Annotated in this window: 357 protein-coding genes, 1 tRNA gene and 2 pseudogenes; 186 read left to right on the forward strand and 174 right to left on the reverse strand. The window is 70.8% G+C overall.

Annotated elements, in window-relative coordinates; all coding sequences use genetic code 11:
• Nucleotides 1-251 (reverse strand): hypothetical protein (locus tag AB0I59_RS11135; RefSeq protein ID WP_358132060.1); only part of this gene is annotated, 251 nt, incomplete at its 3' end.
• A 1,481-nt stretch (nt 252-1,732) separates the two neighbouring features.
• Here AB0I59_RS11135 and AB0I59_RS11140 point away from each other — a divergent pair.
• The 6 genes from AB0I59_RS11140 to AB0I59_RS11165 all read left to right on the forward strand — a co-directional run bounded on the left by AB0I59_RS11140 (nt 1,733) and on the right by AB0I59_RS11165 (nt 11,317).
• A complete protein-coding gene (locus AB0I59_RS11140; RefSeq protein WP_358132062.1) occupies nt 1,733-2,377 on the forward strand; it encodes a sensor histidine kinase in 645 nt (214 codons plus the stop codon).
• Nucleotides 2,378-2,494: 117 nt separating this feature from the next.
• Nucleotides 2,495-5,059, forward strand: coding sequence for a class III lanthionine synthetase LanKC (lanKC, locus tag AB0I59_RS11145; RefSeq protein ID WP_358132064.1), 2,565 nt, complete (start codon nt 2,495-2,497; stop codon nt 5,057-5,059).
• Between the two features lie 4 nt (nt 5,060-5,063).
• Nucleotides 5,064-5,192: a SapB/AmfS family lanthipeptide gene (locus AB0I59_RS11150; protein WP_358132066.1), complete on the forward strand. Its 129-nt coding sequence runs from the start codon at nt 5,064-5,066 to the stop codon at nt 5,190-5,192.
• 430 nt (nt 5,193-5,622) lie between these two features.
• A complete protein-coding gene (locus tag AB0I59_RS11155) occupies nt 5,623-7,587 on the forward strand; it encodes an ABC transporter ATP-binding protein (protein ID WP_358132068.1) in 1,965 nt (654 codons plus the stop codon).
• The gene (locus tag AB0I59_RS11160) at nt 7,584-9,251 is read left to right on the forward strand and encodes an ATP-binding cassette domain-containing protein (RefSeq protein WP_358132070.1); all 1,668 of its coding nucleotides are present in this window, start codon (nt 7,584-7,586) and stop codon (nt 9,249-9,251) included. Before AB0I59_RS11155 ends, AB0I59_RS11160 begins: the two co-directional genes overlap by 4 nt.
• Nucleotides 9,248-11,317: a prolyl oligopeptidase family serine peptidase gene (locus AB0I59_RS11165; protein WP_358132072.1), complete on the forward strand. Its 2,070-nt coding sequence runs from the start codon at nt 9,248-9,250 to the stop codon at nt 11,315-11,317. Before AB0I59_RS11160 ends, AB0I59_RS11165 begins: the two co-directional genes overlap by 4 nt.
• On the opposite strand, the gene AB0I59_RS11170 is transcribed toward AB0I59_RS11165, so the two are convergent.
• Entirely contained in the window at nt 11,305-11,955 is a 651-nt protein-coding gene (locus AB0I59_RS11170; protein ID WP_061259624.1) for a response regulator transcription factor, read from the reverse strand. The genes AB0I59_RS11165 and AB0I59_RS11170 overlap by 13 nt on opposite strands.
• 908 nt (nt 11,956-12,863) lie before the next feature.
• On the opposite strand from AB0I59_RS11170, the gene AB0I59_RS11175 reads away from it, so the two are divergent.
• Together AB0I59_RS11175 and AB0I59_RS11180 are read left to right on the forward strand one after the other, a co-directional pair.
• A complete protein-coding gene (locus tag AB0I59_RS11175) occupies nt 12,864-13,850 on the forward strand; it encodes a hypothetical protein (RefSeq protein WP_358132075.1) in 987 nt (328 codons plus the stop codon).
• Nucleotides 13,851-14,005: 155 nt separating this feature from the next.
• Entirely contained in the window at nt 14,006-14,851 is an 846-nt protein-coding gene (locus AB0I59_RS11180) for a hypothetical protein (RefSeq protein ID WP_358132077.1), read from the forward strand.
• Between the two features lie 93 nt (nt 14,852-14,944).
• On the opposite strand, the gene AB0I59_RS11185 is transcribed toward AB0I59_RS11180, so the two are convergent.
• Together AB0I59_RS11185 and AB0I59_RS11190 are read right to left on the reverse strand one after the other, a co-directional pair.
• Complete coding sequence (locus AB0I59_RS11185; RefSeq protein WP_061259627.1) at nt 14,945-15,451, reverse strand: DinB family protein; 507 nt, start codon at nt 15,449-15,451, stop codon at nt 14,945-14,947.
• Between the two features lie 311 nt (nt 15,452-15,762).
• Nucleotides 15,763-16,392 carry an LUD domain-containing protein gene (locus AB0I59_RS11190; RefSeq protein ID WP_358132079.1) on the reverse strand — a complete coding sequence of 210 codons (630 nt, stop codon included), beginning with the start codon at nt 16,390-16,392 and terminating at the stop codon, nt 15,763-15,765.
• Between the two features lie 114 nt (nt 16,393-16,506).
• Here AB0I59_RS11190 and AB0I59_RS11195 point away from each other — a divergent pair, with 114 nt between their 5' ends.
• The 4 genes from AB0I59_RS11195 to AB0I59_RS11210 all read left to right on the forward strand — a co-directional run bounded on the left by AB0I59_RS11195 (nt 16,507) and on the right by AB0I59_RS11210 (nt 22,130).
• Nucleotides 16,507-16,905: a winged helix-turn-helix transcriptional regulator gene (locus AB0I59_RS11195; RefSeq protein WP_358132081.1), complete on the forward strand. Its 399-nt coding sequence runs from the start codon at nt 16,507-16,509 to the stop codon at nt 16,903-16,905.
• Nucleotides 16,906-16,974: 69 nt separating this feature from the next.
• The gene (locus AB0I59_RS11200) at nt 16,975-17,106 is read left to right on the forward strand and encodes a hypothetical protein (protein WP_358132083.1); all 132 of its coding nucleotides are present in this window, start codon (nt 16,975-16,977) and stop codon (nt 17,104-17,106) included.
• 67 nt (nt 17,107-17,173) lie between these two features.
• Nucleotides 17,174-19,033, forward strand: a complete 1,860-nt coding sequence (locus AB0I59_RS11205) for an RNA ligase family protein (protein WP_358132085.1) — start codon at nt 17,174-17,176, stop codon at nt 19,031-19,033.
• A 4-nt stretch (nt 19,034-19,037) separates the two neighbouring features.
• On the forward strand, nt 19,038-22,130 hold the full coding sequence (locus tag AB0I59_RS11210) for a poly(A) polymerase (RefSeq protein ID WP_358132087.1): 3,093 nt from the start codon (nt 19,038-19,040) through the stop codon (nt 22,128-22,130).
• Nucleotides 22,131-22,178: 48 nt separating this feature from the next.
• Here AB0I59_RS11210 and AB0I59_RS11215 read toward each other — a convergent pair whose 3' ends face one another.
• The gene (locus tag AB0I59_RS11215; protein ID WP_358132089.1) at nt 22,179-23,189 is read right to left on the reverse strand and encodes a questin oxidase family protein; all 1,011 of its coding nucleotides are present in this window, start codon (nt 23,187-23,189) and stop codon (nt 22,179-22,181) included.
• Nucleotides 23,190-23,247: 58 nt separating this feature from the next.
• Here AB0I59_RS11215 and AB0I59_RS11220 point away from each other — a divergent pair, with 58 nt between their 5' ends.
• Nucleotides 23,248-23,628 (forward strand): ArsR/SmtB family transcription factor, encoded by a 381-nt coding sequence (locus AB0I59_RS11220; protein WP_358132091.1) that lies wholly within the window; start codon nt 23,248-23,250, stop codon nt 23,626-23,628.
• Between the two features lie 63 nt (nt 23,629-23,691).
• Here the strand turns inward: AB0I59_RS11220 and AB0I59_RS11225 are convergent, their stop codons facing one another.
• Nucleotides 23,692-24,057 (reverse strand): MmcQ/YjbR family DNA-binding protein, encoded by a 366-nt coding sequence (locus AB0I59_RS11225; protein WP_358132093.1) that lies wholly within the window; start codon nt 24,055-24,057, stop codon nt 23,692-23,694.
• 15 nt (nt 24,058-24,072) lie between these two features.
• Between AB0I59_RS11225 and AB0I59_RS11230 the strand changes: the two genes are divergently transcribed.
• Together AB0I59_RS11230 and AB0I59_RS11235 are read left to right on the forward strand one after the other, a co-directional pair.
• Complete coding sequence (locus AB0I59_RS11230; protein ID WP_358132095.1) at nt 24,073-24,315, forward strand: hypothetical protein; 243 nt, start codon at nt 24,073-24,075, stop codon at nt 24,313-24,315.
• Nucleotides 24,316-24,415: 100 nt separating this feature from the next.
• Nucleotides 24,416-25,558 (forward strand): aromatic ring-hydroxylating dioxygenase subunit alpha, encoded by a 1,143-nt coding sequence (locus AB0I59_RS11235; protein WP_358132097.1) that lies wholly within the window; start codon nt 24,416-24,418, stop codon nt 25,556-25,558.
• 112 nt (nt 25,559-25,670) lie between these two features.
• Here AB0I59_RS11235 and AB0I59_RS11240 read toward each other — a convergent pair whose 3' ends face one another.
• Nucleotides 25,671-26,318: a TetR/AcrR family transcriptional regulator gene (locus AB0I59_RS11240; protein ID WP_061259635.1), complete on the reverse strand. Its 648-nt coding sequence runs from the start codon at nt 26,316-26,318 to the stop codon at nt 25,671-25,673.
• Nucleotides 26,319-26,415: 97 nt separating this feature from the next.
• Between AB0I59_RS11240 and AB0I59_RS11245 the strand changes: the two genes are divergently transcribed.
• Entirely contained in the window at nt 26,416-27,387 is a 972-nt protein-coding gene (locus AB0I59_RS11245; protein ID WP_358132099.1) for a quinone oxidoreductase family protein, read from the forward strand.
• 119 nt (nt 27,388-27,506) lie between these two features.
• Here the strand turns inward: AB0I59_RS11245 and AB0I59_RS11250 are convergent, their stop codons facing one another.
• Both AB0I59_RS11250 and AB0I59_RS11255 read right to left on the reverse strand, forming a co-directional pair.
• Nucleotides 27,507-28,841 (reverse strand): extracellular catalytic domain type 1 short-chain-length polyhydroxyalkanoate depolymerase, encoded by a 1,335-nt coding sequence (locus AB0I59_RS11250; protein ID WP_358132101.1) that lies wholly within the window; start codon nt 28,839-28,841, stop codon nt 27,507-27,509.
• A gap of 158 nt (nt 28,842-28,999) precedes the next feature.
• Nucleotides 29,000-29,215 (reverse strand): hypothetical protein, encoded by a 216-nt coding sequence (locus AB0I59_RS11255; RefSeq protein WP_358132103.1) that lies wholly within the window; start codon nt 29,213-29,215, stop codon nt 29,000-29,002.
• A gap of 242 nt (nt 29,216-29,457) precedes the next feature.
• Between AB0I59_RS11255 and AB0I59_RS11260 the strand changes: the two genes are divergently transcribed.
• Nucleotides 29,458-29,871 carry a TrmH family RNA methyltransferase gene (locus AB0I59_RS11260; RefSeq protein ID WP_061259639.1) on the forward strand — a complete coding sequence of 138 codons (414 nt, stop codon included), beginning with the start codon at nt 29,458-29,460 and terminating at the stop codon, nt 29,869-29,871.
• Nucleotides 29,872-29,875: 4 nt separating this feature from the next.
• Here the strand turns inward: AB0I59_RS11260 and AB0I59_RS11265 are convergent, their stop codons facing one another.
• A complete protein-coding gene (locus AB0I59_RS11265; RefSeq protein WP_061259640.1) occupies nt 29,876-30,364 on the reverse strand; it encodes a MarR family winged helix-turn-helix transcriptional regulator in 489 nt (162 codons plus the stop codon).
• A gap of 47 nt (nt 30,365-30,411) precedes the next feature.
• On the opposite strand from AB0I59_RS11265, the gene pip reads away from it, so the two are divergent.
• Entirely contained in the window at nt 30,412-31,374 is a 963-nt protein-coding gene (gene pip / locus AB0I59_RS11270) for a prolyl aminopeptidase (protein WP_358132105.1), read from the forward strand.
• Between the two features lie 230 nt (nt 31,375-31,604).
• On the opposite strand, the gene mctP is transcribed toward pip, so the two are convergent.
• From mctP to AB0I59_RS11295, 5 genes are all read right to left on the reverse strand, one after another.
• Nucleotides 31,605-33,254: a monocarboxylate uptake permease MctP gene (gene mctP / locus AB0I59_RS11275; RefSeq protein ID WP_358132107.1), complete on the reverse strand. Its 1,650-nt coding sequence runs from the start codon at nt 33,252-33,254 to the stop codon at nt 31,605-31,607.
• Nucleotides 33,251-33,691, reverse strand: a complete 441-nt coding sequence (locus AB0I59_RS11280; protein WP_358132109.1) for a DUF3311 domain-containing protein — start codon at nt 33,689-33,691, stop codon at nt 33,251-33,253. The genes mctP and AB0I59_RS11280 overlap by 4 nt, the downstream gene beginning before the upstream one ends.
• A 526-nt stretch (nt 33,692-34,217) precedes the next feature.
• Complete coding sequence (locus AB0I59_RS11285) at nt 34,218-34,403, reverse strand: YbdD/YjiX family protein (RefSeq protein ID WP_358132111.1); 186 nt, start codon at nt 34,401-34,403, stop codon at nt 34,218-34,220.
• Nucleotides 34,400-36,712, reverse strand: a complete 2,313-nt coding sequence (locus AB0I59_RS11290) for a carbon starvation CstA family protein (RefSeq protein ID WP_358132113.1) — start codon at nt 36,710-36,712, stop codon at nt 34,400-34,402. Before AB0I59_RS11290 ends, AB0I59_RS11285 begins: the two co-directional genes overlap by 4 nt.
• Before the next feature lie 204 nt (nt 36,713-36,916).
• The gene (locus AB0I59_RS11295; RefSeq protein ID WP_358132115.1) at nt 36,917-37,162 is read right to left on the reverse strand and encodes a DUF3311 domain-containing protein; all 246 of its coding nucleotides are present in this window, start codon (nt 37,160-37,162) and stop codon (nt 36,917-36,919) included.
• A gap of 150 nt (nt 37,163-37,312) precedes the next feature.
• On the opposite strand from AB0I59_RS11295, the gene AB0I59_RS11300 reads away from it, so the two are divergent.
• The 3 genes from AB0I59_RS11300 to AB0I59_RS11310 all read left to right on the forward strand — a co-directional run bounded on the left by AB0I59_RS11300 (nt 37,313) and on the right by AB0I59_RS11310 (nt 39,791).
• Nucleotides 37,313-38,857, forward strand: coding sequence for a sodium:solute symporter family protein (locus AB0I59_RS11300; RefSeq protein WP_061259644.1), 1,545 nt, complete (start codon nt 37,313-37,315; stop codon nt 38,855-38,857).
• 161 nt (nt 38,858-39,018) lie between these two features.
• Complete coding sequence (locus AB0I59_RS11305) at nt 39,019-39,504, forward strand: sigma-70 family RNA polymerase sigma factor (protein ID WP_358132117.1); 486 nt, start codon at nt 39,019-39,021, stop codon at nt 39,502-39,504.
• Entirely contained in the window at nt 39,501-39,791 is a 291-nt protein-coding gene (locus AB0I59_RS11310) for a hypothetical protein (RefSeq protein ID WP_358132119.1), read from the forward strand. The genes AB0I59_RS11305 and AB0I59_RS11310 overlap by 4 nt, the downstream gene beginning before the upstream one ends.
• Before the next feature lie 49 nt (nt 39,792-39,840).
• Here the strand turns inward: AB0I59_RS11310 and AB0I59_RS11315 are convergent, their stop codons facing one another.
• Nucleotides 39,841-40,497 (reverse strand): AMP-binding protein, encoded by a 657-nt coding sequence (locus AB0I59_RS11315; RefSeq protein WP_061259647.1) that lies wholly within the window; start codon nt 40,495-40,497, stop codon nt 39,841-39,843.
• Between the two features lie 19 nt (nt 40,498-40,516).
• On the opposite strand from AB0I59_RS11315, the gene AB0I59_RS11320 reads away from it, so the two are divergent.
• Nucleotides 40,517-40,699 (forward strand): response regulator transcription factor, encoded by a 183-nt coding sequence (locus tag AB0I59_RS11320; protein ID WP_358132474.1) that lies wholly within the window; start codon nt 40,517-40,519, stop codon nt 40,697-40,699.
• Here the strand turns inward: AB0I59_RS11320 and AB0I59_RS11325 are convergent.
• Nucleotides 40,693-41,610, reverse strand: coding sequence for a hypothetical protein (locus tag AB0I59_RS11325; RefSeq protein WP_358132121.1), 918 nt, complete (start codon nt 41,608-41,610; stop codon nt 40,693-40,695). The genes AB0I59_RS11320 and AB0I59_RS11325 overlap by 7 nt on opposite strands.
• A gap of 177 nt (nt 41,611-41,787) precedes the next feature.
• Entirely contained in the window at nt 41,788-43,059 is a 1,272-nt protein-coding gene (locus AB0I59_RS11330; RefSeq protein WP_358132123.1) for an alpha/beta hydrolase family protein, read from the reverse strand.
• 131 nt (nt 43,060-43,190) lie between these two features.
• Here AB0I59_RS11330 and AB0I59_RS11335 point away from each other — a divergent pair, with 131 nt between their 5' ends.
• Nucleotides 43,191-44,501 (forward strand): sensor histidine kinase, encoded by a 1,311-nt coding sequence (locus AB0I59_RS11335; RefSeq protein ID WP_063818931.1) that lies wholly within the window; start codon nt 43,191-43,193, stop codon nt 44,499-44,501.
• Nucleotides 44,498-45,160, forward strand: coding sequence for a response regulator (locus tag AB0I59_RS11340; RefSeq protein WP_061259649.1), 663 nt, complete (start codon nt 44,498-44,500; stop codon nt 45,158-45,160). The genes AB0I59_RS11335 and AB0I59_RS11340 overlap by 4 nt, the downstream gene beginning before the upstream one ends.
• Nucleotides 45,161-45,244: 84 nt before the next feature.
• Here the strand turns inward: AB0I59_RS11340 and AB0I59_RS11345 are convergent, their stop codons facing one another.
• The 5 genes from AB0I59_RS11345 to AB0I59_RS11365 form a co-directional block, all read right to left on the reverse strand.
• On the reverse strand, nt 45,245-46,276 hold the full coding sequence (locus tag AB0I59_RS11345; protein WP_435830945.1) for an ABC transporter ATP-binding protein: 1,032 nt from the start codon (nt 46,274-46,276) through the stop codon (nt 45,245-45,247).
• Complete coding sequence (locus tag AB0I59_RS11350; RefSeq protein ID WP_358132128.1) at nt 46,276-47,325, reverse strand: ABC transporter ATP-binding protein; 1,050 nt, start codon at nt 47,323-47,325, stop codon at nt 46,276-46,278. The genes AB0I59_RS11345 and AB0I59_RS11350 overlap by 1 nt, the downstream gene beginning before the upstream one ends.
• Nucleotides 47,326-47,410: 85 nt before the next feature.
• Nucleotides 47,411-48,604, reverse strand: coding sequence for an ABC transporter permease (locus tag AB0I59_RS11355; protein WP_358132130.1), 1,194 nt, complete (start codon nt 48,602-48,604; stop codon nt 47,411-47,413).
• Nucleotides 48,597-49,550 (reverse strand): ABC transporter permease, encoded by a 954-nt coding sequence (locus AB0I59_RS11360; protein ID WP_061259652.1) that lies wholly within the window; start codon nt 49,548-49,550, stop codon nt 48,597-48,599. The genes AB0I59_RS11355 and AB0I59_RS11360 overlap by 8 nt, the downstream gene beginning before the upstream one ends.
• Nucleotides 49,551-49,734: 184 nt before the next feature.
• Nucleotides 49,735-51,363 (reverse strand): ABC transporter substrate-binding protein, encoded by a 1,629-nt coding sequence (locus AB0I59_RS11365; RefSeq protein ID WP_358132132.1) that lies wholly within the window; start codon nt 51,361-51,363, stop codon nt 49,735-49,737.
• A 206-nt stretch (nt 51,364-51,569) separates the two neighbouring features.
• On the opposite strand from AB0I59_RS11365, the gene AB0I59_RS11370 reads away from it, so the two are divergent.
• The 4 genes from AB0I59_RS11370 (at nt 51,570) to AB0I59_RS11385 (ending at nt 55,518) form a co-directional block, all read left to right on the forward strand.
• Nucleotides 51,570-53,213: an AMP-binding protein gene (locus tag AB0I59_RS11370; protein ID WP_358132134.1), complete on the forward strand. Its 1,644-nt coding sequence runs from the start codon at nt 51,570-51,572 to the stop codon at nt 53,211-53,213.
• A 111-nt stretch (nt 53,214-53,324) separates the two neighbouring features.
• Nucleotides 53,325-54,212 carry an LLM class F420-dependent oxidoreductase gene (locus tag AB0I59_RS11375; RefSeq protein WP_061259654.1) on the forward strand — a complete coding sequence of 296 codons (888 nt, stop codon included), beginning with the start codon at nt 53,325-53,327 and terminating at the stop codon, nt 54,210-54,212.
• On the forward strand, nt 54,209-54,691 hold the full coding sequence (locus AB0I59_RS11380) for a nuclear transport factor 2 family protein (protein ID WP_358132136.1): 483 nt from the start codon (nt 54,209-54,211) through the stop codon (nt 54,689-54,691). Before AB0I59_RS11375 ends, AB0I59_RS11380 begins: the two co-directional genes overlap by 4 nt.
• Nucleotides 54,688-55,518, forward strand: coding sequence for an SDR family NAD(P)-dependent oxidoreductase (locus AB0I59_RS11385; protein WP_358132138.1), 831 nt, complete (start codon nt 54,688-54,690; stop codon nt 55,516-55,518). Before AB0I59_RS11380 ends, AB0I59_RS11385 begins: the two co-directional genes overlap by 4 nt.
• 412 nt (nt 55,519-55,930) lie before the next feature.
• On the opposite strand, the gene AB0I59_RS11390 is transcribed toward AB0I59_RS11385, so the two are convergent.
• Entirely contained in the window at nt 55,931-56,413 is a 483-nt protein-coding gene (locus AB0I59_RS11390; RefSeq protein ID WP_061259657.1) for a metallophosphoesterase family protein, read from the reverse strand.
• Nucleotides 56,414-56,655: 242 nt separating this feature from the next.
• Complete coding sequence (locus tag AB0I59_RS11395) at nt 56,656-57,063, reverse strand: hypothetical protein (protein ID WP_358132140.1); 408 nt, start codon at nt 57,061-57,063, stop codon at nt 56,656-56,658.
• 186 nt (nt 57,064-57,249) lie between these two features.
• Between AB0I59_RS11395 and AB0I59_RS11400 the strand changes: the two genes are divergently transcribed.
• The 5 genes from AB0I59_RS11400 to AB0I59_RS11420 all read left to right on the forward strand — a co-directional run bounded on the left by AB0I59_RS11400 (nt 57,250) and on the right by AB0I59_RS11420 (nt 62,600).
• The gene (locus AB0I59_RS11400; protein ID WP_358132142.1) at nt 57,250-57,792 is read left to right on the forward strand and encodes a hypothetical protein; all 543 of its coding nucleotides are present in this window, start codon (nt 57,250-57,252) and stop codon (nt 57,790-57,792) included.
• Nucleotides 57,793-58,018: 226 nt separating this feature from the next.
• Nucleotides 58,019-60,289: a protein translocase subunit SecD gene (gene secD, locus AB0I59_RS11405; RefSeq protein WP_358132144.1), complete on the forward strand. Its 2,271-nt coding sequence runs from the start codon at nt 58,019-58,021 to the stop codon at nt 60,287-60,289.
• Nucleotides 60,290-60,577: 288 nt separating this feature from the next.
• Entirely contained in the window at nt 60,578-61,480 is a 903-nt protein-coding gene (locus tag AB0I59_RS11410) for a helix-turn-helix domain-containing protein (RefSeq protein ID WP_358132146.1), read from the forward strand.
• A complete protein-coding gene (locus AB0I59_RS11415) occupies nt 61,477-61,887 on the forward strand; it encodes a VOC family protein (protein ID WP_061259662.1) in 411 nt (136 codons plus the stop codon). Before AB0I59_RS11410 ends, AB0I59_RS11415 begins: the two co-directional genes overlap by 4 nt.
• 206 nt (nt 61,888-62,093) lie before the next feature.
• Nucleotides 62,094-62,600: an HAD domain-containing protein gene (locus AB0I59_RS11420; RefSeq protein WP_063818932.1), complete on the forward strand. Its 507-nt coding sequence runs from the start codon at nt 62,094-62,096 to the stop codon at nt 62,598-62,600.
• A 91-nt stretch (nt 62,601-62,691) separates the two neighbouring features.
• On the opposite strand, the gene AB0I59_RS11425 is transcribed toward AB0I59_RS11420, so the two are convergent.
• On the reverse strand, nt 62,692-63,468 hold the full coding sequence (locus tag AB0I59_RS11425) for a maleylpyruvate isomerase family mycothiol-dependent enzyme (RefSeq protein WP_358132148.1): 777 nt from the start codon (nt 63,466-63,468) through the stop codon (nt 62,692-62,694).
• A 55-nt stretch (nt 63,469-63,523) separates the two neighbouring features.
• A complete protein-coding gene (locus AB0I59_RS11430; RefSeq protein ID WP_358132150.1) occupies nt 63,524-64,408 on the reverse strand; it encodes a 1-aminocyclopropane-1-carboxylate deaminase/D-cysteine desulfhydrase in 885 nt (294 codons plus the stop codon).
• Nucleotides 64,409-64,480: 72 nt separating this feature from the next.
• On the opposite strand from AB0I59_RS11430, the gene galK reads away from it, so the two are divergent.
• A complete protein-coding gene (gene galK, locus AB0I59_RS11435; protein WP_358132152.1) occupies nt 64,481-65,602 on the forward strand; it encodes a galactokinase in 1,122 nt (373 codons plus the stop codon).
• Nucleotides 65,603-65,659: 57 nt separating this feature from the next.
• On the opposite strand, the gene AB0I59_RS11440 is transcribed toward galK, so the two are convergent.
• Entirely contained in the window at nt 65,660-66,574 is a 915-nt protein-coding gene (locus AB0I59_RS11440) for an enoyl-CoA hydratase-related protein (protein WP_358132154.1), read from the reverse strand.
• Nucleotides 66,575-66,702: 128 nt separating this feature from the next.
• Nucleotides 66,703-66,778: transfer RNA gene (locus tag AB0I59_RS11445), tRNA-Asn, on the reverse strand.
• Nucleotides 66,779-66,931: 153 nt separating this feature from the next.
• Here AB0I59_RS11445 and AB0I59_RS11450 point away from each other — a divergent pair.
• Nucleotides 66,932-67,234, forward strand: a complete 303-nt coding sequence (locus AB0I59_RS11450; RefSeq protein WP_358132476.1) for a YtxH domain-containing protein — start codon at nt 66,932-66,934, stop codon at nt 67,232-67,234.
• 245 nt (nt 67,235-67,479) lie between these two features.
• On the opposite strand, the gene AB0I59_RS11455 is transcribed toward AB0I59_RS11450, so the two are convergent.
• From AB0I59_RS11455 to dnaG, 4 genes are all read right to left on the reverse strand, one after another.
• The gene (locus AB0I59_RS11455; protein WP_358132156.1) at nt 67,480-68,121 is read right to left on the reverse strand and encodes a hypothetical protein; all 642 of its coding nucleotides are present in this window, start codon (nt 68,119-68,121) and stop codon (nt 67,480-67,482) included.
• Nucleotides 68,122-68,162: 41 nt separating this feature from the next.
• Nucleotides 68,163-69,407, reverse strand: a complete 1,245-nt coding sequence (locus AB0I59_RS11460) for an amylo-alpha-1,6-glucosidase (protein ID WP_061259669.1) — start codon at nt 69,405-69,407, stop codon at nt 68,163-68,165.
• A 134-nt stretch (nt 69,408-69,541) separates the two neighbouring features.
• Complete coding sequence (gene rpoD / locus AB0I59_RS11465) at nt 69,542-70,648, reverse strand: RNA polymerase sigma factor RpoD (protein ID WP_358132158.1); 1,107 nt, start codon at nt 70,646-70,648, stop codon at nt 69,542-69,544.
• A 178-nt stretch (nt 70,649-70,826) separates the two neighbouring features.
• Complete coding sequence (gene dnaG / locus AB0I59_RS11470) at nt 70,827-72,881, reverse strand: DNA primase (RefSeq protein ID WP_061259671.1); 2,055 nt, start codon at nt 72,879-72,881, stop codon at nt 70,827-70,829.
• 139 nt (nt 72,882-73,020) lie between these two features.
• Here dnaG and AB0I59_RS11475 point away from each other — a divergent pair, with 139 nt between their 5' ends.
• Entirely contained in the window at nt 73,021-73,902 is an 882-nt protein-coding gene (locus AB0I59_RS11475) for a M23 family metallopeptidase (protein ID WP_358132478.1), read from the forward strand.
• A 127-nt stretch (nt 73,903-74,029) separates the two neighbouring features.
• Here AB0I59_RS11475 and AB0I59_RS11480 read toward each other — a convergent pair whose 3' ends face one another.
• Complete coding sequence (locus AB0I59_RS11480) at nt 74,030-75,256, reverse strand: NAD(P)/FAD-dependent oxidoreductase (RefSeq protein WP_358132161.1); 1,227 nt, start codon at nt 75,254-75,256, stop codon at nt 74,030-74,032.
• Between the two features lie 123 nt (nt 75,257-75,379).
• On the reverse strand, nt 75,380-76,654 hold the full coding sequence (locus AB0I59_RS11485) for a deoxyguanosinetriphosphate triphosphohydrolase (RefSeq protein ID WP_061259673.1): 1,275 nt from the start codon (nt 76,652-76,654) through the stop codon (nt 75,380-75,382).
• Between the two features lie 572 nt (nt 76,655-77,226).
• Between AB0I59_RS11485 and AB0I59_RS11490 the strand changes: the two genes are divergently transcribed.
• Nucleotides 77,227-79,068: a S8 family peptidase gene (locus AB0I59_RS11490; protein WP_061259674.1), complete on the forward strand. Its 1,842-nt coding sequence runs from the start codon at nt 77,227-77,229 to the stop codon at nt 79,066-79,068.
• A gap of 119 nt (nt 79,069-79,187) precedes the next feature.
• Here the strand turns inward: AB0I59_RS11490 and ppdK are convergent, their stop codons facing one another.
• Entirely contained in the window at nt 79,188-81,824 is a 2,637-nt protein-coding gene (gene ppdK, locus AB0I59_RS11495) for a pyruvate, phosphate dikinase (RefSeq protein ID WP_358132163.1), read from the reverse strand.
• Between the two features lie 386 nt (nt 81,825-82,210).
• Between ppdK and AB0I59_RS11500 the strand changes: the two genes are divergently transcribed.
• Both AB0I59_RS11500 and AB0I59_RS11505 read left to right on the forward strand, forming a co-directional pair.
• A complete protein-coding gene (locus AB0I59_RS11500; protein WP_061259676.1) occupies nt 82,211-83,707 on the forward strand; it encodes an alpha/beta hydrolase in 1,497 nt (498 codons plus the stop codon).
• A 116-nt stretch (nt 83,708-83,823) separates the two neighbouring features.
• A complete protein-coding gene (locus tag AB0I59_RS11505) occupies nt 83,824-86,397 on the forward strand; it encodes a DUF4132 domain-containing protein (RefSeq protein WP_358132165.1) in 2,574 nt (857 codons plus the stop codon).
• 117 nt (nt 86,398-86,514) lie between these two features.
• Here the strand turns inward: AB0I59_RS11505 and AB0I59_RS11510 are convergent, their stop codons facing one another.
• Both AB0I59_RS11510 and AB0I59_RS11515 read right to left on the reverse strand, forming a co-directional pair.
• Entirely contained in the window at nt 86,515-87,879 is a 1,365-nt protein-coding gene (locus AB0I59_RS11510) for a glycine--tRNA ligase (RefSeq protein WP_435830946.1), read from the reverse strand.
• A gap of 360 nt (nt 87,880-88,239) precedes the next feature.
• A complete protein-coding gene (locus tag AB0I59_RS11515) occupies nt 88,240-88,551 on the reverse strand; it encodes an antibiotic biosynthesis monooxygenase family protein (protein ID WP_061259716.1) in 312 nt (103 codons plus the stop codon).
• 71 nt (nt 88,552-88,622) lie between these two features.
• On the opposite strand from AB0I59_RS11515, the gene AB0I59_RS11520 reads away from it, so the two are divergent.
• The 7 genes from AB0I59_RS11520 (at nt 88,623) to AB0I59_RS11550 (ending at nt 95,692) form a co-directional block, all read left to right on the forward strand.
• A complete protein-coding gene (locus AB0I59_RS11520; protein WP_358132169.1) occupies nt 88,623-89,111 on the forward strand; it encodes a DUF6703 family protein in 489 nt (162 codons plus the stop codon).
• Nucleotides 89,112-89,155: 44 nt separating this feature from the next.
• Nucleotides 89,156-90,088, forward strand: a complete 933-nt coding sequence (locus tag AB0I59_RS11525; protein ID WP_358132480.1) for a metal ABC transporter solute-binding protein, Zn/Mn family — start codon at nt 89,156-89,158, stop codon at nt 90,086-90,088.
• Nucleotides 90,089-90,109: 21 nt separating this feature from the next.
• Nucleotides 90,110-90,937: a metal ABC transporter ATP-binding protein gene (locus tag AB0I59_RS11530; RefSeq protein WP_061259679.1), complete on the forward strand. Its 828-nt coding sequence runs from the start codon at nt 90,110-90,112 to the stop codon at nt 90,935-90,937.
• Nucleotides 90,934-91,767, forward strand: coding sequence for a metal ABC transporter permease (locus tag AB0I59_RS11535; RefSeq protein WP_358132171.1), 834 nt, complete (start codon nt 90,934-90,936; stop codon nt 91,765-91,767). Before AB0I59_RS11530 ends, AB0I59_RS11535 begins: the two co-directional genes overlap by 4 nt.
• Nucleotides 91,764-92,153, forward strand: coding sequence for a Fur family transcriptional regulator (locus AB0I59_RS11540; RefSeq protein WP_228639814.1), 390 nt, complete (start codon nt 91,764-91,766; stop codon nt 92,151-92,153). Before AB0I59_RS11535 ends, AB0I59_RS11540 begins: the two co-directional genes overlap by 4 nt.
• An 83-nt stretch (nt 92,154-92,236) precedes the next feature.
• Nucleotides 92,237-92,785 carry a CGNR zinc finger domain-containing protein gene (locus AB0I59_RS11545; protein WP_358132173.1) on the forward strand — a complete coding sequence of 183 codons (549 nt, stop codon included), beginning with the start codon at nt 92,237-92,239 and terminating at the stop codon, nt 92,783-92,785.
• Nucleotides 92,786-93,034: 249 nt separating this feature from the next.
• Nucleotides 93,035-95,692, forward strand: coding sequence for a transthyretin-like family protein (locus AB0I59_RS11550; protein ID WP_358132175.1), 2,658 nt, complete (start codon nt 93,035-93,037; stop codon nt 95,690-95,692).
• Nucleotides 95,693-95,899: 207 nt separating this feature from the next.
• On the opposite strand, the gene AB0I59_RS11555 is transcribed toward AB0I59_RS11550, so the two are convergent.
• Both AB0I59_RS11555 and recO read right to left on the reverse strand, forming a co-directional pair.
• Entirely contained in the window at nt 95,900-96,670 is a 771-nt protein-coding gene (locus AB0I59_RS11555) for an isoprenyl transferase (RefSeq protein ID WP_061259718.1), read from the reverse strand.
• Nucleotides 96,671-96,701: 31 nt separating this feature from the next.
• Nucleotides 96,702-97,496, reverse strand: a complete 795-nt coding sequence (gene recO, locus AB0I59_RS11560; RefSeq protein ID WP_082777422.1) for a DNA repair protein RecO — start codon at nt 97,494-97,496, stop codon at nt 96,702-96,704.
• Nucleotides 97,497-97,728: 232 nt separating this feature from the next.
• Here recO and AB0I59_RS11565 point away from each other — a divergent pair, with 232 nt between their 5' ends.
• Nucleotides 97,729-99,318 carry a CDP-alcohol phosphatidyltransferase family protein gene (locus tag AB0I59_RS11565; RefSeq protein WP_358132178.1) on the forward strand — a complete coding sequence of 530 codons (1,590 nt, stop codon included), beginning with the start codon at nt 97,729-97,731 and terminating at the stop codon, nt 99,316-99,318.
• Nucleotides 99,315-100,022: a DUF5941 domain-containing protein gene (locus AB0I59_RS11570; RefSeq protein ID WP_358132180.1), complete on the forward strand. Its 708-nt coding sequence runs from the start codon at nt 99,315-99,317 to the stop codon at nt 100,020-100,022. The genes AB0I59_RS11565 and AB0I59_RS11570 overlap by 4 nt, the downstream gene beginning before the upstream one ends.
• A gap of 172 nt (nt 100,023-100,194) precedes the next feature.
• Here the strand turns inward: AB0I59_RS11570 and AB0I59_RS11575 are convergent, their stop codons facing one another.
• On the reverse strand, nt 100,195-100,680 hold the full coding sequence (locus AB0I59_RS11575; protein ID WP_358132181.1) for an ATP-binding protein: 486 nt from the start codon (nt 100,678-100,680) through the stop codon (nt 100,195-100,197).
• A gap of 285 nt (nt 100,681-100,965) precedes the next feature.
• On the opposite strand from AB0I59_RS11575, the gene AB0I59_RS11580 reads away from it, so the two are divergent.
• Nucleotides 100,966-101,859, forward strand: a complete 894-nt coding sequence (locus tag AB0I59_RS11580) for a Sco1979 family transcriptional regulator (protein WP_494410548.1) — start codon at nt 100,966-100,968, stop codon at nt 101,857-101,859.
• 15 nt (nt 101,860-101,874) lie between these two features.
• Here the strand turns inward: AB0I59_RS11580 and AB0I59_RS11585 are convergent, their stop codons facing one another.
• Complete coding sequence (locus tag AB0I59_RS11585) at nt 101,875-102,786, reverse strand: LysR substrate-binding domain-containing protein (RefSeq protein ID WP_061259686.1); 912 nt, start codon at nt 102,784-102,786, stop codon at nt 101,875-101,877.
• A 355-nt stretch (nt 102,787-103,141) separates the two neighbouring features.
• Here AB0I59_RS11585 and AB0I59_RS11590 point away from each other — a divergent pair, with 355 nt between their 5' ends.
• From AB0I59_RS11590 to rocD, 3 genes are all read left to right on the forward strand, one after another.
• Entirely contained in the window at nt 103,142-103,582 is a 441-nt protein-coding gene (locus tag AB0I59_RS11590) for an Lrp/AsnC family transcriptional regulator (protein WP_061259687.1), read from the forward strand.
• Nucleotides 103,583-103,742: 160 nt separating this feature from the next.
• Entirely contained in the window at nt 103,743-104,594 is an 852-nt protein-coding gene (gene ddaH, locus AB0I59_RS11595; RefSeq protein ID WP_061259688.1) for a dimethylargininase, read from the forward strand.
• Nucleotides 104,591-105,850, forward strand: coding sequence for an ornithine--oxo-acid transaminase (gene rocD / locus AB0I59_RS11600; RefSeq protein WP_435830934.1), 1,260 nt, complete (start codon nt 104,591-104,593; stop codon nt 105,848-105,850). Before ddaH ends, rocD begins: the two co-directional genes overlap by 4 nt.
• Here rocD and AB0I59_RS11605 read toward each other — a convergent pair.
• The gene (locus AB0I59_RS11605; protein WP_358132184.1) at nt 105,837-107,423 is read right to left on the reverse strand and encodes an alkaline phosphatase D family protein; all 1,587 of its coding nucleotides are present in this window, start codon (nt 107,421-107,423) and stop codon (nt 105,837-105,839) included. The two genes, rocD and AB0I59_RS11605, sit on opposite strands and share 14 nt — an antisense overlap.
• 162 nt (nt 107,424-107,585) lie before the next feature.
• A complete protein-coding gene (locus AB0I59_RS11610; RefSeq protein WP_082777425.1) occupies nt 107,586-108,080 on the reverse strand; it encodes a MarR family winged helix-turn-helix transcriptional regulator in 495 nt (164 codons plus the stop codon).
• Between the two features lie 127 nt (nt 108,081-108,207).
• Here AB0I59_RS11610 and AB0I59_RS11615 point away from each other — a divergent pair, with 127 nt between their 5' ends.
• From AB0I59_RS11615 to AB0I59_RS11625, 3 genes are all read left to right on the forward strand, one after another.
• Nucleotides 108,208-109,311, forward strand: a complete 1,104-nt coding sequence (locus AB0I59_RS11615; RefSeq protein WP_061259689.1) for a substrate-binding domain-containing protein — start codon at nt 108,208-108,210, stop codon at nt 109,309-109,311.
• Nucleotides 109,312-109,592: 281 nt separating this feature from the next.
• Complete coding sequence (locus AB0I59_RS11620; RefSeq protein ID WP_061259690.1) at nt 109,593-111,014, forward strand: APC family permease; 1,422 nt, start codon at nt 109,593-109,595, stop codon at nt 111,012-111,014.
• On the forward strand, nt 111,011-112,021 hold the full coding sequence (locus AB0I59_RS11625) for an acetamidase/formamidase family protein (RefSeq protein WP_061259691.1): 1,011 nt from the start codon (nt 111,011-111,013) through the stop codon (nt 112,019-112,021). The genes AB0I59_RS11620 and AB0I59_RS11625 overlap by 4 nt, the downstream gene beginning before the upstream one ends.
• A 56-nt stretch (nt 112,022-112,077) precedes the next feature.
• Here the strand turns inward: AB0I59_RS11625 and AB0I59_RS11630 are convergent, their stop codons facing one another.
• Nucleotides 112,078-112,995, reverse strand: a complete 918-nt coding sequence (locus AB0I59_RS11630) for a Gfo/Idh/MocA family protein (RefSeq protein WP_061259692.1) — start codon at nt 112,993-112,995, stop codon at nt 112,078-112,080.
• Nucleotides 112,996-113,059: 64 nt separating this feature from the next.
• Here AB0I59_RS11630 and AB0I59_RS11635 point away from each other — a divergent pair, with 64 nt between their 5' ends.
• Nucleotides 113,060-113,389, forward strand: coding sequence for a PadR family transcriptional regulator (locus AB0I59_RS11635; RefSeq protein WP_061259722.1), 330 nt, complete (start codon nt 113,060-113,062; stop codon nt 113,387-113,389).
• 143 nt (nt 113,390-113,532) lie between these two features.
• Here the strand turns inward: AB0I59_RS11635 and AB0I59_RS11640 are convergent, their stop codons facing one another.
• Nucleotides 113,533-114,462 (reverse strand): NAD-dependent epimerase/dehydratase family protein, encoded by a 930-nt coding sequence (locus AB0I59_RS11640; protein WP_358132188.1) that lies wholly within the window; start codon nt 114,460-114,462, stop codon nt 113,533-113,535.
• A gap of 42 nt (nt 114,463-114,504) precedes the next feature.
• A complete protein-coding gene (locus AB0I59_RS11645; protein ID WP_061259694.1) occupies nt 114,505-114,852 on the reverse strand; it encodes a YrdB family protein in 348 nt (115 codons plus the stop codon).
• 111 nt (nt 114,853-114,963) lie between these two features.
• On the opposite strand from AB0I59_RS11645, the gene AB0I59_RS11650 reads away from it, so the two are divergent.
• From AB0I59_RS11650 to AB0I59_RS11660, 3 genes and pseudogenes are all read left to right on the forward strand, one after another.
• Nucleotides 114,964-115,662 carry a TetR/AcrR family transcriptional regulator gene (locus AB0I59_RS11650; protein ID WP_061259695.1) on the forward strand — a complete coding sequence of 233 codons (699 nt, stop codon included), beginning with the start codon at nt 114,964-114,966 and terminating at the stop codon, nt 115,660-115,662.
• A 21-nt stretch (nt 115,663-115,683) separates the two neighbouring features.
• Nucleotides 115,684-115,989 (forward strand): annotated as a pseudogene (locus AB0I59_RS11655) (type IV toxin-antitoxin system AbiEi family antitoxin domain-containing protein); the annotation flags it as partial.
• Nucleotides 115,917-116,318, forward strand: a complete 402-nt coding sequence (locus AB0I59_RS11660) for a hypothetical protein (RefSeq protein ID WP_358132191.1) — start codon at nt 115,917-115,919, stop codon at nt 116,316-116,318. The pseudogene AB0I59_RS11655 and the gene AB0I59_RS11660, both read left to right, overlap by 73 nt.
• A 60-nt stretch (nt 116,319-116,378) precedes the next feature.
• Here the strand turns inward: AB0I59_RS11660 and leuA are convergent, their stop codons facing one another.
• Nucleotides 116,379-118,103 carry a 2-isopropylmalate synthase gene (gene leuA / locus AB0I59_RS11665; RefSeq protein WP_358132483.1) on the reverse strand — a complete coding sequence of 575 codons (1,725 nt, stop codon included), beginning with the start codon at nt 118,101-118,103 and terminating at the stop codon, nt 116,379-116,381.
• 266 nt (nt 118,104-118,369) lie between these two features.
• Here leuA and AB0I59_RS11670 point away from each other — a divergent pair, with 266 nt between their 5' ends.
• The 7 genes from AB0I59_RS11670 to AB0I59_RS11700 all read left to right on the forward strand — a co-directional run bounded on the left by AB0I59_RS11670 (nt 118,370) and on the right by AB0I59_RS11700 (nt 125,128).
• Entirely contained in the window at nt 118,370-118,615 is a 246-nt protein-coding gene (locus tag AB0I59_RS11670; RefSeq protein WP_358132193.1) for a DUF2630 family protein, read from the forward strand.
• Between the two features lie 148 nt (nt 118,616-118,763).
• Complete coding sequence (locus AB0I59_RS11675) at nt 118,764-119,759, forward strand: GNAT family N-acetyltransferase (protein ID WP_358132195.1); 996 nt, start codon at nt 118,764-118,766, stop codon at nt 119,757-119,759.
• Between the two features lie 43 nt (nt 119,760-119,802).
• Entirely contained in the window at nt 119,803-120,438 is a 636-nt protein-coding gene (locus tag AB0I59_RS11680; protein ID WP_358132197.1) for a serine/threonine-protein kinase, read from the forward strand.
• Nucleotides 120,369-122,147 (forward strand): glycoside hydrolase family 6 protein, encoded by a 1,779-nt coding sequence (locus AB0I59_RS11685; protein WP_358132199.1) that lies wholly within the window; start codon nt 120,369-120,371, stop codon nt 122,145-122,147. The genes AB0I59_RS11680 and AB0I59_RS11685 overlap by 70 nt, the downstream gene beginning before the upstream one ends.
• An 89-nt stretch (nt 122,148-122,236) precedes the next feature.
• Nucleotides 122,237-122,629, forward strand: coding sequence for a hypothetical protein (locus AB0I59_RS11690; protein ID WP_061259701.1), 393 nt, complete (start codon nt 122,237-122,239; stop codon nt 122,627-122,629).
• A gap of 1 nt (nt 122,630) precedes the next feature.
• On the forward strand, nt 122,631-122,786 hold the full coding sequence (locus tag AB0I59_RS11695) for a hypothetical protein (protein WP_358132201.1): 156 nt from the start codon (nt 122,631-122,633) through the stop codon (nt 122,784-122,786).
• A gap of 5 nt (nt 122,787-122,791) precedes the next feature.
• On the forward strand, nt 122,792-125,128 hold the full coding sequence (locus AB0I59_RS11700) for a DUF4132 domain-containing protein (protein ID WP_358132203.1): 2,337 nt from the start codon (nt 122,792-122,794) through the stop codon (nt 125,126-125,128).
• Here the strand turns inward: AB0I59_RS11700 and AB0I59_RS11705 are convergent.
• The 8 genes and pseudogenes from AB0I59_RS11705 to urtA all read right to left on the reverse strand — a co-directional run.
• Nucleotides 125,118-125,338, reverse strand: a pseudogene (locus AB0I59_RS11705) (hypothetical protein); the annotation flags it as partial. The gene AB0I59_RS11700 and the pseudogene AB0I59_RS11705 overlap by 11 nt on opposite strands.
• 69 nt (nt 125,339-125,407) lie before the next feature.
• A complete protein-coding gene (locus tag AB0I59_RS11710; RefSeq protein WP_358132205.1) occupies nt 125,408-126,493 on the reverse strand; it encodes a YeiH family protein in 1,086 nt (361 codons plus the stop codon).
• Nucleotides 126,490-126,657 (reverse strand): hypothetical protein, encoded by a 168-nt coding sequence (locus AB0I59_RS11715; RefSeq protein ID WP_358132207.1) that lies wholly within the window; start codon nt 126,655-126,657, stop codon nt 126,490-126,492. The genes AB0I59_RS11710 and AB0I59_RS11715 overlap by 4 nt, the downstream gene beginning before the upstream one ends.
• Nucleotides 126,658-126,982: 325 nt before the next feature.
• Entirely contained in the window at nt 126,983-127,675 is a 693-nt protein-coding gene (gene urtE, locus AB0I59_RS11720; RefSeq protein WP_061259704.1) for an urea ABC transporter ATP-binding subunit UrtE, read from the reverse strand.
• Nucleotides 127,662-128,420 carry an urea ABC transporter ATP-binding protein UrtD gene (urtD, locus tag AB0I59_RS11725; RefSeq protein WP_061259705.1) on the reverse strand — a complete coding sequence of 253 codons (759 nt, stop codon included), beginning with the start codon at nt 128,418-128,420 and terminating at the stop codon, nt 127,662-127,664. Before urtD ends, urtE begins: the two co-directional genes overlap by 14 nt.
• A gap of 61 nt (nt 128,421-128,481) precedes the next feature.
• Complete coding sequence (gene urtC, locus AB0I59_RS11730; RefSeq protein ID WP_358132209.1) at nt 128,482-129,636, reverse strand: urea ABC transporter permease subunit UrtC; 1,155 nt, start codon at nt 129,634-129,636, stop codon at nt 128,482-128,484.
• 17 nt (nt 129,637-129,653) lie between these two features.
• On the reverse strand, nt 129,654-130,508 hold the full coding sequence (gene urtB / locus AB0I59_RS11735; protein WP_358132211.1) for an urea ABC transporter permease subunit UrtB: 855 nt from the start codon (nt 130,506-130,508) through the stop codon (nt 129,654-129,656).
• 242 nt (nt 130,509-130,750) lie between these two features.
• Nucleotides 130,751-131,992 carry an urea ABC transporter substrate-binding protein gene (urtA, locus tag AB0I59_RS11740; RefSeq protein ID WP_358132213.1) on the reverse strand — a complete coding sequence of 414 codons (1,242 nt, stop codon included), beginning with the start codon at nt 131,990-131,992 and terminating at the stop codon, nt 130,751-130,753.
• 202 nt (nt 131,993-132,194) lie between these two features.
• Here urtA and AB0I59_RS11745 point away from each other — a divergent pair, with 202 nt between their 5' ends.
• From AB0I59_RS11745 to AB0I59_RS11755, 3 genes are read left to right on the forward strand one after another with little or no spacing between them, the layout of a single operon-like run.
• A complete protein-coding gene (locus AB0I59_RS11745) occupies nt 132,195-132,497 on the forward strand; it encodes an urease subunit gamma (protein WP_358132215.1) in 303 nt (100 codons plus the stop codon).
• Nucleotides 132,494-132,829, forward strand: a complete 336-nt coding sequence (locus AB0I59_RS11750) for an urease subunit beta (protein ID WP_061257543.1) — start codon at nt 132,494-132,496, stop codon at nt 132,827-132,829. Before AB0I59_RS11745 ends, AB0I59_RS11750 begins: the two co-directional genes overlap by 4 nt.
• Nucleotides 132,826-134,574, forward strand: coding sequence for an urease subunit alpha (locus AB0I59_RS11755; protein WP_358132217.1), 1,749 nt, complete (start codon nt 132,826-132,828; stop codon nt 134,572-134,574). Before AB0I59_RS11750 ends, AB0I59_RS11755 begins: the two co-directional genes overlap by 4 nt.
• An 18-nt stretch (nt 134,575-134,592) precedes the next feature.
• On the opposite strand, the gene AB0I59_RS11760 is transcribed toward AB0I59_RS11755, so the two are convergent.
• Entirely contained in the window at nt 134,593-134,721 is a 129-nt protein-coding gene (locus AB0I59_RS11760) for a hypothetical protein (RefSeq protein WP_358132219.1), read from the reverse strand.
• On the opposite strand from AB0I59_RS11760, the gene AB0I59_RS11765 reads away from it, so the two are divergent.
• The 6 genes from AB0I59_RS11765 to AB0I59_RS11790 all read left to right on the forward strand — a co-directional run bounded on the left by AB0I59_RS11765 (nt 134,716) and on the right by AB0I59_RS11790 (nt 138,673).
• Nucleotides 134,716-135,591, forward strand: a complete 876-nt coding sequence (locus AB0I59_RS11765; RefSeq protein WP_061257545.1) for an urease accessory protein UreF — start codon at nt 134,716-134,718, stop codon at nt 135,589-135,591. The genes AB0I59_RS11760 and AB0I59_RS11765 overlap by 6 nt on opposite strands.
• A 151-nt stretch (nt 135,592-135,742) precedes the next feature.
• Nucleotides 135,743-136,429 (forward strand): urease accessory protein UreG, encoded by a 687-nt coding sequence (gene ureG / locus AB0I59_RS11770; RefSeq protein WP_061257546.1) that lies wholly within the window; start codon nt 135,743-135,745, stop codon nt 136,427-136,429.
• Entirely contained in the window at nt 136,426-137,313 is an 888-nt protein-coding gene (locus AB0I59_RS11775) for an urease accessory protein UreD (protein ID WP_358132222.1), read from the forward strand. Before ureG ends, AB0I59_RS11775 begins: the two co-directional genes overlap by 4 nt.
• 128 nt (nt 137,314-137,441) lie before the next feature.
• On the forward strand, nt 137,442-137,933 hold the full coding sequence (locus AB0I59_RS11780; RefSeq protein ID WP_358132224.1) for a hypothetical protein: 492 nt from the start codon (nt 137,442-137,444) through the stop codon (nt 137,931-137,933).
• An 81-nt stretch (nt 137,934-138,014) separates the two neighbouring features.
• Nucleotides 138,015-138,281, forward strand: coding sequence for a hypothetical protein (locus AB0I59_RS11785; protein WP_061257549.1), 267 nt, complete (start codon nt 138,015-138,017; stop codon nt 138,279-138,281).
• The gene (locus AB0I59_RS11790; protein WP_061257550.1) at nt 138,278-138,673 is read left to right on the forward strand and encodes a type II toxin-antitoxin system VapC family toxin; all 396 of its coding nucleotides are present in this window, start codon (nt 138,278-138,280) and stop codon (nt 138,671-138,673) included. Before AB0I59_RS11785 ends, AB0I59_RS11790 begins: the two co-directional genes overlap by 4 nt.
• A gap of 64 nt (nt 138,674-138,737) precedes the next feature.
• Here AB0I59_RS11790 and era read toward each other — a convergent pair whose 3' ends face one another.
• Genes era through AB0I59_RS11805 form a run of 3 tightly spaced genes read right to left on the reverse strand, consistent with a single transcriptional unit; the run spans nt 138,738 to nt 140,633 of the window.
• Nucleotides 138,738-139,643: a GTPase Era gene (gene era / locus AB0I59_RS11795; protein ID WP_061257551.1), complete on the reverse strand. Its 906-nt coding sequence runs from the start codon at nt 139,641-139,643 to the stop codon at nt 138,738-138,740.
• A 1-nt stretch (nt 139,644) separates the two neighbouring features.
• Nucleotides 139,645-139,980, reverse strand: a complete 336-nt coding sequence (locus tag AB0I59_RS11800) for a cytidine deaminase-like protein (RefSeq protein ID WP_061257552.1) — start codon at nt 139,978-139,980, stop codon at nt 139,645-139,647.
• Nucleotides 139,977-140,633 carry a hypothetical protein gene (locus tag AB0I59_RS11805; protein WP_061257553.1) on the reverse strand — a complete coding sequence of 219 codons (657 nt, stop codon included), beginning with the start codon at nt 140,631-140,633 and terminating at the stop codon, nt 139,977-139,979. Before AB0I59_RS11805 ends, AB0I59_RS11800 begins: the two co-directional genes overlap by 4 nt.
• 335 nt (nt 140,634-140,968) lie before the next feature.
• On the opposite strand from AB0I59_RS11805, the gene AB0I59_RS11810 reads away from it, so the two are divergent.
• Complete coding sequence (locus AB0I59_RS11810; protein ID WP_358132227.1) at nt 140,969-141,388, forward strand: pyridoxamine 5'-phosphate oxidase family protein; 420 nt, start codon at nt 140,969-140,971, stop codon at nt 141,386-141,388.
• Here AB0I59_RS11810 and AB0I59_RS11815 read toward each other — a convergent pair.
• The 5 genes from AB0I59_RS11815 to AB0I59_RS11835 all read right to left on the reverse strand — a co-directional run bounded on the left by AB0I59_RS11815 (nt 141,355) and on the right by AB0I59_RS11835 (nt 148,002).
• Nucleotides 141,355-144,684, reverse strand: a complete 3,330-nt coding sequence (locus tag AB0I59_RS11815) for an ATP-binding protein (protein ID WP_358132229.1) — start codon at nt 144,682-144,684, stop codon at nt 141,355-141,357. The two genes, AB0I59_RS11810 and AB0I59_RS11815, sit on opposite strands and share 34 nt — an antisense overlap.
• A gap of 65 nt (nt 144,685-144,749) precedes the next feature.
• Entirely contained in the window at nt 144,750-146,039 is a 1,290-nt protein-coding gene (locus AB0I59_RS11820; RefSeq protein WP_061257556.1) for a hemolysin family protein, read from the reverse strand.
• A gap of 7 nt (nt 146,040-146,046) precedes the next feature.
• Nucleotides 146,047-146,523, reverse strand: a complete 477-nt coding sequence (gene ybeY / locus AB0I59_RS11825) for an rRNA maturation RNase YbeY (RefSeq protein WP_061257557.1) — start codon at nt 146,521-146,523, stop codon at nt 146,047-146,049.
• Between the two features lie 61 nt (nt 146,524-146,584).
• Nucleotides 146,585-147,604, reverse strand: a complete 1,020-nt coding sequence (locus AB0I59_RS11830) for a PhoH family protein (protein WP_061257558.1) — start codon at nt 147,602-147,604, stop codon at nt 146,585-146,587.
• Nucleotides 147,605-147,657: 53 nt separating this feature from the next.
• The gene (locus AB0I59_RS11835; protein ID WP_358132231.1) at nt 147,658-148,002 is read right to left on the reverse strand and encodes a histidine triad nucleotide-binding protein; all 345 of its coding nucleotides are present in this window, start codon (nt 148,000-148,002) and stop codon (nt 147,658-147,660) included.
• 247 nt (nt 148,003-148,249) lie between these two features.
• On the opposite strand from AB0I59_RS11835, the gene AB0I59_RS11840 reads away from it, so the two are divergent.
• Together AB0I59_RS11840 and AB0I59_RS11845 are read left to right on the forward strand one after the other, a co-directional pair.
• Entirely contained in the window at nt 148,250-148,729 is a 480-nt protein-coding gene (locus tag AB0I59_RS11840) for a SigE family RNA polymerase sigma factor (RefSeq protein ID WP_061257740.1), read from the forward strand.
• The gene (locus AB0I59_RS11845; protein ID WP_358132232.1) at nt 148,726-149,403 is read left to right on the forward strand and encodes a hypothetical protein; all 678 of its coding nucleotides are present in this window, start codon (nt 148,726-148,728) and stop codon (nt 149,401-149,403) included. Before AB0I59_RS11840 ends, AB0I59_RS11845 begins: the two co-directional genes overlap by 4 nt.
• 45 nt (nt 149,404-149,448) lie before the next feature.
• On the opposite strand, the gene AB0I59_RS11850 is transcribed toward AB0I59_RS11845, so the two are convergent.
• From AB0I59_RS11850 to hrcA, 3 genes are read right to left on the reverse strand one after another with little or no spacing between them, the layout of a single operon-like run.
• A complete protein-coding gene (locus tag AB0I59_RS11850; protein ID WP_358132234.1) occupies nt 149,449-150,204 on the reverse strand; it encodes a 16S rRNA (uracil(1498)-N(3))-methyltransferase in 756 nt (251 codons plus the stop codon).
• A gap of 27 nt (nt 150,205-150,231) precedes the next feature.
• On the reverse strand, nt 150,232-151,365 hold the full coding sequence (gene dnaJ / locus AB0I59_RS11855; RefSeq protein ID WP_061257561.1) for a molecular chaperone DnaJ: 1,134 nt from the start codon (nt 151,363-151,365) through the stop codon (nt 150,232-150,234).
• Nucleotides 151,366-152,379 carry a heat-inducible transcriptional repressor HrcA gene (hrcA, locus tag AB0I59_RS11860; protein ID WP_061257562.1) on the reverse strand — a complete coding sequence of 338 codons (1,014 nt, stop codon included), beginning with the start codon at nt 152,377-152,379 and terminating at the stop codon, nt 151,366-151,368.
• Nucleotides 152,380-152,541: 162 nt separating this feature from the next.
• Between hrcA and AB0I59_RS11865 the strand changes: the two genes are divergently transcribed.
• The 3 genes from AB0I59_RS11865 to AB0I59_RS11875 all read left to right on the forward strand — a co-directional run bounded on the left by AB0I59_RS11865 (nt 152,542) and on the right by AB0I59_RS11875 (nt 154,914).
• The gene (locus tag AB0I59_RS11865; RefSeq protein ID WP_061257563.1) at nt 152,542-153,243 is read left to right on the forward strand and encodes a hypothetical protein; all 702 of its coding nucleotides are present in this window, start codon (nt 152,542-152,544) and stop codon (nt 153,241-153,243) included.
• Between the two features lie 74 nt (nt 153,244-153,317).
• A complete protein-coding gene (locus tag AB0I59_RS11870; protein WP_358132237.1) occupies nt 153,318-154,133 on the forward strand; it encodes a DUF3097 domain-containing protein in 816 nt (271 codons plus the stop codon).
• A gap of 103 nt (nt 154,134-154,236) precedes the next feature.
• The gene (locus AB0I59_RS11875; protein WP_358132239.1) at nt 154,237-154,914 is read left to right on the forward strand and encodes a DUF4870 domain-containing protein; all 678 of its coding nucleotides are present in this window, start codon (nt 154,237-154,239) and stop codon (nt 154,912-154,914) included.
• Here the strand turns inward: AB0I59_RS11875 and hemW are convergent, their stop codons facing one another.
• Nucleotides 154,915-156,132, reverse strand: a complete 1,218-nt coding sequence (gene hemW / locus AB0I59_RS11880) for a radical SAM family heme chaperone HemW (RefSeq protein WP_358132241.1) — start codon at nt 156,130-156,132, stop codon at nt 154,915-154,917.
• A gap of 407 nt (nt 156,133-156,539) precedes the next feature.
• Here hemW and AB0I59_RS11885 point away from each other — a divergent pair, with 407 nt between their 5' ends.
• Both AB0I59_RS11885 and AB0I59_RS11890 read left to right on the forward strand, forming a co-directional pair.
• Nucleotides 156,540-157,925, forward strand: coding sequence for a glycoside hydrolase family 18 protein (locus tag AB0I59_RS11885; protein WP_358132243.1), 1,386 nt, complete (start codon nt 156,540-156,542; stop codon nt 157,923-157,925).
• A 175-nt stretch (nt 157,926-158,100) separates the two neighbouring features.
• Entirely contained in the window at nt 158,101-158,439 is a 339-nt protein-coding gene (locus AB0I59_RS11890) for a hypothetical protein (protein WP_061257566.1), read from the forward strand.
• A gap of 39 nt (nt 158,440-158,478) precedes the next feature.
• Here AB0I59_RS11890 and AB0I59_RS11895 read toward each other — a convergent pair whose 3' ends face one another.
• From AB0I59_RS11895 to lepA, 3 genes are all read right to left on the reverse strand, one after another.
• Nucleotides 158,479-158,793, reverse strand: coding sequence for a hypothetical protein (locus AB0I59_RS11895; protein ID WP_061257567.1), 315 nt, complete (start codon nt 158,791-158,793; stop codon nt 158,479-158,481).
• 69 nt (nt 158,794-158,862) lie between these two features.
• Nucleotides 158,863-159,396 carry a GNAT family N-acetyltransferase gene (locus AB0I59_RS11900; protein WP_061257568.1) on the reverse strand — a complete coding sequence of 178 codons (534 nt, stop codon included), beginning with the start codon at nt 159,394-159,396 and terminating at the stop codon, nt 158,863-158,865.
• A 56-nt stretch (nt 159,397-159,452) separates the two neighbouring features.
• Nucleotides 159,453-161,279: a translation elongation factor 4 gene (lepA, locus tag AB0I59_RS11905; RefSeq protein ID WP_061257569.1), complete on the reverse strand. Its 1,827-nt coding sequence runs from the start codon at nt 161,277-161,279 to the stop codon at nt 159,453-159,455.
• A gap of 122 nt (nt 161,280-161,401) precedes the next feature.
• On the opposite strand from lepA, the gene AB0I59_RS11910 reads away from it, so the two are divergent.
• From AB0I59_RS11910 to AB0I59_RS11935, 6 genes are all read left to right on the forward strand, one after another.
• Nucleotides 161,402-162,394, forward strand: coding sequence for a glycoside hydrolase family 18 protein (locus tag AB0I59_RS11910; protein WP_358132246.1), 993 nt, complete (start codon nt 161,402-161,404; stop codon nt 162,392-162,394).
• Nucleotides 162,395-162,554: 160 nt separating this feature from the next.
• Entirely contained in the window at nt 162,555-162,827 is a 273-nt protein-coding gene (rpsT, locus tag AB0I59_RS11915; RefSeq protein WP_061257571.1) for a 30S ribosomal protein S20, read from the forward strand.
• Between the two features lie 587 nt (nt 162,828-163,414).
• On the forward strand, nt 163,415-166,093 hold the full coding sequence (locus tag AB0I59_RS11920; protein WP_061257572.1) for an FtsX-like permease family protein: 2,679 nt from the start codon (nt 163,415-163,417) through the stop codon (nt 166,091-166,093).
• Nucleotides 166,090-168,606 (forward strand): FtsX-like permease family protein, encoded by a 2,517-nt coding sequence (locus AB0I59_RS11925; RefSeq protein ID WP_358132248.1) that lies wholly within the window; start codon nt 166,090-166,092, stop codon nt 168,604-168,606. Before AB0I59_RS11920 ends, AB0I59_RS11925 begins: the two co-directional genes overlap by 4 nt.
• On the forward strand, nt 168,590-169,507 hold the full coding sequence (locus AB0I59_RS11930) for an ABC transporter ATP-binding protein (protein ID WP_082777083.1): 918 nt from the start codon (nt 168,590-168,592) through the stop codon (nt 169,505-169,507). The genes AB0I59_RS11925 and AB0I59_RS11930 overlap by 17 nt, the downstream gene beginning before the upstream one ends.
• The gene (locus tag AB0I59_RS11935; protein WP_061257575.1) at nt 169,507-170,190 is read left to right on the forward strand and encodes an ABC transporter ATP-binding protein; all 684 of its coding nucleotides are present in this window, start codon (nt 169,507-169,509) and stop codon (nt 170,188-170,190) included. Before AB0I59_RS11930 ends, AB0I59_RS11935 begins: the two co-directional genes overlap by 1 nt.
• Before the next feature lie 367 nt (nt 170,191-170,557).
• Here the strand turns inward: AB0I59_RS11935 and holA are convergent, their stop codons facing one another.
• The 8 genes from holA to AB0I59_RS11975 form a co-directional block, all read right to left on the reverse strand.
• Nucleotides 170,558-171,523: a DNA polymerase III subunit delta gene (holA, locus tag AB0I59_RS11940; protein WP_358132251.1), complete on the reverse strand. Its 966-nt coding sequence runs from the start codon at nt 171,521-171,523 to the stop codon at nt 170,558-170,560.
• Nucleotides 171,524-171,656: 133 nt separating this feature from the next.
• Nucleotides 171,657-172,613, reverse strand: coding sequence for a sulfurtransferase (locus AB0I59_RS11945; protein ID WP_358132253.1), 957 nt, complete (start codon nt 172,611-172,613; stop codon nt 171,657-171,659).
• 201 nt (nt 172,614-172,814) lie between these two features.
• Nucleotides 172,815-175,487, reverse strand: a complete 2,673-nt coding sequence (locus tag AB0I59_RS11950; RefSeq protein ID WP_358132255.1) for a ComEC/Rec2 family competence protein — start codon at nt 175,485-175,487, stop codon at nt 172,815-172,817.
• On the reverse strand, nt 175,484-176,365 hold the full coding sequence (locus AB0I59_RS11955) for a helix-hairpin-helix domain-containing protein (protein WP_061257579.1): 882 nt from the start codon (nt 176,363-176,365) through the stop codon (nt 175,484-175,486). Before AB0I59_RS11955 ends, AB0I59_RS11950 begins: the two co-directional genes overlap by 4 nt.
• 429 nt (nt 176,366-176,794) lie before the next feature.
• A complete protein-coding gene (locus tag AB0I59_RS11960) occupies nt 176,795-177,640 on the reverse strand; it encodes a DegV family protein (protein WP_358132258.1) in 846 nt (281 codons plus the stop codon).
• Nucleotides 177,641-177,890: 250 nt separating this feature from the next.
• Entirely contained in the window at nt 177,891-179,099 is a 1,209-nt protein-coding gene (gene hutI / locus AB0I59_RS11965) for an imidazolonepropionase (protein WP_061257581.1), read from the reverse strand.
• Between the two features lie 712 nt (nt 179,100-179,811).
• Entirely contained in the window at nt 179,812-181,215 is a 1,404-nt protein-coding gene (hflX, locus tag AB0I59_RS11970; RefSeq protein WP_228638307.1) for a GTPase HflX, read from the reverse strand.
• Between the two features lie 87 nt (nt 181,216-181,302).
• Complete coding sequence (locus AB0I59_RS11975) at nt 181,303-184,641, reverse strand: ATP-binding protein (RefSeq protein WP_358132261.1); 3,339 nt, start codon at nt 184,639-184,641, stop codon at nt 181,303-181,305.
• A gap of 162 nt (nt 184,642-184,803) precedes the next feature.
• On the opposite strand from AB0I59_RS11975, the gene AB0I59_RS11980 reads away from it, so the two are divergent.
• On the forward strand, nt 184,804-186,177 hold the full coding sequence (locus AB0I59_RS11980) for an FAD-binding oxidoreductase (RefSeq protein ID WP_358132263.1): 1,374 nt from the start codon (nt 184,804-184,806) through the stop codon (nt 186,175-186,177).
• 94 nt (nt 186,178-186,271) lie between these two features.
• On the opposite strand, the gene AB0I59_RS11985 is transcribed toward AB0I59_RS11980, so the two are convergent.
• Nucleotides 186,272-186,952, reverse strand: coding sequence for a DUF4097 family beta strand repeat-containing protein (locus AB0I59_RS11985; protein ID WP_061257584.1), 681 nt, complete (start codon nt 186,950-186,952; stop codon nt 186,272-186,274).
• A gap of 156 nt (nt 186,953-187,108) precedes the next feature.
• Between AB0I59_RS11985 and aceB the strand changes: the two genes are divergently transcribed.
• The 9 genes from aceB (at nt 187,109) to AB0I59_RS12030 (ending at nt 197,192) form a co-directional block, all read left to right on the forward strand.
• Complete coding sequence (gene aceB, locus AB0I59_RS11990) at nt 187,109-188,695, forward strand: malate synthase A (protein WP_358132265.1); 1,587 nt, start codon at nt 187,109-187,111, stop codon at nt 188,693-188,695.
• Between the two features lie 277 nt (nt 188,696-188,972).
• Nucleotides 188,973-190,430 (forward strand): FAD-linked oxidase C-terminal domain-containing protein, encoded by a 1,458-nt coding sequence (locus AB0I59_RS11995; protein ID WP_358132267.1) that lies wholly within the window; start codon nt 188,973-188,975, stop codon nt 190,428-190,430.
• Nucleotides 190,430-191,791 carry an FAD-binding oxidoreductase gene (locus AB0I59_RS12000; RefSeq protein WP_061257587.1) on the forward strand — a complete coding sequence of 454 codons (1,362 nt, stop codon included), beginning with the start codon at nt 190,430-190,432 and terminating at the stop codon, nt 191,789-191,791. The genes AB0I59_RS11995 and AB0I59_RS12000 overlap by 1 nt, the downstream gene beginning before the upstream one ends.
• 1 nt (nt 191,792) lies before the next feature.
• Nucleotides 191,793-193,031 (forward strand): (Fe-S)-binding protein, encoded by a 1,239-nt coding sequence (locus tag AB0I59_RS12005; RefSeq protein WP_358132269.1) that lies wholly within the window; start codon nt 191,793-191,795, stop codon nt 193,029-193,031.
• Nucleotides 193,032-193,193: 162 nt separating this feature from the next.
• Entirely contained in the window at nt 193,194-193,928 is a 735-nt protein-coding gene (locus AB0I59_RS12010; protein WP_358132271.1) for an IclR family transcriptional regulator, read from the forward strand.
• Between the two features lie 38 nt (nt 193,929-193,966).
• Nucleotides 193,967-194,182, forward strand: a complete 216-nt coding sequence (locus tag AB0I59_RS12015) for a DUF2277 domain-containing protein (RefSeq protein ID WP_061257590.1) — start codon at nt 193,967-193,969, stop codon at nt 194,180-194,182.
• Between the two features lie 241 nt (nt 194,183-194,423).
• Entirely contained in the window at nt 194,424-195,086 is a 663-nt protein-coding gene (locus tag AB0I59_RS12020; RefSeq protein WP_061257591.1) for a hypothetical protein, read from the forward strand.
• Between the two features lie 406 nt (nt 195,087-195,492).
• Nucleotides 195,493-196,128, forward strand: a complete 636-nt coding sequence (locus AB0I59_RS12025; RefSeq protein WP_358132274.1) for an RNA polymerase sigma factor — start codon at nt 195,493-195,495, stop codon at nt 196,126-196,128.
• Entirely contained in the window at nt 196,125-197,192 is a 1,068-nt protein-coding gene (locus AB0I59_RS12030) for a CU044_5270 family protein (protein WP_358132276.1), read from the forward strand. Before AB0I59_RS12025 ends, AB0I59_RS12030 begins: the two co-directional genes overlap by 4 nt.
• A gap of 205 nt (nt 197,193-197,397) precedes the next feature.
• Here AB0I59_RS12030 and AB0I59_RS12035 read toward each other — a convergent pair whose 3' ends face one another.
• On the reverse strand, nt 197,398-198,141 hold the full coding sequence (locus tag AB0I59_RS12035; RefSeq protein ID WP_358132278.1) for an HNH endonuclease family protein: 744 nt from the start codon (nt 198,139-198,141) through the stop codon (nt 197,398-197,400).
• A gap of 324 nt (nt 198,142-198,465) precedes the next feature.
• Entirely contained in the window at nt 198,466-199,857 is a 1,392-nt protein-coding gene (locus AB0I59_RS12040; protein ID WP_358132280.1) for a benzoate/H(+) symporter BenE family transporter, read from the reverse strand.
• A gap of 86 nt (nt 199,858-199,943) precedes the next feature.
• Here AB0I59_RS12040 and AB0I59_RS12045 point away from each other — a divergent pair, with 86 nt between their 5' ends.
• Nucleotides 199,944-200,651 carry a helix-turn-helix domain-containing protein gene (locus AB0I59_RS12045; RefSeq protein WP_358132282.1) on the forward strand — a complete coding sequence of 236 codons (708 nt, stop codon included), beginning with the start codon at nt 199,944-199,946 and terminating at the stop codon, nt 200,649-200,651.
• 86 nt (nt 200,652-200,737) lie between these two features.
• On the opposite strand, the gene AB0I59_RS12050 is transcribed toward AB0I59_RS12045, so the two are convergent.
• The 3 genes from AB0I59_RS12050 to miaA form a co-directional block, all read right to left on the reverse strand.
• Complete coding sequence (locus AB0I59_RS12050; protein ID WP_358132284.1) at nt 200,738-203,071, reverse strand: tetratricopeptide repeat protein; 2,334 nt, start codon at nt 203,069-203,071, stop codon at nt 200,738-200,740.
• Between the two features lie 32 nt (nt 203,072-203,103).
• Nucleotides 203,104-203,922, reverse strand: a complete 819-nt coding sequence (dapF, locus tag AB0I59_RS12055) for a diaminopimelate epimerase (protein ID WP_358132286.1) — start codon at nt 203,920-203,922, stop codon at nt 203,104-203,106.
• A 160-nt stretch (nt 203,923-204,082) separates the two neighbouring features.
• The gene (miaA, locus tag AB0I59_RS12060) at nt 204,083-205,066 is read right to left on the reverse strand and encodes a tRNA (adenosine(37)-N6)-dimethylallyltransferase MiaA (protein ID WP_435830947.1); all 984 of its coding nucleotides are present in this window, start codon (nt 205,064-205,066) and stop codon (nt 204,083-204,085) included.
• Between miaA and AB0I59_RS12065 the strand changes: the two genes are divergently transcribed.
• Complete coding sequence (locus AB0I59_RS12065) at nt 205,065-205,280, forward strand: hypothetical protein (protein ID WP_061257596.1); 216 nt, start codon at nt 205,065-205,067, stop codon at nt 205,278-205,280. The genes miaA and AB0I59_RS12065 overlap by 2 nt on opposite strands.
• Nucleotides 205,281-205,351: 71 nt before the next feature.
• Here AB0I59_RS12065 and AB0I59_RS12070 read toward each other — a convergent pair whose 3' ends face one another.
• Nucleotides 205,352-205,879, reverse strand: a complete 528-nt coding sequence (locus tag AB0I59_RS12070; RefSeq protein ID WP_061257597.1) for a methylated-DNA--[protein]-cysteine S-methyltransferase — start codon at nt 205,877-205,879, stop codon at nt 205,352-205,354.
• A gap of 106 nt (nt 205,880-205,985) precedes the next feature.
• On the opposite strand from AB0I59_RS12070, the gene AB0I59_RS12075 reads away from it, so the two are divergent.
• Complete coding sequence (locus tag AB0I59_RS12075; RefSeq protein WP_358132289.1) at nt 205,986-206,909, forward strand: ribonuclease Z; 924 nt, start codon at nt 205,986-205,988, stop codon at nt 206,907-206,909.
• Nucleotides 206,910-206,978: 69 nt separating this feature from the next.
• Here AB0I59_RS12075 and AB0I59_RS12080 read toward each other — a convergent pair whose 3' ends face one another.
• The 3 genes from AB0I59_RS12080 to miaB all read right to left on the reverse strand — a co-directional run bounded on the left by AB0I59_RS12080 (nt 206,979) and on the right by miaB (nt 212,027).
• A complete protein-coding gene (locus AB0I59_RS12080; protein ID WP_358132291.1) occupies nt 206,979-207,782 on the reverse strand; it encodes a class III extradiol dioxygenase subunit B-like domain-containing protein in 804 nt (267 codons plus the stop codon).
• 299 nt (nt 207,783-208,081) lie between these two features.
• Nucleotides 208,082-208,678, reverse strand: a complete 597-nt coding sequence (locus AB0I59_RS12085) for a hypothetical protein (protein WP_358132293.1) — start codon at nt 208,676-208,678, stop codon at nt 208,082-208,084.
• Between the two features lie 1,861 nt (nt 208,679-210,539).
• A complete protein-coding gene (miaB, locus tag AB0I59_RS12090; RefSeq protein WP_358132295.1) occupies nt 210,540-212,027 on the reverse strand; it encodes a tRNA (N6-isopentenyl adenosine(37)-C2)-methylthiotransferase MiaB in 1,488 nt (495 codons plus the stop codon).
• 495 nt (nt 212,028-212,522) lie between these two features.
• Here miaB and AB0I59_RS12095 point away from each other — a divergent pair, with 495 nt between their 5' ends.
• From AB0I59_RS12095 to AB0I59_RS12110, 4 genes are all read left to right on the forward strand, one after another.
• A complete protein-coding gene (locus tag AB0I59_RS12095) occupies nt 212,523-213,914 on the forward strand; it encodes an APC family permease (RefSeq protein ID WP_061257748.1) in 1,392 nt (463 codons plus the stop codon).
• Nucleotides 213,915-213,919: 5 nt separating this feature from the next.
• Nucleotides 213,920-214,558 carry a GOLPH3/VPS74 family protein gene (locus AB0I59_RS12100; RefSeq protein WP_358132485.1) on the forward strand — a complete coding sequence of 213 codons (639 nt, stop codon included), beginning with the start codon at nt 213,920-213,922 and terminating at the stop codon, nt 214,556-214,558.
• Between the two features lie 92 nt (nt 214,559-214,650).
• Nucleotides 214,651-216,873, forward strand: coding sequence for a GAF domain-containing sensor histidine kinase (locus AB0I59_RS12105; RefSeq protein WP_358132297.1), 2,223 nt, complete (start codon nt 214,651-214,653; stop codon nt 216,871-216,873).
• Nucleotides 216,874-216,876: 3 nt separating this feature from the next.
• The gene (locus AB0I59_RS12110) at nt 216,877-217,518 is read left to right on the forward strand and encodes a response regulator transcription factor (protein WP_358132299.1); all 642 of its coding nucleotides are present in this window, start codon (nt 216,877-216,879) and stop codon (nt 217,516-217,518) included.
• A gap of 117 nt (nt 217,519-217,635) precedes the next feature.
• On the opposite strand, the gene AB0I59_RS12115 is transcribed toward AB0I59_RS12110, so the two are convergent.
• The gene (locus AB0I59_RS12115) at nt 217,636-218,280 is read right to left on the reverse strand and encodes a hypothetical protein (protein ID WP_358132301.1); all 645 of its coding nucleotides are present in this window, start codon (nt 218,278-218,280) and stop codon (nt 217,636-217,638) included.
• A 210-nt stretch (nt 218,281-218,490) separates the two neighbouring features.
• Between AB0I59_RS12115 and AB0I59_RS12120 the strand changes: the two genes are divergently transcribed.
• From AB0I59_RS12120 to AB0I59_RS12145, 6 genes are all read left to right on the forward strand, one after another.
• Nucleotides 218,491-219,246 carry an amino acid ABC transporter ATP-binding protein gene (locus AB0I59_RS12120; RefSeq protein WP_358132303.1) on the forward strand — a complete coding sequence of 252 codons (756 nt, stop codon included), beginning with the start codon at nt 218,491-218,493 and terminating at the stop codon, nt 219,244-219,246.
• A 59-nt stretch (nt 219,247-219,305) separates the two neighbouring features.
• On the forward strand, nt 219,306-220,166 hold the full coding sequence (locus AB0I59_RS12125) for a glutamate ABC transporter substrate-binding protein (RefSeq protein WP_061257605.1): 861 nt from the start codon (nt 219,306-219,308) through the stop codon (nt 220,164-220,166).
• Nucleotides 220,167-220,246: 80 nt separating this feature from the next.
• Nucleotides 220,247-220,915, forward strand: coding sequence for an amino acid ABC transporter permease (locus AB0I59_RS12130; RefSeq protein WP_061257606.1), 669 nt, complete (start codon nt 220,247-220,249; stop codon nt 220,913-220,915).
• A complete protein-coding gene (locus AB0I59_RS12135) occupies nt 220,912-221,799 on the forward strand; it encodes an amino acid ABC transporter permease (RefSeq protein WP_061257607.1) in 888 nt (295 codons plus the stop codon). The genes AB0I59_RS12130 and AB0I59_RS12135 overlap by 4 nt, the downstream gene beginning before the upstream one ends.
• A gap of 87 nt (nt 221,800-221,886) precedes the next feature.
• Complete coding sequence (locus AB0I59_RS12140; protein WP_358132306.1) at nt 221,887-222,624, forward strand: type 2 periplasmic-binding domain-containing protein; 738 nt, start codon at nt 221,887-221,889, stop codon at nt 222,622-222,624.
• Between the two features lie 39 nt (nt 222,625-222,663).
• Nucleotides 222,664-224,757: a S9 family peptidase gene (locus AB0I59_RS12145; RefSeq protein ID WP_358132308.1), complete on the forward strand. Its 2,094-nt coding sequence runs from the start codon at nt 222,664-222,666 to the stop codon at nt 224,755-224,757.
• A gap of 238 nt (nt 224,758-224,995) precedes the next feature.
• Here AB0I59_RS12145 and rny read toward each other — a convergent pair whose 3' ends face one another.
• From rny to recA, 3 genes are all read right to left on the reverse strand, one after another.
• Complete coding sequence (rny, locus tag AB0I59_RS12150) at nt 224,996-226,621, reverse strand: ribonuclease Y (RefSeq protein ID WP_358132310.1); 1,626 nt, start codon at nt 226,619-226,621, stop codon at nt 224,996-224,998.
• A 360-nt stretch (nt 226,622-226,981) separates the two neighbouring features.
• Nucleotides 226,982-227,470: a recombination regulator RecX gene (gene recX, locus AB0I59_RS12155; RefSeq protein ID WP_358132311.1), complete on the reverse strand. Its 489-nt coding sequence runs from the start codon at nt 227,468-227,470 to the stop codon at nt 226,982-226,984.
• Nucleotides 227,471-228,156: 686 nt separating this feature from the next.
• The gene (gene recA / locus AB0I59_RS12160) at nt 228,157-229,260 is read right to left on the reverse strand and encodes a recombinase RecA (RefSeq protein ID WP_061257612.1); all 1,104 of its coding nucleotides are present in this window, start codon (nt 229,258-229,260) and stop codon (nt 228,157-228,159) included.
• A 418-nt stretch (nt 229,261-229,678) separates the two neighbouring features.
• Here recA and AB0I59_RS12165 point away from each other — a divergent pair, with 418 nt between their 5' ends.
• Nucleotides 229,679-229,954 (forward strand): hypothetical protein, encoded by a 276-nt coding sequence (locus AB0I59_RS12165; protein ID WP_061257613.1) that lies wholly within the window; start codon nt 229,679-229,681, stop codon nt 229,952-229,954.
• 188 nt (nt 229,955-230,142) lie between these two features.
• On the opposite strand, the gene AB0I59_RS12170 is transcribed toward AB0I59_RS12165, so the two are convergent.
• The 5 genes from AB0I59_RS12170 to AB0I59_RS12190 form a co-directional block, all read right to left on the reverse strand.
• Nucleotides 230,143-231,324, reverse strand: coding sequence for a globin domain-containing protein (locus AB0I59_RS12170; protein WP_358132314.1), 1,182 nt, complete (start codon nt 231,322-231,324; stop codon nt 230,143-230,145).
• A gap of 77 nt (nt 231,325-231,401) precedes the next feature.
• Nucleotides 231,402-231,848 carry an RrF2 family transcriptional regulator gene (locus AB0I59_RS12175; protein ID WP_061257615.1) on the reverse strand — a complete coding sequence of 149 codons (447 nt, stop codon included), beginning with the start codon at nt 231,846-231,848 and terminating at the stop codon, nt 231,402-231,404.
• 97 nt (nt 231,849-231,945) lie between these two features.
• Nucleotides 231,946-232,140, reverse strand: a complete 195-nt coding sequence (locus AB0I59_RS12180) for a DUF3046 domain-containing protein (RefSeq protein ID WP_061257616.1) — start codon at nt 232,138-232,140, stop codon at nt 231,946-231,948.
• 31 nt (nt 232,141-232,171) lie between these two features.
• Nucleotides 232,172-232,660, reverse strand: a complete 489-nt coding sequence (locus tag AB0I59_RS12185) for a VOC family protein (protein WP_061257617.1) — start codon at nt 232,658-232,660, stop codon at nt 232,172-232,174.
• A gap of 126 nt (nt 232,661-232,786) precedes the next feature.
• Nucleotides 232,787-232,966 (reverse strand): hypothetical protein, encoded by a 180-nt coding sequence (locus tag AB0I59_RS12190; protein WP_358132317.1) that lies wholly within the window; start codon nt 232,964-232,966, stop codon nt 232,787-232,789.
• A gap of 111 nt (nt 232,967-233,077) precedes the next feature.
• On the opposite strand from AB0I59_RS12190, the gene AB0I59_RS12195 reads away from it, so the two are divergent.
• Nucleotides 233,078-237,982 (forward strand): ATP-dependent helicase, encoded by a 4,905-nt coding sequence (locus tag AB0I59_RS12195; protein ID WP_358132487.1) that lies wholly within the window; start codon nt 233,078-233,080, stop codon nt 237,980-237,982.
• A gap of 130 nt (nt 237,983-238,112) precedes the next feature.
• Here AB0I59_RS12195 and AB0I59_RS12200 read toward each other — a convergent pair whose 3' ends face one another.
• Genes AB0I59_RS12200 through AB0I59_RS12220 form a run of 5 tightly spaced genes read right to left on the reverse strand, consistent with a single transcriptional unit; the run spans nt 238,113 to nt 244,668 of the window.
• On the reverse strand, nt 238,113-239,438 hold the full coding sequence (locus AB0I59_RS12200; protein ID WP_358132319.1) for a 2-oxo acid dehydrogenase subunit E2: 1,326 nt from the start codon (nt 239,436-239,438) through the stop codon (nt 238,113-238,115).
• Nucleotides 239,431-240,588: an alpha-ketoacid dehydrogenase subunit beta gene (locus tag AB0I59_RS12205; protein WP_061257619.1), complete on the reverse strand. Its 1,158-nt coding sequence runs from the start codon at nt 240,586-240,588 to the stop codon at nt 239,431-239,433. Before AB0I59_RS12205 ends, AB0I59_RS12200 begins: the two co-directional genes overlap by 8 nt.
• On the reverse strand, nt 240,579-241,505 hold the full coding sequence (locus AB0I59_RS12210; RefSeq protein ID WP_358132321.1) for a thiamine pyrophosphate-dependent dehydrogenase E1 component subunit alpha: 927 nt from the start codon (nt 241,503-241,505) through the stop codon (nt 240,579-240,581). Before AB0I59_RS12210 ends, AB0I59_RS12205 begins: the two co-directional genes overlap by 10 nt.
• Nucleotides 241,502-243,106 (reverse strand): condensation domain-containing protein, encoded by a 1,605-nt coding sequence (locus tag AB0I59_RS12215; RefSeq protein WP_358132323.1) that lies wholly within the window; start codon nt 243,104-243,106, stop codon nt 241,502-241,504. Before AB0I59_RS12215 ends, AB0I59_RS12210 begins: the two co-directional genes overlap by 4 nt.
• Nucleotides 243,103-244,668 carry a class I adenylate-forming enzyme family protein gene (locus tag AB0I59_RS12220; protein WP_358132325.1) on the reverse strand — a complete coding sequence of 522 codons (1,566 nt, stop codon included), beginning with the start codon at nt 244,666-244,668 and terminating at the stop codon, nt 243,103-243,105. Before AB0I59_RS12220 ends, AB0I59_RS12215 begins: the two co-directional genes overlap by 4 nt.
• Before the next feature lie 313 nt (nt 244,669-244,981).
• Here AB0I59_RS12220 and AB0I59_RS12225 point away from each other — a divergent pair, with 313 nt between their 5' ends.
• The 4 genes from AB0I59_RS12225 to AB0I59_RS12240 are packed head-to-tail and all read left to right on the forward strand — an operon-like array spanning nt 244,982 to nt 253,981.
• Nucleotides 244,982-250,474 (forward strand): non-ribosomal peptide synthetase/MFS transporter, encoded by a 5,493-nt coding sequence (locus AB0I59_RS12225; RefSeq protein ID WP_358132327.1) that lies wholly within the window; start codon nt 244,982-244,984, stop codon nt 250,472-250,474.
• A complete protein-coding gene (locus AB0I59_RS12230; protein WP_358132329.1) occupies nt 250,471-250,746 on the forward strand; it encodes an acyl carrier protein in 276 nt (91 codons plus the stop codon). The genes AB0I59_RS12225 and AB0I59_RS12230 overlap by 4 nt, the downstream gene beginning before the upstream one ends.
• A complete protein-coding gene (locus AB0I59_RS12235) occupies nt 250,743-252,065 on the forward strand; it encodes a condensation domain-containing protein (RefSeq protein WP_358132331.1) in 1,323 nt (440 codons plus the stop codon). The genes AB0I59_RS12230 and AB0I59_RS12235 overlap by 4 nt, the downstream gene beginning before the upstream one ends.
• Complete coding sequence (locus tag AB0I59_RS12240) at nt 252,062-253,981, forward strand: N,N-dimethylformamidase beta subunit family domain-containing protein (RefSeq protein WP_358132333.1); 1,920 nt, start codon at nt 252,062-252,064, stop codon at nt 253,979-253,981. Before AB0I59_RS12235 ends, AB0I59_RS12240 begins: the two co-directional genes overlap by 4 nt.
• Here AB0I59_RS12240 and AB0I59_RS12245 read toward each other — a convergent pair.
• Both AB0I59_RS12245 and AB0I59_RS12250 read right to left on the reverse strand, forming a co-directional pair.
• Complete coding sequence (locus AB0I59_RS12245; protein WP_061257625.1) at nt 253,960-254,604, reverse strand: M15 family metallopeptidase; 645 nt, start codon at nt 254,602-254,604, stop codon at nt 253,960-253,962. The two genes, AB0I59_RS12240 and AB0I59_RS12245, sit on opposite strands and share 22 nt — an antisense overlap.
• Before the next feature lie 250 nt (nt 254,605-254,854).
• Nucleotides 254,855-256,015, reverse strand: coding sequence for an ROK family protein (locus tag AB0I59_RS12250; protein ID WP_061257626.1), 1,161 nt, complete (start codon nt 256,013-256,015; stop codon nt 254,855-254,857).
• 167 nt (nt 256,016-256,182) lie between these two features.
• On the opposite strand from AB0I59_RS12250, the gene AB0I59_RS12255 reads away from it, so the two are divergent.
• The 4 genes from AB0I59_RS12255 (at nt 256,183) to AB0I59_RS12270 (ending at nt 260,960) form a co-directional block, all read left to right on the forward strand.
• The gene (locus AB0I59_RS12255) at nt 256,183-257,520 is read left to right on the forward strand and encodes a sugar ABC transporter substrate-binding protein (RefSeq protein WP_061257627.1); all 1,338 of its coding nucleotides are present in this window, start codon (nt 256,183-256,185) and stop codon (nt 257,518-257,520) included.
• Between the two features lie 4 nt (nt 257,521-257,524).
• A complete protein-coding gene (locus tag AB0I59_RS12260) occupies nt 257,525-258,544 on the forward strand; it encodes a carbohydrate ABC transporter permease (RefSeq protein WP_061257628.1) in 1,020 nt (339 codons plus the stop codon).
• Nucleotides 258,541-259,395, forward strand: a complete 855-nt coding sequence (locus tag AB0I59_RS12265) for a carbohydrate ABC transporter permease (protein ID WP_061257629.1) — start codon at nt 258,541-258,543, stop codon at nt 259,393-259,395. The genes AB0I59_RS12260 and AB0I59_RS12265 overlap by 4 nt, the downstream gene beginning before the upstream one ends.
• A gap of 110 nt (nt 259,396-259,505) precedes the next feature.
• Nucleotides 259,506-260,960, forward strand: coding sequence for a glycoside hydrolase family 3 protein (locus tag AB0I59_RS12270; RefSeq protein ID WP_061257630.1), 1,455 nt, complete (start codon nt 259,506-259,508; stop codon nt 260,958-260,960).
• A 148-nt stretch (nt 260,961-261,108) separates the two neighbouring features.
• Here the strand turns inward: AB0I59_RS12270 and AB0I59_RS12275 are convergent, their stop codons facing one another.
• Nucleotides 261,109-262,287 carry an ROK family transcriptional regulator gene (locus tag AB0I59_RS12275; RefSeq protein ID WP_358132489.1) on the reverse strand — a complete coding sequence of 393 codons (1,179 nt, stop codon included), beginning with the start codon at nt 262,285-262,287 and terminating at the stop codon, nt 261,109-261,111.
• Between the two features lie 188 nt (nt 262,288-262,475).
• Between AB0I59_RS12275 and AB0I59_RS12280 the strand changes: the two genes are divergently transcribed.
• From AB0I59_RS12280 to AB0I59_RS12290, 3 genes are read left to right on the forward strand one after another with little or no spacing between them, the layout of a single operon-like run.
• Nucleotides 262,476-264,350, forward strand: a complete 1,875-nt coding sequence (locus AB0I59_RS12280) for an endonuclease/exonuclease/phosphatase family protein (protein WP_358132337.1) — start codon at nt 262,476-262,478, stop codon at nt 264,348-264,350.
• A 58-nt stretch (nt 264,351-264,408) separates the two neighbouring features.
• The gene (locus AB0I59_RS12285) at nt 264,409-264,873 is read left to right on the forward strand and encodes an RrF2 family transcriptional regulator (protein ID WP_061257633.1); all 465 of its coding nucleotides are present in this window, start codon (nt 264,409-264,411) and stop codon (nt 264,871-264,873) included.
• Between the two features lies 1 nt (nt 264,874).
• The gene (locus AB0I59_RS12290; protein WP_061257634.1) at nt 264,875-265,660 is read left to right on the forward strand and encodes a DNA-formamidopyrimidine glycosylase family protein; all 786 of its coding nucleotides are present in this window, start codon (nt 264,875-264,877) and stop codon (nt 265,658-265,660) included.
• Here AB0I59_RS12290 and AB0I59_RS12295 read toward each other — a convergent pair.
• The 7 genes from AB0I59_RS12295 to AB0I59_RS12325 all read right to left on the reverse strand — a co-directional run bounded on the left by AB0I59_RS12295 (nt 265,657) and on the right by AB0I59_RS12325 (nt 273,087).
• Entirely contained in the window at nt 265,657-266,022 is a 366-nt protein-coding gene (locus AB0I59_RS12295; protein WP_061257752.1) for a helix-turn-helix domain-containing protein, read from the reverse strand. The genes AB0I59_RS12290 and AB0I59_RS12295 overlap by 4 nt on opposite strands.
• A 253-nt stretch (nt 266,023-266,275) precedes the next feature.
• Entirely contained in the window at nt 266,276-266,773 is a 498-nt protein-coding gene (locus tag AB0I59_RS12300) for a CinA family protein (RefSeq protein WP_061257635.1), read from the reverse strand.
• A complete protein-coding gene (pgsA, locus tag AB0I59_RS12305; protein WP_358132340.1) occupies nt 266,770-267,426 on the reverse strand; it encodes a CDP-diacylglycerol--glycerol-3-phosphate 3-phosphatidyltransferase in 657 nt (218 codons plus the stop codon). The genes AB0I59_RS12300 and pgsA overlap by 4 nt, the downstream gene beginning before the upstream one ends.
• Nucleotides 267,423-268,832 (reverse strand): 30S ribosomal protein S12 methylthiotransferase RimO, encoded by a 1,410-nt coding sequence (gene rimO, locus AB0I59_RS12310; protein WP_061257636.1) that lies wholly within the window; start codon nt 268,830-268,832, stop codon nt 267,423-267,425. The genes pgsA and rimO overlap by 4 nt, the downstream gene beginning before the upstream one ends.
• A gap of 29 nt (nt 268,833-268,861) precedes the next feature.
• Nucleotides 268,862-269,590: a helix-turn-helix domain-containing protein gene (locus AB0I59_RS12315; protein WP_061257637.1), complete on the reverse strand. Its 729-nt coding sequence runs from the start codon at nt 269,588-269,590 to the stop codon at nt 268,862-268,864.
• A 129-nt stretch (nt 269,591-269,719) separates the two neighbouring features.
• Entirely contained in the window at nt 269,720-272,260 is a 2,541-nt protein-coding gene (locus AB0I59_RS12320; RefSeq protein WP_358132342.1) for an FtsK/SpoIIIE family DNA translocase, read from the reverse strand.
• 65 nt (nt 272,261-272,325) lie between these two features.
• Nucleotides 272,326-273,087 (reverse strand): NAD-dependent epimerase/dehydratase family protein, encoded by a 762-nt coding sequence (locus AB0I59_RS12325; protein ID WP_061257755.1) that lies wholly within the window; start codon nt 273,085-273,087, stop codon nt 272,326-272,328.
• Between the two features lie 166 nt (nt 273,088-273,253).
• Here AB0I59_RS12325 and AB0I59_RS12330 point away from each other — a divergent pair, with 166 nt between their 5' ends.
• The 3 genes from AB0I59_RS12330 to AB0I59_RS12340 all read left to right on the forward strand — a co-directional run bounded on the left by AB0I59_RS12330 (nt 273,254) and on the right by AB0I59_RS12340 (nt 279,843).
• Nucleotides 273,254-274,771 (forward strand): aldehyde dehydrogenase (NADP(+)), encoded by a 1,518-nt coding sequence (locus AB0I59_RS12330; protein ID WP_061257638.1) that lies wholly within the window; start codon nt 273,254-273,256, stop codon nt 274,769-274,771.
• Between the two features lie 110 nt (nt 274,772-274,881).
• Nucleotides 274,882-278,118, forward strand: a complete 3,237-nt coding sequence (locus AB0I59_RS12335; protein WP_061257639.1) for an ATP-binding protein — start codon at nt 274,882-274,884, stop codon at nt 278,116-278,118.
• A 171-nt stretch (nt 278,119-278,289) separates the two neighbouring features.
• Nucleotides 278,290-279,843 (forward strand): DHA2 family efflux MFS transporter permease subunit, encoded by a 1,554-nt coding sequence (locus AB0I59_RS12340; protein ID WP_358132345.1) that lies wholly within the window; start codon nt 278,290-278,292, stop codon nt 279,841-279,843.
• On the opposite strand, the gene AB0I59_RS12345 is transcribed toward AB0I59_RS12340, so the two are convergent.
• The 4 genes from AB0I59_RS12345 to AB0I59_RS12360 all read right to left on the reverse strand — a co-directional run bounded on the left by AB0I59_RS12345 (nt 279,836) and on the right by AB0I59_RS12360 (nt 283,680).
• The gene (locus AB0I59_RS12345) at nt 279,836-280,345 is read right to left on the reverse strand and encodes a DUF402 domain-containing protein (RefSeq protein WP_061257641.1); all 510 of its coding nucleotides are present in this window, start codon (nt 280,343-280,345) and stop codon (nt 279,836-279,838) included. The two genes, AB0I59_RS12340 and AB0I59_RS12345, sit on opposite strands and share 8 nt — an antisense overlap.
• A 114-nt stretch (nt 280,346-280,459) precedes the next feature.
• Nucleotides 280,460-282,145, reverse strand: coding sequence for a ribonuclease J (locus AB0I59_RS12350; RefSeq protein ID WP_061257642.1), 1,686 nt, complete (start codon nt 282,143-282,145; stop codon nt 280,460-280,462).
• Nucleotides 282,146-282,281: 136 nt separating this feature from the next.
• The gene (gene dapA / locus AB0I59_RS12355) at nt 282,282-283,199 is read right to left on the reverse strand and encodes a 4-hydroxy-tetrahydrodipicolinate synthase (RefSeq protein ID WP_358132347.1); all 918 of its coding nucleotides are present in this window, start codon (nt 283,197-283,199) and stop codon (nt 282,282-282,284) included.
• Between the two features lie 226 nt (nt 283,200-283,425).
• On the reverse strand, nt 283,426-283,680 hold the full coding sequence (locus AB0I59_RS12360; RefSeq protein ID WP_358132349.1) for a hypothetical protein: 255 nt from the start codon (nt 283,678-283,680) through the stop codon (nt 283,426-283,428).
• A 187-nt stretch (nt 283,681-283,867) separates the two neighbouring features.
• Here AB0I59_RS12360 and AB0I59_RS12365 point away from each other — a divergent pair, with 187 nt between their 5' ends.
• From AB0I59_RS12365 to AB0I59_RS12385, 5 genes are all read left to right on the forward strand, one after another.
• The gene (locus AB0I59_RS12365) at nt 283,868-284,608 is read left to right on the forward strand and encodes a GntR family transcriptional regulator (protein ID WP_358132351.1); all 741 of its coding nucleotides are present in this window, start codon (nt 283,868-283,870) and stop codon (nt 284,606-284,608) included.
• A gap of 52 nt (nt 284,609-284,660) precedes the next feature.
• On the forward strand, nt 284,661-285,335 hold the full coding sequence (locus tag AB0I59_RS12370; protein WP_061257645.1) for a JAB domain-containing protein: 675 nt from the start codon (nt 284,661-284,663) through the stop codon (nt 285,333-285,335).
• Between the two features lie 111 nt (nt 285,336-285,446).
• Entirely contained in the window at nt 285,447-285,929 is a 483-nt protein-coding gene (locus AB0I59_RS12375; protein WP_358132354.1) for a GntR family transcriptional regulator, read from the forward strand.
• Nucleotides 285,930-285,973: 44 nt separating this feature from the next.
• Nucleotides 285,974-286,453, forward strand: coding sequence for a GntR family transcriptional regulator (locus AB0I59_RS12380; protein ID WP_358132356.1), 480 nt, complete (start codon nt 285,974-285,976; stop codon nt 286,451-286,453).
• 252 nt (nt 286,454-286,705) lie between these two features.
• Nucleotides 286,706-287,287, forward strand: a complete 582-nt coding sequence (locus AB0I59_RS12385) for a DUF4142 domain-containing protein (RefSeq protein ID WP_494410547.1) — start codon at nt 286,706-286,708, stop codon at nt 287,285-287,287.
• A gap of 392 nt (nt 287,288-287,679) precedes the next feature.
• Here the strand turns inward: AB0I59_RS12385 and AB0I59_RS12390 are convergent, their stop codons facing one another.
• A complete protein-coding gene (locus tag AB0I59_RS12390; protein WP_358132358.1) occupies nt 287,680-288,552 on the reverse strand; it encodes a DMT family transporter in 873 nt (290 codons plus the stop codon).
• A gap of 124 nt (nt 288,553-288,676) precedes the next feature.
• On the opposite strand from AB0I59_RS12390, the gene AB0I59_RS12395 reads away from it, so the two are divergent.
• From AB0I59_RS12395 to AB0I59_RS12410, 4 genes are all read left to right on the forward strand, one after another.
• On the forward strand, nt 288,677-290,116 hold the full coding sequence (locus AB0I59_RS12395) for an aminotransferase-like domain-containing protein (RefSeq protein WP_061257648.1): 1,440 nt from the start codon (nt 288,677-288,679) through the stop codon (nt 290,114-290,116).
• Between the two features lie 85 nt (nt 290,117-290,201).
• Nucleotides 290,202-290,798, forward strand: coding sequence for a CGNR zinc finger domain-containing protein (locus AB0I59_RS12400; RefSeq protein WP_061257649.1), 597 nt, complete (start codon nt 290,202-290,204; stop codon nt 290,796-290,798).
• A 38-nt stretch (nt 290,799-290,836) separates the two neighbouring features.
• Nucleotides 290,837-291,439 (forward strand): GNAT family N-acetyltransferase, encoded by a 603-nt coding sequence (locus AB0I59_RS12405; protein WP_061257650.1) that lies wholly within the window; start codon nt 290,837-290,839, stop codon nt 291,437-291,439.
• A 182-nt stretch (nt 291,440-291,621) separates the two neighbouring features.
• A complete protein-coding gene (locus AB0I59_RS12410; protein WP_061257651.1) occupies nt 291,622-292,491 on the forward strand; it encodes a 1,4-dihydroxy-2-naphthoate polyprenyltransferase in 870 nt (289 codons plus the stop codon).
• 32 nt (nt 292,492-292,523) lie between these two features.
• On the opposite strand, the gene dapB is transcribed toward AB0I59_RS12410, so the two are convergent.
• From dapB to rimP, 13 genes are all read right to left on the reverse strand, one after another.
• Nucleotides 292,524-293,261: a 4-hydroxy-tetrahydrodipicolinate reductase gene (dapB, locus tag AB0I59_RS12415; RefSeq protein ID WP_082777092.1), complete on the reverse strand. Its 738-nt coding sequence runs from the start codon at nt 293,259-293,261 to the stop codon at nt 292,524-292,526.
• A gap of 98 nt (nt 293,262-293,359) precedes the next feature.
• A complete protein-coding gene (locus AB0I59_RS12420; RefSeq protein ID WP_061257653.1) occupies nt 293,360-294,670 on the reverse strand; it encodes a M16 family metallopeptidase in 1,311 nt (436 codons plus the stop codon).
• Nucleotides 294,667-296,964 (reverse strand): polyribonucleotide nucleotidyltransferase, encoded by a 2,298-nt coding sequence (locus AB0I59_RS12425; RefSeq protein ID WP_061257654.1) that lies wholly within the window; start codon nt 296,962-296,964, stop codon nt 294,667-294,669. Before AB0I59_RS12425 ends, AB0I59_RS12420 begins: the two co-directional genes overlap by 4 nt.
• 388 nt (nt 296,965-297,352) lie before the next feature.
• Nucleotides 297,353-297,622 carry a 30S ribosomal protein S15 gene (rpsO, locus tag AB0I59_RS12430; protein WP_061257655.1) on the reverse strand — a complete coding sequence of 90 codons (270 nt, stop codon included), beginning with the start codon at nt 297,620-297,622 and terminating at the stop codon, nt 297,353-297,355.
• Between the two features lie 180 nt (nt 297,623-297,802).
• The gene (locus AB0I59_RS12435) at nt 297,803-298,750 is read right to left on the reverse strand and encodes a bifunctional riboflavin kinase/FAD synthetase (RefSeq protein WP_358132491.1); all 948 of its coding nucleotides are present in this window, start codon (nt 298,748-298,750) and stop codon (nt 297,803-297,805) included.
• A 93-nt stretch (nt 298,751-298,843) separates the two neighbouring features.
• Nucleotides 298,844-299,743 carry a tRNA pseudouridine(55) synthase TruB gene (gene truB / locus AB0I59_RS12440; RefSeq protein WP_061257657.1) on the reverse strand — a complete coding sequence of 300 codons (900 nt, stop codon included), beginning with the start codon at nt 299,741-299,743 and terminating at the stop codon, nt 298,844-298,846.
• Between the two features lie 60 nt (nt 299,744-299,803).
• A complete protein-coding gene (locus AB0I59_RS12445) occupies nt 299,804-300,832 on the reverse strand; it encodes a DHH family phosphoesterase (protein WP_358132363.1) in 1,029 nt (342 codons plus the stop codon).
• Between the two features lie 20 nt (nt 300,833-300,852).
• Nucleotides 300,853-301,338 (reverse strand): 30S ribosome-binding factor RbfA, encoded by a 486-nt coding sequence (gene rbfA, locus AB0I59_RS12450; protein ID WP_061257658.1) that lies wholly within the window; start codon nt 301,336-301,338, stop codon nt 300,853-300,855.
• 54 nt (nt 301,339-301,392) lie between these two features.
• Nucleotides 301,393-301,692 carry a DUF503 domain-containing protein gene (locus tag AB0I59_RS12455; protein ID WP_061257659.1) on the reverse strand — a complete coding sequence of 100 codons (300 nt, stop codon included), beginning with the start codon at nt 301,690-301,692 and terminating at the stop codon, nt 301,393-301,395.
• A 70-nt stretch (nt 301,693-301,762) separates the two neighbouring features.
• Entirely contained in the window at nt 301,763-304,879 is a 3,117-nt protein-coding gene (gene infB, locus AB0I59_RS12460) for a translation initiation factor IF-2 (protein ID WP_358132365.1), read from the reverse strand.
• Nucleotides 304,880-305,071: 192 nt separating this feature from the next.
• Nucleotides 305,072-305,311 carry a YlxR family protein gene (locus tag AB0I59_RS12465; protein WP_308066753.1) on the reverse strand — a complete coding sequence of 80 codons (240 nt, stop codon included), beginning with the start codon at nt 305,309-305,311 and terminating at the stop codon, nt 305,072-305,074.
• Between the two features lie 40 nt (nt 305,312-305,351).
• Entirely contained in the window at nt 305,352-306,341 is a 990-nt protein-coding gene (nusA, locus tag AB0I59_RS12470) for a transcription termination factor NusA (RefSeq protein ID WP_061257662.1), read from the reverse strand.
• A gap of 23 nt (nt 306,342-306,364) precedes the next feature.
• On the reverse strand, nt 306,365-306,865 hold the full coding sequence (gene rimP, locus AB0I59_RS12475) for a ribosome maturation factor RimP (RefSeq protein WP_061257663.1): 501 nt from the start codon (nt 306,863-306,865) through the stop codon (nt 306,365-306,367).
• 124 nt (nt 306,866-306,989) lie between these two features.
• On the opposite strand from rimP, the gene AB0I59_RS12480 reads away from it, so the two are divergent.
• Nucleotides 306,990-307,526: a hypothetical protein gene (locus AB0I59_RS12480; RefSeq protein WP_358132368.1), complete on the forward strand. Its 537-nt coding sequence runs from the start codon at nt 306,990-306,992 to the stop codon at nt 307,524-307,526.
• Nucleotides 307,523-307,990, forward strand: a complete 468-nt coding sequence (locus AB0I59_RS12485; protein ID WP_061257665.1) for a ferritin-like domain-containing protein — start codon at nt 307,523-307,525, stop codon at nt 307,988-307,990. Before AB0I59_RS12480 ends, AB0I59_RS12485 begins: the two co-directional genes overlap by 4 nt.
• Before the next feature lie 175 nt (nt 307,991-308,165).
• On the opposite strand, the gene AB0I59_RS12490 is transcribed toward AB0I59_RS12485, so the two are convergent.
• Together AB0I59_RS12490 and AB0I59_RS12495 are read right to left on the reverse strand one after the other, a co-directional pair.
• Nucleotides 308,166-309,908 carry a proline--tRNA ligase gene (locus AB0I59_RS12490; protein ID WP_358132370.1) on the reverse strand — a complete coding sequence of 581 codons (1,743 nt, stop codon included), beginning with the start codon at nt 309,906-309,908 and terminating at the stop codon, nt 308,166-308,168.
• An 82-nt stretch (nt 309,909-309,990) separates the two neighbouring features.
• Nucleotides 309,991-310,656: a hypothetical protein gene (locus tag AB0I59_RS12495; protein WP_358132372.1), complete on the reverse strand. Its 666-nt coding sequence runs from the start codon at nt 310,654-310,656 to the stop codon at nt 309,991-309,993.
• 115 nt (nt 310,657-310,771) lie between these two features.
• On the opposite strand from AB0I59_RS12495, the gene AB0I59_RS12500 reads away from it, so the two are divergent.
• Nucleotides 310,772-311,752, forward strand: coding sequence for an acyl-CoA dehydrogenase family protein (locus AB0I59_RS12500; protein WP_358132374.1), 981 nt, complete (start codon nt 310,772-310,774; stop codon nt 311,750-311,752).
• 37 nt (nt 311,753-311,789) lie between these two features.
• Here AB0I59_RS12500 and AB0I59_RS12505 read toward each other — a convergent pair whose 3' ends face one another.
• Nucleotides 311,790-312,260 (reverse strand): hypothetical protein, encoded by a 471-nt coding sequence (locus tag AB0I59_RS12505; protein WP_358132376.1) that lies wholly within the window; start codon nt 312,258-312,260, stop codon nt 311,790-311,792.
• A 273-nt stretch (nt 312,261-312,533) separates the two neighbouring features.
• Here AB0I59_RS12505 and AB0I59_RS12510 point away from each other — a divergent pair, with 273 nt between their 5' ends.
• Together AB0I59_RS12510 and AB0I59_RS12515 are read left to right on the forward strand one after the other, a co-directional pair.
• Nucleotides 312,534-313,868 (forward strand): FAD-dependent oxidoreductase, encoded by a 1,335-nt coding sequence (locus tag AB0I59_RS12510; RefSeq protein WP_061257762.1) that lies wholly within the window; start codon nt 312,534-312,536, stop codon nt 313,866-313,868.
• 31 nt (nt 313,869-313,899) lie between these two features.
• On the forward strand, nt 313,900-315,081 hold the full coding sequence (locus AB0I59_RS12515; protein ID WP_061257668.1) for a DUF6986 family protein: 1,182 nt from the start codon (nt 313,900-313,902) through the stop codon (nt 315,079-315,081).
• A 148-nt stretch (nt 315,082-315,229) separates the two neighbouring features.
• On the opposite strand, the gene AB0I59_RS12520 is transcribed toward AB0I59_RS12515, so the two are convergent.
• From AB0I59_RS12520 to AB0I59_RS12530, 3 genes are all read right to left on the reverse strand, one after another.
• On the reverse strand, nt 315,230-315,910 hold the full coding sequence (locus AB0I59_RS12520; RefSeq protein ID WP_061257669.1) for a copper homeostasis protein CutC: 681 nt from the start codon (nt 315,908-315,910) through the stop codon (nt 315,230-315,232).
• A gap of 62 nt (nt 315,911-315,972) precedes the next feature.
• Complete coding sequence (locus tag AB0I59_RS12525) at nt 315,973-316,527, reverse strand: GNAT family N-acetyltransferase (RefSeq protein WP_082777094.1); 555 nt, start codon at nt 316,525-316,527, stop codon at nt 315,973-315,975.
• Nucleotides 316,528-316,774: 247 nt separating this feature from the next.
• Nucleotides 316,775-317,527 (reverse strand): GntR family transcriptional regulator, encoded by a 753-nt coding sequence (locus tag AB0I59_RS12530; RefSeq protein WP_061257670.1) that lies wholly within the window; start codon nt 317,525-317,527, stop codon nt 316,775-316,777.
• Between the two features lie 960 nt (nt 317,528-318,487).
• Here AB0I59_RS12530 and AB0I59_RS12535 point away from each other — a divergent pair.
• Both AB0I59_RS12535 and AB0I59_RS12540 read left to right on the forward strand, forming a co-directional pair.
• Nucleotides 318,488-319,138, forward strand: coding sequence for a flavin reductase family protein (locus tag AB0I59_RS12535; protein WP_082777095.1), 651 nt, complete (start codon nt 318,488-318,490; stop codon nt 319,136-319,138).
• Entirely contained in the window at nt 319,135-320,289 is a 1,155-nt protein-coding gene (locus AB0I59_RS12540; RefSeq protein ID WP_061257671.1) for an acyl-CoA dehydrogenase family protein, read from the forward strand. Before AB0I59_RS12535 ends, AB0I59_RS12540 begins: the two co-directional genes overlap by 4 nt.
• Here the strand turns inward: AB0I59_RS12540 and AB0I59_RS12545 are convergent.
• The 4 genes from AB0I59_RS12545 to AB0I59_RS12560 form a co-directional block, all read right to left on the reverse strand.
• Entirely contained in the window at nt 320,286-321,107 is an 822-nt protein-coding gene (locus AB0I59_RS12545; protein ID WP_061257672.1) for an ATP-grasp domain-containing protein, read from the reverse strand. The genes AB0I59_RS12540 and AB0I59_RS12545 overlap by 4 nt on opposite strands.
• 76 nt (nt 321,108-321,183) lie before the next feature.
• Entirely contained in the window at nt 321,184-322,080 is an 897-nt protein-coding gene (locus AB0I59_RS12550) for an SDR family oxidoreductase (RefSeq protein WP_061257673.1), read from the reverse strand.
• A gap of 113 nt (nt 322,081-322,193) precedes the next feature.
• Complete coding sequence (locus tag AB0I59_RS12555; RefSeq protein WP_358132380.1) at nt 322,194-323,711, reverse strand: glycoside hydrolase family 3 protein; 1,518 nt, start codon at nt 323,709-323,711, stop codon at nt 322,194-322,196.
• 32 nt (nt 323,712-323,743) lie between these two features.
• On the reverse strand, nt 323,744-325,120 hold the full coding sequence (locus tag AB0I59_RS12560; RefSeq protein WP_358132382.1) for an alkaline phosphatase D family protein: 1,377 nt from the start codon (nt 325,118-325,120) through the stop codon (nt 323,744-323,746).
• Nucleotides 325,121-325,287: 167 nt separating this feature from the next.
• On the opposite strand from AB0I59_RS12560, the gene AB0I59_RS12565 reads away from it, so the two are divergent.
• Nucleotides 325,288-325,977, forward strand: a complete 690-nt coding sequence (locus AB0I59_RS12565; protein ID WP_061257676.1) for a TetR/AcrR family transcriptional regulator — start codon at nt 325,288-325,290, stop codon at nt 325,975-325,977.
• Nucleotides 325,974-326,654, forward strand: a complete 681-nt coding sequence (locus AB0I59_RS12570; protein ID WP_061257677.1) for a DNA alkylation repair protein — start codon at nt 325,974-325,976, stop codon at nt 326,652-326,654. Before AB0I59_RS12565 ends, AB0I59_RS12570 begins: the two co-directional genes overlap by 4 nt.
• Before the next feature lie 227 nt (nt 326,655-326,881).
• Here the strand turns inward: AB0I59_RS12570 and AB0I59_RS12575 are convergent, their stop codons facing one another.
• A complete protein-coding gene (locus AB0I59_RS12575; RefSeq protein WP_358132385.1) occupies nt 326,882-327,505 on the reverse strand; it encodes a DUF2628 domain-containing protein in 624 nt (207 codons plus the stop codon).
• Nucleotides 327,506-327,832: 327 nt separating this feature from the next.
• Entirely contained in the window at nt 327,833-328,330 is a 498-nt protein-coding gene (locus AB0I59_RS12580) for a hypothetical protein (RefSeq protein ID WP_358132387.1), read from the reverse strand.
• 156 nt (nt 328,331-328,486) lie between these two features.
• Between AB0I59_RS12580 and AB0I59_RS12585 the strand changes: the two genes are divergently transcribed.
• Nucleotides 328,487-331,099 carry an ATP-binding protein gene (locus tag AB0I59_RS12585; protein WP_358132389.1) on the forward strand — a complete coding sequence of 871 codons (2,613 nt, stop codon included), beginning with the start codon at nt 328,487-328,489 and terminating at the stop codon, nt 331,097-331,099.
• Between the two features lie 111 nt (nt 331,100-331,210).
• Nucleotides 331,211-333,214, forward strand: a complete 2,004-nt coding sequence (locus AB0I59_RS12590; protein WP_358132391.1) for a hypothetical protein — start codon at nt 331,211-331,213, stop codon at nt 333,212-333,214.
• Here the strand turns inward: AB0I59_RS12590 and AB0I59_RS12595 are convergent.
• Nucleotides 333,201-333,656: a hypothetical protein gene (locus AB0I59_RS12595; protein ID WP_358132393.1), complete on the reverse strand. Its 456-nt coding sequence runs from the start codon at nt 333,654-333,656 to the stop codon at nt 333,201-333,203. The two genes, AB0I59_RS12590 and AB0I59_RS12595, sit on opposite strands and share 14 nt — an antisense overlap.
• 91 nt (nt 333,657-333,747) lie before the next feature.
• Between AB0I59_RS12595 and AB0I59_RS12600 the strand changes: the two genes are divergently transcribed.
• Complete coding sequence (locus tag AB0I59_RS12600; protein WP_358132395.1) at nt 333,748-334,038, forward strand: hypothetical protein; 291 nt, start codon at nt 333,748-333,750, stop codon at nt 334,036-334,038.
• Nucleotides 334,039-334,147: 109 nt separating this feature from the next.
• On the opposite strand, the gene AB0I59_RS12605 is transcribed toward AB0I59_RS12600, so the two are convergent.
• Together AB0I59_RS12605 and AB0I59_RS12610 are read right to left on the reverse strand one after the other, a co-directional pair.
• Nucleotides 334,148-334,291 (reverse strand): hypothetical protein, encoded by a 144-nt coding sequence (locus tag AB0I59_RS12605; RefSeq protein WP_358132397.1) that lies wholly within the window; start codon nt 334,289-334,291, stop codon nt 334,148-334,150.
• A 426-nt stretch (nt 334,292-334,717) separates the two neighbouring features.
• Nucleotides 334,718-334,987, reverse strand: a complete 270-nt coding sequence (locus AB0I59_RS12610) for a hypothetical protein (protein WP_358132399.1) — start codon at nt 334,985-334,987, stop codon at nt 334,718-334,720.
• A gap of 83 nt (nt 334,988-335,070) precedes the next feature.
• Here AB0I59_RS12610 and AB0I59_RS12615 point away from each other — a divergent pair, with 83 nt between their 5' ends.
• On the forward strand, nt 335,071-335,388 hold the full coding sequence (locus AB0I59_RS12615; protein ID WP_358132401.1) for a GntR family transcriptional regulator: 318 nt from the start codon (nt 335,071-335,073) through the stop codon (nt 335,386-335,388).
• Between the two features lie 540 nt (nt 335,389-335,928).
• Here the strand turns inward: AB0I59_RS12615 and AB0I59_RS12620 are convergent.
• The 3 genes from AB0I59_RS12620 to AB0I59_RS12630 all read right to left on the reverse strand — a co-directional run bounded on the left by AB0I59_RS12620 (nt 335,929) and on the right by AB0I59_RS12630 (nt 340,110).
• Entirely contained in the window at nt 335,929-337,326 is a 1,398-nt protein-coding gene (locus tag AB0I59_RS12620) for an aminobutyraldehyde dehydrogenase (protein WP_061257686.1), read from the reverse strand.
• Nucleotides 337,327-337,429: 103 nt separating this feature from the next.
• Nucleotides 337,430-338,836, reverse strand: a complete 1,407-nt coding sequence (locus tag AB0I59_RS12625) for an NAD(P)/FAD-dependent oxidoreductase (RefSeq protein WP_358132403.1) — start codon at nt 338,834-338,836, stop codon at nt 337,430-337,432.
• Nucleotides 338,833-340,110 carry a glycosyltransferase gene (locus tag AB0I59_RS12630; RefSeq protein ID WP_358132405.1) on the reverse strand — a complete coding sequence of 426 codons (1,278 nt, stop codon included), beginning with the start codon at nt 340,108-340,110 and terminating at the stop codon, nt 338,833-338,835. Before AB0I59_RS12630 ends, AB0I59_RS12625 begins: the two co-directional genes overlap by 4 nt.
• A gap of 118 nt (nt 340,111-340,228) precedes the next feature.
• Here AB0I59_RS12630 and AB0I59_RS12635 point away from each other — a divergent pair, with 118 nt between their 5' ends.
• Entirely contained in the window at nt 340,229-340,837 is a 609-nt protein-coding gene (locus tag AB0I59_RS12635; RefSeq protein ID WP_061257689.1) for a TetR/AcrR family transcriptional regulator, read from the forward strand.
• Here the strand turns inward: AB0I59_RS12635 and AB0I59_RS12640 are convergent.
• Genes AB0I59_RS12640 through AB0I59_RS12650 form a run of 3 tightly spaced genes read right to left on the reverse strand, consistent with a single transcriptional unit; the run spans nt 340,824 to nt 344,543 of the window.
• Nucleotides 340,824-342,878 (reverse strand): polyamine ABC transporter ATP-binding protein, encoded by a 2,055-nt coding sequence (locus tag AB0I59_RS12640; RefSeq protein WP_358132407.1) that lies wholly within the window; start codon nt 342,876-342,878, stop codon nt 340,824-340,826. The genes AB0I59_RS12635 and AB0I59_RS12640 overlap by 14 nt on opposite strands.
• Nucleotides 342,875-343,663 (reverse strand): ABC transporter permease, encoded by a 789-nt coding sequence (locus tag AB0I59_RS12645; RefSeq protein ID WP_061257690.1) that lies wholly within the window; start codon nt 343,661-343,663, stop codon nt 342,875-342,877. Before AB0I59_RS12645 ends, AB0I59_RS12640 begins: the two co-directional genes overlap by 4 nt.
• Nucleotides 343,656-344,543, reverse strand: a complete 888-nt coding sequence (locus tag AB0I59_RS12650; RefSeq protein WP_358132409.1) for an ABC transporter permease — start codon at nt 344,541-344,543, stop codon at nt 343,656-343,658. The genes AB0I59_RS12645 and AB0I59_RS12650 overlap by 8 nt, the downstream gene beginning before the upstream one ends.
• A gap of 184 nt (nt 344,544-344,727) precedes the next feature.
• Between AB0I59_RS12650 and AB0I59_RS12655 the strand changes: the two genes are divergently transcribed.
• From AB0I59_RS12655 to AB0I59_RS12670, 4 genes are all read left to right on the forward strand, one after another.
• Nucleotides 344,728-345,882, forward strand: coding sequence for a hypothetical protein (locus AB0I59_RS12655; protein ID WP_358132411.1), 1,155 nt, complete (start codon nt 344,728-344,730; stop codon nt 345,880-345,882).
• A 34-nt stretch (nt 345,883-345,916) separates the two neighbouring features.
• Nucleotides 345,917-346,867 carry an SIS domain-containing protein gene (locus AB0I59_RS12660; protein WP_061257692.1) on the forward strand — a complete coding sequence of 317 codons (951 nt, stop codon included), beginning with the start codon at nt 345,917-345,919 and terminating at the stop codon, nt 346,865-346,867.
• 139 nt (nt 346,868-347,006) lie between these two features.
• Nucleotides 347,007-348,848, forward strand: coding sequence for a M48 family metallopeptidase (locus AB0I59_RS12665; protein WP_358132413.1), 1,842 nt, complete (start codon nt 347,007-347,009; stop codon nt 348,846-348,848).
• A 287-nt stretch (nt 348,849-349,135) separates the two neighbouring features.
• Complete coding sequence (locus tag AB0I59_RS12670) at nt 349,136-349,597, forward strand: GNAT family N-acetyltransferase (protein WP_358132415.1); 462 nt, start codon at nt 349,136-349,138, stop codon at nt 349,595-349,597.
• Nucleotides 349,598-349,620: 23 nt separating this feature from the next.
• On the opposite strand, the gene AB0I59_RS12675 is transcribed toward AB0I59_RS12670, so the two are convergent.
• A complete protein-coding gene (locus tag AB0I59_RS12675) occupies nt 349,621-349,869 on the reverse strand; it encodes a hypothetical protein (RefSeq protein WP_061257694.1) in 249 nt (82 codons plus the stop codon).
• A gap of 109 nt (nt 349,870-349,978) precedes the next feature.
• Nucleotides 349,979-350,602, reverse strand: coding sequence for an NAD(P)-dependent oxidoreductase (locus AB0I59_RS12680; RefSeq protein WP_063818829.1), 624 nt, complete (start codon nt 350,600-350,602; stop codon nt 349,979-349,981).
• A gap of 101 nt (nt 350,603-350,703) precedes the next feature.
• Here AB0I59_RS12680 and AB0I59_RS12685 point away from each other — a divergent pair, with 101 nt between their 5' ends.
• Nucleotides 350,704-351,288: a TetR/AcrR family transcriptional regulator gene (locus tag AB0I59_RS12685; RefSeq protein ID WP_061257696.1), complete on the forward strand. Its 585-nt coding sequence runs from the start codon at nt 350,704-350,706 to the stop codon at nt 351,286-351,288.
• Between the two features lie 15 nt (nt 351,289-351,303).
• Here AB0I59_RS12685 and AB0I59_RS12690 read toward each other — a convergent pair whose 3' ends face one another.
• Nucleotides 351,304-351,768 carry a DUF4188 domain-containing protein gene (locus AB0I59_RS12690; protein ID WP_061257697.1) on the reverse strand — a complete coding sequence of 155 codons (465 nt, stop codon included), beginning with the start codon at nt 351,766-351,768 and terminating at the stop codon, nt 351,304-351,306.
• 83 nt (nt 351,769-351,851) lie between these two features.
• Between AB0I59_RS12690 and AB0I59_RS12695 the strand changes: the two genes are divergently transcribed.
• Nucleotides 351,852-352,526, forward strand: a complete 675-nt coding sequence (locus AB0I59_RS12695) for a MerR family transcriptional regulator (RefSeq protein ID WP_061257698.1) — start codon at nt 351,852-351,854, stop codon at nt 352,524-352,526.
• A gap of 122 nt (nt 352,527-352,648) precedes the next feature.
• Nucleotides 352,649-353,917: a serine hydrolase domain-containing protein gene (locus AB0I59_RS12700; protein ID WP_358132419.1), complete on the forward strand. Its 1,269-nt coding sequence runs from the start codon at nt 352,649-352,651 to the stop codon at nt 353,915-353,917.
• A 100-nt stretch (nt 353,918-354,017) separates the two neighbouring features.
• Here AB0I59_RS12700 and AB0I59_RS12705 read toward each other — a convergent pair whose 3' ends face one another.
• Nucleotides 354,018-354,566, reverse strand: a complete 549-nt coding sequence (locus AB0I59_RS12705; protein WP_358132421.1) for a MarR family winged helix-turn-helix transcriptional regulator — start codon at nt 354,564-354,566, stop codon at nt 354,018-354,020.
• Nucleotides 354,567-354,642: 76 nt separating this feature from the next.
• Between AB0I59_RS12705 and AB0I59_RS12710 the strand changes: the two genes are divergently transcribed.
• Complete coding sequence (locus AB0I59_RS12710) at nt 354,643-355,920, forward strand: amidohydrolase family protein (protein ID WP_358132423.1); 1,278 nt, start codon at nt 354,643-354,645, stop codon at nt 355,918-355,920.
• Between the two features lie 157 nt (nt 355,921-356,077).
• Here the strand turns inward: AB0I59_RS12710 and AB0I59_RS12715 are convergent, their stop codons facing one another.
• The gene (locus tag AB0I59_RS12715) at nt 356,078-356,776 is read right to left on the reverse strand and encodes a GntR family transcriptional regulator (RefSeq protein ID WP_061257768.1); all 699 of its coding nucleotides are present in this window, start codon (nt 356,774-356,776) and stop codon (nt 356,078-356,080) included.
• A 256-nt stretch (nt 356,777-357,032) separates the two neighbouring features.
• Here AB0I59_RS12715 and AB0I59_RS12720 point away from each other — a divergent pair, with 256 nt between their 5' ends.
• From AB0I59_RS12720 to AB0I59_RS12745, 6 genes are all read left to right on the forward strand, one after another.
• Nucleotides 357,033-357,815, forward strand: coding sequence for a LamB/YcsF family protein (locus AB0I59_RS12720; protein WP_061257701.1), 783 nt, complete (start codon nt 357,033-357,035; stop codon nt 357,813-357,815).
• A 12-nt stretch (nt 357,816-357,827) separates the two neighbouring features.
• Nucleotides 357,828-358,436 (forward strand): 5-oxoprolinase subunit B family protein, encoded by a 609-nt coding sequence (locus AB0I59_RS12725; RefSeq protein ID WP_061257702.1) that lies wholly within the window; start codon nt 357,828-357,830, stop codon nt 358,434-358,436.
• On the forward strand, nt 358,433-359,314 hold the full coding sequence (locus AB0I59_RS12730) for a 5-oxoprolinase subunit C family protein (protein WP_061257703.1): 882 nt from the start codon (nt 358,433-358,435) through the stop codon (nt 359,312-359,314). Before AB0I59_RS12725 ends, AB0I59_RS12730 begins: the two co-directional genes overlap by 4 nt.
• A 51-nt stretch (nt 359,315-359,365) precedes the next feature.
• Complete coding sequence (locus AB0I59_RS12735) at nt 359,366-360,166, forward strand: putative hydro-lyase (protein WP_358132493.1); 801 nt, start codon at nt 359,366-359,368, stop codon at nt 360,164-360,166.
• 100 nt (nt 360,167-360,266) lie between these two features.
• Complete coding sequence (locus AB0I59_RS12740; RefSeq protein WP_358132426.1) at nt 360,267-362,525, forward strand: protein kinase domain-containing protein; 2,259 nt, start codon at nt 360,267-360,269, stop codon at nt 362,523-362,525.
• 128 nt (nt 362,526-362,653) lie between these two features.
• Complete coding sequence (locus AB0I59_RS12745) at nt 362,654-363,403, forward strand: glucose 1-dehydrogenase (protein WP_061257705.1); 750 nt, start codon at nt 362,654-362,656, stop codon at nt 363,401-363,403.
• Nucleotides 363,404-363,411: 8 nt separating this feature from the next.
• Here AB0I59_RS12745 and AB0I59_RS12750 read toward each other — a convergent pair whose 3' ends face one another.
• A complete protein-coding gene (locus AB0I59_RS12750) occupies nt 363,412-364,041 on the reverse strand; it encodes a PaaI family thioesterase (RefSeq protein ID WP_061257706.1) in 630 nt (209 codons plus the stop codon).
• A 180-nt stretch (nt 364,042-364,221) separates the two neighbouring features.
• Between AB0I59_RS12750 and AB0I59_RS12755 the strand changes: the two genes are divergently transcribed.
• Entirely contained in the window at nt 364,222-364,872 is a 651-nt protein-coding gene (locus tag AB0I59_RS12755; protein ID WP_061257707.1) for a CHAP domain-containing protein, read from the forward strand.
• A gap of 80 nt (nt 364,873-364,952) precedes the next feature.
• On the forward strand, nt 364,953-368,564 hold the full coding sequence (locus AB0I59_RS12760; protein WP_358132429.1) for a protein kinase domain-containing protein: 3,612 nt from the start codon (nt 364,953-364,955) through the stop codon (nt 368,562-368,564).
• 26 nt (nt 368,565-368,590) lie between these two features.
• On the opposite strand, the gene AB0I59_RS12765 is transcribed toward AB0I59_RS12760, so the two are convergent.
• Nucleotides 368,591-370,831 carry an MMPL family transporter gene (locus AB0I59_RS12765; protein WP_358132431.1) on the reverse strand — a complete coding sequence of 747 codons (2,241 nt, stop codon included), beginning with the start codon at nt 370,829-370,831 and terminating at the stop codon, nt 368,591-368,593.
• Between the two features lie 115 nt (nt 370,832-370,946).
• Here AB0I59_RS12765 and AB0I59_RS12770 point away from each other — a divergent pair, with 115 nt between their 5' ends.
• Entirely contained in the window at nt 370,947-371,489 is a 543-nt protein-coding gene (locus AB0I59_RS12770; RefSeq protein ID WP_061257710.1) for a TetR/AcrR family transcriptional regulator, read from the forward strand.
• Between the two features lie 67 nt (nt 371,490-371,556).
• Here the strand turns inward: AB0I59_RS12770 and AB0I59_RS12775 are convergent, their stop codons facing one another.
• Nucleotides 371,557-373,080 (reverse strand): serine/threonine-protein kinase, encoded by a 1,524-nt coding sequence (locus tag AB0I59_RS12775; protein WP_358132433.1) that lies wholly within the window; start codon nt 373,078-373,080, stop codon nt 371,557-371,559.
• A gap of 279 nt (nt 373,081-373,359) precedes the next feature.
• Here AB0I59_RS12775 and AB0I59_RS12780 point away from each other — a divergent pair, with 279 nt between their 5' ends.
• Together AB0I59_RS12780 and AB0I59_RS12785 are read left to right on the forward strand one after the other, a co-directional pair.
• Nucleotides 373,360-374,184 (forward strand): HipA family kinase, encoded by an 825-nt coding sequence (locus AB0I59_RS12780; protein ID WP_061257712.1) that lies wholly within the window; start codon nt 373,360-373,362, stop codon nt 374,182-374,184.
• Nucleotides 374,181-374,567, forward strand: coding sequence for a DUF3037 domain-containing protein (locus AB0I59_RS12785; protein WP_061257713.1), 387 nt, complete (start codon nt 374,181-374,183; stop codon nt 374,565-374,567). The genes AB0I59_RS12780 and AB0I59_RS12785 overlap by 4 nt, the downstream gene beginning before the upstream one ends.
• Here the strand turns inward: AB0I59_RS12785 and AB0I59_RS12790 are convergent.
• The 3 genes from AB0I59_RS12790 to ispG all read right to left on the reverse strand — a co-directional run bounded on the left by AB0I59_RS12790 (nt 374,548) and on the right by ispG (nt 378,387).
• The gene (locus tag AB0I59_RS12790) at nt 374,548-375,390 is read right to left on the reverse strand and encodes a GNAT family N-acetyltransferase (RefSeq protein WP_358132495.1); all 843 of its coding nucleotides are present in this window, start codon (nt 375,388-375,390) and stop codon (nt 374,548-374,550) included. The two genes, AB0I59_RS12785 and AB0I59_RS12790, sit on opposite strands and share 20 nt — an antisense overlap.
• 39 nt (nt 375,391-375,429) lie before the next feature.
• Nucleotides 375,430-377,106 carry an alpha/beta hydrolase gene (locus AB0I59_RS12795; RefSeq protein ID WP_358132436.1) on the reverse strand — a complete coding sequence of 559 codons (1,677 nt, stop codon included), beginning with the start codon at nt 377,104-377,106 and terminating at the stop codon, nt 375,430-375,432.
• Between the two features lie 117 nt (nt 377,107-377,223).
• Nucleotides 377,224-378,387, reverse strand: coding sequence for a flavodoxin-dependent (E)-4-hydroxy-3-methylbut-2-enyl-diphosphate synthase (gene ispG / locus AB0I59_RS12800; RefSeq protein WP_358132438.1), 1,164 nt, complete (start codon nt 378,385-378,387; stop codon nt 377,224-377,226).
• Nucleotides 378,388-378,782: 395 nt separating this feature from the next.
• On the opposite strand from ispG, the gene AB0I59_RS12805 reads away from it, so the two are divergent.
• The gene (locus tag AB0I59_RS12805) at nt 378,783-379,895 is read left to right on the forward strand and encodes a lytic polysaccharide monooxygenase (protein ID WP_358132440.1); all 1,113 of its coding nucleotides are present in this window, start codon (nt 378,783-378,785) and stop codon (nt 379,893-379,895) included.
• Nucleotides 379,896-379,978: 83 nt separating this feature from the next.
• On the opposite strand, the gene dxr is transcribed toward AB0I59_RS12805, so the two are convergent.
• Entirely contained in the window at nt 379,979-381,187 is a 1,209-nt protein-coding gene (dxr, locus tag AB0I59_RS12810; protein WP_358132442.1) for a 1-deoxy-D-xylulose-5-phosphate reductoisomerase, read from the reverse strand.
• Between the two features lie 138 nt (nt 381,188-381,325).
• On the opposite strand from dxr, the gene AB0I59_RS12815 reads away from it, so the two are divergent.
• Nucleotides 381,326-382,315: a trypsin-like serine peptidase gene (locus AB0I59_RS12815; RefSeq protein ID WP_358132444.1), complete on the forward strand. Its 990-nt coding sequence runs from the start codon at nt 381,326-381,328 to the stop codon at nt 382,313-382,315.
• Nucleotides 382,316-382,351: 36 nt separating this feature from the next.
• Nucleotides 382,352-382,804: a GNAT family N-acetyltransferase gene (locus AB0I59_RS12820; protein ID WP_082777102.1), complete on the forward strand. Its 453-nt coding sequence runs from the start codon at nt 382,352-382,354 to the stop codon at nt 382,802-382,804.
• Between the two features lie 30 nt (nt 382,805-382,834).
• On the opposite strand, the gene AB0I59_RS12825 is transcribed toward AB0I59_RS12820, so the two are convergent.
• Nucleotides 382,835-384,283, reverse strand: coding sequence for an aldehyde dehydrogenase family protein (locus AB0I59_RS12825; protein ID WP_061257720.1), 1,449 nt, complete (start codon nt 384,281-384,283; stop codon nt 382,835-382,837).
• A 257-nt stretch (nt 384,284-384,540) separates the two neighbouring features.
• Here AB0I59_RS12825 and AB0I59_RS12830 point away from each other — a divergent pair, with 257 nt between their 5' ends.
• Nucleotides 384,541-385,173, forward strand: coding sequence for a TetR/AcrR family transcriptional regulator (locus AB0I59_RS12830; protein ID WP_358132446.1), 633 nt, complete (start codon nt 384,541-384,543; stop codon nt 385,171-385,173).
• A 15-nt stretch (nt 385,174-385,188) separates the two neighbouring features.
• Here AB0I59_RS12830 and AB0I59_RS12835 read toward each other — a convergent pair whose 3' ends face one another.
• Nucleotides 385,189-386,577: a PucR family transcriptional regulator gene (locus tag AB0I59_RS12835; RefSeq protein ID WP_358132448.1), complete on the reverse strand. Its 1,389-nt coding sequence runs from the start codon at nt 386,575-386,577 to the stop codon at nt 385,189-385,191.
• Nucleotides 386,578-386,694: 117 nt separating this feature from the next.
• Between AB0I59_RS12835 and gabT the strand changes: the two genes are divergently transcribed.
• On the forward strand, nt 386,695-388,050 hold the full coding sequence (gene gabT, locus AB0I59_RS12840) for a 4-aminobutyrate--2-oxoglutarate transaminase (RefSeq protein WP_358132450.1): 1,356 nt from the start codon (nt 386,695-386,697) through the stop codon (nt 388,048-388,050).
• Between the two features lie 162 nt (nt 388,051-388,212).
• Nucleotides 388,213-388,458 (forward strand): hypothetical protein, encoded by a 246-nt coding sequence (locus AB0I59_RS12845; protein ID WP_061257724.1) that lies wholly within the window; start codon nt 388,213-388,215, stop codon nt 388,456-388,458.
• Nucleotides 388,459-388,460: 2 nt separating this feature from the next.
• Here AB0I59_RS12845 and AB0I59_RS12850 read toward each other — a convergent pair whose 3' ends face one another.
• On the reverse strand, nt 388,461-389,738 hold the full coding sequence (locus tag AB0I59_RS12850) for an extracellular solute-binding protein (RefSeq protein WP_358132452.1): 1,278 nt from the start codon (nt 389,736-389,738) through the stop codon (nt 388,461-388,463).
• Between the two features lie 100 nt (nt 389,739-389,838).
• On the reverse strand, nt 389,839-391,164 hold the full coding sequence (locus AB0I59_RS12855; RefSeq protein ID WP_358132454.1) for an MFS transporter: 1,326 nt from the start codon (nt 391,162-391,164) through the stop codon (nt 389,839-389,841).
• A gap of 126 nt (nt 391,165-391,290) precedes the next feature.
• Between AB0I59_RS12855 and AB0I59_RS12860 the strand changes: the two genes are divergently transcribed.
• Nucleotides 391,291-392,082: an SAM-dependent methyltransferase gene (locus AB0I59_RS12860; RefSeq protein WP_061257727.1), complete on the forward strand. Its 792-nt coding sequence runs from the start codon at nt 391,291-391,293 to the stop codon at nt 392,080-392,082.
• Between the two features lie 53 nt (nt 392,083-392,135).
• On the opposite strand, the gene AB0I59_RS12865 is transcribed toward AB0I59_RS12860, so the two are convergent.
• The 3 genes from AB0I59_RS12865 to AB0I59_RS12875 all read right to left on the reverse strand — a co-directional run bounded on the left by AB0I59_RS12865 (nt 392,136) and on the right by AB0I59_RS12875 (nt 396,578).
• Nucleotides 392,136-393,641, reverse strand: coding sequence for a CoA-acylating methylmalonate-semialdehyde dehydrogenase (locus AB0I59_RS12865; protein ID WP_061257728.1), 1,506 nt, complete (start codon nt 393,639-393,641; stop codon nt 392,136-392,138).
• Nucleotides 393,628-394,923 carry an aspartate aminotransferase family protein gene (locus AB0I59_RS12870; RefSeq protein ID WP_061257729.1) on the reverse strand — a complete coding sequence of 432 codons (1,296 nt, stop codon included), beginning with the start codon at nt 394,921-394,923 and terminating at the stop codon, nt 393,628-393,630. Before AB0I59_RS12870 ends, AB0I59_RS12865 begins: the two co-directional genes overlap by 14 nt.
• A 167-nt stretch (nt 394,924-395,090) precedes the next feature.
• Nucleotides 395,091-396,578, reverse strand: a complete 1,488-nt coding sequence (locus AB0I59_RS12875; protein WP_358132457.1) for an MFS transporter — start codon at nt 396,576-396,578, stop codon at nt 395,091-395,093.
• Between the two features lie 85 nt (nt 396,579-396,663).
• Between AB0I59_RS12875 and AB0I59_RS12880 the strand changes: the two genes are divergently transcribed.
• The 6 genes from AB0I59_RS12880 (at nt 396,664) to AB0I59_RS12905 (ending at nt 402,540) form a co-directional block, all read left to right on the forward strand.
• Nucleotides 396,664-397,497, forward strand: coding sequence for a TetR/AcrR family transcriptional regulator (locus AB0I59_RS12880; RefSeq protein WP_358132459.1), 834 nt, complete (start codon nt 396,664-396,666; stop codon nt 397,495-397,497).
• Nucleotides 397,498-397,590: 93 nt separating this feature from the next.
• Complete coding sequence (locus AB0I59_RS12885; protein WP_061257771.1) at nt 397,591-399,201, forward strand: PucR family transcriptional regulator; 1,611 nt, start codon at nt 397,591-397,593, stop codon at nt 399,199-399,201.
• Nucleotides 399,198-400,256: a DmpA family aminopeptidase gene (locus tag AB0I59_RS12890; RefSeq protein WP_358132461.1), complete on the forward strand. Its 1,059-nt coding sequence runs from the start codon at nt 399,198-399,200 to the stop codon at nt 400,254-400,256. Before AB0I59_RS12885 ends, AB0I59_RS12890 begins: the two co-directional genes overlap by 4 nt.
• Nucleotides 400,253-400,600 carry a cupin domain-containing protein gene (locus AB0I59_RS12895; RefSeq protein WP_358132463.1) on the forward strand — a complete coding sequence of 116 codons (348 nt, stop codon included), beginning with the start codon at nt 400,253-400,255 and terminating at the stop codon, nt 400,598-400,600. Before AB0I59_RS12890 ends, AB0I59_RS12895 begins: the two co-directional genes overlap by 4 nt.
• Nucleotides 400,601-400,695: 95 nt before the next feature.
• The gene (locus AB0I59_RS12900; RefSeq protein ID WP_228644646.1) at nt 400,696-400,908 is read left to right on the forward strand and encodes a hypothetical protein; all 213 of its coding nucleotides are present in this window, start codon (nt 400,696-400,698) and stop codon (nt 400,906-400,908) included.
• A 216-nt stretch (nt 400,909-401,124) separates the two neighbouring features.
• Nucleotides 401,125-402,540: a phosphodiester glycosidase family protein gene (locus tag AB0I59_RS12905; RefSeq protein ID WP_358132465.1), complete on the forward strand. Its 1,416-nt coding sequence runs from the start codon at nt 401,125-401,127 to the stop codon at nt 402,538-402,540.
• A 167-nt stretch (nt 402,541-402,707) separates the two neighbouring features.
• On the opposite strand, the gene AB0I59_RS12910 is transcribed toward AB0I59_RS12905, so the two are convergent.
• Nucleotides 402,708-403,592: a phenylalanine 4-monooxygenase gene (locus tag AB0I59_RS12910; RefSeq protein WP_061257734.1), complete on the reverse strand. Its 885-nt coding sequence runs from the start codon at nt 403,590-403,592 to the stop codon at nt 402,708-402,710.
• A gap of 132 nt (nt 403,593-403,724) precedes the next feature.
• Between AB0I59_RS12910 and AB0I59_RS12915 the strand changes: the two genes are divergently transcribed.
• Entirely contained in the window at nt 403,725-404,189 is a 465-nt protein-coding gene (locus tag AB0I59_RS12915) for an Lrp/AsnC family transcriptional regulator (RefSeq protein WP_061257735.1), read from the forward strand.
• 103 nt (nt 404,190-404,292) lie between these two features.
• Here AB0I59_RS12915 and AB0I59_RS12920 read toward each other — a convergent pair whose 3' ends face one another.
• Nucleotides 404,293-405,282, reverse strand: coding sequence for an FAD-dependent oxidoreductase (locus AB0I59_RS12920; protein WP_358132468.1), 990 nt, complete (start codon nt 405,280-405,282; stop codon nt 404,293-404,295).
• 113 nt (nt 405,283-405,395) lie between these two features.
• Between AB0I59_RS12920 and AB0I59_RS12925 the strand changes: the two genes are divergently transcribed.
• The gene (locus AB0I59_RS12925; RefSeq protein ID WP_358132470.1) at nt 405,396-405,587 is read left to right on the forward strand and encodes a hypothetical protein; all 192 of its coding nucleotides are present in this window, start codon (nt 405,396-405,398) and stop codon (nt 405,585-405,587) included.
• Nucleotides 405,584-405,715 (forward strand): hypothetical protein, encoded by a 132-nt coding sequence (locus AB0I59_RS12930; RefSeq protein WP_358132472.1) that lies wholly within the window; start codon nt 405,584-405,586, stop codon nt 405,713-405,715. The genes AB0I59_RS12925 and AB0I59_RS12930 overlap by 4 nt, the downstream gene beginning before the upstream one ends.
• Nucleotides 405,716-406,049 lie beyond the last annotated feature (334 nt).

Consider the following 406,049-nt stretch of genomic DNA (forward strand, 5'->3'; position numbering starts at 1 on the left):
GTGAGGCGTTCGTTCGCGCGGGCGGCACGTGATCCGGTGGCGCGGGCCAGCCACGCCCCGATCGAGCGCCGCCCGAACAGGTGGTGGCCTTTCCCTGCCTCGGCCACCCGAACCCGGGCGGCCAGCGCGGCTTCGGCCAGATCGATCGCGCGTGCCAGCGCCACGATCTCCGCCATCGCCGCCTCGGTGTCCTGTGGTATCCGCTGGAGGTCGGCGGCGATCTCCTCAGCGCGGCGCAGCAGGTCCGCCACCGCCGCCCCGGCAAGTCCGGGATCGGGCCGGTCCCCCCACCCAGGGGGGTGACGGTCATCCCCGCCAGCCGGGGGCGCGTCGGCCGGGCCCGGCGTGTCTCGGCGGTCCTGCCACATCCCGTCCCAGGCTGACGCGTCCCCGCTCGCCTCCCTCGCCTCCTTCGCCTCCCTTACCGGCCGCGACCGCTCAAACCAGCGGCCTGCCCCTGCCATCACCTGTCCGGCAGGACCGGACTCCGCAGCAGCGATGAGGTCAGGCCGGCCGGCGGCGGGCGGGGGCGAAACCGGCCGGCGAAGACGAGAACGGTCGAGCAACAGCACGGCGCCGTACGCGTCACCGGCGAAACGACCGGCCCCGGCCGGCGGCCTGTGCCGCCGGTGCGCACGCCGCCCCAAGGAGGACGGCGGCAGCCCACATGACTCCTCTGAGCCCTCCGCGTGACGTGACAGCAGCACGCCACCCGAAACAATCATCCGATTACGCCTCCCTTCCCTCTCTCACCGCTTAGCCCACCGCAAATATATCGCTCACACGTTCTATAAACAACTCTCGGTAGTCACACATGTACTCTTTGTGCGCAAGCTGTTGAATGTCACTTTCGAGCGAGCGAGAGTTCCGTCGGGCACGGGCGCTTCATACGCGCAACATCGCCGGAGATCCGCGGCTGACGTCCAGATCACATCCAGACCAGGCATCCAAACCAGGCATCCACACCGGCATCCAGACCTGTGCCTCTTACCCAGCCCCGCCCGAGGGCCCGTGTTTTGCCGGGGAGCCATGCGAAACCCGGCGGCCCCTCAGAGACGAGCCCGCCGCGGACACGCCCGAGCACCCTCTCCGGTGCCCCAGAACGCCCCACGCCGAACCACACGCAACCTTCGAGCCAAAGCCCCGCAGCACGCGAGAGTCGCGTGAAACCAGGGGCCCCTTACGGGCGAACCTGTCGCGGGCACCGCCCGAGCGGCCTCGACAGCACCCCAGAACGCCCATACCGACCGCCCTCCTGGCCGGACCGCGTTCTTGTCGAACCAAACTGGTCGGACCGCACTTCCGCCCGAACCGGACCTGGCCGAACCGGACCTGGCCGAACCGAACCCCTTGCCTGTACCAATCCGCCTGGCCGAACCGAACGCCTTGGCCATACCGAACGCCTTGGCCGTACCGAACGCCGGACCGTACCGAAACCCGTGGTCGGAGTGGACACGTCGTGCGGGAAGCGCGTTCGCCGCGCGGCGGGGTCCGTGCGCGACAATCACCAAATACTGCGATATATGCGTTTTGGCGGTATTCGATGCCGCAGCGGCGAGCGAACCTGACCGTACGGGTTATCTCTCTGAAATAACCGTGAAGTCCGGCATTTCATAGATGCCGCAACCTAAAATAACAAGGTCGTTCCCGGGGCGTGAGCAGGGAGGGCCCGCGTGTGCCTGACGCGATTTTGATGGTTCTGGCATTATTAACGATTCTGTTCTTGTGTACGGTGATTGTTCTTCTCCATCGCATAGAGCAGCTGAACGCCAGAGCCGCGGAGATCGCGCGCCAGGCTGTCATCAAGGCGCGGGAGCTGTTCGCTGACGACGTCCACGACCTCATCGGAAGCCGGCTGTGGCTGGCCGCGCTGCGGGGTGAGATGGCGCGGCGCCTGGCGGATGAGGGTTCCTCGCTGCGGGCCGAGCTGGCGGAACTCGTCACCTCGATCCACCAGGCCGCCAGCGAGATCCGCGACATCGCCAGGACATATCGCGAGATCTCCCTGAAAACGGAGCTCTCGCACGCCCGCGCCGTACTGAGGGTCTTCGGGATCGACTGCCGGATCGTGGGAGCCGAGCTCGCGCCCGCCACGGCGGCCGACAAGGTGCTGGCCGTCATCGTCCGCGAGGCGATCGCGAACGTGCTGCGGCACAGCAAGGCCCGGATCTGCGTGATCGAGGTGTCCCGCCACGGCGACCGGGTCCGTCTCACGATCGAGAACGACGGGGTGGAGCCGGCCCAGGGCTCGGAGAACGACTGGGAACTGGCCGGCCTGCGCCGCCGGGCCACGATGGTGGGTGGCACGGTCGAGGTCATCGCGGACTCGGCCGACCGGTTCCGGCTCTCGGTCGAAATCCCTGAGCAGCTCAGATGACGCCGTACCGGTCGCGTTGATGAGAAACGCACATGCCATCGATGAACCGTGTAACTAGACCGGACGCGTGACCATTCGCCATTCTCTCTTTAGCGATAAACGGGGAGATGGCGGCATATGGATGATTACGAGCTTTACTGTCTGGCTGATTCGTTGTTCTATGACACACTTGATCAGAAGACTGCTGATTCTTCGGGTTTTTCCGTCTTGTCACTGGAAGTCCCTGACAGTTGGTTTCATCAGGCGACGGACACGTGGATGTACTACGCGCCGGTCGATGTCGACCGGCTGCCCTCCCAGGGGTGGAAGATCCATGTGTCCGCGTGCCTGGCCGACGCGGAACGCGCGGTCCGGACAGTGTGGGACTACTGCCTGCCCAGGAACGTGGCGTTCAAGTTCCTGCGCAGCGAGTCCGTCTTGGTCATGCACAACTCCAAGGCCGCGTCGCGGGCGTCGAGCGGAAAGCTGGTCACGATCTACCCGCAGGACGAGGCCCAGCTGGAGCTGGTGCTGAGCGAGCTCGACGAGCTGCTGCGCGGAGTCGAAGGTCCGTACATCCTCAGCGACCTGCGCTACGGCGACGGCCCGCTCTTCGTCCGGTACGGCGGATTCGCCGAGCGGCGCTGCCTGAACGCGGGCGGCGAGATGGTGCTCGCCATCGAGGACGGCGAGGGCCGGCTCGTCCCCGACGTCCGCGGATCCACCTTCTCCGTTCCTTCCTGGATCGAGCTCCCCGCCTTTCTCGAACCCCACCTGGCCGCCCGCAACGCCGTCACCACCGCGGGCCTGCCGTACGAGATCGAGAGCGTGATGCACTTCTCCAACGGCGGAGGCGTGTACCTCGGCAAGGACCTGTCCACGGGTCGGCGCGTGGTGCTGAAGGAGGCGCGGCCGCATGCCGGGCTCGACGCGGCCGGACGTGACGCGGTCGCCCGCCTGGAACATGAGCGGGACATCCTGCGGCGGCTCGCCGGACTTGAGTCGGTGCCGGCGCTCCTGGACCACTTCACCATCGGAGAACACCACTTCCTGGTCGAGGAGTTCGTCGACGGCAACCCCCTGCAGCGGCTCCTCGTCCACCGCTATCCGCTCACCCGTACCGATCTCGCCCCCGACGCGCTGGCCGGCTACACCGAATGGGCGCTGGACATGGTGGCCAAGGTGGAGCGGGCGGTCAGCTCCCTGCACGAACGCGGAGTCGTGTTCGGTGACCTCCATCCGAACAACATCCTGGTGACCGACGAAGGCCGGCTGGTGCTGATCGACTTCGAGGTGGCCACGCTCGCCGAGGACCGGGCGCGCCCGGCGCTGGGCCATCCCGCCTACGCCGCGCCGTCCGACCGGCTCGGCACGGCGAGCGACCAGTACGCGCTGGCCTGCCTGAGGCTGGGCATGTTCGCTCCTCAGACCACCATCATGGTGCCGATGCACCGGGGGAAGGCTCGTCATCTGGCCCGCCTGGTCACCGAGACGTTCCCCGTCCCCCCGGCAGTCGTCGAAGAGGCCGCGCACACGATCGCGGACGACCGTGACATGGCGGAGCCGCCCGATCCCGGCGACTGGCCGGAGATCCGCGACGCCCTGCGCCGTGCCGTACTGGCCTCCGCCACCCCCGACCGCGACGACCGGCTCTTCCCCGGAGACGTGGCGCAGTTCCGGCCCGGTGGCGGGCTCAACCTCGCCCACGGCGCCGCGGGAGTGCTCCACGCTCTGGCCGAGACCGGGGCCGGCCGCTTCCCCGAGCACGAGGACTGGCTGCGCAAGCGGGCCGTCACCCCGCGATCGGGCACCGCGATCGGCTTCTACGACGGGCTGCACGGTGTCGCCCACGTCCTGGAACGGCTCGGACACCGGCAGGACGCCCTCGACGTCATGGACATCTGCCTGCGGGAGCGATGGGAAGGGCTCGGGCTCGGCCTGTACTCCGGACTGGCGGGAATCGGGCTGAACCTGCTGCACCTGGGCGAGACGACCGGCGAGGGGAAGCTCCTCGACAAGGCGTACGAGATCGTCCACGCGTGCGCCGGCCGGCTCGGCGGCGCGGACGACGTGCCGGACGTCAGCGGCGGCTCGAATCCCCGCGCCGGGTTGATGTTCGGCTCGTCGGGGCCCGCGCTGCTCTTCCTCCACGCGTACGAGAGGACCGGCGACGCCGCGCTGCTGGAGCTGGCCCGCGTCGCGCTGCGCCAGGATCTGCGGCGCTGCGTGCGTGCCGCGGACGGATCCCTCCAGGTCGACCAGGGCTGGCGTCACCTGCCCTATCTCGACGAGGGCTCGGTCGGCATCGGCCTGGTCCTGGCCCGATATCTGACCCATCATCCCGATGAGGGCCTCAGCCGCGATCTGGACGACCTGCTCGCGGTCACCCGGTCCGCGTACTTCGTGCAGCCTGGCCTGTTCACCGGCCGGGCCGGCGTGATCGCGTCACTGGCCATGGTCCGGCGCTCGGATCCCGGGCTCGGCGCGCAGATCCGCGGGCTGCGCTGGCACACGCTCCCGTACGGCGAAGGCCTGGCCTTCCCCGGGGACCAGCTGTTGCGGCTCTCGATGGACTTCTCCACAGGAACGGCGGGCGTCCTCTTCGCCCTGGGCGCCGCCCTGCACGAGGAACAGGTGTTCCTCCCCTTCAGCCAGCCGCCTGGCCAGCGGCTCCCGTCCGAACGATCTTGGAAGGAGGTGTAGACAAATGGTTCTCCTCGATCTTCAGGGTATGGAGACCCCCGGTGGGGGCGGTCACGGCGGCGGCAGCACGCTGACCGTGCTGACCTGCCAGTCCGGCAGGCCGAGCAACCTCAGCCTCGTCCTCTGCCACTAGAGGCAGGTCATATGACGGTCGCCGTCATGGCGACCACTCGGGCCCTGGGCACTGCGCCCAGGGCCCGACCCAGGATCAGGCGGGTGAGAATCCGCGCCCGAAGAGTTTTGATCGCTCGGGAAGTCCCCGCCCGGCGAGCCACGCGCTCGGCGCGCTTCCCGCTCGCACGGGACGCTGTACGGAAAGTCGTACGGAACGTCGTACGGACTGGCACCCGAGACGGCGGGCGTAACGGCGGGCGAGATGTGACGAACCGGCGGACGGGATATCGGACGCTGCCGCAAGCACTTCCCCACCCGCTCCCCACGCACTCCCCCACGCACTCCCCCACGCACTCCCCCACGCACTCCCCCACGAACTTTCCCGCGCTGGGACGAACTGGAACGCACTGGCGAACGGACTTCACGCACGACGACGACGAGGAGGACGGATGGAGGCGGCAGATCGGCTCGTGGTCCGGACCATCCGGCACGGCGGCCCGTGGCTGTTCGTCCTGGCCGTCGCGTCTGTCGGCGGATCGATCCTCGAGCTGGCTCTCCCGTACGTCATCGGCAGGACCGTCGACGGCCTGGCCACGGGCGGGGCCGCCGGATCACCCAGCGGTTCCTTCACGGGCTCCCTCACGGCACCGCTCACGACGTCCCTCACCGGCTGCGTCCTCGTCCTCGCCGGGGTCGTCGCCTGCGACAGCCTGCGCGTATGGGCGGCCGGCGCGACGAGCGCCCACGCGTCGGCGTGGTTGCGCCGCCGGATCACCCGGCACGTACTCGGCGCCGGTCCCGCGATGACCCGCCGCTTCCCCGAAGGCGACCTCACGACCCGGCTGGGCATGAACGCCGAGGAGACCGGACGCGCCCCGGAGGCGGTGATCACCGGCGCGTCTCTGCTGGTCCCGACGGCCGGCGGCCTCGTTGCCCTCACGCTCATCGACCCGGTGTTGACGCTCACGCTCGTCGCCGGGCTCGTCGTGATCCTGCTCGTCCTGCGCGCCTTCCTGCGGGACACCACCGCGGTCGTCGCCGCGTACCAGGAGGTCCAGGGCGGCATCGCCGCCCGCCTGGTCACCGCACTGTCCGGCGCGCGCACGATCGCGGCCGCCGGCACGACGGACGGGGAGATCGCGCGGGTGCTCGCGCCGCTCCCCCGCCTGCGCGCGTACGGCATGGACCTGTGGCGGGCGAACGCGCGGGCCGGGGTCCAGACCGGCGTGGTGGTGCCGCTGCTGGAGGTGGCCGTGCTCGTCGTCGGCGGGCTGCGCCTGGCCGGAGGCGATCTCACAGTCGGCGAGCTGTACGCGGCGGCGAGGTACGTGGTGCTCGGCGCGGGGCTCGGCTCGGCGCTGGGATACATCGGGCGGCTGGCCAGGGCACGATCGGCAGCCGGACGGGTCGGGGAGCTCTCGGAGGAGCCTCCCCTGCCCTACGGAACACGCGAGCTGCCGCCCGGCCCCGGCACGCTCGAGTTTCGCAGTGTGGCGGCGAACGGGTTGCGCGACCTCGACGTCGTCATACCGGGCGGGTCGGCGATCGCGGTTGTCGGCAGGTCCGGCTCCGGGAAGTCGGCGCTCGCGGCACTCGCGGGCCGGCTGGCCGATCCGTCCGAGGGGGCCGTGCTGCTCGACGGGGTGCCGGTGCGGGAACTCTCCCGCACAGCGCTCCGCCGGGCGGTCGGCTACGCCTTCGAGCGGCCGGTCCTGGTGGGCGACACCATCGGCGACGCGATCGCCCTCGGCCTCGGGATCCGGCCCGCCCGCGCCTCCACTCCCACCTCCGCTCCCACCTCTGCTCCCTCCACTCCCGTCTCCGCCTCCGCCTCTGCCTCCGTCTTGGCCGCGACGCGGGCGGCGTGCGCCGACGAGTTCGTCCGGCGGCTGCCCCAGGGATACGGGACCCCGCTGAGGGACGCGCCGATGTCGGGCGGGGAGAGGCAGCGGATCGGGCTGGCACGCGCGTTCGCCCAGGGCACCCGTCTGCTGGTGCTGGACGACGCGACCTCCAGCCTGGACACCCTGACCGAGCGTCAGGTCAGCGCCGCGCTGACCGGGGAACTGGGCGGGCGGACCCGGCTGGTCGTGGCGCACCGGGTCGCGACGGCGGCTCGGGCCGACGCGGTGCTCTGGCTGGAGGACGGACGGCTGCGCGGTTTCGACCGCCATGAGGTGTTGTGGTCCGCGCATCCCGGCTATCGCGCCGTCTTCCAGGCACACGTCTCCGAACCGGCCCCGCATTCCGTCACAGACCACACCCGATCCCGGGCACGCGCCTCCCAACCGGCCCCGCATTCGGCCCCCGCCACGAGCCCGACACCGAATTCACCCCAGGTACGCGTTCCGGACACGGCCACGGAGTGGGCGGAGCGCTCAGGGGCGGATCACTCAGGGGCGGAGCACTCATGATCTGGCGGGCGTTGACGCGGGAGCCGTACCGGCTGGTGCGCCTCGCCGGATGGTCACTGGCGGAGGCGCTGCCCGCGTTCCTGATCGGGCACGCCATCGCCCGCGCGATCGAGGACGGCTTCGCGAAGGGAAAGCCGCTGACGGGCCTGGCCTGGCTGGCGTTGCTCGGCGGCGCGTGGCTGGTTGCGGCGGTCGGGGCGCGGCAGGTCGTGCTGGCGGTCGCCGCGATCGCGGAGCCGTTCCGCGACGAGCTGCTGACCCACGTGGTCGGCGGCACGCTGCGCCGTGCCGCCGCCCCTCCCTGGCGGCCGGGCGCGGCGTCGGTCGCGCGCTCCACTCTCCAGGTCGAGCTGGCCAGGGACGCCTTCGCCGCTGTGATCACGGTGGTCCGGTCGTTCGCCTTCACCGTGGTGAGCGTCGTCCTGGGCATGCTCACGCTGCTTCCGGAGATGGTGCCGCTGGTGCTGCCGCCGTTCGCCGCGGGGCTGGCGGTCTTCCTGATGTCGCTGCCCGCCATGGCCCGGCGGCAGCGCGCCTTCCTCATCGCCGACGAGCGCCTGGCGGAATCGGTGAGCGACATGGCGGGCGGGTTGCGCGACATCGCCTCATGCGGCGCCGAGGCCCGGGTCGCCGCGGACGTCGGCCGCCGGATCGCGGCGCAGGCCGATGCCGCGCGCTCGGTCGCCCGCGTGATGGCCGTACGCACGGTGTCGCTCGGAGTCGCGGGCTGGCTGCCCGTCCTTCTCGTACTCGCCTTCGCGCCGGGGCTCGGCGCGAGCGCGGGCGCCGTCATCGGAACGCTCGCCTACGTCGTCCAGTCGCTCACCCCGGCGCTCGGCGGCCTCGTCGAGGGGCTCGGCGTCAGCGGTGTGCAGCTGATGGCGTCCGTCTCCCGGATCCGGGAGACGGCGGAGGTCCCGACTCCCGCGCGGGGACACGCGCGGCCGAGCGGCACGCGGGTCGAACTGCGCGGCGTGACGTTCGCGTACGGGCCGGGCGCGGAACCGGTGATCTCCGGCCTGGACCTGTCCCTGCCGGAGGACGGCCATCTCGCCGTGGTCGGGCCGAGCGGTCTCGGCAAGTCCACCCTGGCGGCGCTCATCACGGGATCGCTCGCGCCGTGCTCGGGAGAGATCCGGGTCGGCGGCGTTCCCGCCCGCGACCTCGATCCGGCCACCCGCGTCCTGATCCCCCAGGAGGCGTACGTCTTCCACGGCACCCTCATGGAGAACCTCACCTATCTCACCGACGCCTCACCACACGCCGTACAGCGAGCGGTCGACGAGGTGGGGATGACGGATCTGGCCCGCAGGCTCGGGGGCCTCTCCGCCGAGATCAATCCCGCGACCCTGTCGGCGGGGGAACGCCAGCTCGTCGCGCTGGCCAGGGCCTACCTGTCTCCGGCCCGTCTCGTGATCCTGGACGAGGCGACCTGTCATCTGGACCCGGCCGCCGAGGCACGGGCGGAGACGGCGTTCGCCCGGCGCGGCGGCACCCTCGTCGTCGTCGCGCACCGGCTCACCTCGGCGTTGCGGGCCCGGCACGTGCTGCTCATGGACGGCGTCCGGGTTCGACTCGGCACGCATGACGAACTCGTCGCCGTCTCTCCGCTCTACACCGATCTGATCGGCCAGTGGAATCCCGACGTGAAGCAGGTGTCATGAGATATCCCTATGTGGAGCGCCGGCCCGTCGTCGACCGGCTGCACGGTGTCGCCGTACCGGACCCCTATCGCCGGCTTGAGGACGCGGCCGACCCCGAGACCATCAGATGGCTGACCGCGCAGGACGACCTCTGGCGCGCGCACGCCGCCACACTGGCCGGCCGGGATCGCCTGCGCGCGCGGCTGACCGAGCTCGCCGACGCCGGTCTGGTCACCGCGCCGCTGTGGCGGGGCGAACGGGCGTTCTTCCTCCGCCGTACGGCCGGACAGGAGCACGCCGTGCTCCATGTGACCACGCCCGGCCTGGCCGACGCGCCGTGGCGAGACGAGGTCCTGCTCGACCCGTGGACGATCGACCCGACCGGTCTCACCACGCTCGACGCGTGGCAGCCCGACCCGGACGGCCGGCTGGTGGCGTACCAGATCTCCCGCCGGGGGGACGAGCGGGCCGAGCTGTACGTCATGGACGTCCGCACGCGGCGGGTCGTCGACGGGCCGATCGGCCGCAGCCGCTACTCCCCCGTGGCCTGGCTGCCTGGAGGGACGGGCTTCTTCTACGTACGGAACGAGCCCCGCGGGGTCTTCCTGCACCGGGTCGGCGTCCCTGACGACGTCCTGGTCTTCGCCCGGGAGGGGGTCACGTCCTACGGCCTGGAGATCAGCCACGACGGCCGGTGGCTGGTCGTGTCGGCGTCCCGGGGCTCCGCGTCCCGCAACGATCTGTGGCTGGCCGATCTGTCCGCCGGCCGTCCCGAGCGGCCGGACCTGCGGGTCGTGCAGGAGAACGCGGACGCCCGGACCGCGGTGACCGTCGGCGGCGACGGGCGCCTGTACGTCGTCACCGACCACGACGCCCCCCGGATCAGGCTGTGCGTCGGCGATCCCGCGACCCCCGACGTCTGGAAGGACCTGGTCCCGGCCGACCCGGAGGCGGTGCTCGCCGACTTCGCGGTCCTCGACGGGACGGCGCCGGGCCGGCCGCTGCTCCTCGTCACCCGGATCCGGCACGCGATCAGCGAGATCGACGTCCTCGACCTGGTCACCGGCGAGCGGCTCGGCTCCGTGCCACTCCCCGGAGCGGGGACCGTCGGCCCGCTGTCGGTACGGCGGGGCCACGAGGCGTGGTTCACCTACACGGACCACGTCACACCGCCCGCCGTGTGGCGGTTCGACGCCCGCACCGGCGAGACCGTGCCCTGGAGCGTCCCCGGTCCCGGACCGGCGGCCGTACCGCGCCGGTCGGCCCGGCCCGGAGCGGGCGAGGCCGGGGTGGAGAGCCATCGGCTGCACTGCGTGTCGGCGGACGGCACGAGGGTGCGGATGGTCGTCATCGCGCGCGCCGGTCTGCACGGGCCGAGGCCGGCGATCCTCTACGGCTACGGCGGGTTCGGGGTGTCGCTCACCCCCGCGTACGCCGCCGACACGCTCGCGTGGGCCGAGGCCGGCGGCGTGGTGGCGGTCGCCATGTTGCGGGGCGGCGGCGAGGAGGGCGAGGAGTGGCACCGCGCCGGAATGCTGGAGCGCAAGCAGAACGTCTTCGACGACTTCGTCGCGGCGGCGGAGAAGCTGATCGCCGACGGGTGGACGACCCCGGACCGGCTCGGGATCTGGGGCGAGTCGAACGGCGGACTGCTCGTGGGCGCCGCCCTGACCCAGCGCCCCGAGCTGTTCGCCGCCGCCGTCTGCTCCGCCCCGCTCCTCGACATGGTCCGCTACGAGCGTTCCGGTCTCGGCCCCGCCTGGCGGGGTGAGTACGGCTCGGTCGAGGACCCCGACCAGTTCCGCGCCCTGCTGGCCTACTCGCCCTATCACCGGGTCAGGAAGGGCGCGGACTACCCCGCCACGCTCTTCACCGCCTTCGGCGGGGACACCCGCGTCAACCCCGCGCACGCGCGGAAGATGTGCGCCGCGCTCCAGTGGGCCACCGGAGGCGACCGGCCGATCCTGCTCCGGCACGAGGGCGACGTGGGCCACGGGTCCCGTGCGGCGAGCCGGTCCACCGCGCTCGCGGCGGACATGCTCGCCTTCCTCGCGGCCCACACCGGGCTCCTCCATCAGGGGCGGTAGCGCACCATGCCGATGTCGCTGCCCGTCTCCGGCCACAACCAGCCGCGTTCGAGAGAGATCCTGATCGCCTCCACGCGGGTGCGGGCGCCGACCTTCGGCAGGATGCGGCACAGGTAGTTGCGTACCGTTCCCGGCGACAGGAACAGCCGGTCGGCGATCTCCGTCACCGTGGACCCTTCGGCGGCGACCTGGAGGACGTCGAGCTCCCGTGAGGTGAGCGGGTTCTCCGGGGCGTGGAGAGCGGCGAGGGCCAGTTCGGGGTCGATCACCCGCTCCCCGCGCGACACCCTGCGTACGCAGTCGACGAGCTGCTGGGCCGACGCGTCCTTGACCATGAAGCCGCGGGCCTGCGCCCCCAGCGCCCGCCGCAGAGCCGCCGGGGTGCCGAGCCCGGTGAGGATCACCGTCTTGCAGTCAGGCACCCGTTCGTACAGCTCGGCCGCGGCCGTCAGGCCGTCGATCCCGGGAAGGCAGATGTCGAGGAGCGCGACGTCCGGCCGTCGCTCCTGGGCGAGTGCGACGATCTCGGTGCCCTGGCCGGTCTCCGCGACCACCTCCAGATCGTCCTCCGTGGAGAGCAGCGCCACGAGGGCCGATCTGACGAGGTGCATGTTCTCGGCTAGCAGTAGACGGATCAAGCCCGTTCTCCTTATGCGCCTTCGCAAGGCTCGGTTGCACGTGAATTCTCTCCCCCCGATCCGCACAGCTTGTCGTCCCCCCAGCGGCCGTGCCTACTCCGTTCGGAAATATATCGTTATCATCCGCCGCGACATCGAAATAGCGTGATCTAGCGGGATTCTCTCTCCAGTCACACCTGACTCGGCGGACCGGATTTCCCCATCGATTTACGGTCGGATTTACGGGCGGATTCAATCGCCGGCCGACCGGACGGCTCATGCCGCCTCGACGTCGTACGGCACCTCGATCACACGCACTCGACAGCCGTCCGAGCTGCGCATACTCAGGCTCTCCCGCGCCCGTTCGATCGCGTCGGGGGGCTACGTGGTCGGCGACGGCGAGCGAGGAAGCGCGGACCGGGGGCGGTCCCACCGCGATGCCCCACCGAGCCGATATCGATTTCCCGGAGCAGAGAATTCGGACAGTCAGCATTCGATCCCGCAAATCCCTGAAAGCCGGACCAATCATCATTGATCACAGTATTTCAAGTGCAAATGTGGGACTCCAACCAGAAGGGTATCGGTACGGAATACCCGTCGCGATCACTCCGGGATCGCGCGATTCGACGGTTCACGACGATCGCCGTCCCGGCCCCCCATCGATCCACCCGCCAGAATCGGTCGGTTTATGGATAGGTGTGCTGATACACGGCGAAGTGTGCAGACACGTACCGGAACACGGCGGAGCGTGTCGCGATGTTTCGTAGCGTGTCGTGATGCGCCAGACCGGGTGCGATGTGTTCGCCCGCCACGGTGGAGACCGCTCCTCCATCGCGATCACGCCCCGATGCCGTCGATCTCTGGCGGCCCGGCCGACGATCTCGCTATCATGACGCGGCATCCAGATCTTGACAACGACAGAGGAACTCGTGTCAGGAAAGAAGCCGAAGAAGCGGAAACGCTCAGGAAAGAAGCCTCCCGCCGGACGCACCCCCTGGTGGAGGAAGAAGGCGCTGGCGATCGGAGCGGCGGCTCTGGCGGCCATCGGCGCCGCGATCACAGGCGTGATCCAGAACGTGGCGGAAACCGCGGCCAACAAGGCCCTGGGGCTCGACGAGACAGCGGCGGCGACGCCTTCCCCCACCGACACGCCCGTCCCCACCCCCACGGGAAAGCCCATCACCGTCACCAAGGTCACGCCGATACACCGCAGTAACGACGCCACCTGGATTTCGGGCGCGGTGGTCGACGCCGCGACCGTGGCCCGGATCAACGGTGAGATGAAGGCATTCGGCGGGTACGTGGCCGACGAACGCGCGGACGCTGTGATGCGGGCCGCCGGCGCGGTCGAGGCGACCTCCTCGACGGTCGAGTTGGAACTGACGGGCAACCATCCGAAACCCGTGCGGATCACCAACGTGCGCACCGTCTCGCAGTGCGACGAGCCGCTGAAGGGCACCGTGTTCTTCTCGGGGCCGCAGGGAACGTCCGACACGGTCCGCATCGGATTCGATCTGGACGAGACGTCGCCGATCGCCCACTATGCCAAGCCTGACCCCAACGACGGCCCGCCCATGCTGTACGGGGACTACTTCGCCGACCACAAGTACACCCTGGAGCAGGGCGAGCAGACGACGTTCCGCCTGGCCGCCCGTACGTCCAAGAAGTACTGCGAATATCGCTTCAGGTTCGAACTCATCGTCGACGGCAAGCCGGCGGAGCAGATCGTCCCCGAAGACGGGCCGCCGTTCAAGGTGACGGCCGAGGTACGAAAGGGCGAGTACGCGCTCGCACCCCTGGACTGCTCGGCCTATCGGAGCCGCTATGTCAGCAAGATCTTCTATTCGGGTCCGACCACGTCACCCGACTTTCCGGCCTGGATTCCCATGAGCAAAGCCCAGTCGGTGTGCGGGTGAACGTCTGCCTCCCGCGAGCCGTTTCCCGCCCGGCCGGACGTCGTGACCCGCGCTCGGGAATCGAGGCGTCCGGTCGTGCACAGGTGCGGTCCTCCCCCGAACGACCGCGCCACATGAACCGGCCGCGGCGGGAGGTCGCGCCGAGAGATCGCACCGTGCCGTTTCGCCGACTGCTCGCCGTCGCCGCCGTGGCCGGTGTCGCCGCCCTGCTGCTGAGCGGTTGCCAGAACAGCGGACCCGGCCCCGCGCCATCCGCTCGGCCGGAACGATCAGAACGATCCGGCCGGCCCGAACGAGATGCCCGTCCGGGAGTCACGGTCGAGGTCGTGACGACCAAGAAGCTCTACGTCGATCTCGACCTGAAACAGAGACTCCAGTACGTCAAGGTGAGCGGAATCGGCGATCCGGCCCTTTCCCAGAAGATCAATGAAAGGCTGCGCGGCGCCGCGGAGGAGATCCTCGACGATTTCCAGGACGACCTCAAGGACCTTCCCATGGGCGAGGTGAGAGAGGGGTCGACCCTGAGCTCGACGGCGACGGTAGGGTTGCGCGGCCCGCGGGTCGTCTCTGCTTATTACCGCTTCTCCACCGATGCCCCGGAACTGGGTCGTGTCCCTTTCATGACCCGCACATCGCTGGTCATCGACCTCGCGACGGGCCGCGAACTGACCGTCCGGGATCTGCTGGCGCCTCGGGTCCGCACGGCGGAAGGAACGACAGACTTCGCGCGGGTGCTCACCAGGTCCGGGCCGGGTGGAAGGCTCTGCGAGGAGAGTCCTCCGGACACCCGGCCACTTCAGCCCAAGGACATCTTCTCCGGCAAGCCCGAAGAGCACGTGGTGGACGTCTTCCCCACGGCCGAGGGCGTCACCTTCACCCTCGCGCTGTGGAAGCTCGGCTATCCGATGTCCTGCAACGGCCAGGCGATCACCGTGCCGTACACGAACCTGGCCGGGTTGCTCGCCCCCGCTCTGGGCCCTTCACCGCATCAAGGCGGGTGACCGTCCTCGCCGGGCTGCTCGTGCCCGCCGTCAGCCCCTGGACCGCGTCGAGCATATGATCGCGCCGCCCGTGACCTACTCGCCGCCCGTGACTTACTCGCCGGTCGCGCCGTCGACGCGCTCGCGCAGCAGGTCGGCGTGGCCGTTGTGCCGGGCGTACTCCTCGATCATGTGGACGAGGATCCACCGGTGGGAGCAGTCCTGACCGTGGCGCTGGCTCTTGCCCACAGCGTCCAGCGGGACTCCGGCCGACAGCTCGCGGGCGTGCTCGATCTCGGCCTGCCAGACCGCGAAGGCCTCCTCGGCCGAGGCGGTGTCCACCTCGTCGAAGTCCGCGTCCGGGTTGACGTCCTTGCCCCACAGGCGGGGGGCACCCTCGCCGTTGAGGACGTTCCTGAACCAGACCTGCTCCACATGGGCCATGTGGCGGACCAGGCCGAGCAGGGACATGGTCGACGGCGGCGTCGAGCGCTCCCGGAGCTGCTCCTCCGACAGACCGGCGCACTTCACGGCGAGGGTCCCGCGATGCCATTCGAGCCAGTTGTTCAACATGGCCCGCTCATCGCCGATGAAAGGGGGAGGAACGCGGTTGTCAGTCATGCCTCGCAACGTAGCGGCCATACCGGCCTGACAACGAACCGAATTGCGGCACCGCACCTGCACCGCACCCGCACCGCACCTGCGCCGCACCCGCACCGCATCCGCACCGCATCCGCACGGCACCCGCACCGCGCCGGAACCTGCCCGGCGGTCCGGCTCGAACGAACCCCCGCTCGGGCGATGCCCGGCCTGATCTGCGCCGACCTCGTTTGCGCGGCGCGCTATCCCCGTCTGTCGGCAGGCCGCCGCCCGGCTCCACTCCCGGCGGCCCGACGCGCCGAGCGCCGGGCGGAGGGTGACCTGCGGGTCGATCAGAAGCCGATGGCCTCGCGGACGAGCACGACGGTGCCCCGTTCGGGCATGGCCTCCCGCTCCAAGATGAGGATCTTGCCGATGAACGAGGTCTGCCCGTACAGGTCATGCAGCCGGCGCCATTCCCTTGGCAGGCTGTAGGCGCGGATGCGGCGCAGGCCCGCCTCCTCGTCGGGCACCACCTTCTGCGCGCCGACCACCCAGACCGCCTGGCGGGCGCCCGAGGCGTACGGCGCGATCTGGCTGCCGCTGGCGGAGGCGACGAGCATGCGACCGTCCTCGGTGACGGCGTGCACGCTGCCGACGACCACCTCGGGAGTCGCCCCCAGCCGGATCCTGGCCTGCACGTCGTCACCCAGGTCACCGGACCGGGCCCGCACGGACTGGTACTCACCGGACTCGTCGATGTCCTCGGCGATGCCGGAGAGCCGAAGCGTCTCGCTCGAGGCGGTGAACACCTCCCGGTCCCGTGGTACCAGGTCGGCGACCAACTTGCGCGCCTCTGCGGCGGTGTCCACCAGGTGTACGGCATAGCCGTGGTCGCGCAGAGCGGCGGCGGCGCGGCCGAGCCGATCCTCGCCCGCCGGGTCCGCGAACGCCTCGTCGATGGCGGGGGCTTGTACCGTCATAACGGTTCCTTTCAGGAACTAACCGGATGTGTGGTAACTGGCCTCATTCTCAGGAACCATGGACGTGGAGCGGAAGACGGCACCTTTTCCTGCCTCGGTTACCTGGAGAGAACCTTGACCGCAGACACCCACCCGTCCATCGGCGATCGGACCCACGAGCTCATGGCGGCCCGCGACGACGCCACATGCCGCGTACGGGAAATCCTGGACCGGGTCGGCGACAAGTGGTCGCTGGCCGTCGTCGCCGAACTCGGCAAGGAAGGGCGGCGCTTCACGGAGCTCAAGCGCGCGGTTCCGGGCATCAGCCAGCGCATGTTGACCGCGACGTTGCGCGGCCTGGAACGCGACGGCCTGGTCCTGCGCACCGTGCATCCGGTCGTGCCGCCCAGGGTCGACTACGCGCTCACCTCGCTGGGGCGGACGTTGCTCACCACGGTGTGGGCGCTCATGGACTGGGCGCTGGAGCACATCGACGACATCGATCGGGCCCGCAGCGAATACGACGCCCGATAGAAGGTCCTGAAGACCGCCCCGAAGACGGCCGTAGGCAACAACTCCCCCGATGCCGACATCCCGGGCACCATGCACGAGAACCTGCTCACCGCCCTGCTCGGCCCGCCCCGCGCCGGGACCATCGCGTACGGTTCCACGCTGGGCCCGATCCGGTGGTCGCCCTGGACATACGGCGGGCGAGGTCACCTGGCCGCGGATTAATCGATGGATTCGCCCTTTCCCCTCTCGTACAGTCACCGGGGCACAACGTCGTCACGGGGGGCACACCATGCGAGTCCACTACCCTCGCACCCCGCATCTGCCCTGGTCGCCAGGAGCGACGACGGACGACCTGCGCGCCGGCGGCCTGTCCGGGCTCGTGGGACGTGAGGTCGTCGTCACCGAGAAGCTCGACGGCGAGAACACGACCATGTATTCGGACGGGCTGCACGCCCGTTCCCTCGACTCGGCGCACCATCCGTCCCGCGCGTGGATCAAGGGCCTGCACGGCAGGATCGCCCGGCACATCCCGCCGGCCTGGCGGGTGTGCGGGGAGAACCTCTACGCCCGGCACTCGCTCGCGTACCACGATCTGGAGAGCTGGTTCTACGCCTTCTCGGTGTGGGACGGCGACCGCTGCCTGGACTGGGACGAGACCGTGCGCTTCAGCCGGCGGCTGGGAGTCCCGGTCCCCGCGGTGCTGTGGCGCGGTGTCTGCGACGAGCGCGCGTTGCGGGCCCTGCGCCTGGACACGGCGCGGCACGAGGGATACGTGGTACGGACCGTCGAAGGGTTCCGGCGGGAGGAGTTCGCCCATCGCGTGGCGAAATGGGTGCGTTCCGCGCATGTAACGACCGACGAGCACTGGATGCTCGCGCCCGTCGTGCCGAACGGCCTGGGCCCCGCCGCCGCTCTGTGGGAGGTTCGTTCGGGGGCCGGTCCCGCCGTGCCGTCGCTCCTTGCCGCGCTGGGGACGGCGATCGACGAGCTCCGCCAGGCCACCGCGCCTTCCGTCGAGCCCGCCGTACCGGAGCGGGCGCTCATGGAGCGGGCCGAGGCGGCGGTCGCCGACGTCTCCGCACGGCTCGACGTGCTGGGACGGTCGGGGGACGCCCGGCTGGCGGGCGTGCTGGCGGCGCTGTTCGACGACGCACGGCGGCCCTGGCTGGCGGCCCGGCTGGTGGCGCCCCTCGGCATGGGGCTCGCTCGGCGGGTCGCCGATCTGGCCGGGCTGCACGCCCGCCTGCGCGATCCGTACCCCGAGGAAGCGCGCAGGACCGGGCTGGTACGGCTGGCCGGAGCCGCCGACCTGGGCGTCCTGCACGCGGTCGCCGCCGCCGCCCTGGCCGGGCGCCACGACGACGGATCCCTCGCCGCGCGAGAGCAGATCGCGTGGTCGGAGCTCCACGCCGAGGACGCGGGGCTGCTCGGCGAGGCGCCGCTGCGCCCGCTGCGCGAGGGACTGCGCGCGGCGCTCGGCGGATGCGGCCCGTACGCGGCGGACCGATGCTGGGCCGAGGCCCGGGAAGCCTACGCACTCGGCCGGATCTCCTCACCGGAGGAGGCCGTGGCGGCGACCTGGCGGTGGCGATCGGGCGCGTTTCCCCGGCTCGTCATCATGGTCGGGCCGTCGGGCACCGGGAAGAGCACCTTCGCCAGGAACCTCGTCACCACAGGCACCACCGGCAACGCCGGCACCGATAGAGGCACCGATGGAGGCGTCCGCCCGGCCACCCGCGCCGACGCCGTCGTCTCGCTCGACGACCTGCGTGCGGCCCGTGGATCCCGGTCGGACCAGCGGGCCAATCCCGCGATCCTCCGCGAGGGCCTGCACCTGCTCGACGAGCTGCTGGCCGGCGGCGGGACAATCGTCTGGGACGCCACGGCACTGAACCGGCGACAACGCTCGCTGGTGCACGCGGTGGCCCGCCGTCGCGACGCGCTGACGACGCACGTCGTCATGCTGGTGCCCGACGGCGAGCTGGCGCTGCGCAACAGCGGCCGCGCGAACCCGGTACCACCGGAGGTGCTCTCGGCCCAGCTCCGGCGCTTCGCCCCGCCCTTCCCGTGGGAAGCGCACCGCACCTGGTACGCCGGGCCGGACGGACGGGTCCACGACACCGCCGGAGCCCTCGACAGTACGGACTGAGCCCATGCGAACAAGCGAAGAGATCTATCACCGGGTCCGCTGGGATCCGCGCTTCGATCCGGCGCGCTTCGTGCTGGGGATCAACGTGCGGGCGGCCGCTCCCACGCGAGTGCCGCTGCCCGCGTTCGTGCCCGGAGGCGACATCCCCTGGCACCGGATCATGTTCGTCGAGGCGGATGGCGAGGTGGTCTGGGATCGGGCCTCCGGCCTCGACCTCCTCGACTCGTCCCAGGCGGGCCGGGTACGGGAACCGCGCAGGTTGCGGGAGCCGTCCTTCACCGCGTGCGTGCCGTACGTGTGGGACCCGCTCACCGGTTGGAGTCCGGCCCCGGCCGTACAGGCGGGGATGCCCCACGTGCCGGGCGCGTCCGGGGCGCGCCTGCGTGTGCTGACCTGGAACACCCTGTGGGATCGCTACGACAGCGACCGGATCGACACCGCCGGGCGCAGGCCGCTGCTGCTGGAGGCGCTGGAACGGGCCGACGCCGACGTCATCGCGTTGCAGGAGGTCGAGACCGGGCTGCTCGACATGCTGCTGCGGGCGCCGTGGGTTCGCTCCGCGTACACGCTGGGCTCCGATCCGCGCGGCGGGGACGTCGACGACAGCGGGCTCCTCCTGCTCAGCCGCCTGCCCGTGCGGGAGGCGGGCCGGCATGCCCTCGGCCCGCACAAGGCCGTCGTCGCCGTCACGGTGGAGTCCGCGGCGGGGCCGATCGTGGTGGCCGGCACGCATCTGACCAGCGACCATTCGGAGGACGGCCCGGCCCGGCGCGGGGCCGAGCTCGACCGGCTGGCCGAGGTGCTGCGCGGCGTGGAGGGTGACGTCATCCTGCTCGGCGACCTCAATGACGGGGGAGGCGGGCCCGCCGACGTGCTCGGCCTGCGCGACGCCTGGACCGAGGTGCACGGGCTCGACGACCAGACGCCGACCTTCGATCCACGGGCCAATCCGCTGGCGGCCGTCTCCTCGCTCTCCGGCCGCGCGTCCCGGCTCGACCGCGTACTGCTGCGCGGTCACGACCTGCGGGCCGGCGCGGCGGTTCTGCGGGGCGACTCCCCCGCGACGCCGGGCGGGCTGTTCGTGTCGGATCACTACGGCGTCGCCGTGGATATCGTCGTCGGCGAGAACGAGTACGGGCAGGGCACGCGGGCCGGAGTTCTCGACGCCCGGCCCACCGCGCGGACGGCGGTGGCGTGGATCCCGCCGGAGGAGCTCTGGCCCGCGATCCAGGAGATCCGCGAGGAACACGACCCCAAGGTCGGCAGGTGGCCGCCGCATGTCACGGTGATGTTCGGTTTTGTACCGGAATCCGATTTCGAGGAGGCGGCGCCTCTCGTGGCGGCCGCCGCGGCCGCGACCGCTCCGTTCACCGCACTGCTCGAAGGCGTGCGCGCCTTCCGTCACCGTGACGGCTCCACGGTCTGGCTGGACCCGGCCTCCGCCGGGCGTGAGCCGTGGGTGGAACTGCGCGACGCGCTGGAGCGTGCCTTCCCCCGCTGCCGGGGCCGCGCGGAGGGCTACACGCCGCACCTCACGCTCGGCAGGGCCCGCGATCCGGAGCGCCTCATCGACGAGTGCGCGGCACGACTCGGCGGCGGGCCGGTGCGTGTCGACGAACTGGTCCTGCTGTCCCGCCGAGGCGAGGAGCCGATGCGGCCCAGGGCGACCGTCGCCCTGGGAACCGGCGACGTGCGCTGGATCACTGACAACACGCGTGAACCCGGCCCACACGGCCCGGCCGGGCGCGCAGGCGGGACTCCCGGCGACGTGCCACGAGCGGCCGGTCGCGGCCCCGGCGGACAGGGGACGGTCGAGGACATCGGGGTCCCCGGGGGACCGGCGGCGCGTGACGTCGTGGAACGGCTGCGGGTCTCGCTGGCCGGAGGCGTGGTCCACGTCGCCGGATCGCGCCGGCTGGGGTGCGCGCTGCCCGGTGCGGACCTCGACCTGGTCGTGGCGCTGCCCGGTGAGCCCGATCTCACGGACGTCGAGGCGCGCGTGGCGGCGGCGCTGCCGGAGGCGACGGAGACGCGGCGCGTGGTCGGCGCCCGGGTCCCCGGGCTGCGGACGCGGGTCGGCGGTCTCGGCGTCGGTCTCGACGTCGATCTGGTCGTCGTCCCGACCGCCGGGATGCCCCCGGCCGAGGCGGTGGCCCGCCGTACCGAGCTGGGAGAGGAAGCGGCGATCGCCCTGAGCGCGATCAGCGACGCCGACGCCGTCCTCGCCGCCGTCGGCGTGGACGCTGCCGCGTTCACCCGGCTGGCCCGTGAGGTGAAGGCATGGGCGAAGGCGCGCGGGCTGGACTCGGCTCCGTTCGGCGGCCTTCCTGGCCTGGCCTGGGCCGTCCTCGCGGCGCGAACGGTTCGGGAGGCCGGGGATCTCCCGCCCGGCGACCTGCTCGGCCACTTCTTCGGCATGTGGGCGGCATGGGACTGGCGGCGGCCGGTCAGCCTGTGGCCGGAGGCCACCTCGGGCGCGGGGCAGGAGACACCGCCCCCGCCTGGCACGGCACCGGACGGAGGGCAGGAAACGCCGCCGCGACCTGGTACGGCACCGCGCCGAGGGCGGGAGACACCACCGGATGACGGCTGGGGCGCGGCTGTACAGATCATGACTCCCACGGCCCCGGTCCGCCTGTGCAGCGAGCAGGTCGGCGCCGGCTGGCGGGATCTTCTGACGCGGGAGCTCTACAACGCCTGGGAGACCACGGAGGCGGCGGCGGAGGCCGGCCGCGATCCCCTGGCGGAGCTGCTGTCGCCGCCGCCGCTGCATCGGCGGCACGCCGCGTGGGCCGTCGTGACCGTACGGGCCGGGCGGGCGGAGGAGTTCGGCGTGACGCTGGGGCGGGTCCGGGGCCGGATGCGGGCGCTGCTCGCCTCTCTCGAACGCGCGGGAATCCAGGACGCGCATGCCTGGCCCCAGCCGTTCGACGCCGGGCAGGGACGGGCTCGGTTCGCCATCGGGCTCGGGCGCACCCCGCCCGACGCGGCCGGGCTCGCCGAGGTGACGGGGCCCTGGTCCGCCGGACTGCGCGGGGTCGGCGTGGAGTGGGCCGAGTGCGGCGCCGTGCCGACGCTCGGCGGCGCTTCTCGATGATCGAGGGCAGGTTCAAGGCCGCCCGGACGGCGGGTGGTGGGTGTGCCGTCAGCGGAGCAGTTCCACCGAGCGAGCGGCGGCATGGAGGAAGACTGGATCGCCGGTCCTCGTGTGCTGGCGGAGCGCCGCCTCGGTCAGCTTGATGGCGTGGGCGTCGCCGGTCTCGGCGGCCCTCCCGGCCAGCTCGCCCGGCGCCGGAGGGTCATCGGAGGGAAGCGGCTCGACCGTGCCCTGATACGCGAAGCCGCTGTACAGCGCGGCGGCCACCTGCCACAGGGCGTCGTATGTGGGCCGCCAGAGCTCCTTGGGCAGGTGGTCCAGCACCGACGACACCGCCACCGGCGCCGTCACCGCGTGGATGAAGTCGATCGGCGCGTGCCTGCCGTGCGTCAGGAACACCCCGGCGAACACCCGGGTCAGCTCGGTCAGGTCGGCGGCGACGTCCGTGGGCGGGCGCAGCGAGGAGACGACTCCGGCGAACTCCGGCAGGTCCCGCAGGTGCGCGAGGTGCGCCACGATCAGCTCGGTCGGCGCCAGTTCCAGGATCGGCAGTACGGCGACCGCCTGTTCCAGCGTCCGCACACCGCTGGTCAGCGGCCGCCCCGGCAGCTCGACGTATCCGGCCGCCCAGTACGCCAGCGCCTGGGCCAGCTCGGTGAACCTCGGCGGGGTCTCCTGCTCGGCCAGCGCCCTGACCGCGTGCGAGGCGCGGATCACGCCGTGCGTCGCGCCCGCGGCCAGGCCCGGGGTGAGCCGCGGCCACCATTCGGCCAGCACCGCACGCCACGGGGCCTCGGTCAGGCGCTCAGTGAAGTAGGCGGTCCAGTCGCCGACCCTGCGCCGGTCGCCGAGCGCGGCCCGCCAGTCGGTGACGCGGCCGCGAACGTCGGGCCCGCCGTCGAGCCGGGGCAGGTAGCCCGAGACCCAGTCGGCGATCGTCTCCGCCGCGCCCAGCCGTACCAGGGCCTCGGCGACCATCGGGCCGTGGTTGGACAGGCCGCCGCGGTACTCGGGTCCGGTGGGCGCCAGCCGGACCAGTGCTTCGTCGAGGTGATCCATCGTTCTCCTTCTATATAGGGTTCAGACTATATAGCTCGGAGACGATACGCTGTCCATCGTGGAGACCGTGGAGACCGTGGAGACCGTGGAGACCGTGGAGACCGTGGAGACCGTGGAGACCGTGGATACCGTGGAGACCGTGGACGCTGTGGAGACCGTGGACGTCGCGGTGCTTCGCGCGCTGGCCAATCCGGTGCGGCTCGGGATCGTGCGCAGGCTCGCGGTCGAGTCCGACATCTGCGCGTGCGACTTCACCGACGAGTTCTCCGTGAGCCAGCCGACGATCTCCGCGCACCTGAAGGTGCTGCGTGAGGCCGGACTGGTGCGTACGCGGCGCGAAGGCACCACCATCTGCTATTCGCTGGTGCCGGAAACACTGGCCGGACTCGTGGCCGACCTCCAGCAGCTGACCACACTCCAACCGGCCTCCAGCAGCTGACCGCACTCCAACCGGCGCCCAGCGGTTGACCGCGCTCCGGCGACGGGCCGGGCTCCGGGAGCCTCAGGCGCCGCCCGGCCGGCGGGAGATGCTCTCGAGATAGGCGGCGGCCACCCTCTTGGGGACGGCCATCCGCCACGCGTCGATGACGATCTCCCGCATCTCGGTCGCGTCGATCGCCGCCATCGTGAGCTGGACCCAGTTGTACCGCTCATCGGACGGGCGCGGCATGTGGAACTTCCCGGGCTCGGCCGCGACGAGCGCCGCGCGCTCTTCCTTGGGGAAGGCGAACCCCATCGTCGTCTCGTCGGGCGAGATCGCGAGATAGACGATCCTGCCGACCCGGAACTTGATCCGGTCTCGTATCAGATGCTCCGAGGTGCGCGGCAGGGCCAGCGCCACCCGACGCACGTCGTCGACTGTGATCATCTCTACCACCATCTCTTGTTCGTACGGCTCAGCAGGACGCCTTCGGCCGGCGCGCCCGCCGGTCGGCGCGAGTACGTGAAGAGCGGGCGCGGCACGAGGGCCTCGCCACCCATCATGATCGAGCGCGGGCGCGGCGCGGGGAGCGGCTTCAACGCGGCGGCCTCCTCCTGGGACCGGGGGCCGCCGATCCCGTTCGGCGACCGTGGCGACCGCCTGATCCCGCCGGCCTGGATGTTCTTCGAGATTCCGGGCAACTGACGACCGTCTTCCTGCGAACACACCTGTGTCAGGAAGCAACGCGGGCGCGAGCCGTACTCGGACGGTTCGACGGCCGCGCGTCGACGCGGGGGGCGGGACCATGCTCAAGAACTTCTGGTACGCGGTGGAGTTCGGCGACAAAGTCGGGCGCAGGCCGGCGAAGGTGACCTGCCTCGGCCAGGACTTCGTCCTGTACCGCACACGCAGGGGCGAGGTCGTCTGCCTGTCCGACCTGTGCGTGCACCGGGGCGGCGCGCTGTCGATGGGCACGGTGAAGGGCGACACCGTCGCGTGCCCCTACCACGGCTGGGAATACGAGCCCGGCGGCGCCTGCGTGCGGATCCCCGCCAATCCGCCGGGACGCGGGATTCCCGGGAAGGCCCGGGTCGACTCCTATCCGACCGTCGAGAGGTACGGCATGGTGTGGGCGTTCCTCGGCGACCTGCCCGAGGAGGCGCGGCCGCCCATCCCGCACATCCCCGAGCACGGCGACCCTGCCTTCCACGCCGTCCACGTCGAGATGGAGTTCGCCGCCAACTACGAGCGGACATTGGAGAACGTCGTGGACTCCGCGCACATCCCGTTCGTGCACGGCACGACGTTCGGCGACCCCGACAGGCCGGAGATCCCCGACTACACGATCACCCTGGACGACTGGTCGGCGGTGGCGGACATCCGACTCAGCTCGGCACCGCCCAGGGGGCTGTGGGGCGTCCTCGCGCGCCACCGGAGCAGGCCCGAACAGGTGACGGTCACCAACGGCTGGTACCTGCCGAACATGGTCAAGATCCACATCCGGCTCCCGTTCGGCGACATGATCCTCTACGACTTCAACATCCCGATCTCGCAGGACCGTACGCTGGTCAAGATCCTGGGCTTTCGCAACTTCCTCACCGGCCGCTGGGCGGACGGCAACGCGCGCAGACGGATCGAGCGGATCCTGCTCCAGGACCGGCCGGTGGTGGAGTCGCAGCGCCCCGAGTTGCTGCCGTTCGACCTGTCCGACGAGCTGCACCTGCGCAGCGACGCCCTCCAGGTCGCCTATCGCCGGCGGCGCGCTCAGCTCATCGAGCGCGGCTGGTGGGTCGGCGGGGATGACGTCGTCACCGGCGACGGCCCGCGCCGCACCGCGACCGTCATCCCGTCTCCCGCGCGCCGCGACGACCCCGAGCTCGCCCGCGCCTGGGTGCACAAGGCGAGGGGTGGGAGCGGCGCGCCGGTCTCGGACGACACCGCAACCTGATCGTCCGGCCGGGTCGAGCGCCGCCGCGAACCCGCCGGAACGCCCTGTGCCGGCCAGACACCCAGTACCGGCCAGACACCCAGTACCGGCCCGGCGCCCTGTACTGGCCGGGTCAGGAGGGGGCAGGGGCCGCGAGCATCGCGGCGGCCATGACGCGTAGCGACGCGGCCAGCCGCGCCGACTCCCCGCGCTCCAGCAACCTCAGGACCGGTTCACTCTGCAGGCTGCCCAGCAGAATGTGGGCCAGCAGCTCCGCGTCCAGTTCCGGTCGCCGCTCGGCGATCAGCGTGCTGGTGTGGCCGTGCCAGAACCGGTAGACGGGATGGTCGTCCGGTGACCCCTGGGCACAGTCCTCGACCTGGCCCGCCTGTGCCCCCTGCTCCCTCCACTCCGGCCTGGACGCGGTGGCGGCGTGACCGAGCGCGGCGAGCAGCCCCTTGTTGCGGCCGACGAGCTCGGCGACCGCGTCCAGGAAGGCCATGAGCCGTTCCTCCGGCGGAGCACCGGGGCCCAACGGCGGTGGTCCGTTCGTGACGGCCTCGTCCAACGCGTACGCGCGCTCCTGCATCAGCGCGACCATGAGCCCCAGCCGGCTGCCGAAACGGTGGAACACCGTGCCCTTGCCGACTCCGGCCGCGGCGGCGACCCGCTCCATGGAGACCTGCTCCGGCCGGTACTGAGCCAGCAGCTCCTCCGTCGCCCGCAGGATCGCCTGCCGGTTCCGTGCCGCGTCGGCGCGCTCGCGACGCCCCTCAGCCATAAGGACCTCTTCCACATAGACAAGTGGACCGTCGGTCAAGTACGCTCTCGCCCATCTTGACCGTCGGTCCAGTTTATTGCGAACTCTGGAGGACATCATGCGCCGAATCCGCTATCACGCCTACGGAGGCCCCGAGGTACTCGTCATGGAGGAGGCCGAGCCTCCCGTCCCCGGCCCCGGGCAGGTACGGATCCGCGCCGAGGCGATCGGCGCCAACTTCGTCGACGTGAAGTTCCGCCAGGGGCCCGACACCGGCGGCATCTATCGGCGGGAGCTGCCCGCCGTGCTCACCGGCGACGTGGTGGGCACGATCGACGCCGTCGGACCGGGCGTCGGCGCCGACCTCGTCGGGCGGCGGGTCGCCACGCTGGCCGAAGACGCCTTCGCCGATCAGGTCCTGGCCGACGCCGAGTGGCTCGCGCCCGTACCGGACGGAATCGACGACGCCACCGCCAGCATGCTGCCGATGGGCGCCCCGGTGGCACTGGGCGCCCTGCGCACCGCCCGGCTGTCGCCCGGCGAAACCGTGCTAGTCCACGCCGCCACGGGAGGCATCGGTCACCTGGCCGTGCAACTCGCCAAGATCGCCGGCGCTACGGTGATCGCCACCGCGGGCTCCCCCGCCAAGCTCGACTTCGCCCGCGCGCTCGGCGCGGACGCCGCCGTCGACTACTCCGCCGCGAACTGGCCCGAGCGGGTACGCGAGATCGCGCCGGGCGGTGTCGACGTCGTCCTGGACTCCGTCGGTGGCGGCGTCCTGAGGAGCAGCCTCGACCTCCTTGCCCCGTTCGGCCGGGCCGTCGTCTACGGGGCGGCGAGCGGCGAGGTCACCGACATCCCCGTGATGAGCCTGTTCGCGGTCAGGTCGGTGACGGGGTTCTCGCTGCTCGCCTGGCGCGCCGCCGCGCCCAAGCAGGCACGCGAGGACATGGACGAGGCGGCACGCCACGCGGTGGAGGGGAGGCTGCGCGCCACGCTGCACGCCCGCCTGCCGCTGACCGAGGCGGCCGAGGCGCACCGGATCCTGGAGAGCCGCTCGCAGCTCGGCCGCGTCCTCCTCATCCCCTGACCACGGGACCGGCGGACATCCGTGCGAGACCGGCCGGCTCCGTGCGAGCCGCGCCGGCTTCGCACGTCGGCGTGGCGACCCGATGGCCGCCACGCCGCAGACCGTACGGCAGGGGCGTGTCAGCCGGTGACGCAGGTCGTGGAGTTGAGCGTGAACGAGGTCGGCTTACCGGTATTGCCGGTGTGGGTGGCCTGGAAGCCGAACTCGGTCGAGCCGCCCGGCGGGATGCTCGCGTTGTAGGAGAGGTTCCTGGCGGTGACCTGGCCGCTGGAGGGTGACACCGTGGCGTTCCACGCGGAGGTGACACTCTGCCCGCCGGGCAGCGTGAACGACAGGCCCCACCCGTTGATCGCCGAACTTCCGGTGTTGGCGATGGTGACGGACGCGGTGAAGCCGGTGTTCCAGCTGTTCATCGTGTAGGTGACCCGGCACGGGCCGGACCCGGTCGGCGACGTCGAGGGGCTGGGCGAGGGGCTGGGCGAGGGTGACGGACTCGCCGAGGGGCTCGCCGAAGGGCTGGGTGACGCACTGGTGGTGTCCAGGCCGAGGAACCGGATGGCGGCCAGTTCCATACCGCTGGTGGGCAGGCTGTGCCCCACGCCCTGGACGCTGATCGCCTCGACGGGGGCGTTCACCCCGCTGCTTCCGTACCGCGTACGCGTCCAGTTCGGCTGCGGCTGGTCGGTGAGGGTCGGCGTCTGGCTGAGCCCGTGGACGTTGGTCCACTGCTTGATCTCCTCCTGGAGGTTGGGATAGCGCAGCGTCGAGTCCTCGGTGCCGTGCCAGACCTGCATACGCGGCCGGGCCCCGCTGTAGCCGGGGTACGCGGCCCGCACCAGGTCACCCCACTCCTGCGGGGTCTTGATCAGGTTGCCGTTGGCGCAGGTGCTGTTCCAGCTGGAGCCGTCGGTCGTGGCGAAGCAGCCGAACGGCACGCCCATGAACGCCGCCCCCGCCTTGAACACGTCGGGGTAGCCGCCCAGGAGGACGTTGGTCATCATCGCTCCGGAGGACGCCCCGGTGACGTAGACCCTGGACGTGTCGGTGGTGTAGCGCTGCTGGACGTACCTGACCATGGACACGATGCCCACCGGGTCGCTGCCGCCGTCGTGGCGCAGCGCCTGCGAGGAGGAGACGTCGAAGCAGGAACCACTCCTGGTCGCCGACGGATAGATCACGATGAAGCCGTACTGGTCCGCCAGCGAGGCGAACTGGGTGCCGGAGTAGAAGGCCGGGCCGGAGCCGGTGCAGTAGTGCACCGCGACCAGGATCGCCGGACGCGCGGGGAGGCGGTCCGGTACGTACAGGTGCATCCGCAGGTTGGTGGGGTTGGTGCCGAAGCCGGTCACTTCGGTGAGCGACGCCGAGGAGGCCGGCACGGCCATGACCAGGCCCGTGAGCATGAGCAGCACGGTCGCGATCACCGCGCCCAACGCCCGAGCTTTCACCCTCATCCGCTGTCCTTCCTGACTAGGGGGGTGCGTTCGCGTGGAGGAGTGCGCAGATATGAAACATTCCGGATGTTCATCCGAAATATTTCGCGACACAAGGCGCGTGGCCGAACCGTATTCAAGCCCATGACGCTGAGCTGGTACGCGAGGCGAATCCACGACTAGGGGGTCTGAAAGTTTCCATCGGCGGCGAGCCGGGCGGCCGGGTTCCGCCCGACGCTCGCCACGCCGATGTCGACGGCACCGGCCGACCGGTCGTACGCGGTCCGACGCCGTGCTGCGCCCATGGCCGTGACCGTGCCCATCACCGTGACCATCACCGTGCCCGTGGCCGTGAGCCTGCGCGTGGGCGTGGGCGTGGGCGTGGGCGTGGCCAAGTGTGGATCTTCGGTCTATAGTCGGAACACATCCCTGATCTCGTCGATGGTCTGGGCGCGCCGCTGAAAGCGCCCGTCGCGATGAACATTCCTCTCCTCGCGGGAGCCTTCCGCGCCCTGTCATGAGCCCGGTCGTCAGCGGTCCCGCGATACGCGTCAGTACCCGCGAAGATCTGCGAACCCAGCGCCGCCGGCGCCCCCAGCGCTGTCTCGGCCATCTGTGCGTCGCGCCGTTGTGGCCCATGCACGGAGCCAACCTCGGAACGCTGCTCCGCACGTGCGACGCCGCCGGGGCCTGCCTGGCCGTACCCCGGTTGCCGTGGGTGCCCGAGGCGCTCGATCGCGGGAACACGCTTCGCCGTCCGGCCTGCGTGCACTGGGTACGCGGGCCGCTGAGGTGGCTCGACCAGCAGAGGGCGGCCGGTACCCGGGTTCTGGGCGTGGAACTCGCCGAGAACGCGGTACGGCTGGCCGACCTGCCGATGGCCCGCCGTCCGACCGTCGCGGTCCTCGGCCACGAGCGCGACGGCATCCCGCCCGAAGCGCTCGACCTCCTCGACGCCGTCGTGGAGATCCCGATGATCGGCACCGGAGCCAGCCTCAACGTCGCGGTCGCGGGATCGCTGGTCCTCTACAAGCTCGCCGGCTTCGCCTGATCCCCTACTCCCCCGGGGTCACGTCCAGTCCGGACTCGGCGATGCGCTGCCGGAAGGGCTTGCGCCGCAGCGCCAGCACGGTCTGCGTCAGCAGGTCGGCGAGGGGCATCGGCAACTCGGCGTCCAGCCCCCTGGCGGCGGCCTCGGTCGCCGCCCACTCCGCCTCGATCACCGGCAGCGACTCGCGGGCCCTGGGGGTGAGGTGCACGATCCGCTGCCGGGCGTCCGCACCGGGTTCGACGGCCACCAGGCCGGAGCGGGTCATCTGTGCCACGGTCTGACTGGCGGCCGAGTGTGTGACCCCGACCTTCCCGGCCAGCTCGCGGATCGACGCCGGGCCGTCCGCCACCAGCGCCCGCACGTACGGCGAGAAGCGGGGCCGGTAGCCGGGCAGGCCCAGCTCGTCGTACACCTTGGCCACGTCGCCGTCGAGCAGTTCCAGTACGTGACGCAGCAACGTCCCGACGGCCGCGCGCTCCGGCATGCTCTCCATGGCCGCTAATGTAACAGCGCTGTCATAATTTTGCGGAAGGAGATCGCATGAGCCTCTATCCCCAGATCGAGCCGTACGACAGCGGCATGCTCGACGTGGGCGACGGTCACCTCGTCCACTGGGAGACCTGCGGCGATCCCGATGGGAAGCCCGCCGTCGTGCTGCACGGCGGGCCCGGGTCCGGGTGCACCCCGGGGTGGCGGCGCTACTTCGATCCGCAGGCGTACCGGATCGTGCTGTTCGACCAGCGCGGCTGCGGGCGCAGCACGCCGCGCGCCGACGCCCCGGACACCGACCTGTCCGCCAACACGACCGCGCATCTGCTGGCCGACGTCGAACGGCTGCGCGCGCACCTGGCGATCGACCGCTGGCTGGTCTTCGGCGGCTCGTGGGGCTCGACGTTCGGGCTGGCGTACGCCGAGACGCACCCCGAACGTGTCTCGGAGATGATCCTGTTCAGCGTCGTCACGACCTCACGCCGGGAGGTCGAGTGGGTGACCCGCGACATGGGCCGGGTCTTCCCCGAGGAGTGGGCACGCTTCCGTGACGGCGTCCCGGAGGGCGAGCGTGACGGCGACCTCGCCGGGGCGTACAGCAGGCTGCTGCACGACCCCGACCCCGCCGTACGCGAGAAGGCGGCCAGGGACTGGTGCGCGTGGGAGGACACCCACGTCGCCACCGTGAGAGATCACCGGCCCGACCCGCGCTATGAGGACCCGTCGTTCCGGATGACCTTCGCCCGGCTGGTCACGCATTACTGGTCGAACACCGCGTGGCTGGAGGAGGGCGCCCTCCTCCGGGACGCGGACCGGCTGGCCGGCATCCCGGGGGTCCTGGTCCACGGCCGCCTCGACATGAGCGGACCGCCCGACATCGCCTGGCAACTCGCCCGCGCCTGGCCCGACGCGACGCTCGTCCTCGTGGACGACGCGGCGCACGGCGCCGGCCACTCCGGTGTCAGGGACGCTCTCATCGCCGCGACCGACCGCTTCGCCGCACTCGCGCCGTGACCGGACACTCCGTAGTGACCGGAGACGACCCGTCCGGGCCGTGCTCCTGACGAGCGGTCTTGGCCGGACACACCGTAATGACCGGCGTGCGCGTGTCGAGGTGTGCGGCGGGCCGCTGGAGTCGACGACGTCGGGCCGTCCCCGCGTCTACTGCTCCCACGCCTGCCGGCAACGCGCCTCCCGCAGGCGCGGGCCGGACTGACGATCCGCTCCCCCCGCGCCGGCGGGCCTCAGCGGGTGAGCTCCCTGATCGGCTCGACATGCGGGTCGCCGGCGTCGGCGTGGTAGTCACCGGCGGCCGTCCCGTCGCGCCCGTTGGGCAGTCCGGCCGCACGCAGCAGGATGGTGACGGCCACGCTGACGACCGCGTTCAACGCGCAAGCGGTGAGCGCGATGTAGCCCAGGCGCCCGTCGCCCAGCAACGGGATCTCGGCCAGCGAGCCGCCGAAGTGTTTCCCTGTCCGCGGGCTGACGATGTCGTACGCCGTGAGAGTGCCGTAGACCATGCCCGCGGCCCAGCCGGCCAGCAGCGCCGCCGGGTGGAACCAGCGGGTGTACAGCCCGAAGACGATCGCGGGGAAGGTCTGCAGGATCCAGATCCCGCCGAGGAGTTGGAAGTCCAGCGCGAACCTCCTGTCGAGGAACAGGACGAAGGCGAGCGCGCCGAACTTGACGAGGAACGACGCGGCCTTGGAGACCCGTACCTCCTGGCGGGCGGTCGCGTCCGGGTTGACCAGCTCGCGGTAGATGTTGCGGCTCACCAGGTTCGCGGCGGCGATCGACATGATCGCGGCGGGCACGAGGGCGCTGATGGCGATGGTCGCCATCGCGACGCCGCCGAACCAGCTCGGGAACTGGGTCGCGAACAGCTCCGGCACCACCAGTTGGGGGTTGGGCAGGCCGTCCAGCCCCGTGGGCCGGACACGCGCCGCCACCGCGAAGAACCCGAGCAGCGCGAACAGCCCGAGGACCAGCGTGAAGACGGGCAGCAGGGCCGCGTTGCGGCGCATGACGTCGCGGCTCCGCGTGGCCAGCGCCGCGGTGACCGTGTGCGGGTAGACCACCAGCGCCATCGCCGACCCGAGGGCCAGCGTGGCGTACGCCCAGAAACCGGTCTCGCCGGGAACGAAGACACCGGTGGGCTGACCGGTCTGCGGATCGACCGCCGCCATCTTCTCGCCGGCCGAGGTGAAGATCGCCTCGAATCCGCCGAGCTTGTGGGGCAGGTAGGCGAACGCCACGAAGACCACCAGGCACAGCAGCACGCCCTTGAGCACCGCGATGAGCGCGGGCGCCCGCAGGCCGCTGAAGTACGTGAAGGCGGCCAGCACGGTGAAGGAGGCGGCGAGCGGCAGGTCGTTGACGAAGGCGTTGCTGCTTCCGAGGCCGATGACCTCGAACACCGCCTGGATGCCCACGAGCTGCAACGCGATGTAGGGCAGGGTGGCCATGAGTCCGGTCACGGCCACCGCCAGCGCGAGGCTCCTGCTCTGGTAGCGCCCGCGTACGAAGTCCGCGGGCGTGACGTAGCCGCGGCGGTGGGCCACCGACCACAGACGCGGCATCACGATGAAGATCAGCGGATACGTGAGGATGGTGTAGGGCACGGCGAAGAACCCACTCACCGCGCCCGTCGAGAACATCGCCGCAGGTATGGCGATGAACGTGTACGCGGTGTAGATGGTGCCGCCCAGGAGGAACCAGGACGACAGGGTGCCGAAGCCCCGGTCCCCCAACCCCCACTCGTCCAGCGTGTGCATCGGTCCCGCCGTGTGCCGTCCCCGGCGCCCCTGTACGGCGGTGAATCCCATGACGGTCACCACCAAGAAGAAGATCACCAGGATCGTCAGTGCGGTCCAGTCAACGGTGTCCAGATTCATCGGAACCTCTCGCGGTGCTCGCCGTGGTCCCCGAATCCGTACTCCCCGAAATCGCCGCGACCGCCGCGACCGGCGTACCCGCCGTATCCGCGGTCCTCGGGGTTCTCACTCCGCCCGCTGGACGTGCCGTATCCGCCGTACCTGCGGCCCTCGTCGGGCCCGCCGTACGCGCCGGGCGTGTGGTCCGGCGAGCGACCTGTACGGGTCATGAGGAGATAGGCGCACCAGGTCATGCCGGAGGACAGGAACACCCACAGCAGCTGATACCAGTAGAAATACGGGAAACCGAGCAACCACGGGCCCGTTCGCGCGTATCCCCCGACCCACAGCAGGGCAGGGAAGGGTGCCGCCAGCAGCGCCGTGGCGCCCAGGCGAGCCCAGGGGCCCGGACTGCGCGGCCGGGGTGTCCGGACATGCGGTAACGGTGGGTCTGTCACGTCGTTCTCCTCGGTGTTCCATCCGCGGTTTCGTCCACGGTCCGTGCGCTCCTTCTGTGGACCGGTGGACCGGTGGGCCGGTCAGGCCTGGCGGTAGGGCGGGCGGCAGGGCAGGCGGTCTGGCGGTAGGGATCGGCGGTAGGGATCCGCGGTAGGGGACGACGCGTCCCCCGCACGGCCGGTCTGACAGACGGTGGCGCCCGACCGGCCGCCGGTGGGACGGCCGGTCGGACGGTGGCCGGTCAATCGGTCGCGGGAGACGCGTCGATGGGTGGGGTGTGTGGATGGGCTGTCAGCGGACCCTGTGGGTGTGGGTGCGGACGGCCGTGGGTTGTGGGTTGTGGGTGTCGGTGGGCCGTGTGGATGGGCCTTCTCAGTGGTCCATGTGGATCGGCCTTCTCGGTGCCGGTGGGCCGTGTGGATCGGCCTTCTCGGTGGGCCGTGTGGATGGACCGTGTGGATGGCTGTCAGTGCGGTCTCGTGCGTCTCGTACGATTTCGCGTGGTTTCGTGTGCCGGCGGATCTCTCAGCAGCACCTGGCGCCGGGGTCGGCGTCCCGCCGGTCGATGCGCAGCCGCTCGTACTCCCGCCTGGAGAGCAGCGGCATGTGCGGGTGGGCGCGGTGCCAGTCGAGGTACCGGTCGTACTCGGTCACCCCGGTGATCTCGCGGACGTACCACCGCGCGAAGCGCAGCAGGGATCGCGGGGTCACGGCGTCTCCGCCTCCCTGGCGCCCGCGTCCGCGCCGTCCCCTCCCGTGCCGGCGGAGCCCGCGTGACCGGCGCTCTCGTGACCAGTGCCCGCATGACCAGCGCCCGCATGACCGACGCCCGTCTCCGATCCACCGGCGACCGATCCACCGGCGGCCGTGGCGCCGACTCCGGCGTACGCGAGCTCGCGGCGCTCGGCGGCGGAGGAGAACAGTCCGGACGGCGCGACGATGGTGGACTCGACGTATGGCGCCTCGGCGATCGGCAGCGGCTCACGGGCGCGTACCGCCCGCCAGCAGACGACCGCGGCGTTGCCGATGACCAGGAGGACGAGCGCCGCGAACATCGCCGCGAGCACGCCGTCGACGGTGGAGTTCACGACGACGGTGTGCATCTGGTCGAGGTTCTTCGCCGGGGCGAGCACCTTGCCCGCAGCCAGCGCGTCGGCGTACTTCTCCCGCTGGGCGAAGAAGCCGATCTTGGGGTCGTCGTGGAAGACCTTCTGCCAGCTCGCGGTCATCGTCACCGCGACGATCCACAGCAGCGGCATGCCGGGGACCCACGCCCACCTGAGCTTGCCCGACTTGACCAGGATCGTGGTGGCCAGGGTCAGCGCGACCGCGATCAGGAGCTGGTTGGAGAGGCCGAACAGCGGGTAGAGCTGGTTGATGCCGCCCAGCGGGTTGGTGACGCCGGTGTAGAGGAAGTAGCCCCAGGCGAGCACGACCAGCGCGCTGGTGCCCCACAGGCCGGGCTTCCAGCTCACCCGCCCGATCGGCTTCCACAGGTTGCCAAGGGAGTCCTGCAGCATGAAGCGGGCGACACGGGTGCCGGCGTCCACGGTGGTCAGGATGAACAGCGCCTCGAACATGATCGCGAAGTGGTACCAGAACGCCTTGAACCCCGCCCCGCCGAAGATGCCGGACAGGATCTCCGAGATTCCTACGGCGAGGGTGGGGGCGCCGCCGGTGCGGGCGATCACGGTCTGCTCCTGGACCGCCGCCGCGGCGGCGCGCAGGTTGTCCGGGGTGATGACGAATCCCAGCTTCGTGACGGCGGCCGCCGCGCTCTCGGGAGTGGTGCCGAGCAGGGCGACGGGCGCGTTCATCGCGTAGTAGAGGCCGGGTTCGAGCGCGGACGCGGCGATCAGCGCCATGATGGCGACGAACGACTCCATGAGCATCGCGCCGTAGCCGATCAGCCGGACCTGCGACTCCTTCTGGAGCATCTTCGGCGTGGTGCCGGAGGCGATGAGCGAGTGGAAGCCCGACATCGCGCCGCAGGTGATGGTGATGAACAGGAACGGGAACAGCGACCCGGCGAAGACCGGCCCGGTGCCGCTGAGCGCGAACTTGGTGATCGCCTCGTTCTGCAGGTGCGGCGCAGCGACGACCACGCCGACGGCGAGCAGTCCGATCGTGCCGACCTTCATGAACGTCGACAGGTAGTCGCGCGGCGTCAGCAGCATCCACACCGGCAGCACCGAGGCGAAGAAGCCGTAGACCACCAGGCAGATGACGAGGGTCTGGGGGCTCAGCGTGAAGGCGTCGGCCCAGGCCGAGTTCTGGACCCAGTTGCCGCCCGCGATGGCCAGCAGCAGCAGCACCACGCCGATGACGCTGGCCTCCATGACCTTACCCGGCCGGAGCATGCGCAGGTAGACGCCCATGAAGAGGGCGATGGGCATGGTCATCGCGATGGAGAAGGTGCCCCATGGCGAGTGCGCGAGCGCGTTCACCACGACGAGCGCGAGCACCGCGAGCAGGATGATCATGATGGCGAACACCGCGACCAACGCGGCGGTCCCGCCCACCGGGCCGATCTCCTCGCGCACCATCTGGCCGAGGCTCTTGCCGTCGCGGCGCATCGAGAAGAACAGGGTGACCATGTCCTGGACCGCCCCGGCGAAGATCACCCCGACGATGATCCAGATCGTGCCCGGCAGGTAGCCCATCTGCGCGGCGAGGACCGGGCCGACCAGGGGGCCGGCGCCGGCGATCGCGGCGAAGTGGTGGCCGAAAAGTACGCGCCGGTCGGTCGGATGGAAGTCGACGCCGTTGTCGAGCCGTTCGGACGGGGTCGCCCTGCGATCGTCGACACCGAGCACCCTGCGGGCGATGAAACGGGAGTAGAAGCGGTAGGCGATCGCGTAGGAGCCGAGCGCGGCGGCCACCAGCCAGATCGCCGAGATCTTCTCGCCACGGGACAGCGCCAGGACGCCCCAGGCCACCGCGCCCACCGCCGCGACGGCGGTCCATACGGCTATCGATCTGGGAGTGACCCTGGCGCCACCGGAACCGGTTTTGGACATGGATGATCCTCCTGAAACGAAGGCAGGACAAAACACACGGGATTGCCGAGAAAGATCAGCTCAGGGCCCGCCGAAGGGGCCGAGCCGCATTATCCGCGACGCGCGCCACCATTACGGGGTGACGCGCGCCGCGTTCACGACCAGCGATCATTCGCGATATCCACGCCGCGCGAGGCGGATATTACAAACGACGCTCATCGTGCGTTACAGGCCGCTGTCATCGCGCCCGGAATGATCGTCCGGCGGACGATCACGTCGCAGCGCGTACGCGGCGGCCATGAACACCACGCTTCCCGGTACCCAAAGCAGCTGATACCAGAAGAAGAACCGCATTCCGGCCAAATGCGGCGCATCGTGGGGATACCACGGCACCCACAGGAGCGCCAGTACGGGAATGGCCAGGCAGACAGCGGCGGCGGCGCGCCGTGCCGTCCAATTCGGCTTCACCATCGTGCCCTCCCGAGAGTTTCCGCGGTCTGATGCAGGGTTGCGGACACGAGCGAGTTGGTTTACCCCGTTTTTCGAGGAGATTTCGTGTCAACCAATCGGGGACTCCACGCAACATGAAGGTAATTGCCGGGCTTCTATGGACGGTGGCCGATGATCGAGCCGTTGAGTGCGACCACGTTCCTCGCTGTGCTCGGTGGTACCTCGCTGCTCGCGGTCGCCGCCCGCAGGTTCCGCCTCCCTCCCGAACTGCCGACGCTGGAGAGCTGGGCGCTGGCGGATCGCCGGTTCGGCACCCCGACGACCTGGTTCCTGCTCGGTGGGACGATCTACACGGCCTACACCTTCGCCGCCGTTCCCGGACTGGTGTACGGCACCGGGGCGATCGGGTTCTTCGCGCTGCCGTACACCGTGATCGTGTGCCCGCTCGCCTTCGTCCTGCTGCCGCGGCTCTGGTCGGAGGCACGCCGCCACGGGCACATCACCGTCGCCGACGTCGTCCGGGGACGGTACGGCTCTCCGGCTCTCGCGCTCGTCGTCGCGGTGACGGGAGTGCTGGCCACGATGCCCTACATCGCGTTGCAGCTCGTGGGCATCCGGGCGGTGCTGTCGGCGGGCGGGCTCTACCCGCGCGGGGCGTTCGGCGATCTCGCGCTGGTCGGCGTGTTCGCGGTGCTCGCCGTGGCCACCTACCGGCACGGCCTGCGCGCCCCGGCGGTCATCTCGCTGATGAAGGGCGTGGCGATCTTCTGCGCCGCCCTCGCCGTGTCCTTCCTCGTGCTCGACCGGCTCGGCGGGCCCGGCCCGATGTTCGACGGCGCCGAGCGCGCGCTCTCCTCGGGGGCGGTGCCCGCGGCGTCGCTCAGCCTCGACCCGAACCTGTTCGCGGTGTACGCCACCCTCGCGCTGGGCTCGGCGCTGGCCCTGCTGCTCTACCCTCACGTGCTGACCGCGACGTTCGCCGCGTCGAGCGCCGACACACTGCGCCGCGCGTCGATCGCGCTGCCCGCCTGGACGGCGGTGCTGGCGATGTTCGCCATGCTGGGCGTCGCCGCGCTCGCGGCCGGCATCCACGCGCCGTCCGGCAGCGCCGAGGCCGCCGTCCCGCTGCTCGTCAAGGAACTGATGCCCGCCGCCCTGACCGGCCTGGTCTTCGGCGCCCTCGCCGTCGGCGCGCTGGTGCCTGCCGCGGTGATGTCGATCGCGGTGGCCACCACGTTCGTCCGCAACATCTATGTCGAGTGCTTCCATCCGACCGCCACGCCGAAGCACCAGACGCGGATCGCCCAGCTGGTCTCGCTCAGCACCAAGATCGGGGCGGTCGTCTTCGTCTTCGGGCTGCGCGACCAGGACGCCATCAACCTGCAACTGCTCGGCGGGGTCTGGATCCTGCAGACCTTCCCCGCCGTCGCCATCGGACTGTTCACCCGGCGGCTCCACCACAGGGCCCTGCTGGTCGGGTGGGGCGCCGGCATGGCCGCGGGCACGCTCATGGTCGTCTACAGCGGCTTCTCCTCGCTGGTCCCCGTGGGTCTGGGCGGCCAGGGGGTGCAGGCGTACGCCGCGGTCGTGGCGCTGGCGCTGAACCTCGCCGTCGTCGTGGCCCTCACACCGCTCATCAACCGCACCTGCGGGACCCGTCCGCCACCGCTGGACGAACCGGTCCGCACGCCACCGGAAGCGGGGACGGTCCGATGACCGGGACACGCCCGATGACAGCACCGTTGACGCCACCGCCGACACCACTGTCCTCAGCGCCGCCGACTCCACCGCCGGCGACACCGCCGACACCAGCGACCCGGCCGTCGGCACCGCCGACACCGCCCTCGACACCGTCGGCCGCGCCCGTGCCGCCGGGCATGGAACGCGAGGCCGCGCTGACCCGGCTGTTCGAGTCGCACTACACCGGCCTGCTCCGGCTGGCCGTGCTGCTCGGCGCGGACGACGCCGAGGACATCGTCGCCGAGGCGTTCTGCGAGCTGCACCGCCGCTGGAACCGGCTGCGCACGGCCGACGCCGCCCTGCCGTACCTGCGCTCGGTGGTCTGCAACCTCACCCGGATGCGGCTGCGCCATCTCCAGGTCGTACGCAAGCACGCGGAATGGAGCACCGACCTGGAACGGTCGGCGGAGAGCGTCGCCCTGCTCCGCGACGACCAGAAGGCGCTGATCGACGCGCTGCGGCAGCTCTCGGTACGACAGCGCGAGGCACTGGTGCTCCGCTACTGGCTGGGACTGCGGGAGAGCGACATCGCCGCGGCCATGAGCATCTCCTGCGGCGCGGTCAAGGCGCACACGAACCGCGGCATGGCCACCCTCACCAAGATCATGCGGGAGAGACGATGACCACCGGCCCGGCCAGCACCGAGGACCAGCTGCGCGAGGTCCTCGAAACGCTCGCCAACGGCGTACAGGCGGCCCCGGACGCCTACCAGCGGGTCCAGGGCGAGTGGCGGCGTCGCGAGCGCAGGCGCCGCCTCATCCTGGCCGTTCTGGTGGTGCTCGTGTTCACCCTCGCCGACGCGGCCGGACTGTGGGCGCTCAACCAGGCCCGTAACCAGCCGCACATCGTCTTCAACGACCCCGGACCGGCCCGTTCGCACCTCGCGCCCACCGGCCCGGAGACTCCCTGACGCGCCGTCCTTCGCGAGCTCGGAACAGGGATTCCGGTGCCACCTGCGGTCAGCCGGTGATCCGGCGGTCGCGGCCCGCCCACTCCTTGTCCTTCAGCTGGAACTTCTGGATCTTTCCGGTGGACGTCTTGGGTAGTTCGGCGACGAACTCGACCGCGTCGGGCGCCTTGTACCGCGCCAGCCTCGCGCGTACGTGCTCGATGAGCTCGGGGCCGGTGGCGTCCCTTCCGTCGCGGAGGACCACGAACGCCTTGGGCCGCTCCCCCACGTCCCGCATCCGCTCGTCGACCACGCGCAGCCCGTCGGTCTGCACCATGCCGACTCCCTGGCGGGCGCGCAGCCGGGCCCGCTCGTCCGGATCGAGGTCCGGCCAGCCGTCCTGCGGCTCGCACACCGAGTACGGACCATACGTCTCGGTCAGCCCGTAGACGTGGACGACCCGAGCGCCGAGCCGTTCCATCTGGGCGATGATCGTGGGGCTCGGCGGCGCGCCCGCGGTGGTGGCGACGAGCGGCCGTCCGAGCGGGTGCGCGCGCCCGGCGTTGACCATGGTGACCAGCCCGGTCGGCGTGGCGTTGAGGTGGGTGACCCCCTCATCGTCGATGAGCCGCCACATCGTCTCGCCGTCCACGGCGGGCAGGCAGACGTGCCGCCCGCCGATCGCCGTCATGGCCCACGCGGTGCACCAGCCGTTGTAGTGGAACATCGGCAACGTCAACCTCCGGCTGCGCGAGCACGGCCTCACCAGACGCGAGTACGAGATCCTCCGGCGGGTCGCGATGGGTGAGACCAATTCGCAGATCGCGCAGGCGCTCGGGCTGACGCGGAACACCGTCAAGACCTATCTGCAGCGCACCCTGGAGAAACTGGGCGCGCACAACCGGATCGAGGCGCTGCCGGCTCAGTGAGATTGGGGTCGGTTCGTCGTCGTTTCACGGTGTGTGGTGGGCTCGGGCTGAGTTGAGATCTTGTATGCGTGGCGTCGGCCCCACACGTTCACACGCGTGCGAGTGCGATAGCCCAGTTCCGGATTTTCGTCGACGAACGACAGGACCAGCGGCTCACCCGGTTGCGGCTCGGACGAGGGGCCCTGGTAGCCGAGCCTGAAACCTTGTTCGAGAAGAAGATCGATAGTGTCGACGAGGAGATCCGTGTGCTCGGTGCTGATGAACGTGCCGTGATGGCCCGACCAGTCGCGGCCGTCCGGTAGCGCGATTCTCAGCTCTTTGACCCAAACGCCCGTGCCGATCCATCCGGATGTGTACTCACCCATGGCTGCCGCGTGCGGGAGGGCTCCGACGAGACCGGCGAGGGTTTCGCCGCACAGGGCGTTCACCCGCAAGGTGTGGAGCCCGCCGGACAACGGAGCGAGCGCCAGGACCTCCAAGAAGTGCTCCAGCGACGAGAACGCCGGGACCGGGCCGAACGGAGCGTCGAACAGCGAGATGGCCCCCGACGCCGACATGAGGCCGAACGGCGATTCCCACTCGGCCAGGTGGTCCGGAAGGCCGTAGATCGGAAGGGCTGTGCCTTCCGTGATCTCCGGCAGATCGCGTAGCCGGAGCGACGGGCACGCCCGGAGGAAACACGCGGCCCCGAGCACCCGGCCCCCGGGAAACGCGGCGCCGCCGGCCTGTGCCTCCAGGCTGACGAGCGCCTCGTGGACCGGAAGACCTCGTCGCGTCAGCAGCCCGCGCAGCCCTTCAGGGGATGTGGACAGTTCCGCATGACGGGCGATCCCGGCCGCACGCAGGTGTTCCAGGGCATTGTCCGAGAGCAGGTGCGCCAGGCTGCCGGACAGGAGGCGCGGGCTGGGCATGGGCACCACCTGTTCGCGGCAGAGCGTGACATGCGGCCGTTCGGTCTGAGGGGTGTCATACGACCGGCCACGGTTGGTGGTCAGTGTAGGAAGTCTTCGACGGCCGCGGCGAAGCGGTACGGGCCGGTGGCCTATGGGTACGTCGTGGCCGGCCATCGGTCGGGCCGGGACGGGATGTCAGCGCCAGAACCGCACCTCGGGATAGCTCCGGGAGGGCCGGTCGAGCAGCGGCCGAGCCCGCTTACGCAGGTGCAGGTCGACGAAGGCGCCGACGTACGTGCGGACGATCTCCACGGAACGGGGACCGGAAAGCGAGGACTCCGTCTTCATGCCGAGCCGTTCCGCGAAGAGGGGGTAGTCGCAGAAGGACACGTGTTCCATGCCGCCGACGGTGAGCCAGCGCTTCCAGCCGGTCATGTGGCGCCAGTCGCGCCCCCAGGAGACGTCGAGCCCACCGGGCTCGTGGATCTTTCCGGCGCCCAGCATGAGGAACGGGCGCCGGAGACCCTTCTCGGGGATCGGGACGTAGAAGGTGCCGTCCATGTTGACCCCGGCGCGCACCCGGGAGTCGCTGAGCATGGTCCATGAGGCGCTGTTGCCACCGATGGAGTGGCCCGCCATCGCGATCCGGGAGGGATCGATCAGCTCGCCGCCCTTCCACGCCGGACGCTGCCCGGTCAGCCGGTCGAGCACGAAGGAGACGTCCGCCGCCCGGCCCCGGGTGGTCTTGTCACCGAAATCGTCGTCGTCCTCGGAGGCGCAGGCGACGCAGGTCGCGGTGCGCCCGCCGGGAAGTGTCGTGCCGAAGGACTCGTGGACGTGATCGATCCCCGCCACGACATACCCCTTGCTCGCCAGGTCCTCGGCCAGAGCCGTCAGCGAGGAGCGGGGGACGGAGAACCCCGGCGACAGCACGACGAGGGGCAGGCCGCGCCTGCGGCCGATCGGCGGAGTGTCGAGGAACGAGTTGGTGCGGGTCCCGCTCAACCTGACGGCGTCCTCGGCCGCGCCGCGCGCTTCCAGCCCCTTCAGCACCAGGGCCGCTTCCTCACGGGTCATGTAGGCAGCGCGCCGTCCGCCGGACGCCTTCGACGGATACCACAGCGAGACCATGAGCTCGCGTGCCTTCTCCTCGGGTACCCACGGGTCCGGGCGCGAGTCGTCCACCAAGTGGAGCGTGGTCGTGCCCACCGGGTACGGGCCGGTCGGCTTGGGCAGCGCGAAGGTCGTGTCCGGCGCGACGGAAGGCACAACGGTCGGCACGGTGGGGGCCGCAGTGGGGGCCGCAGTGGGGGCCGCAGTGGGGGCCGCAGTGGGGGCCGTAGTGGTCACCACACTGGTCACCGCGGCCGTCGGCAGGGCGGCAGTACCGGCCGCGGCGGCCGGCGTCGCGAAGGCGAGCAGCGCGACGGCGGCGGCCGGCGCGCCGCGAAGGATCGTCGTTGGCATGGCGGCCACTCTCGTGGCACGCGGACGGCGGCGCATCGGCCACAAGATCACCGCGGAACCGAGACTTTCGTAGGGGGTCGCCGCGACGATCGTCGAGGGCGCGTACCGCGAGGCCGCCCTACGCTCGGAGCGTGGAGTACAGCGAGGCGGCACCGATCGGCGACCAGGCCCTCAGGCGGATCAACCGCCTGATCGATCGGGCGGGCCCCTGGGTCCGCGGTTCCGCGGTCCTCCTGTTCTCATGGATCTCCGTGGACGGCGCCGTGGCCGCCCCCTCCTTGCCGGACGACTCCGGGCGTCTCCTGCTGGTTGCGGCGTCGGCGGTGGCCGCGGTGCTCGTCCGGCGTGTCAGGTGGCCGTTGTTCGTCCTGGCCGCCGCGGGCTGGACGGCGTTCGGGCTGTGGCCTGCCGTCATCGTCGCGTCCTATCACGTGGGCGTCGTTCTGCGCCGCCGGGCCGACGTCGCCGCCTACGTCGCGGGAGCCGTGGCCGTCATGGGTGGGTCGGCCGTGGTCGATGTGGTGGTCCGGGGTTCCCGCCTCACCCCGGCGGAGGCCGCGGTGGACGGCGTCATGCCTTTCGCGGCGATGGTCGCGCTGCCGCTGGTCGGGGGGCTGTGGGTCAGCGCCCGCACGCAGGTGGTCGTGGCACTGCGCGAGCGCGCGGAACGGCTCGAACACGAGCAGCGGGCCCGCGCCGATCGGGCCCGGGCGCAGGAACGCACCCGGATCGCGCGTGAGATGCACGACATCGTCGCGCATCGGGTGTCCCTGATGGTGCTGCACGCCGGTGCGCTCGAGGTGGGAACCTCCGACGAGCGCGCCGCGCAGGCGGCCGTCCTCATCCGGGAGATCGGACGGGAGGCGCTCATCAACCTGCGGGAGGTGCTCGGCGTACTGCGCTCACCTCACGTCGGCACGACGGCGGGCGGCGACGCCGTCCTCGATGTCGACGACCGTGTCCCGTTCGCTCCGCAGCCCATGCTCGCGGACCTCGATCGGCTGCTCGATCAGTCGAGATCGCTCGGCATCTCCGTCGAGCGGCACGACGGGGGCACCCCGCGTCCGCTGCCTGCCATGGTGGAGCGGACCGCCTACCGCCTCGTCCAGGAGACGTTGACGAACGTCCACAAGCACGCCGGCGGCACCTCCGCCGACGTCTTCCTCCGGTATCTCCCCGGCGCGCTGGAGGTGATGGTCCACAACGGCCCGCCCGCGCCCGCCGAACCACTGCCCGCCGAACCGCTGCCCGGCGCCGGGCTGGGGTTGACGGGCTTGAGGGAGCGCGTCGCGCTCGCGGGCGGCGAGTTCGAGGCCGGACCGCTGCCCGGTGGCGGCTACCGGATCCTCGCCCGGCTTCCGACGGGACCTCCGCACACGGCACGGCGGCTGCCCGCCTCGGGATCCCCGCGTACGCCCGAGGCCGTGGAGGCGCCCGCATGATCCGCGTCGTCGTCGCCGACGATGAGGCCCTCGTCCGATCGGGCCTGCGCATGATTCTGGAGGCCACCGGCGACATCACGGTGGTCGGTGAGGCGTGCGACGGCGCCGGCGCGATCGGCGCGGTCACCCGGCTCGCCCCCGATGTCATCCTCATCGACATCCGCATGCCCGGCATGGACGGCCTCACCGCCGCGGCGGAGATCGGCAGGTTGCCCGACCCGCCAAAGGTGATCATGCTGACCACGTTCGACCTCGACGAGTACGTCCACCTGGCGCTGCGCGCGGGCGCGGTCGGCTTCCTGCTCAAGGACACGCCTCCACGGGACTTCGCCTCCGCGGTCCGTACGGTCGCCGCCGGCAGCGCCATGCTCTCCCCCACCGTCACCAAGCGGCTGATCAGCTCGTTCGTCGAGAAGGGACCGTCACGGGCGGACGTCGCCCGCAGGCGCCTGGCCGTACTGACTTACCGTGAACGTCAGGTCATGCGGGCGCTCGCCCAGGGCCTCTCCAACGCGGAGATCGGCCGCCGGCTTTCGATGAGCGAGGCGACCGTCAAGGCGCACGTCAGCCACTCGCTCGCGAAACTCGGCCTGGCCAACCGCGTGCAGGCGGCGATCCTCGCCCATGACGCGGATCCGCTCCCGCTCGAGTCGACCTGATCACCCCGATTTCGAGGGCGAGCCGACCGCGGGACGGCGACCCCGGCTCGGCGGACGACTTCACCCTGAGCGCGTGGTGCCGGGTCAGTTCCCCATGTTGTGGCAGGCCAGATAGTGTCCGTCGCCGACCTCGCGCAGCAGCGGCTCCTCCGCCGCGCAGCGGTCGGTGGCCAGCGGGCAGCGCGTACGGAACCGGCAGCCGCTGGGCGGGTTCAGCGGCGACGGCAGTTCAACGGACTTCTCCCCCGGCTCCGCCAGGCCGCCCGGTGATCGACTGCCCGCCGCCCGACCGTCAGCCGCCTGATCGTCCGTGGCCGGGTCGGCCTCGGGCACGGAGGCGAGCAGCAACCGGGTGTAGGGGTGCAGGGCCGACCCTGCCAGCCGCGCGGACGGCGTGACCTCGCACACCTTGCCGAGGTACATCACCATGATCCGGTCGCTGATGTTCTTCACCACGGCGAGGTCGTGCGCGATGAAGATCATGCTCAGGTCGTAGCGCGACTTGGTCTCCTCAAGGAGGTTGAGGATCTGGGCCTGCACGGAGACGTCGAGGCTGGAGACGGGCTCGTCGCAGATCAGCACCCGCGGGTCCAGCATGAGCGCGCGGGCGATGCAGATCCGCTGGCACTGGCCGCCGGAGAGCTCGTGCGGCCGCCGGTCCCAGACGACGGCGGGATCCAGCCCGACCGAGGAGAGGACCGACTCGACCTGCTCCCTGCTCGGCCTGGTCCCCCAGATCGACAGGCCCTCGGCGACGAGGTCCCTGACCCTGCGGCGCGGGTTCAGGGAGGAGACGGGGTCCTGCAGGATCATCTGCATCTTCTTGCGCCGGGTGCGCAGCGTCCTGGGGGTGAGCCCGGTCAGCTCGGTCCCGTCCAGCCGTACCGAGCCTGACTTCGGCGAGGGGAGCTGCATCACGGCGCGTCCGGCGCTCGACTTGCCGCAGCCGGACTCGCCCAGGATGCCCAGGGTCTCGCCGTCGAGCAGGTCGAAGCTCACCCCGGAGACCGCGTGCACCTTCTGACCGCGTCCGGCGGGGAACTCCACGACCAGGTCGTCGACGACCAGGACACGATCCTGGCCGGAGCGCATGTGCGCGGTGCCGGTACCGGCCATCATGATCCTCCTGCGTTGACGGGGCGGACGGGGTGATGGCAGGCGAACGCGCGCGCCGCGTCGGCGCCGGCCTCGGAGAGCAGTCGCGGGGAGACCTGCCGGCAGTCGTCCCCCGCGTAACGGCAGCGCGGCGCGAACCGGCATCCCCGCGGGGGCGCGACCATGTCCGGCGGCGAGCCGTCGATCGCCTCCAGCCGGGAGTGCGGCGGGTGATGCAGGCGCGGGACCGCCGACAGCAGCGCCTCGGTGTACGGGTGGCGTGGAGCGGCGAACAGGACGTCCGCGTCGGCGAGCTCCACGATCCGGCCGGCGTACATCACCGCGACCCGGTTCGCCCGGCCCGCGACGACCTGGAGGTTGTGGCTGACCAGGATGATCGCCATGCCGAGCTCGGCCTGGAGCCTGCCGAGCAGGTCCAGGATCTGCTTCTGCACGGTGACGTCGAGCGCGGTGGTCGGCTCGTCGGCGATGAGCAGCTTCGGCCCGTTGGCCAGCGCCATGGCGATGACCACCCGCTGGCGCATGCCGCCCGACAGCTCGTGGGGGTACTGGCCGAGGCGGCGTCCGGGCTCGGGAATGCCGACCAGCCGGAGCAGCTCCTCGGCGCGGGCCCGGGCGGCGGCCCGGGAGAGCCCGCCGTGCCTGCGCAGGCTCTCGGTCAGGTGGAGGCCGATCTTCTTGACCGGGTTGAGCGCGCTCATCGGGTCCTGGAAGACCATGCCGACGTCGGATCCCCACAGCTCACGACGCCCGGCGTCGGTGAGCGCGTGGATGTCGGTGCCGTCCATGAGCACGCGGCCCGAGACCGTCATGGTGGCGCCGGTGGTGTAGAGGCCCATGATCGTACGGCCGAGCACGGACTTCCCCGACCCGGACTCGCCGACGATCCCGAGCGTCTCCCCCGCGTTCAGGGTGAGGGAGACACCGTCCACCGCCTTCATGTCCCCGCGGCGAGTGTGGATCTCGGTGCGCAGGTCGTCGACGACCAGCAGCGGCGCCGGGTCACCGGCGGGCGGCCGCGTGTCCGCGGGGAGGGGGCTCTGACTCATGACACTCCTCGGCCGTGTCCGGCGGATCTTCTCGACCTGGCGCGGTCGCCCGGGCGACGCCTCGGCGCCGATCCGCGACGCGTTGCTAGAGCTTCGCCTGGCGGGGGTCCCACCGCTTCCTCGCCTTCTCACCGATGAGGTTGAACGCGAAGACGGTCAGGAAGAGCGTCACGCCGGGAACGAGCACGATGTGCGGATGGTCCTGGAAGGCGTTGCCCTCGCCCTCGGCGATCATGTTCCCCCATGAGGGGTCCGGCGGCTGGATGCCCAGGCCGAGGAAGCTCAGCGACGCCTCGGCCACGATCAGCACCGACACGATGACCATGCCGTACGACGCGAGGGGCAGCAGGACGTTGGGCAGCAACTCCCGGACCATCACCCGCCACCGCGAGGCGCCCATCGCCTTCGCCGCCAGCACGAACTCCCGCTGGGCGAAGGTCAGCGTGCCGGCCCGCGCCATCCGGATCATGCTGGGCAGGGCGAGCAGCGACAGGGCGATCGCGATGTTGCGCAGGTTCGGCTCCAGCACGGTGCCCAGCGCGATCAGCAGGATCAGGGGCGGTACGGCGAGCAGCGAGTTGGTGAACACGCCGACGACGGTGTCCGTCAGTCTCCGGAAGAACCCGGCCAGGATGCCGATCGCGCCGCCGACCACCATGCCGATGGCGACCGCGCCGATCGAGACCAGCAGCGACGCGCGGGCGCCGTAGACGATCCGCGCCAGCAGGTCCAGCCCGAAGTTGTTGGTCCCGAGCGGATGCTCGGAGAACAGGGCGGGCGGTGCCATCGCGGGCGCCTCGATCGTCTTCGCGATGTCCCGGTACTCCCCGAGGGGCAGGACCGGAGCCAGCAGCGCCGCCAGCACCAGCACGACGAGCCACACCAGGCAGAGCCAGAACATGAGGTCGAAGGAGCCGCCGAAGGCACCCCGGCCGAGCCGGGCGACACCCGCGTACGCGACCACGAGTCCGGCGGCGAACGCGAGGAAGCACACCCAGCCGGGCGCGGGCAGCACGGTCGGCGAGACGGCGGTCAGGGCGATGCCCGGTACGGCGAGGCCGAGCCCGCTCCAGGACAGGTGACGAGGTCGCGGCCCGCGTGCCGTGCCCCCTCTGCCCCCCGTGCTCCCTCTGCCCCCCGTGCTCCCTCTGCCCCCCGTGCTCCCTCGGCCCGCCGTGCCCGCTACGCCTCTCGGGCGCACGTGGTCCAGGTGGTCCGCGCCGTCGCCGGGACGGGAGCCGCCCTCCGCCGGGCCGGTGCTCTCAACGATGTCAGACATGCGCCCGCCTGATCCGTGGGTCGAGGTAGCCGTACGACAGGTCGATCAGCGCGTTCGCCAGGACGTAGATGAGCGCGATGACCAGCACGGCCCCCTGCACCATGGGGAAGTCGCCCTTGTCCGCAGATCCGATGATCAGCGTGCCCATGCCGGGAAGGGCGAACAGGTACTCCACGATCACGGTGCTCCCGATCAGCCGCCCCAGGCTGATGCCCAGAAGCGTGATCAGTGAGAAGGACGATGGCCGGAGCGCGTCGCTGAACAGCACTCGCGCCGCCGGCATCCCCTTGGCCTTGGCCGCGAGGATGAAGTCCTCCTGGAGCGTGGTGATCAGGTCGCCGCGCAGGATCCTGGTGAACATCGCGGTCTCGGCCAGCGCGATCGTCAGCGCGGGCAGGAACGCGTGGTAGAGGTTGCCGCCGAGGCCCTCGCCGAGCCGTACCCACTCGGCTCTCGGGAACCAGCCGAGCTGGTTCGAGAAGACCATGATGATCAGCAGGCCCGCGAGGAAGCTGGGGACCGAGAGCACGCCGAACGTTCCGGCGCTGATGATCCGGTCCACCCTGCCGTCGGCGTGGTAGGCCGACCACATCGCCAGCGGCACCGAGACGACCAGGGCCATGACGAGCCCGAGGACGGCCACCTCCGCGCTCACCGGGAGGGCCGCGGCGATGCGCTCGGCGACGTCGCTGTTGGGAGGGATGAGGGAGGCGCCCAGGTCGCCCTGGAGCGCCGACCCCAGCCAGCTTCCGTACCTCACCAGGAACGGGTCGTTCAGTCCCATCTCTTCGCGCAACGCCGCGTACTCCGCGGGCGTGTGCCCTTCGCCGAGAACGGTGATCGCGGGATCTCCGGGGGTCAGGTCCACCAGCGCGAAGGTGCCCACGCTGACGACGAACAGGACCACCGCGATCTCGGCCAGCCGTTTCAGCACACCGCGTGCCATGCCGGTCGCCCTCCTTTCCTCGTCACGTCTCCTCGCCGCGTCACGAACTCGTGTCGCGGGCATGTCGCAGGGTCATGTCGCAGGGGATGTCACGGGCGGGCCGCCCGGCCGGCCTGGCTGCCGGGCCCGCCGGTCACCGGGCCCGGCGTGAGGCCGGGCGGCCGCTCCACCGACCGGGTCCCGGTCAGCCGGCCGGGGCGATCCACGCGTCGTCGAGCAGGATCATGCTGTTCACGCTGTCCTCGACGCCGTGGACGTTCTTCTGCCACGCGAGGAACTCGGGAGTGGGACCGTAGACGAGCGCGGGGACGTCCGTGTTCCACTGCTTCTGGATCCGGCCCATGATCGCGCGCTGCTCGTCCTCGGTCTCCGCGACCTGGAACTCGTCGATCAGCGCGTCCATCTCCGGACCGGTGTGCATGCCGACGCTGAGGTTGCCCTTGCTGTGCAGGGTCGCGAACATCCGCCCGTACGGCCCGGCCTCGCGCCAGCTGATGCCCCATCCGGCCACGTCGTAGTCCTTGTTGACCGCCACCTTGGTGATCTGGTCGGCGACGGCGCGGACCAGGTCGAGCTCGACCTGGAAGCCGACGCTCTCCAGCATCGACTTGATCGCCAACGCGGTGGCGCGCGCGGAGGGATCCTGGCGGCCGAGATAGGTGATCTTCCCGTCGAACCCGTCGGCCTTCGCCTGCTTGAGCAGTTCCCTGGCCTTGTCCGGGTCGTACGCCAGGGACGCGTTGTCGGTGTGCCAGCGTGAGAAGTCCGGGAAGACCTCGTTGCTGGCGACGCCCGCTCCGTTGTAGGAGCGCTGGTAGATCACCTCGGGCTTGATCGCGTGGAACAGCGCCTGGCGCACACGCGGGTCGGCTCCCGGTCGGCCCTCGGAGGCGTTGATGACGCCGACGTTGCCCAGGGCGACCAGGTTCATGTACCCGTGGAACCCGTCGCCCAGCGCCTTGTCGATGAGTGCGGGGTCACGGAAGAAGGCGGCCTGTGCCCCGCCCGATCTGAGGGTGTCCAGCAGGGCGTTGGGGTCGGTCATGTAGATGACCCGGATCTTGTCCAGGTTCGGGCGGCCGTCCCAGTAGTCCGCACGCGCGTTGAGCACGGTCTCCTCGTGCGGCGCGTAGGTGCCGAAGGTGAACGCCCCGGCTCCCACGGGCGTGAACGTGCCGCCGTCGTCCGACGACTTGGCGACGATCATGCCGGGGCCGGTGGTCAGCATGTACGCGAAGGTGGGCCACTTCTTCGCCAGCGTGAAGACCACGGTCGAGTCGTCCGGCGTCTCGACGGACGTGACGTTGTCCTTCCAGAGCCGCGCCTCGTCCGCGCCCTTCTCGACGTAGCGGTCGAGGCTCCACTTGACGGCCTTGGCGTTCAGCGGCGTGCCGTCGCTGAACGTGACGCCGTCGCGCAGGGTGAGCGTCCACTTCTTGTAGCCGTCGCCCGCCTCCAGCCCCTTCGCGAGCTGCGGCTTCACCTCACCGGCCGTGCTGTCCCAGCGCATGAGCACGTCGTAGATCGCCGCCATCTCCAGGCCGCCGGTGGAACCGGCGACGATGGTCTGCGCGGGGTCGAGCACGGCGGCCTCGGCGTAGGCGCCGAACGTCAGCGTGCCGCCCTTCACCGGTTCGCCGCCGGAGTCGTCGCCGATCATTCCCACCTGGTAGGTGGAGGGTGACGGCTTGGTGGTCTGGCCGGGCGCGGCGGTGTTCTTGCCTCCGGGGGATGACGTGCACGCCGCCGTGAGCGCCGCGACGACGAGCAGTCCGGCGGCCGGGCGCAACCACGTCGTGTTTCGAGGCTTCATCGCTTCCTCCTATTGGCCGCCCGGAAATCGCGCATACGGGCGGACAGGAAGCGAGGCAATCAGGACAGATCATCACGAGTTCCGCTATGTCCCACTGAGTGAGACATAGGCCACACAAGATCACATACTGCCTGGTAATCGACGTGAGGACCGCTGAAACGGCGGTGCGTGCCGTACCAGATCTTCCCGAAACGCGAGGAGCGCCAGTGCCAGAGGACAGCCCCCGAGCCCTGCTCTCCGACGACCGGCCCGCCGACCGGATCACCTTCGCCGGACTGGTGGCGGCCCGCGCGGACGACGACCGTACGGGGTTGAAGTTCGAGGACCGGTGCTGGACCTGGCGGGAGATCGTCGCCGAGGCCCGGCTGCGGGCCGGGCTCGCCCGCGACCTCAGAAAGCCCGGCCCCTGGCACGTCGGCCTGTTCCTGGAGAACACCCCGGAGCACCTGTTCTGGCTGCTCGGCGCCGCCCTCGCCGGGGCGACCGTGATCGGGGTCAACCCGACCCGGCGGGGCTCCGAACTGGCCGGAGACATCAACTTCACCGACTGCCAGCTCCTCGTCACCGAGACAGGGAGGCAGGACCTGCTCGACGGACTCGCGCTGGACTGCCGGGACCGGGTGCTGGTCACCGACTCGGACGCGTACGCGACGACCCTCGCGGAAACCGCGCCTCTGGGCTCCGAGGCCGGCGCGGTGCCTCCCGAGACGTACTTCTCGCTGATCTTCACCTCCGGGACCACGTCCGCGCCGAAGGCGGTGATCTGCAGCCAGGCCCGGCTCGGCCGGATCGCCCTCCAGCAGCGGCAGCGAAGGGATCTCGGCCCGGACGACGTCTTCTACGTCGTGATGCCGATGTTCCACTCGAACGCGATCATGGCGGGCATCGCGCCCGCCGTCGCCTCCGGCGGATGCGTCGTGCTGCGGCGCAGGTTCTCCGCGTCCGCGTTCCTGCCCGACGTCCGCAGACACGGGGTGACCTTCTTCAACTACGTCGGCAAGCCGCTCAACTACATCCTCGCCGTGCCCGAGCGGCCCGACGACGCCGACAACCCCCTGCGCATCGCGTTCGGCAACGAGGCCGCGGAACGCGACATCGAGGAGTTCGCCCGGCGCTTCGGCTGCACGGTCATCGACTCGTACGGCTCAAGCGAGGGCGAGGTGCGGCTCAACCGCGTTCCGGGCACGCCGCGCGGCTCCCTGGGAGTGTCGGAGGCGGGCACCGTCGTCGTCGATCCGGAGACGCTGGAGGAGTGCCCGCGAGCGGAGTTCGACGAGGCGGGCGCTCTCCTCAACGCCGAGCAGGCCATCGGGGAGATCGTCAACACGGTCGGAGCCGCCGCGTTCGAGGGCTACTACAAGAACCCCGAGGCCACCGCGGCGCGGATCCGGGGCGGCTGGGTGTGGTCGGGTGACCTCGCCTACCGCGACGCCCAGGGGTTCTGGTACTTCGCGGGCCGGAACAGCGACTGGCTGCGCGTGGACGGGGAGAACTTCGCGGCCGCGCCCGTGGAGCGGCTGCTGGCCCGCTTCGAGGCGTTCACGGACGTCGCGGTCTACGCCGTTCCCGACGCCGAGGTGGGCGACCAGGTGATGGCGGCGGTCGTACTCGCCGACGGCCGCGCCTTCGACGCGGAGGCGTTCGCGGACTTCCTCGGCCGCCAGCCGGACCTCGGAACCAAGTGGGTGCCCCGGTATGTCCGGATCATGGCGGAGTTGCCCCGCACGGCCACGAGCAAGGTGGTCAAACGGCCGCTGCGCGACGAGGCGTGGCACACCCCCGACCCCGTGTTCGTAAGGCACGGCGCCACCCTCGCCTACACGGCCCTCACACCGGACAGCACCGCCTGACCTGCGAGAACGCGATCCATTCGGCCGCAGGTCGGGGCGGCGGCCGGCTGTGGTCCCGTTCAACGGGAGCGGCACGGTCCCGGCGTGATCGGAGGTCATAGCCTGCCGCGCATGAGGTACGCCGTCATCGCCCCCGTTGCCGCCGACACCACCGCGGATCCGGAATGGATCAGCGGGTTCGCCCAGCATGCCGAGGCGTGCGGATTCGAGTCGATCGTGGTGGTCGAGCACGCGGTGGTGATGACCGGCTACTCCAGCGTCTACCCGTACGACAGGTCGGGGAAGATGGAGCTCGCCGACGACTGCGACATCCCGGACCCGCTCGACCTCCTGGCCTTCCTCGCCGGCCGTACCAGCCGGATCGGGCTCGCGACCGGAGTCCTGGTGCTGCCCAACCACCACCCCGTCGTCCTGGCCAAGCGCCTCGCCACCATCGACGCGCTGTCGGGCGGCCGGCTCCGCCTGTGCGTGGGCATGGGCTGGATGAAAGAGGAGATCGAGGCGTGCGGCGCCCCCTTCGAGGCGCGCGGCCGTCGTGCGGACGAGCAGATCGACGTGATGCGGAAGCTGTGGGCCGGCACCTCGCCCGGCGGCGTCGAGCACCACGGAGAGTTCTTCGACTTCCGCGGCGCGATGAGCTACCCGAAGCCCGCGCGGGAGGGCGGCGTGCCCATCCACATCGGCGGGCACAGCGTGGCCGCCGCGCGGCGGGCCGGCCGGCGCGGCGACGGACTCCAGCCGCTCGGCCTGGCCGGCGACGAGCTGCGCAGGCTCGTGGGCATCATGCGCGAGGAGGCGGAGAAGAACGACCGCGACCCGGACGCCCTGGAGCTCTCGCTCGGGCACCTGGTCACCCGGATCACGGCGGAGAAGGCCGAGTCCCTCGCCGCCCTCGGCGCCGACCGGATCGTGCTCGCCGCCGACCCGACGCCGGACCTCGCCCGGGCCAAGGACGATCTGTCGGCCTGCGCCGACCGCCTCGGGCTGGCCGGCGCATGACGCTCACCACCGGCGACCGGGTGGAGCTCGGCGACCTGGTGGCCCGGTACGCGTTGTACACCGACCGCCGGGACCTGGACGGCCTGGTGAACCTGTTCACGGAGGACGGCGTGCTCGTCCTCCCGGAGCCGCCGCACGCCCTCGGGCCCGTACGGACCGCCACCGGGCGCGCCGAGATCCGCGCGGCGATGGCGCGACTGGCCGATATCCCGGTCACCTTGCACGCGCTGGCCGGGCAGGTGTTCGACGCCGGCCCCGACGCCGGGACGGCCACCGGGCACATCGCCTGCGTCGCCCACCACCTGACGGAACGGGCGCCCGGCGAGGTGTCCGACCTGGTGTGGCACCTGCGCTACACCGACTCCTACCGGCGCGACGACGACGGCTGGCGCATCCGGCACCGCGCGCTGCGGATCGACTGGATCGAGACACGGCCCGTACGCCGGTGGAACGGCGGGGAACGAGGAGGACGATCGTGAGCGGCACCCTATCGACACCGGCCCGGGTCTCCGTGGTGACCGGCGGCGCGCTCGGCATCGGGGGCGCGATCAGCCGTCGGCTCGCCGCCGCGGGTGATCTGGTGGTACTCAACGACATCGACGGCGAGGCCGCGGAGCGGACCAGGGCCGAGATCGAGGCCGCCGGAGGCCGATGCGTCACGGTGATCGGCGACGCCGCCCACGACGACACGGTCACGCGGGTCGTCGAGACCGCTCTCGACGCGGGCGGCGGCCGGGTCGACGTGCTGGTGAACAACGTCGGCGACTTTCGCCCGGCGTCCAAGACCTTCCTCCACAGCAAGCCCGAGCAGTGGCAGCGCCTGTACGAGCTGAACCTGCTGCACGTCTTCGCGATGAGCCACGCGCTGCTCCCCGTGATGATCGAGCGGCGCTCCGGCGTGGTGATCAACAATTCCACCGTCGAGGCGTTCCGCGGCATTCCCGGCCACGCGGTGTACTCCGCGTACAACGCCGGGGTGTCGGCGTTCACCAAGAGCCTTGCCGTCGAGGTCGGGCAGTACGGCATCCGGGTGAACGCCATCGCGCCCGACCTGGCCGACACGCCGCAGACCCCGGCGGCCGCGATGCTGCGCGGGCGCGATCCCGAACTGCTCCGCACCTGGATCCCGCTCGGCCGGTTCGGGGAGCCCGACGACTACGCGGCCGTCGTGGCGTTCCTCGCCTCGGACGAGGCCCGGTTCGTCACCGGCCACACCATCCCGGTGGACGGCGGGACCCTCGCCGCGTCCGGCTGGTACGGCAGGGCCGACCGCAAGGGCTGGACGAACATGCCCAACGAGCCATGACCACACCACCGAGCCACCGTCCGGCCCGGCGTTCCCGATCTTCCGCTAGGGAGCGCCGGGCCGCACGGTTGTAGGCGGCACCCTTGCAGGCCGCATGGTTGGTTGCAGGCCGAGGGTTGGTTGCAGACGGCAGGGTTGGTTGCAGGCCAGGGTTGGTTGCAGACGGCAGGGTTGCCGGCACTTCCACCGCCGCCTGGTGACAGGCCGAGTCGCACGGCTGTGGGCGGCCATCACGGTTCAGGTCGTCCCCACCGTCGCCGGGCGCGTCTCCTGCGTTTCGACTGCACGAAGGGTCGCACGTCAGGTGAGCTGCACGAAGGGTCGCACGTCAGGTGAGCCGCACGAAGGGTCGCACGTCAGGTGAGCCGCACGAAGGGTCGCACGTCAGGTGGGCTGCACGAAGGGTCGCCCGTCAGGTGACGGGCACGATCGTCGCCTCGACGAGGGACCCGTCGTCGATGAGGAGCACCCCCAGGGTCCCGTACGGCTGGCGCCGCCGGTCGGTGGGCGAACCGGGATTGAAGACACGCAGTCCCTCCTCGGTCTCGTCCAGCGGGATGTGGGAGTGCCCGAAGATCACGAGATCGGCGGACGGGAACCTGCGGCGCATCCGGGTGATCCGCCCGCGCGCCTGGCCGCTGTCGTGGATCATCGCCACGCTCACGCCGCCGAGATCCAGTTCCAATGTCTCCGGAGCCACCAGGTCCGGGACGTCGTTGTTGCCCTTGACGACGTGGACGGGGGCATAGGCCGCCAGTTCGTCGAGCACCGAGGGCACGCACACGTCCCCGGCGTGCAGGATCACGTCCGCGTCGCGAAGCCGCTCCGCCACCCGGGGCGGGCACGACTTCCACCGGCGCGGCGCGTGGGTGTCCGACAGGACGACGACCTTCATCCCTCCCCCTCCGCTCCGCGTTCGTTCCCTGCGCCCTACCTCTGCGCCCTGCCCCTTACGCCCTACTCTTGCGCCCCGCCCCCTGCGCCTTGCTCCTTGCGCCTTGCTCCTTGCGCCTTGCTCCTGCGGCGGCTTCACCGCGCGTGCGCTTCTCCGGTCCTTGGCGGCTCCCGCCGGGGGCACAGTCCTGCCGTGGGTCTCCCGCCGCTGAGATCATTCCGCGGATTCCGTGATTCCACGGGCTACGGGCACTTGAGCCACGCGACCAAGGGATAGGAGCCACCGCTCGGCGTCTTCATCCATCTGTACCCGGCCTCAACGCGGGACCCCTTGTTCTCATTGCCCTTGTCCTGCTCGTCCCAAAGGCACGAGGGACGGCCCCCGACGTGATCGCGCCCGTCGCTGTCCGTCCACCACACATCGGCCGGGACCAGGGCGGCCGGACCGCTGTCCGCCTGGAACGTCCCTGAGCCGTCAACGGTGAGCTGGACGTATCCCTCAGCGATGGCCAACGGGACGTCGCCCAGCGGCAGGAAGCTCGCCGCCACGCCACCCACCACCGCTGAGACAAGAATGATCAATGCCATGAACACCCTGCTGACGGTTACGTGACCCGCCTTTGTCGTGGCCGGGATCTCAGGCAAAGACATGGGGGAACTGTACGACCCTTCCGATCAATCGGGCACCCGCCTGCTCACGCGGCTCTCGTCCGATCGCCGTCTCCGGTCCAGGCGCCTCTCCGCCCTCCACGCGGGCCGGGCGGCGTTGCGGCTCTCGGCCACTCCCAGACCTGGCTAGGCTGACCGGAACATCTACGCGGGGGGAGGGGAGGAGCGGTGCGCCAACGGTCGTCGTTCCTCGCCGTACCCGCCAGGTGGCTGATCTGCCTGATCTTCCCGCTGCTGGTCAGCGGCGTCCCCGCTGCGGGCGTGCTCGGCGCGCTGCCGCAGGCCGCCGTTCTCGCGGTGTCCGCCCCCTCCGCTCTCATCGCGTCCGCGCCCTCGTCCGCCACGGCGGCCGGCACGGACGACCATGAGGCCGGCACGCGCACCACTCTCGCGGCCGGGCCGTACGACACGATCACAGCCGGGCCGTACGACACGGTGGCGAGCGGTCCGGACGACCACGTCGCCGCACCGCCGCAGCCGCACGACCACGGTCCGACCTCGCACGATCTCTCCGGCCGGCCGCGCCACGAGGCCGTCATCGGAGCGAAGCGCGGCGCCATGGGAGCGGGCCAGACGGCCCTTCTCGTCGACCGGCGCCGTCCCACGACGACTTCCCGCGTCACGACCGCCGTCCTGCCGCCGGACGGCGGCGCGGACCCGCTCGCCGCACCCGGCGTCTCGCCGGGCCGCGCGCCACCCACCACAGGCTGAGAGCGCACGACCACCCGCTCTCGATCCCGGTATGCCTGCACGCGCTCTTTTCGCGCGCCCTTTCCGATCGGTTGACGCCTGAGGCACCGGATTCCACGCGCAGGACTCCACACGCAGGACTCCACACAGGTTTCCACGCACCGGATTCCGTGCGCCGCGTCCCGATCTCGGTATGCCTTCACGCGCCTACGCGGCGCGTCATCCCACTCCGCCTGTGGAGGCTCTCATGTCGCGTGCCCCAGTGGTACGCGCGCTGGCGGCGCTCGCCGTCATCGCGACATCACTCGTCCTCGCCCTCACCATGTCCCCGCGCCTCGGTCTCGATCTGCGCGGCGGCACCCAACTCGTCTTCGAAACCAAGGACTCCCCCACCACGAAGGCGGACGCCGAGGCGACCGACCGGACGCTGGAGGTGCTCCGCCGCCGCGCGGACGCGCTCGGCGTCGCCGAACCCACGCTCGCCCGTTCCGGCGAGCGCCGCATCATCGTGGAACTGCCCGGCGTGCTCGATCCGCGCAAGGCAGCCGAGACCATCGGCACGACCGCGCAGCTCACCTTCCACCAGGTGCTCGACTATCCCGAGGACTCGGCCAAGCCGAAGAAGGGCGAGCGGATCCTTCCCGACGAGGACGGCCGCAAGCTGCTCCTCGGTCCGGCAGGGCTCACCGGTGAGTCGGTGAAGGACGCCAAGGCCGGGATCGACGCCCAACGGGCCAGTGGATGGTTCGTTTCGCTCGACTTCCGCGACAACCGCCCTTGGGAGAAGCTGACCGGTGAGGCGGCCTGCGCTCCCTCGGGCGACCCCAAGCGGCGGATCGCCATCGTGCTCGACGACGAGGTCATCTCCTCCCCACAGGTGAACGACACCGTCCGCTGCGGTGTCGGCATCACCGGCGGGACCACCGAGATCAGCGGATCCTTCACCACCGAGGAGGCGCAGAACCTTGCCCTCCTGATCAAGGGCGGCGCACTCCCGGTGCCCGTCGAGATCGTCGAGCAGCGCACGGTCGGCCCGACGCTCGGCGCCGCCGCCATCGAGGCGAGCGCGAAGGCCGCGATCATCGGCGTGGTACTCACGGCGGCCTTCCTCGCCCTTGCGTACCGGCTCGTCGGGCTTCTCGCCACGGTCGCCCTGGCGTGCTACGCGCTGATCTCCTACGCCGCGCTGGTCGCCCTCGGCGCGACGCTCACTCTGCCCGGCCTGGCCGGATTCGTCCTCGCCATCGGCATGGCGGTGGACGCGAACGTGCTGGTCTTCGAGCGCGCCAGAGAGGAGTACGGCGCCTCGCCGCACAAGGGGCTGCGCGGAGCGCTGGAGAAGGGCTTCCACCACGCGTGGAGCGCGATCGCCGACTCCAACATCACCACCCTGCTCGCGGCCGGCCTGCTCTTCTTCCTGGCGTCCGGCCCGGTGCGTGGTTTCGGCGTCACGCTATCCATCGGCGTACTGGCCTCGCTCGTCTCGGCGATGCTGATCACGCGAGTGCTGGCCCAGTGGGCGGTCGGGCGCCGGGCGGTGAACTCGCGGCCGCGGCTGTCCGGGCTCGGCGCGGTCGGCGCACTGCGTTCCTGGTTGAACAGGAAGAACCCCGACCTCATGCGGCGCGGACGCCTGTGGCTGGGCATCACGGGCATCCTGACCGCCCTCGCGATCGCCGGGCTGTTCGTCCGCGGGCTGGACTTCGGCGTGGAGTTCACCGGCGGCCGCCTCGCGGAGTACGCCACCTCCACGCCGGTGAACGCGGACACGGCCAGGCAGGCCGTCGCCGACGCCGGCTTCCCCAGCGCGGTCGTCCAGAGCTCGGACGACGGCATCACCGTCAGGACCGGCCAGATCAGCGGGGATGAGGCGGCGAAGATCGAGGCGGCGCTGGCGAATGTGGCCGGTGAGGTCACCAAGCAGCGCGACGAGCTGGTCGGGCCCAGCCTCGGTGACGAGCTGCGGCGCAATGCCCTCATCGCGCTCGGCGTGGCCCTCGCCGCGCAGCTCGCGTACCTGGCGTTCCGTTTCCGCTGGTCGTTCGGTACGGCCGCGGTGCTCGCGCTGGCGGTGGACGTGGCGTTGGTGGTCGGCGCGTTCGCCTGGCTGGGCAAGCCGGTGGACGGCGTGTTCCTGGCCTCGGTGCTCACGATCATCGGATACTCCGTCAACGACAAGGTGGTGGTCTTCGACCGGGTACGCGAGATGTGGGGCGCGTCGCCCAAGACCCCCTTCCAGCGAATCGCCGGTTCGGCGGTGGTGCAGACCGTGCCACGTACGGTGAACACGGGTCTCGGCGCGCTGTTCATCCTGGCCGCGCTCGCGCTGCTCGGTGGGGACTCGCTCACCGACTTCGCGGTCGCGCTGCTGATCGGTGTCGTGGTCGGCACGTTCTCGTCGGCCTTCGTCGCCGCCCCGCTCGCCGTCGAGTTCGAGCGGCGCAGCTCGGCGCCTCCCCCGCAGCCGGTCAGGAAGCGCACCGCCTCGTCGCGCCAGGGATCGGGGGCGGTGGTCTGAGCGTCCGGGATCACCCCGGATCCGCCGCCCATCCCTGATGTCACCCCAGGCCGGGACCCGCACGTTCCCGGCCTGGGGGGCCGGCCCGGAGGACGGGCCCCCGGGACCGGCGGGGAAGGGGACAGCTCGGTTCTGCCGGATCGTCCGGGGCCCGCTCCTCGTCCGGGGCCGGGCTCGGGAGCGTAGGCCCGAGCCCGGCCGGATCCGCTCGGTGGCCTTGCCGGGCCCGGCGGGAGCTGGGAACACGGGGCGCCGATCGGCGAAACTGGTGGGCGGGGAGGAGCGACCATGGCTGATCCGGACACCAGCGGGCCGACGACCGAGTTCGCCGGAAGGCGGCCCGCGCCGTCCCTGCGGGGATTCGTCACCGCGTACATCGGCTATCGCGAGGCGGGCGTCCCCCCGGCCAGGCACCGCGGGTTGCCCTCGCCGTATCTCACGATGATCGTCACCCTGGACGATCCGCTGGTCGTGGCCGCGCACCCGGACCGGCTCGCCCCTCCGGGGACGTACGACACGCTCGTCGGCGGCCTGCACAGCACGCCGGCGCTGATCACGCATGACGGCCGGCAGTCCGGTATCCAGCTCGCCCTCACACCGCTGGGCGCGCGGGCGCTGCTCGGCCTGCCCGCCGGGGAGCTGTCCGGCATCGACCTCGACGGGGCCGACGTGCTCGGCGGCGTGGCGGACGAGTTGCGCGAGCGCCTCCTCGCGGCGACCGGATGGCCTGAGCGGTTCGCCGTGCTCGACTCGGTACTCGTTTCGATGCTGGGCTCAGGTCGTGGCACGGCGCTCGGCGCCGGGGCGGCCATGCCCGCCGAGGTCACGTGGGCATGGCGGCGGCTGCTGGCGGCCTCGGGCGGGGTCGGCGTGTCCGACCTGGCCCGCGAGGTAGGCTGGAGCACCCGTTACCTGGGGCGGCGGTTCCGCGAGGAGATCGGCCTGAGCCCGAAGGAAGCGGCCCGGGTGGTGCGCTTCGACCATGCCCGCCGTACGCTGCAACGCCTGACCGCCGGAGGCTCACCTCCCGCCCTGGCCTCGCTCGCCGCGACCTGCGGCTACTACGACCAGGCCCATCTCGCCCGCGAGTTCGGCGCGCTCGCCGGGTGCTCCCCGAGCCGCTGGCTCGCCGAGGAGTTCCGAAACGTCCAAGCCCTGCCCCCGGGCGCGGCGACAGACTTGTTCACATGACAGACAACACACCATCACCGCAGGTCTGGCCCACGCTGCGCGCCCGCGACGCGCGCGGCCTGATCCGCTTCCTCGTCGAGGCGTTCGGCTTCGAGGAGACCGCCGTGTACGGCGAGGGCGAGCGGGTCGATCACGCCCAGCTGTCATGGCCTCTCGGCGGCGGCATCATGCTGGGCTCCGTCCGGGACACGCCGGACGACAAGTGGACGCTGGAGCCCGGCACGTTCGGCGCGTATGTCGTCACCGACGATCCGGACGCGCTCCACGCGCGGGCGATCACGTCGGGGGCGCGGCTCGTCCAGGAGCCGTACGACACCGACTACGGCTCGCGCGACTTCACGGTCCGCGACCCCGAGGGCAACCTCTGGTCGTTCGGCACCTACCGGGGTGAGCCGCGCAAGGGGTGAACGCGGCGGCAACCGGGCCTCCCCCGTGGAGGCCCGTCACCCTCCGACCGGTGGTCCCGTGCGTCATGCGGCATCGCGCGGACGGGCCTCACCCGGGGAGACCCGTCCTGTGGAACACATGCCCCAGGAAATGACATATGTCCCAGGAGCGAGTCCTTTGAGTAGCGTGTACTGGTCAGGCAGTACCGCCCGCTCTGGAGGAGTTCGTGACGACATCCGCCCGTCCCCTGGTGCTGCTCGACGTGGACGGGGTGCTCAACCCGTTCCGCCGCCCGTCCTCGCGGTTCGCGCGGCACGAATGCGTCGTCGACGGCTGCTCGTACCAGGTCCTTCTGGACGTACGGCACGGCGAGGAACTGCTCTCCCTGTCCGAGGACACCGGCGCGGAGCTGGTCTGGGCCACCACCTGGGAGGAGAACGCCAATGAGGAGATCGGCCCGCTCATCGGCCTGCCCCGGATGCCCGTGATCAAGGTGATGGCGGGGGCGGGCGCGGCGCGCGGTGAACACTTCAAGACCGGCCCGGTGGCCGAGTACGTCCGCGGCCGCCCGTTCGTGTGGTTCGACGACGAGCTCAGCCCCGCCGACTGGGAGTACCTGACCGAACATCCGGACGTCGGCGACTTCCTGCTGATCGAGGTCGATCCACGGAACGGGCTGTCGGGGTGGGACATCGACCGCGCACGGGAGTGGCTGGCCGCCGCCCAGGGCTGAGCGGTCGGCGCATGCCCACGGCTTCCGCGCACGGCGCATGCCCACGGCTTCCGCGCACGGCGCATGCCCACGGCTTCCGCGCACGGCCGGTTCAGATCGCCGAGTTCTCCAGCCAGTGGGCGAGCAGGCGATCGTCGCCGAAGACCTCGAAGCGTCCGGCGTCCGGCCGCAGCCGCCCATAGACGAGCAGCAGCAGGTCGCTCGCGGTTCCCCGCACCGCGACCGCGCCCTTGCCGTGCCCGCGCTCCCAGGTGAATCCGGTGGGCCGGAGCGTGATCATCCACTCGCCGTCGGCGTCCGTCGCGTGCAGGTGCAGCGTCTCACCGTCACCGCTGAGCCGTCCGACGCGCTCCGCCCACTCCGCGGCGTACGGCAGGTTGCCGAGGAACTCGTCCACGCCGTCGATCGCGCTCCCCGCGTCGATCGCGGGCTCGCGGCCCAGCGCCAGCTCGGCGTCGGCGAGGTGGACCAGCAGCTCGTGCAGCATCCGGCGGGACCAGAAGCGGGCGTGCCGGTCGCCGCCCCAGGACCAGAGCGGCGTCTCCGGCGCGGTCGCGCGCAACGTGGCCAGCAGTCGCGCCGTGCCCGCCGCGAGCCAGGCAGCGGGGTCGTCTCCCTCCCCCAGGCGGTCCATCGGGACGTCACGCGCCCCGAGCCACTCCGGAGCACGGGTACGCACCAGGTGCTCCGCCCAGCGCTGTGTGGTCCCCACATGCTTCACCAGCTTGGCGATCGTCCATCCCGGACAGGTGGGGACCGGAGCCGCCGGATCCGCCTCCTCCACGAGCGCGACCAGGCGCGCCGTGGCGGCCTCGATCGCCGTGCAGTACTCGTCGTGCGTCCGGTCGCCGTGGATCAGCTCAGTCATGCGCCGACCGTACCTCTCCGGCCCCGGAAGCGGTACGGCCCCTGCCGCTTCATGATCAGCCGGTGATCACGGCGACGACGACCGTGCCCGGCGCGAGGTCACGCGCCAGGGCGTAGACCCCGTACATCATCTTGGCCACGTAGATCCGGTCGAGAAGGAGCCCGTGCCGTACGGCGAAGTCGGAGGCGAACGCCTCCAGCTCCGGTGTGGAGCGGGCATAGCCGCCGAAGTGGAAACCGCACTCGACCCGCCAGCCGCCCGTGACCCGGCCGAGCGCCTCGCGCTGGAGCCGGGCGACCTCTCCGGTCAGGAACTCGCCGCCCTTCAGCACCGAGAAGCCGACCGCCTCCCGGCCCGGCGGCAGGCCGGCCGCGATGCCGGCGAGCGTCCCGCCGGTGCCGACCGGACAGCAGACGAGGTCGTATCCCCCGTCCAGTTGCGTGTCCAGTTCCGGGGGGATCTCGGCGCAGCCACGTACGGCCGCCGCGTTGCTGCCTCCCTCCGGCAGGAGATGGAAGTCGCCGAACTCGACCCGCAGCGCGTCGATCACCTCGGGCGTGTGCTTGCGCCGGTACGCCGTCCGGTCCAGGTAGGTCAGCCGCATGCCCCGGCCCACCGCGTACGCCAGGGAGGGGTTGAGCGGCAGGTGTTCCTCGCCGCGGATCACACCGATCGTCTCGAAGCCGTAGGCCGCGCCCGCCGCCGCGACCGCCCTGATGTGGTTGGAGTACGCCCCACCGAACGTGAGCACCCGGCCCGATCTGGGGTTGTACTTCAGCTTGCGCCACTTGTTCCCCGAGATCTCGGGGTGGATGAGGTCGTCGCGCTTGAGCAGCAACCGGACGGCTCCGAGACGCTCGTCGCGCACCTCCTCGATCGGCGAGGGCACGCACGCCGCCGGGCTGCTCGCCGATCCCGCCAGACCTGCCGGAACGTCCATACCGTCAAGGCTGGCACACGGACGCGGACTCGCTAACCTACGTGGAAGCCGTTTGTTGAGGAGTGTTCGATTATGCGTGTTGTTGAGGTGTTCCGTGCGGCCTATGGGAGCGACCCCGCGGGGGTCTGGCACGCGCCGGGCCGGGTCAACCTGATCGGCGAGCACACCGACTACAACGACGGCCTCGTGTTGCCTTTCGCCGTCCCGTGGGGCGTGACCGCCGCCGTCAGCCCCCGCCCCGACGGCGTCGTACGGCTCGCGTCGGTCCAGGCGCCGGGCGAGGAGCAGGTCGTCGAGGACCTCGACCAGACCCGGGGCTGGGCCCGCTACCCCGCCGGAGTCGTCTGGGCACTGCGCCGCGCGGGCCACCCGGTCGGCGGCGCCGACATCGTGATCGACGGCGACGTACCCAGGGGCGCGGGTCTGTCCTCCAGCGCCGCGCTGGAGGTGGCGACCGCGCTCGCTTTCGACGACCTGTACGGCCTGGCCCTGCCGAGGATGGAGCTGGCGAAGATCGCGCAGCGGGCCGAGAACGACTTCGTCGGCATGCCCTGCGGGATCATGGACCAGGCGGCCTCCGCGCTCAGCGAGGAGGGCCGCGCGCTGTTCCTCGACTGCCGCTCCCTCGGCAGCCGCGCCGTCCCGCTGGACCTGGCGGCGCACGGCCTGCGGCTGTTGATCATCAACACCGGCGTCCACCACGAACTGGCCGACGGGCAGTACGCCCGGCGCCGCCAGGACTGCGAGAACGCCGCCAAGCGGCTGGGCGTTCCCGCGCTCAGGGATGTCACCGACCTCGCCGGGGCGCTGGCCAGGCTGAGCGGCGACGAGCGGAAGCGGACCCAGCACGTGGTCACCGAGAACCACCGGGTCGAGGCGGTGATCGGCCTGCTGCGGGCGGGAGCCGTGCGCGAGATCGGCGCGCTCCTGAACGCCTCACACCTCTCCCTGCGCGACCAGTTCGAGGTGTCGTGCCCCGAGCTGGACGTGGCCGTCGAGGCGGCGGTCAGGGGCGGCGCGCGCGGCGCCAGGATGACCGGAGGCGGCTTCGGGGGCTCCGCCATCGCCCTCGTACCCGAAGAGCGCCTCCCGGCCGTACGGGACGAGGTTCTGCGGGCCTACGAGGCACGCGGCTGGGCCGCTCCCGCCTTCCTGGAGGCGACCCCCGCCCCCGGCGCCCGCCGCCTCCGCTGAATCGGACCGGTTCAGGGGCCGGATGCCGGGCGGCTTCCGCCTGAGGCGTCGGCGCGCTCACAGCGGCCGGAAACGCGGCGGGCGGCGCTCCAGGAAGCCGGCGACGCCCTCGGCGAAGTCGGGCCCGCCGAACGACTCCATCATGAGCCGCACGGCCCGGTCCCTCGACTCGTCGAGAGGCCGCTCCCAGTCGCCCCACACCTGCCGCTTGATGACCGCCATCGACGTGGGCGAGCTGGTGGCCGCCAGCTCCCGCGCGTACGCCAGGGCCTCGTCGAGAAGCCGCTCTCCCGGTACGGCCCGGCACGCCAGGCCCAGCGCGTACGCCTCGGAGCCGGTGAAGGTCCGGCCCGACAACAGGAGATCCATGGCCCTGGCCTGCCCGGCGAGCTTGGGCAGGACCCAGGCCAGGCCGTACTCCGCGATGAGCCCACGCCGGGAGAAGGCGGTGGTCCACTTGGCGTCCTCGGCGGTGAAGACGAGATCGCAGACGAGGGCGTAGACCATGCCCAGCCCGGCGCAGGCGCCGTTCACCACGGCGATGACCGGCTTGCGTAGCGTCAGTGGAAAGGTGGCGGGCCGGGGATCCGGCTCGAAATCGGGCAATCCCGCCCGCTGGCCGGTGCGCCCTTCGTCCCGGCCGTCCTCCCGGTTACCCAAGCCTCCGCCCACGCGGCCTTCGTCCCGGTCGCCCGCGTGGTCACCCGCGTGGTCGTCCGCCTGGTCGTCCGCGTGGTCGCCGGAGCGGACTCCGGCCGCCTGGATCGCGGCGAGCGCCTGGAAGTCGGCGCCGGAGCAGAACCCCTTCCCCACGCCGGTGACCAGGATGACCCGGACGGTGGGATCACGCTCGGCCTCTTCGAGCAGATCGAAGTAGCGCCGCCCCATCTCGGGAGTCCAGGCGTTCAGCCGATCCGGCCGGTTGAACTTCAGGACCCGCGCGGCGTCGTGGTTCTCGGACAGCACCAGCATGTCGGCCTCCCTGTACAGAACTATGTTCTACACCAGTGGGGGCGGCCTGATCGACCCCCAAAAAGGAAGAAGGGGCCGCAAACGCGACGAGGCCGGGCGACCTTTCGGTCACCCGGCCTCGGAGCCAGTGGCTCCCGCGATAGGACTCGAACCTATAACCTGCCGGTTAACAGCCGGCTGCTCTGCCGATTGAGCTACACGGGATTGCTGTTCGCCCCGCCTTCCGGCCTTTCGGCTTTCCTTGCGGCGCGGAACTAGATTAGCGCACTCCGAGGGGTTCCTGTCACATCGGTTGCGCTTGGATAGAGCGTGGCCCCCAGGGTAGGAGGCCGGAGACATTGAGTGGGGAGGTGGATGATGCGCTACAAGGTGATGTTCGCCGCCGGGCTGGCCATCGGTTATGTCCTGGGCACACGGGCCGGGCGGGAACGGTACGAGGAGATCAAGCGCCTGGCACAGCGGGTGTCCGACAGCCCGACGATCCAGGAGGCGGCGGGCCTGGTGGGCGCCCAGGCGGCCAAGGTCGCGGACAGGGCCAAGAGCATGGTGGGCAACAAGTTCGGCGGCAAGGTCCCGTTCATGCGCAAGCCCGAGCACGAGCCCTGGTCGGCGGAGAAGGTGCCCAGCGGAGCCGGCTGGCCCGACCCCGGAACGACCTGAACACGTGACCGCCTTCGGCGTGTCACGCGGGCGACCGTGATCGGTGACCGCCCGACGACGCGCGGCGCCGACAGATCGCGCGCGGCGCACGTCTGACGGCGTGTCGCGCCGATTGACTCGATCGGCGGCTCGTCTGACGGCGTGTCGCGCCGGACGATCCAATCGATGATCGTCTGACGGCGTGTCGCGCCGAACCACTCGATCGATGTCGCCTGGCGGCGTGTCGCCCCGACAGCCCCGGCGCCTCAGACACCGAGGCTGCGGCGCACCTCCTCGAGCGCCTGCTCGGCGAGTGCGCGCAGTCCCGGGTCGCCGGGATCGAGACCGGGATCGAAGACGAACTCCCAGCGCGGCTCCTCCGCCCCCGGCACGCGCCTGGCGACCAGCCGCACTCCCCCACGCGCGTCGAGCGGGACGTGCTTGCTCGCCACGATCGACGAGGTGACCCGCTCCCGGATCGTCTCCGGCAGCAGGCCGGGCTCCGGAAGCGGCACGCGGTGGATCTCGCCGTCCGTCATGGCGACGGTGAGGCCGGTCTCGTCCCACGTCGCCTTGTCCACCATGTGCCAGGGCAGCCTGTGCCCGCCGGGCAGGTGCAGGGCCAGCGTGGTGGCGACCGCGTATCCCGCACCGGCGCTCCCACCGCTTCTCCCGGCGGTTCCTCCGGCGGTTCCTCCGGCGGTTCCCCCAACGGTGCCCTCGCCGCTTCCTCCGGCCGTGCCCTCGTCGCTTCCTCCGGCCGTGCCCTCGCCTGCCGTACGCGCGTGGCTGAGCACCCGCTCGCCCGGCTCCAGGGCGAGGGCCGTACGGACCTCGGACGGCAGCCGCTCGCCGAAGAGGGCACCGGCGAGACCGGAGAACGCGCGGGAGAAGGATGATCCAGCCAACGGGCACCGCCAGGGAACGCGACGATCGGTACAGCCGCAGGCTATCTGCCGAGCAGATCGAGGGTGAGCGCGGCCGACCAGGAGAAGTCCCTGCAGCCGTGCCCGGTCCCGTCGAAGGGATCGAAGCACTCGCGGAATCCCCCCTGCCGGACCAGCCGCAGCGTGCTCGCCACGAGCAGCTCGCGCAGCCGGTCCAGACCGTGTACGGCGGCGGCCTGGCTGAGCAGCCAGTTCGTGCTGATCCAGGACGGGCCGCGCCAGTACTGCGCCCGGTCGAACTCCGGCGCCCTTATCTCGCAGCTCGGTACCGGATATCCGGCCGCGCCCATGAACTTGGTCGACTCAAGGAGCGCGGTCAGCGCCGCGATGACGTGGTGGGGCATCTCGGGATCGAGCATGGGACCGAAACCGCCGATCGTGCAGACCGGGACGAGCCGGTCGGCACGGAGGTCCCTGGCGTAGAAGGCGCCGTTCCACAACCGGTCGAGCAGGGCGCCCCTGATCCGCGCCGCGGCCTCCTGGAACGGCTCCGGGTCCGCTCCCACGACCTCGGACGCGAGCCGCGCCATGGCGTCGCAGGAGAGCAGCCAGATGCCGTTGAACATCGGGTCCTCGACCGCGAACGGATGCTCCTCCCGGAAGTACGACGGCGCGTACCCGTGATCCCGGCACTGGACGGCGAGCCAGAAGTACCTGTCGTGGTAACCGGTGCCGCACCGGCCCGCGGGCAGGTTCGCCAGGGGCGCGTCCCAGGCGGGGCTGTCGTCCATGCCGGACTCCCACGGGTGGGCGATCGCGGCCAGCCCGTGCCCTCCGGCGTCCCTGCTCCGCAGATAGGCGTGCTGGGCCACGAGGGACGGCCACGCCCGCCGTACGAACCGGGCGGCGAGCTCGCGGTCGGCGGCGTGCCGCCAGATCCACCAGGCGGCGTACGCGTGCAGGGGCGGCTGGGTCAGCCCGGACGTGAGCGCGCCGCGCGGCGCGTCCGGGACCTCTTCCGAGCGCCACATGGACGGTCCGGGGAAGTAGCCGTCGCTGTGGTGGAACACGATGTGCGGGACCATCCCGGTGCGCCACTGGCCGGTGAAGAGCGAGAGCAGCTCCTGACCGGCCCGTGCGGTGTCGCGCCTGGCGAGGCCGATCGCCACGAACGCCGAGTCCAGGCTCCACTGGTGGGGGTAGATGCCGGGGGCGGGCACGGTGGAGGTGCCCGTCCAGTTCGCGTCGAGCACGGCCAGGGCGGCACGCCCGAGCGCGGCGTCGTCAACAGCGGGACGCCCCTCCATCGATCCAGACTAATCCCACAAAGACCAGAAATCACCGAATATGGCGCCCCGGCCGCGGGGTCCCGCACGGCCCGCAGGACCCCGCACCGACCCGGCGCCCGGTGACACACGTTCCGGCGCCCGGTCGCGGACCATCACTCGAGATAGTCGCGCAGCATCTGGGCCCGGGTCGGGTGGCGCAGCTTGGCCAGCGTCTTCGACTCGATCTGCCGGATCCGCTCGCGGGTGACGCCGAACTCCCGGCCGACCTCCTCCAGCGTGCGGGGGTGGCCGTCGGACAGGCCGAACCGGAGCTGGATGATCCGCTGCTCGCGGTCCGACAGGGTCGCGAGGATGTCGTCGAGCTGGTCCTGCAGCATGATGAACGCCGCGGCCTCGATCGGCACCACCGCGTCCGCGTCCTCGATGAAGTCTCCGAGATCGGAGTCCTCCTCGCCGATCGGCGACTGCAGCGACACCGGCTCCTGCGCGATCCGCTGGATCTCCACCACGCGGTCGATGGGCAGATCCATCTCCGCCGCGATCTCCTCGGGGGCGGGCTCGCGGCCGAGATCCTGGTGCAGCTGCCGCTGCACCCGGACCAATTTGTTGATCGTCTCGACCATGTGGACCGGAATTCTGATCGTCCGGGCCTGGTCCGCGATGGCCCGGGTGATCGCCTGGCGAATCCACCATGTGGCATAGGTCGAGAACTTGTAACCCTTGGTGTAATCGAATTTCTCAACCGCGCGGATCAGGCCGAGATTGCCTTCCTGGATAAGATCCAGAAAGAGCATTCCGCGGCCCACATAACGCTTGGCGATCGACACCACGAGCCGCAGGTTCGCCTCGATCAGGCGCTGCTTGGCGCGCACGCCCTCCCAGACCAGATCCTCCAGCTCGGGACGGCCCAGCCGTACCGCGGCGCCGTCGCACAGCTTGTCCTCGGCGAACAGACCGGCCTCGATCGCCTTGGCGAGTTCCACCTCCTCTTCGGCGGTCAGCAGCGGAACCCGGCCGATCTCCCGCAGGTAGATGCGGACGAGGTCGCTCGTCGGAGCCCGCCGGCCGGCGTCGTCGTCGTCCGGCCTGCTCGGCTCGTCTTCGCCTTGGGGTTCGAGAACCTCGACCCCGTTCTCCGCGAGCATGCGCACGACGCGCTCCAGCGCGTCGGACGGCAGCTCGGATTTGTCGAGCGCGGCGGCCACGTCGTCGACCGTGACGCTTCCGCGTTCCCTTCCCTTCGCGACGAGGTCCGCCACCTGGTCTACCGATGGCGGCCCACTTGGTAGCACCGATGCACCCACGCATCACAGTCTGCGGTATGAGCACAACAAAGCGGCAGGCCTATTTTTGGAACTCAAGGTAAGACAGAAGTCAATACCCGATCGCAATCTAAATCAACGTTTACCCGTTGTCAGGATTGGAAAGGAAAGTAATTCATGCCCCGGCGGCGCGCTCACGCAACACGCGTCGCTGCTGTTCGAGGGCGACGAGCTCGCCGAAGAGACGGTTGTACTCCTGCTGCTCCTCCACCGGGTTCAGCCGCTGGAGCCGGGCCTTGATCTGCGTGACGGACCGGCCGACCGCGGTCTCCAGCAGCCGGGCGAGCACGGCCGCGCCGTACCGCTCCTCGCCGCCGGTCTCGGTGCGCAGCTCCTCGACGGCGAACCGGGTGAGCGCCGGGCGCAACTCGTCGTTCGCCGCCCCGAGGAGGCGGTCGACCCACTCCTGCCCCCCGGAGCCGCCGGAGGTGGTGCCGCCCGCGGCCGTGATCACGCCGTACAGCGCGGCGTGCTCGGGCCGGATGAACGCGTCGGCGCCGAGCGCGTCGAACTCGGGTCCGAGCAGGGCGGGCCGCTGGACGGCCAGCTTCAGGGCCTCCGCCTCCAGCTTGGCGACGGGGTCGACGGACTCCTGCCGGCCGGCCCGCCCCTGCTCAGGCCCGCCGTACTGCTGTCCCTGGCGGTGCTGCCCGTGCTGGGGCCCCTGCTGCCGTCCGTACGGGCCGCTCTGGCCGGGCCGGCCACCCTGCTGGCCGTACCGGCCCTGCTGATCATGTCGGCCCTGCTGGTCATACCGGCCCTGCTGGTCGTGCCGGCCGGGCTGACCGGGGCGAGCACCCTGGCCACCCTGGCCGCCCTGGCCTCCCTGGCCGATCGCCTGCTGGACGCGCTCGATGACGAACCCCTCGTCCATGAAGCCGAGCCAGCGGTCCAGGTCCACGACGTACGTCTTGCGCAGCCCGGGGTCCTTGATCGAGGCGACCACCGGGGCGACCGCGTCGAGCGCGCCGAGCCGCCCCTCGTTGGTGGCCAGGTCGTAGCGGGAGATCACGCTGCGGATGGCGAACGCGAACAGCGGCTCCCGGCTCGCGATCAGGTCCCGGACCGCGGCGTCGCCGTGCTTCACCCGCAGGTCGCACGGGTCGAGGCCGTCGGGCTGCACGGCGACGAACGTCTGGGTGACGAACTTCTGCTCGTCCTGGAACGCCCGCAGGGCGGCCTTCTGCCCGGCGGAGTCGCCGTCGAACGTGAAGATCACCTCGCCGCGGAACTCGGCCTGGTCGAGCAGGAGGCGCCGTAGGACCTTGATGTGTTCCTCGCCGAAGGACGTGCCGCAGGTCGCCACCGCCGTCGGCACCCCGGCCAGGTGGCAGGCCATGACGTCGGTGTAGCCCTCGACGATGACCGCCTGGGAGCGGCGGGAGATCTCCCGCTTGGCCAGGTCCACGCCGTACAGCACGGAGCTCTTGTGGTAGATCGGGCTCTCGGGGGTGTTGAGGTATTTCGGACCGTCGTCGGACTCGAGCAGCTTGCGCGCCCCGAACCCGATCACGTCGCCGGTGATGTCTCTGATCGGCCAGACCAGCCGGCCACGGAACCGGTCGATGGGCCCCCGGCGGCCCTCCTTGGCCAGCCCGCCCTTGATCAGCTCCTGGGACGTGAACCCGCGCGCCATCAGATGCCGGGACAGCGCCTCCCACCCGGCGGGCGCGTGCCCGACGCCGAACCGCTCGGCGTCCACCCGCTCGAAGCCGCGCTCGGACAGGAACCGCCGGCCGGGCGCCGCGTCGGGGCTGGCGAGTTGCTCGGCGTAGAACTCGGCGGCGGCGCGGTGGGCCTCGATGAGCCTGACCCGCTCGCCCTGCTCGCGCCCGGGGACGTAGCCCCCCTGCTCGTAGCGGAGCTGGATCCCGGCGCGCTGCGCGAGACGTTCGACGGCCTCGGAGAACGAGAGGTTCTCGATCTTGCGGACGAACGTGATGACGTCGCCGCCCTCGGCGCAGCCGAAACAGTAGTAGTAGCCGCGGGCCGGCGTCACGTTGAAGGACGGCGACTTCTCGTCATGGAAGGGGCACAGTCCCTTCAGGTTGCCGCCGCCGGCGTTGCGCAGCTGGATGTGCTCCCCCACGACGTCGGCGATCGGCGAACGCTCCCGTACGAGCGCGATGTCCTCGTCGCTGATCCGCCCTGCACCGCTACGCCCTGCCACGCTCGCGAGTTTAGGCCCTGGGAGCGACGTCGTGGGCGGGGCCTTCCCGAGACCGTATTTCGGTAACGGGTCGTGACCGAAAACGAGGTCGGTTACAAAGGAACCGTCGTATCTCGCTAACGTCGAGCGGGTGGAGATCATGCGATCGGGCAGACTGGCCGCCGTCGTGGCCGCCGCGGTGGCCACCACCGGGCTGGCCTCGGCGTGCGGAGCACCGGCCGGAGTGGCCGGGGTGAGCACGATGCCGCCCGTCCCCAGGGCCGAGGAGCCACCCTCGGCCTCGCCGGACGGCGCCGCGAGCGCCTCCCCGAGCGGCGCCCTCGGCGGCGACAGCGCCCACATGCGCTCCGTCGTCCCGCCCACGGGCCCCGAGCCCGTACGGCTCCCGCCGCCCAAGGTGTCGGCGTTCACCTACGCGTTCCCGGTCAAGGGGTGCCGGGTGTCGTACGCGCGGCAGCTGCTCGTGCTGCCGAAGACCACGATCTGGGCGGGCAAGGGATGCACCTTCGTCTCACCCACCGACGGCGTGGTCCGCGAGGTCAACGTGCAGAACAGGTGGCTGCCGTCCACCGACCGCGGCCAGGACCGCGAGGGCCGGTTCGTCACGGTCGTCGGCGAGGACGGCGTGCTCTACCTGGGCGGCCATCTCGACTCGATCGAGCCGGGCGTGCGGCCGGGGGACAAGGTCAAGGCCGGCCAGCCGCTCGGCCGGCTCGGCAACTCGGGCAACGCCCGCGACACCGCCAGCAACCTCTACTTCGCCATCTCCTGGCCGGCCGCGCCGGAGCACTGGTGGATCAGGCGCGGCATGGTCGAACCCTGGGACTACCTCGACGCCTGGTACAACGGCAACCGCACGCTGTCCCCGAAGAAGGCCGTGTTCGCCCTGCGCAAGCGGGTCGGCAAGCTGCCCGCCTGCGACCGGTTGTGCGCCTCGAAGCCTCCGGCCACCAAGAAGCCGTCCACCGGCAACAAGCGGCACGAGTCCGACGAGAGTCCCCCCGTGGTCACTCCGGGCTGACCCGCCCGGCGCGGGTCGCCGGGCGGAATCGCGCGGGCGGGTCGCCGGGCACGGCAGCCGGGCGACATCGGGTGGGCGGGTCACCGGACGCGGCGGCCGGCAGGGGGCCGGGCGAGACATTCCGTCGTCAGCCGGCCAGGAGGTCGTCGAGCGGGACGGCCGGGTCGGCGAGCCGGGCCGGGTCCACGGCGGTGCCGCCGTACCCGGCACGCACCAGCTCCTGGATCTTCTCGGTCATGTCCCACACGTTCACGTTCATCCCGGCGAGGACCCGGCCCTCCTTCAGCCAGAAGGCGATGAACTCCAGGCTGTCCACCGACCCCCGGTAGACGACCCGGTCGTGGCCGGTGATGTCGCCGGAGAACTCCATCCCCAGCTCGAACTGGTCGGTGAAGAAGTACGGCACGCGGTCGTAGACGACGTCGTGCCCGAGCATGGCGCGGGCCGCGGCCGGGCCGCCGTTCAGCGCGTTGGCCCAGTGCTCGACCCGGATCGGGCGTCCCAGCAGGGGGTTCATCGCCTCGGCGACGTCGCCCGCGGCGTAGATGTCGGGGTGCGAGGTGCGCAGGGAGGCGTCCACGACGATCCCGTTCGCGACCTCCAGCCCCGCGCCGCGGGCCAGTTCGACGTTGGGGGCGGCGCCGATGCCGACCACCACGTCGTCCGCGGGCAACGCCTGACCGTCCGACGTGACCACCGTGCGGGCGTGCGCCGTCCCTCCCAGGCTCGCCACGGAGACGCCGAGGCGCAGGTCGACGCCGTGCCGCCGGTGCAGCTCGGCGAAGATCTCTCCGACGGCCGGGCCGAAGGTCCGGTACAGCGGAGCCGGGTCCGGCTCGACGATCGTCACCGCGCATCCCGCCTCACGGGCCGCGGCGGCGGTCTCCAGCCCGATCCAGCCCCCACCGATGATCACGACGTTCCCCTGGTGGGCGAACGCGGCGCGCAGCGCCTGGCTGTCCGCGAGCGTACGCAGATAGTGCACGCCCTCCAGGTCCGCGCCCTCGACCGGCAGCGGACGCGGCGTCGCGCCCGTGGCGATCAGCAACTTGTCGTACGGCTGCCGCTCGCCTGAGGCGAGATGGACGGTGTGCCCGTCGGGATCGACGGCGGTGGCCGCGACGCCCAGGAGCAGCCGCACGTCGTGCTCGGCGTACCAGCCGGGGTCGTGCACGTAGACCTTCGCCAGCTCGGTGGTCCCCTTGAGATAGCCCTTGGAGAGCGGCGGACGTTCGTACGGGCGCTCCTGCTCGGCCCCGATCAGCACGATCTCGCCGGTGAAGCCCTCCTCGCGGAGCGTCTGGGCCGCTTTCGCGCCCGCCAGGCCCGCTCCGACAATCGCGTACGTCGACATCTGCACCCCTCACTCCCGGCTTTCGCGCAGTATCCGCCTGTGATCGCCCGGCGTCGAACGGAACGCGCCGGATCTCGTACCAGGTGCCCGGGAACGGGGGCCGGATTCCTGCCCGGCGTGATCTCAGGCGAGACGCCGGCGCCAGGCGACGGCCGACACGTCGGTGAGCGAGGCGATCTGGTCGACGACGGCGCGCAGCCGTCCGGCGTCGTCGGGGGCGTTCTCGAAGGCGGGGCGCAGCGCGGGTTCGAGGGTCGCGGGAGCGCCCGCCGCGATCAGCGAGGCCAGTTCGGCGATGAGCTCCCGCTGGAGGGCCTGGGTCGCGTGGTGCGCCTCGCGGGACATCACGTAGTGCGCGGTCACGCCCTTGAGCAGCGCGCACTCCAGCCGCGTGGTCCTGGGGACGACCAGGTCCGCCGAGTGCCGTCCGGCCGGGGGTTCGGGCCGGTACGCGTACGCCTCGCGGGTGGCGTCCTGGGCTGACCTGCAGAAGCGCCCGATGAGGGAGCTGGTGAGGCGCTTGAGCGAGGCGAGGTCGTCGAGGCCGCCGACGAACGGCCCGGCGAACCTCGCCGGCCAGATCGGATCGGTGACCAGCCGCGCGAACGTCTCCGCCAGCTCGGCGAGGTCGGCGTCGGGCGCGTACCACTCCCGGGTCAGGCGGCAGACCTCCAGGCGTTCCTCCGGGTCGCGGAGCGCCTCCGGGGTGACGTGGCCGCAGTGCAGCGCGTCCTCCAGGTCGTGCACCGAGTACGCGACGTCGTCGGCCCAGTCCATGATCTGCGCCTCGAAGCTGACACGGTAGTCAGGGGTGCCCTCACGGACCCAGGCGAAGATGGGGGCGTCGTCCGGGTAGACGCAGTACGGCCGGCCGTCGCGCGCCTGCGGGACGCCGGGAACCCGGCAGGTGTCGCTCGTCCAGGGGTACTTGCAGACGGCGTCGAGCGCCGCCCTGGTGAGGTTGAGTCCGGCACTGCGGCCGTCCTCGGTGAGCACCTTGGCCTCCAGCCGGGTGAGCAGCCGCAGGTTCTGCGCGTTGCCCTGGAAGCCGCCGCACGGGGCGGCCAGCTCGTTCAGCGCGACCTCGCCGTTGTGGCCGAACGGCGGGTGCCCGAGGTCGTGGGCGAGGCAGGCGGTCTCGACCAGGTCGGGGTCCCGGCCGAGGATCTTGCCCATCTCCCTGCCGATCTGCGCGCATTCCAGGGAGTGGGTGAGCCGGGTGCGGTTGCTGTGCAGGCTGTGGTCGGACGGCGTGACCACCTGGGTCTTGGCCGCGAGCCTTCGGAGGGACGCGCTGTGCATGACCCGGGCGCGGTCCCGCTCGAAGGCGCCGCGTTCGGGGTCGCCCGGGGGTTCGGGCACCCATCGTGCCTGGTCGTGCTCGTCATAGCGGTTCATCTGTCCTCCTTCCCCGGCATCGGGGAGGAGGAGAGTACCCCTTTGGGCCTCATTTCACGATAAACGCCTCTAAAACCATCAGTGACCGGTGCTCCAGTCGACGGCCCTCGCCGGTGGCACGCCGGGGCGGTAGTGCCTCCGGTCCGGGCCCACCTGCGGAACGGGTTCGGCCGGGCGGCGACGCCGGCCGCGGTGGAGCGCCGAGCGCATCGCCCTACATCACTGACCGCATTTCTGTCAATAATGCCGTCAACCCATCTTGCCGACCGCTCCGGATGGCACGGATGACACGGACCAGACACGCCGATGATCGACCCATTTCACCGTTCAGCCTGCTCACGGCGGGTCAGGGAGCGCACCGCCCGAACGGAGGGCGGCCGGTCCCCGCCCCTTCGGAGCAGGGGCTCCGCGACGGAAATCCATGCTGTCCCCGAGGTGACATAACCCTGAATTGTTGACTGCCAATCTCACCATATTGCGCTGTATGACGAGTTTCGCAATCTTGCCGATGAGCAACCGTGCGATAACCATCAGTGGCCGAACAGTCACCCTCTGCACTGGAGGCCACCAGTATGAGAACGGTCCCCCTGCTCCTGCGGCTCACGGCCGTGGGAGCCGCGTCGGCCATGGTGCTCACCGGAACATGCGCCGGCACGGCCACCGCGGCCACCGCGGCCGTCGCGCGCCCGCACGCCCCCTCGGACACGATCCGCGGCACCAGCTCCCCCGATGCCATCCCCGACCAGTACATCGTCGTACTCAAGAACACCGGCGAGAACCGCAGGCGCGGCGCGGTCCGCATCGCGGGCGACCTCTCCTCCAAGCACCACGGCACCCTGCGGCACATCTTCCGCAAGGTCATGATGGGCTTCTCCGTCAAGATGACTCAGGCGAACGCCGTGGAGCTGGCCGCTGACAGCTCCGTCCGGTACGTGGAGCAGGACCAGAAGATCACCGTCAACGACACCCAGCGCGACGCCACCTGGGGTCTGGACCGCATCGACCAGCCGGCGCTCCCGCTCAGCGGCACGTACACCTATCCGACCACCGCGTCCAACGTGCACGCGTACATCATCGACACCGGCATCCTGACCACGCACAGCGACTTCGGCGGCCGGGCGAGCAGTGGATACGACTTCGTCGACAACGACACCGATGCCACCGACTGCCATGGTCACGGCACCCACGTCGCCGGCACCATCGGCGGCAACACGTACGGCGTGGCCAAGGGTGTCAAGCTCGTCGGCGTCCGCGTGCTCGACTGTTCGGGCAACGGCGCCGTCTCCAGCGTGATCGCGGGCGTCGACTGGGTGACGTCCAACGCGATCAAACCGGCGGTGGCCAACATGAGCCTCGGCGGCGGCTCGAGCACCGCCCTGGACAGCGCCGTGTCCAGGTCCATCGCCTCCGGCGTCACCTACGGCGTGGCCGCCGGGAACGACGGCACCGACGCCTGCTCCGGCTCGCCGAGCCGACTCCCCGAGGCGATCACCGTGGGCGCGACGTCCTCCAACGACGGCCGGCCGTCCTGGTCCAACTACGGCAGCTGCCTGGACGTCTTCGCACCCGGCGAGTCCATCACCTCCGACTGGTACACGGGCGGCACCGCGACGAACACGATCAGCGGCACCTCGATGGCCACCCCGCACGTCGTCGGCACGGCGGCGCTGATCCTGGGCCTCACTCCCGGCGCCACCCCCGCGCAGGTGGCCTCGGCGATCGTCTCCCAGGCGACCACGAACAAGGTGACCAATCCGGGAGCCGGCTCGCCGAACCGGCTCCTCTACACCGGCAGGCTCGGCGGCGGTACCACGCCCAGCCCGTCACCGTCCCCCACCCCGACCCCGACGGTGTCGCCGACGCAGCCCGGTGGCACCACCGTCTTCTCCGACAACTTCGAGACGCTCACCGGCTGGATCACCAACCCGGCCCTCACCGACACCGCCACCTTCGGCCAGTGGATGCGCGCCCGGCCGGAGGCCACCAGCGCGAACGGCGTCGCCACCCAGCTCGGCACCCCGACCAGCGGGAGCTACGACCTGGTCACCGGACCGTTCGCCGGGTTCGAGGCCGGCACCTGGGACCTGGACGGCGGGGTCACCACGATCCAGTCACCGGCGATCAGGCTGCCCTCCTCCGGCAAGCTGACTCTGGCGCTCAGCTGGTATCTCGCCCACCTCAACAACGCGACGAACGCGGACTACTTCCGGGTCCGCGTGGTCGGCTCGACCACGACCACGGTGCTGCGGCAGGTCGGCTCGCCGACGAACCGGGCCGCCGCGTGGGCCAGGGCCACCGCCGACATCTCCTCCTACGCCGGTCAAACCGTACGGATCGTCATCGACGCCGCCGACGCCGCCGAGCCGAGCCTCATCGAGGCCGCCGTCGACGACGTGGTCATCACGCGAAGCTGACCCGACCTGACCTCACGTGATACCCGGAAGACGGCCGGTACGGCTCATGCGAGCCGTACCGGCCGTCTCTCACGTACCGGCCGCTCCTCCGGCGACTGCCAAACCGGTCCGGTCGCGCGTCAGCGGGTGTCGGATCCGTCGGAGGTGAGGGCGGCGCGGCCCGCTTCGAGACGGGCGACCGCGACGCGGAACGGCGAGCACGAGACGTAGTCGAGGCCGATCTCGTGACAGAAGTGCACGGAGTCGGGGTCGCCTCCGTGCTCGCCACAGATACCGATCTTGAGGTCGGGGCGGGTGCGCCTGCCCTCCTCCACGCCGATCCGCATCAGGCGGCCGACCCCGTCCCTGTCGATCGACTCGAACGGCGAGACGCCGAAGATGCCGAGGTCCAGGTACTTGCCGAAGAACGCGCTCTCCACGTCGTCCCGCGAGAAGGCCCAGGTCATCTGGGTCAGGTCGTTGGTACCGAAGGAGAAGAACTGGGCCGCCTCGGCGATCTGCCCGGCGGTCAGCGCCGCCCGCGGCACCTCGATCATCGTGCCGATCAGCGCGTCCACGCCCACCTCGGCGAGGATGCGCAGCGCCTCCTCGCGCACGCTCTCCAGCTCCTGGACCGCGCCGACCAGCGGGATCATGATCTCGGCCCTGGGGTTCGCGCTCTCCTTGGCCGCCTCGGCGATCGCGCGTACCTGCATGGCGAACAGGCCGGGGATGACCAGGCCGAGCCGTACACCGCGCAGGCCCAGCATCGGGTTCTGCTCGTGCAGCCGCTTCACGGCGTCGAGCAGCCTGCGGTCCTTGTCCTCCGCCGCGTCACCGGCCAGCGCGACCTTGACGGCCAGCTCGGTGTAGTCGGGGAGGAACTCGTGCAGCGGCGGGTCGATGAGCCGGATCGTGACCGGCAGGCCGTCCATCGCCGCGAAGATCCCGGCGAAGTCGGCCTTCTGCAGCGGTTCGAGCGCGTCGAGCGCCGCCTGCCGCTCCTCGTCCGAGGAGGCCAGGATCAGGTCCTCGACGAGCTTGCGCCGGTCCCCGAGGAACATGTGCTCGGTACGGCACAGGCCGATGCCCTCGGCGCCGAACGCACGGGCGCGGGCGGCGTCCTCCGGCGTGTCCGCGTTGGCCCGTACGGCGAGGCGCCGTACGGAGTCGGCGTGCCGCATGATCCGGTCCACGGCGGCGACCAGCTCGTCCTCGATCGGGCCGCCCTCGAAGTACTCCATCACGGGCGAGGCCACGACGGGCACCTCGCCGAGGTAGACGGCGCCGTTGCTGCCGTCGATCGAGATCACGTCGCCCTCGTTGACGACGATCCCGCCGGGCGCGGTGAAGCATCCGGCACGGGTGTCCACGGCGAGCTCCTCGGCGCCGCACACGCAGGTCTTGCCCATGCCGCGGGCGACCACCGCGGCGTGTGAGGTCTTGCCGCCGCGCGAGGTGAGCACGCCCTGGGCGGCGATCATGCCGGCGAGGTCGTCCGGGTTGGTCTCCCGCCGGACGAGGATGACGGCCTCGCCCCGCGCCGCCAGCTCGACGGCCCTTGCCGAGGTGAACACGGCCTTGCCGACGGCCGCGCCGGGAGAGGCGTTCATGCCCTTGGTCAGCCGGGTGTTGTCGGCGGCGGCGGAGAAGCGGGGGAACATGAGCTGCGCGAGCTGGTCGCCGGACACGCGGGTGACGGCCTCGTCGAGGTCGATCAGGCCCTCATCCACGAGCTGGGTGGCGATGCAGAACGCCGCGCCGGCCGTGCGCTTGCCGACCCGGGTCTGCAGCATCCACAGCTTGCCGCGCTCGATCGTGAACTCGATGTCACACAGGTCGCGGTAGTGGTTCTCGAGCGTGCCCATGATGTCGAGCAGTTCGCGGTAGGAGTCGGGGTCGATCCGCTCCAGGTCCTGCAGCGGCACGGTGTTGCGGATGCCGGCCACCACATCCTCGCCCTGGGCGTTCTGCAGGTAGTCGCCGTACACGCCCTGGTGTCCGGAGCCGGGGTCGCGGGTGAAGGCGACGCCGGTGCCCGAGTCCATCCCGATGTTGCCGAAGACCATCGCGACGACGTTGACGGCCGTGCCGAGGTCGGCCGGGATGCGCTCCTGCCGCCGGTAGAGCACGGCGCGCGGCGCGTTCCACGAGTCGAAGACGGCCCTGATCGCCAGCTCCATCTGCTCGCGCGGGTCGGCGGGGAAGTCGCGGCCCTTCTCCGCCCGGACGATGCCCTTGTACGTCTCGACGAGGCGCTGGAGGTCGGTCGCGTCGAGGTCGGTGTCCTGGCGGGAGCCCTTCAGCTCGTCGAGCGCGTGCTCGAACAGCTCGCCCTCGATGCCCAGCACGGTCTTGCCGAACATCTGGATGAGCCGGCGGTAGGAGTCCCACGCGAAGCGCTCGTTGCCCGCCTGCTTGGCCAGGCCGAGGACGGAGACGTCGTTGAGGCCGATGTTCAGGACGGTCTCCATCATGCCCGGCATGGAGAACTTGGCTCCCGACCTGACGCTGACGAGCAGCGGGTCCGCGGCGTCGCCGAGACGCTTGCCCATCGTCGTCTCCAGCGCGTCGAGGTGGGCGGCGATCTCGGCGGCCAAGCCGTCCGGCACGTCGCCGCCCGCGAGGTAGTGCCGGCAGGCGTCAGTGGTGATCGTGAAGCCGGGGGGTACCGGGAGACCAAGATTGGTCATTTCCGCAAGATTGGCGCCCTTTCCACCGAGCAGATCCTTGAGATCCTTGTTGCCCTCGGTGAAGTCATAAACAAACTTGCGCACGCGAGCTCCTTCGGCGACTTCAATTACACGGGTTCGTCCGCATTCGCACTGTACCGACCAACAACACGACGAAACATCACCCGTCAAGAGATAACGTGTTTACGCAGGTAGATGGGCACATGGAGGTCTAATCCACTCCACGTCACATTAAAAATGATCGATTTTCTCAGATCATCAAGGAGTGGTATAAACCAATTCCACACGACATTGGAGATCGTTCATCCGGCGTTAATTGGTGTAGACCATTACCCTTTCCGATGCCGTACGCCTTTCGCGGGACGGGACACGGTGTCGAACACGGGAGGCCGGGTAACGCGAACATCGGGGCGAGGGCGCCTAGGATTGATCCAACCCTCCGAACATGACCTGTAGCGGAGGGTGTTCGCATGTCACCAAAGTTCTGGCATATCGCCATCTCGGGGATCGTGGCACTCGCCGCGACGGGCTGCGGCTCGGACAGGACGCAGATCACACCCTCACGGGTGGACGGCGTCTCCAGCATCGATCCGTCGCCGCAGTCCCTGAACTGGGGGCCGTGCGAGGGCGTGCCCGCCTCCGCGGGCTTCCAGTGCGCGACCCTGAAGGTGCCGCTCGACTACGCGAAGCCGGGCGGTGAGACGCTCGGGATCGCGCTCGTACGGCGCCCCGCCACCGACAAGCAGAACCGGGTCGGCTCGCTCGTCTTCAACTTCGGCGGACCCGGCGGCTCCGGCGTGTCCACACTGCTGGACGCCGCGGGCGCCTTCTCCACCCTGAACAGGCGCTACGACCTGGTCAGCTTCGACCCGCGCGGCGTGGACCGCAGCAGCGGGATCAGGTGCCTGGACAGCGCGGAGCTGGAGAGGTACCTCGCCAGGGAACCCAGCGGGGACACCGTCGAGGAGACCCACCTGCTCAAGGGCTTCGCCAAGGCCTGCGAGCAGAACGCCGGCCCGATCCTGCCGTACGTCGGCACGCTGAACGCGGCACGCGACCTTGAGACCATGCGCGCCGCGCTCGGCGACCCGAAGCTCAACTACCTGGGCTTCTCCTACGGGACGCACCTGGGCGCCCTCTACGCGACGCTGCATCCCAAGGAGACGGGCCGCATGGTGCTCGACTCCGCGCTCGACCCGTCGGTGGGCATGCTGGACACGGCCCGCACCCAGATCAGGGGCTTCCAGAAGGCGTACGGGAACTACCTCACCGCCTGCGTGGGGCAGGCGAGCGGCTGCCCGCTAGGCAAGACCACCACGGCGGCGAACGCGGCAGTGCTCAAGCTCATCGACCGCCTGGAGGCGCACCCCGGCAAGGCCGGCGGGCGTGAGGTCACCTCGACCGTCGCGAGGACCGCCATCGCGCAGGCGCTCTACAGCCAGATGGCCTGGCCGCTGCTCACCGAGGCGCTGCACCAGGGCATGAAGGGCGACCTGAGCGGCCTGCTGGCCCTGGCCGACCAGTACGGCGGGCGCCAGCCGGACGGCTCGTACTCGACCCTGCAGATGTCGCTGCCCGCCATCCTGTGCGCGGACACCACGGCCCGGCCGAGCATCGCGGAGGCCGAGAAGGCGGCCCGCGACCTCAAGAAGGAGTCGCCGATCTTCGCCATCACCGCGGCGAGCTCGGGCATCTGCAGCGTGTGGCCCGTCCCGGGAGAGGACAGCAACAGGCACATCGACGCCTCCGGCGCCAACCCGATCGTGGTCGTCGGCGTGACCCACGACCCCGCGACGCCGTACCAGTGGGCGCCGAGGCTGACCGAGCAGCTGCGCAGCGCCGTGCTGCTCACGCTCAAGGGCGAGGGACACGGCGCCTACGGACAGAACAACCCGTGCATCGACAAGGCGGTCAACTCCTACCTGCTGGACGGAAAGGTCCCGCCGAAGGGCCTGGTCTGCGGCTGACCCGGCCCGGCTCCGGCCGGAAAGACGGCCGAAAGACGGCAGGGAAGACAGCAGGAGAGACGGCCAGGAAGACGGCGGGGAAGAAGTGTCGCTCGGCCTCGCTACTGTGCGCGGTCATGATGACTGTGGATCACGGCGATGGGGCGACGGCAGACGATCGATGCGGAGGGGGGCACCTCACGATCGCCGGGGAGCCGGCCGGTGAGGTCGCCCTCGTTGACGCCGGTTCCACCGCCGGGGAGCCGACGTCCGACCGAAAGCGTTACGAGGAGCGTGTCGCCGCGGTGACCGCCCTGGTGGAGGCGGGCCGGATCGCGGAGCTGGCCGACGAGCTGGTCCGTCTCGAACGCGATCAGCTGGGCTACGACTTCTGGGGTTACGGCCGCCTCGGCGAGGTCGTCTATCGCACGCTCAAGGAGATGCCGGCTCCCTCCCGGGTGGAGCTGGCGACCCGCCTGCTGTCCCGCCCGGACCAGGAAGCCGAGCTGGTCGACGGCATGGTCGTGATCATCACCGACGAGGTCTCGGACTCGTGGACTCCGGAGGCCGCCGGGCTGCTCCTCGCGCGGGCGGCGCATCGTGAGGTCTACTGCCATGGGCGGCTCACATGGATCGTGAAGTGCTGGCTCGATGCCGGCAACGACCTCGCACCCGAGGTGCTCGCGACCCTTCGCCGTACGGCCGTCGCGGGCTGGCGGTTCGAGACGACGCTGCCCTCCCTCGTCGCACAGCACGAGTTCCCGCTCCTCAACGTGGGTGAGCCATGGGCCGACCGGATCCTCGCCGAAGACCTGGACGAGCACTGGACCGCGCTGCTCAGGCACGCTCTGACAGCGTCGAGTTCGAAGCCGTCGGCCCGATGGGAGCGCACGGGCCGAGCCCTCCTGGACCGGATCGGGCCCGAGACCGCACGGGTGAGGATCACCGACTGGCTCACCCTGGTCGGGCGGCCCCGGCCGATGATCGCCGACAACAGCGGCGTCCACTGGGTCGACCCCTACAACGCCTCCGCGTTGCGCGGGCTCATCTGGCTGCTGGGGTTCCTGCCCGCGCGGCCCGACACCACGCGGTTCCTCGGCGGTCTCGTCGAGACGGCTCTGCTCAAGATGCCCGGCGTCGGACCGCGCCACCCGGCGACCGCCACATCCGCGATCGCCGCGCTGTCGCGCCTGGACGGCACGGACGCGCTGGGACAACTCGCCCGGCTGGCCATGAAGGTCACCCACAAGCCCACGCTGAAGGTGCTCAACCGCACCCTCGACGCGAAGGCCAAGGCACTCGGCCTGTCACGGGCGGAGGTGGAGGAACTCGCCGTGCCGTCCTACGGGCTCACCGAGGTCGGCCGTCGCGTGGAGATCGTCGGGGACGCGACCGCCGAACTGACCGTGACGGGAGGCAAGGCCGTTCTGAGCTGGCGCAACGCAAAAGGCACGATGGTCAAGGCGCCGCCCGCGAGCGTCCGGCGGGAACATCCCGAGAAGCTCGCCGAACTCAGGGGCGCGGTCAAGGACATCACCAAGATGCTCTCCGCCCAGGCGGAACGCCTGGATCACATGTTCCTCGCCCAGCGTGTCTGGCCGTACGAGACCTGGCGGGAGCGTTATCTGGACCACCCGCTGGTCGGCGCCCTGGCCCGGCGGCTGATCTGGCTGGTCGACGACGTCCCGTACGGCTACGCCGACGGCAGTCTGCGCGGCGTGACCGACACCCAGGCCCATCCGGCGGCGGGCGCGACGGTTCGACTCTGGCATCCGATCGGCCGTGACGTGACCGAGGTTCTGGCCTGGCGGAGCTGGCTGGAACGGCACCGGATCACCCAGCCGTTCAAGCAGGCGCACCGGGAGGTCTACCTGCTCACCGCGGCCGAGGAGACCACCGGCGACTACTCCAACCGCTTCGCCGCGCACGTGCTGCGCCAGCACCAGTTCCACGCCCTGGCCACCGCCCGTGGCTGGAGCAACGAACTGCGTATGGCCGTCGACGGCGACTTCCCGCCCGCCATCCGCGAGTTGCCCGGCTGGGGGATGCGCGCGGAGTTCTGGACCGACGTCGACTTCGACGACGCCGAGTTCGCCGACTCAGGCGCCTATCTGCGGGTCCGCACGGACCAGGTGCGGTTCTATCCGCCGCACGCCCAGCAGAATCACGGCGGGTACGCCGCCTGGCTGTACAGCGACCCCGGCCGGGTCGGGCCGCTGCGGCTCGACCAGGTCCCCCCATTGGTGTTCAGCGAGGTCATGCGCGACATCGACCTCTTCGTCGGCGTCGCCAGCGTGGGCAACGATCCGACCTGGCAGGACGGCGGACCTGACGGGAGGTTCCACGGCTACTGGACCTCCTACGGCTTCGGCGAGCTGTCCGTCACCGCGCGGACCCGCCATGACGTGCTCTCCCGGCTCCTGCCGCGCCTGGCCGTCGCCGACCGCTGCTCCCTCGACGACCGGTTCCTGCATGTCCGGGGTGAGCTACGCACCTACAAGATCCACCTCGGGTCGGGAAACATCCTGATGAGCCCCAACGACCAGTACCTGTGCATCGTCCCCAAGCAGGAACCCGGACCCGGCACCGGTGAGGTGTTCCTGCCGTTCGAGGGCGACGGCGTGCTTTCGGTCATCCTCAGCAAGGCGATGATGCTGGCCAGGGACACCACGATCACCGACCCGACCATCACCGGCCAGATCCGTCCTTGAACCGGGTCTCTCCGTACAGCGGGCGGCAGCCGTACCGGGCTTGAAGGGGCAGGAGAAACGGGAGAGCACCCGCCGGCCGGGCCGGCGGGTGCTCTCCCTCGTGCGGCGGGTCGCCGCTCAGTCGTTGAGGTGCGTGCGGAGGTAGGACTCGACCTGGTCGAGCGCGACGCGCTGCTGCGCCATGGTGTCGCGCTCGCGGATGGTCACCGCGTTGTCCTCAAGGGTGTCGAAGTCAACCGTGATCGCGAACGGCGTGCCGATCTCGTCCTGGCGGCGGTAGCGGCGGCCGATCGCGCCCGCGTCGTCGAAGTCGACGTTCCAGCGGCGGCGCAGCTGGGCCGCGAGGTCGCGGGCCTTCGGCGACAGGTCGGCGTTGCGGGACAGCGGCAGCACCGCGACCTTGACCGGGGCGAGCCGGTGGTCGAGGCGCATGACGGTGCGCTCCTCCATGACGCCCTTGGCGTTGGGCGCCTCGTCGACGGTGTACGCGTCGAGCAGGAAGGTCAACGTCGCCCGGTCCACACCGGCCGCGGGCTCGATGACGTACGGCACGTACCGCTCGCCGGACTCCTGCTCGAAGAACGACAGGTCGGTGCCGGACGCCTTGCCGTGCGCGGTGAGATCGAAGTCGGTGCGGTTGGCGATGCCCTCCAGCTCACCCCACTCCGAGCCGGTGAAGTTGAAGCGGTACTCGATGTCGACCGTGCGCTTGGAGTAGTGGGACAGCTTCTCCTTCGGGTGCTCGTAGAGCCGGAGGTTGTCCTTGTTGATGCCCAGATCGACGTACCAGCGCAGGCGCTCGTCGATCCAGTACTGGTGCCACTCCTCGTCGGTGCCGGGCTTGACGAAGAACTCCATCTCCATCTGCTCGAACTCGCGGGTCCTGAAGATGAAGTTGCCCGGGGTGATCTCGTTACGGAACGACTTGCCGACCTGGCCGATGCCGAAGGGGATCTTCCTGCGCGCCGACTGCTGCACGTTCAGGTAGTTGATGAAGATGCCCTGCGCGGTCTCCGGCCGGAGGTAGGCCAGGCCGGACTCGTCCTCCACCGGGCCGAGGAACGTCTTGAGCAGGCCGCTGAACTGCTTCGGCGCGGTGAAGGCGCCCTTGTTGCCGCAGTTGGGGCAGGTGATGTCGGCCAGGCCGCCCGCGGGCTCCTTGCCGTGCTTCTCCTCGTACGCCTCGAGGAGGTGGTCGGCGCGGTAGCGCTTGTGGCAGGACTGGCACTCGGTCAGCGGGTCGCTGAAGGTCTCGACGTGGCCGCTGGCCTGCCACACCTCGGGAGCGAGGATGACGCAGGAGTCCAGGCCGACGACGTCGTCGCGGCCCTGCACGACGGTCTTCCACCACTCGCGCTTGACGTTGTTCTTCAGCTCGACACCGAGCGGGCCGTAGTCCCACGACGCCCGCAGGCCTCCGTAGATCTCGCTCGACGGGTAGACGAGCCCGCGGCGCTTGGCGAGGCTGACGATCGTTTCCATGACGTCGGTACGACGTGCCATTGGTGAGAACTCCATCCGGCTGGGTGTCGGGTTGGGATCGTGCGCGCACGCGCGGGGCCGCGGCCAACGGGCTGCCCGCCGTCTCGGGCGGATTTCGCGCCCGCTACCTGCTCGATCTCATCCAAGCTTAGGGGAATCCCGGCGTCGCCCGCTCATATCTCCTCCTCGCCTGGCGGCTCGGAGTCGCATTCGCGAAGCGCGCTGTGCCTATTGATTCACTCGCTCCGCTCGTTCATGTCTCCTCCTCGCCCGGCGGCTCGGAGTCCGGTCGTGTCGAAGACGCGCGATCTGGCACCGCGCGAAGCGCGCTGTGCCTATTGATTCACTCGCTCCGCTCGTTCATGTCTGATCCGGTACGCGTGCCGAGTCCACACGCGCGTCCCCGATCAGCTCGAACGCGCTGGGCTCGTTGATCATCAAAGTCATCAGCGGGTACATCGCCATCCGGGCCGCGCCGAGCGCCCGGCGGTAGAACCCGGCGCCCTCCCACTCGCTGACCAGGGCCCACAGGTCCGGCTCGTCGACCGACCTGCCGATCTGCCCGCGCAGGTATCCGGGCTGTACGGCGAGCACGTCGAGGATGTCCCGGGCCTGCGAGGCGAAGTCGTCCGCCTGCGCGGCGGGCACCGAGTAACGGATCAGGGCCAGCATGCGGCCCAGCATGCCACGCCCCGGACAGTGAGCAGGTGCGCCGGGGTGGTCCGCGTGACTAGGCTCGACACGTGGCAGGTGACACAGGACAGGGCAAGGGGCCCGGCGGGCCGAGTGGGGCCAGGGTTCCGGCACATCCCCTGGCCAGGAAGCCGGCCGGTGACGCGGCCCAGAACTCGGGGGCACGGAACTCGGCGCGGAATCCCGCACGGAGTCCGTTGCGCAAGGGCGCGAAGCGCCCGCTCCCGCCGGGTGAGCAGTTCTTCACCCCGGGCGCGACCGGGCTGCGGCGTGCGGTGGAGCGCAGGAGCGCGACCGTGCTCGTGTTCCTCTTCCATCTCCCCCGCTGGGTGATCCCGGTCGTCATGGTCGCGCTGATGCTGACCGGCGTCGTGGTGACGGACTGGCGGGGCGGGCTGGCCGTGCTGCCGGTGCTGGCGTTCGTGTTGTGGCTGGCCTACATGTCCTGGCCGTCCCTCCGCGCCGGCGGACGCCTGCTGCGGGTGGCGCTGGTCACGTTCCTCGTCCTACTGGCCGCGACCCGCTTCGGGCTGTTCTGACGGTTTTGACAACCGTTTTCATTTTGCCCGATAATTGTCGCGTGATGTCCCGTACGCGCTCCCTCATCCTCACCGGCGCCCTCCTGACCGCGACGACCGCCGTCACCGCCTGCGGCGCGGGTAACGCCGCCACCGGTGACGGCAAGCCCGCCGTGATGGCCGCCTTCTACCCCCTCCAGTGGATCTCGCAGCAGGTGGGCGGTGCGGACGTCTCCGTCACCGGGCTCACCAAGCCGGGCACCGAGCCGCACGACCTGGAGCTGACCGCCCGCCAGGTCGCGGACATCCAGGACTCGACGCTGGTCGTCTACATCAAGGGCGTCCAGCCGGCGGTCGACGAGGCGGTGGACGGGCACGCGTCCGACAGCGCGTTCGACGCCGCCACCGCGATCTCCACCCTCCCCGCGACGGGGGCCGACGAGGGACACAGGGAACAGGGGCACGGTGACGACCACGCCGACGTCTCCTACGATCCGCACATCTGGCTCGACCCGAGCCGTTTCGCCACCGTCGCCACCCGGCTCGGCGACCAACTCGCCAAGGCCGACCCCGCCCACGCCGCCGCGTACAAGCAGCGCGCCGCCACCACGGCCGCCGCGCTGACCACCCTGGACGGCGAGTACCGCAAGGGCCTGGCGACGTGCACCGGCCGTGCGATCGTGACCAGTCACGCCGCCTTCGGCTATCTGGCGAACCGCTACGGCCTCGAGCAGATCTCCGTCAGCGGCATCGACCCGGAGACCGAGCCCTCTCCCACGCGCCTCGCCGAGGTGGCGAATGTCGCCAAGCAGAAGAATGTGACTACCATTTTCACCGAGGAGCTCGTCAGCCCGAAGGTGGCCGAGATCCTCGCCAAGGAGGTCGGCGCCAAGACGGCCGTGCTCAATCCGATCGAGAGCGCGCCCGGCGACGGAGACTATCTCTCCGCGGCACGCCGCAATCTCGAAACGCTGAGGACCGCGCTTGGGTGCTCCTGATCCTGGAAGGGTGATCACGCCATGACTGCCGCGTTCACGATGACCGGCGGCGAGGTCACCCTCGACGGGCGGCCCATCCTGCGCGGCGTCGACCTGTCCGTCGAGGACGGGGAATTCGTCGTCGTGCTCGGCGCCAACGGCTCCGGCAAGTCCACGCTCGTCCGCGCCCTGCTCGGGCTCGTCCCTCTGTCCGGCGGCTCCGTCCTGCTGTACGGCAGGCCGCCCGCGAGGTTCCGCGACTGGCGGCGGGTCGGATACGTACCGCAGCGGCTGTCCGTGGGCGGCGGGGTGCCCGCCACGGTCCGCGAGGTGGTGTCCTCGGGCCGGATCGCCCGGCAGAGCCGCTTCCGGCGGACCAGCGCCGCCGACCGGCAGGCCGTGGCCGACGCCCTCGACGCCGTGGGCCTCGCGGACCGGGGCGCGGACCCCGTGAACGCGCTCTCCGGAGGGCAGCAGCAGCGGGTGCTCATCGCCCGCGCGCTGGCCGGCGAGCCTGACGTCTTCGTGATGGACGAGCCCACGGCGGGCGTCGACGCCGACAGCCAGCGACTGCTGGCCGGCACCCTCGCCGAGCTGAGGGAACGCGGCAAGACGGTCATCCTGGTCGCGCACGAGCTCGGCCCGCTCGAACCGCTGATCACCCGCGCGATCGTCCTCCGGGACGGCCGCGTCGCGCACGACGGCGCGCCTCCGGTCTCCACCATGGCCGGGGTCGGCGCGGGCGCGGCTCCCGGTCACGAGCACGTCCATCCCCACGCCCACGCGCACACCGGCCCGCTGAGCGGCTGGCCGGACGTCATCGGATCACGGTCCTCGGTCGGCGAGGCCAGGGCGGCGGGCGAGGCATGAGCGGCATCTTCGAGTACGACTTCATGATCCTGGGGCTGATCGCGGCCGTGTTCGTCGGCCTCGCCGCCCCCGTCGTCGGCACGTTCATCGTCCAGCGCCGCCTCGCGCTGCTCGGCGACGGCATCGGGCACGTGGCGCTGACCGGCGTCGCGCTGGGGTTCCTGACCGGCGCCGCGCCCGTGCTCACCGCCGTCATCGTGGCCACCCTGGGCGCCGTCGCCATCGAGGTGGTGCGGGCCCGCGGCCGGACCAGCGGCGACGTGGCCCTGGCGCTGCTGTTCTACGGCGGCATCGCGGGCGGCGTCCTGCTCATCTACCTGGCGCCGGGAAAGAGCAACTCCACGCTGACGTCCTACCTGTTCGGCTCGATCGCGACCGTGGCCGCCGAGGACGTGTGGGTGATCGGCATCCTGGCCGTGGCCGTGCTCGCCGTCGTCGCGATCTTCGGGCGCGAACTGTTCGTGCTCTGCCAGGACGAGGAGGTCGCCCGGGCGAGCGGCCTTCCGGTGCGTTTCCTCAGCCTGCTGATCGCGGTGACCGCGGCACTTACGGTCGTCATCGCCATGCGCGTGGTGGGGTTGCTCCTGGTCAGCGCACTGATGGTCGTCCCCGTGGCGACCAGCCAGCAGATCATGCGCAGCTTCCGCGGCACCATGGCCCTCGCCATGGCGCTCGGCGTGGTCGCCACCGTCGGCGGCCTCACCTCGGCGTTCTACATCAACGTGCCTCCGGGATCGGCGATCGTGCTGATCGCGCTCGCCGGATTTGTGCTGTCCCTCGGGATAGGTAGATTCATACGGCGAAGCCGTACCTGGGAGCCCACACCATGAGCAAGAGCAGCGACGCCGTTCACGAGACCCTCCGGCATTGCGAGGGCTTCCGGAGCGCCCAGGACATCTTCACGAAGATGCGGGCGGACGGCGCCAAGATCGGCCTGACCACCGTCTACCGGGCGCTCCAGTCGCTCTCTGACGACGGCCGGGTGGACATGCTGCGCACCGACGAGGGCGAGTCGGTCTACCGGGCCTGCGAGAGCGACGTCCACCACCACCATCTCGTGTGCCGCCGCTGCGGGCGCACCGTGGAGGTGGCCGGGCCCGACGTCGAGCGCTGGGCCGAGGCCGTCGGCGCCGAGTACGGCTTCACCGAGGTCACCCACACCGTCGAGGTCTTCGGCACCTGCTCCGCCTGCACGGCCGCCGCCGGGAGCCGCTGACCGGTTTATGACGATCCATTCGCTCGGCCGCCCCCTGGCGCCCTCCGCGAGGTACGCTGCCCCCGCCGACGTAGGGAGATGCCGTGCCCTTCAGCCATGACATGGTCCACTCGCTGGCCACCGTGGTCGATCTGATCAACACCTCGCCCGCCGCGGGCACCGGAGAGGGCCTGGAGAGCGTCGAGGACCTGCGCGCGTTCGTCCGGCGGCATGTGATCAGCGGTGTGGAGGACCTGGGCGCCGACGACCTCTCCGACGTGCGGGCGCTGCGTGACGCCTTCCACGAGGTCTTCGTCGCACCCGACCGCGACACTGCGGTCTCTTTGCTGAACACCATGCTCGGCCGTACGCGGATCACCCCCAGCCTCGCCGAGCACGACGGCTTCTCGCTGCACGTCCACTACTTCGCCCCCGGAGCGTCGCTGGCCGAGCATCTGGCCGCCGACTGCGGGGTCGCGCTCGCCCATGTGCTGGTCGAGGACGAGCGGGAACGGCTGCGCACCTGCGCCGCCCCCGACTGCTCCCACGTGTTCGTGGACGAGTCGCGCAACCGCTCCCGGGTCTACTGCGACAGCCGTACCTGCGGCAACCGGATGCACGTCGCGGCCTACCGCGCCCGCCGCCGCGCGTAGTCCGGGCGTATTCCGGGCGTCGTTCGGCGCGGCGATCGTCACGTCGTTCGGTGCGTCGTTCGGTGCGTACTCGGTGACACGGCGTCCGCCGCGAAACGGGTCCGGCGGATCCGGTCGCGGTCCTGGTTCCCGGTTGCCCTAGGACAACCGGGACAGTCTCCCCAATCGAGCACCAAACGACTCCGAGAGAACTTCAAGTGCACGACGTCACCCTGTCGGACGACCTTTCCGTTCCATCAGGGAGCCACGTTGCTTACCAGAAGACTGGCGGCGGTAACCGCCGTCACCCTCGTCTGTTTAGTTGGGGCGGCCACCGGAGCCGGTGCCGCCGCCCCCACCGATCCCTCAACCGCACAGGCACCGGAGAAGAAGCTGCCGGACCCGATGCCCGCGCAGTTGCTCCGAGTGCCCGAGAACCGCGGACCGCTGGAAGACCAGACCAAGGGGCGTGCGACACCGCCACGACGCCGAACCGCCAAACCGTGCACGCTCAAACCGTCCGAGAAGCATGAATGGGCCAGTTGCCTGGCGATCAAGGCCACCGTGGACCGGGCTCCCCGGGTCGGGGAGGAGACGACGCTCACGGTCGAGGTGAAGGCCGAGAAGGACCTCGAGAACATCCGGGTCGAGGTGGACCTTCCGGCCGCGCTGACCTGGCGTGCGACCCCGGACGGGATGACCACCGAAGCCGGACACGGCGCGTTGACGACCACGCTCAAGGCGGGCCGGACCACGACCTACAAGGCGAAGATCACCGCCGATGCGGCCGGACCCGTGGAGATCGTCGCCCGCGCGGTCGGAGACACTCGCAAGAAGACGCCCGGCGACAAGGCCGCGAAACCCGACGACACTCCTCCGGCTTCCGACCCGGCTTCCGACCGGGCTTCCGACCCGGCTACCGACCCGGCTACCGACCGCGGGAAGGCGGAATCCGGCGGCGCCTCTGCCGCCTCCGACGTCGTGGCGCTCACCGTGGGCGGAGACGACACCGCCGCGCGGCTCGGCGTCGCCGTACGGAACGAATTCGGGGTGGCGAAGGCCGATCCCGGCGTGCGGGTCGAGGTGCCCGCGCTGGAGCCCGCGCAGGAGAAGAAGGCGGCTCTCGCGCGGGAGCGGGCCCGGGAAAGGAAGGCGGCTCCCGACGGGAAACCCGAGCCGACGGTTCCCGACGGCGATCAGGCTCCGGCGGCCGCCAGTGGGAAACCGGCCCTGACGGCCGGCCCGGGCCAGGCGTGCGCGACCGGCCGCTGGGTGTACGTCGACGAGAAGGGCGTCACCCGGCCCTCGCGCATGTTCGGGGTGGAGATCTGGGACGCCGACACCGGCTCGGAGGACGACCTGCTCGCCACCGGCCTGACCGACAGCCAGGGCAACTACTGGGTCTGCTTCGGCACCGCCGACGCCGACGAGCCCGGCGACACGGTCGACGTGTGGGTCAGGTTCACCTCCGCCAACGACCTGGCGCGGGTGAGCTCCAACGACCGGCCGGGCGGCTATGCCTTCCCCTTCAAGGCGGGGAAGGCGGACAACGTCCAAGACGGCACCAAGGTCGACTTCGGCACCCTCCAGCCGGCCGGCGACTTCGACATGCGCGTACCGCGCGCCTTCGAGGCGGCCATGGCCGTCTGGTACCGCCTCCCCACACTGTGCTGGGACGCCGACGACGCCGTCTGCCGCCAGGTCACGCTCTACTGGTATCCCGGCTCGCAGTACACCTACTACTCGCCGTCCAGCGACAGCGTCTACCTGTCGTCTCTCGCCCCCGACGTCCCGTTCGTCGTGGCGCACGAGGTCGGACACGCCCTGATGGACGACGTCTACGAGGATCGCTATCCCGCCACGCCCGGCTGCGATCCGCACGATCCCAACACGAGAAGCTCGGCCGGCTGCGCCTGGGTCGAAGGGTGGGCCGACTGGCTCGCGGCCACCGTGGTCGGCGAACCGGTGTTCCGCTCGGAGATCCCGTATGTGACGCCGTTCGATCTGGAGGACCAGCCCACGTGGGGTCTCACCGACCAGTGGGGCGACGAGGTCGAGGCCCGGGTGGCAGGCGCCCTCATCGACATCACCGACGACCACGCCGACGGCTTCGACACCTACGGCGAGGCACCGTTCGGAAACGTGTGGGCCACCTTCAACCGGCACGTGCCGAACACCTTCCGGGAGTTCTGGGACCACCGGAAGGCCGACGGATTCGACGTCTCAGAGGGCGGCGCGCTGGCCTCCCTCTACCAGAACACCATCGACTACGGCTACCGGCCCAGGCTGGCCGACTACACGCCGCTCCCGGGCGCGGCCTCGACCACGAGGACCTTCCGGTACGACACGACGACGCCCTACTGGTCGGCCGTCGCGGTCCTTTCGACCAACAACGCTGACCACGACCTGCGGCTCTACGACGACGAGGGCCTGACCGCCCCGCTGGCGTACAGCTACTACGGACCGGGCACCATCGACTTCGTCGTCGTCGACGGGAACCAGCGTCCGGCGGGCGACTACTACCCCCAGGTCACCCGCTACAGCGGTGACGAAAGGTTCATCATCATGCTGGCCCAGGGGAAGAACATCCTGGAGCCCGGCGAGTCCACGACCACGCTGACCGACAGGTGGCGCCCGATCGAGATACGGGACACCTGGCTCCAGGAGGGGGAGACCGCCACCTTCACCTTCACCCCCGGGTGGAGCCGGGACCGTCCGTACTGGGGACAGGCGGAGCTCCTCGTTTTCGGTTCCGGCTCCGATCCGGGCACCTGGGTGCAACCGCGCTCCAACGCGCTGGCGTACGCGTACGTCGGGGACGGCCAGGACGGGAAGCTCACCTTCACCGCGCGGCAGGCGGGGTGGTACGGCCTCGTGGCCGTGCTCAAGAGCGGCGCGGGGGGATACGCCACGATCTCCAGGTCCTGAGCCACGTGAGCGGTCGCCACATCGAGCGGCCGAGGGCATGGGAGTCGAGGCGACGGCGACCCGGTCCCGCATCATGACCATGACGCCGTGGACAGCACGGCCACCACGGGATCTTCTGGGACTCCGCGAGCCCGGGAACGACCGCGGGGTGGCCGTGCTCATGCGACCACGAGGTCTCACCGGATCGCCGAGCGGCGGCGAGGCCGGTCAGACCTGGTTGGGAACGGCTCCGCCGTACCTTCTGTCGCGCTTGGCGTACATCTCGCAGGCCTGCCAGAGGTCGCGGCGGTCGAAGTCGGGCCAGAGCTGGTTGAGGAAGACCATCTCGGCGTACGCGGCCTGCCAGATGAGGAAGTTGGAGGTGCGCTGCTCCCCCGAGGAGCGGACGAACAGGTCCACGTCCGGGATCTCGGGCTCGTCGAGATAGCGGGCGAAGGATTTCTCCGACACCTTGTCCGGCTTGACCCGGCCGGCCGCGATGTCCCGCGCGAGCTTGACCGCCGCGTCCACGATCTCGGCACGGCCGCCGTAGTTGACGCAGAACTGCAGCGTCATGGTCGTGTTGTTCCTGGTCATCTCCTCGGCGTCCTGGAGCTCGGAGATGACGCTCTTCCACAGCCGCCCGGGACGACCGGCCCACCGGACCCGGACCCCCATCGCGTGGAGCTGGTCGCGCCGGCGGCGGATCACGTCGCGGTTGAAGCCCATGAGGAAGCGCACCTCGTCGGGCGAGCGCTTCCAGTTCTCCGTGGAGAACGCGTACGCCGACAGGTAGGGGATGCCGAGCTCGATCGCGCCCTCGATGACGTCGAAGAGCGACGCCTCACCCATCTTGTGACCCTCGGTCCTGGGCAGGCCACGCGCCTTGGCCCAGCGGCCGTTGCCGTCCATGACGATCGCGACGTGGCGCGGCACGAGGTCGCGCGGGATCGGGGGCGGGGTCGCGCCCGAGGGATGCGGAGTCGGAGGACGAACCATGACCACGAGCGTATTCCGTGCGGCGGGGTCCTCAGGCGCGGAAGATGTGAGAGTTCTGTGCGGGTTCCGCCCCGAAGACCCGGACGGGTGGCTGCCCCGCGTCCCTCTCGACGTGGCGCAACGAGCGGATGCCGTGCTCCAGGTGCCACTGGAGGTAGGCCGCCACGAGGCCGCTGCATTCGGTGCGGTGCCGCGGCTCCGACGCGTCCGCCATGGGCCAGTCTCCGCGCAGCAACGCGATCATCAAAGCGATCGTCTCCGCCGCGGGCACCGCCGCCCCGGAGGGCCGGCAGCCGCCGCACACGACTCCGCCCGCCACGATCGCGAACGCGCGTACGGCCTCGGCGCCGCAGCGGGCGCACTCGGACAGGGCGGGGGCGTATCCGGCCACCGCGAGCGAGCGCAGGAAGTAGGCGTCGAGGACCAGCCGGGCCTCGTGCTCGCCCTCGACGAGGGTGCGCAACCCCCCGACCAGCAGCAGGAACTGGCGCAGGGCCGGCTCCTTCTCCCCCATGGTCAGCCGGTCGGCGGTCTCCAGCATGGCGGTCCCGGCGGTGTAGCGCGGGTAGTCGCTGACGAGCGCCTCGCCGTACGGGCGGATGGTCTCGACCTGGGTGATCATGTCAAGCGACCTGCCGACGTGCAGCTGCAGGTCGACGTGGGTGAACGGCTCCAGCCGGGCGCCGAACCGCGAGGTGGTCTTGCGCACGCCCTTCGCGACGCCGCGCACCTTTCCTGTGCGCTTGGTGAGGATCGTGATGATGCGATCGGCCTCGCCCAGCTTCTGGGTGCGCAGCACGACGCCCTCGTCACGGTACAGACTCACTGGGCCATCGTATGACCTCCCGCTGACTCCTCCCTGAGATCACAAACGGTGAAATTTCGGTAATGATGCGGACTCGGCGCTGACCGCACATCGCCGTCAAGCTGGACATTCCGGAACGGTCCCGCGACCCTGGATGCACCGACTTGACCGAAAGGTCACTAAGCTTTGCCCCCTGGCGGACTTCCCCGCGCCTCCCATAAAGGCCCTGCCCCCCGCTGTTTGAAAGGGTGCCATGACCCTCGTGGTCCTGCTGGGCTCGTCGCCCGGCCCGATCGGTTCTCAGCCGCCAGGATCCGGCGGCCGGCCCGTCCTGCCGACGGACCTGAAGCTGACGTCACTCCCCGGAGCCCCCACGGCGTACGGCAGACTGCTGGGGCAGGCGACCTCGCTCGGCTCGCAGCCGATCACGATCGCCCGGCCGGGCGACGCGGCCGCCTACCGCGAGCAGGGCGGCCGGGTCGTCGAGAGCGCCGGCGTCGCGGAAGATCTGTGGGCGCTCGCCGACGCGGTCGAGCACACGACCGACAACGTGTTCATCATGCCCGCGAACTCGCTCATCCACGATGAGCTGATCTACCAGATCACGAAGGCCAAGCGGGCCGCGATCGCGCTGATCCTGCGCGAGGAGCGCGACGAGAACGCGCCCGAGCCGCCGCCCATCGAGGAGGCGGAGCCCGAGATCGGGCGGCAGGTCCTTGAGGGTCTGCCGCAGCGCACCCGCGCCGGCCGGGGCCGCGTCATCTCGGTGGGCACGTCGTACCACGCCGTCACCCGCCCGAACGCGGCGCTGCTCGGACCGATCCACCTCCACCAGCGGCACGCCGCGGTGCTCGCCGAGGTCGCCCGCGAGCTGGCCGGCATGGCGCACCTGTTCGGTCCCGAGGACGACGTCACCGAGCTGCTCGTCCTCGGCCTGGTCCGGCGTGGCGTGTCGATCGGTGTCCGGGGTCGCCGCGACCTGTTCTACCGCCGCCTCCACACGCCGCAGGACACGGCCGAGGCCGAGAGGGAGTTCGCCGGATTCGACGAGGACCGGGCCCGCCTCGACAACGCGGTGAAGGGCGCGGACGGCTTCTTCACCACGTTCTTCGTCAGCACGTACTCCCGGTTCATCGCGCGGTGGGCGGCCCGCCGGGGGCTCACGCCGAACCAGATCACGCTCATCTCGATCTTCTTCGGCCTCCTGTCGGCGGGAGCGTTCGCCACCGGCACGCGGGCCGGGTGGATCGCGGGCGGCGTGCTCATCTACTTCGCGTTCGTCTTCGACTGCGTCGACGGGCAGGTGGCCAGGTACGCCAGGAAGTTCGGCGTGCTCGGCGCCTGGCTGGACGCCACGTTCGACCGGTTCAAGGAGTACGCCGTCTTCGTCGGACTGGCGGTCGGCGCCACCGTCTCCGGCCAGTTCGGCGACGGCGAGGGAGTGTGGACACTCGCCCTCACCGCGATCGGGCTCCAGTCCGTCAAGCACCTCCTGGACTTCTCGTTCGGCGCGGCCAACCGGCGCAGGGCTCCCGTTCCGCTCCCGACACTGGACCTGCACGTCGCCGACGACCGCCCGCTGCGCACGGCCCTGGAGGAACGCAGGAACAGCCGCAACACCGGCGTACGCGGCCTGCTCAAGCTCTGGACCAAGGCCGGGAAGTTCCGTCCCATGCACTGGGCCCGCAAGATGATCGTGTTCCCGATCGGCGAGCGCTTCGCCGCGATCGCGATCACCGCGGCCTTCTTCGACCCCCGCGTCACCTTCCTCACGCTGGTGATCTGGGGCGGCGTCGCGGCCACCTACACCCTCACCGGACGCATCCTGAGGTCACTCGCATGATCACCCAGCCACAGGTCACCCCCACCCCCGACCCGGACGAGGAGCGGCGCCGCATCCAGACGGAGCGGCTGCTCGCCTACCGCGACGACGGCCCGCTCGTCGCCGTGCTCAAGGGCCGTCTCGGCCGGGGCCTGCCGCCCGTTCCCGCCGTACTCGCCGCACTGCTCGCGATCATCGCGCTCGCCGTGACCGGCTCGCTCAAGGACGGCCCGATCCTGATCGTCCCCGCGCTGGTGCTGGTCGCGCTGGTCGTCCCCAGCGCGCCGCGTGACCACCTCGGACGGCTCGACTGGCTGACGCCGCCGCTGCTGCGCGCCGCGGAGTTCCTCACGATCATCCTGCTCGGGCTCGCCGCCGGCACGCCCAAGTGGCTGCTCTTCGTGCTCCTCTACGTGATCGGCTATCACACGTACGACACGGTGTACCGGACGCGGCAGAGCATCTGGCCGCCCGCCTGGATCTTCAAGGCCGGCCTCGGCTGGGAGGTCCGCCTGCTCATCCTCGGCGTGGGCGCGGCCGCCGACCAGCTCACCCTGGTGGCGTCGATCCTCACGGCCTACCTGCTCGTGCTGTTCTCGGTCGAGAGCGTGGTGAGCTGGGTCCGCCTGGACAAGGCGTCCGCGCAGGCCAACGCCGACCAGGACCTGGAGCAGTCCCCGGAGGACGCCGCCGAGCAGGTCACCGGCGACGCCGAGCACGGCTGATCCCCGCGGCTCCGCCCGCACGCCTTACCGACGGCCCCGCGCGATCAACCGATCACGCGGGGCCGCGGACTGTCCGGAGCCGGCGGCCGGCTCCGGTGATCACTAGCGCGGCGGCCATCATGGTGGCACGCCCCATCAGGTACGGCGATGCCGGACCCGGTGGGCGGCGTTGTCAGGCGGGGTGGTCGAGGACGGCCCAGACGATCTTTCCGCTGCCCCTGATCAGGATCCAGCCCCAGGTGAGGCTCACGGCCTCGACCAGGTAGAGGCCCCTGCCGGTCTCCGCGAACTCGTCGTTCTGCGGGCCCCGCTGCGGCGCCCGCTCACTGGGGTCGCGCACCGCGCAGAGCACGTGGACGCCCTGGCTGAGCAGCCGCAGCTGGATGGGCGCCTCCAGGCCGGTGGAGAGCCCGTGGCGCAGGGCGTTCGTCACCAGTTCGGACACGACGAGCTGGGCGTCGTCGATCAGGCCCGGCAGGCCCCACCCGCCCAGCGTGTGCGCGGTGAAGTCGCGGGCGACGGAGGCGGACGCGGTCTCGCCCTGGAGCGCACAGGTAGCGAGCGGCGGAGAGGCCGGATCCGGGCTGTCAGGACCGAACGCCGGCGTTGCCCACGAAGGTGCGGCGCCGGCTCTCCTGCCTGCCAGATCTGCGGTCATCGGATCCCTACGCGAGTCGGGTGTCACATGAGTGCGCTGCCGCCGTCTATCGTTCCCTGCACCTTAAGAAGGCAAGCGCGCCCCCACTCGCAAATGTACGAACTTAGAGATGTTCGGCGTTGATTTGCCGTAACCATGGCGTTGTCCGTCCGGAACCGCGATCCTCTACTCGTCACTCTGACGCAATGGGACACTGGTTGACTGTGGTCGGAAGTCGACCGCCGTAGGAACCGCTGTAGAAACACCGTAGGAATCCGTCAGCGCAATGGAGTCCATGTGAAATCGCTGCAGGTCGCCCACGCCGATCCCCGATTAACGGGGCGCCCGCGAGGCGGGCCGACCGTCCTGCGCATGTTGCTCGGCGCCCAGCTCCGCAAGCTCCGGCGGGCGAAGAGCATCACCCCGGAGGAGGCGGGACACGCCATCCGGGCCTCGCACGCCAAGATCAGCCGCCTGGAGCTCGGCCGGGTCAGCTTCAAGGAACGCGACGTCGCCGACCTGCTCACGCTGTACGGCCTGACCGATCCGGACGAGCGGGCCACGCTCCTGGACCTCGCCAGGCAGGCCAACGCCCCCGGATGGTGGCACAAGTTCAACGACGTCCTGCCGCACTGGTTCGAGGTCTACGTCGGCCTGGAGGAGGCCGCCTCGGTCATCCGGACCTACGAGCTCCAGTTCGTGCCGGGGCTGCTGCAGAGCCCCGACTACGCGCGGGCGGTCATCCTGCTCGGCAACGCCGGCGCCCCCGAGGACGACATCTCCCGGCGGATCGACCTGCGGATGCGCCGCCAGGAGCGGCTGACCGGCCCGGACGCGGTCCGGCTGTGGGCCGTGGTGGACGAGGCGGCACTGCGCCGTCCCATCGGCGGCGCCGAGGTGATGCGAGGCCAGATCGAGCACCTGATCGAGGCCACCCGCAACCCCAACGTGACGTTGCAGGTCGTCCCGTTCGACCGGGGCGGGCACTCCGCCGCCGGCGGGCCGTTCACGATCCTCCGCTTCGAGGAGTCCGAGCTGCCCGACGTCGTCTACCTCGAACAGCTCACCAGCGCGCTCTACCTGGACAAACCCGAGGAGACCGACGCGTACATGCAGGTGATGAACACGCTGTGCGTGGAGGCACGCCCGGCGTCCAGCACGCGGGCCTACCTGGAGGCGATCCTCGCCGACATCGGGTGATCCCGGCCGGGAGGGTCAGGAGACGCTCGCGAAGAACTCCTCGCAGGTCTCGGTGAACGCGGTGGCGCGGGCGGTCAGCCGCACACCGCGCATCGAGGCCAGGACGATGTCGAGGAGCGGGACCTCATCGCTGATCGGCCGGGCGACGACGTATCCGCCGTCGTACGTCTGGTCGGTCGCGGCCCGCTGGTTGAGTATGGAGTAGCCGTGGCCTCCGGCGACCAGCGCCCGCACCGTCTCGTAGCTGGAGCTGCGGAACCGCACGCGCGGCTCGACCGGGTGCAGCGCGCGGAAGTAGTCGCGGCTGTGTGGCAGGTCGAGCAGGATCATCGGCTCGGTGGCCAGCTCGACGAGCGAGACCGCCTCCGCCTCCGCCATGGCGTGACCGGACGGCAACAGGACGTACGGCCTGACCCGGGTGAGGACCCGGACGTCGAGGTCGAGTGCCAGGTCGATGGCGTAGAGCAGGGCCACCTCGCAGCGGCCGTCCACGAGCGCGCGCTGGACGGCCGAGACCTCCCCCTCCGAGAGGGTGACCCGCACGCCAGGGTGGCGGTCGGCGAACCGGCGGAGCAGCCGGGGCAGGTAGAACGGCGAGAGCGTGGTGAAGCAGCCCACCGCGAGTTCGCCGGTCAGCGAGCCCGCGAGGCCGCGAGCCGACTCGGCGAGCGCGGCCGCGTGGGAGAGGAAGTCCCTCGCCTCGACGAGGAAGCGCTCCCCGGCGCGGGTGAGCGAGAGACCCCTGGCATGGTGCCGGATGAGCAGCTGGACGCCGAGCTCCCGCTCGACCTGCGCGATGGCCGCCGAGATCGCCGACTGCGCCACCATCAGCTCCCGGCTGGCCGCGGTCATGCTTCCCAACTCGGCCGCGGTCACGAAGTAACGCAGCTGGACGAGAGTGAAATTGACGTCCGCCACGTCACCCATTGTGACCTCCTGACCGTAGGTCGCTCGCAGAAATCACTTCAAGGCTGCGTCGCGGTTCCGGCTGGATTCTGCAGGTTTCAGGCGTTCTCGCTCTGGAAGACCCGTACGCCGACGGCCACGCCGGCAAGGGCGATCACCAGCGACACCGCGGTTTCCCAGAGAACGGGAGCCGAGCCGTCGAACCGGTGAACAGACCGCGAACGGCCTCGACAACATACCGGAAAGGCGTGAGCCTGGACAGGACGTCCCGCCGGCCTCTCCACCCTCTTCCAGGCTGTGCGCGGAGTGCGGGACCGTCCGGCGGTCCATGGCGCCGATCACCGGTTCCGGCCCGGCACACGATATACAGGTCCGCGTGAAGTTGGACGGATTGGATCGCGCCATCATCGGTGTCCTCGTGGAGGACGCTCGGGCGACATATGCCGAAATCGGAGCCCACGTCGGCCTGTCCGCCCCGGCGGTCAAGCGGCGGGTCGACCGGCTTCTCGCCAGCGGCGCGATCACCGGGTTCAGCGCGCGGGTCGAACCGTCGGCCCTCGGCTGGACCACCGAGGCGTACGTCGAGCTCTTCTGCCGGGGCAAGACCTCCCCCGCGGAGATCGGCGTGGCGATCGCGCGGCACCCCGAGGTGGTGTCGGCCTGCACGGTGACCGGCGAGGCCGACGCGCTCCTGCACATCCGCGCCACCGACGTGCGGGACGTGGAGCGGGTGATCGAGCGCATCGCCGCCGAACCGTTCGTGGTCCGCACCAAGAGCTCGATCGTGCTGTCCCGGCTGATCGACGAGAAACCCTGACGGGCGGCCGGACGGCGACCGGCGGCCGATTAACGGATCGCCACAAAAACAGGGAATAACGCAACCGATCCACGCCAGGGCGCAATGGCGCGGCATTGGCCCGACATGTCCGGGTTTCTAGGCTGAGGAGCAGTCAACCACCTTCTCCCTGGAGTTCCGCATGGCTCTTGCGACCCTGCCCGCCGTCACGGGCGGCGATCGGACGGGTACGGCACGGCACTACCTGATGTGCCGTCCCGAGTTCTTCGCCGTGACCTACGCGATCAACCCGTGGATGGACCCGGACCAGGGCGCGGACGCGGCGCGAGCCGTACAGCAGTGGGAGGGGCTGCGCAGGGCGTACGAGGAGCTGGGGCACAAGGTGAGCCTCATCGACCCCGTGGACGGCCTTCCCGACATGGTCTTCGCCGCGAACGGCGCCCTCGTGGTGGACAGCCGGGTCTACGGCGCCCGGTTCACGCACGCGGAGCGCGCCGCCGAGGGCCCGGCCTACCTGCGCTGGTTCGCCGACCGGGGCTTCGAGACGATGGAGCCGGCGCACACCAACGAGGGCGAGGGCGACTTCCTCACGCTCGACGACGTGGTACTCGCGGGCACGGGATTCCGCACCGACGTGGCGGCGCATGTGGAGGCCCAGGAGTTCATCGGCCGCCCGGTGGTCACCCTGCGGCTGGTCGACCCGCGGTTCTACCACCTGGACACCGCGCTGTTCCCGCTGGACGGGCAGAACGTCGCCTACTACCCCGGGGCGTTCTCGGAGGGAAGCCGCAACGTGCTGCGGCGCATGTTCCCCGACGCCGTGATCGCCACGGAGGAGGACGCCGCGGTCCTCGGGCTCAACGCGGTCAGCGACGGCGCCAACGTGGTGATCAACGCCGAGGCGACGGGTCTGTCGCTGGAGCTGGAGCGCCTCGGCTACACGGTCGTCCCCGTGGACCTGTCCGAGCTGCGCAAGGCGGGCGGCGGCCCCAAGTGCTGCACCCTGGAGATCCGGGAGGTCTCGGCAGCATGAACGCCGACATGAACGCCACCACGAACGCCGCAGCGAACGCCGCAGGGAACGCCACGGACCTCATCGAGCTGAGCGAGCGCCGCAGCGCGCACAACTACCATCCCCTGCCGGTCGTCCTCCACTCGGCCGAGGGCGCCTGGGTGACCGACGTCGACGGCCGGCGGTACCTCGACTGCCTGGCGGGCTACTCCTCGCTCAACTTCGGCCACGGCAACCCCGAGATCCTCGCGGCGGCCCGTGAGCAGCTCGACCGGCTGACGCTGACCAGCCGGGCGTTCTTCCACGACCAGTTCGCGGAGTTCGCGGCGGGCCTCGCCGACCTGTGCGGCAAGGACATGATCCTGCCCATGAACACCGGCGCGGAGGCCGTCGAGACGGCCATCAAGGTCGCGCGCAAATGGGGATACGAGGTCAAGGGTGTCCCCGCGGAGCAGGCGAACATCATCGTGATGGAGGACAACTTCCACGGTCGCACCACCACGATCGTGAGCTTCTCCACCGACCCAGACGCCCACGACGGCTTCGGGCCGTACACGCCGGGGTTCAGGCTCGTGAAGTACGGCTCCGCCGAAGCGATCGGCGAGGCGATCGACGAGAACACTGTCGCCGTGCTGCTCGAACCGATCCAGGGCGAGGCGGGCGTGCTCGTGCCGCCGGACGGCTACCTCTCGGCGGTGCGCGACCTGTGCTCCGAGCGGGGCGTCCTGTTCATCGCCGACGAGATCCAGTCCGGGCTCGGCCGCACCGGTGACACCTTCGCCTGTGATCACGAGGGCGTCGTCCCCGACATCTACGTCCTGGGCAAGGCTCTGGGCGGCGGCGTCGTGCCGGTCTCGGCGGTGGCGGCGAACGCGGACGTCCTCGGCGTCATCCGGCCCGGCCAGCACGGCTCGACCTTCGGCGGCAACCCCCTCGCGTGCGCGGTCGGCAGCGCGGTCATCAGGCTGCTGCGCACCGGGGAGTACCAGGCCAGGGCGCGGGAGCTGGGCGACTACCTGCACGAGCGGCTGCGCGAGCTGGTCGGCTCGGGCGTCGTGGCGGTACGCGGGCGCGGCCTGTGGGCGGGTGTGGACGTCGACCCCTCGCTGGGGACCGGCCGCCAGGTGAGCGAGGCCCTGATGCGCCGCGGCGTGCTGGCCAAGGACACCCACGGCTCGACGATCCGCCTCGCGCCGCCGATCGTCGTCTCCCGGGAGGACCTCGGCTGGGCGGTGGACCAGCTCGCCGCCGCCCTGGAGGAGCTCAGGGCAGCCTGATCGCCCCCAGCTCGGCGTCGTGGGTCCGCCAGGTCACGGTGGCGGTGTCCGGAGTGAGGTCGACGGTGGCCAGCGCGTTCTGGAACCAGGGCCCGGCCGCCAGCCGCCACCGGATCGGCGGCCTCGGCAGGCGGGCCGCCCGGGCCAGCAGGCTCCCGAGCGGACCCGCCACGGCGAAGGACGCGACCACGTTGGCCAGCCTGAGCGTACGGCTGAGCGGGTTGCGGATCGGCGAGCAGACGATCTGGTGGATCCGGCCTCTCCCGTCGCGTCTCCCTCGCTTCGGCCGTACCGAGGCGAGGTAGGAGTAGTGGACGTCGCCGGACAGCAGGAGGACGGTGGCCGGCGGACGTCCCCTCTCACCCGAGGCGACGCCGGTGAGCAGCCGGGCGAGGTGCTCGAAGGATCCGCGGAACGCCGCCCAGTGCTCCAGGTCGACGAGCTGGCGCAGACGCTCGGCCCACCGGGCGGCCCGCCGGCCCCAGGCGCCGTCGCAGACGGCCTCGTTCCAGCTCTCGACGTGATGGATGCCCGTGGGCAGGAGCACCGGCAGCGACGAGCCGACGATCAGGTGGTCCACGTCGCCGGTGGCCGACTCCTCCAGCCACGCCCGCTCGTCGTCGTCCATGATCCGGCGCGCGCCGGGGGTGAGGACCCGGCCGCACCGGCTGTCCAGCATGATCACCCGGTTGGATCCGATGTCCCTGCGGTAGCTCCAGCGGACGGAGGCGGGCTCGGCGTCGGCCCGCGCGGCGAACGCGTCCAGCGCCGCGCCGTCGTCGCCCGCCCTCAGCGCGGCGAGCACGGGATCCGCCCCGCGCTCCTCGGCGGTCAGGTTGCCCAGATGCTGGTAGACGTAGTAGGCGCCGAGGCCGGACACGATCCTCCGCCGCCACCACGGAACCCCGGCCATCCGCTCGCGCCACTCGGCCGAGGTGTTCCAGTCGTCCCTGATGTCGTGGTCGTCGAACATCATCAGGGTGGGCACCGTGGCCATCAGCCAGCGGACCGGCGGGTCCGACCACGCCCGGCGGTAGAGCTCGGCGTACTCCTCGAAGTCCACGACCTCCTCGGGACCGTCACTCCGCCGGGCGGCGACGAAGTCCTTCATGTCCGGTGAGAGCTCGTCGGCGTACACCTGGTCGCCGAGCATGACCAGCAGGTCCGGGAGCTCACCCGACTCCATGAGCCGCAGGCTGTGGGCGCGCAGGACGTCCACGCCGTGCGTCAGCACGTACGGACCGTCGTGCGGGACGCTGGTCCGGCAGGTGCCGAAGACCAGGCGGCGCAGGGCGGTGAGCGGCCGGACGACGGTGGGCGGCATGCCCGGGGGCGGCCACACGGCCTCGCCGTCCAGCTCCACGCGGTACGGCGTGCCGCCGGGCGGCGTGACCTCCGGGAGGGCGGCGTCGACGACCGCGTAGTGGTGCCCGTGGACGGTGAAGGTGCGCTCCTCGGAGCGCGTTTCGCCCGCCAGCACCGTGACCGCACACGGCTCGGTCGTCTCCACCCATATGGTCGCGCTCGCCGCGTCGGCATGACGGAGCAGCGGGCCGATCACCAGTTGTGCCACGCCTACAGGTCTACTGCAGGCGTGGCGCCGGACGCGAGCGCGCGAGAGGACGCTTCCCGACATTCGCGGACGGAGGTGCCGTCCAGGACAGATCTCCGCTCCCGCGCGGCTCAACCGATCTCCGCTCCCGCGCGGCTCAACCGATCTCCGCCTCCGCGCGGCTCAGCCGCCGAGGGAGCGTGCCAGATGGTCGAGTTCGCGCATGAGCCGTTCGGTGCGGGCCGCGCCGTACGCCGCGAGGACGGCACGGCGGTGTTCGGCGATCCCCGCCTCCAGGCGGGCCAGGAGCTCGCGTCCGCGATCCGCGAGGAAGACCACCACCTTGCGGCGGTCGAGGGGATCGTGACCGCGATAGACGACGGCGCGTTCGACGAGCCGATCGACGGCCTTCGTGAGCGTGGGGTGCGGCATCAGCGCGGCCTCGGCCAGACCGCCCATGGAGTGGCCGCGCCCGTCCGCGAGCGCCTGGAGGATGCGCCACTGCTCGACGGAGACCTCCTCGCTCGCGAGCGCGGCCCCGAGGCTCCGGTTGACCGCCCGCTCGGCACGGCTCAGGAGGTACGCGAGCGAGGACTCCAGGCCAGAGGAGGTCACCGGCGCCTCCGCCCCTTCCGAGGGAAGCCTGACCTGGCTCGCGTCACCGGATCCGGCCGTCATCACGGAACGCTCGGCTCGTGCGTGAGGAGGCTCGATCCCGACATGGCCACGAACCACTCCCTTCCTGCGTTTTCTTGTGCTTTTTCCGCTTCCCTGCGCGGATGCGGATGGAGGATACTCTTCCCTCGTGATCGATCCCGCCACGATGGTCATCGATCCCCTGGAAGCGCATGTGCTCAGGGCGGACACGCTCCGCGTGGGCCTGGTCGTGCCCGTCTCCGGCGTGCTCGGCCTCGTCGGACCGTGCGCGATCAACTGCGCGGTGCTGGCGGCCGCGGAGGTGAACGGCGCGGGCGGGATGCTCGGCAGGCCGGTCGAGCTGGTCCTGATCGACGGCGGCCGGAGCCCCGCCGAGGTCGGCGCCGAGGTCGCCGGGCTGGTGCGCGCGGGAGCCGTACAGGCGGTGGTCGGAACCCACGCCAGCGATGTGCGCGTCGGGATCGAGCGCGCGCTTCGCGGCGCGGCCCCGTTCGTCTACACGCCTCCGTACGAGGGCGGTGCCCGCTCCCCCGGGGTCTACTTCCTCGGAGAGCCCGCGTCCTCGCAGGTCGCCCCGGGGATCGACTGGCTGATCGGGCACCGGCGGGCGAGGCGCTGGTTCCTGCTGGGCAACGACTACATCTGGCCGTACCTGGTGCACGCGTCCGCGCGCGTCCATCTGATGTCCTGTTCGGCGCGGATCGTCGGGGAGCGCTTCCTCCCCGCCGGCACCCGCGACATGGCGCCGCTGATCGAGGAGCTCGCCGCCGTACGGCCGGACGTCGTGCTGCTCAACCTCATCGGCAGCGACCTGATCGAGTTCAACCGGGCGTTCGCGGCGAGCGGGCTGGACTGTGCCCGTCTCTGCGGCGCGCTGGAGGAGCACGGCCTGCTGGCCATCGGAGGCGACTCCAGTGGTGAGCTCTATACCGCGATGGGCTATTTCGGGGGCATCACCACGGACGACAACCTCTGGCTGCAGGAGCGCTACACGCGACGGTTCGGCCCGGCCGCGCCGCTGCTCAACGGGCACGGGCACGGGTGTTACGAAGGCGTTCTCATGCTCGCCGCGCTCGCCGCCCGCGCGGGTTCCCTCGCTGTGCCCGCGATCGAGGCGGTCGCCGACGGGACCACGGTCATCACCGGGAGGGGGCCGCTCACCCTCCGGGACCGGCACGTGTGGCAGCGCGTCTATCTGGGACGTGCCGACGGGCTGGACTTCGATGTCGTGACCTCCTCCCCTGCCCGGTGAACCTGTGAACCGTTCTGATGAACCGTCCTTGCGAACCGTCCTTGCGAACCGTCCTTGCGAACCGTCCTTGCGAACCGTCCTTGTGCACCCTCCGGCGAACTCTTGCGAACCGGTCTCTGAACCGCGTGGTGACTCCGTCCTGTGAACAGGGGCCGTGCCGGGCTTTCCCCTCCTGACCGCCACGGTCACGCCGCCGACAAAGAAATTTTCAAACGAAATCTTTTCCTTTTCAAGGATTAGTCCTATCGTACGCTCTGCCCCCAGCGTTCGAAGGAGTTCTGATGTCGTCTCCCTCCGCGGCGCCGTCCTCGCCCGCGTCATCGCAAAGCGCCGCGAACGGCGTGGAGCGTTTCGGATACCAGCAGCAGTTACAACGCTCGCTGAGCTTCACCGACCTGCTCATCTACGGCCTGATCTTCATGGTGCCGATCGCGCCGTTCGGCATCTTCGGCGGCGTCTTCCAGGGCTCCGGCGGCATGGTCGCGCTGGCGTACGTCATCGGCATGGTCGCGATGGCCTTCACCGCCCTGTCGTACGCGCAGATGTCCAAGGCGTTCCCGATGGCCGGCTCGGTCTACACCTACGCGGGTCGCGGGATCGCCGCCCCGGTCGGCTTCCTCGCCGGCTGGGTGATCCTGCTCGACTACATCCTCGTGCCCGCGCTGCTCTATCTCGTGGCGAGCGCGGCCATGGCGTCGTTCGTGCCCGTGATTCCCGTCTGGGCCTGGTTGATCATGTTCATCGTCCTCAACACGGCGGTGAACTACTTCGGCATCCAGATGACCGCACGGATAAACAAGATCATGCTGGTCGCCGAGCTGATCGTGCTGGCGATCTTCCTGGTCGTCGGCGTCGTCGCCCTCGCGCAGGGCAAGGGACACGGAGACGCGTTCAGCCCAATCTTCGACTCGTCGACGTTCACCTGGCCGCTCGTGTTCGGAGCCGTCTCGGTCGCGGTGCTGTCCTTCCTCGGTTTCGACGGCATCTCGATGCTCGCCGAGGAGAGCCGTGAGGACGCGCGCAAGCTCGGCCGTTCCATGGTGGCCGCGCTCATGCTCGCGGGTGCGCTGTTCATCGCCCAGACCTGGGTCGCCGCGCTGCTCGCGCCGGACCGCGCGGAACTGCTCAAAAACGGCGGGGACAACGCCTTCTACGACGTCGCCGAGTACGCCGGAGGACACTGGCTGAGCGTGCTCACCGCCGTCGCGACCGCGGTCGCCTGGGGCTTCGCCAACTCCCTCGTCGCCCAGGCCGCCACCTCGCGCCTGCTGTTCGCCATGGCCCGCGACCGGCTGCTGCCACGGTTCCTGGGCAAGATCCACCCGAAGCACAAGGTGCCGGTCAACGCCACGTTCCTCACTGCCGCCGTCTCGCTGGTCCTCGGCCTCATCCTCGCCAACAGCGATGACGGGATCGGGCAGCTCAGCTCGCTCATCAACTTCGGCGCGATGACCGCCTTCCTCGCGCTCCACGTCTCCGTCGTCGTCCATTACGTCGTACGGCAGCGCAGCCGGGACTGGTGGCGGCACCTGATCGCCCCCGCGATCGGCTTCCTGATCCTGCTGTACGTTGTGATCAACGCCAAGGTGGCCGCCCAGGCGGTCGGCCTGACCTGGCTGGCACTCGGCGTGCTGATCCTGATCACCTTCATCCTCATCGGCCGTCGCCCCACCCTTCCCGACGAGACGGAGGTCTCCGAGTGAACGTCGTCTCCTTCCGGCCCAAGGCCGAGGACCTGGCCTACACCTTCGGCGGACGGCCCGCCGTGGCCCGAATCGCCCCCGGCACGGTCCTCGAACTCTTCACCGAGGACTGCTTCGGCGGGCGGGTGCGCGGCCCCGAGGACCTGCCGTCGAAGGTGTGCGAGTTCCCCTTCCTGAACCCCGTCACCGGTCCCTTCCACGTGGAGGGGGCCGAGCCCGGTGACACGCTCGCCCTGCACTTCGTCTCCATCGAGCCCGCCCGCGACTGGGCCGTCTCCACGACGTTCCCCCACTTCGGGGCGCTCACCGGCACCCACACCACCGCGATGCTCCAGCCTCCCCTCGACGAGGTCGTCTGGATGTACGACGTGGACGTGGAGAAGCGGACCGTCCGCTACCAGGCCCGGAACAGCGACTTCAGCGTGGAGATGCCGCTCGACCCGATGCACGGCACCGTGGGCGTCGCTCCGGCCGCCTCCGAGGCGCGGATGACGATCACCCCGGACGCCCACGGCGGCAACATGGACACCCCCGAACTGCGGGCCGGCGTCACGGTCTACCTGGGGGTCAACGTGGCGGGCGGCCTGTTCGCCATCGGCGACGGGCACTGCCGCCAGGGACACGGCGAGGTCTGCGGCACCGCCGTCGAGGCCGCGATGAACACCGTCGTCGCCGTCGAGCTCATCAAGGGCGTCGCCACGCCGTGGCCGCGCCTGGAGGACGACGACCACCTGATGTCCACGGGCTCGGCCCGGCCGCTCGAAGACGCGTACCGCATCAGCCAGCACGACCTCGTCACCTGGGCGGCCTCGCTCACCGGCCTCGACCAGCTCGACGCGTACCAACTGGTCAGCCAGGGCGGCGAGGCGCCGGTGGGCAACGTGTGCGACACGAACTACACGATGGTCGCCAAGCTGCCCAAGGCCTACCTCGGCCGCCCCGAGATCTACGAGTCCGCGCACTCCCGGCTGCGGGCTCTCGGCGAGGAGTACCTCTCCTCCCGCTGATCCCCGACCGGACTGATCCTCGACCGGGCTGATCCCGTCTCCTCCTGGGGACGGGATCAGCCCGTGTTCGCCAGAAGACCGGCGTCGGCGAGCGCGGCAGCGACGACGTCCTCGCAGATGGCGTGGGTGACGAGCGCGTCCTCGGCGGAGATCGTACGGCCCTCGCGCACGGCGTCCAGGAAGGCGTGGCAGATCTGCTCGATGCCGCGCTGGCGCGCGACCGGCGTCCAGGGCGGCCTGCGGGACAGGGTCTCGCCCCCGGCGTGGTCCACCACGTCGCCGAGATCGATCACCCGCCGCTTGCGCCCGCCGCCCATCGCCTCGCAGGTCTCCTCGGTCGAGCCGCCGACGCGGTTCATGACCCCGATGGCGGTGAAGCCGTCGCCGCCGAGCTCCAGCACGATGTGTTCGAGCAGCCCGGACCGCACGCGGGTGCGCACCCGAACGTCCGTGACCTCTCCCGGCGCGAGGAACCGCAGCGTGTCGGCCACATGGACGAAGTCGTCGAAGACCACCGTACGCGGGTCCGCGGCCGCGTCCACCCGGTTCTTCTCCAGGATGACCAGGTCTCTCGGCAGGTCACGCAGGGCCGTGTAGCCGGGGGCGTACCTGCGGTTGAACCCCACCATCAGCGACCTGCCCCGGTCACGCGCGAGCCGTACGAGCCTCTCTGAGTCGGGGAGGTTGTCGGCGAGCGGCTTGTCGACGTAGACGTGCACCCCCGCCTCGATCAGCGCCTCGACGAGCGGCACGTGCGCGGACGTCGCGGCGTGGACGAACGCCGCCTCGATCCCCGCCTCCACCAGTTCGCCGACGGTGGTGAAGAGCCGGTCGATCCGGTACGCCGCTCCGAGCCTGGCCAGGGTGTCCTCGTTCCGGGTGCACAGGTGCGGAACGATCCCCGGCGTGGTCGCGAGCACCGGAAGGTACGCCTTCTCCGCGATGTCCCCGAGCCCGATGATCCCGATTCTCATGCGCCGGAGCCTATCGGTATTGCTAATTTTGACTTACTAAGTGAAACTGAATAAAGAGGTGATCATGGCACGCCGTCAACCCGATCTGGGACGTTTCACCGACGTCGCCCTGCTGGTGCTGGTCAGCCTGGCCGAGGGCGACAAGCACGGCTACCGCATGATCCAGGACATCGAGGAGTTCTCCGGCACGGCCCTCGAACCCGGCACCCTCTACGGCGCGCTCATGCGGCTGGAGGAACGCGGGTGGATCGAGCCGCTACCCGTGATCGAACGCCGCAGGCCGTACCGGATCACACCCGCCGGGCTCGACGCCCTGCGCGAGCAACTCGCCACCCTGCGCCGCATCGAGGAGACGGGCACCAGGCGCGCCCGGCCGTCGTGGGGGGTGGCCTGAGATGCGATCGGATTCGCCCCCGCCCTATCCCCGCCGCGATGGGCGTCCCGGTCAGCGTGGCGATATGCGGCGCTGTCGCGCGGATCTCGCTGTCCGCTCCCCGCTCGCCCGGCCCTCCCTGGTACGCGCCCGTGCCCACGTGATCAGCGGGCCCGCCACCGGGTGACGGTCTCCTTCAGCGCCCCGTCCATCGGGGTGGCGGCGACACCGAAGGTCGCGGTGAAGGCGGACGAGTCGAGGACGAAGGGCCGGTCGAACTGGTAGCGGGTCTCCCTCATTTCGCGGAGGAACGGCGACACCGCGCCCGCGGCCATGAGCGCCCATTCGGGCAGTCGTACGAGCCGGGGACCGGGGGCCCCGGCCAGATCGCACAGGCGCTCGGCCATGGCCCGGATGCTCAGCGCCGGGCTCGTGGGGATGTGCCAGGCGCGGCCCCAGGCACGTTCGTCGGTCGCCACCGTGACCAGGGCGGCCGCGACGTCGGGCAGGTAGGTCCAGCTGTGCGGGATGTCGGGGTCGCTCAGGGTCATCGCCCGCCGTCCGGTGAGCAGCGGGTCGAGGAAACGGTCCCCGAGGAACGACTGGTCCGACGCGCCGGGGCCGAAGTAGTCGGAGCCGCGCACCTCCGTGATCCGTACCCGACCGGCCCTGTGGGCGGCGAGCGCCTGCTTCCACATCTCGGCGCGTACCCGGCCCTTGGTCCCGGTGGACGCGAGCGGCGCGTCCTCGGTCATCGGGCCGTCCACGGGGCCGTAGCCGTACAGGTTGCCCAGCGTGACCAGGACCGCTCCCGTCGCCTCCGCCGCTCCCAGCAGCGAGTCCGCGATCGGCGGCCAGTCCTCCGCCCAGCGGTGGTACTTCGGGTTCGCGCAGTTGTAGAGCGCGTCGGCACCTTCCGCCAGGCGCCGCATCGCCGTGGCGTCCTGGGCCGGGATGGCGGCCCGCGTGATCCCGGCCCGGTCGGGGCCCGAGCCCGAGCGGGTGACCACGACCACCTCGTGACCCGCCGCCGCGAGCGTCTCGGCGACCCTGCCGCCGACCTGACCGGCGCCGACGATGACGTGCTTGCCCATGACTTCTCTCCCTGCTCTCGGTCTCTTACGGGGCGGCGTCGCTCAGACCTGATCCCAAACCAGGCGGAGGACGGCGTTGACGGCATAGAGGACGGCGAAGACCGCACCCCCGGTGGCGACCCCGGACGCGACGAGAGCGACCGCGCCGCCTCCGAACCACGCGATCTCGAACGCGGCCCTGGCGAGGCCGTGCAAGGGGAACCTCGCGCCGTTGGCCGCGGCGAAGAGTCCCCAGAGGGTGGCGAACATCGCGGGAGCGCCGAGGCCGACGAGGATCCTGAGCCCGAGAGGAGCGCCAAGGGTGAACCCCCAGTACCCCACCGCGATCAGCACGCCGAGCTCCAGGAAGAACATCAGGGCGAGGTTGGCTCCCTTGGCCACGGTCAGCATCGCAACTCCTTGAGTCATCGCTCTCGTTCGAGAGCAATGCTCTCTCATTAGAGCAGTGCCGTCAAGAGCAGTGCTCTCGAATCCTGCCGCCGCTCTGATAGCCTCCAGGACATGAGCGCGAGCCGTACCGCACGTGAACGAGTCAGAGCCGAGCTGATCAGGGAGATCACCGACGTCGCCCGCCGTCACCTCGCCGTCGACGGAGCCACGGGCCTGTCCCTGCGCGCCGTGGCACGGGAGATGGGCATGGTCTCCTCCGCGATCTACCGCTACTTCCCGAGCCGGGACGACCTGCTCACCGCGCTGATCATCGACGGCTACAACGCACTCGGAGAGGCCGTCGAGAAGGCCGAGGCGACCCGTGCGCGTGACGACTTCACAGGACGCTGGCTCGCGGTGTGCCGCGCCATACGCGAATGGGCACTCGCCCACCCGCATGTGTACGCCCTGCTCTACGGGTCGCCGGTGCCGGGCTACCGCGCCCCGGACGACACCATCGCCCCGGCGGCGCGGGACACCGCCGTGTTCGGCCAGATCATCGGCGACGCCGTCGCGGCCGGGCGCCTGAACCCGCCCGCCATCCTGCCCGAGCCGCCGGCGATCATCTCCTCCGACGCCGACGCGGTCCGTACGCTCATCCCCGGGGCGTCGGACGACGTGATCAGCCGGGCGGTCACGGCCTGGACCGGCCTGTACGGCATGGTGAGCTTCGAGCTGTTCGGCCAGTTCAACAACACGATCGAACATCGTGCCGAGTTCTTCGAGCACAACATGACCGGCCTCGCCCGCCTCCTGGGCCTCCCCGCCTGACGCCCCCGATGGGGTCTCGTCACAGCACGACAGGCAGCGCGCAACGGAGTCACTGCAGTGGAGCTGACGCGCCTGACGAACGACGGGATTCTTGATCGTGTCGCATTCGGTGTCTATCGCCTGCCCGGCTCCCCTCCCGGTCGGCTCACCGAGCTTCGCGCGGCATGGCTCCAGCTCGCCCCGGCTCCGAAGCCGAAGCCCGGGGCATCGACTCGGGCGTCGTCTCCCACGGCAGTGCCGCGCTCGTCCTCGGCGTGGGCGACTTCACCGGCGAACTCCACGAGTTCACGAGTCCCAAGCGCAAGCGGTCCCGACGTGGCGACGTGACGATCCACACCTCATCCATCGGGCACGACGAGATCGTGTGGTGTGATCAGCTCCCGGTGACCGCACCCGCACGTCTGGTCGGCGATCTGCTCGCGGATCGCCACGACGGCCAGCACATCTCGCATGTCGTGGCGGACATTCTCGATCAGCGGCTCGCCACACGGAAAGACCTGGCTGATGCGGTGACTCCGCATGCCGCCGCGTACGGCGTGATGCCCGCCTTCCTGTACGAAACGGAAAGGGGCGGCATCCGTGGGTCGCACGGATGCCGCCCCTCGCGGCAGGGTGGTCGAAGCCTTGTGGGCGAAGACGGAACCAGACGTCTCTGATGATCATCGAAGGATCGGGGCAGGTCGTGCCCGTTCTCCCACGCGATCAGTACGGGGGTGTCAGCGGGAGGCGCGGTTGACGGCGGAGATGATCGCCTTCAGGGACGCGGTGGTGGTGTTGGCGTCGATGCCGACGCCCCACAGAGTCCGCGGGCCGTTCTCGCCACCGACTTCGCACTCGACGTACGACGCGGCCTTGGCGTCGGCCCCCGCGCTCATGGCGTGCTCGGTGTAGTCGAGCACCCGTACGTCGATGCCGATGCCGCGCAGCGCGTCACAGAAGGCAGAGATCGGGCCGTTGCCGACGCCCTCGATCTCGCGGATCTGCCCGTCCACGCGCACGTCGGCGTTGATCATGTCCTTGTCGTCCACACCCGAGGACCCGCGGTGGGCCAGCAGGCCGAGGCGCCCCCACGGCTTGGCCGGGTTCGGCAGGTATTCGTCGGTGAACGCCTCCCACATGGCGGCCGGGGTGACCTCCCCGCCCTCCGCGTCGGTCTGGGCCTGGACCACGCGGGAGAACTCGATCTGCAGGCGGCGCGGCAGGTCGAGCTGGTGGTCGGCCTTCATGATGTAGGCGACACCGCCCTTGCCCGACTGGCTGTTGACCCGGATGACCGCCTCGTAGCTGCGGCCGATGTCCTTCGGGTCGATCGGCAGGTACGGCACGGCCCAGGTGAACTCGTCGACCGGGGTGCCCGCGGCGGCCGCGTCACGCTCCAGGTGCTCCAGCCCCTTCTTGATGGCGTCCTGGTGGGAGCCGGAGAAGGCGGTGTAGACCAGCTCGCCGCCCCACGGGTGACGGGGGTGGACGGGCAGTTGGTTGCAGTACTCGACGACGCGCCGGATCTCGTCCATGTCCGAGATGTCGACCTCGGGGTCGATGCCCTGGGAGAACAGGTTCATCGCCAGCGTCACCAGGCACACGTTGCCGGTACGCTCGCCGTTCCCGAACAGGCATCCCTCGATGCGGTCGGCCCCGGCCATGTAGCCCAGCTCGGCGGCGGCGACGGCGGTGCCGCGGTCGTTGTGGGGGTGCAGCGACAGCACGATCGAGTCGCGGTACGCCAGGTGGCGGTTCATCCACTCGATCTGGTCGGCGTAGATGTTCGGCGTGGCCATCTCGACCGTGGCCGGCAGGTTGACGATCACCTTGCGGTCGGGGGTCGGCTGCCAGACGTCGTTGACGGCGTTGCAGACCTCGACGGCGTACTCCAGCTCGGTGCCGGTGAAGGACTCCGGCGAGTACTGGAAGTAGATCTCGGTGCCGTCCATCTCGGCGGCCATCTTCTTGCACAGCTTGGCGCCCTCGACGGCGATGGCCGTGATGCCGTCCTTCTCCTGACCGAACACGACCCGCCTCTGCAGCGTCGAGGTCGAGTTGTACAGGTGGACGATGGCCTGCTTGGCGCCGCGCAGCGACTCGAAGGTCCGCTCGATCAGCTCGGGCCGCGCCTGGGTCAGCACCTGGATGACGACGTCCTCGGGAATGCGGTCTTCCTCGATGATCTGGCGGACGAAGTCGTAGTCGGTCTGGGACGCGGCGGGGAAGCCGACCTCGATCTCCTTGTACCCCATGCGTACCAGCAGCTCGAACATCTTGAGCTTGCGGTGCGCGTCCATGGGGTCGATCAGGGCCTGGTTGCCGTCGCGCAGGTCGACGGCGCACCATTGCGGCGCCTTATCGATGACCTTGTCCGGCCAGGTGCGGTCCGCCAGCCGGATCGGCTCGAACGGCGTGTAGCGGTGGTACGGCATGGGGCTGGACTGCTGTTGCGGGTACATCATGCTCCTCGTAGGACACGCCGGCACGAGCATGGAGAAACGAACATCCCGATCAGGGAGAAGGGCTCGCCACCGGTAAAAGACCTGGGGCGGCCGACGCGCACGGCTGTCTCCGCGGCGAGGGAGCCGGCCTCTTACAGGCCCTCGCCGCGGCGGATAAGAAGAAGCCCGCGCAGCATGTCAAGCACACTAGCAGACGGTGATGAATGAATCGGACGCCGCGGGTGGTCACCGCGTAGCCTGAAACGGGTGAGAGGGGGCTGGGCATGAAAGACGACGAGATCCTCGGCCGCATCGGCGAACTCATCGAGGAGGAGCACATCCTGCGCACGAGGCTGGCGGCGGGGGAGGTCACCACGGACGAGGAGCACGAGCGGATCAGGACGCTGGAACAGGGCCTCGACCAGTGCTGGGACCTGCTCAGGCGGCGCCGGGCCAGCAGGAACGCCGGGGAGGATCCCGACTTCGCCGTCCCCCGGCCCGTCAGCGAGATCGAGGACTACGAGCAATGACCGCGGTCCCGGGGACGACCGGACCCGTCCGCGGAATCCGGGGAACCCGCGCGATCCGGGACCATTCGTGCCCCTCGGCCCTGGGCGGCCATTCGAGCCCGGATAAATCGTTCGCTCACCGGCCGGGCGGTGTTGTTGTCTGGTGAACATGCACATCGAGCGCCTCGATCTCGCCGACCCCGGTGACCGCGTCGCCGGTCTGGTCGCCGGTCTGTACGCGGTGCACGAGGCCCTGGGAGATCCGGGCGCGCCGACGTCGCGGCGCCACTTCGCGTCCAAGCTGGAAGGCGGCTGGTCGGGCGAGCGCGCGGAGACCTGGGTCGTCGGAGTGGACGGCGAGATCGTCGGCGGCTGCACGGTGTACTACCCCGAAGAGGACAACACCCATGTGGCCAGCCTGCGATTTCTCGCCGTCCATCCCGACCGGCGGCGCGATGGGCTGGGCGGGGCGCTGCTCGACCGCGTGATCGACCGGGCACGGGGCGAGGGCCGCCGTCTTCTCGTCGGCGAGACTGTGGCGTTCGGGCCGGGCGCGGACTTCGCTCGCGCCCGCGGTTTCGCGCCGGCCACGGCGGAGGCGCGCCGGGTCCTCGACCTGCGCGCGGTCGACTGGGCGTCCTACGAGCTCATGCGGGCCGACGCCGCTCGACACGCGCGGGCGTACTCCCTCGAACGCTGGACCGGACCGGCCGGTGAGGAGTTGCTCGACGACATGGCCCTCCTGATGACGTCCATGAACGACGAGCCGCTGGGCGATCTCGAAATGGATGATCACCGGTGGACCGCGGAGCGGCTCCGCACCCTCGACCAGGGCGTCGTGAGCTCGGGGCTCACGCCTTACACCATGATCGCCAGGCATGCCGAGAGCGGTGAGCCCGCCGGGTTCACCCGGCTCCTGGTCGACACGGACGACGCGCGCGGGTGGGCGCGGCAGATCGACACCGGCGTGATCCGGGCACATCGCGGTCATCGGCTCGGGACGGTGCTCAAGCTGGCCACCGCCGCCTGGTTCCACGCCTGCGAGCCGGCCGTCGAACGCATCGTCACCTGGAACGCCGACTCCAACGCGCACATGCTGGCGATCAACGAACTGATGGGCTATCGGATCCTCGACACCTGGACCGCGTGGCAGCTCCATATCTGAACGCCTGGAAGGTCCCCGTTTGACTGGTTATGATCCCGCAGTGGTGTCAAACGGTGGAAACCACGACGAATCCGCAGCGAACCACGACCTACGCGACGGGGACCCGCGGCAGGCCGGACCGTACACACTGCTGCGCAGACTCGGCCAGGGCGGCATGGGAACCGTCTACCTCGGCCGCGCACCCGACGGCCGAAACGTCGCCGTCAAACTCATCCACCCCCAGTGGGCCACGGACCCCGACTTCCGCCGCCGCTTCACCCGCGAAATCGCCGCGGCCCAACGCGTCGCCCGGTTCTGCACCGCACCCGTCCTCGCCGCCGACGTCGACGGGGACACCGCCTACCTCGTCACCGAGTACGTCCCCGGCCCCACACTCCACGAGGCCCTGCGCGCCCAGGGCCCGCTGACCGGTTCCAGCCTGGAAACGCTCGCCGTCAGCGTCGCCGTCGCGCTCCAGGCCATCCACAGCGCCGGCGTGATCCACCGCGATCTCAAGCCCGCCAACGTCCTGCTGTCCCCCCTCGGCCCCAAAGTCATCGACTTCGGCATCGCCCAACTCGCCGAACCCGGAGCCCCACCAGCGGCGTCATCGTCGGCACCCCCTCCTTCATGGCGCCCGAACAGGCTCGGGGCGAACGCGTCACCCCCGCCTCCGACATCTTCGCCTGGGGCGCCCTGATCGCCTACGCCGCCTCAGGCCGCGCACCCTTCGGCGACGGCTCCCTCCCCAGCGTCCTGTACCGGATCGTCCACCACGAACCCGATCTCACCGCACTCGAACCCGCCCTCCACGCCGTCGTCGCCCGCGCTCTCGCCAAGGACCCCGCCCGGCGCCCCACCGCGCAACAGCTCGTCGACACCCTCACCGGCCACACCCCCACCGGGGACACGCCGTCGGGTACGGCGGAGCGGCCTTCATCGCCCCCCGCCGAGGCCCTCCCGTCCCCAGGCACCGGATCGGCCGTTCCCGTCATGCGCCCCGACCGGTCCGCGTACGCGGAGAGCACTGGGGGCACCGGCCGTACGGATGGAACCGGTGGCGCCCATGGCGCGGGCGACGACGGTGGCACCGGTGCCACCGTCGTCGCGAGACGCGGCACCGGAGCCCTCGTGGGCGTGGGAGCGGCGGTCGTCGCGATCGTGACGGCGGGGGTAATCATCGCCGTGCGGACCCCGCCGGCCGACGGCGACAAGGGGGCACAGCGGCAGGCGATCTCCACCACGTCTCCGGAGGCGTCCTTGGGAACGCCCGCGACGGCCGTGAACGACGACACGTCCCCCGACGGCGGCACGGACGGCGAGCCCGGCGACACGTCGAACGGCGCGAACGACGGCACGAAGGCCGGCAACCCGCTGGGCGCCCGGACCGTACGGTTCTACGCGAGCCCCGACAACGACGCCGCCCGCCAGTCGTCCATCTGGGAGGCGTCCGGGCGGGCCGGGGACGCGGCCGTCATGCGGGCGCTCGCCAAGGTTCCGCAGTCCGTGTGGCTGAGCGGCATGTCGGATTCCGAGGCCGCCCGGGTCACCGACGCGGCACTCGACGTGGCGGCGAAGCAGGACGCGGTTCCGGTGTTCGTCACGGACAGCATCCCGCTGCGGGACTGCCACTCCAGCGGCCTGCGCGACTCCCGGGCGTACTCCTCGTGGATCGGCGCCATAGCCACCGCCATCGGCGACCGCGCGGCCGTGGTCGTCCTGGAACCCAACAGCCTCTCCAAGGTGCCGGGCACGCCGGGATGCGACCTGGGTGGCGACAAGGGCGAGCAGGCGCGCTACGACCAGCTCTCCGAAGCGGTCAAGCGCCTCGGCGCCTTGCCGAAGACCGCGGTCTACCTCGACGGCGGCCAGGAGTACTGGCCGTCACTCAAGAACGCCGCGACCCGGCTGATCAGTTCCGGACTGGACAAGGCCGACGGTTACTACCTCAACGCGTCGGGGTTCCAGCCGACGGAGCAGGTCGAGGCGTACGGCGCCAAGCTCGCCAAGTGCGTGCACGTGATCGCGGCGAGCGGGGCGGGCCGCTGTCTCGACGCCGAGGTCGACGCCGTCGCCGACGACACCGCCGGACTGCCCCACTTCGTGATCGACACGAGCCGGAACGGCACGGGCGAATGGGAGCCGCGGGCCGGGACGTACAAGGACCCGCAGACCTGGTGCAACCCTCCCGGTCGCGGCATGGGCATCCGCCCCACCACCGGGACCGCGAGCCGCCTGGCCGACGCCTATCTGTGGATTCGTGACCCCACGAAGTCGAACGGGACCTGCACGCGCGGCACCTCCGGCCCCAAGGATCCGGCCTACGGGCTCGTGCCCCCGCCCGGCGGTGCCTTCTGGCCGGTCATCGCCCTCCAGCGGGCCAAGAACGCGGTCCCGCCCCTACGGTGACGATCTCGGGGCTGGTTTCTGGTGTCGCGGTTCTGTCGTGCCCGGCTGCTAAGAATTTCGGCATCACCCCGGCGATCAAAGGACATCCGATGGCGTTGGTCACTTTCCGCGATGAGACCGCGACCGGCAGGGCTCTGGACGAGTTCGTCCTGCCCGGCCTGCCGGAGCGGATCTCCGCCCGCGAGCTGGTGCGGCTGCGCGTGCGAGAGGAGGTCGCCCGGTACAACGCGGCTCCGTCGCACCACTTCCGCGGTCTGGTCAAGCCGAGCGAGGCCGAGGCCGAGCTGAACGGCTACCGGATGCGCGCCGCCCGCAGGCTCGACTGGGAGCGGCAGGCCGACGCCGCGGAGGCGGCCTTCGCCCGCAACGGGTTCATCCTGCTGATCGGTGAGCGGCAGATCGACGATCTGGACGTGGAGATCGACCTGACCGCCGACCCGGTGGTGTCCTTCATCAAGCTCGTTCCCCTGGTCGGAGGCTGACGTGGGCGTCAGCGGCCACCGCCTCCGGGTCCTCCTGCCATTCGTCGGCGTCGGCGACGGCGGCAGGTCGCCGATCGAACCGTCCGCGGCGTTCCTCCTCGCCCACGGCACCGCCGTCATCGCCGCCCCGTCCTTCGCCTGCCGGATCAAGGGGTGACCCGCGTGCGACTCTCCCCGTCGGCACAACTGCTGTACACGGTCATGACCGACCCGAGTACCGACAATCCGGACCCTTGGCCGCATTCGTCCCAGCTGACCGCCTTCGATCTGGGCACTCTGCTCCCCGTCGCCTACCGGACGACGAAAATCGTCGGCACGGCCATGTCCGCGAGGTTCGCGGTCGAGAGCGCCGCCAAGGAGCGCCGGACGTCGTTCACGCCCGAGGCGTGCGCCGATCTGTTCCAGGCCCTGGTGGACGGGCTGGAGGCGCGCAACTGGTCCAACCTGCCCCTTGCGGTGGCGTCGCTGCCGCGCTGTCCCGGCGGCCCGCCGCTCGCCGACCTCACCGAATCCGCGCGGACGCTGGTGCGCTTCCACCTCCGCGCCGAGCGGACCGGGGATGCGTACGCGCTGCTGGCGGTCGCCGGGCTCGCCGGGCTGGACGACGAGGTGGCCGCGGTGCTCAAGGAGGGCAGAGGGCCGATCGCGCTCGACGAGATCGATCTGCTCCTCGGCTGGGACGCGGAGCGCAGGGCCCTGCTGGTGGAGGCTCTGCAGGAGAGGTCGTACAACTCCCTTCCCCCGCTGCCGGACACCTGGGAGCGGCTGGCCGCGATCCCGGAGTACGTCGCCTTCGCCCGTACGGCGCTGGAGGCCGCCGAAGCCCGGATCGCCGCGATCCACGCGCGTGAGATCCCGTACCGGGCCGACCGCGCCTTCGACGACGCGGAGAAGGCGGCGCTCGGCCGGGCCGTGCGGCTGGCGCTGTGGCGGGACGAGCCGTGGCTGCCCGGCCTGCTCGACCGGCTGCTGCGCGGTGTGGCGGTCGCGCCCACGGCGGCCAAGACCCTGCCCTCCCAGGGGTTGCTGTTCGAGATCGGCCGCGCGGTGGAGGATTTCCCGACACCCGAGGCCATCTCCGCGCTGCGCACCGCGCGTGCGCTGACACGACACGCGGGCGTGCCAAAGCAGCTTGACCGCATGCTCAAGCGGATCGAGCATGCGCTGGCCGATCGGGTAGAGGTGGCCTTCCGGATGCCGGACCTCGGTTTCGAACCCGGCGGACGGCTCCGCATGCCCCTCGGCGAGCACACGGCCATGATCTCGATCGGCGACGACGTCGAGCTGACGTGGTGGCAGGGCGAGAAGCGGTTCAAGGCGGCTCCGGCGGCGGTGCGGCGGGACCATCCCGACGAGGTCAAGCGCCTGCGCGACCTCACCGGGCAGGTCCGCCGGCAACTGACCACACTGGTCCGTGCGCTGGAGGCGGGATACCCGGGTGACGCGCGTCATCCGTACGCGACCTGGCGTGAGCGGATGGCCGAGCATCCGATCGCCGGGACGGTCGCACGGCGGCTGATCTGGGAGATCGAGGTGTCTCCGGGGCACTGGCGGAGCACGCTCGGCGATACCGGAATCACGGGGATCACCGGAACCACCGGGCCCGAGCCACCGCCCGACGCTCCGGTGCGGCTGTGGCATCCGGCCCGCGCGCCCCTCGACGAGGTGCGCGCCTGGCGCGAGCAGATCACCGGGGAGCGGGTCAGGCAGCCGTTCAAGCAGGCGTTCCGCGAGGTCTACCTGCTCACTCCGGCCGAGGAGGAGACCGGCGTCTACTCCAACCGGTTCGCCGCCCACGTCGTGGACTACCGCACGCTGTACGCGCTGTTCAAGCAGCGCGCCTGGTCGGCCGACCTGCTGGGCCCGTGGGACGGCGGCGGCGACGGCGAGGCTCGGCGCGTGCTCGCCGGAGGGCGCTGGCGGGCGTCGTTCTTCCACGAGAGTCTCGGCGGGGACCACGCCGCGACGGACCAGGTCCGCTTCCATCGGAACACCGACGGCGAGTGGCGGCGGGCGGCGCTCGCCGAGGTGCCCCCGCTCGTGTTCAGCGAGGCGATGCGGGACGTGGACCTGTTCGTCGCGGTCACGTCGATCGCCGCCGACCCCGGCTGGGCCGACCGGGGCACCGAGCGCCACTATGACTACTGGCGCACGGCCGCCTTCGGCGCGCTGCCGCCCTCTGCCGAGGTCCGTCGCGACGCGCTGGCCCGCCTCCTGCCCCGTACGGCGATCGCGGACCGCTGCACCCTGACGGATCGTTACCTGGTGGTCCGCGGCGACCTGCGAACGTACAAGATCCACCTGGGCAGCGCCAACATCCTCATGGATCCCGGCGACGTGTACCTGTGCGTCGTCAGCGCGCCGGGCTCGGAGGCCGAACGGGTGTTCCTCCCCTTCGAGGAGGACGGCCGGCTCGCGCTGATCCTGAGCAAGGCATTCCTGCTGGCCCGCGACGGCGAAATCGGCGACGAGAGCATCATCCGGCAGATCAAGGGTTGACATCCGCCTCTCCCTGATGGAAGGGGATTCCAACCCTCACAGGTCGGCCTTCCTGCTTCGTCGCCGCTCGCCCGCCCGGAGGAATCCGTTGAGGTCTTACCCCAGCTCCACAGGCGTTTCGCCTCTCCGCCCCAGCCCGGCGGCGAGGATGTTCCTGGCCGCGTTCACGTCCCGGTCGTGGACCGCGCCGCGGGCGCACTCCCACGACCGGCCCCCCTATCCGGTGCCGTACGGCCCGCGCCGGCCGTACGGCACCGGAGTTCGTGGGATCGGCGCGGGTCAGAGGCCGATCCAGGCCGAGGCGGCGACGACGAGGCCGAGCGTCACGACGGTGACGGTGACCTCGGCGAGTGCACCTACGGCGAACGGCCGCAGTCCCTGGCGGCGGATCGCCCGGAAGTCGGTGCTCAGCCCGACGCCCGCGAAGGTCAGCAGGAACGCCCAGCGCGAGAGGTTGCCGAGCGAGGTCAGGTCCGCCTTGGCGATCAGCCCGGCCGTGGCGAGTACGGACACGGCGAGGAAGCCGAGCACGAACTTCGGGAACTTGGCCCACAGGAAGCGGGTCCGGCTGCCGACCGCCCGTGCCTGGCCGCGCGCCGCCCAGAACAGGGCGAAGCCGAGCACGACGAAGCCGATCGTGGCGTTGCGCGTGGACTTGGCGAGCACCGCGACCTTGGCGGCCTCGTCAGAGTAGAGCGCGCCGGCGGCGGTCGCCTCCGCGGTGTTGTCCACGGCGAGACCGGCCCACAGGCCGAACTCGTGCGCGGACATCCCGATCAGGTGGGCGATCGCCGGATAGGCGAACAACCCGAACGCGCCCAGCGCGAGGATCGCGGCGATGGCGAACGAGGCGTCCTCGTCGTCGGCGTCGATGGCGCCCTTGCCCGCGATGATCGCGGAGACGCCGCAGATGGACGAGCCGATGGCGAGCAGCGAGATCAGCTTCGGCCCGAGCTTGAACCAGCGCCCGATCAGCACGACCACGCCGATGGCGACGAACAGCTCGATGACCACGAGCGCCAGGCTGACGCCGCCGAGCTTGAGCACGTCACCGAGGAGGAACCTGGCGCCGAGCAGGACGATGCCGAGCTTGAGCCAGAACTCGTACGTCGCGATCCCCGGCCGGAAGATCCGGTGGACGCCGACGGTGTTGGTGATGATCAGGCCGAGGAGGATCGCCCACAGGACGTACTCGATGTTCGGCAACGACCAGCCGGTGCTCTCGGCGAGCTGCTTGACCCCGGTCTCGGCGAGCTTGCCCGCGTAGCCGATGGCCGCGAGCAGGAGGAGGCCGGGGATCAGGGCGGCGGCCCTGGCCGCGAGGTCGTTCCCGGACGCGGCGGGGGCGACGGTGTCCGTGGTCACCAGCTCACCTCCGGGAGGAGGCCGGTGATCGCGGCCACCACGATCACCGCGGCGACGCCGACGGCGACCCAGTCGAGGACGGGCGTGCGCTCCGGCCGGGGCGCGGCCGTCGCCCGCTCCTGAGCCGCCTCCTCAGCCGCCTTCTCAGCCGCCGCCTCAGTCACCGCCTCCGCCTCGGGAGGTACGTCAGCGGCGGTTCCGGAGGCTGGTTCGGAGGCTGGTTCGGGAGGTGTGGGCGGCCGGGCTTCGTCGGGTACGGCCGCCGGCTCTGGTGGTGGTGTCGTCGCGGACACGGCAGCGCTCCTCGGGATCGGGGGGTGGACGCGGCGCCCGCAGCATAAATCCGTTAATCCCTACTAGTAAAGAGGGTTGAATGCCTCACTGAGCCGAGCGAGTTCGCCGTGACCGGCCGGTGGATCGACCCGCCGATCGACCCGCTGCTCACACGGCTCATCGCACCCCTGATCACACGGCCGATCACACGGCTCGTCACACAGCGAGGAGACGGTGCACGTCCTCGCCCTGGAGCTCCCGCGCCGGGCCGGAACGCGCGACATGACCGGCGTCGAGGATCACGAAGCGGTCCGCCAGCCGGAGGGCGAGATCGAGGTACTGCTCGACGAGCAGCATGGCCAGACCCGCCCGGTGCAGCCGCTCGATCGTCTCCTCGATCTCGATGATGATCGACGGCTGGATTCCCTCGGTCGGCTCGTCGAGGATCAGCAGCCTGGGCCGGGCGACGAGGGCCCTGGCCATGGCGAGCTGCTGCTGCTGGCCGCCGGAGAGAAACCCGGCCGGGCGCTTCAGCAGCGGCTTCAGCCCGGGGAAGACCTCCAGAGCCTCGTCCACGGCGCCGCCGTCCTTGTGCGGCGCCGCCTCCAGCGCCACCTGGAGGTTGCCCATCACGCTGAGCTGCGGAAACGTCTCGTGACCCTGTGGAACGTAGCCCATGCCGAGCCGTACGCGCTCGTGCGGCCTGAGGCGGGTGACGTCCCTGCCGTCGAACGTCACCGATCCGGCCGTCGCCGGGAGCACGCCCATGATCGTGTTGAGCAGGGTCGTCTTGCCGACGCCGTTGCGGCCCATCACACACATGAGCTGCCCCGGTGCGACCTCAAGGGACACGCCGAAGAGCACGCGCGCCGTGCCGTACCCCGCCTCGAGTCCTTCAACGGACAACATCGCCTGCCTCCTCGCGTGCCCGGCCCAGATAGACCTCCTGTACCCGTGGATCGGCCCGGACCTGTTCCACCGACCCCTCCACCAGGACGGCCCCCTCGTGCAGCACCGTCACCTGCGAGGCGTACCGCCGCAGGAAGTCCATGTCGTGCTCGACCACGATGACGGTGTGGTCGCGGGCGATCTCGGTCAGCAGCTCGCCGGTGCGGGCACGCTCGTCCAGTGACATGCCCGCGACCGGCTCGTCCAGCAGCAGCAACCGCGGTTCCTGGGCGATCAGCATGCCGATCTCCAGCCACTGCCGCTGCCCGTGCGACAGGATGCCCGCGCGCTGACCGGCGAGGCCGGACAGTCCGGTGGTCGAGAGTGCCCGCTCCACCGCCGGGGAGGCGCCTCGGCGGCGGCGCAGCAGCGACCACAGCGGGCGGCGGAACGACGCCGCGAGGTCCAGGTTCTCCAGGACGGTGAGCTCCTCGAACACCACCGAGGTCTGGAAGGTGCGTCCCACGCCCAGCCGGACGATCTCGTGTTCCCTGCGGCCGACGAGTTCCTCGCCGCCGAAGCGCACCGTACCCGCCGCCGGCCTGGTGAGCCCGGTGACGACGTCGATCAGCGTGGTCTTGCCCGCGCCGTTGGGGCCGATGAGGAAGCGCAGCTCTCCCTGCTCGACCGACAGGTCCAGGCCGCTGATCGCCCGGAAGCCGTCGAAGACCACGTCGAGCCCGCGGATCTCCAGCAGAGCGCTCATGACTCCCCCTCGCCCAGGGACTCGCGGTGGCGGGACACGCGGTGCCCGTCCGTTCGCTCGCTCACGCCGCCGCCCTTCCGCGCGCCAGGCGGCCGCGCAGTCCCGCCGCGACACCCGACGCCAGGCCCGCGACGCCCTTGGGCGCGAGCGTCATGACCAGGATGAACAGGGCGCCCTGGAGGTAGAGCCAGGCGTCCGGCAGTTCCTCGCTGAAGTACGTCCTGGCGTACCCCATGACGACCGCGCCGAGGACCGCCCCGGCGAGCGCGTACCTGCCGCCGACGGCGACCGCCACGACCAGTTCCAGGGACGGTACGACGCCGAGCAGCGCGGGCGAGATGATGCCGACGACGGGGACGAACAGCGCGCCCGCGATGCCCGCCATGCCCGCCGACATCGCGAACGTGACCGTCTTGACGGTCGCCGGGTCGTAGCCGAGGAAGCGCACCCGGTCCTCGCCGTCCCTGATCGCCAGCAGCAGCCGCCCGAACCTGCTGCGGACGAGCTGCCACGCCCCGAGGTACAGGACGCCCAGCACGATCGCGACCGTCAGGTAGAGCCCGCGCTGGGTCGTGTCGGCGGCGACGTCGTTGCCGAAGATGTCGAAGAAGTTGGTCAGGCCGTTGGTCCCGCCGGTGAGCCCCTGCTGCCCGACCAGCAGGATCACCAGCGCGGCGGCGAGCGCCTGGGTGAGGATCGCGAAGTAGGCGCCGCGCACCCGCTGGCGGAACACCAGCGTGCCCAGCGCCAGCGCGACGAGCACCGGCACGACGACGGCCATGGCGAGCGCGAACACCGGGTTGCCGAACGGCGCCCACAGCGCAGGCAGCTTCTCGACGCCGCTCCACACCATGAAGTCGGGCAGGTCCCCGCCCGCGTCGTGCAGCTTGAGGTACATGCCCATGGCGTAGCCGCCGAGGCCGAAGAAGACCCCCTGCCCGAGGGTGAGCATGCCGCCCTGGCCCCAGGCCAGTCCGATGCCGAGCGCCACGATGGCGTAGCAGAGGTACTTGGCGAGCAACCCCAGCCGGAACGGTTCGAGCAGCAGCGGAGCCACCACCAGCACGAGTACGGCGGTCGCGGTGAAGGCGGCCGGGCCGCCGAGGCGGCTCCACCGCGGCCGGGCCGGTTCGGGCGGCGTCTGCCGTACGACGACGGGTGCGGTCGCGGCCATGTCGGCGCCCTCGGCCGTCACGTCGGCTCCTCTGGCCGTCACGTCGGCTCCCCCGGCCGTCATGTCAGCGCCCTGGAGCGGAGGACGAACAGGCCCTGCGGCCGGAACTGGAGGAACCCGATGATCGCCACGAAGACGATCACCTTGGCCAGGCTCGCGTTGGTCCAGAATTCGGCGTAGGAGTTGAGCAGGCCCAGGCCGGCGGCGGCCAGTACGGCGCCCTTGAGTTGGCCGAGGCCGCCCGCGACCACCACGAGGAACGCGTCGACGATGTAGTAGGTGCCGAGGGTGGGCCCGACCGGGCCGATCAGGGTGAGCGCGACACCCGCGACCCCGGCGAGTCCGGAGCCGATGAAGAACGTCAGTCCGTCGACCCGTCCGGTGTCGATCCCGGTCGTGGCGGCGAGCCCGCGGTTCTGCATGACGGCCCGCATTTGGCGGCCCGGCGCGCTGCGGTTGAGGTACGCCCAGATCGCGACGACCGAGAGCGCGGCCAGGAGCATGATGAACAGCCGGTTGTACGGCAGGACGCCCACGCTGCCGCGCAGCCAGCCGGGTGAGACCACCTGCACGTTGGGGGCACCGAACAGGTCGCGGGCCGCCTGCTGGAGCACGAGGCTGACGCCCCAGGTGAGCAGCAACGTGTCCAGCGGCCGGCCGTAGAAGTGCCGGATCGCCACGCGTTCCAGGGCGAGTCCCATGAGCCCGGCGACGAGGAAGGCGGCCGGCAGCGCGATGGGGAATCCGACGTCCTGGAGGAGGTAGGCCGTGTAGGCCCCGGCCATGATGAACTCGCCGTGCGCCATGTTGATCACGCCCATCTGCCCGAACGTGAACGTCAGCCCGAGTGCGATGAGCAGCAGGACCGCTCCGATGGACAGCCCGATCGGGAGCTGGTTCAGCGCTCCTCCCATGTCACCGCCTTCCCGTGGCCGGTCACGCGTGCCCGCGCGGACGCCCCGTCGCCGCCGAAGTCCTTCGACTGCGCGAAATCCATGATCGTTTCCCTTGCTCCCGGCCGATGCGTGGTCGCTGTGATGTGGCTCCGGAGGGCGGTCGCGCCCGGTTCCTTCCGTGGATGTTCACCGGCCGCTCTCCGGAGTCCGTTCTGTGGTGCGTCCCGGCGGCTCACGCCCTGCCGGGACCACTCCTTGGATCAGGCCAGCCCGCCGGCCCACGCGTACGTCGTGAGATAGGGGTCGGGCTTGATCGGCTGTCCGGAGTTCCAGACCTCCTTGATCTGGCCGTCCGGCTGGATCAGGCCGATGCGTGCCGTCTTGTACATGTGCTGGTTGTCACCGTCGACGGTGACCAGGCCCTCGGGGCGGTCCAGCGCGATGCCGCCCGCGGCCTTGCGCACGGCCTCGACCTCGGTGGTCCCCGCCTTCTTTACGGCCTCCGCCCAGAGGTAGACCGCGTTGTATCCGGCCTCCATGGGGTCCGAGGTCACCTTGTCGGCGCCGTACTTGCCCTGGAAGGCGGCGACGAACGTCTTGTTCGCCGGGGTGTCGGTGGTCTGGTAGTAGTTCCAGGCGACGAGCTGGCCGGCGATGTTGTCCACGCCGATGCCCTTGACCTCTTCCTCGGCCACCGAGACCGACATGACGGGCATCTGCTCGGCGGTGATCCCGGTGCTCTTCAACTGTTTGAAGAACGCGACGTTGCTGTCGCCGTTCAGCGTGTTGAACACCGCGTCCGGTTTCGCCGCGGCGATTTTGTTCACGAGGGTGCTGTATTCGGTGTGCCCGAGCGGCGTGTATTCCTCGCCGAGGACCTCCATGCCGTTCGCCGCCGCGTACGATTTGATGATTTTGTTCGCGGTTCGCGGGAAGACGTAGTCGCTGCCGACCAGGAAGATCTTCTTCTTGCCCTGTTCCTTCAGATAGTCCAGGCCAGGCACGATCTGCTGGTTGGTCGTCGCCCCGGTGTAGAAGATGTACGGCGAGCTCTCCAGCCCCTCGTACTGGACGGGATACCAGAGCAGTGCCTTGCGCTTCTCGAACACGGGGAGCATCGCCTTGCGGCTGGCCGAGGTCCACCCGCCGAAGACCGTGGCGACCTTGTCCTGGGCGATGAGCTTGGTGGCCTTCTCGGCGAAGGTGGGCCAGTCGGAGGCACCGTCCTCGACCACGGGTTCCAGCTTCTTGCCGAGCACGCCTCCCGCCGCGTTGATCTCCTCGACGGCGAGCAGTTCGGCGTTTTTGACGGTGACCTCGCTGATCGCCATGGTGCCGCTCAGCGAATGCAGGATGCCCACCTTGATGGTGTCGCCGCCGCTCGCGGCGCCTCCCGCGTCTCCCGCGCCGGCGGCGTTCTCCTCCGGTGACCCGCCGCAGGCCGCGAGCGCGGTGACCAGGATCGCCGCGGCCGCCCCGGTACGCCAAGCTGAATTTCGCAAATCGCTCCTCCTTGCCGATACGGCCCCCGCACCGACCTGTCTGCCGACAAGGTGATCGAGCGATATTTCCCGGCTTAATCACATACGCAAATTGGCCATTACCGGAATTTCTCAATGAGCGGCGACGTGCGGTTCACGTCCTGATACGCCGGAGAAATGCGCGGGAAACGCGGCGGAAACGGCGGCTGCCTATCGTCCCGCCATGCGGCTCACTCCACACGAACAGGAACGCCTGCTCATCCACGTCGCCGCGGGCGTCGCCCGCGACCGCCGGGAGCGGGGGCTACGCCTCAACCATCCGGAGGCTACCGCGCTCATCGCGTCCTTCCTCCTGGAGGGGGCGCGCGACGGCCGCGGCGTGGCGGAGTTGATGGACGCGGGCCGCAGGGTGCTCCGCCGCCAGGACGTCATGGAGGGCGTCCCCGAGATGCTGGAGTCCGTCCAGGTCGAGGCGACCTTCCCCGACGGCACCAAGCTCGTCACCGTCCACCGGCCGATCGCATGATCCCCGGCGAGATCGTGTACGGCGAGACGCCCGTCCCGCTCAACCCGGGCAGGGACCGGATCTCGCTGCGCGTCGTCAACACGGCGGACCGGCCGATCCAGATCGGCTCGCACTACCACTTCGCCGCGGCCAACCCCGGCCTGGAGTTCGACCGGCGGGCCGCCTGGGGCACCCGCCTGGACGTGCCGGCCGGTACCGCGATCAGATTCGAGCCCGGCATCGAGCGCGACGTGACGCTCGTCCCCTTGGCGGGCCACCGCGTCGTCCCCGGGCTGCGCCCGGAATGGGCGGGCCCGCTCGACCCCCGCCCCGCCGCCGAGGAGTCCCGATGACCGCCGTCGAGCGGGCGCGCTACGCCGCCCTGTACGGTCCGACCACCGGCGACCGGATACGGCTGGCCGACACCGACCTGTTCGTCGAGATCACCGAGGACCTCGCGATGGGGCCCTCCGGCGCCGGCGACGAGGCGGTCTTCGGCGGCGGCAAGGTGATCCGCGAGTCCATGGGACAGGCCCGCGCGACCCGGGCGGAGGGCGCGCCCGACCTCGTCATCACCGGCGCGGTGATCCTCGATCACTGGGGCGTCGTGAAGGCCGACATCGGCGTACGCGACGGGCGGATCTCGGCCATCGGCAAGGCGGGCAATCCCGACACGATGGACGGCGTCCACCCCGATCTCGTCATCGGGCCGTCCACCGAGATCCTCGCCGGCAACGGCAGGATCATCACGGCGGGGGCCGTCGACTCCCACGTGCACCTGATCTGCCCGCAGTTGCTGGACGAGGCCCTGGCGTCGGGCGTCACGACGATCGTCGGGGGCGGCACGGGACCCGCCGAGGGCACCAAGGCGACCACGGTCACCGGCACCTGGTACCTCGCGCGGATGCTGGAGTCCCTCGACTCCTATCCGGTCAACGTCGCGCTGCTCGGCAAGGGCAACACGGTCGGCGTCGAGGGCCTGTACGAGCAGCTCCGCGCCGGAGCCTCCGGGTTCAAGCTGCACGAGGACTGGGGGACGACCCCGGCCGCGATCGACGCCTGCCTCGGCGTGTGCGACGACACGGGGGTGCAGGCGGCGATCCACACCGACACGCTCAACGAGGCCGGTTTCGTCGAGTCGACGCTCGCGGCCATCGCCGGCCGGATGATCCACGCGTACCACACCGAGGGCGCCGGAGGAGGTCACGCCCCCGACATCATCAAGGTGGCCGCGTACCCGAACGTCCTGCCGTCGTCCACCAACCCGACCCGGCCGCACACGGTCAACACCCACCACGAGCACCTGGACATGCTCATGGTGTGCCACCATCTGAACCCATCGATCCCCGAGGACCTGGCGTTCGCCGAGTCCCGGATCCGCCCGGCGACGATGGCGGCCGAGGACGTCCTGCACGACATCGGGGCGATCTCGATGATCGGCTCCGACTCCCAGGCCATGGGCCGGATCGGCGAGACCGTCATCCGCACCTGGCAGACCGCGCACGTCATGAAGAAGCGCCGTGGCGCGCTTCCCGGTGAGTCCGGTACGGCTTCCGCCGGCGGGACGGCGCACCCCGCCGACAACCTCCGCGCCCGCCGCTATATCGCGAAATACACGATAAATCCTGCGATAGCGCATGGGTTGGAGGGCGAGGTCGGCTCCGTCGAGACCGGCAAGCTGGCCGACCTGGTGCTCTGGGCCCCCGCGTTCTTCGGCGTGAAGCCGGACCTCGTGATCAAGGGCGGTGTGATCGCCTACGCCCAGATGGGCGACGCGAACGCGTCCATCCCGACCCCGCAGCCCGTACTTCCCCGCCCCATGTTCGGCGCGGCACCCGTGACGGCGGCGGCGACGTCGTTGCACTTCGTGTCCCCTCTCGCCATCGAGGACGGCCTCGCCGACCGGCTCAGGATCGGCCGCAGGCTCGCCCCCGTCTCCGGCGTACGGCGACGCGGGAAGGAGTCGATGCTGCTCAACGACGCGCTCCCCTCGATCGAGGTGCACCCCGACACCTTCGCGGTGCGCGTCGACGGCGAACTCATCGAACCCGCTCCCGCGGACGTGCTGCCCATGGCCCAGCGTTACTTCCTCTTCTGACGCGATGTCCGGCGCCGTTCACCGGCCGGGGCGGGGCCCGCCGGGATGCGGGTCCGCTCCGGCCCGAATCTCCATCACCACGACCACGACCACGACCACGACCACGACCACGACCACGACCACGACGAAGGATGGTGATCGTTGCACGCCGCGCTCCTGCTGCTCGCCGACTCACGGCTGCCCGCCGGAGGCCACGCGCATTCGGGGGGTGCCGAGGAGGCCGTACGCGCGGGCACGGTGACCGGCCCCGATGACCTGGCGCGGTTCCTCCGGGGACGGCTCGCCACGGCCGGGCTGGTCGCCGCCGCGCTCGCCGCCGCCGCCTGCGAACTCGGCTCCGCCGCCGTCGACACCTCGGAGAGGGTCGACGGGGATGCGGGGACGGGCGAAGGGGATCCGGCGATGCTCCCCTGGCGACGGCTCGACGCCGAGGCGGACGCCCGGACCGCGTCGCCCGCGCAGCGGGAGGCCGCCCGCACCCAGGGACGGCTCCTGGTCAGGACCGCACGCCGGATCTGGCCGTCACCCGCCCTGGAGTCGCTGGCGAGAGCCGTACCCGATGGCGCGCACCATCCGGTCGCTCTCGGCGCGACGGCCGCGGCGGCGGGCTGCGACCCCGGGCAGGCGGCTCTGGCGGCGGCCTACTGGTCGGTGACCGGGCCGGCGACGGCGGCCGTACGACTCCTCGGCCTGGACCCGGTGGCCGTGCACCGCCTGCTCGCCGACCTGGCTCCGTCACTCGGCGCGACCGCACGCGCCGCCCGTACGGCCCTGCACACGTGGACGGCGGACCCGGGCGCGCCGTGGACGACGAACCCGGACGTGCCGTGGACGGCGGACCCGGACGACAGGCGGGCATCGAGCCCGGACATCGGGCGAGCGACGGACCCGGATCTCATCGGCGTGGAGTTCATGAGCGACGCGTGCTGGGCGGCGCTACCCGCCACGACCGCTCCCGCGCTCGACCTCCTGGCCGAGAGCCACCTGAGGGCGGAGACCCGCCTCTTCGTCTCCTGACCACCCCAACACCCCACATCCCCACGCCGGCCATCCCGACCCCGCCGATCCCGATCTCCCCGCCGATCCCGATCTCCCCGGCCGGCCCATCCCGGCCATCTCCTGGGCAGTTCCCGATCCCGCAGGCTACGCAAAGGACGGTGACCCGCACATGGGCGCTCACCACGACGACAAGCACGACGCACCCGACGGCCACGGCCGGGCGCTCCGCCTCGGCATCGGCGGCCCCGTGGGCAGCGGCAAGACCGCCCTGGTGGCCGCCCTGTGCCGCAGCCTCGGCCCCTCGATGCGGCTCGGGGTCGTGACGAACGACATCTACACGACCGAGGACGCCGACTTCCTGCGCCGAGCGGGGGTCCTCGACCCCGATCGCATCCTCGCGGTGCAGACCGGCTGCTGCCCGCACACCGCGATCCGCGACGACATCGCGGCCAACCTCGACGCGGTCGAGACCCTTGAGGAGCGGTTCGGCCCGCTCGACCTGGTGATCGTGGAGAGCGGAGGCGACAACCTGACCGCCACCTTCAGCAGGGGGCTGGCGGACAGCCAGATCTTCGTACTCGACGTCTCCGGCGGCGACAAGGTCCCGCGCAAGGGCGGTCCCGGCGTCACCACGGCCGACCTGCTCGTGGTCAACAAGACCGACCTCGCCCCCATGGTGGGCGCGGACCTGACCGTCATGTCCCGTGACGCGGGAGCCGTACGCGACGGCAGGCCGGTGTTGTTCACCTCGATCAGGGAGGACGGGGGCGCGCACGGCGTCGCCGAGTGGGTGTCCGGCGTCGTGGACTCCTGGCACCACCACGGCCACCTCCATGACGGCGAGGTGGTTCCATGAGGACGTCCTCCGGCGACGTCCGGTCGTCGGTACGGGCCCACGCGTCGATCAGGACGGAGCTCCTCTCCGGTGGCGGCACCCGCCTGGAGACGCTGCGTTCCGATCCGCCGCTGACCCTGCGGCAGACCGGGCCCGGCGTGGTCCACCTGGTCTCGACGGCGGCCGGGCCTCTGGGCGGCGACCGCCTGAGATTGGACATCGACGTCGCGCCCGGCACCATGCTGGACATCCGGTCGATCGCGAGCACGCTGGTCCTGCCCGGCCCCTTCGCGGAGGACTCCGTCATGGTCGTCAACGCCCGGGTCGGCGCGGGCGCCTCGCTCCGATTCGCTCCTGAGCCGACCGTGCTGGCCGCGGGGTGCTGCCACCGCGTGGCCGTACGGCTCTCGCTCGCGCGGGACGCGACCGTGTTCTGGCGCGAGGAGATCGTATTTGGACGGCACGGCGAGCGCCCCGGCCGCTGCCGTTCCCGCTTCGACGCCGTCGTGGACGGGATGCCACTGCTCCGGCAGGAGCTCGTCGTCGGCGATCCGGCGAGCGACGGCAGCCCCGCCGTGTACGGCACCGCCCGCTGTGTCGGCAGCACCCTCGTCGCCGGACGCGGAGCCACCGGGACAGCCCTCGGAGAAACCACCCGAGAAACCACCCGAGAAGCCACCGAAGATGCCACGCGGCGCGGTCACGCGGAGGCCGTACGGACCGGGAAGGCGGTGGGGCGAGCCGTGCTCGGGGACGGCTGCGCGGTGCTCCCCCTGGCCGGGCCCGGCGTGCTGGTCTCGGTCCTGGCCGACGACGCCGTCCAGCTCCGCGAACGCCTCGAATGGGGCGAAGCGCTCGCCGCGCCGGGTGGCGTCGCTCCCGCGTTCCCCTCGGGACAGCGGTAAGGCCCCCGGCCGGGGCGATACTCCCAGCCCATCCTTCGCGGCCGGGGCATCGGGCTCACGACCCATCCGGGTGAGCAGGAGCGGCGGGAGCGCCCCTCTCACCGGTCCTGAGCCGTAGCCTGGTGATCGTGGCTGATCTCACCTCGTCCCCGCAGGGAGTTCCCGCCAGGAGCGGCGCGGGGACGATGCTCTCGCTGGCCGTGGTCGTCACCGGTCTCGTGCTCGCCGTCACCGCGATCCTGCCCTGGGCCGGAGTCACGGCGGAGTTCGGCCTCATGGGCACCGAGTTCACCCATGCGATCCGCGGCGTCGACAGGGGCTCCGGCTGGTTCGTCCTGGGCGCGGGCATCGCCGCCACGCTGCTGGGCGTTGCCGGGATGACGCGGGGCCGCCTGTTCACCGGGTTGGCGATCCTGCCCGGAGCCGTGGCCGCGCTCGCGCTCGCCATGTTCCTGACGGACCCGCAGGACTGGGGCGATCGGCTCAGCTTCCGGATCCCCGGGCTGGTCGATGTTCATCCGACGATCCAGTACGGCTGGTTCGCCGCCCTGCTCGCCTCCGTCCTCGTCGCCGCCCTGTCCGCCACGGCCCTCATCCGCCGCCCTCGTCCACTGGAGTGACGCCGCGCGACCGCGCCGAATGTATGAGGTCAGAACGGCAAGGCTGGGTACTCCGCCATGCATGCATGTAGAATTGCATGCATGGTTGCCCTCCAGATTCGAGATGTGCCCAAGGAGCTTCGCGATCGACTCACGGAGATCGCGCGTTCACGCGGCCAGTCGCTCCAGGCATACCTCTTCGACGTGATCTCCAACGAGGCGCGCAGAAAAGACAATCTCGCCGCTTTGGAACGCTTCTCCCGAAAGTCCTACAACGCTCATCTGTCATCGGATGACGTCCTTGATGTCCTCCACGCCGCGCGCGCGGATCGCGACACCGCTCTCGGGCTGCCGGAAATCGACACGTGATCGTCGTAGACGCATCCGTCTTCGCCTTCGCCCTGCTGGACGAAGGGCCCCTCGGGAAGACCTGCCGTGACGCGCTGTCCCGCGACCCCGACTGGATCGCTCCGGAGCACTGGCTCGTGGAGGTGCTCTCTGTGGTCAGAGGGAATCACCTGGGCGGGAAGATCGGTCCAGATCACGCGGCGGACGCCGTGGCGGCTCTGCACCAGATCCAACCTGTCACACCCCACACCCGGATCCTCCTGGCACGGATGTGGGAACTGCGCGGAAATCTCAGCACCTACGACGCCGCCTACGTGGCAGCGGCGGAAGCCTACGGCTGCCGCCTGCTCACCACGGATGCGCGCCTCGCTCGGGCCCCCGGGATTGGCTGTGACGTCGACGTCCTCAGCTAGGTAGTGATCGTGGAGAAGCGCGCGGAGAAGGCCGCCTACGGCGTCTTGACGACGCGGGAGAGCCTCAGTCGTAGAAACCGAGGCGGCGGAGCTGCTTGGGATCGCGCTGCCACTCCTTGGCCACCTTGATCCGCAGGTCGAGGTAGACACGCGTGCCGAGCAGCGCCTCGATCTGCTTGCGGGCCCGGGTGCCGACGTCCTTGAGCCTGGCGCCCCCCGGACCGATCACGATCGCCTTCTGCGAGGGCCGCTCGACGTACATGAACGCGTAGATGTCGAGGAGGTCGTCCCGGCCCTCACGCGGGGTCATCTCCTCCACCACGACCGCGATCGAGTGCGGCAGCTCGTCGCGCACCCCCTCCAGCGCGGCCTCGCGGATCAGCTCCGCGACCAGGACCTGCTCGGGCTCGTCGGTCAGCTCGCCTCCGGCGTACAGGGGCGGGGACTCGGGCAGCCGCGCGGTCAGCAGATCGGCGAGCACGTCGAGCTGCTCCCCGCTCTCGGCGGACACCGGGACGATCTCCTGGAAGTCCGCCAGGGCCGAGACCGCGAGCAGCTGCGCGGCGATCTGCTCCCTGCTCGCCAGGTCGCACTTGGTCACCACGGCGATGAGCGGCGTCTTCTTGAGCGCCGCGAGCTTCTCGGCGATGAACCTGTCGCCCTTGCCGATCGGTTCGTTGGCGGGCACGCAGAAGCCGATCACGTCGACCTCGGTCAACGTGGACAGCACGAGGCTGTCCAGCCGCTCGCCGAGCAGCGTACGCGGCCGGTGCAGGCCGGGGGTGTCCACGATGACGAGCTGGGAGTCGGGCCGGTGCACGATCCCGCGAATGGCCCGGCGCGTGGTCTGCGGCTTGGACGAGGTGATGGCCACCTTCGTGCCGACCAGCGCGTTCATCAGCGTGGACTTGCCCACGTTCGGCCGGCCGACGAAGCAGGCGAAACCGGCGCGGAATTCGGGAGTACTCACGTCAGATGTACCGGCCCTTCACCACACCGTCGGGACCGGCCAGGAAGATGGTCGCGGTGCCGAGGTCCTCGACCACGGCGATGTCCTGCTCGCCAGGCTCGTCCGCCTCGCTGACCAGCGCCACCGCCTCCAGAGACGCCGCCCCGCTGGAGACCGCCATCGCCACCGCCACCTGCGTCGCGGACAGTTCGAGCGAGGGCAGCGCGACGTTCGTCGCCACGTAGGTGCGCCCCGTCTCGTCCCGTACGGCGGCGCCCTCGGCCGAGCCGTTACGGGCGCGGGCCGACCTGGCCAGGGTGATGATCTTGTGGTCTTCGGGGTCCAGTGTCTCTGTCACAGCTCAAGGGTACTGACCCTTCCGGCAAGCACCCTGGCCAGTTCCTCGGTGCCCTTGACATCCGGAGACGTGACGCCTCCGTGGACGAGGGTGATCAGCGCGTTCCCCTCTCTCGCCACCACGAGGTGTAGTTCGTACGGATATCCGCCGACCCGGCCCCTGAACCGCCGCGCCTCGGCGCCGTCGCCGACGTCCGGGATCCGCAGGTTCGACACCCGCAGCCTGTCGCCCTTTCCCGCGCCTCCGGCGGCGGCGACCCGGCATCCCCGCATGGCCCGCTCCAACCGGCCGAGCCCTCCGTCGGCGGCGTCCTCCCCGTAGACGGCGAGCCCGACGGCCGCCGACTCGCCGAGGTGATCGCCCTCGTACGTGGTCGCGGCCCCGGCAACGAGCCCTCGTCCGGGCGGCCGGCCCGCCGCCGCGTCAAAGAGCGCACGGCAGTCGCCGTCCTTGGCACGGAACGGCGGGCGCCACCGCTCACGCTGACGGTCCGAGAACCCCTGGGGCATGTCCTCGATCCCCCGGAGCAGGACCTTCAACTGCCCGGAGTTCGGCGCGGCCCGCCGACCCGCCTCCTCATGGGCGCCGCAGCCCGCCAGCGCGGCCAGCAGGCAGGCGGCGGACGCGCAGACAGCTCCGCCGATGATCCGCATTCCGGTCTCCCCTGTTCGCCGGCGGGTCCGGAAGATCCCCGCCGACGGCTTTCTTCCCGGCAGCAAAAGCCGCAATCACTCTCAGTAATCAAAATGGGCCCCTCACCCGATCAAGTCGGGCGAGAGGCCCCATGGACTCCCCCGTATGGAAGTGGGCCGGTGCGCCGCGAACCCCTCCCGGCGCGCCGGTTCTTCCCCTCTGAACGCCCCGAACCCCTCCTGGGCGTCTGAAGGAATCGTCCTCTATCGCACTTGGAGACGACTTGCGACCTGCTTGCCAGCTCCGCCATGCACCGGCCTAGGGGCTTCCAACTGCCCGAATGCACTCTGGAACAGTGATTAGCGAACTGGAGCGGCGGCTGTCCGGCGCCCCTGTGCGAGGCGCTCTCATGCATCTCGCCACCCTGCGCACCGACGGCTCCCCCGCGCTCTGCAACGTCCGGTACCACGCCACGTTCTCACCCGACCGGCTCTACTTCATCGCCCACCATGATCGGCCGCACGCGCACGACCTGCGGTCCGACATCCGGGTGGCCGGGTGCATCGTGAGTCTCGGCGGGGACGGCCACGCCCCGGCCGAGGGGGTGACCTTCACCGGCACCGCGCGCGAGCTGCCCGAGAACACTGAGATCCCCGACCATCCCGTACGGCTCTCGCCCGGCGAGCGGCTCTACCGGCTGGACGTCACCGAGTGGACCCTGTACGACGGGGACCGGCCGGATCAGGTGCCCCGGGTGATACCCGCGAGACCTTGACGGGCGGCCTCGGCCCACACCGTGGCGCCGGCCCCGTCGGCCATGCGGAGCGCGGTGGCGTACCGCTCGGCGGCCTCGTCGGGACGGCCGAGATAGGCCGCCAGATCTCCGAGCACCTGGGCGATCGGCCACAGCGGGACGAGGCCGGAGCCGTTGGTGACGATGTTGTCCGGGTACGGCACGAGCGCCTCGTATGCTTCCATCACCCTGTCGCGGTCACCGATGGCCACTCCGAGCAGGCCCCGGACCACGAGGAACAGGCGCCCGTAGTAGTCGGGCCGGATCGGCCGCGGCGTGCCCGCGACCTTGGTCGCCTCCGCCACCCGCCCGGCCCTGGCCAGCGCGAGCGCGTACGGTTCCACGGCGACGGCCCAGTGCTCGGCGATGAGCTCGGCCTCCGGCAGGAGGTCCGTGAGGTCGCCACGGAGCAGTCCGAGGCAGTACCTCCCCATGTACGACAGGCCGATCTCGAACCGCCACGCCCCCACGGCGGCGTGCGCCCGGGCACCGGTGCGGAAGAACCGCGCGGCCTCGTCGAAGTCACCGACCAGCGCGCACCGGAACGCCCGGTAGAAGGTCACGAGGGATCCCGGCATCGCGAGGTCGTGCCGTTCGGCGAGCCGTTCCGCGTGACCGGCGTGCTCCTCCGCCCGCGGGAAGTCGAGGACACCCAGCGCCTGCTGCATCAGGATCAGGTGGGCCACGACCTCGGCGATCGCCATGCCGTGTGCCTGGGCCAGCCGCAGCATCTCCGAGCCGAGCCGCCGCCGGTCCGCGAGGCCGTCCTCGCGGAAGGTGTGGAAGTGCCGGGCGTTGAGCGCCCGCACGATGGCATGGGCGTCGCCGAGCCGCCGGGCCATCGCGAGCGCCTCGTCCGCGGCCTCGACCCCGCGCGTGGTCGGCTCACCTTCGAGCTCGAACGCCAGCGACGTGAGCAGGGCGCACCGGGCCGCGCCGTCGCCGGGCGGGAGCATCGGCAGCGTGGCCTCGATGGCCTCGATGAGCTCGTAGGAGACCACGCCGTAGTCCCTCGTGCTCCACAGCGACGGCGTGTCGAAGGCGCCGATGACGCGGGCGACGAGCTCGGGATCGGCCTTGGGCAGCGCCAGGCCGATGGCCCGCTCCCGCATCTCACGGGCGGCGGCGAGCTGGTTGCCGAAAGCCAGCGCCTGGACCCGCCGCATGATCAGCTCCAGGTCCTCCCCGTCGCCGAGGTCGAGCGCCTGCTGCCAGAGCGCGGCCGCCTCCCGGTAGGCGAACCGCCTCTCGGCCTGCTCGGCGGCGAGCGCGCTGTACCGCGCCGCTTTGGCACGTTCCCCTCCCGCCGCGAAGTGGTGGGCCAGCGCCGCCACCTCGTCCGGGCGGAGCCGTTCGAGTACCTCGGCCACGCGGGCGTGCGTGCGGGAGCGCCGCAACCGCGACATGTCGTCATAGAGCGTGTCCCGGACCAGGGCGTGCGCGAACCGCAGACCGCCCCCCTTGGGCTCGACGAGCAGCCCGGCCATCAGCGCCGCCTCCACCGCGTCGACCACGCCGTCCTCGCCTCCGCCGTTCACGTCCGCGAGCACGTCCACGTCGAGGCTCCCGCCGATCACCGCGGCCTCGCGGAGCGTGGTCTGTGCGGGTACGGGAAGCCGGACGAACCGGCGTCGCAGCACGTCGCGGACGCCCGCCGGGACGGCGGACACGGCCGCGGGCTCACCCTCGGCCGTGATCAGCCGGGCGGTCTCCCGGAGGAAGAACGGGTTGCCCCCGGTGCGCTCGGCCACGGCGTCGACGGTCTCGTCCGAGAGTTCGGCGCCGGAGACCGCGGTGAGCAGTTCGGCGGCGGCGTCCCGGCCGATCCCGCTCAGGACGATCCGGAGGGGCTCGTACCGGGCCAGCGCCGCCGACGTCTCGGCCAGCCGCTCGGCCTCCTCCTGTCGGAATGTTCCGACGATCAACGCGGGCACGTCCCTCAGGTCGGCGGCCAGGTGCACAAGGATGGCCAGCGTCTCCTCGTCCGCGCGGTGCATGTCGTCGAGGACCAGCAGCAGGGGCGCCTCCCGTGCCACCTCCGCCAGGTACATCGCGAGCGCCCGGCGGAGCCGGAACCGCTCGGCGGTCACGTCCGTGTCCTCCTGCCCGCGCTCGCCCTCGGTCGGCTCGCCGAGAAGCCGCCGGATCTGTACGGCGAGCGCCCCGCGCGGCATGACGTCCGCCATCAGCGTCCGGAGGATCTCCGCCCAGGCCCATCCCGCGGGGGCTCCCTCGGTCTCGGGAGACCTGCCCACGGCCACCCGCCATCCCTCGCGGGATCGTTCGGCCGCGAGGGCCCCCGCGAGGGCGGACTTGCCCATACCCGCCTCGCCGCCGATCAGGGCGACGCCCGTGGCGCGGCCGAGCAACTGGGCCAGCTCCCGATCCCTACCGACCAGTCGGTCTGCCTCGATGGTGGGAGACTCGGGAACGATCCTGATATCGCTGACTCCCCCGGCCACACCCCCGGCCGCGCCGGTCACGTCTCCAGCCGCGCCTCCGATCACCGCGTGAGCGGGCTCCAGCGAGGCCGCGTGGGCGAGTATGTCGCTCTCCAGCCGCTGCAGGGCGGGCCCCGGGTCGACACCCAGCTCGTCGGCGAGCCGGCCGCGGGCCTGGCGGAGCACGGCGAGCGCGTCCCCCTGCCTGCCCTGGCGGTACAGCGCGATGGCCAGCAGCCGCCAGCCCTCCTCGCGCAGCGGGTGCTCCGCGACGTGCCCCTGAAGGTCCGCGACGGCCGAGCCCGCAGCGCCGAGCGCCACGGCGGCCGACGCCCTCTGCTCCACGGCCATGGCGTGCAGCTCCTCCAGGCGCATGATCTCGGTGACCGCCCAGTCGGCCATGGCGAACTCGACGTAGGCCGCACCGCGCCATAATCTGAGCGCCTGGTCCGTCTCGTGGATGGCCATCCTCGCGTCTCCGCCGGCCAGCGCCTCGGCCCCCTTGCGCACCAGCTCCTCGAACCGCCACGCGTCGACGTCTCCGTCGCGGATCGCGTATCCGGGCGGGATCGTCACCAGCACCCGCGCCGGCGTGCGCGCCGTGCGGTCCGGCTCCAGCGCCCGCCGGAGATTCGAGACGTACGCCTGTATGGAGGCCAGCGCGCTCGGGGGCGGTTGATCCCGCCACAGATCGTCGATCATCCGCTCGACCGGAACGATGTGCCCCCGTGCGACCAGCAGCCGCGCGAGCACTGAGCGCTGCCGCGGTCCGCCAAGCTCTGCCGGTCCCCTGTCCCCTATGGCGTCGAACGCACCAAGAACCCGGAATGTCGCCACGGAAAAACCCTACAGAGCAGGTAGTCCCGTGCGGCAGAGCTGCGGAGTCCCGAGAATCCGGGACATTACTCCTGTTCCGCCCGGGTCGTGACGGGTCCCTGCTCCCCCTGCTCGACCGGACGCACCACCACGGTGCTGATCCGGTTGCGGCGCCCCGCGAGGTTCTCCGCGATCAGTCGCAGCCCGTCGACGGTGGCCTCGGAACCGGCGATCGGCACCCGGCCCAGAGCGTGCGCGAGCAGCCCGCCGACCGTGTCGACGTCCTCCACCTCGATCTCGCGGTCGAACAACTCGCCCAGTTCGTCGACCGGCAGCCGTGCCGTCACCCGTACGGAGCCGTCCTCCAGCCACTCGACCGGGGGGATCTCCTGGTCGTACTCGTCGGTGATCTCCCCGACGATCTCCTCGATCACGTCCTCGATCGTGACCAGGCCGGCGGTGCCGCCGTACTCGTCGATCACGATGGCGAGGTGGATCTGCCTGGCCTGCATCTCGCGCAGCAGGTCGTCGATCGGCTTGCTGTCCGGGACGAACGTGGCCGGGCGCATCAGCTCCTGGACCCGGGCCGTCCCGTCGCCGGTGTCCTGCATCCGGCGGACGATGTCCTTCATGTAGGCGATGCCCACCACGTCGTCCTCGTTCTCACCGGTCACGGGGATGCGGGAGAAGCCGCTGCGCAGGGCCAGGGAGAGCGCCTGGTTGAGGGTCTTGTGCCGCTCGATGATGACCATGTCCGTGCGCGGGACCATGACCTCGCGGACCAGCGTGTCACCCAGCTCGAAGACCGAGTGGATCATCTCTCGCTCGTCCGGCTCGATGACCCGGCGCTCCTCGGCGAGATCCACCAGGTCGCGCAGCTCGGCCTCCGACGTGAACGGTCCCTCGCGGAACCCCTTGCCGGGCGTCAGCGCGTTGCCCAGCAGGATCAGCAGCTTCGGCAGCGGGCCGAAGATCCTGGTCAGGCCGTACACGACAGGCGCGCTCGCGAGCGCGACCCGGTCGGCGTGCTGCCGGCCGAGCGTACGCGGCGAGACGCCGACGATGACGTAGCTGACCAGGACCATCACGATCGCCGCCGCGGCGTATGCCTGCCCCTTGTCACCGAGCCAGTCGATGAACAGGAGCGTCGCGATCACCGTCGCGACCAGCTCGCAGATCAGCCGCAGCAGGAGCAGCAGGTTCAGGTATCGCGGCGGGTCGGCGACGATGGCCTGCAGACGCCCCGCGCCGCGCCGCCCCTCCTTGACGAACTCCTCGGCACGCACCCGGGAGATGCGCGACAACGCCGTCTCCGCGCTTGCGAGCAGGCCGCCGACCACGATCAGGACGACGGCGGAGAACAACCAGCCGTTCATCGGTCGCTCACCGCTTCCCGCGCGCCTCCCGCCACGACTCGAGCAGCTCGCCCTGGAGTCCGAACATCTCGGCGTGCTCCTCGGGCTCGGCGTGGTCGTAGCCGAGCAGATGCAGGATGCCGTGGGTGCAGAGCAGCTCCAGCTCGTCCTGCGTGCCGTGTCCCGCCTCGGCCGCCTGCTTGGCGGCGACCTGCGGGCAGAGCACCACGTCGCCGAGGAGCGCCGGATCCGGCGACGCGTCCTCGTCGCGGCCCCCGCCGGGGCCGGGACGCAGCTCGTCCATCGGGAAGGCGAGCACGTCCGTGGGGCCGGGCTCGCCCATCCACTGCTCGTGCAGCTCGGCCATCGCCGGCTCGTCGACGATCAGGATGGACAGCTCGGCGAGGGGGTTGATCCCCATCTTTCCCAGGACGTGACCGGCCAGCTCGGCGAACACCGCCTCGTCGACTTCGACGCCCGACTCGTTGGCGACCTCGACGCTCACCGATTCTCCTCGCTCGGCGACCCGGGCAGGGAGCGCGGGCCGCGCCGTTCCGTTCTCACGTTCACCGTCTCCCCCGGGGGCGCTTGTCGATCGCCCGCGGCTCCGACGCCATGGCCGCGTCGTACTTGCCGTACGCGTCGACGATGTCGCTCACCAGGCGGTGCCGGACCACATCGGCACTGGTCAGCCTGCTGAAGTGGATGTCGTCGATGCCGTGGAGGATGTTCTGGACGACCTTGAGGCCGCTGTCCTGCCCACCGGGGAGGTCGATCTGGGTCACGTCACCGGTGACGACGATCTTCGAGTTGAACCCCAGCCGGGTCAGGAACATCTTCATCTGCTCGGGCGAGGTGTTCTGCGCCTCGTCGAGGATGATGAACGCGTCGTTCAGCGTGCGTCCCCGCATGTACGCCAAGGGGGCGACCTCGATCGTGCCCGCCGACATCAGCCGCGGGATCGAGTCGGGGTCGAGCATGTCGTGCAGCGCGTCATAGAGCGGCCGCAGGTAGGGGTCGATCTTCTCGTAGAGGGTGCCGGGCAGGAAGCCCAGCCGCTCCCCCGCCTCGACCGCGGGCCGCGTCAGGATGATGCGGTTGACGTGCTTGTTCTGCAGGGCCTTCACGGCCTTGGCCATCGCGAGGTACGTCTTGCCGGTGCCGGCGGGGCCGATGCCGAACACGATCGTGTGCTTGTCGATCGCGTCGACGTACCGCTTCTGGTTGACGGTCTTGGGGCGGATCGTCCGGCCGCGCGCGGAGAGGATGTCCAAGGACAGCACCTCGGCGGGCCGGTCGCTGGTCATCCGCAGCATCGCGATGCTGCGCTCGACGGAGTCGGTGGTCAGCTCGGCGCCGGAGCCGACGAGCTCCACCAGCTCCTCGAAGAGCCGCACGACGACGCCGCTCTCCTCCGGAGAACCGGTGATGGTGATCTCGTTGCCGCGCACGTGGATGTCGGCGCGGAAGGCCTTCTCGATGACCCGCAGCAGCTCGTCACGCGAGCCGAGCAGGCTGATCATCGCCTGTCCCTCGGGGATGAGGACCTTGGCCTGGGTCTTGTTGGTGGTCTGTGACTCGGACATGGGCGGCCGTTACGGCCTGCTCGCCTCCCTAGTTCCTACGGTCATGCTATCCGCTAGCCGGGAGGCCACGTCAGGCTGCGTCCGCCCAGCACATGTGCGTGAACATGGAACACGGTCTGGCCCGCTCCCAGACCGGTGTTGAACACGACGCGATATCCCGAGTCGGAGACGCCCTCCTGAAGGGCCACGTCGTGGCATGCTTTGAGCACGTCGTCGGCGAGGCCGTCGTCCGCCTGGGCGAGCGCCGCGGCGTTCTTGTGATGTGACTTGGGGACGACCAGGACGTGCGTGGGCGCTTGCGGATTGATGTCGCGGAACGCCAGCGCCCGCTCGGTCTCAAGGATGATGTCGGCGGGGATCTCCCTGGCCACGATCTTGCAGAACAGGCAGTCGGTCACGATCGAGAAGCGTAGCCGTTGCCAATCAGTGATGCCGTTGAAAGATCCCCCGGATAGTGTGAATGTGCGACACTGCACCGACAAAAACACCCCTAGTGTCGGGCGAGGACACAACTGGGTCATGCCCCCTAATGATTCGGAAGAGCGTAAACCCCCCGGGGAGGACGAGCGTCCTACTGACGTGACCACCGAGACCCTCGTGGCCGACAGGTCGCTGGGGGCGGTGCCCGTCGGATGGGATGCCGACATGGCCGTGACCGCGCTGTACAGCGCGCACTATCGGTCACTCGTGCGTCTCGCCGTGCTGCTGGTCAGAGATGTGGCCAGCGCGGAGGAAGTCGTGCAGGACGCGTTCGTCGCCATCCATGGGGCTTGGCGGCGCCTGCGGGACACCGACAAGGCACTCGCCTACCTGCGCCAATCGGTCGTGAACCGATCGCGCTCCGTGTTGCGTCATCGCGCCGTCGTGGAGAAGTACGCCCCCAAGGGGCTTCCTGACGCGCCGAGCGCCGAGAACGGCGCGATCGGCGAGCTTGAGCGATCGGCGGTCATCGAGGCACTGCGCCATCTGCCGACACGGCAACGCGAGGCACTGGTCCTGCGCTACTACGGGGATCTGTCCGAGGCCGAGATCGCGCATGCGATGGGCATCAGCAAGGGCGCGGTGAAAAGTCACACGGCCCGCGGCATGGCCGCCCTGAGGATGGCACTGGAGCAGTTCTCATGACCTTCCCCACCGACGACGAGTACGGCGAGTTCCTCCGCCGTGCGATGCGGGCGGAGGCGGACTCGGTCGTGCCTTCGCCCGAAGGGCTCGACATCATCCGGCGCCGCATCGACGAGCGTGGCGTGCGCGGACTGCGCGGCCTCTTCTGGTGGCGCGTCGGCGCCGCCGTGGCCGGCGCCGCGCTGGTGGCGGGCACGGTCGTCATGATCGTCCCCGACCTGCGCACCCAGGTGATGCACAGCTCGGTCTCCAACACGGGCGACGACTCCCGGCTCCCCGACATCTCCTCCATCAACCGCCCCCCGACGGTGCACACCCCGCCCCAGGTCGTCAACAGCCCGCCGTCCCGGAGCGAGGCCTCGTCCGTGGTGACGCCGAAGGACAGCCCTCCGGCGAAGCCGACGCCGTCCCCGAGTGACCCGTGCGCGACTCCGGCGACGCCGGCCCAGGCCGTCGAGCCGTACGCGTCGGGCTCCCCGATGTGTCTCACGACGGAGACACCGGCCCCGCCGACCAGCCCGTCCACCGGCCCGAGCCCGAACCGCACGCCGACCGGCTGCTCCGGAGGTCAGTGCGGAACGCCCACGCCCAAGCCGTCGCCCTCACCGACGCCCAGCCCGTCGGCGAGTGACGTGGTCACTCCGGAACCCCCCGCGGAGACGCCCACGCCGTAGGCGCCGACCGGCGTCGGGAGCGGAGCCGTCACACGGCTCCGCGGATCACCAGCGGCCGTAGCGTGACAGGATCACCGCCGCGGCGGCCACCCCCGCCGTCGAGGTGCGCAGCACCGTCGGGCCCAGCAGGGTGGGTACGGCTCCCGCCGCCCGGAAGGCGGCGATCTCCTCGTCCGTGATGCCGCCTTCGGGGCCGACGACCACGACGACGTCGCCGTTCCGCGGCAGGGACAGGCCGGTCAGGGGTTGGGCGGCCTCCTCGTGCAACACGACAGCCAGCTCGGCCCCGGCGAGCAGTTCGGCCACCTGGGCGGTGCTCGCCTGTTCGGCCACCTCCGGCAGGTGGAAGCGGCGGGCCTGCTTTCCGGCCTCGCGCGCGGTGCTCCGCCAGCGGGCGAGGGCCTTGGCGGCGCGCTCGCCCTTCCACTGGGTGACGCAGCGCGCCGCGGACCACGGAACGATCACGTCCACGCCCGCCTCGGTCATCATCTCGACCGCGAGCTCTCCCCTGTCGCCCTTGGGCAGCCCCTGGACCACGACGAGGCGCGGCCGGGCGGCCTCCACGTCGTACCGCCGGAGCACCTCGGCGGTGAGGGAGTCCTTGGCCACGTCGCGGACCACGCACTCGGCGACCCGGCCGGCGCCGTCCGTCAGGTCGAGCCGCTCCCCCGGGCGCAGCCTCCGGACGGCGGCCGCGTGCCGCCCCTCGGGGCCGTCCAGCAGGACACGATCACCGGGGGCGACGGGCGCGCCACCGGGCAGCACACCGGACAGATCGGCCAGGAAGACAGGAGCGGTCATGGCGTCACCAGGAGCCTGATCATGGTGTCAGCGACCGTTGAACGCGTCTCTCAGCCGGGAGAAGAAGCCCTGTTGCCCCGGCGAGAACTTCCCGGGGGGCCGCTCCTCACCGCGCAGCTTGGACAGCTCTCTGAGCAGCTCTTCCTGCTGCGCGTCGAGCTTCATGGGCGTCTCGACGTTCACATGGATGAGCAGGTCGCCCCTGCCGGTCTCGTTGAGGCGCTGGACGCCCCTGCCGTACAGCGGGATGACCTGGCCCGCCTGGGTGCCGGGCCGTACGTCGATCTCCTCGGTGCCGTCCAGGGTCTCGATCGACAAGATGGTGCCGAGAGCGGCGGCCGTCATCGGGATCTGGACCGTGCAGTGCAGGTCGTCGCCGCGCCGCTCGAAGATCTGGTGCGGACGCTCGGCGATCTCCAGGAAGAGGTCTCCGGGCGGGCCGCCGCCGGGGCCGATCTCGCCCTCGCCGGCCAGCTGGATGTGCGTGCCGTCCTCGACGCCCGCGGGGATGCGGACCTTGATCGTACGGCGGGTGCGGACGCGGCCCTCGCCGGAGCACTCGAGGCAGGGGTTGCGGATGACGCTGCCGTAGCCACCGCACTGGGGGCACGGCCGCGAGGTCATCACCTGGCCGAGGAACGAGCGGGTGACCTGCGACACCTCGCCCCGGCCGTGGCACATGTCACAGGTGTCGGGGTGGGTGCCCGCGGCGGCGCCCGAACCGTGACAGACCTCGCACAGCACGGCCGTGTCGACCACGATCTCGCGGGTGGTGCCGAACGCGGTCTCCGCCAGGTCGAGCTCGACCCGGATCGTCGCGTTACGGCCGCGCCTGGCCCGGGAGCGTGGTCCGCGCGAGCCTCCGGCGGAGCCGAAGAAGGCGTCCATGATGTCGCTGAACGGGAATCCCGCGCCGAACCCGCCGGCCCCGGCGCCCGCGCCGGAGCTGAACGGATCGGCTCCGAGGTCGTACATCTGGCGCTTGTTGGTGTCGGAGAGGACCTCGTAGGCCTGTGTGATCTCCTTGAACCGCTCCTGGGTCTCAGGATCCGGATTGACGTCCGGGTGCAGCTCCCGGGCAAGACGGCGGTATGCCTTCTTGATCTCTTCCTGGCTGGCGTCCCGCCGCACCCCGAGGGTGCCGTAGTAGTCCTTGGCCACTTATGACCCCGCCAGGATCTGCCCGACGTAACGCGCGACCGCGCGCACCGCACCCATCGTCACCGGATAGTCCATTCGCGTCGGGCCCAGCACTCCGAGCCGGGCCAGTTCCTTGTCGCCCGCACCGTATCCCGCGGCCACGATAGAAGTGCCGCGCAGTCCGGTGTAGGGGTTCTCGGAGCCGATCCGGACGGTCAGCCCCGACAGGTCGCCGGTCTCGCCGAGCAGCCGCATCAGCACGACCTGCTCCTCCAGCGCCTCGAGCACCTCGCGGAGGCCCACGCTGAAGTCGGCGGCCGCCAGGTTGGCGGCACCGGCGAAAACGATCTTTTCTTCGTGCCGCTCGACCAGGGTCTCCAGCAGCACCGACAGGATGGTGGCGGCCACCGGCCTGTCCTCGGCGGGCAGCCGATCGGGCAGCTCCGCCACCGTGTCCGGCACCCTGGACAGGCCGCAGCCGTCCAGGCACGCGTTCAGCACGGCGCGCAGGTGAGCGATGCGGTCGTCCGCGACGGTCTCGGGCAACTCGATCACGCGCTGCTCGACCCGGCCGGTGTTGGTGATCAGCACGAGCATGACGCGCCGCTCCGCCAGCGGCACGATCTCCACGTGGCGGACCGTGGACCGGGTCAGCGAGGGGTACTGCACCACGGCGACCTGCCGGGTGAGCTGGGCCAGCAGCCGGACCGTCCGCATGACGATCTCGTCCAGGTCCACGGCACCGGCGAGGAAGGTCTCGATCGCACGGCGTTCCGCCGCGGACAACGGCTTGACCTGGGAGAGGCGGTCGACGAACAGGCGGTAGCCCTTGTCCGTCGGCACCCGTCCCGCACTGGTGTGCGGCTGGTGGATGTAGCCCTGCTCTTCGAGCGCCGCCATGTCGTTTCTGATGGTGGCCGGTGACACGCCGAGGTTGTGCCTGTCGGCGAGGGCCTTGGACCCCACCGGCTCATTGGTGGACACATAGTCCTCGACGATGGCACGAAGCACGGCCAGCTTGCGTTCGTCGAGCAAAGTGTCACCTCCCTGTGCATCGGGAAACGCGGTGTCTGGCACTCCGTGTTCCCGAGTGCCAAGTGTACGGCTACCGCCCACAGGGTGCGATAACACCAATCCGGCCAACCCGGCAAGCCGGTCGCAATCAGCTCACAAGTCGCATTCCTTATGGTCCGACCCATGACCGAGAATCAGAACCCCCTCCCCGGCGACGTCCGGGGCCCGTCTTCGCCGTATAACCAGGCCACGCCGTACGGGCAGCCCACGCAGTACGGACAGGGCTCGCCGTACGCGCAGGGCACACCGTACCCGCAGGGCGCCTACGGCACGCCGCCTCCGCAGGGACCCGTGCGGCCCAGGATCCTGTGGATCATCCTGGCCTGGCTGCTCTTCGTCATCCTGATCGTCGTGGGAGTGGCCGGCTTCGCGGGCGGGCTGACCTCCACCATCAAGGACGCCGCCTCCATCACGACGTTCAAGAGCGGCGAGAAGGTGAACGTCCAACTCGACCCGAAGGACAAGCCGGCGATCTACGCCTCGTCCGACCAAGCGGGCGATGTCACCTGCAAGGTCGAGGGCGACGCGGGCCTGGACATCAGGCTCACCCAGCCGACCGCCTCCCAGACGATCGCGTACGGCGACGCCACGTGGGAGATGGTCTTCCAGATCGGCGTCCCCATCGCGGGCGCCTACAACGTCTCCTGTGAGGGCGATGGCGTCAGGTTCGGCGTCGGCAAGGAGATCATGGGCAGCGTGGGCAAGCTGGTCGGCGGCACGGTCGCGATGATCGCTCTTCCGGGCGTGGGCTTCCTGATCGCCATCATCGTCACCATCGTCGTGCTGGTCCGGCGCAGCGGCGCCCGCAAAAGGGCGATGCGCTGACCCGCGCCGGCGTCTGTCCACAGCCTCCGGCGGACTTCCCCGCGCGGATGCCCGATTTTGCTAGCGTTCCCGGCATGTATGGGCAGGACGTGCTTTCCGGAGACTGGCGGCGGCCCGGACGGGGGAAGATCCCCCAGGTGCCCGCGGAGCGGGATCTCGTGGTCGAGGACGCGGAAGGGCGCTTCTGCGGCGCGGTGGTGGCGTGCGACAAGGAGGCCGTCACCCTGGAGGACCGGTTCGGGCGGCGGCGCGTCTTCCCGCTCGCCCCGGCCGCGTTCCTCCTGGAGGGCAAGCCGGTGACGCTGGTCCGCCCGTCCGAGGCGCCGCGCGGACAGCGGCGCAGCGCCTCCGGGTCGATCGCCGTCGAGGGACTGCGCGCGCGGGTCGCCAGGGAGAGCCGGATCTACGTGGAAGGCGTCCACGACGCCTCCCTGGTGGAGAAGATCTGGGGGCACGACCTCCGGGTCGAGGGCGTCGTCGTCGAGTTCCTCGAAGGGGTCGACGACCTGCCCGCGATCGTCGAGGAGTTCTCCCCGGAACCGGGCAGGCGGCTCGGCGTGCTGGTGGACCATCTCGTTCCCGGGTCCAAGGAGAGCCGCATCGCCTCCCAGGTGTCCGGGGCGGACGTGCTGATCGTGGGCCATCCGTACGTGGACATCTGGCAGGCGGTCAAGCCGTCGGTCCTCGGCATACCGTCCTGGCCCTCCGTGCCGCGGGGGATCCCGTGGAAAGAGGGTGTGATCGCCGCGCTCGGCTGGCGGATGGACCCCTCGGAGGCATGGCGGCACATCCTCGGCCGTGTGACGGCCTTCACCGACTTGGAACCCGAGCTGCTCGGCCGGGTCGAAGAGCTGATCGACTTCGTCACGGATCCCGGCGAGGACGGGTGACGAAGCCCGGCCCGGTGCCGGGAAAGGACGAATCCGCCGCGTCTCCCTCGCGGCAGCAAGGCAAAGCGAACTCCAATCCCTCTACACAGCGAAGGAAGGCCGCATGACTGGCGATCCACGGGAGCCGTACGGAGGCGAGAGCACTCCGGGACACGGAGCTCCCGGTCAGGGCGCTCCGGGATACGGCGGGCCCGGTCAGGGCGCTCCGGGATACGGCGGGCCCGGTCACGGGGGTCCGGGCTACGGCGCCCCCGATTACGGAAACCAGGGCTACGGAAACCAGGACTATGGGACTCCCGGTTACGGCACGCCGGGCTACGGGACTCCCGGTTACGGCGCACCGGGATACGGGGCCCCGGGATACGGCGCGCCCGTTCACGGCCCGGCCGGGCCGCACGTGCCCGGGCAGTACGGCCCGCGTCCCGGCACCGACGACACCAACATGGCGATGCTGGCCCACCTGGCCGGCCTGGGGAACCTCATCGCCTGGCCGCTGGGTTCCGTCGGCTCACTGGTGATCTACATGACGAAGAAGGACCAGTCGCCGTACGTCCGGGACCAGGCGGCCGAGGCGCTGAACTTCTGGATCACCGGCACGATCGCCTTCGTCACGGTGACCGTGTTGTCGTTCATCCTGTCGTTCGTCCTCGTGGGAGTCATCGGGTTCCTGCTCCTCCCGGTCATCTGGCTCTACACGCTGGTGATGGGGATCATGGGCTCGATGGCCGCCAACCGGGGCGAGAGCTACCGCTATCCGATGACGATCCGGCTCATCACCTGATCAGGTCAGGTCGCGGATCAGGGCGTCCGCGAGGAGCCGGCCCCGCAGCGTCAGCACGGCGCGGCCGCGCTTGAACGGTTCCACGTCGAGCAGGCCGTCGGCCAGCGCCCTGGCGCACGCCGTACGGGCCGACGGCCGCAGGTCGGCGAGCGGGAACCCGGAGGCGAGGCGGAGCTCCAGCATCAGCCGCTCGACGGCCCTGTCATCCGCCGCCAGCTCCTCGCGCGCGTACCCCGGCGACTCGCCCACCGCGAGACGAGCCGCGTACGACGCCGGATGCTTGACGTTCCACCACCGGGTGCCGCCCACATGGCTGTGCGCGCCCGGCCCGACGCCCCACCAGTCACCGCCGGTCCAGTAGAGCAGGTTGTGGCGGCAGCGGGCCTCGTCGGAGACCGCCCAGTTGGAGACTTCATACCAGCGGAACCCGGCGGAGGTGAGCATCTCCTCGGCGATGAGATAGCGGTCGGCGGCCACGTCGTCGTCCGGCATGGGCAGCTCGCCACGCCGGATCCTGGCGGCCAACCGGGTGCCCTCCTCGACGATCAGCGAGTACGCCGAGATGTGGTCGGGACCCGCGGCCAGCGCGGCGTCGAGCGACGCCCGCCAGTCGTCGTCGGTCTCGCCAGGGGTGGAGTAGATCAGGTCGAGGTTGACGTGGTCGAACCCCGCCTTCCTCGCCTCCTGCACGGCTGCCGCCGCCCGGCCAGGGGTGTGGCGGCGGTCCAGCACGGCGAGGACGTGCTCGCGGGCGCTCTGCATGCCGAAGCTCATCCGGGTGAACCCGCCGTCCCGCAGGACTTCCAGGGTCTCCTGGGTGACCGATTCCGGGTTGGCCTCCGTGCTGACCTCCGCCCCGGCGGCCAGGCCGAACTCCTCGTCGATGGCGTGGAGGATCCGGACCAGGTCGTCCGGCGGGAGCAGGGTCGGTGTGCCCCCGCCGAAGAACACGGTCTCCACGGGCAGTTCGGCGTCGCCGAGGACGCGCCGGGCGAGCCGTACCTCCTCGATGGCGGTGGAGGCGTAGTCCCGCTGCGAGGCGCCGGGGCCGAGCTCGGCCGCGGTGTAGGTGTTGAAGTCGCAGTAGCCGCACCGGGTGACGCAGAACGGTACGTGCACGTAGAAGCCGAACGGGCGGGACCCGAGCCCGTCGAGAGCGCTGGAAGGCAGCTCGCCGGAGGCGGGAACCGGGTCGCCGTCGGGAAGAACGGAAGGCACGTCTCCAGTCTGCCGGTATCCGGCCGATGCCCTTGCCGTCCCGCTCTCATCGACCGCGGAGCGGGGGCACGGCGATGCACGCCGTACGGACGGCCACCTGATCACCATCGCCAACCCGGAAGGGCGGCGTGGGCGAGGCGATGCTCACGCCGTCCTTGGCGCCGCACACCGCCAAGGCGAACGGCCGGGCAATCGCCTGGGACATCGATCCGCAGGCCAACGCCGACGACCTGACCAGCGTCATGAGCTCCCCCCGGCTACGACGTGGGCAACGAACCGGACCCAGACCGGGATCCGGGGCCGGCCAGGGCCTTCCATCCGGGCCCTCTTCCACCATTGACCGCCGCGTTCCCCGGGGCTACGATCCAGCAAACTTTAAGGAAAGTTTCCTAAGAGTAGGGGACAACGTGCGTCGACTCCTCCTCGCCGTGGCATTGGCCACGGGACTCGCGGCCGCGGCCGCGTCCACGCCCGCGCTGGCACAGACAGCGCAGGCCCGATCGGCACAGGACGAACCGGTACAAGCCGCGGCACCCGAAGCCGCCGCGGCCACTGGGACCGCCGCCGGGACCGCCGCCGGGACCCAGGAAGAGGCGGCACGGGGCCGGTCCGGCGGCAACGACCGCTACAAGCGGGTTGGCTACTTCATCCAGTGGGGCGTCTACGGCCGGAACTTCCATGTGAAGGACCTGGACACCAGCGGCGCCGCCGCCAAGCTCACCCACATCAACTACGCGTTCGGCTTCGTCGGCGCCGAGGGCACGTGCTACTCGGCGGATCCGTGGGCCGACTGGCAGCGGGGCGTTCCCGCCGAGCAGAGCGTGGACGGGGTCGCGGACGGCGACGACCAGGCGCTCAAGGGCAACCTCAACCAGCTCAGGAAGCTGAAGGCCAAGCACCCGAACCTGAAGGTGCTGATCTCGCTGGGCGGATGGTCCGGTTCGAAGTACTTCTCCGACGCCGTACTCACACCGCAATCGCGCGCCACGCTCGCCGCGTCCTGCGTGGACCTGTGGTTGAAGGGCAACCTGCCCGGTCTCCCCGAAGGCACCGGGGCCGGGATCTTCGACGGCATCGACCTCGACTGGGAGTGGCCCGGCTCCTCCGGCAACGACGGGAACATCATCCGGCCGGAGGACAAGCAGAACTTCACGCTGTTCCTGAGCGAGCTGCGGCGGCAGATGACGGCCGTAGACCGGCACTCCGAGCTCACGGCCTTCCTCCCGGCCGCGGCGGCCAAGATCGACGCCGGCTTCGAGGTGGGCCCGGTCTTCCGCCAGCTCGACTTCGCCACCGTCCAGGGCTATGACCTGCACGGATCCTGGGAGCTCCGGACCGGACACAACGGCAACCTGCTGACCGACCGGCGGGACCCGAACCCGGTGCGCTTCAGCGTGGACCAGACCGTGAAGGACTACGTGTCGCGCGGCGCCCCCAAGAACAAGATCGTCATCGGCGTCCCGGCGTACGGGCAGGGCTGGACGGGTGTGCGGTCCAGCGGTAACGGGCTGTACGCGGCGGCGACCGGCCCCGCTCCGGGAACCTTCGCCGCGGGCACCGAGGACTACAAGATCCTTGCGGGCAAGCCGGGCAAGCGATACCGGGACCTGCTGACCGGCACCCTGTGGCTCTATGACGGCAACGAGTTCTGGTCGTACGACGACCCGGCGGTTCTCGTGCAGAAGGCGGCCTACATCCGCCTCAAGGGTCTCGGCGGCTCGATGATGTGGTCACTCGATCAGGACGACGCCAAGGCGTCCCTCACCTCGGCGCTCTATTCCGTGCTGCGCTGACCACCCACCTGCTGCGGGGATCGGTGCGCCTGGGTTCGCACCGGTCCCCGCGACATCCGCCCATTCCGACCCGGCACCGCCCGATTCCGATCCCCGCCACATCCCCATCCGGCGCTGCCGTACCCGGTCCGGTGGCGCGACTCAGTGCCCCGTTCCCCGCTCCCGTGGAGGTGCCATGCTCCGCCGCTCGCTCACCCTGACCGCCGGCGTGCTCCTGTCCTTCGCCGCCGTTTTCACCGTTAGCTCGCCCGCCCAGGCCCAGACGGTCGACCTGACGTTCGGCCCGCTGTCCATCGGCGACTACTGCCACGCCAAGGTCAGCTCGTCGGCGTGGATCGGCTTCTACCAGAGCGACAACGTCCTCAGGTGTTACGCCTCCGGCTCCACCTCCTCCGCGCTCGTCTACGCCGGCCAGGGAGACCCGTACCTGGCCTGCAAGTACCTCACCTCGGACGTGATCTCGGCCGCCTTCCGTGGCTCGTCCGACGCTCTGGTCTGCCGCGCCATCCGCTGATCTCCGTACGGGAGCCCGCGGGCGCGCATCCGCGGACCGTCACCCGCCCCGGACCGACTGGGGCGGGATGGCGGGACCCGCGAGCGAGGCCAGCTCAAGCAGCGGGATGAGGACGGCCTGCCGTGGATCCTCCCCCGTGTCACCTCGCGGCTGGAAGCAGGTGGCGGCGGCGTCGAGCACGGCGGCGATCACGGTCGACTCCGGGAACGGGATCTCGACCCCGACGGTGCCGTCCGCGTCGGGTGGGGAGTCGCCAGTATGGAGCCGAAGGATCCGCTGCGTCTCCACGGCCATCGCCACGCCAAGCATCGCGGCGCGCAGGAACCGCTCGGCGGCGTGAGCATCTGCGATCATTTTCGACCTCCGAATCGCACAGGCGTTCGACTCAGAAGGTACGCGAGGCGACCGACAATTCCCGGCGGGTCAGCGGTTCGCGCCGTTGGGAGCCGGCCGTACGCCGGGGTCGAGCACGAAGACGTGGCTGTCCACGCCGACATAGGGGATCGTGCGGTCGAACCGCATGCCGATGCCCTCGGCCACCTTGCGCGAGGGGATGTTGATGTCCCGGACGACCGCGACGATCGGCAGGTCGGGGAATCGTTCCCGACCTGCGGCCAGGGCCGCCGCGGCCATCTCCCGGGCATAACCGCGCCCCCAGGCGGCGGGCCGGAACCGGTAGTAGAGGTTGAGCACCACGTCGCCCTCCACCTCGTGGAAGCGGAGCCCGCCGAAGCCGAGGACCACTCCCCCGGCGCGCACGGTCCAGTAGCCGATGCCGCGCTCCCGCCAGTCGGCGATCCAGCCCTGCAGCCGGAGCCGGCTCGCCTGCTCGTCGGCGTCCGGGCCGGACGGGTTGTACCGGCTGGTCTCCGGGTCGGCGTGCACGGCGTACACGTCGGCGAGGTCGCCGATCACCGGCCGGCGCAGCTCCAGACGCTCGGTGACCAGGACGTCCATGCACGCTCCTCAGTCGGCGACCCGGCGGCTCGGATCGCGCCGCATCCGCTTCGCGCCTACTTCTTGGCCTTGTCCGCCGACGGCGTCTCCGTGGAGAGGGCCGCCACGAACGCTTCCTGGGGGACCTCGACGCGACCGACCATCTTCATCCGCTTCTTGCCTTCCTTCTGCTTCTCCAGCAGCTTGCGCTTACGGCTGATGTCGCCGCCGTAGCACTTGGCGAGGACGTCCTTGCGGATGGCGCGGATGTTCTCGCGGGCGATGACGCGGGCGCCGATGGCGGCCTGGATGGGCACCTCGAACTGCTGCCTCGGGATGAGGTCCTTGAGCTTCTTGGCCATCTCGACGCCGTACGCGTACGCCTTCTCGCGGTGGACGATGGCGCTGAATGCGTCGACGGCCTCGCCCTGCAGCAGGATGTCGACCTTGACGAGGTCGGCGGACTGTTCGCCCGACGGTTCGTAGTCGAGGGAGGCGTAGCCGCGGGTCTTCGACTTGAGCTGGTCGAAGAAGTCGAAGATGATCTCGCCGAGCGGCAGCGTGTAGCGGATCTCGACGCGGTCCTCGGACAGGTAGTCCATGCCCTGGAGGTTGCCGCGCCGTCCCTGGCACAGCTCCATGATCGCGCCGATGAACTCGGCGGGAGCGAGCAGCGTGGCCTTGACCACGGGCTCGTGGATCTCGGCGATCTTGCCTTCAGGGAACTCGGACGGGTTGGTGACGATCAGCTCGCGCCCGTCCTCCATCACCACCCGGTAGATCACGTTCGGCGCGGTGGAAATGAGCGAGAGGTTGAACTCACGCTCGAGCCGCTCCCTGACGATCTCCATGTGGAGCAGGCCGAGGAAGCCGCAGCGGAAGCCGAAACCGAGCGCGGCCGAGGTCTCGGGCTCGTAGACCAGCGCGGCGTCGTTGAGCCGCAGCTTGTCGAGGGCCTCGCGCAGCTCGGGGTAGTCGTCGCCGTCGATCGGATAGAGCCCGGAGTAGACCATGGGCTTGGGGTGCTCGTAGCCGCCGAGCGCCTCCACGGCGGGCTTGGTCGCGCTGGTGACGGTGTCACCGACCCGGGACTGTCGGACGTCCTTCACACCGGTGATGAGGTAGCCCACCTCGCCGACGCCGAGCCCCGCGGACGGCATGGGCTCGGGCGAGATGACGCCGATCTCCAGGAGCTCGTGCTGGGCGCCGGTGGACATCATCAGCAGCCGCTCGCGCTTGGACAGCTGCCCGTCCACGACCCGGACGTACGTGACGACGCCGCGGTAGGTGTCGTAGACCGAGTCGAAGATCAACGCGCGGGCCGGCGCGTCGGCGTTGCCGACGGGCGCGGGGATGGTCTCGACCACGTGGTCGAGCAGCTCGGTGACGCCGACTCCGGTCTTGCCGGACACCCGCAGCACGTCGGAAGGGTCGCAGCCGATGAGCCCGGCCAGCTCCTCGGCGTACTTGTCCGGCTGGGCGGCGGGCAGGTCGATCTTGTTGAGGACCGGGATGATATGCAGGTCGGCGCTCATGGCCAGGTAGAGGTTGGCCAGCGTCTGGGCCTCGATGCCCTGGGCCGCGTCGACGAGCAGGATCGCGCCCTCGCACGCCTCCAGCGAGCGGGACACCTCGTAGGAGAAGTCCACGTGGCCGGGCGTGTCGATCATGTTGAGCACATGACCGTTCCACGGGAGCCGCACGGCCTGCGACTTGATCGTGATGCCGCGCTCCCGCTCGATGTCCATGCGGTCGAGGTACTGCGCGCGCATGGAGCGCTCGTCGACCACACCGGTTAGCTGCAGCATCCGGTCGGCGAGGGTTGACTTGCCATGGTCGATGTGCGCGATGATGCAGAAGTTGCGGATCAACGCGGGGTCGGTCTGGCCAGGCTGAGTGCGCACCGAGGTCCGTTTCAACAGGGTTTGTGACTGCGATCGACGGATCGGGCCGTGCCGTCGCCGACTCGGCCTTCTCTCTCGTCAACGGCTGGCGAACCAGCCAACCTCCATGGTGGCATGTCCGGATGCTTGCCTTGACCATCACCAAGCGGTTGATCAGGTGGACCGCGATCGTCCTGGCCGTACTGGTCGCCCTCGGGCTGATCGCCATAGCGGCGTTGCGCCTGCAGTTCACCGGCTCTCCGGCCGCGTGGGCCAGGAGCACGGGGAACGACGCTCTCTGGATGGGACACGCGTGGGTGGACGGCCGCCGCACCGCCGCCGACGTCGACGCCCTCGCCGTACGGCTGGGCTCCGTCAAGGACGTGTACGTCCACAGTGGCCCGTTCTCTCACAACGGCACCCTTGCCCCTGACAAATACCCCAACGCCCGAAATTTCTTGAAATGGTGGAAGAAACGGCTGCCCGGGGTCCGAGTCTCCGCATGGCTGGGGCAGCGCGTCGATCCGGGTCGCCTGGATCTGAGCGATCCCGAGGCCAGGACGCGCATCGTCGCCGGCGCCAAGGCCCTCGTCGATCTCGGCTTCGACGGCATCCATTACGACTTCGAGCCGGTCAGGGACGGGGATCCGGCCTTCCTCGACGTGCTGCGGGAGACCCGCGAAGCCATCGGGACGCGTCCTCTGTCGGTCGCCACCCAGCAGATCGAGCCGCTGGCGGGCCTGGGGCCGCCGGCCCGGCTGGCCATCGGGCACGAGAAGTACTGGAGCCAGGGCTACTTCCGCCAGGTGACCGGACTCACCGACCAGGTCGCCATCATGACGTACGACTCGTGGACGTTCCTCCCTTCGCTCTACGGCGGCCATGTCACGCGGCAGGCGGAGATCGCACTCGGCATCGTGCCCGAGGACAAGACCCTCCTCATCGGCGCCCCCGCCTACCACGACCACGCCGGCGACCACGCCGAGAGCGTCGCGACGGCGGCCGAGGGCGCCCGCCTGGCCCTCACGGAACACGGCCGCAAGGCGAAGGTGGGGCTGGCGATGTACGTCGATTTCACGGCCACGGACGAAGACTGGCGGGAATACGAGGAATCCTGGGTCCGGCCGCACACCTGACGGGGCCGGTCCGGGTTAGGATTGCCGGGGCAGGTGACCACCCGTTCGTTCGATTTGAGCGACATACCAGGCTGTTGGTACCCTGTTCAACTGCGTGTGGCGCGCCCTCTCTCGAGCCCGCGCGCCCCATCCGACCAAGACTCACACCGAGGCTTTCTTCGTGGCGAACATCAAGTCCCAGATCAAGCGCAACCGGCAGAACGAGAAGGCCCGGCTGCGTAACAAGGCTGTCAAGTCGTCCCTGAAGACGGCGGTCCGCAAGTTCCGCGAGGCCGCCGACCAGGGCAACGTCGAGGAGACCCTGGCCGCGCTGCAGACCGCGAGCCGTCAGCTGGACAAGGCCGTCAGCAAGGGCGTCATCCACAAGAACCAGGCCGCCAACCGCAAGTCGGCGATCGCCAAGCGCGCCGCCGCCCTGCAGGCCGCCAAGTAGTTCACGCTGTCGCCCGCGACGCGGGCCGCGCGGACGTCCACGCCGCATCCCCTTTTCCGGGGGTGCGGCGTTTTGGTGCTTCCAACCGGTTCATCGCGTTCATCGCGTGGCCGCCGCGCGCCGGCAGGCACCATTTCATCGTGTTCATCACGTCATGACGCTCAGTTCATCAGAGTCATCACATTCATCGACTTCATCAGGTCCATCAGGTCCATCAGGTTCATCGGGTTCATCACGGTCATCGGAGTTATCGCATTTTCGCCGCGCCCGGCGTGCTCGCGGTGCTCCGGTGCTCGCGGTGCCGGGGTTCACGTGATGACCTGGCACGGCGCCGGCCGTACGGTCACCGTGATCCACCGTGCCTTCGCCGCGCCCACCGCGATTCCTGAGCGCACGGCGGCACCTTCCGCGCGCATGGGACGCATTCATAAACTTTTCGACGATTCAAGTCGAGAAATGTCACAGTTTCGATATCACATCCGGGTCGCCGCCGCGCATCGAGTCCGTCACTGATCTTCCTGACCCGTCGTCAACCCCCCTATGGTGAGGCGATCGATAGGTAGTCCGGCGAGCCTTTAGGACGGTACATGCGGGGGCGGACACCGCTGGTCATCCGGCGCGCGTTGAGCGAGCCGCTCCTGCTGGTGGCGGCGTTCGGCTCGATCCTGCTTGCCACCACCACGCTGGTCGCGCTCATGGCGTACGCGGCCTCCGTCACCGATAGGGGTGTACGGCAGGCCATGGAGACCGCGCCGCTCTCCCTCACGTCGACCACCGTGACCTCCTCCGTGCGGGCCGACGACTACGCCCGCATCGACCAGAGGGTCCGCGACCGGATCGCGCGCGGCTACGCGGGTGTCCCCAACCGCGTGGTGTCCGGTGCCCGGTCCGACTCGTACGCGATGCCCGGACAGGAGGGGCGGGACCGCCCGGACCTGACCCGATTCGCCACGTACGACGACCTCCGCGAGCACGCCGAGCTGGTCTCCGGCGCCTGGCCCGGTGAGAGCGCCCCGAACGCCGGCACGGGAGCGGACAAGGGCGAGAAGGAAAGCACGGTCGAGGCCGCGCTGTCCGAGCCCGCCGCCGCCGCGATGCGGCTGAGCACGGGCAGCGAGTTCGAGGTCGTGGGCCGGCTGGACGACCGCCGCGTCCGGGTTCGGATCAGCGGCGTCTTCCGGCTCACCGCCCCGAACGGCGGCCGGTGGACGGGTGACGAACTGCTCCGCGCGGGCAGTCAGGTCGGCGACTACACGACGTACGGCCCGCTCCTGATTCCCGCGAAGACGTTCCTCGGCCGGTTCGCCACCGGCGTCTCGGCGACCTGGCTGGCCGTACCCGATCTGGGCGGCCTGTCCCGAGAGGACCTCCGTCCCCTGGCAGCGTCGGTCACCGGCATCTCGGACGCGCTCAAGGGCGACTGCGCGGGGTGCTCGATCTCCACCGGCCTTCCCGGCATGCTCACCCAGCTCGACCGGGCCGCGCTGGTCGCCCGCTCGACGATGCTGATCCCAGTGCTCCAGCTGCTGGTGCTCGCCGCGTACGCGCTGACCCTGACGGCCCGCCTGCTGTCCGACCACCGCCGGATGGAGATCGCGCTGCTGCGGTCCCGGGGTGCGGGATCGGTCCGGCTCGCCGCCCTGGCGGGCGGTGAGGCGCTGCTGGTGGCGCTCCCCTGCGCGGTGGCCGCGCCGTTCCTGGCGCCGCCCCTGCTCGCTCTCGTCGGCGGCGCGGAGGTGCCGTTCTGGCAGGCCCCCGGTGTGAGCACCTTCGTCATCTCCGCGGGAGTGGCCCTCGTCTGCGCCGTGCTGCTCGCGCTTCCCGCCGTCAGAGGGGCCCGCAGGACGTACGTCGAGGAGCAGGGGGCGCGCGGGCGCGGTGACCGGCAGGGCCTGATCCAGCGAGCCGGGGCCGACCTCGCGCTGCTCGTGGTCGCGGCGCTCGCGATCTGGCAGCTACGGCTCTACGGCGCCCCCGTGACCGAGACGACGGGCGGCGATCTGGGCATCGACCCGCTGATCGTGATGGGACCGGCGCTGGCACTGCTCTGCGGTGGCCTGCTCGGCCTTCGACTGGTCCCCCTCGTCTCACGGATCCTGGAGCGGGCCACCGCCCGGCGGGCCGGATTCGCACCCGCCGTCGGCGCCCGCCAGGTGAGCAGGCGACCCGCGCGCTACTCAGGCCCGGCGCTGCTCCTGACGATGGCCGTCGCGATCGGCGCGCTGTCCCTCGCCACCTCCGCCACCTGGAGGCAGTCGCAGGACGACCAGGCCAGGCATCTCGCGGGCGCCGACCTGCGGGTGGCCGTCCGGCCGGACGCGGGAGACCAGAAGCAGGCGTTCTCGTCGCTGCCCGGTGTCACCGCGCTCATGCCGGTCCATCGCGTACGGGCGGCCATGGGAGGCGGCGACGTCGATCTCATCGCGGCGGAGGCGACGAAGCTGAACGAGATCATGCTGCTCCGCCCGGACCTGTCCGACCTTTCGCTCGCCGCACTCTCGTCCCGGCTGACCGCGCAGGAAGCGGCTCTGCCGGTCGTGGTCACCGAGGACCTGGCGAAGAGCGACACGCTGACCGTCGGCACGGCACCCGTCGCGGTCATGGTGGTGGGGACCGTGCGGGCGATGCCGGGCACGCCCGCCGGCACCTCGGCCGTCCTCACCGACCTGTCCCTGCTGCGCACCGCGGCCAAGGTCCCGGCGGAGGCGACGGAGTGGTGGCTGGCCGTCTCCGGCGACGACACCTCGGCCGCGGCGGCCGTACTGGCGAAACGGGGAGCGGAGGTGACCGACGTCGGCGCCCTGAACCGGCAGCTCAGGGACGACCCGCTGGCGGGTGGCCTGCAGGGAGCGCTGGTCCTCGGCTTCGTCGCCGCGCTGGCGTTCGCCGTCCTGGGATTCCTGGTCAACGCGGCCGTGTCCGCGCGAGAGCGCCGGTCGGAGTTCGCGCTGCTGGGCGCGCTCGGAGTCAGCTTCCGGCAGATGCTCGGCCTGCTCGCCGTCGAGCAGTCGTTCGTCATCGGGTTGTCACTGGTGGGAGGCATATTGCTGGCCGCGGTGGTGGCCATGGCCGTCGTGCCGTCCATCGTGCTGACGGGGCAGGCCACGACGGTGACACCTTCGGTGATCCTGGACATCCCGTGGCCGAGCATCGCCGTGCTCGGCCTCGCGGTCGCGGCGGTGCTCCTGGTGGTCGTGATCGGACTGGCCCGCACGCTGCATCGGCGCGGGCCCGGTGGCGTGCTGCGTTCCGGGGAGGACCGATGATCCGGCTGCTCACAGCGCACAGGGGGACGGCGGCGCTGCTCGCCCTGCTCGCGCTGACCGCGTCGTTGCTGGTCGCCGGGCTTCCGCGGGCGCTGGAGGCGTCCCTCGACGAGAGCGCGGAGACCCTGCTGCGAACCTCGCCCCCGTTGACGACCACGCTGACCGTCAACATGAACGGCGCCTACAACTTCGACCCTCCGAAGAACGTCGAGCAGGTGACGCGGAAGGACGCCCTCTGGCGTTCCGCGATGCCGCCGAGCGTCCAGGGCATGCTGGACGGCACCGCCAGGTACGGCTACCTGACGAACAAGATGCAGATCACGAACGGGCGCCACCGCTACCTGTACCTCGCCTGGGTCAACGACACGGATTCACGGATCAGGTATGTCGAGGGCAAAGCTCCTGGTCGGAGTGACGCACCGAAGCACTTCGAGGTCGCCTTCGCGGCCAAGCCCGCCGCCCAGTTCGGCATCAAGATCGGCGACACGGTCCCGTTCGAGGGGTACCAGGCCACGGTCACCGGCCTCTACGAACCGCTGGACCCCGACGACGCGTTCTGGACGGTCTACAACAAGGGGATGTCGAAGGTCGTCGAGAAGCAGGAGCCGCTCGCCGACGAGCCAGACCACTACATCACCGGCCTGGCCAACGGCGACGCCCTGGCGTCCGGAGAACTGGACCTGGGTTACAGCTGGGTCTTCCAGGTGAACCCGGCGGCCCTGACCGCCCGCAACGCGCGGGAGGTGCTGGCCGGGGTGGTCGAGGCGGGCGACAAGGTGCCCAGCGCGCGGCAGGGCACCTCCGTCACCACCGGGATCTCCACCCAAGGGCAGGGCGGCGTCTCGCTCGCCACGGGACTCGACCAGCTCATCGCGGAGTTCCTCGACCGGCTGTCCACCACCCGCGCGCTGATGGCGGTGCTCCTCGGCGGCCTCGCCGTGGCCTGCCTCGGCACGATCGCGCTCGCCGTACGACTCCTCGGCGCCCGGATGCACGGCAGCCTCTCCCTGATGCGGGCGCGCGGCGCGTCACTGCGGCGGATCACGGCCATCGGGGGCGGGGTGACCGCGCTCGCCGTGGTGCCCGCAGCGCTGGCGGGCGCCGGGCTGTCCTTCCTGGTGCGGGGGCCGTCCCTGCCGATGCTGCTCGCCGGTCCCGTCGCGCTGGCCGTCGCGGCCGTCGCCTACGCGTGCGCGGAAGCGGCCCGCGACCACCGGCAGCCCCTCAACGAACGCCGGGACGACATCGTGGCGCGCAAGCCGTCCCCGAAGCGGATCGCCCTGGAGATCCTGGTCGTCCTGCTCGGGGCCGGAGGCGTCCAACTGCTGCGCACCCGCGGGCTCGGCGACGACCCGTTCCTGATGCTGGTGCCCGCGCTCCTCACGGTCGCCGCCGCGCTGGTCGCGCTCCGCCTCTACCCGTTCCCGCTCCGTCTGTTGCTGCGGCTCGCCGCCCGCCGCAGGGACGCGGCGCCGTACCTCGGACTGGCCATGGCGGCACGCGCCGCGACGGGCGCCACGCTGCCGGTGCTGACCCTGCTGCCCGCGCTCGCGATCTCCGCGTACGGCGCGGTCGCCGCGGACGGGCTCGGTACGGCGCAGCGCCTGGCCGCCTGGCAGCGGGTCGGAGCAGAGATCCGGGTGGAACGGCAGCAGGGCATCCCGGCGGACCTCATCGAGCGGATCAGGCGGACGTCGGGGGTCAAGGAGGTCGTCCCCGCCGCGATCGGCCAATCCGTCGCCGAGGTCGGGTTCAGGGGCCGCGACGCCGCCGTCGTCGCGGTCGACCTGAACGCCTACCGGCGACTGGTGGCGGGCAGTCCCCTCGACATCCCCCGGCCGCCCGCGGGCGGGGCCCTCGTGTCACCCGACGTGGCCGCGATGTCGAGCTTCGACATCGGCTGGCCGGAGCGGATGACCGTGCGCCCGCAAGGCAAGATCACCTCACTGCCCGGTGTGGGATCCCCCGACCTGGCGCTCGTCGTCGTCCCGGCCATGCCGCAGCACACGAACACGCTGCTGATCAGCGGAGACCCCGCCGCGGTCAAGGCGGCCGTGCCGGCCGGCACGGTAGTCCGCACCATGGAGGACGAACTCGCGCAGATCGCCGCGGCGCCGCTCACGTCCAGCCTGATGACCGGGTTGCGCGTCGTGACGCTCGCCCTCGCGGCGTACACGCTGGTCGCGGTGGCGATCATGCTCATCTCGGGAGCGGCCGAGCGGGCCCGCGCCCTGCGACTGCTGACCGCGATCGGCCTGACGGGCCGCCAGGCCAGGGTCATGGCGGTCCTCGAAGTCGGCCCGGTGCTCGTCCTCGCCGGATTCGCCGGGCTCGCGCTCGGGCTCGGCCTGCCCACGCTGCTCGGAAAGGGCATCGACCTGTCCGCCTACGCCGGCCTGCGGTTCGGCGACTACCCGATCGACCCGGTCATGCCCGCCCTGCTGGCCGGCGGGATCGCCCTCGTCGCCCTGGCCGGCATCTACCTTGGAGGCAGCCGTGCAAAGTCTCGCTGATCTGGAGGCACAGGCCGGGGCGGCGAAAGCCGCCTTCGGCGCGGCCGCCCACATCCTGTGCGACAACCTGGTGCGCATCTACAAGACCGAGGGCGTCGAGGTGGTCGCCCTGCAGGGGCTCGACCTGCTGATCGACAAGGGTGAGCTGATCGCGATCGTCGGCGCGTCCGGGTCGGGCAAGTCGACGCTGCTCAACGTGCTCTCCGGGCTGGACGTGCCGACCGCCGGGCTCGCCCGGGTCGCCGGCATGGATCTGCTGTCGATGACCGCCCGCGACCGGCTGCGGTTCCGCCGCTCCGTCGTCGGGTTCATCTGGCAGCAGACGGCCCGCAACCTGCTCCCCTACCTCACCGCGCAGGAGAACGTCCTGCTGCCCATGCGGCTGGCGGCCAACAAGGCGCATCGGGCGCGGGCGGCGGAGTTGCTCGACCTGCTGGGCGTGGCCGACTGCGCCGGACGGCGCCCCGGGGAAATGTCGGGCGGCCAGCAGCAGCGCGTGGCCATCGCCGTCGCGCTGGCCAACTCTCCCGAGGTGATCCTGGCCGACGAGCCGACCGGCGAGCTCGACAGCGACACCTCGGAAGACGTCTTCGGCGCCCTGCGCCGGGCCAACCGGGAGCTCGGCGTCACCACCGTCATCGTCACGCACGACCCCATGGTGGCCGACCAGGTCGACCGGACGATCGGCATCCGGGACGGCCGGACCTCCAGTGAAACGCTCCGCCGTACGTCCGAGGACGGCGGCGTGATCGCCGAGGAGTACGCCGTCCTCGACCGGGCAGGCCGCCTGCAGCTCCCGCGTGACTTCATGTCCGCGCTGGAGATGGAACGCCGGGTCCGGCTTGAGCTCGAACGCGACCACATCGGAGTGTGGCCCGCCAACCAGGGAGACGAACAGTGATGACGAAGCAGCCGCTGGTCGTCGCCGAAGGCGTGCGCAAGGTCTATCCCAAGGGGGTCGAAGCCCTGCGAGGGGTGTCGTTCGAGGCCTACCCCGGAGAGCTGGTCGCCGTACGCGGCCGATCCGGATCAGGGAAGACGACGCTCCTCAACATGATCGGCGGCCTGGACCGGCCGGACGAGGGCCGGGTCGAGGTGGCCGGGCGGACGGTGACGGAGCTGCCCGAGGCCGCCCTGCTTGAGCTGCGCCGGGACATGATCGGCTTCGTGTTCCAGTCCTTCGGACTGATTCCCGTGCTGTCCGCGGCCGAGAACGTCGGGGTGCCGCTCCGCCTGACCCGCGCGGCCGTCGCCGAGCGTGAGGAGCGGGTGCGGATGCTGTTGACCTTGGTCGGGCTGGGCGATCACATGAACCAGCGGCCGTACGAGCTGTCCGGTGGGCAGCAGCAGCGTGTGGCGATCGCCCGGTCGCTGGCGAACCGGCCCCGCCTGCTGATCGCGGACGAGCCGACGGGACAGCTCGACTCGCACACCGCGCTGCAGATCATGCAACTGCTCCAGGCCCTCGTCCGCAGCGAAGGGGTGACGGCGCTGGTCGCCACCCATGATCCGAAGCTCATCACACTCGCCGATCGCGTACTCGAACTGCACGACGGCGCCATCATGCAGGAGACCGCCGCCTGACCTGGTCCGTCGGGCCCGGGAGCGAACGGACAGCGCCGGAACGCCGGGCGGGGTCGGAGGCCGGCTCGGAACCGAAGGCTGTGCCAAGGGCCAGACGGCCGATCGGAGACAGGGCCGGGGCTTGGAGGCCGACCCGGGATACATGTGCCGAGGAGCGGAAGGCCGCTCAGGTCCCGATCCGGGGGCTGGAGGCCGACCCGGGATACATGTGCCGAGGAGCGGAAGACCGCTCAGGTCCCGATCCGGGGGCTGGAGGCCGACCCGGGATACGTGTGCGAGGAGCGGAAGACCGCTCAGGTCCCGATCCGGGGGCTGGAGGCCGACCCGGGATACGTGTGCGAGGAGCGGAAGACCGGTTGGAGCCCGGTCAGCGGCCGGTTCGGCTGGCGACGATGATCTGGACGGCTCGCTCCAGAGCGTATGCGGGGTCGGTGCCACCACCCTTGACCTGCTCGTCCGCCGTGGCGATGGCCTGCATGGCGCGGGAGATGCCTTCCTGGCCCCACCCGGTGAGCTGGCGCTTGACGCGGTCGATCTTCCACGGAGGCATGCCGACATGGCTGGCGAGCTGGCCACCCCGCAGATTTCGCGGAGCACCCCCGACCTTGGCGAGCGACCGGAGGCCACCCGCGAGGGCGCTGACGATCAGCACGGGTGCCACCCCGGTCGCCAGGGCCCACCGGAGCTGTTCGAGCGCTTCACCGAGCTTGCCCTCGACGGCCAGGTCGGCGATGGTGAACCCGCTGACCTCAGCTCTGCCCCGGTGGTAGCGGGCGACCGCGGCCTCGTCGATGGTCTTGCCAGGGGTGTCGAAGGCGAGTTGGCCGCACGCGGCGGCGAGTTCGCGCAGGTCGCTCCCCACCGCGTCGAGCAGCGCCTGCGCGGCGGCGGGAGCGATCGATCGGCCCGCCCGCTTGATCTCGGCCTTGATGAACTCCAACCGCTCGCCGGGCTTGGTCAGCTTGGTGACGGTGACGACATCGGCACCGGCCTTCTTCACGCCGTCGACGAGGGCCTTGCCCTTCACACCACCCGGATGGGCCAGCACGAGGACCGTGTCCTCCGCCGGATGGGCCGTGTACTTGACGATCTCGGCGATGACGTCCTTGGACAGGTCCTGGGCGGAACGGATCACGATCACGGATCTGTCGCCGAACAGCGACGGCGACGCCAGGCCGGTGAGCTCGCCGGACTCGACCTTCCCGCCGACCAGGTCATAGACCTCGGCGCTCGGGTCGGTGGCTCGTACGGCCGCCACGACGGATCCGACCGCCCGGTCGGACAGGAGTTCCTCGTCGCCGACGACCAGGGTCACGGGTGCGGGATTCGCCATGCCTGGCAGCATGCCACGCCCGGCCTCCCCACCGGGAACCGGACCGGAGGAGAAACGGCCGACTGAACGCCCCTCCGGCCCCTCAGCCCGCTTTCCCTCCGTACGGAGGCCGTACGGAGGGCCTACCGAAGTCCTACGGAAGCCATCCTCGCCGGCTCCCGCCGTCCGGCGATGATGGTCCTCGGTCCTCGGTCGTCGGCGCATCGCCAGCCCCTTCTCGGCCCGCGGGCGTGGCCGTTCGAGGTTGTGCCACCCGGGGCTGCTCGGGCCGGCACTCCGCCGCAGGGCTCAGGGGCCGGCCGCCGGCGATCCATTCCGTGATCGAACCGTCGTACACCCGTACCCCGGCGATGCCGGCCGAGCGCAGGGCGAGCCAAACGGCCGGGGCGGAGATCGCCGCTCCGCAGTACGCGACAACCGGTGTGCTGACGCCGATCCCGGCCGCGGCCGCCGCCGACCTGATGCGGGACGGCGGAAGGTGCAGCCCCGAGGAGTCGACGAGCATGCGCATCGGCAACCTCGTCGCGCCCGGGATGAGCTGCGGCTGCTCCGCCCAACTGGAGTCGCGGCGGCAGTCGACGATGGGCAGGCCGGCCGCCTGGTGCGCGAGCACGTCGTCCAGACCGGCGACCGCGGGGCCGGCCTGGCTCAGGAACGGCGGGCGAGTCGTGCCGGGCCGCCAGGAGGTCGGACCGGTCTCCACGGGCCCACCTGACCGCAGCCAGGCGGGCCAACCGCCGTCGAGGCGCAGCGACCGCTCGAAGCCGTGAGCCCGCATCAGCCATACCAGCCGCGCCGCGGTGAACTGGTGATTGTCGTCGTAGGCCACCACGGTGGTGTCGGTGCCGACGCCGAGGCCGGCGAGCGCGGTGGCGAGCGTCGCGGGATGGGCGGCCCGGCCCTGTGGCTGCGGGCTGGGCGCGTGGGTGGCGTCGAACCCGAGGTAGACGGCGCCGGGCACGCGTGAGCGGCGGTACAGGCCACGTCCGGCCGGACCGTCGCCCACGGGCCAGCGCGTGTCGATGATCCGGACCGACGGTGCGCCGATCAATCCGGCCAGCTCCTCACACGAGACGAGCAGCTTCTCCACAGTGATCCTCCCGGTGGCCATAGCGGCGTTGACGGCGTCCCATGACCGCGTCCGCGCTCTATCGCAGATGATCACAGAGATCGGCCCTCGCCGGAGGACGGCGTTCAGGAGGAGCCGACGCGCGGCAATCGACTGGCGTGGGGCGACCTCGCAGAGGGAAACGAACGTGGGACCGGGGCCCGTCTCGCGGAGTGGGGGCGATCAGCGGTCATCGCCGCGCTGGACGACGGCGAGGCGGCCGTCGCGCTCGATGACCGCGATGTCGCCGGACAGGTCGGTACGGTAGGTCCGCATGCCCAGCAGATGAAGGCGAGCCATCGTCAACGGTGAGGGATGCCCGTAGTCGTTGCCGGTGCCGACGCTGATCAGCGCGGCACGCGCCCCCGTCGCGGCGAGGAAGGCCGGCTCCTGTCTCAACGAACCGTGATGCGGCACCTTGAGCACATCGACCCGCGGGATGCCCCGGCGCCACAGGGCGGCCTGTGCCTCGGTCTCCAGGTCACCCGCGAGCAGTGCCGACCCGATGAGAGCGCCCCCCGCGCCGGACCACCGTACGAGCAGCACGACACTGGCGTTGTTCGCGATCGTTCCTTCCGCCGAACCTTCTCCGGAGGCGTCGGGCTCGGGTGCGACCACCGTGATCTCGGTGGCGCCGAACCGCCATCGGCCGCCGGGTGGGACCACCCACTCGGGGATCCGCCGCGCGCGGAGTTCCGCGGACACGCGGGCACTCTCGCCTGCCGGTATCCGTCCCGGGCTGACGACCGCGGCACCCACCGTGCGCCCGCGCAGCACGCCCGCCAGCCCACCGACATGATCGAGATGCGGATGGCTGAGGACCAGGAGAGGCACCCGCCTGACTCCGAGATCGCGCAGGCACCGGTTCGCGGAGCCGGGCTTCGGGCCGGCGTCGACCACCACGGCGCTGCCCGGACCGGCGGACAGGGCCATGCCGTCCCCCTGCCCGACGTCACAGGCGACGAGCAGCCACCCGGGAGGAGGCCACGGCGAGGTCGCCGGACCGATGACGAGGACCGCGACGAGGGCTCCGACCACCAGCGCCGCCACGGCGTACCGGCGGGCTCTGCCGCGCAGAACCAACCAGCCGAGGACGGCCGCCGCCGCCAGGAGTGCGAGCCCGGTCAGGCCACCGGGCCAGCCGATGGTCGCCGCCGGAAGCGCCGCCGCGCGCTCCGCGACGACGATGATCCAGCCGGCGGCCAGTCCCGCCGGACGGACGAGAAGCTGAGCGATGGTCATGCTCACCGGGGCGACGATCGCCGCGCCGAAACCCAGCACGGTCGCCGGTGCGACCGCCGGGCCCGCCAGCAGGTTCGCGGGGATCGCCACCAGGCCGAGCTGTCCCGACATGAGCACCAGTAGTGGGGTCACGGCCACCTGCGCCGCGGCCGGTACGGCTATCGCCTCCGCCGCCCAACGGGGCATCCGCGCCGCCATCCGGTCACGCCAGCGGGGAGCGAGGACGAGGATGCCACCGGTGGCGAAGACCGACAGCGCGAAGCCGTACTGCCGGGCGAGCCCGGGATTGAAGAGGATTAGGCCGAGCACCGTCGCGGACAGTGCGGTGACGCCGTCCCGGGACCGTCCCGTGCCCAGGGCGAGCGCCGCCACCACGCCCATGGCGAGTGCCCGGACCACGCTGGGAGACGGCCGGGCGACCACGGTGAATCCCGCCATGGCGACGACCGCCAGGACCGCCCGCGCGGGAAGCGGAAGCCCCGCCATCCTCGCGATAACGAGTGCGGCTCCGGCGACGAACGCCAGGTTGGCGCCGGAAACGGCAGTCAGATGGCTGAGTCCCGCGGCGGTGAAGTTCTCCTTGATCTCCTCGTCCAGGCGGGAGACGTCCCCGACGACCAGACCGGGCAGCAGACCACGCTCCCCCTGCGGGAGCACGTCACAGGCCCCTCGCAGACCCGAGCGCAGCGCCCCGGCGGCCCGCTGCAGCGCAGAAGGCTCGGTCAGCACCTCCGGCGGCCCCCGGACCAGCAGCACGGCGGAGGTCAGGCTCCCCTTGTCTGCCACCCCCAGTCGCCCCCACACGCGGACGCGCTGACTGGGCGACAACGTTCGCCAGCCGGCCCCCGAAGCGAGAACGATCACCGGAGCATCGACCAGGATCCGCCCGCCCGTCCCCTCTCGTCGGCCGTCCCCAACGGAGGCGGCCGAGCTGGCGGGGTGGGAGTCGAGGAGCCCCGAGCGGGAGGCGAGAGCTCCACCGGGTGTGCCTCCTCCGGGCTCGACGGTGAGCATCCGGACTTCCACCACGACGCTGTCCTGCCGGGTCAGCCCGCCCCGCTGCGGTCGCGGCCTCGGGTCATCGCTGATCTCGACCTCGGCGGTGACCGTCGCACGCCGGGCGGCGAGCTCGGCCACCGGACCGCTGCCGACCGCATGCACCGTGAAGGCCACGACCGCCGCTGTCGCCGCGCAGCAGACCAGCACCCCGAGGGCCGTCCCCACCACCGGGCCGTGCGAGCGGCCGGTCCGCCCGGCACCAGAACCGGCCCCATGAGCCATGGCGCCACGCAGGCGGCCGACTCCACGAGTCATGAAGCCGCGTGCGCGGGAAGTCGCAGGGGCTCCGGGGCCGCCTTTCCGGACACGCGGGCGGCGGCGCTCGGCCGCCGCCCAGATCAGCAGCGCGGCGGACGCGGACCCGGCCGCCACGACGGCACCCGTCGTGGCGGAGCATCCGATGAGCACGAGCGCGACCAGCCAGCAAGAGATCGCCGGGCAGACCAGACGCAGGGAGTGCCCCGAAGCCCAGGCGAGGCCGGCCGTCCCGGTGTGCGGCCGCTCAGACGCTGTGGGCGAAGCCGCCGGACCGAACCGCCGCGCCGAGCCGCTCATGGCGTGACCCTGCCTTTCAGGTCGGCGAACTTCTGCGGGCCGATGCCGGAGACGTCCTGGAGTTGGTCGATACTCTGGAAGCCTCCGTGGGCGTCCCGGTACTCGACGATCCGCTGCGCCAGCACCTCACCCACGCCGGGCAGGTCCTGCAACTGATCGAGTGTCGCGGAGCTGAGGCTGAGCGTCGTGATCCCTCCGGCGCCGGTACCGGCCGGGGCGCCCGGCGGGGCGGGGACACCGACCACGATCTGCTCGCCGTCCACGAGGCGCCTGGCGAGATTGAGACCGTCGGACGAGGCACCGGCCCGCGCTCCCCCGGCCGCCTCGATGGCGTCGACGACTCTGGCTCCGGTGGCGAGTGTGAGCACACCGGGTTTCCGCACCTTGCCCGTGACATGCACCGTCACCCCGGCTGCCTGCGACAACGACGTAGGACCGGAAGCGGCACCGGAAGCGGCACCGGGACCGGCGCCGGGCAGAACCGCTCTCGCGGCGGCTCCATCGGCGCTGATGGCCCCCGCACCCGAGGGAACGGGCGGCGTGACGGGCTCGGCCACCGGCTGTGACCGCCAGGCGTAGATCCCCGCCACTGCCGCGGCGAGAAACCCGAGAAGAACCAGAACGCGCAGGCCGGGACGCCCGGGATCGAGCAACGGCATGGTCTCCTTCAGCGCCGAGCTTCCGTCGAGGACCGCTCGCCCCCTCGACAGGGCGTTTTCCCTCCAGGTGGAGCCGATGCGCTCCGGCGGCGTCGGCGGCAGACAGTGATCATCCTGCGCCGCCTCGTCCTTCATCGGCCGGGGCCCGGGATCCGCCCACTCACCCCCGCTTCCGGCGCCCCGACGTGAGTCGTCGACGGGGAGCATCGCGATGTCCACCGACGATCCGTCACGGTCGGGATCTACTCCTGTCGCAGGCCCAGACCGCTCCGGCCACTTGCTGAGGACCCGGCCCGGAGGCCGGGGCCGGCCCTCGTGATGTGCGCGTGGCGGAAGAGCCTCAGAAGCGGAACCCCCGTGGGGAGGCCGGGCCTGTGGAGAACGGCCGAAGGACGGCGGCGGTCCTGGACGCGCGGATCGGCCGGAGGAAGGCTCGGAGCCCCCTGGTCGGCGAGGCGGCTCGGACGGCCGGGACGCCGGCCGCGCTGGCCGGGCATCCAGGAGGAGGCGGAGACGTGCCTCGGCGGCGAGGCGGTGGTCCGGCTGCTCCTTGGTTCGCACGCCCGTGACGTTAGGCGCGCCCGTGCCCCCGCGACGGCCCCGCGGTACACCCTGTGGAAACCAGTGCGCCTGTGGAAATCAGTACGCCTACGGATGGGCCGGCGCGATCGTCACCCCGAGCAGGCCGGGACCGACATGCGCTCCGATCACGGCTCCCACCTCGACCACGGTCAGGCGCGACGCCGCGGGCACACGGGCCGCGAGGCCGTCCGCCAGTGCCCGCGCCCGCGCGGCCGCCCCGAGATGTTGCACGGCGACGCTCACCGCACCGTCGGCGGTGGCCTGGACGGCGAGGTCCTCCAGCCGGGCGATCGCCCGGTTCGCCGTTCGCACCTTCTCCAGGACCGTGATCGTGCCGTCGGCGAGGTGGAGCAACGGCTTGATCGCGAGGGCCGATCCCAGGAGGTTGACGGCGGCACCGATCCGGCCGCCGCGACGCAGGTATTCGAGCGTGTCGACGTAGAAGAAGCTGCGCGTGGCGGCGGCGGACTCGCCCGCCGCGGACACCACCTCGGCCAGGGAGGCGCCCCGCCGGGCGGCGTCGGCGGCGGCGAGTACCGGGAATCCGAGGCCCATGCCGACGGACCCGCTGTCGATCACCTCGACCGGGACGGGAGCGTCCTTCGCGGCCAGCCTGGCGGCCTCCGCCGTACCGGACAGGGAGCCGGACAGATGGACGGAGACCACGCCGTCGGCTCCCGCGGCCGCCGCGGCGGCGTAGGCGGCGGCGAAACGCTGCGGTGCCGGCTGGGACGTGGTGACGGGCGCGTGCTCGCGAAGCGCCTCGGCGACTCCGGTGAGCGCAGGATCCGCGGTGTCGTCGAACTCACGCCCGCCGATGACCACGTGGAGCGGAACGACGGTGACACCCCACATCGCGCTCTCCGCCGCGTCCAGATAGGCGGTGGAATCCGTGACGACGGCGACCGGCATAGCACGAGATTACCCTTTGTCGACGTCATTCCTCCGCGACTGGAACCAGACGACTCCCCCTCGCGCATCGCGCTTCCGGGAGTGCTTCCCGCCCCTGCCCCGAAGGCGGCGGTCTCCAGAAAGCGCCTGGAGGAACGGACGGCGCCCGGTTGGTCGGTGCACACCGTGGCACGCGGGCCCGAGCACACCGCGGCCACTCCGCCGCACGTCGGCGCGGCTCAGAGCGGGAACGGCGGGCGAGGGCCTCGGGTCACTGGACGGGAGTGCCGCCGCGCCACACCCTGCGCGGCTTGAGTCCGAACGACCAGGCGAAGGCGCCCTCGTGGTCGGCGTCCCACTGGACGATGTCGGCGAGCCGCCCCGGCGCGAGGACCCCGCGATCCGGTGCGCCAAGGACCTGCGCGCCGCCGAGCGTCGCGGCACGCAACGCGTCGCCCACGCTCATCCCGAACGCGGCCACCGCGAGGCTGATCACGAGCGACATCGAGGTGATGCCGCAATGGCCGGGGTTGTGGTCGCTGCCGAGCGCGATCGGGACGCCCTGGGCGAGCATCCGCCGCACCGCGGGGAGCTGGCCGTGCTGGAGTGCGGTGCCGGGGCACACCACGGCGGGCACGCCGTACCGCGCCATCAGCGCGATGTCCTCGTCCGCGGTGTGATGCAGGATGTCGGCCGAGGCGCAGCCCATCTCGGCCGCGAGCTGGACCGCGCCGCGCCTGCTGTACGAGCCGGCGTGGATGCGGGGCATGAGCCCGACGTTGCGCCCGGAGGCGAGGACCCAGCGGGCCTCGTCGGTGCCGAAGTGTCCCTCGTCGCAGTAGACGTCGACGCTGTCGGCCCCGGCCGCCGCCGCGTCGGCGCACCATGCGGCGGCCGCCTCGACGTAGTCCCGCTGGCGGCCGAAGTATTCCGGTGGGACGACGTGGGCGGCCAGGAACGTGACGTGCACCCGCGGCATCATCGGCTCTTTCTCGAGCTCGCGGAGCAGCCGCACGTCGGCCAGCTCGCCGTCGCGGGTGAGGTGGTATCCCGTCTTGGCCTCGACGGTGGTGGTGCCGCCCAGGAGCCACTCGCGCAGCCGCTCGCGGACGCCGTTGCAGAGCGTCCAGGGGTCGGTGCCGCGCGTGACGGTGATCGTCGAGAGGATGCCGCCGCCCGCCGCCGTGATAGCGGAGGGCGTCGAGCCGCCGGACCGCATCGCCATCTCGGCGTACCGGTTCCCGGCGTAGACGGGATGGGTGTGCGCGTCGATCAGTCCCGGGGTGACGAGCGCACCGCCGAGGTTCTCGACATGGTCGACGTCGACGATGTCGTCGACGACGCCGGGGACGCTCTGCGGAAGGTCCGCGGCACGGCCAACCCAGGCGATGCGGTCGCCGTGCACCAGGATGGCGGCGTTGCTGCACACGTCATGGCCGGTCCAGAGCCGGCCGATGTTGGTCAGGAGGCGAACGGTCATCCGACCACCTGCTTTGAGGCCGGGGACAGCGAGCAGTCACCGCTCGCGGGCGATCCGCCCGCCGGGTCCACTCGGTGTCCGGAGGTCATCGGGGGTCTCCTGCCTCATCGCGCACTGCGTGCGATGGACCCTACCGCCAGGATCGAGATCCCAGGCGATTTCAGTCCAGTTACGTTATTTCACAGGTCGGCTTGCTGTACAGGGGTATTGAGAAGAACGCCGGTTCGCCTCTGTGGCCTCGGGATGGCCACGCCGTATCCCCGTCACATCCGGCCCCGTCTCCGCAGCTCAGAGACGGCGATCACGCTGGTCCCCCACGCGTAACAGCACTCAACGGTGTCACCATGTTACCCGCGCAGTATCTCTCGTAAGGCTTGCCAAATGATAGCAAGGTCAACGGGAATGGGCTAGCATTTCGGTTTTTCGCCCTTTAAGTCCTGCTTTAACGCCAAATATCCAATAAGTCACGAAATGTCGAGACTGTGACTGGAGTGCGTCCCGTGGCGGCAGCAGAAAACGATAGCGGCCCCGGAAACGGTCACTCCCCGCATTCATCCCGAGGATGGTGCGGGGAGCGACGACTGCGATCAGTGCCCGTCGGTGCGGGCGGCGACGCCCGCGATAAGGGGTTGTCGGTGCGGGCGGCGACGCCCGCGATAAGGGGTTGTCGGTGCGGGCGGCGACGCCCGCGATGAAGGGGCCGGTGCCGAGATCAGACCGTCTCGACCGGCTTGGCCACCCGGTCGAGCTCGGCGTACAGGTCGCCGAGGACGCGAGCGTGCAGGATGGTGCCCTCGCCGGTGTGCTCCAGGGAGAGCACCTCGCCCTCCTCGTGCGCCCGCGCGACCAGGTCGCCCCGCTCGTACGGCACCAGCACGCGGACTTCGTGGTCGAGCCGCGGCAGTTCACGCTCGATCAGCGCCATGAGGTCGCGCATGCCGGAGCCGGTCCGGGCGGAGACGACGACGCTGTGCCGTTCCTTCATGGTCAGCCGGGCGAGCACGACGGGATCCGCCGCGTCGGCCTTGTTGACGACCACGACCTCGGGCACGTCCAAGGCGCCGTCGATCTCGGACAGGACCTCGCGGACCGCGGCGAGCTGGGACTCGGGGTCGGGATGCGAGCCGTCCACCACATGCAGGATCAGGTCGGCCTCCGCGACCTCCTCCAGCGTCGAGCGGAACGCCTCGACCAGCTGGTGCGGCAGGTGCCGGACGAATCCGACCGTGTCCGCCAGCGTGAACAACCGGCCCTCGGGCGTGCGCGCCTTGCGCACCGTCGGGTCCAGGGTCGCGAACAGCGCGTCCTCGACCAGCACGCCGGCGCCGGTGAGCCGGTTGAGCAGCGACGACTTGCCGGCGTTGGTGTAACCCGCGATCGCCACGGCCGGGACCTGGCGGCTGCTCCGCCGGGAGCGCTTGGTCTCCCGCGCGGTCGACATCTCCTTGATCTGCCTGCGCAGCTTGGCCATCCGCTCGCGGATCCGCCGCCTGTCCAGCTCGATCTTGGTCTCACCGGGGCCGCGGCCGCCGATGCCGACGCCGCCCGCGGCGCGACCGCCGACCTGACGGGACAGGTTGCCACCCCAGCCTCGCAGGCGGGGCAGAAGGTATTGGAGCTGGGCGAGCTCGACCTGGGCCTTGCCCTCTCGGCTCTTGGCGTGCTGGGCGAAGATGTCCAGGATCAGGGCGGTCCGGTCGATGACCTTGACCTTGACGATCTCCTCCAGCTGCCGCAGCTGGCCGGGGGTGAGCTCGCCGTCGCAGATCACGGTGTCGGCGCCGGACGCCGCCACGATGTCGCGCAGCTCGACCGCCTTGCCCGAACCGATGTAGGTCGCGGGGTCCGGCCGGTCACGGCGCTGGATCAGCCCCTCGAGAACATCGGATCCGGCGGTCTCGGCGAGAAGCTTCAGCTCCTGGAGCGAGTTCTCCGCGTCGACGATGGTGCCGCCGGTCCACACGCCCACCAGGACGACCCGCTCGAGCCGCAGCTGGCGGTATTCGACTTCGGTGATGTCTTCGAGCTCTGTCGACAGACCCGCCACGCGCCGGAGCGCTTGGCGCTCTTCAAGTTCGTAATCGCCGACGGCGAGGTCTTCGGGCTCGTTGCGCATATATGTCATCTCTACTAGACCAACACGTAGACACCCCTGGTGTCTTCCCCACGATGGTGACACGCCCGCCGCCGGTCACGCACCCCCTTATCCGCCCAGGTCAGGTTGTCCGCCCAGGTCAGCGAGGAGTCGCCGGCTCTCGCTCGACCAGTGCTCCAGTCCCAACCGGTCGTGGACCTCCGCTGCCAGGCGGGCGTGGCGCAGGGCCGAGTGCCGGTCGCCCGTCGCCACCGCCAGCCTGGCCAGCGCCTGATGGATCGACCCCCACCCCGCGGTTCCGCTGCCGTTCACCGCCAGCCGGTCCGCGTACGGCAGCAGCAGCCCGTACAGCGACGCCGGGTCGGGGACACCGAGCTCGGCCGTCACGTACGACCAGATGACGGCGGCGAACTCCCCGGACCAGTCCTCGGGGACCGGGGTACCCCAGCGCGCGATCAGGCTCCTGGCCAGCGTCCGGTCCCCCACGTCGAGGGCCGCGAGCACGGCCATCGGGCGCAGCGGCTGCATGTACGGCTCCGCCGCCCCGGCGACCAGCTCATCCACGATCTCGGCGACCCTGCCCTGCCCCCGGCGGCAGGTGTAGAGAATCGACAGCCGTACGTAGCTCAGCCCCCACATGGTGCTGTCGCCGAAGATCTTGTCCAGTTCGTCCGTCATGTGCTCGGCCTCGCTCCACCGGCCCTCCAGGGTCAGCCGCGCGGCCTGCGCCACTCTCACCATCGCGGTCAGCTCGGAGCTCCTGACCTCCCGCAGCAGGCGTTCGGCGCGCGCCAGGTCCCGGTCCCACTCGTCCAGGTCTCCCATCCTGAACAGGCAGTGCAGCCGGTGCACCCTGGCCACGAGCTCGGCGGGGGCCGGGAGGCGGGGCACCGCGAGCATCTCCTCGACGGCCCGGCGCCGCTCGTGCTCGCGCGCCGGCACCCAGGCCGCGATCAGGTAGTTGTTGAGTACCTGGAGGAGCAACGGCGGATTCCCCACCCTCCGGGCGATCTCCACAGCCTCCGCCGCCATCGCCTCGCCCTCGGCCCGTCGTGGCCCGTAGTTCAGCTCGATGCCGAGCGTGCCGAGCAGCGCGGCCCGATGGGCGTCGTCCAGCGGGCCCGCCAGGAGGTCTTCGAGCAGGGCGATCGCCCGGTCGTCGACCATGCCGTACGGCCGCCAGTTCCAGACACTGAGCGTGCCGAACACGGTCACGGCCTCCACCAGCGTCACGCGGTCCCCCTGACCCGCCGCCAGCTCGATGGCCTCCTCGATGGCGGAGCGGGCGCGGACGGTGTCCCCGATGTCCCGTCGCGCGCGGGCCAGCTCGACGAGCAGGCGGCACTTCCTGCCCGGGTCACCCTGCCCGAGCGCCAGCAGCGCCTTCTCCCAGAGCTCGACCGCCTCGACGTAGGCGCGCTGCGCGGTGGCCTGTCGCGCGGCCCTGGCGGCGTAGTCCACCGCCCTGTCGGCTCCGCCGATCCGCGCGGCCATGGCGAAGTGGTGGGCGAGGATCGGCAGGCGCGCCGCACCGCCCCCACCCGGCAGCGACTCGAGCGCCTCACCGGCCCGCAGGTGAAGGCGGGCCTTCTCCAGGTGACCCAGCCCGGCGTAGAGGGCGTCGCCGACCAGCGCGTGCGAGAAGCGGTAGTCGATTCCGTCACGGGTCTCGACCAGCAGCCCGGTGGCCACGGCCGGTTCGAGCCGCGACATAACCTCCTCGGCGGGGACTCCGGTGAACACCTCCAGCACGTCGAGGCCGACGTCGCGGCCGAGGACGGCGGCGGACCGAAGCAACTCCCGTGTCTTGTCCGGCAGCCTGGCGACCCTCCGGCCGATCACCTCGCGTACGCTTTCCGGCACCCCGAGCGACGCCGTGTCGAGCCGATGCTCACTGCCCAGGAGCCGGAGCAGCTCCCCGAGATAGAACGGGTTGCCGCTGGTGCGCCGGAAGAGGACCCGCGCGAACGCGGGGTCGGTCAGGTCCCGCCTTTCCAGGAACGCCTGGACGTCCTCCTGCGTGAACGGGGGAAGCGACATGCGCTCGGTCCCCGGCTCACGGGCCAGCGCCGCGAGAGTCTCGCTCAGCTGTTCCGGGTCCAGGCCGGGCTCGGGCCGCAGGGTGGCCAGGACGAGTACCGACTCTCGGCTCAGGCTGTTCGCCATGTGGCCGAGCAGCCGCAGTGAAGACGCGTCCGCCGCGTGCAGGTCGTCCAGCACGACGAGGGTGGGTCCGTCCGCGGCGGTCAGCGCCGAGAGCGCCCGCTCGTACAGTTCGAGGAGGGCCGCGCCCGGGTCGGCGGAACCGTCCGCCCCCTCTCCCGCGAGGAGCCGGACGGCCTGCGCGCCCCGCTCGCCCAGCGCGCGTAGCGCCTGGAGCCACGGCCAGAACGGCAGCGTCCCGTGTCCCTCCACGCAACGCCCCCAGACGACGGATATCCCCCGCGCCTCGGCCTCTTCTGCGGCGATCTGGGCGAGGCGCGTCTTGCCGATCCCCGCCTCTCCGGTCACCAGCATGACCCCGCCCCGGCCGCGCCGTACGTGGCCGAGTCTGTCGGCGATGCGGCCCAGCTGGCTCGCCCGCGCGATGAGGGGTTCGGATTTCGGCTCGTACGCCTTCGGCTCGTACGCCTTCGGCTCGGCGGCCACGATCCTGGCCTGCTCCTTCGGCGCCTCCAGAAGCGCGGACTGGTCGAACACCGCCTGTTCGAGCCGCCGCAGATCCGGCCCGGGGTCGACTCCCAGCTCACGGGCGAGCAGGGCGCGGACCCGGCGAAGCGCCGCCAGGGCGTCCGCCTGCCGTCCCGCGCGGTAGAGGGCCAGCACGAGGAGCCCCCACGATCGTTCCCGGTACGGATGGGCCTCCACCATGCGTTCGAGGTCGGCGACGCACGACCCGCTGTCCCCCAGGGCGAGCCTGGCCTCGAACCTGTCCTCCGCGGCCAGGGCCCGCAGCTCGGTGAGCCGGGCGATCACCGGCTTGGCGAACTCCTGGCTCGCGAACTCCGCCAGCGGCTCGTCCCGCCACATGCCGAGCGCCCGGTCCAGCGCCTCGAGTGCCGGGCCGTACCGCCGCTCGGCGAGGGCGCGGCGGCCCTCCTCCGCCCAGGAGGTGAAGCACGACAGATCGACCTGGCGCGGAGCCAGGGCCAGCAGGTAGCCCGGTTCGCGGGTCAGCAGCACGGTGGGCGGCGTGCGCGGCGCGCGGTGCGGTTCGAGGACGCGGCGCAGGTGCGAGATGTAGGCCTGGAGCGCACCCGTGGCACTCGATGGCGCCTCGTCCGCCCAGACCTCGTCGATCAACCGGTCGAGTGAGACGATCCGCCCGGGTTCGAGCGCGAGCAGGGCGAGGACCGCCCGCTGTTTCCGCGACCCCAGATCCAGCGATTCGCCATCTCCGGAGATCACCTCAAAGGGCCCGAAAAGCCGGAAGAACAACGAACCCATGACTTTCCCATCTAATCGGCCACGCAAGCGTAGAGCCTCATCGGAAAGATCGGAACGCTCCACTTGGAGGCGGCTTACGGAACCCGTAAGCCGGAGACAGTAGGACGTCAAACGCTCTGACCCATTCTCGATCCCGGCGGAAGAAACTCCACGAGAAAGGTCATGAACGACATGGATGACATGAACGGCCTGGGGCACGACCTGCGCCGCGCTGTACGCGGCTCGGTCCTGGTCAGAGGTGACGAGGGCTTCGACTCCGCGCGTACCGCGTGGGACCCGGCGATCGACCAGAAGGTGCTCGCTGTGGTGGAGGCGGAGGACGCCGCGGACGCCGCGGCCGTCGTGGCCGTCGCCCGGCTCGCCGGGGTCGGTGTCGCCACCCAGCCGTACGGCCACGCTCCCGCGGGCTTCGAGGGCACGATCCTTCTCAGGACCGGGAAGCTACGGAGCGTGGAGGTCGACCTCGACCGGCGGACCGCGCGCGTCGAGGCCGGCGCCACCTGGGGCGACGTGCTGTCAGCGGCCGGCAAGCACGGACTCACCGGGCTGGCGGGCAGCACCGCGGTCGTGAGCGCGACCGGATTCACCCTGGGCGGCGGCCTGAGCTGGTTCGGCCGCCGATACGGTTTCGCCGCCGACAGCGTCCGCGCCTTCGACGTGGTGGACTCCCACGGCGACCGCGGCCGGGTGACGGCGGCCTCCGATCCGGACCTGTTCTGGGCGCTGCGCGGCGGGGGCGGCGACTTCGCACTGGTGACCGCCATGGAGATCGATCTGCACCCGGCTCCGTGCCTGTACGGCGGACGCATCCTGTGGCCGGCGATGCGGGCCCAGGAGGTGCTGGCGGCGTTCCGCTCCGTCACCGCGAAGGCTCCTGACGAGCTGAGCGTGTGGTTCCAGCTGCTGCAGTTCCCGCCGCTGCCGGAGCTGCCCGAGCCGTTGCGCGGTCTGTCGGCGGTGACCGTCGACGTGGCCTTCCTCGGTGACCCGGAGGAGGGACGGGCTCTGCTGCGCGAGTTCGACGCCATCCCCGGCGCGATCTTCGACACCCGGGACCGGATGGAGGTGGCGAACCTCGCCGACATCTGCGCCGAGCCGACGATGCCGACGCCCTCCCTGTTCCGGGGCGAACTGCTGACCGCGCTCGACGACGCCGCGGCCGCGGCGCTACTGGCGTCGTCGGGTCCGGGCACGGTCGCTCCGCTGGCCTGCGTGCAGCTACGCCACCTCGGGGGAGCGCTGGCCCGGCCGGCGGAGAACGGCGGCGCCTGCGGCCACATCGAGGAGCCGTACCTGCTCGGGATGTTGGGCGTGCTCGTCACCCCGGACGCGGCGGGGGCCATCCGGGACCGGCAGGCGTCGATCGCGCGGGCGTTGACGCCGTACACGAGCGGGCGCAAGCCGTTCACGTTCCTGGCTCACGAGGAGAGCGCGGCGTCCGCGTTCACCGGCGACGTGCTGGCCAGGCTGCGGGAGGTAAAGCGCGACCGTGACCCTCAGGGCGTCTTCCGCAGCAACCACCCGGTCCTGGCCTGACGATCCTCCGGCTCGGGTCCGGCCGCGTCCACGGCCGGACCTGCCGGAACGAACCCCCTGATCACCGGCCTTGTCCCGCCCGTACGGGCACATGTCAGGGCTTGAGCACCTTGATGTCGCCGATGCCGGTCGTGATGGTGATCGACCGTGACGCGGAGGGGTCCGAGACGATGCCGATCTCCTTGTCCCCCAGCCCGGTGTCCGCGGTGAGCTTGTAGCTCTCCGCGGGGATCCACATCGTGGCGTCGCCCGTACCCGTCTCCACGTCCACCCTGTCGGGTGCGGAGGCGAACTTCAGCTTCACGTCGCCCGTACCGGTCTCCGCCGACACCTGCTTGCCGCCGAGCCCGCTCGTGTCCACGTCGCCGGTGCCGGTGGTGAGCCGGACCGGGCCGGTCAGCGAGCGGACCGTGATGTCGCCCGTGCCGGACTCGACCTTCACGTCCAGCCCGCGCGGCACGTCGACGCGGTAGTGGATCGCGCAGTTGTTGCAGTCGTAGGCAAGGGTCAGGGTGTCGCCGTTCACCTTGTGGCCGTCGTGGGGCTTGTCCCCTGTCCACTCCAGCGTCTCTGCGACCTGGATGCCCGACGCGTCGGACCCGTTCACCGTCACGTCACCGACTCCGGCCCGCACGACCAGCGCCGCGACCTTGTCGGTCACGTCGTAGGTCAGGGTCTCGCGCTCCTTCCAGGCACCGAACCTCAGGTCGCAGGCCGAGAGGGTGAGGCCGAGACCGAGCGCGATGCCGAGTACCGCGATGTTCTTCCTTCTCATGCCCCCGATTTTGCTGTGCCGTACGGCTCGCGCCCATCCGGGAATCCCCCTGCACACCCCTGAGGGCACCCCCGACATTGACCATGCTCACGCCCGCAGAGTACCGTCGATTCCACAATTCAGAACTTTGTTTCCGCATCGTGGAAAGGAAGCCCGATGGCAGGCGTTGAGATCAGGGGTCCGCTGCTGGACAGGTTCGACGAGATCCTCACCCCCGAGGCCCTCGACTTCGTGGCTACCCTGCAGCGGGAGTTCAACGCGCGCAGGCTGGAACTGCTCGCCGCGCGCCAGACACGCCAGGCGGATCTCTCGGCCGGCGCCTCGCTCGACTTCCTCCCCGAGACCAGGGACGTCCGCGAGTCGGACTGGCGGGTCGCGCCCCCGGCCCCCGGCCTGGAGGACCGCCGGGTGGAGATCACCGGGCCCGTCGACCGGAAGATGACGATCAACGCGCTGAACTCGGGGGCCAAGGTGTGGCTCGCCGACTTCGAGGACGCCAACTCCCCGACCTGGGAGAACACCGTCAGCGGGCAGCTCAACCTCCGGGCCGCCCTCGACCGCACCATCGACTTCGAGACCGGCGGCAAGACGTACGCGCTGCGACCGGACGAGGAGCTCGCCACCGTCGTGGTCCGTCCGCGCGGCTGGCACCTGCCCGAGAAGCACGTCCTGGTGGACGGAGAGGAGATGTCGGCCTCGCTGCTCGACTTCGGCCTCTACTTCTTCCACTGCGCCGAGCGGCAGATCGCCAAGGGACGGGGACCGTACTTCTACCTGCCCAAGATGGAGTCGCATCTGGAGGCCAGGCTCTGGAACGACGTGTTCGTCCGGGCCCAGGAGCTCCGGGGCATCCCGCGCGGGACGATCCGGGCCACCGTGCTGATCGAGACCTACCCGGCCGCGTTCGAGATGGAGGAGATCCTCTACGAGCTGCGCGAGCACTCCGCGGGCCTGAACGCGGGCCGGTGGGACTACCTGTTCAGCGTCATCAAGAAGTTCCGCACCCGGGGCCGGGAGTTCCTGCTCCCCGAGCGCAACGCCGTCACGATGACCGCGCCGTTCATGCGCGCCTACACCGAGCTGCTCGTCCGCACCTGCCACAAGCGCGGGGCGCACGCCATCGGCGGCATGGCCGCGTTCATCCCCTCCCGCCGCGACCCCGAGGTCAACAAGGTGGCACTGGAGAAGGTGCGCGCCGACAAGACCCGCGAGTCCGGTGACGGCTTCGACGGGTCCTGGGTCGCCCACCCCGACCTGGTGCCGGTCTGCCGCGAGGTCTTCGACGGCGTGCTCGGCGACCGCCCCAACCAGCTCGACCGGCTGCGCGAGGACGTCCGGGTCACCGCCGAGGACCTGCTGTCGGTCTCCAAGACCCCCGGAGAGATCACCGAGGCGGGTCTGCGGAACAACGTGGACGTCGCCCTGCGGTACCTCGCGGCCTGGGTGGGCGGGCTCGGCGCGGTCGCGATCCACAACCTGATGGAGGACGCGGCGACCGCCGAGATCTCCCGCTCTCAGATCTGGCAGTGGATCCACAACGACATCGAGCTCGCCGACACGGGCACGCCCGTGACGCGCGAACTCGTCGAACGGATCATCGGCGAGGAGCTGGACAAGATCGCGGCCGAGCCCGGATACGACGACAAGCTGTACGCCGAGGCCACCGCCCTGTTCAAGGAGGTCGCCCTTGACGACGACTTCGCCGAGTTCCTCACCCTCCCCGCGTACGCCCGCATGCCCTGACCCGGACCGTGGACCCGAGTGCCGTGGACCTGTGGTGGACCTGTGGTGGACCTGCCGTGGGCCTGAACGGCGTGACCTGAACGGGTCGTGATCCGGAGCCGGTCCCCGCGCCGAGGGGCCGGCTCCAGGTCGCGCGTGAATGTTCGGGACTGTCGACGCCAGGTCGTGTCTGACAAATCAAGCCCTGCTGCGCACGGCCCGGATCCGCACTCGCACGGGGCAGCATTTGTCAGACACTCCCTAGCGATGTCCGCTTTCGCGGTGATGGGATGGGCTTATGACTGATGCGGTTCTTACCCGATTGGCTGGTCTGTTCGGGGAACTGCTGCCGGCCGACGCGGTGATCACCGACCCCGTGCGGCTGCGGACGTACGACTGCGACGGGCTGACCTACCACCGGGCGACGCCGGGGATCGTCGTCCTTCCCGACACCGCCGAGCAGATCGCGGCCGTGGTCCGGCTGTGCGATGAGTACGGCGTGCCGTTCGTGGCACGGGGGTCGGGGACCGGCCTGTCCGGCGGCGCACTCCCCAGGACCGACGGCGTCCTGATCGTCACGTCCCGGATGCGGCGCATTCTGGAGATCGACCTGCAGAACCGGCGCGCGGTGGTCGAGCCGGGAGTCACCAACCTGGCGATCACCGAGGCGGTCCGCGACCAGGGGTACTACTACGCGCCCGACCCCTCCAGCCAGCAGATCTGCTCGATAGGCGGCAACGTCGCGGAGAACTCGGGCGGCGCCCACTGCCTGAAGTACGGGTTCACGGTCAACCACATCCTCGGACTGGAGATCGTCACTCCCGACGGGGAGATCGTGGAGCTGTCGGCCGATGACCCCGGCTACGACCTGCTGGGCGCGTTCATCGGCTCGGAGGGCACCCTCGGCATCGCCACCAAGATCACCGTACGGCTCTCGCGGATGCCGGAGGCGGTCACCACCCTGCTCGCGGCGTTCACGGGCATCGAGGCCGGCGGCCAGGCCGTATCCGCGATCATCGCGGCGGGCATCGTCCCGGCGGCCATCGAGATGATGGACGCGCTGGCCATCGAGGCGGCCGAGGCCGCCGTCAACTGCGCATACCCCCAGGGCGCGGGAGCCGTACTCATCGTGGAGCTGGACGGGCCGCACGCCGAGGTGGGGCACCAGTTCGCCGAGGTGGAGCGGATCTGCCGGGAGAGCGGCGCGTTCGAGATCAGGGTCGCGGCGTCCGCCGAGGAGCGGGCCGCCATCTGGAAGGGGCGCAAGTCCGCCTTCGCGGCCGTGGGCCGGATCAGCCCGGCGTACATCGTGCAGGACGGCGTGGTCCCCCGCACGGCGCTGCCGGAGGTGCTGGCCGGAATCGACCGCCTCCAGGAGGAGTACGGCATCCGTGTGGCCAACGTCTTCCACGCGGGGGACGGCAACCTGCACCCGCTGGTCCTGTTCGACGACGCGGTCCCCGGTCAGGGCGAGCGCGCCGAGGCGGTCAGCGGGCGGATCCTCGACCTGTGCATCGAGCACGGCGGATCGATCACCGGCGAGCACGGCGTGGGCGTCGATAAATCCCGATATATGCCGAAGATGTTCACAGAGGAAGACCTGGACACGATGCAACTCGTCCGCTGCGCCTTCGATCCGCGCGGCCTGTCCAACCCGGGCAAGGTCTTCCCGACACCGAGGTTGTGCGGCGAGGTGCCGGGCGTGCGCAAGGGCGTCCACCCCTTGGTCGAGTCCGGCCGGGCGGAGCAGTTCTGATGAACGACGACGCCGGCGCGGAAGAGGTGCTCACCGCAGCGCTCACCGACACGGGCGTGGCGATCCGGCCCGCGGGCCCGGACGACTCGGTCGCGGGGGTCCGGCCGCGATGGGTCGCCCTGCCCGAGGCCACCGAGGAGATCGCCGCCCTCATGCGGGTGACGTCCGCGCACGACCTCGCCGTCGTCACGACCGGCGCCGGGACGAAACTGCACTGGGGCCACCCCCCGGAGCGGTGCGACGTACTGATCGACACCTGCTGCCTGAACGAGATCCTGGAGCACGAGGCGGGTGACCTGGTGGTCCGCGTCCAGGCCGGGGTGCCGCTGGACGCGCTGGCACGGGCGCTCGCCGCGAAGGGGCAGGAACTCGCCATCGACGTCCCGCTGGAGGGCGGCACGGTCGGCGGCCTGCTCGCCACCGGGATCGCCGGTCCCCGCAGGTTCCGGTACGGCACCGCGCGCGATCTGATCATCGGGATCACCGTCGTCCTCGCGGACGGCACGATCGCCAAGGCGGGCGGCAAGGTCGTCAAGAACGTCGCGGGCTACGACCTGGGCAAGCTGTTCACCGGCTCGTACGGCACGCTCGGAGTGATCGCCGACGCCACGTTCCGGCTCCATCCCCTCCCCACGGCACGGGCGTGGGTGACCGCCACCTTCGACCGGCCCGTGACGGAGACGCAGGGCACGCGGGAGGACGAGAAGGGCGTCGCCTTCGACACCGCGTCCGTCGACGTGGCCGACGAGATCCGCGTGATCGTCCCGGCCGTCGCCGAGTCCCAGGCGGAGCCGAGCGCGATCGAGGTCGACTGGCCGGACGTGAACGGCCCCTGCGTGATCGCGGTCCTGGTCGAGGGGGCGGCCGCCGCCGAGCGCGCGCGGGCCGTACAGGACATGATGGGAGAGAAGGCGCAGGTGGCGGACGAGCCCCCGGAATGGTGGGGACGGCTCCCCGGACTCCCCGGACTCCCCGGTCCCGCTGACCGGGCGGGCGACGAGGGCGTCCTGCTGGAGTTCAGGAACGTGGCCTCCCGGCTTCCCGGAACGTTCGTCGGCCCCTTCTCCACCGCCGCGACGACGGGCACGCGCCCGGCCGTACGCGGGTCCCTGGCCTCGGGGGTGCTCCATGTCGCCCTCCCGCCGGGAACCGAGCCGGCCGCGGCCGCGGCGTTCGTCGGCGCGCTCCGCGCCGAATGCGAGGACGCGGGACGGGTCGTCGTGCTCACCGCGCCCGAGGAGGTCGCGCGGCGGGTGGACCGGTGGGGGCACGTCGGAGGGCTCACGCTCATGCGCCGGGTCAAGGACCGTTTCGACCCTGAACGCCGGATGTCTCCCGGCCGATTCGTGGGAGGGATCTGATGTGGACCCCGAGCTGATCAAGGATTGCGTGCACTGCGGGTTCTGCCTGCCCACCTGTCCGACGTACCTCCTGTGGGGAGAGGAGATGGACTCGCCCCGCGGCCGGATCCATCTCATGGCGCAGCACGTCGAGGGGACGCCGGTCACCGATGAGATGGCGGGCCACTTCGACGCCTGCCTCGGCTGCATGGCCTGCGTGACGGCCTGCCCGTCGGGCGTGCGGTACGACCGGCTCATCGAGGAGACCCGCGCCGTGGTGGAGCGGGAGCACGTACGCGCTCCCGAGGACCGCGCGATCAGGGGGCTGGTCTTCGCGTTGTTCCCCTACCGGCGGCGGCTGCGGGCGATGCGCCTGCCGATGCGCCTGGCGACGCGGATGCGGCCGTTCCTCGACCGGGTCCACCCGTCCCTCGGCGCCATGGCCGAGCTCGTTCCCCCACCCGCCCGGCCGGTACGGCTGCCGCCGCGCGTACACGCCCTGGGCCGACGCAGAGCCACCGTGGGGATGCTCACCGGATGCGTGCAGAGCCAGTTCTTCCCCCGGGTCAACGCGGCGACGGCGCGCGTGCTCGCGATGGAGGGCTGCGACGTGGTGATCCCGCCGCGCCAGGGATGCTGCGGAGCGCTGTCCCTGCATTCGGGCCGGGACGCCCGCCGGTTCGCCAAGCGCACGATCGCGATGTTCGAGCGGGCCGGGGTCGACACGGTCGTGGTGAACGTCGCCGGCTGCGGGTCGAGCATGAAGGAGTACGCCGAGGTGCTCAGGGACGAGCCGGAATGGGCGGAGCGGGCCGAGGCGCTGCGCGTGCGCGACCTCGCCGAGTACCTGGTCGAGCTGGGCCCGGTCGCGCGGCGCCATCCGTTGCCGGTTTCCGTGGCCTACCATGACGCGTGCCATCTGGCCCACGCTCAGGGGGTGCGGTCCCAACCGAGGGAACTGCTGCGCGGGATCCCCGGCCTGGAGCTCCGGGAGATCTCGGAGTCCGCCATCTGCTGCGGGTCGGCGGGGACCTATAACCTGTTCCAGCCGGGACCCGCCCGCGAACTGGGCGACCGCAAGGCCGGGCATGTCATGGCGACCGGCGCCGAGGTGCTGGTGTCCGCGAACCCCGGCTGTTCCATGCAGATCGCGGCCGCCGTACGGAGGTCGGGGAAGGGCGAGATGAGGGTGGCGCACACCGCCGAAGTGCTCGATGCCAGCCTGCGCGGGCTCGGCGCCCGTGCGCTGGGACGCGCATGATCGAGCGAATCGCGTTTCGCGCGGGTGCTCATTGCTCGTCCTCGACACGACCCGACTCCGAGCCGCCAGGCGAGGAGACGACATGAACGAGCGAAGCGAGCGAATCAGTAAGCACAGCGCGTTTCGCGAATGCGACTCCGAGCCGCCAGGCGAGGAGACGACATGAGCGTGCAGAGCGTCGATCGGGCGCTCGACGTGCTGGAGGCACTGGCCGATCATGGCGGCGAGGCCGGGTTGTCGGAGATCGCGGCCAGGACGGGCCTGCCGTACGGCACGATCCACCGGCTGCTCCAAACGCTGCTCGCGCGCGGTTACGTCCGGCAGGAGAGCGACCGCAGGTACGCCCTGGGCGGTGCCTTGGTACGCATCGGCGGAGCGGCCGAGCGGATGGTGGGCACGTGGGCGGAGCCCTACCTCGCCAAGATGGTCGAGTTGTCGGGCGAGACCGCGAACATGGCGGTGCTGGAGGGCGATTTCGTGGTGTACGTCGCCCAGGTGCCGTCGCCGCGCAGGTTGCGGATGTTCGCCGAGGTGGGGCGGCGGGTGCTCCCGCACAGCACGGCCGTGGGCAAGGTGCTGCTCGCCGACCGTCCGGACGCGGCGGCCATACTCGACCGGACCGGCCTGCCGCGCCGTACCGACCGGACGATCACCACGACGGACGACCTGCTGGCAGAGATCGGCCGGGTCCGCGACCGGGGTTACGCCCTGGACCTGGGCGAGGAGGAGAACGGCGTGCACTGTTTGGCTGTGCCGGTCCGCGCCGGCGGCCGAGTGCTGGCGGCGATGTCGGTGTCCGGCCCGGCTGAGCGGATCGACGCGCATGACCGTGAGGAGCTCGCCGCGTCCCTGCGCGCGGTCGCGGACGACTTCGGGGCGTCCGTGTTCGGCGCCTGACCCGCGCACCCGACCCGCGACCGAGGAGGATGGGGGGCATGTGCCGAAGCATCAAGACCCTGCGCCCTCCGTTCGCCGACGAGGTGACCGACGACGACATCCGGGCCGCCGCGCTGCAGTACGTCAGGAAGATCTCGGGGTTCCGCGCTCCCGCCGCCCACAACGCGGCCGCTTTCGAGCAGGCCGTCGAGGCGATCACGCGGGCCAGCGCCGACCTGCTCGCCTCGATCGAGGTTCGCGGGGCCAGGCCGTAGGCGCTGCTTCCTACGACGCCTTCGGCGCTGCCGGTCGGACGCCTTGGAGACGGCGGCTTTCCTCGTCGCTAGGGAGTCGCGCCTTACCCGCTCGCTCCGCTCGGCGGCCCCGAAACTGCGGGGCTTCGGAGCTGCGGGGCTTCGGAGCTGCGGGGCTTCGGAGTTCCTTGGGATCTTCGCGTGCGAGCCGCTCAGGTCGCGTACAAGCCGCCCCCAAGTCGTGCGGTCGAGACTGGGCCGCATGGGACTGTTTTCTAATTTCTTCCTGGTCCGGCGGCTTCGCAAGGGACCGACGCTTCTCCTTCCCTACGTCCCCGACACCGAGGCGGTGCTGAACACCGTACGGCTGCACGGTCCGGGGGCCAGGCCGTACGGCGACGGCCTGAAGGTCAGCGACAACGTATGGCTGCGCGGCCCGATCACGATGACGCCCGAGTTGGCGGCCAAGGCGGGCATCCCGGCCGGATGGCAGGTCGCCTACGTCGCGGCGAACATCGACGACGAGGAGGGCGGGGAGTACGACCGGCCCATGGCGGTCGCGGCGGGCCTGGCGGAGCGGTTGAACGGCCAGGTCCATCCTCACGCGCCCGACTCGCCCGCCGATCTGGCTGACGTCACCGGCGGGCGACGCGTTCCGGTCGCCGAGTTGGTCGAGCTGCTGGCCGATGAGCTCCCCGGCCTGACCGCCACGTCGGTGAATCCGGTGATCACCATGCTGACCAGCGAGCGAAGCCCGATCGAGATCCTGGTGGAGGAGGACGACGGCGAGGTGACGTACGAGATCTGCGTGGACGACGGCGTCCAGGGTCCCGATCTCGTCGGGACGGCCCGCCGGGCGGCCTTGGCGATCGCCGAGCGGGCCGGCGGGATCGCCAGGGACCACAACGGGTTCCTGATCCGATGAGCGGATCGGCCGCCGGAGACGGCCGGGGCACGCGCGGCCCGCGCTGAAGGCGCGGGGTGACCGGGACGCGCCGCGCATGCTGAAGACGAGGGCGACCGGGGCAGGGCTACGCCCGCTGAAGGCGCGGGGTGACCGGGACGCGCGGCGCGGGCGGAAAGCGGGGGCTGCCGAGCCCAGTCGGCGTCCGCCCCAAAAAAGGGAGAACAGACGTGGAACTCGATCCGGGCGTCCGGCGGAGGTAGGGGTGAGGGGCGCGCGGGCGCCCACTTAGCCCTATGGAAGGATCGATCCTTCTCATGCCGACCGAAGCTGGGGGCCCTCCCCCGACCCTCTCGCGCCCTTCGGGTTCCCCGAAGGCCCCGAGTTCCCCGAGCCCCCTGAGATCCTCCGTGGACGGACACGACGGGTGGTGAGTTCAGCGGCTCCACATCCCTGGGGCCTGTTCACCACCTCCGAGGCGGAGCCGAGCGGGCCCAGCGACGCCGGGCTGATCCGCGCATCGCTGGACCGGCCGGAGGAGTTCGCCGGGGTGTTCGACCGGCATTCCGACGAGATCCACGCCTACGTCGCGCGCCGTCTCGGCCCCGAGCTCGGCCAGGCCGACGACGTGACGGCGGAGACGTTCCTCATCGCCTTCCGCAAGCGGCACAGATACGACCTGACCCGGCCGGACGCCCGGCCGTGGCTGTACGGCATCGCGGGCAAGCTGATCTCCGGTCATCGCAGGTCCGAGGTGCGCAGGCTCAAGTCTTTCGCCAGGGCCGCGGGCGGCGCGGACGCGTCCGGCGCGGAACTCCACGAGGAGGAGCGCAGCGCCGAGCGTGCGAGTGCCGCCGCCATGCGCCCCGCGCTCGCCGCCGCCCTGGCGCGGCTGTCCGCGGCCGAGCGGGATCTGCTCCTGCTCGTCGCCTGGGCCGATCTCACGTACGAAGAGACGGCCGAAGCCCTCAAGATCCCCATCGGCACGGTCCGCTCCCGGTTGCACCGGATCAGGGCGAAGCTCCGCCGCCATCTCCACCTCTCCGAGGAGCCCGCCGCGTGAACGACGAAATCGACATGATCAAGCAGGCCCGGCCGGAAGTGACTCCGTACTCCGAGGGGGCCAAGCTGGCGGCCCGGCGTACCCTGACCGCCTCCGCCCCACCCAGGCGCAGGCCGTACGGCATCGCGCTCGTGGGGGCCCTCGCGGTCGCGGCGGCGAGCGTCGTCGCGGTCGCCACGCTCTTCCCCGGTGCGGGCGCCGACGACGCGCCGACGGTCGCCGTGGGAACGGCGAGCGCGGGCACCGGCGAGCGGGCCGCGATCACGCTGCCGAGGATCGCGAAGATGTCTGCGGAGGAGGTGCTGGGCCGGGCCGCCCGAGCGGTGACCGACCTGCGGCCGGGTGACGACCAGTTCATCAGGGTCACATCGCAGACGATGTACGGCGCGATACGGATGGGCGCGAACGTCAAGACCGGCGAGTCGATCGAGGAGAGCCGCTACCTCTACCGCTCCAAGCGGACGATCTGGCTCTCGGCCGACGGCACGAGGGACGGCGCCCTGAAGATCGAATACCTGGAGCCCCGGGCATACCCTGGCTGGCCGATCCCGAAGGAGGCCTACGACGAGCAGGGCACCGAATGGAACAGGCTGCCGGTCTGCGGGAACGTGTCGGAAACCGCGTACACCTCGCTGAAGAAACTGCCGGGCGACGCCGAAGGGATGCGCGCCCACCTCTACGCCAGGGATAACGGGGACAATTCGCCGGACGCCGGGGCGTGGACCGCCGTCGGCGACCTGCTCCGGGAGACCTACCTACCCGCCGAGCAGCGCGCCGCGCTGTTCAAGGCCGCGGCGACGATTCCCGGCGTCACCGTGACCGAGGACGCCGAGGACGCGGCGGGACGCAAGGGCATCGGCGTAGGGCGTGAGTCGCTCGGCATCCGTGAGGACATCATCTTCAACCCGGAGACCTACGAACTCCTGGGTGAGCGGGGCATCGTGGTGGACGAGAAGGAGGCCAAGGCGCCGCTCGGCAGCCTGGTCGCCTCAACGGCCCAGCTGACGATCTCCGTCGACGACAAGGCACCCCGGGTCGACGACCCGCACGCCGGCTGCGGCTGATCTTCCGCCTCCGCCGCCGGTTCACGAGGACCCGCTCTCCCAGGCCATAAGGGCGGGTCCTCGTCGCGTTCTGGGACAGGCGCACCGGCGTGACGACCTGACCCCGGTTCGCGAAGGGGTCACGCGCACCGGCATGACCAGCCGAACCGGTTCGCGAAGAGGCCAGGCGCACCGGCATGACCACCGGACCACGCCTGGCGGAAGGTCAGGCGCACTGCTCCAGCATGGTCGACTTGTCCTCCTCGGTCACCGGGAGCTCGTACTTCAGCGCGACCTGGGCGAACCGGACGGCGTACGAGCAGCGGATCTCGTTGACCGGCGGAAGCCAGTCGGCGGGGCCCGAGTCGCTCTTGGAGGAGTTCATCGGCCCGTCCACGGGCAGCAGGTTGAGCGGATCGTTGGCGATCTGCTTCCGCTTGGCGTCGCTCCACCGGGACGCGCCCATCTGCCAGTCGTAGGAGAGCGGCATGACGTGGTCGATCTGGATCTCGGCGGCCTTCTCCTTGCGCCATTCGATGGTCTTGCCGGTGTACGGGTCGTCCAGGGTCATGGAGACGAGGATGCAGGTCGATCCATCGCGGTATTTCAGCTTCTGGCCGTCCCGCCGGAGCAGGTCGTTGCGGGTGTCGCAGCCGTTGCGCCCGAAGGGGACGTCGTCCACGCTGTCGGCCCACGCGTACCCGAACTTGTCCCGGTCGTAGCCGGTCTTCGTCCCGCGCTTCTTGGTGGGGACCTTCTCGATGAGCTCGCGGGCCTTCGCCTTCTCCTTGGCCGCCGTGATCGGCGCGAGTCCCGGCCTGGTCCCGTCGGGGTTCTCCAGCGGGCTGGCCCCGCGCCCGCCTCCGCCGGACTTCGACGTCGCCTTCGGCGACGCGCTCTTGGCGAGGTGATCGACTCCGATGTCCTGCGCGTCCAGCGGCCCGCATCCCGCCAGTACGGCTACCGCCATAGAGAAACCGAGGATCGCCCTGGATCCACGTGCACGCATCGCCACCCCTAGGTAAAGAAATTACATACCTAGGTATAGCAAAGCCCCAAGAAATAGTAATTATCGGCAAATGTCAGGTTTTGGAGTCAAGCCGCCCGGATCCCGACACAAGGGGCACAGCGTCACGAGTGGTGACAGGGTTCCCAAGTCCCGACGGCGGCCACGCGCTCCTCGACCTCAGCGGTCCGCGGCCGTGGCCCTATCGGCGGTCATGCCGCGCTCCACGGCCTTCGCGTGCGGGGGGCGTCTCACCGCCTGGCGGACGGCACGGGATCCCACCGGCGCTCAGGAGCCGTGGGCGCCGCCGGTGCCAGCCACCGGGGACGGCGGCGCCGCAGGAGTTGCGGACGGCGCACCTGTCACGGAGGGCGTGGATGGCATGGAAGTCGCGGAGGGCATGGGCGTCGCCGGCGGCGTGGAAGTCGCGGAGGGCATGGGCGTCGCCGGCGGCGTGGAAGTCGCTGCGGAAGTCGCGGGTGGCGTGGAAGTCGCGGAGACCGCCGCCTTGGAGCGGCCTCGCAGGCCGCCGGACAGCGCGCGGAACGCCAACCCGGCCACGAGCCCCCAGAACGCGGCCCCGATGCCGAACGGGGCGACCCCCGAGGCGGTCACCACGAACGTGACCACCGCCGCGTCACGCTGCCGCTCGTCCGCGACGGCGGCCTGGACCGCCGAGCCGAGCGTGGCCAGCAGCGCCAGCCCCGCGACGGTCTCGATGAGCAGCGGCGGGGACGACGCGATCAACGACACGGTCAGCCCGATGGACAGGCCGAGCACGATGTAGACGACGCCGCCCGTGACCGACGCGATCCAGCGCCGGTCCCTGTCGGGGTGGGCGTCGGGGCCGGCGGCCAGCGCCGTGGTGATCGCCGCGAGGTTGACGGCGTGCCCGCCGAAGGGGGCCACGGCCATCGTGGCGAGCCCCGTCGTCGTCAGGATCGGCCGGAGCCTCGGGTGGTATCCGTAGGTCGCCAGCATGCTCATCCCGGCCACGTTCTGCGAGGCCATCGTGACGATGAACAGCGGGATCGCGATGCCGATCAGGGCGCCGGCCGAGAAGGAGGGCGTCTCGACGGTCACCGCCGGCCACAGTCCCGCGCCGTGCTCCGCTCTCGGCTGGGTGAGCAGGATGACGGCGATCGTGACGAGCAGCGCCCCCGGCACGGCCCATCTCCGCGCGAAGCGGAACAGCACCGCCCAGGCGACGACGATCGGTATCGCGGGCCCGGGGAACCGTACGACCGCCTGGACGGGGGCCAGGCACAGCGGCAGCAGCACCCCGGCGAGCATGGCACCGGCCAGCGGGGCGGGGATGGCGTGCAGCAGGCGGCTGAACCGGTCGGACAGCCCGGCCAGGACGAACAGCAGGCCGGTGACGGCGAACGCGCCCAGGGCCGCACGGTAGTCGGCCCGGTCGCCGGCGCCCTCCGACCCGACCGACACCAGCAGCGCGGCTCCCGGCGTGGACCAGGCGACGCTCATCGGCATCCGGTAGCGCAGGCCCAGCCCGATCCCGAGCGCGCCCATCGCGAGGCACAGCACCAGCAGCCCGGACGTGGCCTGCGCCTGATCGGCGCCGACGGCCCGCAGCCCTGCCAGCACCACGGCGAACGAGCTGGCGAAGCCCACGATCGCGAGCACCACTCCGGCCAGGATCGGCTGCAGCACGCGTCCCATCACGAACTCCGTTCGTTCCGTATATGGAACAGCAGTCTAGGGCCCGTCGTTCCACAAACGGAACAGTCCGGCACGATACTGGTCACATGAGGGAGCACTCCGCGGCGTTCGCTGCCGAGGTCGGGCAGCGCATCCGGCGGCTGCGCGCGCAACGCGGGCTGTCGCTGTCGGAGCTGGCCCTGCGGGCAGGCGTCGGCAAGGCCACGCTGTCCGGGCTGGAGGCCGGGACCCGCAATCCGACCGTCGAGACCCTGTACGCGATCACCGCCCAGCTCGACGTCCCGCTCGCGGCCGTGCTCACCGACATGCTCACCGAGTCCGGCGTGCCGTCCGGCCATGACGTGCCGCCCGACCATGCTGTGCCATCCGGCCATGCTGTGCGGTTCGACCATGCTGTGCGGTCCGATCCCGACGTACGGCCGGAGCGGCCGGAACCACCCGAGATCATCCACGGGTCCGCCGTCTCCGCCGCGCTCCTGGAGACCTTCGTGGACGGGCTCGTCACGACCGAGCTCTACCGGCTGCGGATCAGGCCGGGTCGGGTGCAGGTCTCCCCCGCCCACCCTCTCGGCGCCGTGGAGTTCCTCACCGTCTTCACCGGCACCGCCCGGGTCGGCCCGCTCGACCGTCCCATCGTGATCCCGGCCGGAGGCCACGCGAGCTGGGTGTCCGACGTACCGCACATGTACGCCGCGCAGACCGGCGAGGACGTGCACGCCTCCCTCGTCATCCGCCACACCGCCTCACGAACGGGCGGAGCGACGGCGAAGGGCGCCCGCACCGATCCGATCTGACCGGCAGGGACGCCCCTCGCGTGCTTCAGGACCGCGGCGAGGTCACGGAGACGCCGTCACCGGCCGCCGTGACCTCCCGCGAGCCGTCAGAGGCCGTACTCCTTGGAGATGCGCTCGTGCCGCTCGACCTCGACGCCGACCTCGCGGGCCAGGTCCAGCCAGGCGAGCGGGTGCACCCACTGCTCGGTCGCGTCGTCGAGCGTGGCGTCCAGCTCCGCGGCGCTCACCGTCGGAGGCGCGGCGATCCAGCCGAACACTCCGGGCAGCTGCTCGCCGGTCCCGGGGTGCGTCACCTGGTAGTTCTCGTCGCTGTAGACCCACATGGGCCAGCCGCGCTCGGCGAGCAGCTCGTTGAACTCGGTCCACTCCTCCTCGGAGGGGGCCGCGCCGTCGAAGAACCAGCTCGTGTATCCGCCGGGACGCAGCATCGACACACCCGCGAAGGGGATGACGAAGCTCTCGCGCTCCTGCGGGTCCTCCGGAACCGGCTCCAGCGGACGCGGGTCGATCACGACCACATCCCCCGCGTTGTACTCCATGCCGCGCGGCTGCGGGATCGCCAGGCGCGCCGTGGCCGGACCGGTCCGTACGGCGAGCACCTCCCGCTGGCTGCCGTCGGGCGAGGGGAGGATGGCGCGGATCAGGTGCCACTCCTCCTCGATCGGCCCTTCCTCGGACTGGATCGGCATGCCGAGCTTGGCGGCGGCGGCGCGGACCGTGACCCAGTCCTCGGCGGCGGTGGCCAGGACGATGATGCGCCAGATGTCCTCTTCCTCGGCGTCGCCGGTGTCGAGGAGCGGCCGCATGATCTCGGCGCCCTTGGCGTTGTCGCCGAGCTGCTGCACGGCGCCCGACCAGAGCCGGCGCCCCTCCAGTGCGGACCCCGCGGCGACGGCCTTCTCGGCCTCGGCCGCGGTCTCCTCCCAGCGCTCGCGGGCACGGTGCAGCCGGGCGAGGGCGAGGTGGGAGTGCCGCTCCGGCAGGAGTGCGGCGAACCGCTCGACGCGCTCGTCCTGGTTCGCCTCGATGAGGAGGCCGGTGAGGTAGGCGATGTCCTCGTCACCTGCGGTGGCGGGGTCACCGTCCTCGACGATCAGCTTCCAGTAGATGTCGGCGCCCGTCCCGGCGTATCCCAGGAAGCCGAGCGTGGTGGCGTGGCGGCGGGTGGCCTCCAGCTCCGTGCCGGACACCGGCCAGAGCCAGCCCACCCACCGCTCCGGGTCGGCCGTACGGCCGTCGGCGGCGTCGAAGTAGGCGACCAGCTCGTCCTGCGGTCCGGGCGGGGGCAGGACGGGAGCGGCGTCGGCGGCGGCGCGCAGCGCGGCGATGCGCTCCGGGAGGCCGTCGGTGTTCCTGAGGTCGGCCAGCGCCGCCTCGGCCAGGTCGGCGAGCAGCCGGGCCTGCCACTGTCCCTGGCGGGCGACGGCCAGGTCGCCGGCCGCCAGCGCGAGCTCGACCCGGGCACGGTGCCCGCCCATCGTCTCGAAGTACGCGAGCCACTGCCGCAGCACCCGTCCGAGCTGCCAGCTGTTGGAGATCGAACCGCCGCCGGCCAGCTTCGCGACCGTCTGCGCCCACTCCACCCACTCACGCGGGTGCTCACCGACCACGTCGAGATCGGGAAGGGCCTCGACGGCCTCGTCCATGCGCTCGAGGCCGACCAGCACGACAGTGCGCAGCAGCGCCTCCCGGCGCGCCTTGGCCACCGGGTCGTCCGGCTTGAAGTCCGCCGCCGCGTCCAGCGCGGTCAGGGCGGCGTCGGCGCGCCCGTCGGCGAGCAGCGCCCGCGCGGAGACCGCGCCCAGCTCCCAGCTCGCCTCCCGGCCCGCCGCGCGCAGCCGGTCGACCGCGGCCTCGGCGTACGCGACCGCCTCGGCGGCCTTGCCCGCGTCCAGCAACGCGGCGACGTACTGGGTGGTGAGCCCCGGGAAGGCGAGGGAGTCCGGCTCGACGTCACCGAGCGCGGCGCCGAGGGCGGCCAGCCGCTCGTCGGCGTATCCGGGGCCGTCCGTGTTCGCCTGGGCGATCGCCAGGGCCTCGACCGCGGCGGACGCGGCCGGGCAGTCGCGCACGTCGTCTCGCTGGGAGAACTCGACGAGCTGCCGCGCGTCGTCCAGCGCGACCGCGCCGTTCGCCCGGTCGCCCACCCGGCCGATCATGTGCCAGTAGCGGGCGAAGAGCTCGAGCCACGGCTTGCCGAGCACCTCCGCCTGCTGGGCGATGGCCGGGGCGACGACGTCGAGCTGCCCGTACCGCCCTTCGAGGGCCTGCGCGGGGACGTCACCCAGCGCCACGGCCAGACCGGCGTTGCCGGCTTCGTGCAGTTCCCTCTGGGTGCCGCCGACCCAGGCCCAGATGTCCACGTCCATGGGCAGCCAGTCTGCCAGCTCACCGAGCATGCCCCAAACGCCGCGAGCCATGTCTTAACCGGCGTTGGGGAAACCCGTCACGATCAGCCGTCCAGAACGGCGGGCCAGTCTCCCGACGCGACCAGGACGGCCGGGCCGGCGAGATAGCTGGTCTCCTCGTCGAGCGTGACGGTCACGGTGCCGCCGAGCACGTGGACGGCCCAGGTACCGGTGCTCCGTCCGGCGGCGTGGGCCGCGGCCACCGCGGTCGCGACCGCCCCGGTGCCGCAGGAACGGGTCTCCCCCGACCCGCGCTCGTGGACCCGCATCGAGACGGCGTGATCGGCCACCGGATTGATCAACTCGATGTTGACGCCGTCGGGATAGACCTCGCGGTCGAACCCGGGCTGCGCGGTCAGGTCGAGCCCCGCCACGGGGTCGTCGATCAGGCAGGCCAGGTGGGGGTTGCCCATATTCACGTTCAGGCCGTGGTACTCGCGGCCGTTCACCGTGGTCCGGCTCGCGCCCAGCACGCGGGGCCTGCCCATGTCCACGGTGACGTCCCCCTCGGACGCCAGCCGTACCCGCTTGACCCCGCCACGGGTGGCGACGCCGAACTCGCCCGGCGCGGCGAGCCCGGACGCGACGAGGTAGCGGGCGAAGACCCGCACGCCGTTGCCGCACATCTCGGCCACGCTGCCGTCGGCGTTGCGGTAGTCCATGAACCACTCGGCCATGGACGCCTGGTCGGCCACCTCGGGGCACAGCTTCGTGCGGACGACACGCAGCACGCCGTCGCCGCCGATCCCCGCGCGGCGGTCGCACAGCGCGGCGACGGCCGCCGGCCCGAGATCGAGCGCCCCGTCCGGATCCGGAAGGATGACGAAGTCGTTCTCGGTGCCATGTCCCTTGACGAACCGCATAGCAGCGAATTTTAGTCGCAACGGCCTTCCGGAACCGCCGCCGGCAAGCTCGCCGGGCATGGGTCCGGCCACTCGGGACGGCCGCTCGGGACGGCCACTCGGGACGGCCACTCATCGGCCGTGGCCGCCCCGGCACCGTCCTCTCCCGACGCCGAGGCGGCTACGGCGTGACCAGGGCGAGCGCACGATCGGTCAGGTCGGGGGCGTCGAAGGGCAGCCACACGACCCGCGGATCGCGGCGGAACCACGACTCCTGGCGGCGGGCGAACCGGCGGGTGGCCCGGATCGTCTCGTCCTTGGCCTGCTCCTCCGTCCACTCTCCGCCGAGGAAGCGCAGGACCTGGGCGTAGCCGAGCGCGCGACTCGCCGTACGGCCCTCGGCCAGGCCGAGGTCCGCGAGCCGCCGCACCTCGTCGACGAGACCGGCGTTCCACATGCGGTCGACGCGGAGGGCGATCCGCTCGTCGAGCACCGGCCTCGGGACCTCCACCCCGATCTGCACGCTGTCGTAGACGGAGTCGTACGACGGCATGGTGGCCGAGAAGGGCCGCCCGGACAGCTCGATCACCTCAAGGGCCCGGACGATCCGGCGGCCGTTGCTCGCCAGGATCTGGGCCGCGGCCACCGGATCCTCCCTGCTGAGCCTCTCGTAGAGGGGCGCGGGGCCCGTCTCGGCCAGTTCCTTCTCCAGCCGGTCACGGATCGCCGGATCGGTCCCCGGGAACTCCAGGTCGTCCAGGGCCGCCCGGACGTAGAGCCCGGACCCTCCGGCGAGGATCGGAACCCGGCCCTCGGACCTGAGCCGGTCGATCAGCGACCGGACCAGTCGCTGGTATTCCGCGACGCTGGCCGTACGCGTCACCGGCCAGATGTCCAGCAGGTGGTGGGGCACGCCCCTGCGTTCGGAAACGGTCAGCTTCGCCGTCCCGACGTCCATTCCTTGGTAAAGCTGCATCGAGTCGGTGTTGATCACTTCGCCGCCCAGCCGCAGTGCCAGATCGACGGCCAGATCGGATTTCCCGGCCGCCGTGGCACCCACGACGGCGATAACAGGTAGTCGCCCCACAACGGTAAGTCTCTCAACTCCTGGGTAAGGGGGAGCCGTACGATGCCTGGTCGCATCGAATCGGGGTGAAGTCACGATGTCGATCATCGACAAGGTCAAGGAAATGATCAGCAGCACGGCAGAGAAGCTGCAGAACATCCCGAAGCAGCGTCACGCGAGGAGCCAGGAGACCATGGGCGACGTGACAGGCCGAGGGCGCGACACTTTCGAAGGCACCGAGGGCAGGCTCGGCGAGGACACCGGCAGGAGGCCGGAGAGTCCCGGCGGAACCGGCGGGCCTGAACCCCGCTGACTCCCGCCGGGGCTGATGCCCCGGCGGCCAAGGTGAAGGTGCCGCTCCGGATGCCCCGGAGCGGCACCCGCTCACAGATCCCAGTCGAGCGTGGGTGGCAGGTGACCCTCGAGGGTCAGCAGCCAGCGCTTGGACTCCACGCCCTCGCCGCCGCTGAACCCGCCGAGGCCGTTGCCCGCGACGACCCGGTGACAGGGCACGATGATCGGTATCGGGTTGCTGCCCATGATCGATCCGATGCCCCGGGCGGGCACACCGGTGCCGCTCCTGGCGGCCAGTTCGCCATAGGTCACCACCCGCCCGTACGGCACGGTGGTGTAGAGCGTGCCCAGCACCTGCCGCTGCAACGTGGACATCAGCCGCCAGTCGACCGCGACGCCGAACTCCCGCAGCTCACCGGCGAAGTAGGCCGCGAGCTCCCCGCGTGCGGACGCCGTACGGGAAGGGTCGTCGGCGACGGCCATCTTCAGCCGCTCGGTGATGCGCGCCCGCGCGGCGGGGCTGTCCTGGAAGGACATGGCGGCGACGCCGTCCTCCGTCACGGCCGCGAGCACGTCACCGAGCTTCGTCGGAACGCTGGCGAAGGCGACTGTATCCATGCGTCCATTCTTCCGGGTCCGTCCCGCTCCGCGACCACCGTCGCGCCCGGGAGGCTCGCGACGGCCGCGAATGTCGCGGCGTCAGGGCGAGGCGTTAGGTTGAGGCGTGCATCGCGAACTCATCGTCCTCGGGACCGCCAGCGCCGTACCGACACGGCACCGCAACCACAACGGTTACCTGCTGCGCTGGGACGGCGAGGGTTTCCTGTTCGATCCCGGCGAGGGAACCCAGCGGCAGATGCTGCACGCGGGAGTGGGCGCGCACGACATCACCTGGATCTGCGTCACGCACTTCCACGGCGATCACTGCCTCGGCGTTCCCGGTGTCGTCCAGCGGATCGCCAGGGACCGGGTCGGCCACACCGTCCACGCCGCCTACCCCGCGAGCGGGGAGACGTACTGGCAGCGGCTGCGCCACGCCTCGGCCTTCGCCGACACCTCGGTCATCAAGGCCCGGCCGGTGTCCGGCGAGATCATGCACCTGCCCGCGGGTCCGGTCACGCTCACCGCCCGGCCGCTCTCCCACCCCGTCGCGTCGTACGGCTACCGCGTGGACGAACCCGCCGGGCGGCGCATGTTGCCGAGCGAACTCTCCAGGCGTGGAGTGAGCGGCTCCCTGATCGGGGAGCTGCAGCGGCAGGGCACGGTGACCGCGCCCGACGGCTCGACCGTCCATCTCGCCGACTGCAGCCTCCCGCGCCCGGGACAGAGCGCCGCGTTCGTCATGGACACCCGGCTCTGCGACGAGGTGTTCGCCCTGGCCGAAGGGGTCGACATGCTCGTGATCGAGTCCACGTTCCTGTCCGCCGAGTCGGCTCTGGCCACCGAGTACGGCCATCTCACGGCGGCCCAGGCAGGCAAGGTGGCGGCCGAGTGCGGCGTGCGCCGTCTCGTCCTGGCCCATTTCTCGGAGCGGTACGCGGAGGCCGACGAGCAGCGCTTCCTCGACGAGGCGGCCGCGGCGTTCGCCGGCGAGATCGTCGTCGCCCGTGACCTCATGCGGATCCCCGTGCCCAAGCGGGAGACCTGATCGGGCGGCCCCGCGACGTCCGTTCCAGCCGCTTCGCCTGGGCAGTGCCACGGGATCAGCCGGCGGGTTCTACTCAGCGGTCCACCGCGCCACGAAGTAGCCGACGCCGTAGGGCGCGTCCTGGTAGAGCAGCTCGCCACGCATTCCGCCTTCCGTGTCGCCCCGTACGCCGTCGGGCAGAGCCGCTTCGGGCGAACGAGGTCGCGGAGGCTCGGCCGGCGAGGTGGAACGATCGCCCGCCGCGGCGGCGAGAACCTGGAAGACGGCCCGTCCGGCCACCCACAGTTCCTCGGCCTCCGCCCGGTCGAGTGCGGCGAGCCGGTCCGTCCGGGCGTTCCCTATCGCGTCCGCCAGCATCTCGTCGTACGGCGCCGCCGCGGGATGCAGGTATCCCGGGGATTTCTCGGTCAGCCGCGCCGATCCGTCGCCCATGGCCAGGACCGCGACCCGGCTGCCCGCCCGGGAGATCCGCAGGCCGAGCGCCGCGCACTCCTCGGATGGCGCGTCGAAGGCGACCGCCTCGAAACCGACGGGGACGGCGGTCTCGGACAACCCCGAGTGGTCGAGCACCCAGCGCCCGACGGTGAGCGACAAGGGAAGGACGGGCTCGCCCCGGCCCACGCGAACGTCCACGCCCCATGGCCGGAACGTCCCGGCGGCGTCACCGGGAAAAGAGGCGCTCCTGGCCGCACCGCCGAGGACGACCAGCAGATCGGGCCCGGATCGCACGAGCGAATCGGGCCCGGATCGCACGAGCGAACGGACGGCCTCCGCGCACGCCGTACGAAGCGGATCGAGCTCGGATGCGGCCGAGCCGGCGAGCTCGGGGACGATCAGTGGCGGATGCGGGCATACCGCGGCGGCGACGAGCACCGCACCAGGCTATCCGTCGTGCCTCCGGACACCGTTCCCCACCGAAGCCACCCCGCTCCGCGAGGCCCGCGCCCCTGGCGGGGACCACGAACCTTCCCCGGGACGAGCGAAGCCGGAGCCCTGTGCCCTCCCTCCATCAGAACCTCCCGAGGGGACCGCCGCTATCAGGCGACGGGGAAATCAGGAGCGGGAGAGACGTCGAGGCCCGAGCGTGCGATGCCTGCCGGACCGCACATCAGGGTTTCCTCCGAGGCTTGTCGGTGCGTGCCCACAGCCGCCGGATGTCGGTGGGCACGGCATCAGTAACCGCCGACCGGCTCTCCTGGCTCGACGACGCCAGCGTCTCCGGAACGGTCGACCGTGTCCTCGTCGCCCTCACCGCCGCCGGAGGACGGCTTGGTCGGCGACTTGCCCGTGGCCGACGACTGCGTCTCGCTCGTGTTGGGCGTCTTCTTGCCCGTCGTGCCACCGGTGCCCGAACCGGACCCGCTACCGCTGGACCCGCTCCCTCCGGGAGAGGTGCCGTTCCCGCTGTCTCCATCGGCGTCCGCCCCCGCATCGGCGTCACCGGACGCGGCGGCTTCCCGGGCACCGTCGTCCGGTGCGCCCTCGCCGTTCGACGCTGCCTCATCGCCTGTGGCGGGCCGGCCGTCGGCGGACTCGCCGTTCGATATGGAACCGGCTCCTCGTGAGTCGCTCGCGACCGCGTAGACGATCCCGCCGCCGGCCAGGACCGCGACGAGCGCGGCGACCGCGATGACACGCCGGTCAGGCCCGGTCTTGCGCCGGGATCTCGGCGGGCTCGCGGAAGGGGGGTTCGCGGCTGACGGGCTCGCGGGAACGGGTCGGGTCGGCTCCCCGTCGTGGTGCGTCGACGGTCGATCGTGCCTATCCAAGGTGTGACTCCCTGCGGCTGGTCGGGGAAACCTCCAGGCTTCCGAAGGGTTCGGCCAGCCTAGCCACCACAAGGCACCTTTCGCACATTAATCACTCAAATAACATCACTCCGCATGTAATGATCTTAAATCGCCCATCTTGCCCGCATCGCTTGCTCAACACCGCACGAACAGAAGGCGAGGCAGGCCCGACGCGGCTTGCCGTCGAGCCCGAACGGCCGAGGCAGGTTGGGAGCGGGACACGACTGCGTCCGGGATACCCCCGCCGAGACTGAGACCGGGACACGAGCGGGGCCAGGACACCACAGACGCCGGGACACGAGCAGGCTGGGACACCACAGAGGTGGGGACACGAGCGGGGCTGAGCCACCGCTGAGGCCGGGACCGATGCCTAACACCCGTCGGTCGTCGCCCACCAACCGAGATCGGAGAATCCCCGCCGCCCGCGCGAACGGTGGACCACACTGGTCCCGCCTCGCGCGACAAAACCAACGCGAACTGATCACGAAAGAGCCACGCTATGCCAGAATTGCCCGATCTTTCGGGTCTTTCGCCGTCTCGCCGGCCTCGATGGCGTACGGCGCTCGCCCTGACCGGGGCCACCGGCGTCGTCGCCGTGGCGGGGCTCGGCGTCTTCCTTGGCACCGCCCGCGATGCCGACGGCGACAACGGCCACGGCTCGGACGGCGGGCCACGCCTCGGCGTGCTGGGTCAGGCGCGCGACTCGGGTCCCCTTGATCACATTCGCGATCCCCACGGTACCGGCACGGGCGGCGCGCAACCGGGTGGCGGCACGACCGGCGGGGGCGCCGCGCGCGGCAGCGCTGGTCCTACGGGCATGGGCGCGCCGGGCGGCGATGCGAGCGCGGCAGGCGGCGGCGCGGCAGGTGGCTCGGGAACCGGCGGTTCTGGTGTGAACGGCTCTGGGACGAACGGGTCTGGCGTGAACGGCTCTGGCGTCAACGACTCTGAGGCGGATGGCTCCACCGCGAACGGGTCGGGCGTCAACGGCTCCGGCGGAGAGCGGGCGAGATCGGGGACACGGCCCGCACCCGGCACACCAGCGCCAGCGGCGCGACGCGATTCGGGGTGGCTGGAGACACCGGGGACGTCTCTGGGCCGCCTGATGACACCGAGGTCGATTCCGGTTCCCGCGACACAGCTCCGGCTTCCCCCGGCGTCGGGCCCTGCGACGCGCCCTTCACCGGTTCCCATCCCGCCCCCGAGGCCGAGCAGGGACGCGGGCGCCGACGCGCGGACGAAGGCGGCGGTCCCGGGAAAGGCGGCCCCCGCGCTGTCCGCGACACCGGGAACGGCAGCGGAAACGGCAGCGGCCCCAGAAAGGACCGCGATCACCGGGAAGGCCACCGTCACCGGCAAGACGGGAGTCGCCAGACGGACACCCGCCAAACCGTCGCACCGCGACGGGCCCCGGTCTCGCCCCTTCCCCGACCCCTGCGCGACCTTCCACGACGTGCGCCGGGACTACTGCTACCAGTTCCTCGACAGCTTCACGGCCCCGCGCCGCTGAAGCCGACGCATTCCACGGTTCGGCTCCGGGCCGCATCACCGTAGGACACCTCCGGTCCGTCAGGCATGACCGGGAGTCGCTTCTCTGAAGAGTCGGGTGGGACGGCCGCCCCCACGACAGCCGTCCCACGACCACGACGCCGAGCGCCATGGCACTCCGCACCACGGCACCACACGCCGCCGTATGGGCTTCGCGCCCGGACCCACCACAGCATGACGTGCCGCCCTGTGTGCCCACGCACCGACCCCGACCCCGACCACCGCCCCCGACCGCTGTGATCCGCGTCGCCCCAGCCGGGGCGCCACGGCCGCTGCCGGGGCCGAGCCGCCGTTATGGGCGGGCGGAGCAGGCCGAGGAGGACTCGGGAGCCGCCGGAGGGCGGCCGATGGTCGGCATGCCCAGATTGACCCCACGGCCCGTGTCAGGTGCGGCCTGTCGGGCCTCCCACGCGTCCCCGGCACGCGTACGCCGTACGGAGACGACCGTGTCGGCGACGAGGTGGTGAGGGGCGGCGTAGGTGACCTCGGCGGTCACCATGTCGCCCGGCCGGGCGTCCACGGCGGCGAGGTGCACGAGGCGGTTGTCGGCGGCACGACCGGACAGGCGGCGGGTGGCGTCGTCCTTGCGGCCCTCGCCCTCGGCGATCAACACCTCCAGGGTGCGGCCGACCTGCTTCTTGTTCTCCTCCCAGGAGATCTCCTCCTGGAGGGCCACCAGGCGCTCGTAACGCTCCTGGACGACGGCCTTGGGCACCTGGTCCTCCATGGTGGCCGCCGGGGTGCCCGGACGGATGGAGTACTGGAAGGTGAAGGCGTTGGCGAAACGGGACGCCCGTACGACGTCGAGGGTCTGCTGGAAGTCCTCCTCGGTCTCGCCGGGGAAGCCCACGATGATGTCGGTCGAGATCGCGGCGTCCGGCATCGCGGCACGGACCCGGTCGATGATGCCGAGATAGCGCTCCGCGCGGTAGGACCGGCGCATGGCCTTCAGCACGCGGTCGGACCCCGACTGCAGCGGCATGTGCAGCTGGTGCATGACGTTGGGCGTCTCGGCCATGGCGTGGATGACGTCGTCGGTGAACGCGGCCGGGTGGGGCGAGGTGAAGCGGACCCGCTCCAGCCCCTCGACGTCCCCGCAGGCGCGCAGCAGCTTGCCGAACGCGAGCCGGTCGCCGAACTCGACGCCGTACGTGTTGACGTTCTGGCCGAGGAGCGTGATCTCAAGGACGCCCTGGTCGACCAGCGTGCGGACCTCGTTCAGGATGTCGCCGGGACGGCGGTCCTTCTCCTTGCCGCGCAGCGACGGCACGATGCAGAAGGTGCAGGTGTTGTTGCACCCGACGGAGATGGCCACCCAGGCGGCGTAGGCGGACTCGCGCCTGGTCGGCAGCGTCGAGGGGAAGGTCTCCAGCGAGTCCTTGATCTCGACCTGGGCCTCCTGCGCGATGCGGGCGCGTTCGAGCAGCACCGGCAGCGAGCCGATGTTGTGCGTGCCGAAGACCACGTCCACCCAGGGGGCCTTGCGGACGATCTCGCCCTGGTCCTTCTGCGCGAGGCAGCCGCCGACGGCGATCTGCATGCCGTCTTTGGCCATCTTGATCGGCCGCAGGTGCCCGAGGTTGCCGTAGAGCCGGTTGTCCGCGTTCTCCCGCACGGCGCACGTGTTGAACACGACGACGTCCGCCGTCTCCCCCTCGGGGGCGCGGACGTATCCGGCGTCCTCCAGCAGCCCGGACAGGCGCTCGGAGTCGTGCACGTTCATCTGGCACCCATAGGTCCGTACTTCGTACGTGCGGGCGCCTGCTTCGGTGACAGTCATCTCAACCAACAAGGGTAGGCGCTTCGGCGACCCCGGAACGCCTCCACCAGACTCATCCCCGATCAGGGCAATGACCCGCCCATCTCGCCAAAGCCACCAATAGTCCCGCGAGAAGCCGTCAAAAGCTCATGTGTGCCGCGGCCCGTGCGCGTGGCCGTACTCCTTGCGCGTTCCTTGCGCGACTCCTTGCGCGTGACCGCCACTTGTCCCGGGCGTGCGCGATCACGCGATGATCTCTCTTCTTCCCGAACCCGTCCGCCGCCCGTTCAGTAGCCCGTTCAGTAGCCCGTTCCGCTGGTCGTTTCGCTGGTCGTTTCCATCCGTTTCCACCCGGACGATGATCGGCGACCTGATCGGCCGACCCCTTGCGACGCGTCGTGCGCTACGAGAGGATCTCCGAACGACTTTGGCCAGAGGACGGCATTCCCTTCCGGACTGGCACGTTTTGTCACACGTACCTCACGCATTGAGAAATGCCGATATGAGGAGGCTGTGGTGCAGCCGCAGGAGAATGTCGAACAGTTCGGTTACCGCCAGGAATTACGCCGCGGCATCGGACTGAGTGACCTGGTGTTCTACGGCCTGATCTTCATGGTGCCGATCGCGCCTTTTGCGATTTTCGGTCAGGTTTACAAGGAATCCCACGGCATGCCGGCCCTGGCGTACGTCATCGGAATGGTCGCGCTGCTGTTCACCGCCGCCTCGTACGCGCAGATGGTCAAGGCGTTCCCGTTGTCCGGTTCCGTCTACAACTACGCGGGCCGCGGCATCGCCGCCCCGGTCGGATTCATGACCGGATGGGCCATCCTGCTCGACTACGTCCTCGTGCCCGGCCTGCTGTACCTGGTGGCGTCGATCGCCATGAACGCCACCGTGCCGCAGGTCCCGGTGTGGGCATGGGTGATCATCTTCGTGGCGATCAACACGGTGATCAACCTGCGCGGCATCCGGATGACCATCTCGCTCACCAAAGCCCTGATCACCGCCGAGTTGGTCGTGCTGGGCCTCTTCCTCTCGGTCGGCGTCTGGGCCCTCCTCCAGGGCAAGGGGCGCGGGTTCAATCTCACACCGCTGTTCAATCCGGACACCTTCTCCTGGCCGGTGGTGTTCGGCGCCGTCTCCATCGCGGTGCTGTCCTTCCTCGGGTTCGACGGGATCAGCATGCTCGTCGAGGAGGCCAAGGGCGGCTCCGCCCAGGTGGGGAAGGCCATGCGCCTGGCCCTGATCCTGGCCGGCGTGCTGTTCATCGTCCAGGTGTGGGTCGCCTCCCTGCTGGTCCCCGACCCGGCCGGCCTGCTGGCCCACGGCGACAAGAACGGCACCGCGTTCTACGACACCGCCGCGGCCGCCGGCGGGAGCTGGCTGGCGCACATCATGTCGACCGCGACCGCGATCTCGTGGGGCCTGGCCGACACCCTGGTCGCGCAGGTCGCCGTCTCCCGCCTGCTCTACGCGATGGCGCGCGACCGGCAGCTCCCGTCGTTCCTGGCCAGGGTGTCGGTCAAGCACTCCGTGCCGGCCAACGCCACGCTGTTCATCGCCGCGCTGTCCACCGTTCTCGGGGTGTGGATGTCCAGCCGCAAGGACGGCGTCACCCTGCTCTCCAGCCTGATCAACATGGGCGCGCTGATCGCCTTCATCGTCCTGCACGTCTCCGTCATCGTGCACTACGTGATCCGTGGGCGGTCGACCGATCTCCTCGCGCATCTGATCACGCCGCTGGTGGGGATGGCGATCCTCGTCTTCGTCGTGATCAACGCCAACATCCTGGCCCAGGTGTTGGGCCTGATCTGGCTCGGCGTCGGCGTCCTGGTCCTGGCCGGCCTGTACATTGCCGGTCGCCGGCCCTCCTCAGCCGGCCTCGCCGTACTGGAGGAGTCACGGTGAGCGCCATGAACCGGCTGCCGCTCTACCAGGACCTGTATCTCATCGCCCACGACCAGGCCGGCAAGCCGCTGATCAACCAGCCCTCGCTGAGTCTCGGGCTGGCCGGCGCCGTGCTGCTCGACCTGGCCCTGACCGGCCGCCTGGACATCACCCACGGCCGGCTCGCCGTCTACGACCGCAATCCCATCGGTGACATGGTCGCCGACAGCCTCGTCCCCCTGATCCTGCGGGACCGCACCAACCGGGACACCAGGTTCTGGATCAGGAAGGTCGCGGAGGACATCTACGACCGCACCTGCGGCGGCCTGGTCGCCGCGGGCGTCCTCACCCGGGTCACCAGGCGGCGCATGGGCGTGATGTCGCAGACCCGCTACCCGCCCACCGACGTCGCGCCGCTCGTGCGCGCGCGTTCCGGGGTGCGCAACGCCGTCGAGGCCGTGGAGCAGCCGGACGCGCGGTGCGCCGCGCTGTGCGGCCTGGTCGGTGTGCTGCGAGTGGAGGCGGCGCTCCATCTCGCCCAGCCGTCCGGCCAGCTCGTCGGCCGCCTGCGTTCCATCGCGCGGGAGTATCCCCGCCCGGTCAACGAGGTCATCGGCATGGTCGAGACGCTCATCAGCGAGGCCGCCGTCGCCCTGTATCGGTGAGCGGCCGAATCTGACCCACCCCGATCGGGACAATGTCCCATCCTTCTGGGCGAAGCCATCGATACCCTGAAACCGGACATCAGGGAGGTCACGTGCGGCGTGCGGCATGGCCCGTATGCGTGGCCACACTCCTGCTCACCACCGCCGCACTCGTCCTGGGCGTACGCAACGGGATGGGCCTGATCCCCCAGAGCCATCTGATCTTCGTGGCCGCCTTCGCGGTCGTGGGCGGCCTGATCGGCGCGCGGCGGCCGGGCAACGCGATCGGCCTCATCATGGCGACCGGCGCCCTGTCCTTCGCCTTGCTCGACGGCTTCGGCCAGTACGCGATCTTCGCGCGATCCACCGGAGCGCCGCTCGCCGAGGCGGCCGCCTGGCCGCAGAGCTGGCTGTGGATCCCGGCGAACCTGTCGCTCTCCGCGATCCCTCTCTTCTTCCCCGCCGGAAGGCTCCCCTCGCACAGGTGGCGGCCGTTGCTCGGCGCGCTGGGCGTGTTCTCCGTGGCGGTGATGGCGCTGAGCGCGTTGCGGCCGGGCCCCAACGACCAGGCGGGCCTCGGCACGGCGGTCGTCAACCCACTCGGCGTACCGGCGCTCGCGGACCTCTCCCGAGCCGTGGACCCGGTGATGTCGGTGCTCTCCGGCCTGCTGTTCGTCGCGGGCGCGGTGGAACTCGTCCGCCGGTCCAGGCACGGCGGGCGGCGGGAGCGCGACCAGGTCAAGTGGCTGGTGTACGCGGCGGGGCTGGCCGGTCTGATCGTCGCCGCCCGCCTGGTGGCCGGGCTCACGGACGAATATCCCGGCGCCGTCTGGCCGATGGAGAGCACGCTCTGGGAGCTCGCGGGAACGCTGGGAGCCAGCCTGCTGCCGATCTCGGTCGGCGTGGCCGTGCTCCAGCACGGGCTGCTCGACATCGATCTCGTCATCAACCGGACGTTCGTGTACCTCCTGCTGTCCGGGTGCGTCGTCGGCGGGTATGTCGTGGTGGTCACCTACCTCGGCGCGATCTTCCGGTCCGAGGGCGCGCTGCCGGTCTCGATCGTCGCCGCCGGGGTGATCGCCCTGGTCTTCGCCCCGCTGCGCGACCGCGTCCAGCGCTGGATCAACCTGGTCATGTACGGCAGACGGGACGATCCGTACGCCGTCCTGGCGCTGCTGGGCAAGCGGCTGGAGGAGACGGGGGAACCGTCCGCCGTGCTGTCGGCGGTGGCCCAATCTGTGGCCGAGACGCTGCGGCTGCCGCACGTCGCGGTCGAGGTGGCCGGCGGCCCGTCGCACGCGCACGGCGTGCCCGCCCCCGATCCCGTACGGCTCCCGCTGGTCTATCACAACGAGCCCGTCGGTGAGCTCGTCCTGTCCCCGAGACCCGGTGAGAGCGGGTTCGGCCCGAGGGACCAGCGTGTCCTCGCCGACCTGGCCAGGCAGACGGGCGTCGCCGTCCATTCGGTACGGCTGTCCGCCGACCTGCAGCGGTCACGCGAGCGCCTGGTCATCGCCAGGGAGGAGGAGCGCCGACGGCTGCGCCGCGATCTGCACGACGGCCTCGGCCCCACGCTCGCCGCGCTGACCATGCGGGCGGAGGCCGTCCAGGACATGGTCACGGACGAGGCGGCGAAGGCGATGCTGGAGGACATCATGGCCGACGCCCAGGCGGCCATGGACGACGTGCGCACGCTGGTGGACGGGCTGCGCCCGCCCGCGCTGGACACCCTCGGGCTCCTCGGCGCGATCCGCTCGCACGTCGCGGGCCTGCCCCGGAGCCCGGAGGCGCTGCTGGACGTGCGGGTGGAGTCCGACGGTGAGTTGCCCGCCCTTCCCGCCGCCGTCGAGGTCGCCGCGTACCGGATCGCCGTGGAGGCGCTGGCCAACGTGCGCGGGCACGCCGGAGCCGCGCACGCCACGATCCGTCTGTCCGTGGCCGGGGCCCGGCTGCGCCTGGAGGTCACCGACGACGGGCGCGAGCCGTACGGCACGGCATCCGAGGAGAGGGTGACCGGCACGGACGCCCAGGCCGTGACCGGCACGGACGCCCAGGCCGTGACCGGCACGGACGCCCAGGCCGTGACCGGCACGGACGCCCAGGCCGTGACCGGCGTCGGAGCGGGCGTGGGAACCGCGTCGATGCGCGAGCGGGCGGCCGAGCTGGGCGGATCGTGCCGGATCGAACCGCGGGCGGAGGGCGGCACCCGGGTGCTGGCCGAACTCCCGCTCGGAGCGATCCCGGAAACCCGGCCGGACCGAGAAGATCCCGGAGATCCCGGGGCGGATCACGCCACTCCCGGGGTGAACCGGGAGAAATCGGAAGGAGAGCGGTAAACGATGGAGCGGATCCGCGTGCTGCTCGTCGACGACCACGCCACGTTCCGGGCCGGGCTGCGCGCCCTGCTCCAGTCGGTGGAGGACGTGGAGGTGGCGGACGAGGCCGCCAGCGGCGAGCAGGCCCTGGTCCTCGTGATGAGGGTGCAACCCGACGTCGTTCTGATGGATCTGACGATGCCCGGCATGGGCGGCGTCGCCGCCACCGAGCGGATCGTGCGGGACTATCCCCACATCAGGGTCCTCGTGCTCAGCATGTCGGACGACGACGACTCGGTCCTCGCCGCCATGCGGGCCGGGGCCAGGGGTTATGTGCTCAAGGGAGCGCGGCGGGCCGAACTGGTCCGCTCGATCCACGCCGTGGCGGGGGGCGAGGCCATCTTCGGCCCCGCCCTCGCCGGGCGGCTGATGGACTACTTCTCCCGAGGGTCGGGCGGGGAGGAGAGCTTCCCCGAGCTGACCCGGCGTGAGCGGGAGATCCTGGGGTTGATCGCCTCCCACCTGACCAACCCGCAGATCGCGGTACGGCTCGGCCTGAGCCAGAAGACCGTGCGCAATCACGTGTCCAGCATCTTCACGAAGCTGCGGGTGGCGGACCGGGCCCAGGCGATCATCCGGGCGAGGGAGTCCGGCCTCGGCAAGTGACGGCCGGGCCGGCAGAGGGCCGGGCGGGTCACGAAGCCAGGTGGATGAGGGTTCGGGCGGGTCAGGTGGGCGGTCAGGTGAACGGTCTCGCGGATGAAGGGTCGGGCGGGTAAGAGGTCACGCGGCCTGCCAGTCGGCCACGGGCATGCGGAGCACCTTCACGGCCACCCAGCCGAACGCGGCGAACTGGAACAGCGCTCCGATCGACTGGACGGCGGGTGTCTGGCCCATCGTCAGGAACGGCCCCACGATCCCCATGAGCGTCACCACGGGCAACCACCACGGCCCCGCCTTGGCGAGGGCCAGGCCCACCATGAGCGTGAGGACGCCCACGTGGGCGAGGAATCCCGGCAGCAGCATGCCGTACACGAACCCGCCGAGCTCGTTCGCCGCCTCGGTCACGCGTACGGCCTGCTCCGCCGGCAGGGTCTGGGCCAGCGCGAGGTCGTAGAAGTCGGTCGTGAAGAGGGCGATCGCGCTCGCGGCGCCGGCCGCTCCGATCGCGGCGCCGATGTTCCCGGTCCGCGGCATGCGCGTACGCAGGAGATGGGCGAGCCCGAGTATCGCGGGGATCAGGGCGATGGTGCCCCATTGGTACAGCAGGGCGCTCACCTGCACCTGTACCGGGCGGCTCGCGAAGACGTCAGGGGCGTGCGTGGACCCCGGTGGCGAGGTGAGGAAGGCCGCGAGCTCCAGCAACGGCCAGGCCAGCATGGCGACGCCGGCGACGTTCCTCCTGAACAGATCCGGATTTTTCAACATAAGTGGCTCACCGCGGCTTTCTATGAGGGGCTTTCTCCGGTCGCCTTCGCGACGAACCCAGAGAAGCGCCACACCATCCCGGGACGGATGAGCCGTGGCCCCGGAAAGACCGGGAGAAATGTCCCGGCACGTGGGCGTAGGGAGCCTGTGATCTGATCGGTACCCGCGCGGTAGTGATTTGGCGACGTTGACACCCCTACGTTGTTGACCATGACGGAGCCTGGTGACCCGCGCCCTCTTGTCAATCTGGAAGGCGTCAACAAGCACTTCGGCACGCTGCATGTGCTGAAGGACATCAACCTCAGCGTCGCGCGCGGCGAGGTCGTCGTCGTGATCGGGCCGTCCGGTGGCGGTAAGTCCACGCTGTGCCGCCTGGTCAACCGCCTGGAGACCATCGACGCCGGGAAGATCACGTTCGACGGCCAGGAGCTCCCCGCCGAGGGGAAGGCGCTGGCCAGGTTCCGCTCCGATGTCGGGATGGTCTTCCAGTCGTTCAACCTGTTCTCCCACAAGACCATCCTGGAGAACGTCACCCTCGGGCCGATCAAAGTGCGCAAGGTCTCCAAGAGCGAGGCCGACAAGCGCGGCATGGAACTGCTCGAACGTGTCGGCATCGCCTCGCAGGCCGGGAAGTACCCCGCCCAGCTCTCCGGCGGCCAGCAGCAGCGCACCGCCATCGCCCGCGCGCTGGCCATGGACCCCAAGATGATCCTCTTCGACGAGCCGACCTCGGCGCTGGACCCCGAGATGGTCCAGGAGGTGCTCGACGTGATGACCGGCCTCGCCAGGGACGGCATGACCATGATGGTCGTCACCCACGAGATGGGGTTCGCCCGCCGGGCCGCCAACCGGGTCGTGTTCATGGCCGGCGGCGAGATCGTCGAGGAGGCCGAACCCGACGCCTTCTTCACCAATCCCCGGACGGACCGGGCCAGGGATTTCCTTTCCAAGATCCTCACGCACTGATCACGCAATCCTCCCCGGGCCGCGATCCGGCCCGGCGCACGGAAGAAGAGGTGGCAGTAATGCGAGCACGACGAATCTGGGCGGTTCTCGCCGTCGCCGCCACGGCCGCGAGCCTGACGGCCTGCGGCGGGGGCGACGAGAGCTACTCCAGCGTCGCGGAGAAGCTGGAGAAATCGCAGAAGGTCGTTCTTGGCACCAAGTGGGACCAGCCGGGGCTCGGCCTGAAGAAGGGCGCCGAGCCCGAGGGCTTCGACGTCGACGTCGCGAAGTACGTCGTCAAGGAGCTCGCCGGCGGCAAGGACGTGGACATCACCTGGAAGGAGTCCGCCTCGTCCAACCGTGAGGCGTTCCTCGCCAACGGCACCGTGGACATCATCTTCGCCTCCTACTCCATCACCGAGAGCCGCAAGGAGAAGGTGACCTTCGGCGGGCCGTACATCGTGGCGCACCAGGACGTCATGGTCCGCACCGACGACAGCGGCATCGCCAAGCCGACCGACCTGGCGGGCAAGCGGATCTGCCAGGCCGCGGGCTCCAACTCCTACAAGCGGATCACCGACCCGCCGCCGGACGGCGAGCTCGACCTCGACGCCCAGCTCGTGGGCGCGGCGTCGTACTCCGAGTGCGTGGCCAAGCTCGGGGGCAACAACCTCGACGCCGTCACGACCGACGACCTGATCCTGGCCGGGTTCGCCGGTCAGGCCCCGGGCAAGTTCAAGATCCTCGGCCAGCCGTTCACCGACGAGAAGTACGGCGTGGGCCTGAAGAAGGGCGACACCAAGACCTGCGAGGCCGTGAACGCCGCCATCACCAAGATGTACCAGGACGGCACCGCCCAGCAGCTGTTCACCAAGTGGTTCGGCCAGGCACAGGGTCTGAAGGCGCCCACCGGGGCTCCGACTTTCGAGCCCTGCGCCTGACCGTGTCCCAGGACACCTGACATGGCCGCCGCCGCGCCGGTCCCCCGGCCGGCGGCGGCCTCCTCAACCGGTGGAGCACGATGGACGATCTGATCAAATACGCGCCGGACCTGCTGGCGGGCTTCCTGGAGAACGTCAAGCTCTCGCTGATCTGCGCGGTCCTCGCGCTGGTCCTGGGCACGATCCTGGTGTCGATGCGGGTCTCGCCGACGCCGGTGCTACGCGGGGCCGGCACGGTCTACGTCAACATCGTGCGGAACACACCGCTGACCCTGGTGCTGGCCTTCTCCTCACTCGGCCTCAGCGACACCATCGGCCTGGCCTTCTCGGCGACCCCGAGTACCAACAGCTTCTGGCTGGTGGTCTTCGGGCTGTCCGCGTACACCGCGACCTTCGTCTGCGAGGCGCTGCGCGCGGGCATCAACACCGTGCCGCTCGGGCAGGCCGAGGCGGCGCGCGCCATCGGGCTGACGTTCCTGCAGTCCCTGCGGCTGATCATCCTGCCGCAGGCGTTCCGGACGGTCGTCGCGCCGCTGGGCAGCGTGATGATCGCGATGATCAAGAACACCACCGTGGCGATCGCCGGAGGCTACCTGATGGAATCGGCCTTCGTCATGAGGGACACCTTCGACGACACGGGCGTGTCGATCCCCATCTTCGTCGGGCTGGTCATCGCCTTCATGGCCGTCACCCTGCCGGTCGGGTTCGTCACCAGCCGCCTGGCGTCGAAGCTGGCGGTGGCCCGATGAGCACGAACATCCTCTTCGACGCGCCGGGCCCGCGCGGACGGCTGCGCAACAACATCCTGACCCTGCTGTCCGTGGTCATCCTGGCGTCCGCCGCGTACTACGTCTACGCCAGGTTCGACGCCAAGGGGCAGTGGGAGGGCGAGATCTGGAAGCCCTTCCTCGACGTCTCCACCTGGACCGAGTACATCATCCCCGGTCTGCTCGGCACCCTGAAGGCGGCCGGTATCAGCGCGGTCTGCGCGCTCGTCTTCGGCGCGATCTTCGGCCTCGCCCGGCTCTCCGACCACCGGTGGGTCCGGGGCGTCGCGGGCGCGGTCGTCGAGACGTTCCGCGCGATCCCGCTGCTGCTGCTGATCTTCTTCCTGTTCTTCCTCGCGCCGAGCGTGTTCGGCGGCGGCGACTACACGCTGATCGCGCTCGTGGCCGGGCTCACGCTGTACAACGGGTCCGTGCTGGCCGAGATCGTCCGTGCCGGGGTCCGCGCGGTGCCGTCCGGGCAGGCCGAAGCGGCGCAGGCGATCGGGTTGCGCAAGAGTCAGGTGATGCGGCTCGTCCTGCTCCCCCAGGCGGTCACCGCCATGATGCCAGCCATCGTGAGCCAGCTCGTCGTGCTGCTCAAGGACACCGCGCTGGGCTACATCATCGCGTACGTCGACCTGCTCAACATGGGCTTCAAGCTGATCCCGGCGGTGCACTTCGGGTCGCTCATCCCCGCCGCGATCGTCATCGGGGTCATCTACGTCGGGCTCAACATGTCGCTCAGTACCCTCGCCACCTGGCTGGAGAGGCGCACCAGACGCAGCAACCGGACGTCGGCGGCGCCGATCGCCCCGCCGGGAGCCGTCGGCGAGCCGGAGACGTCCGGGGCCGGCACGCTGCTCTGATCCTGGACACGACTTTCCCGTTCCATTCCCGTTCCGTGTCGTGTCGCTGCTTGGCCGCCCGCCCGCCCCGCCCCGATTCTTGGGCTCGTGCGGCGCGTCGCGGCCCTGCTGCTGGGCCTTTCGATGACGGTCGCCTCCCTTACGGCCTGCGGGAAGGGCGGCGACCTCGTCATCGGCGTGCGCGTCGGATACCCCGGACTGGTCCTCCGGCTCCCGGGCGGGGGATACACCGGTTTCGACGTCACGGTCGCCCAGTACGTCGCGCGCGAGCTCGGCTACCGCGACGGGCAGATCAGCTACACCGGTGACCTCGACCAGGCCGACATCGTCGTCGGCACGAGCGGCGTCCGCGACACCGCCGGGCCCTACCTCGTCACGAGCTCGGACATCCTCGTCCGCGCGGGCGACCTCACGATCAGCAGGCCGAAGGACCTGCGCAGCAAGCGTGTGTGCGGCACCCGCGCGGACACGGCGCCTCTGGTCGGCAGGCTCGGCACCGCGTGGAAGGCCGCGTTCCTCGCGGAGGCGAACGTCCCCGCCGCGTGCGCTCCCCTGCTGGCCAAAGGAAGGATCGACGCCATCGTGGCCGACGCGCCGGTCCTCGTGGGGCTCGACGCGCAGTACCCCGGGCGCTTCCGGCTCTGCGGCGCCTCGATCGCCGTCCACAGGTACGGCATCGAGGCACGTTCCGAGGGAGCACGCGAGGAGATCGACGCCGCCCTGCGGAGGATGTTCGACGACGGCGCCTGGAACCGCGCCGTGATCCGCCACCTCGGCGTCCTGGCGGCCCGCTACACCGCTCCTCCCGCCCTGGGCATGACGTAGACGCGGCGCCGTAGCCCTGCTTCCGGCAGGATGGGAGGCATGTCCCCCGTGCCCGCGCCAGTGCCGTACGCCGTCTGGCCCTCGCCGATCTCCACCACCGACGTCGCCCGATCGGGGCTGTCTCTCGGCTTCCCCACGGTGCTGGACGACGACCTCTGGTGGGAGGAGGACCGCCCGACGGAGGGTGGGCGGCGCACCGTCGTCCATCGCGGCGCCGACGGGCTCCTCCGTGAGTTGCTTCCCTCGCCCTGGGACGCGCGCACCCGCGTCCACGAGTACGGCGGGCGCTCCTACGCGGTCGTCCCAGGCTGGGGGATCGTCTTCGCTCACCACCGTGACCAGCGGCTCTACCTCGCCGCCTCCGGGACGGAGCCATGGCCGCTCACGCCGGAGCCCGAGCGGCTTTGCGGGCTCCGCTATGCCGACCTCCTCGTGCACCACGGCCCGGACGGGCCCGAAGTGTGGTGCGTCCGCGAGCGCCACCACGACGACGGTGCGGTCACCCGCTCCATCGTCTCGATCTCCCTCGGGGACCATCTCTCCGCGCCCGGCCCGGTCTCCGGCCTGAACGACCATCCCTCCGCACCTGATCCACGGGGCCGTTCGTTCCCGCCCGGCCCCGACGGCGTGACCTCCCGCTCATCCTCATCCGGCCCGGCCTCCGGCCTGAACGACCGTTCCTCCCGTGGCGGAGCCCTCCACTCCCCCGCCTCGTCCCCGATCGGCTCGCCCTCGACGAGCGGGATCGTGGAGCGGGTGAGCGGGAGTGACTTCTACGCCTTCCCCACGATCTCCCCGGACGGACGGCACCTCGCCTACATCTGCTGGGACCATCCACGCATGCCGTGGTCGGGGACCGAGCTGCGGGTGACCAGGATCGCCGACGGCCGCACCTGGACCGTCGCCGGCGGCGTCGACGAATCGGTGCTCGCCCCGTGCTGGCGCGACGACCTGAACCTGTACTTCGTCTCCGACCGCTCCGGCTGGTGGAACCTCTACCAGGACGGCCTCCACGGCGGCTCCCCGCGCGCCCTCCACCCCGCGGAGGAGGAGTTCGCCGGACCACTGTGGCGGCTCGGCGGCCGACCGTACCAACCGCTGGGCGATGGCCGGCTCGCCGTGCTGCACGGACGCGGCGACCTGCGCCTGGGCATCCTCGATCCGGATACGGGGGCGCTCACCGACATCGAGGTGCCCTACTCCGGCTGGGATCCCGCGTTGGCCTCCGACGGGCGGACCGTCGCCGGGATCGCGTACGGCCCTCATCTCCCCCGGGCGGTCGTCCGGCTCGACGGCGGCGACGGCAGGGTCGAGTGGCTGTGCGGCGACACCGCCGAACTGCCCGAGACCGCCTACCTCCCCATGCCCCGGGCCGTCGAGATCGAGAGCGGCGCCAGTCGTGACGTCCACGCCTACCTGTACCCGCCGTCCGGTCCCGGTGCCGGCGACGCGGCGGCCACGCCGTACGTCGTGTTCGTGCACGGCGGGCCGACCGGGCACGCGACGACCGAGCTCAGCCTGGAGAAGGCGTTCTTCACCAGCAGGGGCATCGGCGTGCTCGACCTCAACTACGGCGGTTCCAGTGGGTACGGCCGGGCCTACCGTGAGCGCCTACGCGGACAGTGGGGCGTCGTCGACGTTGAGGACGCCGTGGCGGCGGCGCGGTGGCTCGCGGCCGAGAACCTGGCCGACCCGGCGCGCATCGCCATCAGGGGAGGCAGCGCGGGCGGCTGGACCGTCATGGCGGCCTGCTGCGCCTCCGACGTCTTCGCCGGAGGCGTGTCGATCGCCGGGGTCAGCGCCCTCGCCCCGCTCGCCGCCGCCACGCACGACTTCGAGTCGCGCTACATGGACTGGCTGGTCGGCCCGGAGACGTCGTACGCCTCCCGCGAACCGCTGGCCAGGGCCGGCGAGATCGACTGCCCCATGTTGCTGATGCAGGGGCTGGCCGATCCGGTGGTGCCCCCGGCCCAGTCGGAGGCGTTCGCCGACGAGCTGTCCGCGCGCGGCGTGCCCTGCACCTATCTCGCGTTCGAGGGCGAGTCGCACGGTTTCCGCCGCCACGAGACCAGAGCCACCGCCCTGGCCGCGGAGCTGTCCTTCTATCTGCAGATCTTTCACATCTCGGCCTGAACACGAGTCCAAGGGGCCCGGGGCCGTCGCGCCCGCGTGAGCCGTACGCGGCGGCCACGCCAGGACTCCCTGGCCCCCGGACGCCGTGGACCCTCCAGACTCCGGACGCCCTGGCCCCCGGACGTCCCGGGCTCCATGGGCCTTGGGCCCCCGGGCTCCTTGGACTGCCTAGCACGCTCCTTGGACCCCGGGCTCCCGGGCTCCATGGCCTCCATGGCCTCCGGGCATTCTGGACTGCCTAGCGGGCGAACTCCGTCGCCCGGGACTCGCGTACGACCGTGATACGGATCTGGCCGGGATAGGTCAGCTCCTCCTCGACCTGCTTGGCGACGTCCCGCGCGATCACCTGGGCCTGGATGTCGTCCACCGAGTCGGGGCGGACCATGACCCGGATCTCCCGCCCCGCCTGCATCGCGAAGACCTTGTCCACGCCGTCGTACGACTGGGCGATCTCCTCCAGCCGCTCCAGCCGCTTCACGTACGCCTCGAGCGACTCGCGCCGAGCTCCGGGACGGCTGCCGCTGATCGAGTCGGCCGCCTGGGTGAGGACCGCCTCGACCGTGCGCACCTCCACCTCGTTGTGGTGGGCCTCGATCGCGTGGACGACGTCCTCGTGCTCGCCGTACCGGCGGGCGATCTCCGCGCCGATCAGGGCGTGGCTGCCCTCGACCTCATGGGTCAGCGCCTTGCCGATGTCGTGGAGCAGCGCGCAGCGCTTCACCAGATCACGGTCGAGCCGCAGCTCGGACGCCATGATCCCGGCGATGTGCGCGGACTCGATCAGGTGCTTGAGCACGTTCTGCCCGTAGGAGGTGCGGTAGCGGAGCTGGCCGAGCAGCGTGATCAGCTCTGGGTGCATCTCGGTGATGCCGAGCTCGACCAGCGCGTCCTCGCCCGCGCGGACACACAGGTCACGCACCTCGGTCTTGCTGCGCTCGTACGCCTCCTCGATGCGCTGCGGATGGATGCGGCCGTCGAGGACGAGGCGTTCCAGCGTCAGCCGGGCGGTCTCCCGCCGGACCGGGTCGAAACACGACAGCAGCACCGCCTCGGGCGTGTCGTCGATGATCAGATTGACCCCGGTCGTGGACTCGAAGGCCCTGATGTTGCGGCCCTCGCGGCCGATGATGCGGCCCTTCATGTCGTCGCCGGGCAGGTGCAGCACGCTGACCACGGACTCCGCGGTCTGCTCGGTGGCGACCCGCTGGACCGCGAGCGTCACGATCTTGCAGGCGCGCTTCTCGCCCTCTTTGCGCGCCTCGCTCTCGATCTCCCGGACGATCAGCGCGGCCTCGCGCTTGGCCTGGTTCTCGATCTCCTTGACCAGCTCGCCCTTCGCCTGGTCGGCGGTGAGGCCGGCGACCCGCTCCAGGATCTTCCTGCGGTTGTCGGCGACGTGGTCGAGCTCGACCCGCCGGTCAGCGAGCTCCGTCTCGGTCTCGGCCAGCTTGCGCGCCCGCTCGGACTGCCTGCGCGCCTCCTCGTCGAGCCGCTGCTCCCGCTCGACCAGGCGACTCTCCCGGCGTTCCAGGTCGGCGCGCAGTTCCTTGATCTCGCCTTTGAGCGCGCGCGCCTCCTCCTCGACCTCTTTGCGCATCAGGGCGGCGCTTTCGGCGAGGGACTCGGACTTCTTGACGATCTCGCCCGCGTCGCTCTCGGCCTTGCCGCGGATCTCGTCGGCCTGGCGCCTGGCCTGCTCCAGCTCCTCGTTCACCTCGGCCTCGGCCGCGGCGAGCTGCTCCGGGGAAGGACCCTTGGGCCGGGGGATTCCCCCGGTGTGGCGCACGACCATGACGAGCGCGGCAATCGCTACGAGCGTCAGCAGCACCACCGCCAGCGCCAGCACGATCACGATCGTATTCATGCGCGCCCACCCCTCCTCGCGTCGCAATGTCGAGCCAGCGAGGGGGTTACGCGCACAGCACGGCAGAACCCGGCGACGTCAGCGGAACGTCGTGAAATCCGGCGGCCCCGGAGGGCGGCCGACATGGCCGGCAAGCCGGTCAATCTTCCTCGTTCTGTCATCCACCGATATGGCAATCCGCACTGCGGAGTAACTCCTCACTGCGGTCGAGATTAAGCGTCAGCGAGGTAACGGGCAAGCAAAGGAGCAGCGTCAAATGGCTTTTCCTGGTCACATCTGACGGCGCGAAAAGTGCACACCCCTCCACGCGGGACGTGTCGGCGCGCGCAGTCAGAACCACACGCACGCGCCGTCCGGCCATCACCGCATGTCGCCGTCAGGGAGATCGTCGATCTCGGCGCCCTCGCTCTCCAACGCCTCGCGGACGACTCTGAAAGCGAGCCCGGGACCGTAGCCCTTGCGGGCGAGCATCCCGACCAGCCTGCGGGTGCGGGCCTGGGTCTCCACGCCCCGCGTGCCCGCGAGCTTGCGGGCGACCAGCCGCCGGGCGGTCTCCACCTCCTGCTCGGGGTCGAGCTGCTCGACGGCCTCCTTGACGGTGTCCTCGTCCACGCCACGATGGCGCAACTCCTGCGCGAGCGCCCGTCGTGCCAGGCCACGCCCGGCGTGCCGGGAACTGACCCACGCCGCGGCGAACGCCTCGTCGTCGATGAGGCCGACCTCGGAGAAGCGCTCCAGTACGGCCTGCGCCGCGTCCTCCGGAACCTCCCGCTTGTGCAGGGCTTCCGCGAGCTGGGCCCGGGTCTTCGGCGCCATGGTGAGCAACCGCAGGCAGATCGCCCTGGCCACCGCCTGGGGATCCGCCGCCGGCGCCTGAGCGGCCGGGGAGCCCTCATCCGGGCCCTCAGGCGACCAGTCCGATCGCCTCGACCGCCCCTTCTTCCGCCGGGTGCCCCCAGCACGGCCAGGACGATCGGCAGGGCCATCCCCGAAGCCACCGTCATCGTCGGCACCGAAAGCACCGAACGCAGGGCCTAGCCCGCCGAACGCGCCGTCAGCCCCAGAATCCCTCGCACCACCGGCCCCGGAACCCCTCGCCCTACCGGCGCCGAGCCCTCTCGCCCCATCAGCGCCGGAACCCCTCGCCCCGCCGGCGCCGAGCCCCCTCGCCCCGCCGGCGCCGAAGCCGCGAGCACGGCCCCTGATGGAGCCACCGGCATCGCCAACGCCATGGGATGGATCGGCGGAGTGCTCAGGGCCCCACGGACCGGAGTTCCAGTCGGCCGGGTTGAGCTCCCCAGTCGGCCCGGAGTTCCCGCTCCCATGGACCACCTCATCCGCCGGCCCGGAGCCCCGGCCCCGCCGCCACCTCAGGTCGCCTGCCGGATCGGAGCGTCGACCCGGCAGGTCCGACTCGCCCGCAGGAGCGGAATCCCGGCCCTGCCACCCCGCAACGCTCGAACAGCCTGGGTCCTCGTCCCCCGGGCCCGGCTCAGCGGAGGGGCCGGGGAACTCGTCACGCCTCATGGCTGAGCTCAGACGTCACCGGGCTTGGGCGTGGACGCCTTGGACCCGCGCCCTCCGGACGGAGCGGCCGCGGCCGGCACGGGGGCGGGAGCGGGAGCCTCCGCGGCGGCGTCCAGGCGCGGCCCGACACCGAGCTTCTCCTTGATCTTCTTCTCGATCTCGTTGGCGATGTCGGGGTTGTTCTTCAGGAAGTTGCGGGCGTTCTCCTTGCCCTGGCCGAGCTGATCGCCCTCATACGTGTACCAGGCGCCGGCCTTGCGCACGAACCCGTGCTCGACCCCCATGTCGATGAGGCCGCCCTCGCGGGAGATGCCGATGCCGTACAGGATGTCGAAGTCCGCCTGGCGGAAGGGGGGCGCCATCTTGTTCTTGACGACCTTCACCCGGGTGCGGTTGCCGACCGGCTCGGTGCCGTCCTTGAGGGTCTCGATCCGGCGGACGTCCAGCCGGACCGACGCGTAGAACTTCAGCGCCTTACCACCCGTGGTGGTCTCCGGCGAGCCGAACATGACGCCGATCTTCTCGCGGAGCTGGTTGATGAAGATGGCGGTGGTGCGGGTCTGGTTGAGGGCACCGGCGACCTTGCGGAGGGCCTGGGACATCAGGCGCGCCTGGAGGCCGACGTGGCTGTCGCCCATCTCACCCTCGATCTCGGCCTTGGGCACCAGGGCGGCCACCGAGTCGATGACGATGATGTCGACCGCGCCGGAGCGGATCAGCATGTCGGCGATCTCGAGGGCCTGCTCACCGGTGTCCGGCTGGGAGACGAGCAGCGCGTCGACGTCGACGCCGAGCTTCTTCGCGTACTCCGGGTCGAGGGCGTGCTCGGCGTCGATGAAGGCGGCGATGCCGCCGGCCCGCTGCGCGTTGGCCACGGCGTGCAGCGCGACGGTCGTCTTACCGCTGGACTCCGGCCCGTAGACCTCGACGATGCGACCGCGCGGGAAGCCGCCGATGCCGAGAGCGACGTCGAGGGCGATCGCGCCGGTGGGGATCACTTCGACCGGGGCACGCGCGTCGTCGCCGAGGCGCATGACGGAGCCCTTGCCGAACTGCCGCTCGATCTGTGCGAGGGCGGTCTCAAGGGCCTTCTCGCGGTCGTTGATTGCCATTGGGTGCCCCCTGGAGGGTCGTGGTCTGTTCGGTCACCGGAAAGCTACGGGGTGCCACCGACAATTTCCGGAGTTCCGGAAGCCGTCCTCGGAAACCGGCACCGGACGCCCCGGGAAACCCGGAAGGCGCCTGCGGCTGCCCACCCGACGCGGCACACCCCTGCGGCGGCCGTTCAAATATAGCCGAACGACTGTTCGATCACATCTGGAACCGTGTGGCGCGTCGCTCCCTCTTCCGGCGCGGTCCACGGTGTACGGCAGGATCCGACCGGGCGAGCGGCGGGCGCCGTACCGGGCGAGAGGGATGCACCACCCCAACCGCGAGGTCACATTCCCGGGCATTCCGGCACCGCTGTTGCCTGGCCGGTGACCTGCGGCGATCCTGGAGGAAAGCCGGTTCTTCCCCCAAGGCGGCGATGTGACGAGCACCAGCACCTACGGACCGCAACGCCGTACGCACCTGGAGACACTCGCCGGGCAACTCCCTGAACGTGGAATCGTCGGCCGCATGCTGGGCGGCGACGACCCCGTTCTCTGGGTGTGGCATCCGCGCACCGGACATCAGACGATCGTCTTCGCCACACCGACGATCGACGGCTGGATGTTCCTGTGGTCTCCGGACGGCCAGGAGAGCGCCGAGGACCCGGCAAGGACCGCCGACGCCGTGACGAAGCTGCTCTCCCGCACCGGCTGAACGCCACTCTCACGGCAGGCCCCGAGCGACTTCTCCGGACCGCCGCCGGACAAGCTCTCCAAGCTGAGCTCACCCGGCGGTTCGCCCAGCCGTCCCAGCCGTCTCCCGGGCGTCTCCCGGGCGTCTTCCTCCCGGGCGGGCCACATGGCCAGCCGTCTCGGCCGCTCGCCCTGCCGGCCGTACCGGATCTAGAGCCCCTGGTCCGGGCCGAACACCTCATAGTGGATGCGCTCGGCCGGGACGCCCCGGTCGAGCAGCCGCGCACGCACCTCGCGCATGAACGGCACCGGCCCGCACAAATAGGCGCGCGTGCCGTCGAGGACCTCGACGCCGGCCAGATCCACCAGACCCGTGCGCTCGGCGGGCCAGCCCTCCTCCGGCTCCTCGTACCAGACGTGCGTGACGGCCTGCGGGATCTTCTCGGTGAGCAGTTCGAGCTCCCCGCGGAAGGGGTGGCTGCGCGGGGTGCGGTCGCCGTGCACCACGGTCACCGGCCGCGTGGTCGCGCGCGCGGCGAGGTGGGCCAGCATGCTGATGATCGGGGTCGCGCCGACGCCCGCCGAGGCGAGCAGGATCGGGCAGTCACCCTCGTCGAGCACGACGTCGCCGAAGGGAGCGCTCACACGGAGGATGTCTCCCTCGCGGACGTTGGCGTGCAGCCAGGTCGACACCTCGCCTTCCGGGCTGTCCGCGACCCGCTTCACCGAGATCCAGTAGTCGGATCCGCCCGGCGCACAGGACAGGCTGTACTGCCGGATCTGCCGGGCTCCGTCCGGGAGTTCCACCTGGACGGAGACGTACTGGCCCGGCCGGAAGGACGGCGTCGGGCTGCGGTCGGCGGGCCGCAGCATGAAGGTGGCGACGTGGGCGGTCTCCTCGACCCGGCCGACCACCCGCCAGGGGCGCCACACGTCACCGTCCGCGACGCCCGAATCGGCGTACAGCCGCGCCTCCAGCGCGATCAGCGCGCCGGCCATCAGCCAGTAGACCTCGTCCCACGCCGCCGCCACCTCCGGGGTGACCGCGTCTCCGAGGACCTCGGCGATCGCGGCGAACAGGTGGCGGTGCACGATGCCGTACTGCTCCGCGGTGATCCCGAGCGAGGCGTGCTTGTGCGCGATGCGCGCGAGCAACTGGTCGGGCCGGGTGTCCGGGTGCTCCAGCAGCGCGACGGCGAACGTGGCGATGGAGCCGGCGAGGGCTCGCCCCTGCGACCCGTTGGCCTGGTTGCCCCTGTTGAAGAGGTCACGGAGCAGCTCAGGGTGGGCGTCGAACATCTTGCGGTAGAAGATCGGCGTGATCTCCCCGATCGCCCCTCCGACCGCGGGCAGGGTGGCGCGGACGACGGCCGCGGACTTCTCTGAAAGCATGACCACTCCTAAATCTGATTCTCAGATACCAATTTTTGGCGCGCGGCACCCATCGATGGCGTGCGACATCGACAGGGTTACGCGGGTGGGGACGTGAGCAGTTGGATAAGCATCGGCCTGGACGAGTCACCGACCAGATCTCGTACGGTCAACGGGTCCAGCGAGGCGTAGAACGCCTCCTGCGCCTGGCGCAGGGCCCCGCGCAGGCGGCACGCTCCACGCAGAGGACACGGCGGCTGGTCCTCGCAGCCGACCACGTCGTCCGATCCCTCCAGTTGACGCACCAGCCAGCCGACGGAGGCGTTCCGACCGGCCGTGGTGATCTCCAGACCCCCTCCCCTCCCCCGGCGGGTCTCCAGGACGCCGAGGTGCTGGAGCCGGCTGACCACCTTGGCGACGTGGGTGTACGGCGCGGCGACGGAACCGGCCACCTCCCTTGAGGTGGGCAGCTCCTCCGCCCCGTCTATCACCGCCAGGCGCATGGTCACCCGGAGCGCGAGGTCGGTGAACTTCGTCAACCGCACGACATAAAGGTATCAAAGTGGCATTTCGGAGTCGCATTTGGGGCTCCGTGAAGCGTCCCTCCACACAGGATGCGGGGCGCTCCGGGCGTACGGCCTGCTAGCGCAGCCGGGAATCCACGTCGACGACCGTGCAGACGGCGTGCCAGACACGCTTGGCCGCCACGCCGTCGGCCAGGGCCTGCTCGACGGTCCGGCCGCCGAGATCGGCGATGACGTAGTCCTTCGCCCACGATTCGGCGTACACCTCGCCGAAGTGGCGGTGCATACGGCTCCAGAAATCCGTCAGGCGCATTCCCCAAGTATGGTCCCGCCCCGGAGGTGCCTCAAATGACGCGGGAGCCGTACATCTCCCCGAGCGGGTCGGCGAGCAGTTCGAGCCGGGCACCGTCGGGGTCGCGGAAGTAGATCGACGCGCCGCTCTCGACCTGGTACGGCACGCCCTCGGCCTCCAGCTTGCTCCGCAGCCGCTCCCAGGTGGCGGGCGCGACCGAGATGGCGATGTGATGCACCCCGCCGAGAACCTCCTGGTACGGCCCGAGATCGAGGCCGGGCAGATCGAAGAACGCCAGCAGGTTCCCGTTGCCGATGTCGAAGAAGAAGTGGTTGGACCCCTTGTAGTCGCGGTTCTCGAAGATCTCGGTGAGCGGGAACTCGAGGAGCTCCTGATAGAACCGGATGGTCCGCTCGGGATCCGACGAGAGCAACGCGAAGTGGTGGAGACCTCTGGCGCTGCTCGGCGGACGGTTCTCGCGCAGGTAGCGCTCCCTGATCCGGGAGCGCTCCCGCTCGATGGCCTCGTAATCGATGTCCATAACCGTATGCTTGTCCTCTTTCCCGGATAATCAACGCTTCCCGGGCAATCAACGCTTCTCAGGCAATCAACGCCTCCCGGGCGATCGGGACTCGCGACACGGCTCTGTCTCCGGATGGTCAGCCGGTCACGGGGACCACAATCTCCGGGGCGACGCCCAGCGTTCTCGCTCCGACCTCAGCGTGTCGTACCACTCCGCCGGGCCGCGGTCGCCCGCCGGATCCCACACCCGCGCCCCGGTCCTTCTCGTACGCGTCCAAGCGCCCCACATCCGGCTCGGGACCTTCGTCGTGCCGTCCTCGCTCATTTCGCGCTCCCTTCGTTCGGTCACGCGTCCAGGCTCCACGGGGCGACTTGCTCGCGGCTTGGTCCTCACATGGTCACGGCGAAGATCATGTCCGTTTCTGTCGGTCGGCGGATGCATGATGGCGAGGTGAGCGTGCTCGACTACTTCAGCCAGGTGACCAGGGAGTGGTTCACCGGCGCCTTCGCCGCCCCCACCGCCGCGCAGGAGGGCGCCTGGTCGTCGATCGCGCGTGGCGACAACACCCTGGTCGTCGCTCCCACCGGATCGGGAAAGACGCTCGCGGCCTTCCTGTGGTCGCTCGACCGCCTCGCCGCCGCACAGATCGGGACGCCGACGGCGACAGTCCAACCCGACGCCGCGCCCGACACCGGGACCGGGGCCGAGGCCCGTGCTACCGGTGGGTCCCGGGGAAAGGGACCCAAGCGGCTGTGCCGGGTGGTGTACGTGTCGCCGCTCAAGGCCCTCGCCGTGGACGTCGAGCGGAACCTGCGGGCGCCGCTCACCGGGATCAGGCAGACGGCCCACAGGCTGGGCGTTCCCGCGCCGGAGATCTCCGTGGCGATCCGGTCGGGCGACACCTCGGCCGAGGATCGCCGCCGGTTCGCGGCCCACCCGTCGGACATCCTGATCACCACGCCCGAGTCGCTCTTCCTCATCCTGACCTCGCAGGCGCGCGAGGCGCTGCGCGGCGTCGAGACGGTCATCGTCGACGAGGTGCACGCGGTCGCCGCCACCAAGCGCGGCGCCCACCTCGCGCTGACCCTGGAGCGGCTCGACGCGCTGCTGCCCGAGCCGGCGCAGCGCATCGGCCTGTCCGCGACGGTCCGGCCGGTGTCGGAGGTCGCGACCTTCCTGGGCGGTGCCCGTCCCGCCACGGTGGTGCAACCGCCGTCGGACAAGGTCATCGAGGTCGACGTCGTCGTCCCCGTGGAGGACATGACGGAGCTGGCGCCTCCTCCGCCCGGGATGGACGGCGAGCCGGCCGAGCACCGGCGCAGCATCTGGCCCCACGTGGAGGAGCACCTGCTCGACCTGATCGAGGCGCACCGGTCCACGATCATCTTCGCCAATTCGCGCCGCCTGTCCGAGCGGCTCTGCACCCGGCTGAACGAGCTCGCGGACGAACGCGCGTCCGCCGACCCGCCGGAGACATGGGCGGCGACGACGGCACCGACCGCGACGGCACCACCGGGTGATCGCCCGCGCGGCTCAGTGGGCACTCCCGCCGAGATGATGGCGCAGGCCGGGGCGTCCCGTGGCGCGCCCGCGGAGATCGTCCGGGCACACCACGGCTCGGTGTCCAAGGAGGAGCGGTCCCAGATCGAGGAGGCGCTGAAGTCGGGGCGGCTCCCCGCCGTGGTCGCCACCTCCAGCCTCGAGCTGGGCATCGACATGGGCTCGGTCGATCTCGTCGCGTGTGTGGAAGCGCCGCCGAGTGTGGCCAGCGGGCTGCAGCGCATCGGCCGGGCCGGGCACCAGGTCGGCGCCGTGTCCCGAGGGGTGATCTTCCCGAAATATCGCGGCGACCTCGTCCAGACCGCCGTCGTCGCCGAGCGCATGCGGAGCGGCCAGATCGAGGAGCTGCGCTACCCTCGCAACCCCCTCGACGTGCTGGCCCAGCACATCGTCGCGATGACCGCGCTCGACGAGTGGACGGTCGACTCGCTGGAGACCCTCGTCAGGAGGGCCGCGCCGTACGCCACGCTGCCGCGCAGCGCGCTGGAGGCGACGCTCGACATGCTCGCCGGGCGATACCCGAGCGAGGAGTTCGCCGAGTTGCGGCCGCGCATCGTGTGGGACCGGGTGACCGGCACCCTGCGGGGCCGTCCGGGCGCGCAGCGGCTGGCCGTGACGAACGGCGGCACGATCCCCGACCGGGGCCTCTTCGGTGTGTTCCTCGTCGGCGAGCGGGCCTCCCGGGTCGGCGAGCTGGACGAGGAGATGGTCTACGAGTCACGCGTGGGCGACGTGTTCGTGCTCGGCGCGACGTCGTGGCGGATCGAGGACATCACCGCCGACCGGGTGCTCGTCTCCCCCGCTCCGGGCCAGCCGGGCAAGCTGCCGTTCTGGCACGGCGACGCCCCCGGCCGCCCGGCGGAGCTCGGCCGCGCCATCGGGGCGTTCATCCGGGAGCTGTCCGGCGCGGGGCTCTCGTCCGAGCCCGGCCGTACGTCCGGGAAGGACCGGCCGTCCGAGAAGAGCCAGCCGTCCGGAAAGGACCGGCCCTCACCGCAGGACGCGGCCGCCGTGGTCCGCGTCCGTGACGCCGGGCTGGACGAGTTCGCCACCGGCAACCTGCTGGCCTACCTCGGCGAGCAGCGCGCCGCGACCGGCTACGTGCCGGACGACCGCACCCTGCTCGTCGAGCGCTTCCACGACGAGCTCGGTGACTGGCGGGTGGTGATCCACTCACCGTACGGCGCGCGCGTGCACGCCCCGTGGGCGCTCGCCATCGGACGCCGGCTGCGCGAGCGGTACGGCGTCGACGTGCAGGCGATCCACTCCGACGACGGCATCGTGCTCCGCATCCCGGACACGCTCGACGAGCCGCCCGCCGACGTGGCGGCCTTCGACGCCGACGAGATCGAGCAGATCGTCACCGAGGAGCTCGGCGGCTCGGCGTTGTTCGCCGCCCGGTTCCGTGAGTGCGCCGGGCGTTCCCTCCTGCTGCCGCGCCGTACGCCCGGGAGGCGGACCCCGCTCTGGCAGCAGCGTCAGCGCGCGGCCCACCTGCTGGGCGTGGCGAGCAGATATTCGGGCTTTCCCGTGGTGCTCGAGACCATGCGCGAGTGCCTGCAGGACGTCTTCGACGTGCCGGGCCTGGTCCAGCTGATGCGCGACCTCGCGGCCCGGCGGGTCCGGCTGGTCGAGGTGGAGACCGCGCAGGCGTCCCCGTTCGCCGCGTCGCTGCTGTTCAACTATGTCGGCGCGTTCATGTACGAGGGGGACGCTCCGCTGGCCGAGCGGCGCGCGCAGGCCCTCGCCCTCGACACCGCGCTGCTGGCCGAGTTGCTCGGCCAGGCGGACCTGCGCGAGCTGCTCGACCCCGACGTGGTCGTCGAGGCCGAGCGAGAACTGGCTCGCCTCGACCGGCCGCTTCGCGACCCGGAGGATCTGGCCGACCTGCTGCGCACCCACGGCCCGCTGCTCGCGGAGGACGTGTCGATCCGCGAGGGCGACCCCTCGTGGCTGGTCGGGCTGGAACAGGCCCGCAGGGCCATCCGGGTGCGCGTCGCGGGCGAGGAGCAGTGGGCCGCGGTCGAGGACGCCTGGCGGCTGCGTGACGCCCTCGGCACCCCGCTTCCCGTCGGAGTGCCGCAGGAGTTCCTTGACGCCCCCGTCTCGGCCTCCGGGGCCGGGACGGCACGCCCTGATCCGCTCGCCGATCTGGTCGCACGCCATGCCCGCACGCGGGGGCCCTTCCACGCCGATACGGCCGCCGCCAGGTTCGGGGTGGGCGTCGCGGTGGTCGGCGACGCGCTGCGGCGGCTCGCCGCGACCGGCCGGGTCGTGTCCGGGGAGTTCCGTCCCGGCGGCCGTGGCGAGGAGTGGTGTGACGCGGAGGTGCTGCGGCTGCTGCGCCGCAGGTCGCTGGCACGGCTCCGCAAGGAGGTCGAGCCCGTCCCGCCCGAGACGCTGGCCACGTTCCTGCCCGCCTGGCACGGCGTCGCGCCCGTCCGGCCCGCGCACGAGTACGGCGACACCGGGCGGCGCGGCGGCCCGGCGCGGGCGATGGACGACCTGGTCAACGCGATCGAGCGGCTCCAGGGGGCCGCGGTGCCCGCGTCGGCGCTGGAGACGCTGGTCCTGCCCGGGCGGGTGCCGGGGTACTCCCCCGCGCTCCTCGACGAGCTGACCGCGTCCGGGGACGTCATCTGGACGGGCCAGGGCTCCCTGCCGGGCGGCGACGGCTGGGTCTCGCTCTACTTCGCCGACACGGCTCCGCTGCTGCTGCCCGAGCCCGCCGCGATCACGATGACGCCGCTGCACGAGGGCGTCCTGGCCGCGCTGGGCGGCGGGGGCGCGCTGTTCTTCCGCGAGCTGTCCAACCGGGTCGCGTCCCTGACGATCGACGCCTCCGGCCCCGGCGGAGCCGTTCCCGACGATCAGACCCTGGCCGCCGCGCTGTGGGACCTGGTCTGGTCGGGGCGGGTCACCGGTGACACGCTGGCACCGCTGCGCTCGGCCCTCGGCTCCGGGCGGCCCGCGCACCGGCCCCCGGCGAACCGGTCGCTCCGGCGCCGCCGGGCGGTGCTGCCGACGCGTGGCGGGCCGCCCACCGTGAGCGGCCGGTGGTGGCTGCTGCCTGATCCCTCTGACGACGGCACCCAGCGCGCGCACGCCCAGGCCGAGATCCTGCTCGAACGGCACGGCGTGCTGACCAGAGGCGGGGTCGGCGCGGAGCGGCTGCCCGGCGGGTTCTCCGCCGTCTACCAGGTTCTTCGGGCGTTCGAGGAGAGCGGCCGGTGCCGCCGGGGCTACTTCGTGGAGGGGCTCGGCGGCGCTCAGTTCGCGTTGCCCGGAGCCGTCGACCGGATGCGGGCCATGTCCCCGACGGCGTCTCCCGCACCGGCCGGGCCGCCCGCGCTCGATGACCTGTGGACCACCCCGGCGCCGCGCGCGCCGCGGCGCGTGGTCGTACTTGCCGCCGCCGATCCCGCCAACCCGTACGGCGCGGCCCTGCCCTGGCCCGACCGGACCGGTGAGGTCACCCACAAGCCGGGACGCAAGGCGGGCGCGCTGGTGGTCCTGGTCGAGGGCCGGCTCGTGCTCTACGTGGAGCGCGGCGGCAGGACGCTGCTCTCCTTCGGCGCCGGAGACGGCGGCGCCGACGGCACCGGGGACGATCTCCAGCCGGCGGTCGACGCGCTGGCCCTGGCGGTGCGGGAGGGGGCGCTGGGGAAGCTCACCGTCGAGCGGGCGGACGGGACCGCGATCACGGATTCACCGCTCGCCGCGGCCCTGGAGGCGGCCGGCTTCCATCCGACGCCGAAGGGCCTGCGCATCCGCGCCTGAGCGGCGCGGGTGCCCTTTCGGACATGGCAGCCCAGGCACATGGCTGCCCAGACACATACCTGCCTAGGCACATACCTGTCTAGGCACATACCTGCCCAGGCACATGACTGCCCAGGCAGCGGCCCGGTCCTCACGGTGACCGTCGGACGACCTCCTCCGGCGCCTCCAGCAGGGCCTTGAGCGCGCGGAGGAACAGCGCGGCGTCCCTGCCGTTGATCAGCCGGTGGTCATAGGCCAGGCCGATATCGGCGACGGTCCTGCTGACCACCTCACCCGCTTCGAGCCGGAGCACGGCCTGGGGCGCCGTCACCGCGAGCGCGCACACGTGCCCCGGGAAGATCAGTGGGATCGCGAGCGTGACATCCCCGTCGTGGTGCAGGGTCACGACGATGTTGGCCCCGGTCAGGTCGTTCTCGCGGAAGTCCCCTGTGACCGCGGCCAGGCGGTACTCCATCAGGCGATTCGCGACATCCCGCACCGATCGCCCGGCGGCGTCGTGGATGACGGGCACGTAGAGTCCCGCACCGGTGTCGATCGTGACGCCGATATGCGGGGCTTCCGCCGTCATGGCCGAGTTCTCATCGACGATCGTGGCGTAGAACAGCGGGAACGTCGCGTGGAGCCGGGCCACCGCGCAGGTCACGAGTTCGGGCAGGCCGACGGGCCGCCTGATCTCCCTGGTCAGCTGGGCGGCCATCTCCAGCCCCGCCCCGACGTCGATCTTCATCACCGTGTACGCCGCCGGGATGGTCTCGTGTGATGAGCGCACCGCCCTCGCCACCGCCCGCTGCACACGCGAGAGCGCGTACGGCACGCCCGCCACGCCGGAGGCGGGATCGGGAGGCGCCCCGCCGGAGGCGGGATCGGGAGGTGTCACGCGATCGGCCACCAGCCGTTCGACGTCCGCGGTGCGGACGACCGGAACGCCGAGAGCGCGCACCTCCTCCGGATCGATGCCGAGTTCGCCGATCAACTCCTGTGCGGGCACGGTGATCAGTGGTTCATGGGACGGCCCCCCACCGGACACCGCCCCCGTCCCAGCCGCCGCCATCCCGGGCGCCCCCGTCCCGGCCGCCCCTGTCGCAGTCTCCCCCGTCCGGGAGGCGGAACCCGCCCCGGAGGCCGAATCCGTCCCAGACGTGGAACTCACCTTGGACACGGCACCCGCACCGGGCGCGGAGCCGCGGTCGGCCGTACCCGGCGGCGTGGGTGACGGCCGCTCTCCTCCGGTGGTGATACGGGCGATCACGGCGCCGGGCGGGCAGTCGGCGTTCACCGGGAGTTCCCGCCACACGAAGCCGTCTTCCTCGGCGACGAGTTCCTCCGTGGCCTTGGACGTCTCCAGGAGCACGATGGGATCGCCCGCCTCGACCCGCTGCCCGTCCTCGACGAGCCACTCGACGAGGACGTACGCGGTGTCGTTGCTGTTGAGCTTCGGCACCCGGATATCAGTCACGAAGCGCCTCCAGCACCGCGTCGTAGATAGTGGACTCACGCACGAGCACGCGGCTCTCCAGATGGGCGGCGGCGGGGATCACGCTGTCGGCGGAGCTGACCTGCCGCACCGGCCCCCGGAGATCCCGCCACATCAGCCGGTGGATCCGGTGCGCGACCTCGCTCCCCCATGTGCCGCCCGCGGTCCCGTCCTCCACGACCAGTACGGCTCTCGCCCGCCGCAGCCCGGACAGGAGCGGCTCTGTGCCGGAAGTCGCCGGAGAACCAGCGGAACCAGGCGGACCCGGCCGGTGGGACCCACCGGCCTCAGCGAACCCAGGGCCCCCACCTGAGCCACCTGAGCCGCCGGAACCACGGAGCGCGTCGAGGGAGCCGGCCGGGTCGGAGGAGTCGAAGAGGTCGAAGGGATACAGCCGCGAGGGCACGTACAGGCAGCAGGTCACCTCGCGTTCCAGCAGCAGGGCGCGCATGGCACGGGTCACCCGGTCCACCATGCCGCCGGGCGCGATGATGACGCAGTCAGCCGCCTCCGGATCGTCGAGGAAGACCCGCGCGACATCGACTCCCGCGGTCCCCGCCGTGACCATGTCGTACCGGAACGGTTCGCAGACGTCGTACATCGTCCGGGTGTAGAGCACCTTGTCCTCGAAGAACACGGACGGCTCGCCCGAGGCCAGCATGGCGTTCATGACCGCGCGGTTGTCGTGGAGCGGTGACATCTCGTAGACCGACAACCCCGGCACGCCGATGAAGTGCTTCTGCATGCTCTGGCTGTGGGTCGGCCCGTACCCCCGGCCGCCTCCGGTGGGACACCGCACGATCATCCTCATCGGGACGCGGGAGCCGTACATCGAGCCGGATTTGGCGGCGAAGTTGACGATCTGGTCGAAGGCGAGCGCCACGAAGTCGCCGAACATGATCTCGACGATGGCCGTGTCCCCGCAGAGGGCGAGCCCGGCGGCCAGGCCGGTGATGCCGGCCTCGCTGATCGGCGTACCGAGCACGCGGCCCGGAAACCGGCTGGACAGCCCCTTCGTGACCTTGAATGCGCCCCCGTAGGGGTCGAGGATGTCCTCGCCGATCACGTACGCCGTCGGGTCGGCCTCCAGGACACCGTGCAGGGCCGCGTTGAGGTTCTCCACTACGCGCATGGATCCCACCTCGACAGCGGACGCGCGGCGACCTCCTGGACGATCGCCGCGACATGGGCCCGCCGGGCCTCGTCCGCGCGGGTGAACCGGCCGGGATCGGCTTCCGCGTATCGGCGATGCCAGTCGTGGGCCTCGGCATCCCGTACGGCTTCGCGGGGACGGGTGTCGTCACCCTTGCTGTGCGGACCGAGCCGGTGGGTCGCGAACTCGACGACCAGCGGCCGGTTCTCCAGCCGCACCTCGGACAGGAGCGGCGCGAGATCGTCCCTGATCAGGTCGATGTCGGAGGTGTCGATGCCGTGGTGACGCACTCCGAACGCCTGGGCGCGGGCGCGGATGGTCCCGGCCATCTGGCGGGCGGTCGGGGTGGACTGCGCGATCCCGTTGTTCTCGACGACCACGAGCAACGGCAGCCGCCAGAGTGAGGCGATGTTGAGCGCCTCGTAGACGGCGCCCTCCCCCCACGTCCCGTCACCGATGTACACGCAGGCGAGGGCCCCGGGCGAGGTGTGCTTCAGGTGCAGCGCCACGCCGGTGGCCACCGGGAGGCTCTCCCCCTGCACACCCGTGGACATGTAGCGGTCACGGAGGATGTGCTGGCTGCCTCCGACCCCGCGGCAGACCGCTCCCTCCCTGCCCAGGATCTCGGCGAGCAGCCCGGCCGGGTCCTCGAACCGCGCGAGGTAGTGGCCGTGCCCCCGGTGGTTGCTGAAGAGGAAATCCATCTCGCCGAGCAGCGGCCGGAGCGCGACCGGCACGTACTCCTGCCCGAGGCAGGTGTGCGTGGTGCCGTTGATCCTCCCCTGGCCGAACAGGTCGAGTAGGGCCAGTTCGAAGTGCCTGATCAGGAGCAGCAGGTCGAGATCGCCGTCGTCCGGCAACGGCGGGCGGGCGAGTACGGCGGAGGGCTCGGTCACCGGCCGCCGTCCATGTCGCCCGGCCCCAGCCCGGCGCGCGCGAGCGCCGTACCGGAAGCGCGCACGGGCACCGTCTCGGAAGCGCGCACGGGCGCCGCCTCGGACGCACTCGCGGACGCGCTCTCCCGGTGCTCGACGCTCTCCACCACCCCCGCGATCGTCGGCGTGTCGAAGAAGACGTCGAGCGGCACCTCGATGCCCAGGCGCTTGCGCATCCGGGCGATGATCTGGGTGATCGTGAGCGAGTGGCCGCCGAGGTCGAAGAGGTCCTCGTCGTCACCGATCTCGTCGATGCCGAGAACTTCCTGCCAGATGACTCTGATCTCGTCGGCGAGGCCGGCCGGTTCGGCATGGCCGTCGCCCGACAAGATGTCCCCGAGCGCCGAGTCCGGATTCTTCATGATCGTTGTGAGGTCCTTCGCTATCTGGGTGACCCCCGAGAGGGTGCGCGGGTTGTACTGCAGCGTCACGTCGAGACCGTCGGGGCCGTCGACCGCCTGGATGTGCAGGACGCTGCGGACGGAGCGGTTGAAGAGCGCCCACTCGACCGTGGCCCGAAGCCCGGCGAACTCGGGCGCGGACCCCCGCCTGCGGTAGCTCACCGAGACGGGCGCCATCGCCGTACGCGGCCGGAGACCGCGGACGGCCCGGGCGAGGGGTACCGGCCGGAACCGGTACATCCGCCGCAGTTCCGTGTGGAGCCAGGCGGCGAGTTCGGCGAGGGTCAGGCGCGGCGACGGCGTCGACGCCACCGGCAGTTCGTTGACGAAAAGCCCGATGTGATCGCGGCTCTCGGGCGTCCGCGTCGACATGTCGACCGCGCACACCGGGTCCGCGTTGCCGTACGCGAACAGCAGGGCGTGCACGGACGCCAGGAACAGCTCGAAACGCGAAAATCCCGGCGCGCCGGGCGCGCCACCCGCATCCGGGACGTGCCCCAGGTCGCCGAGGAAGGCGTGAACCGCACCCTCCTCCGCCCCTCGCGACCGTCCCGGCCGATCCGCCGGGGCAGAGAGGCCGCGCAGGACCACGTCCGCGGGTTCCCGCCAGCGGCTCCGCCAGAACTCGCGCGCGTCGCCGAGGAGTCCCGCGACCCGCTCGCGCTCGGCCGCCGCGTGGTCGGCGTACGTCCCCTGGAGTGGCGTGACCGGGGATCCGTTGTAGAGCGCGGCGAGATCGCGGACCAGGATGTCCTTGGACTCGCCGTCGAAGACCAGGTGGTGCGCCACGATGATCAGGACGTGCCGGGCGGGGCCGACCCGGGCGAGCCGGAACCGGGCCAGCGGCCCTCTCCCGATGTCGAACGGCCGCAGGATCTCCTCGCGGACCAGGTCGTCGACATCTCCCGCGAGGGTCACGTCCACGCTCGGAGGGGCTCCGGGCACCTCCACCGGAACGCCGTCGCGCTCCACGATCGCGGTCGAGAGGACGGGATGACGCCTGATCAGCGCCTCACACGCCCGGACCAGCCTGGGGGCGTCCAAGAGCCCGTCGAAGGTGACCAGCAGCGGCATGCGATACGCCGAACCGGCCCGGCCCATGCGCTCGGTGATCCACATCCCGACCTGGGCGAACGACGCCTGCGCCGGAGCGGTGCTCATGAGCGCGCCCGCAACGCCCGTTTGTCCACCTTGCCGCCATGGTTCCTGGGCAGCGCCTCCAGGGTCACGATCTCGGAGGGGATCTCGTGCCGAGCCAGCCGGTCGCCGAGGAAGGCCCGCAGCGCGGGCAACGACACCTCATTGGCCTCGGCGCCGCCCCTGCCGATTTCCCCTGTACCGCTCTCGGCACCGCCCGCGCCACCGCCCGCGCCACCGCTCTCGGCGCCGCCCGCCGGGCCGCGCCCCCAACCTCCCCGGTCCGGTGGCTCCCCGGGAGCCCGCACCACGACGGCCGCCGCGACGGCCGTACCGAGGACGGGGTGGGGAACGCCGTACACGGCGGCCTCCCTCACGGCGGGATGCGCGTGAAGCGCCTCCTCGACCTTGAGCGTGGAGACCTTGAACGCGCCCGACTTGATCACGTCGCTCTCCCTGTCGACCAGGTAGAGGTAGCCGTCGTCGTCGATGTAGCCGAGATCGCCCATCCGGATCCAGCCGTCCTTGAAGACGTCGGAGGCGACCGGGGAATCGTTGTAGTACGCGCGGGGCGCGGCGGGCGAGCGCATCCACACCTCACCGGTCTCTCCGGGAGGTAGCGCGTCACCGTGGGACGAGGTGATCCGGACGTCGCCGCCCGCGGCCGCCCTGCCGACGGAACCCGGCCGGTCCGGATCGACGATCATGATCGTCTGGGCCGGCGCCGCCTCGGTCGAGGTGTAGTAGTTCGTGATCGTCGCGTTGGGGAACATTCCGGCCAGCCCGGTGGCGACCGCCGCCGGCAGCGGCGCGGCGGCAGAGCCGAGCAGCAGCACGCTGGACAGGTCGTGGCTCCCCCGGTGGCCCAGCAGCTCGATGGCCATCGCGGGGACCACGAACACCGTCCCGGCACGATGTTCCGCGATGAGCCGCGCGAAGCGATCAGGTGTGAAGCGCGGCAGGGTCACCACGGCCGGATGCGCGTTGAGCGCGTTGACCAGCATCATCTGCCCCGCGTTCGTCCCGATCGGGAAGGCGTGCACCAGGTGCCGCGAATGGGCGAACATCCTCAGGGCCGGGCGGCGCGGCCGGAGGAGCGCGCCGAAGGCCAGGTTGGCGTGTGTGGCGGCGACGCCCTTGGCCGTCCCCGTGGTGCCCGAGGTGTAGAGGATCTGCGCGAGGGCGTCACGCCCGGTTCGCGCGTCGGGCGGCTCCGCCGCGCCCTCAGGTAGATCGCCCAGATCCCTGATGATCATGGATGCCGAACAGTGCGCCGCGATCCGTCCGACCTCCGCGACCGGTGTCCGGTCCGGCAGAGGTACGGCCACCGCGCCCGCCTTGAGCACTCCGATGAATGCGATCGCATAGTCGATCCAGCACGCGCCAGGAAAGATCAGTCCGATCCGTTCGCCGTTCCGCACGCCCATGGAGAGCAACGCGTTGGCGACGGCGTTCGACCGCACCTCCCACTCCTCGAAGGTCAACTCACCGACCCCGTGAACGATCATCGCGACCGCGTGGGGTTCGGCCGCCGCCCTGGCCGCGAGCAGGCGGGGAAGCGTCGGGAATTCGATCGCAGTTCTCACTGGACAACCTCCGAAAGATCGGATGAATGAAGCTCACCCATCGACCGGAAATTATTATTGGAAGGATTGTTTCCAGTTACTCCGAGGGGAGAGTCTGACACGACGCGGCAACGTGCGACAAGTGGGAGCGCCTATCCAATGCCCTATCTCGTCGGAGTTTCCATTCGCCGCAAGGCTTGTGGCCCCGGCCGCCGCATGCCAGACTTGACCCCACACGATAACTGCAAAGAAACTTTCCTATTATTACTCGCCGGCACCTTCCTCCGGCCATTTAGGGCTGCAGTCATCCGATCTATGGGAGGCGTACGCCTGGATGCTTGCCATCTCTGACATTCCGCTGTCCCTCGGCCAGGAACGGCTGTGGTTCCTGCACGAGCTGAACCCGGACGACGCCTCCTACAACATCTGCGTCACCGAGCGGCTTCGCGGACCGCTCGACGCCGTCGCGCTGGAGCGCGCCCTCGGCGCGGTCGTACGGCGGCACGAGGTGCTGCGGACCCGCTACCCCTCCGTGGACGGCAGGCCCGTGCAAGTGATCGACGACGCCGTCCCCGTGCTCGAACGCGTCGCCGCGTCACGCGAGGACCGGGCCGCCGAACTCGTCGCCGAGCTGACCAACCGGCCGTTCGACCTCGCCCGCGGCCCGGTGATCCGGGCCCGTCTGATCACGCTCACCGGAGGCGACGGCGCCGACGACAGCGCGGCGAACGAGCAGGGCGGGCCCCGCACCGAGCACATCCTGGTCGTCGTCCTGCACCACATCGCGGGCGACGGCTGGTCACTCGGGGTGCTTTTCCGCGAGCTGGCCGCCCATTACGAGGCCTTCCTGAACGGCACGCCGCCCCGCGTCCCCGACCTGCCCATGCGGTACGCCGATCACGCGATCCGCCAGCGTGCCCGGGACCATGCCCAGGAGCATGACCGCTCGCTGGACCACTGGAAGGAACGGCTGGCCGGGGTGCCCGTCCTCGCCCTGCCCACCGACCGGCCGCGTCCCCGGACGAGGAGTTCGCGGGGCGGCTGCGTCACACGCGCACTGCCGGCCACCCTGACGGACCGGCTCACACGGCTGGCACGGGCCCAGCGGGTCACGCTGTTCATGCTGCTGCTCGCCGCGTTCCAGACAGAGCTGTCCCGCTACTCGGGCCAGATCGATTTCTGCGTGGGCTCCCCGGTGGCCGCCAGGGACGACGAGGACACCGAGCACCTGATCGGCTTCTTCCTCAACACGCTCGCCATCAGGACCGACCTCTCCGGCGATCCCTCCTTCAGGGAGGTGCTCCGCCGTACCCGCTCGACCGTGGTGGAGGCGCTGGTCCACCAGGGCACGCCGTTCGACCGACTGGTCACCGAGCTCGGCGTCGAACGCGACCTGAGCCGGACTCCGGTCTTCCAGACGCAGTTCAGCCTGCGTAGCGAGGCGAACGACGGCCCCGTCCTCGCCGGGGTCACCGCCGAGCGGTACGACCCGGGGTTCCGGCAGGCGAAATTCGACCTGTCGCTGGAGATCCTCCCGTCCGGGGACGTCCTCAAGGCATTCTTCGTCTACAGCGCCGACCTCTTCCACAGGGCGACCGTCGAACGGTTCGCCGCGAACTTCGAGACCCTCCTGTGGTCCGTCGTCACCGACCCGGACACGCGGATCTCCGAACTGGAGCTGATCGCGCCCGACGAGCGGAAGGTCATCGCCGGTTGGAGCGCGTGCCCGACCGTTCCCGAACCGCCCGCACCGACGCTTCCCGAGATGGTCGCCGCCACGGCTCGCCGCTCCCCCGGAACCGTGGCCGTGCGGTACGGCGACGCCGAGTTGACCTACGCCGAGCTGGACGCGCGCGCCGGAGGGCTGGCGGCACGGCTCAGGGATCTCGGCGTCGGGCCCGACGTTCCCGTGGGCATCTGCCTGGAACAGTCGATCGACCAGGCGGTGGCCATCCTCGGCGTGCTGAAGGCGGGCGGGGCGTACGTGCCGCTCGATCCGGAGCAGCCCGGGGAGCGGCTGCGGCACATGCTCGAAGGCGCGGCCGTACTGATCGCCAGGACCGGTGGTGACGGCGCCCGGGGCGCTCCGGGCGCCCATGGCTCCCTGGACGGCGGAACAGCCGTTCCGCCGGGGCCGGACTTCGCTGGACCGGTGATCGACCCGGGCGACCCGGGCATCCCGCGTGCGGGCACAGGGCAGTTGGGCACAGGGCAGGCGACCACAGGGCGGGTGGGCACGGAGGAAGGAAGCACGGGTGACGGGGGAGCCGACGCCGCCGCCCCGTGGCCGCCTCCGTCGCCCGACGACCTCGCCTACGTCATCTACACGTCCGGATCGACCGGGCGGCCCAAGGGCGTGTCCGTACAGCACAGGCAGGTCATGAACTACCTGGCGGACGTGCACGAGAGGTTCGGCGTCGCCGAGGGCCGGAGCTTCGCCCTACTCCAGTCGCTCACGTTCGACTTCGGCATGACCGTGTTCTACCTGTCGCTGATGACCGGGGGCACGCTCCACATGCTGCCCTCGCGCATCTCCGCGCCCGAACTGGCGGCGTCCATGCCGGGGATCGACTACCTCAAGATGACGCCCTCACACCTCGGCGCGCTGGCGGCGGACGTGGACGTGCGTGCGCTCCTCCCGAGGCGGCTGCTGATCCTGGGCGGTGAGGGGTCGAGCTGGGAATGGGCCCGCGGGCTGGCCGCGCTCGGCGCCTGCCAGGTGGTCAACCACTACGGCCCCACCGAGGCGACCATCGGCGTCACCACCTACCAGGTCGGAGCGGACGTCGAACCCACGGGGCCGATCACGCCGATCGGGCGGCCGCTCGGCCACGCACGGATCCTCGTCCTCGACGCGCACCTGCGGCCGGTGCCGGTCGGCGTGCCGGGCGAACTGTGCGTCGGCGGCGACCGGCTGGCCCGCGGATACCTCGGCAGGCCCGACCTCACCGCCGCCGCGTTCGTCGAGTCCGAACGGCACGGCCGGATCTATCGCACCGGCGACCTGGCCCGATGGCTGCCGGACGGCACCCTCGAGTTCCTCGGCCGCCGCGACCTCCAGGTCAAGATCCGCGGATACCGGGTCGAGCTCGGCGAGGTGGACGAGGCCCTGCGGCTGTGTCCGGGCGTCGCCCACGCCGTGACCGACGCGCGAGGGGGCGAGCTGGTCGCGTACCTGGTGGCCGGCGACGTGGCTGACAACGTGGCCGGCAACGCGGCCACCGGGGCGGGTCGGCCCGGCGTCGCTGAGCTGCGCCGGGACCTCGGCACCCGGCTGCCCGACTACATGGTGCCGACCCGCTATGTCTGGCTGGACGAACTGCCGCTGAAGGGACACGGCAAGGTCGACCGGGCAGCGCTGCCCGACCCGGAGGGCGACCGTCCGGACCAGGAGGTGCCCTTCGAGCCACCGGCGGACGAGGTCGAGGAGATCATCGCCGCGGCGTGGTGCGATGTGCTCGGCCTGCGCCAGGTGGGCGTGCTGGACGACTTCTTCGACCTCGGCGGTCACTCGCTGCTGGCCACCCGCGTGGTGGCCCGTCTGCGCCGCGAGTTGCCGCCCGGCGGCCATCCGATCGGCCTCATGGACCTCTTCCAGCGGACCACGGTCAGGGAGCTGGCCGAACTGGCGAGGAGCGGCGCCGGCCCGCGCGGCCTGCTGTACGAGCTGACCGCGCCGCGTTCGGGGCAGGTGACGTGCACCCTGGTCTGCGTGCCGTACGGCGGGGGAAGCGCGGTCGTCTACCAGCCGCTGGCCGACGCGCTTGAGGAGACGTGGACCCTGTTCTCGGTCGCCGTCCCGGGACACGATCTCGGGCTGGCCGAGGAACCGCGCCCGCTTGAGGAGGTCGCGGAGCGGTGCGTCGAGGAGATCGCGGAGAAGGTGACCGGCCCGCTGGTGCTGTACGGCCACTGCGGAGTCGGAGGCGCGCTGACCGTCGAGATCGCCCGGCGGCTGGAGGCCAGGGGAAGGGCGGTGGAGGCCGTCTACATGGGCGGCGTGTTCCCCTTCGCCCGTCCGGTCAAGGGGCTGATGGGCCGGTGGGCCGCACTCACCCGGCTGGAGCGGCTGCGCAGCGACCGGGCGGAGCTCAACTGGCTGACCGCGCTCGGAGCCGATCTGTCGGAGCTGGACGACGACCAGAAGGCGTTCGTCATCCGCAACATGCGGCATGACGCCCGGGAGGCCGAGGAGTATTTCACCCGGCTGATCGAGGAGGGCGCCGACCGGCTGTCCGCGCCGATCATCTCGGTCGTCGGCGAGTACGACCCGGCCACCGACTACTACGAGGAGCGCTATCGGGAGTGGGGGTTCCTGACCGGCACGACCGCTCTGGTCGTCCTGGAGGAAGGTGGCCACTATTTCCTGAAATATCGAGCGAACGAGTTGGCGGCCGTCGTCACCGGCACCCATCGGCGGCTCCCGGCCGTCCTCGGCGGTGCCGCCCTGACGGCGGACCCCGGTCAGCCGCCGGCACCGGATCACGCGGCGGACCCCGGTCAGACGGGGGAACCGGATCGCACGGCAGGACCCGGCCGCACGGCAGGACCCGGTCAAGTGGCCGGACCCGAGCCGACGGTACGCCGATTCCTGACGGTCGCCCTGGGCCAGATGGCCTGCCTGATCGGCTCCACGCTGACCGAGTTCGCGATCCCGGTGTGGATGTACCTCAGGACCGGATCCATGACGCAGTACGCGGTGCTCCAGATCCTGGCCGTGATCCCGGGCATCCTGGCGGCCCCCCTCGCGGGCGCGATCGTGGACCGGTCGAACCGCCGCACGGTGATGATCACAGGTAACGCGGCCGCGCTGGCGATCCAGTCGACGGCCGCGCTGCTCCTGTGGGCCGGCCACCTCGGCACCTGGCCGCTGTACGGCCTGCTGACCGCTCTGTCCGTCGCGCTGACCTTCCAACGGCTGGCGTTCACCTCGGCCGTGCCGCAACTCGTGCCGAAGCGCTACCTCGGGCACGCGAACGGCGTCGCGCAGACGACCCTGGGCGTCGCGCAGTTCATCGCGCCGCTGGCCGCCGTGGGCCTCCTGTCGGCGGCGGGGCTCCAGGGCATCCTCGTACTCGACGTGGTCGGACACGTGTTCACGCTGCTCGTCCTGGTGCTCGTGGCCTTCCCCGCGACGATGGCGCACCGCCGGAGGGAGGCCGTCGGCCGGGAGATCGCGGAGGGGTTCCGGCTGTCGATGGGCGACCGGAGCTTCCGCGCCATGGTGATCTTCTTCGCTCTGCTGTCGCTCGGCCTGTCGCCGGTCTTCATGATGTACTCGCCGCTGGTGCTGTCCTTCGGCACCCTGGCGGACGCGGGTGCGATCGCGCTCGTCGCGGGCGCGGGCGCGGTGGCCGGCGGTCTGACGATGGCCGTGTGGGGCGGTCCCGCACGCGGGCGGATGCGCGGGATGCTGCTCGCCACGTCGCTCATCGCCGCGTCCTGCCTGGTCGTGGGGCTCGACACCTCGCTGGTCCTGATCGGCGTGGGCGCCTTCGGGGTGTCGTACGGGCTGGCCCTGGTCAACGGCATCTACACGACGATCATCCAGGTGAAGGTGCCGCAGCGGTTCCACGGCCGGGTGTTCGCGCTCAACCAGATGGTCGCCTGGTCGACGATCCCGCTCGGGGTCGGCGTGATCGCCCCGCTGGGCACCCGACTGCTCGGCGACATCGGCACGATGTACGTGGTGTTCGGCGGGTTCATCGCGGCCGTCGTGCTCGGCTCGCTCCGCGTCCGCGTCCTGGCCCGGTTCGACGACGAGGTCCCGGACGCCACCCCCGACGATCTCGTCGGACTCGAACGGCGATCTCGGAAGCCGGCATGAGAAGCACCGGGGATCCCGGCGCGGAAAGGGACCGAATGCTGAAGGAACGACTGGCGGAGCTGGTGTCGGAATCATGCGACGGCGAGATCACCACGGCCGAGGCCCTGGAGGCGACCGTCCCGCTGTCCTACCTCGGCGTCACCTCCCTGGCCCAGATGCGCCTGATCGACGCGCTCGAACGGGAATACGGCGTGGAGATCGACCTCGGCGGAGACGTCTCGTTCCTCGACAGCGTCGACGGGCTGGCCGCGTGGGTGTCGGCGGCGCGATGATCTCCTTCGCGGGCACGCGCTCCGGCAGGGCCCCGCTGACCTGGGGCCAGCGGGCGATCTGGGACGCCATCCGGCGGACGGCGCCCGACGACCGCTACTTCAACTTCGGCCGGGTGCTGGAAGTGCCGAGGGGCGCGCGGCCCGCGTCGGTCGCGTACGTGTCGCGCGGGATCGGGCTGCTGGTCGAGCGGCACGAGGCGCTCCGCACGCTCGTCGGCCCGGGAGCGTGCCAGGACCTCCGCGACCGGGGCGTGCTCCCCGTCCGGATCGCGGCGGGCGCGGACCCCGACCTCGTCCTCGCGGAGCTGTCCGCGACCGCCTTCGACTACGCGGACGAGTGGCCGCTGCGGGTCGGGCTCGTGACCGGCGGCGGCCCCCTCCATGAGGACGAGGTCACCCACGTGGTGCTCGTCTTCTGCCACATGGCCGCGGACGGGCTAGGCGCGGAGCAGGTGGTCCGTGACCTGCGGTTGTTCCTCCTGCGCGGCGGGTTGCCCGGCGATCCGCCGCCGCAGCCGCTCGACCTGGCCCGATGGCAGGAGTCCGTGGCCGGCAGGAGACAGGCGGCGGCCGCGGCCACCCACTGGGAACGCGAGTACCGCCGGATCCCGGCCACGATGTTCGACCTGCCGTCCGGCGCCGCCGAGCGGCCCCCCGTCCGGCGGGCCGCTCTCTCCTCCCCGGCGATCGACCTGGCCGCCCAGCGCCTGGCCGTACGGCACGGCACCAGCACCTCGACCGTGCTGCTCACGGCGGTGAGCGCGCTCGTCGCCGAGGTGACCGGCCACGAGACCGTCGCCGTCCTGCCGATCGTGAGCAACCGGTTCGGCCGGGACACCCGGACCGCGGTGACCACCCTGTCGCAGGAGGGGCTGTTCGTCCTCGGAACCGGCGGCTCATCGGGCGGCCCGGTGCGCACGCGGCCCGGGGCCGGGTTCGCCGACCTGCTCGCCGCGGCCCGCGCGGCCGTGCTGCGGGCCTATCGGAGCGGTTACCACGATCCCGGCGACCGGGAACGGATCGTCGCGGAGACGAGCCGGGAGCGCGGCGTCCCGATCCACCCGTACTGCTGTTTCAATGACATGCGCTTCACCGAGCGGGCGACCGACCACGACGACGAGCTCATCCGCAGAGCGCCGTCGGAGACATCCCTGACCTGGCCGCTGAGCCAGGACGAGCTCAACTGCCGGTTCTGCGTCCATGTGAGCGACGCGACGCGGGTCTCGGTCACGGCCGACACCCGCTGGCTCTCGAAGGCGGACATCGAGCGCTACCTGCTCGGCCTGGAGAGGCTCCTCGTCGAGGCGGCCCTGCGTTGACCGCGCCCGCGATGACCGGAGGCGTGCGCGCCTACGCCACCGCCACCTCGTGCGCGCAGGGGGAGGCACTGGAGTTCCGCCTGGACGGCCCGGGCGAGCTCGGCGTCGCCGTCCACGACGCGACCGACGACCGGCTCATGCTGGCGGCCTCCGTACGCGGGCCGTCCTGGCGGCTGGAGGTGCCGCCCGACTGGCCCAGCTCGCTCTACCGGGCCCGGTTCGTCGCCGGCCCTCCCGAGCCTGATGTGCCCGTGTCCCGCGCCTCCGGCGACCTTCCCGGTTCGGGAGCCTCCCCGGACGACGAGGTTTACTTCGTCGTACGGCAGGCCGTGCCGGGGGCCACGTCACCGATCCTCGTGTCGATCCCGTTCGCCACGTGGCAGGCGTACAACCGGGCGGGCGTTCCCGGGGAGAGTGTGTACTGGACCGAGCAGCCGGACCGCGCCGCGCGCGTGTCGTTCGACCGGCCAGGCGGCGGGCCGCCCCCCGAGCGCTGGGAGGACGGCATGCTCCGCTGGTTCGGCCCGGCCGGCTACGCCGTCGAGTACTGCTCCGGCCTCGACCTCGACCTCGATCTGCTGTCCGGCTACCGGCTGCTGGTGGTCAACGGGCACGACGAGTACTGGACTGCCGAGATGCGCGACGCCTGCGAGGAGTTCGCCCGGCGCGGCGGGAACATCGCGTTCTTCTCCGGAAACACCTGCTGGTGGCAGATCCGGATGGAGGGCCGGACCATGGTCTGCCATCGCGACCCGGTGACCGATCCCGTCGAGGACCCGCGCCTGACGACCGTCGAGTGGTCGAGCGCGCCGGTCTCCCGTCCGGAGAACTCCCTGACCGGCGTGAGTTTCCGCAACGGTGCCGGTACGTGGGGCACCTTCATGCCGTTGATGCGGGAGGAGTCGTACACCGCGAGGTTCGCCGGGCACTGGGTCTTCGAGGGCACCGGGCTGACCGACGGCGACAAGTTCGGCCAGGGAGCGCTCGGCTACGAGACCGACGCGGCCGAGTTCACCGAGATCATGGGCGTGCCCCGGGCCACCTGCCGGGATGGCACCCCGCCGTCGTTCGTCGTGCTCGCGACGGCCGACCTGCGGCACTGGGACTCCTGCGGGCAGGGCGGCTGGGCCACCATGGGCGTCTTCTCCCTCGGCCGCGGCACGGTCTTCAACGCGGCGACGGTCAACTGGGGCAACACGCTGCACGACCCGGTCGTCGACCGGATCACGCGGAACGTCCTCGACCGGCTCTCCCGGCCCTGCCGTCCGGGCTGGGAGGTCATCGGCCCGGCCGGCGACATCCACGCGCTCGCCGCCTGGCGCTCGGCGCTGTACGCGGTGAGCGCCGACGGCACGCTCCTGACCCGCGAGCTGTGCGGGCAGAACCTGCGCTGGTCGCCGATCGGTTCCGCGGGCGGGGTACGCTGCCTCGACGCACCCCGTGAGGCCGCCGCCGGGCTCGGCACCGGCCTGTACGGCGTGACCTCCGGCGGCGTGCTCCGCTACCGCGAGGCGACCCCGGATCCAGCGGACTGGATCGACGTGGGACCGGCGCCGAGGGACACGGTCGCGCTGGCGGTGAGTGACGGCGCGTTCTTCGCCGCCACGTCGGCCGGCCGTCTGTGGACGGCGTCCTTCGGCGAGCTCGCCGCGGCCGCCGTGACTGCGCCGGTCTGGCGGGACGCCGGTGACTCGGGCGGCGCGATCTGCCTGAGCGGGAGCAACGGCCGCCTCTACTCCCTCGGGGCGGACCATCGCGTCCGGACCCGGCCACCGGTGGCCGGCCCGGCGCCCTGGTCCGACCTCGGCGAGGCGTTCGGGGCCACGGTGCTCACCGTCCACGCGGGCCGGTTCGTGTCGGCCGGAACCGGCCGGGAGTTGAGGTGGCGGGTCGCTCAGAAGTCGACCGGCCCGTAGACGGCCGCCTCGGCGCCCGTCGTCATGGCCCAGTAGCGGTCGCCGTAGGACCAGTGCCACCACTCGGTGGGATAGTTGACCAGCCCGGCGGTCTCCAGCGCGGTCGAGAGGATCTTGCGGTTCTGCCGGGCGTCCGCGCTGATGTCGGGCGCGTCGGTGTAGCATGCGCCGTCGCTCTCCTCCGGGTTGTCGTTCACCGCGGTGCCCATGTCGAGCTCGACGCCGTCGTCGTCGCACAGCGTGAGATCGACGGCCGCTCCGGCGGTGTGGGGCGCGACCTCGATCGGCGAGACGTACCGGCTGGCGGCGCTGTGCAGCTCCTCGGGCGACATTTCGGGATATGTCGCCCGAAGCTCATCCTTGTAGTCCTCGAAGTACTTCCGCTGCAACGCGAGCGGGCGGTACCCCTCCACGACCACGATGTGGCACCCGGCCGGAAGCAGTGCCTGGGCGTCCTCCAGCCGGGCCAGCACGCCTTCCCGCAGGTGGGCGTAGGCCCCGGCGTCGTCGGCGAGCCGCCCGTCCACGCGGAGCCGGCCGCGGACGTCGCTGAGCGGCTCTCCGCACTCCGCGACGGGGAGGGAGGTCACGCGGGGATCGGAGATGAGGACGATGTCAGACATGGTCAAAAACTACCCGCTCGCTGGGAGCGCCCGGACTGACCCGTCACCGACGCCCCTGAGGTGGCCCCGCGATCTCCCCGTCCCGCCCGGCCTGTCCGCCGACCGGCTGACGACGACCGGATCCGCACGTTCCCCGCCCCTGCCGCCGACCGGCTGCCGGATCAGATGCACGCGTTCCCCCCGCCCCTGCCGCCGACCGGCTGCGGGATCAGATGCACGCGTTCCCCCCGCCGGCCCGCCGGCTTCCGGATCAGATCGTGGACGAGAAGACCTGCTCTCTCGCTTGGTCCAGTGCCGCCACCAGCGCGCCGCGCAGTACGGGATTGCCCTCGACCTGGCTGACCGCGACCTTGGGACGGCTCGGGCAGACCCGGGCCACCGCCTCCTCCACCCGGCGCGCGAGCTCCCACCCTCCGGCCCGCCCGATGTCGCCGCTCAGGACGACGAGCCCGGGATCGAGCACCACCGCCACCGCCGCCACGCCCACGGCGAGCCGTCCGGCCAGCTCCTCCAGGAAACCGGAATTGCCGGTGGCGACCGCCGTACGGACGAGGTCGGCGGCGGGCGCGGCGGCGAGGCCGTGCCCGGCCGCGACGCCGGCCAGCGCGTCCGTTCCGACCAGGCGCTGGAACGAGCCGGACTGGGGCGCGGTGACGTCCGTCGGCAGCGGTTCGCCCGGTACGGGCAGCCAGCCGACCTCCCCCGCGCCCCCGGAGATGCCCCGGTGCAGCCGCCCGCCCAACATGACGCCGAGACCCTGGCCCACACCGGTCCAGAGGATGACGAAGTCGTCCACCCCCTTGGCGACGCCGTACGCCTGCTCGGCGAGGGCGACGAGGTTGACGTCGTTCTCTATGACCACGGACTCGCCGAGACCGGCCCGCAGCCCCGCGAGCACGCCGACATGCCAGGCGGGCAGGTCGAACGAGTAACGCACGTCACCGGTCGCGGGATCCACCACGCCACGTGTCCCGATCACGAACGACCGCAGACGGGACATGTCGACGCTCGCCGTCGCGCACGCCCGGAGCACCGCGTTGCGGACGATCCCCACCGGGTCGGCCGCCTCGGTCGGATCGACGGTCACCTCGGCCACGACCTCGCCGGCGATGTCGGCCACGGCGGCGGTGACGCTGTCCGGCAACACCTCCAGAGCGGCCACGTACGCGCTGGTCGGGTCGACGGCGTAGAGCGCGGCGTTCGGGCCGCGCCCGCCCGGACGCTCACCGGCCGTGGTCACCAGCCCGCGCTCCTCCAGCCGCGCCAGGAGCTGGCCGGAGGTGACCCTGGAGAGCCCCGTCAGTTCCCCCAGCTCGCCGCGGGTGAGCGGGCCGTGCGCGACGAGCAGCTCGAGCGCGGCCCGGTCGTTCATCTGGCGCAGCAGCCGGGGGGTGCCCGGTCGTAGAGACACCGGCCGCGCCTCCTCTCTCTCGTCACGATCCGCTAACGGCATGTTTTTTTTAATAAAGTTTCTTGTTAGTTTAGCGACAGCCGCCCCGGAGGCAAGCGATCAGGCCACGGGACGCGCGCCGACCGAGCGCCACCCCCGACGTGAAGCCGGGAAGGGAGAAACCCAACGTGAAGATCGTGAAGATCGCGGCCGCCACCACCGCGACCGCAGCTTTGGCCCTGGGACTCACCGCTTGCGGAAGCAGCGAGGAGAAGCCCACCGCACAGCAGTCCGCCGCCGAAACCGCGGCGGCGACCGGGCCGAAGTACGCCGGACAGACCCTGACCGTGTGGCGCCTCGGCGCTCCCACGGAGGTGTCCGACAAGTACATGGCCGACCTGGGCGCCAAGTTCAAGGAGGTCACCGGCGCGGAGGCCAAGGTCCAGTACATCCCCTGGCCGGACGCCCAGAAGAAGTGGACCGCCGCGCTCGCCGGAGGCGAGGGACCGGACGTCACCGAGTTCGGCAACGACCAGGTCTCCGCCTGGGTGCAGCAGGAGGCGCTCGCCGACATCACCGACCTGGTCAAGGGCGACCCCGACCTGCAGCAGATCCCGCAGAACCTGTGGAGCTACGAGACCATCGACGGCAAGGTCTACGCGGCTCCCTGGGGCGGTGGCACCCGGGCCGTGCTGTACCGCAAGGACTGGTTCGACAAGCTCGGCCTGTCCGTGCCGACGACGTGGGACGAGCTCGTCTCCGCGGCCAAGAAGATCGTCGAGAAGCAGGGCAAGGACGTGGACGGCTTCGCCTTCAACGGCGGATCGGACGCGAACATGTCGCTCTCGCCGTTCGTCTGGTCTGCCGGCGGCGACTTCGCCTCCTTCGAGGGCGGCAAGTGGGTGGGCAAGCTCACCGAGCCCGCCTTCAAGGAGGGCTTCCAGTTCTACACCGACCTGGTCGCCAAGGACGGCGTCTCCGGGAAGGGCCGGCTGACCCAGAACTCCGTCGACATCGCCCAGCGCTTCGCCGCGGGCAAGGTCGGCATGTACGTCACCGGCGGCTGGGACATCGCCGCGATCAAGGAACAGAGCAAGGGCAAGGTCGACGAGTCGAAGATGGCGTTCTTCTCGCTCCCCGCGAAGGACGGCAGCGGCCCGGCCCCGGCCTTCCAGGGCGGCAACGACATCGCCATCTGGAAGGACGCCAAGAACCCCGAGCTCGCCGCCGAGTACCTCAAGCTCGCCGCGGGCAAGGAGTTCGGTGTCCGGTACGCCAAGGAGGGCGGCCTGCTCCCGCTCTTCCCGGACGCGCTCGCCGAGATGGGCAACGACCCGGCGCAGAAGCCGTTCACCGACACCTTCAAGGTCGCGAAGGGCTTCCCGGCCAGCCCGAACTGGGCTGAGGCCAACGACACCAAGGCCGTCCTGCAGAACGCGGCCCGCGCGGTGATCGACGGCAAGAAGAGCGTCGACGAGGCTCTGGCCGCGGCCAACACCGAGCTCGAGACGATTCTCAACCAGTAACGCCATGACGACTCACACGTCGACAGCGGCCCGGGGCGGAGGGGACTCCTCCGCCCCGGCGCGGCGCCTGCGACAGCCGCCACGCCGATCCAGCGGGCTTCCCGACTGGGTCGTTCCGTACGCTCTGCTCCTGCCCGGTCTCCTGGTCATCGCGGCGCTGCTGCTCTACCCGCTGTACCAGATGATCGACATGTCCTTCCACAAGGTCGGACTGGCGCAGATCAAGACGACCAACCCGCGACCCGCCGAGTTCGTCGGATTCGACAACTACACGCACATCTTCGAGTCCGACCTCTTCTGGCCGTCCCTGCGCAACACCTTCGCGTTCGCGGCCGTCACCGTCGCGCTGACCCTCCTCGTCGGCACGCTCGTCGGACTCCTGCTCAACAAGCTCGGCAAGAAGATGTCCACGTTCGTCATCGTCGGCATCATGGCCGCCTGGGCCACCCCGCCCACCGCGCAGGCCATCGTCTGGAAGTGGCTGTTCGACTCGGACGCGGGCGTCGTCAACTGGGCGCTCAACCTGCTTCCCGACTGGCTGTCCGAACTGGTCTTCGGCCGGTCCGACTGGAGCGGCGAGCCCTGGTTCAACGACACGCTGACGCTCTACTTCGTGCTGATCGTCGCCGTGGTCTGGGCGTCCTTCCCGTTCATCGCGGTGTCGGTGCTCGCCGGTCTGAAGAGCATCCCCTCGGAGCTGTACGAGGCGGCCCGGGTGGACGGCTCGCGCGCGTTCACCACGTTCCGCAAGATCACATTCCCGCTGCTCAAGCCGGTGTTCTCGGTGCTGATGGTGCTGTCCATCATCTGGGACTTCAAGGTCTTCACCCAGCTCTACCTGCTGGCCGGGGGCACGGTGAACCGCGAGGCGTTCAACCTCTCCCTCTGGAGCTACGCCGAGGCGTTCAGCAGCCCGCCGAAGATGGGGCTCGGCGCCGCCATCGCGGTCGTGCTGACCGGCATCCTGCTGGTGATCACCTTCGTGTACGTCCGGCAGATCGTGAAGACGGAGGACGTGCGATGAACGACGGCCTGACCCGCAAGAAGTTCGGACGCGTCGCCCTCAACGGCGCCGGGATCGTCGTGTTCCTGTTCGCGGTCTTCCCCGTCTACTGGATGGTCGCCACCGCGTTCAAGCCGAACGACCAGATCTTCACCACCCGATTCAACCCGATCCCGAGCCCGCCGTCGCTGGACCACATCTCGCGGGTGTTCACCAAGGGCGTGGCGGGGCACTCGATCTGGCAGTACCTGCTCAACAGCGCGATCGTGGCGGTCGTCACCGTGGTCATCGGCGCGGTGTTCGCGCTGCTCGCCGCGACGGCGGTGGCCAGGTTCAGGTTCAGGTTCCGCACCTCCTTCCTGATCCTGCTGCTGATCGTGCAGATGGTGCCCGCCGAGGCGCTGCTGATCTCGCTGTTCACCATGGTCAAGCGGCTCGGGATGTACGACCAGCTCATCGGCCTGGTCGTGATCAACGTCGGACTGACGCTGCCGTTCTCCGTCTGGATGCTGCGCACGTTCGTCGCCGCGGTGCCCAAGGAGCTGGAGGAGGCGTCCTGGATCGACGGAGCCAGCCGGTTCACGACCTTCTGGCGGGTGCTGTTCCCGCTGGTGGCCCCCGGCCTGGTCGCCACCAGCATCTTCTCGTTCATCACCACCTGGAACGAGTTCGCCTACGCGTTGACGCTGATCAACGACCAGGGCAAGTACACGATGCCGGTGGCCCTGCAGTTCTTCGTCGGCCAGCGGTCGACGGACTGGGGCGGCATCATGGCCGCCTCGACCCTGATGACCATTCCGGTCCTCATCTTCTTCCTGCTGGTGCAGCGGCGCATGGTCTCCGGCCTCGTCGCGGGCGCCGTCAAGGGCTGAACCCGCCCTCATCACTCCGCGCTGAACCACCAGCGCCGATCCACACCATCTCGTACGGCTCCGGCACACGCGGGAGCCGTACCACGACCATCTTGGAGCCGAAGACAGTCATGTCCGACTACTCCGCGAGCATCGGCAACCGGGGGCTCTACCGTCTCGCGGCCGGCACACTGCTCGTCGCCTTCCCCGGCACGACCGCCCCGGACTGGGTTCTCCACGAACTGGAGAACGGCCTCGGCGGTGTCACCCTCTTCGGATTCAACGTGGCGAGCCCCGAGCAGCTCGCCCGGCTCACCGGCCGGCTGAGCGGCACCGGCCGGCCGGTGATCTCGCTCGACGAGGAGGGCGGTGACGTCACCCGCATCGCCTACCACACCGGCAGCCCGTACCCGGGCAACGCCGCGCTGGGCGCCGTGGACGACGTCGAGCTGACCGAGCGGGTCTATCGCTCCATCGCCTCCGACCTCGCCAGGTCCGGCGTGAACCTCGACATGGGACCCGTGGCCGACGTCAACACCGCGGACGACAACCCGGTGATCGGCACCAGGTCCTTCGGCTCCTCCACCGACCTGGTCTCGCGGCACACGGTGGCCGCCGTGCGCGGGCTCCAGTCGCTCGGGATCGCCGCCTGCGTCAAGCACTTCCCCGGGCACGGGGCGACGAGGCAGGACTCCCACCTGGAGATCCCCCGGGTGGACGTCCCGCGCGACCTCCTCTGGGAGCGCGAGCTGGCGCCCTTCCGGGCCGCCATCGACGCCGGCACCAAGTCGATCATGACGGCGCACGTGGCGGTCCCCCACCTCACCGGTACGGCTCCCGCCACGCTGTCCCCCGCCGCGCTGACCACGCTGCTCCGCCAGGAGATGGGCTACGACGGCGTGGTGATCTCCGACGCCCTCGACATGCACGCGATCACCAAGAGCGTCGGTCTGGGCGGCGGCGCCGTACTGTCCCTGGCGGCGGGCTCCGACCTGCTCTGTCTCGGGCCGCTGCCCACCCACGAGGAGATCCGCGGCATCCTGGACGAGATCATCCGGGCGGTGGGCGACGGCCGGCTGCCGCTCGCCCGGCTTGAGGAGGCCGCCGATCGCGTGGCGCTGCTGCGCGAGTGGTTCGCCGTGTCCCGTGATGAGGCCGCGGAGAGCAACGTCATCGGCCTGGACGCCGCCCGGCGCGCCGTTACCCTCTCCGGGTCGGCGGCCCCCCTGGTGGATCCGTTCGTGATCGAGGTGGACACCCCGCCGACGATCGCGGTCGGCGACGTGCCGTGGGGCGTGGCGCCGTGGCTACCGGAGGCCGAGATCGTCCGGATCAAGCCGGACGAGGCCCAGCCCGCCACGCTGCTCAGCAGGGCCGAAGGCCGCTCGCTGGTCATCGTGCTCAAGGACGCGCACCGATACCCCCGGAGCCGCGACCTCGTCTCCGCCCTCCTGGCCGGCCGCCCCGACGGGGTGGTGGTCGAGATGGGGCTGCCCGTCTGGCGACCCGAGGCGGCGGCTTACATCGCGACGTACGGCGCCGCGCGGGCCAACACCCAGGCCGCAGTGGAGCTGCTGACGGCATAGACACCGTCCCGTACGCCCGCCCGCGCTCACCAGGCGCCTCCCGTACGCCCGGCCCACGCTCACCCAGCGCGGGCCGGGCGTTCGCGTATCGGCGCGTTCGGGTTGTCCGGGCTTCGGGTTGTCCGGGCTCGATGCGTCGGCCAGGCCTCTAGGACGCGAAGATCTCCTCACGGGCCTGCTCCAGCGCGGCCAGGACCGCACCGCGCAGCACCGGGTTGCCCTCGACCGCGGTGGTGACCACCTGCGGGCGGATCAGGCAGATCCGCGCGACGGCCTCCTCCACCCGCGTGGTCAGGCCCGCCCCTCCGGCTCGCCCGACCTCGCCCGCGAGGACCACCATGCCGGGGTCGAGCACCACGCACACCGACGCGACCCCCAGGGCCAGGCGGGAGGCGATCTCGTCCAGCAGGGGGGCGCCGCGCTCCCCCGCCTCCACCGCGGCGGTCACGCACTCGGCGGCGCCACCGCCGACGAAGCCGTACTCGCGCGCCAGCTCGGTGACCGCCTCGGCGCTGACCAGCGACTGCAGGCCGCCGGCGAGTGACGGCAGCCGCCCGGGCGTCGCCTTCACGGCCTCGGCCAGCGGAACGCCCGGCACCGGGAGATAGCCGATCTCGCCCGCGCTGCCGGACCTGCCCCGGTGCAACCGGCCGCCCAGGACGACGGCGAGACCGATGCCCCGGCCCACCCAGACGAGCACGAAATCCTCGACGTCCCGGGCCGCGCCGTTGGCACGTTCCGCGACCGCGACGAGGTTGACGTCGTTCTCGATGGTGACCTCACGGCGCAGGTCCCTGGCCAGCGCCTCGTGGATGCCCTCGTGCCAGTGCGGCAGGTCGAACGAGAACCGGACGTCGCCGGTCCGCGGGTCCACCACTCCGGGGGTGCCGATCACGACGCCGCGCAGCCGCGACAACGCCACCTTGGCCGATCTGCACGCCTTCACGACGGCGTTGTGCACGGCGGAGACCGGGTCATCGTGGGCGCTCGGCTCCGCGGTGACCTGCGCGACCACCTTGCCGTTGATGTCGGCGATGGCCGCCGTGACCAGGTCGGGGCCGACGTCCAGGCCCGCGACGTATCCGCACGACGGCACCACGCCGTACAGCGCGGCGTTGGGTCCCCTGTTTCCCGCCTGCTCTCCGACGACCTCGACGAGGCCGCGTTCCTCGAGCCGGGCCAGGGTCTGCGAGGCGGTGACCTTGGACAATCCGGTCAGCTCGCCGATCTGGCCCCGGGTCAGCGGCCCCGAGGCGAGCAGCAGTTCCAGCGCGGCCCGATCGTTGATCTCCCGCAGCAGTCTCGGGACGCCGGGCCGCCGCTCCACGGTCCTACTTTCCATGATCGCCCCCGAAGATCTATCACAAGGTGCGCCCGCGCCCGGTCAGCAAAGTTTCCTGCCAGCTTAGCGATCAGGCAATCCCCCCGCATCGGGCGGAACCACGAGACTCCCCGCTATTGCCCTCCCACCCGAGAAGTACGAGGATCACTCATGTCTTCGGCAGAGGAGAGCGTATGGCGGCACCGGTCACCGAACACCGCGGCATCCCCGCCGTCCGGCGGATTCCCCCGGGGATCAGGACTCCGGCCGCCATCGCCCTGGGCGTCCTCCTGCTCACCGACACGCTGCGCGTCTTCCTGCCCTCGCTGATCACCCTGTACGGCAGGGCCGGCGACACCCCGCCGGAACAGATGGGGATGTTCGCCGCCCTGTGGTTCGTCCTTCCCTTCGCCTCCGTGCCGGTCGCGCGGCTCACCGGAGCCCGCCCGATCCAGGTCTGCGGCGCGGTCGTCCTCGTCGCGGCCCGGCTCGGCCTGCAGGCGGCCGACGGCGGCGACCTCCAGCTCTACGTCTCCGCGACCGGCGTGTGCGCCGGCCTGGTCTTCCTGTACGGCACCGCCCGCACGGCCGCCCGGGAGGCGGTCCCGGTGGGCGTGGCGGCCGGACTGGCGATCTCCACCGTCGCGCACCTGATGCTCGACCGGATGGACCTGGTCTGGCGGGACGGCCCGCTCCCCTGGCTCGCCGTCGTCGCCGTCTGCGCCGCCTTCCTGGCCTTCGTACGGCTCTCGCCCCCGTCGGACGACCTCGCCCCCGCCGCCGTATGGTTCCTCGTCGGCCCCGTGCTCTTGATCGCGGGCATGACCTCGGGCGTCACCGCCTTCCCCGGCGGGATGTCGGAGCAGCATTCGGCGGAGTTCGGCGTCGTCGCCATGGTGCTCCACGTCGTCGTCCTGTGCTGGGGCGTCGTCATCGCACGGACCGCCCAATGGGGCTGGTGGGCCGCGATCCTCCTGATCGCGACGTCGGCCTGGACCCTCGAGCCGTCCTCGCCGCTCTCCTTCGCCACCCCCCTGGCCCTGGGCGCGTGCCTGCGCTTCTCCGCGTGCGCCGCCACGCCCCCCGGCCGCCCTCCTCGCGGCGGCGTCGCCGTACTCGGCGGCATGGTGGTGTTCCTGGTCGCCACGTTCCTCTACTACGCGGCCTACGACACGAACCTCGGCTTCCCCAACATGGTGATCCCGATCGCGGTGGCCGTGCTGGTGGCGGGTACGAGCGCGAAGGTCTCCTGGCGTCGCCCCCTCGTTCCCGCCGTGTGGCCGTACAGGAAGTGGCTGCCGACCGCCTTGATCCTGGGGCTGGTCACGGGGCTGTTCACCTGGCACCCGGACCCCGGCCAGCGCGAAGCGGCCCAGCCGGAGTTCACCTTGATCACGTACAACATCCGGATGGGATTCGGCCTCAAGGGCACCCTCGACCTCGACCGGATCGCCGACTGGGCCCGCGCCCAGCACCCGGACGTCGTACTGCTCAGCGAGGTGGACCGGGGGTGGCTCCTCAACGGCGGGCACGACGACCTGGCCCGGATCGCCGGGGGGCTCGGCATGCGCTACTACTTCGCCCCGGCGGCCGACCCGCTGTGGGGCGACGCGCTGCTCACGAACCTTCCGGTCAAGGAGATCACCTCGCACGCTCTGGGGCGGCACGACTACCCGACGGGTGCCCAGGCCCAGGCGATCGTGCTCACGGTCGGCGGCAAGGAGGTCGGGATCGTGAACAGCCACCTGCAGGCGCCGCCCGGCCAGGCCCCGGAGGTGGCGGAGATCGTACGGAACCTGGGCCGGCAGAACGGGACGACGCGGCCGGTGCTCCTCGCGGGAGACCTCAACACCACGCCGGACGACCCCGAGATGCGGGTCCTTTCGGCGGCCGGGCTGACCGACCCGCTGCTCGCACTCGGGAACCCGCCCACATCACCAGCCGACGATCCGGTCAAACGCATCGACCACGTGCTGCTCACGCCGGGTTTGCGTGCGGTCGAGGCTCGGGTGCCGCGGGTCCCGTTCTCCGACCATCTCCCCATCGTCGTACGGCTCCGCCTCACCTGACGGCGGATGACGTGAGGCGGCGTCGAACCACTGCCAACCAGGCGGGATAATCGACTACATGCGACTTTCTGCCCGTGTCGACTACGCCCTCCGTGCCGCCGCCGAGCTCGCCGCCGCGGGCGAGGGACCCACAACCGTGGGCGAGCTCGCCAAGGGTCAAGAGATGCCCCCCAAATACCTGGAGAACATTTTGCTCCAGATGCGCCGCGCGGGACTGGTTCGCGGTCAGCGCGGCCCGGAAGGTGGCTACGTCCTGGCCCGGCCCGCCGACCAGATCTCCCTCGCCGACGTGATCAGGGCCGTGGACGGGCCGCTGGCCAACGTCCGCGGTGAGCGGCCCGAACATGTGGGCTACACGGGCGCGGCCGAGGCGCTGCAGCAGGTGTGGATCGCGTTGCGCGCCAGCGAGCGGGCCATCCTCGAGGAGGTCACGCTGGAGCAGATCGCCAAGGGCGAGCTGCCGTCGAGGGTCACCGACCTCGCGTCCGACCCGTCCGCGTGGAACTCGCACACGCCGGTCTGACATGCCCGAGGGCGACGCGGTCTACCGGGCGGCCAAGCGGCTGCGCCAGGCGCTCGACGGCCGGGTGCTCACCCGATCGGACTTCCGGGTGCCCCGGCACGCCACGGCCGACCTGCGGGGCCGCGCCGTCCTCGAAACCGTCTCCCGCGGCAAGCACCTGCTCACCCGCGTGGAGGGCGATCTCACGATCCACACGCACCTGCGGATGGACGGCTCCTGGCGGGTCGTCCCCGCGAACCGGCCCGCACCGCGCGGCGACGTCGTACGGCTGATCCTCGCCAACGCGCGATGGCAGGCCATCGGGACGAGGCTGGGCGTCGTCGATCTGCTGCGCGGCGACCAGGAGGACCGCGTCGTCGGCCATCTCGGGCCCGACCTTCTCGGCCCCGACTGGGACGCGGCGGCGGCGATACGGAATCTGCGCGAGGCGCCGGAGACGACCATCGGGGAGGCGCTGCTCGACCAGCGGAACCTGGCGGGGATCGGCACGATCTGGAGGGCCGAGACGCTGTTTCTCGCGCGTCTGTCGCCGTGGCGGGTGGTCGGATCCATGTCGGCGGACGAACTGGAAGGCGTGGTGACGCTCGCTCACCGGCTCATGGAGGCGAGCAAGGACGCTCCGGCTCCGGTCACCACGGGCGACTCTCGGCCAGGACGGGCGTTCTTTGTGTACGGCAGGGCACGCCGCCCCTGCCGGCGTTGCGGGAACCCGGTCAGCGGTGGGGAACTCGGGCCGCAGCCCTATGAACGATTGATCTATTGGTGTCGCGCCTGCCAGGGAGGCTAGGCGGCGACCATGTCCTTGACCTCGGGAAAACCGTCGAACTCGGGACCGGGAAGGCCACCGGGAACGGTCTCCGGAATCGGCAGCCGCTCGTGCTCGGGCACGTCGGCAAGGACCGGGGCATGCTGGAGCTCGGCGAGCGCGAACTGGTCGGAGACCTCGCGCAGCACCTGCGACAGCGGAACACCGAGGGCGCCGCAAATCGAGGCGAGCAGCTCGGAGGACGCCTCCTTCTGACCGCGCTCAACCTCGGACAGGTAGCCGAGTGAGACACGCGCCAGGGTGGAGACCTCACGCAGGGTGCGGTTCTGCCGCACCCGCAGCCGCCGCAGCACATCACCGAGCAGCTGACGCAGCAGGACCATCTGTCGCTCCCTCCCGAGCGCAGGCGTCTTCACGGCGCTCCGCGTGGTCGGTTCGTATCGCCCGTTCTTCGAACGCCCTTCGTACATAGTCCTCGCCGTCATCATTGGTTCGTTCGGCCCTTTCCCCGGCCGCTTTCCGGACTTGCTCCTCGCCGATGGCTCACGGACCTCACTCACAGCTCCACCGTACCCGTATCGAGCGACACCGCGGCAGACCGTGGCGAGCATGTTCGCTGGTGACGTAACGCGGTAATCACCCCGATTGTTCCCCCAAATTTGCCTCTAGCACACCTCTCAGCAGCTCCAAGGCCTCCTTGGCCGTGGCGTCGCGGATGTGCTCCCTGGACCCGGTCAACATCAGATCCCGGTGCCAGACGCGGGCTCGCGGACCGCAGACGGCGGCGTGGACGGTGCCGACCGGCTTTCCGTCCTGCGTGTCGGGGCCGGCCACCCCCGTGACAGCCAGGCCGTAGTCGGCCTCCGCCAGGTCGCGGACCCCCTTGGCCATGGCGGCGGCGACATCCGCATGCACGGCGCCCTCCCGCTCCAGCAGGTCGGCGGGAACCCCGAGCAATTTGATCTTCAATTCGGTCGCATAGGCGATCACACCGCCGCGGAAGGCGGCGGAGGCACCCATCGGGTCGGTCAGCGCGGCCCCGATCAGGCCGCCCGTCAGCGACTCGGCCACCGAGACGGTGGCCCCCTGCCGGACCAGCAGCGAGAGGATCTGCGCTGCGGCGGAGCCCTTCACTCGGCGCGCGACCTCCTCGCCACCTGGCGCAGCCGGACCGCCCGGACCACGTAGTCGACGCCCGTGCCGACCGTGACGGCGATCGCGAGTCCCATCAGCAGCCACCGGATCAGGTCGGGTGCCTGCGGCAGGATGTAGAACGCGATGGCCACGATCTGCAGAACGGTCTTCACCTTCCCGCCATAGCTGGCCGGAATCACGCCGTGCCGGATGACCAAGAACCGCAACAGGGTCACCCCCGCCTCCCTGGCGATGATCACGATGGTGACCCACCAGGGGATCTCGCCGAGGATCGACAGGCTCACCAGCGCGGCCCCGATGAGGGCCTTGTCGGCGATCGGGTCGGCGATCTTCCCGAAATCGGTGATCAAGCCGTACCTGCGGGCCAGCCACCCGTCGAGCTGGTCGGTGAGCGAGGCGATGAGGAAGACCGCGAGGGCGCCGTACCTCCAGCCCTGGCCGTCCATGAAGAGGAACACCGTGAAGACCGGGACGATCGCCAGCCGGACGATGGTCAGCGCGTTCGCGATGTTCCAGGTGCTGACAAGGCGAGCGGGAGCCTCGGCCGGCTCGGCGGTCCGGGACGCCGGCGGCTCCGGAACGATCTCCGGCGAGCTCGCCGCGGTCACCGGCGGCTCGCTGCGCTCGGTCATGGACCGGCCTTGATCCGGGCGATCAGGTCAACCCCCTCCGAATCGACGGCGACGGCCGGGACGATCTGCCCGGGCACCAGGCCGATGCCCTGGACGGTGACCGAACCGTCGACCTCAGGCCCCTGGTGGGCGGCGCGTCCCTCGTAGCCGCCGTCGCCCAGATCCTCCTCGATGAGGACCTCGAGGTCGGTGCCGATGCGCTCCTCCGCCCGCTGGGCGACGAGCTCCTCGGCCAGCTCGGACAGCGCGGCGACCCGCTCGTCCACGATCTCCTGGTCGAGCTTGCCGTCGAAGGACGCCGCCTCGGTGCCCTCCTCGTCGGAGTAGCCGAAGACGCCGATCACATCGAGCCTGGCCTCCTCGAGGAAGGCGACCAGCTCGTCGAAGTGCTCCTGGGTCTCGCCGGGGAAGCCGACGATGAAGTTGGAGCGCACGCCCGCCTCGGGGGCGCGCTCGCGGATCTGCTCCAGCAGGTCGAGGAACCGCCGGGGATCGCCGAACCGCCGCATCCGCCGCAGCACCGGCCCGCTGGCGTGCTGGAACGACAGGTCGAAGTACGGCGCCACGCCCTCGGTCGAGGCGATCACGTCCAGGAGGCCGGGCCGCAGCTCGGCCGGCTGGAGGTAGCTGACCCGGACCCGCTCGATGCCGTCGGTCGCGGCCAGCTTGGGCAGCAGCGCCTCCAGCGCCCTCAGGTCGCCCAGGTCCTTGCCGTACGACGTGGAGTTCTCGCTGACCAGCACGAGCTCCCTGACGCCCTGCTCGGCCAGCCAGCGGGCCTCCGCGAGCAGGTCCTCGGGACTCCTGGAGACGTACGCGCCACGAAAGGCGGGGATGGCGCAGAAGCTGCACCGCCGGTCGCAGCCGGAGGCGAGCTTCAGCGAGGCCACCGGGCCGCCGCTCAGCCGCTTGCGCAGCGTGCGCGGGCCGCTGGCGGGGGCCAGACCCTCGGGCAGGTCACCGCCGTGCCCCGGGATCTGGGCCCGCGCCTGCTGCCGCTCGACAGGGCTGATCGGCAGCAGGAGCCGGCGGTCGCGCGGCGTGTGCGGCTTCAGCGCACGACCGGCCACCACGTCGTCGAGCCGCTCCCCGATCGAGGCGTAGTCGTCGAAGGAGATCACCGCGGCGGCCTCGGGAAGCGCGTCGGCGAGCTGGTCGCCGTAGCGCTCGGCCATGCATCCGGCGGCCACGACCTTGGCGCCGGAGTCCGCGGCCGCCAGCAGCGTGTCGATCGAATCCTTCTTCGCCGAATCGATGAAGCCACAGGTGTTGACGACGATGACGTCGGGCGTGTCATCGCCCATCTGCCAGCCGGCGGCTTCGAGACGCGCGGCCAGCTCTTCCGAGTCGACCTCGTTGCGCGCGCAACCCAAGGTGACCAGCGATACGGTTCGGCGAGAAGACATGATGAAACTACGGTATCGGGAGTCGGGCCCTAGCGGGGACCCGGGACTCCCGCCCCGTAGGTTCGCCGCAGCGTCTCCCCCTTCTTGCCGGGCGTGCCGAGGTCCTTGCCGTTGACTTCGAGGCGGACGGCGCCCGCGTCGCCGAAGACGACTTTGACCTGGTCACGAGCCTTCCAGGTGGAGGTCTCCCCTCGCGCCACGGTGCCCTGGAAGAGCTGGCGCCCCGCCCCGTCCCTGACGGTGATCCAGGACGACCTCTTTCCGATGACCTTGAGGACGACCATGTCGCCCTTCGCCTTCGCGGCGTCGTGCTCGGAGGCCCGTCCCGCCGCGGGCGCGCGCCCGCTGTGGGCCGCCGTCTCCCGCACCGGGTCGCCGGAACCGCCGATCAGCCGGACGATCCCGAACACCGCGGCGACCACCAGCGCGATCGCGAGCGCCATGGTCCAGTTGGGCGCCTTGCGCCCGCGTCCCCCGAGTGAGCGTCCCGCCTTGAAGACGCTCGCGGCGCGTACCGGCATGACGGACCCGCCGCGGAGTTCGTCGTACTGCCGGACCATCACCTCGGGATCGAGCCCGACCGCCCTGGAGATCGCGCGCAGATGCCCGCGCACGTAGAAGTCGCCTCCGCAGAGCGAGAAGTCGTCCCGCTCCATTGCCTCGATTATGGTCTCGCGTATGCGCGTGCGCTGGCTGAGCTGACTCACCGTCATGCCCGCCCGCTCCCGTGCCTCCGCCAGAGCTTCGCCAATGCTCATAGCTCACGTCCCCCGAAACGGCTACGCCCGGAACTATCACCCGTCAGCGACGTTGCGTAGTTGGTCCCATTCAATCAGTAGCCGATCCGAGACGGCGAAGCAGGGGCACCCCCCACCGTAGTGTCGCGGCTACTCTCCGCGCAGATCGGCGAGCAGGCCGGGCAGGTCGTCCGGCTTGACCATGACCTCACGGGCCTTGGAACCCTCGCTCGGGCCGACGACGTTGCGGCTCTCCAGCAGGTCCATCAGCCGGCCGGCCTTCGCGAAGCCGACCCTCAGCTTGCGCTGGAGCATCGACGTGGAGCCGAACTGCGTCGAGACGATCAGCTCCGCCGCCTGGACCAGCAGGTCGAGGTCGTCGCCGATCTCCTCGTCGACCTCGCGCTTGGCCGTCGCCGGAGCCGCCACGTCGTCGCGGTATTCGACCTGCATCTGGGTCTTGCAGTGCCCGACGACGTCGGCGATCTCCTTCTCGGAGACGAACGCGTTCTGCAGGCGCATGGGCTTGCTGGCGCCCATCGGCAGGAACAGCGCGTCACCCTGGCCGACCAGCTTCTCCGCTCCCGGCTGGTCGAGGATGACCCGGGAGTCCGCGAGCGAGGACGTGGCGAACGCCAGGCGGGACGGCACGTTGGCCTTGATGAGGCCGGTGACGACGTCCACGGACGGCCGCTGCGTGGCGATGACCAGGTGGATGCCGGCGGCGCGGGCGAGCTGCGTGATGCGGACGATGGAGTCCTCCACATCGCGCGGGGCGACCATCATCAGGTCGGCGAGCTCGTCGACGATCACCAGGAGGTAGGGGTAGGGCTGGTAGACCCGCTCGCTGCCGGGCGGCGGCACGAGCTTGCCCGCGCGCACGGCCTTGTTGAAGTCGTCCACGTGCCGGAAGCCGCTGGCGGCGAGGTCGTCGTAACGCCGGTCCATCTCGCCGACGACCCACTCCAGGGCCTCGGCGGCCTTCTTCGGGTTCGTGATGATCGGCGTGATGAGGTGCGGGATGCCCTCGTATGTGTTCAGCTCGACCCGCTTGGGGTCGACGAGCACCATCCGGACCTCGTCCGGGGTCGACCGCATCAGGATCGAGGTGATCAGGCCGTTGATGCAGGTCGACTTGCCCGCGCCGGTGGCACCCGCGATGAGGATGTGCGGCATCTTCGCGAGGTTCGCCACTATGGTCCGGCCCTCGACGTCCTTGCCGAGGCCCACGATCATCGGGTGGTGGTCCGCCTGGGCCACCTGGGAGCGCAGCACGTCGCCGAGCGACACCAGGTCCTTGTCGGTGTTGGGGATCTCCACCCCGATCGCCGATTTACCGGGGATCGGGGACAAGATCCTGACATCCGCGGACTTGACGGCGTAGGCGATGTTCTTGGTGAGCGCGGTGACCTTCTCGACCTTGACCGCGGGGCCCAGCTCGATCTCGTAGCGGGTGACCGTCGGCCCCCGCGTGAAGCCGATCACCTGGGCGTCGATGGCGAACTGCTCGAGGACACTGCTCAGCGCGTTCACCACGATGGTGTTGGCCTTGGTCTGCGGCTTGGGCGCCGACCCCGCCCGGAGCATCTGCGTGTCCGGCAGCGTGTACGGCCCGGCCTGCGGGGAGAGCACGAGTTGCTCGACCTTGCGCGGCGCCGGGGTGGGCAGCGGCGGCTGGGAGGGTGCCTTGCCCGGAGCGGCCGCGGCCTCCGGTTCGTCGTCGACCAGCCCCGGGACGATCTCCGGCGCGTGGTCGGCACGCCGCCCGCCCTCCTCCGAGAGCACGGGGGTGTCGTACGGCTTGACGTTGTCGCCGACCTCGCGTTCCTCGTCGGCGCCCGGCTTCTTTCGGGTGCGCTTCGGCCGGGGCAGCGGCTTCGTGCCCTTCGCCGGGGAGTCCTCGGGCCGCTGGAAGAGCATGTGCCTGATCTCGGCGAGGCGCTCGGGCACGCGGTGGACCGGGGTGGCCGTGATGACCAGGACGCCGAAGCCGGACAACATCAGGAGCAGCGGGATCGTGATGAACGCCGGCAGGATGCTCGACGGCGGGGCCGAGACGAGGAAGCCCAGCATCCCCCCGGCCGCCGAGACCTTGTCCATGCCGTCGTTCACACCCCCGGAGGGGTACGGCGTGCCGTGGGCCACGTGGACGATCCCGAGGATGCCGGCGAGGAGCGCCGTCCATCCGATGCCCATCCGGCCCGTCTCGGCGTTCTGGTCGGGATGGCGCAGGAACCGCCAGGCGAGCAGACCGAGCAGGAACGGGACCGACCAGGTCAGCGCGCCGACGGTGCCGTGCACCACCGCGTCGACCACCGCGGCGACGCCGGTCTTGGTGTCCCGCCAGGTCATCGCCGCGAGCACGATCGCGCCCGCGAGCACGGAGAGGCCGAGGCCGTCGCGGCGGTGCGCCGGATCGAGATCGCGTGCGCCCTGTCCGAGAGCGCGTACGGCACCGCCCATGCCGTGGGCGAGCAGCAGCCAGAATCCGATGACCAGCTTGCCGATCATCATGAAGACCCAGCTGACCGGATCCTGGCCGGTCGCGACCTGACGATTGCGGGCCGGACGTGAACCCGACCCGGATCGGCTGCGGGATCCCGCCGGAGTCCGCTTGGCGGGAGCCGGGCGGGACCCGGTCCGCGGCGTGGGACGCTTCCCTGAACCCTTGCCGGACGTACGGGTGGCCATGATGCCGAAGGTACTCGCGAGACTCACCGATATCCCGGAGGCACGCCGAAGGGAGCTCCAGCCCGTCAGCTCTCCACGGTGCGACCGCCGAGCCAGGCGTGATCCGGATCGGCGGGGTCGAGCACGGGCAGTCCGGCGGCGTGGACCTCGGCGTCGTCCCGCGGGTGATAACCAAGCGCGCGGCCCGGCTCCAGATCGAGCCACCCACGGGTGTTGGCCGAGACGCCCCACACCAGGGCGTAGGTCAGGTCAGGCGCCGTCAGGCAGGCGTGCGCCAGCCGCACCATGTCGCCGGGGCTGAGCCAGGTGGACAACGCCCTGGCGTCCGGCGGGCGCGGCTCGAAGGAGCCGATGCGCAGGCACGCCACCCGCATGCCGTACCTGTCGGCGTAATACCGCCCGAGCGCCTCCCCGTACGCCTTGGAGACCCCGTACAGCGAGTCGGGGCGAACGGGGGTGTCGGCGGGCGCCGACTCCTGGCGGGGGGTGAATCCGGCCGCGTGGTTGCTGCTGGCGAAGACGACCCGCTCCACACCCGCGAGGCGCGCCGCCTCGAAGACCCGGTAGGTGCCCTCGATGTTGGCGCCGAGCACGCTCTCGAAGGACGCCGACGTCGAGGGGTCGCCCGCCAGGTGCACGACGGCGTGGACGCCTTCCATCGCGCGGGCGAGCGCTCCCGGGTCCGTGATGTCGCCGACGACCTGATCGATGCCGGTGCCCTCGACGCGGACCCGGTCCATGAGACGCAGCCGGTGGCCGAGTCGGGGCAGCTCCTGGTGGAGGCAGGTGCCGATGTGCCCGGCGGCGCCGGTGATAAGGGTGAGCATGAAGGGACGGTAGCGGCGCGCACCGACATGATCCTCCTCGGTGGGCGCCATGGCCCCGGTGCCGTCCGGTCCCCCACCTGGGGCAGGATGGTGGCCAGCCGACCCCGGGCGGCCTCTCCGCCCTGCGCCGGACCACGCGAGAACGTGCGATTGGAGAGCAGCACCGATGACCGTCTGGAGCGTCGACGCCCGCACCGGCGACCGCCGCGGCGAGTTCGCCGAGTCAACCGCCGAGCAGGTCGATCAGGCCTGCCGTACCGCCCAGGCGACCCTGCGTGAGCTGGACGCGGCGGGCCCGCGCGGCCGGGCGGAACTGCTCGACGCGATGGCCGCCGAACTCCAGGCCGCGGGCGACGCGCTGATCGCCGCCGCCGACGCGGAGACCGCGCTCGGCGTGCCCAGGCTCACCGGCGAGGTGGGCCGCGCCGCCGGGCAGTTCCGGCTGTTCGCCGAGGCGTTGCGCGAGGGCTCCTACCTTGACGTGCGGATCGACCGGGCCGACCCGTCGGCGGCGCCGCCGCGGCCGGACCTGCGCCGGATGAACGTGCCGATCGGCGTGGTCGCCGTCTTCTCCGCCAGCAACTTCCCGCTGGCCTTCAGCGTCAGCGGCGGCGACACGGCGAGCGCGCTCGCGGCGGGCTGCCCGGTCGTGGTCAAGGCCCACCCGCTGCACCCCGAGACTTCGGAGATCGCCCTGGCCGCGCTGCGCGCCGGGGCGCGCGCGGCGGGCCTGCCCGAGGACGTCGTCCAGCTCGTCCACGGCCAGGACGCCGGGATCGCGCTGGTCCGCCATCCCGTCGTGAAGGCCGTCGGCTTCACCGGATCGGTGCCCGGCGGGCGCTACCTGCATGACGTGGCGAAGTCGCGGCCGGAGCCGATCCCCTTCTACGGCGAGCTCGGCAGCCTCAACCCGCTGGTGATCACCCCCGGCGCGGCCGAGGCGCGGACCACGGCCATCGCGTCCGGTCTCGCGGCGTCCGCGACGCAGGGGTCGGGCCAGTTCTGCACCAAGCCGGGCCTCGTCCTCGCCCCCGCCACGGAAGCGGGCCGCGCGCTGGTCGAGGCGATGGCCGGTCACTTCACCGAGATGGGCCCGCAGGTGCTTCTCGGCGACGGCATCCGCGGCGGGTTCCTCTCCGGGGCGGACGCCCGTGCCTCACTGCCCGGCGTGACCGTGGCCGCCACCGGCAAGCCCGGCGACGACCGGCAGGTGACCGCGCGGCTGCTGACCGCGCCCGCCGCGCTGCTCGCCGACGAGAACGCGGCGGAACTGCTCCTCGAAGAGTGCTTCGGCCCGCTGACCGTCGTGCTGACGTACGCGGACGAGGAGGAGCTGGCGGCGACGCTGGCCGCCGTCCCCGGCAACCTGACCGCCACCCTGCACAGCGAGCCGGGCGAGGAGGAACTGGCCGCGCGGCTGGTGACCGTCCTGCGCGACCGCGCCGGCCGGCTGATCTTCAACGGCTACCCCACGGGCGTCGCCGTCACATGGGCCCAGCAGCACGGCGGGCCGTACCCGTCGGCCACCGAGCCGGCCACCACCTCGGTCGGCACGGCCGCGATCTTCCGTTTCCTGCGGCCGGTCGCCTACCAGGACACCCCGGCGGCCCTGCTGCCCGAGGCATTGCGCGACGGCAACCCGCTGGGGCTGCCCCGCCACGTGGACGGCGTCCTGGAACTGTGACCCTCCGGGGCCGCCGGCTTGTCCGTACCCGGCTCCTCCGGGCCCCGCATATCCGTACCCCGGCTTCTCCCGGCTCCCGGAATGCCTGACCGTAGGCGAGAATCGATCCCATGCGGTTCGGCATCCTGGGGCCCACTGAGGTACGGCGGGGCGACGGGCGTGCGGTTCCCGTGGGCGGGCCGCGCCTGCGCGCCCTCCTCGCGCTGCTGCTTTTGGACGCCGGCCGGGTCGTCACCACCGAGCGGCTGATCGACGGCCTCTACGGCACCGCGCCGCCGGCGGGGGCGGTCAACGCCCTCCAGGCGCAGATCTCCCGGCTCCGCAGCCTGCTCTCCGGGTCCCCGTCGGCCGACGGGGATCCGGTGGTGCGCCATCCCGCGGGCTACCTGCTGGCGGTCGATCCCGCGGACGTCGACGCGTACCGGTTCGAGCGGCTCGCGGCCGAGGGCCGGGGCGCCCTGGCGTCCGGTGACCCGGCACGCGCCGCCACGACGCTGCGCGCGGCACTCGACCTGTGGCGCGGGCCCGCGTTCGCCGATGTCGGCGACGCGCCGTTCGCGGCGGCCCAGGCAGTCCGGCTGGACGAGATGCGCCTCACCGCCGCCGAGGACCACGCGGAGGCCCGGCTCACGCTCGGCGGCCACCGCGAGCTGGTCGCGGAGCTCCAGGACCTGGTGGCCGCGCATCCACTGCGCGAACGGCTGTGCGGCCAGTTCATGCGGGCGCTGTACGCGTCGGGACGGCAGGCGCAGGCCCTCGCCGTCTACGAGGAGCTGCGGCGGCGGCTCGCCGACGAGCTCGGCGCCGACCCGTCGGCCGAGCTCGTCGGCGTCCACGTCGCCGTGCTCCGGGCCGATCCCTCCCTGGACGCCTCCCCCGCGCCGACCCGGCTGGGCCTGCCCGCCCAGATCACCGCACTGGTGGGCCGTACGGAGGAGCTGGACCGGGTGGGCAGGCTGCTCGCGGAGGCGCGGCTGGTCACGCTCACGGGCCCCGGCGGCACCGGCAAGACCCGGCTCGCGGCGGAGGCGGCGGCACGGCAGGACGGCGACGTCTGCTTCGTCGAGCTCGCCCCTCTCGGCGACGGCGCGGACCTGCCGCAGGCCGTGCTCGGCGCGCTCGGGCTGCGCCAGTCGGGGTCGATCACAGCCGCTCCCGGCAGGCAGGCGCCCGATCCTTCGGCCAGGCTGGCGGCGGCGCTCGCGGGCCGTTCCCTGCTGCTCGTCCTGGACAACTGCGAACACGTCGTCGACGCCGCGGCACGGCTCGTCGCGCTCCTGCTCGGCTCCTGCCCCGGCCTGCGCGTCCTCACCACCGGCCGGGAGGCACTCGGCATCACGGGGGAACGGCTCTGCCCGGTGCCGCCCCTCGCGCTGCCGCCGCCGGGCACATCCACCTCCGAGACGCTCGGCTATCCCGCGCTGCGGCTCTTCGCGGAGCGCGCCGTGGCCGTACGACCGGACTTCCTGATGGAGGCGGACGAGGCGGAGGCCGCCCTGCGGATCTGCGAGACGCTCGACGGGCTGCCGCTGGCGATCGAGCTGGCCGCGGCCAGGCTGCGCTCCCTGACCGCGGCGGAGGTGGCCACCCGGCTCGGCGCCGTCGGGGAGGGGACGCGGCGGGACAGGTTCGAACTGCTGTCCCGCGGCAGCCGTACGGCACAGCCCCGGCACCGCACGTTGCGCGCGGTGGTGCAGTGGAGCTGGGACCTGCTCGACGGGAGCGAGCAGGTGCTCGCCAGGCGGCTGACGGTCTTCGCGGGCGGGGCGACCCTGGAGGCCGCCGAGCGGGTCTGCGGCCTGCCGGACACCGACGGCGTTCTCGCCTCCCTCGTGGACAAGTCGCTGGTCGAGGTCGTGGGCGGCCGCTACCGGATGCTGGAGACGATCCGCGCCTTCTGCGCCGAGCGGCTCCGCGAGGCCGACGAGGAGGAGCGGCTGCGCCGGGCGCACATCGCCTATTTCACCGAGCTGGCCGAGACCGCCGATCCGTACCTGCGGCGCACGGAGCAGCTTGAGTGGCTCCGACGGCTGGACCAGGAACACGACAACCTCCACGCCGCCCTCCACCGGGCCACGGAGGCAGAGGATCTGGAGGACGCGCTGCGGCTCCTCTCCGCCCTGGCGGGGTACTGGTTCCTACGCGGCCTGCGTGCCGAAGGAGCGGCGTTGGGCGTGACCCTCCTCAGGAAGATCGGGCCGGAACCCCCTCCCGGCCTCGACGAGGAGCACGCGCTCTGCGCGCTGACCGCCGCCTCGTCCGGCATCGACGCCCCCGAGATCGGCCCGTCGCTGGAGCGCGCCATCCGGTTCGTCGACCAGGCGGAGACCTCGCCCCGCCAGCCGTTCGTCACCGTGCTGCGCGCCGTCATCGTGGGGCCTCCGCCGGACTGGGACACCACCGACGAGCTCCAGTACCGGCTCGAACGAATCTCCCCGGATCCGTGGATGCACGCGCTGGGCCAGTTCAGCCGGGGATACCTCCATGTCTTCCGCGGGCGCCCGGCCGACGCGGAGCGGGAGCTGACCTCGGTGCTCGGCGCCTTCCGGTCCATCGGTGATCGCTGGGGAATGGTGGCGACCCTGTCCGGGCTCGCGGACCTGGCCACCTGGCGAGGGGATTGGGCACGATCGGCGGCGCTGACCGACGAGGCGCTCGATCTCGCGGAACGGCTGGAGGCCACCATCGACGTGGCCGAGATGCTGTGCCGACGGGCCGAGGGCCGGAGCCGGAACGGTGACGAGGCCGGAGCCCTGGCCGACTACGAACGCGCCGCCGAGCTGGCCCTCGGGGCGGGCGCTCCCGAGGTCGTCGCGGCGGCTCACCTCGGGCTCGGCGAGTTGGCCCGGCTGCGCGGCGACCTGACCGAGGCGTCCCGCAGGTGTGAGTTCGCGCTGGAGAGCTGCACCACGGACGCGTTCGCCGTCGAGGAGACCCGGGCGCGCGTGTACGTCGCGCTGGGCTGGATCTCCGAGGCGGAGGGCGACGCCGACATGGCGCTGGCCTGGCACCGGCGGGCGCTGACGGTCGCGCACGATATCCGCAACCTGCCGCTCATGGCCCTCGTCGCCGAGGGCCTCGCCGGGGTGACACTCCTCTCCGGTGACGCGGAACGGGCCGCGCTGCTTCTGGGCTCGGGCACGGCACTGCGCGGCTGCGACCGGGCCGGGCACCCCGACCTCGTCCGCGTCATGACCGCGGCCAGGTCCATGCTCGGCACCGCCGCGTACGAGTCGGCCCGCGCGCGGGGCGAGGAGATGGCGCGCGGCGGTATCCGCGCGATCGGCGCCTCTCCCCATCCGGTGCTGACCGTCATGGAGGAGCACCTCATGACACTCGGCCGCTAGAGCGGGCGCGTACGGCCCTGGTTGGGCCTGTGGGCCCGTGTGCGGCCCCGCAGGAGCCACCCCGGCACGGGACGCCGGTGAGGGGCCCGTGACGGCCCGCTGACGGGGTGCCGCGCCCGCCGTCAGCGTCTCGTCGGCGTTCCGTCAGCGGTCCCGGCGAATCTGCCGGACATGGAGAACATCACCCCTGGACGCCGCTGGGGCACGCTGGCGATCGCGTGCCTGGCCGTACTGCTGCTGTCCATCGATCTCACCGTGCTGCACCTCGCCGTGCCCAAGCTGGTCACGGACATGAACCCGTCGGCCACCCAGCTGCTGTGGATCACGGACATCTACGGCTTCGCGCTGGCCGGGCTGCTGATCAGCATGGGCAACCTCGGCGACCGGATCGGGCGCAAACGGCTGCTGCTCATCGGTGCCGTGACGTTCGGGGCGGCCTCCCTGGTGACGGCGTACGCTCCGAACCCCGAGCTGCTCATCGCCGCCCGAGCGGTGCTCGGCGTCGCCGGCGCCACGATCATGCCGTCCACGCTGTCGCTCATCCGCAACGTCTTCACCGACCCCAAGGAACGGACCTCCGCGGTCGGCATCTGGAGCAGCGTCACGGCCGTCGGCTTCGCCCTCGGACCCATCGTGGGCGGCGCGCTGCTCGAGAGGTTCTGGTGGGGATCCGTCTTCCTGATCAATCTGCCCGTTGTCGCGGTGATCCTGGTGGCGGGCCTCGTGGTGCTGCCGGAGTCGCGCAACCCCCGGCCGGGGCGCCTCGACGTCATCAGCGTCCCGCTGTCGGTCGTCAGCGTGCTCGCGCTCGTCTACGCCCTCAAGGAGGCCGCGCACAACGGCGTCGCCCACGTCCCCGTCGTCACCGCGGCTCTGATCGGGGTGGTCGCCCTCGCCGTTTTCATCCGGCGGCAGACCCGGATCGCCGAACCGCTCATCGATGTACGGCTGTTCCGGCGCAGGGCCTTCTCGGTCTCGGTCGGCGCCGAGCTCATCGCGATGTTCGCGATGCTCGCCATGTCCCTGGTGTTCGCGCAGTACTTCCAGCTCGTCGCGGGCCTGTCACCGCTGGTCGCCGCGCTCGCGAGCATGCCGGGCGGTCTCGCCGGAGGCGTGGGAGGCGCGCTCGCCGGGACGCTGGTGCACCGCTGGGGGCGGGCCAGGGTCGTCGCCCTGGGGCTCGCCATGACCGCTGTCTCGTTCGCCATGTTCCGCGGGCTCGGGACCGAGTTCGACTACCGCTATGTCCTGGCCGCGATGATCCTCCAAGGCATCGGCATCGGCTTCACCTTCGCCGTCACCAACGACACGGTGCTCGCCTCCGCCCCGAAGGAGCGTGCGGGCGCGGCCGGCGCGATCTCCGAGACCGCGCACGAGATGGGCGGCGCCCTGGGCATCGCCGTACTGGGCAGCGTGCTGAACAGCGTCTACAGCAGCGGGCTGCGGCTCCCCGCGAACCTTCCGCCCGGAGCGGAGGACCGGATCCGCGAGACGCTCGCGGGCGCGTTCGAGGTGGCGGCCACGCTGCCCGGCGACGTCGCGGGAGCCGTCACGACCGCGGCCGAGCGCGCCTTCGTCGAGGGCGTCCACACCACCGTGCTGACCGGCGCGGGCATCCTGCTCGCCCTCGCGCTGGTGGCCCTGTACGCGCTGCGCGGCGTGCCGAAGGTCATCCCCGAGCAGGAGGAGCCGGCGATCGGCCCCGTCCCGGAGAAGATCAGCTGACCAGGGAGAGCCACCGGTGGTGGGCACCGCCGAAGGGCTCGATCCTGCGGTTCACGGCGTCCATCAGCCAGGCGGCCGACCGCTCCGCCTGGCTGATGATCTCCGCGGGATAGCCGTACAGCACCTGGTGCTCGGCGAACTCGTCCTCATCGTCGAGATGCAGGCGCCCGTCGCGCATCCGCAGCACGTCGAGATCGAGATCGACCATGGTGACCTCACCGTCGCGCCACTCCGGCACGGTAGTGACGTCGCAGTAGATCTCCGCCTTGTGATCGTCGGGGTTGAACGTGGCCGTCCACCACGCGGCACGGGGGAAGAGGATCACGAACGGCCGCTTCCACACGACCGGCGGCTCCGTACCCCTGCTGCCGCTGGTCCCGGCCGGACACCCCACCCAGACACCGAACTCGTCGTCACCGAGCAGCCGCGCCGAATGGTTCCAGTGCAACGACCCGCCGTATTTGCGGTAGACGACCCTCACCTGATCCGCGTCGGCCGCCACGCCGGTCCTTTCCTCCGGAGGAAGATGATCGAACCGAACGTACGCGGTCCCGCGCCGCGGGCACAAGGCATGAGGAGCACCGGGGAACGCGTGGTTCCCCGGTGCTCCTCGCCGCTATACCTCGACCACCACAGGGATGATCATCGGACGGCGGCGGTAGGTGTCGCTCACCCACCGGCCGACCGTACGGCGGACCGCGCGGCGGATCTGCTGCACGTCCGCCACACCGTCCGCGGCCGCCTCCTGGAGGGCGATCTCGATCTGCGGGATCACTCCGTCGAGCGCCTCCGGGTCGATGCCCGAACCGCGTGCGGTGATCTCCGGGCCGCCGGTCAGCTTGCCCGTGGTCGAGTCGACCACCACGACGACGGAGATGAAGCCCTCGTCGCCGAGGATGCGCCGGTCCTTGAGCGCGATGTCCGTGATGTCGCCGACCGAGGTGCCGTCGACGAACACGTAACCACAGGAGACGGCGCCGCTGATCCGCGCCTGCCCGTCGACGAGGTCGACCACCACGCCGTCCTCGGCGATGACGATGTTCTCGTCCGGGACACCGGTCAGCCGCGCGAGCTGCGCGTGCGCCCGAAGGTGCCGCCACTCCCCGTGCACCGGCATGAAGTTCGACGGCTTGGTGAGGTTCAGCACGTACAGCAGCTCACCTGCCGCCGCGTGGCCGGAGACGTGAACGCGGGCGTTGCCCTTGTGCACGACCTTGGCACCCCAGCGGCTGAGGCCGTTGATGACCTTGTTGACCGCGGTCTCGTTGCCGGGGACCAGGGAGGACGCCAGCAGCACGGTGTCGCCGGCTGCGATCCGGATGGGGTGGTCGCGGTTGGCCATCCGGGACAGCGCGGCCATCGGCTCGCCCTGGGAGCCGGTGCAGATCAGCACCACGTCCTCCGGCGGCCGCTCCTCGATCTCCCGGGAGTCGACCAGGAGCCCGGCCGGCACCCGGAGGTAGCCGAGCTCGCGGGCCACGCCCATGTTGCGGACCATGGACCGGCCGATCAACGCCACCTTGCGCCCGTGCTTCTCCGCCGCGTCCATGATCTGCTGTACGCGGTGGATGTGCGAGGCGAAGCTCGCCACGATGATGCGCTTCTCCGCGGTGCGGAAGACGTCGTCGATGACCGGGGCGATGTCCCGCTCGCTGGTGACGAAGCCGGGCACCTCGGAGTTGGTGGAGTCCGACATCAGCAGGTCGACGCCCTCGGCTCCGAGCCGGGCGAAGCCGCCGAGGTCGGTCAGCCGCCCGTCCATCGGCAGCTGGTCCATCTTGAAGTCGCCGGTGTGCAGCACGATGCCGGCCGGCGTCCTGATCGCGACCGCCAGCGCGTCCGGGATCGAGTGGTTGACCGCGAAGAACTCGCACTCGAACGGGCCGAACCGGCGCCGCTCCCCCTCGACGACCTCGACCTTGACCGGCTGCATCCGGTGTTCGGAGAGCTTGCTCTCGATCAGGCCCAGGGTCAGCCGCGACCCGACCAGCGGCAGGTCCCTGCGCTCCCGCAGGAGGTACGGCACCGCACCGATGTGGTCCTCATGGGCATGGGTCAGGACGACCGCCTCGATGTCGTCCAGGCGGTCCCTGATGTAGTCGAAATCGGGCAGGATCAGGTCGATGCCCGGCTGCTCGGGATCGGGGAACAGCACCCCGCAGTCGACCACGAGCAGACGGCCGTCGAACTCGAAGACCGCCATGTTGCGGCCGATCTCCCCCAGTCCGCCCAGCGCGACGATGCGCAGGCCGCCCGCGGGCAGTGATGGCGGAGGCCCGAGCTCGGGATGCGGATGGCTCATGCGAACTCCTCGATCCGCGCGCCGCGGTTCCCGATCATTCCCCCGCTCACCGGGTCTCCCCGCCGGTCGGCTGGGTTCCCCGGGAATCGCGACAGTTATGTCTGGTGATGCGCTCGCTCATTCGTCTCCATTGTCACTAGCTATCTGCAAGCTTCAGGCCGCCCGCGACGAGGTCCACGCGCAGCATCGCGATCTGCTCATCCGTCGCGTCGACGAGCGGCAGTCGTACGTGACCGGCGTCCTGGCCGATCAACCTCAACGCGGCCTTCGTCGCGATCGCCCCCTGGGTCCGCGTCATGACACCCGCGACCACGGAGAGCAGGCGGCGGTGCACGTCCAGGGCACCGGCGACGTTTCCGGACCGGTAACGCTCGATCATGGAGGCGAGGTCCGCGCCGGCCACGTGGCCGACCACGCTGACGAACCCCGCCGCGCCGACGGACAGCCACGCCAGGTTCACCAGGTCGTCACCCGAGTAGAACGCCAGGTCGGTGGCCGCCATCACCTGCGATCCCGCGAAGAGGTCGCCCTTGGCGTCCTTGACCGCGACGATCCGCGGATGCTGGGCCAGCCGTATGAGGGTCACGGTCTCGATCGGCACCCCGGTCCGGGCGGGAATGTCGTAAAGCATCGCCGGAAGGCCGGTCGCGTCAGCCACAGCGGTGAAATGACGATAAAGGCCCTCTTGCGGCGGTTTATTGTAATAGGGAGTCACCACCAGGAGGCCATGCGCCCCCGCACGCTCCGCGGCCCGGGCCAGCTCCACGCTGTGGTGGGTGTCATTGCTGCCCGCTCCGGCCACCACCGTGGCCCGATCGCCCACCGCCTCGATCACCGCGCGGAGGATGCGATCCTTCTCAGCGTCGGTGGTGGTGGGGGACTCTCCCGTCGTGCCGCTCACGACCAGTCCGTCGTTGCGCTGCTCGTCGACCAGATAGGCGGCGAGACGCTGGACACCCTCGTAGTCGACCGCCCCATCCTGGGTGAACGGGGTGACCATGGCGGTCAGCATGCGGCCGAAGGGGGCGTCAGAGGTTCCAGTTGGCGATGCCATAGACCGAACGCTACCTGGATCCACCGAATCGGTGGACCTCGCCACCCCGTTACACGGACGGCACCGCCCGGGGCCGGTGAGGACGGGATGGAAAGAGGCCGCCGATATGTGCTCGGGGGTACACAGATCAGCGGCCTCTACCGATGAATCGCCGTATCTTACGAGCGCGTTACACACAGCCGACGAGAATTTTCCGAACTTCGGGGCCGGCGGGCGTTCTCCCAGCTCACCGCACCTCCCCGATGAGCAGCCTGAGCCACAGGATCTCCATTCTCGCCGTGACGAGCCGCTCGCTCTCGTGGACCCTGGACCCGTCGGGCCCGCGTACGGTCCGGCGGATGAACACCAGGCCGCCCGAGTGGCACAGCTCGTAGATCGTCGCCTTGCACTCGCAGGTATGCCTGCGTACGCGGACCCGGTCGCTGCGCTGGGCCGGCACGAGCCAGTTGATCTTTTCGTGCTTCTTCTGCAACGGAGCCACGTGAACACCGTGGTACGGCCCGGGAATCGGACTTTCCGGTACCGCCGTAGGGGGCGAATCCATCGCCGGCGCACCTTTCACCATCTGATCCGCAAAGTTGGAATCACAGACATGGGCCATTACTCTGGGTTGTCCATCGGATACGCCAAGATTGGGCGACCGCATCAAGGCCCACCCCCAGGGATGGATGATGGCCAATTCCGACCCGGTCTACCTGCGCGTAGTTGAGGACATCCGACGCCAGATCGTCGATGGCACTCTGCCGCCGGGCGCACCGATCCCCTCACGGCACCAGATCACGCGGAAGTACAGCGTCGGCGAGACCGCGGCACGGCACGCGTTGCGCGTGCTCGCGCACGAAGGGCTCATCGTCGGACGTGTCGGCTCCGGCCACCGCGTCCGCGAGAAACCGACACTGCTTCCGCTCTATCGAAGTCGCCTGCCCGACACGCTCGCGACGTTGCCGTCGGACGTACAGGGCGGCGGATATCGCCCCACATGGAGCTGGCGGAGCGAGCTCTCGGAGGCTCCTCCGGAGATCGCCCAGCGGCTGAGACTCGGCCACGGCAGCCAGGTGACCAAGGTCTGGCACGTGGTCCGCGGCGACGGCCGGCCCATACAGCTCGCCACCTCCTATGAGCTGGTGGAGTTCAGCCAGGGCCACGGCCCCGACGAAGGCACCGCCGAGCGCAGGAGCGTCCTGGAACGGATGGCGGCCTCCGGGACGAAGATCACCGAGATCACCGAGAGCGTGCACATCAGGGTGCCGCAGCCGATCGAGAGCGACCTGCTCGAACTCCCGGCCGGGGTCCAGGTGATGCATGTCGAGCGCACCCACTGGACCGGTGACCGTCCCGTGGAGACCAGCGACATCGTGATCCCCGGCGACCGGTTCCGCCTGGTCTACGGGATTCCGGTCCAGCTCTGACTGTCGGTGGCCGCTGGTAGAACCGATCCGGATTCCCCATCCGGAGGTGGCGATGCGCGTCAAGGATCTGCCGGCGACCGACCAGCCCCGCGAGCGCCTGCTCGCCTCGGGTCCGACCGCGCTCGCCGACCGGGAGTTGCTCGCGCTGCTGCTCGGCTCGGGCAGCAAGGGCGCCAACGCCGTCGAGCTGGCCTCACGGCTGATCGCGCACTGCGGCGACCTGGGAGAGCTGGGCCGGTCCGAGCCCCATCGCCTGCTTGCGGTTCCCGGCGTGGGCCCCGCCAAAGCGGCCCGCGTCGCCGCCGCCTTCCAGCTCGTACGGCGTGCGCAGGCCGAGCCGGAGCGCACCCGCATCACCTGTTCGGGTGACCTGGCCGCCGCCGCGGCGCCACTCCTGCACGGCCAGGCGAAGGAACGCCTGGTCGTGCTGGTCTGCGACGCCAGAGGCAACGTCCTGCGGCGGACCCTGGCCAGCGAAGGGGGAAGCGACCACACCCCCGCGCCCATTCGCGACATCATCACCACCGTCCTCGTCTGTGGCGGAGCCGCCTTCGGCCTCGCCCACAACCACCCCAGCGGCTCGCTGGAGCCCAGCCACGCCGACCTCGAGGTCACCGCCCGCCTCCACAAGGCGGCCGAGACCGTCGGCCTGCGCTTCCTCGACCACGTGATCGTCACCGACACGCGCTGGCGCCGGATCCCGCTTCCCCCTCCGGAAAACCCCTGATCGCACGATGATACGTCTGGTTGTATCGTTCTGTCTAATGTAAAGGAACCATTGGCCCATACAGGCATAGCTCGACGAGACCCCTCGTAGCTGGTCGCCTATCTTGCGGACGTGCTTGATCATGATGGCGACACCCACCTCTATGTGCAGATCGCCGAGATCATTAGGCGGCAGATCCTGCACGGCGAGCTCGCACCGGGGAACGCGGTCCCGAGCGAGGCCGCGATCCAGAGCCAGTTCGGAGTGGCCAGGACGACAGCGCGCCGGGCGTTCCACATGCTCCGAGAAGAAGGGCTCATCTACACCGTCCAGGGCGAGGGTACGTTCGTGGGCCCACCGGGCGAGGCGCCTCGTGAGCAGCGCAGGACGCCGCTGTACCGGCAGATAGCGGACGACGTCATCGCACGCATCCGCCGCGGTGAGCTGCGCCCGCGCCGACCGATACCTAGCGAGACCACGCTCCTGCAGCAGTACGACGTGGCACGCGAAACGGTGCGCAGGGCCGTCGCACTCCTTCGCGAGGAGAAGTGGGTCTACACCGTCCCGCAGCGAGGCAGCTTCGTCTCGCCGGAGGAGAACTGGCCCAAGGGTTAGCGAATCCAGTCAACTGGTCGTACCGGTACGTCTGCCCTCGGAACGTGCTTGATCGAGATGGACCGATCCCGGTCTACAGACAGATCGCCGAGATCGTGCGGCTGCGGATCGACCGCGGCGATCTGATGCCGGGCGAGGCGATTCCCAGCGAAGCGGAGCTGGAGGACGAGTACGGCATCGCTCGGATGACAGCACGACGCGTGGCCCGCGAGCTCAGGGAACTGGGCCTCGTCCACACGGTCCAAGGAGAGGGCACATTCGTCGGGCAACCGGGAACGCCCCGGTCCGCCGAGCGCACACCCATCTATCACCGGATAGCCGCCGACATCAGCGCCCACATCCGCAAGGGCGAGCTTCAGACCAACAAACCGATCCCCAGCGAGAAGTCGCTCATGCGCCAGTACGGCGTGGCGAAGGCCACCGTCCGGCAGGCCGTGGCGTTGTTGCGCATGCAGGGTTGGACATTCACCGTCGCCTACCGAGGGACCTACGTCTCGCCCCGGGAGAAATGGCCGGCGGACTAGCGGTCCCGTCCATGACGGTGAACTCAGCCGTCCCCTCCCCCGAACAGATGGCCGGATCCCCTGACTCTCGCGGTCATCTCGGGCACCGCCACGAGGGGGTATGCCACGTTCCTGGAAATTCGCGACGTTTTCCGACGGTTTGAGGGTAGTCACCATGTGCGGGACGGCCTATTCCTGCCGTGCCGTGATCGTCCCGACAAGAGGTCCGGGGGGGATCTCATGGTGAGACGGATTGTCCTACTGTTCGCCGTCATGATCACCGCCCTCGTGGCGGGGGCCGCCGGCGCTGTCGCGCAACCCAGTCCCAGCCCCACTCACAGCCCCACGCACAGTCCCACGCACAGTCCCAGTCCCAGTGTGAGCGAGCAGGACCGTACGTTCCTGATCGAGGCCCATCAGGGCAATCTGGCGGAGATCCGAGCCGGAAGGCTGGCGGAATCGAAGGCGACCACAGCGTCCCTGCGCCAACTGGGCACCAGGCTGATCAAGGATCACACGAAGCTCGACACGAAGGTACGGCAGGTGGCCAAGGAGGTCGGCGTCCAACTGCCCAGGGAACCGACCAAGCAGCAGCAGTCCAGCCTCAAGCAGGTGAGCGGGCTGAGCGGCACCAACTTCAACCGCGCATGGGTCCACATGCAGCAGATCGCCCACCGCCAGACCCTGGCAGCCGTCAACAAGGAGCTTTCGAGCGGCTCCTCGGAACCGGTCAAGAGGGTGGCGCAGCAGGCGAAGCCCATCATCAAGGAGCACCTGGCGCTCCTGAAGCAGCAGCAGGCGAGCATGTCTCCGCGCCCGCGCACGAGCACGCCGACCGCGCGCCCCACTCACTGATGAGCGGCCCACTCGGCGCCTCACCGGCGCTTCACTGAACGGCGCTGAACGGCGCTTCACTGAACGGCGGAGCGGTACAGCCGTCTCCGGCGGGCCCGCCTCCGGGGGCGTCCGCGCGCGAGGGAACTCGCGGTGACTCAAGGACGACCTCGGAGGCGAAACCCGTCAGCCGACTCAGAACGCGGGCCCCGAAACGCGGGCCCCAGCCAGACGGGCCCCGGGACACACGGGGCTCAGACACTCGGCACCCAGACACACGGGTCCCGACGCACGGGGCCCTGCCCGACGGGCCCCCGACACGCGGGGCCAACCAGACAGTCAGACCGCCGGACGCTGTTCAGAACCCCGGGTGGGCAGCGCCGGCCCCAACCTGAGCCCCGCCGTTACACGATTCACGCGCTGTCCGGAGGCCTCGTCCCGGCTCCGCGGCTCACCTGAGTGACCGCCACGCACACCAGCACGGCGAACGCCGCCGCCACCGTGGCCCAGCCGAACCGCTCGCCCATCAGCAGCCAGGCCCAGAGCAGCGTCAGCAACGGCTGCGCGAGCTGGACCTGCCCCGCGCGGGCGATGCCGCCCATGGCCAGCCCGGCGTACCAGGGGACGAAGCCGAGGAACATCGACACCAGCCCCACGTAGGCCAGGCCGGCCAGCGAGACGCCGCTCGGCCGCGTATCGGTGGTGACCGCCAGCACGGCCGTCACCGGCACGGTGATCGGAGCCGCCACGACGAGGGAGTACGAGATGACACGCCAGCCCGGGGTCTCCCTCGCCAGCCGGCCTCCCTCGGTGTAGCCCGCGGCGGCACCCACCAGCGCCAGCAGCAGGAGCAGGTCGGCCCCCGCGAAACGGCCGCTTCCCCGGGTGAGGACGAAGACCGTGATGGACAACGCCCCGGCCGCGCAGGCGATCCAGAACAGCGCTCTCGGCCGCTCCCCCGCACGGAGGACGGCGCCGACGGCCGTCGCTGCGGGCAGCAGGCCGGTGAGGACCGCGGCATGGGCCGTGCTCGCCCCGCCGTGCAGTGCCAGGGCGCTGAACAGCGGAAAGCCGAAGACCACGCCCACCGCGATCACGAGGTACGCGCGCAGATGTTTCCTGGGCGGGAGCAGTGGGGCACCGGCCGCGGCGAGGCAGACGAGGGCGACCAGGGTCGCGATGCCGGCGCGCGAGAAGGTGACGAAGTACGGGTCGAACCCCCGCATCGCGAAGACGGTGCCGGGAAACGAGCCGGAGAACGACACGACGCCCAAGCCGGCGAGCACCGTCCCCAGCCATGCGTGCCGCGTGACCTGCCGGACCGTGGCGCCTCGCCTATCCCCAGGCCGCCCGGCGCCGCCCCGGCCCGCCGCTACCGGCGTCAACTCGATAGCGCTATTGTCATCTCTCATGAATGACGATAGCAGTATCGTCCGTCTGGCCGCGATCCTCCGTGGCGAGGCAGAGCGGTCCCGGCCGGGCGATCGGCTGCCGTCGAGCCGCGAGTTGATGCGGCGGCACGGCGTCAGCCCCGTGACGGTGTCCCGTGCCATCGCGCAGCTGACCGCCGAAGGCCGGATCGTGACCAGGCCGGGCAGCGGGGCCTTCGTGGCCCCCGCGCGCGGGTACGCCGCCGAGGCGCCCGACCTGTCGTGGCAGACGGTGGCACTCGGAGATCGGGTGGTCGACGACTCCGCGGTCGCCGGGTTGCTCGCCCGGCCGGCCGACGGTGTGATCCCGCTGACCGGCGGCTATCTCACGCCCGACCTGCGCCCGATGAAGGCCCTGTCGGCCGCCGCCGCGAGAGCCGTACGCCGTCCGGAGTCGTGGTCGCTGCCCCCGCTGAACGGCATCGCCGGCCTGCGGCGATGGTTCGCGAGCGAGGCGGGCGGCGCGGCGACGCCGGACGACGTCCTCGTGGTCAGCGGGGGCCAGGCCGGGCTCACCCATGCCTTCCGATCGCTGGCCGCCCCGGGCGAGCCCGTCCTGGTCGAGACCCCCACCTACCCGGGGGCGCTGGCGGCGGCCAAGGCCGCGGGGTTGCGGCCGACCGCCGTACCGATCGACCAGGACGGCGTACGGCCCGACCTGCTGGCTGAGGCGTTCGCCGTCACGGGGGCGCGGGTCTTCCTCTGCCAGCCCACCCTGCACAACCCCACCGGCGCGACTCTCACCCCCGAGCGCAGGCAGCAGGTGCTCGCGGTCGCGCGGGCGGCGGGGGCGTTCGTGATCGAGGACGACTACGCCCGCTATCTCGGAGACGGTCCCGCCCCGCCCTCCCTGGGGTCGATGGACACGCACGGCACGGTCGTGCACATCATCTCGCTGAGCAAGATCTCCGCGCCGAGCATGCGGGTGGCGGGCGTCGTGGCCCACGGCCCGGCGGCGCACCGCCTCCGGGCGAGCCAGGTGGTGGAGTCGTTCTTCGTGGCCCGCCCGCTCCAGGAGACCGCGCTGGAGTTCGTCACCTCGCCGGGCTGGCGACGACACCTCGCCGCCGTGCGGCAGGAGATCGCCGCCAGGCAGGAGGCGCTTCTCACCGGCCTGGCCCGGCACGTGCCGGAGGCGGAGGTCCACCTCCGGCCGCGCGGTGGCCTGCACGCCTGGCTCCGGCTCCCCCAGGGGACGGACGAGGCGGCGGTCGTGGAGGCCGCACAACGCCGGGGGGTGACGGTCAGCCCGGGCCGCATCTACTACCCGTCGGAACCGCCAGGAGCGCGCCTCAGGGTCACCCACATCGCGGCGACCGGCCTGGCCGAACTCGACGAGGGGATACGCCGCCTCGGTGCCGCGTTCCGGGAGCAGACGGGATCGCCGACCGGATGGCAGGAGCGCCGCGGACATCCATGACGACGCTGGTCGTACGCCCGTGAAGGTGCCGGTTATCACGCAACCTCCGACTCCCATACAGTGGTCACAGGAGGGGATCACGCAGATGACAGGCCCCGCGGAACTGCTCCGCGACTTCGTGAACACCTACGATGTCGAGTCGGACGTCGACGATCTCGCCTCACCGGCCGAGCTGGCCGTGTGGCTGCGCGAGCGCGGCCTGACCCAGGAGGGGGATCGCGCGGTCGACGGCGACCTCGCCCTCGCCGTCCGCCTGCGCGAGGGCCTCCGTGACGCGTTGCGTCACAATCACGACGCGACGCCGTACGAGATCGGGGAGGGTCTCGACGCGGCCCTGGCGGCGCTCCCGCTGCGCGTGACGCTGTCCGGAGGGGTGCCCGCGCTTGAACCCGCGGCGTCCACGGCATCGGTGTCCGAGCCATCCGGCGGCTCCGGGATTTCTGGGGTGTCCGGGATGTCCGGCGCACTCGCCCGGATCGCGGCCTCGATCCCGGCCGCGCATGCCGACGGGATGTGGCCCCGACTGAAGGTGTGTGCGGAGAGCACATGTCAGTGGGCCTTCATAGACTCGTCCAAGAACCGCTCGCGGTCCTGGTGTTCCATGCGTGTTTGTGGAAACCGCACAAAAACTCGGGCATATCGGGCACGACGCCAGGCGGACGGTTCGTCCCGCGTCTCCTGACCAGTACGGTGATACATGCACAGAGAGGAGCCGGCCGAATGGGTGTTAGATCTGCCCGTCTGGAAGACGTCGACGCGGTAACGAGCACCCAGATCAGGGCGTGGAAGTGCGGTTATCGCGACTTCCTCCCTCCCGGCCCGCTGGAGCAGATGACCGGTCCCGCCGCGGAGAAGATGTGGCGCCGCCAGTGGGACGAGGCGATCCTCTCGCCGCCCACACCGCGTCACCGCGTCCTCGTCGCGGTCGAGCGCGTGGTCCCCGACACGGACGCCTTCGCGGCCCTCGGGCCCGGCGGCATCCTCGCCAGCGCGGCGTCCCGGGCGTCCGACCGGGTCGTGGGGCTCGCCTCGCACGGCCCCGCCGAGGACCCCGACCTCCGCCCCTCCACGACCGCGGAGCTGCTGACCCTGCTCGTCGATCCCAACCACATCCGCCGTGGCCACGGGAGCCGCCTGCTCAACGCCACCGTCGACCACCTGCGCGAGGACGGCTACAGCACCGTCGTCACCTGGGTGTTCGCCGACAACCACCCGATGCTCGGCTTCCTCGAGTCGGCGGGCTGGGGCGAGGACGACGCGGAGCGCGTGCTCGACATGGGCCGTCCCATCAGGATGATCCGGCTCGGCACCGACATCAGCTGACCTGCCTCAGGCATGATCAGGATTACCCGCCGGTCTCTCCGTCGCCATGGGCGTGGCGCGGCCGGCGGCGCACGCCCCATCCGCCCGGGGCCGGCACGCGGCCGCGCGGGCGATCTCGCCGGCCCACGGTTCGTGACCGTGCACAGGCTCCCACCCTCACGTGATCTCGCAAAGGTATAGACGTGGCCACACCAGCTCAATGGGTCGCGGGAGCGCGCCCTCGTACTCTTCCCGCCGCGGTCGTCCCGGTCGCCGTCGGCACCGGTGTCGCCGTGGCCGAGGGCGGAGCCGTCTGGTGGCGGGCCCTCCTCGCCCTGTTCGTGGCGCTCGCGCTGCAGATCGGGGTCAACTACGCCAACGACTACAGCGACGGCGTCCGGGGCACCGACAAGGAGCGGGTCGGTCCGATGCGCCTCGTCGGGTCCGGCGTGGCCACGCCCAAGAAGGTGCTCGCCGCGGCCCTGGGATGCTTCCTCGCCGCCGCTATCGCCGGCCTGGTGCTCGTGGTGGCCACCCGCGCCTGGTGGCTCCTGCTGGTGGGCCTCCTGTCGATCCTGGCCGCGTGGTTCTACACCGGCGGATCCCGCCCGTACGGCTACCGCGCCATGGGCGAGATCTCGGTGTTCGTGTTCTTCGGCCCCGTCGCGGTGGCCGGGACGACGTACGTCCAGCTTGAGCGACTGCCCTGGCTCGCCCTGGCCGCCGCCGTCCCGGTGGGGCTGCTCGCCTGCGCACTCCTCGTCGTCAACAACCTGCGCGACATCGTGACGGACGGACCGTCGGGCAAGCGCACGCTCGCCGTCGTCCTCGGCGACGGCCGCACCCGGCTGCTCTACGCGGCCGCGCTGATCGTGCCCTTCGCGATCGCGCTCGCCGTCGTCCCTGACCGGCCCTTCGCCGCCATCGCCGTGCTCGCGCTCCCGTTCGCCGTCGCGCCCATCCAGACCGTCCGCTCGGGAGCGACCGGTCCCGCGCTCATCGCGACACTGCAGCAGACCGGCCGCCTGCAACTCGCGTTCGGTGCCCTGTTCACCCTCGGCCTCGCCCTCTGAGCACGCCGCCCGGGGCTACCCGCGGGTGACGCTCACAGGTCGAGGAGGTTCTCCAGGCCGACCGTCAGCCCGGGAAGCTCACGCACCCTGCGCACACCGAGAAGCACGCCCGGCGTGAACGAGGACCGGTTCATGGTGTCGTGCCGGATGGTGAGGATCTCTCCGTCACCACCGAGCAGTACCTCCTGATGGGCGATCAGACCGGCCAGCCGTACGGCGTGGACGTGCACGCCGTCCACGTCGGCGCCTCGCGCGCCGTCCAGCTCCGAGCTCGTGGCGTCGGGCGAGGGACCGATGCCCGCCTTCCTGCGGGCCTCCGCCACCAGCTCCGCCGTACGGCGTGCCGTGCCCGAGGGGGCGTCCGCCTTGTTGGGGTGGTGGAGCTCGACGATCTCGACCGACTCGAAGTACTTGGCGGCCTGCTGGGCGAAGTGCATCATCAGCACGGCCGCGATGCCGAAGTTGGGGGCGATCAGGGCGTTGGTCCCCGGATTGGCCGCGAGCAGGGCGCGTACGGCGTCCAGCCGCTCGGCGGTCCAGCCCGTGGTCCCGACCACCGGATGGATGCCGTGCGTGACGCACCACTCGACATTGTCCATGACCACGTCGGGATGCGTGAAGTCGACGACCACCTCGGCGCCGATCAGGGCGTCGAGCGGATCGTCCTTGTCGACGGCCGCCACAAGCTCCAGGTCGTCGGCCGCTTCCACGGCCTTGCAGACTTCCACACCCACACGGCCACGCGCGCCGAGAACACCCACCTTAATCACGGGCCAAGGCTATACCCGGCGATGCCGCCGATCTTCACGCGCTGTCCGCGGACGCGCGAGGGGCCCGGATCATCCCGATCCGGGCCCCTCGTGTGCTCTCAGCTGATCGCCGCGCTGAAGTCCTTGTCGGCGTACGGACCGATGACGGCGAGCGTCAGCGGCCGGTTGAGGATGTCCTGCGCGACAGCGTTGATGTCGTCGGGCGTGACCCCCTCGATCCGGGTCAGGACCTCGTCCACGGACATGAGCTGCTCGTAGACGAGCTCGCTCTTGCCGATCCGTGACATGCGGGAACCGGTGTCCTCGAGGCCGAGGACGAGCCCACCGCGCATCTGGCCCTTGCCGCGGGCGATCTCCTCGGTTGTGATGCCCTCGGCGACGACCCGCGCCACCTCGTCCCGGCAGATCTTCAGAACATCGTCGATCTTCGAGGGGAGGCAGCCGACGTAGATGCCGAACTGGCCCGTGTCCGCGTACTGCGAGGTGTAGCTGTAGGCGCTGTAGGCCAGGCCGCGCTTCTCACGGATCTCCTGGAACAGCCGGGACGACATTCCGCCGCCCAGCGCCGCGTTCAGCACGCCCAGGGCGAACCTGCGGTCGTCGCCGCGGGAGACACCGGTCGTGCCCAGCACCAGGTTGGCCTGCTCGGTGGGCCGGTCGATGACCCGGACACCGGATCGCTGCTCGACACCGGGACCGTCGAGACGGGGAGGAGCGGGGGTCGCGGGACCCGTCAGGGCGCCCGCGCGCTGGTACGCCGTGGCGACGAGTTCCACGACACGCTCGTGGTTCACGTTGCCCGCCACCGAGACGACCGTCGTCGGGGGAAGGTAGTACCTCTGGTAGTACTCGTGGATGCGGTCGCGGGTGAGCGCGTTGATCGAGTCGTCGTTGCCCAGGATGGGCCGCCCGATCGGCGTGTCGCCGTACAGCTCGGCGGAGAACTGCTCGTGCACGACGTCGGACGGGTCGTCGTCGTGCATCGCGATCTCCTCCAGGATCACGCCGCGCTCGGACTCCACGTCCTCAGGGGTGATGAGGGAAGAGGTGACGACGTCGGCCAGGACGTCGATCGCCAGGGGAAGGTCCTCGTCGAGCACCCGCGCGTAGTAGCAGGTGTACTCCTTGGCGGTGAAAGCGTTGATCTCTCCGCCGATGCCCTCGATGGACGCCGAGATCTCCATCGCGTCCCTCGTGGGCGTGCCCTTGAAGAGCAGATGCTCGAGGAAGTGGGTGGCCCCCGTGTGCTCGGGGGCCTCGTCACGGGAGCCGATGCCGACCCACATGCCGACGGCGACACTGCGCACCGTCGGCATGGTCTCGGTCACCACTCGGAGACCACCGGGAAGGACGGTGCGGCGGATGACCCCCGCACCGTCCTTACCGGGATAGAGGATGGTGGTCGTCACGAGTTGCGGTCGTCCCGTCCGCCACGGGTACGCCGGCGCGGCCGCTCGGTGCGCTCCTCCTGCTGCTGCGGCGCCTCGGCGGGCTCCGCCGCCTCGTCGCCGCCGGCGGCCTTCTCCGCGGCCTCCTTCTCGACGACCTCGACGGGCACGAGCGACAGCTTGCCGCGGGAGTCGATCTCGGCGATCTCCACCTGGATCTTCTCGCCGACGTTCATGACGTCCTCGACGTTCTCGATCCGCTTGCCGCCGTGCAGCTTGCGGATCTGGGAGACGTGCAGCAGGCCGTCCTTGCCGGGCAGCAGCGAGATGAACGCGCCGAAGGCGGCGATCTTCACGACGGTGCCCAGGTAGCGCTCGCCGACCTCGGGCATGTGCGGGTTCGCGATGCCGTTGATCAGGGACCTGGCCGCCTCCGCGGACGGGCCGTCGGTCGCGCCGATGTAGATCGTGCCGTCGTCCTCGATGGTGATCTCGGCGCCGGTGTCGTCCTGGATCTGGTTGATCATCTTGCCCTTGGGGCCGATGACCTCGCCGATCTTGTCGACCGGGACCTTGATCGTGATGATGCGCGGCGCCGTCGGGTTCATCTCCGCCGGGGAGTCGATGGCCTCCTGCATCACGTCGAGGATCGCCAGGCGGGCGGCCTTGGCCTGCTTGAGCGCCGCGGCCAGGACCGACGCCGGGATGCCGTCGAGCTTGGTGTCGAGCTGCAGAGCGGTGATGACGTCCTTGGTGCCGGCGACCTTGAAGTCCATGTCGCCCATGGCGTCCTCGGCTCCGAGGATGTCCGTCAGCGTCACGTACTGGTCGCCCTCGCCGATGAGGCCCATGGCGATGCCCGCGACCATCTCCTTGAGCGGGACACCCGCGTCGAGGAGGGCCATGGTCGAGGCGCAGACCGAGCCCATCGAGGTCGAGCCGTTGGACCCGAGGGCCTCCGACACCTGGCGGATCGCGTACGGGAACTCCTCGCGGCTCGGCAGCACGGGGATCAGCGCCCGCTCGGCGAGCGCGCCGTGCCCGATCTCGCGCCGCTTCGGCGAGCCGACGCGGCCCGTCTCACCGGTGGAGTATGGCGGGAAGTTGTAGTTGTGCATGTACCGCTTGGTCCGCTCGGGGTTGAGCGTGTCGATCATCTGCTCCATGCGCAGCATGTTGAGCGTGGTGATGCCCAGGATCTGGGTCTCGCCGCGCTCGAACAGGGCCGAACCGTGGACGCGCGGCACGACGTGGACCTCGGCGTTGAGCTGCCGGATGTCCTTGGTGCCACGTCCGTCGATGCGGACGCCCTCGCTGATGACCCGCTCGCGCATGAGCTTCTTGGTCAGCGACCGGAACGCGGCGCCGACCTCCTTCTCACGCCCCTCGAAGTCCGCGAGCAGCTTCTCGGCCGCGAGCGCCTTGACGCGGTCGATCTCGGTCTCGCGCTCCTGCTTGCCGGCGATGGTCAGGGCGGCGGCGAGCTCGCTGCGCACCGCGCCAGTGACCGCCTCCAGGACGTCGTCCTGGTAGTCGAGGAAGATCGGGTACTCGGCGGTCTCCTTGGCGGCGACCTTCGCGAGCCTCGACTGCGCCTCGCACAGGACCTTGATGAACGGCTTGGCCGCCTCGAGGCCCTGGGCCACGGTCTCCTCGTTGGGCGCGACGGCGCCCTCGGCGACCAGCTTGAGCGTGTCACGGGTGGACTCGGCCTCGACCATCATGATCGCGACGTCACCGTCCTGCAGGACCCGGCCGGCGACCACCATGTCGAAGGTGGCGCCCTCCAGTTCGGCGTGCGTCGGGAACGCCACCCACTGGCCGTTGATCAGCGCGACGCGGACGCCGCCGATCGGGCCGGAGAACGGCAGCCCGGCGAGCTGGGTCGACAAGCTCGCCGCGTTGATGGCGACCACGTCGTACAGGTGCTCAGGGTGCAGCGACATGACGGTCGCCACGACCTGGATCTCGTTGCGCAGGCCCTTGACGAACGACGGGCGCAGCGGGCGGTCGATCAGGCGGCAGGTGAGGATCGCGTCCTCGGACGGCCGGCCCTCGCGACGGAAGAACGAGCCGGGGATCCGGCCCGCGGCGTACATCCGCTCCTCGACATCGACGGTGAGCGGGAAGAAGTCCAAGTTCTCCTTGGGATGCTTGGACGCGGTGGTGGCGGAAAGGACCATCGTCTCCTCGTCGAGGTAGACGACGGCGCTTCCGGCCGCCTGGCGCGCGAGCCTGCCGGTCTCGAACCGGATCGTACGCGTGCCGAACGAGCCGTTGTCGATAACGGCTTCCGTGCTGTGGACACCCTCCACGGGGGACCTCCTTCTCGGGTCGGTCTCCCCACGTCCGTGTGCTGCGGTCGAGGCAGCCTGACCGGCTTTCCCCTTCCTTTGCCGGCTCCCCGTCAGGTGCAGCGCCGGTCTTCGATCGAAGCGCCCGGTTCCCTCCGCGGCTTGCGCCGCATGACCGGGGGCCACTACCGAGGACCGGCCCTCTCACGCCGCGGATCGCGCGTGTTGTTTGCTTGCGGACGCGGGGCACTGTCTGTCGGGTCGAAGGAGCCTGCTCGGCTCCCTCCTCCCTTTCGGCTATTAAGTTTGCGCGGTGTCGCAGCCGCTCTCATGGCGACTCGCCGAACCGTAGGCCTATTTTGACCTGATATGTGAAAGGAGCGGCGTTGGATCGCCGCTCCTTTCCACCCTATCGACGAAGGCCGAGCCGCTCGATCAGCGAGCGGTAGCGGGTGATGTCCTTGGCCTGAAGGTACTTCAGGAGCCGGCGGCGACGGCCGACCAGCAGGAGCAGCCCGCGACGGCTGTGGTGGTCGTGCTTGTGGGTCTTCAGGTGCTCCGTCAGGTCGCTGATGCGCTTGCTGAGCAGAGCGATCTGAACCTCGGGGGACCCGGTGTCACCCTCGGTGGTGCCGTACTCGGCGACGATGGCCTTCGTGGTGGCGGTGTCGAGCGACACTGCATCTCCTTCTCTGGGAGGCACGCGTGACGATGGTTCCAGCCCGCGAACGACCGTGCGTGCCTACAGTCGCCGTGACAGTCCGGCCATGCGGCGGGTATGCCCGTATGGATGGCCGACATGCAAGGCTACCATCGCATCCCGGCAACCAGGACTGGCCGAATGCCGATCACTCCCTGGTCAGCCGCTGGTCAGGCGCCGCGCCTCGTCCACGTCGGCGTGCATCTGCTCGATGAGCGCGTCGATCGACTCGAACTTGAGGTTGTCGCGGAGCCGCGCCGTGAAGTCGACGGCCACGTGCAAGCCGTACAGGTCGAGATCATCCCGGTCCAGCGCGTACGCCTCGACGGTCCGGGTGACGTTCTCGAAGGTGGGATTGGTGCCGATCGAGATCGCTGCGGGCCAGAGTTGTCCCTCGTAACGCGACGGCGACTGGGTGCACTGCAGGTAGCCGGCGTAGACGCCGTCGGCCGGGATGGCCGTGTGCTGCGGCGACTCGACGTTGGCGGTCGGGAAGCCGAGCGCCCTCCCCCGCTGGTGGCCCCGCACGACCACACCCTCCACCCGGTGCGGACGGCCGAGCGCAGCGGCGGCGCCCTCGACGTCGCCCGAGGCGAGCCGCTCGCGGATCTGGGTGGACGAGATCGTCTCGCCGTCGCTCACCAGGGGGACACCTTCCACCACGAAGTCGTACTTCTCGCCCAGCGTGCGCAGGGTGTCGAGATCGCCGGAGGCCTTGTGGCCGAAGCGGAAGTTCTCCCCCACGACGACCCCCGCCGCGTGCAACCGGTCGACGAGCGCGGTCTGCACGAACTCGTCCGGCGACATGCGGGAGAACTCCAGCGTGAACGGCAGCACGCACACAGCGTCGACGCCCAGCGACGCCAGCAGGTCGGTGCGGCGGCGCGCGTCGGAGAGCTGTGGCGGGTGGCTGCCGGGGCGGACCACCTCGTCGGGATGGGGATCGAAGGTGACGGCGACGGAGGGAAGTCCGAGATTCGCGGCCATGTCCACCGCACGGGCCACCATCTGCTGGTGACCGCGATGCACACCGTCGAACACACCGATCGTGACGACGGACCTGCCCCAGTTCTCGGGCACGTCGTCCAGTCCGTGCCAGCCCTGCACCTCGACCTCGATTCCTTTACGCGCCATCCGGCAGTAGACAAGACTGCCATGCCCGGACACCTGCCCGGGAACCAGCCCCCGCAGATCCACTTCTCACGGCACGAAGACGGCCAGTGGCCGGGCCGTCCGCCCCCGCTCCTCGACGAGCGCGAGGAGCGTGCCGTCGGGGGCGAAGACTCCGATGGGCCCGGAGCCGAGCCCCTCGGCGGGCAGGCGGCCCCCGTGCGCGACCAGGCGGGCCTCCTCCTCGGTCACGTCCCGGCGCGGGAAGGCCGCCGCCACCGCGTCCGCCATGGGGAGGATCGCGCATTCCTCCGCCAGCTGATCGATCGTCCGCGCCGACTCGATCGTGTACGGCCCGACGCGGGTACGGCGCAGCCGGGTGAGGTGCCCCCCGACCCCGAGCCCGTTCCCGAGGTCCCGGGCGAGCGCCCGGATGTAGGTGCCGCTGGAGCAGGTGATGACGGCGTCGATGTCCACGACGTCGCCCTCGCGGCGGATCGCGGTCACCTCGAACCCGTACACGGTGACGGGACGGGCGGCCAGCTCCACCTCCTCGCCCGCGCGAGCCAGCTTGTAGGCGCGTTCGCCGTTCACCTTGATCGCGCTCACCTGGGGAGGGACCTGCGTGATCTCCCCCGTGAGCGCCGCGATGCCCTTGCGGACGTCCTCGTCGGGAATGTGCCCCGCGGGCGTCGCGGCGACGGTCTCGCCCTCGGCGTCGTCGGTGTTGGTGCTCACGCCCAGCCGGATCGTGGCGTCGTACACCTTCTCGGTCAGTGCGAGATGGCCGAGCAGGCGGGTGGCCTTCTCGACGCCGACCACCAGCACCCCGGTCGCCATGGGGTCGAGGGTGCCCGCGTGGCCCACCTTGCGGGTGCCGGCGATGCCCCGCATCTTGCCGACCACGTCGTGCGAGGTCCACTCGGCGGGCTTGTCCACGATGATGAGCCCGCTCGGGGGCGGGGTTCGCCTGGCCTTGGCCGTGCGCATGAAGGTGATCCTCCGCAAGATGGTCGAGAGGTCGAATCGGCCCGGAGCGGGGCCGGGCGCTCAGGGCGAGAGCAGGGGCCGGAGTGCCGCCATGATGTCCGCCGGGGACTTACGGGACGAGAAGCCGGCGGCACGGGGATGGCCTCCCCCGCCGAGCGCGGAACAGGCCCGCGCCACGTCCACGGCCCCCTTGGACCGCGTGGACACGTTCCAGGCGCCCACGTCGTCCTCCTTGAGCACCACGGCGACGTCCGCCTCGTCGACTCGGCGGATGACGTCGATCATGCCCTCCACCTCGTCGTACGGCAGAGCGGCCGCGGCGCGGTCCGCCCGCGAGACGTAGGTCCAGACCAGGCCGTGACCGGCCGCGGCGGCGGGTTCGAGTGTGACCCTGCCGATAGCGACGCCGAGCACGGTGAGGTAGGCGAACGGCGAGCCGTCCCACAGCTCCCGCGCGATCTCGTCGGGTCGCAGCCCGGCCCCGATCAGCCTCGCGGCCAGCTCGTGGACCTCGGGGGTGGTGGAGTACTTGAACGAGCCCGTGTCGGTCACCAGGGCGGTGTAGAGGCATGTCGCGACGTCGCGGTCCACGGCGAGCCCCAGCCGCCGGATGAGCTCGTCCGCAAGCACGGACGTGGCGGCGGCGGTGGGGTCCACCAGACACAGCGACCCGAACCCGGTGTTCGACGCGTGATGGTCCACCACGATCAGTTCGCCGGCTCGACCGGCGTGGGGGGCGAGCAGACCCAGCCGCTCCATGGTGGACGCGTCGAACGTCATCATCACGCCCGGGTCGGCGGGATATTCCGCAGGCTCCACGAGCAGGTCCTGGCCGGGCAGGAAGCGCAGCAGCCGGGGTACGGCGAAGCGGCGGTCACCGAAGGAGGCGACCACCGCCTTCCCCGCCCTCCTGAGGGCGAGGCCGAACCCGAGCATGGATCCGAGAGCGTCGCCGTCCGGCGACACGTGACAGGCCAGCGCGACCCGGTCGGCCGCGGCGATCAGCTCGACCGCGCGCGTCCAGTCCTCCTCGGAGGGGCCCTGCGGGGCGGACGGCCCCGTGCCTCGCTCGCCCACGTCCTGCGTCACGTTCCGCGTCACATCCCGGGTCAGATCGCCTGGCGGCCGGGGCGCCCGGAGTCGTCGTCGCCCTCGTCGCCGGCCACCTCGCCGTCGTAGGTCTCCTCGAAGCGGTACGGGTCGGCGTCCCCGGCGTGCACCGCGCCCTCGGCCTTCTTCGCGATCTCCGCGTCCTTGGCCCTGGCCACGGCGAACAGGTCGTCCATGTGGCGGGCGCTGTCCGGCAGCGGGTCGTGCACGAACGTCAGCGAGGGAGTGTGCCGCAGACCGGTCTGCCGGCCCACCTCGGAACGGATGATCCCCTTGGCGCTCTCCAGCGCCGCGGCCGTACCGGCTCGCTCGACCTCCGAACCGAAGACGGTGTAGTAGACCGTCGCGTCGCCGAGATCGGCGGTGATCCGGGCGTCGGTCACCGTCACGAAGCCGAGACGCGGATCCTTGATCCGTCGCTCCAGCATTTCGGCGACCACCTGCTGAATGCGGTCGGCCAGCTTCCTGGCGCGCGCTGCGTCCATGGTCGCGCTCCCCCCTTCTCGGTTCATGTACGGCCGGCGCTCGGGCGCGGCCGTCTATTCTTCGTCGTCGTTGAAAAGCCGCTGTCGCGCGGACAGCAGCTCGATCTCCGGGCGGAAGGCGACGAGCCGCTCGCAGGCGTCGAGCACCTCGCCGCAGTTGGCCGCCGACGCCGACACCACGGCCACGCCGATCTCGGCACGACGATGCAGGTCGAGATGGCCGGTCTCGGCCACGGCAACCCCGGGAAACCGCCGTTGCACCTCGGCGACGAGGGGGCGGACCAGGGAGCGCTTCTGCTTCAGCGAATGCACGTCGCCGAGCAGGATGTCCAGAGTTAGTGCACCGATATACATCGATATTTCACCGCGAACCAGACGGTCGCGCCGCCGCCCCCGCACAGGGCGAGGGCGGCGGCGGAACGCGTCACACGCGCGGCTTCTCCTGCATCTCGAACGTCTCGACGACGTCGTCGATCTTGATGTCGCTGTAACCGACACCGATACCGCACTCGAAGCCCTCGCGGACCTCGGTCGCGTCGTCCTTGAAGCGGCGCAGCGACGAGACGGTGAGGTTGTCGGCCACCACGACACCGTCGCGGATGAGCCGTGCCTTGCTGTTGCGGGTGATCGTGCCCGAGCGGACCAGAGCACCGGCGATGTTGCCGATCTTCGGAACCTTGAAGACCTCGCGGACCTCGGCGGTACCGGTCCTGACCTCCTCGAACTCCGGCTTCAGCATGCCCTTGAGGGCAGCCTCGATCTCCTCGATCGCCTGGTAGATGACCGAGTAGTACCGGATGTCGACGCCCTCGCGCTCGGCCAGATCGCGTGCCCGGACCTCCGGACGCACGTTGAAGCCGATGATGACGGCGTTGTCGTCGGCGATCGCCAGGTTGACGTCGTACTCGGTGATCGCACCGACGGCGCGGTGCAGAACCCGGAGGTTGACCTCGTCGCCCACGTCGATCTTGAGCAGCGCGTCCTCCAGGGCTTCCACCGAACCGGAGACGTCACCCTTGATGATGAGCTTGAGCTCGTCGACCTGGCCCTTCTCGAGGTCCTTGAACAGTTCCTCGAGCGTGCGCCGGCGGCCGGACTTCGCCATGTCGGCGATGCGCTGGCGGGCCGCCCGCTGCTGGGCGATCTGCCGCGCCATCCGGTCGTCGGAGACGACGATGAAGTTGTCGCCCGCGCGCGGGACGGCGGTCAGACCCAGCACCAGGACCGGACGCGACGGGTCGGCCTCTTCGACCGTCTCGCCGTTGTCGTCCAGCATCGCCCGGACGCGGCCGAACGCCTCGCCACAGACGATGGAGTCGCCCACCCGGAGCGTGCCGCGCTGCACCAGCACGGTCGCCACCGGACCACGGCCCTTGTCGAGGTGCGCCTCGATCGCCAGACCCTGGGCGTCCATGTCGGGGTTCGCCCGAAGGTCGAGCTCGGCGTCCGCGGTCAGCAGGATCGCCTCGAGCAGGTTGTCGATGCCGAGGCCCTGCTTGGCGGAGATGTCCACGAACATCGTGGATCCGCCGAACTCCTCGGCCACCAGGCCGTACTCGGTCAGCTGGGCCCGGACCTTGGTCGGGTCCGCACCCTCCTTGTCGATCTTGTTGACGGCGACCACGATCGGCACGTCCGCCGCCTGCGCGTGGTTCAGCGCCTCGATCGTCTGCGGCTTGACGCCGTCGTCTGCGGCGACGACCAGCACCGCGATGTCGGTGGCCTGGGCACCACGGGCACGCATGGCGGTGAACGCCTCGTGACCGGGGGTGTCGATGAAGGTGATCTTGCGCTCTTCACCCTCGTGCTCGGTGGCCACCTGGTAGGCGCCGATGTGCTGGGTGATGCCACCCGCCTCGCGCGCGACCACGTTGGTGTGCCGGATCGCGTCGAGCAGCTTCGTCTTACCGTGGTCGACGTGACCCATGACGGTCACGACCGGCGGCCGCGGCGCGAGGTCAGCCTCGTCGCCCTCGTCCTCACCGAACTCGATCTTGAAGGACTCGAGAAGCTCGCGGTCCTCCTCCTCGGGGCTGACGACCTGGATGATGTAGTCCAGCTCGGCGCCGAGCAGCTGCAGCGTCTCCTCGTTGACCGACTGGGTCGCGGTCACCATCTCGCCGAGGTGCAGCATGATCTGCACCAGCGACGCGGGGTTCGCACCGATCCGGTCGGCGAAGTCCGACAGGGACGCGCCGCGCGGCAGGCGGATGGTCTGCCCGCCACCGCGAGGAGCCTGGACGCCTCCGATCGTCGGAGCCGACATGTTGTCGAACTCCTGACGCCTCTGACGCTTCGACTTGCGACCACGGGTCGGACGGCCACCGGGACGACCGAACGCGCCGGCCGTGCCGCCGCCACGGCCGCGGCCACCGCCGCCACCGGGACGACCGGCGAAACCGCCGCCGCCACCCGGACCGCCACCGGCGCCACCGGGACGGCCACCGCCACCGGTGCCCGTACGGGCGCCGCCGAAGCCGCCACCCCCACCGGGACGACCGGCACCGCCGCCACCGGGACGGCCACCGCCGCCACCGGGACGACCGGCGCCACCGCCGGGACGACCGGCACCGCCGCCACCGGGACCAGCCGGGCGGCCCTGCGGCATCATCATCGGGTTCGGACGCGGACCACCGGGACGCGGACCACCGGCACCGGGACCCGGACGGGGCCCACCGGCACCGGGACCGGGACGCGGACCACCCGCTCCGGGACCCGGACGCGGGCCACCGGCACCGGGAGCACCGGTGCGGGCGCCGGGCGGACGCGGCATGGCGCCGTCACGAGCGCCGTCGCGACGCGGCTCGCGGGGACCACGGTCACCGCGGTCACCACGGTCGGGACGCTCGCCGCCGTCACGGGCGCCGGGACGCGGAGGCCGCTGTCCCATGCCGCTCGCGGTCGACGAGAACGGGTTGTTACCCGGACGCGGGCCACGCGGGCCCGGCTTCGGCGCACCGGGACGCGGCCCCTGGCCCGCCGGAGCGGCGGGACGCGCACCCTGACCCGAGGGCGCACCGGGAGCCGCGGGGCCACCCGGAGCGGCCGCGGGACGCGGCGCGGGCGCCGGACGCGGACCGGGCTTCGGCGCACCGCCACCCGGACGAGGACCGGACGCGGCCGGACGCGGGGTCTCGGGACGCGGGACTTCCGGACGCGGAGCCTGAGGACGCGCCGCCTCAGGCGCGGGCTGCGTCGGGTGAGGCATCGGAACCGGACGGGGCGCGGGCCTCGGGCCCGGCTTGGGGACCGGCCTGACGCCGGCGTCCGGAGACTGGGAAACAGGCGCCGCCGCGCCACTGGCCTGGCCTTCGGCCGGCCTGGGCGCAGGCCTCGGCTGCGCCGGACGGGGAGACGGCTTGCCGCCACCCCTGGAGGAGTCGCCCTTACCGAACGCCTCCGTAAGTTTGCGGACAACCGGCGCCTCTATTGTTGAAGACGCCGATCGCACGAACTCGCCCATCTCGGTGAGCTTGGCCATCACGACCTTGCTCTCTACTCCGAACTCCTTGGCGAGCTCGTAAACCCGGACCTTCGCCACTGCACTCCCTAACTCGGCCCGGGAGGCTGGCAGTGCCGCCGGACCGTCGCTACCTAGACGTACTCATCGCCGCGTGCTCATCAGGCGCTCATAGCAATCTGACTCCGCCCATCAACTCGGCGTCCCTTACATGACAGTTTCTTCCGACCTCATGCCGACTCTGAGATCAGCAATTGGTAACCATTCACCCGGTCAACGCCGGGCGTCAAGCCCCGCGAGGAAGTCACGCAGACGCACCACATCGAGCGTCCTCCCGGTGCGGAAAGCACGGGAGAACGCCCGGCGACGCATCGCGAGCTCCAGACAGCCCAGCGCGGGATGCAGTGAAGCACCCCGCCCAGGAAGCCGTCCTCGCAGGTCGGGGACGATGACGTCCTCGACCACGACCAGGCGGAGCAGCTCGGACTTGACCGTGCGAACCCGGCAGCCCACACATGTTCTCAGCGGGGCCGCCCGGCCACCATATTCCAGCTTACCTTGCCGACGCATCTGCGGGATCGGCCGGAGCCTCCTGGGTGTCCGGCCGGATGTCGATGCGCCATCCCGTGAGCCGGTTGGCGAGGCGGGCGTTCTGGCCCTCCTTGCCGATCGCCAGCGAGAGCTGGTAGTCCGGCACGATCACCCTGGCGACGCGGGCCTCCGGATCGACGACCTCGACTCGGGAAACGCGGGCGGGCGACAGGGCATTCCCCACGAACTCCGCCGGGTCCTCCGACCAGTCGATGATGTCGATCTTCTCGCCGTGCAGCTCGGTCATCACGTTACGCACCCGCGAGCCCATCGGGCCGATGCAGGCGCCCTTGGCGTTGACCCCGCCCTTGCGGGAGCGCACGGCGATCTTCGTGCGGTGGCCTGCCTCCCTCGCGATGGCGGCGATCTCCACGGTGCCGTCGGCGATCTCGGGCACCTCCAGCGCGAAGAGCTTCTTCACCAGGTTGGGGTGGGTCCGGGACAGGGTCACGGACGGGCCCTTCGGCCCCTTCTTCACCTGCACCACATAGCAGCGGATCCGCTCGCCGTGGCTGTATTCCTCGCCGGGGACCTGCTCGTTGTGCGGGAGGATCGCCTCGATCTTCCCCAGGTCGACCAGGACGACCCGCGGGTCCTTGCCCTGCTGGATGATGCCGGCGACGAGCTCGCCCTCACGGCTCGCGAACTCGCCGAAGTTGATCTCGTCCTCGGCGTCGCGCAGCTGCTGCAGGATCACCTGCTTGGCGGTGGTCGCGGCGATGCGGCTGAAGTTGCCGGGGGTGTCGTCGTACTCCCTGATCACCTCACCGCCCTCGCCGAGCTCGGCCGCCCAGATGCTGACGTGGCCGGAGGTCCGGTCCAACTCGGCCCTGGCCTTCTGCGCCGCGCCCTCTGTGCGGAAATAGGCGATCAGAAGCGCGTCCTCGATCGCCTTCACGACAAGGTCGAAGGAGATGTCCTTCTCCCGCTCCAGGCTGCGCAGGACGCTCATGTCAATGTCCACAAGGCTCCCCCTTAGCCCTCGTCCTCGATGTCGCCATCGAGGTCATCGCCGTGGCCGTCGTCCGCCCGGCTGAACTCCACCTGGACCCGGCCACGGGCCAGGTCCGCAAGATCGATGCGGTGCGCGCCGTCCAGTTCCACGCCGGACTCGTCGACACCGGTCACCCGTCCCTCGACGGAAGTGCCGTCCCGCAGGTCGGCCTTGACCAGCCGGCCACGGGCGCGCCGCCAGTGGCGCGGCTCCGTGAGAGGCCGGTCGACTCCCGGCGAGGTGACCTCCAGAACGTACGGACTTCCGCCCAGCACGTCGGTCTGGTCAAGCTCCTTGGAGACGGACTGGCTGACCTCGGCCACGTCATCGAGGCTCACGCCGCCGTCGCGATCCACCACCACACGGACCAGCCGTCGCTTGCCCGCCGGAGTGATCGTCACGTCCTCCAGATCGAGCCCCTCGGCGGCGATCACCGGGCCGAGCAGCTCCAAAAGGCGGCCGCGTCGAGCATCGTCGCCCATGCCGACCTCCCGATTCAATTGGCGTACCTCGCCGAATGTGCCAACAGCCTATCGACACCACGGGGCGGAAAGAGCGCCACGCCTGGCGGCGAGTACCGCACCTTCCCCCTTACGATGCTGTGTCGTGGACGGAGGATCGACGCTGACGAGACGCTCCCTGCTGGGCGCCGCCGCGGCCAGCATGCTCGTCTCGGGCTGCTCGCCTACCCCCGCCGCGAAACCCCGCCCGTCGGGGCCTCCCGATCCCGAGACGGTGCTGCTCAGGTCGCTGATCGCGGACAAGGAGAAGACGGTCGCCCTCTACCGGCGGGCCGCGCTCTCCCTGACCGACCTGGCCGCCGCGCTTCAGCCGTTCGAGCAGCGCCACCTGGCCCACCTGGCGGCCATGCGCCGCATGCTTCCCGAGGGAGCGGAATCGTCCGCGCCCGCACCGTCCACGCCTTCGACGGCCGGGCCCTCCGCGTCCACGACCGCCACGGCCGCGCCGTCCGCGTCGCCCTCGTCCGACGTCTCGCTGGCCGATCTGCGCGGCGCGGAACGCCGGGCCGCGGCAGCCAGGCCCGGACAGATGGCGGGGGCGTCCCCTGTCCTGTCCCAGCTCCTTGCCAGCGTCGGCGCGTGCGAGGCCGTGCACGTCATCGCCCTCGGGAGGCTGCGATGAACGACCCGCTCGGAAAGGTGCTCTCCGCCGAGCACGCCGCCGTGTACGCCTACGGAGTGGTCGGGGCGAGGACCAAGGGCGCGCTGCGTACCAGGGCCACTGCCGGATTCGACGCCCACAGAGCACGGAGGGATCGGCTGCGCGCGCTGATCGTGCAGCGGGGCGGCACACCGCCCGAGCCGGCCCCGACCTATCCCCTTCCTTTCGAGGTGAAGGACCAGTCGGACGCCGTGCGGCTCGCCACGCTCGTCGAGGAGCGGGTCGTCACCGCCTATCTGGAGCTGGCCGCCGACGAGGACGCGTCACTGCGGCGGCTCGCCGCCCAGGCGATGCAGGAGGGCGCGACCCGCGCGTACGGCTGGCACCCCGCGGTCGGCGCGTTTCCGGGGATGCCGGCGGAGAGGACCTCGGGCTCTCCCCTGGTGAAGATCGAACCCACACCGGTCCCTGCGGTCTCCCCGTAGGGCATGCCGGTCCCTGCGGATTCCCAGTAGGGCATACCGGTCACTCCGGGTCTCCCAGTTGGCGGGTCCGCGGGGCAGGGGGGTTGTCCCGTCGGGCCCGGCGAGCCGGGCCCGATGAAGGCGTCAGGCCCAGCGGGCCCGACGAAGGTGTCGGGCCCGGCGGGCCTGTGCCGTGTCAGGCCCGGCAGGCCGCGAGGACGCGGTCCATGGCCTCGGCGAGCGGGATCTCCTCCTTGGTCCCGGTCGCGCGGTCGCGCAGCTCGACCACGCCCTGCGCGAGGCCCCGGCCGATGATCAGCACGGTGGGCAGGCCGAGCAGCTCGGAGTCCTTGAACTTCACGCCCGGCGAGACGCCGGGGCGGTCGTCCACCAGGACGCGCAGGCCGCGTGACTCGAGCTCCTCGGCGAGCTGGGTCGCCACCTCGATCTGGTTCTCCTTGCCGGTGCCCACGATGTGCACGTCGGCGGGCGCGATCTCGCGCGGCCACACGAGGCCGAGCGCGTCGTGCCGCTGCTCGGCCACCACGGCCACCGCGCGCGAGACGCCCACGCCGTAGGACCCCATGGTGACGCGGATCGGCTTGCCGTCGGGGCCGAGGGCGTCGAGCCCGGCGGCGTCGGCGTACTTGCGGCCGAGCTGGAAGATGTGGCCGATCTCGATGCCGCGGTCGATGGACAGCGGGTGGGCGCAGCGCGGGCAGAGGTCGCCGGCCCGGATCTCCGCGGCCTCGATGGTTCCGTCGGGCTGGAAGTCGCGGCCGGCGACGACGTGGGCGGCGTGCTTGCCGGGCTCGTTCGCGCCGGTGACCCACGCGGAGCCGGTGACCACTCGGGGGTCGACGAGGTAGGTGATGCCCAGGGACGCGAGGACCTGCGGGCCGATGTAGCCGCGGACGAGTCCGGGGTGGCGGGCGAAGTCCTCGCCTTCGAAGATCTCCGGGATGCCGGGGGCGACCGCGGCCTCGAGCCGCTTGAAGTCGACCTCGCGGTCTCCGGGTACGCCGACGACGAGGGTCTCGACCTTGTCCGATCCGGGCGTGCGCACCTTCACGACGATGTTCTTGAGGGTGTCGGCCGCGGTGATCCCGAGACCGAAGTGCTCGTTGACGTGGTCGACCAGCGACTCGATGGTCGGCGTGTTCGGCGTGTCCAGGATTTCGAGGGCGGGATGCTCCACCGTCACCGCGGGCGGCGCGGACGTGGTGACCGCCTCGGCGTTCGCCGCGTATCCGCAGTTGTGGCAGGCGACGAAGGTGTCCTCTCCGGTGGGGCAGGGCGCGAGGAACTCCTCCGACGCCGAGCCGCCCATCGCTCCGGACATGGCGAAGCAGATCCGGTAGTCGATGCCGAGCCGGTCGAAGATGCGGATGTAGGCGTCGCGGTGCTGCTCGTAGGAGTGCTTGAGACCGTCGTCGTCGAGGTCGAAGGAGTAGGAGTCCTTCATGACGAACTCGCGGCCGCGCAGGATGCCCGCCCTCGGACGGGCCTCGTCGCGGTACTTCGTCTGGATCTGGTAGAGGGTGACCGGATAGTCCTTATAGGAGGAGTACTCCCCCTTGACCATGTCGGTGAACATCTCCTCGTGGGTGGGCCCGAGGAGGTAGTCGGAGCCCTTGCGGTCCTTCAGCCGGAAGAGCGTGTCGCCGTACTCGGTCCAGCGGCCGGTCGGCTCGTAGAAGTCGCGGGGCAGCAGCGCGGGGAAGAGCACCTCCTGGGCGCCCATCCGGTCCATCTCCTCACGCACCACGCGTGCGACGTTCTCCAGGACGATCTTGCCGAGCGGCAGCCAGGAGTAGATGCCCGGGGCGACCCGGCGGATGTAGCCGGCGCGGACGAGCAGCTTGTGGCTCGGCACTTCCGCGTCCGCCGGATCCTCACGCAGGGTGCGCAGGAACAGGGTCGACATACGCAGCAGCACGGCTACTCCTCGGTCGCGATGGGTGATCTCATGAGAGACGATGTGCTAAGGCTATCGACTCCTGGCCGCGGACCGCCCGTTCTTATATGGCGACGGCCAGTGTGTAGACCACGGCGAGCGCGAGCGCGATCCCGGAGGCGTGCAGCCGGCACGACAGGCTGGGCCTCAGACACAGGGCGCAGATCAGGCCGAGGGCGACCGCCGCGGTGGTGGCCCACTCCCAGGTCGGGGGCACCGTGCCGTTGATCCGGTCCAGGTAGCTGTCCACGACGTCGATGATGAAGAAGACGGCGAGCCCGCCCGCGGCGGCGTCACCCCACACGCCGCGCAGTCGGGTGAGCGAGGCCAGCACGCCGCTCAGCACCATGAGGAACAGCAGGCGGTTGAGCGAGTCGGCGGCCACCCCGTCCAGCGGGGACTGTCCCCCGAAGATCGCCGCGCCCAGGATCCGGGAGATCATCAGGCCGAACGCGGTGAGCGCGCAGTTGACCAGCGCCCAGCCGAACCCGAGCGACAGGCGCCCGGCCAGGATCACCACGGCCAGGTAGAGATAGGGGTCAGCGGCCGCGAACACCTGCGCGGGAGCACGCCCGCCACCCAGCGCGGCGAGCGCTCCGACGACCACGCCCAAGGCGAGTCCGAGCAGCATGTCACGCTGGATACGGCGTTCCCACCGTTCCAGGTCGGCGAAGTCGCCGGGCAGTCCGCCCGACATTCGACGCCGGAACTTGTCCAAGGCCACAGCCACTCGATCCCCCGAAATCATACGAAAGTGGCAATAGCGAGTATATATCCACCCCAAAACAGGACAAAATACTCCCCAGGTCAGGGATAACAAGCAACCGCTTGTTATGCTGCCGGGCGTGACCTCAACTGATGAACTGCGCGAGCTGCGCGCCGCCGTACGATCCTTCCTCGACGCCCACCCCGGCGCGGCGGACCAGGCCGCATGGCACCGGTTCGCCGGAGAGCTCGGGGTCGCCGGGCTCGCCGTCCCCGAGGAGTACGGCGGCGCCGGCTGCGGTCTCGCCGAAGTGGCGGTCGTCTGCGAGGAGATCGGCCGGGCCCTGTCCCCGCTTCCCTACCTTCCCACCGCCGTGCTCGCCGTATCCGCGATCAACGAGTCGGGAGACGACGAGGCCAAGGAGCGGCTGCTCCCCGGCATCGCCGACGGGACCGTGACGGCCACCGTCATCTTCCCCGGCGACGCCGAGCTCACCCTGGAAGGGGGACGCCTGAGCGGCGTCGCGCCGTACACGCTGGAGGGGGACGTGGTCCTCGCCTACGTCGGCGACGCCCTGGTCGAGGCGGTCCCCTCCGCTCGCAGGCCGCAGGTCACGATGGACGAGACTCGCCCGCTGGTCGAGCTGACCTTCGACGGCGTTCCGGCCCGCCGGATCGGGGACGCCGGGCCGTGCGACCGGGTCCGCGACCTCGGCGTCGCCGCCCTGGCCGCCGAGCAGGTCGGCGGGGCGGCGCGCTGCCTGGAGTCGGCCGTGGACTACGCCAAGCAGCGGCACCAGTTCGGGCGTCCGATCGGCTCGTTCCAGGCGATCAAGCACAAGCTGGCTGACATGCTGCTCCAGGTGGAGTCGGCCAGGTCGGCCGCCTACCAGGCCTGTGCGGCTCCCGCCGACGAGTCGCCGGTCTACGCGGCGATCGCGGGGTCGTACTGCACGGAGGCGTACCTGGCGGCGGCCGGGGAGAGCATCCAGATCCACGGCGGCATCGGCGTCACCTGGGAGCACGACGCCCACCGCTACTTCAAGCGCGCGACCTCCGACGCCCAGCTCTTCGGGCCGCCGCAGGCGCACCGGGCACGGCTGGCCCAGACCGTGCTCTGACCGACGGGCGCCGACGGGCGGCCATGCGGCACGGGCGTCAGCCGCCGAGCAGTTCCTCCCAGTGCCGCCGGGAGCCGCTCCGGCCCCCCGGCTCCCCGCCGCCCTCGATCGAGGCGGACATCCGCCACAGGCCGGGAGTCGTGCGCAGGCGCTCCAGCCCGAGGGGGTCGACCGCGCGCAGCAGGAAGCCGACGCCCATGACGTCGAGGTTCGCCGTCGTGGGCGTGACCAGGCCGGACGGACCGGCCAGGCTGCCCTCGACCCCCGGCTCGCGGACCCGCTCGATGACCAGGTCCGCCACCTCCGAGGCGTAGGGGCCGTCGCCCCACTCCACGTGCCAGCTCTCGTCCGCCGCCCGCCACCACATGAGATCGCGGCAGGCGTCGCGCACCTCCGCCTCGCTGGACAGCGCCGCCATCACACGGCCGAGCGCCTCGTAGCGCCGGGCGTTCGGCACCGGCTCGACCTCCGCATGCCCTTCGGGCTGCCTCCTACGGAATCCCCTCATGTCTGGGAGCGTGCCATCCGGCTGCTGGTGCGTCCCCGGGTTTCTCCGCCTTTTGCCCACGAGGATCAACTTTGATCGTCACGGCAACCCCGCGCAACCCCTCATTCGCGACATTCCACCTGTACGACCGGCGCCACGCCGTACATCGGGGGTGGCCGGAACGGGATCCGGCGAGGCCCGGGAAAAGAGATCACCGAGCGGTGGCGCGGCCGACCTGGCCCGATGGGGCCCTCGTGGTAAAGAATCACGTAAAGGACGCCTGCTTTGGAGGCGATGGTGACGTTGCGCGTGGCGATCGTGGGATCAGGCCCGGCCGGGATCTACACCGCCGAGGCCCTGACCAAGCAGTCAGGCGAGCCGATCGAGATCGACGTACTCGAACGGCTGCCCACCCCCTACGGGCTCGTCCGGTACGGCGTGGCCCCCGACCACACATCGATCAAGTCGATCGCGGGCTACCTGCGGCGGGTGCTCGAATCCCCCGGGGTGCGTTTCCTCGGCGGCGTCGAGCTCGGCGCGGACGTCTCCGTCGACGACCTGCTGGCCTGCTATGACGCGATCGTCTACTGCACCGGCGCGATGGTCGACCGGCACCTCGGCATCCCGGGCGAGGACCTGCCGGGCAGCGTCGCGGCGACCGACTTCGTCAACTGGTACTGCGGCCACCCGGACGTCCCCGCCGACACGTTCACGCTGGACGCCGAGGATGTGGCGGTGATCGGCGTCGGCAACGTCGCGGTCGACGTGGTGCGCATCCTCGCCAAGACCGCCGACGAACTTCGCGGCACGGACGTACCGGAGGAGGTGCTCGACCGGCTCGCCGCCTCACGGGTCAAGCGGATCCACATGATCGGGCGCCGGGGCGCGGAGCACGCCAAGTTCACCCTCAAGGAGCTGCGCGAGCTCGGCGAGGTACCGAACGCCGACGTCCTGACCTACCCCGACGAGGTCGAGGTGGGTGACCTCGACGCTCTCTCCCGCCAGATCAGGGGCAATGTCGACGTACTGCGCTCGTGGTCGGAGCGGGTCCCCGCGAACCGGCCGCGCAGGCTGGACGTGCGCTTCTGGCTGCGCCCGGTGGAGATCCTGGGCACGGCGCACGTCGAGGGCCTCCGCCTCGAACGGACCCACCTTGTGGAGGGGCGGGTCACGGGCACCGGCGAGTACGAGACCATCCCGGCGGGCATGGTGCTCCGTTCGGTGGGCTACCGGAGCGTGGCACTTCCCGGCGTGCCGTTCGACGGCGCGACCAGCACCGTGCCCAACGTCGCGGGCAAGGTGACGGGAACCGACCGCCAGTACGTCGCCGGATGGCTCAAGCGCGGCCCGACCGGCGTGATCGGCACCAACAAGTCCGACGCCGCCGAGACCGTCCGCACGCTGCTCGCGGAGGTCACTCCCGGGACGGCGGGCACCAAGCTGGACGACGTCCTGAGCGCGCGGAGCCTCACCCCGGTGACGTACGAGGACTGGCTCGCGATCGAGGCGGCGGAGACCGACCTCGCCAGGACCCTGGGCAGGGGCGAACGCGTCAAGATCGTCGGACGTCCCGCCATGCTCACCGCCTGCGGTCGTGTCCCGCGGGACACGGCGGGCGCCTCGTCCTGACCCCTCCGGACGATTTTGCGAGGATCAGAGTATGAAGACGACCCTGCCCGCACCGTCCGAGGTCATCGGAGCGTTCGAGGAGACCTACCGCGAGCAGTCGGAACGATTCACCGGGGACGAGCCCGCCTGGCAGCCGGTGCACACGGTGTACGTCCCCGCCGACCAGGTCTCCGCGGACACCGTCGACGCCTGGGGACGCACGGCGACCGAGCTCCTCCACGAGCATCTCTTCTCCCCCGGCGAGCTGCCGCCGCTGTGCGGGCTCGATCCCGACCTGGCGGCGCCCGTACACGAGCGGGTCCGCAGAAAGCTGCGGATCGAGCCGGTCGAGGACCTCCGGATCGACTTCGAGGACGGGTACGGCCGGCGCCCGGACGCCGAGGAGGACCGGCACGTCGAGAGCGCCGCGGCGGCCGTGGCCGCGATGGCGCGGGCGGGCACGCTGCCGCGCCGCTGGGGGCTGCGGGTGAAGTCGTTCGCCGACGGCGACCCCGTACGGAGCGTCAGGACGCTCGACGGGTTCCTCACCGAGGTGGTCGCTCAGGTGGGGAGTCTGCCCGCGGGTTTCACCGTGACGTTCCCCAAGGTGCTCATGGAGGCCTATCTCGGGCAGTTCGCGGCCTGCCTGGAGACTCTGGAGGGCGCGCTGGGCCTGCCGGAGCGCACCCTGCGGTTCGAGATCCAGGTCGAGGCGCCGCAGACCGTGGCCTTCCTGCTGCGCTCCCCCGACCTGGTGCGGTCGCTCAAGGGGCGCCTGGCCGCGGCGCACTTCGGGGTGTTCGACTACACGGCTTCCTGCGGGTTGCCGCCGCACGAGCAACGACTGGACCACCCGGTGTGCGATCACGCCAGGGAGGTCATGCGCGTCGCGTTCGCCGGGACCGGCGTGGAGCTGTCCGACGGCTCGCTGGCCGCCCACCCCGCCTCCGACCGGACCGAGGACGTGCGCGCGCTGTGGGCCCGGCACGCCGCGCTGGTGGCCCACTCCCTGTCGAACGGCTTCTACCAGGGCTGGGACATGCATCCCTCACATCTGGTCAGCCGTTACGCGGCGGTGTACGCGTTCCATCTGGCCAACTACGAGGAGTACTGCGCCCGGGTCGAGGCGTGGGAGCAGCGACGGGACGCGGGCGGCGGCGTGATGGACGAGCCCGCCACGATCAGGAGCCTGATGGCCGCCCTGCGCCGGGCCGACCACGCCCTGTCTCTCTGACCCGCCTCCGGCGAGACGGGCTCGGGGCGCCCTTGAGGCGATGACCTTCCGGCGTCACTCGGGACTCGTCCCTCGCCCGCTCGCTCCTACTCAGGTCACCGCCGCGCCCTTCGCGCCTCTCTGACCCGCCTCCGAAGGGCGGGGTCGATCAGGCGCGATCGAGGAGGTGGCGCCAGGCGCGGACCCGGGTCCGATCCACGGGGTCGATCCAGGATTCGCGTACGGCGCTGCCGACGTGGAAGGCGCGCACGCCGCGGTCTTTCAGCACGGGGACGTGCTCCTGCTTCAGCCCGCCTCCCGCCATGATGATCTCGCCGTCTCCGGCGTCGGTGCGTTCGCGCAGCACCGGCAGGCCGTCGCCGACCCCCTTCGGGGAGCCGGACGTGAGAATGGTGGCCAGGTTCGGCAGCAGCCGTACGGCACGCCAGGCGGCCCGGACGTCGGCGGCGTGGTCGACGGCCCGGTGAAAGGTCCACGGCAACGGGGCGACCGCGTGGATGAGCGCCTCGGTCGCCTCCATGTCGACCGCGCCCTCGGCGGTCAGGAAGCCGAACACGAAGCCGCCCGCCCCCGCCCTGGCCAGTTCCTTGGCATCGTCGCGGAGCCGGTCGAGCTCCTCGGGGGTGGCCGTGAAGCCCGCGTTGCACCGCAACATCACCATCTGGGGCAGCGCGCACGCGCTGGAGATCGCGGCCACCACGTCCGCCGAGGGGGTGAGCCCACCGGAGGCCATGTCGGACACGATCTCCAGGCGGTCGGCTCCTCCCTCCTCGGCGGCGACGGCGTCACGCACATCCAGCGCGATCACTTCCAGCAGTGGTGCGGTCATGTACCGAACAGTAGCCGGTCCGTTTGCCACGCTGTACGGCATGCGCCCTGTTCAGCATGCGATCAGTACCTTGTGCGGGCGGATGTCACGGTGGCGCCCGCCTGCCGTTCGAAGAGCGCCCCCGACGCCCTGTGGGCCAGGTCGACGGTCCTGACGTGCCGGAATCCCAGCTCGGCGTAGTAGCGCTGGAGCCGGAGGTTGTCCTTCGAGCAGTCCAGCCGGAGCCAGCGCCTGCCCTCGGCGGCCGCGCGCAGCCCGGCCCAGTCGAGGAGCGCCTCGCCCAGCCCCTTTCCGGCGTACGCCCGGCTTACCGCCAGCTTGTGGACGTAGCGCGCGCTGTCGGGACGATCTGCCCGTCCCCAGAACTCGGGGTCGGCGTGGCCGTCGAGCGCGACCGTCGCGGCGGTGCCCGCCCCGTCGTCGAGGACGTACATGACGCCCGCGTCGATGAGCGGCTCGATGCGGGAGGCGGGGAAGCCCTGCGCCGGCCACTGCCGTACCCCCTGGGAGTCGAGCCACTTCGCGGCGTCGGCGAGCAGGGCGAGCACGGACGGGAGGTCGCCGTGGGCGGCCCGGCGGAGGGTGAACTTCGCGGGCAGCATGATGTGGGACGGCATGGTCGATTCCTTTCAGTGGTGCGATGAACACGGAAAGTCACCGATGGAGGGTGTACGCCTCCGCGCGGCCTCGACAGGCGTCTAGCGGGAACGGCCTTCCAGCGGCGTTCGCCCGCCGGATGGCGGCCTTCTCCAGCGCATGGAGGAGGCAGGCCTGGACTCGTGCGACGGCGAGCGGGCCCCGCGGTCGCCCACGGGGAGGAACGAGGGGGAACGCCCCGTCAGTCGACGGGGGATCCGTGGCGCGTCAACGGGCTTCCAGCTCGTACCTGATGAGGTGCTTGTCGGCGGGAAGCACCGACACCGCGACGCGGACGGGAACGTCCTCCGGGTCGTATCCGACCCGGACGTAGACGACGACGGGCGTGCCCGGCTCCAGTTGGAGGCGCGCGGACTCGTCGGGAGTCGGCATCCGGGCGGAGATGTCGTCGATGACGCGGACCTGGGGGTGCCCGAGTTCTTCGAGCACCCGGTTCGCGCCCCTTCTGATGTCGCCGGGCCGGGCGATCTCAGACTCGGCGACGAAGGCGTACGGGAAGTATGAGTCGTTCGTGTTGTACGGCTGGCCGTCCACGTAGCGGAGCCGGCGCCTGACGACGGCGAGGGCTCGGCCGGCGAGGGCGAGCCGGGTCGCCACGTCCTCCGGAGGCTGGACGATGGCGACCTCGATGTCCTGGCCCGCCTCGCGCCCCTCGGAGGTGACGGCGTGCACGAAGGCGTCGATGCGGGGCTCGCCCGCGCGGAGGGACGACAGTTCGTCCTGCGGGCGGATGAGGAGCGGGCGGCGCTCGCGTACGAACGTTCCACGACGGCGCATCCTGAGGATGAGGCCCTCGTTCTCAAGCTCTCCCAGTGCCAGCCGCACGGTGTTGCGGCTGACCGCGTGGGCCTCCATGAGCTCGGCCTCGGTGGGGATCTGGTCTCCTGGCCCGAGCGCTCCCACGTAGATGGCCTTCCGCAACTCGGCGGCCACCTGCTGGTAGAGCGACGATCGTGCCATTTTCCCTCAATCTACCCTTTTGTGCCAACAAATTTAGACGATCTCTGTCTTGCTGCAAACAACCACTTGACCTGAGGGCGCGGACCGCGCATTATCCAAACGTTGGTACAAATACATCCAATGGGAGCGGGGGCGCCGCAAGCGGTCCCTCACACCTACCAGAGCAGCGGAAGCGGGATGTCGGTGCCGTCGGTATCTACCGAACTGACCGTCTGGTGCGAGAACGGGGTCTTCGCCTGGAATGAGGGCGATGTCGTCGTGACGCATCCGGCGGACGATCCGGCCGGCGCCGCACTGCTGATCAGGCGTTACCAGACAGGACCGGCCGGTCCCGGCGAGGACGACCGGCCGCCACGGACTCCGCGCGATCAAAGACGGCCACGACCCCAACCCTCGCCGGGGTCGTGACCGTCTCGCCCGGAGCGTGACGTGTCCTGGCGGGCCCCCCACGCCCGCCAGGACGCGTCACGTCATCTCCAGGCCCCTGGAGCGGTCCTCTCACACACACACTCCCGCCCGCGCACTCCCACGCGGACGCCTCTCTTCCTCGTGAAGGGCGGTTCCCCTTCCGTCTTCCTCGTGCGGGCCGGTCCGCCTTCCTCGCCTTCCTCGCCTTCGTCGCACCGGGAGACACCCACGCCGCCTCTCTCGCGGCCGTTCCCGTGCCGCCCCTCCCGCGATCTTCCGCGCCTTCCCTTTCGCGCTCCCACTCAGCGGGATTCCTCCAGCGCACGGCAGGCCGCTCGACCCACGCTTTCAGCGAGGAGCGGCGGGAGCTGCGCGCGGCGTTCTCCCTGGTCACGTGCACACACCTGCTGCCACAGACCACCACATAGAGGTCACCGGGAATGACAAAGCCCGTATCCGGCTTGACACTCAGCAGGGGTCGCCATTGCGCCCTACCAAGCGCTTGCTAAGGTGTGCGCAGGACACGGACGGGACTGAGGAGGAAGCGCCAGGATGAGCACCGACGCGGCCCGCCTGATCGCGCCGGACACCGTACGTCCCGCGTCGCACGGCCCCGCCCCCCGCCATCCCGCGAGCGAGCCCGCCCTGCCGTCGGCCGACGGACGCCCCGGCCACCGGAGCGGCCGTCCCGGCCGAAGCGGGCAGCGCGCCTCCCTCTCCGATCCCTCCGACGGAAAGCACTTCAGGAACGTGCTCGGCCGGTTCGCCACCGGAGTCGTCGCCGTCACCGCGATCGACGCCGAGACCGGCCGGCCGTACGGCCTCGTGGCCAACTCCTTCACCTCGGTCAGCCTGGATCCGCCGCTCGTGGCGTTCTGCGTGGCCCACACCAGCACGAGCTGGCCCCGGGTCAAGGCGGCGGGACCGCTGTGCGTCACCGTACTCGCCGACACGCAACGGCAGGTGTGCGACCAGCTCGCGGCCAGGGGCGGCGACAAGTTCGCCGGCCTGTCCTGGAGCCTCTCGCCCGCGGGCGGCCCCGTCTTCGACGGGGCGCTCGCATGGCTCGACTGCACGATCGAGGCGGAGCATCCGGCTGGAGACCACGTCATCGTGGTGGCCCGTGTCCATGGGCTCGACAAGCACGAGGACGGCAATCCGCTCGTCTTCTTCCGCGGAGATTACGGACGGTTCCACGCATGACGCTGGAGAGCTTCAGAGAAGAGGTCAGGGACTGGCTGGAGGCCAACCTGACCGGCGAGTTCGCCGACGCCCGCGGCCTGGGCGGCCCCGGGCGCGAGCATGAGGGCCACGACCTGCGGGTCGCCTGGGAGCGCCACCTCGGCGCCGCGGGCTGGACCTGCCTCGGCTGGCCGGGCAAGTACGGCGGCCGCGACGCGACGCTGGACGAGCAGGTCGTGTTCTACGAGGAGTACGCCCGGGCGAACGCACCGGCGCGGGTCGGCCACATCGGCGAGGGCCTGATCGGCCCGACCATCCTCGACTTCGGCACGCCGGAGCAGAAGGACCGCTTCCTCCCACCCATCCAGCGGGGCGAGGAGCTGTGGTGTCAGGGCTACTCGGAACCGGACGCCGGTTCCGACCTCGCGAACGTGCAGACCAAGGCCGTGCTCGAAGGCGATGAGTGGGTCATCACCGGGCAGAAGGTCTGGACCTCACTCGCCCACGTCGCCGACTGGTGCTTCGTGGTGTGCCGTACCGAAGCGGGCTCCCAGCGGCACGCCGGCCTGTCGTACCTGCTCGTCCCGATGGACCAGCCGGGAATCGAGATCAGGCCCATCACGCAGATGACCGGCACCGGAGAGTTCAACGAGGTCTTCTTCGACGGCGCCCGTACGGCCGCCGCGAACATCCTGGGCGAGCCCGGCGACGGCTGGCGGGTCGCGATGGCCACGCTCGGCTACGAGCGCGGCGCGTCCACGCTGGGGCAGCAGATCGGCTTCCGGCGCGAGCTGGCCGCGGTGATCGAGGCGGCCCGCGGGTCCGGCGCGATCGACGACCCCGTGCTGCGGGACCGGCTGACCCAGTCCTGGCTGGAGCTGGAGATCATGCGCCTCAACGCCCTGCGCACGATGACCTCGCTGAGCGCGGGCGAGCCGGGCCCCGAGGTGTCGATCGGCAAGCTCTACTGGTCCGAGTGGCACCGCAGGCTGGGCGAGCTGGCGCAGGCCGTCCAGGGACGGGCGGGTCTGGTCGCCGACGGCGAGCCGTACGACCTGAACGACCTGCAGCGGCTGTACCTCTTCAGCCGGGCCGACACGATCTATGCCGGTTCGAGCGAGATCCAGCGCAACATCATCGCCGAGCGCACCCTCGGCCTGCCCCGGAGTTAACCCCGGAGCATCGAGACCAGGGCGTTCGCGAAGAGGTCGGGGGCGTCCAGCTCGTAGCGGAGGAACAGGTACGGCTCGGTGAGCTCAAGCTCGATCAGCACGGGCTCACCGTCCGGCATCCTGACGAGGTCGACCCGCGCGTAGAGCAGTTCCTCGGACACCTTGCTGAGCACGAGCTCGGCGACCTCGAACTGGTCGGTGTCCGGGTCGCGCAGGGTCGCCCTGTTGTTCAGGTCGAGCTCCTGGCCGCCCCCCGCCAGCATCGGATGCCGCCGTACGGCATGGCTGAACTGGCCGCCGAAGTAGAGCAGGGACAACTCGCCCTCGTGCTCGACGGTGTCGAGGTACGGCTGCACCATGACGGTCCGCCCCTGGCGGACGAGTTCGGCGGCGTGCGCCTCCGCGACGGCCCGGTCGGCGGTCCTGATGGTGTCGCGCGCGCCCGCCGAGATCGCGGGCTTGACCACGTACTCGTCCCACTCGGGAATGCCCTCATCGCTCCAGTGCGTGGGGACGGTCGGCACGCCGAGGTCGCGCAGGTAGGTCTTGTCGGTGTTCCACTCCAGCACGGTCGCCGGGTTCAGCAGCCGGGTCCGCTCCCCGGTCCGGTGGGCCCAGGCGACGAACTCGTCCCGGCGGTCGATGTAGTCCCACGTGGACCGGACCACCGCGGCGTCGAACGACGACCAGTCGACGTCCTGATCGTCCCATCGCACCGGTGTGCCCTCGACGCCCGCTCCCAGCCAGGCCGCGAGCGCGGTCTCCCGCTCGTCGTCGTGGCCCAGCGGATCGGCGAAGGTGACGTAGGCGACCTTCATCGCACTCCCATCATGTCGTGTCAGTACCTAAAAATCGTACGGACATGTCGACGAAGAGGCGGCACGCGGGTGGACCTCAAGCGGAGCCGTACACGGGAACGGGGACGGGCGCGTGGGCGAGGAGCCCGGCGACGGCGGCGCCCACGTCGGCGCGGTCCCATTCGCCACGGCCGGCCCGTGGACCGTGCCGCCACCCGGTCGCCAGGGAGATCGCCCCGCCTCCCACCTCGAAGACGCGGCCGGTGACATGCCGCGCCCCGGCAGAACCGAGCCAGACGGCGAGGGACGCGGCATCGGCCGGATCCACGGCGTCGGGGTCCCCTCTGTCTGACGCGCCTCCGTCCGCCGTCCCGTCCGCCCCGGCCGCCGCGTTCGGCGCGATCGCGTTGACGGTGACGCCGTACGCGTCCAGCTCCGCGGCGGCGACCTGGGTGAGCGCGGCGATCCCGGCCGTCGCGGCCGCGTAGTTGCCCTGTCCCGCGCGGCCGTACAGTCCGGCGCCCGACGACGTGTTGATCACCCGGGCGTCCACGGGGTGCCCCGCCGCCGCGCGCTCCCGCCAGTAGGAGGCGGCGTGCCGAAGCGGCAGGAAGTGCCCCTTGAGGTGGACGCGGATCACGTCGTCCCAGTCGCGCTCGGTCATCGACACCAGCGCGCGGTCGCGGGTGAACCCGATGGTGCCGGCCAGGACGTCCAGCCCGCCGAAAGCGCTCAGCGCGGTCTTGACGAGCCGTGCCGCTCCGTCCCAGTCCGCGACGTCGTCGCCGTTGGCGACCGCCTGGCCACCCGCGGAGCGGATCTCGTCCACCACGTCGCGGGCCGGGCATCCGGAGCTGCCGGAGCCGTGTGGTCCGGCGCCGAGATCGTTGACGACGACCTTCGCCCCCTGCCGCGCGAACTCCAGGGCTTGCGCGCGCCCGATGCCGCGTCCCGCCCCGGTCACCACGACGACCCGACCCTCGCAGATGCCCATTCATCGACCCTTTCCACCGTGATCTCCGACAGTTTTCTCGGAGTCCACATGATCTGTCCAGGGTCCGAAGGCCCCTGTTGAGAACGGGCGTGACGCGCGGAAAGGGTGGGCGGTCAGGCGCGCCCGGTGAGCACCTCGGCGGCGGCCTGCCCGCAGACGCGCGCGGCCCCGTGAGTAGCGATGTGGACCGCCCCCAGGTCGGTACGGCCCGGCAGGCCCATCTCCACCACCACACCGTCCGGACGGGCGGAGAGCAGGTGGGACACCGTGTCCATCTGCCACGGGTGGCGGTGGGCGTCCCGTACGACGACGACCAGGGGCCGACCGGCCGCCCCGCCGAGCGCCGCCGAGGGCACGCCGTCCGCCACGTCCGTCTCACGCAGGCGGGTGACGGTGGTCCCCGGAAGCATCCGGGTGAGCGGCTCGGCCGTTCCCCACGGCATGTGCTTGTCGATGGCGAGGTTGGTCTCCGGGGCGAGCTCGACCACGTGCGGCGCCTCCACCAGCGGCAGCAAGCCTGGCGCCCCCGCGCGCCGAGTGACCCGGATCGCGCGGCGGGCCGCCACGAGACCGATGTCCGCCGGAGTCCCGGGACCGCTCCCGTTGGTCCCGAAACTCCCCGCCTGCCCGCCCGCCCGCTCTGCGGCCTGCCATGCCGCCAGGTCGCGGACCCTCCTGGCCGCCTCCGCGAGCCGTTCCTCGGGCAGCCGCCCCTCGACGACCGCGGCGACGATGGCGCGGCGGATGTGCTCGGCCGTCTCCTCGTCGCAGTTCTCCCCGCCGACGCACACGGCGTCCGCGCCCGCGGCGATGGCCATGGCACTCGCGCCTCCCAGGCCGTGCACCCCGGCCACGGCGGCCATCTCGATCCCGTCGGTGACGATCAGGCCGTCGAAGCCGAGCTCGTTCCTGAGCAGCCCGGTCAGGATCCGCGGGCTGAGCGTCGCGGGCAGGCCGTCGTCGTACGCGGTGACCAGCAGGTGGCCGGTCATGATCGAGCGCACGCCCTCCTGGATCGCGGCGCGGAACGGCCACAGCTCCACTTCGGCGAGTTCCTCACGGGAGACCGTGACCCGGGGGACGCCGTGGTGGGAGTCCACCGCGGTGTCCCCGTGCCCGGGGAAGTGCTTGGCGCAGGCCGCGACGCCGACGGACTGGAGGCCGCGGATCCAGGCGGCGGTGTGCCGGGCGACCAGGTCGGGGTCCGCGCCGAACGCCCGCAGCCCGATGACCGGGTTGTCCGGGTTGGAGTTGACGTCCGCCGCGGGCGCGAAGTCCAGGTTGATCCCCGCGGCGGCCAGGTCGCGCCCCACGTCGCGGGCGACCTGCTCGGTCAGCTCCACGTCGTCCACCACGCCCAGCGCGTAGTTGCCCGGCCGGGAGCTGCCCGTGCTGGCCTCCAGCCGGGTGACCTCGCCGGCCTCCTCGTCGATCCCGACCAGGACCCGCGGGTTCTCGGCGCGAAGCGCGGCGGTCAGGTCGGCGAGCTGCCCCGGGCTCTGGACGTTGCGTGAGAACAGCACGACTCCGGCCAGGCCCTCGGCGAGCCGCCCGCGCAGCCAGTCCGGGGGCGCCGTCCCGGGGAAGCCGGGCAGGATGACAGTGTCGGCGAGGCGCACCAGTTCACGCATGCCCGCAATCTAATAGGAAAGTTTCCTATTCGCTAGCCTGCCTCACCTCCTATTTGGCGGAGTTCGTTGTTCTCGACCGCGAAAGCGGCGACCGTGGAGGCGGGCGCCCCCGGCCGGTCCACGTACTCCACCGCCCGGTAGTCGGCCCGGAAGCCGTCCATGTCGGCCGTACAGGACACGTAGCCGCGGCGGCCGTCGAAGAACCGGAGGAGCGGGTTGAGTTCGAGGACGGCGCGGCCGTCGGTCTCCGGCGGCATGCTCGTCACCGAGGTGCCGGCGAACTCGACCCCCAGCGCCGTCGATCCCGGATCGGCCCAGTCGGCCCGCAGGTCGCCCGCCCAGCCGCCCCGCTCGTCGCCGCTCAGCACGACGAGTCCGTCTGGCGCCTCGGCCAGCACGCGGGCGCGGCTCTCCGGATGGGCGTCCCACGCGCCGGCACCCGCCGTCGGCTCCGGGAGGACCCGGCGGCCGAAGAACACCGCCTGGCCCAGGACCTTCCAGCGCGCGGTCGCGCTCCGCAGCCGCCCGATCAGCCACTCCTCCTGCGCCGCTCCGAGCATGTCGCCGCCGTCGCGGTACTGGCGCGTGTCGGCCAGCACGAAGTCCACGACCCGGCCGTACGGCCTCCAGCGGTAGACCTGCAGGGCCGCCCCGGTCGGCCGGGCCCGCAGCGGCATGTGCTCGTAGTACGCCTTGAACGCGGCCGTCCTCCGCTTGAGGAAGGCCGCCGGGCTGGTGCCGTTCCCGGGCAGCGCGCCCGCGTAGCCGTCGCGCACCTCGTGGTCGTCGGGTACGGGCAGCCACGGCGCGGCGGCGTGCGCGGCCTGCAGATCGGGATCCATCCGGTAACACGCGTACCGGTCCCGGTAGGCCCCGAGCGTCGCGCACTCCGCCTCCGACTCCAGCGGGCGCACGTACCGGCCCGGTCCGGGATTCTTCGGCTTGCCGTACTCGTATATGTAGGAACCGAGGTGCAGGATCACGTCGGGCCGCTCGTCGGCGAGGTGCCGCAGGGCCGTGAAATGCCCGTGCTCGTAGCGTTGGCACGATACAACCCCGAACCGCACGGGTGCGGTGGACGCGGGATCGGGAGCGGTCCTGGTCCGGCCGACCGGGCTTCGGTGCGAGTCCACCGAGAACCGGTAGAAGTAGTCCGTGCCGGGCCGCAGGCCCGAGACTCTGACGTGCACGCTGTGCGCCCAGTCGGGCTGCGCCGCGACCGTGCCGGACTGGATCACGCGGGCGAGTTTCTCGTCCTCCGCGATCTCCCACTGAACTGTCGCCGTCTGGTTCGGCATGCCGCCCGGCCGCGTGGGATGCAGCGGCTCGGGGGCGAGACGGGTCCACAGGATGACCCCGTCGGGAAGCGGCTCCCCCGAGGCCACTCCCAAGGTAAACGGATACCCCAATTTCACCATAGGAAGGATCCTGCACAATAAGTGACGTTCGCGATGCCAGGTTGCGCAAGCCCGGGTTTGTAACAAGCGCTTGGCTTTCGCCGCCAAAGCGCGGTGAGCAGGTGACTCTCACGGGCATTGGGCGAGCAAGCCATTGCTCGGAGCCTCATAATGGTGGTGTGAACCAGCGAAAGAACTCCGGAGGCGCCACCGCTGCCCCGGTGAGACGCCAGGGCACGACCAAGCGGGCCGTCACCTCGGGCTCGGCGTCCGAGCGGCGTGACCATCTCGTCAAGCTCGCGGCGGAGCTCTTCGCACGTAAGGGCTTCCAGGCGACCACCGTCCGCCAGATCGCCGACGAGGCCGGCATCCTCTCAGGAAGCCTCTACCACCACTTCGACTCCAAGGAGACGATCGTCGACGAGGTGCTGCGCACCTTCCTCGAGGATCTCACCGCCCGTTACCGGGCCGTCCTGGAGAGCGGGGGCGACGCGCGCACCGTCCTGTCCGAGATGGTACGGATCGGGTTCGGCACGCTGGAGCCGCACCGGGCGGCCATCACGGTGATGCAGAACGACTGGAACTACCTCCGCTCCATCCCCGGAGACCGCTTCGGCTACCTGGTCAAGGCCGAGGACGAGGTCGAGCGGATGTGGGTCGAGCAGATCAAGCGCGGCCAGGCCGAGGGGCTGTTCCGTGATGACCTCGATCCCAAGCTCACCTACCGGATGATCCGCGACACGATCTGGGTCGCGGTGCGCTGGTTCCGCCCGGGTGGCCGCCTCGACACCACCGGGCTGGCCGAGCACTACATCACGGTGCTGTTCGACGGCGTCTCCACCGGAGACCGCGCCAGCCAGCAGCCATGATGCTCCTCAAGGCCGTACGGCATGCCCTCGCCGAGGCGGCCGACCCGGCCAAGGCGCCGGCCATGCAGGCGTACATGAAGTCCGGCATGCCGTTCCTCGGCGTGCAGGCCGTCCCCCGGCGCAACGCGTTGAAGCGGGTCTTCACCGAGCACCGCCTGGGCTCGGCCCCCGAGTGGCGCAAGGCGGTCCTCACGCTCTGGCGCGAGGCGGAATACCGCGAGGAGCGGTACGCCGCGATCGAACTGTCCTCGCATCGCTACTACCGGTCCTGGCAGACGCTCTACACCATCCCGATGTACGAGGAGATGGTCGTCACCGGCGCCTGGTGGGACCTGGTCGACGACATCGCCGTCCACCGGGTCGGCACGCTGCTGCGGCTCTACCCCGAGACGATGCGCCCGCTGATGCTGGAGTGGGCGCACGACCCCGACCTGTGGAAACGGCGCACCGCGATCCTCTGCCAGAACTCCTTCAAGGAGCGGACCGACCCCGCGCTGCTGTACGCGTGCATCGAGCCGAGCCTGTCGGACATCGACTTCTTCGCGCGCAAGGCCATCGGCTGGGCCCTGCGCGAGTACGCGAAGACCAAACCGGACGAGGTCGTCCGCTACGTCGACCACCACGGCATCTCCGGCCTGAGCCGCCGCGAGGCCCTCCGCAACCTCACTGTTCGTTAGCGCCGGGAGAATCCACCAGGCCGGTCAGGTCCCTGTCGGGGACACGCCACGCCGACCGATCGAGCAGATGATCGTCGAACGTACCGAGGGATTCCGCGGGCAACCGGCCGCCATCGATCGTCGCCGGGCCTGGCGGTGCACGCCGAGCGGCCGCCTTCTCCTGGACCTGCCCGGCGTTCGCCATTGCGTGCCCGCAGCCTGCTTGTCCCCGACCAGGGCGCCGCCGGTCACTGGAACGAGTGGATCACGAAGCCGTACATCGAGTCGACGCTCACCTCGATCCGTGTCCAGCCGAGCGGGTTGGGGCCGAGCTGGAAAGTGGAACGCCGCAGAGAACCGGACTCGTTGAGCACGGAGGAGAGCTTCGTCATCTCCAGATCGCTCAGGGCTTGCCGACCGGCCGGCCCGAGCCTGGCGGCGAGGCCTTCGATGGCTTCGGAGCAGGAGGATGTGCCCTCCCTCTCGGCGAGCGCATCGTCCGCGCCACCGAACATCCGGTTGGCGCAGAAGTCATGCGGATCGTCGGCCATCCTCGCCAGGAAATCCCGGGTCGCTGAAATCTCCTGGGCGGTCAACTCGGCCTCCTCGCGCGATTTCTCGGTCGCGGGCCGCTGCCGGCTGTCCTCGTAGGCCGACTGGAACTCGAAGCCGGTCATGCACAGGTAGCCGAGCATGATCCAGACCGCCACGCCGAACGCGAGAGGGAGCCCACGAAGCCGGCCGCGCCGGTACAGGAGCACCCCGGCCACTGCCATGGCCAGCCAGGCGATCAGCAGAATCCAGCGCAGCTGCCACAGAAAGATGATCACTAGGAAGAACGCCGCGATAGAACCGATGCCGCCGATCCCCACGACCGCGCCGCTGATCGCGGCCCCGCCCCCACCGCCCCCGGACCTGGCTGTGGGGCGCGTTCCCTCCCTGCGCGGCGGATCGACCCCCAGCAGCGGCGAGGAGGACGGCGGCGACGAGACGGGGACGTTGCCGTCTCTGCGGATCGTCCCGCCCGGGTCTCGGACGTACTCCGTCCATCTGCCGTTCTCACTCCAGCGAACCCGGCCCTGCGGGTCCCGCCTGAATCCCGGCCCGTACGACATCAAGGGCTCCCTCTGTTCTCTTGGTCCCCCGACGGTTGACGAGAAAGCGAGGGTCCGTCGCCGTCGGACCCCCGCTGGTACTGACTACGCGCCCTCTGCCCCCCTTGCCCCCGCGCCCTCTGCCCCCGCGACACACGCGACGGTCTTCGTGGCCATGAGGCCGTAGTGCGGCCCCCACGAGACACGGCCCCAGGCCAGTGCGCAGCCACGGCCGATGTCCAATGTGACCGTGCCGGTACGGCCGGAGTACCAGCCCCGCACCACCTTCGACTGGAGCTGTCCGGGGCATCCGCCGTACCCGGAACTCGGGCGGGAACACTGCTTGAGCTGGATCGTCATGTCCTTGGGCTTCCCCCACGTCGAAGCCGAGGAGTTGAGGAACGCGCAGACCTTCCCGCGCCCCGCGTCGTGGAAGACGTGGATGTACGCGGCCGCGCCCTTGAACTCCTTCGCGTACACCGGCACCCGGGCGACGCGGACTCCCGGGCAGGTGGGCAGGGACGAACCCGCCGCCGCCGTCGCGGCCGTGGACGGCCAGAGCAGGGCGGCGAGCAGCGTGGACGCGACGATCAGAACACGCACGGGATCCTCCTTGTGGGGAGCGGGATCCCAACACTGGCTCACGACGCGGGCGCTGAGTAGATTCGTCGCCAGGTGCAATCTTGGGGCGCACATTGCACCGGCATCGACCTGCGGGTCTTCCGGGATTGAACAGTTGCGGAAGGGGATCTCACGCGGATGCACCCGTTCGAGCTGCTGGTGGACGAGCTCGCCGAAGCCCTTGACGAGGCCGCCGCGGAGCTTCGGCGCGCGCTGGGCGGCCGCCCGCAGAAGCATCTGGTGGCCAGGCTGTCGCACGCGGACGCCCCGCTCGTCTCCCGCTGGCTGTCAGGGGCGGCCCAACTCTCCCGGCGCAACCGGCTGCCCGGGGCCGCCGCGCTGGCAGAGGCCGCCGCCGCGCTCGCCCTGCCGTACCAGCAGGCCGGGAACCTGGTCGCGATCGGCGAACGGATCGACGGGCTGCGCGGGAGGCTGGAAAGCTCCGAGCGCGGCTGGCGGTCCAAGGCCGGCGAGCACTACGCGTCGTCACGGGCCGCGCTTGACGGGGACACCGGGGCGGCCGAGGTCGGCGGGAAGCCTCAGGACGCCGGTGAGGGCCGATATGGCTCCGAACCGTCCGGCGTCCGTCCGGTCGACGGGAGTGACCCGCCCGACGCCGGCCGTCCGGCGACACGGGAAAGCGGCTTGGCGGACCCGCCTGCCGCGCTACCCACTCCCCTGCCTGCCGCTCTCACCAGCTTCGTGGGACGGGAGCGGGAGCTGGTGGAGGGCGCACGACTGCTGCGGACCGCCCGTCTGGTCACGCTGACCGGCGTCGGCGGGGTCGGCAAGACACGGCTCGCGTTGCGCCTTGTGGAGAAGGTCGCCGATCGGTTCCCCGGCCGGGTGTGGCTGATCGAACTGGCCGGGCTCACCGACCCGTCAATGGTCGACCGTGCCGTCGCCTCCGTCATCGGCGTGCAACTCAACGCCCACGAGAAGCCGCTGGAGGCGGTAGCCAGGGCGCTCGGGACCCGTCGGGTGCTGCTCATTCTGGACAATTGCGAGCATCTCCTCGACGTCACCGCCGCCCTGGCGTCCACACTGCTGCGGGCGATGCCGAACCTGCGCGTGCTGACCACCAGCCGCCAGCCGTTGCACGTAGACGGGGAGCACGTGCTGCCCGTCGGCCCCCTGCCGCTGTTGGACCAGGACGGTGGAACGTCGGCGGCGGTCGACCTCTTCCTCGACCGCGCCCAGGCTGTACTGCCCGGATTCCGGCTGACGGCGCGAAACCAGAACGCAGTGGTGCAGGCATGCCGCCTTCTGGACGGGCTCCCGCTGGCGCTGGAACTCACCGTCCGCCTGCTGCGGACGCTCTCCCTCGACGACCTACTCGACCGGCTCGGCCGGCGCATCCATCTGCACGGCGCCGCGGGCGCCGAACGCGCGGCCCATCCGCGTCACCGTACGCTGCGCGCCGTGTTCGACTGGAGCTACGAACTATGCTCGCCGGACGAACGGAAGGTGTGGGAACAACTCTCGGTTTTCGCCGGAAACATCGCGCTTCCCGACGCCGAGGCGGTGTGCGGCGACGAGGCGACGCACGACGCGTTCGAGGCCATCGCCGGGCCGGTGGACAAGTCGCTGCTCACGCGGGCCGACACCGAGGGCCGGACCCGGCTGCACATGCTGGCGACCGTACGGCTGTACGGGCGGGAACGACTGACCGCGTCCGGAGCAGAAGCCGACGCGACGCGTCGTCACCGCGACTGGTACATAAGCCTGGCCGGGCGTGCCGAGGCCGCGTACGCCACGGCCGACCAGGGGAAGTGGCTGATTCGGCTCGGGGAGGAAGACGACAACCTCCGGCAGGCACTCAGCTACGCGCTGACCGACGACGGGCCGCCCGCCACCGCCGGCCTCCTCGATGGGGGATACGCGCTCTGGCTGCATTGGATCGCAAGCGGCAAGGTCGGCGAAGGCGCGCACTGGATGCGCCGGGTCCTCGACCGGTACCCCGAACCGCCCGGCGATGGCATGGCCCAAAGCTGGTGCCGTGCGCAGTGGTGCGCGGCGTTCCTCTTTCACCTGCACGGCGACCTCGAAGAGGCCCGACGAGCGCTCGACCGCATCGAACCGGTCAGCCACGGCGACGGTGAGGGGTGGGCCGCAGTCCGCGCCGCGGTCCACCAGCTACGCGGGCTGTGCGCACTGTTCGTCGGCGACTTCGCGCGGGCGGAAAGCCATTCACGAGCCGCGCTACTGGCTGGCGACCAGCGCGCGGGCATGCTCACCGATCAGCAGGCGCTTGCCCAACTCGGCCTCTCCGCGTCGGCGCGGGGAGCCGGGGAGGAGGCGTTCGACTACCTCCACCGCGCACTGGACCTGTCCGAGAGCCGCGGGGAGATCTGGCATCGCTCCTACATACTGTGGACCCTGGCCATCGAGTGCACCGAGATCGGGCGGACCGACGAGGCGGTCAGTCTGTTGTGGCGCAGTCTCGACCTCAAGCGGCGGCTCGGCGACGGGCTCGGCGCGGCGACGGTGAGCGAGACTCTCGCCTGGGCGCTGGCCAAGCTGGAGCAGCCGGGCGTGGCCGCGCTGTTGCTCGGCGCGGCGCACATGGCCTGGCAGCACGCCGGCGCCCCCCAGATGTGGGGATTCACGCACCTGATGGCCAGCCGCGACCGCAACCTCCGCATGATCCGACAGACCCTGGGCGAGGAGCGATTTCAGAGGGAGTACCGCGACGGTGAACGGCTCGGCCTGGCACGCGCCCTCGACGAACTCGCCCCACACCGGTCCTGACTGCCTTGATCCCCGGACGCGATCAGACGGGCCGGTTCGATCCGTCACCCCGGTGTCCCGCGTCGGTCGGAAGCTCTCGAATCGCGACGCCTCTTCGCCCATGATGGCGGCATGGATGACGCCTCACGCCCGCCTTCGGGGACCGGACCGCTTGCCTCGGGGTTCGCCGGAATCGACCCGTCGCTGATGAACGGCTTCATCCGCGATCTGGAGCGGACCGGTCAGGTGATCGCCGAACACGCTGAGGGCATCCGCAGGGAACTGGCCGCCGTCGATCTGTCCGCCACCGACCTCGCCCCGGTCAGGGAGATCGGCGGCTGGGCCGAGGAACAGATCCCCCGCCTCCGCCAGCGGGTGGAGACCATCGACGTCACCCTGCCGTGGCTGCCCAGTGCGGGCTTGCAGCCGTACCAGGAGAAGCCGTTGCTCGCCCCCGGAGACGCCCGACGCCAGGGCACCGACCTGGCCGAACGTTTCATGGCGATCGATCCGGACGAATTGCTGCTCAGCGGTCAGTCGCCCACCGACAGGATGAACGCCGTCATCGGGACCCTCCGCGAGCACCAGTACGACGCGAACTTCACCGCGGCCTTCTTCGCCGCGCTCGGGGCCGACCGCACACGACGGCTCGCCGCCACCTTGCGTGGACGCCTCTCCGACGAGGCGGTCGACGTCGCCCGTACGGCGTTCGCCACCGCCCTCAGAGGCGGGGCGAAGGTCCCCGGGTTCGCCACGGTCGCGGAGGAACTGCGCAAGAGCACGGGACAGGACCTGGACGGAGTCGTCGACCTGCTGAAGCCGGGACCGTACCCGACCGAGTGGTTGACCGGGATCGCCGCGACCGTGCTCACGGAGCGTCTCGGCAGCGCGGCCGCCAACGGGAACCTCTCGACGTTCCTGAACCTGCTCGCGGCCAACCCCGCCGCCGCGCGGTTGGCCGTCGGCAGGGCGGCGCGTCTCGGCCCGCGCTCCTCTTGGGAGAAGGAGCTGCTGCGCGGGTTCTCAGAGCGCGACGAGAGCGACAAGCTGTCGGAATTCCTGACAAAGCTCGGCGAACGGGCACGGCAGGACGGGACGACGGCCGACGCCTTCGGGCGTCTGCTCGCCGCCGCGTCGGGCGCCTACGACGAGGGGCAGGGCCGGCACAGCCGGGAGGCCGCTTTCTTCGCCTTTACGGTGATGACCACCGTCGACGACATCCGGCTCCATGACGCGACCCGTGTCCACCTCGGGGAACTCGCCGGCTCGTACGCGCCGGAGATCACCTTGGGCGCGGACATCGAGGCGGTGGACGCGACCATGGAAAGCGGTCAGTTGCCCTCTCCTGGCGTGTTCGAGCCCGTTCTCGTTCCGGGATTGCGGGGGGCGTTCCGGCTGAGCCCCAAGGACACCTTCCGGTTCCTGACCACCTTCGCGGCACAGGCCGAATCGCGCGCCCCCTTCGACGCCGGCATGGGCGAACTCACCCAACGGCTCCTCCCCCGGGTCTCCCAACTCGCGAAGGCCGGGGACATCTCCGCGATGCATGCCCTCTTCAAGATGCTCGGCAATGCCCGAGGTTTCGAACTTGCCGCCGCGGTGCGGGTGCTCACGCCGAAAGACAAGGCGGCCAAGACCGCACACGACGCCGAGAGTTTCGTGGTCGGTACAGCGATGGGTGTCGTCGGATTCGTCCCTCCGTTCGGCGCCGTGATCTGGACCGGCCTCTCCACCGGAGTGTCCGCGTACTACACGTGGATGCACGAGCCGGAAAACGATACAGAAGAGCTCCAGAAGCTCATCTCGGAGGAAGTTCTTGGGCGCAAGCACAACATCGCCGAACTTCTTATGCAGCAAGGTTTCACATCACGGATTCTCCCCGCCCAGACCTCACACGGCATGGGATCTCTTATTTCCCGCAAGGACGGCTCCCTCCTTTCCTTCAAGGAAATCAACGGGCTAGGCGACAAGGGCCGTCAGGCACTCGATCAATGGTTGATCGACAATGGGATGGGAACCTCAAAGACCCACACCCTGGGCTACCTATCAAGCACCGAAGCAGACTTTTTTGAGGGGAACAGGAACACCGGATACCAGAGGGCACTCGCCTACGAGGGAAGACTTACGACAGACTGAGACACTCCGTCTCCCCCTTGACCACGTACCGCCCTGTCACCGAATCCAGAACCAGAACGGTCCTGGTCACTTCATTCACCAAACGGAACGGCTTCGCCGTCGGATCGGCAAAATGGTACTTATGGTCAGCTGTGCGCCCTAACGCGCCGACCAGCAAATCGTTCATAGAGCCGGGGTCCATCTCCGGCTCAGCGCCCTCTCCGGTGGCGGCGAAGGTGCGCTTGGCTTTGCCCTCTCCGCAGGGGATGTCCTTCCCGCCCGGATCCTCCACCTGGACATTCAGCGCGCCGCGCTCCTTGAGGAGTCGCAAGACGTGGGTTTGCAGGCTGGCGGCGGCTTCGGCCACCGTGGGCTCCCGTTCACCGCAGGCGACCGCGAGCAGGGCGAGCAGCGAGACCACTGCGACGAGCCGCGCGGGAGAGCTGTGACGAGAACGGGACATGAAATATCCTCCGAGTCTGGCCGCCTGAGCGCACGATCTCATATGGGCTGGGAGACTGCACACGCCATTCCGGAGAGGAAAGGTGAGGTGTTTGACAGCGAACCTTGATGACATGGTGCCGAACCCCCGCAAACAGGAGCTGTTGCGAGCACTGGAGAAGGTGCGAATGCATGCCAGGCAACTGGAGGCGGCACTCGACCCGCCACATGCGACCTTCACCGGCAAGGCGGTCTGGGTGGGGCCGAAGGCACGGGAGTTCGCGGACGAACTGGCCCAGAGGCGAGCACGACTGCGGTCGCTCATCCAGCGGATCGTCAGCGACCTGGAGGCCGAGTTCATGGCCACCCCCGAACACATACGGCGGTCGCCGGCCGCACACTGAGACCGGTCTGAGCGGCCGGACATAGCCTGACCTTGACGCCCGGACGCACGTGATCGTCGACGCCCGCCATGGACGTCGGGGCCGGTTCGCCCGGGGCGACGCCGAGTGATCATCGGACATGGCCGAGAAGGATGTTCGTCCGCAGCCGCCGGGCGGGGACGGAGCGGAGCCACTCGCTCTCGGTGATGACGGTGCCGTCGGAGGCGCGGTAGTGGCGGCGGACGAGACCAGCCCCCGGCCTGGCACAGCTCATAGACGATGTCCTGGCGCTCACAGATATGCTCCACGACCCGGATCCGAGTCGCGCGCGGGTGCCACTCCCGCCAGTCCAGCTTCTCCCACCCAGCTTTCGGGTGTGCGGGATGGATGCCGTGATACTCGGCGGGCAAATCCTTCGATGCCATTCCGGTCAGTCACCTCCTCACTGTCAGGACGTCTGCGTTGGTGGTGGCGGCCCCCGCAGAGGGGCACTCGGGGGCGGGTGGCTCTGCGGGGGCGGCGCCCGCCGACGGGATAAGAAAGGCCGGCGTCGGCGGGCGCGGTACAGCGGTGGCCTCCTCACCACCCCCAGTGCACAAGAAGGCCACCCGTCCAACAGCCCCGAACAGCGGCCCATCCCGCTCTTGGGGCCGAACTTCCAACGTGTATGGCGGCTGCAAGCTACACAGCCTGCGCATGGTCACCGGCGAGCTTCTTGGTCGCGAAGAAGGGCGAGGAAGACCGGAAGGTCATCAGCGCAGACCGTCTGCTGAAGCCCGGCTCCGATCTGCTTGGAGGAAAGCCGCTCACCGCGCCTGGTGGCGTAGAAGGCGCCCGCATCGCTACGGAAGAGCACCCACGCGGGGAAGCGGTCCCGCACCTCGTCGAGGTCGTAGCCGACTGTCGGCATGAGACCAGGGGATCGCTGCTGCCCCACGACGCGGACGAGCGAGCTTCCAGAGAAGGTCATGTCGACATAGTAGACGGTGTTGCCGACCCCTGCCTACTCCTTACGTTCGGTACGCATCGGAACGCCTCGAAACGTAGTCACACGTGCCGGTTCTTATCGTCACCGTTGTGATCCACTTCCGACCTGATCAGCCCAAATCAGAGCAGGTACTTGCCGAGATGCGCCGACGCATCAAGGCAGGCGACTACAAGCCCGGCTACCCCGTACCCGGGGAACCGCGCATGGCCGAAGAATTCGGGATCGCACGCCGGACCGCCCGCAAGGTCATCAACGCGCTCATAGACGCAGGCCTGGTCTACACCGTGAAGAACATCGGAACCTTCGTAGCCGACCCCAAGACCGGCGGTCCGCCAGAGCAGGTCGTCCCGGAGTCCGCGCACGAGGAAGCCGAAGCCGAGTAGCGGTCGAGGCTCAAACGAAATCGAGCGCATTCCATCGATCGTCGATCTCATCGGGGAGTTGCATCGCCAATGCCGCCCAGAAGGTCATGCGGGCACTTCGCCAGGCCGACCTCATCCAAAGCGAGCCCGACATGGGCTCGTTCGTCAAGACTCCCGAAGAATAGTCAGCCGACGACTGACCTGCGAAAGTCCTCTCTGGGAGGAACTCTGCAACTCTTCTGAAGATCACCACCAGGATGGCGGGCAGGAGCCCGTCACTCTTACCGTGACCTAGAGCGGAGGGCGGTGTGCTGCTCCGGTTCCGTGCCGCGAACGTACGGTCACTACGAGACGAGCAAGAGCCGTCCTTCGTCGTCCCCGAACACGAGCAGAGCGCGGCTGCCCGCGAGTTGAGGGTCGGCGGGGACCGCACCGCCGAGGCCCCGGCCAATCTCGCAGGTCAGCGCCCCAAGCCGCTCATCACACACTTCGGGCGCATCCGGCTGACGCGCTCTCCGGGATATCGCCCGGAGAGCGTGCCGAGCCCTCCCGCATACGGTGTCAGGCGGGGCGGAAGGAGTCCTTCGGCTGGGGGGCGGCATGCTTGATCATCAGGTGCCGCGTGACGGAGTACTCCTGGACGGCCTCCTGGCTCATGTCCTTGCCGAAGCCGCTGCCCTTCACGCCGCCGTGCGGCGCCTCGGAGGCGATCGGCAGGTGGTCGTTGATCCAGGTGACGCCCACGTCCAGGCGGTGCGACACGCGCAGCGCGCGGGACACATCGGTCGACCACACCGAGGAGGCCAGGCCGTACGGCGTGTCGTTGGCGAGCCGGACCGCCTCGTCCTCGCCGTCGAACGGCACCGCGACCAGCACGGGCCCGAAGATCTCCCCCTGGACGATCTCGCTCGACTGGTCGGCGTCCGCGATCAGCGTGGGCGCGTAGTAGAAGCCGGGGCCGTCCAATGGGGCGCCGCCGCAGACCACGCGGCCGGACGCGCGCGACACGAACCCGTGCACCCGGTCGCGGTGAGCCTGCGAGATCAGCGGGCCGACGTCGGATCCCTCGTCCCACGGGTCGCCCGGCCGGACCCGGGAGAGCGCGTCGCGCAGCGCCTCGACGCCCTCGGCGTACCGGGACCGCTCGATGTAGACGCGGGTCGCGGCGGTGCAGTCCTGCCCGGTGTTGTACGTGGCGCCCATCGCGACGCCGAACGCCATGTCCTCAAGGGAGGCGTCCTCGAAGACCAGCGCGGGGGCCTTGCCGCCGAGTTCCAGGTGGACCCGCTTGAGCCCGTCGACGGCACCGCGCATGACGGCCCGGCCGGTCGCGGTGGAGCCGGTGACGCTGACCATGTCCACGCCGGGGTCGGTCACGAGCGCCTGCCCGACCTCGGCGTCGCCGGTCACGACCTGCAGCAGGCCCTCGGGAGCTCCCGCCTTGGCGAACAGCTCGGCCAGCCTGAGCGTGCTCCGCGGGGTCTGCGGGGCGGGCTTGATGACGACCGCGTTGCCCGCGGCGAGCGCCGGGCCGATCTTCCAGATCCCCATGATGAAGGGGAAGTTCCACGGCGCGATCGAGCCGACGACGCCGACCGGCCGCCTGATCAGCACGGACGTGTAGCCGGAGCTGAGCACGCCCGCGCCCGTCCCGTCGAGAGAGCGGCCGGCTCCCGCGAAGAACCGCAGGTTGTCCACGCCGAACGGCAGTTCGCCGTCACGGAACACGGGTGCCGGCTTGCCGGTCTCCTCGACCTCGAGCCGGGTGAGCTCCTCGGCGTCCTGCTCCACCAGGTCGGCGAAGCGCAGTAGCACCCGCGCGCGCTCGGCCGGGGTGGTCTCCCGCCACTGCTCGAAGGCCTCCCGCGCGGCGCGTACGGCTGCCGCCACGCCCTCGGGCGACGTGTCCGGCACGTCCTCGATGGGCCGGCCGTTCGCGGGATTGATCAGGGTAGCCATGCCATCCTCTTTCATCGGTCACGATGAACCCCGCCCATTTGCCACAAACAGGACAAATCGCCAGGGTTATGCGTTCACCGTGGATATCAGTTCATCGTGGATATCAACTGTCGAAACCGACGCCGAATCGGTCGAGAAACCGCAGCCACGGCCCACGTCGGCCGCCGTTCTCGTCGGCCCGGGCCAACGCCCGCCGGGTCACCTCGACGACCGGCCAGCGCAGCGGCTCCGGCGGGAACGGCACCGGCGGGCGGCGCACCATCTTCAGTCCGGTCCGCGTGGTGGAGCGGCGGGCCAGCAGGTCGAGACCGATCAGCGCCCCGAACCGGGACGCGCCGACGCCGAGCCCGGTGTAGCCGAGGGCGTACGCGACCCGGCCCCCCATGGCGGTGCCGAAGAACGGGGTGAACCGGCTGGTCGAGTCGATCGCCCCGCCCCACCTGTGACTGAACCGCACACCGTCGAGCTGCGGGAACGTGTCGAAGAAGTGCCGCGCGAGCAGCTCGTGCGAGGCGTCGCGCTGCTCCGAGCCTGTGCCGCGGAAGTTGTAGATGGCGTCGTAGCCGCCCCACAGAACCCGGCCGTCGGCCGTCAGCCGGTAGTAGTGGAACTGGTTGCCCGCGTCGGTGAGGCCCTGTCCCTCCGCCCAGCGCAGAGAGGCGCGCTGCGACTCCGACAACGGCTCGGTGATCAGCACGTAGTCCCAGACCGGCAACACGAAGTTGCTCAGCCTGCGCAGCGGCGGCGGGTAGGCGTTGGTGGCCAGCAGCACCTGCGACGCCTCGATCACACCGCTTCCGTCGGCGGACGCCGTACCGCTCCCAGCGGGGCCGGTGATGACGCGGACGGCGGCTCCGGAACGTTCCATCCCGCAGACCGCGGTGTTCTCGTAGACCCGGACACCGAGCTTCTCGGCGACGCGGACCAGGCCCCAGGCCAGCTTGGCCGGGTCCAGGATGCCGCCGGTGCCGCGCAGGCGCAGCCCTCCGAGATACGTCGGCGAGTCCACGTCCGCGCGCATCTCGTCGCGGCCGAGGTAGACGGCGTCCTCGCCGTGCTCGCGGTGCAGCCGCTCCGCCTCCTTGAGCTCGGCGACGTGGTGCGCGGCGACCGCGACCGTCGTCTTGCCCACCAGGCGCAGATCGGCGTCGATGCCGTGGGCCTCGACGAACGCGGCGATGGCCGCGAGGTTCTCCCTGCCGAGCGCGAGAAGCGTGCCCATCTCGCCGGGCCACAGCTTCAGACCCTGGCCCAGGCCGTGCGTGAGGGAGTCGGAGACGAAGCCGCCGTTGCGACCGCTCCCGCCGTACGCGATGGAATGCGCGTCGACCAGGACGACGTCACAGGCCGGGTTCTCCTGCTTCGCGAGCACGGCGGCCCACAGTCCGGTGAAACCACCGCCGACGATGAGCAGGTCGGCGGTGGTACGGCCGTCGAGCGGGTGATACGCCGGCGCCCCGGGCCTGTCGGTCCAGAAGACCCGGGGAACGGCGTCCTTCAGTGCTTTCACTTGGCGGCGATCTTCTCGATCACGTCGGCGGCGACGCGGAGGCCGTCCCTGCGGCGGATCTCGGCACCATGGGCGGCCAGCCGCTCGCGCAGCTCGGTGTCGCCGAGCAGCCGCTCCAGGGCGCCGGTCAGCTCCTCGTCGGTGAACCCGTAGGTGTCGAGACGGACGCCGTAGCCCTTCTCGTGCACACGCTGGGCGTTGTCGTACTGGTCCCAGAAGAGCGGGAGCAGGATCATCGGCTTGCCGAAGTGCAGAGCCTCAGTGGTGGTGTTGTTGCCGCCGTGAGTGATGACCAGGTCGACCTGCGGGATGATCGTGGTCTGCGGCACGAACTCGGCGCCCCACATGTTCGGGGCCAGCTCGATCTCCTCGTGCAGCGGGCCCTTGGAGACGATGAAGCGGTACGGCGTCGTGGCCAGCACCGAGATCACCCGGCGCATGAGCTCGACGTCGGCGGAGCCCAGCGAGCCGAGCGAGAAGTAGACCCACGGGCCGTCGCCCTCGACCTCGGGGAACGTGAACTCCACGTCGGTCTCGCGTACGGACGAGTCGAGCCGGGTCCAGGTGGGCCCGAGGGGACGCTCATCGGTATAGTCCACGATCTCCGGGAAGACGTACAGGTTCGCGTCACCCTCGTGGATGAAGTCCAGGTCGGGCAGCGGCGGGGCGCCCTGCTCGACGACCCACTCGTTGAACGCCGTGTAGATCTCACGGTGGGTCCGGTCGTACTCGGCACGGAAGGCGTCCCACTCGCTCCTGTCGTCGGCGGGCAGACCGGAGAAGGCCGGGGCGATGTCCGAGCCCTTCACTTCGAGCGGGTTGCAGGAGACGATGCGCACGAACGGCTTGCCGGCCGTGAGCAGCGCGGGGAAGGTGATGACGTTGTCCTCGACGATCACGTCCGGCTGGACGCGCTCGATGATCGCCTTGAGCTGCGGCTCGCAGTACTTCGCACCGTCGATCAGGGCGTCCCAGATCGGCTTGGTGACCGTCTCCTGCTGCTCCAGGGTGCTCTTGCGGTACTCCGGCGCGGTGTCGCGGATGAAGTCCTTCCAGAACTGGCCCGCGTCCTGCTCCTCCTCGGCCGGCGGCGCGAGGTCGACCAGGTCCTCCTCGAAGCCGAGCGCCTCCAGCTTGCCCTTCCACGACGCCTCAGCCGCGAAGACCACGCGGTGGCCGCGCTTGCGCAGGACATCGCCGATCCCGACGCAGTTGTTCGTCGGCCCGTACGCGCTCTCGGGCATGAACAGGATCGTCAGCTGCTTGTCTGTCATCTCCGGACTCCCTGACTTGTTGAACCGTGATTCAAATAGGTATCTAGCGCGACGTCAATAGCTGGGACATTATGGGTACGCCAGTTGTTGTCGTAGCGTTCAAACCGGATGGGATGGAATGGCCCAGCGCAAGAGCAGAGCCGACCGGCGGATGGACCTCATCGATGCCGCCCGCCGGGCGATGATCCAACACGGCGCGGAGGGTGTCCACCTCAACCAGATAGCCGAGGAGGCCGGGCTGACCTCCGGCGCCGTGCTGTACCACTATCCCGACCTGCGGGATCTGCTGATCGAGGCCCATCACGCCGGGATGGAGCGCTTCTACGAGCAGCGGGTCAAGAAGATCAGCGGCATCGCCGACCCCGCGCTGAAGCTCATCACGACGATCAGGTCCGGCCTTCCCGAGGGGCCCGAGGACGCCGGCGTGCGCCTGCTGTGCGAGCTCGGCGGCGCCGCCGGCCGCAACCGCGTGTACGGCACGCTGCTGACGACGCTGTTCGACCGGCAGGTGTCGATGTACCAGACGATCCTCGAGACCGGAGCGGCCCAGGGCATCTTCACCCTGGCCCACGACTCCGAGACGATCAGCCGTACGCTCGTCGCGCTCGAGGACGCGTACGGCTATCGCATCATCGCCCGGCATCACTCGATCGGCCCGGACAAAGCCGCGGAGCTCATCCTCGACTATGCCCGCCTCGCGACCGGACACGAGCTCAGGCCGAAATGAGCACGGCGTCGGCGGCGTCCCAGCCGATCGCGACCTCGGTCCCGGGCTCGACCCGCGCCGATCCCTGAGCCGCCGCCAACACGTGACCTTCATGGCCCTCGACGCTCAGCACGATGTGCGAGGTGCCGCCGTAGAAGCTCACGTCCACGACCTTGCCGCGGAGCGGGCCGGGCTCGGTCTCAACCTCGGGCTCGGTCTCGAACTCGGTCTCGGACGTGGGCTCAGTCTCGGGAACCGTCTCGGACGTGGGCGCGGCTTCGACCTCGGCCTCCGCCTTGACTTCGGCTTCGGCCGCGATCTCCGTCCCGGCCTCGCTCCGCTCCTTCGCCACTGCCTCGGCCTCGGCCTTCGCCTTGGCCTTGGCCTCGTTGACGGCCACGACCTCGGCGACGACCTCCGCCACCACCTTGGCGACGACGCCGGCCACGGCCCTGGAGACGACCTCGGCCATCGCCTCGGCGTTGACCTCGCCCGTCATGGCGGTCTTGACGGCGGTCCTGAGATCGTCGCCCTGATCGGCGCTGGCCTCGACGGCGGCACCTTCCTTGGCCACGACGTCAGTCTCGACCTCGGCGGCGCTCACAGCCTCCGTGTCCGTGTCAGCCTCAGCGTCGGCGGCCTTCTCCTCCGCCGCGACCTCGGCGTCGGCGTCTGCAGTGGCGTCGGCGTCCGTGGTCGCCCTGGCCTCGCCGTCGGCCGCGTCTCCCGCTTCGGCCTCCGCCGCTTCCTCGCTCTCAGGCTTCGCCTCTGCCTCGGCGACCGGCTCGGTCACCACCGCGATTTCCCTGACCTCGGGCTCCGCCTTGGCCTTGGACTTCCCCTTGGCCTTGCGCTTCGCCTTGACCTCGACGTCCGCCTCGGCCACAACCGCGATTTCCCTGACCCCGGGCTCCGCGTCCTCGGCCTCCGCCTTGGGCTCGGCGCCTTCCTCGGCTTGCTTCACCTCGGCTCCGGCCTCAGTGGTCGCGTCCGCCGTGTCCGCAGCCTCTTCCTTGACCTCAGCCTCGGTCTCGGCCTCGGTCTCGGCCTTGTCCGCGTCCTCTTCCTTACCTGTGGGCTCAGTGTCAGCCGTCGCCTCGGACTTCGGCTCTTCTTCGGCCACGGGCTCGGCGTCGGTCTTCGCGTCGGCTTCCTTTACCTCGGCGTCGGCCGGAGCCTTCTCCGCCACCTCGTCGGCGACGTCGGCCTTGGCCGCGACCTCGGTGATCCGGATCTTCTCCGGACGGACGACGAGGAGCGCGGAGTCGCCGTCGACGCCCTTGGGAGCGGGCAGCACGCCCAGCCCCTCGACGTCGAGGCCCTCCTGGGTGACCTTGCCGGTGAAGATGTTGTTCGCGCCGATGAACCCCGCCACGAACGGCGTACGGGGCCGGTCGTACAGCTCGACGGGGGCGTCCACCTGCTCGACCTTGCCGCCCTGCATGACCGCGATGCGGTCCGCGAGCGACATGGCCTCCTCCTGGTCGTGGGTGACGACGACGAAGGTGATGCCCACCTCGTGCTGCAGCCGCTTGAGCTCGAGCTGCATCTCGGCCCGGACCTTCTTGTCCAGCGCGGACAGCGGCTCGTCCAGCAGGAGCAGGCGCGGACGCTTGACGATCGCACGGGCGAGCGCGACGCGCTGGCGCTGTCCGCCGGAGAGCTGGTGCGGCTTGCGGCGGGCGTGCGCGGCGAGCCCGACGGTCTCCAGCACCTCGGCGACCCGCTCCCGGATCTCCTTCTTGGCCAGCTTCTCGCGCTCCAGTCCGTAGGCGATGTTCCGTTCCACCGTCATGTGGGGGAACAGCGCGTACGACTGGAACATGAGGTTGACGGGGCGGCGGTGCGCGGGCACCTTGAGCAGGTCCTCGCCCTCCAGGAGCACCTCACCGCCGTCCGGCTGCTCGAACCCGGCGAGGATGCGGAGCAGCGTGGTCTTCCCGCAGCCAGAAGGGCCGAGCAGCGCGAAGAATTCGCCCTGCCGGATTTCCAGGCTGACCGAGTCGAGCGCGACGACGTCGCCGAAGCGCCGGCTCACGCCGTCGATGGAGATAAGTGTCATGACAGTGCCTCGGTGAGCTTGGTCATGCGCTGGGCCGCGATGACGACGGTGAAGCTCACCGCGAGCAGCAGGGTGGCCAGCGCGTTGATCTCGGGAGTGACGCCGAACCGCACCATGGAGTAGATGACGATCGGCAGGGTCGGTTCTGTGGGCGCGGCGGTGAAGAAGGCGATCACGAACTCGTCGATGGACAGCGTGAAGGCCAGCAGGGCGCCCGCCAGGATGCCCGGGGCCAGGGTCGGCAGCGTGATCCGCATGAACGTCGTCACCGGGGTCGCGCCGAGGTCGCGGGACGCCTCCTCCATCGAGGTGTCGGCGTGGTTGAGCCGGGCCCGGACGACGGCCGTCACGAAGGCCATGCCGAACACGGTGTGCGCGATCAGCACCGAGTGCAGGCCGAGCGTCATCTTGACCGCCGCGTAGAACACGAGGAGGCCGATCGCGAGGACCAGGTCGGGCAGGATCGCGGGCATCGTCGAGAGGGCGTCGACCAGGCGCGACTTGTTGTAGCGGGCCAGGCCGACCGCGAGCAGCGTGCCCAGCACCGTGGAGAGCACCGTCGAGCCGAACGCCACGATCAGGGTGTTGATCAGACCTTCGCGGATCTTCTCGTTCCCGGCGAGCTGGCCGTACCAGCGCAGCGAGAAGCCGCCCCACGCGTACGGCGACTTGCTCTGGTTGAACGACATGAGAACGACGACCGCGATCGGCACGTACAGGAAGACGTACGTCAGCCAGAAGGGCAGTCGCAGCCAGCCGTGTCCACGCTTCGCGTTTCTACGCATCCCGGCCCACCCTTCGGGTGGCCCATGCCTGGGCGAAGAGCAGGAGCACCAGTACTCCGATCACGGACAGGGCCAGCACCGAGCCGAACGGCCAGTCGCGAGCCTTGAGGAACTGGTCCCGGATCAGGTTCCCCACCATGATCCGGCGACCGCCGCCGAGCAGTTCGGGGATCACGAAGTTGCCCAGGCTCGGCACGAAGACGAAGACGCAGCCGGTCAGCACACCGGGCAGCGAGAGGGGCAGCGTCACCGACCAGAACGTCCTGATCGGGCGCGCGCCGAGGTTGGCCGACGCCTCACGGAGCTGCGGGTCCAGCCGCTCGATGGCCGAGTACAGCGGGAGGATCATCAACGGCAGGTACGCGTAGAGCAGGCCGGCGACGATGGCGCCGTCCGAGTAGAGGAGCTCCACCTTGCCGAGACCCAGCGCGTCCAGTCCGGAGTTGAGCAGGCCCTCGGAGTTCAGCAGCACGATCCAGGCGTACGTGCGGATCAGGAAGTTGGTCCAGAACGGCAGCACGACGGCCACCAGCGCGATGACCTTCCACTTGGCGGGCAGCCGGGCGATCATGTACGCGGTCGGGTAGGCCAGCAGCAGAGCGAGGAGCGTCGTGATCGTGGCCAGCTTCACCGACCCGAAGACCACGTCGAGGTACAGAGGGTCGATCAGCCGGGTGAAGTTCTCCCCCGTCGCCTCGTAGACGATTCCGCCGAACCTGCCGCGGCGGAACACCGTGTAGCTGAGCACGAGAGCGAGCGGGACCGCCAGGAAGACGATCAGGAAGCCGAAGCCCGGCCCCATGGTGACGAGTCGCCCGATCACCCGTGCCCGTACGGTGGACTTCATGGTGCCGTCGCCGTAAAGGCGGGCACGCGACATGACATGCGAGAGCTTCCTTCCGGTGGGGAGCTTAGAGTGTTGCAGGATAAGTCAACTTAGACAAGACTTTCTTCGGCATTGTGAGCATTGGCGATACAAGCCTTATTGAATCGAGATTCAACAGATGCAGGTGGAAACACGGCACTGGCCAACCCTTCACGAGAAACCGGACGGTTCTCTCACGTTGGCCGTCGGAGAGGGCGTCACCGGAGCCGTCGTCCGGGCGCTCGCGGAGGGCGTCACGCCGCCGCGTCCTTTCTCCGTCCGCGCGTTCCGCCCGCTGCCCCCGCCGCCTCCCGGCGAGCGCGCGATCACGGTCGACCAGACCAATCATTCGGTGATCGCGGGCGAGAGCGTGGTCGTCAAATGGTTCCCCCGCCCCTCCCGCGCGCCGCATCCTGCGCCTGATCTGCTGGCGCACCTGTCCGGCTTCTCCCGCACGGCCACGCCGTACGCCGCCGTCTACTGGGAGGACGCGCTGGTCGCGCTGATCACCGCGTACCTGCCCGAGGCCAGGGACGGCTGGGAGTGGTGCGTGGACGAGGCCGAGGCCGGCCGGACCGCCTTCGCCGCCGAGCTGGGCGGTCTCGCCGCCGAGCTGCACCTCGCCATGGCGACCCCGTCCCCCGTCTTCCCCGATCCGGTACGGCTCGCCCGCGCCGTACCGGAGCAGGACCCGGAACAGGACCCGACACACGGCTCGACGCACGGCTCGACGCACGGCTCGACGGGCGGCGCGGCGAGCGCCGCGGGGGCATGGGCGGCGCGGGCCGAGGAGGCGCTGCGCGACGCGCTCACGCTCACCGACGGCGAGGACGGGGCGTGGCTGGCCTCGCGGGCCGAGGCGCTGCGGCACGAGCTCGCCCCTCTGGCGACGGCGGGCGCGACCCCGCTGATCCGCATCCACGGAGACCTGCACGTCGGCCAGATCCTTCGATGGCGCGACGGCTACGCGGTGGTCGACTTCGACGGGAACCCGACGGTGTCGGGCTCGGCACCGGGCGGCGGCGCCTTCCAGCCGGCGGCCCGCGACCTCGCCCAGCTCACCACGAGCGTCGATCACGTCGGCCAGGTGGCGATCCTCCGCAGGAACGCCGATCCCGACCGGATCGCGGAGTGGGTCGCGGCGTCACGGGCCGCGATCGAAGGCGCGTACGCCGCCGGTCTCGCGGACGCGGGGCGCGCCGACCTGCTCGACCGGTCGTTGATCAGGCCGTTCGAGATCGAGCAGGAATGCCGGGAACTGATCTACGCCGCCCGGCACCTGCCGCGCTGGCGCTACGCCCCCATGGGCGTGCTCCGGGCCTGGTTCGGCGCCGGGCCCGCCTTTACGAAGTAAGAAACACGCAGCACACAGATAGAAGAGGTGGATTGTGGACGCGGGGCTGTTCGAGGCCGACCTGCTGGCCAAGCCGGAGGCGCTGGGCGCGCTGGCGGAGGCGCTGGAGGCCGGTGACCCGTTCGAGGGCCTGCCCGAGCGGATCGACCGGGTGGTCTTCCTCGGTATGGGCAGCTCCCGGTACGCCGCGGGGGTCGCCGCGTCGCGGCTGCGCGCGGCCGGAGTCGACGCCGTGGCCGAGTACGCCTCCGCCGCGCACACCGTTCCCGGGCCGGGGACGCTGGTGGTGGCGATCTCCGCGACCGGCGGCAGCAGGGAGACGCTCGACGCGCTCGCCCGCTACACCGGGACGTCGAACGTGGTGGCCATGACCAACAAGCCGGGCTCCGCGGTGACCGAGGGCGCCGGTCTGGTCGTTCCCATGCTCGCGGGTGAGGAGCGTGGCGGCGTCGCATGCCGTACGTTCCAGCACACCCTCGCCCTGCTGCTCACTCTGAACTCCCGGCTCACGGGCGGCGGCGACGTCCCCGCGCTCGTCCGCCGTACGGCGGAGGCCACCGCGGACCTGCTCGACCGGCGCGGCGAGTGGCTGAAGGGGGTCTCGGACCTGCTCGACGGGCCGCACGGCGTCTACACCGTCGCCCCCGCCGAGCGGCTCTCGTCGGCGGAGCAGTCGGCGCTGATGTTCCGCGAAGGGCCGCGCCGCCAGGCGGACGCCTGCGAGACCGGCGACTGGGCGCACGTCGACGTCTATCTCACCAAGACCTACGACTACCGGGCGCTGGTGTTCCCCGGCTCGCGGTACGACGAGCAGGCCATGGAGTGGATCCGCCAGCGCGGCTCGACCGTCCTCACGGTGGGCGGCGAGCTGGACGGCCAGGCCGGGTCGCTGCGCTACCGGCACGACGACGACCCCGACGTCGCCCTGCTCACCGAGACCCTGGTCGCCGAACTCGTCGCCGCCTCCTGGTGGGCCCGGGTCTAGGCACCACGGGACTTCACCGATCACCCCTGGGGTGATCGAGCGCCCACCGGCACGACCGGCCGTCGCGCGAAAAGACCGGAAAAGGAATGGTGCACATGGTACATAAGTGATCCAATTCCTCGACCGGGAGTGAACAACCGTGGTCAACACGATGCGCGCCGGGCTCTCCCTCGCCATGCTTGCCGGCTTCTTCGCGGTGGCGGCCGCCCAGCTGGCGGCCGCCGTTGCGCTCGCTTTCTGGCTGTCCACGGTCATCGCCGGCGCCATCGCGGTGAAGCTGGTCTGGTCGTGCTTCGCCGGTGCCGTCCTGGCCGTCGGCCGGGGAACGTGGAAGGCGATCCGCTCGCGCCCCGAGGCGCCCGCCGGTCTCCTGCTCACTCCGGGAAACGCGCCCGTCCTTTGGGCGACCGTACGTGAGCTGGCGGCCGAGGCGGGCACCCGGGCGCCGGACGAGATCTGGTTGATCCCCGAGGTCAACGCGGCCGTGCAGGAGGAGTCGCGGCTGCTCGGCCTGGTCGGCGGACGGCGCCGCCTCTGCCTCGGCCTGCCGCTGCTGCACACGATGACGGTCGCCCAGGTGCGCGCCGTACTCGCGCACGAGCTCGGCCACTACTCCGGGAAGCACACGCGGCTGTCCGCACCGGCCTACCGGGGGCGGCTCGTGATCGCGCACACGCTGCGCCAGATCGGTCCGTACAACCCGGCCGGATGGATCTTCAAGGGGTACGCCCGGCTCTACCTGCTGGCCGACAACGCGGTGTCCCGGCGGCAGGAGTTCGAGGCGGACCGGGTCTCCGCCGGCGTCGCGGGGGTGGACGCCGCCGCGAGCGCGCTACACGAGATCCGCGTCCTGGACGCGGCGTGGAGTTTCTTCCTGGACCGGTACGTCGAGCTCGGCTGGGAGTCGGGCTTCGCACCCGACGACCTGTTCGCCGGGTTCGGCGCGCTCGTCGCCGCCCGCAGGGGTGAGCTGGACGAACTGCGCGGGAGCACCCCCGAGGAGCGCGGCTCACGATGGGACACGCACCCCCCGTTGAACGAGCGAATCTCCGCCATCCGCGCCCTGCCCCGCACGTCGACCAGGCCCGACGAACGGCCCGCCGCCGTACTGGTCCCCGATCTGACCGAGGCCGGGCGGGCGCTGCAGGGAGAGGTGGTCGCGACCGGCGAGCGCACCGTGCTCCCGTGGCCGCAGTTCACCGCGGCGACGCTCGGCGCCATGGTCCAGCGCGAGGCCGACGCGGTCTTCCGCACCGTCGCACGGACCACCGGCCGTCCCGAGGTCGGGCTGGCCGACGTGCTCGACCTGATCGCCTCGGGCCGGCTCACCGAGATCGCCCAGCCGTTCTTCCCCACGGCCACGCGACGGGAGGTCGGCGCGCTGTTCGCCGGGCCCCTGGAGACCGTGCTGCGGCTGGCCGCGCTCCGGTCCGGCGTCGCGGGATGGCGCCACTCGTGGAGCGGATCCGCCGAGTTCGTCGGCATGGACGGGACCCCGGTCGCACTGGAGGAGATCGCCAGGACCGCCGTCTCCCCCGGCGGCCTCGACAAGGTCTGGGCGGAGCTGGACCGGCTCGGCATCGACGCCCAGCGGGCCGCGCCGGCCGAGCGGGCGCCGACCACATTCGGATCGCAGGTCATCGGCGGCTTGGCCAACGTCAAGGTGCAGGGCACGGAGTACGACCTGGTCGTGCTGAGCACGGGACTCGTCCTCGTCGCGGGCCCCGGCACGTCGGACCAGGGCAGGCAGAGGATGCGGGAGCTCGTCGGATCGACACCGGCGGCGAAGCTCGCCGAGTGGTACCGCTTCGTGCCCTACGAGGAGATCACCTCGGCGAGGGTGAGCAAGGAGATCCCGCTGCGGGCCGAGCTGACGCTCCACGGCGGCGCGGTCGTGCCGCTGGAGGAGAAGTGGACCAGCGAGGAACTCGACAAGGGCAGCCGTGACCGGCTCGTCCGCGTACTCGGCGAGATCGGTTGACGGCCGGCTTTCCCGGAGGTTCCCCAGGGTTACCCGAGGCGTGGGTCGGCGACGACGGTGAAGGTGCGACCACGACGACGATCATGATGACGGTGACGGAGCGTGATCAGGGGGCCGGATCGGGCGGCGCGACATCCGGATCCGCATGGTCCGCTCCACCGCGAATGTCCCCTGGCGTGCGCTCGATCAGGAAGCCAGATGCCCAGCTTCCAGGTGAAGGTTCCCTAGCGTGGCCTCATCGGAAATCCTGATGCGCCGGACCTCGTTCGCCTGAGAAGGTTCCGTGCGTGACCCTCGATGACGTCGTCCTCCGCCGGGCGACCGCCTCCGACGCGTTCACGGCGGCCGACGTGTGGCTGCGCTCGTACACCGCGGCCCTGCCGACGGTGCGCCGGGCGCACACCGACGACGAGGTCCGGGCCCATTTCCGCGATGTGGTCGTGCCCGCGCGCGAGACCTGGGTCGCGGAGCTCGACGGCTCCCTGATCGGGGTGATGGTGCTCGCCGACGGCCTGCTCAGCCAGCTCTACCTCGACCCGGGCTGGCGCGGCCGGGGCCTCGGCGACCGGTTCGTCGCGCTGGCGAAGGAACGCGGCCCGGACGGGCTGGAGTTGTGGACGTTCCAGGTCAACGGCCCGGCGCGGCGGTTCTACGAGCGCCACGGCTTCGTCGCGGTCGCGTACACCGACGGGCACGACAACGAGGAGAACGAGCCGGACATCCGCTATGTGTGGCGGCCCGATAGCTGAGCCGCGGGCTCACCCGGCGAGGTTCAGCGGTGCCAGCCGAGCCGGGAGGCGGCGTCGTCGGGGACGTACCCATCCGATCCGCCCTCGCCGATCCACAGGATGTCGTCGTACTCGGCGACCGGGCCGAGGGCATAGCTCATCGGCAGCCGGGGCTGGACCGCGAATCGGATCTCCAGCTCGGGGTCGAACCGTTCCAGGGCCTCGATGAGATCGGCCACGGTCTCGATGCCGGTCCCGCTGCGTCGGCTCCTGCCACGCCTGTGCCTGCCCATGGGTGCTTCTCCGTGCTTCGGATGACCGGGGGTACGCCGAACTTCTACGGAGCGTAACCCAGTGACATCTGAACGCAACAGATCCTTGACTTGTGGATCACCCTGACGCTCAGTAGGCGACGCCCATGACCTTCCGATAGGTCTCGGGCGCGGCGATGACCCGCAGGACGTACCCGGCCAGGTCCTCACGCGAGATGGACACGCCTCCCCGGACTGAGTCCTCCACCGCCGTCCGGTACGTCCCGGTCGCCGGGGCGTCGGTCAGCCGTGGCGGCTGGACGACCGTCCAGTCGAGGTCGCGGCCGCGCAACTCCCGCTCGAACAGCCGGGCGTCGCGGTGCCCGTGCCGGAGAAACGTGTTGTGCAGCACCAGCTTGAGCAGCCGCTGCCGCACCGTGTCCGCGGGCTGGTTGCCGAGCGCGTTGGTCACCGCCACCAGACGCCGGACACCCTGCCGCGCCATGGCCCGGGCGACGTTCCCGCCTCCGAGCGAGTAGAGCCGGGTGGGGCCGCCCCCGCTGGGTCCGGCCAGGAACACCACCGCGTCCGCCGCGCCGACGGTGAGGGTCTCCGGCTCCAGGACGTCTCCCTGGCGTACGGTCAGCCGCGGGTGGCGCTCGGCGACCGCCTCGGGTCGCCGTGCCACCACCTCGACGTCGTGACCCTGCGCGAGCGCGAGCCGTACCAGGTGGGCGCCCGTGCCGCGGGTCCCCCCGAAGACCGTGATCTTCATGTCCATCACCTCATGGCGGGTTCGATGGTGAGTGTGCACTCACTTACCATTATGGTGGCAGCGCGTTCCACACTGTCAAAGAGAGAGGCCCGGGCCCCCACGTGGCTCCCACCCGCGACCGCATCGTCGGCGCCGCAGAACACGTCATCCAGGAGCTCGGTCTGGTCAGAGCCACCACCAAGGAGATCGCGCGCGCGGCCGGCTGCTCCGAGGCGCTGCTCTACAAGCACTTCAGGACCAAGGAGGAGATCTTCCTCGCGGTCCTCCTGGAACGCATGCCCGCGCTCCGGCCCGCGACGCTGCGCCTCGGCGCCCGGGTGGGCCAGGGGACGATCGCGGGCAACCTGGAGGAGCTTGCCGGGTCGGCGATCGAGTTCTTCCGCAGGACGATCTCCCTGGCCGGCGGCATGCTCGGCGACCCGTCCCTGCTGAACGGCTTCCGCCAGATGCTCGCGGCGTCCGGCGGCGGCCCGCACGTGCCCGTGACCCTGCTGGCGTCCTATATCCGCGAGGAGCAGCGGATCGGCCGGGTGAGCCAGGACGCGGACCCCGACGCGGCGGCGGCCCTCCTGTTCGGGGCCTGCTTCCACCGGGCGTTCCTCGCGAACCTCGTCGAGCTCGGACCCGACGACGTCCTCGTCCACGAGCTGGTGCGGACGCTGCTCACCGGCCTGACGCCCCGTTGACATCACCCTCGCGGTTCACCGGTCCCGGCGAGCGGCCGCGAGCCGCTCCGCCGACCGGTCGCCCACCTTCGTCGTCGGGACGAGCTCCCCCGCCCTGCCGAGGCCGAACTCCGGCATGTTCACATAGACCGTCTCGTATCCGCTGACCGTGTAGGTCTCGTGCCAGACCCCCACGGCCTCGCTCGCGTACGCCTCCCGGAAGAAGCGCTTCCAGGCCGGCCAGTGGTTCGCCTCACGGTCCTTCGCGTACGCCATCAGGTGATCGGTGCTGCGCCAGTACTGCACCATGATCGTGGTCCGCCCGTTGAAGAAGCTCTCGAAGTGCAGCATGCCCAGAGCGGGGTCCGCCCGTAACTCCTTGACCATGGGCCCCATGGCCCGGGCCACCGGCAGCCACTTGCGCAGCGACCGGAACCTGTTGATCCGCATACCGATCAGGAAGACGACGAAGTCGCCGTCCATCTGCGCGCTCATGCGCATGACGTCCTCCTTGGATAGCCACACTACCTAATAATTGGATAGTAAAGCTATCGAGCATCATTGGCAAGCGCTACTATCCAGTCATGCGAATCTCCCAGCTCAGCGCCGAATCCGGGGTCCCGATCCCGACGATCAAGTACTACCTGCGCGAGGGGCTGCTCCCCCAGGGCGACCAGACGGCGGCCACCCGGGCGGAGTACGACCAGTCCCACCTACGCCGGCTGCGGCTGATCCGAGCGCTGCTGGAGGTCGGACGGCTGCCCGTCGCGACGATCCGCAATGTGATCGACGCCGTGGAGGACGAACGGCTGAGCGTCCACGACATGCTCGGCGCCGCCCATTACGCGCTCTCCACACCGGTCGAGCCGCACCCCGACGACGAGGACTGGCGCGCGGCCAGGGAACTGGTCGACGAGATGGTCGCGGACCTGGGCTGGGGCGTCCATCCGCTGGCGCCGGCCCGGGACGAGCTCACGCAGACCGTCGTCACGCTCAAGCGCCTCGGCATGCCGACCTCGCGGGAGGACCTGCTCCCCTACGCGACGGCCGCGCTCGACCTCGTGCGGGAGCAGGACATCACCAAGATTCCCTTCGACGGCCCCCGGGACGTCGCCGTGGAGACGTTGGTGATCTGCGAGGTCCTGTACGGCAAGGCGTTCGACGTGCTGCGCCGCCTGGCCCAGGAGTCGGAGTCCGCCAGGATCCTCGACGCCGCCCCCTGCCCGGAGGGAGAATCTCAGCCCCCAGCGCCCGAATAGGTCACGTCACCGGTTTTCGGCAACGGAATGGGCGGTCCCCTCGGCCCGCCCGGGCCTATGGTCCGACGAGGTCCCGCTTGTTAGTGTCGGCTGCCGAACAACGCTCTTCGACAGGGACGGCCATGACAGCTGGCGATCACACCGCGACCACGTCCGGCCACTGCGACCCCCGCTTCTCCCGGGTACGTGAGGTCTTCGACCGGCACTTCGCGGACGGTCTGGAACTGGGCGCCGCGTTCGCGGTCTTCCTGGACGGCGAGCCCGTCGTCGACCTCTGGGGTGGCGTGGCCGACCGGCACACGGGGCGCCCCTGGGAGTCCGGTACGCCGGTCCTCGCCTACTCGTGCACCAAGGCCGTCGCCGCCACCGCGCTGCTGTTGCTCGTTGAGCGCGGCCTGGTCGACGTCCACTCCCCGGTGAGCGCGTACTGGCCGGAGTTCGCGGGCAACGGCAAGGCCCACATCACCGTCGAACACGTGCTCACCCACCAGGCCGGGCTGCCGGTGATCGAGGAGCCGGTCCCGGTGGAGGAGTTCGAGGACCTGCCCGCGATCGCGGACCGGCTCGCCGCGCAGGCGCCGCTCTGGGAGCCCGGCACGGCGCACGGCTACCACGCCGTGACGTACGGCTTCCTCGTCGACGAGATCGTCCGCAGGGTGACCGGCGTGTCCACGGGCGAGCTGGTCGCGGCGGAGATCGCCGGACCACGCGGGCTCGACCTCTGGCTCGGCGCCCCGCCCGACGTGGCGGATCGCGCCGCCCGGCTCTCCGCGGGAGAGCGCAAGGCGCCGGCGGGAGAGCGTACGGCATCCGCGGGTGGACCCACGGGCGCGGCGGGGGAACACGCGGCGCCCGGGGGCGGCGCCGGTGTCACGGAGGTCGCCGCCCCGGACGACCCGCTGGCCGCGATGGCCGCGGCGTCGCTGGACAGGAACAGCCTGATGAACCGGGCGCTCGGCAACCCGCCCATCCACAAGCTGCCCGGCGGCGGCAACCATCCGGTGATCCTGCGCGCCGGCTGGCCCGCTCTCGGCATGGTCACGACCGCGCGGGCGCTGGCCGGTTTCTACCGCGCCCTGGTCTCCGGTGAGATCCTCGCGCCCTCCGTCCTGGAGGACGCGGTGCGCCCACGCGTCAGCGGACCCGACCGGGTCATGTACGTGGACAGCGCCTTCGGCCTCGGCTACATGCGTCCGGCGCTGACCTTCCTCACGCCCGCGCGCGGGGCGGAGTCGGCGTTCGGCCACACCGGAATGGGCGGCTCCCTCGGCCTCGGGGACGCCGCGCACGGCATCGCCATGGCGTACACGATGAACCGCATGGCCCAGAGGGTGACCGGCAGTCTCCGTGCCTACCATCTCGCGGAAGCCGTCTACGACTCCCTCGCGTAGAGCGCGGGCGCATCACCGCGCGGCGGGCCGGCCGGAACGCGCCTGAACGAATCATCGGCAACGCTCCGCCCGGTCCCGGGCTGAGCGGGGCCACGACCGATCAGGCCGGCCGAGTCCTACGGCCCGGCACGTCCTCCGGCCGGTCCCCGAGTGCGAGCAGGACGTCGCGCAACACGTCCGCGAGAGCGCGCGCGGTCGCCTCGGGAACGTCCGCGAACAGGTGGCGGTGCGCCTCCGTGGTGGCGAGGGACAGTTCCTCGGCCTTCTCCACACCCTGCGGAGTGAGCCGGACCCATGAGCTGCGGCCGTCGGAGGGATCGGGTTCGCGCTCGACCAGGCCCGCGGCCAGCAGCCGCTGGAGGATGTTGCTGGTCCCGCCCGTCGTGAGCATCAGCCGCGCGGCGAGAGTGCCGGGCTTGACCCGGTACGGACGTCCGGCACGGCGCAGCGTCGCCAGGACGTCGAACTCCGCATAGGTCAGTCCGTAACCGGCGAGCACGGACTGGGTGACCGTCTCGATCCGCGCCTTGAGCCGCCCGACCCGCTTGACGATCTCCAACTGCGTCGTGGCCGCCTCCGGCAGCTCGGCCCGCCACGCCTCGATCATCTCGTCGACGCGATCCCGGCCGGTCACCCGCCCCTCATTCATGCGCTTGAGGATATCCACGCTCCCTGATAGCTTTCCAACAAGCTTTTTGAAAAGCTTTCTCGAATGGGAGTATCGCGTGAACCTGCTCATCAGGAACGGCATCGTGATCGACACGGACCCGGACGTGCACGTCCGGCGGGGAACCGACATCCTCATCACCGACGGAGTGATCGGCGCGATCGGCCCGGACCTGCCCGCCGCCGGCGCGGAGGTGATCGACGCGACGGGCCAGATCGTGCTTCCCGGTTTCGTCGACACGCACCGCCACGTCTGGCAGAGCGTGCTCCGGTCCGTCTCCGCCGACGCCGCTCTCGGTGACTACCTGGCGCTCGTTCTCGGCCGGCTCGCCCCCGCGTTCCGGCCCGAGGACGTCTACACCGCCAACCTCTGGGGCGCCGTCGAGGCGCTCAACGCCGGGATCACGACCGTGTACGACTGGTCCCACATCCAGCTCACCCCCGGGCACACCGACGCCGCGGTCGAGGCCCTCCGCGACTCCGGCGCCCGCGTCGTCTTCGCGTACGCGCATCCGGGCGCGGACGACGCGTCGAGGAACGAGGCGGAGGTCCGGCGGGTCGTCGCCCGGCACTTCCCCTCGGGGGACTCCGGCCTCGTCACCCCCGCCTTCGCGGCGTGGGGGCCGGTGTACGGCTCCGTCGAGGCGGCCGAGGCCGACTGGCGGCTGGCCCGCGAGCTCGGGCTCCGCATCAGCCTGCACGCGACCGGCGAGGAGCCGGTGGAGCGGCTGCACGCCGCCGGGCTGCTCGGCCCCGACGTCATGTTCGTGCACGCCAACGGCTTCCCCGACCGCTCGATGAAGATGGTCGCCGACAGCGGCGGCACCGCGTCCGTCGCACCCGCTGTGGAGTCGCAGATGGGCCACGGCTCCCCCGAGACGGGACGGTTGCGCGGGTTCGGCATCCCGACGGGGCTCGGCGTGGACACGGTGGCCGGGGTGCCCGGAGACATGTTCGCCGTCATGCGCGCCGCGCTCGCCTCCGCCAGGCTCCGGCACTTCGGGGAGGGGATCGGCGCGCTGCCGACCGCGGCCGACATCCTGCGCATGGCCACCATCGAGGGGGCCACCGCCCTCGGCATGGCCGACCGGATCGGATCGCTTCGCCCGGGCAAGCGCGCGGACGTCGTCATGCTGGACACGGGCCTGCCCAACCTCGCGCCGCCGCACGACCCGGTCGGGGCGGTCGTGACGGCCGCCGATGTGAGCAACGTCGACACGGTGATCGTCGGCGGCGAGGTGGTCAAGCGGGCCGGCCGCCTGGTCGGCGTGGACCTGCCGCGCGCCCTCGACCTGGCCAGGCGTTCCGGCGAGCGGCTGCTCGGCACCGCCGGGTGATCGTATGAGCCTGCGGGCCGACCCCATCCGGGCGTGGTCCCCCGGCGCTAGGGAACCGCACGGGGAACCGGTCCGGACGCACAGGTATCGGTCCGGAGCGCGCGGTCGGCCGGTCCGGAGGCACAGGGAACCGGTCGCGAAGGGCGCGGCCAGCCGGTCAGGAAGGGTGCTCGCCGTACGCCGAGAGGAGCTGCGCCTCGGCGGCGTCGAGGTAGGCCAGCAGCACGCCCGACGCCCGCTCGTACTCGCCCTCGCCGAGCAGGGCGGCGATGCGCGCGTTGTCGTCGAGGTACGGCTCGTGGAACGGCCGGGGCTCGCCCATCATGTGGAAGGCCAGCCGCAGCTCGGCCAGGATGCGGGCCATGGCCTCGTCCGCGCGGTGACTGCCGAGCAGTGCGGCGACGGCCTGGTGGAAGCGCATGTTCGCGGTGCCGACGGCGACCCAGTCGCCCGCCTCGGCCGCCGCCCGGCCCTCCTCGACCCGGCGGCCCACCTCGCGTACGGCCTCGGCCGGGGCGGTGCCCGCGGCGCGCAGGCCGGCGGTTTCGAGCGGCCGGCGCATCCGGTAGATGTCGGCCACGTCGGCCGCGGTCAACCTGCGGACGAACATGCCGCGATGGAACTCGTGCACGAGCAGGTTCTCGTGGGACAGCAGCCGGAACGCCTCGCGGAGGGTGTTGCGGGAGACGCCGAGCGCCCGCCCGATGATCTCCTCAGACAGCCGCGTCCCCGGGGGGAGCGAGCCCTCGATGACGTTCTCACGCAGGACGGCCGCGACGAGGTCGGCTGTGCTGGCGCGTTCGAGCGCCGGCCTGGCCGCGCTCAGCCGGTCCGCCCAGTCCGCGGTCGCCGTCATCACCGCCACCCTTTCTCCTGGAGAACGGGGAAGTCCCCCGGAACTCCGGAGGTCCCCCGAGCTTAGGGCGGACAGTGGTCGCCCCCACAACGCCCGTGCCCAAGAATTTACGCCCCCGAGGATTGCCGGATTGTTCAACAATCCTTAGGTTCATTTCTGGGCGGTCCACCGGGACCGGCACACCTGCGGCGAACGCGCGGACGCGAGGAGACTCCATGACCGACCAAGGCGTGACCGCCGCCCTCTGGAGCCGGGCATGTCCGAGCTGATCCCCCGCATCGACCTCAACTCCGACCTCGGCGAGGGTTTCGGCCGCTGGCCTCTCGGCGACGACGACGCGTTGCTGTCCGTCGTCACCAGCGCCAACGTGGCCTGCGGCTTCCACGCGGGCGATCCCACGATCATGCGGCGGACGTGCGAGACGGCGGTCGAGCGAGGCGTGGCGATCGGCGCCCAGATCGGCTACCGCGACCTGGCCGGATTCGGGCGGCGGTTCATCGAGATGCCGCCCCGGGAGCTCGCCGACGACGTGCTGTACCAGATCGGCGCCCTGGACGCCTTCGCCCGCGCGGCCGGCGGCCGGGTCGGATACGTCAAGCCGCACGGTGCGCTCTACAACGCGATCGTGCGGCACGAGGAGCAGGCCGGGGCCGTCGTGGCGGCCGTCCTGGCCTACGACCCCGGGCTGCCGGTTCTCGGCCTGCCCGGCTCCGCCTGGTTGCGCCGGGCCGAGCAGGCCGGACTCACGGCCGTCACCGAATGCTTCGCCGACCGCGCGTACACGCCGGAGGGGACGCTGGTGCCGCGTGACCGGCCGGGCGCGCTCGTGCACGACCCGGACACGGTGGCCGAACGCTGCGTGCGCATGGCACGCGGTGAGCCGATCGAGGACGTCGACGGCGCCCCTCTGGTCGTACGCGGTGAATCGATCTGCCTGCACGGCGACAGCCCGAACGCGGTGGCGACGGCCCGCAGGGTGCGCGCGGCGCTGGAGGCCGCGGGCGTCGATCTCGCGTCGTTCACCGCGACGCGGCCCTGAGGAGATGATCCGATGCACGTGCGCCACTGCGGCGGCAGCGCTCTGCTGGCCGAACTGGACGGCCTCGACGAGGTCGTCGCGCTCTACGACGCGCTGGCCGAGCATCCGCCGGCCGGCGTCACCGACATCGTCCCAGCGGCGCGCACGCTGCTCGTCCGGTTCGAGCCGCCCGCGACGCCGCAGTCCGTCGAGGCCGCCGTCCGGGCGGTACGGCCGGCCCCCGGCGGGCGCACCGGCGCGTGCGAGGTGCGGATCCCGGTCGTCTACGACGGCGCGGACCTGGCCGACGTCGCCGCGTTGACCGGACTGCCGGCACGCGACGTCGTGGCCGCGCACACCGGCACTCTCTGGACCGTGGCGTTCTGCGGCTTCGCACCCGGTTTCGGATATCTGACCGGTGGCGACGCCCGGCTGGCCGTACCCCGGAGGGCCGAGTCGCGCGTGCGCGTGCCCGCCGGCTCGGTGGCGCTCGCGGCCGGGTTCAGCGCCGTCTATCCGCGCGAGTCCCCCGGCGGCTGGCAGCTCATCGGTCGTACGGACGCGGTGGTGTGGGACCTGGCCGCCGATCCGCCCGCTCTCCTGCGTCCGGGCACCCGGGTCAGGTTCACGGAGGTGACATGAGCCGGTACGGCATGCTGGAGGTGCTGGCGACCGGTCCGATGACCACGGTGCAGGATCTGGGGCGGCCGGGACGCGGCGATCTCGGCGTCGGGCGTTCGGGCGCGGCCGACCGGGGCGCGCTGCGGCTGGCCAACCGGCTCGTGGGCAATCCCGAGGGGGCGGCCGCCCTCGAGATCACGTTGGGCGGGCTGTGCGTGCGGGCGCGCGGAGACGTGGTGATCGCGCTCGCGGGCGCCGCGTGCCCCGCGACCGTGACCGGTCCCGTCGGCATCCGCCGTCAGATCGGGCACCACTCGGTCGAGCACCTGCCCTGCGGGGCCACGCTCCGGCTCGGGACACCGGCCCGCGGCCTGCGGACCTATCTCGCGGCGAGGGGCGGCGTGGACGTGACGCCGGTGCTGGGGTCCCGCTCCACGGACATCCTCGCCCGCCTGGGGCCCGACCTTCCGGTCCCCGGGACGCTGCTGCCGATCGGACCGCCGCCGGCGGCGTTCCCCGCCGTCGATCTCGCGCCGGTGCCCGAGACCGCCGGGGGTGAGCTGGTCCTGGAGATCCTTCCCGGCCCGCGCGACGACTGGTTCACGCCGGAGGCGCTGCGCGTGCTCCGCACGGAGCCGTACGAGGTGACGGCCGACAGCAACCGGGTCGGCATCCGGCTGCGCGGGCCGGTCCTGGAACGGGCGCGCGACGGGGAGCTGCCCAGCGAGGGCATGGTCCCGGGCGCGCTCCAGGTGCCCCCGTCGGGGCAGCCCACGCTCTTCCTCGCCGACCATCCGCTCACGGGGGGCTATCCGGTGATCGCTGTGGTGCGCACCCGCGACGTCGACCGCGCCGCGCAGGCCCGCCCCGGCCAGTGTGTCCGGTTCCGCACGGCATGAGGCGACGGCAGGAGACGACGGCAGGAGACCACCATGAGAAAGGTGACGATCATGCGCGATCCGGCCCTGCTGACCCCTTCCGAAGCGCGCGGGCTCTTCCGGGAGGGGCTCGTGACGCCCACCTCCGGCTGGTCACGCGGCTGGACCCAGGCGAACCTGATCGCCCTGCCCAGGGACCGCGCGTACGACTTCCTGTTGTTCGCGCAGCGCAATCCGAAGGCGTGCCCGGTGCTGGACGTGACGGAGCCGGGCGAGACCAGCGCGTCGATCTTCGCCGGTGACCTGCGCACCGACCTGCCCGCCTACCGGGTGTACGAGAACGGCGAGCCGGTCGCCGAGCCGACCGACGTCCGGGAGCACTGGCGCGACGACCTCGTCTGCTTCCTCGTCGGCTGCAGCTTCACCTTCGAGGCGGCGCTGCTGGAGGCGGGCGTGCCGGTACGCCATATCGAGGCCGGGACGAACGTGCCCATGTACCGCACCAGCCGGGAGTGCCGGCCGGCGGGCGCGCTGTCCGGGCCGATGGTGGTGTCGATGCGGCCGGTTCCCGCCGAGCTGGTCGAGACCGCGGCGCGGATCACCTCGCGTTATCCGGCCGTGCACGGCGGCCCGGTGCACGCGGGCGACCCCGCCGCGCTGGGCATCGCCGACCTCGACCGGCCCGATTTCGGCGATCCCGTGGACGTACGCCCCGGAGAGGTCCCGGTCTTCTGGGCCTGCGGGGTGACGCCCCAGGCGGCGGTGATGCGGTCGAAGCCGCCGTTCGCCATCGGGCACGCCCCCGGCCACATGGCCATCACGGACGCACGGGACAGCGCCTACCTTGTGGGCGTTCCCGGCATCGTTCCGTGAACCACACGAACGACGATCACAGGGGCCTCATGGATTACATCGCCGAGGTGACATTTCTCCACCGGTGACAATCGTCCCTTCCGGTGAGAAGTTCGGAAGGATGAATGCCTGGACGGTTCCGGGATACCGGGAGGTGCGCGAGCTCGGCGCGGGTGGCGCCGGGCGCGTGGTGCTGGCGACCTACGAGGCGACCGGCGCCTTCGTCGCGATCAAGTACCTTCGCCCTGAGCTTCGGCGGGATCCGCGTTTCCTCGAAGGTTTCCGGCGCGAGGCCCGCGTCATGGTAGAGATCAACGACCCCAACATCGTCCGGCTCTACGAGTACGTCGAGACCGTGGCCGGGGCGGCCATCGTCATGGAGCTGGTCGACGGCGTGTCGCTCCGGCGGATCCTCACCGAGCACGGGACGACCAGTCCGGAGGCGGCGCTCGTCGTGCTGAAGGGCTCGCTGACCGGCCTGTCGGCGGCCCACTCCTCCGGCATCGTGCACCGGGACTACAAGCCCGAGAACGTCCTGGTCCAGGCGGACGGCACCAGCAAGCTGTCGGATTTCGGCATCGCGGCGCCGAGCGGCGATCCGGGCCTGCCCGCCGGGACGCCGCCGTACATGGCCCCCGAGCAGTGGGAGGGCGGCCCGGCCGGTCCCGCGACCGACGTCTACGCGGCGACCTGCGTGTTCTTCGAGTGCCTGACCGGGCGCAGGCCGTACCGCGCGGACCACACCGCGGGGCTGCGGCACCAGCACCAGAGCGCGCCCATCCCGGTCGCGGACGTGCCCAGCTCGGTACGCGGGCTGGTGGGGCGGGGTCTGGCCAAGAACCCGACGGACCGGCCGGCCACGGCCCGGGCGTTCATCGGCGACCTGGAGGCCGCCGCGACCTCGGCGTACGGGCCGGACTGGGAGCAGCGCGGGCGGCGGCATCTCGCGGAACTGGCCACGCTGCTCGCGCTGACGTTCCCGCTGGCCCAGCCCGCCCAGCCGGTGGAGGCGGGCACGTCGCTGGCGCGGACCGTGCTGTCGGACCGGCTGGCCCACTTCGCCCCCCGGTTCGCGATCGGCGCGGCCGTGCTGTCCGCCGTCATGGTCGCCGCGGTGGTCGCGGCCAACCGGCAGGCTCCGGTCGCCGACGACAGCGCCCTGCCGCCCGCCCCGTCCACGCGGTTCACGCCGGAGCCGCCGTTCCCCTCGGACGCGGTGGACACGCCCTCCCCGTCGCCGGCCGCCACGGATCCCGGTACGCCGGCACCTGATGCCACTCCCGGGGAGACCCCCGGCGAGACACCCGGCGAGCCGCCCGGCGAGTCTCCAGGGGAGACGCCGACTCCGGCCGTGAGCATGACCCCGCGACCGGCGCCGCTGTCGGTCGCGGCCCTCGGCATCTCCGGGTGGGACGGCCAGTCGGCGACCATCCGGGTACGGACGACGACCGGCGGGGCGGTGACGCTCGGCGTCAGGTTCTCCGAGGGTCCGTCACCGGACGAACTGCGTCCGGTGACGGCGCAGACCATCCCGCTGGAGGGCGCGACCTCCTACTCCCCCGGCGTCCAGCACGGCTTCGCCGCTCCCGCGTGCGGGACGACCGTCTACCGCCGGGTCGAGGCGGCGACCGTGCCGAAGGCCGCCGGCGGCACGGCGGCCGCGACCACGAAGGTGACGGGCGCGCCGTGCCCTCCACCGGCCGTACGGAGCGTCACGATCAAGGAGTGGGACGGCGCCGTGGCGACCGTCGAGGTCGGAACCGGCGGCGCCGGCGGCACCGGCGCGGTGAAGGTGTCCGCCGAGTTCACCCGGGACGGCACGACCGTGGCGCGCGGCACCCGGACGCTCTCGGGCCGGACGTCGTACTCCTTCGATCTCACGACCGACCCGATCACGGTGGAGTGCGGCACGACCGCCGTGCTCGGCGTGAAGGTGCGCACGGAACCCGCCGCCGCGGTCGGCGCGCAGGTGAAGGAGACCCGCGTCTCCGGACCCGCCTGCGCGCCGCCCTCCGCCTCGATCGCGTCCTGGGACGGTACGACACTGAGTGTGGACGTCACGTCCGGTTCCACCAAGCCGGTGACGCTCGTCGTGACGTTCACGCAGCGGCAGCGCCGGCAGGGGGAGACGGTGGCGTCCGAGGAGAACCGGCAGGAGAAGACCCTCGAAGGGAAGAAGGCGTACACCGCGTCGTTCACGGTGCCGTTCAAACCGCCCGGCTGCGGCGTCGAGGACACCAGGAGCGTGACCGTCACCGTGTCACCCGGCGGCGGCGCCACGAGGTCGGTGACCCTGAACGGTCCCCCTTGCGCCGAACCCGAGGACACCCCGGTCACGGAGGCACCCGGAGACGTCGGCCAGGGCGACCACGTCGGGTGACGCGACACGTGCATTGATCTTGTTCCGTAACCAAGCGTTCGCTAGGTTGAACGAGGGGACGGCGGCCCCGTCCACCGTTCGAGGAGAGCCGCGGCCACGCCGCCGCGGGCGCTACCCGGGAGGAAGCCATGGGCATGCTCGACGGCAAGGTCGCACTGATCACCGGCGGGGCGCGCGGCATGGGCGCGTCGCACGTCCGGCTCTTTCTCGAAGAGGGCGCCCGGGTGGTGTTCGGCGACGTGACCGACGAGGAGGGCAAGGCACTCGCCGACGAGACCGGCGCGGTCTACCTGCACCACGACGTCACGCAGCCGGCCGACTGGGACCGGGCGGTGCGCACCGCCGTCGAGACCTACGGCCGCCTCGACGTGCTGGTGAACAACGCGGGCATCCTGATGTTCCGCCGGATCGCCGACATGACGGTCGAGGAGTACCAGCGGGTGCTCGACGTGAACCTCAAGGGCACCTTCCTCGGAATCAAGTCGGTGATCGAGCCGATGAAGGCCGCCGGAAGCGGCTCGATCGTGAACATCTCCTCCATCGAGGGGTTCATCGGCGCGGCCGGCCTGTCGGCCTACTCCGCCTCGAAGTTCGGCGTCCGGGGCCTCACCAAGGCGGCGGCGCGCGAGCTGGCCCCGTTCAGGATCCGCGTGAACTCCGTGCACCCCGGGGCGATCAACACGTCCATGGTGGCCAACCCCGAACTCATGGCCGAGGTGGACGGCGAGCAGTTCGTCAAGGCGATGGTGATCAAGCGGTTCGCCGAGCCGGTCGAGGTGTCGCACATCGTGACGTTCCTCGCGTCTGACCGGTCAAGCTACTGCACCGGCAGCGAGTTCACGGTCGACGGCGGCCTCCTGACCGGCGCGGGATACTGACGCGCCTCTCAGTCGGACGCCGCCTCCACCCACAGTGACGGCGTGATGAACAGGCCGGTCGCCTCGACCAGAGGAGTGCCGTCGGGGAGGCTGATCGTGCCGTCCGCCCAGGTCTTGCGCCCCTCGGCCCGGGTGGTGGCGGCCGTGCCGACGACCGGCCGACCGTACGGCACCGGCTGACGGTAGCGGATGGTCAGGGTCCCGGTCATGCCGGCCCGGCCCGAGGTGGCGACGGCGTGGCCCAGCAGGTGGTCGAGGATCATCGCGCTCACGCCTCCGTGCACACTGTTGGGCGGCCCCTCGTGTGTCGGGCGGAACTCCAGATCGGCCTGGGAACCTTCGGGCGTGTGCTCGATCACCAGCGGCAGGGCGTGCGGGTTGCACGCGCCGGTCACCGCGTTGCCCAGGTGACGGAAGGTGCCGTCCGGCGCGAACTCGGGCATGAGCGGCCGCTCCCGGCGCGCGTCGTTGAGCCGCTCCGTCAGCGCGACGAGTTCGGCGGTGACGGAGGTCACCTCGTCCTCGTCGGCCTCGGTCAGAACGACCGCGTCCATCAGTTCTCTGACCTGCTGGGCGAGCACGGCCAGCGCCGCGAGCCTGGTCTCCTCGTCGTGTCCGGGGGCGAGATCCATCGTCATGCCCGTGATTCTAGAACCTGTTCCATCTGTCTCGCACTTTGGGGTAGTTTAGCCATGTTTAGGTAAAGAAGCTTGGTTTTGTGCATATCTGGCGTTGAACATCCCTTTTACGAAGGCTAGCCTCCCACGTCACGTAAGTCCCCCGACGAACAGAGGCCACCTCTCCGTATGAGCCCCGAGATGACGAAGTTGCTCGAGCTGCTGCGATCGCAGGTCGGTTACAGTGCGAAGAGCAACGGTTACACAAAGTTCGGAAATTGGTACAACAACGTAGAGCAGGACTCCGACTACTCCGATCAGCCCTGGTGCGACATGTTCCTCTCGTGGGGCGCCCGCCAGCTGGGCTACGACGAGTGGTTCGGCCAGTTCGCCTGGACCGTCGGCCACGCCAGATGGTTCAAGGAGCACGGCGCCTGGGGCGGCAAGCCCGTTCCCGGCGCCCTGGTGTTCTACGACTGGAGCGGCTCCGGGACGATCGACGGCATCGACCACGTGGGCATCGTGACCAAGGTCATCGGCAACAAGATCCAGACGATCGAGGGCAACATCGACGGCGGCAGGGTCAGCGTCAAGGTGCGCGACAAGGGTGCCGTGGTCGGCTACGGCTACCCCGAGAAGGTCAAGGAACGGCTGAAGGCCCGCACTGAGACGATCTCCACGACGAAGGCGTCGGTACGAGAGCTCACGCCGGCCACGCCGTACGAGGTGGGCCCGCAGGCGATCATCGCCTCCGTCCTGCTCACCACGCTCGCCCTCACCGTCATGCGGGCCCGCCGCCGCGTGACGGTGCGACTCAAGGACGCCAGGGCATCATCCTGGTCCGACATGTGACAACTTTTCCGTTCTTGGTGACATCTCATGGACTGTCGGCGATAACCCGGTAGATCACCGCATCGCTTGGGAGATGTCCCATGAGTTCGACGCCGCTCGCACCCGGCGACCCCGTACGCATCGGCGAGTACGCGCTGGCCGGACGCCTGGGCAGCGGCGGTCAGGGCGTCGTCTACGAGGCGTACGACGCGGCGGGCCTCCGGGTGGCGCTCAAGGCTCTCCACCAGGACGGGCTGCGCCGGCCTCCGGCGAAGGAGGTCGCGGCCACCCGGCGGGTGTCGTCGTTCTGCACCGCCAAGATCCTGCATGTCGACCTCGAGGGCGGCCGGCCGTACATCGTCAGCGAGTTCGTGGACGGGCCCAGCCTGCGCTCGGCGGTGGAGCGGGCCGGGCCGTACACCGACGACGCCCTGCACCGGCTCGCCACAGGAGTGGCGACGGCGGTCGCGGCCGTCCACGAGGCGGGCGTCGTGCACCGGGACCTGAAACCGGACAACGTCCTGCTCGGCCCGGACGGCCCTCGGGTCATCGACTTCGGCATCGCGCGCATCCTGGAGGGGTCGCTGACCGCCGACAGCGCGGTGATCGGGACGCCCGCCTACATGGCGCCCGAACTGTTCTCCGGAGGCACGGCGGGGCCCGCGGCGGACGTCTTCGCCTGGGGCGCGGTGATGGTGTTCGCCGCGACCGGCGCGGCGCCGTTCCAGCGGGACCACGTCGCCGCGGTCGTGCACCAGATCCTGACCGCCGAGACCGATCTCAGCCCGTTGCCCGAGCCGCTGCGCTCGCTCGTGGCCGACGCGCTCAGCAAGGATCCCGGCACCCGGCCGACGTCGCGCGACCTCCTGCTCGGCCTGCTCGGAGGCGCCGCTCCGCGCGACTCGCTGCTCGCGCGCGGCAGCGACACGGCGGCGGCCGTGCGGCCTCCGGAAACACTCGCCGCGCCGGCTCCCGAGCTGGGGGACGTGGCGGAGGAGGTGTACTCGTCCCTGCCCGAGGCCGATCGTGCGGTCGTGCCGCGAATCCTGCTGCGGATGACCGGACCCGAGAACGAGCTGTACGTCGTGGAGGAGAGCGAGCTCAACGACGACACCGGCGGTGACGTCGAGGCCGTACTCGCGCGCTTCGTCTCGGCGGGGCTGGTGAGCCGCCGGGAGGGCGGCGTCGGCCTGGCGAACGCCGCCGTGCCCCAGGCATGGTCGCGGCTGCGCGACTGGCTCGCGGACGACCGCGCCGGGCTCGCGACCCACCATCGGATCCGTACGGCGGCCCGGACCTGGGAGTCGGGCGGCCGCAAGGGCGGCGACCTGCTCAGCGGCACCGAGCTCGACACCGCCATGCAGTGGGCGGCGACCGCCCGCCGGCACATCGGCCTCAACCAGCGGGAACGTGCCTTCCTCGACGCGGGCGCGGCGCTGTCCAGGCGGCGGATCCGGCTGCGCCGTGCGGCCGTCGGCGGGCTGGCGTTCCTGCTCGCCGTAGCGATCACCCTCGGCGGCCTGGCGGAGCTCATGCGCCGTGACGCCGACGCGCAGCGCAGGACCGCCGTGGCCGAGAGAAGAACCGCCCAGACGGAACGGGCCAAGGCCGACACCCGCCGGGACATCGCCGTGGCCGACGGCCTCACCGCCACGGTAAAGGAGCTGCGGGAGCCGGATCCCGCCGGAGCCATGCGGCTGAGCCTCGCGGCCTGGCGCATCGCCCCCACCGAGGCGACCCGCTCGGCCGTGCTCGGCTCGCTGGTCCAGCGGGAACTCACCGTCTTCAGCCCGCCCTCGATCGACGGCGCGTGCCAGAGCGCCGACGGGGCCACCGAGGCGGTACTGACCGGTGCCGACCTCGAACTCTGGGACATCGCGTCCGGCACACGGAAACGCGTGCTCAAGGGCGTGCCCACGGACAGTTCCGCGTGCGAGCTGAGCCCGGACGGACGGCTGGTCGTGCTGTGGAAGAACAAGGCGTACAACGTGGTGGACACTTCCACGGGGAAGTCGAAGAAGGTACCGGGAGACGTGGCCCGCTTCACGGCCTCCACGCGTTACCTGGTCGCCACGACGGGCGAGCGGGAGCGGCTGCTCCGGCTGCCGGACCTGGCGCCGGTCCCCGGGCTGCCCGAGGCGTACCGGATCGGAACCGACGCCGAGGGCACGTACGCCGCGCTCCAGACCGAGGACGGCTACGTCGATCTCTTCCGGATCGCCGGGCCGGAACGGATCGCGCGCCTCGGCCCCGGCAAGAAGGGCGCGGCGGATCCCCAGCTGAGCCCGGAAGGGATCGCCGTCGCCCCCGGAGGGAAGCGGATCACACTCGCCGCCGGCCTCGACATCGTGACGCTGGATCCGGGGAAGCCCGGTGCCCCTCGGTCCGGCCACCCGCCGACGGGAGCCGGGGAAAGGGACCTCGCGAACCTCGCCGTCTTCAGCCGTGACGGCATGGTGCTGGCGACGGCCAACAGGTGGGCGGTGCAGATCTGGGACCCCGCCACCATGAGAGAGCTGGGCCGGTTCAGCTATCCGGGATTCTGGACCACCTCGATCGCGTTCTCCTCCGACGGCGACCGGCTGGTGCTCGGCGGATTCGACGGCACCGTCCGGACGCTGGACGTGCGGGCGTTCACCCGCCCCGTCCGCCTGCGCGTGAGCGACGGCTCCCCGGGAGGCCCCGTGCTCGGCGCGCTGTTCAGCCCGGACGGCGCGACGATCGCGACGGTCTCCCGTGAAGCGGTGCGCTTCTGGGACCGCCGCACCGGCGACCAGATCGGCCGGGACGTCAAGGGCCCATGGGAGACCACCTGGGACACTGTCAATCCCACGGCCGTCGTGGTCCCCGCCATGGCGTTCGCGCCCGACGGGAAAACCTTCGCGACCGTCCGTTCCAACAGCGTCGTGTCGCTGATCGGCGTCCCGGACGGAAGCGAACGCGGCCGGATCCTGCTGCCGGCGAACACCGAGGACGATCCCGAGGAGATCTTCGCTCTGGCGTTCAGCCCCGACGGGACGACGCTCGCCGTCTCCGACGCGCGGGAGAGGATCCGGCTCTACGACACCGCACGGCTTCGGCCGTCCGGCGGCACGAAGGCCTTCCTCGTCACCACGCTCGCCTGGAGTCCCGACGGGCGGACGCTCGCGCTCGGCAGTCCCGAACAGACCATGCTGTGGGACACGAACGACAGCGCCCCCAGCAAGCCCTTCGCCAAGGAGCACAGCAGCGAAGCCCTGGCGTTCGCCCCTGACGGCGCGAGCCTGGTCGTCCGGGGTGAGAACGCGTGTTCCTGCGCGAACCAGGTGGGCCCGGCGATCGACGCGCGGGCCTGGATCTGGGACACCGGGACCGGCCGGCCGGTCGATCCCCCTCTGGAGGGGCACACCGAGCCGGTGATCGCCGCGGCCTACTCCCCGGACGGACGGTCGCTGGCCACGGCGAGCGCCGACGACACCATCAGGCTGTGGGACGTCGCGACCCACCGGATGGTCGGCCTGCCGTTCACCGGTCACACCGGCGACGTGGTGGCGGTCGCGTTCGGCCCGGACGGCCGGACGCTGTCCTCGGTCGGCGCGGACGGCACCGTCGTGACCCAGGACCTCGATCCGGACCGGGTCTTCCGATCCCTCTGCGCCCGCGCCGGCGGCGGCCTGTCCGAGCGGGACTGGGCCAGGCTGGTCCCCGACGTCCCCTACCGCGCGACCTGCTGACCGGGACGCGCGGGCCGGAACGGGCGTCAGCGGCGACCGGTCGCGGAGAGCTCCTTCTCCGGTACGGCGCCCGCCGGCTCCTCGTCGTGGCCCTCGATGGAGATGTTCGGCAGGATCCGGTCCAGCCAGCGAGGGATCCACCAGTTGAGCCGCCCGAGCAGGACCATCGTGGCGGGCACCAGGAACCCGCGGATGATCGTGGCGTCGACGGCGATGGCCACCGCCAGGCCGACGCCGAACACCTTCACCAGCGGGTCCGGGTAGGCGACGAACGCGGTGAACACCGCCACCATGATCAGCGCGGCGGAGGTGATCACCCGGCCGGTGGACCCCAGCCCCTCGGCGACGGCCGCCCGGTTGTCCCCCGTCCGCGTGTACGCCTGCCGTACCGAGGTGAGCAGGAACACCTCGTAGTCCATGGACAACCCGAAGAGCACCGCGAACAGCATCAGCGGCACATAGGTGTCGATCGGCACGGAGAAGAACAGCGTCTGCACGAACGACCCGTCCGGGGAGTAGGGCGGGTCCATGCCGACGAGCCGGCTGCCCACGCCCATGGAGAACACCACGGCGAGCGCCCCGAACGCGGTGCCGAGGGAGACGAGGTTCATCAGCGCGGCCTTGATCGCCACCAGAGGGGCGCGGAACGCGAGCAGCAGGAGCAGCGCGCTGAGCAGCACGACGACCGCGACCACCAGCGGGGTCCTGCCCATGATGCGGTCCCCGGCGTCCGCCAGCCCGGCGACCTCGCCGCCCACGTGGACGTGCGCGCCCGGGACCCGGATCGCCCGCACCCTGGACACGACGTCGAGGGCGCGCGGATCGCTCGGCGCGTACTCGGAGATCACCTGCACGAGCACGGAACGGCCGTTCTCGTTGACCTTGTGCGGCGACACGTGCGCGACGCCGTCGGTGCGCTGCAACCGCCGGGTCAGGTCCTGGACGACGGGATCGGCCGGTGTGGTGTCCGCGATCTTCTGGTCGAGCTCGGCGACGACGATGAGCGGGCCGTTCGCGCCGGGCCCGAACCCGACCGACACCAGCTCGTACGCCCGGCGCTCCGAGGTGCCCCGGTCCGAGTACCCCTGGTCGAGGGGGCCGAGCTTCAACGCCGCGGCCGGGGCCGCAAGCGCGGCGAGCGCAACCACGGTGACGGTGAGCACGCGCCATGGGCGGCCGGCGACCCAGTTGCCGAGCGCGGCCCAGCCGGTGGCGGGCCCGTGCCGTCCCGCGACGCGTCCCACCAGCGGCAGCCGGAGCGCGTTGACACGGTGCCCGAGCAGGCCGAGCAGCGCGGGCACGAGGGTGATCGAAGTGAGCACGGCGCACACGACGGAGATGCCGGTGATCCAGCCGAGCGTGCGCAGCAGCGGGAAGCCGGCGAGCGTCAGCGCGCTCAACGCGATGACCACCGTGCCGCCCGCGAAGAGGACCGCGCCGCCCGAGCTCGCGACCGTACGCCGGACCGAGTCGTGGACCGGCACGCCGTCGGCCAGCATTCGGCGGTGCCGCGAGAGCAAGAAGAGCGCGTAGTCGATGCCGACGCCGAGGCCGATCATCGTGGCCATGATCGAGGCCGACTTGGGCACGTCCACGACGTGGCCGAGCAGGCCGATGACGCCGAGGCCGACACCGAGGCTGATCAACGCGGTGAAGACGGGGATCAGCGCGGCGACCAGCGTGCCGAAGGCGAACAGCAGGACCAGCAGCGCGACGGCCACCCCGATGATCTCGCTGGTCCCGGTCTTGATCTCCTTGTCCGCGGGAGAACCGGAGCCCGCGGGCACCACCTCGATGCCCGCCTCCGTCGCGGGGGCCGCCGCCGCGACGAGCGCCTGCGCGGTCTCGCCGAGCTTCACGCCGTCCTGGCCCTGCAGCCGCACGGTGATCATGCCGATGCGCTGGTTGGAGGCCATGCCGCCGAGGCGGTACGGCGTCTGCGCCTCGACGACGTGCGGGACCTCGCGTATCCGGGCCAGCGCGTCGCCGACGGCCTTCTCGCGGCCGTCCGACAGGAGGGTGCCCTCCTCGGTGTACAGCACGAGCTGGACGGTGCCTCCGGCGTCGTAGCCGGGGCCGAACCCCTCCCGCATGAGCTCGTGCGCCCGCTGCGCGTCCGTGCCGGGGATGGCGACGTTGTTGCTGACCGGGCTCCCGTAGATCATGGTGACGGCGGTGAGCAGACCCGCCGCGAGCACCCAGAGCGCGAGCACGAGCCGCCCGTGCCGGGCGCACCAGCCACCGAGACGTCCTAGCAACGCACTCATGGGAACCCGCCCGTCATGTCGCTGTAACGCCGTCCTGTACGGTCGTACAGAGCGTACAGATCGAGCGTAAGTCGCAAATCAGGCTTAATGCCGTACCTCTCTCGGAAATGAGACGATGGCCACATTCGACCCTGGGAACGACACCCGGTCCCGCATCCTGGCCGCCGCTCGCGAGCTGTTCGCGGAGCGGGGATACGCGGCGACGTCGCTGGCCGACATCGCGGCGGCGGTGGGCCTGACCAAGACCGCCGTGGCCTACCACTTCCACCCGAAGGACCGCCTGGCCGCCGAGCTCATCACGCCCGCCGCCGAGGACGTACTGCGCCTGCTGGGCACGGACTTCGGCGGTGACCGCCCCGCCTACATCCGCGCCTTCGTCTCCTTCGCCGTACGGCACCGCGCCGTCATCCGGCTGTTCATGGAGGACATCGGCGGAGCCGACGACGCGCCGCCCGGCTCGCCCGGCGAGGCGATCAGGACCTTCCGCGACGAGTTGTACGCGCGACTGGCCGGGGCCGACCCCGACGCCGCGACCCGGGTCCGCGCCTGGGCCGTCCTCGGCTGCGTGCAGGCAGCCGTGGTCAAGACCACCGACGTGCCCGGTGAACTGGTCGAGGAGACCGTCGTCCGCGCCGCCCTCGCGATTTACGAATCCTGATCCACAGACGGCGGCGAGTCGCGGGATGACGTGGCGAGTCGCGGGCCGGTCAGGAGTCGCGGGCCGGTCAGGAGTCGCGGGCGAGGCTGCCGCTGTACGCGACCTTTCCATCGCCCGACCGGATCACATCCACCCTGGCGGCCCGGTCGTCCGTGGCGGAGAACACGACGATCCCCGGATGGCAACTCGCGCCGGTCACATGGTCCAGGCGAAGGATGAGGTCGCCCTTCTTCTCCCCTGTCCGGGTGAGGCGCCCCTCGCAGTGCAGGTCGGCACCCCAGCGCATGCGTGAGGAGCCGGACAGGTAGATCTCCATCGGGAACGTCCGGGCCGCCTGGGGGAATCGGGCCACCCCGATCCACATGCCGGCGTACCCTTCCACCCCGTCGGAGGACCGCGCGCCGGAGCCGGTGCCCGAACCGGCGTCCGAACCAGTGCTCGATCCGGTGCTCGATCCGGTGTCGGTGCCGGAACCGCCGAGGCCGGTCAGGAAGATCGCCACCCCGGTGAGAAGGGCGAGCGCGGCGGTCAACGTGGCCGTGACGGGCAACCAGCGGCGACGCCCTGTCCCGCGAACCTCCTGAGCCGCGCGCTCCCCCGTCTCGCCGAAGGCGGCCAGAGGCGCCGTCGCCACGAACGGCCCGCCGATCGCATCCGGCGTACCGGTCGCCCCCGTCGCCGGCAGCGGGCCCGACATCGGGGCCGGAGCGGCGGCCGGGTCGGTGACCCGGGAGAGAGCCGAAGCGGTGGCCGACATCCGGGCGGGCGGGGTCACGGTCGCCGCCGTCCCGCCGCCGAGGAGCCTGCTCAGCACCTCCTCCGCTCCGGGACGGTCGCGCGGCTCGCCCGCCAGACAGGCGATCACGATTTCCCGGAGCGAGCCGCCGAGGGGCTCGAGGTCCGGCGTGCCGTACAGGATCCTGGCCAGGGTCGCGGCGTACGTTTCGGCGGCGAAGGCGTGCCGCCCGCTCGCGGCGTACGCCATGGTGAGGGCCCAGCTGAACATGTCACCGGCGGGTCCGGCGGGCTCGCCCCTGAGCTGCTCGGGGGCGAGATAGGCGGGTGTGCCGACCGGTCCGCCGGTCGTCGTCGTGGCGTCGAGCAGGCGCGAGATGCCGAAGTCGATGACGCGCGGCCCGTCCGCGCCGATGAGGACGTTCCCCGGCTTGAAGTCGCGGTGGGCCACACCGGCACGGTGGATGGCGGCGAGCGCGGTGGCGGTCCCGACCGCGACACGGTCGAGGGCCCCGTCCGACCTCGGCCCGTCGGCCGTGACGCTCTGCTGGAGCGAGACGCCGTCGACGTACTCGCTGACGATGTAGGGCCGGTCACCGTCGAGGTCGGCGTCCAGGACCTGCGCGGTGCAGAACGGGGCGACGCGCCGTACAGCCTGGATCTCCCCGACGAACCTGCGCCGGTCGGAGCCGCCGCCGGCCAGGCGGGCGTGGAGCAGCTTCACCGCGACGGGCGATCCGTCGGGGCCGGTGGAGAGGAAGACCACGCCTTGGCCGCCCGCTCCGAGCCGCCCGTCGAGGATGTAGTCACCGAGCCGCCGTGGATCCTCCGGGCGCAGAGGGGAAGGCCGCGACATCCGCAATACGTATCATGGCCGCCGCTACCGGACGCAATCCGGACAACGGGCCTCCTACCCCAACAGCTCGATCGCACAGCGTGCCGCTCCCGCCTTCGCGACCCTCGCGTCACTGATCATCAGAGGACAACGCAGGGCCTCAGCCGGCACGGCATACAGAGCGCCGTACGCACGGTGACCGTCCCGAAGCCCCACCCCCGATCGAGGTGAGGCGGCGGCGGAGCGCTTCCATCGGCACTGGATATCCGGGCAGATGTGGACAGCCGATAGCCTTACCGCGTGCTGGAACAGATCACGGCGACGCGTTACGTGACGCCTCTCAGGGAGGGCGGCTCGCTTCCCGGCGTCGTGGAAGCCGATGATCTCGGCACCTATGTCGTGAAATTTCGGGGGGCCGGGCAGGGACGCCGGGTCCTCGTCGCCGAGATCATCTGTGCCGAGCTGGCCAGGAACCTCGGCTTCGCCACCCCCGAGCTGAAGGTCATCGACCTCGACCCCCAGATCGGCGCGCGGGAGCCCGACGAGGAGATCCAGGACCTGCTGACCGCGAGCGCGGGCCACAACCTGGCGATCGACTTCCTTCCGGGCGCCCTCGGCTTCGACACGCTCGGCCGGGAGCCGGACCCGGTGTTCGCCTCCCGCCTGCTCTGGTTCGACGCCCTCATCCACAACGTCGACCGGAGCTGGCGCAACCCCAACCTCCTCGTCTGGCACGGCGACGTGTGGCTGATCGACCACGGCGCCGCGCTCTGGTTCCACCACAACTGGCCGTCCGCCAACCCCCGGCGGGCGTTCGACGGGAGCGACCACGTGCTCGCGCCGTACGCCACCGAGCTCGAAGCGGCCGACGCCGAGTTGGCCCCGCGCGTCACCCGCGACCTGCTCGACAAGGTGACCGCGCTGGTCCCCGACGAGTGGCTGGCGGACGAGCCGGGCTTCGACGATCCGCAGGCCGTACGCGACGGATACGTCGAGCACCTCCTCGCCCGCGCGCGCGGGCCGCGCGACTGGCTCCCCGGCACGGCGACGGCCGCTGCCGCCGGTCGCGAGCGGCAGGGCTCCATCGGCGGCTTCTGGCGCGCGACGCGGGAGGAGAACCGATGAGCCGCGACGTCTACGAGTACGCCGTCATCCGCGTGATCCCCAGCGTCGAGCGGGGCGAGCTGATCAACGCGGGCGTCATCCTCTACTGCCAGCCGCGCGGCTATCTCTGCGCCCGCGTCGAGCTGGACGAGGCCCGGCTGCGCGCGCTCAGCACCTCCGTCGATCTCCCCGGTGTACGGCACGCGCTCGCGGCCTACGAGATGGCCTGCACCGGAGACGCCGGCCCCCTCGACAACGAGGCGCCCGGCAGCCGGTTCCGGTGGCTGACCGCCCCCCGGAGCACGATCGTCCAGACCGGCCCGGTCCACGCGGGACTGACCCGCGACCCGGAGGCCGAGCTCGACCACCTGATGGACCGGCTGGTCAGAAGAGCACGGACATGAAGGTGTCGACCTCGCGGAAGCCGACCCTGCGATAGGCCGCCCGCGCCGGCAGATTGTAGTCGTTGACGTAGAGGCTGACGAGCGGCGCGAAGTATTTCAGCGACTGCTCGACCACCGCGGCCATCCCGGCGGAGGCGTGGCCGCGCCCGCGCAGCTCCGGATCGACCCACACCCCCTGGATCTGGCACACCTGCGGGGTGACCGCGCCGATCTCGGCCTTGAAGACGACCCTGCCGTCGTCGATGCGGGCGAGGGACCTGCCGATGCGGATCAGCTCGGCGACCCGGGACCGGTAGAGCGCGCCGCCGTCCCCGTTGTCCGGGGAGACGCCCACCTCCTCGGTGAACATCGCCACGCAGGCGGGCAGCAGGATGCCGAACTCCTCGGGCTTGACCCTGCGCACCAGCGGGTCGGGGTCGACGGCGGGCGCCGAGGCGGTGGCCATCACCGGCTGGGCCCAGCGGATCGCCCTGGCCGGACCCCAGTGCGGCTCGAGCCGTTCCCAGAGCTGCTCGACGGCGCCCGCGGGCCCCACGATCGAGGAGCAGCGCCTGCCCTGCTTACGAGCACGGTCGGCGAACGCGTGCACGGCCTCCCGGCCGGCGTTGACCGGGACCAGGTTGGCCCCGGCGTAGCACAGAGAGATCAGCCCGCCGCGCGGGCCGAACCCCCACATCTGCCCCCCGAGCCTGGTCGGGCTCAGACCGACGGCCCTGACCCGGGAGGAGACGAAGACGTTGGCGACGGGATCGGAGTCGAGGAGCGCCAGCACCTCTTCGCGATCGTTGTCGTCGAGGACGCGCGACGCCGTAGTACGCAGCATCACGGGGCCAAGCCTACGCGACTACCTCGATTTTGGAAGTTAGCGGACGCGCCCCATGAGGAGGCGGGTCAGGAGAAGATGCCCGCTCGCGCCTCCCGACGCCATCGGGGTGACGGGACGGGGCTCGATCACGCCCTGGCAGGCGGCGTCGACACCCTGGCCGATCCTCCTCGGCGGCGTGGTCGCGTCGCGCAGGTAGGCGGCGAGGAACCGGTCGGCGCAGGCGTTCCCGGCCAGCGCGACACCGTGGTCGCCGCCCGGCACGGTGACCAGCCGCGAGGTCGGGAACAGGTCCCGGACGCGAAGCGCCCCCTGGTACGGCGTGGCCGCGTCGTGCCGGGCCTGGATCAGCAGGACCGGCGGCAGCTTCGCGGTCCCCACCGCGGGGGGAGTACCGCCGCGCTCGGCCCAGAACGCGCACGGCGCGTTGTAGACGGCGTTCGGCCAGGCGAGGAACGGCGCGCGAGCGGCGACCTTGGTGGTGTCGGCGTGCCAGCGGGTCCAGTCACGGGGCCACGCGGCGTCGCGGCACTGGACACCCAGGTAGACGGCGTAGCTGTTCTCCTCCGCGGCGCCGGTCTCCGCCAGGTTGTGGTACGCCGCGACGAGCCCTGCGGTGTCGCCCTTCTTGACGTAGTCCGCGAACGCCTGGGCGAGCCTCGGCCACACGGCGCTGGAGTAGCCGCCGACGGTGTAGACGTCGTCCAGCTCGCTCGGCCCGACGACGCCGCCCGCGGGACGGCTCCTGAGCCGGGAGCGCATGGAGTACCACGCGAAACCGAGCCCGGACCTGGTGCGTCCCAGGCCGTACACGTCGTCGTGCCGCGCGATCCAGTCGAGGAAGGCCTGGTGGCGCTGGTCGAACGCGTAGTCCTGCGCGATGTTCACGTCGTACCACACGCCCGCGGGATCGACCACGCTGTCGAGCACCAGCCGCCGGACCCGCTGGGGGAAGAGCGTCGCGTAGACGGCCCCCAGGTACGTCCCGTACGAATAACCCAGGTAGCTGATCTTCTCCTCACCGAGGGCGCCGCGGATCTCGTCCATGTCGCGTGCCGAGTTCTCGGTCGTGAGGTAGGGCAGGAACCAGGCCCACCGGTTACCGCATCCTTCGGCGTACTCCCGGGCCCGGCCGACCAGCGCCCGCTCCTCGGCGCCGTCACGCGGCACGTTGTCCGCCCGGGGCGCCGCGAAGTAGCTCTCGGCGTCCACACAGCTGACGGCGGGCTCGCTGGAACCGACCCCGCGCGGATCGAAACCGATCACGTCGTAGCGGGCGGCGACGTCCGCCGGCAGCGAGGCCGCGACGAACCTGGCCAGCGCGCGTCCCGAGGCGCCGGGGCCGCCCGGGTTGACGAGCATCACGCCGAGATGGTTGCCGTCGCGGGGGGCCGTCCCCTTGATCCGGTTGAGCGCCAGCGAGATCTGCTGACCCTCCGGCACCGTGTAGTCGAGGGGCACCCGCAGGGTGCCGCACTCGACCTGGCCGACCGGCGCCTGCCGCCGCGCGGCCACGGGGCGGGTGACATGCCTGCCCGCGTCGCCGATCTTGTCGAGCGCGGAGCCGAGCGCGCCGGTCTGTGGCCGGGCCTCCTCGCAGGGACCCCAGCTGACCGCTCCCGGCACCGTCCCCGGCCGGGCGTTCGCCACTCCGGCCCCACCCACTGCGGCGCCGAGCACCGTCATGCCCGCGACCACCCCGATGATCCGCTTCACCCGCACGCTCCCTCTGCTCAACGGCAGAGGCAAGCTTCGCCTGCGTCAGCGCACGATCACGCTGCGCATCCGAGGATGCCTGTCATTGTGTAGCCGAGACCTTGCGGTGTGTAATCGTCAGCCGACGACGATCTGAGGGCCGGAGGCGTCGTCGTCGAGATCGACGTCCACCCCCATCTCCTCGGCCAGGCGCAGGGCCTCCTCGATGAGGGTCTCGACGATCTGCGACTCGGGGACGGTCTTGATGACCTGGCCCTTCACGAAGATCTGGCCCTTGCCGTTGCCGGAGGCGACGCCCAGGTCGGCCTCCCTCGCCTCGCCGGGGCCGTTGACGACGCAGCCCATGACGGCCACCCGGAGCGGGACCTTCAGGCCGTCGAGACCGGCGTGGACCTGCTCGGCCAGGGTGTAGACGTCCACCTGGGCCCGGCCGCAGGACGGGCAGGAGACGATCTCCAGGCCGCGCTCGCGCAGGTTCAGCGACTCGAGGATCTGGGTGCCGACCTTGATCTCCTCGACCGGAGGAGCCGAGAGGGAGACGCGGATCGTGTCGCCGATGCCCTCGGCGAGCAGCGCGCCGAACGCCACCGCCGACTTGATGGTGCCCTGGAACGCCGGGCCGGCCTCGGTGACGCCGAGGTGGAGGGGGTAGTCGCACTTCTGGGCGAGCAGCCGGTACGCCTGGATCATCACGACCGGGTCGTTGTGCTTCACCGAGATCTTGATGTCACGGAAACCGTGCTCCTCGAACAGCGAGCACTCCCACAGCGCCGACTCGACCAGCGCCTCGGGCGTGGCCTTGCCGTACTTCCGCAGGAGGCGGGGGTCGAGGGAGCCGGCGTTGACGCCGATGCGGATCGGTACGCCGTGGTCGGACGCCGCCCTGGCGATCTCGCCGACCTTGTCGTCGAACTTCTTGATGTTGCCGGGGTTGACCCGGACCGCCGCACAGCCCGCCTCGATGGCGGCGAAGACGTACTTGGGCTGGAAGTGGATGTCCGCGATCACCGGGATCTGCGACTTCCTGGCGATCATCGGCAGCGCGTCCGCGTCGTCCTGCGACGGCACGGCGACGCGCACGATCTGGCAGCCGGCCGCGGTCAGTTCCGCGATCTGCTGCAGCGTCGCGTTGACGTCCGCGGTGAGCGTCGTGGTCATCGACTGCACCGAGACCGGCGCGTCCCCGCCGACCGGAACCGAGCCGACCATGATCTGCCGCGACGCCCGCCGCGTGGCGATCGGCTGGGTCCTGACGGTGGGAATCCCGAGATCAACAGACATTTCAGCACCTTGGGTTGGCTGGGCGATGGCCCCGTACGGGCTCTCCCAGTCTAGGGAGTCCCGCCAAGATCTCTGGCCGGGTGGCCTATATGTCCCGCAGTACGACGATCCCCATCAATGAAGGTTTCATCACCCGGCGGCGGCGGACGATGACCTGACGTGCGCGGACGCGGACCGGACGGCCCGGCGGCCGCCGCCTCCCTGGGCAGGCGCGGCGGACCGGGTTAGCGTCGGGAACGCGTGAGCGCTTACGCGCAAATGGTCGGTACGTCAGCGGCTGTCCCCCGGGCCGACGGGCTTCGCATCGTCGGCGGTGCCGTGCTGCACCACGAGTGCGCAGCCATGACCACGCGAAAGGGTAGCCCGTGGGAAGACCACGAAGAACAACGTCACGAATGACGATCGCCACCATCGTCGCCGCCCTGTCCGCCCTCGTCGCCGCCGTGCTCGTCGCCACCCCGGCGTCGGCGCACGGCGCTCCGATGACGCCGGGCAGCCGCACCTACCTGTGCTGGAAGGACGGCCTCACGGCGAACGGCGCGATCGTCCCCAACAACCCGGCCTGCGCGGCGGCGGTCGCCCAGAGCGGGACGAACTCGCTCTACAACTGGTTCGCCGTGCTGCGCTCGGACGGCGCCGGCCGCATGTCGGGCTTCATCCCGGACGGCAAGCTGTGCAGCGGCGCGGCGGTCGTCTACGACTTCAGCGGCTTCGACCTGGCCCGCGACGACTGGCCGGTGACGCACCTGACCTCCGGAGCGTCCATCCAGTTCAAGTACAACAAGTGGGCGGCCCACCCCGGCACGTTCCGCTCGTACATCACCAAGGACTCGTGGAGCCCGACCCGGGCGCTCGCCTGGAGCGACCTCGAGTCGACGCCCTTCGACAGCGTCACCGACCCGACGAGCGTCGGCTCCCCCGGCAACGAGAACGCCTACTACTACTGGAACGCCACGCTGCCGTCGGGCAAGAGCGGCCGCCACATCATCTACACCGTGTGGCAGCGTTCCGACAGCAACGAGACCTTCTACAGCTGCTCCGACGTCGTGTTCGACGGCGGCTCCGGCCAGGTGACCGGGGTGGGACCGGGCGGCTCGTCGCCCTCCCCCAGCCCGTCGGCGAGCCCGTCGGCCAGTCCGTCGGCCAGTCCTTCCGTCAGCCCGTCCGCGTCGCCGAGCCCCTCGGCCTCGCCGGGCGGCAGCCGCGGATGCGTGGCCACGTACACGATCGCTGGCCAGTGGCAGGGCGGCTTCCAGGGTGAGGTGACGGTGCGCAACGCCGGAACCGCGTCCATCGGCGGCTGGACGGTCGGCTGGACGTTCCCGAACGGCCAGACCATCACCCAGGTCTGGAACGGCACCGGCACCCAGACGGGCAGCTCGGTGACGGTGAAGAACGTGAGCTACAACGGCAGCCTGGCACCGAACGCCTCGACGACGTTCGGCTTCCTGGCGAACTCGTCCGGCGCCAACGGCGCTCCCGCGAGCGTCACCTGCTCCGCGACCTGATCCACCTGACCGATCACGTCGTACGGATCCGGGACGGGCGCCACACCCGTCCCGGGTCCCTCGGGGCCCTCGGCTCGGCGGCGTCAGGCCGTCAGCTCCGCGGTCCGGGACCGGGCCCACTCGTCCGCCGCCAGCACTTCCTCGACCGTGGACGCCTGGCTGGTCACGTGCTCGGACACCACCTGGGCGACGGTGTCCACGATGCCGGGGAACGGCAGGGCGCCCTTCATGAACGCTTCCACGCAGACCTCGTTGGCCGCGTTGTAGACGGCGGGGGCCGTGCCGCCCTGGGTGCCGACGTGCCGGGCCAGCGAGACGGACGGGAACGCCTCGTCGTCGAGCGGCTCGAAGGTCCAGGTGTGCGCCTGGGTCCAGTCGACCGGGGACGCGGCGCCGGGGATCCGCTCGGGATAGCCGAGGGCAAGGGAGATCGGCAGCCGCATGTCGGGCGGGCTCGCCTGCGCGATCGTCGAGCCGTCCACGAACTCCACCATCGAGTGGATCACGGACTGCGGGTGCACCACGACCTCGATCCGGTCGAACCCGATGTCGAAGAGCAGGTGCGCCTCGATCACCTCCAGGCCCTTGTTGACCAGGGTCGCCGAGTTGATCGTGATCACCGGCCCCATGTTCCAGGTCGGGTGGGCGAGCGCCATCTCGGGGGTGACGTCCCACAGGTCCACGCGCCGCCTGCCACGGAACGGCCCGCCGCTCGCGGTGACGACGAGCCGCTGCACGGCCCGCGCGTCGGCGCCCGAGGGGCTCGCCGCCCACAGGCACTGCGCGAGCGCGGAATGCTCCGAATCCACCGGCAGGATCTGGCCCGGCTTGGCCAGCCGCTTGACGAGCGGCCCGCCGATGATGAGCGACTCCTTGTTGGCCAGGGCGAGGTCCCGGCCCGCCTCCAGCGCGGCGAGCGTCGAGGTGAGGCCGAGCGCTCCGGTGATGCCGTTCAGCACGATCGGCCCGTTCCCCGCGTCGGTGCCGCCGCCGGACGGCCACGCGGCGACCTCGGCGACTCCCTCGGCGCCCGCGAGGACCACGGGCGCCGCGCCGTGCGCGGCCAGTGCCTCTTTCAGCGCCGGTACGGCCGACTCGTCCGCGACGGCCACGGCCTCGGCCCGGAACTCGGCGGCCTGGCGGGCGAGCAGGTCGACCCGGCCGCCTCCCGCGGCGAGCGCGGCGATCCGGAGCCGCTCGGGATTCCGGGCGATGACGTCGAGCGCCTGGGTGCCGATGGAGCCGGTGGAGCCGAGGAGGACGACGGAGCGCGGGCTGGATTCTGGAGTCATCGTCCCATTGTCTCGCTACGACGGCCGCTCGGGACGGCAGGGGAACCGAGTCGGTGCGGCACGACGCGATTCACCAAAAGTAGCGGCGAGAATACTTTGCGTCGTGCAAAATCGCATTCCATGACCCCGAGCCTCCTTGTGTTTACCGCTTCCGCCCTGGTCGCCGAACTCCTTGGAGCGCCCGCGCCGGGGAGCCCTCCCGCCGACGTCGTCGAGCACACGGCCGCCGCGGCGGCCGCCGCGTACTGGACGCCGGAGCGGATGGCCCGCGCGCTTCCGCTCGACCTGGTCACCACCGTCAAGCGGGTGGGCGGGCTCGCGGAGCGGCTCGTCGCGCCGCGCGCCGTGCCGATCAGAGCCCCGCGTCCGCTGTCCGTCGACCAGCACGCGATCGCCCGGCGGCCCGCCGCGCCCCCCGGGGCGGCGGCCAGAACGGTGGACACGGTGACGAGCGGCTCCCGATGGACCGGCGGCGGCGCCGTCGGGGCGACCGTCGGCCGGGTCTTCCTCACCTTGAACGGCGTCGACTTCGTCTGCTCGGGGACCGCCGTGCGCAGCACCAACAAGGACGTCGTGGCGACCGCCGGCCACTGCGTCAAGGACGGCACCGGCGCCTGGGCGAACAACTGGACGTTCGTCCCCGGCTACGAGTCGGGACTCCAGCCGTACGGCAACTACCCGGCGCGGCGCATGTTCGTCGCCGGGCCGTGGGCGCGCGACGCGGACGACAGTTTCGACGTGGGCATGGTCGCGGTGACCGACAGCGGCGGGCGGCACCTCTCCGACGCCGTGGGGGCGCACGCGATCGGCTTCAACGGCACGCGCGGCCAGCAGACGTACGCGTTCGGCTTCCCCGCCGACCCGCCTTACAACGGCGACCACCTGCTGTACTGCGCGGGCCGGCCGCACGACGATCCGTACAAGAAGACCCAGGACCAGGGACTGGGGTGCGATCTCACCGCCGGGGCGAGCGGCGGGCCCTGGTTCAGCGGCTTCGACGCCGCCACCGGCCAGGGCCTCCTGACCTCGGTGAGCAGCTTCAAATACAGCAACGACGACGGCAGCATGTACGGCCCCTACTTCGGGGACGCGGTCAAGCAGGTCTACGACACCGCCCAGCAGTCGTAACACGCACGAAACCAGCGCATCGCTACCTTTCTCAGCATGGTGATGCGACTGACACGTGCTGACTCGACCGACCCGCTCGTCGTCGAACTGTGCGCCGCTCAGCAGGCGGAACTGGCCGGTCGGGAAACGGAACGGGACATCGTGCACGAAGCACCCAAGCACCTCGACCCGCGCATCGCGTTCGTGCTGGCGTGGTGGGACGAGGCGGCGATCGGGTGCGCGGGACTGCAGCCGCTCGAGCCCGGCGTCGGAGAGGTCAAACGGATGTACGTGCGCCCCACGCACCGCGGGCGCGGCGTGTCCCGGGCGCTGCTCGCCGAGATCGAGCGGATCGCGCAGGAGGACGACCTGGCCACCCTGCGCCTGGAGACCGGGCGGATCTTCGTGGAGGCCATCGGCCTCTACACCTCCAGCGGGTACGCGAGCATCCCCCGTTTCGGGGCGTACGCGGACCTGCCGGAGAGCGTCTGCTTCGAGAAGATCCTCTAGTCTTCCAGGCGCTCGGGCGGCCTGATCAGATCAGAGGGTCAGGCCGGTGAGGACCATGACCTTCTCGTAGGTGAAGTCGTTCATCGCCGAGAGCAGGCCCTCACGGCCGACTCCGGACTGCTTCACACCGCCGTACGGCATCTGGTCGGCGCGGAACGACGGGACGTCGCCGATGATCACGCCGCCGACCTCCAGCTCCCGGTTGGCCCGGAACGCGATGTCGAGGTCACGGGTGAAGACGCCCGCCTGCAGGCCGTACTTGGAGTCGTTGACCGCGGCGAACGCCTCGTCGACGGACGCCACCGGCTGGATGATCATTACGGGGCCGAAGACCTCCTCGCAGGCCAGCTTGGCGTCCGCGGGGACGTCGGCGAGCACGGTCGGGGCGACCGCCGCGCCGTCCCTGGTGCCGCCGGCCAGCACGCGGGCGCCGGCCTCGACGGCCTCCTTCACCCACTGCTCGACGCGCTCGGCCGCCGCGACCGACACGAGCGGGCCGACCTGGGTCTTCTCGTCGGACGGGTCACCGGTGACGAGGGCGTCGACGGCGGCGAGGAGCTTCTCGGTGAAGCGCTCGCGCACCGACTCCTCGACGATCACGCGCTGCACGGAGATGCAGCTCTGCCCGGCCTGGTAGTTGGAGAACAGGGCCACCCGCGCGGCCGCCCAGTCCAGGTCGGCGTCGGCCAGCACGACGGCCGCGCCGTTGCCGCCGAGTTCCAGCGTGACGTGCTTGCGCGGGACCTGGTCCATGAGGGCGTACCCGACGGGGCCGGAACCGGTGAACGAGACCACCGGCAGGCGGGGGTCCTCGACGAGCGCGCCGGCGCGGTCGTTCGGCACGGGAAGCACGGAGAACATGCCCTCGGGCAGGTTCGTCTCGGCCAGGATCTCGCCGAGCACCAGCGCCGACAGCGGCGTCGCCGGGGCGGGCTTGACGATGACCGGGGCGCCGACGGCGATGGCCGGGGCGACCTTGTGGGCGACCAGGTTCAGCGGGAAGTTGAAGGGCGTGATCGCGAGCACCGGCCCGTGCGGCACACGGGAGATGTAGGCGAGGCGTCCCTGGGCGGCGGGCTCGGTGTCGAGCCGCTGGACCGCGCCGCTGAACCGGCGGGTCTCCTCGGCGGCGAACCGGAACGTGGAGATCGCCCGGTTGACCTCGCCGCGCGCCCAGAAGACGGGCTTGCCGTTCTCGCCGCTGATCAGCTGTGCGATCTCCTCCGCGCGCTCGGCGAGGCGGCGGGCGACGTGGCCGAGCGCCTCGGCCCGGACGTGGATCGGCAGCGCGGCGGCCTGCTTGCGCACGGCGTCCGCGGCGGCGACGGCCTGCTCGACCTGCTCGGCCGTCGGCACGGAGTAGACGCCGACGACGCGGCCGTCGTGAGAGTTGGTCACCGCCAGCTCGGCGTCTCCCGTCGCGGGACGACCGGCCAGCCAGAAGGGGATCGGTGATGGGGCGTTTGCGCTGCGGTCCATGTCTCTGACGCTATGCCACCTGGTCAGGGGCGGCCTTACTCCGGGGCGCACAATCACCGGACGGCGACTGGCCAATGTGGACAACTCTGCCGTTCCCACCATGTCGTTGCCACGCTATGTCACAGATATGGCGCGATTTCGTGATGAATTCAGTTTCGGAGCGGTTTGAAAGTCCAATGGCGTGGTTAAGTCTCAACCGGGTCAGTCACGGACCCCTTCGATGGAAGGGCTCGTCGCTCATGGGTACGCCGGCGCCTTTGGGACTTCAGGGCGCCTACGCGCTCGGGCAGCGCAGTAGCAACGACGAGCTCCGCACCCGGCTCCTCGACGTCGCGAGCGAACTTCTCGCCACCGCGGGCCCGGAGAGCCTCACCGTCCGCAGGATCGCGACGGAGGCCGGCTGCTCGACGACCGTGATCTACACGATGTTCGGCAGCAAGGAAGGTCTGGCCGAGGCTCTCTATCTCGAAGGCTTCGAGCGCGTCCGCCGCCGCCTGGCCGCCGTTCCCCCGCGCAGCGATCCGTTCGAATACCTCACCGCGCTCGGGCCCGCGTACCGGGAGGCCGCGCTCGCCGACCCCGGCTACTACAGCCTGATGTTCGAGCAGGCGATCCCCGGTTTCGTGCCGAGCGAGCGGGCGAGGACGCTGGCCCGCGCCGCGTTGAACATCCTCGACCGGGTGATCGCGGACTGCATCTCGGCCGGTTATCTCGTGCCCACCCAGCCCAGGAAGATCGCCGACGCGCTGTGGGCCGCGGCGCAGGGCGCGCTCAGCCTGGAACGTGCCGGGCACCTGCCCGACGACAAGACGTACGACACCGTGACCACCGCCACGATCTGCTGCTTCCTGGCGCCGAGGAACACCCAGGCCGCCCGGCCACAGTCGTGAGACGCGACGGATCCGTCAGCCGGCGCTGAGCGCGATCCACAGCTCGGCGCGGGCCGCGGGGTCGTCGAGGTCCCGGCCGAGCAGCTCGCTCACCCGCTTCATCCGGTACCGCAGCGTGTGCCGGTGCACGCCGAGCCGCTGGGCCGCCGCGTCCCAGTGCCCGTTGCAGGCGAGGTACGCCCTGAGCGACTCGATGAGGTCGGCGCGCGAGCCGTACTCGCGCAGCGGTGCCAGCAGCGCCGCGGAGAACGCCGCGGCGGCCGCCGGGTCGAGCAGGGAGAGCAGCCCCTGCCCGGCCAGCTCGGGGAACCTCGCCACGGGGGCCGCGGACGCGAGCGCGCGCTCCGCCTGGTCAAGCCCCACGGCCAGCTCGGCGTAGCCGACCGGCCCGCTGGCGCCGACCCTCCCCCGCCCGGCTGCCCGCCCGATGGCGTCCTCCGCCTCGTCCGCCCGCGCGAGCACCACGGTCAGGCCCCCGTACGGGAGGCCCTGGGCGGCGGGCTCGTCGGTGTCGCAGGCGAGGACGACGAGCGGCTCCGCGGGCAGCTCGCCGCCGATCGCGGCGAGGATCTCACCCGCCGCCGCGGTCTCCCCCGTGAGCAGCAGGCGGAGCACGGCGGCGCGCACCCGCAGGTCGGCGGCCCGCTGTTCCCTGCCCTGTTCCAGGCCGAGGGTCAGCAGCGAACCGGCGGCGTTGACGATGGTGTGGCCGATGGGCGTGAACGGCCGCACCGACCCCACCGCGAAGAAGCCGCGGCGGCCGAGCGGCTGCACGATCACATGGTCGCCCGGCGTCGAGACGGCGATGCTCGACGGGGCTCCGGGGGCGCGCAGCCGCGCCAGCTCCGGCTCCAGGGCGCGGGCCCGCTCGGACGGCCGCCCCGCCCGCGCCGCGTGCCGTACGGCTCCGGCGGCGTCGAGGAGCAGCGCCCAGCCGTCGATCTCGCGGGCGAGCCGCTCGATGACGGCGTTCATGCCCTCCGGCTGGAGCGCGGCCCTGGTCAGCCGGCCCTGGGCGGCGAAGGCGCGGCTGATCTCCTCGTACTGCTCCGCGGCGAGCAGTTCGCTGACCGCCTTGCCGATCGCGATGAACGGCGTGTCCCTCGGCACCTCGACGAGCGGCAGCCCGGCGTCCGCGGCCGCCTCGACCAGCTCGGGGGGCACGTCCTCGTGGCCGAGACCGACGGCGAAGCCCAGCCCGGTGACCCCTCGGGCGACGAGCCGTGACACGTACGGCAGGGCGCCCTCGGCGCTGAGCCGCATGCCGGTGGTGAGGACCAGCTCGCCCCCCTCCAGGAAGGGCGTGGGATCCTCGAGCTCACTCACCGCCACCCAGCGGACCTTGCGGTCAAGCGCCTCGGAACCGGCCAGGACCTCCAGGTGAAGGGGGGTAATCGCCGTCACCCTGCGCAGCGTCGGCGCCATGTCGTCCTCGACTTGTCCAACCGGTACAAACAGTCTCCATCATTGTGCCACGACGACACATCGGCAGGTGGCGGCGCCGGCCATACGGTCGATGGCATGAGCACTGCCACGCAGGGCGGCCCCGGACTTCCCCAGGAGCGCCGCCTCGTCACCGAGATCCCCGGCCCCAAGTCGCGCGAGCTGTTCGCGCGCAAGCAGTCCGCCGTTCCGTCCGGCGTCGGTACGACGCTGCCCGTCTTCGTCACGCAGGCCGGTGGCGGCGTGGTCGTGGACGCGGACGGCAACTCCCTGATCGACTTCGGTTCGGGCATCGCCGTGACCAGCGTCGGCAACGCCGCGCCGCGCGTCGTCGAGCGCGTGCAGAAGCAGGTCGCCGACTTCACCCACACCTGTTTCATGGTCACGCCGTACGAGTCCTACGTCGCGGTGTGCGAGAAGCTCAACGCGCTCACCCCCGGTGACCACGAGAAGCGCACGTTCCTGGTGAACAGCGGCGCCGAGGCCGTCGAGAACGCCGTCAAGGTCGCCAGGAACGCGACCGGGCGGCAGGCGGTCGTGGTGTTCGACCACGGCTACCACGGCCGGACGCTGCTCACGATGACGCTGACCGCCAAGAACATGCCGTACAAGCACCGGTTCGGGCCGTTCGCGCCCGAGGTGTACCGGGCGCCGCTGGCGTACCCGTTCCGCTGGCCGACCGGGCCGGAGAACTGCGCCGACGAGGCCGCCGCCCAGGCGATCGACATGATCAACAAGCAGATCGGCGCGGAGAACGTCGCCGCCGTCGTCATCGAGCCGATCGCCGGCGAGGGCGGCTTCATCGAGCCGGCTCCCGGCTTCCTTCCGAAGATCCTCGAGTTCTGCAAGGCCAACGGCATCGTCTTCATCGCCGACGAGGTCCAGACCGGCTTCGCCCGCACCGGCGACCTGTTCGCCTGCGAGCACGAGGGCATCGTTCCGGACATCATCGTCACGGCCAAGGGCATCGCGGGCGGACTCCCGCTGGCGGCCGTGACCGGGCGGGCCGAGCTCCTCGACGCCGTTCACGGGGGCGGCCTCGGCGGCACGTACGGCGGCAACCCGCTGGCCTGCGAGGCGGCGCTCGGTGTGCTGGAGACCATCGAGGAGGAGAAGCTCGTCGAGCGCGCCGGGCACATCGGCGACGTGATGCTCTCCCGCCTCAATTCCTTCAAGGAGCGCTTCGCGATCGTCGGGGACGTCCGCGGCCGTGGCGCGATGGTCGCGATCGAGCTGGTCCAGCCCGGCACCAAGGAGCCGAACGCGGCGGCGACCGCCGAGATCGCCCGCCGGTGCCACGCCGAGGGCCTGCTCGCGCTGACCGCCGGCACGTACGGCAACGTCCTGCGTTTCCTCCCGCCGCTGGTCATCTCCGATGAGCTGCTGGAGGAGGGGCTGTCCATTCTGGAGAACGCCATCGCCGGCGTCGCATAGGACACAAGGTTTAAAGGGGGCACCCGGCTTCATGCCGGGTGTCCCTTTTGTTGTTATACGGTTTTCCACATGCCTGCGATTTAACCCCCGCTTGACATCGCCCTAGTCGATCACAAAACGTAACCGGGCTATAACGGTTCGGGTATGCGAAGGGGGAGCGCGATGGGGTGGGATCCGAAAGGGGCCGCGAGGCTCGTACCGACGTTCGACCCCGCGGGCCTGACCGCGACCCAGCTCGACGGGGACGCCTGCGTGGTGTGCCACAAGAAGTGGCCCCGCCCCCGGGTGCTGGTGGGCCGGCTGCCCGACGACGCCCCGGTCCACGCCTGCGACGACTGCGCCGAAGCGCTGCTCCCGGTGCCCGAGGGGGCGGTCCCCCAGCAGCGCCGCAGCCGCGCCTTCTCCTGACCTCAGCCCACGAGCCGCTTCCAGCGCTCGACCCACTGGCCGTAGCCCACGCACTCCCCGTCCCCGCCTCCGCAGTTCTTGGAGGGGCGCGAGGCGAAGGAGACGTCGTCGAACGACGTGTAGTCCGCGCAGATCCGCTTGGTGCGACCGGTGCACGCGGCCTCGTTGGCGGGGGCCAGCCCCACCCATTCGGCCGCCTCCTTCTGCACGGTCGTCGAGCTGGTCCAGTCGAGCCACTCGTACGCGCAGGACGGGTGGGCCGCGGCCGAGGAGACCATCCACGCGTCGGCCCAACCGGTCACCGGCCCTCCCGCCGCCTTCACCGGCCTGTGCCCGAGGGTCAGCACGTCCCGGTGGTACGGCGTGGCCTGCGCGAGCCGTACGGAACCGGAGGCGAACCCCTGGATGACCTCGATCGGGTCGCGCCAGTAGACGCGGTCCGCCGACTTGCCGCGGGAGAGGAGCTTCATCGCGTCGTCGAGCTGGGACGGCGTGAGCTGGAACGGGTCGTCGATCTCGGCGCCCCGGCGCTTCAGCACGAGGGCGGCGTCGGCGATGGTCAGCGGGCTGTCCTTGAGCATGACCGCGCCGGTGCCGCCGTAGAGGGCGGCCGCCGTCTTGGGCCCGTCCTTGGTGGTGTCGTAGAGGACCTCGTTGATGCCCCACAGGTACGGCACGCCGTACACGTCGTCCTTGCGGGTCTCCAGCTTGCGGAGCTGTTTGGGGATGTCGTGGTAGGCCGCGATCAGGGAGGTGTTCAGCGGGGCGACCGTGCCGTCGTCGATCAGCTTGCCGGCCAGTTCGGGCGGGGCGGAGATCACGTCGAACGAGCCGGGGTCGATCGGGCGCGTCCCGGCCGCCGTCGCGGAGGCGTCGTAGGTGCGCAGGTTGACCTTGCAGCCCGTCTCGGCCTGGAAGGGAGCGACCCAGTTGACCTTGGGGTCGGTGCCGCCCCACTCCACGTAGCCAGGAAGCGCGAGGACGTTCACCGCGCCTTCGCCCGGGCCCGGCGACGCCGCGGGGGTGGGCGTCTTCGCCGGCTTGGACGGCGTCGCGGAGGCGGTGTGCGGCGACGGACTCGCCGCCGCGCCGCGCGCCCGTGGAGCGGCGGCCGCGGCCGCGGGCGGCTGGTCCGCCGCCGGTGTGGCGGCGGTCGTGGTCGCAGGGGTCGCCATGGTGGACGCGGTCGTCTCCGTGGCACCGCATGCCGAGGCGAGCAGGCCCATCAGGGCGACGGCCGGCACGACGACGGGCAGGCGGCGGGTTGGACAAAGCGCCACTCGGACCCCCTTACGAGACGGACGCCACGAGCCTACTGGGGCCGGAGCGGGGAGGCGCCGTCCGCCACCGGCCCTTCGGCCGATGCCTTCCGCCTCTTCCTCAGCCCGTCGGCAGCGCCTCAAGGGGTGTGTCGTCCTCGGTCCTCGCCTTGATGCGGTGCCGTACGACGAGGCCGAAGATGGCGACGAGCAGGCCGAAGACACCCGAGACCACGAACGGGCCGGCGGGCCGCCAGGCATCGTGCAGCGCGCCCCCCAGGGCGGAGACGATCATGATGCCGAGGGAGCCGCAGAGAGTGTGCACACCGAACGCCGCACCGCGCACGGCGGCGGGCACCTGCTGGGCGAGCATGGGCCCGGCGGTGGTGATGCCGGCGATCTCACCGATGCCGATGAGCACGGCGACGATCATCATGCCGGGGCCGAGGGGGTCGGAGACGAGCAGCGTCGAGAGGTAGGCGCCCGCCGCGATGAGCTGGGCCAGGATCAGCAGGTCCTGGCGGCGCATGCGGTCGCCCAGCCAGCCGAACACCGGCGCGCACAGCAGCGCGACCATCTGCGAGATGCCCACCACCGCGCCCGCCTTCGCCAGCGCCTCCGCGCTCGACAGCCCTCGCTCGCTGGTGGCGTAGTCCGAGATCCACAGGGTCAGGAAGCTGACGACGACGTAGAGGTCGGCCCGCGCGACGAACGACGCGGCGTAGGACAGCGCGACACCCGGGTCACGCGCGAGCACGAGCCCCTCACGGACCAGGCGGGTCAGCGGTGTGCGCTCGGCGGCGACGTCGGCCGGGACCCGGGAGAGCGTCGCCCACAGGAGGCCGGCGACGATCAGGATGCCCGTCGCGATCAGCAGGAACGACAACCGGGTCGCCGCCACCGGATCCAGGCCGCGCTTCTCCATGGTCTGCGGCAGCTTCGCCACGACCAGCACCGCGACCAGCGCGCCGAGCCCGCCGAAGACGCCGATGAGCCCGTACGACTTGCCGCGCGACCGTTCGCGCACGTAGTCGATGGCGATCGTGGAAAGCATGGCATTGATCGCGGCCACGCCCAGCCCGAAGATCACCCTCAGGACGACGAGGACGGCTGTGTTACCGGCGAAGGGGAACAACACGGCGCCGATCGCGCACAGCGCCAGACCACCGACCACGATGACGCGACGGCCGAACCGGTCGGCGAGCGCGCCGTACCAGGCCAGGCTGAGGACCATCGCCAGCTCGGCGGTGAAGCCCAGCAGGCCGACGATCGTGCCCTGCCCGGACTCGGGCACGCCGAGGATGGTGGTGAGGATGTGCGGCTGGGTCGACGGCAGGAAGGAGACCACTGCCGTGCCTGCGGTCGCGAGGAACAGCAGCGCCCACATGTTTCCCTTGGTAATGCCGTCGGCGAGCTGCGCGCCCAGCACACGAGGCGGGGAAGTCACCCGAAGATCATGGCACCGCCAAACCCGATAAGCTAGCTTTTCCTCAGATATCCAGATATCTCATCCTTTCCACTGGAATCGCCCGTTACAGCGGCGAACGAGGGAACGACGAAGAATCGGGGCATAATGGCCGTCGAGTTTGACCCGAATACTCCCAATGCTGCACGGATGTACGACTATTACCTGGGCGGCAAGGACAATTTCCCCGTCGACCGTGCCGCGGCCGAGCAGGTCCTGCGTCACGTTCCGGAGATCCCGCTCGGGATCAGGGAGAACCGGGCCTTCCTCCAGCGCGCCGTACGCTTCCTCGCCGAACAGGGCATCCGCCAGTTCCTCGACATCGGCGCGGGCCTGCCGACGCAGCGCAACGTGCACCAGGTGGTCGCCGAGATCGACCCCGAGGCCCGCACGGTCTATGTCGACAACGACCCGCAGGTGCTCGTCCACGCCCGCGCCCTGCTGCAGGACAGCCCGCAGGTGCTCGTGGTCGAGGGCGATCTCAGGCGGCCCTCGGCGATCATGGATCACCCCGAGGTACGCGCTCACCTGAACTTCGACGAGCCGATCGCGGTGTTGCTGCTGGCGATCATCCACTTCATCCCGGACTCCGACGACCCGACCGGCGTCATCGCCGAGATCCGGAACCGCCTGGCGCCCGGCAGCCACATGGTCCTCTCCCACGTCGCCATCGACGAGCGCCCGGAGGCCGCCCCGGAGGTGGAAGGCGTCTACCGCAGCGCGTCCGCCCAGTTCGTCGCGCGCATGTCCAGCGAGATCGAACCGTTCTTCGACGGCCTCGACGTCGTCCCGCCCGGGATCGTCAACCTGCACGAGTGGCGGCCCGACAGCCCCGTGCTCGCGCCGCCGCTGGAGAAGGTGAAGTCCTACTTCCTCTGCGGCGTCGGCCGGATCAACTGAAAGAACGCGCGTCGAGGGGGCGTTCCGCCCTCTCGACGCGCGTCCGGTACCGCTTACTTGTTCGTCGGGAAACCGAGGTTCACACCGCCGTGCGAGGGGTCGAGCCAGCGTGACGTGACGACCTTGCCCCGGGTGTAGAAGTGCACGCCCTCGGTGCCGTGGACGTGCGTGTCGCCGAAGAGCGACGCCTTCCAGCCGCCGAAGCTGTAGAACGCCATCGGCACCGGGATCGGCACGTTGATGCCGACCATGCCGACCTCGACCTCGTTCTGGAAGCGCCGGGCGGCGCCGCCGTCGTTGGTGAAGATCGCGGTGCCGTTGCCGTACTCGCCGGTGTTGATCAGCTCCAGGCCCTCTTCGTACGACTTGACCCGCACGATGGACAGGACCGGGCCGAAGATCTCCTCACGGTGGACCCGCGAGTTGGCCGGCACATGGTCGAGCACGGTGGGGCCGAGCCAGAAGCCCGGGGTCTCGGCCGCGGTCGTTCCGCCGTGGATCGGCGTCTCACGGCCGTCGACGACGAGCTTGGCGCCCTCCTCCAGGCCGAGGTCGATGTAGGACGCCACCTTGTCGCGGTGCACCTTGGTGACCAGCGGCCCCATCTCGGACGCCGGGTCGTCGCCGGGGCCGATCGTCAGCCTGCCGACCCGCTCCACGATCTTGTCGACGAGCTCGTCGCCGATCGGGTCCACCGCGAGCAGGACGGAGATCGCCATGCACCGCTCACCGGCCGAGCCGAAGCCCGCCGACACGGCCGAGTCCGCGACCAGGTCGAGGTCCGCGTCGGGCAGCACGAGCATGTGGTTCTTGGCGCCGCCCAGCGCCTGGACCCGCTTGCCGTGCGCGGTCCCGGTCTCGTAGACGTACCGGGCGATCGGGGTCGAACCCACGAAGGAGACGGCCGTGACGGAGGGGTGCTCCAGCAGCCGGTCCACGGCGACCTTGTCACCCTGGACGACGTTGAACACGCCGTCGGGCAGCCCGGCCTGCTGCCACAGCGAGGCGATCAGCAGCGACGCGGAGGGGTCACGCTCCGACGGCTTGAGGATGAAGGTGTTCCCGCAGGCGATCGCCACGGGGAACATCCACATCGGCACCATCGCCGGGAAGTTGAACGGCGTGATCCCCGCGACCACGCCGAGCGGCTGCCGGATCGAGTACGAGTCGACGCGGGTGGAGACGTTCTCCGAGAAGCCGCCCTTGAGCAGGTGCGGGATGCCGCAGGCGAACTCCGCGACCTCGATGCCGCGGGCGACTTCACCGAGCGCGTCGGAGTGCACCTTGCCGTGCTCCGCGCTGATCAGGGCGGCCAGCTCGTCGCGGTGCCGGTCCATCAGGTCGCGGAAGCGGAACAGGATCTGGGCCCGCTTGACCAGCGACGCGTCACGCCAGGCGGGGAACGCCGCCCGCGCCGCCTCGACCGCGGCGTCGACGTCCTCGACGGACGCGAGCTCGACGGTGCCGCTGACCTCGCCTGTGGCGGGGTTGAAGATCTCGGAAGTACGCCCCCCTCCGGAAACGAGATTTCCGTTGATCCAGTGGTTAACGTGCTTCATCGTTGATGGTCTCCAAAGCAGTGATCATGATTCCCAGGCCCTCGCGGGCCTCGTCCTCGGTCAGGGTGAGCGGCGGCGCCATGCGCAGCGCGCTGCCGTGCAGGCCGCCCTTTCCGGCGAGCAGCCCGAGCTTCTTGGTCTCCTCCATGAAGCGCGCGGCCATCGCCGGGGCCGGCGCCTTGGTCGCGGGGTCGACCAGCTCGATCGCGAACATGAGGCCCTTGCCGCGGACCTCGCTGATGATCGGGAGCCGGGCGGCCGCCTCGCGCAGGCCGGAGATGATGATCTCGCCGGTCCTGGCCGCGTTGGCCTGGAGGTCGTGGTCGAGTACGTAGTCGAGGGTGGCGTTGGCCGCCGCCATCGAGACGGGGTTGCCGCCGAAGGTGGACAGGCCGATCGCGTGCGGCTGGTCCATCAGGTCGCCCCTGGCGACGATGCCGCCGACGGCGAAGCCGTTGCCCAGGCCCTTGGCGAACGTCATCATGTCGGGCGTCACGCCGTGGTTCTGGATGCCGAAGAACGCCGACCCGGTCCGGCCCCAGCCGGTCTGGACCTCGTCGGAGATGAAGAGGATACCCTCCTCGTCCAGCACCTCCTTGTACGCCGCGAACAGGCCGTCAGGGGCCATGGTGAACCCGCCGACGCCCTGGATCGGCTCCGCGATCAGCGCGGCGACCCCGTTCGAGACACTGGTGGCGAGCACGTGGCGCAGGTCGTCCACACACGCGGCGATGTAGTCCGCGTCGGACAGCCCGCGGAACTGGACGAGGTGGCGGTCGGCGCCGTGCAGGAAGTGCACGTTGAGCGGCGACAGCGAGTTGTTCTTCCAGGACCGGTTGCTGGTCACGCTGACCGCGCCGAAGGAGCGGCCGTGGTAGCTCTGCCGCATGGCGAGCACCTCGTCGGACTTGCGCGCGTAGGTGGCGAGCAGCAGCGCGGTCTCGTTGGCCTCCGTGCCGGAGTTCGTGAAGAACACCTTGGCGTCCTTGATGCCGGACAGCCTGGCGATCTTCTCGGCCAGCTCGACCTGCCCGCGCAGGAGGTACACCGTGGAGGTGTGCACGACGCCGGTGGCGATCTGCCGCTCGACGGCCTCGCGCACCTCCGCCACGTCGTACCCGATCATGTTCGTCAGGATTCCGGCGAAGAAGTCGAGGTAGCTCTTGCCTGAAGCGTCGACGACACGGTTGCCCTTGCCGCTGACGATTTCGATGGGCTCGCTGTAGTTCAGAGCGAGCCAGTTGGGCATAACCGCGCGATGGCGGGCAAGAAGGTCCGACATAGTGACGAGTATCCCGTCTCATGGCGCCCGCTCCCACCTGCAACATGTCGGCCTTCTTCGGTTTCGCCTTACATCCTGAAGCATCCTTGCAGACATCAGTATGTCATGACAAATGAGGGTACGGCCGCCGCGACGCGACGGCCGTACCTCGTGGATCTTCCCGAAGGTCAGGCGGGAGTGCCCGCGGTGGGCGCTCCCGCGACGGGGGCCTCGGCCGCCGGAGCCCCCGCTGCCGACGTACGGCGCAGCACCAGGAGGGCCACGAGGGCCGCGGCCAGCGAGCAGCCGACTCCGACGAAGGAGCCGACCGACATGGCCGACACGAACGCGTCCTTCGCCGTGGCGGCGAGCGACGGGTCCCCGAGCGCCAGCGCCCCGCTGATCGAGTCGCGCGCCGCCTCCGGGGCGGTCTCCGGCATCGTGGCCGTGTAGGCCCCGGCGAGCACGCTGCCGAGCACGGCCACGGACAGCGCCATGCCTACCTGCTGCACGGTGTCGTTCAACGCCGAGCCGACCCCCGCGTGTTCTGCCGGCACCGCTCCCATCAGCGTCGCGTACGCCGCCGGACCGGCGAGGCCGCCGCCGACGCCCATGATGATCAGGCTCGTGATGAGCACGGTGTACCCGCCGCCCAGAGTGGACAGCACGCCGAAGCCGGCGGCCAGGACGAACAGGCCGACCACGATCAGCGTGCGGTTGCTGACCTTCTTGCCCAGCCCGGCGCCGAGGCCGTTGAACATGAGCGCGGCCACGACGTACGGCAGCAGGGCGAGCCCGGCCCGCATCGGCCCGTAGCCGAGGACGAACTGGAGGTACTGCGTCAGTGCCAGCATCAGCGCGCCCGAGCCGAAGGACAGCAGCACGATCGAGAAGCACGCGCCGCTGAACGACCGGTCACGGAAGAGCCGGAGCGGAAGCATCGGATGCTCGGCCCTGCGCTCCCAGAGCACGAACCCGCCGAGGGCGAGCACGGCGACCGCGACGGACAGCGGGTCGAGGCCGTCCGTGGGCATGGTGATGACCACCCACACCAGGGCGGCCATGCCGACGATCGACAGGACGACGCCGACGGGGTCGAGCTTCCGCACGGAGCCACGCGTCTCGGGCATCAAGACGATCGCGGCGATGACGGCCAGCACGGCGATCGGCACGTTGAGCAGGAACACCGAGCCCCAGTAGAAGTGCTCGAGCAGGAACCCGCCGAGCGTGGGCCCGGCGATCACACCGACCATCGCGACCGAACTCCAGGCGGCGATGGCCTTGCGCCGCTCCGACTCGTCGAAGACCGTGATCAGGATCGACAACGTGGACGGCATGATGAGCGAGCCCCCGACGCCCATCAGCGCCCGGGCGCCGATCAGCTGCCACGGCTCCGCCGCGAGCATCGCGACCACCGACGCCCCACCGAAGAAGACGAGGCCGACGATGAGGAGGCGGCGCCGGCCGTACCGGTCGGAGAGGCTGCCCGCCGTGAGCAGCAGTCCCGCGAACACCAGCACGTACGAGTCGATGATCCACTGGATGTCCGACGGGGTGGCGCCGAGGTCGCGCATGAGCGCGGGGATCGCCAGGTTGAGAACCGTGTTGTCCACGACGAGGACGAGCAGGCTCAGGCAGAGGACGCCGAGGATCCACCATCGGCGCGGATGAGACATTCGATCTTCACCTCGTACAGTGTGCGGGTAGACTCGCACACTGTACGACAGTCTCGAACACTGTGCGAGGAAATATCCTGTGACGATGCCAGGGAAGCCCTTCACCTCCGTCTGGACCCGCGAACGCAAGGAGCGGCGCGAGCAGGGGCTCAGCCGCGACCAGATCGTCCGCGCCGCCCTCGACCTGCTCGACGAGGAGGGGCTCGACGCGCTCAGCATGCGCAAGCTCGGCGCCCGGATCGGCGCGGGCGCGACCAGCCTCTACTGGCACGTCGCCAACAAGGACGAACTGCTGGAACTCGTCATGGACGAGATCTACGGCGAGGTGCGGACACCCGCGGACGCGAGCTGGCGCGAGACCGCGGGAGCCGTCGCGTGGGGCCTGCGCGGAGCGATCCTGGCGCATCCCTGGTGCGTCGGGCTCGTGGGAGTGCTGCCGAGCATCGGGCCGAACGCGCTGACAATGTCGGACCGGCTGCTCAAGGCCTGCAAGCGAGCCGGGTTCCAGGGCATCGACATCGACTTCGCCGTCAGCGCCGTCATCGCCTACACCCTCGGCGCAGCCACCCCCGAGGCGGCGTGGCGGAGCGTGGTCAGCCGGTCGGGCGCGTCACCGTGCGACGCCCAGACCGACATGGTGCCCACGATCGAACGACTGGCCGCCGGCTATCCCGATCTGCTCGAGACCTACAGGGAGTACAGCTCCCATAACTACGACCCCCTCACCGCCCGGCAGGTCGCCTTCGACTACGGCCTGCTCGCGCTGCTCGACGGCCTGGACGCGCGCCCCGGCCGCCAGGAGGTGAAGGAGCACGACGGCACCTCCCGCACCGAGACGACCCGTATGACCGAGAAGTCCCGCACGCCGGAGAGGTCCAGCATGCCCGAGAGGTCCAGAATGCCCCGGACACGTCCGTAGCGCCGTCGGGGACGGACCACACCCGGAATGTGGTGTCATCCTGTCAGGCCCGTACGCATCGGCCTTACATTATGATCAGGTAGCCTCATGGGCATGCTACCGACGGTCGCCGATGTGCTCGCGCTGGACGCCGTCCGGCGTGGCAACCCACGGGTGGTCGCCGGCGCGGACCGGCTGGACACGCGCGTGCGCTGGGTCCACGTCGGCGAGATCAGCGACATCGCCAACATGCTGCGCGGCGGGGAGCTCGTCCTGACCACGGGTGTCGCCCTGCCCGACGAGCCGGACAAGCTCGCCGACTACATCGCCGACCTCGCCTCGGTCGGCGCCTCCGGGCTCGTGGTCGAGCTGGGACGCAAGTTCGTCCGCGAGCTGCCCCGGGTGGTCGTCAAGGCCGCCGAGGAGCACGGGCTGCCCCTCATCGTGCTGGCCCGCGAGACCCCCTTCGTGCAGATCACCGAGTCGGTGCACGCCCGGATCATCGACATCCAGCTCCAGGAACTGCGCGCCTCCGAGCAGCTGCACGAGGTGTTCACCGAGCTGTCGGTAGAGGGCGCCTCTCCCGCCGAGGTGCTCGGCCAGGTCGCCCGCTTCTCCGGCCGCCCGGTTCTCCTGGAGAACCTCGCCCACCAGGTACTCGCCTGCGACACCGCGGGGCGCGACACCGGAACGCTGCTGGCGAGCTGGGAGACGCGTTCCCGCGCGGTCTCCCCCGACGAGCGCACCGCGTACGACGCGGCCTCCGGCTGGCTGATCACCATGGTCGGCGCGCGCGGGCAGGACTGGGGGCGGCTGATCCTCCTCTCCGACGGGGAACCGAGCCCGCGCGACATCGTGCTCGCCGAGCGGGCCGCCACCACGCTCGCGCTCAGCCGCCTTCTCGAACGCCACCAGGAGTCCCTGGAGCGCCAGGCACACGGCACGATCATCACCGGCATCCTGACCCACGCGTACGCCGATCCGGAGGAGGCCGCCGCCCGGGCCCGCGCCGTCGGCGTGCCGCTCACCGGCAGAAAGCTGGTCAGCGCGGTCATCCGGCTCACCGGACCCACCGACACCGCGCTGGGTGAGCAGGCCCAGCTCGGGGAGCTGGCCGAAGCCGGCGCCGCCGCGTGCCGCGACGCGAAGCTGCCCGCCCTGGTCGGCACGCTCGACCAGAACCACGTCGGCCTGCTGGTGCCCCTTCCGCCGCGCTCGACCGCCGAGGCCGCGCTCACCGCGCTCGCCGACCGGCTCCGCGCCTCCTACGCCGGCACCTTCGTGCTCGCCGCCGGATCCGTCGTCGAGTCCATAAGGGACGTACGGCGCAGCTTCCTCGAAGCCGAGCAGGTGGCCGACGTGGCGGTGCGCCAGCCCGACGGCCGGCCCTTCTATCGCCTGCCCGACCTGCGGCTGCGCGGCCTGCTCCACCTGCTGAGGGACGACGCGCGGATGCAGACGTTCGCCGAGCGTGAGCTGGGCACCCTCCTGGCCCATGACGCCCAGCGCAACGGCGACCTGACCCGCATCCTGCGGATCTATCTGGACGCCGGGCGCAACAAGGCCGTCGCCGCGCAGAAGGCCCACCTGTCCCGGCCGGCCTTCTACGACCGGCTGCGGCGGCTCGAACGCGTCCTCGACACCGATCTGGACGATGTTGAATCATGCCTGTCACTTCATGTGGCACTGCTTGCCTTGGAATCTTTCCGGAGGGAGGCCCGTTGAGGGCTCGCGAGCACGGCATCGTCATCGGCACGGGAACGCCCGGACCGCACAACGCCATCACCGACGTCGCCGGAGTGCGCGTCGGCCACACCACGCTGATCAGTGGCGAGGGTCCCCGGGTCACCGGGCAGGGCCCGATCCGCACCGGCGTGACGGTCATCCTGCCCCACGGAGGTTCGACATTCGACGAGCCGCTGTACGCCGGCCTCCACTGGCTCAACGGCTGCGGCGAGATCACCGGCATGGCCTCCCTGGAGGAGTTCGGGATGCTCACCTCCCCGATCGCCCTGACCAACACCGCCTCGGTGGGCGTGGTCAGGGACGCGTTGGTGGAGCTCGAGGTCGACGGCGGCCGGCAGGCGTGGTCGCTCCCGGTCGTGGGTGAGACCTGGGACGGCCGGCTCAACGACATCAGCGGGCAGCACGTCCGGCGTGAGCACGTCCACCAGGCGTACCGCGAGGCCGGTGACGGCCCGGTCGCCGAAGGCTCGGTCGGCGGCGGGACCGGCATGATCTGCCACGGTTTCAAGGGCGGCATCGGTACGGCCTCACGGGTCGTGGACGGCTACACGGTCGGCGTCCTCGTCCAGGCCAACCACGGCAGGAGGGACCGGCTGACGGTCAACGGGGTCGGCGTCGGCGCGCGGCTGCCCGCCGAGCCGGTGGCGCACGAGGGCGCCGGTTCGATCATCGGGATCGTGGCGACCGACGCGCCGCTCCTCCCCCACCAGTGCAGGCGGCTCGCGCAGCGGGCCGGGCTCGGCGTCGCCAGGACCGGCGGTGCCGGCGAGAACTTCAGCGGCGACGGCTTCCTGTGCTTCTCCACCGGCAACAGGAACCTTCCCTCGGCGGCGCTGGACTCGAACACACCGCGCACGTACCAGGTGACCGCGCTCTCGGACGAGCACATCGACCCGCTGTTCTTCGCGGTCATCGAGGCGACCGAGGAAGCCATCGTCAACGCGCTGGTCGCGGCTGAGACCATGACCGGCGCCGACAATCTGACCGTTACCGGCCTCGACGGGGCCACTCTGGCAAAGGTGCTGACCACATGATTTCCGACCGCCTGGCCGCCGCCGGGGCCATCGCCCTCCCCGTCGCCGACGTGGAGTTGGAGCCGTACGATCTGGATCCCGCCCAGGTCGTCTCTGGAGAGCCGCGCGTGGCAATGGCCCAGCTCAGCCCGGGCCGCGGTGTGTGGGAGATCACTCCGGGCGTGGTCACCGACGTGGAGGCGGACGAGATCTTCGTCGTGCTCACCGGCCGCGCCACGATCGAGGTCGAGGGCGGGGAGACCGTCGACGTCGGCCCCGGCGACGTCTGCCTGCTGGCCGAGGGCGCCAAGACGACCTGGACGGTCCACGAGACCCTCCGGAAGGTGTACCACTCCCGATCCTGACCCTGGGAGTGGTTTTCCCACCCAGGTGTAAGAGCTATCGCACCGGACACGCTGCGTACGGCCGCGTGTACGGTGCGATGTGCTTTTCTCGATGGGTGCAGACGAAAAGCGAACCTGAGATCAGTCCGGACACCGTGGTCCGCGCCCTGTCCGCCCGATTCCCCCGGTGGACGATCTGGTGGGGCAAGTCCACTTCGCATTACTGGGGACTGTCCCGCCGTAGCGGGGGCACCCTCGTCTACGTCGAGGCCCGGTCCGCTCAGGAGTTCATGCAGCGAGCCCGCGAGATGGACTCCCGCCACCCTTAGCGAAATATCCCCTTTCAGGGCAAATGTCTTAATTGCCCGAAATTGCCGATGCGAATCTCGCCACACTTTCTCGTATTTGGCGTATTTTGCTCCCGTTGCACTGCGTTTCTCGCCACGATGGTCATTTCGCGACCATGAACGGGAGAGACAGCAATGAAACGCCGCCTGATCGCCGGCGCAGCCGCCGTGGTTGTCGGGATGCCGATGATTGTCGGGATGACCACGGCCACCGCCGCCGCCGCTCCGGTCACCGGCCTGCCCACGACCGCGTTCCCCCTGGGTCAGCCGGGCATTCCGAAGTCGGCGCACAAATCCCTCGGTGCCGGCATCGACTACTTCACCGTGAAACACGGCACCGCCAAGGACGGCTACACGGTGAGCGTCATCGCCGGGGGCAAGGACTTCATGTCCGAATCCACCGCGCAGACACAGGCGCTCGCGGTCCAGGACGCCGGGCTGACCCCGACGATCGTGAAGTTCACCCGGCCCGCCGTCGCGGACTTTCCCGCCGCTGACTTCTGGATGGTCCGCGTCGGCTCCTGGTCGCTGAAGGACAAGGACGAGGCCGCCAAGGTCGTGAAGCAGCTCAAGGAGGCCGGAGTCAGCTCCAAGGTGGACTTCACCGGCGACGACGGCTTCCAGACGACCGGCCCGTGGTCCATGCGGGTCGTCACGATCGATCCGCGCGCCTTCCGCGGGTCCTTCCGGTCCTCTCTCGGCACCAGCGTCGCCAAGCGGGAGACGGTCTCCTCGATGGCCCGCGGCGCCGGAGCCATGATCGCCGTGAACGGCGGCTTCTTCGACATCCACACGCTCAAGAACCTGCGCGGCGACCCCACCGGGATCTCCGTGGTCGGCGGAAGGATGCTCAGCGAGGCCGTACCGGGCCGGATCGGCCTCGTGCTCAAGGGCCGTACGGCACGCATCACCGAGCTGTCCTCCAGCGTGGTCGCGACCTCCGCCGGCGGCGGCAAGGCCGTCGTCGCCGGAGTGAACCGGGTCGCCAAGCCGGACGAACTGGTCATGTACACCGAGGAGTTCGGCGCCAAGACCCCGAAGAACGACGGCGCGGAAGCCGTGCTCGACGCCTCCGGCAAGGTCATCGCGGTGCGGTCGCCCGGTGCCGCCGTCACGCGGGGCACCCGCGTCCTGCACGGCGTCGGCGCCGCCGCCGACTGGCTCTGGGAGTGGGCCACGGAGGGCACGGTCATCCAGGTCAAGACCACGGTCACCGACCTGCGGACCAGGAGGACCATCCCGCTGACCCCGGAGACCCACATCATCGCCGGGGCGATCGGGCTGGTCCGCGGCGGCCAGACCTCCATCACCGCGCAGCGGGACGGCATGGCCAACGTCAACATGATCCTGCGACGCCACCCCCGCACCCTCGCCGGAGTGACCTCGTCCGGGAAGCTGATCCTGGCCGTGGTCGACGGAAGGGACCCCGGGAAGACGGTCGGCGCCTCCTTCATCGAGGCGGCACAGATCATGCGCTGGCTGGGCGCCCGGGACGCGATCAACCTGGACGGTGGCGGTTCGAGCACCATGGTGATCGGCAAGAAGGTCGTCAACCGCCCCTCCGACGGCATCGAACGCGGCGTCGGCGACGCGCTGCTCGTCATGCCCCGATAGGGAGCCGGATACATCACAATGGAGCGGGCCGAAGTGACCCTTCGGCCCGCTCGGCGTGGCGATCAGGTGTGACTCGTCACCCACTCCCACAGCGGTTGACGGCCCCTCCCCCCACGCCGAGGGGCCGTTTCGCGTCCACGGCCGTCCGAGTCAGGGGGACCCGGACCTCAACCGCCTGCGACGATCCGCGCGATGCTCTCGTCGTCGCAGCTCGCCCAGAACGATCCGACGACGTCTTCGAGCTGGTCGAAGGAGGACGCCTCGAACAGCACATCCTGATATTTCGTGATGTCGTACTCGGTTGTTCCCATGGCCTTGATGTCGAGCGGCCGGATGTCCATGCCCCGGAACTCCTCGATCTCGCCGTACGAGCTCAGGATCCCCGCTCCGTACGCCTTGAGCTCCCCCGCTTCACGCATCACGCCGAACTCCAACGTGAACCAGAAGACCTTCGAGATGAACTGGAGCGCGTCCTCGGTCTCGACCCTCCGCGCTGCTCTTCCCGCCACCCGATACAGCTCCGCGAAGCGCGACGAGGCCAGCGTGTTCGCGTGGCCGATCACCTCGTGGATGATGTCCGGTTCCGGCGTGTAGAAGGGCACCGAATGGTGCCGGATGTACTGCGTCGAGTGGAAGAATCCGTCCGCGAGCACGCCATAGAACTCCCGCAGCGGGACGAGACCCGCCGCCGGCAGGTAACGGAACCCGGTAAGCGGCTCGAGGAGATCGCTGACCTCCTGAAGCTGCGGGATCCGATCCTTGGGCAGCCCCAGCCTCTCGGCGGCGTCCAGGAACTCGCGGATCGCGTAGACCTGGTGCTTGACCGCGAGTTCCCTCGACACCAGCGCCCAGACCTGGTGCTCTTCGTCGGTGTACTCCGCATGCGGGATGGGTTCCCCCGGCCGGTGATTCAACGCCAGTGCGGCGATGGCGTTGCGCCGCTCACGGTAGACCGCGTCGGCGAACCCCGGGTGGCTCGACGCCAGCTCCACGGTCACCGAGCCGTCGTCCCGCTTGGCGACCGGAGCGAAGTATTGGGCTTCCTCGAACATACTTCAATATGACAGCAAGTCCGATTTATGCTGGCAAGAGCGACTAGTCTCAGTGGTCGATACGCTCAATATCGCTATCGTTATGCGCCTTTGGCTGGTCGAATCGCACAGTCGGCGGGTAGCGTCGGTCCCATGCTCGATTCGCTCGACAGCAAGCTGCTGATCACCATGCGTGACAACCCCAGGATCGGTCTCACCGAGCTCGCCCGTCTGCTCGGCGTCGCCAGGGGCACGGTCCAAGCGCGTCTGGAGAAGCTCACCGCGCGTGGCGTGATCGGCGATTTCGGGCCCACGGTGATGACCGAGGAGATCGGCTACCCGATCCTCGCCTTCGCCTCCCTCCAGATCGCCCAGGGCAAGCTCGCCGAAGCCGTCGAGGCCCTGGACGGGATCCCCGAGATCCTCGAGGTGTACGGCACAAGCGGCCAGGCCGACCTCCTCTGCCGTGTGGTGGCCCGGAACACGCCCCATCTCCAGGAGATCATCGCCCGCATTCTCGCCTCGCCCGCCGTCCAACGCAGCGACACGACGATCGCCCTCTCCACCCAGATCCCGTACCGCATCACCCCCCTCCTCGCCGCCGCCGTGTCTGTCTGACCGGCGGCGACGACGAGACTCGCCGCTGAACGCGAGCGGGCGTTGTAGCCCGGGGTGCGGCGCGCCAGTCGGAGGTGAGTCGGCGCCGAAGGTCCACGCGTCGTCAACTGGCGGGCAGTGGGGCCTGGCCGAGAACGCGGGCGCCGTTGGCGGCGGAAGTGCGGACCGCGGCGAAGCCGGAGTCGATCATTTCCTGCTCGTAGGAGCGCAGCATCGGGATCAGCGGGCCGCCGTGGGCGAGTGCCGCGGTGAGCGCCGCCGCGTCACGCAGGGCCAGGTTGGCCCCTGCCCCGGCCGCCGGGCTCATGGCGTGGGCGGCGTCGCCAAGCAGCGTGACGCGGGTGGTCTCCCAGGGTGGGATCGGGACGCTGGTGCGCAGAGTCAACGGGAAGATCTCCCGCCAGCCGGCGATCATCCGCTGGATACGGGGATGCCAGCCGTACGTCATCTCCCTGACGACGGCCCTGAGCCGCTCCTGCGTCATCAGGGGCAGGTCGGGCGGGAGATCCTCGGCGCGGATGCCGAATGAGCAGGTGGCGTAGTCGCGAGTCGGCGCGACGCCCACCACGCGATGGCCAGGGCCGGTGACCGCGGTGAACACGTTGCCCATGCCCTCGGCCAGTTCAACTGGGATCTTGCCGTATAGCTGGACGAGGCCGGTGCCGACGATGCGGGCGTGCGGCAGGTACTGGCGGCGGACCGCGGAATTGATACCGTCGGCACCGACGAGCACCTCGCCGGAGACGGTGGAGCCGTCGTCGAAGCGTGCTGTCACGCCGTCTGCCGCCGTCTGGAAGCCGGTCAACTGCCTGCCGTAGGTGATCGTCCCGGCCGCCTCGGCCAGCAGGGCATCGCGCAGCGTCTGCCGGTCGATCGACAGGTGCCGCCCGCCGAACTCGAGGACCTCAAGCACCTCGAGCGCGGGATCAAGGCGAACGAAGCGAGGTTCGGGTGTGTGAGCGGTGGCCAGGAACGCCGCCCACCGCTCGGGCGTCATCACGCCGGTGAGCGCGCCGATACCCACGTCGCTCAGGTGCAGGCGGTAGCCCTGCCGCCGGACAAGGGGCGACAGGTCGCGCTCGTAGACGGCCACGTCGATCCCGGCCCTGCGATCACGGGGGCGCCTGGCACGTCCAGACAGGCGACGACCAGGACGGTGACACGCTACTGCTGAAGAAGCTGCCGCGTACCCCGCGCATCGTCGCCATGTCCGCGCACGCGACCCTGCACATGTTCGCCGGATGGCGCAGCCGGGTCGCGGTGCTCTCCCAGGAGCAGGCCGAGCGACTCCGGCCGGCTCGGCCGTACGAGAGGGCGATCTCACTGAGCGGGGAGGACCACGCCCTTCTGCGTGTGCTGGCCTGGGACGGACGAGCCGGGTACGGCGAGCTGGTGTGACCTGGCGCGACACCCGCGACCTCTACCGCTATCTCACCGAGCGGGTAGCGCCCCTCCACGGCGTGCGCGAGCTGGAGACGGCACCCGTGATCCGCACGGTCAAGCGGGTGGGCACCCTCCTGCCCTGAGACACAGCCCGCGAGACACAGCCCGCGCCCGGCCGATGTCTCACGCGGTGCCCGTGCCATCGAGCGCGGCGAGCTGTCCGCCGACACCGATATCGAAGCCGACCGGGACCTCGGAACGTGGAAGAGGAGCGTCCGTAGGTGCTGGGCGGCTGGTGTTCGTAGGCGCTGCACTGGGCGGGGATCACGGTGGTTGATGTTCGTAGGCGCTGCACCGGGTGGGGATCACGGTGGCTGGTGTTCGTAGGCACGGCGACGGGGGCTTGCTCCGGCCGGCCGTGATAGTTGCGATCAGGTGCATACCGCTGTCGCGGTCGCGGGCGCGGTGGTTGCTGGC

It is taken from the genome of Microtetraspora glauca, from assembly GCF_040656155.1.
Taxonomy (GTDB): domain Bacteria; phylum Actinomycetota; class Actinomycetes; order Streptosporangiales; family Streptosporangiaceae; genus Microtetraspora; species Microtetraspora glauca.

Coding starts and splice junctions, on each gene's coding strand:
- AB0I59_RS12035 (WP_358132278.1), bottom strand. CDS start 198,141: ATGGCGGTAGCCGTACTGGCGGGATGCGGGCCGCTGGACGCGCAGGAC.
- rny (WP_358132310.1), bottom strand. CDS start 226,621: ATGAATACGATCGTGATCGTGCTGGCGCTGGCGGTGGTGCTGCTGACG.
- AB0I59_RS12805 (WP_358132440.1), top strand. CDS start 378,783: ATGACGATCGCCACCATCGTCGCCGCCCTGTCCGCCCTCGTCGCCGCC.
- AB0I59_RS12845 (WP_061257724.1), top strand. CDS start 388,213: ATGGGGTGGGATCCGAAAGGGGCCGCGAGGCTCGTACCGACGTTCGAC.
- AB0I59_RS12110 (WP_358132299.1), top strand. CDS start 216,877: ATGGAGCGGATCCGCGTGCTGCTCGTCGACGACCACGCCACGTTCCGG.
- AB0I59_RS12555 (WP_358132380.1), bottom strand. CDS start 323,711: ATGCGTGAACTGGTGCGCCTCGCCGACACTGTCATCCTGCCCGGCTTC.
- AB0I59_RS12775 (WP_358132433.1), bottom strand. CDS start 373,080: ATGTCGCGGCCTTCCCCTCTGCGCCCGGAGGATCCACGGCGGCTCGGT.
- AB0I59_RS12195 (WP_358132487.1), top strand. CDS start 233,078: ATGCATGATGGCGAGGTGAGCGTGCTCGACTACTTCAGCCAGGTGACC.
- AB0I59_RS12510 (WP_061257762.1), top strand. CDS start 312,534: ATGGTGACGTTGCGCGTGGCGATCGTGGGATCAGGCCCGGCCGGGATC.
- AB0I59_RS12280 (WP_358132337.1), top strand. CDS start 262,476: ATGGCGGCACCGGTCACCGAACACCGCGGCATCCCCGCCGTCCGGCGG.
- AB0I59_RS11910 (WP_358132246.1), top strand. CDS start 161,402: ATGCTTGCCTTGACCATCACCAAGCGGTTGATCAGGTGGACCGCGATC.
- AB0I59_RS11980 (WP_358132263.1), top strand. CDS start 184,804: ATGAACGACATGGATGACATGAACGGCCTGGGGCACGACCTGCGCCGC.
- ureG (WP_061257546.1), top strand. CDS start 135,743: ATGGGCGCTCACCACGACGACAAGCACGACGCACCCGACGGCCACGGC.
- AB0I59_RS11295 (WP_358132115.1), bottom strand. CDS start 37,162: ATGGTGAAGCCGAATTGGACGGCACGGCGCGCCGCCGCCGCTGTCTGC.
- AB0I59_RS11785 (WP_061257549.1), top strand. CDS start 138,015: ATGGTTGCCCTCCAGATTCGAGATGTGCCCAAGGAGCTTCGCGATCGA.
- AB0I59_RS12190 (WP_358132317.1), bottom strand. CDS start 232,966: ATGAGCGAGGACGGCACGACGAAGGTCCCGAGCCGGATGTGGGGCGCT.
- AB0I59_RS12755 (WP_061257707.1), top strand. CDS start 364,222: ATGACGAAGTTGCTCGAGCTGCTGCGATCGCAGGTCGGTTACAGTGCG.
- AB0I59_RS12650 (WP_358132409.1), bottom strand. CDS start 344,543: ATGTCGCGTGCCCGCCTTTACGGCGACGGCACCATGAAGTCCACCGTA.
- gabT (WP_358132450.1), top strand. CDS start 386,695: ATGAGCACTGCCACGCAGGGCGGCCCCGGACTTCCCCAGGAGCGCCGC.
- hflX (WP_228638307.1), bottom strand. CDS start 181,215: ATGCGCAACGAGCCCGAAGACCTCGCCGTCGGCGATTACGAACTTGAA.
- AB0I59_RS11150 (WP_358132066.1), top strand. CDS start 5,064: ATGGTTCTCCTCGATCTTCAGGGTATGGAGACCCCCGGTGGGGGCGGT.
- AB0I59_RS12015 (WP_061257590.1), top strand. CDS start 193,967: ATGTGCCGAAGCATCAAGACCCTGCGCCCTCCGTTCGCCGACGAGGTG.
- AB0I59_RS11535 (WP_358132171.1), top strand. CDS start 90,934: ATGAGCGGCATCTTCGAGTACGACTTCATGATCCTGGGGCTGATCGCG.
- AB0I59_RS11350 (WP_358132128.1), bottom strand. CDS start 47,325: ATGAGTCAGAGCCCCCTCCCCGCGGACACGCGGCCGCCCGCCGGTGAC.
- AB0I59_RS12895 (WP_358132463.1), top strand. CDS start 400,253: ATGATTTCCGACCGCCTGGCCGCCGCCGGGGCCATCGCCCTCCCCGTC.
- AB0I59_RS11755 (WP_358132217.1), top strand. CDS start 132,826: ATGACCGCCGTCGAGCGGGCGCGCTACGCCGCCCTGTACGGTCCGACC.
- AB0I59_RS12205 (WP_061257619.1), bottom strand. CDS start 240,588: ATGCGCGTAGTGGAGAACCTCAACGCGGCCCTGCACGGTGTCCTGGAG.
- galK (WP_358132152.1), top strand. CDS start 64,481: ATGCGTGTTGTTGAGGTGTTCCGTGCGGCCTATGGGAGCGACCCCGCG.
- rimO (WP_061257636.1), bottom strand. CDS start 268,832: ATGTCTTCTCGCCGAACCGTATCGCTGGTCACCTTGGGTTGCGCGCGC.
- AB0I59_RS12320 (WP_358132342.1), bottom strand. CDS start 272,260: ATGGCCACCCGTACGTCCGGCAAGGGTTCAGGGAAGCGTCCCACGCCG.
- AB0I59_RS11425 (WP_358132148.1), bottom strand. CDS start 63,468: ATGACTGAGCTGATCCACGGCGACCGGACGCACGACGAGTACTGCACG.
- AB0I59_RS11480 (WP_358132161.1), bottom strand. CDS start 75,256: ATGTCGACGTACGCGATTGTCGGAGCGGGCCTGGCGGGCGCGAAAGCG.
- AB0I59_RS11525 (WP_358132480.1), top strand. CDS start 89,156: ATGTCCCGTACGCGCTCCCTCATCCTCACCGGCGCCCTCCTGACCGCG.
- AB0I59_RS12185 (WP_061257617.1), bottom strand. CDS start 232,660: ATGGACATCGATTACGAGGCCATCGAGCGGGAGCGCTCCCGGATCAGG.
- AB0I59_RS11245 (WP_358132099.1), top strand. CDS start 26,416: ATGCGCCGAATCCGCTATCACGCCTACGGAGGCCCCGAGGTACTCGTC.
- AB0I59_RS11610 (WP_082777425.1), bottom strand. CDS start 108,080: ATGACGGCCGGATCCGGTGACGCGAGCCAGGTCAGGCTTCCCTCGGAA.
- AB0I59_RS12545 (WP_061257672.1), bottom strand. CDS start 321,107: ATGAAGGTCGCCTACGTCACCTTCGCCGATCCGCTGGGCCACGACGAC.
- AB0I59_RS12010 (WP_358132271.1), top strand. CDS start 193,194: ATGAGCGTGCAGAGCGTCGATCGGGCGCTCGACGTGCTGGAGGCACTG.
- dapA (WP_358132347.1), bottom strand. CDS start 283,199: ATGGCATCGCCAACTGGAACCTCTGACGCCCCCTTCGGCCGCATGCTG.
- AB0I59_RS11820 (WP_061257556.1), bottom strand. CDS start 146,039: ATGAACGGCTGGTTGTTCTCCGCCGTCGTCCTGATCGTGGTCGGCGGC.
- AB0I59_RS11265 (WP_061259640.1), bottom strand. CDS start 30,364: ATGGAGAGCATGCCGGAGCGCGCGGCCGTCGGGACGTTGCTGCGTCAC.
- AB0I59_RS12585 (WP_358132389.1), top strand. CDS start 328,487: ATGCACCCGTTCGAGCTGCTGGTGGACGAGCTCGCCGAAGCCCTTGAC.
- AB0I59_RS11630 (WP_061259692.1), bottom strand. CDS start 112,995: ATGAGAATCGGGATCATCGGGCTCGGGGACATCGCGGAGAAGGCGTAC.
- AB0I59_RS12760 (WP_358132429.1), top strand. CDS start 364,953: ATGAGTTCGACGCCGCTCGCACCCGGCGACCCCGTACGCATCGGCGAG.
- AB0I59_RS12550 (WP_061257673.1), bottom strand. CDS start 322,080: ATGGGCATCTGCGAGGGTCGGGTCGTCGTGGTGACCGGGGCGGGACGC.
- AB0I59_RS11250 (WP_358132101.1), bottom strand. CDS start 28,841: ATGAGGGTGAAAGCTCGGGCGTTGGGCGCGGTGATCGCGACCGTGCTG.
- AB0I59_RS11300 (WP_061259644.1), top strand. CDS start 37,313: ATGATCGAGCCGTTGAGTGCGACCACGTTCCTCGCTGTGCTCGGTGGT.
- AB0I59_RS11375 (WP_061259654.1), top strand. CDS start 53,325: ATGAGGTACGCCGTCATCGCCCCCGTTGCCGCCGACACCACCGCGGAT.
- AB0I59_RS11960 (WP_358132258.1), bottom strand. CDS start 177,640: ATGCCGGTCGCCGTCGTCACGGATTCCACCGCCTATCTGGACGCGGCG.
- AB0I59_RS12400 (WP_061257649.1), top strand. CDS start 290,202: ATGACAGGCCCCGCGGAACTGCTCCGCGACTTCGTGAACACCTACGAT.
- AB0I59_RS11315 (WP_061259647.1), bottom strand. CDS start 40,497: ATGTTCCACTACAACGGCTGGTGCACCGCGTGGGCCATGACGGCGATC.
- AB0I59_RS11200 (WP_358132083.1), top strand. CDS start 16,975: ATGCACGAGAACCTGCTCACCGCCCTGCTCGGCCCGCCCCGCGCCGGG.
- AB0I59_RS11845 (WP_358132232.1), top strand. CDS start 148,726: ATGACCTTCCCCACCGACGACGAGTACGGCGAGTTCCTCCGCCGTGCG.
- AB0I59_RS11240 (WP_061259635.1), bottom strand. CDS start 26,318: ATGGCTGAGGGGCGTCGCGAGCGCGCCGACGCGGCACGGAACCGGCAG.
- holA (WP_358132251.1), bottom strand. CDS start 171,523: ATGGCGAATCCCGCACCCGTGACCCTGGTCGTCGGCGACGAGGAACTC.
- AB0I59_RS12295 (WP_061257752.1), bottom strand. CDS start 266,022: ATGGTCCTGCTGCGTCAGCTGCTCGGTGATGTGCTGCGGCGGCTGCGG.
- ispG (WP_358132438.1), bottom strand. CDS start 378,387: ATGTCTGTTGATCTCGGGATTCCCACCGTCAGGACCCAGCCGATCGCC.
- AB0I59_RS12000 (WP_061257587.1), top strand. CDS start 190,430: ATGAACGACGACGCCGGCGCGGAAGAGGTGCTCACCGCAGCGCTCACC.
- AB0I59_RS11875 (WP_358132239.1), top strand. CDS start 154,237: ATGACTGGCGATCCACGGGAGCCGTACGGAGGCGAGAGCACTCCGGGA.
- AB0I59_RS11330 (WP_358132123.1), bottom strand. CDS start 43,059: ATGCCAACGACGATCCTTCGCGGCGCGCCGGCCGCCGCCGTCGCGCTG.
- rimP (WP_061257663.1), bottom strand. CDS start 306,865: ATGGGCGACGATGCTCGACGCGGCCGCCTTTTGGAGCTGCTCGGCCCG.
- AB0I59_RS12070 (WP_061257597.1), bottom strand. CDS start 205,879: ATGGATACAGTCGCCTTCGCCAGCGTTCCGACGAAGCTCGGTGACGTG.
- AB0I59_RS11925 (WP_358132248.1), top strand. CDS start 166,090: ATGATCCGGCTGCTCACAGCGCACAGGGGGACGGCGGCGCTGCTCGCC.
- AB0I59_RS12525 (WP_082777094.1), bottom strand. CDS start 316,527: ATGCCGTCCCACATCATGCTGCCCGCGAAGTTCACCCTCCGCCGGGCC.
- AB0I59_RS11510 (WP_435830946.1), bottom strand. CDS start 87,879: ATGGAAACGATCGTCAGCCTCGCCAAGCGCCGCGGGCTCGTCTACCCG.
- AB0I59_RS12695 (WP_061257698.1), top strand. CDS start 351,852: ATGCGAATCTCCCAGCTCAGCGCCGAATCCGGGGTCCCGATCCCGACG.
- AB0I59_RS12735 (WP_358132493.1), top strand. CDS start 359,366: ATGCGCGATCCGGCCCTGCTGACCCCTTCCGAAGCGCGCGGGCTCTTC.
- AB0I59_RS12130 (WP_061257606.1), top strand. CDS start 220,247: ATGGACGATCTGATCAAATACGCGCCGGACCTGCTGGCGGGCTTCCTG.
- AB0I59_RS11345 (WP_435830945.1), bottom strand. CDS start 46,276: ATGGCCGGTACCGGCACCGCGCACATGCGCTCCGGCCAGGATCGTGTC.
- urtD (WP_061259705.1), bottom strand. CDS start 128,420: ATGAGCGCTCTGCTGGAGATCCGCGGGCTCGACGTGGTCTTCGACGGC.
- AB0I59_RS11750 (WP_061257543.1), top strand. CDS start 132,494: ATGATCCCCGGCGAGATCGTGTACGGCGAGACGCCCGTCCCGCTCAAC.
- AB0I59_RS11565 (WP_358132178.1), top strand. CDS start 97,729: ATGACCCTCGTGGTCCTGCTGGGCTCGTCGCCCGGCCCGATCGGTTCT.
- AB0I59_RS11920 (WP_061257572.1), top strand. CDS start 163,415: ATGCGGGGGCGGACACCGCTGGTCATCCGGCGCGCGTTGAGCGAGCCG.
- AB0I59_RS12715 (WP_061257768.1), bottom strand. CDS start 356,776: ATGACGGCGACCGCGGACTGGGCGGACCGGCTGAGCGCGGCCAGGCCG.
- AB0I59_RS12265 (WP_061257629.1), top strand. CDS start 258,541: ATGAACGACGGCCTGACCCGCAAGAAGTTCGGACGCGTCGCCCTCAAC.
- AB0I59_RS11585 (WP_061259686.1), bottom strand. CDS start 102,786: ATGGGTGACGTGGCGGACGTCAATTTCACTCTCGTCCAGCTGCGTTAC.
- rbfA (WP_061257658.1), bottom strand. CDS start 301,338: ATGGACGCAGCGCGCGCCAGGAAGCTGGCCGACCGCATTCAGCAGGTG.
- AB0I59_RS11515 (WP_061259716.1), bottom strand. CDS start 88,551: ATGCTGGCCCTGATCCGTTACTCGGTGCCCGCCGCGCAGGCGGACGAC.
- AB0I59_RS11865 (WP_061257563.1), top strand. CDS start 152,542: ATGACCGAGAATCAGAACCCCCTCCCCGGCGACGTCCGGGGCCCGTCT.
- AB0I59_RS11575 (WP_358132181.1), bottom strand. CDS start 100,680: ATGACCGCAGATCTGGCAGGCAGGAGAGCCGGCGCCGCACCTTCGTGG.
- pgsA (WP_358132340.1), bottom strand. CDS start 267,426: ATGACCGAGCGCAGCGAGCCGCCGGTGACCGCGGCGAGCTCGCCGGAG.
- urtE (WP_061259704.1), bottom strand. CDS start 127,675: ATGTTGTCCGTTGAAGGACTCGAGGCGGGGTACGGCACGGCGCGCGTG.
- AB0I59_RS11670 (WP_358132193.1), top strand. CDS start 118,370: ATGAAAGACGACGAGATCCTCGGCCGCATCGGCGAACTCATCGAGGAG.
- AB0I59_RS12730 (WP_061257703.1), top strand. CDS start 358,433: ATGAGCCGGTACGGCATGCTGGAGGTGCTGGCGACCGGTCCGATGACC.
- AB0I59_RS11415 (WP_061259662.1), top strand. CDS start 61,477: ATGACAGACAACACACCATCACCGCAGGTCTGGCCCACGCTGCGCGCC.
- AB0I59_RS12325 (WP_061257755.1), bottom strand. CDS start 273,087: ATGCTCACCCTTATCACCGGCGCCGCCGGGCACATCGGCACCTGCCTC.
- AB0I59_RS11205 (WP_358132085.1), top strand. CDS start 17,174: ATGCGAGTCCACTACCCTCGCACCCCGCATCTGCCCTGGTCGCCAGGA.
- recA (WP_061257612.1), bottom strand. CDS start 229,260: ATGGCAATCAACGACCGCGAGAAGGCCCTTGAGACCGCCCTCGCACAG.
- AB0I59_RS11395 (WP_358132140.1), bottom strand. CDS start 57,063: ATGTCTTTGCCTGAGATCCCGGCCACGACAAAGGCGGGTCACGTAACC.
- AB0I59_RS11650 (WP_061259695.1), top strand. CDS start 114,964: ATGAGCGCGAGCCGTACCGCACGTGAACGAGTCAGAGCCGAGCTGATC.
- AB0I59_RS12485 (WP_061257665.1), top strand. CDS start 307,523: ATGAACGACCCGCTCGGAAAGGTGCTCTCCGCCGAGCACGCCGCCGTG.
- pip (WP_358132105.1), top strand. CDS start 30,412: ATGAGCCTCTATCCCCAGATCGAGCCGTACGACAGCGGCATGCTCGAC.
- AB0I59_RS12770 (WP_061257710.1), top strand. CDS start 370,947: ATGGCCACATTCGACCCTGGGAACGACACCCGGTCCCGCATCCTGGCC.
- AB0I59_RS11485 (WP_061259673.1), bottom strand. CDS start 76,654: ATGAACCGCTATGACGAGCACGACCAGGCACGATGGGTGCCCGAACCC.
- AB0I59_RS12590 (WP_358132391.1), top strand. CDS start 331,211: ATGGATGACGCCTCACGCCCGCCTTCGGGGACCGGACCGCTTGCCTCG.
- AB0I59_RS11430 (WP_358132150.1), bottom strand. CDS start 64,408: ATGGACGTTCCGGCAGGTCTGGCGGGATCGGCGAGCAGCCCGGCGGCG.
- AB0I59_RS11685 (WP_358132199.1), top strand. CDS start 120,369: ATGGCGCCCGAACAGGCTCGGGGCGAACGCGTCACCCCCGCCTCCGAC.
- AB0I59_RS11570 (WP_358132180.1), top strand. CDS start 99,315: ATGATCACCCAGCCACAGGTCACCCCCACCCCCGACCCGGACGAGGAG.
- urtB (WP_358132211.1), bottom strand. CDS start 130,508: ATGGGAGGAGCGCTGAACCAGCTCCCGATCGGGCTGTCCATCGGAGCG.
- AB0I59_RS11975 (WP_358132261.1), bottom strand. CDS start 184,641: ATGGGTTCGTTGTTCTTCCGGCTTTTCGGGCCCTTTGAGGTGATCTCC.
- AB0I59_RS12570 (WP_061257677.1), top strand. CDS start 325,974: ATGATGCTCCTCAAGGCCGTACGGCATGCCCTCGCCGAGGCGGCCGAC.
- AB0I59_RS12740 (WP_358132426.1), top strand. CDS start 360,267: ATGAATGCCTGGACGGTTCCGGGATACCGGGAGGTGCGCGAGCTCGGC.
- AB0I59_RS12540 (WP_061257671.1), top strand. CDS start 319,135: ATGACGCTGGAGAGCTTCAGAGAAGAGGTCAGGGACTGGCTGGAGGCC.
- AB0I59_RS11645 (WP_061259694.1), bottom strand. CDS start 114,852: ATGCTGACCGTGGCCAAGGGAGCCAACCTCGCCCTGATGTTCTTCCTG.
- rocD (WP_435830934.1), top strand. CDS start 104,591: ATGAACGCCGACATGAACGCCACCACGAACGCCGCAGCGAACGCCGCA.
- AB0I59_RS12700 (WP_358132419.1), top strand. CDS start 352,649: ATGACAGCTGGCGATCACACCGCGACCACGTCCGGCCACTGCGACCCC.
- AB0I59_RS11540 (WP_228639814.1), top strand. CDS start 91,764: ATGAGCAAGAGCAGCGACGCCGTTCACGAGACCCTCCGGCATTGCGAG.
- AB0I59_RS12865 (WP_061257728.1), bottom strand. CDS start 393,641: ATGAAGCACGTTAACCACTGGATCAACGGAAATCTCGTTTCCGGAGGG.
- AB0I59_RS11490 (WP_061259674.1), top strand. CDS start 77,227: ATGAGAACGGTCCCCCTGCTCCTGCGGCTCACGGCCGTGGGAGCCGCG.
- AB0I59_RS11890 (WP_061257566.1), top strand. CDS start 158,101: ATGCTCCGCCGCTCGCTCACCCTGACCGCCGGCGTGCTCCTGTCCTTC.
- AB0I59_RS12750 (WP_061257706.1), bottom strand. CDS start 364,041: ATGACGATGGATCTCGCCCCCGGACACGACGAGGAGACCAGGCTCGCG.
- AB0I59_RS12610 (WP_358132399.1), bottom strand. CDS start 334,987: ATGACCTTCTCTGGAAGCTCGCTCGTCCGCGTCGTGGGGCAGCAGCGA.
- truB (WP_061257657.1), bottom strand. CDS start 299,743: ATGCGCACGGCCAAGGCCAGGCGAACCCCGCCCCCGAGCGGGCTCATC.
- AB0I59_RS11985 (WP_061257584.1), bottom strand. CDS start 186,952: ATGAGAAGGAAGAACATCGCGGTACTCGGCATCGCGCTCGGTCTCGGC.
- AB0I59_RS11190 (WP_358132079.1), bottom strand. CDS start 16,392: ATGACGGTACAAGCCCCCGCCATCGACGAGGCGTTCGCGGACCCGGCG.
- AB0I59_RS12680 (WP_063818829.1), bottom strand. CDS start 350,602: ATGAAGATCACGGTCTTCGGGGGGACCCGCGGCACGGGCGCCCACCTG.
- AB0I59_RS11850 (WP_358132234.1), bottom strand. CDS start 150,204: ATGACCGCTCCTGTCTTCCTGGCCGATCTGTCCGGTGTGCTGCCCGGT.
- AB0I59_RS12860 (WP_061257727.1), top strand. CDS start 391,291: ATGGCCGTCGAGTTTGACCCGAATACTCCCAATGCTGCACGGATGTAC.
- AB0I59_RS11900 (WP_061257568.1), bottom strand. CDS start 159,396: ATGGACGTCCTGGTCACCGAGCGTCTGGAGCTGCGCCGGCCGGTGATC.
- AB0I59_RS11635 (WP_061259722.1), top strand. CDS start 113,060: ATGGCACGCCGTCAACCCGATCTGGGACGTTTCACCGACGTCGCCCTG.
- AB0I59_RS12370 (WP_061257645.1), top strand. CDS start 284,661: ATGCGCGTCAAGGATCTGCCGGCGACCGACCAGCCCCGCGAGCGCCTG.
- AB0I59_RS11210 (WP_358132087.1), top strand. CDS start 19,038: ATGCGAACAAGCGAAGAGATCTATCACCGGGTCCGCTGGGATCCGCGC.
- AB0I59_RS11745 (WP_358132215.1), top strand. CDS start 132,195: ATGCGGCTCACTCCACACGAACAGGAACGCCTGCTCATCCACGTCGCC.
- mctP (WP_358132107.1), bottom strand. CDS start 33,254: ATGAATCTGGACACCGTTGACTGGACCGCACTGACGATCCTGGTGATC.
- AB0I59_RS12910 (WP_061257734.1), bottom strand. CDS start 403,592: ATGTTCGAGGAAGCCCAATACTTCGCTCCGGTCGCCAAGCGGGACGAC.
- AB0I59_RS12905 (WP_358132465.1), top strand. CDS start 401,125: ATGACCACGGCCACCGCCGCCGCCGCTCCGGTCACCGGCCTGCCCACG.
- AB0I59_RS11830 (WP_061257558.1), bottom strand. CDS start 147,604: ATGTCCGAGTCACAGACCACCAACAAGACCCAGGCCAAGGTCCTCATC.
- AB0I59_RS12180 (WP_061257616.1), bottom strand. CDS start 232,140: ATGCGCCTGACGGATTTCTGGAGCCGTATGCACCGCCACTTCGGCGAG.
- AB0I59_RS12925 (WP_358132470.1), top strand. CDS start 405,396: ATGTCCGCGCACGCGACCCTGCACATGTTCGCCGGATGGCGCAGCCGG.
- AB0I59_RS12505 (WP_358132376.1), bottom strand. CDS start 312,260: ATGAGGGGATTCCGTAGGAGGCAGCCCGAAGGGCATGCGGAGGTCGAG.
- AB0I59_RS11185 (WP_061259627.1), bottom strand. CDS start 15,451: ATGACTGACAACCGCGTTCCTCCCCCTTTCATCGGCGATGAGCGGGCC.
- AB0I59_RS12915 (WP_061257735.1), top strand. CDS start 403,725: ATGCTCGATTCGCTCGACAGCAAGCTGCTGATCACCATGCGTGACAAC.
- AB0I59_RS11775 (WP_358132222.1), top strand. CDS start 136,426: ATGAGGACGTCCTCCGGCGACGTCCGGTCGTCGGTACGGGCCCACGCG.
- AB0I59_RS11160 (WP_358132070.1), top strand. CDS start 7,584: ATGATCTGGCGGGCGTTGACGCGGGAGCCGTACCGGCTGGTGCGCCTC.
- AB0I59_RS11355 (WP_358132130.1), bottom strand. CDS start 48,604: ATGTCTGACATCGTTGAGAGCACCGGCCCGGCGGAGGGCGGCTCCCGT.
- ddaH (WP_061259688.1), top strand. CDS start 103,743: ATGGCTCTTGCGACCCTGCCCGCCGTCACGGGCGGCGATCGGACGGGT.
- dxr (WP_358132442.1), bottom strand. CDS start 381,187: ATGACTCCAGAATCCAGCCCGCGCTCCGTCGTCCTCCTCGGCTCCACC.
- AB0I59_RS12065 (WP_061257596.1), top strand. CDS start 205,065: ATGTCGATCATCGACAAGGTCAAGGAAATGATCAGCAGCACGGCAGAG.
- AB0I59_RS11305 (WP_358132117.1), top strand. CDS start 39,019: ATGGAACGCGAGGCCGCGCTGACCCGGCTGTTCGAGTCGCACTACACC.
- AB0I59_RS11365 (WP_358132132.1), bottom strand. CDS start 51,363: ATGAAGCCTCGAAACACGACGTGGTTGCGCCCGGCCGCCGGACTGCTC.
- AB0I59_RS12690 (WP_061257697.1), bottom strand. CDS start 351,768: ATGCGCATGAGCGCGCAGATGGACGGCGACTTCGTCGTCTTCCTGATC.
- AB0I59_RS12260 (WP_061257628.1), top strand. CDS start 257,525: ATGACGACTCACACGTCGACAGCGGCCCGGGGCGGAGGGGACTCCTCC.
- AB0I59_RS12880 (WP_358132459.1), top strand. CDS start 396,664: ATGCCAGGGAAGCCCTTCACCTCCGTCTGGACCCGCGAACGCAAGGAG.
- AB0I59_RS11950 (WP_358132255.1), bottom strand. CDS start 175,487: ATGAGCGGCTCGGCGCGGCGGTTCGGTCCGGCGGCTTCGCCCACAGCG.
- AB0I59_RS12635 (WP_061257689.1), top strand. CDS start 340,229: ATGGCCCAGCGCAAGAGCAGAGCCGACCGGCGGATGGACCTCATCGAT.
- AB0I59_RS12020 (WP_061257591.1), top strand. CDS start 194,424: ATGGGACTGTTTTCTAATTTCTTCCTGGTCCGGCGGCTTCGCAAGGGA.
- AB0I59_RS12365 (WP_358132351.1), top strand. CDS start 283,868: ATGATGGCCAATTCCGACCCGGTCTACCTGCGCGTAGTTGAGGACATC.
- AB0I59_RS12115 (WP_358132301.1), bottom strand. CDS start 218,280: ATGTTGAAAAATCCGGATCTGTTCAGGAGGAACGTCGCCGGCGTCGCC.
- AB0I59_RS11325 (WP_358132121.1), bottom strand. CDS start 41,610: ATGCCCAGCCCGCGCCTCCTGTCCGGCAGCCTGGCGCACCTGCTCTCG.
- AB0I59_RS11165 (WP_358132072.1), top strand. CDS start 9,248: ATGAGATATCCCTATGTGGAGCGCCGGCCCGTCGTCGACCGGCTGCAC.
- AB0I59_RS12045 (WP_358132282.1), top strand. CDS start 199,944: ATGAGGGAGCACTCCGCGGCGTTCGCTGCCGAGGTCGGGCAGCGCATC.
- AB0I59_RS11870 (WP_358132237.1), top strand. CDS start 153,318: ATGTATGGGCAGGACGTGCTTTCCGGAGACTGGCGGCGGCCCGGACGG.
- AB0I59_RS12405 (WP_061257650.1), top strand. CDS start 290,837: ATGGGTGTTAGATCTGCCCGTCTGGAAGACGTCGACGCGGTAACGAGC.
- miaB (WP_358132295.1), bottom strand. CDS start 212,027: ATGACTGTCACCGAAGCAGGCGCCCGCACGTACGAAGTACGGACCTAT.
- AB0I59_RS11235 (WP_358132097.1), top strand. CDS start 24,416: ATGCTCAAGAACTTCTGGTACGCGGTGGAGTTCGGCGACAAAGTCGGG.
- AB0I59_RS12455 (WP_061257659.1), bottom strand. CDS start 301,692: ATGTATATCGGTGCACTAACTCTGGACATCCTGCTCGGCGACGTGCAT.
- AB0I59_RS12135 (WP_061257607.1), top strand. CDS start 220,912: ATGAGCACGAACATCCTCTTCGACGCGCCGGGCCCGCGCGGACGGCTG.
- AB0I59_RS11620 (WP_061259690.1), top strand. CDS start 109,593: ATGTCGTCTCCCTCCGCGGCGCCGTCCTCGCCCGCGTCATCGCAAAGC.
- AB0I59_RS11360 (WP_061259652.1), bottom strand. CDS start 49,550: ATGGCACGCGGTGTGCTGAAACGGCTGGCCGAGATCGCGGTGGTCCTG.
- AB0I59_RS11260 (WP_061259639.1), top strand. CDS start 29,458: ATGCACGGAGCCAACCTCGGAACGCTGCTCCGCACGTGCGACGCCGCC.
- AB0I59_RS12535 (WP_082777095.1), top strand. CDS start 318,488: ATGAGCACCGACGCGGCCCGCCTGATCGCGCCGGACACCGTACGTCCC.
- AB0I59_RS11310 (WP_358132119.1), top strand. CDS start 39,501: ATGACCACCGGCCCGGCCAGCACCGAGGACCAGCTGCGCGAGGTCCTC.
- AB0I59_RS12675 (WP_061257694.1), bottom strand. CDS start 349,869: ATGGGCAGGCACAGGCGTGGCAGGAGCCGACGCAGCGGGACCGGCATC.
- dapF (WP_358132286.1), bottom strand. CDS start 203,922: ATGCGGTTCGTCAAGGGACATGGCACCGAGAACGACTTCGTCATCCTT.
- AB0I59_RS11380 (WP_358132136.1), top strand. CDS start 54,209: ATGACGCTCACCACCGGCGACCGGGTGGAGCTCGGCGACCTGGTGGCC.
- AB0I59_RS12765 (WP_358132431.1), bottom strand. CDS start 370,831: ATGAGTGCGTTGCTAGGACGTCTCGGTGGCTGGTGCGCCCGGCACGGG.
- AB0I59_RS11640 (WP_358132188.1), bottom strand. CDS start 114,462: ATGGGCAAGCACGTCATCGTCGGCGCCGGTCAGGTCGGCGGCAGGGTC.
- AB0I59_RS12820 (WP_082777102.1), top strand. CDS start 382,352: ATGGTGATGCGACTGACACGTGCTGACTCGACCGACCCGCTCGTCGTC.
- AB0I59_RS12315 (WP_061257637.1), bottom strand. CDS start 269,590: ATGAGCATTGGCGAAGCTCTGGCGGAGGCACGGGAGCGGGCGGGCATG.
- AB0I59_RS11155 (WP_358132068.1), top strand. CDS start 5,623: ATGGAGGCGGCAGATCGGCTCGTGGTCCGGACCATCCGGCACGGCGGC.
- aceB (WP_358132265.1), top strand. CDS start 187,109: ATGGCAGGCGTTGAGATCAGGGGTCCGCTGCTGGACAGGTTCGACGAG.
- AB0I59_RS11895 (WP_061257567.1), bottom strand. CDS start 158,793: ATGATCGCAGATGCTCACGCCGCCGAGCGGTTCCTGCGCGCCGCGATG.
- AB0I59_RS12825 (WP_061257720.1), bottom strand. CDS start 384,283: ATGGACCGCAGCGCAAACGCCCCATCACCGATCCCCTTCTGGCTGGCC.
- AB0I59_RS11805 (WP_061257553.1), bottom strand. CDS start 140,633: ATGCGGATCATCGGCGGAGCTGTCTGCGCGTCCGCCGCCTGCCTGCTG.
- AB0I59_RS12215 (WP_358132323.1), bottom strand. CDS start 243,106: ATGAGCACCGCTCCGGCGCAGGCGTCGTTCGCCCAGGTCGGGATGTGG.
- AB0I59_RS12705 (WP_358132421.1), bottom strand. CDS start 354,566: ATGAATGAGGGGCGGGTGACCGGCCGGGATCGCGTCGACGAGATGATC.
- AB0I59_RS12640 (WP_358132407.1), bottom strand. CDS start 342,878: ATGACACTTATCTCCATCGACGGCGTGAGCCGGCGCTTCGGCGACGTC.
- AB0I59_RS12340 (WP_358132345.1), top strand. CDS start 278,290: ATGGAGAACATCACCCCTGGACGCCGCTGGGGCACGCTGGCGATCGCG.
- AB0I59_RS11215 (WP_358132089.1), bottom strand. CDS start 23,189: ATGGATCACCTCGACGAAGCACTGGTCCGGCTGGCGCCCACCGGACCC.
- AB0I59_RS12630 (WP_358132405.1), bottom strand. CDS start 340,110: ATGACAGACAAGCAGCTGACGATCCTGTTCATGCCCGAGAGCGCGTAC.
- secD (WP_358132144.1), top strand. CDS start 58,019: ATGTCGCGTGCCCCAGTGGTACGCGCGCTGGCGGCGCTCGCCGTCATC.
- AB0I59_RS11935 (WP_061257575.1), top strand. CDS start 169,507: ATGACGAAGCAGCCGCTGGTCGTCGCCGAAGGCGTGCGCAAGGTCTAT.
- AB0I59_RS12395 (WP_061257648.1), top strand. CDS start 288,677: ATGAATGACGATAGCAGTATCGTCCGTCTGGCCGCGATCCTCCGTGGC.
- AB0I59_RS12125 (WP_061257605.1), top strand. CDS start 219,306: ATGCGAGCACGACGAATCTGGGCGGTTCTCGCCGTCGCCGCCACGGCC.
- AB0I59_RS11290 (WP_358132113.1), bottom strand. CDS start 36,712: ATGTCCAAAACCGGTTCCGGTGGCGCCAGGGTCACTCCCAGATCGATA.
- AB0I59_RS12605 (WP_358132397.1), bottom strand. CDS start 334,291: ATGAGCTGTGCCAGGCCGGGGGCTGGTCTCGTCCGCCGCCACTACCGC.
- AB0I59_RS11340 (WP_061259649.1), top strand. CDS start 44,498: ATGATCCGCGTCGTCGTCGCCGACGATGAGGCCCTCGTCCGATCGGGC.
- AB0I59_RS11505 (WP_358132165.1), top strand. CDS start 83,824: ATGATGACTGTGGATCACGGCGATGGGGCGACGGCAGACGATCGATGC.
- lanKC (WP_358132064.1), top strand. CDS start 2,495: ATGGATGATTACGAGCTTTACTGTCTGGCTGATTCGTTGTTCTATGAC.
- AB0I59_RS12225 (WP_358132327.1), top strand. CDS start 244,982: ATGCTTGCCATCTCTGACATTCCGCTGTCCCTCGGCCAGGAACGGCTG.
- AB0I59_RS12385 (WP_494410547.1), top strand. CDS start 286,706: ATGATCACCGCCCTCGTGGCGGGGGCCGCCGGCGCTGTCGCGCAACCC.
- AB0I59_RS12785 (WP_061257713.1), top strand. CDS start 374,181: ATGAGCCGCGACGTCTACGAGTACGCCGTCATCCGCGTGATCCCCAGC.
- AB0I59_RS12285 (WP_061257633.1), top strand. CDS start 264,409: ATGCGACTTTCTGCCCGTGTCGACTACGCCCTCCGTGCCGCCGCCGAG.
- AB0I59_RS12870 (WP_061257729.1), bottom strand. CDS start 394,923: ATGTCGGACCTTCTTGCCCGCCATCGCGCGGTTATGCCCAACTGGCTC.
- hutI (WP_061257581.1), bottom strand. CDS start 179,099: ATGACCGTTCGCCTCCTGACCAACATCGGCCGGCTCTGGACCGGCCAT.
- AB0I59_RS12230 (WP_358132329.1), top strand. CDS start 250,471: ATGAGAAGCACCGGGGATCCCGGCGCGGAAAGGGACCGAATGCTGAAG.
- AB0I59_RS11840 (WP_061257740.1), top strand. CDS start 148,250: ATGGCCGTGACCGCGCTGTACAGCGCGCACTATCGGTCACTCGTGCGT.
- AB0I59_RS11390 (WP_061259657.1), bottom strand. CDS start 56,413: ATGAAGGTCGTCGTCCTGTCGGACACCCACGCGCCGCGCCGGTGGAAG.
- AB0I59_RS12725 (WP_061257702.1), top strand. CDS start 357,828: ATGCACGTGCGCCACTGCGGCGGCAGCGCTCTGCTGGCCGAACTGGAC.
- AB0I59_RS11225 (WP_358132093.1), bottom strand. CDS start 24,057: ATGATCACAGTCGACGACGTGCGTCGGGTGGCGCTGGCCCTGCCGCGC.
- AB0I59_RS11440 (WP_358132154.1), bottom strand. CDS start 66,574: ATGCTGGTGCTGTCCGAGAACCACGACGCCGCGCGGGTCCTGAAGTTC.
- AB0I59_RS11410 (WP_358132146.1), top strand. CDS start 60,578: ATGGCTGATCCGGACACCAGCGGGCCGACGACCGAGTTCGCCGGAAGG.
- AB0I59_RS12100 (WP_358132485.1), top strand. CDS start 213,920: ATGAACCGGCTGCCGCTCTACCAGGACCTGTATCTCATCGCCCACGAC.
- AB0I59_RS12335 (WP_061257639.1), top strand. CDS start 274,882: ATGCGGTTCGGCATCCTGGGGCCCACTGAGGTACGGCGGGGCGACGGG.
- AB0I59_RS12145 (WP_358132308.1), top strand. CDS start 222,664: ATGTCCCCCGTGCCCGCGCCAGTGCCGTACGCCGTCTGGCCCTCGCCG.
- AB0I59_RS12885 (WP_061257771.1), top strand. CDS start 397,591: ATGCTACCGACGGTCGCCGATGTGCTCGCGCTGGACGCCGTCCGGCGT.
- AB0I59_RS11555 (WP_061259718.1), bottom strand. CDS start 96,670: ATGGTTCGTCCTCCGACTCCGCATCCCTCGGGCGCGACCCCGCCCCCG.
- leuA (WP_358132483.1), bottom strand. CDS start 118,103: ATGTACCCGCAACAGCAGTCCAGCCCCATGCCGTACCACCGCTACACG.
- AB0I59_RS12595 (WP_358132393.1), bottom strand. CDS start 333,656: ATGTCCCGTTCTCGTCACAGCTCTCCCGCGCGGCTCGTCGCAGTGGTC.
- AB0I59_RS12790 (WP_358132495.1), bottom strand. CDS start 375,390: ATGCTGCGTACTACGGCGTCGCGCGTCCTCGACGACAACGATCGCGAA.
- AB0I59_RS12270 (WP_061257630.1), top strand. CDS start 259,506: ATGTCCGACTACTCCGCGAGCATCGGCAACCGGGGGCTCTACCGTCTC.
- AB0I59_RS12530 (WP_061257670.1), bottom strand. CDS start 317,527: ATGGCACGATCGTCGCTCTACCAGCAGGTGGCCGCCGAGTTGCGGAAG.
- AB0I59_RS12620 (WP_061257686.1), bottom strand. CDS start 337,326: ATGGCTACCCTGATCAATCCCGCGAACGGCCGGCCCATCGAGGACGTG.
- AB0I59_RS11995 (WP_358132267.1), top strand. CDS start 188,973: ATGACTGATGCGGTTCTTACCCGATTGGCTGGTCTGTTCGGGGAACTG.
- AB0I59_RS12235 (WP_358132331.1), top strand. CDS start 250,743: ATGATCTCCTTCGCGGGCACGCGCTCCGGCAGGGCCCCGCTGACCTGG.
- AB0I59_RS12120 (WP_358132303.1), top strand. CDS start 218,491: ATGACGGAGCCTGGTGACCCGCGCCCTCTTGTCAATCTGGAAGGCGTC.
- nusA (WP_061257662.1), bottom strand. CDS start 306,341: ATGAGCGTCCTGCGCAGCCTGGAGCGGGAGAAGGACATCTCCTTCGAC.
- AB0I59_RS11475 (WP_358132478.1), top strand. CDS start 73,021: ATGCGATCGGGCAGACTGGCCGCCGTCGTGGCCGCCGCGGTGGCCACC.
- AB0I59_RS12330 (WP_061257638.1), top strand. CDS start 273,254: ATGACCGTCTGGAGCGTCGACGCCCGCACCGGCGACCGCCGCGGCGAG.
- AB0I59_RS12720 (WP_061257701.1), top strand. CDS start 357,033: ATGTCCGAGCTGATCCCCCGCATCGACCTCAACTCCGACCTCGGCGAG.
- AB0I59_RS12290 (WP_061257634.1), top strand. CDS start 264,875: ATGCCCGAGGGCGACGCGGTCTACCGGGCGGCCAAGCGGCTGCGCCAG.
- AB0I59_RS12745 (WP_061257705.1), top strand. CDS start 362,654: ATGGGCATGCTCGACGGCAAGGTCGCACTGATCACCGGCGGGGCGCGC.
- AB0I59_RS12350 (WP_061257642.1), bottom strand. CDS start 282,145: ATGAGCCATCCGCATCCCGAGCTCGGGCCTCCGCCATCACTGCCCGCG.
- AB0I59_RS12515 (WP_061257668.1), top strand. CDS start 313,900: ATGAAGACGACCCTGCCCGCACCGTCCGAGGTCATCGGAGCGTTCGAG.
- AB0I59_RS11675 (WP_358132195.1), top strand. CDS start 118,764: ATGCACATCGAGCGCCTCGATCTCGCCGACCCCGGTGACCGCGTCGCC.
- AB0I59_RS12520 (WP_061257669.1), bottom strand. CDS start 315,910: ATGACCGCACCACTGCTGGAAGTGATCGCGCTGGATGTGCGTGACGCC.
- AB0I59_RS12040 (WP_358132280.1), bottom strand. CDS start 199,857: ATGGGACGCGTGCTGCAGCCGATCCTGGCCGGAGTGGTGCTCGCGATC.
- AB0I59_RS11450 (WP_358132476.1), top strand. CDS start 66,932: ATGCGCTACAAGGTGATGTTCGCCGCCGGGCTGGCCATCGGTTATGTC.
- AB0I59_RS12245 (WP_061257625.1), bottom strand. CDS start 254,604: ATGTCTGACATCGTCCTCATCTCCGATCCCCGCGTGACCTCCCTCCCC.
- AB0I59_RS11460 (WP_061259669.1), bottom strand. CDS start 69,407: ATGGAGGGGCGTCCCGCTGTTGACGACGCCGCGCTCGGGCGTGCCGCC.
- AB0I59_RS12170 (WP_358132314.1), bottom strand. CDS start 231,324: ATGCTTTCAGAGAAGTCCGCGGCCGTCGTCCGCGCCACCCTGCCCGCG.
- AB0I59_RS11530 (WP_061259679.1), top strand. CDS start 90,110: ATGACTGCCGCGTTCACGATGACCGGCGGCGAGGTCACCCTCGACGGG.
- AB0I59_RS11500 (WP_061259676.1), top strand. CDS start 82,211: ATGTCACCAAAGTTCTGGCATATCGCCATCTCGGGGATCGTGGCACTC.
- AB0I59_RS12645 (WP_061257690.1), bottom strand. CDS start 343,663: ATGCGTAGAAACGCGAAGCGTGGACACGGCTGGCTGCGACTGCCCTTC.
- AB0I59_RS11690 (WP_061259701.1), top strand. CDS start 122,237: ATGGCGTTGGTCACTTTCCGCGATGAGACCGCGACCGGCAGGGCTCTG.
- AB0I59_RS12050 (WP_358132284.1), bottom strand. CDS start 203,071: ATGGCTCGCGGCGTTTGGGGCATGCTCGGTGAGCTGGCAGACTGGCTG.
- AB0I59_RS12875 (WP_358132457.1), bottom strand. CDS start 396,578: ATGTCTCATCCGCGCCGATGGTGGATCCTCGGCGTCCTCTGCCTGAGC.